We start from the raw sequence: 461,373 nt of genomic DNA, 5'->3' as shown, positions 1-461,373 counted from the left end.
CAGTGCTCCTTTCCTGATCCACATCATCCGTTCACGCCACCGGGACGCTATTTTGATCTTTATGATCCCGACGCAATCCCGCTACCTGAAACCTTTGATGTGGTTGGAAAAGACGAACATCCCTTTCTTGCTGCGCTCCGCTCCGAGGCACACACGGATAGTGCCGACAATGCAGGTCCCAGACCCTTTGTGGTAACTGATTCTGGCGCAACGCAGCAGATCATAGCCTTGACCTACGGCATGATCACCATGGTCGATGATGCCGTGGGGCGCGTCCTTGACGGTTTGCGAGCGCGTGGTCTTGATGAAAATACAATTGTCATCTTCACCAGCGACCACGGTGACTTCATGGGAGATCATGGTTTGATGCTGAAGCATGGGCTTCATTATGATGGTGTTTTGCGCGTTCCATTCATCTGGTCAGAGCCTGGCTCACAGAGCGCCAGCACCAATCAACAAGTAAGCGGTTCCATTGATATCGGTACCACGATTCTGGCGCGTGCAGGACTGGCCCCCCAAAACGGGTCTCAGGGGATGGATATCATATCCGGTACGACCTCCAGCGATCTGGCTTCCCGCCAGGGTATGTTTATCGAAGAAGATGAATTGGGCATCCATCTGGGCAGGGAAAAAGGCATGCGCACGCGCAGCTTCGTGACTGGCAGATGGAGGGTGAGCCTGTTCGATGGCATGGATCACGGTGAGCTTTTTGACCGGGAAAATGACCCGTATGAGATGCAAAACCTGTGGAAATCACCTCAACATGCACGGCAGCGCGCTGAGCTGGTGGAATTGATGCTCCGCGAAATGATCCGCCTTGGAGATACCGCGCCCAAGCCCACTCATGTCGCGTAAAGAGAGTAGAAACATGCGTCCAAGAATAACCGGCCTTTGGCACTACGACAAGGTCAGGGCGACTGGCGGTTATACGCTGATGAGTCCTCTTCATACTCAGGAAACCTATCTTGTTGATATGAAAGGAGAGGTGGTTCACTCTTGGTCCCATCCGCTCATTCCCGGCAATTATGCCTATCTTCTGGAAAATGGTAATCTGTTGTGGTCGGGTGAAACACCCGACGGTCCTTCACCAGGTGGCGGCAAGGGTGGCCTGTTGCGCGAATACAGTTGGGAAGGGGAGGTTCTGTGGGAATATGCCGATGACCGCCAGCACCACGATTTCAGACGACTTTCCAATGGAAACACGGTTTATCTTGGTTGGGAACCAATGCCTGACGAAGCAGCACTGCGGGTGCGAGGCGCCGAGCCCGGGACCGAAGATGAGCATGGCGTTATCTGGGGAGACTTTCTGCGGGAGGTGACACCCGCTGGCGAGATAGTGTGGGAGTGGCATGCACATTCGGGTATGCAGATTGAGGATTTCCCCCTGCATTCCATGAGTACCAGGAAAGAGTTCCTCCACGCCAATGCGGTGACAGAATTACCGACTGGTGATTTCATGGTGAGCTTTCGCAAAAACAGTTGCATAGCCATTATCGAAAAGGCAACTTCGCAACTGAGTTGGCATCATCAGGATGACAGTTGGGGGCAACAACACGACTGCTCTTTCCTGGACAGTGGCAATATTCTGCTGTTTGCAAATGGATTGCATGTTCCCGGCGGTGTACCTTTTTCCCGGGTTATCGAGTTTGATCCCAGGTCAGGGCAGGATGTCTGGACATACAGGGGCACGCCGCCATACAGTTTCTTCAGTCCCAACATCAGCGGAGCGCAGAGGCTTTGTAGCGGCAACACCTTGATTTGTGAAGGTTTGACCGGCCGCGTATTTGAAGTTACTCCGAATGGCGATATGGTCTGGGAATTCGTTGCCCCGTGGGAAGGGCCATCTATGGGCGGGCAGTCCAATTCGGTTTTCCGCGCTTATCGATATGCTGCGGATTCAGAACAAATCAGAGGGCGGCTTGGACCCGATCAAGTGTCCTGAGCTGCTAAGTAAGCGGTAGGGATGTTTCGGCAATGCAAAGTCTGGCTCGCGGTCTCAGTGTCCTGGATTTTATCGCTCGCAGTGAAGGCGTGACATTCACCGAGGTTGTGGAAGCCACCGGCTTGTCCAAAGCGGTTGTCCACAGAATCGTAGCTGAGCTATCGCGCAGTGGATTTGTATTTCGAAACCGGACGACCAGAAAATATTTTGGAGCGCCACTGATTGCGGCCTCACCAAGTGGCTCTTACGCGACACTTCTTCTGAGCGCTGCATCACAACCGATGGACTGGCTGGTCAAGAAAATCTCATGGCCGTCAGATTTGTTTGTTCATGAGAGACGGCAGATGGTGATGATTGAATCAAGCCGCCCTTCCTCTCCCTTTCATCTGCGATGGAGCCGGATCGGCAGAAATGCCCCCATACTGCTGTCTTCAGTTGGCCGGGCATTGCTGGCTGCCATGACACCAGAAGAACGCAACGATATCTATGATGAGTTGAAAGCCGAAGGCGAGTGGAAGAACCAGACCAGCTGGTTGAAGAGGCCACTTGACACCATAATTGCCGAGGCCGCGGCGCGCGGCTATGCCGAACGTGAAAGCAGTTTCGCCGGTCCGGTGCTTGAACGCAGCGGAGAGACCTCCTTCGCCGTTGCAATCAGAGCGGGTAGCGTCATTGTCGGGGCGATAAATATCTGGTGGCCATCTTCGGCGGATCCCGATCAGAATTTCATTTCCAGGTTCAAAGTCCCCCTGATGGAGTGTCGTGCCAAGATTGAAACTAATCTTGATGCGCGCGATTGATCTTTCCATTAAGGAGAACATCGTTTTATTGAGTTTACTCCGGCCGATTTGCAGCGCAGCAACTTGCGCGTTTTTGCGCGATCCGGTAATCGCATGTGATGAACACACATCCAGACTCCATTCTTATTGTCGATTTCGGTTCGCAGGTCACACAGCTGATTGCACGGCGGGTGCGCGAGGCCGGAGTGTATTGCGAAATCGCACCGTTTCAATCCGCTGGCGAAGCCTTTGAGCGGATGCAGCCGAAAGGCGTCATCCTGTCCGGCGGCCCGGCCTCCACATCGCAGATCGATTCACCGCGCGCGCCGGACATTGTGTTTGAGAGCGGCGTTCCGGTGCTGGGGATCTGTTATGGCCAGATGGCGATGTGCGTGCAGACCGGCGGCAAGGCGGAAGGCTCCGATCATCGCGAATTCGGCCGTGCCTTCGTTGAGATCAGGAAAGCCTCGCCGTTATTTGACGGCGTCTGGGAAACCGGCACCAGCCATCAGGTCTGGATGAGCCATGGTGACCGGGTGATCGAACTGCCGGAAGGTTTTGAAATTCTGGCGGTTTCCGAAGGTGCGCCATTCGCGGCCTACGCCAATGAAGCGCGTAAATATTACGGTGTGATGTTTCATCCCGAAGTGGTTCATACGCCCGATGGCGGCAAGCTGTTGTCGAATTTCGTGCACAGGATCGTCGGTCTTGAAAACAATTGGAGCATGGCCGGCTATCGTGACCGGGCAATCCAGGAAATCCGCGACCAGGTTGGTGATGGCAAGGTGATTTGCGCCTTGTCGGGCGGGGTCGATTCATCTGTGGCAGCGCTGCTGATTCATGAGGCGATCGGCGATCAGTTGAATTGCATCCTGGTTGACCACGGACTGATGCGCAAAAACGAGGCCGCAGAAGTGGTGTCGCTGTTTCGCGAGCATTACGATCTCAATTTGAAACTGGTCGACGCCGCTGACCGCTTTATCGACGCGCTGGACGGGGAAGCCGATCCGGAGACAAAGCGCAAGACCATCGGACGGCTGTTCATCGAAGTGTTTGAAGAAGAGGCGAAGGCGATTGGCGGGGCGGATTTCCTTGCCCAGGGTACGCTGTATCCCGATGTCATTGAAAGCGTCTCATTTACCGGCGGGCCATCGGTGACCATCAAGTCGCACCATAATGTCGGCGGTCTGCCGGAGCGCATGAATATGCAGCTTGTCGAGCCGCTGCGCGAATTGTTCAAGGATGAGGTGAGGGCGCTTGGCCGCGAGCTCGGCCTGCCGGACAGTTTTGTCGGACGCCACCCGTTTCCGGGCCCAGGCCTTGCCATTCGCTGCCCGGGCGGCGTCACCCGCGAAAAACTCAATATTTTACGCCAGGCCGATGCGATCTATCTGGATGAAATCCGCAAGGCTGGTCTCTATGACACGATCTGGCAGGCCTTCGCCGTGCTGCTGCCGGTGCAGACGGTCGGCGTGATGGGAGACGGGCGCACTTATGAAGCGGTCTGCGCCCTGCGCGCCGTGACATCGGTGGATGGCATGACTGCAGACTTTTACCCCTATGACATGAATTTTCTCGGCCGCGCCGCCACCCGCATCATCAACGAAGTGAAGGGCATCAACCGCGTGGTCTACGACATCACCTCAAAACCTCCGGGCACAATCGAGTGGGAGTGAGAGTGTTCGGATTATAGTATGTTGCCCTTGATCCCATGCTTGGAAGGCTCTGCGTTCCATTTCTTCATGGCATCTTGTAAATCAGCGGGGCGTGGCGCCCCCGCAGAATGCAATGCAGGCCACTTTGAGTAGCCGAGTGAAAAAAAACGGTGCGGGATGGCGAAGCGGGAACGAAGATGGGTGAGGGTCAAAGCCCTTACCAAGGAGGACAAAGCGGCCGTCACGGCCACTTGTGAACGCTTCATCGCCGAGACGCTCAAGCCCCGTTTTCTGCCGGAAATCCGCCCGACCCAATTCAATTTTCCTGTTGATATCCTGGGCAAGTGGCGAGGGAGCAAATACAGCTTCATCACGCGCTACCGCTCGGGCTATTCCGACAATCCCGGAGCAGAGTTCGATTCGGCCTTCACCCGGCTCGATCATGTGGAAGAGAGTCACAGTGAAATCCGATTCGACATGATGTGGCACAGGCATACCGGGCAATGGTGGTGCCTCCATTCCGCCGTCACGCTGGAAGAGGCTTTGCGGCTTATCGAGACCGAGCCGATGCTTCAGCCGATCTCATGAAAGCGAAGGACCAGCCGCGCTTCGATATTGGCACGCTGCGCGAAATGGCTGGCGAGAAAGTGTTTGCGCGCGGCCAAGCCTATCATGACGCCGGACAGGTAAATATTCTCGCCATTGAGCCGGGGCGCGTACTGGCGCAGGTTGCGGGCACGGAGGATTACCGCACTGTGCTTAGGGGGTGCGGCGCGAAAATCGAAGGCGAATGCTCCTGCCCGGCCTTCGAGGACTGGGGATTTTGCAAGCATATGGTCGCCACGGCGTTTGCAGCCAACGCGGCCGGCGATAACGGCGCGGCGGACGGTGCTGGCGCGCTCGGGCGCATCCGGGATCATCTCAAGGCCAGGGGCGTTGATGCGTTGGTCGAGATGATTGTGGAACTGGCCGAGTGGGATCCGGCCTTGTTGCGCAAGCTCGATATGGCTGCCGATGCAGCGTCGGAGGACGAGACTGTCCTGGAGCCCCGTTACCGCAAGGCGATCAACGAAGTCACCCGCACGAGAGGCTTTGTCGATTACGGCGCGGCGCCTCGCTGGGCGAGTGGCGTGCAAATGGCACTCGAAAGCGTTGCCGATCTCATACCCGCTGGCCGCGCGAGCCTGGCCTTCAATCTCGCTGAGCACGCCATTGCCCGGGTTGAGCAGGCCATAGAGGAAATTGACGATTCCGACGGCCATTGCGGTGCGCTGTTACATCAGGCGCGCGATATTCACCTTGACGCGTGCCGCGCGGTGCGGCCCGATCCGGTAAAGCTCGCGCGCGATCTGTTCACCCGCGAAATGGGGGACGATTACGATACGTTCTACAACGCCGCCGCGCTTTACGCCGACGTGCTGGGCGAAACAGGGCTCACCGAATATAGCCGGCTCGCCGCCGAAGCCTGGAAAGAGTTGCCCCCGCTTGCGGGCGGGAACCGCGCGCCGACTGAGTTCTCCGGCGACTACATCCGGCTGAAAAGTATCCTCGATTTCTTCGCCGAGCGCGACGGTGATGTTGAGGTGCGTATTGCCATCCGCGCCAAGGATCTGTCGTCGCCAAGGCAGTATCTGCAACTGGCTGAATTCTGCCTCGCGCAGGATCGGCAGGAAGAGGCGCTGCATCACGCTGAAGAGGGTCTATGGATTTTCGAAGACGAGCGGCCGGACAAACAACTCGTGTTCTTCACCGTTGATCTGTTGGACCAAGCTGGCCGAAGAGCAGAGGCAGAGGCGCATCTGTGGCGGGCCTTCGAGAAGGATCCGAGCCTGGAGTTGTATAAACGACTTCGGAGTGTTGGCGGCGAGGAAACGCGCGAGCGTGCCGTTGCGCACCTTGAGGCGCAGTTGGCCGAGGAAAAACCCGCGCCGTGGCGCGATGCGGCCGATCTTCTCATTCGGGTGCTGATGGAAGAGAAAATGTTCGATGCGGCCTGGGTAATTGCAAACGAAAACAGGGCCTCGTCAGGACTGAAGGAATCTCTTGCCAAGGCGAGTGAGACCAACCATTCGCGTGATGCGCTCAAGGTTTATGCCGACCGGGTCGAAGAACTCCTCCGGGCCGGCGGCAATCACAATTACGAGGAGGCCCACAGATTGATTACCCGCATGGGCGCTTTACGCGGCGTACCCGAACAGGCAGCCTATGTCGCGGGTGTCAAGATCCGCTTCCGGCGCAAGCGCAATTTCATGAAGCTGCTGGAGTGAGGCTGCCTGCTCCAGCCCTTTCACGCCAATTCCCGCACATGGCCCATAGCGCATTGGCGGCTTCGGGGTAGAGCAACTCCGGTGCAATCCGTGTCAACTCGGCGTCCAAGGAGTGTGGCGCTTGGTCCGGCAAGGTGTAGGCCAAGGCTGTTTTAATGCCCGCTCTCACCTTGCCAGGCCTCTGCCTGGTTGGGACCATCAAGGGCGAGCAGGTCGATGGCGCGGGCTGCGATCTGGTCGATGATTTGGGCAATGGTTGCGGGCTTGAGATAAAACGCCGGCACCGGCGGGGCAATGATGGCGCCCATTTCGGTGACAGCGCACATCAGCCGCAAATGTCCCAGATGTAACGGGCTTTCCCGCGCCAGCAGCACCAGCCGGCGTCTTTCTTTCAGATGCACATCCGCCGCTCGCACCAGAAGATTGTCCGACAAGCTGGTCGCGATGGCACCAAGGCTGCGCATTGAGCACGGGGCGATGATCATGCCCGCAGAGCGGAAAGAGCCACTGGCAATATTGGCGCCAATATCATCAATGGCATGGACGTGATCGGCCAGTTTATGCAGCCGGTCTGTGGCATCGGGGCCGATTTCATGGGCCAGTGTCCGCTGTGCTGCGCCGGAGATGACCAGATGCGTTTCGACACCTTCCAGCGCCCGCAAGCGCTCGGCGATGCGCATGGCAATCGCGGCACCCGATGCTCCGGACACGCCGAGGACCACACGCTGGGGCGCACTCATAAAGTGTCCTTCTTCCCGGCCGGTGCCGGTGCTGGTGCACCCAGGTTCAGATCGCCCCAGATGGCATCCACGCGTGCGACGATCTGCGGCGACATTTTCAATACCTCACCCCATTCACGGTCGGTTTCCGCGCCGATCTTGCGCGTGGCGTCTATACCCATCTTGCCGCCGAGGCCGGGGCGCGGAGATGCGAAATCAAGATAGTCGATGGGGGTGTCGGCAATGACCGTCAGGTCGCGCGAGGCATCAAAACGGGTGGCAATTGACCACATCACATCGGACCAATCGCGGACATTGATGTCTGCGTCGACGACAATAATCAGTTTGGTATAGAGGAATTGCGGCAGAACCGACCACATGCCCATCATGATGCGTTTGGCCTGACCGGGATAGCGTTTGTCGATGGCGACCACGAGGGCACGGTAGGAGCAGGCTTCCGGCGGCAGCCAGTAATCCTTTATTTCGGGAAACTGGCGTTTGATGATTGGCGCGAACAGGCGGGTCATGGTCTCGCCGAGGCGGGACGGCTCATCGGGCGGTCGTCCGGTGAAGGTGGATAAATAGAGCGGATTTTTGCGCATGGTCAGGGCGCTCAGGGTCAGCACCGGGAAGGGTTCGACAGCATTGTAATAGCCGGTATGGTCGCCATAGGGGCCCTCCGGCGCGCGCTCATCAGGGGCGATAAAGCCTTCCAGCACGATTTCAGCTTCGGCTGGAACGGCCATCGGTAGGGAAAGCGCCGGGGTCACCCTGGTTTTGCTGCGGCGCAAAATGCCGGCAAATCCCAGTTCATTCATGTCCTCGGGCACGGGCATGACAGCGGCCAGAATGGTGGCCGGATCAGCGCCGATGGCAACAGCGACCGGCATCGGTTCGTTGCGCGTCGCCCAGAGGCGATGATGGCGCGCACCGCCGCGGTTGCCGAGCCAGCGCACAATCAGCCTGTTGGGTCCCAGAACCTGCATACGGTAAACACCGACATTGACATCATCCGGATCGTCAGGAGCACGGGTGATCACCAGCGGCCAGGTGATGAGCGGTGCAGGTTCGCCCGGCCAGCACCACTGGATGGGCAGTTTTGCGAGATCAACCTGGTCGCCGGTGAATATCTGCGCCTGAACTGGCGCGCGCCGGGTCCGGCGTGTTCCCATGGACAGGGCAGCCTTCAGAGAGGGGATCGTTTCAAAGGCCTGCTGCATGTTGGCAGGCGGCGTCGGTTGCCGCAAAAACGCCAGCATTTCTCCAAGTTCATCCAGTTGTTCAACCGCAACACCAAGCCCGAGGGCAATGCGTTCCGCAGTGCCGAACACATTGGTCAGGACCGGCATTTTGCAGGGGCGTCCTTCGGCATCGACCGGGTTCTCGAACAACAGCGCCGGTCCGTTTGCAAGCAGGACCCGGCGATGGATTTCGGTCATTTCATGGACAATCGAGACCGGGCAGCTTACGCGCTGCAGCCATTGGCGTTGCTCAAGCGCCACAATAAATGATCGCAGATCGGGATATTTGCTCATACCGGTGACGTCGAGACTGATGGATTGCTGATGGATGGCCGATTCTCGCTGGATTAAGCGCTGCAACGATCCTGGCTGTCATTGCGCTAGATCAAAGTGTGGCATCACCGGAGGCGCTATTGTTTAGCTGCACACCGAATAATGACTGGGAAGAAATGACGGTGAAGAAATGACTGGCATGCTGCTGCCGAAATTCGCAACTGTGGGTCTGACGCCGATTCCGATCCGGGTCGTCCAGCTGGTAACACAGAAAGTCTTTGATGCTGTGTTGGCGCGGCATCCGACGCTTTTTGACCGCTTGGGACCCTATGCGGAAAAGCGCTACGGTTTTGATCCCGTCGATTTGCCGTTTGTCTTTGAAGTCCTGCCTGATGGTCCAACGATCCGGGTGCTGCGCAAAGGTGTGGTGAGCACGCCGGACGCGATGGTCACAGGACCGTTCATCATGTTGCTGGCGTTGCTGGAAGGTCGGCTTGACGGCGATGCAGTGTTCTTTTCGCGCGAACTGGAAGTCTCGGGAGATACCGAAGCGATTCTGGCGCTGCGCAATGCGCTTGACGATTGCGTTCTCGACCTGCCGACCGACATTGCTGCGATTGCCGGGCCATTTCGATTGCCAGTTCAGCGTTTCTTCGAGTTTATGCGTGAATGGTTACTTGCTGAGAAGGACAGGGTATGGAACTGATTTGTCCGGCCGGAACGCCAACAGCGTTCAGGGACGCTATCGCGGCCGGTGCCGATGCGGTGTACTGCGGTTTTCGCAATGAGACCAATGCCCGCAATTTCCCCGGGTTGAATTTTTCCCGCCAGGAATTGGCCGAAGCCATTGTGTTTGCCAGATCAAAAAATGTGAAAACGCTGGTGGCTATCAATACCTTTATGCATGCCGGCAATGAGGAGCTTTGGTATCGCGCCGTTGACGATGCGGTGGAATTGGGCGCAGCGGCCCTTATTCTGGCCGATCTGGGGCTTCTCGCCTATGCGGCTGAAAAGCATCCCGAGCAACGGTTGCATCTGTCGGTGCAGGCCTCGGCTTCCAATGCGGATACCATTAATTTCATGGTTGATACGTTTGGCATCAAGCGTGCCGTGCTTCCACGCGTATTGACCATTGCCGAAGTCGCCGAAATTACCCGCAAGGTGCGGTGCGAGACCGAAGTATTCGTTTTTGGCGGGCTCTGCGTGATGGCCGAAGGGCGCTGCTCACTGTCGTCTTATGCGACCGGTAAATCGCCCAATATGCAGGGTGTGTGTTCGCCCGCCAGCCACGTCCGCTACCGGCGCGAGGGCGGGGCGCTGGTTTCCGAACTGGGGGCCTTTACCATCAACCGCTTTGCCGAGGGTGAGAGTGCCGGCTATCCGACCTTGTGCAAGGGGCGGTTTCAGGCCGGGGAGCAGAGCGGCTATATTTTTGAAGATCCGGTCAGTCTTGATGCGCTGGTACATCTTGATGCGCTGGAGGCCGCAGGCGTCAGCGCCCTCAAGATCGAGGGACGCCAGCGCGGCCGGGCCTATATCGCCGAGGTGGTCAGAACCATCCAGGCGACGCTTGGTGCCAAACCGGAACACCGGGCTGGCCATATTGGCAGCTTGAGCGCCCTGAGCGAGGGCCAACGCACCACCTCCGGTGCCTATGAAAAACGCTGGCGTTAGGTGCGGGCATGCAACAGGATTCAGTATCACAGTTGACATTGGGGCCGCTGCTTTATCTTTGGCAGGCAGAGGCGTGGCGCGATTTCTATTTCCGCATCGCCGACGAAGCCCCGGTGGATAATGTCGTTCTGGGCGAGGTGGTATGCTCAAAACGCTCGCATTTCATGGCGCCTCACATGGACGCGGTCACAGACCGGCTGCAGCGGGGAGGCAAGCGGGTGCGGCATGCCTCTCTGGCCCTTGTGACACTATCGCGCGAAGAGCGGGCAACCCGTGAATTGCGACATCTCGATACAACCGTCGAGATCAGCGATCTGTCGGCGCTGCCGGCACTGGTCGGGCGCGAAACCACGGTGGGACCACTGGTCAATGTCTATAATGCTGCGACGGTACGTTTTCTCGCCAGCCAGGGTGTGAGTTCGATCTGTCTGCCTCCCGAATTGCCGTTCGATGCAATATGCGAAATTGTGCGCAGTGTACCGGATATGGAATTCGAGGTTTTCGCCTTCGGGCGGGTGCCGCTGGCGATTTCTGCCCGCTGTGCCCATGCGCGGGTCAAGGGCAATATCAAGGATAATTGCCAGTTCGTTTGTGCCGAGGATCCTGATGGCCTGCCGGTTACCACGCTCGATGGCCAGCCATTTCTGGCCCTCAATGGCGTTCAGACCATGTCGCACACCTGCCAGACGCTGATTGCAGAAATCCCCGAGCTGCTGGCGCATGGCCTGACCGGGTTTCGGCTGTCGCCGCAGCATTGCGATATGGTGGCAGTCGCCACTCTCTACCGGCAGCTACTGTCGGGCACATTGGAAGCTGACCAGGCAGAAGCGGCGTTGCGGCAGGTTTACCCGGATGTGCCATTCTCCAACGGGTTTTTACATGCAAATGTCGGGGCTGACCTTATCCGCGCACCTGTCGGACAGTGAGCATCATGGCATCACAAACGCCAACCGATTTTTCTGATTTTGAAGGCGAGGATATTGATCGCCTGACACAGCGTATTGAGCACATTCTTGACAGTGCGGCAGTGAATTGCGTTTGCCAGGAGAGGCTGCATGATGCCTTGCGCAGGTTTGCCGATCTTGAAATCAACCGGGTTCAGCGCCGGGCCTTGACGACAGCCCGTGACCAGCGGCTGAGGATCGCGTCCATCCTCAGCCTGATGGCAGAACTTGAGGATCTCAATGTCAATGAAGTTGATACCAGCGTCTTCATGGAGTTGGCTTATCTGTTCGATGATGTAGCCAGTTCAGCACATCTGGGAGCCACTGCCATGCGCAGACTGGCTCTCGGTTCCAGCCAGGCCTGATGCCTCTGCATCTCGTAAAGCCCCATCATCCACAACCGAATGATGCCAAAACAGTCTGTGGAAGCCCGCGTGTGAGGTGATGTGGCAATGCTGCGCCGTGACATAAAGCGGATGTTTGAGCCGGCATTTTCCTGGATACTTCACGGCGCGGCGCCAGTGAATTCAGTAATGCCATCGATATTGCGGAGCGGTTCAGTTGTTCGTCACCGGTTTTGACCGCATCCGCGAAACGGTTTCCCGTTCGGCCCGCTTGCTGCGCATTGGCGGCAGGCCCCGGTCCATCAGATCCATGTCCTCAAGCACCATATCGCCCATTCGTTTGAAAGCGATGTCCAGCGCACCGGCACGATGGGCCGAACGCAGAAAGCCGGGCAGTTTGCGGACTGGATGATCGGCGGCTAACGGCTCGTCGGGAAAGACATCGCTGGCGGCAACGATATGGCCGGAGCGGACCGCCTGCATCAGCGCATCAAAATCCACTACGCCGGCACGACTGAGCAGGACGAAGGCCGCGTTCCTGCGCATCCGGGCGAAAGCTTTGCGATCCAGGAATCCGGTATTGTCACTGGTAACCGCCGCTACCACGAAGACGGTATCGCTCTGGGAAAGCACCGTTTCAAGCGATGCGGGTTCGACATTGTGTTCACGTAGAATCGACGGCGGCAGCCAGGGATCGAACACGCGGATCGTGGCATCGAAGCCGCTCAGGAGGCGGTTCAGAGCCTTGCCGAGATCGCCGAATCCGACAATGCCGATTTCCGAACCCGTCAATAGCCGGGCAGTGCTGTTGCCGTCTCCGCCCCAGAGTTCGCGCCCTTCACGAAAATCGACATCCGCATCGACGATGCCGCGTGCCAGATTAAGCGCCATGGCCAGGCCCAACTCCGCCACCGGGCCAGCAAAGACCGCTCCGGTGGTCACCACATGGATGCCGCGTTCGAACAGCGTCTCATAAGGCATGTTGTTGATCAGGTTGGATTCGACGTTGAATATGCAGCGCAGCGATTTCATTGCAGCCAGGGTTTCGGGCGTGATCGGCGGCTGACCGATAATGTAGCGCACCGCAGCAAGGGTCTCATCAGATTGCTCGGCGAGCGCGCTTGGCTCGCACTCCAGCACATCATAACGGGCATGAAGCTCGCGGCGCGCCGCGTCGGTAAAAATCAGATCCAGACTGCGCGGATCGGGTGCGCTGAGCACCAGAGGCTTACCAATTGTAGACATTGAATTTTCTCCCTACCGCAATTTCCGAAAATGCGATTTCAGCTAAACTAACTGCGATAAATCGATTTACAACAGAAAAAAATCGATTTATCGTATTTTTGTCGACCCCATAATCAGACCAAAATCCGGGCGACGGGAGGATTTTCAATGACCAGTCGCGTCGCGCTTGCGCGCCGTCCATCTATTCATGATGTTGCGAGCCGTGCCGGCGTGTCGGCTGCGACGGTCTCCAAGGTGATGCATGGTGTTCGAACGGTAAAGCCGGAAAATGTGCGCCGGGTACAAACTGCGGTCGCGGCGCTGGGCTATCGCGCTGATCCGCTGGCGTCCGATTTGCGACGCGCCAAGCGCCGGATCATCGGCGTTATTGTTCCCGAACTGGAAAGTGAGTTTTTCGGCACCATGGTGACTGAACTTGAGCGGCTCGCGGAAGATCGCGGGTATTCGCTTGTCACCGCAACGTGCCGCGAATCCGTCGACCGCGAAGAAGACATTATCCGTCGCATGCATGACTGGCGGGTGGCTGGCGTGGTGCTGGCACCGGTGCGCGATGAACACGGACCCGCCGCAAGCTACATGAAGCAGCATTCCATGAGCGGCGTGATCATCGACCGCGTGCTCTCCGACGATATATTCGACACCGTATCTGCAGACAGTTCGACGGCCAGCATAGAAGTTGCGCGCCAATTGGTCGGCAAGGGGCATCGCCACATGCTGGTCATCGGTCTGGGCTCCCATGCCGCAACCTCCAAAGCGCGGATCGATGGTTTTCGGGCCGAGGCTCTGGACTTGGCACCTGATTGCAGGATCGACGTCCTGGTCGCAGAGAGCCAGATCGGGGCACTGCGCGAAGCGGTGCGGGCGTATTTTGACCGTGGCGAACATCCGACTGCGGTCTATTCGCTGTTTGCCAAGGGAACGCTGGTGGCACTGTCAGAATTCCGGCGACGCGGATGGCGCTGTCCCGAAGACGTGTCCCTGATCGGCTTTGATGATGCAGAATGGATGCAGGTGACCTGGCCATCGATTGCCGCTGTGGTGCAGCCGGTCGAGGCCATCGCCGGCAATGCCATGGACATGCTGTTTGAACGTATCGAAGGCCGCGAGGGGCAACCGACAGCCCGCCTGCAGCGATGCGATATCTTGTTGCGGGAATCCGTGGGCGTGTCGCGCCACGGACAACCGACAGGGGGAGAAGAGCAGGCAACACCCCCCGTTGCCGATTAATTTTGCCGCACTTGATCAACAGGAGCGGACCATTAGGAGGAGAATATCATGAAACTGAAGTCAATTGCACTTGTACTGACTGCCGCGGCGAGTCTCGCCGCCATGCCGATGGCCCATGCCCAGGAAGGCGAATATGGCATTTTGATGAAAACGCTTTCCAATCCATTCTGGGGCGCCATGGGAACCGGCGTCGAGGACGGTGCCACTGAAGCCGGCGTGAAGTTTTTCTCGCAGGCCGTGGAGAGCGACCAGGCCGCCGAACCTCAGCTCAATGTCTGCAACACCATGCTTGAGCGCAACCCTGTTGCCATGATCACAGCCGCAATCAATTCCACCAACCTGCTGCCTTGCCTGAAGAAAGCACAGGATTCCGGCATCCCGGTGGCCGATTTGGATGGTAATCTCGACCCGGAAATTCTGAAAAAGGAAGGCATCAATATCGCTTTCCAGATCGGATCGGATAATGTGGCCGCCGGTGGACAGGGAGCTGAATATCTGGTCTCAAAGCTTGGTGCTGACGCTACCGGATCAGTTCTGATTATCGAAGGTCTGTCGGGCAATATCACCGGCGAGAAGCGAGCCCGTGGTTTCCGTGAGACGCTGGAAAAGATGGCTCCGGGTCTTGAAATCGTGGCGTCGCTTCCAGGCGACTGGGACCGCGGCAAGGCTGCCAACATCACCAACGATATCCTGACCCGCAATCCTGACCTGGTGGGCATATTTGCCGCCAATGACGGTATGGCGCTGGGCGCTGTGGAATCGGTCTATGCCGCCGGCAAGGGTGATCAGGTAACGATCATCGGGGTGGACGGCAATTCCGACGCCGTCAAGTCGATCAAGGACGGTCGCCTCAATGCGTCGGTCGCCCAATTGCCTTATCTGGTCGGCAAGCAGGCCGTCGAGAACATGAAGAAGGTGATCGCAGGCGAGAGTGTCGAGACCGCCATATTCGTGCCGACACTGGTCCTCACCAAGGATGTCATCGACGCCGGCACCGAGCCGATGCTTGAATACGTCAAGTAACGGACCGGACGTTGCGCAGACACTCCTGTCAATCTTCATGCCGCCGCAGGGGCGGCGGCATGAGCCCCTTCCAGAACATTACAGGGATACTGGCATGACCACGACCGCATTGTCCGGCCTTTGGACGCGCGCACAGCGCGCCTCCGTCGACCGGCTTCACATCCGCCTGGAATCATTCGTCGTGCTGGTGGTGCTGGGCTTCATCATGGCCATCCTGTCGCCCTATTTTCTATCGGTCAGCAACTTTCTCAATATCTTGCTGGCGACGTCGACCATCGGCGTGCTGGCAATCGCTGCAACATTTGTCATCAGTTCCGGCGGGCTTGACCTGTCGCTCGGCTCTGTAATGGGCCTGTCCGGCGTGGTTGGTGCCTATGTCGCTGTCATTCTCGGCGCTCCATCGCTGCTCGGGGTTGCCGCCTGCATCGCTGCCGGAGCGCTGGCGGGATATGTCAACGGTCAGATTGTCACCCGCGCTTTCGTGCCGGCCTTTATCGTCACCCTGGGCATGCTCGGCATCGCCCGCGGCTTGGCGCTGGTGATTTCCGGAGGACGGGTTATCTACGGCCTGCCGGATGCCTTGCTCTATCTGGGTCAGGGCAGGCCCTATGGAATACCGGTTCCGGTGATCATTTTCATCATCACCGCAGTCTGCGCGCATTGTGTGCTGGCCTATACACGCTTCGGCCGGCACACTCTGGCGCTCGGAGATTCAGAGGGTGCGGCGCGCGCCGCCGGCATCCGCGTCGAGCGACAGCGCCGTATTCTCTACACTTTGTCGGGCGCACTGGCGGGGCTCGCCGGCATGATCTTCATGGCTCGCATCAATTCCGGTGACCCTACAGCCGGTCTCAATTACGAGCTCACGGCGATCACTGCGGCGATTATCGGCGGCACCAATCTGTTCGGCGGTCGCGGTTCGATCCTTGGCACAATGATCGGCGCACTGATCATGGGCGTATTGCAGAACGGGCTCAATCTGCTGGCGGTGCAATCCTACTACCAGCAGATGGCCATTGGCGGCGTCCTCATTCTGGCGGTGTTCATCGACCAATATCAGTTGCGCAAGGAGACCCGGACATGACCCTGCTGAAACTGACCGGAATTACCAAGAGCTTTGGCGCGGTTGACGTGCTGCACGGCGTTGATCTTACTGTCGCGGCCGGGGAGGTCGTTGGGCTGGTGGGAGACAATGGTGCTGGCAAATCAACGCTGATGAAGACCATCACCGGCATCTATCAGGCCGATTCGGGAACAATCGAACTTGATGGCGCAAGCATATTGCATCTCGATCCCGGCCAACGCCGCCGTATCGGAATTGAAATGATCTATCAGGATCTGTCTTTGGCCAAACAGCAGGACGTCGCCAGCAATATCTTTCTTGGCCGCGAGCCGGTCAAAAAATGGCTCGGCTTGCTTCCCGGGATCGTCGACCGGGCGCGGATGAACCGCGAGGCGGGGGAAATGATTGCCAGGCTCGGCGCGCATCTTCCCTCTATCAATCGCCCGGTCGGAACCTTTTCAGGCGGGCAGCAGCAGACGGTGGCCATTGCGCGGGCGCTGACTTTCAATCCGAAACTGGTGATCATGGACGAGCCGACTGCCGCATTGGCAGTACGCGAGGTTCAGAGCGTTCTCGACCTGATCCGCCGCCTGAAATCGGAAGGCATCGCGGTGATCCTGATTTCGCATCGCCTCAACGATGTGTTGTCGGTGACAGACAGGATTGTCGTGTTGCGGCACGGCACCGCCGCAGCTGAACTGACCACAGCCGACACTGACATGAACGAGGTGGTGGCGCATATAGTGGGAGCGCGCGATGCCGCTGCCGCAGAACATGAAATGAGTGGATGAACCAATGAATACGCTTGGACTGCATACTTTTGCAATTGCCCCGGTCTGGGACATCGCCCTGATCGAGGCGGAGATGGAGCGGATTCGCAGCCATGGAGTCGGTCTGTTCGAAATCCCGCTGCTGCGCCCGGAAGAGATTGATGTCGCAGGGACGTTGGCCTTCAGCCAGCGCCACGGCGTCGAAGTTATATGCTCGCTTGGTCTGCCCGGCTGGGCAGATGTGGTGGATCGGCCTGACGATGTGCTGGCCTTTCTGACACCGGCGTTCGAGGTCACGCGCTCTGTCGGCAGTGCATCCCTGTCAGGCGTCACCTACGGAACCATCGGACGCACCAGCGGATCTGCGCCCAGCGAACGGGAACTTGATGGGATGTGCCGGTTTCTCGAACGTGCTGCAAAGCAAGCCGCCGCCCACGGTCTGAAGCTCGGCATCGAGCCGTGCAACCGGTATGAAACCCATCTGATGAATCGCGGCAGCGACGCTGTGGCCATCATCGAGCGCGTTGGAGCCGACAATATTTTCATCCATCTCGATACCTATCACATGAATCTGGAAGAGGAGAGCTTCGATGCAGGCTTCAGAGCTGCGGCGCCTTATCTGGGTTACGTCCATGTCTCCGAGGCCAATCGGGGCGTCCCCGGCCGGGGTCAGATCAACTGGGACGCGGCTTTCGCGGCTATCGCCAGGATCGGGTATAACGGCCCGCTGACCCTTGAAAGCATGAATCATGTCGACAAGGATATTGCAGGCGGTCTGGCGATCTGGCGACCCGTGGCCGACAATCCCGATGATGTAATTGACGCAGGGCTGCCGTTTCTGCGCCAGGCGGCGGAAAGAGCCGGCTTGCAGCTGGGGTGACGCCCGGTATTCAATCCGATCATTGCGCAGCGTTATCTGCGGTGCCGGATGAACTGATCCGGAGCATCAATTGGTTCAATGAACCGTGCAACGCTCTATGCAGGTGGCTGGGCTCTTGTCAGGACATTCTGCTCGATGAAGCGGGCGGCGTGCTCGCCTTTCAGGCTGCGTGCCCAGAGCTGGCTGGTCATGGTCTTGTAAAGTTGTGTGGCATCGGGCGCGGCGCTGATAGTGGCAACGCCAAGCCGGACATTGGCGAAGGCGCCCAGCCGAAACGGGCTGACGGCAACCGACATGCGGTTGGCCTGCCGGAAGATCTGCAGGCTCGCGCCCGGCATGGAATCCACAACCACGCCCAGTTGAACGCCAATCGGATGGTCCCGCAAAATCCGAACCATGTTTTCAATTTCAATGCGGGCGATCTCGCGGCGCCGCCCCAGATCGACATCCGGCGGATTGTGCGCTCCCACGAAGCCGACCCGCAGAAACTGGTTCAGTTCTGCGGCCGAGATCAGGCTGATGATACTGGGTGCGCGTTTGCGGTAGTTGGTTTTTCGGGCGGTAAGAATATCGATAAGCGTGTCGACATCGCGCAGTGCCTGGTCGCGCCGCTCGACATTGTCCGGGATGCTCTCCTTCAGGACCTGAGGCAGATATTCATCGTAAAGATCGGTGGTCAGCAGATAGGAGACCGGCCCGAACAGCACACTTATCTGATCGACGTTTTCCTCAAGCTGGCGCATTCTTTCAAAAAAACTGACAGCAGAGGCGATATATTCCACACCGGCTCCGAGCAGGGTCGGCAAAGACACATCCAGCAGGTCTGCGATTTTCACCAGTGTATCGATTTTGGCCGGCTGACCGGATTCGTAGCGGTAAATGGCGGCACGCGAGACACCGGCCTTGTTTGCCAGTTGCTCCGGGGTGAGGCCGGCCCCTAAACGGAAAGCCTTCATCCGCTCGCCAATTTCTTCTATCGATATGCTTTGATCCACAGATGCGCCTTTGTAAAACAGCTGCCTTTGACATGGCGGCCATTTCAGATTTTGCACATCTCTCGCAAAAAAGGAAATTAAATTGGAAAATTTCTCATTTTTGAGATAATTCTTGACAAAGCGACAATTGAAAAATAGCTTTGATAGTCTAATAACCACGTAATTTAAGCACCACCACTCGGGGAGAACCGATGAAAACCCTTTCGAAAGTTACCAGACTATCTCTTACAGCTCTGGCGCTTGGCAGCATCATGACGCTGACATCGCCAATGGCGTTTGCTGCTGAATTTGTCGCCAAGATCGGCCATTTGGAATCGGATCAGCAATCCCGGCACATCCTTCTTGAGAAAGTCGCCGATCTTGTCAAAGAGCGCAGCGGCGGCGACGTCGAGTTCCAGATTTTCCCACAGGGGCAATTGGGCAATCAGCGTGAAATGACCGAAGGTGTCCAGCTTGGCACGATACAGGGAACCGTGGCGCCCGCAGCCTTTCTGGGTGGTTTTAACCCGGCTGTTTCCATCCTGGACATTCCGTTTCTTCTTCCCGCTGATGCTGATAAGGCCCAGGAACTGCGCGAAGGTCCGTTCGGACGGGCGCTTCTGGAAACGTTCAAGTCCAAGGGCGTGGTCGGCGTGGCATTGTGGCCGAACGGTCTGAAGAATTTTACCTCCAACAAGCCGCTCGATAATCTCAGCGACCTTGGCGGCCAGAAATTCCGCGTGATGGATTCCAAAATCCTGATCGAGCAGTTTGATGCGCTCGGCGCATCGGCAATCGCGCTGCCGTTCAGTGAATTGTACACCTCGCTGCAGACCGGTGTTGTCGATGGCCAGGAAAACCCGCTCGACACAATCCAGCGCATGAAGTTCTACGAAGTTCAGAAATACCTTGTTGTATCTGAACATGGGGCGATGGAAGACGTGGTTCTGTTCAATCCGGCCTGGTGGGACAGCCTGCCGGAGAATTACCGCGACATCATCACCACTGCCTTCGAGGAAGTCGTGCCGGAACTGCGCGCTCACAAGGCAGCAGCGATCGAACAGGCGCTTGAGACCATCAAGCAAAGCGACATCAATGTCCGTGTCGCCTCGGATGCAGAAAAGGCCGAATTGCGCGCCAAAATGTATGACAAGTCTCGTGCGGCTTACATCGAACGGGCCGGTGAAGACGGCGAGGCGCTGATCGCTGCATACGAAAAAGCCTTCTCCGAGCTCAACTGAGTTCGACGAAAGCTTGAAACGGGTAGCGCAACAGCCTGTCGCTACCCGTTTTTCAATTTAAGGCTGCCCGACGACATTTCCAACAATGAGCGTGTCACGATGGTCTATCTCAGACGTGTGGAGCGGGTGTTTCTGGTTTCCGTCTTCCTTGCAATGGTGCTGCTGTTTGCGCTCAATGTGGTGTCCCGCGAAATTGGTGGAACATTTGCCAGCCAGCTTGCCTGGATCGAAGAAGCGGTCCGGCTGATGAACATCTTCCTGGTGTTCGGTGCCATTGGCCTTGCTCTGGAAAGAGGACGGCATGTCGGGATTGATACGCTGCGCGAAATGCTTCCGGAGATTTATCGCAACGCGCTGCGCAAACTGATCGATGCTGTCGGCTGCGTGTTCGCGGCCTATATGGCCTATCTCAGCTGGCAATTGGTGAGCTTCGTTCTCAGCACCGGGCAACGCAGCCCGACGCTGGATGTGCCGATGGGCTGGGTCTATGCCGCGCCCGTCGTCGGCTTTGCGCTTTTGTCACTGCGCTATGCGCTGAGTTTCTTCGGTTCGGTCGACCGGTTTGTCACCTATGACGAGGTTGATGCGGAAAGCCCTGACGGAGAAACAATCTGATGCTGTTTCTCGTCATCCTGCTGGCTGTTGTTCTGCTGATTGCCGGATTTGAAATGCTTCTCGTGCTGGGCATTCCGGCGCTGGCAACGAAGATGATCTTCTATGGATCGATACCGGATCTGGCCTTCATTCAAAAGGCTGTTGGCGGTATCAATCATACGACCTTGCTGGCGATACCATTTTTCATCTTTGCCGCCCAGCTGATGGGCTCCGGCCAGATTGCCAGCCGTTTGACCGGTCTGGTGAAAGTTCTGGTGGGGCACGCCCGCGGCGGCATGGGATATACCGTAATCGGCGGCTCGATGGCATTCGGCTCGGTCTCCGGCTCTGCGCCTGCAACGGTCGCCGCAATGGGCCGCATGGTCTATCCGGAAATGCGGGCGGTGGGGTTTTCCGACCGCTTCAGCCTGGGTCTGCTGGTGGCAAGTGCGGAAACCGCCTTGCTGATCCCGCCCTCCATCACCTTCATCATTTATGGCTGGATGACCGGGTCTTCGATTGCGCGTCTGTTCGCTGGCGGCTTGGCCGTCGGGCTGGTGCTTGGCCTGGCCTTTGCAATTCTGGTCAAACTGGAAGCAAAACGCAGCGGCGTAAGGTCTTTTGAAAAAACCTCTTTTCGTGAAAAGCTGCAGGCCGTCCGAGCCGCTGGCTGGGCTCTGGGCATGCCGGCGATCATTCTCGGTGGTATTTATGGCGGCGTGTTCACGCCGACAGAAGCGGCAGCCGTAAGCGTTGTCTATGCCATTCTTGTCGAAGCCTTTGTCTACAAAAATCTCAGCTTTGCGAAACTGGTCGAGCTGACCGAGAAAAGCGCCATTTCAACAGCCACCATATTCATTCTGCTGGCGATGGGCGGCGTGCTGTCGTTCTTTGTCACGCTGGCTCAGGTGCCGAACCAGATCACTGATTTTCTGGCCATGGTCAATGCCGGACCCATCACCTTCCTGCTGGTCGTCAATATCTGTTTCCTGATCGCCGGCATGTTCATAGATCCCAATTCCGCATTGCTGATACTGGTGCCACCTTTGTTTCCTGTGGCCATGGCGCTCGGCATTGATCCGATTCACTTCGGAATGATCGTTACACTGAATATCGGGATGGGCATGATCACGCCGCCGTTCGGACTGGACATTTTTGTCGCCTCTTCGACTTTGAACAGACCGGTGATGAGTATCATCAAGGGGGTCTGGCCGTTCGTTGTGGCAAATATTGCCGTGCTTCTGATCATCACATATGTGCCGTCGATCTCGCTCTTCATTCCAAATCTCATATTCGGCCAGTAGGGAGACTTCGTTTGTCAGACTTGGCAGCCATCAAACAGGCAGAATTGCCGCCCACAGGCAGGCATCAGATCTTTGACGTTGCCTGCAGTGTCAAGAGCAACCACCCGGTCAATGGCGAATACCGCCTTTTGATCCTGGATGCGCCGCAGCATATTCTGAATTGCGAACCCGGCCAGTTCTTCCATCTGCTTTGCCCTGTGGCAGGCAGTCATCAGCCCTATCTGCGGCGGCCGATGAGCATCTATGGCTATTATCCTGAGCAGGGCGAGTTGCACTTTTTGTACAAGGTTACCGGCGAGGGTACTTCTGCCTTGGCGACGCTTGAGCCAGGGCATTCGCTGGATGTGCTGGGGCCGCTGGGCATTGGCTTTGACATCAAGCCGCATTGGAAGAACCTGCTGTTGGTGGCTCGCGGTGTCGGCCTGGCAACCCTGGCGCCTGTGGCTTTGGAAGCAAGGCGGCTGGAGCGCAATCTGACAGCGATCTGCAGCGCGCGTTCCGCTGACGTGCTGATGTCAATCGACTATTTTCGCGGATTGGGCGCCAATATCATCACGGTGACGGACGCCGATGGCAGTTCCTCGGTCGACAATCTGCGCTATCTGATCGAAGAGCAGATTGCCACAAGCGGTATCGACGCGATGTATACCTGCGGGTCAAACCGGCTTTTGAAACTGCTTCAGAGCATCGGCAAAGAGCACAATATTCCCGGCCAGATTGCGCTTGAACAGCAAATGGCCTGCGGCATCGGCATGTGCCAGTGCTGCGTGCGCCCGTTTCTGCGCGATGGTAAAATCGTCCAGGAACGCGTCTGCAGAGAGGGCCCTGTGTTCGATCTTCAGGAGGCTATCGGATGGTAGACCTGACGACAAAGATCGGTTCGCTGACGCTCAAAAACCCGATCATGCCGGCTTCAGGAACCTTTTCGGAGGAACTGGCGCAGCTGTTCGATCTCGATTTGCTGGGCGCTCATGTCACTAAAACCATCACACGGGAAAAACGCAGCGGCAACCCGACACCCAGAGTGTGTGAAGTGCGCGGCTCGATGCTGAATTCCATCGGCATTCCGAGCAAGGGGCTTGATGCATTCAAGGCCAATGTCATCCCGTTTTATGCCGATTATGATGCGCCGCTTATCATCAGCATTTCCGCCGGCAGCGCAGATGAATTTGCCAGTCTTTGCCGCGATGTCAGTGTGCCAGGCGTCGCCGCAATCGAGGTCAATATATCCTGTCCCAATATCGAGGAAGACGGCAAGGCGTTTGCCATGCGGCCCTCCACCACCGAGATGGTGATAAAGAAGCTGCGCGATGCGACCGATCTGCCCTTATGGGCCAAGCTGACGCCGAACACCGGGGAAACCACTGAAGTTGCCAAAGCTGCCGAGGCGGCGGGGGCTGACGCTTTGGTGGTGTCAAACACGCTGTTGGCGATGGCTATCGATATTGAAACCCGCAAGCCCAAGCTTGGTAATCTGATGGGTGGCCTGTCCGGCCCGGCGTTTAAACCGATTGCTCTGCGGATGGCGTATCAATGCGCCAAATCCGTTGATATTCCGGTGATTGGCTGTGGCGGTATCTCGACGACGGAAGATATCATTGAATATCTGATCGCCGGTGCCTCGGCCGTTCAGATCGGCACTGCCACCTTCATTGAACCTGGCATCATGGTGCGGATGATCGGGGAATTATCCGCCTATCTGGAAAGCCAGAACCTTTCCGGCCTGCAGGATCTTATCGGGTCCGTCCACGACGAACAGGCAGCCGAAAGTCTGGTGTTCATGGAGGCCGCTCCGTGAACACAAGCCGTTCAGCGACGACAGCCACAACAGCTTTTTCAAATTCACACCGCGACCGCTCCGACGCGGATCTGGCCGCTCTGCTGTTTGCCGAAATTGCTGCCTTTTCAGCCGATAGCGCCGGTGTCAGCCGACCGGCATTTTCAGACATGGAAACCAGAACGCTGAAATATCTCGAAGCTTTCGCGCTCGAACAGGGCTTGAAGGTTGCATATGATGCGGGACAGAACGCTGTATTCTCGCTGCCGCAAGATGCCGGGGCAAAAGATTATGTGCTGGTCGGCTCCCATGTTGACAGTGTCCCCAATGGCGGCAATTTTGACGGGCTGGCAGGCGTCATTGCTGGGCTGATCTGCCTGGTGCGGGCGAAAAGAAACGCAGTGCGGTTTTCACGACCGGTTAAAGTCATCGCCATGCGCGGTGAGGAGAGCGCCTGGTTCGGACCCTGCTATATTGCCTCCAAGGCGCTGCTTGGAATACTGGGCACGGACGAGCTGCAATCCAAGCACAAGGATGATGGCAAAGATCTTGACGCACACATGGATGCCCTTGGCATCGACATGAAACGCGTGCGGGAAAAAACGCCATTACTCGATCCAGCTTCAATTCACGCCTATATCGAACTTCACATCGAGCAGGGTCCGCTTCTGGTGGAAAAGGATCTGCCCGCAGCTGTCGTCTCCGGGATTCGCGGAAATATCCGTTACCGGAAAATCAGATGCATCGGCGAGGCCGGTCATTCCGGCGCTGTTCCGCGGGCTTACCGCAAAGATCCGGTGCTGGCGATGGCCGATTTGCTGACACGGCTCGATGAAAGCTGGCTGACCATCTTGCAGAAGGGCGAAGACCTTGTTCTGACCTGCGGCATGGTTGCCACTGATCCGGCTAAACATGCGCTGACCCGGATTCCGGATCTGGTGGATTTCAGCATCGACATCAGAAGCCAGAGTGCTGAGGCGCTTGATGAAATGCGCGAATTGCTGCGCCAGGAAATCGACACGGTGGCACGGGAGCGCAAGGTCCGGTTTGAACTGGATGCCGAGATTTATACACCGCCGGCGCTTTGCGATGCGGCAATGGTCGCAGATCTGTCGGCAGCAATGTCCCGGGTCGATCAGGAACCCTTTGTCATGCCTTCCGGCGGCGGGCATGATGCGGCGGTGTTTGCCAATGAGGGCATTGCTTCGGCGATGATTTTTGTGCGTAACCGCAACGGCTCGCACAATCCGCAAGAGGCGATGGAAATTTCCGACCTGATGGCCGGAACAGACATCATTTATGAATATTTGAAGGGGCCGTCCACATGAGTGTCACGCAATTTACCATCCGCCGGCCGGATGACTGGCATTTGCATTTGCGTGACGGCGCCATGTTGCGTTCGGTCATCGGGCACACCAGTGCCAATTTTGCCAGAGCCATCATCATGCCCAATCTGGTGCCTCCGGTGGTCACCGCAGACCAGGCGGCTTCGTATCTTGAGCAGATCCGCGCAGCGTTGCCCGAGGGTGATGATTTTGAGCCGTTGATGACGCTTTATCTGACCGAAACAACGGACCCGGAGGATGTCGCGCAAAGTGCTGCCAGCGGTCTGATCAAGGCGGTCAAACTTTATCCGGCGGGCGCAACGACCAACTCAGAGAGCGGCGTGCGTGATATCGAAAAAATCTATCCTGTTCTGGAACGTATGAGCGAAATCGATCTGCCCTTGCTGGTTCATGGTGAAGTGACCGATCCGGAAATTGATATATTCGACCGCGAGGCGGTATTCATTGACCGAGTGCTTGATCCGCTGCGGCAGCGCTTTCCAACGCTGCGCATTGTCATGGAACATGTCACCACCAAAGAAGGCGTCAACTATGTGATGACGTCGCCAAAGGGCATCGCGGCGACCCTGACAACGCATCATCTGATTATCAACCGCAACGCCTATCTGGTTGGCGGGATCAAGCCGCATTATTACTGCCTGCCCGTGGCCAAGCGCGAGACACACAGGCTGGCCGTCCGCGCCGCAGCGACTTCCGGCAATCCCCGTTTTTTCCTCGGCACGGATTCTGCGCCGCATTTCGATGGAGCCAAGGAAAGCGCGTGCGGCTGCGCCGGTATTTATACGTCCATCAACACCCTCAATTGCCTGGCTCATGTCTTTGAAGATGATGGTGCGCTGGATCAGTTCGAGGCCTTTGCATCGCTGAGCGGTCCGGCCTTTTACGGCCTTTTGCCGAATGAGCAGCGGTTGAAATTCATCAAACAGAGTGACCCTGTAGAGATGCCCGGAAAGATATCCGTTCAAAACGAGACGATAACGGTTTTCGACCCTGGCTTTGCATTGCTTTGGCGACACGAACTAACTAAGGCTGGGGAGATTTAGCCTGGTAAAATCTCTCAAAGGATAAAAAAATGCACTCCAGCTCATTCCCGGACCGCAAGCTTATTTCCGAAATGACAGCGAAAATGCTGTTGGAGATTGATGCTGTTCATTTCCGAACCGACAAGCCCTATATGTTCACCTCCGGTATCGCCAGCCCGGTCTATATCGATTGCAGGAAGATCATTTCCTACCCGCGTATCAGAAATACGCTGATGGATTTCGCTGCCTGTGTGGTGATGGAAGATATCGGCTTTGAGCAGATTGATTCGGTGATTGGCGGCGAGACCGCCGGTATCCCGTTCGGTGCATGGCTTGCTGAGAAGTTGAACCTGCCGATGCATTATGTGCGCAAGAAGCCCAAAGGGTTTGGCCGGGATGCGCAGATCGAGGGAAATTCCGTTGATGGCAAGCGGGTGCTGCTGGTGGAGGATCTGACCACCGATGGTGGCAGCAAGATCAAGTTCTGCGAAGCGATCCGAAAGGCCGGCGCTGAAATATCGGATACGGTGGTGGTGTTTTTCTATGACATCTTCCCGGAAGCCCGCGAAAACCTGTCCGGGATCGGCCTCAATCTACACTATCTCGCTACCTGGCGGGATGTGCTGGCTGTTTGCAAAAAGCAAGGCTATTTCGATCCCGAGACGCTCATTCAGGTGGAGAGCTTTCTCGATGACCCGCTGACGTGGTCGGGAAAAAATGGTGGTGCCACTGAAATTTCCGCCTGGAACAAAAAGGACTAGTACAATGAAAATGACCGAGCTTGTGACCACCATCGAAGCCAATGGCAAAGGTGTCCGCGCATTTGGCGAGTGCGGCCGTCAAGCTCGCGACCGCATTGCCGGGAATCCGGATCAGGCCGCGGCCTACTTTCTGCTCGCTGTGGCGACCGACCGGTTCGTCGACACCTATGATGATCAACCCTTGCTTGCGCCACGGGCAGATGATGAGTTTCTTACCTTTAAGAAATACGTTGAACAATTTGAAAAGGCGCGTGAAAATGGCTCTGATGCGGAGATGTTGAAGGCCCTGAATGAAGTTTCCAAACAGATCGCCGAAAACTGGCTTCGCCGAACCGAAGTTTGAGACCACTGTGGCGCGCAGCTGCCGGAAGGATGGCGAAGTGGTCTGCAGTATCTGACCGGCGCCACGCTCCCTGGGCCTCCGAAATCAGACAATTCCTCCGCCTGCGCCGGATACAGCTGGGCGCTGCGCACTGACTTTTGCCCGGTAGCCGGAGGCGCGGAAGACAGCAACCGGATCGATTGCGGTGGCCTTTTCGTACCGGGCCATCGCCAGAATGGGCTCCACATCCGTGCGAAAAGCCGTCTTCAGCGTTGTGGTGGCCATCAGAGCATCATTGTCGGCCTGAAAGCTGCCAAGCGCATCACGATCAACCAGAAGGGCCAGGGCATAGGCGCGCTGAACCTCCATGGCCGACATGATGAGGCTTTCAATCGGGTCGGTGACATTGTGCGACTGATCGAGCATGTGTGCCGGATCGAAGCCTTTGGCGTTGCGGTGCTCTGCATCAACCAATTCATTGAAAACCAGGAACAGCCGGAACGGATCAATTGAACCGGTATCCAGATCATCATCGCCATATTTTGAATCGTTGAAGTGGAAGCCGCCGAGCTTTCCGAACTGGATGAGACGGGCGACAATCATCTCAATATTCACATTGGGCGCATGATGGCCAAGGTCCACCAGACAGTAGGCCTGATCACCAAGTTCCTTCGCGATCATGTAATTGCTGCCCCAGTCCTGAACCACGGTGGAATAGAAGGCCGGCTCGAACATCTTGTGTTCGGTGAACAACCGCCAGTCGCCGGGCAGGGCGCTGTAGACCTGTTTCACCGCATCAATATAACGCTCGAACTGAGCGGTGAAATTGGTCTGACCGGGAAAATTGGAGCCGTCTCCGACCCAGATCGTCAGTGCCTTTGAGCCGATGGCCTTGCCGATCTCTATGCATTCCAGATTGTGCTCGACAGCCTGTTGCCGGGTGGCCGGATCGGTGTGTGACAGGGAGCCGAATTTGTAGGAATGGGCCTGGTCCGGTTGATCCTGAAATGTATTGGAATTCATCGCATCGAAGCGAAGGCCAAGTTCTTCCGCCTTGGCGTTGAGATCATCCGGATTCTGGCGGTCCCAGGGAATGTGCAGGGAAACAGCAGGTGTCGCGCCAGTCAATTGGTGAATGACGCCGCAATCATCAAGCTTGTCAAAGACGTCGCGCGGTTCGCCATCGCCGGGGAATCGGGCAAAACGGGTGCCGCCTGTGCCGACGCCCCAGGACGGAATCGCGACGCCGTAGCCTGCAACCTTTGCCTTGATGGCGTTGATGTCGATACCGCGTCGATCAAGATGTTCGCCAAGTGCGGCGTAATCGGCCTGCAGTGCTATGCTGTTTTTTTCGTTCGCCTGTGCGATCACATCCTGTGAAATCATCGACGGTTTCCTCCCGAATTTTTCTGAACGTTCCCTGGCCACGTCAGCGCGTGAAAGCCTGGATGTTGCCCGCATCCACATTTATGATGTTGCCGGTTGATTTCGCCGACAATTCTGATGCGAAAAAATACGTGGCCTCGGCAATATCTTCAGGCAGTACCGAGCGTTTCAGTAGCGAGCGCTGGCGGTAATGTTCTTCCAACTCGGATGTGTCCTTGCCATAGGCATCCGCACGTTCTTTCAGCCAGTCGCCCGACCAGATCGTGGAGCCGCGCAGCACCGCGTCCGGGTTGACGACATTGACACGGATGCCATGAGGTCCGCCCTCCAGCGCCAGACAGCGCGCAAGATGCAGTTCCGATGCCTTTGCCGTGCAATAGGCCGATGCACCCGGCGATGCAGCCAGTCCATTCTTTGATCCGATGAAAATAATCGAGCCGCCGATATCCTGCTTCTTGAGCATTTTGAAGGCTTCGCGAGCGACCAGAAAATAGCCGGTCGAGAGGATCGACATGTTGCGGTTCCACAACTCTAATGAAGTGTCTTCCACTGCAGCCGATGAGGCAATACCGGCATTGGAGACGATGATATCGACACCGCCATATTCGACTGCCATTTGCGTATAAGACGCAATCACGGCGTCTTCGTTTGTAACATTCATCGAAACGGTGCGCACCACATCAAAGGAATAGCGCGCGGCAAGGTTTTCCTGCGTCCTTGCCAGCGCAGCTTCATCAATGTCGGCAAGGACGACGCAGGCGCCTTCCGTCAGCAGGCGTTCAGCTGTCGCCGAACCGATGCCGCCAGCCCCGCCAGTGACAATGGCAATGCGTCCGGCCAGGCTTTTCGACTTCGGCATGCGTTGCAGCTTTGCTTCCTCGAGCAGCCAGTATTCAATGTCGAAAGCTTCCTGCTCGGGCAGACCGCAATAGCGCGAGACGGTCGAGGCACCGCGCATCACATTGATGGCATTGGTGTAAAATTCTCCGGAAATACGGGCAGTCGCCTTGTCCTTGGCGAAGGTGATCATTCCGACACCGGGAATGAGGTAGACGACCGCATTGGCATCGCGCATGGCCGGGCTGTCATCGTGTTTGCAGCGCTCATAATAGGCGGCATATTCGGCGCGGTAGTCGGCCACTGCTCCGGCAAGCGTCTCAAGTGCCTTGTCGACATCAGAATGGGACGGGTCGAAATCCACCAGAAGCGGGCGGATTTTGGTGCGCAGGAAATGATCCGGACAGGAGGTGCCAAGCGCGGCGAGCGCTACCATATCATTTGCACAGACAAATTGCAGCACAGAGTCAGCATCATCGAAATGACCGACCATCGGCACATCTTTTGAAACCATGCCACGGATCGCGGGCATCAGTGCAGCGGCGATCTCGCGCCGCCTGCCGGCAGGCAGCGCCTGGTATTTTTCGCCGCCGAAGACCGGCTTGCCGGATGTCTCGCGCTCGAACCAGCCGATTGCCCGATTGATGATGTCGATGGTCAGATCATAGCATTCGCGCGCCGTATCGGCCCAGGTAAACAGGCCGTGGCTTTCCAGTACAACGCCCTTGGAATCTGGATTGTCGAGGCAGAATTTTTCCAGCCAGAGACCCAGCTCGTAACCCGGGCGCTTCCATGGCAGCCAACCGATCTCGTCGCCGAATATCGTTCGCGTCAATTCCTCGCTGTTATCTGCTGCGGCAATCGCGATGATGGCATCGGGATGCATGTGATCAACATGTTTCTGCGGCACATAAGCATGAAGCGGCGTGTCGATGGATGCGGCTCTGGAGTTCAGATTGAAGGTACAGTGGGGTAGGTAGCCGACCATCTCGTCTTCAAATTCGACGCCGCGATAGATCGACTTCAGCGCGTTGAGCTTATCCATATACAAGGTTGCAAAGCCATCCATTTTGATGGTGCCGACATCACCGCCCGATCCCTTGACCCACAGCACTTCGACCATGGCGCCTGTCAGCGGATCCTTCTGCAGGACCTTTGCGGAGGTGTTGCCGCCGCCATAATTGGTGACGCGCTTGTCGGAGCCGAGCAGATTTGAGCGGTACAGCAACAGTTCCGGCTCGCTCATGCCTGCGGCACGTTGTTCATCCCAAAGGTTTTCCAGGCGCGAGCCTTTATCCTGTCTGAGCATGTCTTCCCTCCCACACGTCCGGTGACGTTTATTGTTTGATAAGTTTTGCCTCTGAAATGTTCCGTTGTCAATCAAGTTCAATCACAAACAATCAAATATTAGCATATTTGCGTAGTTTTGATTGTTTGTGATTGACAAGGCGCTCAGGTGGTGGAATTGTTCAGGGCAGGGAGGACGCCATGCACGAGAAGGAACGCCACAGGATTATCCTGTCCGCCATTCAGGGAAAGCCCGTCGCCACTGTTCAGGAAATGGTGGAACTGACGGATTCTTCCGAGGCAACGATCCGCCGCGACATTGCTACTCTGCACGTTCAGAAGAAGCTCCGGCGTGTTCGCGGTGGTGCTGAATCCATCAGCCCGCCCCAATTCGTCGGTCTTGCCGGTCGGCCGTTCAGCGTCAATGAAACGATCAATATGGCGCAGAAGCGGGCGATCGCCGTGAAGGCGGCCGAATTGTGCGACGATGGCGACCCGATCATCATCAATGGCGGCACCACGACATTCCAGATGGTGCATCCGCTGGCGATGAAGCGCTGCCAGGTTTTTACCAATTCCTTTCCCATCGCTGAACATCTGCTGAAGCATTCGAAAAACACCATAACGCTGTCCGGCGGAACGATCTATCGCGAGCAGAACATCATTCTCAGCCCGTTTGACAATGATGTCACCCGTAATTTCTACGCCAAACGCATGTTCATGGGCGCGCAGGGGCTCAGTCCGCTGGGTCTGATGGAGGCTGATCCACTATTGATCCAGGCCGAGCAGAAGCTGATTAATCAGGCCGACGAGTTGGTCGTTCTTGTCGATGCATCGAAACTGAAGAAGCGTTCGAGCCTCATCCTGTGTCCCTTGTCGCGGATTACCAAGGTGATCACTGATGACGGGATCGACGACAAATCCGCCGCGATGCTGGAGGCGGCGGGTATTGAACTGATCATTGCGGAACGCGGACGCGGTGCCGCCAGAGTTTCACCGGAGCCGCTCGCTGCCGGTTGAAAAAACTATCACACCAAGGGAGGACCCTATGAGCATACTTAAGAAACTACTGGTCACCGCCGCAGTTACGGCGGCCATCATGGCCACACCGGCCCAGGCGCAGGAGACAAAACGCATTGCGCTTGTCGTGAAAGCGCTTGGCATCGGCTTTTTCGAAGCTGCCGCCAAGGGTGCAGAGGAAGCCGCCGCAGAACTTGGCGATGTCGAGATCATCTATACCGGCCCGACAGATACCACTGCGGAAGGACAGATTGAAGTCATCAACTCGCTGATCGCCCAGCAGGTTGATGCGATTGCGGTTTCGGCCAATGACACGGACGCTTTGGTGCCGACGCTGAAAAAGGCGATGAGCCGTGGCATCACGGTGATTTCCTGGGATTCCGGGATCGCTGCTGAAGGCCGGCAGATGCATCTCAATCCGTCATCCAATCCGCTGATTGGCAACATGATCATCAAACTTGCCGCCGATCATCTGCCGGAAGGTGGCGATGTTGCGGTGCTTTCAGCGACAACCACCTCCACGAACCAGAACACATGGATCGCGGAGATGAACAAGGTGAAGGGCAACTATCCCGGCATCAATGTTGTCACCACCGTCTATGGCGATGACAAGGCTGACAAGTCCTACACCGAAGCCAAGGGACTGATGCAGTCCTATCCCAACCTGAAGGCGATCATCGCTCCGACATCTGTCGGCATCGTCGCCGCTGCGCAGGCTGTGAGTGACGCGGGCAAGACCGGCCAGATCAATGTAACCGGCCTTGGCCTTCCCTCTGAAATGGCGGGCCACGTCGCTTCCGGCGCTTCCAAATCCTTCGCAATCTGGAATCCGATCGATCTTGGTTATTCGGCGACGATGATTGCCTACAATCTGGCGACCGGCAAAGCGGAAGCAAAACCGGGCGCAGCCATTCCGATGGGCCGTATGGGTTCGGTCACGCTGGATGACAACAATGAAGGCGCGATGGCTGACCCCTTTGTCTATGATGCGTCAAACATCGATGCGTTCAAAGATATCTTCTGAGCTGAAGCCGTCTTGTGTGGCGCCGCTGTTGCCAGCGGCGCCATTTTCAACTGCTTTGTTTTGAAGGATGCTGTCATGCTCGTTAGCGAACAGCAGGGGAAAAACGCCACCGTGCAGGCTGCGGGACGGGCGATACTTTCCCTGCGCCAAATTTCCAAGGAATTTCCCGGGGTCAAGGCATTGAGCAATGTGTCGCTCGATCTCTATCCGGGGCAGGTCACGGCGCTGGTCGGCGAAAATGGTGCCGGAAAATCCACAATCGTTAAGGTGCTGACCGGCATTTACCAGCCTGATGGCGGGACGATTTCAGTCGATGGCAAGGAGACCGACTTTCCCAATGCCCTGGCAGCCTCCGCAGCCGGTGTTACCGCAATCCATCAAGAGACCGTGCTGTTTGACGATCTGACTGTCGCGGAAAATATTTTTATTGGCCATGCGCCGCGCGGCCGCTTTGGGCTCATCGACAGGGCTCAAATGAATGCTGCGGCTGCTTTGATTCTCAAGCGGATCGGCGCTGACATCAGCCCCTCGGCACGGCTGCGGGACCTTGGCATCGCCAATAAACATCTGGTTGCAATCTCGCGTGCGCTTTCGATTGATGCCCAGATAGTCATTATGGATGAACCGACAGCCGCGCTGTCGCATAAGGAAATCGGCGAGCTATATGCTCTCGTCGAACGGTTGAAAGCGGAAGGTAAGGCCATCCTGTTCATCAGCCACAAATTCGATGAAATTTTCCGTATTGCAGACCGCTATACGGTGTTTCGCGATGGCCAGATGGCAGGTGAGGGCCTGATTGAAGATGTCGAGGAGGACGAGCTGGTCAAAATGATGGTCGGCCGGACTGTTGATCAGATTTTCCCCAAGCGCGCTGTTGAACTTGGTGAAACGGTGCTGACCGTTGCCGGTTACAGCCACCCGACGGAATTTGAAAATATCGGATTTTCGCTGCGCAAGGGTGAGATTCTTGGTTTTTACGGACTGGTCGGGGCCGGGCGCAGCGAATTCATGCAGTCGCTTTTTGGCATTACCAAACCCTCAAAGGGTGCCATGCGGATTGATGGCGAAATCGCCATTGTGCGCTCGCCCGCCGAAGCCATCGAGAAAGGCATTGTCTATGTGCCGGAGGACCGCGGCAAACAGGGCGCGGTAATCGGACTGCCGATTTTCCAGAACATCACTCTGCCATCGCTCGGCAAAACATCACGTAACGGCTTTCTGCAACTGGCGGAAGAATTCCGCCTGGCACGTGAATATACCGAGCGTCTTGATCTTCGTGCCGCGTCGCTGGATCAGGATATCGGCAATCTGTCGGGCGGGAACCAGCAGAAGGTGGTGATCGCCAAATGGCTGGCAACGCAGCCACGGGTGATCATTCTTGACGAGCCGACCAAGGGCATTGATATCGGCTCGAAAGCTGCCGTTCATGAATTTATGGGTGAACTGACGGCTAATGGGCTGGCGATCATCATGGTATCGTCGGAACTGCCGGAAATTCTGGGCATGACCGACCGTGTGATCGTCATGCGCGAGGGCCGTATCGCTGCAGAGTTTGACCGGGAGAGCATGAGTGCGGAAGCACTTGTGCGGGTTGCTGCAGGCATAGGGGAGGCGGCCGCATGATCACTCAGATCATCAAATCACGCGAGTCGCTGCTGGTTCTGGCGATAGCAGGTGTGGTCGCTCTGGTTTCCACCCGTTTTCCGGGCTTTGCCGCCCCCGGCAATGCGGCAAACATTTTTAATGACACATCGATCCTGATCATGCTCGCCCTGGGACAAATGGTGGTTATCCTGACACGCTGCATTGATCTGTCGGTCGCCTCCAACCTGGCGCTGAGCGGAATGGTGGTGGCGTTGATCAACACCGTGGTGCCAGGCCTTCCGATCCCGATCCTGCTGCTGATTGCCATCAGCCTTGGCATGGTGATGGGCGCGTTTAACGGCATTCTGGTCTGGAAGCTCGATATTCCGCCAATTGTGGTGACGCTTGGCACGCTGACCATTTTCCGCGGCATCATATTCCTGATTTCCAACGGCGAGTGGATCAACGCCCATGAAATGAGCGCATCGTTCAAGGCGTTTCCGCGATTCGACATTCTTGGCCTGCCGGTGCTGTCCTGGATGGCCGTTGTGACGGTGATCTTCTTTGCCATCATCGTTACCCGAACACCGCTTGGACGCGCATTTTATGCGGTCGGCGGCAATCCGCACGCAGCGGTCTATACCGGCATTGATGTGGGTTTTACCCGCTTTATGGCCTTTGTGATTGCCGGCGGCGTTTCCGGCCTTTGCGGTTATCTGTGGGTGGCACGCTACGCTGTCGCCTATGTCGACATTGCCGCCGGATTCGAGCTTGAGGTGATCGCCGCCTGCGTGATCGGCGGTATTTCAATTGCCGGCGGTATCGGCTCCGTCGGTGGGGCTCTGCTTGGGGCGCTGTTCCTCGGCATCATCAAGAATGCGCTGCCGGTGATCAATATTTCACCGTTCTGGCAATTGGCGATTTCCGGATCAGCGATCATTATTGCTGTGGCGTTCAATGCGCGCTCGGAAAGCAAGAAGGGCCGCGTTATTTTGAAGAAGGCGGAGCAGACATCATGAGTGATACACTTGTGCGCAATATCCCTGACCGTCTGACCTCGCGGGCACAGCGTGTGTTGAAAAGCTGGGAAACCCTGCTGCTGGTGATCGCCATTGCGGTGTTCATCACAAACTCCTTCGCCTCGCCGTATTTCCTCAATGCCTGGAACCTGTCGGACGCAACCTTCAATTTCACAGAAAAGGCGATGATTGCCTTTGCCATGGCGATGCTGATCATCTCCGGCGAGATTGATCTGTCGGTGGCTTCCATCATTGCCCTTGCATCGACCGCCATGGGCTTTTTCATGCAACTTGGTTTCGGCACGCCGGTGCTGGTGCTCGCCGGGCTTGGTGTTGGTCTGGCCTGTGGCGCTTTTAACGGCGTGCTTGTGACACGGCTGGGCCTGCCATCGATTGTCGTGACAATCGGCACAATGAGCCTGTTTCGCGGCATTTCATATATCGTGCTGGGTGACAAAGCCTATACCGGCTATCCGCCCGACTTCGCGTTTTTCGGTCAGGGCTATGTCTGGTGGGTGTTTTCCTTTGAGCTTGTGCTGTTTGCCGTTCTGGCCGTCATCTACGGTATCGTCCTGCATAAAACGAATTTCGGCCGCGCGGTCTATGCCATCGGCAACAACCAGCTTGGCGCGCAATTTTCCGGCGTCCGCACGGCACGTGTGAAATTCATCCTGTTCCTGCTGACCGGTCTGATGTCGGGTGTGGCTGCGGTCTGCCTGACCTCGCGGCTTGGCTCGACGCGGCCCTCGATTGCCTTTGGCTGGGAATTAGAGATTGTGACCATGGTGGTGCTTGGCGGGGTTAATATTCTGGGCGGAGCCGGCACTATTCCCGGCGTTGTGCTGGCGGCCATTATCATGGGATTGGTGACATTCGGCTTTGGCCTGCTGAATGTGCCGGGCATTGTGATGTCGATTTTCATTGGCCTTTTGCTGATCGGTGCGATTGCGTTGCCGCGGATTTACGGCATGGTAAGACGGGGTCGGGTGTGATGCAGAAATATGCCTTCAAGATGAAGCTCCTGGAGGGCATGGAAGCCGAATACAAAAAGCGCCATGACGAGATCTGGCCCGAGCTTGTGACGCTGCTCAAGGAGGCTGGCGTTTCTGATTATTCCATTCATCTCGACCCTGAAACAGATATTCTGTTCGGAGTGCTCTGGCGCCGTGACGATCACCGCATGAGCGAGCTTGCCGAGCACCGGGTGATGCGCAAATGGTGGGCGCATATGGCGGATATCATGGAGACAAAGGCGGATAATGAGCCGGTCGCCGTGCCGCTTGAAACCGTCTTTCAGATGGACTGACAGATGAGTGCCGCGCGCCATATTGCCGTTGTTGATATCGGCAAGACCAATGCAAAACTGGCCATTGTAGATCCGCAGAACTGGCAGGAAACGGCGGTGCGGACCATGGCAAACCGGGTGTTGCCCGGTCCGCCTTACCCGCATTTCGATGTCGAAACTATCTGGGGCTTTCTGCTTGATGCGCTGTGTGAACTGAACCGGCTGTATCCGGTGGCAGGGATTTCCATCACCGCCCATGGCGCGTCCGGCGTGCTGCTTGACGGGAATGGCGATCTGGCCATGCCGGTGCTCGACTATGAATTTGACGGTCCCGACAAAATGGCTGATGCATATGATACAGTGCGGCCGGATTTTGCTGAAACCGGATCGCCGCGCCTGCCGATGGGGCTCAATCTGGGCGCGCAGTTTTTCTGGCAGATGCAGAGCTTTCCGCAGCAGGGCGCAAAGGTGCGCCACATGCTGACCTATCCGCAATATTGGGCGTTTCGACTGAGCGGAATGATGGCCAACGAAGTGACGTCGCTCGGCTGCCATACGGATTTGTGGAATCCGTGGGAGGGCAGTTTTTCAGCGATGGTCAGCGCTCAGGGCTGGACAAAGCTGATGGCACCGGTGCGCAAGGCGGATGACATTCTGGGTTCTGTGCGGCCGGAAATTGCGCAGGCCACGGGGCTGGCCACAGATGTAAAAGTAACCTGCGGCATTCACGATTCCAATGCATCCCTGTTTCCCCATCTTGTCCGCCGGCAGACGCCCTTAAGTGCCGTGTCGACGGGAACCTGGGTAATCTGCATGGCCGTCGGCGGCAAACCTGTTGATCCGGACCCGGCACGGGATACGCTGGTCAATGTCAATGCCTTCGGCGATCCTGTGCCGTCCGCCCGTTTCATGGGGGGCCGGGAATTCGATCTGCTGATGGAAGGGCGCAAGGCTGAAGCCACAGCGGCGGACATTGCGCAGGTGCTGGACAATTCCATCATGCTTCTGCCATCGGTCGAAAATCGCTCCGGCCCATTTCAGGGACGTGATGCAAGTTGGACTGTTGAGCCGCAAACTCTGAGCGACGGCGCTTTTTATGCCACGGTGTCATTTTATCTGGCACTGATGACCAACACTTGTCTCAATCTGTGCGGCGCTGACGGCCCGATCATCGTCGAGGGGCCGTTTTCGCAGAATGATGCCTATCTGACGATGCTTGCAGGCGCAGCCAGCCGACCGGTCATTCGGTCAAATTCAAGCGCGACCGGAACCAGCATTGGTGCGGCGATGCTGGCCGGGAAGAATCGGACGGGACCATCGGAAACTGGTTCAGATGTACAGCCCAACACACCGAATAGAGCCTTCAGCAACTATGCCAATTTGTGGCGTGACCGGGTTTCCAGCGGTTGAACTGAGATTGCTGCTGCCGGACTCCATCGCACGGTCATGCAAACGTTATGTCGTAATCAAGCGCGTCGTCTTCAACGGTCAGGGTTCCGTTTGCCGCAATTTTGAATTCTTAAAATAGTGCACAATCGAACACCCCAATGCGCCATTGCCCGACCCCATACTGCTATGGGGCAGATCGGACGTGTGCTTCACAAAACTGTGAAGCATCCATGAACGCACGTGATGCGTAGCTCCTCTATGAAGTCATGTACCTTGAGGAATTTTAAATGACATACAGACTTAGCAAATTTGCTTCAGTTATCCTGGTCCTGGCATTTTCTGCCGTCGTACAGCTCTCACCGGCCAGCGCGGAAACTGTCGACTTTGGCAGTGGCTGGAAATCGATTGATTTCCGGTCGATCCCGAAAACCGAATACAGTTTCGGTGGCGGAACTCTGGGCATAACGGCACCGAAAAGCTCGTCCGTCATTTACAAGGCCGTTCCACAGGGTGCGCGGGCGGCAACCAAAGCCAGCTGGAACTGGTCGGTTCAGACCACAGTACCTCCGACAAACCTGGCAAAGAAGGGTAGCGATGACCGCAACATCGCTTTGTATTTCGTCTTCACCGATGAAGCGACTGCCAGGCGTGCGGGCAAAAATCCGAATATCAAGAGCCTGCTGACAAAACGCAGCAGCCGCATGTTGATCTATGTCTATGGCGGCCAGCAAAGCCCCGGCAGTTTTGTGCCGAGTCCGTATTTTTCCGGGCGCGGAACAAGCATTGTCAAGCGTGGGGCCATTGCGGGCACATTTTCGGAGAATGTTGATCTTGCTGCCGACTACCGCCGCGCCTTCGGCGGGGCCCCCGGGGTCCTGGTGGGGCTGGCGGTCTCGTCGGATTCAGATGATTCCGGCATCGTTTCGCAATCGTCCCTAAGTGCGATCGGGCTCAACTGACCGGCTGCGGCGCAGATTCAGTCATGCGCCTGTTCAGCGTTTCTCACCACGGGCAGCACAGGTAATGCACTGGCTGGCTGCAGGATCAACCTGCAGCCGTTTTTCTGCAATCAGTTCACCGCATTCGTTACAATAGCCGAACTCACCATCCTCGATCCGGCTGAGTGCCGCGGCAATGCGGCGTAAATCCGCTTCCCTCTGGCGCTGTTGTGCCTGAGACATGGCCTGGACCTGCATGGCATTCATTCGCGAGAGCCGCCCGACGGATTGTTGGTCCAGTTCAACCGGCGCTCGGTCCGTCTCGGTCTGATCGGACGCCTGCTGCAATGACTGACGGCGCGCCACAAGGTCCGTCTTGAAAGTCGCAACCTGTTCGATTGTAAGGGCCATGGCGTTTGCGGTCCGGGTCGGGCAATTCAGGGTCGGCACTGCCAGATTAGACCGGAACTTGCCCAGCGGGCAATTGCTAGATTGCAGGCCTGGATGCGCCCCGAAATCGCCTGATCTGTGTTGTACACACCCTTATGGCCCCAAACCTGCAGTTGCAGGTCGGAAAGCGTTGAAAAGGGAAACTCGTGACGATATGAGGGAACACGTTTTTCACTTACAAATCCGGGACGCTGCAGCATGACGTTACTGATAATCGGCCTCGCACTGTTTTTGGGGGTCCATTCGGTCCGCATTTTTTTCGAACCGGTCCGCCTCTGGGCCATCAATACATTCGGTGCGGCAAGCTGGAGAGCGGTCTATACCTTGATCAGTGTCGCTGGTCTGGTGCTGATTGTGCTGGGGTTCACACCGGCTGCAGTGGGCGCTGAACCATTGTGGGTTCCTCCCTTGTCACTGCTGCATGTCTCGGCAACTCTGCTGCTGCTGGCCTTCATTCTGGTCGCAGCTGCCTATGTTCCTGCCGGACAGATCAGGGCCCGATTGAAACACCCGATGACAATCGGTGTGATGATCTGGGCAGCAGCGCATCTGCTGGTCAATGGCATGGAGCATGAAGTTGTTCTGTTCGGCTCGTTTCTGGTATGGTCGATTCTGGTCTATTTCGGCGCTCGCCGCCGCGACCGGCAGATGAAACTGGCCTATCTGGCGGGCCCGATACGCAATGATCTTGTCAGTATTGGCCTTGGTACAGCGGTGTGGTTGTTATTCGTTTTCTATGCCCATGAGTGGCTGTTTGGCGTCGCACCATTGGCGTGACGGATTAAATTCGTTTGACGATTGCTTAAGGCAGGCGCAGCGGATATTGTCCGCAAAATTGTGATGCCGGGCGCACAGGACTGCGCGACCGGCTGTTTCCCGTTTAATAAGTAAGGCCGTTAATGTCTGATCAATTTGCAAGAGAGGTCGATGAAGACCTCCGCAGTGAATTCCTGAAACAGATCTGGGATCGTTTTGGGATTTTCATCATTGCCACAGCGGTCATTATTGTCGCTGCCACTGCGGGTTACCGTGGCTGGAGCTATTTCAAGGAGGAGGCCGCCCAGACTGCGGGCGATGCCTATATGGAGGCGCTGCAACTGGCCGAAGACGGCGAGGATGCTGAAGCAATGAAGTCGTTGCAGGGAATTGCCGACAGCAAACACGCCGGATATGCAGCATTGGCGCGGTTCCGGATTGCGACTGAACTTGCAGATAAGGGTGATGTGGAAGGTGCGGTCGCCGAATTTGACCGGATTGCTGACACAACCAAAAGCAAAGAGCTGAAATCACTTGCTGAATTGAGGGCGGGCCTGCTGCTGGTCGACGATGGCACTTTGGAAGAAGTTCAAAGCCGCCTTGCTGTGCTGGCCAATCCAAACAGCGCATGGCGCCACAGCGCGCGGGAATATATTGCGCTCGCGGCTTATCGTGCCGGTGACCTTGAAACCGCCACAACTACATTGGATTTGATTCTGGAAGACCCGGAATCGCTGCAAAGTGTCCGGTCCAGGGCACAAATTCTGAAAACGCTGATTGAGGGCGGGAATGCCGGGTAAGTTTCCGGTCCCCGCCAGACAAAAGAGTTGATTTATGAGCAACACCATCGCGTATCCAAACCCACAAAGATCAGCGCAGGCGGCAGCGCCGCGCAGATGGCTCCAATTCGGGGTGCTTGGCAGCTTGCTCGTTTCGCTGGCCGGTTGCGCCGGCATCGATGCATTGGCAGATGGCGTTAAAAGCATCAATCCGTTTGCTGAGGAGGAGCAATTGCTTCCCGGTGCAAGGCGCGAAGCATTACCCTCATCTGATCCGATGGTTGTAACAGGCGGCAAGACCGCTTCGATTGCACCTGCTGCTTCATTTTCCAATTGGAACAATGCATCCGGCAACAATGCAAACAATCCTGGCCACGTTGCACTGTCAGGCGGCGGCAACGGACGGGCCTGGTCGGCACAGGTTGCAGATCGTCCGGGACGTCGTGGAATTCGCGGGTCATCAGGCCCGGTGGTGGGAGAGGGCCGGGTCTATGTCTACGATCCGGAAGGAAATGTAACCGCGTCCGCCTTATCCGGCGGATCGCGTCTGTGGCGGGTCTCGTTGAAGCCGAAAGGTGAAAAACAGGCAGCGCCCGGCGGTGGTATCGCCTCCGGCGGCGGGTTTGTCTACGCAGCAACCGGCTACAGTGAAGTTGTCGGGCTGATCGGCCAATCGGGCCAGGAAGTCTGGCGTTATGTACTGAAAGAACCCGCACGCGGGGCACCTTCCTTCGCCGACGGACGGGTGTTCGTCGTCACTGCCAGCAACGAAGTGGTAGCCCTGTCAGCGGCTGACGGAGCATTGCTGTGGTCCTTCAATGGTATTCCAGAAACGGCAGGCCTTCTGGCGGCCTCAAATCCTGCAGTTTCCGGCTCAACGGTTGTTGTGCCGTATTCTTCCGGCGAGATTGTTGCCTTTGACGTGAAAAGTGGTGATCCGAAATGGAGCGATGCGGTGGTTCGTGCCAGCCGCAACCTGGCGGTATCGGGCCTGACCGACGTGTCCGGGTCTCCTGTCATTGCAGATGGCACAGTGTACGCCACCGGGGTGGCGGGCCGGACAATCGCCGTCAAACTGGCAACTGGCGAGCGGGTCTGGGAGCGTAATATCGGCTCCAGTTTCACGCCTGTCGTGTCGGGAAATACGGTCTTCATTCAGGATTTGCAGGACCGCATTGTAGCGCTGGACCGCGCAAGCGGAGAAGCTTTGTGGATTGCTGAATTGCCTGTCGTGCGCAAAAAACGCTCCCGTACCGCCTGGGCCGGACCGGTTCTGGCCGGTGGAGCACTTTGGTCGGCTTCCAGTGATGGCCAACTGGCCTCGGTCGATGCGACAACGGGACGGTTGCTTGGGACACGCGATATCAACAAAAATGTCTATATGAGGCCCATTGCTGCCGGGGGCAAACTGCTTCTTCTGGCCGGCGATGGAACGATGATCGCCTATAATTAGAGCACGGGAGTGAATCGGGTTCTGGATTGCAGAATGTCGTGACCTCCGGTAAAGAGCCCCAACACGGTCAAATGACTCGATATTCGTAAAACGTGCTCTAATATCCCTGCGCTATCCGCCGGGCACGTCCTCAGGACACCATTAAATGTTTACTGTCGCTATTATCGGACGCCCCAATGTGGGCAAGTCCACCCTGTTTAATCGCCTTGTCGGAAAACGACTCGCGCTGGTGGATGACACGCCGGGCGTCACCCGTGACCGCCGCTCCGGGGATGGCAAGATCGGCGATATTTCTTTCAATGTGATCGATACCGCCGGACTGGAAGTCGCCAATGTCGATAGTCTGGAAGGCCGCATGCGGGCGCAGACCGAAGCGGCCATTCTGGAAGCGGATATCTGCCTGTTCCTGATCGATGCGCGGATCGGCGTGACGCCGACTGATGAACATTTCGCGGATCTTCTGCGCATCAGCGGCAAGCCCATCATTCCGGTCGCAAACAAGGCCGAGGGCAAGAAGGGCGAAGCCGGCTATTATGAAGCCTACAGTCTGGGGTTCGGCGAGCCGGTTCCGATTTCCGCAGAACATGGCGAGGGCATGGCCGATCTTTATCAGGCCATTCGAATCATTTCGGAAGGCGATGATGCGGACAGTGAGGGGATTGCTGTCGAGGAGGCCGCCGCGCCGGAGCTTGCCGAGATATTCGATCCGGATGCACCTGCTGAAGAAAAGCCGCGCGGTCCGCTTCAACTGGCGGTGGTCGGCCGTCCGAATGTCGGAAAATCCACCTTTATCAACTATTTGATCGGTGAAGACAGGCTGCTGACCGGCCCTGAGGCCGGCATCACACGGGATACGATTTCGGTTGACTGGATGTGGCAGGACAATCCGATCCGCCTGTTCGACACTGCCGGTATGCGCCGCAAGGCAAAGGTTCAGGAGAAACTTGAGAAACTCTCCGTATCAGACAGTTTGCGTGCCATCCAGTTCGCACAGATCGTCGTCGTCATGCTGGACGCGACGATGCCGTTTGAGAAGCAGGATCTGCAGATTGCAGCGCTGATTGCCCGCGAAGGGCGCGGCTGCGTCATCGCGCTCAACAAGTGGGATCTGATCGAAGATCCCGATGAGGCCCTGAAAGAATTGCGTCTTGAGGCGACCCGGCTGCTGCCGCAAATGCGCGGTGTTCCGGTGGTGCCGATTTCGGGTCTGGCCGGCAGTGGCATTGATCAATTGATGAAGGCGGTTTTCGAGGTTTACAAAACCTGGAATGCACGCATTTCCACGGCCCGTCTCAACCGCTGGCTTGATGGTATCCTGAACCACCATCCGCCGCCCGCTGTCAGCGGCAGGCGGATCAAATTGCGTTACATGACCCAGGCGAAGACCCGGCCCCCGACGTTTTTTGTGTCGTGTTCGCGACCCGACGCGCTGCCTTCGGCCTATGAGCGCTACCTGATCAATGCGTTGCGGGATGATTTCGGTCTGATGGGCGTTCCGCTCCGGCTGATGATGCGCAAGGGTGAAAATCCTTATGCCAGCCGTGCCAAACGGAAATCATAGCAGCCTGCGCTTAACCGGCATGATATCCGGGTAACAGGTCAAACATCGCATCCGTCGGGATATCAATCAGCTTGCCGCTTGCGGTAAAGCCGGGAAGCATGGTGGCAACTATCTTTGCTGCGATGGTGGCCGGGGTTGGCAATGTGTCCGGATCTTCACCGGGCATTGCCTTGGCGCGCATTGCGGTGCGCGTGGCGCCGGGATTGATCGCATTGACCGACATGGCGGTCTGCCGGGTTTCGCCGGCATAGGTTTTCGCAAGCGCTTCAACGGCGGCTTTCGATACCGAATAGACGCCCCAATAGGGTTTGCATTTCCAGGCCGCGCCTGACGATAGGAAAGCGACATGGGCAGCATCCGCCTGTCGCAGCAGCGGATCGAGGGAACGGATCAAACGCCAATTGGCCGTCACATTGACAGCCATGACATTTTCCCATTCGCTGGGTTTGATATGACCAAGCGGCGACAGGATGCCCAGAATGCCGCCATTGGCCACGAGACCGTCCAGCTTGCCCCAGCGCTCATAAATTGCGGCACCGAGACGGTCGATTGCCTCAAAATCCTTCAGATCGAAAGGAACCAGCGTCGCTGAACCGCCCTGTGCCTTGATGGCGTCATCAAGGTCTTCCAGGCCGCCAACAGTTCGTGCCACCGCGATGATGTGAGCGCCAAGTCCGGCAAGCTGGGATGCGGTGAAATAACCGATGCCGCGCGATGCGCCGGTGACAACGATGACCTGCCCCTTGAGAGGCTGTTCTTCTGAATTGGCAATGCTCACTAGCTGGCTCCTACCAGCGTTGCAATCTGGCTGCTTGCGCGCTCATTTTCCTTGTCGGTGAGAAAGGTAGGATAGTCACTTGTAAAACAGGCATCGCAGAATTGCGGTTGTTCCATATTGCGTTGTTCCTGACCAACGGCCCGGTAGAGCCCATCCAGAGTGAGAAAGGCCAGGGAATCAACCTTGATGTAGTTGGCCATTTCCTCAACCGTCATGCGCGAGGCCAGCAGTTTTGATTTTTCCGGCGTATCAACGCCATAATAACAGGGACTTCTGGTCGGCGGACTTGCAATACGCATATGAATTTCCGATGCGCCGGCATCCCTGACCATCTGCACGATCTTGCTGGACGTGGTGCCGCGGACAATGGAATCGTCAACCAGCACCACACGCCGCCCTTTCAGGACCGAACTGTTGGCATTGTGCTTCAGTTTTACGCCCATATGGCGGATTGAATCGGATGGCTGGATGAAGGTCCGGCCGACATAATGATTGCGGATGATGCCAAGGTCAAAGCGCAGGCCGCTTTGCTCGGCATAACCGATAGCGCCTGGAGTGCCTGAATCGGGAACCGGAACGACTATGTCCGCCTCTGCAGGAGATTCAATTGCCAGTTCCATACCAATGCGTTTGCGCACATCGTAAACGCTGGTGCCTTCAATGATCGAATCCGGCCGGGCAAAATAGACATGTTCAAATATACAGAAGCGGGATTTGGCGGCCTCGAATGGGCGCAGACTTTCAATCCCGCCGTCGGTGATCACGACCATTTCACCCGGATCGATTTCGCGGACAAAACGGGCACCGATAATGTCGAGCGCACAGGTTTCGGAGGCCAGTACATAGGCTCCGTCAAGATCACCCAGCACCAGTGGGCGGACACCGAGCGGATCGCGGCAGCCGATCATCTTCTTGCGTGACAGCGCGACCAGAGAATAAGCGCCTTCGATCTGATTGAGAGAATCCACAATCCGATCGACCAGCGGGCCTTTCTCGCTGGTGGCGATCAGGTGAATGATGACTTCGGTATCCGATGTGGATTGAAAGATCGAGCCGCGCAGCTGCAATTCACGTTTCAGCGTATGCGCATTGGTCAGATTGCCGTTATGGGCCACGGCAAAGCCACCACCGGCAAACTCGGCGAACAGCGGCTGTACGTTGCGAAGCCCGGCACCGCCTGTTGTGGCGTAGCGATTGTGCCCGATAGCCCGGTCACCGGACAGCCTTTTGATGACCGAAGGTTTGGTGAAATTATCGCCGACCAGTCCGATATGGCGTTCAGAGTAGAACTGGCGTCCGTCAAAGGACACAATGCCTGCGGCCTCCTGGCCGCGATGCTGCAGCGCATGAAGGCCGAGCGTTGCAATCGCACCGGCATCGGAATGGCCGAACACGCCGAAGACACCGCATTCCTCATGAAATTTATCGTCGTTCGATTCCATTTCAGTTTTCCGGAGTGGCGTTGATAATGCGTTCTACATTCCTTGTATCATCTTGTTGTGGCAATTGTTCGCTGTCATCCATGGTGGAACCACCTGTCGACGAGTTAGTGCCAGCTGGATCTATTGTTGGCGGAGCCACGTCGGGTTCGTCATTCGGCAGAATGCTGTTGTCCGGCTCGGATGATTTTTTGCCAAAGAAGTTGGTGATGGTTTCCTGAATATCCTGCGGCAGTGCCGCTGTGATACGCCGGCCGATTTCCAGCAGCACCGGAAGCGACTGGGCATTGCTCACCCATTCAGGCCGTTTTTCGCGCTGCACAAGGCCATTGAAGATCATCATTGCGACGACCACAATAAGCAGGCCGCGCAGGGCTCCATACATAAACCCAAGTGTGCGGTCGATCGGGCCGACGCCACTGTCCAGAATGAAATCTGAAATCCTGATGGTGATGAAGGAGATGAGGATCAATGTGACGAAAAACACCGCAGCCGCAGCAAGCGCCACCGACAGCAGATCATTGCTGACATAAGGTTCGATATAGGGCAGCAGAAGCGGGTGAAAAAACAGCGCTGCGGCAGCAGCGGCAATCCACGTCCCTATGGAGAAGACCTCACGGACAAAACCGCGCATCATCGCCAAAAAGGCCGAAATCAGCATCACGCCCAGAAGAATTCCGTCCAGAATTGTAATGGACATGGGGCAGGCTCCTGGCTTTCTTAATTGACGTTCCGCTTCTTAGCCTGATTATGCTGCATTGCCAAATGTTTCCACGCAGAGTTTTCCAGAGGCATGTTTCAAGCCTCCCTTTGCGGCGCGGAGGCGGCAATGCGTGCCACCATGCTGGTCAGATCGGCAATGGAGTTGACATCAATGCCCTTCTGGCCGGAAGTTGCGTCACGGGTTGCTTCCGGCACCGTTGCCAGCGTGAAACCCAATTTTTCCGCTTCCTTCAGCCGCGCCTGGGTATGGGTCACGGAGCGTATTGCACCGGACAGGCTGACCTCACCAAAATAAACGCTGTTCAGCGGCAATGGGGCACCGGTCAGCGATGAGACCAGTGCGGCGGCGACTGCCAGATCCGCCGCAGGCTCGGCAATCCGCAAGCCTCCGGCAATGTTCAGATAGACATCATTCGCCCCGATCTTGACCCCGCAATGGGTCTCCAGAACGGCTATAACCATAGCCAGGCGGCTATTGTCCCAGCCAACGACGGCGCGTCTTGGCGTGCCCAGCGAGGAGGGTGCCACCAGAGCCTGGATTTCCACCAGAACCGGCCTGGTTCCTTCCATGCCGGCAAACACCGCAGTGCCGGGATTGTTGGCTTTGCGCTCCCCCAGAAACAGCTCGGACGGGTTGGAAACTTCACGCAATCCGCCGCCGGTCATCTCGAAAACACCGATTTCGTCGGTCGGACCGAAGCGGTTCTTGACAGCCCGCATGATGCGGAACTGATGTCCACCTTCGCCCTCGAAATAGAACACCGCATCCACCATGTGCTCGACCACACGGGGGCCGGCAATCTGCCCGTCTTTGGTTACATGGCCAACCAGAATGATGGTTGTACCGGTTTTTTTGGCATAGCGAATCATCGCCTGCGCCGCCGTGCGGACCTGGGTCACAGTGCCGGGTGCCGAATCAACCTGGGAGGTCCACAGGGTCTGAATGGAATCCAGCACCAGCAGATGCGGCGGTGTGCCAGCTTCCAGCGTGGTCAGAATATCTTCAACGCTGGTTTCTGCCGCAAGGCTGACCGGCGCATCGCCCAAACCGAGACGCTGAGCGCGCATCCGCACCTGGGCAATCGCCTCTTCGCCGGAAATATAGACAACCCTGCGACCTGCCTGGGCCATGCGGGCGGCTGCCTGCAACAGGATCGTCGATTTGCCGATGCCCGGATCACCGCCCACCAGCAATGCCGATCCTGGCACAAATCCACCACCGGTCACCCGGTCCAACTCGGCAATGCCGCACAGGATGCGTGGGGCCTCGGGAGAGTCGCCTTGCATCGGCACCAGCTCCATGACCCGGCCCTTGCCGATCAGCCGTTTGGCGGCGCCGCCGATGCCTGATCCCGGATTTTCTTCAACAATGGTGTTCCAGGCATTGCAGGATTCGCATTTGCCGTTCCAGCGCGGCGATACAGCCCCGCAGTTCTGGCAGACATATTGCAGTTTTTGCTTGGCCAAGGTGGTTCCTGTCAAAGACCGTTGATGTAGGTTCGTTGGTAGCGGTTGCCAAGGCCGGTCAGTAGCTCATAGCTGATGGTCCCGGCGGCCCCGGCAACGTCGTCAAGCGGTACCGCAGGCCCGATCAATTCGATCCATTCATCATACCAGCGGCCATCCTGTAATTGCGCAACATCCGGGTGATCCGTCAGATCAACGCTGATGAGATCCATCGACACGCGGCCAATGATGGGGATGCGCGTTCCGCGCCAGGCAGCACAGCCGCCGCGGCGCTGGTCGCTGCTGCCGGCAGAGCGCAGATAACCATCTGCATATCCGGCGGCAATGGTGGCGACAAACCGTTCATTCGAACCTGAATGCGGCGAGGGGCGCACGGTTTCAGCGCCGCCATAGCCGATGGTCTCGCCGGGGGCTACCGCTTTCAGTTGCAGAATGCGCGCTGCAAGGCTGATCACAGGCCGCATCGGATTATCCGCCCCGAGGGCACTTGTGCAGGCGCCGCCATAGAGCGCAATTCCGGGCCGCACCAGATCGTAATGATAATCAGACCCAAGAAAAATGCCGGCCGAATTTGCCAGCGAGGTGCAATTGCAGGGGTGGTTTTCCACGGCGCTGCTAAAGCGCTGCTGCTGCAAGGCGTTGAGGGCGTGGCCGGGTGTGTCGGCGCAGGCCAGATGACTGATCAGCAGGCTCGGCTGATAGTCGTCGAGCAGACCGGATGCCTGGAGTTTGTCATAATCGGAAATCGGCATACCCAGCCGGTTCATGCCGGTTTCCAGTTGCACTGCATATGCAAGCCTGTCATTGCGGCCCGCCTTCACCCAGGCGTCAAATTCCATATTGATAACCGGGCGCAGCGCATAGTGCCGATAAATATCCAGCGCGTCAGCAAAATAGCCAGCCAATATGTATATAATTGCCTCCGGTGCGGCTTTGCGGACGCGGATGCCTTCGCCCGGCAGGGCAACGAAAAACGTTCTGCAACCGGCCTTCCACAAAGTTGGAACAACTTGCTCAATCCCGAGGCCGTAAGCATCGGCCTTGACCACCGCGGCGCATTCGGCAGCGCCAGCCATCGCGTCCAGTTGCCGCCAGTTATCGGCAATCGCGCCAAGGTCGATGGTCAGTCTTGCTCCGGCGGGAGCCTGATCCAGGGGTGGATTATTCATATTGTTCCGGCAGCCGGTCTTCCTGCGCCAGATTGCTGAAGCGGGTGAATTCGCCTTCGAACAGCAGTTTGACGGTTCCGGTGGGACCGTGGCGCTGCTTGCCGATGATGACTTCGGCGACGCCGGCGATATCTTCCATTTCCGCCTGCCACTTGAAGAATTCCTCGGTGCCTTCCTTGGGCATCTGGCGCTGCAGGTAATATTCCTCGCGATAGACGAACATCACCACATCGGCGTCCTGCTCAATCGATCCCGATTCACGCAGATCGGACAGTTGCGGCCGCTTGTCATCGCGGTTTTCAACCTGCCGCGATAATTGCGACAGGGCGAGGATAGGTACATTCAGTTCCTTGGCCAGGGCTTTCAATCCGGTGGTGATTTCGGTCAGTTCCTGGACGCGGTTGTCAGAGCGTTTGCCGGAGCCCTGCAGCAGTTGAAGATAATCGATAATCAGCATATCCAGACCGCGCTGACGCTTCAGCCGGCGCGCCCGGGCGGTGAGCTGCGATATGGAGATGCCGCCGGTGTGGTCGATATAGAACGGAATGCTCTGCATTTCCTGGCTGGCGATGACAATCTGGTTGAATTGCCGCTCATCGATAGTGCCGCGCCGGATTTCCGACGATGACACGCCGGACTGTTCGGCAATGATACGTGTTGCCAGTTGCTCGGACGACATTTCCAGCGAGAAGAAACCGACAATGCCGCCATTCACTGCTTTGGTGGTGCCGTCCGGCTGGGTTTCCCCCATATAGGCCTTGGCAATATTGAAGGCGATGTTGGTCGCCAGCGCGGTCTTGCCCATGGCCGGGCGGCCCGCCAGCACCACCAGATCGGAGGATTGCAGCCCGCCCATCTGCCGGTCCAGATCGCGCAGACCGGTGGCGATACCCGACAGATGGCCATCACGCTGATAGGCCGCGCTGGCCATGTCAATCGCGTCTTTCAGGGCATCGGTAAAGCTGTGAAAGCCACCATCGTAGCGGCCCTGTTCGGCCAGTTCATAAAGCCGTTTTTCGGCATCTTCAATCTGGTCGCGCGGCGCGTGATCGACGGCGGAGTCAAACGCTACATTGACCAGATCCTCACCAATTCCGATGAGCGAGCGACGGATCGCAAGATCATAGATCGAGCGGCCGTAATCGACGGCATTGATGATGGTTGTGGCCTGGGTCGCAAGCCGGACCAGATACTGGCTGACGGTTATCTCGCCGACCTGTTCATCGGCGGGCAAAAATGTTTTCAGGGTAATTGGGGTTGCCACCTTGCCGACGCGAATCAGTTGCGCCGCAGTTTCATAGATCTGGCGATGCAGCCCTTCGTAAAAATGCTCCGGTTCGAGAAAGTCGGAGACCCGGTAAAACGCTTCATTATTGACCAGAATGGCGCCCAGCAAGGCTTGTTCCGCCTCAAGATTGTGCGGTGCCAGCCGGTAGCTGTCATCGGACGGCTCCTGGTGTTCGCTTTTGGTGTCAATGCTGGTCAGTGCCGTCGTATTCATCACGCTCTCCGCTTCCAGCGGGTTTTAACCATTCCGTAACCAGAGCGGAAGGGAGCATGGCCTTTTCCCCGTTAAACACATCAGCAATGTGAAAAGGGCCGTTGGCGACGTCGAACTCGGCCGGATCAAGCCCGATACAGGGCCAGTCCATGCATTGTGGGCAGTCACCGGGTCAGAGGAATCAGTGCTCAACTGTCAGTCTGTCACCAGTTTGGCTGTCAAAGAAATGAAGATTCGCCGTGTCAAAACTGAGGTGAATCTGCTCATTGGTGCGCAACTGGATTGACGGCTCAAGCCGCGCCGTCAGGTCCTGACCACCAAACCGGCAGATGGCCATTGTGTCCGATCCCAGCGGCTCAAACACTTCCACAACCGGACTGAGTTTGCATGCGTCACGGGAAGACCAGCGCAAATGTTCCGGTCGGATGCCGACATCGACGCGCGATCCATCGGCAACATTGATCTCTCCCAGCTCAAGAGTATCCTCGCCAATGATCAATCGGGTTGCAACGCCTGACCGGTCAACGATCCCTTCAAAGATATTCATCTGCGGGGAGCCGATGAATTCGCCGACAAATCTGCAGTTGGGCTTGTTATAAAGTTCAAGCGGCGGTCCGGCCTGTACAATATGACCTTCGCGCATCACCACAACCCGGTCAGCCAGCGTCAACGCTTCGGTCTGATCATGGGTGACATATATTGTGGTGGTGCCAAGCATGGCGTGGAGGCGCTTGATCTGGGTTCGCATTTCAACCCTGAGCTTGGCATCAAGATTGGACAGGGGCTCATCGAACAGAAACACCGATGGTTCGCGGATGATGGCCCGGCCCATGGCGACACGCTGGCGCTGCCCGCCTGATAACTGGCCAGGCCGGCGCTCCAGAAGCGGTTCGATCTGCAACATCTGCGCCGTGCTTTTGACACGCGGCGCAATATCGGCCGTCTTCCAGCCCCGCATTTTCAGGCCGAACCCGATATTCTGGGCATTCGTCATATGCGGATAAAGCGCATAATCCTGAAATACCATGGCGACATCGCGATCACGCGGCTCCGCGTCGTTCACCACCCGGCCGCCGATGCGCAAGGTTCCGGCAGTGATATCTTCGAGCCCGGCAATCATTCGCAGCATGGTCGATTTTCCACAGCCGGAAGGTCCGACAAAGGCAACGAAATCACCATCCTCCACCTCAAGGCTGACCCCGTGCACGGCGCGGATTGTGCCGTAGTCCTTGACGATGTTTTCTATCTTGATGTCTGCCAATTTGTCCTCCTGGCCTGACTATCTGGACTGACGGTCGACGGCCAAATTAAATCTTGCAATATCGATAATGGCAATGTTATTAATAACGATAATACAGATATTATCAATAATGATAAGTGTTTTCTGCCAAAACGGCAACAAGCGGGAGGTATGGCCGACAATGGCTGTCGAGACTTTTTCAACGCCATCGATTACCAGCCTGTTGCCGCGGCAGTCGAGCCGCCGCAGCCATAATGTCTACGTGGCGCTGCAGAAAGAGATCGTGCTGGGCCAGTTGGCACCGGACGCCGTGTTGCTTGAGCTTGAGATTGCAGAGCGGTTCAACTGCAGCCAGGGCACCATCCGCGAGGCCCTGATGCAGCTCAATGAAGAAGGTCTCGTGAAGCGGCTGCCGCATCGCGGCACCCATGTCGCAGCCTGCCGGTCGGCCGATGCCCGCGTTCTGATCGCACTTCGGCGCGATATAGAATGCAATTATCTTGAGCGTGTTCTTGAGCGTGCAGATGCCGATTTGAATGCAGATTTACGGGGCGATCTGAACGCAATGCGCAACGCTGCGCGAGACGGCGATGAATATTTGCTGTCGGTTCATGACCGGGCGTTTCACACGCGCCTGTTTGCAGCTGCAGACCTGCCGGTGATCACGCCGATACTGCTGCGCTGCCTGATTCATAATCACCGTTATAAAATTCTCAATTCGCAACCCAGCCGTGCGCTGGACGAGACCGCAGAACGCCATGCTCCGATTTTGGCGGCGCTCGAAGCGCGCGACCTCGAAAATTTGCAGAAACTTCTAAGCCATCACATTTCGACCATTGTCGATTTCGGACCCGATCTTACAAATGGTGGTGCAGCATGAACCAGCCGAGTGCGTCAATGAAGGCCGTATTGGACCGGCTGATGGTCGAGGATGCCGGATTGCTGGATCCAACCATGTTGTCGTCTGATGCGGGGCGTGCCCTGGCGGCTCTGTCCAATTTGCGCTGGAACAGGGAACTGCCGGATGTAGCGGAAGCCCGGACCGTCATGATTGACGATATGCCGGCGCGCTACATTGTGCCGCATAATGATTGCGGCACTGACGCCATTTTGCATGTTCACGGCGGCGGCTGGGCGTTCTGTTCGGCCGCAACCCACGAAGGAGCGGCCCGCCGCCTTGCCATTGAAACGGCTGCGCCCGTGCTGACCTTCGAATATCGGCTTGCGCCTGAAAACCCCTATCCTTGTGGTCTGGAAGATGTGCTGGACGTCTGGCAGGCCAGAGACCGCACGCGCCGCTGGAGTATGGCTGGTGACAGCGCCGGAGCAAATCTTGCCCTGGCCGCCATGTTGCGGCTGCAGGAGGAGGGCGGCGAGTTGCCTGCATCCGGCCTGCTGTTTTACGGGGTGTATGGCGCTGACTTTGCCACGCCTTCTTACCAGGATTTTGCCGATGGTCCCGGCCTGACCCGTGCCAAGATGCAGCGCTTCTGGGATTGGTATGCGCCTGAAGAGGTTCGCCACTTGCCCAGTGTGGCGCCGCTTCAGGCCGACGATACACAATTGCGCGCCCTGCCGCCGCTATATCTGAATGCCGCCGGACTGGATCCGCTGCGCAGTGAAACCGAAGCATTGGCAGAGCGGCTGCGTGCTCTGGGACGAGACGATCCTTTCGATCTGTTTCAGGGGGTTGTGCATGGCTTCATGCAAATGGGTTCGCTTCTACCGGAGGCGCAGAACGCCTTCGCTTTGGCAGGAAAATATTTCAAACAGCAAACCGCTCAAACCGAGCATTCAAAATAGGGAGTAAGACAATGAATATACTAGCAAAACTTGGACTGGCAGTGAGTATGGTTGCGTTAGGTACCAGCCTTGCCGCAGCACAAAGCACGGTTCGTTTCTGGTACCATTTCGACAATGCCGACAATCCGATGAACGAGCTGGTTGAAAGCTTTGAAGCACAGAATCCGGGTATTAAAATCGAAGCGGAAAACATTCCGTGGAACAGCTATTACGACACGCTTTATACTTCAATCATCGGCGGCAATGCCCCTGATGCAGCGATGGTCAAAATGTTTGCTCAGCCGCGGTTGATCGAAATGGGCGCTCTGGAGCCCATTGGCGAGCGGATTGAAGCATGGGCTGAAAAATCCGACGTGCAGGAAAACCTGTTTGAGCTGGTCAAGGCAGACGACGGAACATCCTACTATCTGCCTGTGCAATATGTCGTGCTCTATCTTTATTATCGCCCAGACATGTTTGCCGAACTTGGCCTTGAAGTTCCGAAAACCTGCGACGAGTTCCGTGCCGCCGCCAAGGCGCTGACCCGTGACACCGATGGCGATGGACGCACCGATGTCTATGGCTTTGGCCTGCGCGGCAGCAAGGGCGGCCATGACCATTGGGCCAGTCTGACGCTGGGTCGTGATGGTGTCAGCCTGACCGACGGCATTCAATCGGACGCAGGCATTGCTGGCACCCAGTTCGTGGTTGATATGTTCCGTGAAGACGGGTCGTTTCCGCCATCTGCACCCAATGACGGGTTTCAGGAAATCATCGGCGGCTTCAAGGCCGGCAAGACAGCCATGACCATTCACCATATCGGATCGGCAAACGGCATGGTTGAGGCGCTTGGCGACAAGGTTTCCGCCACGACCGTTCCTGAATGCGGGGGCGGGCGCTGGACGGCTTTCGGCGATGAAAGCACTGCCATTCTGTCCTCTGCTGAAGACAAGGACGCTGCCTGGAAATGGATTTCCTTCCTGTCCACCGCCGGAAACAATGCCAAGTTCAATGAGGCAACCGGTCAGCTGCCAGTGACCAAAACAGACAGCGCCGGCTGGACTTTGCATCCGCAGCGGTTTGTTCAGGCAACAGTGGATTCCCTGCCATTTGCCAAGCTGCTGCCAAACCGCACCGAAACCTCGGACTTCGTGAATACGGTCTGGCCGGTGGCCATGCAGCGCGCGCTGACAGGCGAGATCACGGCTGCTGAAATGAATGCCGAAATTGCCAAACTGTACGGCAACTAGTCGCTCTCAATCAGGGGCAGCGTATTGCTGCCCCTGATTTTCATCTGATCATCACGGCACCTGCACTCCGCAAAGCAAGTTTTCCGATGGCAACGCACACCCAAAATGGCTCAGACTCTATTGACGATGCCGGTTCGCAAACCCGTCGCAGGCTGGGCAAGCGCATCCTGCCTTACGCGATGTTGTCGCCTGCTGTGCTGGTGACGTTGACCATCGTGTTTCTGCCGATGCTGCAAACCGCCTGGATGAGCCTGCACGAATATGTTCTGTTCCGCCCCAAAGAATTCAAGTTCCTTGGTTTCGATAATTTTGTCGCAGCGCTTCAGGATGAGGTGTTCTGGATATCGCTGAGACACACCGTGATCTGGATCGGCGTGACGATACCGGGGCAGATGCTCCTGGGACTGGCCACAGCGCTGCTTTTGAACCAGGAATTTCGCTGGCGCGCCCTGGCGCGCGCCCTGATCATCATTCCCTGGGCGCTGCCCTCAGTGGTCATTGCGCTGATGTGGGTGTGGATTTACGACAGCAATTACGGCGTCCTCAACGACTTCATGCTGCGCCTCGGCCTGGTCGAGCAGGCCGTTCCCTGGCTGGCCGATCCGGATCTGGCGCTGGGCGCGATCATTCTGACGCTGACATGGCAGGGCTTCCCGTTTTTTGCGGTGATGATCCTGGCCGGGCTGCAATCGATACCCAGAAGCTACTACGAGGCCGCCTCGCTGGATGGCGCCAGCAGCTTGAGACAATTCTGGCATATAACCTTACCCGGCATTTCCGGGGTGCTGGTGACCGCCGTCCTGCTGCGCACCATCTGGGTGGCAAATTCGTTTGACGTCATCTTTGTGATGACCGGCGGCGGGCCCGGATATGCCACCTATACCTTGCCGCTTTACGCCTTCATCAAAGCACGCACCAATCTTGATTTCGGCTATGGTTCGGCGCTGGCCGTGCTGTTCACCTTCCTGCTGATGGGGCTCGTCCTGCTGTATCTCAGGCGGACCGGAAAGGCGGTGCAATAATGGCGCTCGGTAAAATGCCGACATCACGCCGGCTGCTGATCGTGGAACTGCCGATGCTTCTGATCCTGGCCTTTGCGCTTGGACCCTATGCCTGGATGTTCATTACCTCGGTTACGGAGGAGTCCCGGCTGTTCACCGAAGGTCCGTCGATCATTGGGGCAACCATTGACAATTACACGCGGCTTTTCAGAACCGTGGGCTTTGGCGATAATCTGCTCGACAGTTTTATCGTCGCCAGCGGCACCGTGGTCGTCGGCTTGTCCCTGAGCGTTACCGCCGCCTATTCGTTCTCGCGGTTTTCCTTCAAGGGCAAACGCATCCTGATGCTGCAATTCCTGCTGATCAATATGTTCCCGCTGGTGCTGCTTATCCTTCCGCTGTTTGTGCTGATGCGGGTTCTGGGACTTCTCGACACCCATCTGGCTCTGATCATCGCCAACTCAACGATCGCCATCCCGTTTTCGGTGTGGATGATGATCAGCTATATGAACGGGATACCCAGATCGCTCGATGAAGCAGCGATGACGGATGGCTGTACGCGCATGGGTGCGCTGCGCCGTGTGGTGCTGCCGCTGTGTGTGCCCGGCATCATTGCCACGGCGATCTACATCTTCATCACCTCATGGAACGAATATCTTTATGCACTGACCCTTGGCGGACGCAATGTCCGCCCGATCACCGTCGCGGTTCAGACCCTGATTGGTGAATATGAAATTCAGTGGGGTCTTCTGACCGCAGGCGGCATTGTCGGTGCAATGCCGGCCACCGTCCTGTTTCTGCTGGTGCAGAAACGCCTGATATCGGGTCTCACTCAGGGCGCGGTCAAAGGCTGACCCCGCCATCCCAGAAAGGACGATACTCTTGGACAATCCGGTCGGTATTATCTCGATGCAGTTCATACGCCCGTTTACCGGTGCCGATCTGCATTATTTCGACTATGCGGCAAAGCTCGGTTTTGACTTCATGGAACTTCTGGTCCCGGAGCCGGAGGACAATATTGATCTGGATCTGGCCCGTAAAGCCGCCAGTGACTGCGGCATCAGCCTGGTTTTGGCCGCAAGAGTGAATGCGCAACGCTCTATCGCGTCAGATGATGCAGGCGCGCGGCAGGGTGGTCTGGACTATCTCACCCATTGTGTGGAGGTCGCTCACCAGCTTGGCGCCGGGATTGTCGGTGGCCCGCTTTACGGTGAGCCGATGGTATTTGCCGGCAGGCCGCCTGTGCCGCGCTCCGATGAAGCCGTTGCCGCCCGTGCTGCGCGGACGGTTGAAGGGCTGGCGCACGTCGCGCCGCGCGCCCGTAATGCAGGCGTGGTCTTCGGGCTCGAGCCGCTCAACCGGTTTGAAACGGATATTATCTCAACCACGCGCCAGGCAATTGAAGTCGTCGACAGGGTTGATGATGCGGGGCTTGGTGTCATGCTGGATACCTTTCACATGAATATGGAAGAGCGCTCCATACCCGATGCAATTCGCGCCGCAGGCAGTCGTCTGGTGCATTTTCAGGCCAATGAAAACCACCGTGGCCATCCGGGCACAGGCCATCTTGACTGGACAGCAATCATGCGCGCACTGGCGCAAATCAACTATCGCGGCCCGGTCTCGCTGGAACCGTTTCGGCGCGATGATGACCGTGTCGCCCTGCCGATTGCGCAGTGGCGCGCGCCCCATGAGGATGAAAGTGCCAAACTGAAAGCCGGGCTGGGCGTGATCCGCTCTGCGCTTGCCTTGGCGGAGGTCGACCAATGACCCTGAATATCGGCTGGATCGGCTGTGGACGCCATGCAAGACAAATGCTGCTGCCGCAGCTTGGTATCAACGACATCCGCATTGCCGCGCTGTGCGACAGGGATGAAGCCGCCATGGCCCGTGTGGGCCACGAATACGGGGTCACATCCCTGTATTCCGACTATCGTGATCTGGTCGCCCAGCCGGGGCTGGATCTGATCGGTATGGCTGTGGGGCCGGATCTGCATCAGCATGCGTCGATTGCAGCCCTGGAGAGGGGCTTGCCGGTTTTCATGGAAAAACCACCGGCCGCAACTGCAGCTGGCGCGCGCGCCGTTGCTGAAGCATCGCGGGCAGCAGGGCAGCCGGTGATAGTTGGTTTCATGAAACGCTATTCAACCGGAAACCGGATCGCCAAAAATATTCTGGATAAAGGCGATTTCGGCCAGATTCTGGGCGTCACCGGGACCTATATGACGGCACCGACCTATTTTCAGGGCGAACCGGATTACAGCGGTTTCTATCTGCACCATTGTGTTCACTACATGGACCTCATCCCCTGGCTTACAGGCGATGATTTCGGCGACATGAGTGTACGCAAGATAAGCCCTTCGCCCGGTAAAATCCTGTTTCACCTTGGCTTTACTGCGGACAATGGCGTGATCGGCAATGTAGTGATGGGTACCGTTCAGTCGCGTGGCACACCGATGGAAGAGCTGCGCATCATGGGCGACCATGTCCGGCTGGAGATCGATAACATTATCAAGGTGGCATTGTACCGCGATCCGGCTTTCAAGGCCGATGATCCGGCGGCCACACTTGATGCGGCCTCTGACACATTAAGCTGGACACCGAATTTCACGGCTGCGGCCAATGAGGACCATAAGGGATACAAGGCGCTGGTTGCGGATGCAGCCGCCACCGTGCGCGGCGAGGACCGCAATGTTCCCACCATCGAAGATGGCCTGCGCGCCATGGAGCGCCTTGAGCGGATGATCGCGCTGCTGGAAAAATAATTTACAGCCAGGAAAAGGTCTGACGCGGATCATAAAAGTTTCGGGAAGGCTGGAGCGTGTGTCCAGCCTTCCCGGATCAGCAGAACGGTTGATCCGTTCCGACAATTTGATCAGGCAGTCGTATCTTCGTCTTCTGGGTCGGCGTCTGCATCAGCATCCGCGTCGTCCTCATTGGCGGTTTCGCCAGCGCCTTCTTCGAACACTTCTTCCATGTCCGGTGCGTCTTCTTCGACAATTTCCTCTTCATCGAAAGTATCCCCGGCCACGGAGACATCCTCGCCCATGGCCTGGCGTTCCGCTTCGTCCTCGGAGCGCGCAACATTCACCGATACGGCGGCGTTGACGTCGGCAAACAGGGCAACTGTAATGTCGTGAAGGCCAATTTTCTTGATGGGCTCATTCAGTTGAATCTGTGAGCGCAACACATGAAAGCCAGCTCCTTCCAGACCTGCCGCAATATCGCGGGTGTTGACCGAACCGTAGAGCTGGCCCGTCTGACCGGCGCGGCGGATCATGATGACTGACTGGCCGTCAAGTTTTGTCGCGACCTGCTGGGCCTCGGACTGCATTTCCAGGTTGCGCGCTTCAATTTCAGTGCGGCGGTTTTCAAATTCTTTTTTGTTGGCGGCAGTGGCGCGCAATGCCTTGCCGTTTGGCAGCAGGAAATTGCGGGCATAACCATCTTTGACGCGGACAACGTCGCCAACTTGTCCAAGACGGGCAATGCGTTCCAGAAGAATGATATTCATGAGATTTTCCTTAGGTTTGAAAGTTATGAATTGGAGGTGTTGGACTGAAACCGGCCGCGCAGGTTGAGAAACCCGTCGATCCAGCCAAGAATCAGGATGAGCAGAAGTGGAAACGTGAACAGGATGATGCTGCCATAGACAGCAACCAGAATGATGCCGCGTGAGGCAAGGCGGCGGGTCAGCGCATGCAGCGCGGCAAATCCGGACAGGATCACCAGTGCAGAAGATGCCCCGGCCACCGAAGTCAGGAGCGGAGGCGTAGAACCGGTTAGCCAGATTGCCAGAAACGCTGCCATTGCGGTCAGGTGAACAGCACGCGGTATAACAAGTGTCGTGATGCTGGTTGCCGGTCTTGCAAATGTGCCGTAACGCCGCGCAATCCGTATCGCCAGAACCAGGTTCAGCCCGGTGACAGCCACAAGTCCGGCGGTGGCGACAAAGGGAAACAGGGCGACAAAGAACACGGCAATCTGGGTAATTGTCTGCGGGGGAACTTCAGTGGTGTCGACGGCACCTTCCAGCAGGACACTGGCCTGGGTTTCAATGGCCAGCACCGCGCTTTCCGGGGTGAAATCGGAATACAGGCCCAACAGCAGGAAGATCAGAATTGCAGCGCCGCCAACGAAACTGAGAAGTCTGCCGAGCGGATACCAGCCAGCCAGTTGATCGACCGGCAGATCGGTGTTTCTGAGCCCCGCCAGATAACTCGCCAACAAGGCCGGAGCGGCAAAATTCAGACTGTAGGAAACCGTCTGGGCCGGCAGGCCCGAGACCAGCAACAGTGCTGCAACAGCCGCCACGGCCGCTATCAGCCCGGCGCGCGGGCCAAATGTCAGAGCAGCGCTTTGAATGGGCAGCTGGGCAAAAATCTGCAGCACGATGGCCAGCAATGAGCCCGTCAGGACACTTGCAAATAAAAGGGCGGATAACAGCCCGGCACCAATACTGATCAGAATAATCTGCGTCATGTTCGCTGTCCCGCTCCGGGCGGTTAGAAGCACGTCAATCTGATCAACTGATCAGGCACGGCCTCAACTGAAGTCCGGGCGGCGGCTCATCCGCCGCCCGAATGTCACTTATTTAATAACGTATGGCAGCAGACCAAGGAAACGGGAGCGTTTGATGGCCTGAGCCAGTTCGCGCTGTTTCTTGGCGGACACTGCGGTAATACGTGAAGGCACGATTTTGCCGCGCTCCGAGACATAGCGCTGCAGCAGCTTTACGTCCTTGTAATCAATCTTCGGAGAGTTCGCGCCGGAGAAAGGGCAGGTTTTGCGACGACGGTGAAACGGGCGGCGTTGCGGAAGTTGTGCAATATCAACCATTGTAAATATCCTCGCTCTTACCGGTCACGACCACGACCGCCGCCGCCGGGGCGTCGGTCATCACGATCACGTTTTTGCATCATTGCAGTCGGACCTTCTTCGTGCTGCTTTACACGAATGGTCATGTAGCGCAGGACATCTTCATTGATGCGCATCTGACGCTCCATTTCAGCAACAGCTGCGTGTGGAGCATCAATGTTCATGAAGGTGAAATGCGCCTTGCGGTTACGCTGAATGCGGTAGGTCAGGGATTTCAGACCCCAGCTTTCCACAAACGGAACGGTTCCGCCGTTTTCGCTGACGATTTCTTTCAGGGAGTCGACCAGAGTTTCAACCTGCTGGCCGGACAGGTCCTGCCGCGCAAGCACGACATGCTCGTAAAGTGGCATATTGCCTTTCCTTATATTTGGTTCAGCGCAAAGCCCCATCGAAGCCCTTTGGCCTGCTGGCCGTTGGAAAGGCTGTTCGAAGACGCATCGAGAGCGGGGACACTGAAAGCCGGGTCGAAACCCTACCGTCGCTTCTCACCACATGTGACAAGACACAGCCTTCCGTTCAGCCCCCGGCTGAACCGGTTGCGATGGCGGCGTTATAGCCGTGAGCCAGCCAAATGCAAGATGAAACTGGCCAAAAGCCCCGCATTTGGGGAAATTATCGGAAAGTTTCTTGACAGACAGGCGTGGAATAGGGTGTCTCAGCCCTCACTTGCGATGATATTTCAGTCTGCAATACAGGATATTTCAACTCAATGACACGTGTGTTCACCTTTCCCGGTCAGGGTAGCCAGGCGGTTGGCATGGGTCAGGCGCTGGCCGAAAGTTCCGCTGCCGCAAAACAGGTTTTTGCCGAGGTTGATGAGGCTCTGGGGCAGAATCTCAGCCGCTTGATCTGGGATGGCCCGCTGGAAGAGCTGACACTGACCGCCAACGCACAGCCGGCGCTGATGGCGGTCAGCCTTGCGGCCATGGCGGCAATGGAAGAAGCCGGGATTACAGTGGCTGGGTCGGCGGCCTATGTCGCCGGTCATTCGCTGGGCGAATATTCGGCGCTGGCGGCTGCGGGAAGTCTGAGCGTCGCGGATGCGGCGCGGTTGTTGCGGATACGCGGCGACGCCATGCAAAGTGCGGTGCCGGTTGGCGAGGGTGCCATGGCGGCGATTCTGGGTCTTGAACTGGAGCAGGTCGAGGCTCTTGTGCAGCAGGCATCGGCCAGCGGCGCCTGTGACGTTGCCAATGATAATGCGCCGGGCCAGGTTGTGGTATCCGGGGCCAGGGCAGCCGTTGAAAAGGCCGCCGAACTGGCGAAAGCTGAGGGCGCGCGCCGCGCGCTGATGCTGCCGGTCAGTGCGCCTTTTCACTGTTCGCTGATGCGTCCGGCGGCGGAGCGCATGGCGCAAGCGCTGGCTGAGATCGATCTGAAAACTCCGAAAGTTCCCTTGATCGCCAATGTGCTGGCCGCACCGGTCAGTGAGCCGGATGAGATCCGCAAACATCTGATCGAGCAGGTAACGGGCCGGGTGCGGTGGCGGGAATCCATTCAGTGGCTGGCTGATAATGGCGTCGATGAAGCGTTTGAAATCGGTGCCGGCAAGGTTCTGGCAGGCTTGATCAAGCGCATCGCGCCGGGCATCAATGCCTCGTCAATCAACACACCCGATGATATTCAAAAAATGCTCTGATCTACCGAGCGAATCTGAACGCAGTCAGCCAGGGAGCGACATATGTTTGATCTGACAGGAAAAATTGCGCTGGTAACCGGTGCAAGCGGAAGTCTGGGTTCTGCTATTGCCAGAGCGCTCTGTGCAAGTGGTGCGACAGTGGCATTGCATGGCACCCGGATCGATGCGCTGGAAGCCCTGCAGGCGGAACTGGGCGAAGCGGCCCATGTGTTTCCCTGCAATCTGGCAGACCGCGAAGCCAGGTCGGGCCTGGTTCCTGCTGTTGTAGAGGCGCTGGGACAGATTGATATTCTCGTCAACAATGCCGGGATTACCCGCGATGGATTGGCGATGCGGATGAAGGATGAGGATTGGGACAGCGTGGTGGACATCAACCTCAACGCGCCTTTTGAACTGGCGCGGGCCTGTCTGCGGCCAATGATGAAAGCGCGTCAGGGCCGCATTATCGGAATCACCTCCGTTGCCGGTGTGGTCGGCAATGCCGGGCAGAGCAATTATGCTGCCACCAAGGCCGGCCTTATCGGAATGTCGAAGGCGTTGGCGCAGGAAGTGGCCAGTCGCGGCATAACGGTGAATTGCGTTGCGCCGGGGCTGATCGATTCCGCGATGAACGACAAGCTCACAGACAAGCAGCGGGAAACCATTTTGACAAATGTGCCGGTCGGGCGCCTCGGTACTGCCGATGAAATCGCCGCTGCCGTGGTCTTTCTGGCCAGTGAGGAAGCGGCCTATATCACCGGTGAAACGATCCAGATCAATGGCGGCATGGCAATGGTGTAGGACCTGAACCCCCTTAACATGCGATCAGACCATCGGGGCCGTTTCTGGTGTTTCAAATTGAACTGTGCTAGCAAGCGCCAGATTCCGAGGTTGACGCGGCATCATTGCGGTATTAGGTGCTGCCTGTTATCGACATAAGATGGCCGTAGCGACCGGCTTGCCATCGCCTCTGGCGGTCGCAGACGGTAGAATAATCCTGCTTGGGTTTTGAGGCATCAAACATTAAGCTGGGAAAACGTAGAATCACCGGCGCATTGAAGGCGCTCAAATGAAATCCTGTGACACTGGCGTGCGCGATCCGCGCGTGTCTAGTGCAACAGGATCTCTGGTGTATAGTGTTATTTGAGCAACCGCGAAATCGCGGTGGATGAATGAGGAAAGTTACTTATGAGCAATGTTGCCGATAAGGTGAAAGAAATCGTAATTGGCCACCTGGACGCTGATCCTGAGAAGGTGACACCAGAAGCCAGTTTTATCGAAGATCTGGGCGCAGACAGCCTTGACACCGTTGAACTGGTCATGAAGTTCGAAGAAGCGTTCGAAATTACCATTCCAGATGAAGCTGCCGAATCCATCGTAACTGTTGGCGATGCGGTCAAGTTCATTGAGTCTCAAGCAGACGCATAGGACCTGGTTTTCGCCTGCAGAAAGGCAGCAGCTCCTTGATGGATCGCAGTTTGCCAACAGGCAAACTGCGAATAAATTTTCAGCTCAGTGGTCGGGTGGATTATGAGACGTGTGGTTGTTACTGGCCTGGGCACGGTCAATCCGCTTGGCTGCGGAGTTGATGTTTCCTGGTCGAATCTGATTGCCGGAAAAAGCGGGGCGTCTCGTGTCGAGCGGTTTCAGGTCGATGATCTGGCTTGCCAGATAGCTTGCCACATTCCGCATGGTGACGGGTCTGACGGCACTTATAATGCCAATGACTGGATGGCTCCAAAAGAGCAGCGTAAAGTCGATAATTTCATTGTTTACGCCATGGCTGCCGCTCAGCAGGCGCTTGATGACGCCGACTGGCATCCAAGCAGTTATGAGGATCAGACGGTCTCAGGCGTGCTTATCGGGTCCGGTATTGGCGGTCTTGAAGGCATCGAAACTGCCTCTCATATCCTGCGTGACAACGGGCCGCGGCGGCTCAGCCCGTTTTTTATTCCCGGCCGGCTGATCAATCTGGCCTCCGGATATGTTTCGATCAAACATGGCCTGAAAGGCCCCAATCATTCGGTTGTGACAGCGTGCTCCACGGGTGCGCATGCGATCGGAGATGCGGGCAGGCTTATTGCTCTCGGTGACGCAGACGTGATGGTAGCCGGCGGCTCGGAATCGCCGGTCTGCCGCCTGTCGCTCGCCGGCTTTGCATCCTGCCGCGCCCTGTCGACCCATTTCAATGATGACCCGACGAGCGCCTCCCGCCCGTATGACAGGGACCGCGACGGATTTGTCATGGGAGAAGGGGCCGGCATAGTGGTTCTGGAAGAATATGAACACGCAAAGGCGCGCGGTGCCAGGATTTATGGTGAACTGATCGGCTATGGAATGTCCGGTGATGCCTACCACATCACTGCCCCAGCGGCTGATGGTGATGGCGCCTATCGCTGCATGAAGGCTGCTCTGAAACGGGCAGATCTGGTCCCATCGGACATCGACTACGTGAATGCTCACGGGACGTCCACTCCGCTGGGAGACGAAATTGAGTTGCGCGCCGTTGAACGGCTGGTTGATGGCAATGCCGCACAACTGACAATGTCCTCTACAAAATCAGCGACCGGACATCTGCTGGGTGCTGCCGGAGCCATTGAGGCGATCTTCTCGCTTTTGGCCATTCGCGATGATATTGTTCCTCCGACGCTGAATTTGGATAATCCGTCTGTCGAAACAAAAATTGACCTGGTGCCAAAAACTGCGAAGAAAAAACCCATTTCCGTTGCACTATCAAACTCGTTCGGGTTTGGGGGGACCAATGCATCACTTATTTTTCGGAATGTTGATTGAACAGGGCCGGCAGTTTGAGTTGTACTTCTATTGGGAGATTAATTGATGATTCGTTCCAGGCGCGGTTCCAGGGATTCAGGGCGCGACCGGCTGGACATTGAAAGCGACGATCGGCGCTATTCTCCGCGCAGCGCAAGACAGTCCCTGCAATCAGAAATCGCGGCGCCGCCACCAACCGGGCGCAAGCGCAGACGCCATCCCATTGTGTTTGTTCTGAATTTCCTGCTGATGGCGACAGTCATCCTGGCATTCGTTTTCGGGGGACTGTTGTTTTACGGCAAGTCAGTATACGAGGCTGACGGTCCGCTTCAGGTCGACAAATCTGTAATGATCGAGCGCGGCATGAATGTGCAGGGCATTGCAAATCTGCTGGATGAAAAGAATATCATCAACAACAAGATTTTGTTTCTGGCCAGTGTCCGTTTGACGGACAACCGCAGCAAACTGAAGGCCGGTGAGTATCTGTTCGAGCGGAACGCTTCCATGGAGGACGTTGTTGCCCGGCTGGTTGAAGGCAAATCCATTTTGCATGCCGTCACCGTTCCGGAAGGCCGCACGTCCAAGCAGATCGTCGATATTCTGGAATTGGACCCGGTCCTGACCGGTCAGATTGTCGGGGTTCCACCGGAAGGCACATTGCTGCCGGAGACCTATAAATTCACTCGCGGCGACAGCCGGTCACAATTGCTGGAGCGCATGCGTACGGCCCGTGATCGTGTGGTGGCGGATGTCTGGTCGCGGCGCTCGCCGGATCTGCCTATTTCGACCCCGGAAGAAATGGTTATCCTGGCCAGCATCGTTGAAAAGGAAACCGCATTGGCGGACGAGCGCCCAAGGGTTGCGTCCGTGTTCATCAACCGGTTGAAAGAGGGCATGAAGTTGCAGACCGACCCGACGGTCATTTATGGGCTGGTCGGGGGACAGGGCACTCTAGGCCGGCCAATTTCGCGCGCGGATTTGCGCGCTGAAAACCCTTACAACACCTATGTCATCGACGGACTTCCACCCGGGCCAATCGCCAATCCCGGTCGTGCGGCCCTGGAAGCGGTTATCAATCCGGCCCGCACCAAGGACTTGTTTTTCGTGGCTGACGGGTCTGGCGGGCATGCCTTTGCTCAGACATTTGCCGAACACCAGACCAATGTTCGAAAATGGCGACAGGTTGAACGTGACAAGTCTGACCAGGAAGACGTTGAAGACCCGAGCAAAATCAGCGACTAGTATGGAGGTCGCGCCAAAGCGGAGCAAATTTGATGGCGATAAGCAGCATGACTGGTTATGGCCGGTCAGAAGGAGCGTTTGAGGAACGCAACTGGTACTGGGAATTGCGCTCGGTAAACGGTAGGGGGCTGGATCTGAAATTCCGCTTGCCTCCTGGCTTTGACAAGGTCGAGCAGATCTGCAGAAAACGTGCGCAGACGGTTCTTGGCCGTGGCAATGTGCAGTGTAATCTGATGATTAGTGTGAGTGATGGCAAGCCGTCATTTCAGATAAATCAAACAGCACTGGATCAGGCGCTATCCTATCTGGAAATCGTTGCGCAACGCGTTGAAACCGCGCCGTCCCCGGCAACCAGTATTCTCGCCATGCCAGGGGTCCTGGAGCGGTTTTCCGAAGACCGGAGCACAGAAGACCAGGAGAGCCTGAATGCGGCGCTGAATACCAGTTTTGAAGTTGCACTGGCAGCTCTCACAAAGGCGCGTGAAGCTGAAGGCGAGCATTTGAAGGCAATCGTCGCTGGACTTTTGCAGCAGATTACAGATCTCGTCCAACTTGCAACCGACAATCCGGCACGTACGCCCCGGGCCATTCAGGACCGGATCAGAAAGCAGATTGCGCTGCTGTCCGGCGGACAGACCAGACTGGACGAGGAACGGCTTCATCAGGAGGCCATGCTGCTTGCGACCAAGGCTGATATTCAGGAAGAACTTGACCGGCTCCGGGCGCATATCGTGGCGGCGGATGATCTGCTGTTTGCCGGGCAGCCGGTTGGCCGAAAATTTGATTTTCTGACCCAGGAATTCAATCGTGAAGCCAACACGCTGTGTTCCAAATCCAATGATCCGGCCCTCACCAAAACCGGTCTTGCGCTGAAGGCTGTTGTTGATCAGCTGCGCGAGCAGATACAGAATATCGAATAGGACGAGACATGCGTAACAGCTCAATCAGTACGATGGATCGCCGCGGCGTTATGCTTGTCCTGTCCTCTCCATCAGGAGCCGGAAAATCCAGCATTGCCCGGCAGATACTCAGCAAGAATTCCGAGATTGAGCTTTCGGTGTCCGTGACAACAAGAGCACAGCGCCCCAGCGAAATTGAAGGAACCCATTACCATTTTATTGATCACAGGCGCTTTGCCGCCATGCGCGATCGCAATGAATTGCTGGAGTGGGCTGAGGTCCATGGCAATTTTTACGGGACCCCGCGGGACCCGGTCGAAGAGGCGCTGACGGCCGGGCGCGACGTATTGTTTGACATTGACTGGCAGGGCACCAGGCAATTGCACGAAAAAATGCCTGAAGATCTGGTGCGGATTTTTGTATTGCCACCATCGATCAGCGAGCTGAAATCTCGGCTGGAACGGCGGGCGGAAGACAGTGACGACGTGATTGCCAAACGGCTGACCAATGCTGCTCTGGAAATGGAGCAGTGGTCTGAATATGACTATGTCATCATCAATGAAAAGCTGGAACAGTCATTTGAGCGGGTGCAGTCCATTTTGCATGCGGAACGGATGCGCCGTGACCGGCTGATCGGCATGAAAATGTTCGTGGAAGGGCTGCTCAACGAGTTGTGAGCGCGTCATAGGCATTGGCCAGGGCGACAAATCCGCTGACTGGAATTTGTTCGGCGCGCTCGGTCTCCGCAATGCCGGTTTCTTCAAAAACCTGACTGCTGATTCCCAGGGGCTTGAGGCTCTGTCGCAGCATCTTGCGCCTTTGGCCGAACGCGGCAGCTGTGAGTTTTGACAGGCTCGTCAAGCGGCAGGCCAGCGGCTGGCGACGCGGTTCAAAGTGTACCACGCTGGAGGTGACTTTTGGCGGCGGAGTGAAAGCCTGAGGCGAGATGTCAAACAACAGCTCTGCCGTGCAACGCCATTGTGCCAAAACGGAGAGCCGTCCGTAGGATTTGCTGCCTGCGGCTGCAACAATGCGTTCGGCTACCTCCTTCTGGAACATCAGGGTAAGCGAGCTGTAGAAGGGTGGCCACGGCTCTGCCTCAAGCCAGCCTGTCAGCAGCGGTGTTGCAATATTATAGGGCAAATTGGCAATGATGCGGGTTTTCAGCTCCGGGTCCAAAAGTGGCTGATTCTGCAACGCATCTCCGGCAATGATGTGCAGTTTTCCAGGATATTGCGCCTCTACCTGCCTCAGCGCGGCCAGACAGCGTTCATCGCGTTCAATGACCGTCAGACTTGCCGGGTTCTCTTTCAGGATCGCCCGTGTCAAGCCGCCGGGACCTGGCCCGATTTCAAGAACATGAGCCCCTTCCAGCCGGCCCGCGGCGCGGGCAATACGGCTGGTCAGATTCAGATCGAGCAGAAAATTCTGGCCCAGCGATTTCTTTGGACTGAGGTCAAATTGCGCAAGAACATCGCGCAAGGGTGGAAGGGCGTCAAAGCTGTGGTTCATGCACGACCTGCAGAAATCATGTCGTTTGCCATGCGAATGGCACAAATCAGACTGTCGGGCCGCGCACTCCCTTTTCCGGCAAGGTCCAGGGCTGTGCCATGGTCCGGAGAGGTGCGCACAAAAGGCAGGCCCAGCGTGACGTTCACACCTTCATCAAAAGCCAGCGTTTTAGCCGGTATCAGCGCCTGGTCATGATACATGCAGATTGCCACATCATAATTGGAGCGGGCGCGCGGATGAAACATTGTATCGGCGGGCAAAGGTCCCGTGATATCGAATCCTTCGGCGCGCAATTCTTGCAGAGCCGGCGCGATAATGTCCCTGTCTTCCAGACCAATGCTGCCATTTTCGCCGGCATGAGGATTGAGACCGGCCACGGCCAAGCGCGGCTGGCTGATCCCGAAGCGGCTCTTCAACTCAGCATGACAGATGCGAATTGTGGTCTTGATCATTTCTGAGGTGAGCTGCATGGGAACCTCGCTCAGAGGAATATGAATGGTCACCGGCACAGTGCGCAGCAGTTCGGAGGCAATCAGCATTACGGGTGTATAGGGCTGTCCGGTATGTTGTGTTGCCAGAAAGCCGAGATATTCCGTGTGCCCCGGATAGGAGAATCCGGCTTCGTAGAGATTTTTCTTGTGGATCGGGCAGGTCACCAACCCGGCGCATATGCCGTTGATGGTGGCCGCCACAGCCTGATCAATGGAGGCGATCACGGCTGTGCCATTGCCGGGTATCAAAGTGCCGCAGCAGTCGGGCTCTGCTGCCGGAATATCCACCACCTGCAGCATTCCGGAGGGCCTGCTTTGTGCAATGGTGTCCGGTCCAAGCCGTGTGATGGACAGGGAAACGCCCAGCATTTTGGCGCGCAATGTCAGGGTTTGCGCGCAGCCAAACACGATGAGTTCAGGCAATTGCAGGCGTTCGCGATGCTGCCAGGCGGCGATGACCAGATCCGGGCCAATACCCGCCGGCTCGCCCATAGTCAGGGCAAGAGGAGTGGTCACTGCTCGTGCCTATCTGAACGGGTCAGCGGTATTCAATGACCGCATCCTGGCGCAGGTCGCGAATATAGCGGCGCGCAAGCAACTGGCCTTCCTGATCCATCATTTCCGAGCGGGTTTCGTCTACTGCCGCGATGTCGCTGGCGACTTCGCGGACATTGCAGAGCACCAGGATTTCAAATCCCTCGGCGATGCGCCCGGGCTCGGTTCCCTGGCTGATTTTAAGCGTCTCGAGCTTTGCCACCAGCTCCTCGGGTAATTGCGTTGAGTCGCGGCGCCCGATGTTCTTGACCACCACATCGCGCAACCCAGAAGCCTGGGAAAGCACCGAATCGCATCCTGCTATGGTCGGTCTGAATCGTTCTGCGCTCTTCTTGACGGCATTTGCGGTCGCATCGTTGGAGCCTTTGGGAACGATGAAAATGACTTGTTTGAGGGTGAATTCCTTAACAAATTTCTTCTGTTCGCCCTTTGCACGGACAGCGGCGATCACGTCGGCATCTTGCACATTTACAGTGCTGCGGAACCTGGCGCGGACCACACGAGACCAGGCAAGTTCAGCTCTCAGCCGGCTTTTCAGAGCGCCCGGGCTGACGCCTGATTTACTCAGCGCCTGACCCAGTTGTGACGCACTCATTTTTGTCCGTGTGGCGATGGTCGCGAAAGCGCTGTCAACTTCCTGGGGAGACGGGCTGATGCCGCGCCGCTTGGCTTCGCCCAGCTTCAGCTTCTCTTCAACCAGTTCATCAAGAGCCTTGGTTCGGGAACCGTCCCGGGTGGTGAGTTTCAGAAGCTTTGAGCGCTGATCCAGTTCGTAGCTGGTGATCGGATCGCCATTCACCAGTGCAACAATCTTGCTTTGAGCAAAGGCCGGCGCACTGATGGAGATGATAAGACAGGCAAACAGCAGAGCAGCCAGATTGCGAAGGGAAGAGGGGACAGACAACATGGAAATGCCCTTATGAATTGAATGTATCTCGGCGATTTTAGCCAAGTTTGTCAGCAAGGTTAAGCTTGTGACGCACAGATTGGGGGAAATTGAGGCAGGCCGCATCCCGGTATTGGGAAATCTTGTCTGTTCCCACAGGCCGATACCGCGCTATCAATAGGTTGCAGACTCGCTTTCGCCGCCGCCCAGATCCTGTGAGACTTCGCCGCCGCCGATGGTTTTCAGATTGACCCGCAGATAAATCCGCTGATCGGTTTCAAGATCTGTATAGCGATCATGGGTTTCAGTATAGGACAGCGACAGGCCGAAGCACTCATCATCATAAGCGATTCCGATACCATCGCTGACAGCACCATTATTTTCGATATCGTAACGGAAATCGCCGAATACGCGCCAGTTGTCATTGACCTGAAGTGAGGCAGAGCCACGTATTTCTTCGCGCTCGTTGGCAATGCCGAGATTGGGTTGTTCGGCAAAATAGGCGTAGCCGAGGGAGGCCGTGAGAAAGCCACGTTTTCCGCTTGCCGTGATTTCAGAACGGTTGACTGCGAAATTGCTCTCATCCAGCCGAACAAAAGCATCCAGCCGCAGATCATTCGCCGTATCAAGCGTGAAGCGGGCAATGTAGTCGGACCGGTCGGTTTCAAGGCCGCTGTCCAGACCTGTTGCAGCAACATCCGGATTGGCGAACGAATTGGTCCCGAACAGATGAAGCGATTGTCCCAGAACTGTGCGGATGGAAACGCCATTGTTCAGATCAGCCCGGTAAATCATGCCGATATTGATGCGCGAGCCGCCCTCGACACGGTCATAGCCGGAAAACTTGTTGACGCTGAACAGATTGGTGTCGTCGAAAACCAGGCTCTGTGCATCTTCATTGGGCAGGGAGCCCAACAGATTCTCGTTGCTTCTCAGAATGACCTGCGCGACCGGTTCAAAGCGCTGGGTGCCCCAGGTGTGCTGGGCGATCAGAGGCCAGCGCCATTCGATTCCGGCGAGTGCCAGTCCGCGAAAAGCCTCATTATCCTCAATGAAGGGTGCCAGTGGCTCATTCTGTTCCAGCCAGAACGCATCGCCGCGCAATGAGGCAAACGGTGTGAACAGCTGGCCCATCGGTCCGACCAGGGTTTTTTGCCAGGTGGCTTCCAGCGAGAGGCGCGTGTAAGTGCCTTTCGGGCCGACCACACGTCCGGTTGGATTGCCATTGCTGGTGCCGAAATCGGTGTTTTCCCGCGACAGGCTGGTGAAATTCAGATCAAACGACAATTCACCGTTCAGAACCGGGTCGCCAAAGACAAGATTGTAATCCAGCACCGGATGAACCAGCGCCTGTTCTTCCTGAAAATCGGTTCCGATGCTGTCTTCTTGATCTTCGCGCAGAGCGCGGAACTGATAACCACGCAATTCAAAAAAATTGCGCTCACTCTGGCCGGTCAGATAGAGCGTCGAGACAGCTTCCTGGCGCTCCGTATCTTCCAGATCATAATCGCGGGTGAAGGTCCGGTCGCTGATTGCGGTAACGTCCCAGCCCCATTTCCATTGCTGATTGATATTGAACTCGCCATCAGACTGGACATAGCCACGCAGCGTCTCATCGCCCTGAAGACCGGCAAATTGGTCAGGCGCGAACTGGGCAATGCCGGCAGCGCGAATTCTGTAGGAGCCGGTGATCAATTTGTGGCGCCATTCCGCATCCAGCAACACGCCCTGACCACTGTAAAAAGTGGGTGAAATCGTCAGATCGTAATTGGGCGCCAGATTGAAAAAATACGGAGTTGTCAGCCCGACCCCGATTGCGCTTCCGTAGCTCAGTCTGGGCATCAGAAAGCCGCTCTTGCGCTTTACTGAAGGGTCGGCATGAGAAAAATACGGCAGATATGCCACCGGAACACCAAAGAATTCCAGCCAAGCATTCTGATAGTAAATCATCTGCTCCTGCTGGTCATGGATGACTTTTGACGCCTTGATCTGCCACAGATAGGGCCGCGCCGGGCGCTTCTCGCAAGCTTCGCAGGCGGTATAGCTGCCCTGGTTGAAAACTGTCCGGTTGCCACCGGTCCGTTCAGCCGATTCGGCGCCGAAGGTGGCGTTTTCCGGTGTCCGCACCTGCAATGACTTCACAAAGCCGTCGCGGAAATCTTCGGTGATATCGACCTGATCCGCTGTCAGCACATTTCCGGTTGGCTCGGTAATGCGTACATTGCCCAATGCCATCATCCGGCCGCTGCGCTGTTCGTAGACAACGCGATCTGCGTTTAGCGTGTAGCCGTCATAGACAATTTCGACATTGCCCTGGGCGGTTACGGTTTCGGTGTCGTAATTATAGATCAGCGCGTTAGCTTCGACGAGCATCTGAGCGTCGGGATTTGTCCGAATTCTCTCGACCAGAGCATCGGAACTTCGAGTGGTGTGCGACGCAGCGTAGGCTGTGAGAAGATCAGGTGCCAGCCCAATGGCCAGGGGCAAGGTCAGGGCGGAGGCTGACAGAAACAGCGCAAGCTTCCACTGTTTCAGTGGGCGGGACATGCAGCCGAATATTCTTGACGGTCCAGACACTTTTGGCTGCGGTGCAGGCGCAAGTACGCTGCAGCGCGGGACAGCAGCGCAAAATACGCGAGAAAGTTCCTCGGACCGGGCGTTTGCACGCTGCCTCATCCGTCCTCCTGATACAATAAAACTGTCACGCCCGTTACAGATGCAATGAGCGCAGGAAGCCAAGCGGCAAGAGCGGGGTTGAGAAGCCCGTTGCTTCCAAAATCCCCAACCAATTCAGAAAGCACATAAAGCACGAAGCCAGCGCCAATTCCACCTAAAACCATATGACCGGTACCGCCAAGCCGTGTCAATTTTAATGAAACCGTAGCTGCAATGATAACCATCGCCGCGAAAAGCAGCGGCCGGGCCAGATGCGTCTGAAAATTCAGCCGCATGCGATTTGTATTTAAACCGGCGCGTCGAGCCGCTTCGATCGTGCTGGGAAACTGCCAAAAGCTAGTGTTTCCAGTGCTTTCCGCTTGTTGTTGAGCCTGTTCTTTTGTGAAAAATGTGCTGAGTTGATACTCAGCGCGGCGCTCGGGAGGCGAATCGGCAGTGGTGATGAGTGCGTCATTTAGACGCCAGTAACCATCTTGCCAGTTTGCCGAGACCGCATCGACCTGTTCCTTGAAAGTGCGGTCTTTTTCGAACACCAGAGCCGTGACCCCGATGAGGGTCAACCCGTGGTTGGCTGTGCGTTTTGCGGAGAGAATGGATTCGCCCAGGGAGCCTTCCTGACGGAACCAGATGCTTTTGGTTGCGGTTTTGCGAATTTCTTTGCCATCGCTCATTTCCTGGAGTTCCAGCTGTTCGGAGCGTTGTTGCAGCCAGACAGCCAGAGGATTGTAAGCCGTGCTTGCAAGTGCGCCGATCAACAAGGCCACAAACAGGGCAGGCTGCATGAATTGCCAGACCGACACGCCGGCTGAGCGCGTCACTGCAAGTTCGAGTTTGCGCGTAAGCGACAGAAACGCGACAATCGCGCCGATCAGCACAGCAAAAGGCAGAACCTGTTCTGCAATGGTGGGGGTCCGGTACAAGGCCATCTTGACGGCGAACATGAACGAAAAATCGTCATGGCTGGAAAATTCCCTGATCTGTTCGACCAGATCGACGAGAAATATAATCGCAAAGCAAATCAGAAAAACATTCAGAATCGATCGCAAAAAGACCCTGGTGAAATACAGATTGATGGTTCTCCGACTGACCATCAGCGATACACTTTGCGGTCATTGTCGGCAGACCAGCGTTTTGCCACCAGCTTTTCGCTGATGTTAACGAGCCGGTCGGCGACACGCTGGGCAAAATCCAACCGGACATTCTGCCACAGTAATATCAGGCTGATGATGGCTGCCAGAACCGGAATGAGATAGAGTATGACAACGCCAACAGCGCTGTTCTCGGCGAGACTTTCTGCCGCAAATCCCAGCCCTCTGGTGAACACCGCAACCGCCGTGGCCGATAGAATGGCGACACCTTGCCCCGATCTTGTGGTTTGCGGACTGGCCATAAACAGCATCGCGACCATGGCAAAGCTGAAAGCATAAAGCGGCGCAACAAAACGGCTGTGAAGTTCGGCACTGATTTTGATGGTTGAGCCATCTTCTTTCGGATCGGGACTGATTATGTTTTGCAGAAGCTCAATCGTGCTGCGCTCCTTGGAACGATAGCCGGCTTTTGAGGTGCGTTCGCGGAATTGTGACAGATCAAAAGCATAACTATCAAACTCGATTATGGATGATGAGTTTTCGGTTTTCTCGCGGCGTACAATGTTGCCGTTCTGCATAACCAGATAGGTGCTTGGTCCGGTTTCAACCAGTGCACCCCGATCGGCCAGATACTGAAAGGAAATGTCCGGGTTTCGCGTGTCGCTGATCAGGATTCCACCCAGAAACCCGTCCACACTGCGCTCTTCGATGTGCACCATCAAACCACGGTCCATTTCAGTAAAGGCTCCGGGAACCATGATGCTGCTGATCAAATCGGCCCGCACCTGAATAATATGACCACGCAATAGCTTGAGGCCGGCAGGCGCGATATAGATGCTCAAAAACCCGGTCAGCAGAGCCACCAGAAGGCTGAGCCACAACAGCGGTCTGGTTACCCGCTTGGGAGAGCCGCCGGCTGCCGCAATGATGACGATTTCGCTGTCCTGATGCAGCGTGTTCATGACATACAGGGTGGCGATCAGCAGTGCCACCGGTGCCAGAACCACGACGAGGCTGGGGATCGCCAGCGACGAGATTATGAGAAACAGTTGCAGCGTCTGTCCTTTGGCCGTGACCAGGTCAATTTGACGAAGCGCCTGGGTCATCCATACGATGACAGTCAAGGTCACTGTGGTCAGCGCAAATGCGGAGAGCCCTTTCCAGAAGACGTAGCGTTCAATTTTGGCTCCAAGACCGAATTTCATCGTCACTGTCTGCGATCTTCCAAGGGGTTGATATCAACGTCGTGTCACACCGGGTCATTATCGGTCAAGCGAACAACACCGGATCGGTCAAGCGAACAACACCGGCCGGATATTCGGAAAGATCATGCCGGGGGCTTGTCGGAATCGTTCATTTGTACCACTTTCCAACAAAACTGCCGATCCATATCATCGAGCAGCCTGATATTTACTTTTCCGGTCGCCTCGCCGGCCCTTCTCCATGCCAGTAACCCATCAAGGAAGCCAAATTCATGTCTCATCTGACTGACATCACTTTTCAAAAGAAAATGACCGGTTCGCCCAAAATTGTGGTGACGGTTTGTTCGGACAGTCTGACCTTGCCGGCGACACTGGTGGCGTATAGCGCGGAATTGAAGGAGTTTTTCAGGAAAGCTGCTGCGGCGGCAGGCTTTGAAGGCAAATCCGGCAGCAATCTTAATCTTGTTTTGCCTGCCGGGACGCCGTTTGACCGGCTGATCGTTGTAGGCCTTTCTCCCAAAAAGGAAGAAACCGCGCCAAACTGGCGCAATCTGGGTGGACAGATGTCCGGTCTGCTGTCGGGAGACAGCGCATCAATTGTGCTGGATGATGTTGGTGCTGAAGACATCTCATCCTGCGCTCAGGGTCTCTATCTGCGCAGCTACAAATTCGACAAATACAAGACCCGTAAGGACGATGAAAAGTCCAAGTCAAAAGCACAGAAGCTGACACTTGTCGCAGATGCAGCGGCGGACGCCAAAAAACTATGGCAGAGCGACCAGGCCGTGGCAGATGGCACTGTATTTGCCCGCGATCTGGTCAATGAACCGGCCAACATCCTGACAACGAGCGAATTTGCCGAACGTCTCAAAGAGTTGAAGGATCTTGGAGTCGAAGTTCAGGTTCTTGACGAAAAGGAACTGGCAAAAATCGGCATGCGTGCGTTGCTGGGTGTTGGTCAGGGTTCGGCCATGCCGTCGAAAGTTGTGGTGATGCGCTGGAATGGTGGCAAAGACAAGGATCAGCCACTGGCATTTATCGGCAAGGGCGTTGTGTTCGATACCGGTGGTATTTCCATCAAACCAGCTGGCGGTATGGAGGACATGAAAGGCGATATGGGCGGCGCGGCAGCAGTATCCGGGCTGATGAAGGCGCTGGCCGGGCGGAAAGCCAGGGCGAATGTGGTCGGCGTCGTCGGGCTGGTGGAAAACATGCCGGACGGGATGGCGCAGCGGCCGGGCGATATCGTGACTTCGCTGTCCGGACAAACCATTGAAATCATCAATACCGATGCGGAAGGCCGGCTCGTTCTGGCGGATCTGCTGTGGTATGTGGAGGACACGTTCAAACCGAAATTCATGATCAATCTTGCGACTTTGACCGGGGCGGTTATCGTTGCGCTCGGCAACCATCATGCCGGCCTGTTTTCCAATTCCGATGACTTGTCGGCTGCGCTTCACAAAGCTGGTAACGCCACGGAAGAGTTGGTGTGGCGGCTGCCTCTGGGCAAGCCATATGACAAGCTGATCGACAGCAAATTCGCTGATATGAAAAACACCGGAGGACGCTGGGCGGGGTCGATCACGGCGGCTCAGTTCCTGCAGCGCTTTGTCAGAAATGTCGATTGGGCACATCTGGATATCGCCGGTACGGCGATGGGCTCCCCGGACACCGAAGTCAGCCGCTCATGGGGTTCCGGATTCGGCGTGCGGTTGCTCAATCAACTGGTTCGCGACGGATATGAACGCTGATCGGCCATGACGGAAATCCTGTTTTATCATTTGCAGACACAACCGCTTGAGGAAATTCTGCCCGGTTTGCTGGAGCGTTCGCTGGCGCGAAACTGGCGGGTTGTCGTCGAAAGCGGATTGCCGGAGCGTCTGGAAGATATCGATAGCTTGCTGTGGACCTATCGGGAAGACAGCTTTCTGCCGCACGGACTGGACAGCGAAGCCTTTGCCGAGAACCAGCCCATTCTTCTGACTGGCGGCAAGGACAATCCTATCGGTGCACAGATTCGCTTTCTGATCCATGACGCTGGACTTCCGGACGATCTGAATTACGAGCGGCTGGTGCTGCTGTTTGACGGTCAGGATGAATTTTCCGTGCAACAGGCCAGGGATCACTGGAAAGTCCTGAAAAAGACCGACCATGACTTATCTTACTGGCAGCAGAACGAGTCCGGGCGCTGGGAGAAAAAGGGCTAGGAGGTTGCTGCGGCATATTCATCAGCAGTGGAATCCAGTCAGTGCGTCCGATTCATATCGCATCCGTTCGATGTCGCATTTGACGCGACGCCTGCAATGTGTCGTGTTATCGTCCGCAAGTGCGGGTGTATGGTCGCGGTTCGGGTCATGTTTCTGAGTGTTTTTGAATTGTTCAAGATTGGCATTGGTCCCTCGTCGTCACATACGATGGGTCCGATGGTGGCGGCGCGCCGCTTTCTCACCGAGATTCGCGACGGAGACTGGCCGCGACCTGCCGGTGCGAATGTGGCGCACATCAAAGTCAGCCTGCACGGGTCCTTGAGTTTTACCGGAAAGGGCCATGCCAGCGACCGCGCCATCATATTGGGGTTGGCAGGCTTTGAACCAAAGTCGCTGAATCCGGACAGTGCGGCGGCTGTTCTGGAACAGATTTCGACCGCAAAAACTGTTTCACCAGAAGGGCTTGGGACATTTTCCTTCGATCCTGAATCCGATCTGGAATTTGATTATGGGCCAGCCCTTCCACAACACGCCAACGGGATGATTTTCAGTGGCTATGACAGCAAAGGGCTGTTGCTGCTGAAACGGTCGTATTTTTCGGTCGGTGGCGGCTTCGTCATGACCGAAGCGGAGATGGAAGCCAGTGCCCGCGAAAAGCAGAACAGCAAGGCCGTCACAGACGAAACCATTGAGGCGGTGCCTTATCCCTTCAGGTCAGCTGCTGAAATGCTGTCGATGGGGGTGGCAAGCGGTCTGAGTATCGCGGATATGAAGCGCGAAAATGAGGTGGCGAATACCAGTTCAAAAGTGCTCGACACCGGTCTGATGGAGGTCTGGTCGGCGATGTCGGACTGTATGGACAGGGGATTGAGCGGCAGCGGACAACTGCCGGGCGGGCTGAAGGTCAAGCGCAGAGCCCGTGAAATCCACGATCAACTGGTGGCCGAAACCGGGAGCAATGCGTTTCATCCCCATAAGGTGATGGATTGGCTTGGCGTCTATGCGATGGCGGTCAATGAGGAGAACGCAGCTGGCGGCCGGGTGGTTACGGCCCCGACAAACGGCGCAGCGGGCGTCATTCCGGCGGTTATCCGCTATTATCTGGATCATTGCATCGGTGCGACGGAAGAAGGCGTCAAGACGTTCTTGCTGGTGGCCGCAGCGATTGGTGGCATCATCAAATATAATGCCTCCATTTCCGGCGCTGAGGTTGGCTGCCAGGGCGAAGTCGGTTCTGCGTCTGCCATGGCCGCTGCCGGATTGTGTGCCGTTCTTGGCGGCACCAACAAGCAAATTGAAAATGCTGCGGAAATTGCCCTGGAACATCATCTCGGCATGACTTGCGATCCGGTGGCAGGGCTTGTGCAGGTGCCGTGCATCGAGCGAAACGCCCTGGGCGCAGTCAAAGCTGTGACCGCCGCAAGCCTGGCTCTGCGCGGCAGCGGCGATCATCTTGTACCGCTCGATACCTGCGTGGAAACCATGCGCCAGACAGGCCGTGACATGATGGACGAATATAAGGAAACCTCAAAAGGCGGCCTTGCTGTCAATCTTGTCGCCTGTTGATGTGGTAAAATAATACCTGTATAGCAAATAGCTGCAAAATAACAGGTTTTTTGAACGAATTTCCAACAATTGGTCTTGACCGGGGCCGGGGCCTCGGCTACATCGCGGCCATTGCATGGCGGCTCCGGAATTGGGCCGCTTTCTGATTTTGTGGCCTGATGCCTTGCAGCCGGGTCACGTCTCCACCGGATTTGAGCTGAACCCATGAAAACATATTCTGCGAAAGCCAGCGAGATCGAAAAGAACTGGATTCTGATCGACGCTGAAGATCTTGTTGTAGGCCGTCTTGCCGCGATTGTGGCAACACGCCTGCGTGGCAAGCATAAAGTTACCTACACCCCACATATGGATTGCGGTGACCACGTCATCGTGGTGAACGCCGCCAAGGTCGCACTGACCGGCAAGAAATACGAAGACAAGGTGTATTACTGGCACACCGGGTTTCCCGGCGGCATCAAGCAGCGCACCGCGCGCGAGCTGATCGAAGGCCGTTTCCCCGAGCGCGTCGTGATGAAGGCCGTGCAACGCATGTTGCCGCGTGGCCCGCTGGGCCGCCAGCAATTGCGCAATCTGAAAGTCTATGGAGGGTCCGAGCATCCCCACAGCGCTCAGCAGCCGGTGACACTGGATGTCGCAGCTTTGAATCCCAAGAACAAGAAGGCCTCCTGATCATGGCTGAAGAATTGCAATCCCTGGAAGATCTCGGCAACGTCATGGAAGCAGGCAGCGAAACTGTTGAAGCTGCGCCCGTGTATGTTCAAAAACTGGATAAACATGGCCGTGCCTATGCAACAGGCAAACGTAAAGATGCCGTCGCGCGGGTCTGGCTGAGCCCAGGCTCGGGCCGGATTACCGTCAATGGCAAATCGTTTGAAGTCTATTTTGCCCGTGCCGTGCTGCAACTCGTTGTGCGTCAGCCGCTTGTCGCCGCAGACCGCGATACGCAGTATGACATCAATGCAACTGTGGCCGGTGGGGGCCTGTCCGGTCAGGCTGGTGCCGTGCGTCACGGTATCTCCAAGGCTCTGACCTATTTTGAACCGACCCTGCGCGGCAATCTGAAACAGGGTGGCTTCCTGACCCGTGACAGCCGGGTTGTGGAACGTAAGAAATACGGTAAGGCCAAGGCCCGTAAATCCTTCCAGTTCTCCAAACGTTAAAGTCTGGATCATCTGCAGCAAGGGCGGCCAATGGGCCGCCCTTTTTGATTCCACTACTCAATCGGTGCCAGATCAAACAGCAGCAGATCGGCGTTCTGACCGTTGTCCAATTGCACGGGGCCGCTATCCAGAGCTGCACCATCGCCCTGTTTCAGCTGCTCGCCGTTGAGAGAAACTGAGCCAGACGCTACCTGCAGCCAGAGTTTGCGGTCCGGCTTGGCATGATATTCGATCTGCTCATCGCCATCCAGATTGGCGGCGTAAACGCGGGCATCCTGCTGGACGCGTATCGAGCCCTCCGCGCCGTCCGGTGACAGAATCAGCGCCAGCTTTCCGCGCTTGTCCAGATCAGTGGCGGCCAGGGTTTCATAGCGCGGGGTCACATTGTTCTGATCCGGGATCAGCCAGATTTGCAGAAAGTGAACTGCATCTTCTGCAGAGGGATTGAATTCGCTGTGGGAAACGCCGCTTCCAGTGCTCATGAACTGCACGCCACCGGCGGTCACCACCGAGCCATTTCCCAGTGTGTCCTTGTGTTCAAGGGACCCTTCCAGAACGTAGGAAAATATCTCGAAATTCTTATGCGGGTGGGTCGGAAACCCGCCACCCGGTGCAACTGTGTCATCATTGATGACCCTCAGCGATGCGTAATGCACATGCTCCGGGTCGCTGTAACCGGCAAACGAGAAACTGTGCGCGCTTTTAAGCCAGCCATGATCTGCGCTGCCCCGATCAGCGGCGCGGCGAATGATGATGGGATTGGAAGTCAGTGTGGTTGCGGACATAATCATGCTCCTGTTGAATGTAACATGAGATATATCTGGGACTAAAACGGAACAAATAAACCGTTATCAATGTTGTAACACTGTCTTCAAAAAGTGAACAATCTCTCCGACACGCTGCGTCCGACAGTCATCGAGAAGATGAAACCATCTGTAAAAACAGGATGCCAGTGCGGAAGCGATAGCGGCTTCGACCGTCATTGCGTTTTGCCGCCATAGGGCGTATCTGCAGCAAAAGTCTATTTCAGAAGACTGGATTCAGAGCATGGCGGACAAGAAAATCAGAGTGGGTGTGTTGGGTGCCTCCGGTTATACCGGCGCGGATTTGCTGCGTCTGGCGGTTCGTCATCCCAATATCGACACCACTGTATTGACGGCAAATTCCCATGCAGGAAAGCCGATTGAGGACGTATTTCCGCATCTGCGCGGGTTGGGATTGCCGCCACTTGTGACCGTGGAAGAAGCCAATTGGTCAAATGTGGATGCTGTGTTCTGCGGATTGCCGCACGGCACAACACAGCAGATTACGGCGAGTGTGCTCAAGAGCCATCCGAAGGTCAAATTCATCGATATGTCGGCGGATTTCCGGTTGCGCGACGCTGACACCTATCGGCGCTGGTATGGCGTGAGGCACCAGGCGCCCGAATTGCAGAGCGAGGCGGTTTACGGACTGACTGAACATTACCGTCAGGACATCGCAAAAGCGCGGCTGGTGGCATGTCCGGGATGTTATCCGACCGCGGTGTTGTCCGCCATGCTGCCGCTGGCAAAACTGGCTCTGATTGACCCGTCGCAAATTATCATTGATGCAAAATCTGGTGTTTCCGGCGCGGGGCGCGGCCTGAAACAGAACACGCTGTTCTGCGAAGCCGGTGAGGGCATGTCACCTTATGCGGTCGGAACGCACCGTCATGCGCCGGAAATCGAACAGGAAGTCGGCCGCGCCTTTGGTAGCAAAGTGATCGTCAATTTCACGCCGCATCTGGTTCCCATGTCGCGCGGTGAATTGTGCACGCATTATGTGCGCTGTGCCGATGGCACGACGCCGGATGATCTGCGCGCAGCACTTGCGGCCTTTTATGCCAGCCAGAGCTTCGTTCATGTTCTGAAGGCAGGCGAAATGCCGGCAACCCAGCATGTGCGCGGCTCCAACAACGTCCTGATCGCGGTGTTTGCCGACCGGATTCCGGGACGCGCGATTGTCATCTCGGCGCTTGATAATCTGGTTAAAGGGTCAGCCGGTCAGGCGCTGCAGAATTTCAATTTGATGTTCGGCCTGCCGGAGACAGTCGGATTAGAGCAGGTTGCGCTGTTCCCCTGACACCCTGGCGGCGATTGACACAATTTGCGTCCCGAAGAGGGATCGTGTCTACGTAACCGATTGGCGCGAAAACTTCTCTGCCCAAAGCCAGACAAATACTTGACTTTCGCCGTCTGTCATGTGTTTTTCCGCGCAACAACCTCGTGAACACCGGCCCTTTGGCCCAACAGAATTTCAGGACATAAAATGCACCGTTATCGCACCCACACATGTGGCGCTCTTCGTTTGTCTGACGCTGATGAGACCGTACGTCTGTCGGGATGGGTTCACCGCGTGCGCGACCATGGCGGTCTGCTGTTTATTGATCTGCGCGATCACTACGGATTGACCCAGGTTGTGGCCGACCCGGATTCTCCGGCCTTCAAGATGGCGGAGAGCCTGCGTTCGGAATATTGTATCCGCATTGATGGTGTGGTGAAGGCGCGCGACAGCGATACGGTCAACGCGAATCTTGAAACCGGCGAGATCGAAGTGTTCTGCTCGGACATGGAAATCCTTGGCGCGGCAGATGATCTGCCGGTTCCGGTGTTTGGCGAACTCGACTACCCCGAAGACACGCGGTTGCGTAATCGGTTCCTGGATTTGCGCCGCGAAACCCTGCACAAGAATATCATGACACGGACCCGGGTAATTTCCGATATGCGGGCGCGGATGGCTGCGGAAGGCTTCAACGAATTCCAGACGCCGATTCTGACCGCATCTTCGCCGGAAGGCGCTCGGGATTTTCTGGTGCCTTCACGCATTCACGATGGCACATTTTACGCGTTGCCGCAGGCACCGCAGCAATTCAAACAATTGCTGATGATCTCCGGCTTCGACCGCTATTTCCAGATCGCACCATGTTTCCGCGATGAAGATCCCCGCGCCGACCGTCTGCCGGGTGAATTCTACCAGCTTGACCTGGAGATGAGTTTCGTTACCCAGGAAGACGTCTTGAGCACAATGGAGCCGGTCATTCGCGGCGTGTTCGAGACATTTGCCGAGGGAAAGCCTGTGACCCAGGAGTTTCCGCGCATTCCCTATGCGGAATCCCTGCGCAAATATGGCAGCGACAAACCGGATTTGCGCAATCCGATTGAAATGCAAGCGGTCACCGAACATTTCGCCGGGTCCGGATTCAAGATATTTGCCGGAATGATCGAGCGCGATCCAAAGGTTGAGGTCTGGGCAATCCCGGCCAAAACCGGCGGCAGCCGTGCGTTCTGCGACCGCATGAACAGCTGGGCCCAGGGCGAGGGCCAGCCGGGGCTTGGCTATATTTTCTTCCGCAAGGAAGAAGGCGAAGTGGTCGGCGCGGGCCCGCTGGCGAAGAATATCGGACCGGAACGCACGACTGCGCTGCGCAGCCAGCTTGGTCTGGAAGACGGCGATTCGGTTTTCTTCGTCGCTGGTGTACCATCGAAATTTGCCGCTTTTGCCGGGGCTGCGCGCAACCGCATCGGCAGTGAGCTTGGTCTTGTCGATGAAGAGCGCTTTGCACTGTGCTGGATTGTCGATTTCCCGATGTATGAATGGGATGAAGACAACAAGAAGGTCGAGTTTTCCCACAACCCGTTTTCGATGCCGATGGGTGGTCTGGAAGCTCTGGAGCAACAGGACCCGCTGACCATCAACGCCTATCAATACGACATGGTCTGCAACGGATTTGAAATCGCTTCTGGTGCAATTCGCAACCATGATGTTGATGTGATGAAAAAGGCCTTTTCTATTGCAGGCTATGATGAAGCGGTGCTGGAAGAGCAGTTCGGCGGGCTCTACCGGGCCTTCAAATACGGCGCGCCGCCTCACGGAGGCATGGCAGCAGGCGTTGACCGTATCGTGATGCTGATTGTCGGCGCCAAGAATTTGCGGGAGGTGACACTGTTCCCGATGAATCAGCAGGCCCAGGATCTGCTGATGGGCGCACCGGCTCCGGCGACTGCGACGCAGCTCCAGGAACTGCATCTGCGTGTCATTCCGTCAGCAAAAACCTGATTGGCAGACCATGAAACGGTCTAATTGCGTAGCGGCTCTTCTGCGCGGATAGATGCCTTGTTCTGGATACTTACGCCCAGCAGCGCCAGCAATTTTCGCGGGTCACTGCGCAGTTGACGTTCAATTTCGGAGATGGCAACACCAGCCTCAGGGGCAAGTGTGACCACCAGTCCCTGAGGGTCTGGCAAAAAGGCCTGCAGGGCGTCAACAAGTTCCTTCTGAAACCTTGGATTCTGCAGCACTGCGACCAGAAACGGCAAGGTGGCGCCGACCTGATTTCTCAGAACATCGCCCTTGGTATTGAGTTTTTTGGCCTGAGCATCAAAACCAGCTTCCACGACACCGTAATTTTCAAAGCTCAACTGTGAGTTCACAAGCTTGCCCTGACGGATAGATGACCCGGCCTGTGCCGGATCTGCAAAGGGCGAGGTGGCCACATCCGCAATCCGGGCACTGGCCTGGAACCGTCCCAGATCGCGAATATCAATATCCAGATCCTGCAGTTCCAGAGCTTGCGATGCCGCATCATAGCTCAGTGTCAGCGACTGGTTGAGCTCGACAATCCCGATGTTCATGGCATTCAATGTACCCGTCAGGCGCGCCAGCAGTGCGTTTCCTTCCGGGATGAGCGACGTGGGAACCCGGAGTTTCTGCAGTGACAGGACCACGCCCGCGGGAACACCGGATGTGTCGGTCTGCATTTTCAGATCCAGTGATTCAATGCCACCTTCGAGCGACATCTCGGGAACATTGGCAGCAAAACCGCTGAGGCTGGCCGCAGCGAGCTTCGGCACCAGAGCTGCCAGCGGAACCGGGTCGCCGGCCAGTTTGGCGAGCAGCACCTGCTTGTCCGGAAACACGACATCTTTAACTGAAGCCACTGTGAAATCCACACGGCCGACATCGGTCAAACCGGAGCGAAACCCTTGCAGCTCAAAATCGTCAAACCCTTTGAGAGATGCTGCCGACAGCTTCATGGAATCCCAGGCGAAGTCATCGATGCCAAGCGCCTCTACCCGGAAGCCCTGCAGTTCCAAATTGCCTAGGCTGAACGCCGCCGCCATGTTGAGCAGAAATGGTGGCACTCCAGAACTCGGAATGCCATCTATTCCATTCGGATTGCCAACAACCTTGATCAGGGTTTCTTTCACGGCCGCGTCCAGCGGGTCCATAGCGAAATCAGCAAGCCGGATGGCATCAATACTCACTGTCAGTCCGGCAAGTGAGACCGCATAATTGCGTGCACTGAATTGGCCGATCAGGGTGCGCGCTGTCTCAAAACCGGTTTGAGGGTCGAGTAAAGTCAGAACCGCGTCAATACTTAGATTGTCAATTTTTGCGCCTTGGAAGCTCTCGCTTATGAGTGGCTCCACAGGAGGGCTGAGAGATCTGTTGCTGGCAAAACGCCACTGCGCAATTGTCCGGTTCTTCAGCCCCTCAATCGTGTTGTCTCGGTAAATACTTTCCGATATCAGTTCCATTTCTTTTCTGGATGAGTAAGTGCGCACGGAAAGTGTGGGAATCGATATCTGCTCGGCCTGCAAACCGAAAAGCTCCGCGAGGAAGCGGCGTTGGCGCTCAAACTTATCCAGTTGATCGATATTCGAGCTGAGCCGAGTGATGCTGAGGCGCGGCAGTGCCGCCTTCTGCAAAACCATCCTGTCTATGGCGAATTCGGTTCGGCCCTGTCTGATCGTGACATCGTCAAGCGTGATATTGTCGGCTTCGACGACATAGCCGCCATCGCGCCGCCGTGGCCGTTCAAGAACTGCGGTTTTGATGTCCACCGTCAGTTCCAGGCCTGGCGCGCTCAGCGAGATGCCGTTTATCAGCAAAGCGCTGTCTGAGGGGCGCGTCGTGACGTCGCCGATGCGACCGGATGCGGCACCGAGCCCGGTGGTCTGCTCGAGCCACTGCCTCAGCGAATTGTCGATAGTGCGCGAGAAAATACCGCCGAGCGATTGCGACAGGAGATCATCAAGCGATTGCGCGCGCAGTGGTCCCGGGCTTGCCGCCAGAACGGTTGCACAAACAATCATGAGAAATTTCAAACGCACCATGAAATCAGATCCAGCAAGCATTCGCGGTCCTAATCATTGGCGCTGATCGACAGGCCAAGCAACTCGACTATGGTGCCCGGAGCGGATGTCAAGGCAGCGAAAACCTGAATGAAAGGTGTCGGCTTTTCCGGCTTCATGGTGATGTTGAAATTTTCCGGCTCATTCAGGAATGACGAAACGGCGTCTGCCACCTGATTCTGAAAGGCGTCATTTTCCAGCACAGCCAGGAAAAACGGCAAGGCACCTGACAATTGCGCAGCAAGTGCCTCCGGCTCGGTTCCCATTTTCTTCGCCTGTGCGGTCAACACCCGGCCGGTCAATGAGTCATCGACAATACGCAAGTCGAGGCTGCCGATACTCGCAGTGGCTATAATTGTCCTCGGGTCAAGCGGAGAGGCCATAAAGCTTTCCGGAATACCGCCGATCGATGCGGACAACGAAAGTGCCGCCACATTGTCTCCGGTGAGTTGAAAGCTTTCCACCGTCAAAGTGTCATCTTCAGGTGCGTATGACCCTTTGGCAGTCAGTGAGAACCCAATCTCTTCATATCCAAGCTGCTTTATATCGCGCTGGATACGTGACTCCGAGAGGTCCGATACCTGAATGGACACGTTACTGACAGTCACTTCGCCTGCAACCGGAATGTTATCGTCATTGATGTCCGCAACTGTATCGATCGTGGCAACGCTGACAAGGGGTGCTTCTGGCGTTCCGCCGATGCGAATGTTCTGCACCGATGATGTTTCATAGCGAAACCACTGACTGATCGCGCCTTCGACGATCTGGTCGGCTGGCTGGACCATCACATTTGACGCTTGCGCTGATGCGACGGTGCCTTTTACTGACCGGCCATTCAGCGCGATGCCCAGTGTGGTTACCGAATCCGCTGTAAAACCGCCATTTTCCATCATCACCGGTGCGAGAATTCTGGCAGTCTCAATCGTCACGCTGGGTTGTTTGGCTTTTTCGCGTGTGAACGTCAGATTTTCCAGCACCACTGTATTATCCGCTTCTTCAAAGCGCGCTGTTTCATAGGCGAATGTGTCGCCACTGACCTTCGACATGGTTCCGATCAGGGTTTGCCCAACAGTATCAGCCAGATCTGATGCTGCGGCTGCGGGGGCCATTGGCGCAGTCAACGCAACTGCCAACGTTACAACAGGCACGATCAGGGAGCGAAAAAAATTGGTCATGAAGCTACTTTCTAAATACCTCGGGAAGTTCCGTTAAGCTGGCCTTGTGACAGTCCTACCTGAACCGGATTCAGGTTCTAGAGTCCTTATAGGCAGCTTTATCCTGGTTGCAACTGAGTGCGAAGCTTTGGCGAAAAAAAGGCGGCAACTGAAAGTCACCGCCTTTTTTCTGGTCTCGGACGATTGAGCTACTGATTGGCGACGACTGCGACGCCGAGAAGATCAGGGACAACCTTCGGCGAACTCATTGCGGCGCCTGCAATCTGGGCAACCGGAACAGGATTTTCCGGCGCTATTGTCACGGTCAGGGATCTTGGATCGTCAAGAAAATCAGTCACAGCCCTGGTCACCATTTTGGTAAAAGCCTCATTGTTGATCTGCGCCAGGCCGAATCCAAGCACAAACGGCGCTTGCGCCTTCAATTGGGCCGGATCCTGTCCGGTCAGACCGGCAGCAAAATCCAGACCTTTGTCAAAAATCGATGCGTTGGCAAAGCTGAGCCGGGCTCCGCGCAATGTTGCTGTGGCCATAAGACCCTGCATTTGAGCCGAATCGCGCAGCAGGTCCTTCGGTATACCGCCCATTTGAGCCGAGAAATTGACGACCCCCATATTCTGAGCGTCAACGGTCAATGTGTTGAGGTCGAGCGTTTTCGCGATGGCGTCATAGGCAGCATCGACGGTTATATCAAGCTCAAGGCTGTCATAGCCCGAAGCCTTCATAAAGGCTCTTGCTTCGCCCTCCATTATCTGTGCCGGTACTGAGAGATCGTCGATCGACAGGCTTCCATTCCCGCTGATGCCATCGTCGCCGGTGTAGTTTATGGCACTTTTTACCAAGGCCACCGTGATCGGGTCAGAGCCTTTCGGGATGGCTCGGATATTTGCAAATTCCAGACTTGTATAGGTGACCTGATTCCAGGACTCCGGATCGTCAGTGTCAACGTCGACAGAAGGGATATCAAGATTTGCGATGCTCAATTCGGAAATTAGAATTTGCGCCTTGTCATTAACCAGTTCAAATCCTGATGCTGTAACCCGGTCTGCTCCAAATCCGCCTGTATTGGCCTCGTCATAGCCCTGAATGATTACAGTTGCAAAGGAGCCGGTATCCTTATCTTCGGTGAATGCGAGGTTGACGATTGTCACCGTGTCGTCCGCCGCATTGTATTGCGCGCTTTCGTAAGACGCATCGGACGCTGACGTTTCCATGATCTCGACCAGTCGATCAGCCACAGCGATAGCGTCAGGTGCAGCGAATGCGAGACCGGGAACGAATAGGCCTGCCGTTAGGGTTGCGCCAATGACGCGATGTTTGAAAGATATCATGAAGGTCCTCATTAATAAGGCGGTGGCGACATGGGACAGCCCCGCCTGTCTGAACAATAGGCCGCAGCCGCTGCGCATCAACCAGTGACAGGCAATAAAGGTTTGTGGTGGAGATCAAACTTTGTTGATCCTTTGCTTTTTCTTACTGAGTTTTCTGCGGAATCACAAGTTTCGCATCTCTGGCAAATTGGGCGGATCAAGGCTCAATCCGGCCGGTTACAGGGTTAAGAAAACAGCTAAAATATTAATGATTTTGGAATTATATTGATTATCTGTGCCATGGTATTAACAGGCACGGATTCGTAAAGGAAAATTGGAGTTGCTTCGAGGAAAACGACCATTCCTATTGATGGTATGTGCCGTGATATGCATCGCGGTGCCGTTCTTTCTTGTCTCAATCCTGCATCAGGCGGCTCGCGAGCGGGACATTTCCGTTGCAATGGTGCAATTGAAAACGGACCTAAGTAATCAGGTCGCACTGGTTCTTGAAGACGCCAAATCGGTGCTGGATACTTACTCAAATACGGCGCTTGCGCCTTGCAACACTGTGTCGCAAGAGCTGATGCGGCAGGTGAGCTACACGAGTGTTTACGTCAAGGACCTGATGGTCAGTGACGGCAGTAACAATATCATTTGTTCTGTGTCCGAGAAGCGGCAGACCATCCGCAGCCGAACAGCTCCGCAAAACCTGCCAGACAGCGCCTATCAGATTGAAGCCGTCCAGGTTGAATCCGGGCAACTCGAAGCGTTGCTGGTTTCCCGGAATATTGCCGAGAACCGGAAACTGAGCGCGCTGGTTCTGTCAAATGCGCTCCTGTCGGCCAGAAAATACAGTGCGTTGCTGGATGATGGATATGTGATGTTGTCCATGGAAGATGGCACGGATGTGGGCCGTTGGCCGAATTCCACTTTATCACTGCCTGCTTCGGACCGGCTTGAGCACTATCGCATCCTGGAAAGCGAACTCACCGGGCTGCCGTTTCGGATGACCGTTCTGGTGGCCAACACCGGTCTCGAGGCCTTGCCTGTAAATCATTCGGTTCCGGTTCTGATTTTCGGCGCATTGATGTTTGGAACGGCTGTTTTCATCGGATTGTGGTTTCTGACACAAGCGGACGGCTCAGCCATCGGTAATGTGGAAACTGCAATCAAGGATGGTCAGCTTGTTGCCAGCTATCAACCGATAATTGATTTGCGGACCGGACGATATATCGGCTGCGAAGCGCTTGTCCGATTGCGCAGGCCCGATGGCACATTGGCTCACCCGAACACGTTTATTGAAGAAGCGGAGGGTTCCGGTCTGGCTGTTGAAATGACAGTGCTGCTGATGCAGCGCGTCCGAGAAGACCTGGAAGCGTTTTACAGCCGTCATCCCTCCCTGAAAGTCAGTATAAATCTGTTCAGCGATCACCTCAATCGACCGGAAACCATTGCAGAAATCAAGAGCGTTTTTGCTGCCTCAAATTTCCGATTTGAGCAATTGACCTTCGAATTGACCGAACGCCTGCCGATGGAATCGTCTCACAAGGCCAAGGAGATCATCGCCGGGCTACAGGCTCTGGGCTGTCAGGTTGCGCTGGATGATGTGGGGACAGGACATAACGGGCTGAAATATCTGATGGAGCTTGGAGTCGATATCATCAAGATCGACAAATTATTCATAGACGGTGTGTCGGATTCGGGTTTCTCGAAAACCATCGTCGAGGCATTGATTAAACTGGCCGGGGATATGCAGATCCTGGTCGTCGCCGAAGGTATCGAAAGCGTGGAACAGGTTGCCAAGCTGAAAGAATTGGGGGTCGATATGGCCCAGGGTTATTTCTACTCCCGTCCGCTTGGCCCGCAGGCATATAAGGTCTTTATGGAAGAGGCGATTTCAAGAGAAAGCACAGCTGGACCCAAGCTTGATCCGGATGACCGGGCACCGAAATTTCTGAAACTGGTCAACGCAAACCAGCACAGCAATCCCTGACGGTATTCGTCCTGTTATGGCAACTGCAGACTTATAGTTAAGCATCCGTTTACACGCCGCCTGTTAGTTTGAATGCGGACAATGAAACGGGTTCTCAACTTGCGATTCTTGAAACGGATAAGACGACGGCTGATTATCAGTATTGCTGCCATCATTGTGTTCCTCGCAGTGGCAGGTTTTATCTCTAGTCAGACCCATAACGCCATGCGCAAGGATGCTCAGGACATCCTGGACGCAGAAATGACGTCGATCGGCCGAACGCTTATCGGGGCATTTGACCGCGAGGCGGCGGCGGTTATCAATACCATATCCCAGTCACGGCTGGGAGAAGTTGAAGGATGCTCGCCGCGTTTCCAAAGTATCAGCCGCTACGTCGTTGGATCACTGGATCACGTACAGGATATCGGATTCGTTGCTTCCGACGGGACGCTGGCGTGTTCCGTGTTGCGGCCGGGTCAACCGATTGAAGGTTTCCTGAAGCCGTGGAGCCTGGATACGCCAACATTGACGCTCGCGGTTCTTGAGGATGCACGACTGGAACGCCGCCCGCTTGTGCTGGTGATCAATAATGGTTTGAACCAGCGCTATGTCGTCCGGTTCGCTCCGTCAGTTCTGCCGGAAGATATCGGCTCGACGCTTATCAGGCCCTACCTTTCCTACGACGCGCTGTTGACCAGCGGTGACCGCTGGATCCACGTCGACAATCAGATCATGTACCGGCATAAGGTGGGGGCGATTGCAAGGTGGGCCATCGATGTCCGGAACCTGCCGGAACGCTTCAGCCAGACCATGTCTTCCAAAGCGCTTCCTCTGGTGGTCACCATATCCGTCGGATCGGAGGTCCTGCCGGTAATCTATGACCGGCTCGACAATGGTGCCATTCAGGTCGGCATTCTCGGTGGGCTCGTCATTTTGTTCCTGCTGCTGCTGATCGGCTGGCGATCAGGCCGCCCGGAATTTGAATATAGCGCGGTGTTTGATGAGGGCGAATTTCTGGCCTACTATCAACCGGTTGTGGATATGGGAAATGGCAACATTCTGGGATGTGAAGTTCTGCTTCGGTTCAGAACCAGAGAGGGCAAGCTGGTTCAACCTGCAGCGTTCATTGCCTATGCCGAGACCACCGGTGTCATTATGAAAGTCACCCATGATCTGATGAAGCGGGTGGCGGCTGAACTGAATGAATTGTCGAAGGATTTCGGCCAACTGAAAATCGGCATCAATCTGACCGGCAAGCATTTTGAGGATATGGCTGTTGTCGATGACATTCGGGCAATATTCGGAAAGAGCAACATCTCGTTTCAGCAATTGGTGTTTGAATTGACCGAACGGCACCCTGTACAGGATTTCCAGGTGGCGCGCATGGCGATTTCCGGCATGCAGGAACTCGGTGCAAGCGTTGCACTGGATGATGCCGGCACTGGCCATGGTGGTTTTTCCTACCTGCAGAAACTGGGACTCGATGTCATCAAGATTGACAAGATGTTTGTCGACAGCTTCAGCAACGATGTCACCACAATGACGATCATTGATATCATCGTGGAACTGGCCAAGAGCCTGGATATGGGTATCATTGCCGAGGGTGTCGAGAACCAGCATCAGGTGGATTCACTGCGCAAGCTCGGGATTTCGGCGGCCCAGGGCTATTTCTTCTCGCCGCCACTTCCGCCGGAGGAATATATCGATCTGGTCAGAAGATCCGTCGTGGCGAAGAATAAGTTTTCCGTGTTTGAAAACACCCGGATTTCTCCGCTGCACAATTACAGGCCAACGGAAATTCTTTATGAAGTCGAAGCCGAAGTCGTCCAGCCGATAGCCAGAGCTTCTTAGATGTTTTGTCCCGGCATTTGATGGTGCAATATTCTCTCCTGAATGGAAGGAAGCATTATGGGACAAGTTTTACACGGCAGCGCCACGACTACGCACGCTATCAGAGCAGCAATACAGCGATCGCAAGCTTCGGCCTCGGACTTGAGCGAGACCTATGGGGTCAACCCCAAGACGGTTTTGAAGTGGAAAAAGCGGACATGCGTTGAAGACCGTAAAACTGGTCCGAAGCAACCTCAGTCCACGGTTCTCAGTAAGATTGAGGAAGCCGCAATTGTTGCTTTTCGGCGACACACTCTCTTACCGCTGGATGATTGCCTTTATGCGCTTCAGCCGACCATTCCCTATCTGACACGCTCATCATTACACCGCTGTCTTCAACGTCATGGCATTAGCCGTTTGCCCGACGTGAACGGTGACAAACCCGCCAAGAAGAAGTTCAAGCGTTATCCCATTGGCTATTTCCACGTCGATATTGCCGAATTGCACACTATGGAGGGGAAACTACATCTGTATGTTGCCATTGATAGGACAAGCAAATTTGCATTTGTTCAACTCGTTGATAAAGCAAACAGGCGAACGGCATCAGCCTTCCTCGAAGCCCTCGTTGCAGCCGTTCCATACAAGATCAACATTGTTCTCACCGACAATGGCATCCAGTTCACTTTCCCACCGCGCTACAAAGATGGGCCAACGGCAACATACATGACGCACATGTTCGACATGCGTTGTCAGGAAAACGGAATTCAACACCGGCTCACAAAAATCAGACACCCTTGGACAAACGGCCAGGTTGAGCGGATGAACCGAACCATCAAAGACGCCACCGTCAAACGCTACCACTACGATGACCACAGCCAACTGCGCGACCATCTCAACGACTTCATCAATGCATACAATTACGCCCGAAGACTCAAAACCCTCGGTGGTCTCACACCATATGAATACATCTGCAAAATCTGGACAAACAAACCAGAAAGATTCAATCTAAATCCGATCCATCAAATGCCGGGACTAGACACCTAATCAAGGATTTTCTTCTGATAATAGTATCTTGGAGATAGGAATCAGTTAGTAATTGTTTAAACAGATCAACAGCACCAATGTGGGTGCTCAACGTTTAAGTGGGAACTGAATTTGACTATTCGCAACTTCACATCTGTTCAGGTGGACGAAATTCTTGCACAGCACTTGACACCATCGGACGTAATTAGCGATCCAGTGCGTTTGATTGGTCGAGAGAAATATTTAGAGCAGATCCGTCGCGCATTGACCTCACCAGGGCGACATGTCTTTATCTTCGGCGAGCGAGGGGTTGGAAAAACCTCGCTCGCCATGACTGCAGGCAAGGCGAATGTGTGCAGCATAGAAAATTTTACCTATGTACCCTGCGGTGAGCAAACCACTTTCTTTGAAGTGGTCCAAATTATTGGCAATAGCGCGGTTGCCTTGAAGCAGCGCATAGCCGCCAGTGGCGGCGGATGGAGCGCGGGCGCTGGGGTATCTATACCTGGCATTGCTGGTGCGAATGCCAATTTTAAGCAAACTGATAAATCTGCGGTGCCCCTGCCAACCAGTTGGGCGGAGGTCTATGATGTATTGCGTTTCGTGCGCAGCAAGCGCCAAGGCCAAATCATCATTGCTATCGATGAGTTTGACCGTGTTAAACATGAAGAGAAAACCGCTTTTGCTGAGTTGTTAAAAAATGTTGGGACGCAAGTCGAGGATATGCGATTTATTTTCTGCGGGATTGGCGCGAATGTGAATGAAATTCTCGGTGAGCACTTATCTACTGGCCGTATGTTTGAGCCAGTGGAGATCGACAAACTTCACCATGATATGTTGTGGAAAATAATTGAAGATGCAAGCGCTCCGCTGCACGTGCAAATTGACCAGGGAATTTTGCTACGGATCGGCATTATCAGTGATGGATTTCCGCATTTTGTCCATTTGATTGGTCAGTGCCTGATTTATGCGATGCTTGATGATCAGGCTGAAGTGAGCCAGTGCCAGCGTGTTCATTTTGAGATTGCTTTAAAAGAGGCACTACAAAAAACAGAACCGAGCTTGAAACGTATCTATTCATTGGCGACAGAAAAAGCAAAAAACCAAACGGAATATGAAGAAGCTCTATGGGCACTAGCTGATCGTACAGCAACCAAACGCAAGCTTGACGACATCGAGCAATCATATCGACGGATTGTGGGGGCCAGGTATCGATTGAATTGCAAGCATGAGCAAATGGACCGCTACAAGCTGAATCAGAGGCTGTTAACTCTAAGAAAAGACAACCACGCCAAAATTGTAGAGGGGCATGGGTCTGGCTTTTACAGCTTTCGAGAAGGTGTCGTGCGCGGGTATGTGCGTCTGATGGCAGAAAATAATGGAGTGCAGCTTGCTGCGGAAATAACGAACTAGGATGTGGCCTCAATGCTCCCAGCATCTGATTGCAAAGATTTGAACCATTCACAAAAAACTTCGAACCGATTGGCAGGCCAAAAAGCACGATGTTGCACCATTTGATTGTTAATTGATCTTACAGTAGTTCATGTAGCTAATCCTGACATCAGGCTCTACTGCGGTGGGAAACCTTACAGGAACGCGACAGATGGAGACTGGAAGATGGGTTGGGATGAGATATTTATAATAGTTGGGGCGATTGGCGGCATCGCCTCCGTATCCGGAGGCATTGCAGCATTTATTGGCAAGCTCGTTTCATCTAGAATTATTCAGTCACATCAGGTGCGACTGGACATCCTGCTAGAAACTCACAAAAATCTTCTAGTGAGAGACACTGACCAAAATAGGCTCTTACTAAAGCGTCAAGAGCTGATGTTTGAGCGAGAATATGCAGCAGCGGCAGATTTTTACCGACTGTTCAACTCCATTGTACCAGACCTGTGGGCACCTGATTTAGACTGGCTTGAAGCACAAGCGCGCATTGCCGGAAATCTCGGAAAGCATGCAATAGGACTAGAAAAATTCTTGCTGGAGCATGCAAGCGCGCTAAGCAAAGAGGGGCGTACTTTGGTTGTTTCAGCACAGGCGACCGCAAACAGAGGGTCTTTGGAATTTGCGCAAGAGGCCAACGAAGTAGAATTTCCTCATGATGTAGAGCCAAGTGAGCAGCTCCGAAAGGATGTCGATGAGTTTTACGAACTCATGAGGAATGCCGATGAACGTCTGATGCTTGATCTCAAGCAAGGTTCGTTTTCGACAACCGCGGATTCAAAGGGGAATTAACCAACAATCTTCTCCTGCTTGGTGCCGAACTTGGGATTCCCGAATTAGGCTCTTACCGATCCTTCGCTGATTGTTTGATCAAAGTGTGCGGTAGACCGATTGCTGCACGGACAGTTTGGACGGAGAGCGGTTGTTCGCTTCGGTTTGTACGGACGGCGGCTGCGCGGACAAACCTACCATACCCGGAATTTCAACGAACTAGCCATCCTGCCCGATGCACTATATTGCGCGGCGTTTCCAAGCCTGCAAACGGTTCAATATCAACCGCAAACGATCTAATTACTTTTCTTGGTTACCGAAGTGTGGGACCAAATCACGACCACATAACCCCGACCGCCTGGATCGGGGCTCCAACGCCTGCAAAGGAATAAACAATGGCTGATGGCGATACGTCGAATGATGGCAAATCTGCAAATGATGACTTTGAGCAGAATGCTCTGTTTTACCATGAATTTCCAAGGCCGGGAAAACTTGAGATCATGGCGACGAAACCGCTTGGAAACCAGCGCGATCTGGCGCTGGCCTATTCGCCCGGTGTGGCAGCTCCCTGTCTTGCCATTGAACGCGATCCATCGCTTGCCTTCAATTATACGGCGCGCGGTAATCTGGTCGGCGTGGTGTCAAACGGGACCGCAGTTCTGGGACTGGGTGCAATCGGTCCTCTTGCTTCCAAGCCGGTGATGGAAGGCAAGGCGGTGCTGTTCAAGAAATTTGCCGGCATCGATGTGTTTGATATCGAGGTGGATGCAACCGGCGTGGAGCGGTTCGTCGACGTGGTAAGCGCTCTTGAACCAACCTTTGGCGGTATCAATCTGGAAGATATAAAGGCGCCCGAATGCTTTCAGATCGAGCGCGCCCTGCGTGAAAAAATGAACATTCCGGTGTTTCATGATGACCAGCATGGCACTGCGATCATTGTTGGTGCTGCGGTCCTGAACGGCGTTGAGCTTGCCGGTAAGCAACTGGACGAGGTTAAAGTTGTCGCTTCTGGCGCCGGTGCTGCGGCGCTTGCATGCCTCAACTTGCTGGTCTCTCTTGGCGTGCGGCGCGAACACATCTGGGTGACGGACATTGAAGGCGTTGTCTATGAAGGCCGCGAGGCCCTGATGGATGAATGGAAGGGAACGTTCGCTCAGCAGACTGCCTTGCGCACACTGGACGATGTCATTGAAGGTGCAGATGTGTTTCTCGGCCTGTCAGCCGGCGGGGTTCTGAAATCCTCGATGGTGGCCAGAATGGCCGCGAAGCCCTTGATCATGGCTCTGGCCAACCCCAATCCGGAGATCATGCCTGAAGCTGCGTTGGCGGCATCTCCGGATGCAATGATCTGTACCGGCCGTTCCGACTATTCCAATCAGGTCAACAATGTCCTGTGTTTCCCCTATATTTTCCGGGGCGCACTTGATGTTGGCGCAACGACGATCAATGAGGAGATGAAACATGCCGCCGTGCGTGCCATTGCGGCGCTTGCGCGCGAGGAGCCGACTGAAGTTGTGGCACAGGCCTATGGCGGCGTATCGCACACATTCGGCCCGCAATATCTGATCCCGTCTCCGTTTGACCAACGGCTCATCATCCGGATTGCTCCGGCAGTAGCAAAAGCTGCCATGGAGTCAGGCGTTGCGACGCGGCCGATTGACGATATGCGCGCCTATGTGGACCGATTAAGCCAGTTTGTATTCAGATCCGGGCTGTTGATGAAGCCTATTTTTGCTGCTGCGCAGAATACGCCGACCCGAATTATCTATGCAGACGGCGAAGATGAACGGATTTTGCGGGCAGCTCAGGTGCTGGTGGAAGATGGCATCGCCATTCCCATTCTCATCGGCCGGCCAGCTGTCATGGACAGCCGGGCAGAGCGTTTCGGGCTGCGGTTCCGCCCGCAACGCGATTGCGAAATTATCAATCCCGAAGACGATCCGCGCTACCGCGATTATGTCGATCTGTTTTTCTCCAAGGTTGGCCGCAAAGGTGTGACCAGCGATGCTGCACGCACAATCGTTCGGACCAATACCACGGTGATCGCTGCACTGGCATTGGAACGCGGTGATGCCGATGCGATGATCTGTGGTCTGGAGGGGCGCTATGACAAGCATGTGCGGGACATACGCAACATTATCGGGCTGAAAGCCGGAGCGGATGATTATTCGAGCCTCAGTCTCCTCATCAACGCACGTGGTGGCTATTTCCTGACAGACACTTATGTGACGGAAAATCCGACCGCAGAAGAAATTGCGGAAATGACAATTCTGGCGGCCAGTCATATTCGGCGTTTTGGCATCGACCCAAAGGCGGCATTACTGTCGCACTCCAATTTCGGATCACGAGAAACGGCGACCGCCCGCAAAATGCGCGATGCGCTGGCGGTTTTGCGCGCAATGAACGTCACGTTTGAAGTGGATGGTGAAATGCATGGCGATGCCGCGCTGTCCGTAGCAATGCGGGCCAAGGCGATGCCTGACAGTCCCCTGCAGGGCGAAGCCAATCTTCTGGTGTTTCCAACACTTGATGCGGCAAATATCGCTCTGAATCTTCTGAAATCAATGACAGATGCGCTTCATGTCGGCCCGATTTTGCTTGGCTGCGCCAAGTCGGCCCATATTGTAACGCCTTCTGTAACCTCACGCGGAATTGTCAATATTTCAGCCCTTGCGGCCGTTGAAGCAAATTCCGATACGGCGTAAAGCCTCAGCCACTTTGAATTGTGGAGCGAATATGACTGATCTTGCAGATATGAACTGGAGCGACACATTGCTGATGCCGGAGCCATTTTCGGCTCTGGTGACCAGTGATGTGGATGAAGCGGTCAACCGTCTGATCGAAATCTACGACCGCAATTCCGGCTTTATCCAGATGCATTTCAAGGAATTGCTGGAAAATGGACTGCCCAGCGGCCGGGTCCGTGCTTGTTATCCTTATGCCAGGTTGACGACGACCGGCTATACGCGCCCGGATTCACGATCATCATTCGGGTTTGTCGCCGGTCCTGGAACTTATCAGACCACGTTGAGCCGGCCGGATCTCTTCCGTGAATATCTGAAAGAGCAATTCACCAAACTGATTGCAAATCATGGGGTTGGCATTGAAATCGGTGAAAGTGATTCACCCATTCCACTGCATTTTGCTTTTCCTGAAGGGATGCATGTCGAAGGCGGGTTGTCGCAGCGCCTTGATGTCCAGTTGCGCGAGGTTTTCGATGTGCCTGATCTCGCGGTTACCGACGATGCGATTGCGAATGGAGAATATGAGGTGGCGCCGGGTGAACCGATGCCGCTGGCTGCGTTTCCGGCGCAGCGGGTGGATTATTCGCTGCACCGGCTGGCCCATTATACCGCTACCAGTCCGACTCATTTTCAAAACTTTGTGCTGTTCACCAACTACCAATTCTACATTGACGAATTTTGTGCGCTGGCGCAGACCATGATGAAAAGCGGTGAGGGCGAGTATGAGTGCTTTGTCGAGCCCGGCAATGTGATGACGCTGAAAGGCGAGGATGCGCCTTGCAAAGGTGAGGCGCCCAGCCGGCTGCCGCAGATGCCGGCCTATCATCTGTGCCGCAAGGGCCATGACGGTATCACCATGGTGAATATCGGTGTCGGGCCGTCGAACGCAAAAACCATCACCGATCACATTGCCGTTCTCAGACCGGCCGCCTGGCTGATGCTGGGACATTGTGCAGGTCTGCGCAATTCGCAAAGGCTGGGCGATTATGTTTTGGCTCATGGTTATGTGCGGGAGGATCACGTGCTGGATGCGGACTTACCGACCTGGGTTCCGATTCCTCCGCTGGCAGAAGTTCAGGTTGCCCTGGAACAAGCGGTTGCGGAAGTGACCGGCTTGACCGGCTATGAATTGAAGAGCGTCATGCGCACCGGAACAGTTGCCACCATCGACAACCGCAATTGGGAGCTGAGAGATCACAGGGAACCGGTACAGCGCTTCTCGCAGTCACGCGCGATTGCTCTGGATATGGAAAGCGCGACGATTGCTGCCAACGGATTCCGGTTCCGGGTGCCCTATGGAACGCTTCTTTGCGTGTCCGACAAGCCGCTGCACGGTGAATTGAAGCTGCCGGGCATGGCCAGTGATTTTTACAAGCGGCAGGTCGCAAAACACCTTCAAATCGGTATCAGGGCCGTGGAAAAAATGCGTGAAATGCCAGCCGAGAGCCTGCACAGTCGCAAACTCAGAAGCTTTGCAGAGACGGCTTTTCAGTAAATTTGAGCGGGCACTCAAGATGGTTGAGGGAACAGGGTGACCCGGCCTGAAAACCGGGCGGATCACCCTGAAATGCGTTGATTACCGTCGACGCCACCAGCCGCTGCGCTTTGGCGCTGCCACTTCAGGCGGTTCGGGAGCCAGTTCAACTGCCGGTACGGCGGTACTTTCCACCACCAGTTCGACCGCGTCTTCGATCGGCAGATCCGCACCAGGCTGGGCCTCAGTCGGCGCGTCTGTTTCGGCGGCTTTTATCGGCTCGCTGCCGGCTGCTACCAGTTGCTCTTCTTCAACGACCGGTTCTTCAGCAACAAAATCCGCAGTCACGGTTTCGGCTGCCAAAGCCGGCGTGCTGTCAGCATCAGGCTGAGGTGCATCAGACTTTTTGGCTCTGGGCTTGCGGGCGCGGCGCGGTTTAGGCTTTTTCGCATCGGCGTTTTCGTCGTCAGCCTCCGGTGCAGGAACTTCGGTTGCGGCCAGATCTTCAGAGCTTTCCGCGTCTGGCTCTCCGCCATCCGCGCCAGATGTCTCACTGGTGTTGCCTGACTCTTCTGAAGCGGCTTCTGCGTTGTCTTCGCCGTCATTGCGTTTGCGCCGGTTGCGCCGTCCACCGCGTTTTCCGCGCCGACGTTTTCTGGGCTGGCCATCATTATCTTCACTGTCGTCGGTATCATCCTCTTCAGCATCGCTGGATTCAGATGTTTCGCTCGCAGCGTCTGCGGCAGCATCTGTTGCCGGGTCCTGTGCTGCCGTCTGATCCGTGTTGCCGCCGCGTTTGCGCCGCCGCCGCCGCCGCTTGCGCTTCGGTTCATCGTCCTGTTCCGGCACATCAGCTTCGGCTTCTACTTCGTCTTCTGCCTCAGCTTCGGCCAGGTCCTCATCCTCTTCAACCGGTTCAATACTGTCGACGCTGACCAGCGCTGCACGTGCCGCTGAGGCTGAGCGGCCTTCTGAACGTTCGCCTTTTTCCAGATTGAAACCCTGCATGGTGACGCTGCTGTCGGCATCAACGGTGATCTGAACTCCGTATCGAACTTCCAGTTCGGTGAGATGCGCCCGTTTCTGGTTCAGTATATACAAGGCGACCTCGGCTCTGACCCGGACCGATACATTGTTGCTGGAATGTTTGGCCAGATGGTCTTCCAGGCCGCGTAGCACCTGCAGTGAAATGGACGCAGGAGAGCGCACGTAACCAGTGCCCTCGCAATGCTCACACACGACCGTTGTGCTCTCCAGAACACCGGTTCTGATACGCTGCCGCGACATTTCCATCAGGCCAAAAGGCGATATGCGTCCAACCTGAATGCGCGCCCGGTCGGATTTCAGACAGTCTTTCAGCTTGCGTTCGACAGAATTGTTGTTGCGGCGCTCATCCATATCGATGAAATCGATCACAATCAGTCCGGCGAGATCGCGCAGACGCAATTGCCGCGCCACTTCTTCAGCAGCTTCCAGATTGGTCTGAACCGCTGTGTCTTCAATATTGTGTTCGCGGGTCGATTTACCCGAGTTGACATCAACCGAAACCAGAGCTTCAGTGGGATTGATAACCAGGTAGCCGCCAGATTTCAGCGTTACCTGGGGGGAGAACATGGCGTCCAGCTGCGGTTCAATGCCAAACGCCGTGAACAGGGATTTTTCTTCCCGGTATGGCTTCACATTCTTGGCATGGCTCGGCATCAGCATTTTCATGAAGTCTTTTGCTTCACGATAGCCGGCTTCCCCGGCGACCTGGATTTCATCAATGTCTTTGCTGTACAGATCACGAATCGAGCGTTTGACCAGACTGCCTTCTTCATAGACCAGACACGGCGCACTGGATTGCAGTGTCAACGTGCGTACATTTTCCCACAACCGCAGAAGATATTCAAAATCCCGTTTGATTTCGGGTTTGGTGCGATTGGCCCCCGCCGTGCGCAAAATCACGCCCATACCCGGTGCAACCTCCAGAGAATTGGCGACCGATTTAAGCCGCTTGCGATCAGCTGGATTGGTGATCTTGCGGGAAATTCCACCGCCGCGGGCCGTGTTCGGCATCAGCACCGAATAACGGCCTGCGAGCGACAGGTAGGTCGTCATAGCCGCGCCTTTGTTGCCGCGCTCTTCTTTGACGACCTGGACCAGAAGGACCTGACGCCGTTTGATGACTTCCTGAATCTTGTACTGGCGGCGGCGCGGGCGTCGCCGTTCCGGAACCTCTTCCATCGCATCTTCTGCACCGACGGATTCTACGCTCGGAGAATCATCGCCGTCATCGGATTTGCCGGTGTTGTCGTCATCCTCGTCGGCTGGATGATTGCGTCTGCCCCGGCTGCCGGAGCCAGTGGATTCTGCCTTTGTATGGGAATCAGTCTCGCTATCATCAGATGCGTCGCCAGCGGCGTTTTCGGCCGCGGTTTTTTCAATATCTGAGTCGCTGCTTTCCTTGGCTTCAATTTCGTCGGCAGCTTCTTCTTCAAGAAGCGCCTGCCGGTCAGCAATCGGAATTTGATAATAGTCGGGATGAATCTCGCTGAATGCCAGAAATCCATGACGATTTCCGCCGTAATCGACGAAGGCCGCCTGTAATGACGGCTCGACCCGGGTTACTTTTGCGAGATAGATGTTCCCTCTTAACTGAACTCTATTTGCAGCTTCAAAGTCGAACTCTTCGACCCTGTTGCCCTTGACGACTGCCACACGGGTTTCTTCCGGGTGGGAGGCATCGATAAGCATTTTATTTGCCATTGATTTTTTTCTCCACAGGCCAGTTGCCGGGCGCGGTGCAGGGCGCAAAGACGCGTTCCAACTGCGGGCACGGCATAGCCTGGTGTTTTGCTTGTAATGCGAAAAATACGTTCAGGAGAGGGCAGGGCGGCGATCAACGCGATGCGCGACTGGGTAATTACCCGGACGCTGATGGCCAGAATATCTAGAATTCTGGAGCATGGTGCTTCGCAAGCCGTATCTGCGGTTTTTAGTCTCACCCGAAACGGAACCTTCAATTTTTTTTAAAACCCGAACACAATCTGTCCGAGCAGGGGGCGGGCGCCACAGTTCAAAAATAACAGTGTCTGCATTCCGGAAAAATGCGCGGCCATACTGGCGTTGCGTTTTGGCTGATATCGACCTGAGGTCGATTGCCTTGCCGGTGCGCATCCACAATGAGATTATGCGTGCCCTGTTACCTTAATAGGTTTGACAGTGAATTTAAGCAAGCGCCTGTTTGATAATTCGCTGTCTTTTGATATGGCTGTGCTGCAGACTTTTTTGGGCGTTGAAATGATCAAGTTCGGTTTTGGCTGCAAACAGGGATTGTCAAACTGCTTTGCTGCAGGCAGGCACTTCCGAAAAGTTTTCGCAGCATTGCGATACAGACACTGATTGCGACCCGTCCGGTTGCATGAGAGGTGTCAAAATTCGGGATCCGGCGGACGCGGAATGGGGATAATCTTCAGCCGCAGTGTGATCGCCACACCATGATCTTGCGATCTGTTTTGCGTATCAATCTCGCCCTGTCGACGCGCCGGCGCAAGGCTGGTTTCCGGTGCCGATGCTGCTTTTGAGGATTGCCGGCCAGGAGTGACAAAGACAAATTTAACCGTATTCGGTGATAGTTCCAGTTCTCGTCCCGCTTTCATATGAGCTTGGCCCGTATTGCCGGAAACCATTACCGCAGGATAGACATACACGAATGACACCGAACCGCATCCTTTCTTCACGCAGATGGAATTTGCTGTCCCGGCTTTGCCCTGCCGTGCTGTTGCTGTCACTGGCGGTGCTTTGGCCGCTTGATCAAATTTCCGCCCAGGAAGGCGAAGAGCCGATCCGCACATTGGATGCACGTGCAGCGGGAAATTCGGATCGCACAAGATTCGTCATTGATCTGGAGAAATCCGTTGAGTTTGCGGCATTCACGCTGGCTGATCCTTATCGGGTGGTGATTGATGTTCCCGAACTTGATTTCTCGGAAATGAGCGAAAACAGCCGCGAGGGGCGGGGACTGGTCGGTACTTTCCGGTTCGGCCTGATTGCCAAAGGCAAGTCACGCATGGTGCTGGACCTGACACAGCCGGTGAATATCGATGAATCATTTGTTCTGGCCCCCCTTGAGGGGCAACCGGCACGCCTGGTGTTCGATCTCGTGCCGGCAAGCCGCGCGGAATTTCTGGATGGTGTGGGTAAACTCAAATCTGTCGGTAGTCTTTCAAACCGGACGCCGGCTGCATCCGTTCCAAAGCTGCCCGGGCGCGGCAAAACAGTGATTGTGCTCGATCCCGGTCATGGCGGCATTGATGATGGTGCCGTCGGATCAAGTGGCGTCAGGGAAAAGGATCTGGTCCTGCAATTTACCAAGGATGTCCGTGAAGCGCTCAAGGAAAATCCGAACTTCGAGGTGCTGATGACACGGGAAGACGACACCTTTATCTCTCTGGATGAACGGGTCGAATTTGCCCGCAAAAAGGGTGCGCAATTGATGGTGTCATTTCATGCCGATACGGTTACGCAGGCCTATGTCCGTGGTGCCACAGTCTATACGCTGGACGAAACCGCTTCTGATGAAGTTGCCAGGCTGCTCGCCGACAAGGAAAACCGGTCCGATACAATCGCCGGCGTTGAGCTGGCCGACAAACCCGATGAAGTGGCGGACATTCTTATTGATCTGGCGCGCCGCGAGACAAAGAATTTGTCGATTGCTTTTGCAAGACGGCTGCTGGGGGACGTCAAACCAGTCCTGAAACTCAACAAGAACCCGCGCAGATCGGCTGATTTTCGTGTTCTGACCGCCCCCGATGTGCCGTCGGTTCTTGTCGAATTGGGCTATTTGTCCAATACCGGTGATGCAAAACTGCTGGGTTCTGCGTCATGGCGCGAGAAAGTGGCGGGTCAAATCGCCGTTTCAATTGAATCGTTTTTCCTGCGGGTGTCCGGAAGAGCTGGATAGAAATATCTGCACGAGCCTGCACCTGCCTTCGCGCCCGCGTCATAATTGATCCGGGCGCGATTATGGCTGTCGCTCGCGCACTGGCAGAAGCAAGCAATAATCGCGGAATTGCGCTTTGTTGGTCCGAAATTTACGTCCGGGGGACACAGATTTGTAATAAATCTGCCACACACCGGGAAAAAGGCAGGCAATTCCCCGAAACTACCCAATTTCGCCCAAATTGGTTGAAAAGACCTATATGTCCTTTCGGATTAAGATTCGTTAGGGAATACACTGACATGGCCAGGTTTTACGTGTGGCCGTGACAGTGATCAGGTCCTGAAAGAGACAGGTTCGGGAGATCGTCTTGAACTGCTTGACGGACTGGAAACAAGGATTACGCGTGAGATGAATGGCGCAGGCAACCGCCGTGGCAAGAAGGCGAAGCGATCAATGTTTGTAAGGATTTTCGGCTTTCTGTTCGCTTTTGGAACAGTGGCAGCGCTCAGTGTCGGCGGCGTCGCTGCCTATTTTCTGACGCAGTATGCGGAAGAACTGCCGGATTATGAAGTGCTGAGCGCTTATGAGCCGCCGGTCATGACGCGCGTCCATGCCGCTGACGGTATTCTGATTGCCGAATATGCCAAAGAGCGGCGATTGTACCTGCCTGCCGCGACCATACCGGATCTTCTCAAGGCGGCCTTTCTGAGCGCCGAGGACAAAAACTTTTATCGCCACCAGGGTGTCGATTATGTCGGTATTGCGACCGCGATGGCGCGTAATCTTCAGGGCATAGGCAGTGGCCGGCGCTTTGCCGGTGCATCGACCATCACTCAGCAGGTTGCGAAGAACTTTCTGCTGTCCAGCGAGCGCACGATGACCCGAAAGGTCAAGGAAGCGATGCTCGCACTGCGCATCGAACAGGCTTATACCAAAGACAAGATTCTGGAATTGTATCTCAACGAGATTTACCTTGGGCTTGGCTCCTATGGCGTTGCCGCGGCCTCGCTGAATTATTTTGATAAATCCGTCCACGAACTCACTTTGGAGGAGGCCGCCTATCTTGCCGCGCTCCCCAAGGGTCCGAACAATTATCACCCTTTCCGCGAAACCGAAGCTGCGATTGAGCGGCGGAACTATGTTCTGGAGCGGATGCAGGTCAACGGATACATCACTGTTGAACAGTCGGACGCGGCCCGGGCGCTGCCACTGCGGGTAAGACTTCGCGAATATGGCGGTCAAACATTTGCGGCCGATTTTTTCGCTGAGGAAGTCCGCCGTAAATTGTTGGAGATTTATGGCGAGGAAAAGCTGTATGGCGGTGGCCTGTCAGTTCGCACCACGCTCGATCCTGAAACACAGGTCCAGGCTCGCGCGGCAATGCAGAATGGTCTGATCAAATTTGACGAGGCGCGTGGATGGCGTGGCCCGAAGGCCAAAGTTGAACTGACAGCGGCGAGTGACTGGGGCAAACTTGTCGGCGAAATCGAGCCGATGTCCGATGTTCCCGAATGGCCTCTGGCTGTTGTGCTTGACGTCAATGCCGAGCAGGCGACGCTTGGCATCCGTCCGGATTCCATTCGCTCGCGTGGCCTGTCAGATGAACGCAAAACCGGTGTTCTGCCATTGGAATATGTTAAATGGGCCAAATGGTCTGTTGGTGAACGCAAGGGCCGGGCGGTCAAAGGCGTTTCCGATGTGGTGTCAGTGGGCGACGTGATTTTTGTTGAACAGGTTGCCGATACCGATGCCACTTACCGATTGCGCCAGGTTCCGGAAATTAATGGCGCCATGGTTGTTATGGACCCGCATACCGGTCGGGTGAAGGCTCTGGTCGGGGGATTTTCGTTTGACGCCAGCGAATTCAACCGTGCGACACAGGCCAACCGTCAGCCCGGCTCTTCTTTCAAGCCCATTGTCTATGCGACAGCCCTGGACAATGGCTATACGCCTTCTTCAGTGGTTATGGACGCACCGATTGAAATTTCATCCGGCGGCAAGATCTGGAAACCTCAGAACTATGGCCGCAATTATCTGGGTCCTTCGACGTTGCGGACGGGCATAGAACGCTCGCGCAATGTGATGACGGTGCGCCTGGCGCAGGATATGGGAATGCCATTGATTGCAGAATATGCGCGGCGTTTTGGGGTCTACGATAATCTTCAGCCGGTTCTGTCGATGGCTTTGGGTGCCGGTGAAACAACAGCGATGCGCATGGCCAGTGCTTTCAGCGTATTTGCCAATGGCGGCCGGAAAATCGAGCCGACGCTAATCGACCGAATTCAGGACCGTTTCGGCAAGACGATTTTTCGGCACGATCAGCGGGTCTGCGAAGGCTGCGAAGCAACGTCGTGGGCCGGGCAGGAAGAGCCGGTTCTTATAGATGAGCGCATGCAGGTGCTGGATCCCATGACCGCCTATCAGGTCACCTCGATGCTGGAAGGTGTTGTGCAGCGTGGCACGGCTACGGTGGTCCGCGAAGTCGGCAAGCCGATTGCCGGTAAGACGGGGACCACGAATGATGAAAAAGACGCGTGGTTCGTCGGATTTTCGCCTGATCTGGTTGCGGCTGTCTATGTCGGTTACGACAATCCCCGGCCAATGGGCCGTGGTGCCACTGGCGGTCAATTGGCAGCTCCCATCTTCAAAGACTTTATGATGGAGGCTCTGGCGGATACGCCGGCTGTGCCATTCCGCCTTCCCCAGGGCCTGACGCTGATTCCGATTGACCGAAAAACCGGTCTGAGAGCCAGTGGCGAAAGTGAAGGGGTCATCATGGAGGCCTTCAAGCCCGGCACTGGGCCTCCCGACGATTATTCGGTGATCGGTTATTCTGATGGTTTCAACCAACCTTTGACGGTTGCACCTGAATCTGACCGGGCGGTGATTTCCGGCACCGGCGGTCTTTATTAGCTGCTTTGGCTGGCAGCATGCCGGCCCGTAGCAATTGAAGCCTTGAACAAAGCGCGTGGGTCATGCATAAGCCCACGCGCTTAAATTTTTTGTTCCTTCGCGAAATCCGGAGATCTGCCAATGCGGGCCGAGACGCAGCAAATTGTTGATGACATCGAGCAGGCACTCACCCTGCTAAGGAGGCATCTTTGACTGGGACAATGCACGCATTCGCCTTGCCGAACTGAATGCGCTTGTGGAAGATCCCAAGCTTTGGGACGACGCCACGCAGGCACAGAAAATCATGCGTGAGCGGCAAAATCTGGATGACCAGATCACCGGCATTGCCAGTCTGCAAACGGCTCTTGCCGATAATGTGGAGCTGATTGAGCTGGGTGAGGCCGATGGCGATGACGACATTGTCACGGATGCGGAAGCCGCAATTTCAGAGCTCAGTTCCAAGGTCAGGGAACAGCAGATCCGCGCCATGCTTTCCGGGGAAGTGGACGGCAATGACACCTATGTGGAAATTCATTCCGGAGCCGGTGGAACAGAGAGCCAGGACTGGGCCTCCATGCTGCTGCGGATGTATACACGATGGGGCGGGCGAGAGGGACGCAAGGTCGAGATTATCGAAGAGCAGGACGGCGAAGAGGCAGGCATCAAGTCTGCGACGATACTCGTCAAAGGCGCTGATTCCTATGGCTGGCTGAAAACCGAGTCGGGGGTGCATCGTCTGGTTCGGATTTCACCTTTTGACAGCAATGCCCGGCGCCATACCAGTTTTGCCAGCGTCTGGGTCTATCCTGTGATTGATGATTCCATTGAAATAGATATTCCGGATTCAGAAGTTCGCATCGATACATATCGCGCCTCAGGGGCTGGCGGCCAGCACGTCAATACCACCGATTCCGCGGTGAGGATTACTCATCTGCCATCCGGGGTCGTGGTGCAGTGTCAGAATGATCGCTCGCAGCATAAAAACAAGGCCACGGCTTGGAGCATGCTGCGCTCGCGTCTCTATGAAGAAGAGCTGAAAAAACGTGAGGAAGCCGCGATGGAAGAGGCCTCTTCAAAATCCACGGTCGGCTGGGGCCATCAAATTCGTTCCTACGTGCTTCAGCCCTATCAATTGGTCAAAGATCTGCGCACATCCATGGAGAGCACAGATCCGCAAAAAGTTCTGGACGGCGGCATTGATCCGTTTCTCGAGGCGTCTCTGGCACAACGCATCGAGGGCGGTGCTTCTGCGGATGTGGATGACATCGAATAAGCGGCGGACTTGCTACCCTCCGCCGACTGTTTCCGGCATTTCAACCGTCAGATAATTCAGGTTGCGATCACCAGTCAGGGGTCACAGGTGCGGGACCTGTTTTCCGGCGTCCATGAAAGTCTGCGGATTGCGCACCTTTCCCTGGTTCCGTACTTCATAATGAAGATGAGGGCCGGTGCTGCGTCCGGTGCTGCCGACTTCGGCAATTATGTCGCCACGTTTGACTGATTGTCCGGCTTTCACAAGGGTTTTGCTGAGATGACCAAAACGTGTCGTCAACCCGTTGGCATGGCGCAGTTCAACAATGATGCCATATCCACCTGAACGGCCCGCCTTCAATACCTGACCATCTGCCGTTGCCATCACCGGCGTGCCGGTCGGCGCACGGTAGTCAATGCCTGAATGAAACGAAGCACTCTTGCGGAACGGGTCAATTCTGCGTCCGAAATTACTCGATCTGTTGAGTGTTTTCAGTGGTTTGGAAATCGGCAAAGACACTGACAGTTCACGCAAACGGGAAATACCCTTCAGTTGAGTGTCAATCCGTTTGGACGCCGCATCAAGGGCTTCTTCATCGAAGTCTGCTGGCAGGAAGGGGCCACCCACATCCTTTGTTTCTGATGGCAATTTCAGTTCAACCGGCAAGCCGGACAAAGCTGCCCGATAGGCTTCATGCTCATCAGATATTGCTGTCGCCACGGCCTGTACCGAAACAACATTCAGCTCTTCCATCGCGTCCAGGTCAGATTGGAACTGTTCAATGGTGTTGAACGGGTCGACCAGACTGGAATGGCGCTCAAAGTCTTCAAAAGTCTCGGGCATGGCATCGAGACCATCATCCAGAAGTATTTCAGAGCCGCCGACTGCGCTCTCGTCTCCACCCAATGACAAACCGCTGTCTGCAAGCAGAGACGCGCTGCCCGGCTTGATAACCGGAGTGGGAGTTGAAACGCTGGCCACGCGGATACCCATTTTCCGGGCATTGTCGAGAACTGCTGCCACGCGCGCCTGTTTTGAAGCGTAGCGGTTCTGGCGCTCGGCCAGTCCAGCCAGTTCACTGGCCAGGCGCAGACGTTCATCTGCAGACTGGTCGCGAATGGATTCCATGACAGTCTGAAAGCGTTGGAATTTTGCTTCATAGGCCTGACGCAACTCGATTTCCTGTGTCGCATTGCGCGCCAGAAGATCGTCACGCTTGAACAGATATAAACCCGCGCCAACATTAAAAAATGCCAACAGGAGCAGAGCTGTCAGCACGCTGGTCAGGACCCAGGGGTGAACCGCGAGGACAATGGTTTTCTGACCGAAACTCAGGATTATGCGTTTTGCATGTCTCTGATCTGTCGGGCGGATTTTACGCTTGTCTACATTTTTCGACATTTTTACCACTCATACGCAATACAACTAAGTGTTATTACACATGATTAAGGTTAACGCCGGCTTTCCAAAAGTAAAATAACCCGTTAACGCCAGCCCTGAGCAATCCTGACAGTGACGTGCCGCCGGGTGCCTGCGACGGCTCTCACCGGCCCGTCAAGCAAGCGCAGCCGCGCTTAATCCCGGGATTGTTTGAATGCATGTGCTCCGCTCACAGCGCCCTGGCGGCAGCGAGAACCTCGTCAACATGGCCGGGAACTTTCACTTTTCGCCAAGCTCTGACGATGGTGCCGTCCTTGTCGATCAGGAATGTGGACCGTTCGACGCCCATATATTTCCGACCATACATGCTTTTTTCGACCCAAACGCCATAAGCGGACAGCGCGGTTTTCTCCTCATCTGATGCCAGCGTGATAGTCAGATTGTGTTTGGCAATGAATTTATCATGCCTTTTGACTGAATCCGGCGACATCCCGATGATGGTGACGTTGAGGCTGTCAAACTCAGCTTTTTGTTGAGAAAAGTCGGTGGCCTCTTTGGTGCAGCCGGAAGTGTCGTCCTTTGGATAGAAAAACAACACCAGAGCTTTGCCGCGTTGAGCCGATAGCGTAACATTACCATCGCCATTTGCCGGAAGCGAAAAATCCGGTGCGATGTCGCCTTGCTGGACTGTCATGAACTGCCTTTCTTTGGTCTTGATTAGATGCAAATTAAATTTGCTGGATATTGAATCTGACGCGGTCTAGGAAGAAATTCTGTCTGCCCTGCCGGTTTGAATCAGTGACTTCATATATGTCGGATTTTAGCTTCCAACCTGCGGATGGGCTCCTTAGAGACAAGGTCAAGAATGCGTCCTCGATTCGTCATCAGACTGTTGCAGATCTATTAGCTGTTCATGACCCTGGACCACGAAATAGACGGGAATCATTCTGACGCTGACTCATCTGCGCCTGGCGATCATGGTAGTGTGCCACAGAGGGATTTGCCACAGCAGGGGGAGAAATTTCCAGCGCAGCAGCAATCTCCCGGTCCGAACCAACCGGCGCGCAGGAAGTTCTGGCGCCGCAAGCTCTTTTTCATTCCCACTATTTTGCTCTCAGTCCTGTTGCTTGCAGTTGCTGCGGTTTATTTCCAGTTGTCCAGAGAAGCGTTTTCTGCGCAGCGGCTGACTGATCATGTGACACAAAGTGTTGAAGCTGCTCTGCCTGAAGATGTGGCATTCAATTTCAAGGATGTGTCTGTTTCGATCGATCCTCTGCGCGGTTTGGTGGCTCACATCACGCAGCCGCGCTTGAAGGATCGCGATTCCCGGGTTTCGCTGGCCGCCAACAACCTGTCCTTCGGGTTGCAACTGACCGGCCTGGCACGCGGCAAGATACGCATCCGCGACATAGAAATCGATCAGCTCTCGGTGTCTGTACACCTGACCAGCGAAGCGCAGCGCTCGCTACGACTGTTGAATCTGTCGGCTAATGCGTCCGGACGGCCGAAACTGTCGACGCCACTGGCGCGGGTGGGAAATGGCCTGGCGCAGTTTCACCAAGCGGCGCAACGGGTGATCGATGTAGCGGCGGAGCGCGGCCTGGAACGGATTACCATTCTCGATGGGTCCGTTGCCGTGACAGTTCAGGGCAGCGAGCAGCGCGACTATTGGAACATAAGTTCGACGCTGGCCATTCAGCCGACGAACAACAGACTTTCAGTGCGGGCATCGGGAATTGGCCGCGGTGGTGCCTGGCGTTTTGAAGGCAGCGCCAAGCCGGTGAAAGATGGCCGCGGCAATGAAATCAAACTGGCGCTGAATGACATAATTCTTCCGGAAATCATGCCTGCGTTTGGTCGCGAGAATTTTTCCATCCGCAGTGATGCGCCGGTGACACTTACGATGCGCTCCAAATATGTCGGCGACAACGATGTTCCAACAGCAGCGTTCAAAGCTGTGATTGGCAGTTCCTACGTAAATATTGGCAATAGGGATGTCGCTCTTCTCGACAGGGGAATTATCTCGCTGATCTGGTCCCCGGAACTGAATGCGGTGAGCGTTGAGGAAGCCAGCCTGAAATTTGGCGATACGATTCTGCCGTTTGCCGGATTTGTGAAACCGTCAGAAAACAACCCGTTGAGCGAGCTTGACATTCGTCTGGTCGCGCGGGAAGCCGTTCTTGCTCCCCGGGACGTGCTCAATATGCCGCCGCTGCCAGTGGAACTCATTGGCATCAACGGCCGGTTTGATGTCCCGAGCCAGTATCTTACCCTCGATACGATAGAATTTCGAACCAAGCTCACCCGGATTATCGGATCGGCAAATGTTGACTTTCAATCCCGGTTTCCCTCCGTGGCGGGTGCGTTTTCCTCCACTGCCATTCCCGCCCGCGAGTTCAAGCAGATTTGGCCGCCAACGCTGGCTGGCGGGGCGCGGCGATGGTTCATTCGCAATGTCAAAGAGGGGATCATTGATGGTGCGGAAATTTCCCTTGCGATTCCGGAAGGCCTGATGGGAAACCGCGATCCGGAAAAAGTGTTTCCTCAGGGCGCATTTGAAGGAAGCATCGACTTTTCCCGTGCCCGTATCAGAACATTCGGGAAGCTGCCCGACCTCAGCGCCCGCAGCGGACGCGTGGGCTTTGACGCCTTCGGCCTGACGATCTCTGTAGAACAGGGCAGCGCTGCCGCGCCGTCCGGTAAAACCGTGGATATTCCGTCAGCCATATTCAGACTGCCTGTGCTTGGTCCGCGCAACCCTGAAGCCCAGGTCACGGTATCGATGACGGGTGACGCGCGCGTTATGGCGGAAATTTCCAACCTTGATCCGCTGGGGTTCATGCGCAAGCGCGGGTTGCCTCCCAGCTCTATCAGTGGCAGCGCGGTAGCGGAAGTGACGTCAAATTTCATACTTGACCAGAAAATTGATCCTGAAGATGTACGCACCATTGCGACTGTCCGACTGACGGACTTTTCAAGCACTGCGCCTATCCAGGGCCGCATGATTTCCAACGGGGATGTCGTTGTTGAGAGTAATGCCGATGGCACTGTGGTGCGCGGCAATGCCGAGCTTGATGGAATTGCTGCGGATGTCGATCTGTTCCTGCCGAATGGCGACAGCAGCGGTATGCGGACAGATATCAGACTGGTTCTGAATGACAGTCAGAGGAAAAAACTGGGAATTGACCTGAGCGAAATTCTGACCGGACCTACTCCAGTGGCGGTGGGCGAAGTGGATGCAAAGGGCCGACGTGCAGTATCGGTGGATCTGACACGAGCGCGATTGTCACTGGCGGCGCTCGGATGGAGCAAGGGTTCCGGGGTTCCAGGCAAGCTTGATTTTCTGATGCAGGATACAAGTGGCGGCCAACATCTGGAGAATATCAGACTGACCGGGGACGGTTTCTCGGCGTCAGGAGATGCCACCATCAGTTCGGCACGAGGGCTTGAGCGGCTTGACCTGCGAGATGTATCTCTGCGCCGAGGCGACAAAGTCGCCGTCGATGTCAGCCGAACTGCAAAAAATTCTTATCGTATCGCTATTAATGGTGAGCAAATCGATGCCCGGGGCCTTATCATGGTCCTGAAAAAAGATGCCAACAGCGGCACCGGCGGCGACAAAACCAGCTACGTGATTGACGGTAATGTGCGCTCTCTGACCGGATTTGGTGGACAATTTATCAAGGATGCCAAATTCTCGCTGCGCACCGATGGCGGTGTCCCCTCGTCACTCCAATTCTCCGGTTCACAGGGTGGCAATGCGCCGGTGAATGCCACCATTGAAGGCGGCAACGGCTCCTCCTGGCTGAGCCTGAATACGCGAAATGGTGGCAGTCTGATCAGTTTTCTGGATATCTCCAGCAATGTGAAAGGTGGCACGCTCACGCTGTCGGCCTCCCTCGGCAGGGGCGATCTGGCTACTGTGGGGCAGTTGGTGCTCGCCAAATTCCGGGTTGGTGGCAGTCAGAGCCTGGAGCAACTGGCAAAGAGTATTCCGGGTCAAAACGGCAGAGCAGCGGCCGCGCCGACTGTGCGCAGCTTCGAAGAAGCAAGCATGAATTTCAACTTGCGCAATGGCCGCCTTGTTATGGACGACGCCCAAATCCGTGGTCCCGCTATGGGAGTCACCCTGAATGGCAGCATTGATCTGAAAGCGTCAGAGTTGCGCCTTAACGGCGTTTACGTGCCTGCATACGGGCTCAACAACGCGTTTTCGCGTATTCCAATCGTTGGAACCATTATGGGCGGGCGGCGCGATCAGGGCCTGTTGGGCGTCACCTTCAGGGTATCAGGAAATATGAGCAGCCCGCTGCTGACGGTCAATCCGATCTCCGCCATTGCGCCGGGTATTTTCAGACGCATTTTTGAATACCGCTAAATTGGTTTCAAAAGCACGTGTTTCTTTTTGCCCAGAGATAGTTTGATGACACCATCGCCGGTCAGATTCTGCGGGCCGATGGTGCCGCGCTCATCGACAAAGGCACTATCGTTGACCTTCACCGCACCGCCTTTGACATGGCGCCGCGCCTCGCTGTTCGACGCCGCCAGCCCTGCTGTGACGAGGGCCGACAGAATGCCCAGATCCGTCAGATCTTCGGAGGCCATTTCGACAGTTGGCAGATCTGCGGAAATCGCGCCTTCCTCGAATGTCTGGCGGGCGGTCTCCCGGGCTTTTTCCGCTGCTTCACGGCCGTGCAGCAGGGCGGTGATTTCTGTCGCCAGAATTTTCTTGGCCTCGTTCCGCTCGCCGCCTTCAAGTGCGGCCAGCTTTGCCACCTCATCCAGTGGCAGGATGGTGTAAAGCTTGAGGAAGCGTTCTACATCGTCATCTTCAGTGTTGCGCCAGTATTGCCAGAAATCATACGGGCTGAGCAATTGCGGATCGAGCCAGACCGCTCCATTGGCCGACTTACCCATTTTTGCTCCGGAAGATGTCGTCAGCAACGGTGTCGTCAGCGCATAAAGCTGCGGCGTATCCAGACGGTGGCCAAGATCAATGCCGTTGATGATGTTGCCCCACTGGTCCGACCCGCCCATTTGCAGGCGGCAGTCGAACCGCTTGCTCAATTCGACAAAATCATAGGCCTGCAGAATCATGTAGTTGAATTCCAGAAATGACAGCGATTGCTCGCGCTCCAGCCGCTGTTTGACACTGTCAAAGGCCAGCATCCGGTTGACTGAAAAATGCACACCGACATCGCGCAGGAATTCCAGATAGTTGAGCTTTAGAAGCCAGTCGGCGTTGTTCGCCATAATCGCGCCCGTCGGGCTGTCATCATATCTGATATAGGCTGAAAAGCTTTTCTTGATGGCTTCGACATTGCTGTTGATGATGTCCGGTGTCATCAGCTTGCGCGCTTCGTCCTTGAAGGACGGATCACCGACCATGCCGGTGCCGCCGCCCATCAGCGTGACAGGGCGATGTCCGGTCTGCTGCAGCCAGTGCAGCATCATGATCTGGATGAGACTGCCGGCATGAAGGGAGCTGGCGGTCGGATCGAAACCGATATAGGCCGTCACCACCTGCTTGCTGAACAGCGCATCCAGCCCTTCCAAATCTGAAATCTGGTGGACAAAGCCGCGTTCAATCATGACGCGCAGGAAGTCAGACTTGACTTGAGAGAGGCTGACGGACATGGGACAAGCTCTTGAATAGGTGTTTTTCGATTAGGCTGCGGCGCTGTCCTAACAGCGATTTTCGGAAAATGCATCCCAAAACAGGGTTTATGCATGAACAAGTCCTACACCATTGCCGGAACCATGAGCGGAACATCACTCGACGGCGTCGACATAGCCGTGCTGATCACAGATGGCGAGACGCAGCTTATTCCCGGCGCCACCAGTTTCACAGCCTACAGCGATGCGCAGCGCGGCGTGCTTCAGGCCGCTTTCGATGCGGGAGCCAGGATTCTTGAGCGGACAGAGCGTAGTGGCGTCATCGCAGAGGCGGAGCAGATCGTCACGGATGTTCACATCCGCGCTCTGAAACAACAGATCGAGGCCTCGGACATGACCATTGATCATGTCGGATTTCACGGTCAGACAATCTTTCACGATCCTGGCCGCAAACTGACTGTGCAGATCGGTGATGCGCAGCGCATCGCCGATGAACTGGGGGTCCCTGTGATTTATGATCTGCGCCAGAATGATGTGGCGCATGGCGGCGAAGGTGCGCCGCTGGCCCCGGTATTTCACGCAGCGCTGGTCGAAGCACTTGGCGCGGCAAAACCGGCAATATTTCTGAATATCGGCGGGGTTGCGAATGTCAGCTATATTGGTGCTGACGGTGAATTGCTGGCCTTTGATACCGGTCCCGGCAACGCCTTGCTGGATGATTTCATGCAAGCGGAATTCGGTGTGCGGATGGATGAAGATGGCAAGGTGGCCGGGCGCGGCGAAGTTGTTGAGGATGTGCTGGACGGTCTGATGGCGCATCGCTTTTTTGAGCGCAGGCCACCGAAATCTCTGGATCGCAGGGAATTTCATGAATTCGCTTTGTCCTGTGTCGCGGGCCACAGTGCCGAGGATTGCATGGCGACATTGACGGCATTTACCGTGGCGGCCATCAGCGCAGCGGGGCGCTGGTATCCGGACCAGGCGAAATCCATGATCGTGTCAGGGGGCGGTGTAAAGAACCCTATGATGATGCGTCTTCTGACGGCTTCGGCAATGCTCAAACCGCAGATTGCTTCCGATCTGGGCTGGGACGATGTGTTTATCGAAGCGAATGCCTTTGCCTATCTTGCGGCGCGGCATTTACGCAATCTTCCGATCTCGTTTCCCGGCACTACTTCTGTTGCCAAACCTTTGACCGGCGGGGAAATTGCCTATCCCCGCACCGTTTGAGCCAAGGAAAAGCCATGCTTTCTCTGGACAAGATGCGTGGCGCCCATTAGATAGCAGCACTTATATTTCCTTCAGCGCGGATGACCGACGCTGACATGCACGGCCGAAACGGATTGTCCGCAAGGATGTGCACGAAACCAATGTTCCGAAAGTTTTATCATGACAGAGTTCCAAGGCATCGTCCCGGCGCTTGCCCAGGCGCTGAGCAAGCGCGGCTATAGCGAATTGACGCCGGTTCAAAGTGCGGTTCTGGAGCCGCATGTGAACGGTGCCGATATGCTGGTTTCGGCGCAAACCGGGTCGGGCAAAACTGTCGCCTTTGGCCTTGCCCTTGCTCCGACATTGATGGAGGGTGCCGAGCGCTTTGAACGAGCTTCTGCTCCGCTGGCGCTGGCCGTGGCCCCGACCCGCGAACTGGCCTTGCAGGTGAAGCGCGAACTGGAATGGCTGTATGGCGAAACCGGAGCCATCATCGCGTCCTGCGTCGGTGGCATGGATATGCGCACCGAGCGCCGGACACTGGCGAAGGGTGCGCATATCGTTGTTGGCACACCAGGGCGGTTGCGCGACCACATCACCCGGAAATCGCTGGATACCACGCAGTTGAAAGCGGTGGTGCTGGATGAGGCTGATGAAATGCTGGATCTGGGGTTCCGGGAAGATCTGGAATTCATTCTTGAAACCACTCCGGCGGAACGCCAGACATTGATGTTTTCTGCAACCGTTCCGCGGATGATTGCCAATCTGGCGAAGAAATATCAGCGCGATGCGGTCCGCGTATCGACGTCCGAGGAAAAGAAGCAGCACGTCGATATTGAATATCGCGCACTGGTGGTGGCTCATAATGAGAAAGAAAATGCCATCATCAACATTCTGCGTTTCTATGAAGCGAAGAATGCGCTGGTGTTCTGCAATACACGGGCCACTGTCAATCACATGACAGCGCGGCTGAACAATCGCGGCTTCTCCGTCGTCGCACTGTCAGGTGAATTGAGCCAGAATGAACGCACCCACGCCTTGCAGGCAATGCGCGATGGCCGTGCCCGGGTGTGTGTGGCGACTGATGTTGCCGCGCGCGGCATCGATCTGCCAAATCTGGACCTGGTGATCCACGCTGATCTGCCGACCAACCCGGAAATCCTGTTGCACCGCAGCGGCCGGACCGGCCGGGCAGGGCGCAAGGGTGTCAGTGCGCTGATTGTGCCAAAGAATGGCCGCAAACGGGCCGAGCGCCTGCTCGGCAGTGGTCGGCTGACCGCTGCCTGGGCACAGCCGCCATCGGCCGATGAGGTTATGCGCCGTGACGATGAACGGCTTCTGGCTGATCCGGCATTGAGCGAACCGGTGCAGGAAGAGGAACAGGCCTTTGCGCGGGAACTGGTTGAGCTTCATGGAGCGGAACAGATTGCCGCGGCCTTTGTCCGGCTTTACCGCGCCGGCCGCTCGGCACCGGAGGAACTTCAGGAAGTCTCTACCGCTGAACCGGCGAAGAAACAGTTTGAGGAGTTTGGCGCAAGTGTCTGGCTGTCCCTGTCGGTCGGATACCGGCAGAATGCCGAACCGCGCTGGCTAATTCCAGTGTTGTGTGAAGGCGGCGGGATTACCAACAAGCAGATCGGTGCCATCAAGATCAAGGATGACGAGACGTTTGTGCAACTTGACGCTGCCCATGCGGACAGCTTCATGGCTGCTATCGGGCCTGACAAGATGCTGGACCGCAAAGACAGGAAGGTGACGGTCACACGGCTCGATGGTGTGCCGGCAATGATCGACGCGCCACGCAGCAGATCGAAACCCGGCAAGTCATTCGGTGATCGCAAAAAACCGTCCGGTGATCGCGATCGGCAACCGTCTTCCGGGTCAAAACACGAGCGCTCCAGCCGCCCGGAATACAGCAAAAAGCCGGATGCTTTCAAAAAGCGGGCGTTTCCCGATCGAGACAAGACAGCGCCGTCGGGTTCAGACGATCAGCCCCGTGCAACTGCGCCTTATTCCAAAAAACCAAAATTTGAGAAAGACCGCTCGCAGAACTCTGACCGTCCGCGGACTGACAGGCCTGCATACAAGGCTGACAGGAAGAATACGGAAGACAGGCCGAAGCGCCCATTTGCGAAAAAACCCGGATTTTCGCCGCTCGACACTGGCCCGATTGCTAAATCCGACTATGAACCGGCCGCGGACAAAACCGCAGCCGCCGCAGGCAAGCCTGTCTTCACGAAGCGGGGCAAGCCGGTTGAACGGGTTGAACGCTCAGCTGCTGCGGGCGACCAGGCTGAACGCATCGGCGGCAAGCCAAGATACGGCAAGAACAAGAAAGCCGGCAAGCCAGCGGGTGGTAAGGCGGCAGGCGGTAATGCCCGGCCCGGCAAACCCAGCGATGCGACGCGGGCCGGAATGGCACCGATCAAACGGCGCAAACCAAAGCCGGGCGCTTGAATTCTAAGAGCCGGACTCGAAATTCTACGTCAGGTAGCAGTATTTTGCGATGTGCCGACTAGCAATACGGGTATGGGCGATAAGCGCCCATGCTGTGGCACTTGCAATGTTTTTTCTGATCGTTTGCCAATTGTCTATATCGACCAAGCCATGCGAATATACGCTCCAGCACCCAACGCTGCGGCAGCATTTCGAACCTGGTTGCGGCATCGGGGCCGCATGGCGATCTGGAGCGTTCAGTCTCCATGCAGCTTCATAGCCTGGCATATCCTGGGTTCTGCATAGCCACCATCAAGCAAAGATGTGGCGCAGCCAGGGATGAGAATTGCCAATGAAGGTCGACTTTGGGGATCAAAGCCTACTGACACCGCGGTTTCCCCATATACAATTGGGTAGTCATCACTTCGCGCAGATTTGTTGTCCATGCTGGTCAGAATGGGGTGATTGCCATCACACGCGCATCGAAGCAAATATTCTTGTAAATCTGGCGTGAACCATAGAATATTTTAAGTAATAATCAATTAAATATGCGCATCATCGCCATATTCTTACTAAAAACGCGCAACTCGAAATTTATTTTGATCTGTTTAAAATATATTAAATATTAAATATGTTTAAAATTTGAAATCATATCAAACAGATCTTTTGAAGCTTGGCTTGATTGTTGCTCTGACCTGTGCAGGTAGTATGTAACGTCTGGAAGCGGCGGCAGCCCGCTTTGCTCGTCCAGTGTTTTACTTCCCATAAAAAAGGCACTTTTCGTCCTTGCGGTAATGCCAATTTCAGCAGCTACTGCGAGCCGTACGCCGCTCATCGAAGAAGACGTCACTTTTTCTATGTATGTTTGTCCGCTTAAATCCAGCGCCGACAACGCAATACGCCTGAACATGCTGGGTTCGTCGGAAAGGACGAGGGGTAGCGGATCATTGGGATTATATTTCCAGTTCTCTGCCGCAATCCAGTGAACAGACATGTTCAACAGTGCTATGCTTTCATAATTTCTGGAGCGCCGGGTACTGAGGCTCAAATCCAGTTCACCGTTTTCCAGCATTTGCATCAGCTTGGGGCTTCTATCAATGTGGACTACTACGCGAACAGTGGTCCAAAGTTCACTGAATTCTTTCAATATTTTCAGCAACAGTTCTTCCGCAATTTCCTGCGGTGCACCAATTCGGATAACACCACTATTTTGATTGCGCGCTGAAGCAGATACGGCTTGGTTACAAAGAGACACGATTTCGTGGCTATGGCGCAAAAGCGTGCGGCCTGCTTCGGTCAATTCCCGATGTCTGCCTTTTGCAGCAAATAGTTGGGTCCCTATGACCAGTTCAAGATTTCGCATTTGTTGAGTGATGGCGGACTGCGTTCGGCCAACACGCCTCGCGGCTGCGCTGAAGCTACCTTCTTCGTCTATTGCGATCAGGCTTTTTAGCTGGCTGATTTGTATCTCTGGGCTCATAACATTCCAACATTAGAAAATCTAATAAATAATGCAAAAATATTAATTATACAAATAGAATATTGCTTCATATTCTTTGCATAGTGCATCGAAAAATAAATTTGATGTCATATCCCCAAAGGCTTCGAGGAGGAAAGAATGAGAATTTTCAAGTCCCTGACACTAGCATTTTCGCTTTTAATGGCCGGTAGCGTTGTTGCTTCTGCCCAGGCTGATGACTACCCGACGAAAACAATTGATCTGGTGGTGCCATTTGATCCAGGTGGATCAGTCGACACGACTTCGCGCATCATTGCCGAAACGGCAAACACAATCCTGGAAGGTTCCAAGGTAAACGTTGTGAACCGCGCCGGCGGCGGCGGTGTGGTGGGCCAGACATCGGTTGCCAACGCAGAACCGGACGGTTATTCGGTTCTCGCCATGACAAGCTCGGTAGTGACCAATCCCCAAATGAAGGGCGCGAGCTACAGTGTTAAAGACTTCAAGCTGGTTGCTCTCTACAACCTTGATCCAGAAGTGATTGTTGTTCCCGCAACTTCGCCCATCAAGTCAGCAAAAGATTTCATGAAGGCTGCGAAAGAGAAAAAGCTGAACATCGTTATTGCTGGTGTTGGTACATCTCACCATATGTCTGGTCTGGCTATTGAGCGCGTTTCAGACGTGAGCTTCAACTACCTTCCAACCAAAGGATTTGGTGCCCAGGTTCAAGCTATTGCGGGTGGCCATGCAGATGCTGCGCTTTGGCCGTTGGGGGAAGCAACCGCTCAGGCTGCCAATGGAAGTGTCCGTATTTTGACCGTTGCCTCTGAAGAGCGAGTAGCAGATTTCCCGGATGTGCCAACGTTCCAGGAAGCCGGTATTGATATTCCGATTTGGGCAACATTCCGAGGCTGGGCTGTCCCGAAGGATACGCCGGACTCGGTCGTTGCTACCCTTTCTGAGCTGATGAAGAAGACATATGAAACACCTGCCTATGTTGAGAAAATGAAAAGCGCTGGCTACGTTGCGACATATCGCGATGCCGAAGGTTTTCAGTTCGTGGTTGATAATTACTCCAAGCTTACCTCGGTAATTATTGACGAAGCTGGGTTAGGTAAAAAGTAGCTACAATTTTCCACACTATAATCATCGGCCCGCTGGAAATTGCGGGCCGATACAGAATATATAAAAGGGAGGGGAATTTGTGAGTTCGTTGAAGCCACCTATTACCCAAGCGGTATACTCGAATAGCGATTTCTGGACTGGAGCCGTAATATTCGTAACCGGCTTTATTGCTGCTTGGATGGCAAGCGGTTTTGATGATCTGTCGCGCCCTTATCCACTATCCCTCGGAATTATTCTTGCAATTCTTGGATTGTTATTAAGCATCAAGGCGGTCATTGGCACGTCTGATAGAGTCTCCTTCATTCTTTCACTTCAATCGGCTGTGCCATCCGTCATAATTATCGTCTCTTGGATTACGGCAATTTCAACCGGTTTAGGCTACCTCATCCCAACCTTCCTGATGCAAGCCGCTTTCATGATTTTGTGTGGTATGCGTGATGCTAAGAAAATCACTCTATTTGCCGCTCTGGTCAGTACAGTAAGTTATACTGTTTTCATGGTGTTGCTTGGTGTCCGAATTCCGACGCCAGTGGCATCCTGGATCTTGTGAGATAACGGCAATGGAGTTTATTTCACTCGGGTTTCAGACCCTGTTCTCGCTACCTGTTGCAATGATGCTGGTATTGGGCGTCTTCGTAGGAATGATCGTAGGTTCAATTCCTGGAATTAACGACAATATTGCGTTCGCCGTCTTCATTCCCTTTTCGTTCTCCATGCCGCCAGAACAGGCTCTTGCGCTTATGGTTGGCGTTTATTGTGCCGCTGCGACAGGTGGAGCGATACCTGCTATAATGATTAAAGTACCTGGTACTGCATCATCATTACTCACTGCGGTTGATGGTAATGCCATGGCTCGAAGCGGAATGGCCGGCAAGGCGCTTTCCATTGCGCTGACGTCTTCTGTCGTTGGTGGCATTCTAAGTTCTTTCGTACTACTTCTATTTGCTCCTTCACTTGCAAAAGTTGCTCTTAAATTCGGTTATATTGAGAACTTTGCGCTCGCTATTCTGGGTCTTTCCAGCGTTGTTGGTCTTCTCAAGGGTGCGGTTATCAAAGGAGCAATAGCGGCTGTCATCGGTCTCCTGGTCTCGAATGTGGGGTTTAGCCCGCTCACAGGGTACCCGCGTTACACATTCGATAATGTAAACCTGATTGAAGGTATTCCATTTGTACCGCTACTTGTGGGTCTGTTCGGCATTGCTGCGATGCTGGAGCTTTTAACCGACATCATCAAAGATCGGAAAATGTCGGTCAAACTGACAAATATGCCCGTTATTGGTTCACTTTTATTACCGCGAAAACTGATACGCCGTCTGTTGCCCGTTTGGGGTATGAGTGCCGTGATTGGCAATCTTATCGGGATGTTACCGGGTGCCGGTATGCTGATGGCTATTTTTCTTGCCTATGACCAAGCAGCACGCCGCTTCCGTCGTCTGTTTGAAGGTAAGGAAGATGAAGCGGCTTGGGGCGAAGGTGCTCCGGAGGGCATCGCTGCACCGGAAGCCGCCAATAATGCTGTGACCGCAAGTTCCATGGTGCCGCTTCTGTCTCTTGGTATCCCGGGTAATTCCACATCGGCATTGTTTATTGGTGCACTTGCCATTCATGGCATGGTGCCGGGACCGCTTTTATTCACACAACACGGCAATATCGCGTGGATGATTATTGTAGCATTCCTGATTGCAAATCTGGTTATGTGGCCAGTTGCTTTCATCGTAATTCGCACTGTTTCTAAAACCATTTTTGCCATCCCTAAAGAAATTATGGTTGGCGTCATTGCCATGCTTTGTCTGATGGGAGCGTATTCCGATGGCACCAACATATTTAATATGTGGGTTGCTGTCACAGCTGGCGTTGTTGCCTATGCAATGCGAATTGCCGGCTTACCGCTTGGCCCTGCGATTCTGGGCCTGGTTCTCGGACCCCAGCTGGAGTCATCGCTTGCCAACTCACTAACCATTTCACAGGGAAACTGGTTGGTTTTTTTAGATCCAGTCAATCATCCAATCAGCGCTGCCATGATGTTTGTTTCAGCAGCACTTTGGATCTTACCAGTCATCATGAGCCGGCGTGCCGGCAACGAAAATTCATAAGGAGATTTTAGAATGGAAACCATACAGACACGAGAAGAGCTGGCGCAATCTCTACTGGATAAGACGCGTGGAATTTTGGCACAGAGGCCTGTCGATCGGGCGATGCTGAAAGAGATAGAGGGCGTCGTTACCGAGCTTTCTGATCAAACCCATTTGTGGGGAAACGATGACTTTCCAGAGCCTGCAGCTGATGAGCAACAGAACCGTTATCTGATTGCTCAAGATCGGGGAATCGGTCTTTCGCTCTATCTAAACGTCATGCGCCCGGGAAAGAAAATCCCTCCGCATAATCATACCACTTGGGCATGCATTGGCGCAGTGGAAGGCGCGGAAATTAATACTCTGTATGAGCGTATTGATGACCGGTCGGTTGAAGGCAAAGCAAAGTTGAAGGAATTGGAGATCGTCGAGTTAAAGCCTGGCAACGCACTGGCAATGATGGCCAACGATATTCATAGCGTCGAGATTTGTGGAGACGACATAATACGCCATTTGCATTTCTATGGGCAGCCGCTGGAAAGCCTGGAGAACCGGATCATGTATGACCTTGAAAATGGCAGCTGTAAAACAATGGGCATTGGCGTCAAAACTAAATAACGAGAGTTACAAATATGAAAAAGATCACTGCGCAGTCGGTAAAGCCGCTGCTGACTGATGGCGCCGAGATTGCATTCCTGGATATACGAGAACATGGTCAGTATGGTGAAGGTCACCCGTTTCTCAGCGTCCATTTGCCTTACAGTAAAATAGAGACATACGCCCCAAAACTTATACCCTGCAAACAAGTGCGCTGCGTTTTGCTGGACAATGGAGACGGGGTCTCCGAACGCGCGTTCAGTGTTCTTGAAAATCTTGGGTATATGAATGTTATTGTTCTGGACGGTGGTGCTCCAGCTTGGGAGAAAGCAAGCTATAATCTCTTCAAAGGGGTAAACGTTCCCTCCAAAGCTTTCGGAGAGTTGGTGGAGCGGGAGCTGCAAACAAAATCTGTTACCGCCGACGAATTGCACAAGATGCAGGTAACGGATGAGAACGTGATTGTTCTTGATGGGCGCTCAGGCGAGGAGTTCAATAAGTTGTCTTTGCCAAAGGCAATGTCCTGTCCCAATGCTGAGCTTGGGTACCGGCTTCCAACATTATGCTCTGACCCGAAAACCAAAGTCGTTGTAAATTGTGCAGGGCGCACTCGTTCCATTATTGGCGCACAAACACTTGTACTTTTAGAAACGCCAAACCCGGTTTACGCGTTACAAAACGGAACCCAGGGCTGGCGTCTTGCGGGTTATGAATTAGATCATGGTTCAGAAATTTCGAACTTGCCAGAGCCTAGCAAAGAAGATTGGGAATCCGGCCTGTCAAAAGCCTTGGAACTCCAAGAAAAGTACGGACTGCAAACTATCGAAAATGAGACCGCTCAAGCCTGGTTGCGTGATCCGGCTATGACAACTTACTTATTTGATGTGCGGACCCGTGAAGAATATGATGCCGGCCATGCTCCGCGTGCACGTTTTGCGCCGGGTGGCCAATTGGTGCAGGCAACGGATGAGCAATTGGCGGTTCGCAATGCTCGCATTATTTTAAGCTGCGATAATGGTTTGCGCTCTGCGACTACGGCTATCTGGCTCATAGGAATGGGGCACCAGGTTTGGCTGTTGGATATAGCCACGCCACTGGATGATATGTTGGATCTGACCTCAGAGCCTGTGCGCGCGAAACAGACAATCGGTCTTGATCAGCTCAGGGAATACGCCAACGCTGGCACCAAAATTCTCGATGCGTCACCCGGCCTTTCTTATCGGGAAGGCCACATCAAAGGCTCAAAGTGGGTAACACGTGCGCGCATCAATTTTGAAGATCTTGGCAGTCCGGAAGATTGGGTCATTACCGGCAGCTGCCGTATCCTGATTGGCGGGATTGTTGCCGATGTGGAAGCCGCAACCGGCAAGACATTTAAGGGCGTAGTCAAAGGCACACAGGAAACCTGGGCCAAAGCAGGTCTTGAAGTGGTTGCAACACCGGACGAACCAAGTGAAGAAGAATGCATTGATTATCTTTTCTTTGTCCATGACCGTCATGATGGAAACCTTGAAGCTGCCCGGCGATATCTTGAGTGGGAGCTTGGTCTTCTGGCCCAAATGGATCAGCAGGAAAAGAGCGTCCTGAACCCTCTGCTTCCAGCCGCCACTTCAAGGAGAATCAATGTTGCGACGTGAAACCAAACTGGTGCAATTTGGCCGCACCGAAGCACCTGGCCCCGCAAACCCTCCTGTCGTTCGTGCTTCTACCATTCTGCATGATACGGTAGCTTCATATGAGGCAACCAAAGCGCGTCGCGAAACTGATGATGCCGTCTTGTCCTATGGACGGCGCGGAACAACGACCGCCCACCAACTTGCAAGATCAATTTGTGAGCTTGAAGAGGGGGAGGCTTGCTTCCTGTTTCCCTCTGGAGTGGCAGCGATAGCGGGCGTTCTTTCAGCGCTTTTGAGACCGGGAGATCATCTTCTTGTGGTCGATACAATCTTTCCTGCCACCCGCATATATTGCGAGAAATATCTAAAGCGAAACGATATAAGCATCGACTACTTCCCTTGGGATGCCACAGATCTTTCAAACTGGGTCAAGCCAGAAACAAAATTGGTTTTTGTAGAATCGCCAGCCTCGCAGACTTACGAGGTGATGGACCTGCCGCGACTTTGTGAAAGTGCTCATGCGCTTGGATTGCATGTGGTCGCCGACAATACCTATGGGTCCGGATGGCTATATCAACCTCTTAAACTCGGTTGTGACGTGTCAATCATTGCGGGCACAAAATATTTAAGCGGCCATGCCGATGTCATGATGGGGTGCGCAACGGTCAAGGGCGAGATGATCATGCCGATACGATCACACGTTCATATGACCGGACAGATTTTGGCGCCGGATGAAGCATATTCCTGTCTGCGGGGTATGCGGACGCTTGGCTTGCGGCTGGAAAGACACGGCGAAAATAGTCAAACAATTGCCCACTGGCTATCAGAACGGCCAGAAGTTGTAGAAGTCTTGCATCCGTCTATGGAAGGCATGCGGGGGTATGAAATCTGGAAACGCGATGCATCAGGCAGCAATGGCTTGCTAAGTGTCGTTTTTCAATCGGAGTTTGATACGGAAGCATTCATGGATCAACTGAACCTCTTCTCTATTGGTAGTTCATGGGGCGGCTTTGAGAGCCTGGCTATGCCCATTCAACCGAAAGAAGGACGCGAATTGACGACGTCTGATAATGTTGGCCCGATGATCCGATTTCACATTGGTTTGGAGCACGTCGACGATCTGATTGAGGATATGGCCGATACTTTTTCAAATATGCATCATCTAAAAGCCTGATCGAAAATTAATACGCATTGATTTCAATTCTTTACGCCATCGCGGCGCTTGACGATCTCGATGGTCGGCCATCTATGTATTGAAAGCCGTTTTCAGTTTTTGCCCGGCATAACCGTCCTCGGGGAACAGATGGACAAGGCTGGGGAGGCTCTCTTTCGTGGAGGATTACCAGGCCATCCGATCCTGCATTGTCGTTGCAAACAACAGAGAATCATAACCTGCTGGAACCACTCAAAATAATTTTTGGTTGGCCTCTTAGATATCGACCTTGCCCAGCACTTCTAGGCGCTTGTCGACATAATTGCCGCACAATTCCAGCAAGGTGTCGGTTTGGCCGGAAAAGAAGTGGTTGGCTCCTGGCAATGTCTCATGATCAATGGTGATGCCCTTTTGGGCTTTCAGCTTGTCAACCAGCGCCTGAACATCCTTCATCGGCACAACTTTGTCGGCATCGCCATGGACCATCAGACCCGAGGCAGGGCAGGGCGCGAGAAACGAAAAATCATACAGGTTTGCCGGCGGGGCAATGGAGATGAAGCCTTCGACTTCGGGACGGCGCATCAGCAACTGCATGCCAATCCAGGCACCAAAGGAAAAACCGGCAATCCAGCAGCCGCGCGAATCCGGGTGAAAGGTCTGCACCCAATCCAGTGCTGCTGCCGCATCCGACAATTCACCGGTGCCATGATCAAACGTGCCCTGGCTGCGGCCAACGCCGCGAAAATTGAAGCGCAGCACGGTAAAGCCGCGCCTGACATACATATAATAAAGTTCGTAAATGATCTGGTTATTCATGGTGCCGCCAAAACGCGGATGCGGATGCAAAATCATCGCAATCGGGGCGGTTTTCGACTTTGAGGGCTGATAGCGGCCTTCCAGACGGCCTTCCGGTCCGTTGAATATGACTTCTGGCATGATTTCAGTCCTCTTGACGGCACTTTGACAGTGCACAGGGTTGTGCATTAAGCGTCCTTGCGGCAGGGCGCATGACGTATTTCTTGACAGCGTTTCGGGTGCGTCCTACTTGGTAGTTTAGAATGATTAAAAACTAGCTCGGGATGCGCACAGGCTCGGATGCGCTTGTTAACACCATTTTCTACCCGGCTGGCAACAATGTCCTGCAGCTTGTCGGACAAAGAAGGCGATTTTTTTCAGCCATGAGGGTTTATCTCGACCATAATGCCGGTTCTCCCCTGCGTCCGCAGGTGAAGCAGGCTGTCATGGAAGCGCTTGATCTGGCTGCAAATGCCTCCTCTGTCCATGAGGAAGGCCGCAAGGCAAAAGGACTGGTGGAACGTGCCCGGCAGAGCGTCGCTAACATGGTTGGCGCAGTCAACGGGGCTGTGACATTCACCAGTGGCGGATCGGAAGCCAATGCCACAATTCTTCAACCCTGCATCATTGTTAAGGGTAAAACCATTTCGATTGACCGGCTTCTTGTCTCGGCCACCGAGCACGATTCGGTTCTGAAGGGCGGGCGGTTTGCGGCCGGGCAGATTGACATCATTCCGGTTGATGCGGATGGTATTATCGATCTGGCTTTCCTGTCAGACCGGTTATCGAGCAGCCGATCCAATAGCAAAACGGCGCTTGTTGGGGTCATGCTCGCCAATAATGAAACAGGCGTTCTGCAGCCAGTTGAAGCCGTGGGGCAGCTGGTCGCGGAGCATGAAGCCTATTTTCTGTGCGACGCTGTACAGGGTCCGGGCAAGTTGGCTGTCGACATTGAGCGGGTCGGAGCGCATTTCCTGACGCTGTCGTCGCACAAGCTGGGCGGCCCGCAAGGTGCCGGTGCCATTGTCAGACGCTCGGAGGCCTATGCGTTCCAGCCGCTGATACGCGGCGGCGGGCAGGAGAGTTTTGGCCGTGCGGGAACGGAAAACATCGCGGCCATACACGGTTTCGGAGTGGCTGCTGAACTGATCGCGGAAGATGCGTCCGAGCGGGACCGGATTGCGGCCCTGCGCGATACAATGGAGCAGCAGCTGACCGGAGTGGTGGTGCTGGGCTCGAATGTGGACAGACTGCCCAATACAAGTTGTATCTCAGTGCCTGGCCTGACCGCGGAAACCATACTTATCTCTCTGGATTTGCTGGGATTTGCCGTGTCATCAGGTTCGGCATGTTCCTCTGGCAAAGTCGGCGTCAGCCATGTATTGACTGCGATGAATGTGGCGCAAAGCACGGCGCGCGGTGCTTTGCGGGTCAGCCTAGGCTGGAACACCACAGGTGAACAGGTAAAACTCTTCGTCGAAGCCTTTAATAATATGGCGGCAACCCTATCTTCCAGACAACGGGTAACGGCCGCCTGACACCTTGCAATACGCAACAACCTGCAGCCTTTGAAGCTGTGACGGATGGAGTAAGATATGCCAGCAGTTCAAGAGACAATTGAACAGGTCAAAGAAATCGATGTCGACAAATACAAATACGGATTTGTCACCGATATCGAAATGGACCTTGCGCCCAAGGGCCTGAGTGAGGACATTGTCCGTTTCATCTCTGAAAAGAAGAATGAGCCGGAGTGGATGCTGGAATGGCGGCTCGACGCCTATCGGCGCTGGAGAACCCTGGAAGAGCCGACCTGGGCGCGCGTCGAATATCCCAAAATCGACTTTGATGATCTGTATTATTATGCCGCTCCCAAATCCACCTCTGGACCCAAAAGTCTGGATGAAGTGGATCCGGAATTGCTGGAAACCTACAAGAAACTCGGTATCCCGCTCAGCGAGCAGGCGGTGTTGGCCGGTGTTGAAGGCGCGCGTGTTGCGGTCGACGCGGTGTTTGATTCCGTCTCGGTTGTCACCACCTTCAAGGAGGAACTGGCCAAATCAGGCGTGATTTTCTGCTCTATTTCGGAAGCCGTGCAGAAATATCCTGAACTGGTGAAGAAATATCTCGGCACCGTGGTGCCGATAACCGACAATTTCTATGCCACGCTGAATGCGGCGGTGTTCTCCGACGGCTCGTTTGTTTACATCCCCAAGGGCGTGCGGTGCCCGATGGAACTGTCGACCTATTTCCGCATCAATGAGGAAAAGACCGGCCAGTTCGAGCGGACACTGGTTATAGCCGATGAAGGCTCCTACGTGTCCTATCTGGAAGGCTGCACAGCGCCGATGCGCGATGAAAACCAGCTGCATGCCGCGGTGGTTGAACTGGTGGCGCTGGATGATGCCGAAATCAAATACTCCACCGTGCAAAACTGGTATCCCGGTGATGCCAATGGCAAGGGCGGCATCTATAATTTCGTCACCAAACGGGGCGATTGTCGCGGCAAAAACTCGAAAATCTCGTGGACACAGGTGGAGACAGGCTCTGCCATTACCTGGAAATACCCAAGCTGCATTCTGCGCGGCGAGAATTCGCGGGGCGAATTTTACTCGATCGCCATTTCCAACGGGCGGCAGCAGGTCGACAGCGGCACCAAGATGATCCATCTAGGCAAAAACTCCTCCAGCCGGATCATCTCAAAAGGCATTTCTGCGGGGCGCTCGCAAAACACCTATCGCGGACTGGTGTCGGCGCACCGCAAGGCCGCCGGAGCGCGCAATTTCACCCAGTGCGACAGCCTGCTGATCGGCAATGAGTGCGGCGCCCATACGGTGCCTTATATTGAATCGAAAAATTCAACTGCTGTGTTCGAGCATGAAGCGACAACGTCAAAGATTTCTGACGATCAGATGTTCTATTGTCAGCAGCGCGGCATGAATGACGAAGAAGCGGTTGCGTTGATCGTCAACGGTTTTGTCCGCGATGTGATTCAGCAATTGCCCATGGAATTCATGGCTGAAACACAAAAACTGATCGGAATCAGCCTCGAAGGCTCCGTCGGTTAATTCATATAAAACAATGATCTGGCCCGAAAAGCTGCCAGAATGATTCAGATGTTCAGGACTTAAACATGTTAGAAATTAAAAATCTTCACGCCACTGTCGATGGAAACGAAATTCTGCGCGGCATCGATCTGACCATCAAGGCTGGTGAAGTTCATGCCATTATGGGTCCGAACGGCTCGGGAAAATCAACACTGTCCTATGTTCTGGCCGGCAAGGATGATTACGAGATCACCGAAGGTGAAATCCTGTTCAACGGCAAGGATCTTCTGGAGATGAAACCGGATGAACGCGCCGCCGCCGGTGTGTTTCTCGCCTTCCAGTATCCGATTGAAATTCCGGGTGTCGCGACCATGACCTTCCTGCGCACGGCGATGAATGCCCAGCGCAAGGCGCGCGGCGAAGCGGAATTGAACACACCTGATTTCATGAAGATCGTGAAGCAGAAAGCAGCCGAATTGAAAGTGTCCCCGGACATGCTGAAACGGCCCTTGAATGTCGGCTTTTCCGGTGGTGAGAAAAAGCGCAATGAAATTATGCAGATGGCTCTACTGGAACCGACGCTTTGTGTGCTCGATGAAACCGATTCCGGACTGGACATTGATGCGTTGCGGGTTGTGTCCGATGGCGTCAATGCGTTGCGCAGCCCGGAACGTAGCATGCTGGTGATTACGCATTATCAGCGTTTGCTTGATCACATTATTCCCGATGTGGTTCATGTCATGTCGGCAGGCAGAATAGTCAAATCCGGCGGCAAGGAACTGGCGCTGGAACTGGAAGAAAAAGGCTATGCCGACTATGTGGACGCGGCATAGGGGCAGGGACAGATATTATGACTGCTCAACCGCAGAATTTACAAACCCAGGCCGAGACGGCGCTATTGCAGCTTCTGGCCAATCTGAAACTTGATGGTGCGCGCCTGGAGGCGGCCGACCGGCTGCGAAAAAAGGGGCTTCCGCACCGCCGCGTCGAGGAATGGAAATACACCGATCTTCGGGCGCTGCTGAAGGATGTGCCGCCCTTGCCCGGACGGGTCGCACAGGCGCATGCAACGACCGGCGGTCAGGACGCACTTGTTCCGGCTGATATAATTCTGAACGTCGTCAATGGCGTTCCTCAGGACTTTGAAACAGATACGGCATCGCGATCCGGCAAAGCCAACGCCAACAAGGCTGTTTCAATCAGTCGCGGAATCGCGTCTTCAGCGGGCTTTCACGAGAAAGCCAGTGTCACCGTTGACCTCAATCTGGCTCTGGCGTCCTCCGGCTTTGTCATCAAGGTCGGCAAGGCTGAGCAGGCACCGGTGATATTCATTGATCATAGCGTATCCGGTGGCGATGCAGTGACGGCAGCCTGCCGCCACTCGATTGTTGTGGAGGCAGGTGCAAAGGCGGTTCTGGTGGAACGCTTTTCCGGCCCAGACGGGCTCGGCTATATTGCCAGCGGCGGGCTTTCTGTGCGTGTTGAAGATGGTGCAAGCCTCACTCATGCGCGCGTTGTCAGTGAGGGATCACAGTCGTCGCATCTTGGTGCCATCGGCGCACGGATCGGAACTGACGCCACATATGAGCCATTTGTCATGACGATTGGTTCGCACCTGGTGCGGACAGATATTCATGTGACCTTTGAAGGCGAGCATTCCCATGCCGGGATTCGCGGCGCAACCCTCGTCAAGGGCAAGCAGCATACGGATATGACGCTTGAGGTCGATCATGCGTCGCCCAATTGCACCAGTGTCGAGCAGTTCAAATCGGTGATTGCCGATGATGCGCGGGCGGTGTTTCAGGGCAAGATCATGGTCAAGTCTATTGCCCAGAAAACCGATGCGAAGATGATGAGCCAGGGATTGCTGCTGTCTGAGAATGGCGAGTTTCTCAACAAGCCTGAGCTTGAGATTTTCGCCGATGATGTGGTCTGCGGCCACGGTGCAACCTGCGGCGATATCGATGAGGAGATGCTGTTTTATCTGCTGTCGAGGGGCATTCCCAGTGCCATTGCCGAAACCATGATGGTTCAGGCATTTGTTGCCGAGACAATTGAGAACACCGAGCAGCCCGAGATCATAGAAGCTCTGGAATCCATCCTGGCTGACTGGCTGGCGAGGCGCTGAGCCTGAAACGAGGCAAATTGGACATGGACACACTCTCAAAAGACGACAAGACGGGCTCACAAGACGACAAGACGGGCTATGACGTGATGGAAATCCGCAAGGATTTTCCAATTCTGGCCCGTGAAGTTTATGGCAAGCCGCTGGTTTATCTGGATAATGGGGCGTCCGCGCAAAAGCCGACAGCTGTACTGGAGGCGATTCAGAGCGCCTATTCCGAAACCTATTCAAATGTGCATCGCGGCCTGCATTTCCTCTCCAATGCCTCTACAGATTTATATGAATCTGCCAGGGAAACCGTGCGCGGTTTCCTGAATGCCGCTTCAGTGGACAACATTATTTTCACCCGCTCGACCACAGAAGCTATTAATCTGGTGGCCCGGTCGTTCGGCGGGATGACAATCGGCGAGGGTGACGAGATTGTGCTCTCCATCTTCGAGCATCACTCCAATATCGTGCCGTGGCATTTTCACAGAGAGCAGAATGGCGCAGTTCTGAAATGGGTGCCGTACCGGGAAGATGACAGTTTTGATCTGGAGGCGTTCGAGGCGGCGCTGAGTGAACGCACAAAAATTGTTGCCATCACACAGATGTCGAATGTGACGGGTACGATTGTTCCGATCAAGGAAATTTGCCGTATAGCGCATCAGCGGGGCATTCCCGTTCTGGTCGATGGCAGCCAGTCGGCGGTGCACATGGCTGTCGATGTCGAAGCGCTCGATTGTGATTTTTTCGTCATGACAGGGCACAAATTATACGGTCCTTCGGGCATAGGCATATTGTACGGCAAGCCGGAATATCTTGAGAAAATGCCGCCCTATATGGGTGGTGGCGAGATGATTCTCGACGTGATGGAAGACGCCATCACCTATGCGCCGCCGCCGCATCGCTTTGAAGCCGGCACGCCACCTATCGTGCAGGCTATTGGGCTTGGGGCTGCTTTGACCTATATGCAGACTATAGGGCTGGACAGGATTGCGGCTCATGAAGCGGATTTGCGGGATTATGCGGCCAGGCGGCTGGGCGAGATGAATTCGGTCAAAGTGTTCGGAAACGCTCCGGGAAAAGGTGCGATTTTCTCCTTTGAAGTCGAAGGCGCTCATGCCCACGATATTGCAACCGTATTGGACCGTGAAGGTGTTGCGGTTCGGGCAGGAACACATTGTGCGATGCCGCTTCTGGCGCGCTACGGTGTCACTGCCACATGCCGGGCCTCTTTCGGCCTTTACAATACGCGCGATGAAGTCGACAGACTTGTGAAGGCGATTACAAAAGCGCAGAGTTTCTTCAGTTAAGACAGTCTGGATGTACAGGTGCTATGATGAGTGACGATGAAATGGGAAAATTTCTGCCGGAGGATCATCCGCTTCATGTGCCGGAGGCAAAACCTGCTCCTGAGATGAAATTGATGGAAGACGGGACCGGTCAGCCACAGCCAGCCCCCCGCGAGGGAACCAATCTGACGCCGGAAGAGCAGCAGCGTCTGACTGAGGATATCATCGCGGCGCTGAAGACGGTCTATGACCCGGAAATTCCGACCGATATTTACGAACTCGGTCTGGTCTACAAGGTGGATCTGACAGATGACCGGGATCTTGATGTGGATATGACGCTGACTGCTCCGGGTTGTCCGGTTGCCGGTGAAATGCCAATCTGGGTCGAGAACGCTCTGAGTTCCGTACCCGGCATCGGGCAGGTCAAGGTGAATATGGTGTTTGACCCGCCCTGGACACCGGAACGCATGTCCGAGGAAGCCAAAGTGGCTCTTAACTGGTTTTAGGGAGCGATCCGATGGGTGCTTTTCAGGTTCTAACATTGACTGATGCCGCTGCCGACCGCGTGCGCGAAATTACATCCGGCTCAAACGGAGCTGCGGGTATTCGGGTCGGCATCAAAAAGGGCGGTTGTGCGGGCATGGAATATACCATTGATCTGGCCCGCGAACCCGATCCAAAAGATGACAGTGTTGAAGTGGACGGGGCAACGGTTTTTGTTGATCCGGGCGCCGCGCTGTTTTTGCTTGGCACGCAGATGGACTATGAGATTACCAAGCTGCGGTCCGGTTTCGTTTTTAACAACCCGAACCAGACCTCTGCCTGCGGCTGCGGCGAATCTGTGACGCTGCAGGCCGCCATCCCCAACGGCTGAGTTCCTCTGGGTGGGTTTCTTTGAGTCTTTGAAGGACAATTGTGCTGACGAATGGCGCGCCTATACGCGTCATGAATTCGTCCTGCAACTGGGTGCCGCGACGCTTCCCAAGCCTGCATTTCAAACCTATCTGGTGCAGGATTATCTGTTTCTGATTCAATTTGCACGGGCCCATGCGCTGGCGGTCTATAAATCCACCAACCTTCAGGATATGCGGGACGCTGCTGCGGGCGTCTCGGCTATTCTGGATGTGGAGATGGATTTGCATGTCCGGCTTTGCGCGGATTGGGGACTGTCTGCAGCCGATCTGGAGCATAGCGTGGAAGCCCCGCAAACCATTGCCTATACACGGTTCGTTCTGGAGGCCGGGCACGCCGGTGACATTCTCGATTTGATGGTTGCTCTTGCACCCTGCATGCTTGGCTATGCTGAGATCGGTCGCTGGCTGGTTGCGGAACATGGCAAGCCTGAGGCAAATCACCCCTATCAGACCTGGATCAACGAATATGCCGGGCAGGCTTATCAGGACGTCGCACAGGCGACCCTGCTAACCCTTGAAAAACACGCTTCTGAACTGCTGACACAAGGCCGGCAGAATCGTCTTTTCCATCTGTTTAGCCAAGCGACCAGGTTGGAAGCCGAGTTCTGGCAGATGGGGCTGACGTCAGTCTAAAACAGATTATGCCCCCGGGCTTTTCAGCCAGCGCATCTGCCGGTTCATTCTCTGTGTCGGAATGATATTGCCCTTCGAGCGTTCAGCTTTGTTTTGTCAAATTTCAGGGTTGGTATCAGATAAAAATCCGGTAAATAATGGGGTTGCCGGAATCCGCTCTTCAGATATGGTCTCCCCCGGAAGGCAATGCCGGCAAACTGGTAAACTTCGTCCCCCATGCAGAGAATCACTTGATGCCCAAAGCCTCCATTCGCGTTTATCTGATTTTTCTGGTGGGAGCGATTGTCGTTCCGATGCTGATCTTTACGGCTTTTCTGCTGGCGGAACTTGGGGCGAAGGAAGCCGCTGCACTGGAACGCAGAACCTTGCGTGAAGCGCGTAGCGTGGTTGGCAAGATTGAACCGATTCTTGCGGAAATGAGAACCACACTGCAGGCGGTATCGTCGGCTCCAGAACTGCGCGCTGGCGATTTTAGAACTTTCCACAGCAGAACTCGGGAAGCGCTGAGTCAATCCAATATTTTTGTCATTGTTCTGGATGGTGAAGGAAACCAGCTCCTCAATACCCGCACACCCTTCGATCAGCCATTGGGCAAGACCTCTAATATGACTGCATTTGCGGAAGTCCTGGAGAACGGTGATTTTACTGTTTCGGATGTCTTTCTTGGCAAAACCAGCGGCAAGGTGGTTTTCAACGTCATGCACCCATTGAGATTTGGATTGGATAATCCGGCCCGAATCATTGTTACAACCAAGAATGCGGACGAACTGGGTGAGGCAATTCAGACTGAAGGGTTGCCGGACGGCTGGCAAACAGCAGTGCTGGACAAGGCGGGAAATGTGGTATCGGCCACAGATCCGGAGTTGAAGGTCGGCGTGCCGCCGCCGTTTTATAGCAGGCAGATTGAGGGCGGTCTGAGACTTGGAGGAATTTACCGCGGCGATTTTGATGGCGTGCCGGGCATTGCAGCACGCGTTGCCTTTAACAACTGGCAATGGAGCGCGATTGTCTGGGGCCCGACTTCGACCGCCCAGGCGACGATTTTGTCGACTTGGAAAAAACTGATTTATGGAGGCCTTGGCCTGTTTGCGCTTTCCATGCTCGCGACCTATTTCGTTGCCCGTTCATTGAGCGCCAGCATTCGCAGACTTGCCCGGATGGCGGACCGCATGGGGGAAGGAGGAATCGTTTCTCCAATTTCGTCCAACATCAACGAATTCAATATTGTTGCCAAAACCCTCTCCACTGCCTCCTTCGACCGGGACCGAGCCGAAGAACAGCTTCGGATTGTAATGGATGAACTGGCGCACAGGTCCAAAAACCTGATGGCCATCATTCAGGCCACCATTCGGCAGTCAGCCAGGGGCGCAACCTCGGTCGATGAGTTCAAGGAAGTTATTGTAGGCAGGATAGGGGGGTTGGGCCGGTCCATTGATCTGTTGACGCAGACTCACTGGAAAAATATCAGCCTTGAAGGGTTGGTCAAACATCACCTGCAGAATTTCATGAATTCGGATGCGCAATTGACGGTTACCGGCAAACCGATTCTGCTGAAATCTGAGGCCGTTCAGAATCTTGGTCTGGCGCTTCATGAACTGGCCACCAATGCCGTCAAATATGGAAGCCTCTCAACACCCAGGGGCTCTGTCGAAATTGGTTGGGAAACGTTCAGCGGAAGTGATGACAGCGAGCAATTCAGACTGACCTGGGTGGAAAAGGGTGGACCGCCATCTGCCCCGCCGGAAAGGTCCAGTTTCGGAACACAGATCACGACAACCCATATGGAAGCCGCGTTTATCGGTAATGTTGATCTCGAATATGCTCGCGATGGCCTGCGATGGAGCTTGAAGGCACCGTTGAGGAACTTTGTCGAGGATGAGGCATCAAACTGACAGCGGGCCCCTGAACACCTGAAATGCGGCCCTCCCATAGAATTTCCGAAACGCAGGTGACATCAGGTCGCGACGAAGCTTGCGCTGTCCATGATCATTGTTCAGGACACCATCCGGTCTTCGTCGAAATCGGGTTTGTCGGACATTACGCAGTTTCGTCCTGCACGTTTGGCGGTATACAGGGCTGCATCCGCACGCTCAATCAGCGAGGCTGCGATATCGTCTTGCTCAAATCGCGCAACGCCTGCCGAAATGGTCACGTTGCCAAGCTTCTCACCGGTGGAACGTTTCAGCAGTTTTCGGTCCTTGATTGCTGCGCGAATACGGTCAGCTTGCATGACCGCCTCATCCAGAGACGTATCAGGCATGATCACTGCAAACTCTTCGCCGCCATAGCGGGCAGCAATATCAACGGCCGTAATGGAATTCTTGATGGTCATCCCGACAAGACGCAGAACCTGATCGCCGGTCTGATGGCCCCAGGTGTCATTGAATTGTTTGAAATGATCGATGTCGATCATTATCAGGCAGAAAGTGGTGCCGATACCGGAACTGGCCTGGACCTTCCGCGCTATGGTCTGTTCAAACAGGCGGCGATTGCCCAGTCCGGTCAATTCATCTGTCAAATTTTCAAAGCGGGCAGCTTCCAGATTGTCTTTCAGTTCAGCAACCTGAATCTGCGATTCCTTGAGCCTTTCTTCCATTTTCTTGTTGGAAGCGCGAACGATGGCGGTGGCTTTGACAAGATCGTGAACCACGGATTTCACGGTTTCGGAATTTTTGGCTGCGCCCAGCTCCGTTGAAAGCGTGGACAAAGTCGATGAATATTCGTCGCTGACCTCTATGCTTTCGTCAATACCGTCAAGTATCGCCTCGATCTGGTCGCTGAAATCGCTGCCGAACTGGTCGAGCTTGTCACCTAGCCGGAAGGGCGAGAGAAATGTATCATACAGATAAGTGGTTTCTTCCAGCGTGACTTTGCCACGGGAGCGTAGAATCTCGTTGACTGCATTGTTGAGTTTCTGGTCAAAGCCAGCGGAATAGGTGTACCAGAGTTCATAATGACGCGGAAATGCCGGCACTTCGCAGCGTTTTATTTGTTTTAGCGCTGCTTCTCCGTGCACCAGAGTGCGCCGAAAGTCCTCAAGCTCTGCCATAGTCTAACCGGTATCCATAACAAGAATTATGAATTGTTATAATGATACGCTTAAGACTGAGTTAACTTGGGCTTTGAGAAAATTTGAACAGAAAAACTGCTCAACTTAGTTCAGATTGACGGACCGAAGTAAAAATGCGGGAACGTGATCTGCTTCGGCAAAAGGCACATTGTCATTCGCGGTCTGCTTGCGCCGGTTTGCAGTTCTGGGGCTGCGCGGTTTCGGAGAATCTTCATCTCTGGTGGCCTTGCCAGGCTTTACAGTGGCAGTTGTAGTATCGGATACAGTATTATCATCTTTAGATTTAATAACCTTCTCCGGTTTTCTCGTTCTGCCTGTATTCCGTTTTTGCCTTCTGCTGCCGGACTCAGCCGAAACTTCGTCAGACACTGTGTTGGCCGTTTCCTCAGATTTGACTTTTTCTGGCGCTGGCTGCGATACGCTGCCTGGTACGACCAGCGGTATTCCGAGCAGTTTTTCCACCGCATCGAGATATTTCTGTTCTGACCGGGACACCAGTGTAAACGCCGTGCCGCTACGCCCGGCGCGACCGGTTCGGCCGATGCGGTGGACGTAATCCTCGGCATGGGTCGGCACATCAAAATTGAATACGTGGCTGACTTCCGGAATATCGAGCCCGCGCGCCGCAACATCACTGGCCACCAGCAGGGTAGTGCTCAGATCCTTGAATGATGCCAGCATCTTCATGCGGGCATGCTGGTCCATGTCGCCGTGCAATGCGCCGGCGTTGTAGCCGTGGCGTTCCAGCGAGCGGGCCACTGTCGCCACATCGCGTTTGCGATTGCAGAAAATGATTGCGTTCTGAAGATCCTTGGCATTGTCAATCAACTGACGCAATGCAGCGCGCTTTTCGCTGGGTTTGCTGCCGCAATGAACCACGTTCTGGGTGACAGTCAAAGCTGCTGAAGACCGTGCGGCCACTTCAATTCTTGCCGGATTATGTAGGAACTGGTCGGCCAGCTTCTGAATTTCTTTGGGCATGGTCGCCGAGAAAAACAGCGTCTGGCGCGTGAAGGGAATCAATTTGCAGATGCGTTCAATATCCGGGATGAAACCCATATCAAGCATGCGGTCCGCTTCATCGATCACAAGAATTTCGACACCAGTCAAAAGCAGTTTGCCGCGCTCGAAATGATCCAGCAGACGGCCTGGGGTAGCAATCAGCACATCAGCGCCGCGCACCAGCTTCTTTTCCTGTTCGTCGAAGGAGACACCTCCGATCAGCAGCGCCACATTTAATTTGTGGCCGGAGCCGTAAATCTTGAAGTTTTCCTCAACCTGGGCGGCCAATTCGCGAGTCGGCTCCAGGATCAGGGTGCGGGGCATGCGCGTGCGGGCACGGCCTTTTTCCAGCAGGGTCAGCATCGGCAGTGTGAAGCTGGCGGTTTTACCGGTTCCGGTCTGCGCTGTTCCCAGCACATCGCGTTTCTGCAGAACATGCGGAATTGCGCCCGCTTGAATGGGAGTCGGTTCGGTATAGCCAACACGTTCCACAGCTGCGAGAACTTTTGGGCTTAGTCCAAGGTCGTTAAATGTCATCTGAGGCTTTTCGGAGATGGGTTCTGAACCAATCTGTTGCGACGCGAAACTTGGCGTCATTCGGTTGTTTCCGGCAACATAGGGTAACAATGTGAAATGTCAACGAATCTCCGAAGTATCAGTTACTTGCTACGCCAAAAGTATACGTTTTTCTGTCTAAAAAAATAATCTGCAGCTATAGCGCGCATCAGGACCATTGTTCGCGTCAGCTTCCAGTTTAATGCGCCACTCGCATTTGCGCCGAAACTGGACTGACAAGCCTGTATTCTCCTCAACCAGCAGATCGATTTATTGATCTGGAGCGAATAGGGCACAGTTTGGTTGTTTGCAAAAGCATGATAACCAGTTGATTATAAAGTATTTTTGTTTCGTCTGGATGAGCCGACAGGCGTGCCTTTATGGCTATTTGTCATAAGCCATTTTCTCGCCAACCCAACAAACCACCCGGATGACGATATAGCCGCAAGCGTTTGCTGCACAGTTTCAACGGCAAATGCCTGGGTGTTCATGAACAGAAGAATGTCAGCATTGTAAGCCGCGCATTAACGCTGAATCAGTTTTGCTGCGTCATACAACGACTATGAACCTGTTTTCGGTCGCGACCGGATTGGTGGAGCGTTGCAGATTTGCTGCGGGAACCAAGATTTTTTTAAATATCCAATTCGCTGGCGAATTCCGCATTTTCCTGAATAAAGCTGAAACGGGCTTCGGGCTTGTTTCCCATCAATTGTTCGACAGAATCTCTGGTTTTGTCGATTTCCGCTTCTTCGATGCGTACCTTCAAAAGCGTACGTGTGCCGGGGTTCATTGTGGTTTGCTTCAACTGGGCAGGCATCATTTCGCCCAGACCCTTAAAGCGGCCAATGTCGATTTTGCCGCGGCCTTTGAAGTCGCTTTCCAGTAATTCATCCTTATGCGCATCATCCCGGGCATACATGGTTTTGCCGCCCTGGCTGAGGCGATACAGCGGCGGCACCGCCAGATAGAGGTGCCCGTCTTCGATCAGATCCGGCATTTCGCGGTAGAAGAAAGTAATCAGCAGGGATGCGATGTGGGCGCCATCCACATCGGCATCCGTCATAATGACTATCTTGTCATAGCGCAGATCGCTGGAGCGGTAATTGACGCGAAGACCGGTCCCCAAAGCCTGACACAGATCAGACAATTGTTGATTGGCCGCCAGCTTTTCACGGCCGGCATTGGCAACATTGAGGATTTTTCCGCGCAGTGGCAATACAGCCTGATTCTTGCGGTTGCGGGCCTGTTTGGCGGAGCCACCGGCGGAGTCTCCTTCAACGATAAACAGCTCAGATCCGGAGGCCGCGCTGCCCGAACAATCCGCCAGCTTGCCCGGCAGGCGCAATTTGCGGGTGGCGCTTTTGCGGTTGATTTCCTTTTCTTGGCGGCGGCGCAGGCGTTCCTCGGCACGGTCGACAACCCATTCCAGCAATTTGGAAGCTTGTGAGGGAGATCCGGTCAGCCAATGGTCAAACGCATCGCGTATCGCGCTTTCAACAATCTTTGTGGCTTCGCCGGATGCAAGCTTGTCTTTGGTCTGTCCAACAAATTCCGGTTCGCGAATAAACACCGACAGCATGGCAGCAGACGAGGTCATCACATCATCTGCGGTGATGATCGAGGCGCGTTTGTTGCCAGTCAATTCCGCATAGGCTTTCAAGCCGCGGAGCAGGGCGGTTCGTAGCCCGCTTTCATGGGTGCCACCATCGCCAGTGGGCACCGTGTTGCAGTAGGATTGAACAAATCCGTCTCCTGCGAACCAGATCAAAGCCCACTCGACAGATCCATGTCCGCCGCGGCGGCCTGCCTGGCCGGAAAAAATCTCGTCTGTGACACGGTGCTTTGTATCCATCTGGTCTTCCAGATAGTCCTTAAGTCCCCCTGGAAAATGATAAGTGCCTTCCAAAGGCGTGGTGTCCTTGTCGCCAAGCAACGCGGGATCGCAACGCCAGCGAATTTCGACGCCGCCAAACAGGTAGGCTTTTGCACGGGCCATTTTGAACAGGATGGCCGGTTTGAAGCGGGCGCTTTCACCAAAAATCTGAGCATCGGGATGAAAGGTAATTTTGGTGCCCCGGCGATTCTGTGTGTCGCCCAGCTCCTCAAGTCTGCTGGTGGCATGACCACGCGAAAAGGTCTGCCGGTACAGCTTGCGGTTCCGGGCGACCTCGACTTCCAGCACATCCGACAGGGCATTGACCACGGAGATGCCAACGCCGTGCAGGCCACCGGAGGTCTCATAGACCTTTGAATCGAATTTTCCGCCTGCATGCAACGTGGTCATGATGACTTCCAGTGCAGAACGGTCTTTGAATTTAGGGTGGGCATCGACTGGAATACCGCGGCCATTGTCGGTTACGCTGAGCGAGCCGTCCGCGTTGCAACTGACTTCGATCCAGTTGGCGTGCCCTGCGATCGCTTCATCCATCGAATTGTCGATGACTTCGGAAAACAGATGATGCAGCGCTTTTTCGTCCGTGCCGCCAATATACATGCCGGGGCGCTTGCGGACCGGTTCCAACCCCTCCAGGACTTCGATGTCAGCAGCGGTATAGGCTTCGGGATCGCTGAAATTTCCCGCAGTCCTCCGCTTCGCAGTGGATTTTTGCGGCGCATGCGGCTGCGATGCCTGGGAAGATCCGGCGGCGGGGCTGCCAAAAAGGTCCTCTGCGTTGCTCATTTCCTGTAGGGGTCCCATGATGATTCGGTCGATCGACTATAGACAAAGATAGAACAAAAAGTGGCAAAGGCGGCTACTGAGCCACGCATTTTTCAGGGATTGCGCTTTTTTGCCCGTCATTCTGTCTGCTTGGGTGCAGAATGCAGAGCCAAGGGCAACACCCGACACCCATTGCTTTGAGGCAAACCCGCAGCAAGCGGTAGGCGAGTGGAACCGGAAGCGGTGGATCTGCACGCATTCTGGATGATCCGGATCAGGTTCCTTGAAAAAAAATGCCTTGTCTGAACCTTGGCAATAAAAAGTTTACCTTAATGGGTCATGTTGAAAGCCGATCTGGTCAGGTATTGTGTCGAGGATCACATGGGCGACAAGTCCACACCAGCCGGCGAACCTAATGTGTATTTAGGTTCGCCGGCTGCTGTTAAATACTCAGCTGCTCTGGAAGCAGCATTGCGGGCATCTGAATTTCAGATTCGCCTGCCTATATCTGTGGGAACTTTGTTTTTACTTTTTTTCCTGGTTTTTTATCTTCTTTGAAACAACCAGAACACGGTGCAACCAAGTGCCCCTGTTGTGCGAGGCAGTGTTCCCGCGAATTGTATTGAAATCCGTGTAGCAGATCTGCGTCTCCGGTTGAGTGCGTCCGGTTCACTTTAAGTTTTTCAAAACTCAACTGCGCCGAAAGTTCACAAAGATACTGACAAAAAAGGCGCCCGCAGGGGGCGCCTTTCGTGTGATCGTATCTGCTGTAATCAGACAGAATAATACATGTCGAATTCAACTGGATGCGGTGTGTGTTCGTAGCGGATGTTTTCTTCCATCTTCAAATCGATATAGGCGTCGATCTGATCATCGTCCATGACACCGCCGGCTTTCAGGTAATCGCGGTCGGCATCAAGACATTCAAGCGCCTCGCGCAGGGATGCGGCCACTGTTGGAATTTCAGCCAGTTCCGCTGGAGGCAGATCATACAGATCCTTGTCCATGGCTTCGCCCGGATGCATTTTGTTCTTGATGCCGTCAAGACCGGCCATCAACAGGGCGGTGAAGGCCAGATACGGATTGGCGGTCGGATCGGGGAAGCGAATTTCAACGCGCTTGCCCTTCGGCGAGGCGCTGAACGGAATACGGCAGGATGCAGAGCGGTTGCGGGCCGAGTAGGCCAGCAGAACCGGAGCTTCGAAGCCGGGAACCAACCGCTTATAGGAGTTAGTTGACGGGTTGGTGAAGGCGTTAATGGACTTCGCATGTTTGAGAATGCCACCGATGTAAAACAGGCAATCTTCCGACAGATCAGCATACTGATTGCCAGCAAACAGCGGATTGCCGTCTTTCCAGATAGACTGGTGGCAGTGCATGCCGGTGCCGTTGTCGCCATAGACCGGTTTTGGCATGAAGGTGGCTGTCTTGCCCCAGGCATGGGCGACCTGATGCACGACATATTTGTAGATCTGCTGGTGGTCAGCCATTTTTGTCAGGGTCTGATAAACCAGGCCGAGTTCGTGCTGTGCTGATGCCACTTCATGGTGATGCTTTTCAACGACAACACCCATCTGCTTCATTTTCTGCAGCATGTCGCCGCGCCAGTCCTGTCCGGAATCTACCGGCGGTACCGGGAAATAACCGCCCTTGGTGCGGGGCCGGTGCCCCATATTACCGCCCTCATATTCGGAATAATTGTTGCTGGGCAGTTCCGAGCTGTCGAGCAGGAAGCCTGTATTGTAAGGCTCGGTCGAAAACCGCACATCATCGAACACAAAGAACTCAGCTTCCGGTCCAACATAGACGGTATCGCCGGCGCCCGAAGATTTGACGTAGGCTTCGGCCTTCTTGGCTGTCATGCGCGGATCGCGATTATAACCTTCACCGCTGATCGGATCGAGAATATCGCAGAAAATGGCGAGGGTCGGTGCCTGAAAGAACGGGTCTCTGGTTGAGGTTGATGCGTCTGGCATCAAGGTCATATCGGACTCGTTGATGGCTTTCCAACCGGCGATGGAAGAGCCGTCAAACATAACGCCATCGGCAAACATGTCTTCATCAACGACCGATGCGTCCATCGTCACATGGTGCATTTTTCCGCGCGGATCAGTAAATCGCAAATCGACATACAGGATGTCTTCATCTTTGATCTGCTTCAGGATGTCATTTTCGGTGGTCATAGATCGCTTCCCTTTGATCTTTCATTCAGTGTTTGCAAAAAGGGGCCTTTTTCAAAAAAAGCCCCGAAAAACTTATGGAATATTTCAGTCAGATTGCTTCGTCACCGACCTCGCCGGTGCGAATGCGGATTGCGTTCTGCACATCGCTGATGAATATTTTTCCATCGCCGATGCGACCGGTCTGCGCCGCGTCGCGAATGGCGTCGACCGCACGTTCCAGCATTTCGTCGGGCACAAACAATTCGATTTTCACCTTGGGCAGGAAATCCACGACATATTCAGCACCCCGGTAAAGCTCGGTGTGGCCTTTCTGGCGTCCAAATCCCTTGGCCTCAAGCACGGTGATGCCCTGAAGACCGACTTCCTGCAACGCTTCTTTGACCTCATCAAGTTTGAAGGGTTTGATGATGGCTTCAATTTTTTTCATGCGCTTCCTCGATTTTGAGCATAACCGAATTCCGGCTCTTTTATAGTCCGGCAGAGGACATTGCGTGCCGTTACCATATGGATAGCAAAAACCATGCCAGTTCAAGACAACCCGGGAAAATCAAGAATTGAGGGATAAAATGGCAGAGCTCCGGGCATTGGACTTTGGAGACGTCGTAGCAAAAGAGTTTGATCAGGGCTGCGCATAAATGCCGTGCATCATATTTGTGCATATTTATGCCTAAATAATGCGCAATGCGCCATTTACTGGTGAAAGATTGTGCAAGTGTGGCTCGCTGGGCGTATTTGAAGTTGAGGCGATCCTCTTGGTTTGCTGATAATAAGGATTTCGGCGGGTTTTTGTTGACCCTTTTGAACAGCTTGATATAGAGGCGCGATCACATTGGTATCGCCTTGAGATGCCGACTGGTTGCGTATCTGCAAATTGCGGGCGTGGTGGAATTGGTAGACACGCAAGATTTAGGTTCTTGTGGCGCAAGCTGTGGGGGTTCAAGTCCCTCCGCCCGCACCAGATCTATGTGCACATCAAGGTTGGACACAACGGAACATGCCGCTGGCCGAAAATCGGACAGCCGGCCAAATTAAATGTCAGGACGACAGAGATGCAGGTTAATGAAACTCTGAACGAAGGTTTGAAGCGGGAACTCGATATTGTCATTCCGGCCTCGCAGATGAAAGATCGCATGGAAGCCAAACTGGTGGAAATGAAGGGTCAGGTCCAACTGAAAGGGTTCCGCAAAGGCAAGGTGCCGGTGGCTCACCTGCGTCAGATGTATGGCAAGTCCATCATGAGCGATATTCTGCAGGAAGAGCTTAACCAATCTTCCCAGAAGGCGATATCGGACCGTTCCGAAAAACCCGCCATGCAGCCGAAGATCGAACTTCCTGAAGATCAGGGCGCCGCCGAAAAAATGCTCAACGGAGAGGCGGATCTTGCTTACAAGATTTCATATGAAATCGTGCCTGCGATCGAGGAACTTGATTACAGCAAACTGGCCATCGAACGGCCTGTGGTTGACGTCTCCGACGAAGACATTAACAAGCGCCTTGAGGAAATCGGCGAAAGCAACCGTCCTTACGAAACAAAAAATGGCGCTGCGGAAGATGGCGACCGGTTGACGATTGCCTATCTTGGAAAGTTGAACGGCGAGCCGTTCGAAGGCGGGCAGGACGATAATGCGATGCTGGTTCTGGGGTCAAACCAGTTCATTCCCGGATTTGAAGAGCAGCTGATCGGAGCCAAAGCCGGTGATGAAAAGACCATCAAGGTGACATTTCCAGATGATTACCAGGCTGAGTTGCTGAAGGGACAGGACGCTGAATTTGATGTCACTGTCCGTGATGTCGCAGCGCCCGGCGAAGTGGTTCTGGATGACGAATTTGCAAAACGCCTCGGCCTGGAATCGCTGGACAAGCTGCGCGAAGCTGTGCAGCAGCAAGTTGAAGGGCAGTTTGGCAGTGCCACAAGGCAGAAAGTGAAACGTCAGCTTCTCGACCAGTTGGATGAGATGCATACATTTGACCTGCCACCGACTCTCGTCGAGCAGGAATTTGAGAATATCTGGCGTCAGGTTACCCACGATATCGAACATCATGGCAAAACCTTCGAAGACGAAGGCACCACCGAAGAGGAAGCCAAAGCAGATTACCAGAAAATTGCCGAACGCCGTGTTCGCCTTGGTCTGGTGCTTGCCGAAATTGGTGACAGCAACAAGATCCAGGTCAATGACGAAGAATTACAACGTGCGCTGATCGAGCAGATCCGCCAGTTCCCTGGCCAGGAACAGCAGGCGTTCGATTATTACCGGAAAAACCCGGAAGCAATGGCCAGCCTGCGCGCGCCGATCTTTGAGGAAAAGGTTGTCGATTACCTGCTGGAACTGGCCACGGTGACCGACAAAACCGTGACCAAGGAAGAGCTGACCGCTGATGAAGACGATGATGACGCGCCTCATCATGACCACGATCATGATCACGATCACTAGGATCTGATCGTCGCAAAACACAGTGCGACAATATTGATATGTGCGAAGACCCCGCATGGTGACCATGCGGGGTCTTTCTTATGTGGAGGACTGTCAAGGTTGGTGCGGATGCTGCGCGTGCGATCCGGCCGCCAATTATCCGTTCGAGACCAACAACGACCTTGATGCCGTCACTTCGTGGCGAGTTCAGCAATCTGATTGGCAGAGCGTAGATTGCGAGCAGTTACGGCTACGCCAAGAGCCTTTTCTACCTTGGTTGCAACCTTGGAGCTGTTAAAACCTTCAGGCGTGTGGAGATAGAAAACTGAACCTAACAACGCAAAGTTCTCGCTCGGCTTTTTGACTTGTTCCAGCTTGATCAGCTCAGGATTAACGGCTGGTTCAGACAGGAAAAATAGGTGGACATTTTTGGGTTCATCTTCACCTGCAGGATAAGGATTATCTGCAATTGCCGTGAGCAAATCATCTTTTGTAATAACCAAAACCTGAGGTCGAAATTTCTGTTTTTGTTGGATGTGGTCTGCAATCGAACCTGACAATGTCAGAGCGTCACCATCCTCACAGTCAAAAACACAATTACCACTTTGTATGTAAGTTTGGACGTTTTTCAGCCCAAGTTCTTCGAGGATCGCACGTAAATCCTTCATCGGGAGGACGTTTCTACCCCCGACATTTATCCCTCGTAGCAATGCGATCCAAGTCTTCATGCGTAATGACTAACACAAACTTGTGGAATAAGTGAACGGCAGCATTGTCCTCCACATCGGACCATGATCTGGCCGCAACAACGTTCCCGACAGAAGTTGGAATTCTGCCGGATCGGGGCTAAACTAGGGCTGTCACCGAGCTGCGTAAGCCTTTTCCTGTTCGTGGTCCGCGACAAGATGCGGAATCACCAAGTCCCTCTTTGGGTACCCGCCGGGAGATGAAGGTGCTGCCCTTTTTAACAGTCGGTTATCCTGACCGGGCCACGGCCACGATGGCCTTTTTGCGGAACGCCCGACATGGCGAAATGGCGGTTGTAGAGGGCAATGGCTTCGGGATCGCGCCAAGTCCATTGCCACACTGCATCGACAAGAATGCCGTGCAGCGGTTTCTGACCCACCGGCCTGATCCGGGCGCGAGCGTGACTGCCGCCGCTCAGGCTGACCACAGGCGCGAGGCCGAGATGGCAGGTCACTTCCTCGGGTCGGTGGTACGGAACTCGTCAAGAGCCCCGACCACTTGCGTTTTCGGTTGACAGGCAATTGTCTTCCTCCCTGACGACGACACACATAGATGGGCAATCGCCTGATCAGGTGATGTGAAAAAAATCACCGGCGCGGACGTCGTTGATGACACGGTTTGATTTTTCAGCTAGCGTGGCCGGGCTATCCGGGAATTCCGGGCCGGCAACGGGAGAGAGTTGTTTGCTGTGACACATCAGAGCAAACGCCGCCGAAGGTGAAAATACCCATAATCTCTCAGGCAAAAGGACCGTTGTCGGAAAAGCGCTCTGGAAAGTCGAACCGGTTGGTTCGCGCCGAAGGTGTAAGTGTCGTGTCTTTCGGAGCCCGTGCGGCTTTGGGGGCCATTGCGCGAGTCTCTCAGGCTTGAGACAGAGGGGTCGGCCGCTGCTTGTTTTGCAGGGGACGATTTTCTGTGTTTGAAGTTCGGAGCAGATGTGAAACATACCCCCCTTTACGATCTCCACTTGGAATCCGGTGCCAAGATGGGCGCGTTTGCCGGCTATGAGATGCCGTTGTTTTATCCGCTCGGCCTGATGAAAGAACATCTGCACACGCGCAAGGCGGCGGGATTGTTCGATATCTCACATATGATGCATGTTGAAGTGACCGGGGCTCAGGCGTCGGCGCTGATCGAACGTCTATACCCCTATGTTGCAGGCGGGCAGGATCTGAAGGCCGCGCGCTACACGTTTTTGCTCAATGAAAATGCTGGCATCATTGATGATCTGATTATCACAAGGCTGGGCGCAGAGCGATTTCTCATTGTCGCCAATGCAGGCTGCGCGGAAAAGGATCTGGCCCACATTCAAAGCCAGGCTGCCAATTTCGATGCTGTGGTGCAGGTTATCCCGCGCGGCTTTCTGGCGCTACAAGGCCCAGATGCCGAAGCTGTGCTGCAGGATCGCGGTTTTGCGGTTTCGCAGATGAATTTCATGACCGGCATTGAGCCAAAAGATGGCTGGTTCCTGTCGCGCACCGGCTATACCGGCGAAGACGGATTTGAAATCGCCATGCCCGAGCCGGACTGCGCTGGCTTTGCCCGCGATTTACTGGCCGATGAGCGCGTCATGCCGGTTGGCCTTGGCGCGCGCGACAGTCTGCGGCTGGAAGCAGGGCTGTCCTTATACGGGCAGGATCTGTCCGATACAATCAGCCCTCATGAGGCGGGCCTGATCTGGGCTATTCCGAAAGAACTGCGCACGGGCGGAGCGTATATCGGTGCCGCCGCGCTGGCAGACAAAATCGAAAGCGGCCGCGCCCGGATGCGGGTCGGTCTGTCGGCAGAAGGCCGCATGCCGGTGCGGGCCGGGGCAAATTTGCAGGATGAAACGGGCAAGTCAATTGGCGTCGTAACGTCTGGCGGATATGGCCCCACCATTGAGCGCGGCGTGGCTTTGGGACTGATTTCCGTTGACGCGGTGGACGCAGCAATGTTTGCAGATGTCCGTGGCAAGATAATACCGATGCAGAAGGTCAAACTGCCTTTTGTTCCCCACCAGTATAAACCTAAAAACTGATCATCAAGGAAGACAGTATAATGAGCACAACCTATTACACCGAAGAGCATGAATGGCTGCGGGTCGAGGGCGATATGGCCACCGTCGGCATTACCGACCACGCCCAGGAGCAACTGGGCGATCTGGTGTTTGTCGATCTGCCGTCAACGGGCGTCTCTGTAGGCCAGGGCGATGATGTGGTTGTGGTCGAATCAGTCAAGGCCGCCTCAGATGTTTACGCGCCTGCATCCGGCGAGATTGTCGAGGTCAATGACGCTCTTTCCGCAGATGCCGCCCTGGTTAATTCCGATGCGGAAGGCAAAGGCTGGCTTTACAAAATGAAACTGTCCAAGCCCGAAGAGCTCGACAAACTCATGGACCAGGCCGCTTACAAAGCCCAGATTTCCTGACATTCCCTCCACCCGCCGTATTTTCCGGAGACTTCAATAATGACCGACAGCCCGTTTCTCGCTCGCCATATCGGACCAGGGGATCAGGATCAACGTGCCATGCTCAACTTTTTAGGCATGACATCGATCGAAGCTTTGATCAGCCAGACTGTGCCTTCCAAAATCCGGATGGAAGGCACGCTGGCAATTCCCGATGGTATCGGCGAGCAAGCAGCGCTGGCCGAGCTGTCAGCGAAGATGGATCACAACATTGTTGCCAGAGCGATGATCGGGCAGGGCTATCATGGCACCCATGTGCCGCCGGTGATCCAGCGCAACCTGCTGGAAAATCCGGGTTGGTATACGTCCTATACGCCGTATCAGCCGGAAATCTCTCAAGGCCGGCTGGAAATGCTGTTTCATTTTCAGACCCTGGTAGCAGAACTCACCGGTCTGCCGATTGCAAATGCGTCCCTGCTGGATGAGGCGACGGCGGTTGCGGAAGCGGCCGGCATGGCGTTTCGCCACCACCGCCAGAAGCGGCAGCGCATTATTGTTGCCGGTAAATTGCATCCCCAGACACTGGATGTGCTGAACACCCGCGCTGCAACCATCGGGTTCTCGATTGACGAAGACGATGGTGACATCGACTCAGATGTCGCGGCTGTCATTCTGCAGCTTCCCGATACCGAGGGTGCGCTGAATGATCCGGCGAAAACCGTCGAGGCTGCCAGGGCGGCCGGTGCGCTGGTTATCGTCTCCGCTGATCCGCTGTCACTGGTGCTGCTGCAGCCGCCGGGTCAGTGGGGTGCGGATATCTGTGTCGGCTCGATGCAGCGATTTGGCGTGCCGCTGGGCAATGGCGGGCCACATGCCGCCTATATGGCGGCTTCGTCCGATCTGACGCGGCTGGTGCCCGGTCGACTGATCGGTGAATCCATCGATGCCCATGGCCGACCGGCCTACCGTCTTGCGCTGCAGACACGGGAACAGCATATCAGGCGCGAAAAAGCGACTTCCAATATCTGTACGGCCCAGGCTCTGCTGGCCAATATGGCCGCGGCCTATGCCATATGGCACGGACCGAAAGGCCTGAAAGCCATTGCCAGGCGGGTTCACGCGCTGGCTGGCCGGATGACCGCAGCGCTGCAGCAGGGCGGTTATACAACTGTGGCCAGCCGCTACTTCGACACGGTGACAATCAGTTGCACGACGAAGGCCCAGGCGCTGTGCGATGCCGCCGAAGCCAGCGGCTATCTGCTGCGCAAAGTCAATTCCGACACTGTCTCCATTGCTTTCGATGAAACCTCTGGCGAAGCCGATCTGGCGGCGCTTTGCGGTATATTCGAGGTTACCGCGGCGGCTGCGGCAGAACCGGCCCTGACGAGGGAACGGGATCATGAAAAATTCCTTTCACAGGAAATCTTTCACTGCTGCCGGTCGGAGACCGAGATGATGCGGCTGTTGCGCAAGCTGATGGACAAGGATCTGGCGCTGGACCGGGCGATGATTCCGCTGGGGTCCTGCACGATGAAACTCAATGCAGCAGCGGAAATGATGCCAGTCACCTGGGCGAAAACCGGAACAATTCATCCGTTTTCGCCGGCTGCCCACCGCAAGGGCTATGCCACAATGATCAATGATCTTGACCGCTGGCTGTCGGAACTGACCGGGTTTGCCAAGGTCAGCCTGCAACCCAATGCGGGCAGCCAGGGCGAATATGCCGGTTTGCTGGCAATCCGCGGCTACCATCAGGCAAACGGCCAGGGGCACCGCAATATCTGCCTCATTCCATCATCGGCACATGGCACAAATCCGGCGTCAGCTCAGATGGCGGGTTATTCTGTGGTGGTGGTCCGCTGCAACAGTGAAGGCGATGTGGATCTGGCTGATCTGACGGCGAAGGCGGAGCAGCATTCGGAAAATCTGGCCGCCTTGATGATCACCTATCCCTCGACCCATGGCGTGTTTGAAGCCGAAATCCGGGAAATCTGCGCCAAGGTGCATGATCATGGCGGTCAGGTCTATCTTGATGGTGCCAATCTCAATGCTCTGGTCGGTTTGGCCCGGCCTGGGGATCTGGGGGCAGATGTCTGTCATATGAATCTGCACAAGACGTTCTGCATCCCTCATGGCGGCGGCGGACCGGGTGTTGGCCCGATCGGAGTTGCCAGGCAGCTGGTGCCGTTTCTGCCGGGGCATGTCGCACTTGGCTCGGATGGCGCCGTTTCCGCAGCGCCGGACGGATCGGCGTCCATTTTGCCGATCTCCTGGATGTATATCCGCATGCTGGGGGGCAACGGTTTGAAGACCGCCAGCGAAATAGCCATTCTCAACGCGAACTACGTTGCCGAGCGGCTGAAGGAGCATTATCCGATCCTGTTCACCGGCAAGAACAACCGAGTCGCCCATGAATGCATTATCGATGTGCGCCCCTTGAAGGACAGCGCCGATGTGAGTGTTGATGATATCGCCAAACGTCTGATCGATTACGGCTTTCACGCGCCGACCATGTCGTGGCCGGTGGCCGGAACCTTGATGGTCGAACCCACTGAATCAGAACCTCTTTCGGAAATAAACCGGTTTGTCGATGCCATGATTGCAATTCGTGAAGAGGCTGCCCGTGTGGAACGGGGCGAATGGCCGCGCGATGACAATCCGCTGCACAATGCGCCGCACACGGCAGAGGAACTGACGGCAGATGCCTGGAGCCATCCTTACAGCCGCAAAGAAGCGGCCTATCCCAAGGGGGTCGATACGGCTTCGAAATTTTGGGCTCCTGTGTCGCGCGTCGATAATGTGCATGGCGATCGCAATCTGGTGTGCTCCTGTCCGCCGCTTGAGGATTATGCGGTCGGGGCGTAAGCTCGAAAGCTGGTTTACCGGGAAAACGGTGTCTGGCGGGGTTCCGGGAGATCCGGCATAAAATCTGTGTGCAATGCTCATAATCCCGAGACCAATCGCAGTGCAATTCGGATGTCCGGCCAGAACAGATGCCAGACCAGATGGCTATAGCTTCGCACTTGGCGTCTTTTGTTGTGGAATCCGCCTTTGTACTGGTATCAAACGCCAGGATTTCGCCATCGGGATAAGAGTGCAATGTGGATAGTGTAATCGGCAATCTGAGCCCGGGACTTCTGGCCTATTGCCTTGCTGTCGTGTTCATCGCCGGTCTGATCCGCGGCTATTGCGGCTTCGGCTTTTCCGCGCTGGTGGTCGCCAGCCTGACCTTGGTATTGCCGCCGGTTGAAGTCATTCCATTTGTGCTGCTGTTGGAAATTGCGGCCAGCGCCGGCATGCTGCCGGCGGTGTGGCGGTCGGTCGATTGGCGCCTGATCGGCTGGCTGTTTGCCGGATATGCCATTGGTGCACCGCTTGGCCTTTACGCTCTTGTCAACGTGCCGGAAGCCATCGTCCGGGTCACGATTTCGCTGATTATTCTGGTGATCAGCGCGGCGCTCTTGCGCGGAATGGTGTTCCGGGCTGCCAATCATTCCGGGTCTATTGCCGCAACCGGCGTTGTCGCGGGCGCAGTGAATGGCGTCAGCGCGATTGGCGGGTTGCCTGTGGTCCTGCTGATGCTGGCCAATGCCTCCTCCGCCGCTGTGACGCGCGCCTCGATTGTAGCATTTCTGTTGCTGGGCGATATCTATGCCACCGGTTTTACCTATGGCTCCGGCCTGATTACACCGGATGTGCTGGTACGCTTTGTTGTCCTTCTGGTTCCGATGTTTCTCGGAGTTCTGCTGGGCAGCCGTCAATTCGTGCGGTCCAACCCGGACTCCTTCAAGGCCCTGGCGCTCTGGCTGCTGATCGGGCTGGCCTCGATCGGGCTGCTGCGGGTCCTTCTTTCATAAGATATCCAGCGGATTTGACTCAGGCGCTGCGCTTCAGCCTGACCAGCGCCAGGTCCAGCGCCGACAGAAATCTGGAGCGATCAGCTCGGGAAAAAGGCGGTGGCCCTCCGGTGATATCCCCAGTCGAGCGCAATCCTTCCATAAGTGCACGGGTAGCCACGGCGCTGCCAATAGAGTCGGCGGTAAATGGTTTTCCGTTGGGGCCGATTACGGTTGCGCCTGAATTCAGGCATCTCTCCGCGAGCAGAATATCGGCTGTCACCACCACGCTGTCTGTCCTGACCCGCTCAGCGATAAAATCATCGGCGGCATCCGGGCCAGCGCTGACAATGCTGCGGGAGATCAGGGGGTCATCCGGAATTCTTATAAAACTGTTGCTGACGACGCATACCGGTACCTTGTAGCGAAACGCAACTTTGTAGATTTCGTCCTTCACGGGACAGGCATCGGCATCAATAAAAATCTCGATTGTCATCTGGGATGTCCGGTTTCGAGGCAGGATGCCGGGGTGTATTCACGGAATTTGGCTACCGCATTTTTAGAGCACAACCGCTCGTTCCGCGTAACCCTGAATCGATGCGCGAGAGATGGAATTTGAGTCAATTCGCGGGCGTCACGACAGCACTTTATTAGGGATATCAGTTGTGCGGAATTTAAGGATTCACTGCGATGTTTCACCCGGGCACAAGGTGGAAGATGAATTACAAAAGAATCAAAATAATTGTGCTCATCCTGCTTGCAAGCTCAGGCTTTCTGGCGACCGGGAAATTGGCAATTGATTTTTCGTTGCGCACACTTTTGTCAAAACAGGCTGATGCTGCCGGACGCGACTGGGCGCACTATGTTGACAATCGATTGGGCGAAAAGCTCCCGGTTCTGACAGTAAGCGAAAGTGGCGCTTTGTTGTCAGACGGCCAGCTTGCCAATATTGAGGGGGCAGTCTCGGAGATATTTGCTCTCGGAAATGTTCTTCAAATTGATTTTATTGACGCAACCTGTTCCTGCATAGCTTCATTTGCAGGCGGGACACAATTTCCTGCGGTCAGGCGCAAGGTGCAGAACGACACAAATCAGGACCACCCGGCTGTGACAGGGGAATCACGGGTGGCCCCTCTGCTGCCGTCCGGTGCGGTCCAGCCCGCATTGGTGGAGAACGGCCAAACGCCTGATCGTTCTGCCGGCAAGCTACCAACCGGCCACTCGGCTGCGAGCTCTGTTCTGACTCTCATCAAATACAACGAAGATCCCGAAGCGGCGGTTTTCAACACCCCTGTCGGCTTTCCAGCGGTTGACCAGAAAATAGTTCAGTCGATCCGGCAAACCGAAACGCATCAGGTGGCGATCCCACGCAGCGGATTATCCGATCGCGTTGGCACGGTCGCGGAGATATATCACAGTATTGAACGAGGAGATCAACCTAAGCTGGTGTTGCGCCTGCTGGTGGATATGGACGCAATTGCAAAGCGTAATCGTGCCATTCTTTATCTGGCGAGCATCCTGATCGTGTTGCTGCTGTTTCTGTCATTTGGCTATCCGGCTATCCGGCATTTTCAGAATTTGCGTACGCAACGTTTGTCCGATGAGAAGGCCTATTTTCTGGCCAATCATGATGTCCTGACCGGCCTGGCCAACCGCAATGCGTTTCAGGAGGACGTTCCCAAGCGCCTGCTAGAGTGCAGCGCGACCGGCAGCGGAGGCGCATTGTTCCTGATTGATATTGATGATTTCAAAGAGATCAATGACTTTTACGGACACCATGTAGGCGATCATGTATTGCAGATGGTGGCGAACATCCTGACGGAGAAATGTTCTACAGACAGCCTCGTTGCAAGACTGGGCGGTGATGAACTCGCGATTGTGACTTACGACAGCAGGCTGGCAGGTCATGCGGATCCGGACGCCATGGTATTTCCCTCTGATTTTCAGGTCGATCTGGCCGGCAGCAGAGAGACCTTCGATGTTTCATTCAGTGTAGGGATCGCCCGTTTCCCTCGCGATGGAACCGAATTACCGGACTTGATGCGCAATGCGGATCTGGCTCTTTATGCCGCCAAGAACGCTGGCAAATCTGCGGTGCGGGAATATCATCCACAAATGAAAATCGGATTCCATCAGAGACAGGTGCTTTTCAATGAATTCCGCACCGCGTTGAAGACGTCTCAGATTTTCCCCTATTATCAGCCGGTAGTCTGCACACGGACGGGTCTGGTGCAGGGCGTCGAAGCACTTGTCAGGTGGAACCATCCCTTTAAAGGCACCATCTGCGCATCCGAGTTTGCGGATGTCCTGGAGGATCGGGAAATCTGCGAGATGGTCGGCTGTCAAATGCTTGAAAAAGTTACCGCTGACATGGCCCGGTGGAAGCAGGCGAATGTGCCGTTCAAGCGCGTTGGTTTCAACGTCAATGCAGCCAATCTGCTGCGCCAGGGTTTTATCAAGGACATCGTCAGCACACTGACCAGTCGTGGACTCACGCCAGAAGAGTTTGCTGTTGAGGTGACTGAGAAAGCCATATTTGGGACTAATTCCAAATCGCTGTTCAGCAAGCTTCATGAACTTCGTGACATGGGATGCGACGTCGTTCTCGATGATTTCGGCACCGGATACTCGTCAATTACCCATCTCAAGGAACTGCCCTACAGCTTCATCAAGGTGGCAAGGACATTCATCAGCAATATTGCGTATGATCGACAGGACCAGGCGATTGTGAGTTCGCTGATAGAGTTGGGCAAATCGCTGAATTACAAGGTCGTTGCAGAGGGCATTGAAACCTACGCGCAATACGAGAAAGTCAAGGAACTCGGTTTTCATCTGGCGCAGGGCTATTATTTCTCCGAACCGGTGCCGTCCAGGGAAGTGCCTAAGGTCATCGACCAGGTCAGTTCGCGTTCTTTCAGATATGCTGCGAATCTCGGGTTTCACGAGGATGTGGCGTGAACGGGACTGCAGAGCCGTTGCAGCCGTAAATCCGGTGTTTCGGTCCGGGACAGGCCCCCGCACGAAGCCGATGGTGGTTTAATCCACTTTAAATGGTGACATCATCCAGCCGTATTTCACCATAACCATACTATTGCCGTCAGTTGATCTACCGGCACAGTCTCAGGCCCCACCGGGTCGGATGTCATAAGTGCTGAAGACATTGGATCGCGATTTCTCCGCCAGCGAACTTTAAGACTCGTTCGAAGACGTGTGGCTGAATAAACCATGGTGTCGCTAAATGGATTTTTTGCAGTATGAAATCCGGACACTTTTTCTTTGACACCACCAAATTTTATCTTAAGTTGATTGCCGAGTAATTCTAATTATCTGATTTATCTATGCTTTTTACGGCATTTTTCATATTTCAGGAACACCAAAAATTGGTTGGCACACACGTAGACACAGGCTAGGGTTGCCTAAGAAGACACAAAGCCACCCTTAAAATCAAATAGCGGCGATGTGTCACAGGCAAAAAGCCGCTGGAATTAGAACTCAAAATCTGGAGTGAAGTGATGAAAAAGAATTTTCTCGGAATGGCAGCCGCGCTTGTCGCCACCGGACTGATGGCAGGAACAACGCTGGCGCAGGAACAACAATTTGTCTCCATCGGCACAGGTGGTGTGACCGGGGTCTATTATCCCACTGGCGGCGCGATTTGCCGGCTGGTCAATCGTGGCCGCAAGGAACACGGCATCCGCTGCGGCGTGGAAAGCACGGGCGGATCGGTCTTCAATATCAACGCTGTGCGGGGTGGAGAGCTGGAATTCGGCGTGGCCCAGTCTGACTGGCAGTTCCACGCCTATAACGGCACGTCACGCTTTGAGGAGCAGGGGCCGTTTGAAGGGCTGCGGGCGGTGTTTTCCGTGCATCCGGAGCCATTCACGGTGGTCGCCCGGGCCGATGCTGGGATAAAAACCTTTGAAGATCTCAAAGGCAAACGCGTCAATGTCGGTAATCCAGGCTCCGGACAGCGCGGCACGATGGAAGTGCTGATGGAGGCCATGGGCTGGACCATGAGTGACTTTTCGCTGGCATCGGAGTTGCAGGCTGCCGAACAGTCGCAGGCATTATGTGACAACAATATCGATGCCATGATCTATACGGTCGGTCATCCCTCCGGTTCCATTCAGGAGGCCACTACATCGTGCGATTCCGTGCTGGTGACGGTGCAAAATGATGCGACGGCGAAACTGATTGCGGATAATTCCTATTATCGCTCGGCCGTTATTCCAGGCGGCATGTATCGCGGCAATGACGAGGATGTTGCCACATTCGGTGTCGGTGCCACCTTTATCAGCTCTGCCGATGTTCCCGATGATGTGGTTTATGAAATCGTCAAGGCCGTGTTCGAGAATATGGATCAGTTCCGCGGCCTGCACCCTGCCTTTGCCAATCTTGATCCGAAGGAAATGGCGAATGCCGGGCTTTCCGCGCCGCTGCATCCGGGTGCCGAGCGTTATTACCGTGAAGCCGGTCTCATTGAATAAATCAAGAAAAAATGGGCGGCGCGCTGGCGCGCTGCCCACAATCGATTAAGATCTGGATCGCAAGTGGAGATCCAGTCTGAAAAATAGTCCGGGGGGAAATTTTGTGAGCGACCAGAGCACTGACGGCCGGAAACCGGACGACGAGATATTGCAGGTGCAGGCAGGTGGCCGGCAGTTCTCAGATGAGGAATTGCAGGATCTGGTCGCAAGCTCTGACGCTGGAGCCCGGGCTCCAACCAACCAGTCCGTCGCATTGCTGATTTCGGGCCTGGCGCTGCTGTGGTCCCTGTTTCAGCTCTGGATCGCCCAGCCGCAATTGTGGTTCGGCCAGTATCTGCCGGTTCTGAATGCCTCGCAAACGCGGCCGATCCATCTGACATTTGCCATTGTGCTCGCGTTTCTGGCGTATCCTGCGTTCAAGAAATCTCCCCGCGGTCATGTCCCGATCTATGACTGGGTGCTTGCGCTCATTGGCGGTGGCTGCGCTGCCTATGTATTTCTGTTTTCAGATACACTGGCTTTGACGGCCCGCTCCGGCCTGCCTACGCAGACTCAGATTATTATCGGCTCTATTGGTATCGTCGTGCTGCTGGAAGCCGCGCGCAGAGCGCTGGGGCCGGCATTGACGATCGTTTGTTCGCTGTTTCTGCTGTATGCCTATATGGGGCAGGGCTGGCTGATCCCCGATCTGATTTCTCATGAAGGCCTGTCGTTTAATGCCATCGTCAATGCCCAGTGGCTTGACACGGCGGGTGTGTTCGGCATTCCGCTCGGCGTATCAACCGCATTTGTCTTTCTGTTTGTACTGTTCGGTTCCATGCTGGATAAGGCAGGTGCCGGCAATTACTTTATCAAGCTGGCCTTTGCCGGACTTGGCCATTTGCGTGGTGGACCTGCCAAGGCGGCTGTTGTCGGTTCCGCGATGACCGGATTGATTTCCGGATCTTCCATCGCAAATGTGGTGACAACCGGCACATTCACAATCCCGCTGATGAAGCGCGTTGGTTTTACCTCTGAACAGGCAGGCGCAGTCGAGGTTGCCTCATCGGTGAACGGCCAGTTGATGCCGCCTGTAATGGGCGCGGCAGCGTTCCTGATGGTCGAGTTCATCGGCATTCCCTACATCACCGTCATCAAGCATGCCTTCATTCCAGCCGTGATTTCCTATATCGCGCTGGTCTATATCGTGCATCTGGAAGCTTTGAAAAAAGACATGCCGGCGCTTGGTGAAAGCAAAAGCTTTTTGGGAATGATCATCAAGTTTGTGGTTGGTTTTGCGGTGTTCGGCGCAGCCTTCACCGCCCTGATCTATGTGGTGCGGTATCTCCAGGCCAATATGGCTGGCGCATCCTCTGCAATCATGATGACGGCTTTGCTGGTGCTGTATGCATTGCTTGTCTGGGTGTCCTCAAGACGCCCGGATCTGGAAGTTGACAACCCCAACGATAAAGTGGTCGTCATTCCGACGGTTGCTGAAGTCTATCCGACGGGACTGCATTATATCCTGCCGATATTGGTGCTGGTCTGGTTTTTGATGGTCGAGCAGCAGTCGCCGGCAAAATCTGCATTCTATGCGACGTCGCTGATGCTGTTCATCATCGTCACACAAAAGCCGCTGAAAGCCCTGTTCCGCGGCAGATCTGACTTTGGTGCTCAAATTTCGGAGGGAATTGTCGATCTGAAAGACGGGCTGATTGCCGGTGCCCGAAACATGATCGGCATCGGTGTGGCGACGGCCGCAGCCGGCATCATTGTCGCAACAGTTACCAAAACGCCGATCGGGACTGAGCTCGCCGGTCTGGTGGAACAGCTGTCCGGTGGCATTCTCATCGTGATGCTGGTTCTGGTGGGCCTGTTCTCGCTGATCCTCGGCATGGGTCTTCCGACCACCGCCAACTATATTGTGGTGTCTTCACTGATGGCCAGTGTGGTGGTCAGCCTTGGGGCTCAGGAGGGCCTGATTGTTCCCCTGATTGCCGCGCATCTGTTCGTGTTCTATTTTGGCATTATGGCGGATGTGACGCCGCCGGTGGGACTTGCCAGTTTCGCTGCGGCGGCAGTGTCCGGGGGTGATCCGATCAAAACCGGTTTCACCGCCTTCTTCTACTCGATGCGGACAGTCGCCCTGCCATTTCTGTTCATCTACAACCCCGCGCTTATTCTCTACGGGGTTGATCTTGGAACAACGGCGGGCATTTTACAGGCGATCTGGATCTTCGTACTGGCGACCTTCGCAATGCTGCTGTTTGCCGCTGCAACGCAAGGCTACTTTCTTGCCAAATCGCGGTTTTATGAATCCGCTGCCCTGCTGGTGGTTGCTTTAACAATGTTCCTGCCGAATGTCTGGCTCGATACGTTTCAAAGCCCGTTTGACGAACTTCCGCCCAGCGAATTTGTCGAAGCGGTTGAAGCGGCGGGGCCAGGCGACAGGCTGCGCTTGCGCATAGCCGGACCGGATCTGGATACCGGCGAGACGGCTGAAACCACCTTGCTGATGAATGTGGATGCAGACGGGGATGCGCAGTCGCGCATCGATGCGCTCGGCCTCATTCTCATTGAGGATGGTGATGCGCTCAATCTTGATGAGCCTGCCTTCGGCTCATCGGCAGGGGAATCGCTGGCTGATTTTGATTTCTATGGTGATGATCCGGTGCAGATTGTAAGCGTGCAGCGGCCGGCCGACCGATGGCCGAAAGAAATTTTCTACATTCCGGCATTGTTGCTGTTTCTGGCTGTTGTGATGCTGCAACGGCGCCGCCAAACCAAGCCTGCGTTCTGAGGAGAGAGCACATGTTCAAATCCATTCTTCTCCCGATTGATCTGTCTTCCAAAGCCAGTTGGGTCAAAGCACTGCCCGCCGCGCTTAGCATGGTGCGCAATTACGGCGCAGATCTGCATGTGGTTTCGGTGCTGCCTGACTTCGGCATGACCATCGTCAGTGGATATTTCAAAGAGGGCTATGAAGATCAGGCGATGGCTGATTTCGGGCACAAACTGGCCGAGTGGGTGGAGGAGAATATTCCCGATGATGTGGATGTGCATCCTCATGTATTGCATGGCACGATCTATGCGGAAGTCCTGCGCGCTGCCAAAAAATTGTCCTGCGATCTCATTATACTGGCCTCGCACCGGCCCGAACTGAGTGATTATCTGCTTGGCCCCAATGCCGCCAGAGTGGTGCGCCATGCCAGTCAGACAGTGCTGGTCGTACGCGAATAGGTCATTCGGAAGAGCTCTTGAATCATGAAATCACGCTATGTGTTCCCGCGCCACTGTGAGGCGGACCTGCCGGTCGCGGTCGGCGGTGAGGGGGTCTATCTCATCACCAGGGATGGCAGGCGCATTCTCGATGCCTGCGGCGGGGCTGCGGTGTCGTGTCTTGGCCATTCCAACGAACGGGTGATCGCGGCGGTACAGTCTCAGGTCGGCCAACTGGCCTATGCCCATACCAGCTTCTTTGCCTCAGAGCCTGCCGAAGAACTTGCCGAATTTCTGGCAACACGCGCACCGGGCGATCTGAACCGGGTCTATTTCGTGTCCGGCGGCTCTGAAGCGATGGAATCCGCCCTTAAACTGGCGCGGCAATATTTCATTGAAGCTGGTCAGCCGGACAAGTCACAGATCATCGCGCGCTGGCAAAGCTATCACGGCAATACGCTGGGTGCGCTGGCAACCGGCGGCAATCGCTGGCGGCGGGCGCAGTTTGCGCCGATGCTGAGCGATGCCATGCATCATATCGATCCGTGCTACGCCTATCGCGGCCAGCAGCAGGACGAAACCGAATTTGACTATGGCCAGCGTGTCGCTAATCAGCTGGAAGACAAGATTCTGGAGCTTGGCCCGGAGAGCGTTGCCGCCTTTGTCGCAGAACCTGTGGTTGGGGCTACGATGGGTGCGGTTCCCTCTGTTGATGGCTATTTCAAGCGCATCCGGGCGATCTGCGACAAATATGATGTGCTGCTGATCCTCGACGAGGTGATGTGCGGCATGGGGCGGACCGGCTATCTGTTTGCCTGCGATCACGATGGCGTCCAGCCGGACATGATCGCCATCGCCAAGGGGCTTGGGGCAGGCTATCAGCCGATTGGCGCGCTGATGGTGTCGGACAGAATTTTTGATACGCTTGCCGCGGGCAGCGGGTTTTTCCAGCACGGCCACACCTATCTCGGCCACCCGACCGCCTGCGCTGCCGCACTGGCCGTGATGCACGAGATCGAACATGAAAACCTGCTGCCGGCGGTGAACCAGCGCGGCGAAGCGTTAAGAGCGGCCTTGAAACAGCGCTTTGGCGCGCATCCCCATGTCGGTGATATCAGAGGGCGCGGGCTGTTTATCGGCCTGGAACTGGTTCAGGACCGCGACACTAAGACCCCTTTCAGCCCGTCGCAGCGGGTTCACGCCGGCCTCAAAGCCGCGGCCATGAAGGCCGGTCTGATGTGCTATCCGATGGGCGGCACGATTGATGGCCAGAAGGGCGATCACATTTTGCTGGCCCCGCCCTTCATCATCGACGACAGCCATATCGCAGAGATTACCGATAAATTGGCCATCGCCCTTGAGGAAACCATCCGGAGCGTTTCATGATTACATTGAACCATTTGATGCTCCAGATCAGGTCTTCCGGCAAGGCAGTCAACGCCGCGCGATGCTGTGCATCGGGCAAGTTGGCTAACGCTGTCCGGTGGGCTGATATGGAGCACCGAAGGCCGGCTTTGCACGCCCGGCGGACATCGTTACACTCCACTTGTGGTCATGAAGACCACGGCGCGAAGTGTGCCTCGCCAGCAAACGTGCAAAACCGGTCAAATGATTCAATGTAATCATGAAACACTCTGGCCCTTGAAATGCGAGCCCAGCGGTGCTAATTGCCCGTCAGCTTTGCTGCAAAGCTCTGACATATGTCTACTGGGGAATAGGTTAACGGTAGACCCACGGACTCTGACTCCGTTAGTCCTGGTTCGAATCCAGGTTCCCCAGCCATTTTAATTTCGTTGTCGGAAATGCATGCTAACACCTTGAATGGTAAGGTGGTTTTAGCGGTTCGAAAACCTTCATTCCGGATATAGGGTATTCGTTCGGCAAATACGAGTTTAAGCACGGCTCTTTTGTCTTCGAACTTATCGGAAGCCCAGAGTTTCTGCGGGTTTTGGAGAAAATCAAAAGCGGTTCGAAAAACTCTCTTAAAGTCTCCCTGTTTTTCACCAAAATTATTGATCTTTTCAGTCAACAGAAGCTTTCTGGATTCCAGATTATCGATCTTGTCCTCATAGGTCCTGATCAATGTGATGTTGCTGGTGTCGACAATGCGCTCCAGAAACTGCGCTGTTTTCTTTTCGATCTCTGCGATTTCGCGTTTCATACCTGTTTGCAATTTTTTGGTTGCTGAGGCTCTGTCCTCCCACATATCTTTGAGCATCTCGAATGAAAGACGAAATAGCTCCTCAGATGGGCTGAGGGCCGTTAGCAGTTCTTCGAATTCAGTTTCTACCTTCTCCCTGCGAATGGACTTGCGATAGACCTCACAGCCCTTTTGGAAGCATTCATAGTAGGGGTATTTGGAGCTGCGGCCTTTGGCCCAATAAGCGCTCATAGGTTGGTTACAATGTCCGCAGGTCACAAAGCCCCTTAGAGGGAAGTCAGTGTTTATGTCTTTGCGTGCGGGTGCCTTGGCCTGGGCCTTCTTGCGTTCCTGTATTCTGAGGAAGGTTTCATAATCGACAAGAGGCTCATGCTTACCCTCAACCAGGGTCAAGCCCCAATCCTTGCGGGTGATATATCCGGCATAAAGGGGACTACTGAGTAATGTATCAATAGTGCTGAATGTCACCTTTCCGCGCTTGCTGTTGAGGACTTCAGGTTTGAATTCAAGAAACCGCTTGAGCTCTACACGGGATTCAAACCGTCCTGCCGCATACCCCTCCAGTGCCTCTGTGATGAGGGTAGCGACGGGTTCAGTCCGCACCAATATTCGGCCTCCGCCTATTTGTTTCTCGAAGTGATAGCCAAAGGGGGCTGGGAATACCCAATAGCCATTCATCATTCTGGCCCGCATACGGTTCTTGGTTTGCTCACTATTCTTCTCGCGGTGATGTTGGGCGACGCTGGCAAGCATGTTCTCAACAAGCAGGGAATCTGAATCCTCACCGAATTCAATGGAAGGGCTTTCCAGTTTTCCGCCAGCTTTGGAGATAATGGATCGAAGCTCAAGGTGGGCCTCGAGACCTCGCGCCAATCGACTGATATCATCAATAAGAACGGCACATGGTTCTTTGCCCTGTTTACGTAAAAAGGCGAGCATTTTGATCATAGCAGGACGTTTGGCGATTTTACCGCTCATATCATCCTGAAAGACCGCAACGACATCATACCCTTTGTATGAAGCATATTCGCGGCATCTCGTTTCCTGAGACGAAAGGCCATTGCCGTGAAGGGACTGTTTGGTGCTCGAAACGCGGCAATAAACGACAGCTTTCATTTTTGTATTCTTTGACATTGGAATCCTCTCGTTGCGCTGTCTCCCACTGACGCCGCCAAATGTTTTATCGAAATTTCTGAGTGCATTTATTCTACCACGGACGCAGACTCTTGCCCAACTTTATTGGCCTTGAGTTCAATGCAAATCTGTGTGCTTTCCTCACCAAGAGCGCGATCAAAGCCGTTTTGCAGGATCAACCAAACAGTGTGGATGAGTTCGTTTTTCTTCTCATCTGCAATATCGAGGTGATCTACATATTGGCGGTAGCGTTCTATGTCTGGCTGCATGGTGCAAGTACTCCTTCTCGCGCCGCGACAACGGAGCGTTTTATTTTATTTTGTTTGGGGTTGGGAAATCAAACGCAAATACGGAGCCAAAGCTCAACGTTTCACGCGCAATCGCTGCACAGCAAGCACTGCACTATTAGTAAGAGATATTGGAATGCTGTCTTTTGAAGTAGGGATATATAGCCCCACATTCAACCCAAGATAAACTCGTGGTGTTGATGAGGGTATAGTATCCTATTTCCGAATGGAAGTAAAGAACAAAAAGTGAACAAATAGTTTTACCTGCAAACTAAATTGAGTATGACTCATGATCTGAGACCCGATTCTTCATCCAATTTTGGTTAGAATTCGTCCCATATAAGTAGGCGAATAAATGAGATCATCACGGTTCAGCGACGAACAGATCATTAGCATGATTAAGGAGCAGGAGGCTGGCGTGCCGACTGAGGAGGTTTGTCGAAAGCACGGCATCAGGACAGTGTCGTTTTACAAGTACAAAGCGAAGTTTGGTGGTATGGAAGTTTCCGATGCTCGCAAACTCAAAGCACTTGAAGACGAGAACGCCAAGCTGAAGAAGCTGTTAGCTGAGCAAATGCTCGACAATGTTATTTTGAAGGATATCAACTCGCGAAAGTGGTAACGCCCGCTGCCAAGCGAGAGGCGGCGGATACCCTTCACCGTGCGACCGACAGTAACAACAAGACCTTAAAGAGCAATGCTAGTTCTTTTGATCTCATGTTGACCGGAGGAAAAAAAGTTCTCTTTCAGTAACTTGGCGCCAGTTTCCTGACTGTTGTGGGTTTCTGATATGACGGTGAAGTCTCCTGACAAAATACGCAGGGCTTGTGCCACGGGATCAGGTCTTGGATGAAACCAGCCATCTTCCGACCTTTCGCCTACAGCAGCTTTACCAAAGAGGTCTTTCTGCTCGAGTTCGGGATAGCGGTCTTCCACTGCTCGGTGTTGGATTTCGCCGCGTGGACCAAAGTGGATCGGGGTGTAGTGAAAATGTGCTCTTTTCAATGGGTTGTTGTCCAAGAAGTTTTGGATCTCATTACAAAGAACGAAAATGTTATTGGATTGCTCAAGCGTTCCGAGCGTTCTCGCATGGACGTGCCCAAAGTCGATGCAAGGATGAACACCTTCAAGCTGTTTTGACAACGACAAAATTTGGTCAACTGACCCAAGTTGCCCAACTTTACCTGCCGTCTCGATAAATAATCCGATTTCTGAAGAGCCAAGCTGGTCGACAAACCTACCTGCATTATCAACAAATCGAGCAGAGACCTCGTGCTCATCCCCACCGTAAAGCGGGCCTGGGTGCAAGATCACCTCTTTCGCACCCAAGAGGTCGGCCAGTTCATAGGTTTTATTCAAAGTGTCGATTGAACGAGAAACCTTTTCTTCCTCGTCACTTGTCAAAACAATATAGTAAGCAGCATGGACGGATATCCTTATTCCGAAATCATCCGATAGCGCCTTGTATTCTATACATTTTTCTGGCTTAGTCCTCGGGCCATAGGTCATTTGCAGCTCGACGGCATCCAATCCGATCTTCGAGACCCATTCAAAGATCTTTGATCGATCTTTGCCGCTCGAACCTTCCGTGAAAGTCAACGGATAGCCCGCAACGCCAAACCTTACCATTGAGCAATACTCTGCACGACTTTTGAGCTAACCGTTTGCGCCCAAGATTTTCCTGCAGCCATTGCCTGGATAATGCCACGAGACACCCCGGCTGCATCTCCAATGATATAAACGCCGTCGACGGACGAATTGAACCCAGGTGACAGCTGGACCTTGGGCCAATATAAGTCGATAGATGGCCCGAACACCTTGAGCGGTAGGTGCTGCTCAGTATCATCTTCGAATATCTGGCAAGAAGGATCGTTGATGAGTCTATGAAGCAAAGCTCGGATTGCTTTCTTGTAGAGTGGGCTTGGGCCGTCGGGGATCATATCAAGAATTGCAGTTTCTAGGTTGGCTTTGCTGCCCGAGAATGCATCAAAGGCTCCAAGGAGTAGCCGACCACCACTAGCTTCATTGACAGACTCGCACCATTCCGCAAGAGCTTGTGGCTCGAAAGTCTCCCCAGTGCGAGCCATAAGCGCGACGTTGGTTCGCCCAGTATCTTTTCTCACGAAAGCACCGTCTGCAAAAGAGCCCTTGCCAAATTTGACAGGCACGATCTGGCCACCTTTGCAGGTGCAGAAGGTTCGTGCTTGTCCCAATTCCCCAAAATCAAACTTGAATTTAGGGTCATCCTGATAAAGGAACTGCCTGCTGATAACGTCCGAAGGTGCCTCAATCCGAACACCGATATCAGGTGAGTTTTCCGAGTAGCTGATGTCTAGCTGATCCAACCATCGCCTCAAGGAGATGTGACCGCTTCTTCCTGTAGCGATTACAACATTCTCGGTGTCGATCACTTCGCCGGTTTCGGAGACCAATCTGAACCAAGCTGCGCCACGGCGCTCGATGCTATCTACTGACCACTCTTCGAGTATTGGGGTCGTAAATTGCACATCTGCTACCAGATCGTCGATGGTATCCTTGTAGTTGTCAGCATGTGCGATGTTGACATCGTAAACTTTGCGGTTGGGCACGTTTGGGTGCAGAACGACAATCCCGTGATCGTGTCTCGGTGCCTTGCTCCGGGCAATCGGCTTTGTCTGCATCAACTCTTGGACGCCACTGCTAGCTGGGAAGTGGCAGAACTTGTTTCCGAACGTTGCCGAAGAACCGCCTATGCCGTTAACCACATGGCATTTCTCACCAAAACAACTCGAGCAGGATTGGCTCTTGAGAGCCGGGCAAATTTTCCGGCCACAACCAAGGCCCGCGTCGACGATCACAGACATCGCACGGTCGTCGAGAGGCAACTCGACAACTGCGCTCAACGCGGCAGGACCCGCACCAATGAAGGCGTACTTATACATCGCTCTACTGCTCCTGTGCCGGGTTCTCGCCCGGGTTCTGGTCGTCTGTATAACCCGTCCTATGCAGTTCCTCAATCTGGCGGCGCATTTCGGAATTTTCAATCTCTAATGCCCGAACCGTTGCATTGACTTTATCGAGGCTGATCGACAGTGCTTCAAGCTTGTCATTTCCGCTTAGCGTATCGTGAAGCGCGCCCAAACCGGTCTCGATGGCTGAGATACGGCCTCCCATTGTTCGCTCTTCATCCGAAAGTGTCGCCGTTCTTGCTCGCTCCATTGCAATCGAAAACGCTATTGGCATAATAGTGGCGATAACGACCACAATTAGGCCCATAATCCCGAAATCAATAACTAGTTTTCGCCAACCTTTCGATTGTTCCTTCAACTCTTTGGCTACAGAAGTGGCAACTTCTGTTTCGGCCCAAGAAGTCAATTCCTCCTGAGTTTTTCTGATTTCATCATCAACTGCCAGTTTCAATTCTGCTTTAGCAGTGCCCAATAGTTCCCTAGCCTCCTTGAGTTTGGGGTCCGCAGCATCGAAGCTTTCCAAGAGGGTGCTAAGTGGGCTGCGGGTAAAACTCAAATTGTCTATGAAATCGCGTAGGCGAAGATACTCTTTTGGGTTCTTCGGTGGATCAGCGTCTCCGTTTGTGAAAAAGAACTCAATTGTAAAAATTCGCTCGCGCTCATCTTTTTCTTCGTTGAGTTTCAATTCAATCGGGTCTGCTGACACATTATGCAGAGTAGCGAATAGGCGACCCTTGTAATGTGGCTCCACCTGCGTCCCCATCTGAACGAATAAACCCTTCACAGCCAGTTTGATGCGCAGATTAAATTTTCCGACTACGTTTTTCGGTATTTCAACGATCTCATGGGTTGAAACAATCACGCTGCCCAGAGGAGGTATAATTACCGTACAGTTGCGTAGAGGTATCTGAATTGCCGTCTGCTCACCGTTGGTATTAAGATATTCGCTGCCAATGCGCAGGTCATAGCTGGAAGGCTTGAAGCATTCGTTATGTGCGTTTTCACAGATTATTCCAAGCGTCTGGATGTCTTTACGAAGCAGCACACCTGTGGGTTGAGCTGCGGCAGGTTTTCTCAATGTGGCCATCATTGCCCCTTGCAGATTTTTTGCTGAATTTTTCTTAGTACTAGGACTACTTGTTGCTCGGGCTTTGGTAAAGTAGGGAGATCGAAGAGGGGCGAAAAAATGGACCAGCATTTCATCACATTCACCGGAGCGCACGGAGTTGGAAAGACATCACTCATAGACGAAGTCACGTTGCGAGCGGTGAACCGGGAGGATATCAGCGTTATCCGGGAGCCCGCCAGAGAGATCGCCAAACGCGGTTTCTACGTCAACGACAAGATTTCGCTGGATGGCGTTTTCGAGTATCTTGGTTACTGCTTGGCTGAGGCTAGACAAGTCCAAACAAACCTTGTCTTGACCGATAGATCAATCCTTGACCTCTACGCGTACACCCGTGACCAGTTCCCTCATCGGTTTTCATATTCACTGGAAAAGCTAATCATTGAGCAGATTCATGCGGAGAAGCACAAGACCCGCCTATATGCATATTTGCCGATTGAGTTTCCAATGGAGGATGATGATCTGAGGCCTGCAGACCTTGGGTACCAATCGTACATCGATGGTGTCATTCGAGAGTTGCTAGTCTACTTTGACATGCCAACTATTGAAGTGCGCGGTTCCATCGAGGAACGTGCTGAGCAACTTATGGACGCAATCACTAGGTTATCGGAAACTACATAGTGCTTGGGCTAGCTGGAAGCGGCAACGTTAAGAAGCGAAATGACTTTCTCCCCCAGCTCACATGGTGAAGCCATCGCCGAATCGAGCTTTATGTCACAGCTGAACGCCAACTCGGACTGGTAGCTTTCGCTATCATCCTTAACGAGGAGGTCGTATCGATGGCCCGCGTCAATGTCTCGCGACCTTAGTCGATGGCGGTGAACGAGATGATCATAGCTCGCTTCCAAGTGAACATGTGTCAAATCTGAAATCGTTTTCTCTCTAAGCGCCCGTATCTGCTCAGGTTTACGAACTGCATCGATCACCATGGATCGATCGGGGTATTCATGCTCAAGCTTTGCCACCTCGTCAGCTATCCAGCAAAAATTCGTTTGTTGATCCAAATCGTTTCCGGCTCTTTGTAGGGCAGTCCTATCTGGGGAGACCGATGGCAGAAAGTTAGAAATTAACGAGCTTGTTGATACGTGAAGCGCATCCGCTAGCCGAACCAATTCAAGCGCAAGCCTCGTCTTTCCAACTCCTGTTGGTCCGGAAAGCACGATGATATGGGTTGCTTTTGCCTTCATTTCTTCTTTCGCATTTCAAGCCGACTTCCAGCAATTGTTTCGGATCTGAATTAGCAGCGACCCGAACTCTAACAGGTCTCATTATAGAGGTTATAGACATGTTTCGAGCGAACAGAAAGCGCGGCGACTACTCAGTTGATAAGTGTAAATTGCCCCCCCCCCAAACCAGCAGCAACTCAATCATCACCGATACCACGAGAGCCTCAAAAACCTGACACCCGCTGACGTCTACTTCGGACGCGGCGAAACCATTCTTCTCGAACGCGAAAGCACTAAACGAGACACATTCAAACAACGCCGTTTGCAATACCCCATTCTAGCAGCCTAATATCAACAAAACGATGAGCTAACCTCTCCGCTAAATCATGCGGCCTATTGTTCCAAAAACCTTGACGACGGACAGTTGAAGCCCAGCAGCTCCGATGTAGCAAGCAAAAGAGCCGATTCAAACGTACGCAAGATGTGTGCATGTGTAAGACACTGCACCTTCTTGGAAAGGGGGTCGCTGCGCACCCCCGTTTCATCCCCCGAGCCGAAGGTCGAGCAGAATCTCTAGTTTGAGGTATCTATTTGATATTCAGATTTTTTCGCTATTCGATTCTGGCGGTCAATTCCGGCCCACAGCCGAACTTGAATTAGCATTGATGTTCCGCACTGCAGGACCCGATGTTGTGCAGCGTAAAATTATTCAATAGAGCAGTTGCCCACTCAATTTGATACAGTAGGTATTCAAGGCCGAGTGGCCGTCTATCTTCTTGATCCCATGCGAATAGTTCGGATTGTAGTACGTAGGCTGGGTATAGTAGACACCTGTTTGGGTCGGGGCATTCGAATTCCTGGCGGCATATAATGCCATTGCAAGTGAAACAGGCTTGGGTCCGAAAGGCGCGAGAGTTAAGCCGTGCTGGCCATCCTCTCCAATGCCAGACAGGGTCTGGTAAACTTCTGGAACGTTAATCCCATCGACTCTTTTGATAGACAAACGGTCAGAGTCAGCATTTGGGAAAATTCCTCGAATGAAGCGCCAGTTGCGAACCACGCGATCAGCTTGTGCGGGGAATGGGAACAAAAAGGTCATTTGAGCCTCATCGAACTTTCCTGAGTCTACTAGATCAGGAAGACCAAGCGGTTCATAGCCAATTCCAACAACGACACTTCGGTCAGTTTCATCGCGTGGCGAAACGCGGAACCCTGGTAAAGCCTCCCATGGATCAGGGTTTGCCGCCAGTGGCTGATCTGAATAACGTTCTGCCTCGGCGTAAGTGAAAACAATATTTCTCGGCTGGGTGAATTCATGAAAAAGTAGTTTCGTAAGGAAGAAGTAGACTTTCTTTGGCAACGACGTGATATCAACTATGAGGTTTTGACCACCTATAGCAGTCAAAAAATCGCGCAATGCGCCCTCATAGTTTCGGAATGGTTCCATCAAACCCTGGCGAATAAAATTCTGATCGGCAAACCTAAATCCACCAATAAACTCGCGGTTTTCCAGCGTCCTCTGCTCGATAACATCGGTTGAAATTGACAGCGGATCGTAAATTTCGAAAACTAGTTGTGACCCCACAATATTAAGGTCTCGCATGCACCCAAATACCGTCGTGCACCGCGGCTCAGGCGATACGCAGGAGATGAGTGCCCATTCACTACCCCCCTGCGACTGCATTATTTGGTCAAACCGCCCCCACGGCCTAAACTGCCCAGCTCCTCCCAACATGTATTTATCTAGTCTCCAAACGTAAAATTAAGCTGAGATGAGCCGCCATTCGGTTTTTGCTTATGCCGGTTACCACGAGCCTCAGCACTTATTCCTATAGTTACAACCCCGGCTTTCTTCATCCACCCTGCGACTTCCTCAATTGTCGCATAGTAGGGCTCCTTTATGTGAGCAGCTGGTATCTGTAAGTGAGGTGACAAAATTGGTGAGAGATACCATTTCTCGCTCTGCCCCCTGGAGCGAGATTTTGGTGTATGTGGTCGACTTTCAAGTACGCCGAAGGCAACACAATCCGAAAGAAAACTCTCGACAACTGGTTCGTCTTCTACGGACTTTAGAGGTAGTGAGAATCCATTGTTTCCGGGGTATGACATATTCCGGTCGCCCAATAGATTTGATCGAAACATGTTTCCAATCTCGTTAGCAAACCGATTACGGTCGTCTCCACCTTTAGGCTCCGCCTTGATCTTGCGAAACCAATAGTCGCTCGCAGAGTTGATGCCCAAGGTTTGTATTATCGGGTCGATATTGCTGGGTAGATTGTTGGGCCCCTCTTCGAGGCTTCGTAAGAGTTCTGCCCAAACAAATTGGCAAATGCTTAGGAAGGTTAGGATGTTTCGCCCCGACAAACCGACGACATCGGCAGCTCCGTACCAAACTAATTTTTGTCCGCAAGAGGAGAAGACTTGAAGAAGTGCCTGCTGCTTCCGTTCTTTTTTCCACCATTGTCGAGTTGACCAAGGTTCTTCGCGAATAATTTCACTATTTATTTCTCGTTTTTTGGCATTCTGTCGAGCCCACGCTTCACCCATCTTCGCTGAAATTGGGTCTATCTGAGCAATTTCTTTAAGTGCGCTGCTAACCGATGCGTCAAAAGGCAAGTTCTTTGTTACGACATTGGATTGGCTCTTTGTAATAAATGCACTTACCTTCTGTTCAGGCGTGACCCGCGAGCCGAACAGTTGCCTGGTGGCATTCGCCGCAACACCAGTGTATCCAGCTTCGAGCAGCCTTCTCCGAAGAACATCACTGCAAAAGTCTGGGAATAAGGATTTCCGATTTTCTCGTCCTTGGAGAAGGTCATCAATGTTGACAACATTGACCTCTCTCATCTCTTCCACCGTGGCATTGCCACTCAATCCTCGTACGCCTTTATCGAGAGAGTACAGGCGCGCGCCTACGCGATATGAAACTCGATCGTCCCTGTTCCCCAGCATCTTCCAGATAACACTGCGAAAAATTGGTCTATCGTTCTCCGAGACGTCACGTTCTAGGTCCATCAGATCTTCGAACTGATCTATAGTGACGAGTAAGGGTACGTTGTCTGGTAAGATTCCGCAGTCTCTTAAGCAGTCGGATGCAACTGCAATTGGTTCACCAGCGGTCGTCTTTGTGCGCGCTACAACACTAGGAAAACCGGAATTATAGTTGAGAAAGCTCTCGTAGCTTCGAATTCTATTCTCGATGCGTTTTTTCAATGCATTAAACGAGTTTGCACCCTCCAGGGTCCCGAGCCAGCAGGGCGCCGAACTAAGTCGTGATGCAAAGTCATCAAGCAATTCACGCCTAGTCGTAAGACCAATCTTCTCGGCCAGAAAATGACCCTCGTCGGAAAACAGTAAACTCACTTTCTCGAGGAGATCTGAGACAATCCAATAGTTTAGGAAATCTGCAAAGTATAAGCCAACCACCCGCTCGTTTTCTACGGGAACGTCTTCTATTGATCTCTGTCCGAACATCAGGGCACCGCTTGATCGTAGTGTGATGCTCGCTGATATGAACTTTGAACAGTGAGCTGGCAGTGGCCATTGTCGATCACTTTTGAGAAATTCAATCAATACCTCCGGTTCCAGCAAGTTTAGCAAAGCTGACTTCCCAGAGCCTTGAAGTCCGCACAAAACAACATTGCCTGGCTCAAATAATCTCTGAACTAAGCTCTCTTTGAGAAGAACGGGACTAAATAGGTCGACAAAGGCGTCTGCCGCAATTGATTCAGTGCGGTAGAGGCTGTTGAAAGGATTGAGAGACCGTTGCTTCATAGCGGCAACCTAGACGTCCGGAGAAATAGGGGTTCCCACAAATTCTCATTCCTTCGGTGGAGAGCAGGAATGGTATTGTCAGGGCAGTTTGAGGCTGGGACCACAAAGCTGCCTGTATCACAGTATCCAAAGGGTCCAAACTCTTGCTGGGCACCCGATATCTCCGGGTGAATTTTTTCCAGCAACGTACGTATCATGTTGAAATTGATGTGTTCTCCTGTCACTTGCTTCGGTCGTATGAAAAACTGACGTTCAAGCGCCAATACTGGGCTAAATGTTAAGTTATCATATGTGCGGGAAAGCCATCCAGCATATCTGGCTCCCACTGGGCAGATGAACAAGGGGCAGAGCAATAGGTTGACATCTTGTCCTAGAGAACACGCGAGCTTCACAGCTTTTGCCATCTGTGACCCAGAACCGACGAAATCCTCGAGCAGAACAATATTCCTTCTTGGAACCTCACCTTGACAGTTCTCTCGAAGCACATCTCGCCTAAATTCATTTGAGTTCCAATTGTTGGTATTCCCTTCCCACTTGTACCTGACTTGTTCGCCCTGAATGCTGTTTAATAAGCAAAATTCGCGGATTCCAAAACTATCGGTGATCTCGGTAAATCTTGTTGCCTGCAGTTCTTGGTTGATTCTTTGATGCGCGTCCGCTTGGAAAGGGTCTATGCCCGACACGACCATTAACCACTGCAAGATATGTTTGCTGAATGCCGTCCGATATGCAGCCTCTTGCTCGCTTTTGCCTATGAAAAAAAGATGGGCAAGCAGTCTATAAAGATTCTGCCTATCAACATCAGATTCTACATTGCCGATCCAGCGTGCCAACCTAGACCCAAATGATCCGTGTCCACCATACGCTGTAACAGAATATTCATGGTAAAGTTTGCGCTCTAGGAATTCGATGTCCCTTTTTAGTTCTTCGATGCCTTTCTGGCCGTCAGAGTCTTCCATACACCATCGTTGCAGCAACTTTCTGAACTCTACTCTGTTCATAAGCTGTCCCAACCCGTGACAATATTTTCTGCTACCAGTTTTGCGAACCCGGGTGGAACTGCATTTCCTATCATTCTGTACTTAGCCGCTTCCGAACCTGAAAATGCGAAACCGTCCGAAAAGCCCTGGATTCGCGCTGCTTCGCGTACAGTAAAGCCACGATCTTCGGATGGATGTAAAAAATACCTGGGCTGGCCAAAGCGCGTGTCGACAGTAGGCGACACATCGTCCCATTTTAGCCGACGAAACTTCCCATTAAATGTGTTTGTCAAGTCGATATGGCTATCGACTCTCCGAAGGTAGTTTTTGTCAATCAGTGAATCTACCAGCGCTTGCGCGGAGCTCTTAAAGTATTTTCGAATTTCATCCATCGCAACTGGGTCGGCATCACCGAAATCCCGTTTACGCTTCTGCCTTCTGAGTTTCACAATAGTCTCTAGAAGGTTAACTTCATGGCGTGTCACCGCTCCAAAAACCTCTGGAATTTCCCATGTGTGAACGGCTGACAAGCCGCTCCGAACGTTCGACAGCTTTTGGCCTGGTGATATTTTGCGAGCTATTAGTTTTTCATCGGAAAATTCGCCTAGCAGCTTCGGTTCAAAGTCACTGATCTTGTTTACGTCCTCCAGAACACCCTCGAGTGACTTTCTCTCCTGACAGGGAATTTGAAGCTGGACGTTGGTTTCGGACAAGACGGCGAAGATAAGTACTCGAACCCTGCGCTGTGCTATTCCATAGTCGGTCAGATTGTAGGTTGACCAGCTCACAGAGTATCCATTCTCGCGCAAAACTGACACTGTTTTGTCAAAGTGCTTTAAGTTCTTCGGATTCAGCAGGCCTCGAACATTCTCAATCAGAACAACCTTCGGCCTTATCAGTGTGGCTATCCGAGCCACGTTCCAAACGTGGTCATTGCGGTTGTCATCCGGATCATTTCGGCCGGCCGTTGAGAATCCTTGGCAAGGTGGCCCAGCGGCAATTATGTCTACTCCCTCAAGAAGCGCTCGGTGTTGCTCACCGAATTCGCTGAGGTCCATACAGACTGTTTGCGTGCCTAGATTAGCCGCCAAGTTACTCAGCGCTGATTTGTCAAAATCAATGGCGCACAACCCACTTAGGCCAGCATCAAGAAAACCTTGATCTAGCCCCCCACAGCCGCTGTACAAGCTCGCAAATCTTATGCGTTTATCGCTTTTAATGGTCTCTTGCCTTCATTGGTTTCTATTCGAGCTAACATAGTGATTTTCTTAGACTTGATGAATTACCAGATTGGAAACGGAGGAGGGCTTGACCGAGCGGTCACCGTTCGCGCTCTTGGTTCATGTGAAAACGGGCTTTGAGATCAGCATAGTTCGGGTTGTATTCCATATTTCTTCGACAGCCAACATTGTTTCCCAAGGTTGGTTTAGATGACAACCGCACAGGGATAACATTCACTAGTCCCCGGACTATCTCGCATCCGCAACGTAGGCCCGTAATCCAAGGGTGCTCTCGATCCCACGGCTTTGGCCGCTCCTGCGGGAACACCGGGAACCTTGGCTCACCGATCGACGCGTCCCGCCACCTCAAATGTGGCTCCTGGCAGTCTTCATTTTATGGTGCCGTCATTGACGGCGTTTATAAGGACTGGTGGAGGCGGCATATGTGCCGCCGCTTATTGTGATGCCCGGCACACCGGACATGGAAACCATAGGCCAGCTTACACCGACACAAAACACCTGATCCAATAGCCAAAATCCTCCGGCCCGCTCCATTCCCCTCATTGCATTCGGCTCCCGTGTTGTCGGATCGGCTGGCAAGCAGCCGCCGCAAGCGGTGAGGCTTTGGGGCGTTTTGCTTTCGGCACAACCGTCCAAAGAGAAGTCGCCCCCGATAAATCGGGGGCGGCTTTTTTCGGTTTTGGACGCTCGCCGCGAGCAAGGTTTCATGTGCGGGGTAGAAAGAAGAAATTCTGAAAACCTCGCTTTTGAAAACCAACAATGCGAGGACAAAATGACCAAGCGAGATATTTACCAAGAGATTACCGACAAGATTATTGCCGTTCTGGATCAAGTGAATCTGGACGACTACCAAGCCCCCTTTGCCGGTTTGGCGGCGCAGGGATTACCGGCGAACCCCACAACAGACCACCAGTATCAAGGCATAAATATTCCGTCCCTTTGGGTAGACCAGCAGGTGAATGGGTTTGAGTCCAACCAATGGGCAACCTTCAAACAATGGAAAGACAAGGGCGCACAGGTTCGCAAAGGCGAAAAGGGAAGCCCGATTATCTTTTTCAAGACCCTTCAAAAGACCGCAGAAAACACCGCAGGCGAGCCGGAAGAATTCAACATACCGATGATGCGGTTCTATACCGTGTTTAACGCCAGTCAGGTCGATGGGTACGACCATCACGAAAGCGGCGCAGAGCCAAAAATTGATCTTGTCACACGCATTGACCATGCAGACCGATATTGCACCCAGACGGGCGCAGACATTCGTCATGGCGGGTTAAGTGCCTTCTATCGACGAAGCGGCGATTTTATCAATCTGCCCGACACTGCCGCCTTTGTGGATACGCCGCAGGCCACCGCCACAGAAAACTATTATGCCACCTTGTTTCATGAACTGACCCACTGGACAGGCGCGCCCAAACGCCTTGACCGTGACAAGGCAAAAACCCGCCAAGACCGCGAACGATATGCCTTTGAGGAATTGATTGCCGAACTTGGCGCGGCGTTTCTGTGTTCCAAACTCGCCATCGTACAGACCCCCCGCGAAGATCACGCGCTTTACATCAAGAGTTGGCTTGCGGCGCTCAAAAACAACAAGAAATTCATTTTCAAGGCATCGGCACAAGCCGCCCGTGCCGTGGCGTTTCTCGACGGGTTTCAGGAATAGGGATTGCAGCACAGAGGCCAATCGCTGGTTGGCCTCGATGGTGCAATTCCGCGCCTTTTAAAAACCTAACCACCCAAGGAGAAGACCCATGGAACTACAACATATTGAATTGAAAAAACTGAAAACCACAAAATTGAATGTCCGTAAAATCGGCGCAAAAGAAATTGATGACCTTGTGCCAAGCATTCAGTCTCTTGGCATTATTCAGCCGTTATTGGTGCGCAAGAATTGCGAGGGCTTCGAAGTCGTCGCGGGACAGCGCCGTTTCTATGCCTTGAGCAAAATTGCCGAAACGGGCGCTGTCGAACCTGTACCCTGTATCATCATGCAGGAGGGGGACGATGCGAAGGCCATTGAGGCGTCCTTGGCGGAAAACATTGCCCGTCTGCCGATGGATGAAATTGACCAGTACAAGGCTTTTTCAGCGCTGGCAAAACAAGGGACAAGCATTGAAGATATTGCCCTGCAATTCGGCATTACCGACAGGCAGGTCAAACAGCGCCTTGCCCTTGGCAATCTATATGCACCGATATTGAGCGCGTACCGCAAGGCTGAGATTAACGCAGGAACACTTCGCGCATTGACACTGGCAACCACCAAACAACAAAAACTGTGGTGGGATTTGTTCAAGAGCGAAGATCAACACGCCCCGCAAGGTCACAGCCTTAAAAGCTGGTTGTTTGGCGGCGCGAATATTCCACTGGAAAATGCGCTGTTTGATGTCGCAAATTACAAAGGCGCAAGCGTGTCTGATCTGTTTGAAGACGCCAGCTATTTTGATGATGCAACGAATTTCTGGACATTGCAAAATCAAGCCATTGCCGCCGCGAAGGAAACCTATCTTGCCAATGGTTGGCAGGAGGTTATCATTCTGGATATCGGTGAGTATTGGAGCGATTGGGAATATGCGAAAGCCACCAAGAAGGATGGCGGCAGAATCTATGTCCAGATTGCCACCAATGGCGAAGTGACATTCCATGAGGGGTATCTGACGAGACAGGAAACAAAGCGCCAGAAGAAAGTTGAAGCTGGCGAAGTTGTGGCAGACATACAAAAGGCCGAGATTACCAAAGCCATGCAGAATTATCTTGCGCTTCATCGTCATAGCGCAGTGAGAACAGATTTACTCTCACATCAAGGCATTGCCCTGCGTTTGGCAGTGGCGCAGATGATTGCGGGATCTTCGCTTTGGAGTGTTCAGGCCGACCCGCAAATGGCCAATACGGACGCAATTGCCCAAAGCCTTGCAACCAATAAGGCAGAAAGCGTGTTTCAGGCAGAGCGCGAACGGGTGCAGAACCTGTTAGGCCTGTCTGGTGAAGAGGGCGAAACCATCGTACCGCGCAAAACCGATTGGGGTAAAAGTCCTGATCTTTACGCCATAGTCGCCAAGCTGATGGAACTGGACGATGCCAGCGTCACTATGATTTTGACCTTTGTCGTTGCCGAAACCCTGCCGAGCGGTTCTGCGCTTGTTGAGGTGTTGGGCGAAAAACTGGGTGTCGATATGGCGAAGCACTGGCAACCGGATCAAACCTTCTTTGATCTGTTGCGCGACAAGGAAACGCTCAACACCATTGTCAAACAAGTCGCTGGAAAGAGCACGGCAGACGCGCATGTCGCCTCGACCGCCAAAGTCCAGAAACAGATTATTCAGGACGGATTAAGCGGCAAGCGCAAGAATGGCAAAAAGGACTGGCAACCGGGCTATATGAGTTTCCCCATGATCGCCTACACCAAAAAGGGCGGCATTGAAGCCATGGACAGCCGCAAAGCCCTCAAGAAGCTGTTTAAGTAGCAACCACCAGATAAAAACCGCCCGTTGGTAGAAACCAACGGGCGGTTCTAAAATGTTTGAGTGGTTTAAAATTTCCGCTCGGCGAGTGGGTCGCCAAGCGGTTTTGCGCATCAATCCTGCGCAAACATCAATTCACTCCTGATTGGATGGAATGATCGTCTTCGCAATGCATTGGCTCATAGGTTGATAGTCGCCAAGATGTGCTTGCCGGGACGCATCCATCCAAGCACGCTTTTCAATCAATGTCAGATCAATGGAGTGACCGGCCTCTGCGCACAACTGTTTGAGATAGTGCATCTGGGTGCGGCCATTGCCCTCACGAAACGGATGCACATAATTGATGTCACCAATAATCTCACCAGCAATATCGGCGAAGGCTGAGGATGACAGATTTTTGAGATAGGCATGGGATCTGATACGGCGATGCACATCAGCCATGCCGGTTTCGATATACTGGCGAAACTGGAATTGACTGCCGCCCTTTGAAATTTCCGTATCGCGGATATCTCCAGCCCAGTCATAGATATCCTGGAACAGATGCCGATGAATGGCCTGCAGATGTGCCAGATCAAAATCTCCATTGGGAAATTCTTCAAGACTGCGCCCGACCACCAAACGGCGTTCTGCGCGTTCCAGTTGACTGGCATCCCTCAGATCAAGCTTGTTTATGAGAACGGTGTAGTCAGGCGGATAGCAATATCTGGTATCGCTCATTCAGCAGCGGGGACTGGCTCATTCAAAACACGAGCATCGGCCTGTTCAAGGATATAGTTGCGCCGCCGCTCAGGTGACCAGCCTTCACGCTCAAACATGGCGAACAGGGCTTTGTCCGCCGCATCCAGCGGATTGTCTTCCATGGCCTGCAAATGCGAGGCTTCACGAAATTTTCGGTTGTTTTGGTCGGCTTTGATCATAGGATTATTATACCGAAATAGTCGCAAAAAAGCCAGATATTTCAATCACGGCGGCTTTTCTCCAGCCGCCGGATGGAGCGAATGATCGTAGAGGGATGAACGCCGTTGAAGGCGGCCATTTCGGCAATCGTCGCCTCTCTGGCCAATATCTTCTGCTTGGCTGCCAGTATCTGTGTATCGGTCATCTTGACCGGCGGGCCAAGGCGAACCCCGCGTTTACGCGCGGCCATAAGGCCTTGCTTGGTACGCTCAGAAAGCAGACGGCGCTCGAATTCGGCCAGTCCGCTGATAAAAGTGTAGATCAGCATCCCATGCGGAGTAGAGGTATCAATCTTAATGCTGGCAATCTGAATCTCTATGCCGCGTGCGCGAAGGCGATCAAGCTCATTCAAGGCGTCTTTAGCCGACCGGTAGGCGCGATCCAGATCCCAGATCACGAAGATATCGCCCGAACTCAGGGATTTGATGATTTTCTCATAAACAGGACGGGTTTTGGCCGTTGCCGAGAGCTTTTCGATGTGAAGTGCGTCACAAATTGGTGCCAGTGCATCAATTTGACGATCTGGCCGTTGTTCTTCAGTGCTGACGCGTAGATATCCTAATTTCATGTCTATTCAGTGCCTTAGCGGAGAAATGGCTGTCGCTCGCAGCATTCCATCGTATGTGCATAAACGACCCTTTCCGCATTCAGGCTTTTCCATCGGGTATGACAGATAGCCAAATCAGCCAAACCCTTGATATTCCGCTATTCTCCCATAATTATAGCAAAATGAAGACGTATAAGTAAAATACTGCATAATCGGTCGTTTGTGCAAGTTAATATTTTATTACTGTTAAGCAAATATAAAGAATATGTTGCAATAATGACGTTATGTATATTTGTGAATGGATCGCCGACAATCGCAATCGCTCAAACTGCGGGCGATGTCATGACTAAAATGAACGCGGATCAAAGATTAAGCTACGTATCAGGTGTGGTCGAGGGCTTGGCCTACTCCAGATGGTTGCAGGACAAGCCAATCGCTGAAGGAATGAACTGCGTCTACGACTGGTATTACAAGGGGGCGGGTAAGGACTGGAATACTGTTGTGTCCTGGTTTGAACGCCATCCGGATAAAGGCGTTGGGCCATTGTTGTATGTGCTCATCAAGAAGGAATGCGGGGAATAAAATTGGATCAGTTAGCCGATCATTTCAGAAACAAGGACAGAAGTCTGCCAGACCAAGGCAGTCAACGGCACTGGTTTATCAAGGCGCGCCAGGATCAGCAAAAGCGGTCGGATATTGAAGGTAGAATGGATGATGACATCCTCGGCCTTGCCGCAGAAGTCGTCATGGCAACGCAGATTCAAATCGATGAATTCAAGGTCAAGCTGGATACCTATGATGAAGCCACGGTCATTGCCTTGATGGAAAACCAAGCAGCCCTGGATTTAGTCAATGCGCGACTGCAAGCCCTGCTTGACCGCGCCTATGTCATGGAAGACGGACGACGCGTTTTCAAAACCGAGGATGGCGCTCAGGTGTTCGACGAACACGGACTAGAGATCAGCCCGGATCAACTCGACTTTGACCTAATTGAACCAAGCCGTCCGAGCTGGGAGTCTTATCAACCTGATTTTGAACTCCGTAACAACTTGGATGCTGAGCGCCAAGGCATTTTGGATTTCCAGGAAAAACTCGATGCTGCGCGGGATAAGATCGCGGACGGTGAGATATCTGCCAATGACCTTGACGATCTTGATGCTGAACTCGTAGACGCCATGCCGCCATCGGTACGAGCACACGTTCCCGGTTTTGACAGCGCATCCAATGCGCCGGAGATGAAAGCTGCTTTCAGAACGGAAGTAGTTCCAGCCAAGCCGGATGGAAATTCACCGGCACATGGAAGCCAACCCCATCCGGCATTCGACCCGATGGGATAAAAATTAGTCTGCAAGCCCTTCGCTGTTGACCACAACACCTTTGGAAGACAACTCGTCTTGTGCATGCTTGGCTCTGGCGATGGCTTCCCGCACTGACCGTACCGTCCAGATGGTAGACCATAGGACGGTTTTTTCATGCATGTACTGGCCTATCCTCAAAGCGGCGATGGAGTAACCCACTGCCAGGATTGTCAAGCCGGCCAGCACCAGAATGATTTGCTCGTGAAATAACAAAAGATCGCCAAACCGGTTTGCAAACAATGTCAGGCCGATACCGACCACCGCAGCTATCATCAGCGGCTCACGGCCAATCTGCACAGACTGCACTGGTGCCAGAGCTTCATCCTTGAAGCGAGTGCGCAAGCGACGCCCGGTGACGCATATGCCGCGCCCGTCGGAATAGTAAATCGTATCGTTCGAATTGGTCATGAATTTATCCTTTCAGGGAGCCAAACGCACCGCATGTGCCAGAAGCAGCTACGGACAGGAGATTGCGGTCCATGGATTTGAGAAACGCCGGGATATGAGTGCGAAGACTTGCGACACTCAATGCCATTTTGAGGTGATTTTCGGCGAATATATTCTCAACTGCACAAGCGCAAATGCCGTTAATTTGAATATGCGAAGACCGAAACCGTTTGGGTTTCAGTTGTTCCATTTCGGTTCTGGCAATTTGAATGATTTCTCGCACATACGGCAGCCTCTCAAGACCAGATTGCTCATACATTCTGATGAGCAATTCCAGTTCTCGTTGCCGGGGATTGTCCGGCAACGGTGTTGAGGCTTCCGCGTTCTTCAAATTGGCTTCACATTGGGGAACATAGGTCAATTCCGCCATGCGGCTTTCCACGAGCGGTTGCAGCCACAACATGCAGATGAGGCCGTAGAGAAGCATGCTGCCCAAAAGGGCGGGCGGGATGATTTTGGTTGGCAGGAAGTCGAACATGAAATGTCCCTTCTATGGTCCGATTATGTGTGAGGAAACATGGCAATCACCAACCCAATTGAATTGATCTGCGCGGATAAGAGTTGGAGATTTGACAAGGATGATGATTAGCGCGGTCGGACTGGAGCTGGACAACACACAGATGCCCTCATCAGCTTCAGTTCTTGAGCTGCCGATTATTGAAAACGGCAGTGACTCTTAACAATGCTCGTGGCGGTCTGCGCAGTCAGTCCGAACTGTGACAGGGCCGCTTCGGTAAATGGGGCTATTGTCTGGGTGCCCGATTGGGAAACAGTGGCAAGTTGCAATCGGGTTGTCGGCTCACCCGCTTTTGTGTTTTCAGAGATGTAACACCACTGAGAGTTGATTTGCTGTCGCAATGTTGAGGTATATTTGATCCCGGTTATGATCTGGCCGTCACCAAATTTGACTTCGGTGAATAGCACATAGTTTTGCACTTCATCAGCTTTGGCCGTTGGCCTGGATGAGGGAACAGAAATGGATATCTGCTTCAGAAGATCAGGCAACGACCAGCCAACGCCTTTCAGGATGGAGGCTGCGACCAGAAAAAGACCTAGAGAGAGGACGGCAATAAGCGCCGTCCCCCGTGCGAAGTGTTCCAGTATACGTTTCATGAGCGGGAACCTTCCTGGAGTTCAGGTTCGTAATCCTCGGGAAGGTCCCACCATTCTTCATTATCAGGCTGAAATGTCAGTCTCTGAGGGCTTTCAGGCTGGTCTGAGACGATTTGAACGGATTCTGGATGGTTGTTGCCTTCGACCGGGTTGAGACCCGACTGTATGCCCAGGACGGACCCGCTTAACCGCTGCATTTGCGCAAATGCGTCGAGCAATTCTCCCATAGTCCAGGGATGTCGTGGATCACCTCGTTCCTCGGCATCACGATACAGCAGCGTCCGCAGGATCAGAAGCAGCAGCGGCAAAAGGTCGATTGCCGCAGCCGTAGCAAGCGCTGGAATGATTGATCTCCAATAAATCAACACTGCAGACATCACATTTGGGCGTTCAGCGGTCAGGGGTGTCACTGGCGACACGGCGATGTTGCTGGCGGCAATGGCGATATTGTCTGCCTGCTTCTGCAATCCCGAAAGGATGTTTTGGACTGCCTCCTTTTGGTTGGCGGTCGTGATGGATACGGGCAGAACAACACCAGTCGTCAGACCGGACATGTTTTGGGCAATCAATGAAGTCACGTTCTGATTGCCCAGATTGGCCACAGTCTCGTTGATGCAATCGACACTGGCGGCAACCGCGTCTCCGCGTGTATCATCCGTACCACCGCCATTTATCGAAGTGCGGAGATCAGCCAGACAATTTTGACCCTTTGTTTTCAACGCCGCAATATTGGAGGAGGCGGATGTAACCGCCTTTGATACCGCATCTATCTTGGATTTGAGTTGGCGTAGTGTCTTGGAAACACTGCCAGGACCTTTCGTTCCGGTAATCGCCCCAGATTGTTCCTCGCTAAGCGTAATGTCTTCAGTGTGCCCCGACAGAGCACTGATTTGAGGCACCAAAACCAGATAACCGCTGCTTTCATCGATGGCCTGCGAGATTGTGGTTTGAGCGCGGATGCCAATATCTCTCAAGGCCAGTTTTTGAACTTCGCCACCGACCAGCGCAATCATGTTCCAATACGCACTAAGTGCCAAAATAAAACCACATCCGACAAGGATTACCAGCCAGCCTGAAAGCTGTTTCCCGCGCCGTTTCAGCTCTGGAACGACGGAAAACGCATAAGTCCAGAACAGATAGAGAGAAATCCACACGCCGATGGCAGTGAGGGCAAAGAGGGATTTTTTCCACCAGTCCGCGTTTAGTGCGATCTGATCAAATCCTGCAAAGTTCAGTACCGCGCTAATGAAGGCCAACAGGAACAGGCTTAAATTGGTTGTTTGGGTATTCATGGAAACTATCCTTTTATGAAGTTGACAATGTTGAAGGGGAAGAAGGTAATGAGCGGGCAGTTGTTCACGCCGTAGAGGGGATCGACATGTTCCCAGCCGGACATGAGATTGAGATACAGACAGTGGGAGTAAACCGATGCCTGATGGTCACCATTCCAGCGATAGCTCATGCGCAACGCAGGGCTGCCAAACCACATCAGCAACAACAGCGGGATCATGGGAACGGCGATGACCTTTGCCAGTGCTGCCCAAAACGAGTGTTTGGTATTGCGATCGAGCACAGGGGTGGTGTTGGCACGCACGGGCGTGCGTTTTGAGAACGCCATAATGGCCTCCATTGGTCATTTAGGTTGAGGAAAGCGTCCGATTACTGACGGGCAGAGGTGAGGTTTTGAACCTCAGGCCTTGAGCGTGACAGGCAGCTCGCTCAAAGGAGGCGAGCCTGGCACTGGCGTTGCGTGATGGCACCAAGGCTCAACCATGCGATAAGAGAAGAGTTTTGCAATCAGCGGCGTATTTTGTTTGTAGAAAATTACCGCTGTATAGTCGGGCAGGCTCATGAATTCGTCGGCCCGTAGATAGGCGATGCCTTTCTCAGATAATCCAAGAGAATATTTGCCATCGCTGCCAGCATCATCGGAAATTGGAATGTTACCGCTCTCTGCCATGATGCTCTTTTGCGGTGAGCGTTTGGAATAATCTTCCGCGTCCTTGGTCGACCGGATACCCCAAGCCAGAACCACTTCGGCCTGGGTTGTGAATGCGCTGGCTTCCTTGCCATATCGCGAATAGGATTCTGTATCCTGCACATATGTGATCAGTTGCAGACCGCGAGAGCGCCCCACAAAAAGAGCGGGCAGAATTGCTGGTAACTTGCCCTCTGATAAATTCGCAAATTCGTCGGCCACTACTGTGACCCTTGGCTCAAAACTGTCAGCCTCAATGCAGATATCAATCAGTGCATTGAGGCACAGGCCTGCAAAGCTGCCGTGGGTCAGGGACTTCTCTGGTGGGATGATAATAAAGATAGTGGTGGGTTTGTCTGGTCGTTTCAAGTCCACCGGATCGAAATCGGAATACTCCATTGAGCGGCCCAACATTCCAGCAGGATCGTATAGCTGCAGAGCATCCTGAGCCTGGGTCAAAAATGATTCAGCAGATTTGGGCGAACGCTGCATCTTACCGTGGAACCGACCCGCAGCGCGTCTGATTGTGCCACCAAATTCATAACAGGTCTGCATCTGGGAGAAGAATTCCATCAGATCTTCATTTGAGCCGCAGAGCACATTGTAAAGGTACGGCAAATTACAACACAGTTCTCCGGTCTCGGCCTCGAGAATTGCGAGATAGACCAGACACCAGGTCAATATATCGCAAGCCTGGGTTCGGAAAATCTTGTTGTCACCAGAACCATTTTCTGGTTCTGGTGACAAGATATTGGCGATGCTCCGGGCCTTGTCGATCAGTTCAGGGTCTCGGCGTTCGGCATATTTGACTAAATGGCCGACCGGGTTGAAATCATGAAACGGAAGGCCGTTTTTGTTCATCAAACGCCATGGATTGATGAAGATAATATTTTGACCAATTGATTTCCGGTAAGGGCCGCACAGCCACGCAAGCTCGGCACCCTTGGCAGTACAAATGATGTTTCGGTGACTGCCAAGCGCAAAGCAGATATTTGCGGCACTCGATTCCGTCTTGCCTGAATCCGTTGGAGCGCGCACAGACATATGACCACGCCCATGCCAGTAAATGATTTTGCCATCGACAGATGCCAGCGGAATTCCGTCGCCATCTTCGTTTGAAAAACGCAGACCAATGTCTTCGGCATTGCTCGCCGTTGGAAATTTCGTCTGTCCATATATCCCGGTTGGAACTTTCATGGACTTGATCAGGCGCAACCAGCGAAATGATCCGATCAAGCCCTTAATTGTCAGAAACACACACAAAAGCGTCGCGCTACCAAATAGCCAAAGATAAAGCGGTTCTGCATCTATTGAGTTGAAAAACCGGTAGATCAGATAGAGGATCAGACTTAAGAGAGCCTGACCCCATGGTGATTGAACAGTTTGCTGAGACATAGTCTCAGTGCTCCTGCTCCTGTTCGTGAGCGTGCTGAGTCTGATCTGCGCTGTGGCCCTGCTGGTCTTTTGCAAGCACATGTCGGATTGTGGCTTCTGTCTCTCTCTCGATATTCTGCTGATAGAATGCCTCGCGTTTACTCACCATTTTTTCAGCTTGCTCTTCGATGATTTTCAAATCGGTTGAAGGATCGGCCCTGACGGATTCGGGTCGAAGCGCCTGCTCACCGATATATTTCTTGAGCAAGTCATTCTCCGCGCGCAGTACGCGGAACTTGTGGGCGCGTTGCTGGTTCTTTTTCTCGGCCTCCAGGCGTTCATCGCGTGTTGCGATGTACTCATCAGCCTTGGCGCGCGCCTCAGGAGAGGCATTGTAATACTTCTCCGCCAGTTCGTTGTTCTGGTTGAAACGCGCACTCACAGGGTCTGTCCGCTCGAGTTTTGCACCGGGACGGTCAGTTTTGGTATCATCAGACATTTGATTCACCTTATTTGATAATGAAAGGATTTTGAGATGCGCTTTGGATTTGACGACGACCGACAGGGGGCACCTCGTGACCCTGAGGATTGTTTGAAAGGGGAGGTTTTGGCTTCGCTGAGCAGCTGGACCGCCGATTTCAAAACAGTTCGGTTGGAACTGGCCTGGACGGTTCTGCAAATGTTGCTGAAACATGTCGAGCGACAAGGAATGGATGTTTATGTGGAGTTTTGCGACAAGGCCGGTGCGGAACTAAGGGAACGCTCCGATGGCCTCAAAGCCATTTATGAGGAAGATCATCGTCGCCGAATGCATTGAGATGTGTTCAAAATCCGGCGTCGAGGCGGTTCGCACTGCTAACCCTCGTGATCAATGGTGCGGAAAAGCATTTCCGCATTCTCGCTAAGGGCATCGTCCCGCTGAGCCCGGAGTTCGAGCAGGTCCGACAGCTTGACCAGAACCATAATGGGATGGTCGCCGGAACGATCAGAATTTTTGTTTGGATCGACCTTTGGCTCGTTGTTTTCAGGTGAAACATTATCTGGACTGCGAAAAGGGCAATCTCGACAAATCCGCCATTCGCCTGTTTCCGAGACATATGGATTGTTACACGCGGGGCAGTGTGGTTCTTGATATATTGAAGCCATTTTTGGACTCCTTGAGTTGGAAATTCTGGAGCTTGTCCATCATCAGGGATTTTGGAACAGATAACCGCGCACACTTGTTCTGGAATAGATCCAGCAGTGCGCCAAACATGCAGTGCCATAAATTAATCTGGCTCTGCATGATGCCATTCCTAGTCATCAGGGATGATGGTTTTGAAGTGAAGTTCCGCCGCCGCTCTTAGCGCTTGATCGCGCTGATCCAGCAATGCTCGCAGGTCAGCCAAGCCTATATACACGCATGGTTCGCCATCACGGGCAGTAAGGCATTTGGATATGGGTGATTGGGGCTCTTCTATTATTTGTCCGGGGACGTTGGAATCCAGGTAACTATGAGGTTCTTTGAAAGAAGCAGTCATGAGAGCATCCTTTTTGGCTCGTTAACTGCTTGATTAAAAACACCATGTTTTAGTCGGGTTGCAAGGTCGGGAAACTGTTTAATAGTGTCGGAAAGACAAAAAAAGAGTCGGTAAATGGCGAGTTGAGGCTAAAATTTCCGGTGAGTGATTTGGCGACAAGATTTAGAGGGTTATTTTTGGAGCTTGTGATTGAGGTTCCATCCGGCGGCCATTTTTGTAATATTCCTGCTTGGTGATTTGGCCTGTTTGTCGATCACGCTCGATGAGTGCAGGGCCATCTTCTCGATGTCGCTTTCCAAATAGATACCAGGATTCTTTATAAACGATCCCCGTGTTTGAATCTGTGTCGATTATAGCCGGACCACCAATGCGATGAAACCCGCCCTTTTTCAGTGGGGTCCTCCATTCTTCTTCTGTGACGAGGTCATTGATTTTTACAAGTCGGCTTGGTCCGTCTTCCCGTGCAGGGTGCCATGAGGTTTCATGCATGACACCATCATCATAAATCACTGCTGGCCCGTTTTCTCGATACCGCTGGTTGTTTAGCCACCAGTGCTGCGAAATGATTTGTTTATTTGCATTTCTTGTGATGACGGCGGGACCATGTTCACAATGGTACTCTCCATTAAGTGTCCAAATCTCAACAGTTCCATCAGCGTTGTTTGGTCTATGTTCGTCCGGTCCAACAGTTACTTCATACGATATCTTCATTTGTTATAGTATAACATAACATATTTGCTAAATACAAATTTTTTATGGTGACTCCAGATTGCCTAAAGTTCCAGTTGCAATTTAATTCCAATATGTTGAACTATTAGATATTGAAACATTATGAAAATTGATATGCGAAATGGCCTATGATTTCTACTACGGTTTTGCTGAAGAAAATAAGGGTAATAAGGATTTTATCAGCAGTCTAAGAGACTTGATTAAACAAATTCGACATGAAAATGAAGAAGAAAAAACGGTCAGGGATCAAACTATTTATGAGCAAATCTCTCAGATAAATGCTTTGAGAAAGCGGAATGAATTAAAGTTTAGTAAAGCATTTCACTTTGAGATTGATCGTGAAAATGACAGAAATTTGCGGCTTATTAAGAAACCTCAACAAGGTTATACGAATACGATAACTTATAGTTTTATAGGTGAAATAAGAAAAAATCGGGCGAATATAGTCCAAACAGCGCTTGCATTGGAGTTTTTGGCTCGCTTTCACGCAGAAAAACTACGTCAGTTGTTTGAGAACAATTTCCAAAATTCTCCTCCCGATGAATTTTGGCACTTTCTTCCGCTCCCTGTCATTTCGAAAAAAAACACAGGTTTTAACAAAGGCAAGGATTCTCATCCACCATCCTCTGAACCACCTCTATACCTGCCAGAACAAGAAACCTTAAGCCAAGACAAATCCAACTGGCTTGATCCGACTGTTGTTGATGCGCTTCCGTTCGTTGGGCGGGATAAAGAAATGAGAACACTCAATGACTTTGTTCTCAAAGAGCAGGGTTTCGGTGTTTGGGCGTTGTCCGGTCCATCAGGTGCTGGAAAAACCCGCTTGCTTAACCACTGGCTACATGAATTCTCTGAGAAGAGCGCTTTCAAATCTGATGGAAAGCGTATTTGGAATTTTGGTTTCCTAAATCAAATTGTCAAAAGCAATTGGAACGGTGATTGGAGTACTTGGGAACCTGAGTTTTCGACACTGATTGTGATTGACTACATTCATCTGTTCACAGCTGATATTCGGTCCCTCTTTGCACGCTGGGGCGGATCTGCGAATACTCTACCCCCGAAAAAATCCGTCAGGCTGTTATTGGTTGATCACATCTTCCCGGACAATCTAAATGAGCTAAGACGCGATCCACGATTTGGCGGTATCATTGATAGTCACGTTGACCTCAATAAAAAGCGAAAGCTTTTTTTCAATGAACGACCGCTTTTTCTGCAAAAAGAGCAGCAATCTGAGACTGATCTTCAATCGATTATCTGTCGTGCCTCCGACATATTCCAAGCGGACGGTGAAGATAAATCGCTCGATAAAATTAATCTCAAGGCAGCAATAGAACATTTGGAAAATACTGAGGGTGCGTGGTGCCCGCTTTTCGCAGCACTCAAGGGGTACGCCATCGCCAAAGGAGAATTGTCAGATGCGTTTGGCAACAGACGCGATTTGATAGATTATTACCTGGATTCATCGAACCGCTTGCCGTGGAAAAGCCTTCCGGAAGGCATGAATCCGGACGAACACGGAGAGTGGATTGGATGTCTGATTGCTGCTGCTAGTGCGTTACGTGGCGTAAGCTATAAAAAACTCTATGCGCAATTGCCTGATGCCGTGCAACGGGATTTACACAAACACTCTGATGCCATCCTAGCCTATTCGTGTGCGCTAATATCTAAACCTGACACGCAAAATATAGGTGCCTTTGAGCCCGATATTATTGGCGAGTCTTTTTTTCTACTGGTGCTGAAGAAGGTTGTTGGCTGGTCGGTTTTGATGGATGCCTTCATCGCATTGCTCTGCGTGAAAGAAGGCGCAAAAAAAACTGAAAAGAATGCCGAAGAATTTCTGGAGTTTATACGTCGGATGCGGCGCAATCTCGCAAAAGACACGACGCTAGACGTATCTAGAGAGCAATACAGAACCGATCTGTTTGAGTTACTACAGCCGGCTCTTTATCCAAAAGAGTCTTCAATGCGAGGTGCTGTTGCTGTCTTAATGACCGATCTATTTGAGCAAAATACTGAAAACGACTTCCAGCATGTGGTGAGTGATCGGTTGGAAATTGAATATTTTCAACCGTGTGCGCGTAGCAGAATTTCTGGAGATTTGCGAGTAGCGTTGATTACCTACTGGGAACAGGTAGATGAGGAATTTCGGTTAAATCCTGACAATCAAAGTCATGCCCTGAGCTCGTATTTGGGGTTTGAAATGCAAGCTGTTTTGCAGAAAGGGTTAATCACAGTAGCTAATTTGGATGCTATATCCACCATCAAATTGCTGACGGAAAGCGGTAGGTCAGAATTCGATGTTAATTTTGCTGATAGTGAAGGCGTAACCGCACTGATATCCGCCAGTTTGAATGGTCATACGGCAACCGTCCAATTGCTGTTGGAAAAGGGAGCTGAGATCAATCAGGCCACAACCAACGTCGGCGCAACTGCGCTGATGGCGGCCAGTTTGAATGGTGATCCGGCAACCGTCCAATTGCTTCTGGAAAAGGGAGCTGAGATCAATCAGGCGACAACCGACACTGGCATGATCGCGCTGTTCGCCGCCAGTGAGAGTGGTCATACGGCAGCTGTCCAATTGCTTCTGGAAAATGGAGCTGAGATTAATCAGGTGACAACCGACACCGGCGAGAACTCGTTGATGGCGGCCAGTAAGCATGGCCATAGGGCAACCGTTCAGTTGCTGCTGGAAAATGGAGCTGACATCAATCAGGCGACAACCAACATCGGCGCAACCTCGCTGATGTTGGCCAGTTTGAATGGTGATCCGGCAACCGTCCAATTGCTTCTGGAAAATGGAGCTGAGATCAATCAGGCGACAACCGACACTGGCTGGACCGCACTGTTGGCCGCCTGTGCGAGTGGTCATACGGCAACCGTACAATTGCTTTTGGAAAATGGAGCGGACATCAATCAGGCGACAACCGACACTGGCTGGACCGCACTGTTGGCCGCCTGTGCGAGTGGTCATACGGCAACCGTACAATTGCTTTTGGAAAATGGAGCGGACATCAATCAGGCGACAACCAACATCGGCGCGACCGCCCTGATGTTGACCTGTGAGAATGGCCATATGGCAATAGTGCAACTGCTGTTGAATGAGGGAGCCGAGATCAATCTGGCGACAACCGACACTGGCTGGACCGCGCTGATGGCCGCCAGTTTGACTGGTGACACGGCAACCGTACGATTGCTGCTAGAAAACGGAGCTGATACCAATCAGGTCAGAACCGACACTGGCGTGACCGCGCTGATGATTGCCAGTTTCAATGACCACACAGAAATAGCGCGCCTCCTATTTGATCATGGTGCTCAAATAAATATGGTCGATACAGAAGGTAGCACTGCATTAGACTATGCAGAGGTGGAAGGAAGCAAGGAGCTCATTGCTTTACTTCTCAGGTCAGGCGCGAACCGTGGTTCACAGCTTTAGCTGGTAATTTTGTATTCCGCATTGCTTGACCTTAACACATTTCCGGTTGCAAATGACCGCGATTATTGGACAGTTCCGTGTGGAATTTTTCGTGTCGGCGCTCTTCCACTTGATAGTCCAGCGTCATTTCTTTTTCTCGTTTTCTTGCCAGTTTTCGCGTCAAGGCACGCATGTCTTTGAATGCGTCATGTCCCGCATAAAGTTTTGCGCTCTCCCTATGGCGTGAAAGAGCGACATAGGTGAGATTTCTATCCATGCTGGGTGCTGCGAGAACGAAAGCACTGTCGACCGTACAGCCCTGGCTTTTGTGGATGGTGGTGGCATAACCATGATCAAGGGCGGCATAGTCATGCAGATTTATACTAATTGATCTGGCATTTGAATTCTTTTCCTGATCATCAAGTCGAATTGTCAGTTTGTCACCATCCATGTGCAAAAGCGTGCCGAGCGTGCCATTTTTTACGCCCAGAGCATGCTCATTTTGCGTGAAGAGAATGCGATCACCACTGGCAAAGCTACGTGTGCCATTTTCGGTTTCAATGATTGTTTCATTCGCAAGTTTACCCCGATCTTTCCAACGCTGGCGAATTGACTCATTGATCGTTTTTACATCAGCCCGGCGATGCGTCAGCGCAATGCGTGTTGCAGAAGTCTCGCCAAAATCACAATCCGCCATATAGTCTTCCACTAATTCAGCAATGGCATTGTCGCTGTTTTGCGTGAATGTAATAGCGGCGTGGGTATCATAAGAATGCAACGCTTCCGCCACCGAACCACGGGCTAAATTCAGTGAAGCTTCACACTGCCAGTCAACGCGTTGTCTGCGTATATGTTCGAGTTCAGCAAAGCCGATGCGTTCAGAAATGGTGCGAAAAGGCGCACCGGCACCAATAGCTTGAAGCTGAGCCGGATCACCAACAAGTACAAGTTTCGCGCCTTTTGATTTGGCATGGGCGACAAATCGCGCCATTTGTCGTGACCCAATCATCCCTGCTTCATCTATAACAAGAACATCGTTTTCGCTAAGCTCATGACGCCCATTGCGCCAACTCATTTCATAAGAAGCAAGCGTGCGACTTTTGATGCCGGAGGCATTTTGGAGGCCATCAGCAGCCTTTCCCGCAAGCGCCGCCCCTAACACACGATATCCCTGAGCTTCCCATGCGTCCTTTGCCGCTGCAAGCATGGTGCTTTTACCAGAACCAGCCAGGCCAACAATTGCAGAAATTTGTTCTTTGCCTGTGATATGGCTGATTGCTTCACTCTGCTCATCACTGAGTGATCCCCTGACCGTTTTTTTAAGCTGTGTGTTTTGGTGTTTGATGGCTTCGGCAATCAGCCGCGGGTGAACCGCATGCTTGTCGCTGTCGGCCATAATTTTGACTGTGTGCACCATTCCGTGTTCCAGGTTGACCTGATCGTGGGTTGAATAACGGATATTTGTTTGTCTGTTTTCGCCATCTGTCAGGCCAACAAGATGAGCGGAGTTCATAATGGCGGATTTGGTCGCCTGCCGATCAACCATATCTGGAATGTATTTGCCCAAGTAACTCTCAATGTCTTTTTCGCTGAAGACACTTTTTTCCTTGGTGATGATATCCAGCAGCGTTTCAGGCTTTTCATGAATACGTTTTGCTATGTCGGCAATATCGGGATTGTGACACGCAGAGCCAATTTTTGCGGCTAAGTCAGCCCGACCAATTTCCTGATGCTTCGATAGGCGGTCGATATGCGTCTGTAGCTGTTGTCTTTCACCCTTGTGACCTTCAATAAGTTCTTGTTGTTCCAAACGATCACGCGCGGCGGTGCTTTCAAGAATGGCTTTGTTCTCAGCAATGAACTTTTGATGATTTCCAGTTAGACGATCCCACAGACCGCGAATACCCGTGTTCAGTTTCAGGCTACGGGCCTTGGCTTCTTCTATCCGCCGCGATTGTTGTATGGATTTAAGATCGAGCCGTTCTAATCGTTGGCGTTCAACAATCCGTTGGCGTTGTTGCTGCAAGCCATCCATCTGATCGGCATAATTGGTTTCGGCGGCTTCCGCTTTATCGCCCTGTGCGCCATCAAATGTGGCACTGATTTCTGTCAACCGCTCTTCAATGGAAGGCAGCGCACCTGGTGTACCAAGGCGGGTTTTTAGCTCCTGGGGTTTAACGCCCAACCATCGGGAGAGAGAATAGATAGTGCCTTTGTGGTCAATCGCTACAAAACTGCGCTTGTCACCGCGTGCTAACCAAAAGCCTTGTTCTTTCAAGGCGGCTTCAAAAGATACCTGATCATCCGACCGTGCCCAACAATCGCGCATTATTGATTTAAGGGCTTTTGGGTCGCGTTTGGCACGCTTGGACGTTTGCCATTCCTCCAGCCCGAAATTCAAAGGATCGTTGATGATACGATCGGTGAACCCATCCGGCATATCCCACCCATGAGATAGATAGATTTCTCTGCCCAAGGCATTTAGCCGCTCCTTATAGAACGATAGAGTGATGGCCCTCAGCTTTTTTGTATCAATGCGAGATACAACCAGATGGGCATGTCGTCTGCCGTTCTTCTCATGAAAAATGATTACGTGAGGCTGATCTGCCAGTCCCAACCGTTCCATTGCCTGATCTATCACCGCTTCAAAATCCTCAACCCTCACCATTTCGTTGGAGGGTGGCGACAGGGACAGGGAGAACAGAAATTTCTTGCAGTTCGTCGCTTTACTAATGGCATGAATTTCTTCAAATGCCCCATGCACATCATTGGCGATAAAACCTTGAAGGCGATGCACATCCACATGATCATTATCCATCACGTTCAAAAGATGGTCTGCTAACTGGCGGGCATTACCGCGTTCGGAACCTTTTAAAATCATGTGCCTTTGCCCTCCTTGTTTGAGGAAGGACGCAAACCAAGTGCTTTCATCAGCGATAAGCGCATGGAACTGATTTCAGAACAGGCGCTATCCACTTGATCAAGCACATCTGGAGACAAAGGCAACAAGCCAAGCTGCGCGGCTTCTGCTAAATCCTGCAAGGATTGCAAAGCAGAAGTTTCGCCCAGTTTCGCCAATATCTGTGCGAGTAATCTTTGACGCTCCAGAGGCGACAAGCGCAAAGAGTGGCTGTAATTCTCGGTTAAACCATCATGTTCAATCGAGCCAAACAATCGGCCACGGACAAAATCACTGAGCCGCAAATCGCCTGCCGCATCCAAAAGCGCCCGCCGTTCCTCTGGCGTCACGCGCACAGAGAGGGGCGAACACTTTTCAGCGTTCTTATTGTGTTTGTTGTTTGTCATGATGAGTGTGCCGGATCGCGAAAGTTCCATAGGGGCGCATCAGCGCCGCACCTACAGATCAATCGGGATCAAATATGGGTTTAAATGTGTAAGAAAACAGAGGCGGTTTCACGCCCCGCCATCCAGGATAACGCTATCGTCTATTCCCGGGAGTGGTTTTAGTTGTGGGTAGAATTGCCGCAAAAAATTCTAGTTTTCCGGCGGAGATATGTTCTTTAGAACATCATCCCACCGAGTCAATTCGTCAAATAATTGGTTCGAATTTAGTACTTCAGAGCCAGCCAACTTTTTCCATGATTTAGCAGCCAACTTCTTGCGCATTTTCTCCGCAAGTTCGGGAAAGCTTTGGGAACCGGAACGGCGTTTCTCAATTCGGTTAGACTTCCGAATTATCCGGGCCTGACGCAAGCATGTCCTCATCTTCAGGCTGTTCGGAATCTGTGAGGCGGCATCCAGAGCTAAACTTCTGTGTCAGATCAAATTCCATTCCTTCCGGCTTGCAGGACGGGGTCCAGAAACTCGGGAACCAGTTCTGCGCTCTGGCGTTGCCCTTTAGCGCTGTTGCGCGGACGATCAATACGCATAATGAGGGACCACCATGCCAGAAAACTTTGCCGAAGGACTGAACGATAATACACGCCAAAAGATGATTGGCCTTTTGAACGAGCGGCTGGCAGATACCATCGATCTCACCACAGCGGTCAAACAGGCCCACTGGAATCTCAAGGGTCCGGGCTTTATCGGCGTGCATGAATTGCTCGACGTCGTCGCGGATCATCTGCGCGAATGTGCCGATCTGATGGCGGAACGGGCTGTTATTCTGGGCGGCTTTGCCAAGGGCACCATACAGATCGTTGCCAGCGAAACCACTCTGGAGCCGTATCCCACTAACATCGTCAAAATCAAAGATCACGTCACTGAACTGACAGAACGCTTCCGGCAGCTCGGCAAATGCTTGCGTGATGCTATCGAGACCGCTGGCGAAGCCGGTGATGAAGACACAGCGGATCTGTTTACCGGGATCAGCCGCACCGTGGACAAGGATGCATGGTTCATCGGCGCCAACGCGCAGCCGAAATAGAAGGCGAGCAGACGCCGGGCACAGGCCATATTGGGTTCGGGCCAACTCACCTTCGCAACGCAAAGGAAAACATGACATGACAATGAGAGAAACCAGTAATGTGGTCGATCCGATTGATGTTCAGATCGGAGGCGATGGCGATTCCAGCGGCATGGGCCGCAGCCTCACGGCCGACGACATGAATGCATTGCTGTATTCCAGTGAGCCGCTGGAAACGCGGCGCGCACAATTGCTGGAACTGCGCGATGAGTTGCGCGCGCGCGTCAACGTTGATCTGGGAAACGACCATGTCGACTTGCTGCGCTCAGTGGAGGATGCGCTGGCGCAACTTGATGATGGCAGTGCGGATGAAACTGGATCGCGCGAAACGCTGGGCATGGATAGTGCGTCGCGTTCCGATGGCCAGGCTTTGGACGAACAGGAACCGGATTAGGACTTTTGCCGGTTCGCTATGTGCCGGAAGGTTGCGAGGAGACCGGACATCGCGCGGTAAATCTGGATCCTCGGAACAAGTCCGAGGAAGACGGGTTTGGTGCGAGGCCGACGGGATTGGGTTGAGGATGGCGGGAATTGGTCTGAGTAGGAGGGGATTGGGAAGAATTCACGTTTCCGGTCTTTCCTGGCACCCCTCCAGCGTCGTCCTCGGACTTGTTCCGAGGATCCAGCTATGGTGCACATCTTGCGAATGACAACCGCTTGACGTCAATCTCGGTTGAAAAAGCGCCTTACCGGAACAGATAGATTGGACTTGTCCAAGCGCGCGTGCCGTCTTCCTGTTCCAGCCGTATATAGATCGGGTTATCGCCATCGGGCTTGAGGTCAAGTTTGCGGGTGAATGAAAATGACAAATGCGGATTGATATCCGGTAGCCGGAAAACTTTCAGGAAACGAGGCAGGTCTCCGGAGGCATCGAACACACTGTCTTCGATGCCGATATCGGCGATGGCAATGTTGGTTTCCACAAGTGGAGTGCTGATGGACAGTGTCCCGGCACCAGCATCCGCGAGCGCCAAATCAGCTCCGCCGAAGTTTCCGGTGGTCAGCGCGCGCCAACTGATTTTGTGGTCGCTGATCTGATCCAGCGTCTTGTCCCGATTGAGGAAATTAACCGGCTGAATCTGCTTGATCGTATTTCCCGCAATTGTGGCGCAGCCGTCCCAGATGACTTCGCGGAACCGGCCACGATATTCGGCGCCTTCCCAGTGCAGGCGGATGCGCGAGCCCAGATCATCTTCTGTGTAGGGACGAACGGTCTCGACCAGCTCAAGACCATTGAAAATATCGATCCGGATAATCGGCGAACTTGTTGTCACAGAGACCGCAATTTCCGCATCACCTTGCGGCAGATGGACAATGTCGCCCATCATGGCGCTGTTGGTTGATATGCCCTTGGTATCAAACAGCTTTGGATCATCATGATAGAGCTTGCCGGGCGTTTCAAAAGTGGCGCTCACATCAATGATCATGCGGCCGGCATCGCCGCCCGTCGTGCCGTAGTGGCGGCGTTTGCGCATGCAGTCCAGAAGTGCTTCGCGGGACAGTTCGGCGGTGTTAAAGCAGGTCAATCCGCCAATGGCGCCAAATTTTCCGGCACCGGGATAGCTGGCACCCGGCCGCCCCTTGTGGCCATCGGAATTTGCAACCACGCCAACCCGGTAACCCAGTTTAAAGGCATCATGGAGGAGCCATTCAAAGGTTCCCCATGAGGAATGGACCTCTACCGAGCGCTCAAACCGACCGTCATGGGCTACGGCAATATCGGCGTAGCGCCCGCCGCAATGGGCATAGCAGACAACATCAAACTCTGCGTTCCCGGCAAATGCATCAAACAGGGCTGCAGCGGTGGTGCAATCGGTATCGCTGGCATCCCCGTTTTCAATCAGCGCATGCGATGACCGGCGTATCGTCCGTCCTTCGGTGGGAAAGTATACATTTCTGTCCCCGCCCAACGAGGTGTTACCGGACCATTCATAGCCAGGCAGGGCGACGAAATTGCCAGGCGCGTCGAATTTTGCAGTGATGCGGTTCAATTCGTTCCAGAACCCGTCACTGATCTGGAAGTCGTTACCCTGGTGGCCGCAGGCATCGACAAAGGCGCAGTCTCTGGCAAAGGCAAAATAGTCGTGCGCACTGCCTGTGCCGATTGTCTCTTCCGACTGGCCGTGCATATCTCCCCAGAAGTGGACGAGCGCACGATTTTCTACAATCAGGGGGTTCGTCACTGCGGCGATTTCCCCGTCTTGCGTTCGGAGTGTGACAGAGACTGCACCGGTGTTTGTCACCGACAATCCGGGAATGACAAGCGCACAGTCACCTTTTGCAAAAGTTGCTGTCTCCGGCAGACCCTCAATCTTGCCGCCGCCATCCACTGTGAAACTGCCTTCGCATTGGTCAGATGGATTGCCCCATTTGTCTTCTCCCTTGATTTTCAGGGCGAATGTCTCGTTGGGGCGGCAACAGGTCGGCAGAACCGCGACATAGCGTTCCGGCCTGCCAGGCACGATAGCAATCGTCGGCTGGACGGGCAGGGGTTGAAAATTGAATGTCGCAACCGGATCGACCAGGACCCTGAATTCAAATGTGTCTTCGCAGAACGTCTGAAGCCGCATGCCCGGGCTACCGAAATCCAGCACGCCGAACCGAATGACGATTTGGTCGCCTTCCTGAAGGAAGCCTTTGACGACTTTAATCCACAACGTTCTGTCCCAGGGCCGCACATTGCCCTTCGGGTCCCAGCGAAGTTGGAGCAGGGCGCCATTGGACGCAGTTACCGTGCAATAATTTTCCCGTTCCGGATGGTCAAACTGCGGGTTTCCCTGATCAGAGGCAAATCGAAAGCAGATGCGCAGACTGCCGGAATCGTCAATCCCGAAGGTGCCGGCCGTGTAGGTCAGGGCGAAAGACGCGTATGATCCCGCCTCAAAGGAACCGTCAGGCGAAATCTTTGCGGTGCCAAGACGGGAGGGCTCGATCGCCTGACGGATCACCCCGCTGTTGATGGTGTCCCAGTCATTTTTAGGATGAGTTTCGGCGTAATTTTGATCGGTCATGACAAACATTCCGTTTTTGCAGCTTCAGGCGATGATTCAATATTCAAAAAATGTGCTCTAGCCAAAAATTTGAACAAGCAGGAGCGAGATTGGCGGGATATAGGTAATCAGCAGCAAATCCAGTATGAGAACCAGAATATACGGCCAGATCGCCGCAACGATGCGCTCAATCGATACTTTGGTAATCGCCGAGGCGATGAAAAGATCGACGCCGAGAGGCGGAGTGACTGTGCCGATGCTGAGATTGACGGACACAATGATGCCGAACAGCACGGGATCAATACCAAAGCTCATGGCTGCCGGGAATAGAATTGCGGTAAAGATGACAATGGCCGCAGCCGCATTCATCATACAGCCAACGACCAACAGGAATACATTGACGAACAGCAGATAAACGATCTGACTGCCGGCAACATCCGCCAGATAGGCAGAAATATTCTGCGGGATTTGATTGATGGTAATGAGCCAGGCAAAAACACCCGCAGCATTCATGATGAACATGACAACGGCAGAGGAAAGCACGGCGCGCGAAAACGCCTTGCCGAGACTGGAAAAGGTCAGCTCCCGATAGGCAGCACCGACAATCAATCCATACAGGGTTGCGACAATGGCCGCCTCTGTCGGTGTGAAAACGCCGCCATATATGCCGGACAGAATGATGACCGGCATCAGCAATGGCCAGAATGCGCGCTTGAAGCTGCGCCAGATTTCGCTTGCGCCTTGAAAGTCGGTTCGCTCGATGGCTTCGCGGCCGCTGAGATAGCGGTTCAGCAACAACAGGGAAACACAAATCAGGATGCCGGGAAACAGGCCCGCCAGGAACAGATCGGCAATCGAGACGCCGGTGACGACACCGTACAGAATAAGCAGGATTGACGGTGGTATGATCATGCCGGTCACGCCCGCCGCGGCGATTGTCGCTGCGGTATATTGAGGCCGGTAGCCTTTCTCTTCCATCGGCTGGTTCATAACGCCGCCGATGGCGGCCACGGTTGCGGCATTGGACCCTGACAGGGCGGCAAAGAAACTGGACCCCAGAATGGCCACGGCCCCAAGACCGCCGGTCAGATGCCCCACCAGCGAATATGCGAAGTCGACCAGCCGCCGCGACATGCCGCCTGTGGACATGATCTCGCCTGCTAGTATGAAGAATGGAATGGCCAGAAGGGGAAATGAGTTATTCGTGGCAAACATGCGCTGGGTTACGATTTCCAGACTGATGCCGCTCATCAACAGGCCAATAACACTCGACAGGCCCAATGCGACCGCAATTGGTACACGCAACAGCATTAAAAGTACCAGGGAACCGAAAATGGCTGTTGTGGTCATGATGGGGTTTTCCGGAACGGGTCAAAGGACATGGTTATAGATCTTCGGCAAGGAGGTCTTTGTCAGGCGCGATCCATTGCAGGTAAAACAGTTCCAGGGCGTAAATCACGAGAAACGCCATTCCCACCGGAATGGCGGCATAGACCCAGGCCATCGAGATTTCGAGGGCCGGCGAAATCTGTGGCACGGTGCGCGCGGTCAACAGATATCCACTCCACAGGATCAGGCCAAAGAAGATCCCGCTGGCTAGTGTGGAACCCAGAATGGCGTAACGCCGAACGGTCACCGGCAGGTTCGCCACCAGGATTCCAATACTGGCATGCATTTTTCGCCGGAAAGCGACCGCCGAACCCAGAAAGATCATCCAGACGAAAAGGTAACGGATGACTTCGTCAGGAAATGCCAGAGAACTTTCGATGATAAAGCGGAACACGACTGTTGCGATGCCGAGCACAAACATGATTGCAAATGCGCCAACGCAGAGTGCCGTCAGGAGGTTTTCTGATAACTGAAGAGCTTTCTTCAAGCTGGTCATGATTGTCCTCCTGACGGTGTCGGTTTGGTGGTATTATTCGGCACTGACAGCTGCATCAATCAGCTCTTCACCGATTTTGCCGCGATATTCAGTCCACACCGGTTCCATTGCTTTTTGAAAGGCCTCTGTCTGCTCCGGTGTCAGGCGTGTGACCGTCATGCCACCTTCTGCCATTTCTTCCAGATATTTGGCTTCGACGGCATTCAATTCCTTGCGTTCCCATTCCTGTGTCTCGATTACAGTTTGCTGGAACATATCCTGCACGTCAGTCGGCAGCTCTTGCCACATTTTGTCGTCAGCCAGGAACATGATCCCGGCCCATTGGTGGCGCGACAAGGTGATGAAATCCTGTACTTTGTCGAAACCGAACGCCTTGACATTGCCAACTGGATTGTCCTGGCCGTCAACCGTTCCCTGTTGCAGGCCGGTAAAGACTTCTGACAAGGCCATGGGTGTCGGATTTGCGCCAAGAGCCTTGAACGTTGCGACATTCAGCGGATTGTTAACGACCCGAAACTTGATGCCTTTCATGTCTTCCGGCATTTCCACCTTGGTCTTTGCGGTGGTGATGGTGCGAAAGCCGCTTTCATACATGCCAAGCGTCCTTATGCCGGTTTTTTCCAGCATGTCGGCATAGAGTTTCTGGCCGACCGGACCATCAGAGACCGCATAGGCATGCGCGTTATCGCGGAACAGGAATGGCAGATAGAAGATGTCGAGGGGCGGGTAGAAGGTTGCCACATTGGTTGTTGGCACCAGAGCAAAATCGACGACGCCAATCTGGATACTTTCCACCAGATCGCGTGATGAGCCGATTGTGGAATTCGGAAACACTTCGACTTCGATTTTTCCGTCACTTTTTTCGGCCACCATATCGGCAAACATCTGAGCGCCTTTGGCCAGTGGATGGCTCTCATTGTAAGGATGTCCGAATTTGAGTTTCATTTCCGGCATGGACTGAGCAATTGCCCCGGTGACGGTCAATCCGCAGATGGCGATGGAGACGACAGCCTTGCGCGCATAGCGAAGCAGACCGCGTCTGAATTCCGGTTGGTTGGGTATGAACAATTGCATTGAATACTCTCCTGTGTTGATGGTTTTGTCTCCGCTTCCAGGGAAGCGGACCCGAATGTGATGAGCTTTCAGGCCCACTCTCTTTCTTGCATTATGAGGATCGCGCCAGTTCAGCTGACCTCTTTGAAATCCGGCCGCCCATTCTGGGAGACCGGTACGATTTCAATCATCCGGTCGCTCGGAGGAACGAAAATCCGCTGCCAGGTGATCGGTGCATCACGGTAGCTCATGCCGCCGATCGTCCAGACAATTCCGTATTGTCCTGCTGGCACATCCAATTGCCGCGCTACGCGTGGGGGCAGCGGCTGGCATGCCATCATCTGACGTGTGTTGAGGGTGGGTGCATTGAATCGTTCAGCGAGCATGTCTCGAAACGACACACCGTTGAGCGTCACTTCGCTCATCTGTGCCAGTTCAGAAAACCGGTCAGCAGGCAGATATATCTCGCTGAAAACTTCGAATTCCTGGTTGACCGACACAATCCGGTGAATGTGCACATACTGGTTTATCTGGGTGCCGAAAAACGCGCTCCAGGGACCGTTCTCGGACGTCAGTTCGACACTTACAATCTTGAAGAAAACCGGAAGAAGGTGTTTGCCGCCTTCAGCCATGAAGCGGAAGTGCATGAGTTGGCCTTCCTGGGCCTGTGCACCGGATACAAAGGTTCCGCGGCCGTGGCTGCGCTCGACAACGCCCATCTGAACAAGGCTGCGCAAGGCTCTTTGGATGGTCCCCAGACTGGCCTGCATTTCGCCGGCAAGCTGATCCTCTGACGGCAATTGATCACCGGGCATCCATCGACCATCTTCGATCGCGCGCAAAATGGTCTCGGAAATCTGTTTGTGTTTTGCTTTCGCCGGTTTGCTCAGATTGGTGTTGGCCGGTTGCGTGCTGTTCATGGCGCCAGGTCGTATCCTATAGAGGACTTATAGGATTTATGGTATGTTTGGGTCTAAACGGCGTCAAGTCCTATATAGGTATTATGGGAAATTGGTGAGCAATTGGGCTGTTTGCTACAAAAAGCAGCACTTTTTTCGGCGAAATTGATCATTAAACCAGCGATTGTCTTATCTTTTTGCGCCTGATGGTTTGGCGGGGACCGGGAAACTGCACGTTAAGTCTGGATCCCCGGAACAAGTCCACTGGTGTCCGGTTTAAAATCGGTGGACATGTTGCATGGTATTGATTCTACTTGTTTCCAACGGTTTAGCGAACGTTATGGACACGAAGTAGAGGTCAACACCATGCGGCATGAGAATAGCGTATTTCACGAGATATTGAAGCATGTTCCCTGGGGCGTGTTTAATCGGCTTGTGGACAAGCACCAATCCGATCATCGTATTCGCCGGTTGAGTACGAAAGATCAGTTTATTGCCATGCTCTACGCGCAGTTTTCAGGCGCTGTCAGTCTGCGCGAGCTTGTTGGCGGGCTGGCCAGCCACCAAAACCGTCTTTATCATCTGGGAAGCCGTCCAGTTCAGCGCTCCACATTGGCTGATGCCAATGCCACCCGGCCAAGCGAGGTTTTTACTGACCTGTTTGCCACTCTTGCAGCACGAGCAGGCCGCGGGATGCGGCGCAAGATCGCAGATGCCACCTATCTGATTGATGCAACCGGTATAAGCTTGTCCGGCATGGGCTCGCAATGGGCCCACTTTTCCCACAAGGCTTGCGGTGCCAAAGCACATATCATCTATGATGCCAATGCCGAGTATCCCGTCTATGCTCAGGTGAGCGCTGCCAATGTCAATGACATTACACCCGCCAAAGCCATGCCTGTTGAACCGGGTGCCACTTATGTTTTTGACTTGGGATATTATGACTTTAACTGGTGGGCCACGCTGGATCAGGCAGGGTGCCGGATTGTCACCCGGCTCAAGAAGAATACAACGCTGAAGGAAACGGTGGTTCTGGATGTGCCCGAAGGCGGCGACATCCTGTTGGACCGTATCGGCCTTCTGCCGCAAAGAACCAAAAACGGCAAGACCCGGTTCACCGACCCGGTACGCGAGGTACAACTCAAAACCCCAACCGGCAAGGTTCTCCGCATTTTAAGCAACGACCTTGATGCCTCGGCGCAGGAAATCGCCGATCTCTACAAGCAGCGATGGGCCATTGAACTGTTCTTCAAATGGGTCAAGCAAACTCTGAAAATCCGCCATTGTGTGGGGCGCAGTGAAAACGCACTGCGCATTCAAATCGCCGTGGCCCTCATTGCCTTCCTGCTGTTGCGGTTTGCACAGAAAACCCAGACGACCATCAAAACGCCCTTGGCTTTCGCCCGCATCATTCGAGCAAATCTCATGCACCGAAAACAAATTGATCGCCTGCTGATGCCTGATCCAATACCCATAAAAAACAGCCACCAGATGGTGCTGTTATGATGCTGAAAGTTAAACCGGACAGTAGTGGAACAAGTCCGGGGATGACGATGGAGGGGTTTTGGGAGAAGCCGGAATTGTGAGTGCATTCCACTTCTGTCATTCTCGGAGCACAACTATTGTCTTCAGGCCGACCCCGTTTTATACGGACCAGCCCCGCCATCCACGCACCCACCCCGTCATCCTCGGACTTGTTCCGGGGATCCAGCTCTGATGCACATTTTATGGAAGATCAGCCATTTTTGGCCGGCTTCGCTCCGGGTATCCAGATCCGCTGTTCAGGCATCAGTCACTTCAACTGTCAGCTGCGCCAGGATGGGAAAATAGGCCTGGCCGGGCTTTTGATCTGTCGTCAGTGTACTGCCCGGCACGGGTTTCGGCAGGCGGAGCTGGACCTGAGTGTCGGTGAATTTTGAGGCATCGATGGCCCAGACGTGATGGTCGGCGATGTCCATCAGCGCCGAGCACATGTCAGCTTCGCATTGTTCCTGCACCAGAAAGCCGCGTTGGGGATGCACAGAAGAGGCGGACAGCAGCGCCCATTTGGTATGATGCGCCGCAATTGTGCGATATGCGGCCTGATCGAAAGCGGCGCCATCATGACTGCGCAGCTCCGAGCCGGCCATATAGACACGGTTTCCCGGAACCATGGCCAGGGTACTGGCAATAAAGGTTGAATTGGTAACGATGGTCAGATCCTGGTGCTGGCGCAGCGCCTGCGCCACGAAGGCCGATGTTGAGCCGGTGTCGATGGCGATTGCATCGCCCGGCTGGATCATCTGCGCGACCCTGTTGGCAATGGCAATCTTGGCCTGTTTGTTGCGGTTCATACGCGCCAGAAAGGGCGGGTCGATGAGGCTCTGCATGCTGACAATTGCGCCATGCACCTTTTCCACTTCGCCGCGATCCACCATCGGCCTGACGATGCGGCGAATGGTCTGGTCGGAAACCTGCAGCAATTCGGCCAGTTCGCCAACGCTGACCGAACCGCGCAGTGCGACCGCATTTCGAATATCCTGTTCGTATTTTGACATGGTCATTCCGGATCACTCCCTCAACCTATGTTATATCAACATAAATCAACAAAAAAGTTGAAAAATGTTGATTTGGATGCATAATTTGGCGAATCCCGGCCAAAGGTGCCCTGACATGACTGAAACATCTCCCCGGCATTCTGCCAAACATCTCATCATCGGCGGCGGCATCATTGGCTGTTCAATCGCCTATCATCTGGCCAGATCCGGTGAGAAGGATGTTGTGCTGCTGGAAAAAGCCGCGCTGACCGAAGGCGCGACATGGCATGCGGCCGGGTTGGTGGGGCAATTGCGTTCCAGCCGCAACACGACACGCATGCTGCAGCGCTCGGTGGCGCTGTATGACCGGCTGGAAGCGGAAACCGGCCTTGCCTGTGACTGGAAGAAAGTCGGAAGCCTGCGCCTTGCGGCGTCTCAGGAGCGGCTGCTGGAAGCCCGGCGGCTGGCCACCATGGCCCGGAGTTTCGGTCTGGAGATGCAGATTATCTCGCCGCAGGAGGCAAAAATCCTGTTTCCCTATATCAACACCGACGGGCTGACCGGGGCTGCCTATATTCCTTCCGATGGTCATGTCGATCCGGCGAGCCTGTGCCAGTCGATTGCTGCTGGTGCGCGGATGCATGGCGCGCAGCTTCGCCAGGGAATCACGGTGCATGATTTTGAAGTCAGCAATGGCCGAATTACAAAGGTGATGACCTCTGGCGGCGATTATGAGGCCGAAACTGTCACCCTTGCCAGTGGCATGTGGAGCCGGGAGTTGGGGCACAAACTTGGCCTGTTGATCCCGGCCTGCGCGGTGGAACACCAATATATCGTGACAGAGCCGATACCGGGCTTTCCCGAGGGGCTGCCGACATTGCGCGATCCGGACCGGCTGGTTTACTACAAGCCGGATGCCGGCGGCCGGCTGGTGATTGGCGGTTATGAGGACGACACGGTGCCGTTTGGCGAACACGGCATTCCGGGTGATTTTGTCCGCCAGTTGCTGCCGGAAAATCTCGACCGCTTTGAACCGCTGGCAGCCCATGCGGCGCAGGTCACGCCGATTGTCAATGAGGTCGGTATCCGCCAGATCATCAACGGCCCGATACCCTATTCGGCAGATGGCGACTTTGTCATGGGTCCGGTGCCGGATTTCAAGAACCTGATGCTGGCGACCGGGTTCCTCTACGGCATTGCTGCTGGTGGCGGCGCTGGCGAAATGATTGCCGAATGGCTGGTCGAAGGCCGGCCGGGACTGGATTTATGGCCTCTGGATGTGCGCCGCTTCGGGCCGCATCAGGGCACGCGCCATTACATGTATCCCCGCGCTGTGGAGCATTATGCACATCATTACAAAATGCGCTATCCGGGCCAGGAAAGCAGCGTTGCCCGCGATCTTCGCAAAAGCCCGCTCTATGACCGGTTAAAGGCTAAAGGAGCGGTTTACGGCGCGAAGAACGGCTGGGAACGACCGCTCTGGTTTGCACCGCAAGGTGTGGAGCCGGTCGATCAGCTGGATTTCCTGAAACCGGGCTGGAAACGGTTTGTCGCCGAGGAGCACAAGGCCGTGCGTAGCGCCGTAGCGCTGGTTGACCAGAGCAGTTTTTCAAAATTTGAACTGGTCGGGCAGGGCGCGCTTGCGGCGCTGCAGCGCCTTGCCGTGTCGAATATGGACAAGCCGATCGGGTCGGTGATCTATACCCAGCTTTGCAATGAGCGCGGCGGTATTGAGGCAGATGTCACGATTACGCGTCTTGCACTGGATCATTTTTACATCATCACCGGAGCCGGGTTCGGGGTTCATGATGGCGACTGGATCAGGCGCAATCTGCCGCCCGACGGCTCGGTGGTGCTGGTGGAAGTCACATCCGGCTGGGCGGTGATCAATCTGTGCGGCCCAAAGGCCAGAGACGTTCTGCAAGCTGCCAGCGACGATGATGTATCGAATGAGGCGTTTCCGTTTGCAACCATGCAGCGCCTGACCATCGGCGCTGCGCTGCTGCGCGCTGTCCGCATCGGATATGTCGGGGAACTGGGCTGGGAACTGCATGTGCCGACGGAATTTGCCCAGCATGTCTATGATCTGTTGTGGGATGCCGGCCAGCCGTTTGGCATTCGGGATATTGGCTACCGGGCGATTGACACGCTGAGGCTGGAAAAAGCCTATCTCTACTGGAGCGCCGATATCACGCCGGATTACACGCCGGTTGAGGCGGGTCTGGCCGGGCGGGTGCATTTGAAGTCGAAGGGAGATTTTCTCGGCCGTAGCGTTCTGCAACGCCAGAAGCAGGAGGGCACGGATCGCAAATTATGCTGCTTTGTGTGCGATGCGGACCTGCCGCTGTTTGGCGGGGAAACCATTCTGGCCGATGGTGAGGTTGTGTCTCTGGCGACCAGTGCCGGTTATGGCACAAGCGTGGAGAAAACCATCATTCTGGGGTATTTGTCAGGAGCTCTGGCGGAGCGGGAGGATTTCGAGCTTGAGGCTATGGGAGAGTTGCATAAGATCAGGCGCGTTGCCGCGCCGCTTTACGACCCGGACAATGAACGTCTGAAAGCATGAAGCCTGAAAGCATGAAGGGAAAGCCATGAGCGAATATACCGAAATTGTTCAACAGGCGCTTCGCAATGTGCCGCGGTTTTCCCAGGTATCACTGAACGCCGATCAGATTGTCCGGCTTGGCGGTCTCACCAATCTGGTGCACCGGGTGGAGCTTGACGATGAAACACTCATTGTCCGCATTCCGGGAAAAGGCACCGAGGATTATATCGACCGGGCGGTGGAGTTGCACAATGCACGGGCCGCCGCATCTGCGGGCGTCTCGGCAGAGGTAATCTGGGCCGATGCGGCGGCCGGTCTGATGATCAGCCGGTGCATCGACAATATCGTCACCATGACGCCGGATTTGTTCCGCAGCCGGGCAGGTGCGCCGCAGCGCGCAGCGCTGGCATTCAGGATGCTGCATCAATCCGGCCAAATTTTCCGGTTCCGCTTCGAGCTGTTCTCGATGATTGATGACTATCTGAAGATACTGGCCGGAAAGGATGCTCAACTGCCGGATGGCTATTTTGAAATTGTTGAAGCGGCACACCCGGTGAAAGACGTTCTCTCGACCAATCCAGCGGAACTTGCACCGTGTCATTGCGATCCGCTTTGCGAAAATTTCCTCGATGATGGCACACGCATGTGGATCGTCGACTGGGAGTATTCCGGCATGAATGACCCGATGTGGGATCTGGGAGATCTGTCGGTCGAGGCCGAATTCAGCAAGGAGCAGGACCAGGCGATGATGCAGGCCTATTTCGATGGCCAGCCGACGGACGCGGACTTTGGCCGCATGATCGTCTACAAGGCGATGTGTGATCTGTTATGGACGCTGTGGGGCCTGATTCAGCATGCCGACAACAACCCGGCGGATGATTTCTGGACCTATTCTGTCAACCGGTTTGAACGCTGCAAGGCGTTGATGCAAAGCCCGGAGTTCGCCCAACAACTTGATGCGATCAGAACCGGTTAGCCGGCTTGCACCAGCTCCAGTAAAGTTTTGTGCAGTTCCGGTGTAGCGGCGCTGATGACCCGGCCATCGGAGCGCAGCGTCAGATTTTCGCCCTGCCAGTCGGTCATGATGCCGCCGGCACCCTTCACGACACAGACCAGCGGCAGATAATCATAGGGCTGAAGGTCAAAATCGATCACCGCGTCTATGTGGCCGGCTGCAAGCAGCATGTGGGGATAGCAATCATAGGCGAACCGCCGCAATTGGCCGGTTTTGCAGAGACGCTGAAACAGTGCCGGGTGCGCTGCGTGGATTTTCTCGCCTTCATTGATGTAAATGGCGGCGTCCGACAGATCGCGGGTTTGAGAGACTGCCAGCGGTTCGGTGCCATTGCGAAACGCGGTTCCGCTGGTGCCGGTATAGACTTCTTCCAGTTCCGGCATTCGCACGATGCCGAACACCGGTTCGCTATTGCGCAGCAAGGCCAGCAACATGCCGTAAAGCGGATTACCGCTGATGAAGGAGCGGGTGCCGTCAATCGGGTCGATGATCCATTCATAGGCGCTGTCGCCGCTCTGGCGGCCGAATTCCTCGCCAAAGATGCCATGATCAGGAAACTGCGCCAGCAATTCGCGTCTGAGAAATTCCTCGGTTTCCCGGTCGACAATGGTGACCGGGCTTTCATCGCTTTTTTGATCAATTGAGAGACTTGAACGGAAATAGCGTTTTGGAATGGCGCAGGCAGCAGCGCTGATGCGCAACGCCTCTGTCATCATATCATTCATAAGTCAGCCCGCCTTGTTATTCGTGTGGCGCTGGCCACGCTGGTCTTCTGTCAGAACCAGATCCACTTCATTGTCAGCCAGCATCCGGCAGATATCCGGCGGCGGCATCCGGTCGCTGACAAGCATATCGAAATCGGAGGGATGTGACAGAATGATGGGGCCGGATTTGTTGAATTTGGCGCTGTCTGCGGCAACGATGCGAATCCGGGCTCGGGACGAGATTTCTCTGGAAAATTCCGCCTCCGCAATATCATGCAGCATGAAACCGGCAGAGGCATTTATCGCGGCGACCGACAAAATGGCATATTGGACGTTGAACTGCTTGACATACTCAAGTGCTTCCTTGCCAAACGCGCCGCCATCATGAGCGCGCAATTCGCCGCCGGCCAGAAACACGCGGTTGTTGTTGCGGGAGGCGAGGGATTGCGCCACCAGCATTGAGTTGGTGACGACAAACAGATCGCGATGGCTCTGCAGCGCGGCAGCGATGTGGGCGGTGGTGGAGCCGATATCGAGAAACAATGTGTCGCCGGAGCAGATGATTTTCGCGACATGATCTGCAATCGCCTGTTTCTGAAACGCGTTTTCAGAAAACCTTGTGTTGAAGGGCTGTTCAACGTGGCCTCCGATGATGTGCACGCCGCCATGAACCTTGCGCACGGCACCGGCACTGGCCAGTGTCTTGACGTTGCGGCGAATGGTTTCTTCTGAAACGTTGAGAGTTTCGGCCAGCCATTGAATGCGGCATGAGCCGCCATGCTGCCTGAGAGTTTCGAGGATTTCCCGTTCCCTGTGATTGGTATGCTGAAACATCGGTTCCACTGCTCGGATTCTCGTCATTTTTCTCTCCGACAGGCCTGCCTGCGGCACAACCTGAAGCCAGTTTTATGGATCGATAAGCCTTATTCCCACATAAAAAACAACAAAAAACAGCAAAAACCAACAATTTGTGTGACATCAATATTGACGGGGCGGGGGAATTAGCCAAAGCTTTGAAGTGTGAATGAACCAGCAGTTCTTGTTTTGAACTTATCGGCTTGGAGACGTGAATGAAAAACTCATTGATATGCGGCCTTGTAGGGGCGCTCTCCCTTGCAGCGATGCCCGCCCTCGCGCAAGTGGAATCGACGGACCCGATCAAACTGACCCTGCATGATTGGACCGGTCAGCTTCTGACAACCAATATTATGGGCGAGGTGCTGAAAAAAGCAGGGTACAACATCGATTATGTCCAGGCGGATTACATCGCCCAGTTTGCCGGGTTGAAAACCGGTGATCTGCATGTCGCCATGGAAATCTGGGAAACCACCGGACGGGAGGCAATGGACGAGGCTACCGGAACCGGCAATGTTGAAAATATGGGTGAGACCGGAATGCAGGCCATCGAGGAATGGTGGTATCCGATTTACATGAAAGAGAAATGTCCGGGCTTGCCTGACTGGGAGGCGTTGAACGCCTGCGCTGAAGTGTTTGCGACCTCGGAAACCGCACCAAAGGGCCGTTATCTGGGCGGGCCAGTCACCTGGGGCGGGTTTGACGATGAACGTGTCGAAGCGCTTGAGATGGACTTTGAAGTTGTCCATGCGGGCACCGATGCAGCGCTGTTTGCCGAACTGGAATCGGCCTATCAGCGCGAAGCACCGATTGTATTGTGGGTCTATGCACCGCATTGGGCGCCGACCAAATACAACGGCGAATTCGTTGAGTTCCCGGCCTATAGTGCGGAATGTTACAGCGATCCGTCCTGGGGCGGCAATCCGGACATGGCCTATGATTGCGGCAAGCCACGCGGTCCGATCTGGAAAGTGGCCTGGAGTGGTGTCAAGGACAAGTGGCCCGGCGCTTACGACATCATCAAATCCTTCACGGTCGACAATACTGAAATGGGTGACATGGTCGCCAACGTCGATCTGGAAGGGGAAAAGCTTGAAGATGTCGTGGCAGCCTGGATGACAACCAATGAGGCCCGCTGGCAAGAGTGGATCAAGTAGGGCTCACGCCACTTGATGCCAAGCCGACCCTTTTGTGCCGCGCGTCGTTCGCCCGGCACAGAAAACTCTGTCGAAATTACTCTGGCAACCCTCCAAAGTCGACATCGCCGAGCTGCCGGGAGAATATATGGAAAAGTCGGTCAAACTGGCCTGCCGGCATGTCTGGAAGCTGTTTGGACACGGTGCCGGCGATTTTCTGGCCAGAACCAGCGGTAAACCGTCTCTGGACGATCTGCAAAAGGCACATCTGATCGGTGCTGTCCGGGACGCCAATATCGAGGTTCGGGAAGGCGAGATATTCGTCATTATGGGCCTGTCAGGCTCCGGCAAATCGACGCTCGTGCGATGCATTTCGCGCCTGATTGAACCGACTGCAGGCGAGTTGCTGTTTGAGGGCGTCGACCTGCGCAAAATGTCCGAACGGGAACTGATTGAGATACGCCGCCACAAGCTTGGCATGGTGTTCCAGCATTTTGCTCTGCTGCCGCATCTGACGGTTCTCGACAATGTGGCCTTTCCGCTGGATGTTCAGGGCATGGACCAGACCGGTCGCGAGGCCAAGGCGCGGCAGGTGATTGAACTGGTGGGTCTGGCGGGGCGGGAGTTGAATTATCCGCGCGAATTATCCGGCGGTCAGCAGCAACGTGTCGGGATCGCCCGCTCGCTCGCCGTCGAGCCGGAATTGTGGTTCCTCGATGAACCATTTTCGGCGCTTGATCCACTGATCCGGCGCGAGATGCAGGACGAGTTTCTGCGCCTGCAATCGATGCTTCACAAGACCATCGTCTTCATTACTCATGATTTCGATGAAGCCATCCGGCTGGCGGACCGGATAGCCATCATGAAGGATGGCGAGATTATCCAGATTGCCACTCCTGAAGAACTGGTGCTGCATCCGGCGACCGATTATGTCAGCGAATTTACCCGGCACATTCCAAGAGCCAAGGTGCTGACCGTCGGCTCCGTGATGTCGAAGGATATCGTCGACGGGCCGGACAGCGTGCTGGTCAGCGCGCGTATCGAAGAGATTGCCGATCAGGTGGAAGCCAGCGGCGCGCCGGTTCTGGTGGTTGATGGCGAAGGCCGCAAGGTCGGCTCGATCCGGCCCTCGACCATCATCGATGTTCTGGTGGGGCGCGAGGTTCCTTCATGACCAAACGCCTGCGCTGGAACATTTCCCGGTCATCCACTGTCTGGCTCGGCCTGCTGGCGGTGACGTGGTTATTATCGAGCTACAGCCGCGATCTGTCCAAGACGCTTGAGGAAAAGTGGATCACACGCTTCCCGGCAGGCTGGCGCCTGTCGCTGAAGGACGATATTTCGGCCGCAATGAAATGGCTGGTCGAAGATGCGGATTTCGGTCTTTTTACCTTCCGAGACGTCACGCGGGGTCTCGCCTGGTTAATTGAACAGCCATACAATCTGGCCTTATCAATATTGTCATCGGGGTTCGTTGAGGGACAGGGCTCGAACGCGGTTCAGATTTTGCCGCCGTTGAGCTGGCTTGCGGTTCTGGCCATCGTTATTGCCGCCGGGCATTTTGCCAAAGACTGGAAATTGTCACTGCTGATGGGTGTGGCGTTTTTCTATCTTGCCGTGTTCGGCCAATGGGACAGCGCCATGGTGACGCTGGCATCGATTATCATTGCTGTGCCGTTCGGTGTCAGCGGGGGGCTGCTTCTTGGCATTGCCGCCTATCGCTGGAACTTCGTCGATCAGGTGCTGACACCGGTGCTGGATCTGATGCAGACCATTCCGGTGTTCGCCTATCTGGTGCCGATCCTGTTCCTGTTCGGCTTCGGACCGGTCTCGGCCCTTGTTGCGACCATCATTTACGCCATGCCGCCTATGGTGCGGGTGACAACCCTGGCGCTGCGTGCAGTGCCCGATGAAGTGCGCGATTTCGGTGTGATGGCTGGCTGCACGCAGCGTCAATTGATGTGGAAAGTGCTGGTTCCCACCGCCAAGCCGGATCTGATGGTTGGCGTCAATCAGGTCATCATGCTGTCGTTGAATATGGTCATCATCGCTTCGATGATCGGAGCCGGTGGGCTTGGGTTCGATGTACTGGCGTCGTTGCGCCGCCTTGATATCGGAGCCGGGCTGGAGGCCGGTATTGCCATTGTCGTGCTGGCCGTGGCGCTGGACCGCCTCAGCCAGGCATTTGCCAGGCCGCGCGAATCCGGTGAAGAGCGCCAGCGCGCGGACAACATCCTCCATCGCTATCCAAGAAGCTTGTTTGTAATCGCCATCGCGGTTCTGACCCTGCTTGCGGGCTATGTGTTTGCGCCACTGCAGAATTATCCGGAAAGCCTGCAGATCACCACCGGGACATTCTGGGCGGAACTGGTGAAGACCATCAATGTCAATTATTTCGATGATCTGGAAGCGGTAAAATCCTTCATGCTTTCAAATCTCATGTTGCCGGTGAAGCGTTTTCTGACTGGCATTCCCTGGGCCTGGGGCTGGGTTCTGATTACTGCTGCGGGCTGGTATCTGGGTGGCTTGCGTCTGGCACTGCTATGCGCCGCCTTGAGCTTTTTCATCATTGCCAACGGGCTCTGGGACAAAGCCATGGTGACGGTCTATCTGTGCGGTGTTTCGGTGGTGATCGCCACTGTGATCGGTATTCCCATCGGTCTGTTTTCCGCTCTGAATGAGCGGGCGGACCGGATTGTCGGTGTTGTCATTGACACGTTGCAGACACTGCCGAGTTTTGTCTATCTCATTCCAGTGGTGATGCTGTTCCGGGTCGGTGATTTTTCGGCGATGATCGCGGTGGTACTGTATGCGCTCGCGCCTGCTGTGCGTTATGCGGCGCACGGCATCAAGACGGTTGATCCGCAACTCATCGAGGCGGGAATCGTATCCGGCTGCACGCGGCGGCAATTGCTGTGGCGCATCCGCGTTCCGCTGGCGTTGCCGGAAATCATGCTTGGCATCAATCAGACCATCATGCTGGCGCTGTCGATGCTGGTTATCACCGCGCTGGTCGGGACACGGGATCTGGGCCAGGAGGTTTATATCGCCCTGACCAAGGCCGATATCGGACGCGGCGTTGTCGCCGGTCTGGCCATTGCTTTCATCGCCATCATTGCCGACCGGCTGATTGCAGCCAGTGCGCAGTCGATGCGCCAGCGCTTCGGCATGGCTTAAGGCGGGGCGGGCGATCATGACAGAGCATTTGAAACAGCTTCAGGCATTGCGCTTCTGGTCCGGCCCGATTGAAGCCACGGCGCTTGGCGGCGGCATTACCAATGTGAATTATCTGGTGCGCGATGGCGGGCGCAAATATGTTGCCCGGCTGGGAAACGATATTCCAGTGCATCAGGTGATGCGGTTCAACGAACTGGCAGCCAGCCAGGCGGCGCATGCAGCCGGCATCTCTCCTGCCGTGCGTTATCATGAACCCGGTGTGCTGATCCTCGATTATATCGACAGCAAAACGCTGGCCGCCGAGGATGTGAGCGATCCGGCCATGCTGGAACGCATCCTGCCGCTGATCCGCTGCTGCCACCGCACAATCCCGCTGCATCTGCGCGGGCCGGTGCTGACATTCTGGGTGTTTCATGTGGTCCGGAACTATGCCGCGACCCTGTTAGAGGGCGGCTCGCGCCATTCCGGAAGAGTGTCATTACTGTTGTCATTGGCTGAAAAACTGGAACAGGCCTCGACGCCAATTGATCTGATATTCGGCCATAATGATTTGCTGGCGGCCAATTTTCTCGATGATGGCGAGCGGATGTGGCTGATCGATTGGGATTATGCCGGCTTCAATTCACCCTTGTTCGATCTGGGTGGCCTTGCCTCCAACAACGAGCTTAGCGAAGGCAGCGAGATCTGGCTGTTGGAGCACTATTTTGAACAGATAATTTCAGACGATCTGCTGCATCGCTACAGCGCCATGAAATGCGCCTCGCTGCTGCGCGAAACCATGTGGAGCATGGTCTCCGAACTGCACTCCGATCTGGATTTCGACTACGCCGCCTATACAGAGGAAAATCTGGCAGGGTTCCAGGCTTCCTACGATTTATTCTTACAGTCTTGAGGATGAGGCAGAATGAGTGATTTTCCGAATACAGCCAAAGCCGTCATTATTGGCGGTGGTATTGTCGGCTGTTCGACGGCCTATCATCTGGCCAAGCTGGGATGGCGCGATACGGTTCTGCTGGAGCGCAAAAAGTTGACATCGGGCACAACTTTTCACGCCGCAGGGCTGGTCGGACAACTTCGCACCAGCGCCAATATCACCCAGCTGCTGGGATATTCCGTTGAACTGTATGACCGGCTGGAACAGGAAACCGGACAGGCAACCGGCTGGAAAATGAATGGCGGGCTGCGCCTGGCCTGTAACGAGGAACGCTGGACAGAGGTCAAGCGTCAGGCGACGACAGCGCATTCCTTCGGCCTCGATATGCAATTGCTGACCCCGAAAGAAGCACAGGATTTGTGGCCGCTGATGACCATTGACGATGTGGTGGGTGCGGCATTTCTGCCCACCGACGGCCAGGCCAATCCTTCCGATATCACGCAGTCGCTGGCCAAGGGCGCCCGTATGGCAGGCGCGCGGATACTTGAAGACACCGGAGTGAAATCCATTGAAGTGGAGAATGGCAGGATCAAGGCTGTCATCACAGACAAGGGCCGCATTGAGTGCGAAGTTGTAATTTGCTGTGCCGGGCAGTGGAGCCGGACGCTGGCAGCCAGCGTCGGTGTCAACGTGCCGCTGGTGTCGGTGGAACATCAATATATGATCACCGAACCGATTGATGGTGTGACCTCGAGCCTGCCGACCTTGCGCGATCCCGACCGGCTGACCTATTACAAGGAAGAGGTTGGCGGGCTGGTAATGGGCGGCTATGAGCCGAACCCGATACCCTGGGCAAGCGACGGCATTCCCTCCGGCTTTCACTACACATTGCTGGGGTCCAATTTTGACCATTTCGAGCAATTGATGGAACTCTCGCTGGAGCGCGTTCCGGCGTTTGAACATGCCGGCATCAAGGATCTGGTCAACGGTCCGGAAAGTTTCACGCCTGACGGAAATTTCATCCTTGGCGAGGCACTGGAGCTGGCGAATTTTTATGTCGGGGCCGGCTTCAACGCCTATGGCATTGCGGCGGGCGGTGGTGCCGGCATGGCGCTGGCCGAATGGGTCCACAAGGGCGAACCGCCCTATGATTTGTGGCCGGTCGATATCCGGCGCTTCGGGCGGCCGCATTTCGATACGGACTGGGTCCGCACAAGGACGCTGGAAGCCTATGGCAAGCACTACACCATGGCCTGGCCGAATGAGGAACATTCCAGCGGGCGGCCATGCCGCAAATCGCCGCTCTACGAGGTTCTGAAATCCGCCGGCGCAAGTTTCGGCGAAAAGCTCGGTTGGGAGCGTCCGAACTGGTTTGCCGATCTTTCAGCCGGTGAAAAACCCGAAGACATCTACAGTTTCGGCCGGCAGAACTGGTTTGATGCGGTCGGGCGAGAACACAAGGCCGTGCGTGAACAGGCGGCCTTGTTTGATCAGACCTCATTTGCAAAATTCATTCTGAAGGGACCGGATGCCGAAGCGGCTTTGAGCTGGATTGCCGCCAATGATGTGGCAAAACCGGTCGGGTCGTTGATTTATACGCAGATGCTCAACGAAAAGGGCGGAATTGAATGCGATCTGACGGTGGCACGGATTGCCGAGGATGAATATTACATCGTCACCGGCACCGGTTTCGCGACCCATGATTTCGACTGGATCTCACGCAATATTCCCCAAGGCCTCAATGCGCAATTGGTGGATGTGACATCGGCCTATTCGGTGCTTTCGCTGATGGGGCCGAATTCCCGGCAGATCCTGCAGGAAGCGACGCGCGACGATGTGTCGAATGACACCTTCAGTTTCGGCACGGTCAGAACCATCGGTATTGGCGGCTGTCCGGTGCGCGCGCTTCGGGTGACCTATGTGGGTGAATTGGGCTGGGAGCTGCATCTGCCCACCGAATATGCCACCAGGGTTTATGATCTGTTGTCCGGTATTGGTGAAAAACACGGCCTTGCGCTCGCCGGATACAGGGCAATTGAAAGTCTGCGGCTGGAAAAGGGCTACCGCGCCTGGGGCTCGGATATCGGACCGGATCACACGCCGATGGAGGCCGGCCTTGGCTGGGCGGTCAAACTGAGAAAAAACATCGATTTCAAGGGACGCCAGGCGGTCCAGCAGCAGAAAAGCGAAGGCGTGCGGAAAATGCTGGCTTGTTTCACCGTCGATGACCCTGAGACCATTCTGGTCGGCCGGGAGACGATTTATCGCAACGGCGAACGCGTTGGCTGGCTCACCAGCGGCGGCTTTGGCTACACAATCGGCAAGTCAATCGGGTATGGCTATGTGCGCCATGCAGATGGCGTCAATCAGGCGTTTCTGGAGGCTGGCGAATATGAGCTGGAAGTGGCCACCGTGCGCATTCCGGCACAGCTCCACACCACAGCGCTGTATGATCCGAAGATGGAGCGGATCAAAGTATAAAAGGCGGCTGCCTGGGTTGGCAGGTGCAGTCGGTCGAGCCCGATGTCCGACGGAACCATCAAGGCTGGTGACGACAGGCAGGACATGCATAAATTGGCTTAAGTCAGTGACTATCCGATTGAAGGAACGTCTTGAGCTCGGCTGTTTCTGGATGAGAAAAGAACTGGTCTGAGGCTGCCTGTTCATGGATTCGACCATTGTGCATAAAAACCACGCTGTTGGCCACGCGGCGGGCAAACGACATTTCATGAGTTGCCAGGATCATGGTCATACCGTTGCGCGCCAGTTTCTCCAGAACGTTCAGCACTTCGGTGGTAAGTTCAGGGTCCAGCGCAGAGGTAACCTCGTCGAATAGCATTACTTTTGGCTTCATAACCAGTGAGCGTGCAATAGCGATACGTTGTTGTTGTCCGCCGGAAAGCTGGTCAGGATAGGCGGTCCATTTGTTGTCGAGTCCTACCAGAGCAATTGCCGCCCGGGCATCCTTCTCAGCCGCCTGTTTTGAGAGCCCGGCGACGCGGCGTGGAGCGAGCATGATGTTTTCCCCCGCAGTAAGATGAGGAAACAAATTATAACTCTGGAACACGATGCCGACGTCATGACGTAACGCACGCAATTTCTTCGGTTCATGAGACATCTGATGGCCCGCAATTTCTATGCTTCCCGAATCGATGGTTTCCAAACCATTTAAACAGCGCAGAAGTGTGCTCTTACCGCCGCCACTCCGGCCCATCAGTGCCACGACTTCGCCGGTTCCGACAGCAAGAGAAACGCCTTTCAAAACTTCCAGCTTGCCAAATCGCTTACATATGTTTTCGACTTTGACGACTTGCACCAAGTTGCTCCTGTTCGGTTCGTTCAGGGCGGTTGGAACGACGTTCCTTCCGCCCTGTTTGTTGTAAGGATTGATTTAGAACGTGGGCAGCTCGGGAAGTGGGGCTTTCATCCACTTTTGATAAATCTGATCCAACTCCCCGCTCTGATAGTGCACGAACAGGACTGTGTTAAGCCAATGTAGCAGTACGGGCTCGTCCTGCCTCAGGCCCACACCGAAAAAGCTTTTCAGGTAAGTGACCTTTTCCTGGTAGTTGCGTTCCGGGTAGCGTGTCTGGAGTTCGGCGAGGATGAAGTTGACGGTGCCGATTGCGTCAACTTGGCCGGCGACAAGAGCGTTGATAGTAGTGCTGTCGTCGTCGAAGCGAATTAACTCCATGCCCTCAATGTCGGCTCCTGAGAGCACCCGCTCATGAGCGGTGCCGCGAGGAACACCGACCCGTTTGCCGGCAAGGTCCTGGAGGCTCGAGATTTCGGTATCCGGCCCAGCGACAATGATCGATCTGTGGCCGCCATATGGATTGGAAAAGGCAATCGCCAGCGCGCGCTCGGGATAAATGCCGAAGCTCGACACTACGAAATCAGCTTTACCGGTCAATAACGTGGGTATGCGGCTTTGGCCCGTTACCGACACCACTTCGAGTTCCACACCCAGATCCTTGGCGAGGAGTTTGGCGATGTCGACATCGAGTCCATCGGGCTGCATTTCGGAATTTGTCGTGCCGAAAGGCGGTACAGCCAGGTCGATGGCAATCAGTACCTTGCCCCGGCTGATAATGTCATCGAGCGAGGAAGCGGAGGAACCGACAGTGCTGATTGCCAGGCTGGCCATGCCAATAATAGCGGAGGCCAAGAGAGCTTTGAACGTCATGATGTGTCCTTTCATCTTTGGGTTTGTTCCCCATCGCGGATGGGGAGTAAGTCGACCTCGGAGCAAGGCCGGTTGAAGAATCGAATTCATGCTAAATCTCCCGAGAGCTTTGGGCCGCTACGGCGTTCCAGCCACCGGCTCAACTGGGTGAGCGGGAAACAAACTATAAAGTAGAGCGCGGCGACGATGAGGAAGACCTTCAGTGGCTCGAAGGTGGCATTGCTCATGAGTTGGCCGGCGCGCGTAACCTCAACGAACCCGATGACCGACGCAAGAGATGTTTGCTTGATGACTTGCACGAGAAACCCGACCGTTGGAGGAAGGGCGATGCGAATTGCTTGCGGGGCAATAACGTCGCGTAACGTCTGCATGGGTGTCAGCGCTAATGACCAGGCGCTTTCCCATTGTGCCGGGACAATGGCGCGGAGGCTGCTTTCCCAGATGGTGCCGAGAAAGGCACTCGAATGGATTGTAAGGGCTACTGCGGCGGCAACAATTGGACTGATTTCAAAGCCGAGCAAGCTTGAACCATAGAAACAAAGAAAGAGCAGCATCAGCAGCGGTAGGCCCTGAACTACCTGTACGTAGAACGAAGTCACGACGCGGATGAGTGGATTGTCGCTCAGTCTAACCAGGGCCAGTAGGACACCGGCGATGCCTCCGCCAATGAATGCGATCGCTGTCAGCAGGAGGGTCCAGCGCAATGCAAAAACCAGGAAATAAACTTCATCAATGCCGAACATACGCATCGGCTAAGCTGTCCCTAACAGCTGTCGGCGTGATCGTGTGAAAACGAGAAGACCGGCTGCACCGAGTACAAAACGGAACACGTAGCTCAGGCCCACATAGATGACTGATATAATCAGGTAGACCTCCATTGTGCGGAACGTCTCGGAACTGGCGACCGCCGCTGCGCCGGCCAGGTCTTCGACGCCGATGGCCGAAACGAGGCTGGTCGAAAGCATCAGCAACACAGACTGGCTCACAACCGGTGCAAAAACGCGTTCCACCGCTGGGGGGATAATCACGTAACGCAGCATTTGGACGTAGCTGAGCCCCAGACTTTCGGCTGCTTCGAATTGGCTGCGATGAGTAGCCTGCAGTCCTGCACGCAGAATCTCGGTGATGTAGGCACTGTTGTTGAGAACAACGGCAATAAAGACCGAGATTACAGGTGAAAGCCGTATTCCCAGGCTCGGGAGGGCGAAGAAGATGACGAAAATCTGCACGAGCATCGGGGTGTTGCGCAGCAATTCGACGTAGATACGTATGATTAAGCGAAGTGCCGGACTGCGGGAAATCGACGCAATAGCAAAGGCGAGGCCTATGAAGAGACCACCGAAAATACCGACAAAGGAGAGTAGCAGGGTCAACAAGAGACCATCTAGCATTACAGGAATGTAGTTGGTCAAAACACCAAATTGAAACTGATAATCCATTGTCAGTTTTTCCTAGAGAGCGGCTTTGTCTGGCTCAGTATCAGGGACGCTGGTGTCAGAGCGATCAGATTTCAGCTGGCGTACACGCAGTGTGGGTCCCGCAAAGTCAACGGTGTCTGGTCGGCAGAGGCCCAGGGCAGCGGCCGTGTGCCACCACAGATTGTCGGCTTGGCGTATAATATAACATTCCGTGCTCAGGCCGAGGTGAACGCCCTCAAGAGAATGCCCCATTGCAATGTGGGCAATCTCTTCGGGTAACCCAACCGAAAGACATACATGAGTGCCGTAGGTGGAATGCCGAAAAGACGGATCACCATATCGGTCAGCGTTATTTTTCCAGCGTTTCTGATTTACAGGATCGAATTCCCAGGTCTTGCCAATATCGTGGCAAAGCGCACCGGCAATGATGATATCACGGTCAACCTGGACTCCAAAAAAATTGTCCTCAAACTCTTCCACGATCTTCAGCGCCATTCGGGTCACACCGCGCAAGTGGGCGTCCTGCTTTCCCTCATGCAGAGTGAAGACGTCAGGACTGCCTTCGCCCGGGATGTCAATCACCCGATCAAATGAAGAGCGTTCGAGGGCGAATACCCAAGCGTCAACAACTTTTTCCCGCAGGCTTTCAGATCGAATAGTGGCTATCTCGGGCAAATCTCCCAGAATGTGTTCACGGGAAATGGTCTTGGTCATGCTCGCTCGCTCGCTCAATCAATGGATTTCTAATGAGCGAACCGTAGACTTATCTATCATATAGTACCAAGTTGAATTCTTCCGTCTTATGATAGAGAAATTCTATACTAAAAAAGGCATGTCGGACATGGCACCGAGTTTTGCATCATTAGAATCTTTTTATTGGGTTGCGCACCTGCAGAGCTTCAGCGGCGCGGCCAATCTCCTGAATATTAGTCAGCCCACCGTCTCATACAGAATCCGGGAACTTGAATCCCAACTCGGTGTTCAGCTCTTCGTTCGTAAGGGACGCACGTTCAGCATCACCAGTGATGGGGCCGCCCTGCGTGGCTACGCTGAGCAGATGATCTCGGTTGCCCGTAATATCGAGTCTAACATTCAGGTGCGCGGATCAGGTCCGCGAAGACTCAGGATCGGTGTGATCGATAGCTTTGCTGCGATCTGCCTGCCATTTTTACTCAACCAGCTTGAAGCCAGATTTCCCAATATGCGCGTTGCTACCACCATCGACAACAGCTATTTGCTGGCCGCGAGACTGGCCGATGGCGAACTCGATGTCGCATTGCTTTCGACTCCCCCAGCCTATGCCAATATTGATCTGCAGCTATTGGGCCAACAAAAGGTTGAATGGATTGCAAACCCTGACCTGGGTTTAAGTTCAGGTCCGATCTCCATTTCGGATTTGATGAAACAGCGCATTTTCTGCACCCCGGCGCCTTCCAACCTGCATTCGCTTACGATGGCCATATTTAGCGGCGTTCATGAAGCTGGGCTTGGTCTCAATGACTGCAATAGTCTGGCGGCAATTCTTGACCTCGTGCGCGCCAAAGTAGGTATATGCCTGGTGCCCACCCGGTTGGCTCAGGTGGATCTCGCGCAAGGGAGACTGTCGATTATCGACACGGGAACGCTACTCCCTCTGCAGGACGTTTTCATCGGCACAAACAAGGGTGTGGTCAATCGGTCACTTCCGCAGGTTCTGCGCTTCATCAAAAAAGTGAGCAAAGACTTGGAATATTGCACAGTTGCCGGTGCCGACGGTGTTCCTCCAGTCCATCCAGAACCAAAAATACGCAGCGGATCAGAATAAAGTTGTGCCGTAAGAAATCTGTCACGCACAGCGCCAAACGCGATTCTTGCGGCGTTGACACGGATTTGTTTTGCCTGATATAAGAAATTTATTCTCAATATTGGGAAAATCATGGCCAAGAACTTCGTCCGAATTTTCAAATTGACGGAATCTCTATCGGATGCCCCGCAACATGGGCTCTCCAGATCGGAGATCGTTCAGCGCTCCGGTCTTCCCACATCCACGGTCTACCGCCTGCTAACCGAGATGGAGCAGGCCGGTTATGTTTACACGACAGCGGAAGGTCGGCTGTTGCCGAACTTTTCATTCGAGCGGCGGATCAGGCTTGGAAATGTGACGCCGGAACAATTGCGTCAGGCCTGTTCGTCGGTCTCCCGGCAATTGCAGAGTGCCTCCGAGATCATCCTGCATCGCGGGCATAATCTGCTGTGGCATATCACCGATGAACAATCGAGCCAGGCGATCAAGCTGCGCGCCCATCCGGGTTATGTGCGTGCCACGTATGAGCTGGATTCCATGTCCAGACTGGTGCTGGCGCATTGTGACATTGCTGAAATCGAGAAAACCTGGGACCTGTCGGCTTTTTACGATGTGGGCGTGCAGGGCAACCGGGTGGCATGGGAGAACGCCCGGCAAAAAATTCTCAACACCGACAAGGACGAGATGCAATTCGACATCCAGGGCAATGCCAAGGGCGTGCGCCGGTATTGTGTCGCCGTGACCGATCCAGATGGTGCATTTGTCTGCCTGTTGACTGCAGCAGAGGCCGCCACGCCACTGAAGGATGAGAAAGCGCATATCAAACGCATTCGGGAGACACTTCTGCGCGCGAAAGCGGCACTGGAGGAGCAGCAGAACAATACGGAAGAGGGCGCTTTTCTGCGGGCAAACGCCCGGACCTGAAACATCAAGATAGATCAATAAACAAGGGAGACGATCATGAAATATTTATCCAAGGCAGTTGCAAGTCTGGCAATATCCGCCGCAATGCTGCTACCCAGCCTTGCCGTTGCGCAGGAACTGGTATTGTCAATCGGTTCGCGCGGATATGGCGCGGCGGTCGAGCCGGCTATCGAAAGTTTCGAGGCTGCAAATCCGGGCGTCAAGGTGGAATGGCTGAAAATTTCGGACGTGCCGGGTGAATCACGCAAGCTCTATGTCACAAGCTTTCTGGCCAAGAGCCCGACGCCGGATGTATTCGCGGTCGATATCATCTGGCCGGGTGAATTTGCCAAGCGAGGCTGGATTGCTCCGCTGTCGGACTATTTCGATGCTGAGGATGCGGCCGCTTACAATGAGGCCTTTATTGAAGCTGCGACAGTCGATGGCGAAGTCTACGGCATCCCGCTGATTGTCGACGGCACGCTGTTTTTCTACCGCAAGGATCTGCTCGACAAATATGATCTTGCCGTACCGGAAACCTGGGAAGAGGTCATTGCGGCCGCCAAAACCGTGCTCGACGGAGAGAATGATCCGCAACTGACCGGATTTGTCTCGATGTGGGCGAAGATTGAAGGCCTGTTCATGAACTGGCTGTCGTTCTTCTATGGCAATGGTGGCAGCTTCTTTGATGACAGCGGCAATGTTGCGGTCGCTTCAAACGAAGCAATTGTTGCCACACAGACAATGGTCGATCTGATCTACAAGCATGAAATTGCCAATGAATCGATCCTCAACATGCGTCCCGATGATGCGCGTACTCTGTTCCAGCAGGGCCGTTCCGTGTTTCTGATGGTCCAGGATTTCGTCTATGCCCCGCTCAGCGCTGAGGACAGCCCGGTCGCCGGCAAGTTCGACTTCAAACGCAATCCGTATTTCGCTGGCCATGAGGGCGCGCCATCAACCGCGATGGGCGGCTTCCTGCTTGCGGTTAATGCCAATACGGAAAACAAGGATCTGGCAGTTGCTCTGGCGAAACATCTGGGGTCTTACGACCGGCAATTGTGGGCTGCAGTCAATGCCTCCAAAAGCCCTGGCCGGCAGGACGTTTATGATGATCCCGCCATGGCGGACAATGAAGTCCTGCGCAAATTCGGCGCAGCATATGCGGCCGGTGTCGTGCGGCCATCGGCGCCAACCGGCAGCCTTTATCCGAAAGTTTCCGATGTGATGCAGCTGGAAATCACCAATGCGCTGCATCGGACGAAAACGGTCGAAGAGGCGTTGAAAGACGCTGAAGCCGCGATCAACAAAATCCTCGACAAGTAAGCGAGCATCCCAGGCCCGGACCACGCTTCCGGGCCTGGCTTTTCTGGTCATACAAGCTTGGCAGAGACCGTCTGCGAAACGGTAGTGACCGAAGCCCTTTGATTCTGGAGACATGATTTTGACCGGTCTAGCGACTCTCGAGCAGCGTCGGCAGCTCGTCGGCTACAGCTTTATTGCTCCGACCCTGCTGATTATAGCGCTCATTCTTGTATATCCGGTGTTGCAATCGGTTGTGCTGAGTTTCGGCGACAACGGTTTTGGCGGCATGGAGCCATACGAGTTTGTCGGGTTGCAGCATTATGCTGCCTTGCTCGACAACGAGCGGTTCTGGAATTCACTGACGGTCACCTTTGTCTTTACCCTGGTCAGCATACCGCTGGAGCTGATGCTTGGCATCGGGCTGGCGGTTCTGTTGAATGAAAGTTTTCACGGCAAAGGGCTGGCGCGCCTGGCGGTTCTGTTCCCCTGGGCTCTGCCAACTGCGCTGAACGCGCTGATGTGGCGCTGGATGTATAATGCGGATTACGGGCTGTTCAATGATGTGGCGCTGAAAAGCGGTATTGTCGATCAGCCGATCAACTGGTTTGGCGACGCCACTGTGGCGATGGGGGCGATGGTCGCCGTCTCGGTCTGGAAGACCAGCTCTTTCATGGCGCTGATTATTCTGGCCGGCCTGCAATCAATCCCCAGAGAACTTTATGAAGCTGGACGCATGGACGGCATGAACCGGTGGCGCGAATTCAGCGAGATCACGCTGCCGCTGCTGAAAGGCTCGATCATGGTGGCGCTGATCATCCGCTCGATGGATGCGCTGCGCACATTTGAACTTCCCTTCAATTTGACCGATGGCGGGCCGGTGATAGCGACTGAAACGCTGTCGCTCTACGCCTACAAGACGATCTTTGAGTTCATCGAGTTCAATGCGGGGGCGGCAATTGTCATTGTACAGTTCCTGGTCATTTTCGCCCTGAGCCTTGTTTACGTCTTCGTCTTGCGAGCAAAGGACTGAGCCATGAAACATAATCCAAGATATGGCCTCTACCTGATCGTTGCGCTGTCGGTGTTTATTTCATTCTTTCCGATTGTCTGGCTGATCCTGACCTCATTCAAGAACACCGCCGGGATTTATTCCTGGCCACCGCAATATTGGCCGGCGCCTTTCACATTCGAGAATTACTGGAAAATTCTCACCGAGACGCCAGAATTGCTGCGCTATGTCCTGAACAGCTTTATTGTTGGTCTGGGCACCACATTGCTGACGCTGGCGGCAGGCGGTCTGGCGGGCTATGCACTGTCGCGGCTGAAGATGCGGTTTTCCACCGGTCTGATGGTTCTGATCCTCTCGGTCTCGATGTTTCCGCCGATTACGCTGTTGCCGTCGCTGTTTCAGGTGTTCGTCAAATACGGACTGCTCAACAGCTATTTCGGACTGATCATCGCCCATACCGGCCTGTTCCTGCCTTATGCGGTGTGGATGCTGGCCAGCTATTTCCTGACCCTGCCGCAAGAGATCGAAGAGGCGGCACAATTGGACGGCATGGGCTTCCTGCGGATTTTCACAACAATCGTCGTGCCGCTTTCCTGGCCCGGTTTTGTGGCGACCGGGCTGATCGTTTTCATCTTCTCCTGGAATGAGTTCCCGTTGTCGCTGGTCCTGATGACCCAGGATGCCATGCGCACGGCACCCGTCGGGATTTCGCTTTATCCTGGAGAATATGCATTTCCCTGGGAAACCATCTCAACGGCAACGGTCATCGCGATCATTCCGATCCTCGTAATCACAGCAATTTTCCAGAAGCAGATTCTTGGTGGTCTGACGGCTGGGGCAGGCAAATAGGACTCGCACATGGTGAATGTCACTCTCAATGGTCTGGGAAAATCATACGGCTCGGCCGTGGCGGTCGAAGAGTTCGATCTGGAAATTCTGGATGGCGAATTTCTCGTGCTGCTGGGACCATCCGGCTGCGGAAAATCCACCACACTGCGCATGATCGCCGGTCTGGAAAGCATCACCACTGGTGATCTGCTGATCGGCGGCAAGCGGATGAATGATGTCAATCCGAAAGACCGCGGTGTGGCAATGGTGTTTCAGAACTACGCGCTGTATCCGCACAAGACGGTGGCGGAAAATATGGGCATGGCGCTGAAGCTGCAAAAGCTTCCGAAAGCCGAAATTGACCAGCGCGTCGGTGACGTGGCCGACATGCTCGGTCTGACCGACTTTCTGCAACGCAAGCCGGGTTCGCTGTCAGGCGGTCAGCGACAACGCGTCGCCATTGGCCGGGCGATTGTCCGCACGCCGGAAGTGTTTTTGTTCGATGAACCGCTGTCCAACCTGGACGCCAAACTGCGTGTCAAAATGCGCATGGAGCTGCAGCAGCTTCATGACCGGCTTGGCGTGACATCAATTTATGTCACCCATGATCAGGTCGAAGCCATGACGCTTGCCGACCGGATTGTCATTCTCGACCATGGCATTGTCGCGCAGGTGGGCACGCCACGGGAAGTCTATGACCACCCGGCCACCGAATTTGTCGCAGGCTTCATCGGTAGCCCGGCGATGAATTTCTTCCTGGCCCGCAAAGAAGAGTCCGGCGGTTGGAAATCAACAGGATCCGATCTGACTTTGCCCGACCTGCCGGGTTTCGCAATCAATGGAGCTGAAACGCTGACCGTCGGCATTCGGCCTGAACACATCGAGATCATTTCGTCCACAGATCCTGCTGACAGCGCCTGGATATTTGATGCCGAGGTCAAGCTGGCGGAACTGCTGGGCGCGGATGCGCTGTTGAGCCTGTCGGTTGAGGGTGAAGAACTGCTTGCTCGGGTCAATGGTTCAGATCACCCCGCACAGGGCGCAAAGGTTCAGATACGCATCAATCCTCAATTGCTGCATGCGTTTGATCCGTCGACCAGACTTGCGCTGCCAAGTGGCTGAAGGGCCACTTCAATTCTCCCAGACAGATCAGCGTGGCAGTGCAGCGAAAACGAAACCAGAGAGAATGTGACATGACAAAACAGCCCAACATCCTTTTCATCATGGCCGACGATCATGCGTCGAAGGCCATCAGTTGTTATGGTTCGGGGATCAACCAGACGCCCAATCTGGATAGAATTGCCGATGAGGGTATGCGGCTCAACCATTGCTATGTCACAAATTCAATCTGCACGCCCAGTCGCGCAGCCATTCTGACCGGGACTTACAATCATGTGAACTGTGTCACCACGCTGGACACTCCGATCAACAATCGCCTGCCGAATGTTGCCAAGCATCTGCGTGCCGGCGGCTATCAGACCGCGATTGTCGGCAAGTGGCATCTTGGCGAGGGCAAGGACCACGAGCCGACGGGATTTGATTTCTGGTCTGTTCTGCCCGGGCAGGGCGAATATTTTGACCCGTATATGATTGAAATGGGCGAAGAGGTTGAAGTTCCGGGCTATGCCACGGATATCATCACCGACAAGAGTCTTAACTGGCTGGATGGCCGGGACCAGGACAAACCTTTCTTCCTGATGTGCCATCACAAAGCGCCGCATCGGGAGTGGGAACCGCATCCCAAAAACCGGGACTTGTATCAGGACGACGTCGAAGTTCCGGTGACGTTCGATGATGACTACAAGAACCGCGCCAAAGCCGCTGCCGAGGCCAAGATGCGGATCAAGGACGATATGAAATATATCGATCTTGGCCTGGTTCAGCCAGAAGGCGGATCGGAAGTTGGAGAGCGTATCTTTCCCAACAGCACCATGCGCAAAATCCCCAATCCGGAGGATGTTTCAAACCTGAGGCTGATCGACAAGGACACAGGCGAAGTGTTCACATTCGAAACCAGGCAACAATTGGCACATTTCAAGTATCAGCGGTATCTGAAGCGTTATCTTAGAACCATTGCCTCAATTGATGAGAGCGTCGGCCGCATACTGGATTATCTGGACGACAATGGTCTGGCGGACAATACCATCATTATCTACACCTCGGACCAGGGCTTCTTTCTGGGAGAACACGGATGGTTCGATAAACGCTTCATGTATGAAGAATCGTTCCAGATGCCGTTTCTGGTCCGGTTTCCCAAGGAGATTGCCGCTGGAACGGTGTGTGACAACATCATCAGCAATGTTGATTTCGCGCCGACTTTCCTCGATTTTGCCGGCCTGACAGTGCCTTCCTACATGCAGGGCACAAGCGTTCGGCCGCTGTTGAAAGGAGAAACACCAGCGGACTGGCAGGAAATTGCCTATCATCGTTACTGGATGCACCGGGACCCGAACCACAACGCCTATTCGCACTACGGTGTGCGGGATCAGCGCTACAAGCTGATCTATTGGTATAATGACGGTTTCGATCTGCCGGGCACAAATCATGGCGGTGAAGACCGTGAATGGGAGTTGTTCGATTGCAAACAAGATCCGATGGAATTGTTCAATGTCTATGACGACGAAACCTATCAGGATATCGTTGCGCAGATGACCAAAGCGCTTGAGACAAAAATGCTGGAGATCGGCGATGACCCGGAACACACCCATGCACCCCGTCTGCCTGAGGCATCTCAAAGCTGAGCGTTGAGCAAATTCTCCGCTCACGCAGTGAGATATGAAAGGAAATGTCATGAGATTTGGATTGATCGGGGCGAGTAATATTGTTTCTGTGGTCATGACCAGTTCAATTTGTCAGGTTATTTATGGCGGATATTGAGCATTTTGGAGCGGGCCGGACCAAAGACACGACTGCGGAAGCTGCAGTGCATTGGTCTGGATCATCTGCACCTGGTTTTCTGCAACGACCGTTTCACCGCTTGTGGCTGCTCGATCAGGCCCGGTCTTTGTTCGAGTTCTTTCTGCCGGCGTCGATAAATCCCGACGGAGGGTTCTTCGGGCTGGATCTGGACGGCACAGCGCTGCCGGCGGCGCGCTCGAATGGCGAGTTGCGCCTGTTGTTTACGACATCGCGCATGGTGCATTGCGCAGCAATCGGTCACCAGCTTGGCATGCCGGGTTGCGAGCGCATTGTCGATCACGGAATGGCGTTCCTGTGGGACCGCCACAGAGACAGCCAGAATGGCGGGTTTTTCAACGGCGTTGACGATGCAGGCGCGCCGGACCCGGCAAAACAGGCTTATGGCCATGCCTTCGTGCTTCTGGCGGCATCTTCAGCCAAGGTCGTCGGGCATCCGGATGCGGACAGACTTCTTGCAGATGTGAGCGATATTCTTGTCAACCGGTTCTGGGATGCGACCGCTGGTGCAACGCGTGAAGAATACACTGCAGATTGGCAGAGTTTCAGCAGCTATCGCGGTCAGAACTCCAACATGCACCTGACCGAGGCGCTGATGGCGGCGTTTGAAGCGACAGGGGACAGCACATATATCGAGATGGCTCAGTCGATTGCCGGGTTGATCATAGACAAGCATGCCCGCGCGCAAAATTGGCGTGTCCCTGAACATTTTGATACCGACTGGAACGTGGATTTTGATTTTACCGGCGATCCGCAGTTCCGGCCAAGCGGGACCACACCGGGCCATGCCATGGAGTGGAGCCGCCTTCTGGTGCAGCTTTGGGAGTTGGGAAACCGGCAGCACGACTGGATGCGCCCGGCAGCGGAAGCTCTGTTTCTGAGCGCATGGGAGCAGGGTTGGGACAAGGATACCGGCGGGTTTTATTATACAATGCAATGGGACAATGTGCCCGCCGAGACCGACCGATACTGGTGGCCCTGTTGCGAGGCGATTGCGGCTGCAAGCGTGTTGGCAAAGGTCAGTGACAATCCGCAGTTTGAAGCCTCCTACCGCCGGGTCTGGGGGTTCGTGGATCATCATTTCATCGACCGCAAGCACGGCGGATGGCATGCCGAACTGGATGGCATGCTTGCTCCGGTGCAACGGGTTTTTCGCGGCAAACCGGACATCTATCATGCCCTTCAGGCCTGTCTCATTCCGCTGTTGCCTGTCAATGGCAGCATTACTGCCCAGCTCGCGGGCGCAGAAGCCGGGAATTTGCTGAAAGGAGAACCGGATGCCCAAATCCTGCGCTAGACGGCTGCTTTGCCGTGCCAACCTGTTCGGATAATTCAATGCGCAACGCAATCTCCGTGTTCCACCAGTTGCAGTTTGAGCTGGAATGACGAAACATAACGGCGATCCGGATGTCCTCATTGTTGGCTCGGGCATGGGCGGTGCCAGCCTTGCCAGTGCGCTGTCAGGTAGCGGGCTGAGAGTCCAGATCCTCGAACGCGGCGATTATATCCCGCGAGACCACCGCAACTGGGATCCACGGGAGGTTTTTCACAACGGGATCTACCGCTCGGGGGAACGCTGGATCGACCGCAACGGCCGGCAGTTTGAACCCAATCAGCATTATTGTGTTGGTGGCAGTACAAAAATGTACGGCGCCTGTCTGATGCGGTTCCGGCCGCAAGACTTTCAGGCCGTCGAGCATTATGAGGGCATCTCGCCTTCCTGGCCGATCGATTATGACACACTAGAGCCGTGGTACTGCAAGGCTGAAGCGATGCTGGGCCTGCGCGGACTGGCTGGCGCTGACCCGAGCGAAGGCACGCGCTCCGCACCATACCCGTACCCTCCGATTACACATGACCCGCTGATCGAGGCGCTCAAAGTGCGATTGGAGCGGTCCGGCCTTCAGCCCTTTCCACTGCCCTCATCGGTGCAATCAGCTCCAGCGGGTGGCTGTATCCGGTGCAAGACATGCGACGGTTTTCCCTGCAGAATCGATGCCAAGGGAGACGCTGAAAACCGCGCTTTGCGGCCCGCGCTGGCCGATCCGGATATCTCACTTGAAACCAATGTCGAGGTGCTGCGCCTGTTGACCACGCCCGACGGGCGGACGATTGACGGTGTCGAAGTGCGCAAGGATGGAGCGAGCGAAATCCGCCGGGCGGGCATTGTCGTTCTCGCGGCTGGTGCCATCAACTCTGCACTTTTGATGCAGAAATCGGCCAATGGCGCACATCCGAACGGACTTGCCAACCGGTCCGGTCAACTGGGCCGCAACTATATGGCACATCACCTCACTGCGATGATGTTCGTCGGGCCGAGACGCAACCCGACGATTTACCAGAAATCGATGTCGATCAATGATTATTACTGGGGCGATGGCGAATTCAAATGGCCGATGGGCAATATTCAGATGCTGGGCAAACTGCAGGCCGGCATGCTGACGGCGGAAGTTCCGCTTGTGCCAAAGTTCGTCATGACGGAAATTGCCTCCAGATCGGTTGATATGCTGGCGATGAGCGAGGACCTTCCGGACCCGGATAATCGGGTGGTGCTGGACAAAGGCCGGGTCAATCTCATCTGGCAGCCCAACAACCTTGTTCCCAACAGGCGTCTTGCCAAATCACTTGCCCGGCATATGCGCCAGGCCGGTTACCCGGTCGCGCTGAAAAAACACGGTGGCATAGAAACCACTTCGCATCAGTGCGGGACTGTCAAAATGGGAGCAGATCCGGCCACATCGGTGCTTGATCCACTGTGCAGGACCTGGGAGATCGATAATCTTTACGTCGTCGATGGCGGGTTTTTTGTGTCGTCCGCAGCCGTCAACCCGGCGCTGACAATAGCGGCGCAGGCGCTGCGTGTCGGTGCTCATATACGCGCTGTATTGGGGTCAGAATAAGGTTGCGATGGAGGCGCCGCGCCTGCTCGGCAACTGCGGAATGATGCCTGTGTGCGCTCCAACCGCCAAGACTCGACCTTGCGTGTTAAGTCCCGTCATTTCCCAACCGGCCAAACCGGCCTTCTGCCCATCTTGAGAACCGCAGAACCGGATAGCAATACAGGAAATAGAAGAAGGCAATCAGCATGTAGATAAACATGATATCGCCGGGCATGCGCATGATTGCGACTTCCCCCTGACGGGTGAGTTCGGCGATGCCTATGACCGAGAGGACAGCCGTGCTCTTGATCACAATCACATAGACGCTGGCCATCGGTGGAATGGTCAATTTCAGAGCCTGGGGAATGATGACATTGCGGTAGGTCTGGGTTTTCGACATGCCGACCGAGCGGGCCGCTTCGCCTTGCCCGTTTGGCACTGCAAATATGGCTGAAGCCACAATTTCAGTGACATAACTGGATGTGTAGAGCGACAGTGACACGATAGCTGCGGTGTAGCTGTCAAATGACAGCCAGGCAACGCCAAGCGAGGGCAACACAAAATAGATGATATAGAGTTGCACCAGATAGGGCGATCCGCGCAGAACATGCAGATAGGCATTGATGAATGCTTCCAGAACGCCAATGTCAAGGGTCTTCCCAATGCCCATGAGAAAGCCGATTATCGATCCAAACAGGATTGAAATGATTGAAATCTGAAAGGTCATCCAAAGACCCTGCAGCAGGAAGGGCCAAAGGCTCTCGACGATGGAGAACTTGTCTGCGATCATTTCCACATCCGCTCTCCCTAATTGGCTTTCCAGGCGCTGCCGCCCAGTTTGGTCTGCAGGATGCCTGACAGCACCAGCATCATGGCGTAAATGCCGAGATAGCAAACCGCTGTCGTGACATAGCTTTCAGTTGCAATTACGGTTTCCGAGAACATCTGCAGGCCCGCGCTCATAAGTTCAAATACTGCAATGATTGACAACAAGGACGTATCCTTGATGAGAACAGCCGTCTGACCCAGTAGCGGAGGCATCACATTCGCCAGCGCTTGGGGCAATGTCACATTCTGCAGCGTCTGTCTTGGGGTCATGCCCACGGACAGGGCGCCTTCAATCTGGCCGCGGTTCACGGATTCAATGCCGGCGCGAATGATCTCGCCCATATAGGGAGCAGTATGAATGGTCAGGGCAATAATGCCGCTCTGTGTTTCGTCGAAAAAATTGCCGACAGGCAGAATGGTGGGAAGGCCATAATAGACGAGATAAATCTGAATGAGCAACGGTGTCGAGCGAACGAATTGAATGTAGCCGGCGACCGGCCGCCAGATCAGTGGATTTTTGGACAGGCGGGCAATCGCGACAAAAGTACCAATGATCAGCGAGAGAATGAGGCAAAGCGCTGATATCCAGAGCGTTTGCCCGATTCCGGCGATAAACACATCGGCATATTGGCCGACGATCCGGAAGTTAAAGTAGTTTTGAAGCCATTGCATAATTTATCCGTGGGCGCTGACGCGCAGCCCCAATGCGGTGAAAGCAAACCGGGGCGCCGATGTGGCGCCCCGGAGCAGTTCTTATTTGTGGTCAGCTTCCCAGGCCGTGGAGTTCCACCAGTATTCCAGTTTCTCATCCAGACGGCCATCGGCACGGATCAGACGCATGTAGTTGTTGAGCGCCAGCAGCAGGTGCATTGAATCCGGGCGTGTCGCAAATCCGAGCGGTTCCTGAGCAAGAACGCCATCGAGAACCTTGATCTCATCAATCGAGCTTTTGAAGCCGGCGATGGTTCCCTTGTCTGAAAGGCCTGCTTTTGCGCGGCCAGACACGACAGCCTGAACCACCTGCGCTGTCCCGCCAGCAAATTCCTTCAATTCCGCCTTAGGCAGCACCTTGCGGGCTGTCTCTGCCCAGGACGATGCCTGCGTGGCGCCAACCGACACGTCCGCAGAATTCAATTCCTGCCACGTGTTGTAACCGGAACCCTGCAATGCAAAGGCAATGGTTTCGGAGAAGAAGACAGGCTCCGTGAACACGATCTGCATGTGGCGCTTGGCTGTTGGTGTCATGTCAGCCGCAATGAAATCCGCTTTGCCGGACGACAGAGCAGGGATCAGACCTTTCCAGTCATAATCCTGAATGATCAGCTTCACTTCCATATCGTCAGCAAACATCTGAGCAATTTCAATGGCGAAACCTGTGCGCTCGCCATTCTTGTCAACGAAGCTTACGGGTGGTCCCTGGGTTTGCACGGCGATGGTAATCTCACCGGTGCGCACGATCTTTTCCATCGTGCTTTCGGCCCAGGAAGCGGTTCCTGACAGTGCGAGCAAGGCTGCACTGAGCGTGGTTGTGATGAGTGTTGTCAGTTTCATTTCTAACGTTCTCCACTTGGTTGATAGACAGTTTATTTTGCAGTTATAGAATTTGCCGCAGGAAATCCTGCGCACGGTCGGTTTGCGGGTTGTCGAAGAAACTGTCTGGCGTGTTCTCTTCAACAATTGCTCCGGCATCCATAAAGATCATACGATCCGCCGCCTCCCGAGCAAACCCCATTTCATGGGTGACCACGGCCATGGTCATGCCGTCAGCAGCAAGGCCGCGCATCAATTCCAGAACACCCCCGACCGTTTCAGGGTCAAGAGCCGAGGTGGCTTCATCAAACAGCATGACTTTCGGTTTCATGGCCAGGGAGCGCGCAATTGCGACACGTTGCTGCTGGCCGCCAGACAGCATGGTAGGATAAGAGTTGCCACTCTCTGGAATGCCCACTTTTTCAAGCAGGTCATTTGCAATTTCTTCTGCTTCCTTTCGGCTGCGTTTCGCCACAATAATCTGCGGCATGACAATGTTCTCCATTGCCGTTTTGTGCTGGAACAAATTGAAGTGCTGGAACACCATGCCAACCTCGGCACGCAAGGCGTTGATGTTGGTTTTCTTGTCTGTGACGTTTACACCATCAACTGTAATCGTGCCGCTATCGATCTGGTTCAGACGATTGATTGAACGCAGCAGCGTCGACTTGCCGGAGCCAGAGGGACCAATGACGACCACAACCTCGCCCCGGTCTATGTGGTTGGTTACATTGTCTAATGCGCGAACGGGTTCCGGGCGGGATTTGAGATAGTAGGTCTTGCAGACCTTGTCGATCACAATCATCGGATCGTTCATACGGCACGTCCCTCCCGACCGGTAAGGCGGCCACTGAAACAAAACTCGACGGACCCTGTCAAGATCGCGTTGCTGTCTTCTTCAAGGGTTACATTAACCGATCCGGCTAACATTTCTACCTTAACTTCTTTTTTATCCGTCAGACCCAAAAGCTGTGCAGCACGTGTCGCAACGCATGCCCCCGAACCACAGGCCTTTGTGAGAAGGCCCGGACGCTCAAACACAGACAGCCGAAGGTGAGTATTGCTCATTTTCTGTGCAACGCCAACATTTACCTTTTGCGGGAAGAGGTCATCATTTTGAATAGGGCCCGCAAGTTCCGGGACATTCAATGCATCAAGATCATCGACGAAGAAGACAATGTGCGGATTGCCAATGTTGAGAGCGACGCCGTTTTTCAAGGGTCCGCTGGTCAGCGGAACCCGAAGTGTATCCACCTCTTTTGCCAGGGGAATTAAGTCCCATCGCGTTGAAATCCTTCCCATTTCAACGCTTACCTGCTTGTCTCCCTTGCGCCAGCAGCGCAACGGTCCAACAATTGTTTCCAACACAATTTCGTCACGACCGGTCTCTTCCAGCATCAGCCATCCGAAACATCTCGTGGCGTTGCCGCATGCTTCCGCGTCCCGTCCATCAATGTTGATGATGCGCATAAAGGCGTAGGCGCCACTGGCAGCGCCTTTGGCCGTGGGCGGTTCAATGACCAGAAGCTGATCACCGCCAACGCCGGTGCTCACATCGCAAATCTGGATTGTCTCATTGATCGTCGGCTTGTAGGGAAGGTCTCGGCCGTCAACGATGACGAAGTGGTTGTGCAGTCCCTGCATCTTCACAAATTTCCGACCGGTCGCGGAAATGATGTGTGACCAGTCAGGATTGTTCATTGATCGGAAACTCGCTGGCAAATAGCCCTTCAAAGGCGGGCAGGGTGCCAGACTTTGAACTCTGCATCATCCATATGCAAGCGATTGTGACTGAACGGCGCACCCTGTCATCAGGCAGGATGACGACGCTCTGTCTTGCCGCGTGACGATTTTCAGTTCAACAGAGTTTCCGCTGGCACATAGTCGTAGCCAAGCGATTGTGCGACTGGCTCGCATGTGACCTTGCCTTCGCAGACATTCAGGCCGTTTCGCAGATGCGGGTCTTTGGCAAGCGCGGCCTTCCAGCCCAGATTGGCAATGCGCACGGCATGGGGCAGAGTGGTGTTGTTAAGAGCGTAGGTCGAGGTTTTTGCAACGCCGCCGGGCATGTTGGCGACGCAATAATGCACAATGCCATCTACCACATAAGTCGGGTCGGCATGTGTGGTCGCCTTTGAAGTCTCAAAGCAGCCGCCCTGATCGATGGCCACATCGACCAGAACCGCACCATTCTTCATGGTGCCAAGCATTTCGCGGGAGACGAGCTTGGGCGCCGCTGCGCCGGGAACCAGAACGGCACCGATGACCAGATCAGCTTCGGCAACACTGTTGGCCAGGTTGGCGCGGTTTGAATAAAGCGTTTTGGCGCGAGAGCCGAAATGCGCATCAAGCCGCTCCAGAGCTTCCGGGCTGCGATCCAGAACGGTGACATCGGCACCCAGACCCACCGCCATTTGAGCTGCATTATAGCCGACAACGCCGCCGCCGATGATGAGCACATTGGCCGGTGCAACGCCGGGGACGCCGCCAAGCAGAATGCCACAGCCGCCATGGGCCTTTTCAAGAGCCGTGGCTCCGGCCTGTATCGACATGCGTCCGGCAACCTGGCTCATGGGTTTCAACAGCGGCAATCCACCAGAGCGATCCGTCACCGTTTCATAGGCGATGCAGACGGCTCCTGACTTTATCAGATCGCTGGTCTGGTCGGGATCGGGTGCCAGATGCAGGTAGGTGTAAAGGATCTGGCCCTGGCGCAACTGGGCGCGCTCGGCAGCCTGCGGTTCCTTGACCTTCACCACCATATCGCATTCGGCAAAGATTTCCGCGGCTGAACCGACAATCCTGGCACCGGCATCGATATAGTCCTGGTCCGTAGCGCCGATGCCGCTTCCGGCTTCGGTTTCGACCAGAACCTGATGGCCGTTGTCGACCAGTTCGGTGACACTTTCCGGTGTCAGCCCGACGCGATATTCGTGATTCTTGATTTCCCTTGGTGTGCCGACGCGCATTGTTTTCTCCCCCGAGATGCAGATTGGCTGATGATGCGACCCTAGGTCAGCATCTATGTAAAGCCACTATCTCACAATTACGCCGGGAGTTTTTGCGAAAAACCTGGAAATTTCAGGTGTGTGTGATGTATTATTCGAAATAATTGAATTTTCATCGGATTAAAAATCATGGATCAAACCGACGGCAGGATTTTGAGGCGCCTTCAGCGGGATTCTTCGCTTCCAGTTGCGGAGTTGGCATCCGTCATTGGTTTGTCAACCTCGGCCTGTCACAGGCGCATCAAACTGCTTGAGGGCGATGGCGTCATTGAAGGCTATTGCGCCCGGATCAACCGGGCAAAACTCGGCCTTAAAATCATGGTATTTGTCGAGATCGCGTTGACGTCTCAAAGCCAGGAGGTGCTGGACGCTTTCGAGCAGGCGGTGGTGCGCTATGAGGATATTCTGGAATGCCATCTGACAACGGGTGACGCGGACTATCTGCTGCGCATTGCCGCGCGTGATGTGGCAGATTATGACAGCATTCACCGCACTTGTCTGGCGAAGCTGCCGGGGGTGTCCAGCATGCATACAAGCTTCATTCTGCGTTCCATCAAAGGCACAACGGAATTTCCGGTGCGTTTGTAAGTCGAACTAAAAAGCAACAACAAAACAACTGGTTACACACAAAATCTAACGGATTTATTGCTGTTTCGGTTGTTCCGAAACGGCAATGTGATGCGATGTGAGCAGCCTGTTGGATGATATCCGTGCGATAAGTTCCCACATCGTCAACAGGAAAGGGGCCCAAATCGACAGGAGATATCGAGATGAAAACGTCATTTGTTGTTGCCGGGTTGATTGCGGCCCTGTTCGAAACATCCGCAATGCAATCTGAAGCGAGAGAACCCGTCTTGACAGTCGGCAGCGCACCCGCCAACGAACTGTCAGGCTCGCTGCCGGCCATCACAGTCGGCGATTTCAGCCAGTCGGACCTCAATGAAATGCGGGTTCTGGTTCAGTCCTATTTGTGGGCTATCAGCAATCTGCAAGCGGATCTGGTGTTCCTGACAGCAGCCGATTCCGTGACGAACGTCTACAGCACACCTGAGGCGCTCTTGCGGAGAATGGCAAAAATCCACCGTCCTGTTGTTGGCGGCAGTCTGGTCCGGTTCGACGGCGTCAGCATTCGCGACAGCGTGCCAGTGCAGAGCGTCTATATCAAGGACGAGCTTGGCCGCCAGTGGTGGGCATCCTATCTGCTGGAAAAACAGGCCGATGGTATGTGGAAAATTTCCGGCTGTGTGATCATGCCGGCACCAGGTCAGATTGTCTGACAACAGCACCGCGCCTCAGATACTGGCTCAGTTCTAATCCTTCACCTGGGCACAGGTAACGGCGATCAGATGGCGCACATCCATGGCATTGCAGCCCCGTGACAGATCGTTCGCGGGGTGCAAGAGACCCTGCAAAACCGGGCCAATAGCCTCTGCTCCGCCGATGCGTTGAGCAATCTTGTATCCGATATTGGCGGCCTCCAGGCTGGGAAACACAAACACATTCGCATCGCCCTGCACGATGGCACCTGGTGCCTTTGAGGCAGCAACTTCCGGCACGAAGGCGGCGTCGAATTGCAGTTCACCGGAAATTTTCAGATCAGGTCTGAGCGACTGAACAAGAGCGGTCGCCGCAACCACCCGGTCAACCCTGTGATGTGTGGCGCTGCCGGAGGTCGAAAAACTCAACATCGCGATGCGAGGCTCCAGACCGGTAAGTTGCTGAAACGAAGTCGCCGAGGCAATGGCGATCGAGGCAAGCTGCGGCACATCCGGTTCAATGGTCAGGCCGGCATCGGAAAAAATGAAAATACCCTTTTTGCTGTGATGCGGCCGGTCCAGCACCATCAGGAAAAAGCTGGAGACTATGTCGGCATCAGCAGCTTTGCCAATGATCTGCAGAGCAGCTCTTACGGTGTCGGCAGTGGTGGCGAGCGCACCGGCAATGGTGCCGTCAGCATGTTTCTCACGCACCATCATGGCAGCAAAGCCCAGCGGGTCGAGTACGGCCCGCATGGCCTGTTCGGAGGTGATGCCCTTATGCGCCCGCAACTGGTGGAAACGCTCGGCAAAACCGGCCGTCAGCTCAGAGTTTTCCGGATCAATGATCTGGAGCGTGTCGCCGGCCTCGGCAGAAAATTCCGGGTTTTTTGTAATTCTGTCGCGGTTGCCGATCAGGGTAATACGGGCAATGCCATCTGCAATTGCCTGACGGGCCCCGGAAATGACGCGGCCATCTTCGCCTTCGGCCATCACAATGTGGCGCGGTGCTGTGCGGGGTACCCTGTTCAGGGCCTGCAATTGATGTTCCATCAGGCTTTCGATCCTTTTGGCAGGGCTGCGGCGGCAGGTGCGGCCAGGCCAGCGCATCGCGGTTACCGGATGCGCTGACCCTAGTCCGCTGCTGTTAAGCCGCGACCGATTATGCGCCCGGCTGGGGACGCATGTCGGCCGGGTCGATGCCTGCCACTTCAACCGGTTTTTTCATCGCATCGCGGCGGAACGGCTCGCCCAGTTCCTGGTTCAGTATCACCTCGATGAATGTCGTGACTTTGTCTTCCATCTGCTCCTTGACGGCGGTCGACAGAGCCTCTGTCAATTCGTCCATGGTCGTGACCTGAACACCCTTGAGGCCGCAGCCTTCGGCAATTTTCGCGTATTCGACACCCAGATTGAGTTCCGTGCCGACGAAGTTGTCTTCATACCAGAGCGTCGTATTGCGCTTTTCCGCGCCCCACTGATAATTGCGGAAAATCACCATGGTGATCGGCGGCCAGTCATTGCGGCCACAGGCGGTCATTTCATTCATGGAAATCCCGAAGGCACCGTCTCCGGCAAAGCCGACCACCGGCACGTCCGGGCAGCCGATCTTGGCACCCAGTATGGAGGGGAAGCCATATCCGCACGGGCCAAACAGACCAGGTGCCAGATACTTCCGGCCTTTTTCAAAGGTTGGATAGGCATTGCCGATGGCGCAATTGTTGCCGATGTCCGAGGAAATGATGGCATCTTTCGGCAGAGCGGACTGGATTGCCCGCCAGGCCATGCGTGGCGACATGCGGTCCGGCTGGCGGGTGCGGGCGCGCTCATTCCAGCTGGTGCCCGGATCATCATCTTCATGATCCATTGAACTGAGTTGCTGCAGCCAGGCGGATTTAACCTGATGGATCTCAGCTTCACGTTGCTTGCGGCCGTGATTTCCAGCATCTTCCGACACTTGTTCCAGCAATTGTTCTGCAACCAGCTTTGCATCGCCCTGAATTCCGACAGTAACCTTCTTGGTAAGGCCGATGCGGTCGGAATTCATGTCGACCTGAATGATCTTGGCATCCTTTGGCCAATAGTCGATACCATAGCCGGGCAGGGTGGAAAACGGATTGAGCCGGGTTCCAAGGGCCAATACAACGTCAGCTTTGGAGATCAGCTCCATTGCCGCTCGGGAGCCGTTGTAACCCAACGGTCCGACTGACAGAGGATGGCTGCCGGGGAAAGCGTCATTATGCTGATAACCGCAGCAGACCGGCGCACTAAGCCGTTCGGCGAGGGCTGCGGAGGCCGGAATAGCATCAGCCAGGATGACACCTGCACCGTTGAGAATGACGGGGAATTTGGCTTCAGACAGGATTTTCGCCGCCTGGCGGATGGCTTCACGACCGCCGGAAGGGCGCTCAAGGCGCACGATCTGCGGCAGTTCAATGTCGATCACCTGGGTCCAGTAGTCGCGTGGCACATTGATCTGCGCGGGGCCGGAGCCGCGCCAGGCCTTTTCGATGACCCGATTGAGAACTTCTGCAACGCGTGAGGGATCACGGACCTCTTCCTGATAGCACACCATGTCCTCGAACAGTTTCATCTGCTCGATTTCTTGAAATCCGCCCTGGCCAATGGTCTTGTTCGCCGCCTGTGGGGTGACCAGCAGCAACGGGGTGTGGTTCCAGTAGGCGGTTTTCACAGGCGTGACAAAATTGGTAATGCCGGGACCGTTCTGGGCGATCGCCATGCTCATTTTGCCGGTGGCCCGAGTGTAGCCATCAGCCGACATTCCGGCATTCGTTTCATGGGCACAATCCCAGAATTTAATCCCGGCTTTGGGAAACAAATCTGAAATCGGCATCATTGCCGAACCGATAATGCCGAATGCGTGTTCTATGCCATGCATCTGCAATACTTTTACAAATGCCTCTTCCGTTGTCATTTTCATGGCAGTGTCCTTTCACCAATCCCTGAGCCGCATGCAAACCATGTGGCATTCTCTTTTTTTCCCGAGGGCGCTACAGCGCTAGTGGCTGCGCCTGTCCTCGAGGATCAAATCACTTGCTTTTTCGCCGATCATGATGGCCGGCGCATTGGTATTGCCGGATACAATTTCCGGCATGATGGAGCAGTCCGCGACCCTTAATCCGTCAACGCCGCGTACGCGTAACTTTGCATCCACCACCGCCAGATCATCCGATCCCATCTTGCAGGTCCCTGCAGGGTGGTAGATTGTTGTTGCGGTGTTGCGCACCCACTCCAGTATGTCTTCATCCGAAACCACATCGTCCCCGGGCGAATGAGAACTGGCAATCTTGCTTTCAAGTGGCTTCTGCCTGGCAATCCGCTGCGCAATTTTCACCCCTTCAATGATCGTGCTTCGATCAGTTTCCGTCGCCAGATAATTGGGATGGATGGTTGGATAGGCAGATGGGTCCGTTGTGTTCAGACGTATTTCTCCTCGACTTTCCGGCCGCAACTGACAGACAGACATTGTAAACGCCGAAAACCGATGCACACCTTCGCCAGGGCTGTCGGCAGACCATGGCTGAATGTGAAACTGGATGTCAGGCGTTTGTAATTCCCCCCGGGTTTTCAGAAAACCGGTAGCAAGACTGGCAGCCATGGTCATAGGGCCAGCTCTGAACAAAATGTATTTCAGTCCGATGCGGGCCTGGTCAAACAGGCTGCGTACTTCATCATTGAGGGTCGGTTCGTTGCATTTATAGACCAGCCTTGCCTGAAGGTGGTCCTGCAGGTTTTTGCCGACACCGGGCAGATCAGCGACGATATCGATGCCATTTTCCTGCAATTGCTGCGCTTCGCCAATTCCCGAGAGCATCAGCAATTGCGGCGAGCCGATGGCGCCGGATGAGACGATCACCTCGCTGCCCGCGTTGACGGTGTGCTCCTTGCCGTGGCGATTTTTGTAGATCACCCCGGTCACACGTTTGCCTTCCATGGCGAGACGCTGAACGTGGGCGCGGGTGATGATTGTCAGATTTTTGCGGTGTTTGACCGGATTGAGATAGCCCACTGCAGTACTGCAACGCCGGCCGTTGCGTGTGGTCAGTTGAAAATAGCCGACGCCTTCCTGGGTGGCACCATTGTAATCATCATTGTAGACATAGCCTTCATTCTGCGCAGCTGCGACCCAGGCATCACAAATCGGCCGCTTCAGGCGCATATTCGATACATTCAAGGGGCCGCCGGTGCCGTGATAGTCATCCTCGCCACGTTCCTGATTTTCGGCGCGCTTGAACAGTGGCAGCACATCGTCCCATCCCCAGCCGGAATTTCCCATCTGCCGCCAGCGGTCGTAATCCTCGGCCTGTCCGCGCACATAAAGTAATCCGTTAAGCGAAGACGAGCCGCCAAGCACCTTGCCGCGTGGCCAGTCGAGCCGACGACCGTTGAGGCCGGGGTCGGGTTCCGTGGTATAACACCAGTCCACACTGGGATTATGCATGGTCTTGAAATAACCGACAGGTACATGAATCCACGGATTCCAGTCGCGCCCGCCGGCTTCCAGCAGAACAACTTTTATTGCAGGATCGGCGCTGAGCCGGTTGGCAATTACGCAGCCTGCAGAGCCAGCGCCAATGATGACATAGTCCGCCTCCAATTGGTCCATAACTGCTTTTCCTCCCCACGCCGCCATATTTCGGCGGGTCTTCCCGGTGGTTAAATCGAATTCTGACTTGCTAAATGCACAGTAATATGTATTTTTGAGACTGCAAGTCTTAATTATTGCAGTTTCTGGGAGGAACTCATGAAAGTCTCAAATGCCCTTGGTGGCATATCTCGTCGTGATTTATTCAAATTGTCGGGCCAGTATGGTTTGTCGTCGACGCTTCTGGCTGCCGGCGCAATGGGCGGCGGTGTGACGCTGGCCTCTCTCGCCCAGGCGGCCGAATCGACTTACACCAAACGTTTCACCAAAGAAGCCAAACACACGCTGAAATTCGGTGCCTCCGGATTTAACGCCCGCAACCTTCTGATTGAACGCGCCGGAGCGCTGGAATTTGCCCGTGATCTTGAATCGCGGACCGATGGCGAAATCCGCATCGAATTTATTGGCGATAATCAGATTTGCGGCCAATTGTCCTGCGTTGAGAAAACGCAATTGGGTATCGTTGATATTTATGCGGCTTCTACGCAGAATTCAGCGGGCGGTGCGCCCTATCTCAATGTGCTGGACTATGCCTACATGTTCCCTGGCCGGGCATCGCAGTATCATTTCCTTTACAGCCCCGAGAGCCAGAGAATTCTGCGCGATCCGCTGGAAAAACGCCACGGCCTGAAATTCCTGTTCAGCCATGCGGAGTTGCGCGGTATTCAACTCGGCCTCAAATTTGAAGACCAGCCAACGGTAACCAAGCTGGAAGAGCTGTTCGGCACAAAAAACCGTGTCACAGGCACTCAGCTTGGCCGTATCGCCATGCAGCTTTTGAACCTCAATCCGGTTCCGGTAGCCTGGGAAGAAACCCTGGATGGTCTGAAACAGGGCCTGATTGATGGTGCTGAAACCTGGGCATCAGCCGTTGCCTATGCCAATATGTCACCCGTGGTTTCCCAATCGGTGGATTTGAAATTCTTCTGCGGCACCGAGCACACTTCGATGTCGGCAAAAGTATTTGATTCTCTTGATGGTCATCTCCAGGACGCGGTCATGGAATCGTCGTATCTGGCACAGGTCCACGTCCAGGCCGCCAATGAAGCTGCCCTTGTCAAAACCGTTGGCTTCTCCGATCCGCAACTTCCCGATACGATTTTCGTGAAGAATAATGTGCGCCCCGCATTCCTTGCAGATGATCAGATCAAGATAGCCGAGGAAATGTGTTCACCGGAATTCAATCCCGAGCCATGGGCGGCATGGCGTGAGCGCCTCAATAACTGGGCCGGCGGCATCGATACTTACACAGATATCCACAAGGTAGCCCGCGAAGTTCCTGCCAACATGCTGCCTGAAAATGTTGAACCACGTCGCTGGTGGCGCAGCTAAAAGCTTCACAAATATCACCGGGTGGCCTGCGAAATTGGCAGGTCACCCGAATAATTCGCTGCCCCAAAACCAAAAAAAATAAATTGGGCGGCGGAATTTCTTTGGAGGGAATCAGGTATGGACTCCATCTTCGGAGATGTGGCAGCTGTTATTGCCGCAATCTTTTCAGGGGATTCCTGGGAGATGAAACAGGCCTTTGGGGGGCAGGGTCTCTGGTTGGTTGGCCTGGTCGGGACGCTGGGGGGCGCCTGGCTGTTTGCCGAACTCTACCGCCTGGTTCCCTTCATTGAAAAACATCTGGAACGCGCTTTGATGGTGTGGAGCTATCTTTTGATCGCAGGCATCATCTTTGTCGAAGTGTTCCGCCGCTTTTTGTTGAACGAGCAGGCGCCGTGGTCAACGACTTTGCCGCCCTATCTGTTTCTCATCATGACCTGGTTCGGCTGCGCCTATAATGTGCGCTTGCGGACCCATCTGTCGTTTTCAGAATTTCGCATCAACCTGCCGCGCATCGGTCAGATCATGTGTTTGTGGCTCGATGCCATTCTGTGGATCGGCATCGCCTGGATTGTGATCGTGACTTCGTTACGTGTTGTCGTCAACTCTGCGGCGAACTTTCAGATCATGCTTGGCACCGATGACGTCATGCAGTGGTGGTTCCTGCTCAGCGTTCCGATCAGTTTCGTCATACTGGCGGCGCGGGCCTATCAGAATCTGATGGAAGACATGGCAAATTACCGGTCAGGGGAAGAATTGATTTCGACCGCTGTCATCGGCGGCGACTGAGGAGAGCGGCATGACCGATGGAACCTGGATCACACTTATCTCGCTTGGTGTTACCCTGCTGTTCATGCTGGGCGTACCGGTCTTCCTGATCATTGCCTATTGGGTTCTTGGTGCCAGCCTGGTCATTGAACTGCCGCTGGATAATATCGGCACTGCGCTGTCGGATGTGTTCACAGACGGGTTTGCCTTGCTGGCGATGCCGCTGTTCATTCTGACCGGCGATCTGATCAACAAATCCGGCATTGCACGCCGATTATCGGATTTTGCCTATTCGTGTCTGGGCTGGTTGCGTGGTGGATTGGCGATGGCAGCGCTGGGTGCCTGTGGCCTGTTTGCAGCGATCTCGGGGTCAAATTCCGCGACTACCGCGACAATCGGTTCGATGCTGCATCCGGAAATGGTGAAGGGCGGCTATGATGAACGGTTTTCAGCTGCGACGGCTGCTGCAGGCGGAACCGTGGGCATTATCATTCCGCCATCGATCATCTTCATCATCTACGGTTTTCTGATGAATTTGCCGATTTCCGATCTGTTTATTGCCGGTATTATTCCCGGCACCTTGATGGTTGTCGGAATGCAACTGGCCTGTTGGATCATCTGCCGTTACAATGGCTGGGGTTTTATCATTCCGCTGCAATTGACCCGGATTTTGAAGACCGCATTTGGTGCATGGCTTGGCTTTTTTGCTATCGGCCTGGTGCTCTACGGGATTTATACGGGCAAATTCTCACCGACCGAGGCGGCAGGCGTAACTGTTGGTTTCTGCATCATTGTCGGCTTGATTTCGCTGCCGATCTACAAACTGATGGGTTCACGCGACGAGAGCCGGCCGCACAGCGAGAAAAGCTATGGCGAGATGCTGGTTGTGCAGGGGTTCAAACTGACGGAAATTCCCGGAATTACCCTGCGCTCTGCGCAGATCACCGGCATTCTGGCACCTCTGATCGGAATTTCCGTGGTGATGCAGCAAATCCTTTCCAGTCTGGGTGCCGCTGAAACCATCACCGCCTTTGTAACCAGTATGGGCGGCTACCATGCAGTGCTGTTTACATCGATGGCGATTGTGTTTGTGTTCGGCATGATCCTGGAAAGCCTGCCGGTGACAATCATTCTGGCACCGATCCTTGCGCCGATTGCGGCCTCCATCGGTGTTGACCCGATTCAGTTCGCGGTGATTTTCCTGGTCGGGGCTTCAATCGGTTTCATCACACCGCCTTATGGCCTTAATCTGTATGTCGCCAGTGGCGTCACAGGTGTTCCATATTTCAGATTGCTGCGCTATACGGTTCCCTATCTTGCGGCGCTGATAGCTGTCTGGTTTATCGTGGCGCTGGTGCCCGAGCTTTCGACCATGCTGTTACCAAGTCGTTGAAATAATTATCCAAACCGGATTGGCAAGAGATGACTGAGCAAAACGAACCTGGTGATACAATCCCGACCAATCTTCGGTTGTTGTTCGTTCTGGAAGAGCTTGCCAATTCCGGCGTGCCGATGACGCCGACCGAAATCAACCAGAAACTCAAGCTGCCCAAACCGACAATCCACCGGCTGTTTTCGACACTGGAAAGTGAAGGCTTTCTGCAAAGGGAGATTGACGGCCGCGCCTATACGGCGGGCCGGCGGCTGCGCAGGCTTTCCATGGGCGTCCTGTCATCGCTGCGGGTGCGCACTGCGCGTCTGTCGGTTCTGAACGCGCTGGCTGAACACATTGGCGAGACCTGCAATATCGCAGTGCCGGACAGGGACGCGATGCTCTATATTGACCGGGTCGAGACCAAATGGCCGCTACGTATTCAACTGCCGATCGGCACCCACGTTCCATTTTACTGCACAGCCAGCGGCAAAACCTATCTCAGCATGCTGAAAAGGGCCCACCTGGAACGCTATGTGAGCTCCGTCAAGCTGGAGCCGAGATCGTCGAAGACCATTACCGATCCGAAGGCTTTGCTTGACGAAATCAACAAAACGCGGGCGCGCGGATTTGGTCAGGACAATGAAGAGTTCATGGATGGCATGATTGCCATTGCGGTTCCCATTGTGGATGTCCACGGCCGCCTTGTTTCAACCCTGTCGTTTCACGCGCCGACACAAAGACTGACGCTGAAAGATGCTGAAGTCCATCTCGACCGGTTAAAAGCGGGCGCGAAAGATCTGGCGCAGTTGCTGGTCTGAAACATTTCAAAATCCGGATTATAAACCGACTCTACGCTTTGACGCGCTCTGATTTGGGATCATAGAGCGGCTTCATGGACGCACTGGCTGCAAAGCGCTCGCCCGCCACTTCAATTTCAAATGTGCTGTCCAGCATTTGCGCTGCTGTTTCGCCTGCGCATGGCACATAACCGAGACCGATCGCAGCGCCGAGATGGTGGCCGTAATTGCCGGATGTCAGCGTTGAGACAATTTCGCCATTCCGTACAATTGGCTCATTGTGATACAGCAGCGGCTCACTGTCCTTCAGTTGAAACTGAATCAGGCGACGCGACAGGCCGCGCTCCTTCTTCTGCAACACTGCGTCGCGGCCGATAAAATCCGGCTTGGCGGTTTTCACGGCGAATCCAAGACCAGCCTCAAGAACGTGGTCCTCATCGGTGATGTCATGGCCAAAATGCCTGTAGGCCTTTTCAATCCGGCAGGAATCCAGCGTGTGGAGGCCGCACAGTTTCAATCCGTGATCCTGACCCGCTTCTTCAACCGCCTCAAATACATGGGCGGCCATATCACTTGAAACATAAATCTCCCAGCCCAATTCGCCGACATAGGTGACGCGGTGGGCGCGGGCGAGGCCCATGCCGATTTCGATGTCCCGCATCTGGCCGAACGGGTGATGGTCATTAGAAAAATCATTCGGCGAGCAAGCTTCGAGCACAGCTCTGGAAGCCGGCCCCATCAGACACAGGACTGCTTCGCTGGATGTCATATCAGTGATCACCGCATGCCGGTCTCCAAGATGGCGGCGCATCCACGCCATGTCACGCTGCAAGGTTGCTGCCGGCACGATGGCCAGAAACGCGGTTTCTGAAAGCCGCGTGATCGTCAGATCACTCTCAATGCCGCCATTGCGGTTCAGCATCTGGGTATAGACAATTCTGCCCGGCTCAACGTCCATTTCGTTGCCGCAGATGTGGTTGAGGAAGGGCAGGGCGTCGCGGCCTTCAATCCGCAGCTTGCCGAAGGATGTCATGTCGAACAGACCGACATTGTTGCGGACAGCGAGATGCTCTTCGCGCTGATTTTCAAACCAGTTCTGGCGTTTCCAGGAATATTGATACTGCGGTGGCTGGTCTTTTCGGGCGAACCAGTTAGGCCGTTCCCAGCCGGCCAGTTCTCCAAATACTGCGCCGCGCTGTTGCAAATGGCCATGCAGCGGCGAGCGCCGGATGCCACGGGCGGATTCCACCTGACGATAGGGGAAATGATCGGCATAGAGCAGGCCAAGCGTTTCCTTGGAACGATGATACAGATAGGATCGGTTTGCCTGGAAAGGCTGGACCCGGCGGACATCCACATCCCACAGATCGAATGGCGGTTCGCCGTCATCCATCCATTGTGCCAGCGCCATGCCGGCTCCGCCGGATGATTGAATGCCAACAGAATTATAGCCGCAGGCAACCCAGAAATTCTTCACCTGCGGTGCTTCGCCCAGATAATACCGGTCATCGGGAGTAAAGCTTTCCGGGCCGTTGAAAAATGTGTGAATTCCGGTATCTGCCAGGATAGGCAGACGGTGAATGGCCTTTTCCAGGATGGGCTCGAAATGATCGAAATCTTCCGGCAATTGATCGAAGCAGAAATCTTCGGGAATGCCGGCCATGCCCCAGGGTTTTGCCACAGGTTCAAAAGCACCAAGCAGAATTTTGCCGGCATCCTCCTTGTAATAGGCGCACTCGTCGGGCACTCGCAGAACCGGCAATTGCGGCAGGTCCGGTACGGTCTCGGTGACAATATAAAAATGTTCGCAGGCATGGAGTGGCACCGGAACACCGGCCAGGATGCCGACTTCTCGGGCCCACATTCCGGCGCAATTGACAACATGATCGCAGGTAATGTGCTGTTCGATGCCGTCTTTGACTGCCGTGACGCCAGTGACACTGCCGCTGGCGGTGTGGATGTCGGTGACCTTCACCTGCTCAAAGATCTTTGCGCCATGCTGCCGCGCGCCTTTGGCGAGAGCGAGGGTGATGTTGGTCGGATCGCCCTGGCCGTCCTTTTCCAGAAAGACGCCGCTGACGACATCATCAGTGGTGAGGTAGGGATAGCGCTGTTTGACATCATCGGGGCCGATTTCCTCGATCTCGACACCGAAGGCCCGGGCCATGGATGCGCCGCGCAACAATTCCTCGCGGCGCTCATGGGTGAGGGCAACTGTAATCGACCCGCAGCGGCGCAGCCCCGTTGCAAGGCCGGTTTCCGCCTCCAGCGTGCCGTAAAGCTCCTGGCTGTATTTGGCCAGCCGCGTCATGTTCTGGGTTGCGCGCAACTGGGCAATCAGTCCGGCAGCGTGCCATGTGGTGCCGCTGGTAAGCTGCTTGCGTTCCAGAAGTACCACATCGGTCCAGCCAAGCTTGGCCAGATGATAGGCCACAGAACAGCCGGAAACACCGCCGCCGATTATGACCACACGGGCCTTGTTGGGAAGATCAGCCATGTGGGCCTCCAGAATGAGTTTTAGTAAATCGCGGGTGAAATAATCCAGATGACGATCGCCGGTACATCGCCGGAATTGCGCCAGCAGCAGGTTTTGTTCTGAAACTGAAAACTGTCGCCGGCATTGAGTGTGTGGTGGCGCCCGCCGATCCAGATTTCGAGTTGACCGGATACCACAAACCCGCCTTCCTGTGCTGGCCGGGCCGGTTTGTCTTCACTTTCCGCGCTGGGCGCAAACACGGATCGCAGCATTTCAAACTCACCGGAAATATCAGGTGAAAGCAGTTCCTCGACGAGGCCGCTTTCGCTTGAACCGAGCGCCACCCGGTTGCTGCATCTGACAATCACGCCGCGCTCCTGTTCGGGCGCTTCGCTGTTGCGAAAAAAGAAGCTGATTGGAATGTCGAAATTGCGGGCGATCTTGCGAAGATCCTGAATCGACGGATCGGTTTGATTGCGCTCGACCTGACTCAACCAGCCGACAGAGCGACCAAGGGCTTCGGCCAGCGCGGTGAGGGTCAGATCGCGGTGCTTGCGAAGGGCACGGATATCATCGCCGACCAGGCCGGTCGCGCCGCGATCCGTTGCGGTGAATTCAGCTCCGGGTTTGCTGCGCGGAGAATCTGTCGAGGTTGCCAGTCCGTGTTTCATTGTTTGATAATTCGCCCGGCACTAAAATGAAAATTTCATTGATATTTTCATTTTTTCGGTAATTACGCAAACTAATTATAAACAACAAGGCGAGCTGCAGTTGCATCTCGCCTTGTTTTGCGCCGCAATGGTTTGCGGTGAGATCAAAGATCCTTCAAAGTATTTCGTAATGCATCAATGATTTCATCGATATGACTTTTCTCAGCGATCAGAGATGGTGCGACAATGGCCGTATCGCCGGTCCATTTCACATGGCAGCCTTTCCAGAACAATTCTTTCTGCAGGTCATTGCCACGAATGCCCGGTTTGCCTTCCAGCGGAAAGACCTCAATGCCGGCCATCATGCCGTAGCCGCGCAAATCTTTCACAACCGGCAATTCCTTCAGCGACCAGATGCCATCGAGGAAATAATCGGACATTTCCGCAGCGCGTTCAAACAGGCCTTCATCCTCGTAAATCTGCAGTGTGGCAAGGCCGGCGGCGCAGGCCGCCGGATGCGCCGAATAGGTGTAGCCATGGAAGAATTCGATGGCGTTTTCCGGCGCCGCATTCATGATCGTTTCATAAATCTGATCTGTCGCCGACACAGCGCCCATCGGGATCGCACCGTTGGTCAGGGCCTTGGCCATAGTGATGATATCAGGCATCACCGCGAATGCATCGCTGGCAAATGGCGTTCCCAGGCGGCCGAAAGCGGTGATCACCTCGTCAAACACCAGCAGAATTCCATGCTGGTCACAAATTTGGCGGAGCCGGTCGAGATAGCCTTTCGGCGGTACCAATGTGCCGGTTGATCCGGCAATCGGCTCGACAAAGACCGCCGCGATGGTCGAACCGCCATAGGTCTCGCAATGCCGTTGCAGATCATTGGCAAGCTCGGCGCCGGTTTCAGGCTGGCCACGGGTGTAAAGCTGGTTTTCCTCCCAGGTATGGCGCAGCATCACGATATTCGGCATGACAACCGGAAATGTCTCGCGATTGCGCACCATTCCGGACAGGGAGACACCACCGATATTGACGCCGTGATAGGCCCGTTCCCGAGAGACGAAGCGGATGCGCTGGGATTCACCGCGCGCCCGGTGATAGGCCATTACCATTTTCAAAGCCGTGTCGATCGATTCAGAACCCGAATTGGTAAAAAACACATGGTTGAAGGGTTCCGGCATGATCTTCGCCAGCTTCGCCGCCAGGGCAAAGGATGTGGGCTGAGCAAGCTGAAACGGTGCGGTGTAGTCATTGTGCAGCATTTGCGCATACACGGCTTCGGCAATTTCCTTGCGGCCGTGGCCACAGGCGACATTGAACAGCCCGGACGAGCCGTCAATCAGTTTGTCGCCATTCTGGTTCCACAGATACATGCCCTCGCTTCTGGTAATCAGGCGCGGCGCGGATTTGAACTCGCGATTGGCGGAGAATGGCATCCAATGCTGTTCCAGCGAGTTTGTGACAAATTTCTCAAGCGGTTTCACAACCATATTCATGATTTCGTCCTCCTTTGCGGCCGTGCCTGGTCTCCCGGCAAAAATACCGGATTGCGCGCCATTTGTTTTTCGAAGTGATAGTGTCGCGGAAATTGGCCTCATTGTAGGTCCAGATAGGATTGAATATGGAGCCACATTCAGTTTCTGGCGGGGATCAAGTGTGCCACACTCCTTTTTGAAAGCGAGACTTCGGTGATGCGCGACAGTTTGTTTCATGTTGAACGTATGGAAGCGACAACGCTGCAGGCCCAGATCAGGGAAATGCTGGTGACCGCAATGCTCGCAGGACAACTGCCGGCCCTGTCGCCGATCCCGTCCACAAGAGCGATGGCCAAACGGCTGAAAGTGTCACGAAACACAGTTATGCTGGCTTATCAGGCGCTTGCCGCGGACGGCTATCTACTCGCCCGCGAACGGTCCGGGTTTTATGTATCAGACGAGTTGCATGCCGGAATGGCCGCGACCAATGTTTCGACCTTTCCCAAGAAGGTGGAAACGCAAAATCCGATCGACTGGGACGCCAAGCTGAGATTGCACCCGGCGCGGCAACCCAATATCTGCAAGCCGGCGAACTGGCATGATTATCCATATCCGTTCATATATGGCCAGTCCGATCCGGCGTTGTTTCCGATTACCGCATGGCGCGACTGCACGCGGCAGGCCATGAACAGGAAGTGGCTGGATGCCTGGACAGATGATCGATTTACCGAGGATGATCCGAGGTTGGTGGAACAAATCCGCCAGCGCATCCTGACACGCCGCGGCATCCTTGCCGATACGGATGAAATTCTGGTGACACTGGGTGCGCAGAACGCGCTGTATCTGCTTGCCAGTCTGCTGGTCAAACCCCATACGGCGGTGGCGATTGAAGATCCGGGCTATCCGGACATGCGCAATATATTTGCTTTGATGAGCGACGATGTGCGTCCGGTTCCGGTCGATGAGGAAGGCATCCTGATTGATCCGCTGAGTGGATCTGAACTGGTGTTTGTGACGCCGAGCCATCAGTTTCCCACCAATGTCACCATGTCGCTGGAGCGGCGCCGAGCCTTGTTGACCTGGGCTGATGAAAATGACGCGCTGATTATTGAAGATGATTATGAGTTTGAAACCAATTATCTCGGCGAGCCGACACCGGCATTGAAATCGCTCGATGCAATGGGCCGGGTTCTGTATATCGGCAGCCTGTCAAAATCCATCATGCCGGGATTGCGCATGGGCTATCTGGTAGGGCCGTCCGAGCTGATTGCCGAAGTCCGTGCCTTGCGGAGGCTGATGCTGCGCCACCCGCCCGGCAATAATCAGCGCATTGTTGCGCTGTTTCTGTCGCTGGGGCGTCACGATGCGCTGATCGGACGGCTGCATCGGACCTATGCCGAACGCTGGAAAACTCTCGGCAAGGCCCTGGAGGATCATTTTCCAGGCTGGTTCCAATCTCCTGGATTTGGCGGAACATCGTTCTGGGTCAAAGGGCCGGACGGTCTGGATGCAAATGAATTGGGTGTCAGCGCCCTGAAAGAAGGCGTGGTCATTGAACCGGGACAGATCTATTTTGCTGATCCAGATGGTCCGGGACACTACTTCCGGTTGGGATTTTCTTCCATACCAGATGAGCGGATAGAGCCGGGCATTGTCAGGCTGGCAAGGGTTGCAAGGCAATTGATGTGATACGGATGCGCATAGATAAGGGTCAACTTTCGTCTAATTTACACGATTTTTGATACCATTTATCTCAAAAAAGCATGATAATGCCGTGTTGGCTCTATTTGGACCGTCAACTGGCGCTATGTTGACAGAGCGATCCGGTGTGTTGTCAGTCCGCTCGGTCTTGAATCGAGCTGCGTTGTTCCAAGAGTCGGTTTCATACCGGTAGTAGAACACAAAGCATGAAGGCAAGCATTGCTGACAGTCATCGGGAGGACTGCAAACAGGATGGCGCTTGTCAAATCAGCATATTTGCAAACCGGAATATCCGGGCCAAACAAGGGAGATACTAATGACTTTAAGAAAATTCGCAGTGGCCTTGGCCGCTGGCGTATCCATGGCTGCCACGTTGGGGATGGGTGGCGCGCAGGCACTGGAAAAAGTAACCGTTGCCTATTTCCTGGAATGGCCGACCGCAAATCAGGTCGCGCAGGTTGAAAAAACCTATGATGAAGCGATGGGCGTTGAAGTTGAATGGCGCGCTTTCGGCAACGGCAACGAGATGACCCAGGCCATGATGTCGGGTGACGTCCACATAGCCTACAGTCAGGGGTTCGTACCTTTTGTCGTTGGCATCTCCAGTGGAGCGCCACTCAAAATGGTGGGGGTTGCGGTGACTTATGCGGAAAATGATCTTTGCATCATTCGCGATGATTCCGGCATTACCCAGGCGAATGCCAATGAACTGGAAGGCAAGAAAGTTGCCACACCAATCGGCAATGTCACGCATTACAAACTGCTCAAAACCCTTGAACATCTGAAGGTTGATGCCGACAAGGTCAATCTTGTCCAGATGAACCCGGCTGATGCTGCCGTTGCGCTGGTGCGCGGAGATGTGGTGATGAGTTGCGGTTTCGGTGGAGCGCTGGACCGCATGAAGACGGTAGGCAAGCCGCTGATGACCGGGGCGGAGCAGGAAGCCATCGGAATCAATACATTTGATATTGTGACGGTAACCGAAGACTTTGCAGAAGAGTATCCGGACCTTGTTCGTAAATTCCTGGAAGTCACTGAAGCTGCCAATGCCGCCTACAAAGACAAACCGGAAAGCGCATATGCAGTGGTTTCCAGGGCAGCCGGTATGGATATGGACGCAACCAAGGCGACCATGAAAAACTTCGGCTTTCCGAGTGTAGCCGATCAGGCCGGCCAAAACTGGCTTGGTGGCGGTGTTCAGGCCATGACGAAAGGTGTTGCCGACATGATGGTTTCCGGCGGCGGTATGGATGCAGCTCTGGATGACTATTCCAGCTTCATTGATGACAGCTTTATCAAGTAAAGGCGGACCGGGCGGCAGGGCAACCTGCCGCTCTCTCTCTATCAGGTGGCTGGGGGTAAGTGTGTGACTGGTATTATCATCGACGAAATTTCCATGGTATTTACGCTGCCCGGTGGCGGGGCTGTGCATGCGCTCAACAATGTGTCGCTGGATATCAAACAAGGTCAGATGGTCTCCGTGCTGGGGCCGTCCGGATGCGGAAAAACCACTCTTTTGAACATTGTGGCAGGTTTTCTTTCGCCAACAAGCGGTGAAGTCCGCCTCAATAATCATGTTGTGACCGGTCCGGGCGCGGAACGCGGAATGGTGTTTCAGCAGGGTGCCCTGTTCGAATGGATGACCGTCAACGAGAATATCGAGTTCGGTCCAAAGATGGCAGGCAAACCAAGGGCTGAGACAGCAACCAAATGCGAAGAGCTGCTCAATATTGTGGGCCTGGCAGGTTTTGGCGAAAAGCCTGTCTACCAGTTGTCAGGGGGCATGCAGCAACGTGTCGCTTTGGCGCGCTGTCTGGCAAATGATCCGGATGTCATTCTCATGGATGAACCGCTCGGCGCGCTGGATGCGCTGACCCGTGAAAAGATGCAGGGGCTGGTTCTGAAGCTGTGGAAGGAAACCGGCAAAACCATCATCCTGATCACCCATTCTGTCGAGGAAGCTCTGTTTCTGGGAGAACGGCTGATCGTGATGGCGCCAAGGCCGGGCCGTATCGTCAAGGAATACGATCTGCCATTTGCCGAGGAAGCGCTGATCTCGGAAGCGCGGGTGGTGAAAGCATCAGCCGAATTCGTCGCAACCCGGGAGGAGGTTCTTTCGATGATCTGGAACATGGAAGAGGAAATCATGGGTGGTGGCGATGGGACCTAGATCGTTTCATGGTTACATTGAAGCATTTGATGCTCCAGATCAGTTCATCGGCAAGGCAGGCAACCCGGGCTACCCAGACTATATTGGGCCCATTACAATTCGGGGCGGCGCATCGAGCAAGTTGGCTAACGCTGTCGGGTGGACTGATATGAAGCACCAAAGGCCGGGTTTGCACGCCCGCCGGACGTCGTTACACTCCACTTGTGGTTATGAAGACCACGGCGCGAAGTGTGCCTCGCCGACAAACGTGCAAACCTGGTCAAATGATTCAATGTAGCCATGAAGCGATCTAGAGGATCAGAGCAATGAGTGAACGGAAAACGCCTTCCAGCCTGGCTATTTGGCTCGGCCTTGCGGATAATTCATTCACCAGCCAGAAAACCGTCAAATTCGGTGATGCCAGTGCTGTCAATTCCGGGCGGTTCTATTCCATCCTGATTGTGGTGCTGTTGCTGGTAGCGTGGATCATAACGTCGGTATTCGGGCTGGTTAAGCCATTTTACTGGCCAACCATCGACGGCACGGCCGAGCGGATCGTGAAACTGGTCAGCGAAGGTTATCGCAATGTGCCCTTGTGGGAACATGTCGGAATCAGTGTCTTCCGGGTACTGGCCGGCGTTGTGTCCGGCGCGCTTGTCGGCATTCCGCTGGGCTTTGCGATGGGTCTGTCATCGGTTGCTCGCGGCTTGTTTGACCCGATTGTGGAATTCATGCGGCCGGTGCCTCCACTGGCCCTGATCCCGCTGATTATTCTGTGGTTCGGCATCGATGAAACGGCGAAAATTTCGCTGCTGTTTCTGGCTTCGCTGTTCATCATGACAATTGCGGCACGTTCCGGCGTTTCAAGTGTGCGGATTTCAAAGGTGCATGCGGCTTATTCGCTTGGCGCATCAAAATTGCAGATCCTGATTCATGTCATTCTTCCAAATGCGCTGCCGGAGATTTTTACCGGTCTGCGCACCTCAATGGGCGTGTGCTGGGGAACGGTGGTCGCGGCCGAACTGGTTGCCGCTGACAAAGGCGTCGGGTCAATGATCATGATCGCCAAGAATTTTCTGCAGACCGATACTGTGGTTATCGGCATCATCATCATTGGATTGATCGGCTACATCATCGAGATGTTCATGCGCTTCATGGAGCGCATGTTGATTCCCTGGAAAGGTAAAGGTTAGGCGCTCGCCCGGTCCCGAATAGCTGCCGGGCCGCCGAGTTGCCCGCTGACCGGAGTGCTGGGGCACCGGGCATCACTCGCCAACAGATCGCCAGTATCTGAAAGTAAACCTGCCGGAGACTCAAATGTCGGATCTGCCAGAAAATGCGCGTGTTGTCATAATCGGGGGAGGTGTTGTTGGCGCTTCATCGTTGTATCATCTGGCCAAGGCGGGCTGGACCGATTGCGTCCTGCTGGAAAAAAATGAACTGACCGCCGGTTCGACATGGCATGCGGCGGGAAACATCCCGACATTTTCCAATTCCTGGTCGATCATGAATATGCAGCGCTATTCAACTGATCTGTACCGGCGTCTGGGCGCGGAAGTTGACTACCCGATGGACTATCACGTCTCCGGGTCGATCCGGCTGGGGCACAGCCGAGAGCGGATGCAGGAGTTTGAACGGGTCGCCGCAATGGGGCGCTATCAGGGGATGAACATCGACATGATGAGTGTTGATGAGATCAGATCGCGCTATCCCTTCGTTGAGACCCATGATCTTCAGGGCGGTCTTTACGATCCCGGTGACGGCGATATCGACCCGGCGCAATTGACCCAGGCTCTGGCAAAAGGTGCCCGGGATATGGGCGCACGCATTTTCCGGTTCTGTCCGGTGACCGGTGCCCGGCGGAAGGGCGATCAATGGGTTGTTGAAACCGCACAGGGCGAGATACGCTGCGAATATGTCGTCAATGCAGCAGGCTATTATGCCCGCGAAGTTGGTAAAATGTTCGGTCGGGATGTGCCGATGATGGTGATGAGCCATCAATATCTGCTGTTTGATGATATTCCGGAAATTGAAGCCTGGTCACGCGAAGCGGGCACCAAACTGCCGCTGCTGCGCGATGTCGACAGTTCGTATTATCTGCGGCAGGAACAATATGGCTTGAATCTGGGTCCTTATGAACGCAATTGCCGGGCTCACTGGATTTCGCCGGATGATCCGATGCCGGAGGATTTTTCATTTCAGTTGTTCCCCGATGATCTGGACCGGCTGGAATGGTATCTTGAGGATGCTGCGGCGCGTGTGCCGTTGCTGCAGACCGCTGGACTGTCCAAAGTTATCAACGGTCCGATTCCCTATACGCCGGACGGAAACCCGCTGATCGGGCCGATGCCGGGCGTGCCGAATGCGTTTGAAGCCTGTGTTTTCACGTTCGGAATCTGTCAGGCCGGCGGGGCTGGCAAGGTTCTGGCCGAATGGATCATCGAGGGGCAAACCGAATGGGACATGTGGGCTGTCGACCCGCGCCGGTTTACCGATTTTGCCGATCATGACTATTGCATCGAAAAAGGCATGGAAGTTTACGGGCACGAATACGCCATGCATTTCCCGCATCATCAATGGCCCGCCGGGCGCAACCGCAAACTGTCTCCCGTACACCAGCAGATTGCGGACATGGGAGCACAGTTCGGCGCCTATAATGGCTGGGAGCGCGCTGACTGGTTCGCAATGGAGGGCGATGATACCTGCGAAGCTGCAAGCGAACGGTGGGATCGCCATGGCCCCTGGTTCACGCGGGTGCGCGAGGAGTGTCATGCGGTCCGCGATGCCGCCGGGATACTGGATTTGCCGGGATTCTCTAGATTTCGTCTCAGTGGCACAGGCGCCCGCGATTGGCTGAGCCGGCTGATGACCGGCAGTGTGCCGAAGCCGGGCCGGATCGGCCTGGCCTATTTTTCAGACGAGAGCGGGCGCATTGTCTCGGAAATGTCGGTCATGGCGCTGGATGAAGACCTGTTCTTCCTGATCACAGCGGCCGGAGCGCAGTGGCATGATCTGGAATGGCTGCAGCGGTATCTGCCGGAGAACGGAGATATCGAGATAGTGGATATGACCACGGAGTTTTCGTGCCACATCCTGTCCGGGCCAAAGTCGCGCGAGATACTCGCGCAGATTTGCGATGCCGATCTGCAATTGTCCTGGCTGTCGCATCAGACCACACGGATCGCAGAGCGTTACTGCCAGTTGGTGCGGGTGTCATTCGCCGGGGAACTGGGATGGGAAATCCACTCCAAATGCGCCGATACGGCGGTCATTTTTGAGGCGGTGATGGGTGCGGGCCAAGCCCACGGTCTGAAACCGTTCGGCATGTTTGCCCTTGATGCGCTGCGTCTTGAAAAAAACTACCGCAGCTGGAAGCGCGATCTGTCGACCGACTATACACTGCTGGAAGCCGGACTCGACCGGTTCATCAAATGGGACAAACCGGAGTTTATAGGCAAGTCGGCACTGGCAGAGCAACGCCTCCAGGGTGTTGCCAAACGCTTTGTCACACTTGTCGTCGATGCGGGCCGGTGTGACGCGCCCTATATGTCGACGCTCTGGCATGAGGGTGAAATCGTCGGCGAGACCACTTCCGGCGGCTGGGGCCACCGCGTCGATAAATCCATCGCTCTGGGCATGCTGCGCACAGATCTGGCGGTGCCCGGCAACCCGATTGAGGTGGAGATATTCGGTGAGCGGTTCAAAGCCATCGTCCAGCAGGACAAGCCGTTGTGGGACCCGGAAAATGCGAGATTGCGCAGTTGAGTAGAGCGGTTGCCAACCATGCGAACGACACAGCCTGATCAGCTCAGCCGGCAAGATCTGCGTTGACGTCTTTTATCCGGTAGACCAGCCGGTTCTGAGTGAACCTTCTATTTATGCTTGAAGTCGGGTTGGCGCTTTTCGGTGAAGGCCGCCATGCCTTCTTTCTGGTCTTCGGTGGCAAACAGCGCATAGAAAACACGTTGTTCGTAATGCAGACCTTCTGCAAGTGAGGTTTCAAAGGCGCGGTTGACCGCTTCCTTGGCCGTCACCACAGAGGGGCGCGAATAGCCGGCAATGGTTGTGGCGGCTTTCATGGTTTCGGCCATCAGCTCAGCTGCCGGAATGACCCGCGCCACCAGACCGCTGCGCTCCGCCTCTTCGGCGTCCATCATGCGCCCGGTCAGGATCATGTCCATTGCCTTGGCCTTGCCGATGGCGCGCGTCATGCGCTGCGTACCGCCCATGCCCGGAATGATGCCAAGCTTTATTTCCGGCTGACCGAATTTCGCGGTGTCAGCGGCGAAAATCATGTCGCACATCATTGCCAGTTCGCAACCGCCGCCAAGGGCAAAGCCGCTGACGGCGGCAATCGTCGGAATTTGATTGCCAGCCATCGCATTGTAGCGTCCGAAGAAGTCGCTCATCAGCATGTCGATATGGGACTTGCCGGACATCTGCTTGATGTCGGCCCCGGCGGCAAACGCCTTTTCCGAGCCGGTCACGACAATGCAGCCGACATCGGGATTGTGCGACAGATCCTCAAAATGGCTTTTCAACTGGCCCAGCAGCTCGGCATTGAGGGCGTTGAGGGCCTCCGGCCGGTTCAGGGTCAAAACCGCAACCCGTCCGTGCATCTGCAAAACAACCGTGTCGCTCATAGTCCATCGTCCTTCACATTTTCCAGAAACTCGATCATGCCGGAAAAATCCGTGCCACCCAGCCCGGCATCCACCATTTGCTGATAGAGGTTTTTGGCATGACTTCCAAGAGGGGTTACCGCACCGGCACCGCCTTCGCCGCAATGCACCGCTTTCTGTCCCATAGTGCCGAACTGCGCCATACCGGTGGAAAAAGCCTGTTTGGAACCGCCGATCATGAAAGTCAGAGTGCCTGCGGCCGCGCCGCCGAGCTAGGCCATGGTCGGCATGCTGAATTCCGCGCCCTGGCGGATGCCCGAAGGCCAGCGCGAGGTGATTGTCTTGGTCTTGGTATAGAACCGGATAGCGTCAGGCCCGTGCTGATTGAGATCGCCGAAGGATGAGCGCTTCCAGCCGCCGAATGTGTGATAGGCCAGCGGCACCGGTATCGGCACATTGACGCCGACCATACCGACCTGGACCCGGGAGGTGAAATCCCGCGCCGTATCGCCATCGCGAGTGTAAATCGCAACGCCATTGCCATATTCATGGCTTGACGGCAGATCCAGCGCTTCCTCATAAGTGTTGGCGCGCACCACTGACAGGACGGGGCCGAAAATCTCTTCCTTGTAAATGCGCATGTCCTTGGTGACATTGTCAAACAGGCAGCCGCCCATATAGAAGCCGTCCTCATAGCCCTGCATCTTGAAACCGCGACCGTCGACGGTCAGGGTTGCGCCTTCCTCAAGTCCGAGATCGACATAGGAGCGCACCCGGTCCAGCGCCTGGGCGGTGACAAGCGGGCCGTAATCGGCTGCAGGGTCGGTCGATGGGCCGATTTTCAGACTTTCCACCCGTGGCACGAGTTTTTCCATCAGCGCATCGGCAGTGGCTGCGCCCACCGGAACGGCCACCGAGATGGCCATGCAGCGCTCGCCGGCCGAGCCGTAGCCGGCCCCGATCAGCGCATCGACCGCGCGGTCGATATCGGCATCCGGCATGATGATCATATGGTTCTTGGCCCCGCCGAAGCACTGCACGCGTTTTTCATTGGCGCAGCCGCGGCTGTAGATGTAACGGGCGATATCGGTTGATCCGACAAATCCAATGGCCTCGATATCGCGGTGGTCGAGCAGCGCATCGACGGCTTCCTTGTCGCCATTGACGACATTGAAAATGCCCTTTGGCAAACCGGCTTCGAGAAACAGTTCGGCAATCCGCATCGGCACGCCGGGATCGCGTTCGGAGGGTTTCAGAATGAAGGCATTGCCGCAAGCAATCGCCGGGGCGGCTTTCCACAGCGGGATCATGGCAGGAAAATTGAAAGGCGTGATGCCGGCGACCACACCCAGCGGCTGGCGGATCGAGTGCAGATCGATGCCGGGACCGGCGCCTTCGGTGAATTCACCTTTCAGCAGATGCGGTATACCGGTGCAGAATTCCACCACTTCAAGACCGCGCTGAATGTCGCCGCGCGCATCGGGAATGGTCTTGCCGTGCTCGCGTGCCAGCAGTTCGGCCAGTTCATCATAATCGCGCTGAACCAGCTCGAGGAATTTCATCATCACCCGGGCGCGGCGCTGCGGATTGACCGCCGCCCAGGCCGGCTGCGCCGCCTTGGCATTGGCAATGGCGGCATCGACCTCGGCAGCACTGGCAAGGGCAACCCGGCCCTGAACCTCTCCGGTCATCGGCAGAAACACATCCGCCTCGCGTCCGCTGGTGCCTGCGATATTCTGTCCGTCGATAAAGTGGCCAATGCTGCGCATGTCAATCTCCGCTGCGGTTTGAATCTGCTCAAGCCCGACACTACACATGGCTTTGCACACTTGAACAGATGGAGAAAATCGCTATCCATTGTGCAGATATGCACAATGGCAGCGGATTGGCTGGGAAGTTATGAACTGGGATGATTATCGTTTCTTTCTCTCGCTGGCTCGGTCCGGGCGGTTGAGCGCGGCGGCAAAACTGCTCGGCGTTGATCATGCCACCGTGTCGCGCCGGGTGCGGGCGCTGGAGGAGGCGCTTGACACAAAACTGTTTGACAGATCACCCGGCGGCTATGCGCTGACTGCGGCCGGGCAGGATCTGATCGCCATGGCGGAGCAGATGGAAAGCGGCGTCATTCAGGCGGAAAATGCCGTTGGCGGCCAGCGCGAAAGCCTGTCCGGCAGTGTCCGCATCGGCGTGCCGGAGGGTGTTGCGGCCTATATTGTGGTGGAGGCGGCGCAGAAGCTTTGCGAGCGCTATGCGAAGCTGGAAGTGCAGCTGATCGCGCTGCCACGCCGGTTTTCGCTGTCGAAACGCGAGGCGGATTTCGTTGTCGCCGTGTCACGACCGGAAACCGGGCGGCTGAAAATCCAGAAAATTGCCGATTACAAGCTGCATCTTTACGCCACCCAAGCCTATCTCGACCAACATCCGCCGGTACGGGATATCGCGGCGCTGCAATCGCTGCGCGGCATCGGCTATGTGCCGGAACTGATTTTCGACAAGGCGCTGGATTACATCCCGCTGGTCGATCCGGCGTTCCGCCCGCGTCTGACCAGCACCAGCGTGCATGTGCAATTGCAGGCGGTGCTGAACGGGGCAGGCGTCGGCATCGTCCATGATTTCATGGCACGGCGCTATCCCGAGCTGCACCTCGTGCTGCCGCAGAAGGTTTCCTTCACCCGCAGCTTCTGGGGCGTGGTGCATGAGGATTATGCGCAGATAGAGCGTATCCGCGTTTGCTCGGCGGCAATTATTGAACATATGCGCGAGGTGTTGAGGGACGGGTGAGGGGGGTGATTTATACTTCTGCGCGGCACCTGGCACATTCGCAGACACTTTTCGGCCAGGAAGGGCGGGAAGTCGGCATTGCAAAGCTTCGCGAACAGGAATTACCTTTGCAGGATCGAACCCTTCTGGCTTAAGTGTGCCTAAGGTTCGCATATTTCGCCCCTTGTTCGGCCAGGATCACGTTTTTGAGTCCATCCAGCGTGATGCGATAATGTTCTGCCAAGCGGCAACATGCGCGCTCGGCGTCGTGGTCGAGGACGGCATCAAGGATTGCCTGGTGTTCGGCGGGAGCACCCTCGCGTCGCTGCTTGCTCGGATTGGTGTTCATGGAGAGATTTCGGTATCGCACCGCCTGATCCATCAGGGTCGAACAGAATCCGAGAAGCCACGCCGAACCGCAGCGGTCGAGGAGCAGCATGTGGAACGCTTTGTGCCGCATTTCCCACTCCTCGGATATCTCGCGCCCCGCTTCTTCGGGCAGACGTCGTTGTGTGCGCGCAAGCTGGTGACAACTCACGACGAGTTCGTCCTCCCAGGCATCGTCGCCATGGTTGATCGATTCCCTGAGTGCCAGCGATTCAATCCAGATGCGCGTCTTCACCAGTTCTTCGAGATCGGAAATGGAAATCGGCGCAACGTAGAAGCCCCGATGGCTCTTGCGCTCGACGAGGCCTTCCGATGAGAGCCGGTTCAGTGCCTCGCGCACCGGTACGGCGCCGATGCCATAGCGCTCCGAAATGGCCTCGATCTGAAGCTTGTCATCGGGAAACAGTTCTCCCAGCAGGATGTCGCGGCGAATCCTGTGATATGCCTGTTCGGACAGGTTCCTGATCTCCGACACAGTGGTCTCAGCACCACTCATATCAGCCAACCCCGCCTGGCAGATCGGACTTGTTCCAGAACACAAACCGGCGCTGCATCCAGACGACGGTGAAGTAGAGTACGAGGCCGAGAAGGCTGAGATAGAGGATCAGCGCGAAGACCCGCGGCGTATCGAGCTGGCTCGCCGACTGCCGGATCAGCGCGCCAAAACCCCTGCCGCCACCCAGAAACTCGCCCGTAATTGCCCCGGCCATGACACCGACCGCCGCGATCTTCAGGCCAGTGAAGATGTAGGGCAGTCCTGTCGGCAGTTTCAGCCGGAGAAGCGTCTGCATTCGATTCGCGCCCATCGACTTGAAAAGCATCCGCTCGTTTTCAGAGGCGGCGTAGAGACCGGCGGCCGTGGAGACGACAATGGGAAAAGTGGCGATGAAGGCTGCAAGCGCAACTTTCGAGCCGATATCGAATCCAAGCCAGGCGATGAAGAGCGGCGCGAACGCAACTTTCGGCATCGTGTCGATCGCCACGAGATAGGGCATGACCGCGCGCTCGCCGAATTTCGTTTCGCCCACCAGTACGCCGAGCGAAAACCCGATCGCGACCGCAATGAGGAACCCGTAGAAAACGGTGAGCGTCGTCGTCCACAGCGCGACAAGCATGTATTCGCCACTGATCAGGTTGTGACCGACGAAGATCAGGTCATTGAGCGTCTCGGCGGGTGTGGGGAGAATGATGGCCGACACCCATCCCAGGCGCGTGACCAGATCCCAGATCCCGACGACGGTGACAAACAGGAATGTCATCGCCACCCAGCGCGGAATGCGGTCGATGAAGGCCTCGTGCTCGACCCACACGGTGTCGTCGGCCCACACCGTGTCGTCGCGGGGCTTCTGCGCCATATCGGTCATACGAAGGCCTCTTTTCCCAACAGGTTGCGGATATGCGCTACGATCTCTCCGAAGCGCGGCGTGTTAATCATCTCCAGAGTGCGAGGCCGTGGCAAGTCGATCCGGACATCCTCGACGATATGCCCCGGCCGGGCCTTCATGACAAGTATCCTGTCGGACAGGAATACGGCCTCGGCGAGCGAGTGGGTGACGAGGAATGTCGTGGCGCCGCGTTCCGTGCAGATGCGCTGCAGCTCCATGTTCATGAAATCGCGGGTTAATTCGTCGAGCGCTGAAAAGGGCTCGTCGAGCAGCAGCATCGCCGGGTCGCTGATCAGCATCCGGCATATGGAGGCGCGCTGCGCCATGCCTCCCGAAAGTTCACCTGGATAGACATTGGCGAAATCGCCGAGGCCGACCAGTTCCAGAAGCTCCATGGCCCGCTCGCGCGCGGCACGTGCGGCGCCACGCCCATCTCTGATCTCGATCGGCATGACGATGTTCTCGATCGTGGTCTTCCACGGCAGCAGCGTTGCCTGCTGGAACATCATTCCGATATCCCGTCTCGGACCGACCACGGGACGGCCCTCAAGCACCACGCGTCCGGTGGTGGGCGGAAGCAGACCGGCCATGATTTTGAGCAGCGTCGATTTTCCACATCCTGAAGAGCCGATCACCGAGACGAATTCGCTCTTGTGGATCGTCAGATGCACGTCGGTGAGCGCGACGAGACTGTTGCGGGCATAGGTCTTGGACAACCGCTCGATCTCATAAACCGGCCGCGCCTCGGGCGCGACCAGCAGGGGTCTCAATGGCTGGGGCTCCGCCATATATCTCAGGCGTTCCAGCCCGCAACGAACTCGTTCGTGTAGGCCGCCGAAAGGTCAGGCAGGGCTTCCGAGAGCGCCCCGGAGGCAACGGCGGAATCGTGGATCGCCTGCCAATGCTCCGGTGGCTGGTAGCCGTATCCCTTGTCCATGAACGCGTCCGTCGGGGTCATCCGTACAACCACACCATCGAACAGCGAGGCCGCGTAGTCCTGCTCGCCTTCCTGTGGATTGCCAGCGGCGCAATGGGCCAGGGATGCGTCCTTGTTGGCAGGATCGGAGGCAAATTGTGTGCCCCGAACCAGTGCGCGGCCGAATTTCGGCGCGAGCTCCGGCATGGCTTGCATCTGGCTTTCGAGCATTGCAATTCCGTTGCCGAAGAACCCGAGATAGGCTTCGGGGGTGATCTCTCTGAGTTCGAGGCCACGGGCTGCCAGAATCGCGGCATCGGAGACCGCGCCGGCATAAGAATTGACCTCATCACGCAGGAAAGCGATTGCGGCCGTTCCGCCGTCACCGACAGGCAGATAAGTGAAATCGGTCCCGTCGGACATGCCGAGATCGGCCATGATCGCGCTGGTGAACGAGACTTCTGCCCCGTCGGCAGTGCCAACGCCAATCACAGTGCCCTTCAAATCGGCGGGTGTCTGGTATGCGCTGTCCGCCTTGACGAGCAAGCCGAAGACCGACTTTGGATAGAGATTGTAAAGGAACTTCACATCCACGCCGCGTGCACGCGCCCCAAGCGTGGGGCCGGGCCCTGGAGCGCCGATCTGGGCCTGTCCGGCCGCCATCGCCTGAAGCACCGCGGACGATCCGTCGATTGCTTCGAGGGTCGGCGCAAGCCCTTCATCTGCGAAATAGCCTTCGCCCACGGCCACCCAATAGGGCAACCACGTCAGCGCAGAAGGGTTTGGCACTGCAAAGGTGATCGCTGTCTGGGCACGTACGATGGACGGCGCGCCAATGGCTGCCATGGCAATGCTGCCCATTGTGAGTTTGCCGAAACCGCGGCGGGATATCTGGTTGCGTATCGTCATTTGAAAGTCCTCCCAATCGTTGTCGTGTCGTTGTCGTGTCGTTTCCGTATCATTTTCGTTTTGATTTCTTGGGGCCCCCCGGAGCGCGATGGCCCCAAAGATCCCATTCAACGATATACGATTTTGCAGAAAACACCAAAAAAATATATGATCTGGTTTCGACACAGGAATAATATCTTGATATACACGCCAAAACGAGGAAGCCTGAGCGGAGCGTGAATCGCAAAATAACGCATCAGCATGCCCGTCTATGAACCCGGCCCAGTCTATAAAGCCGGCCCCGTCTATGAACCCGTTCAAGGAAGAAACCTATGGTAGCCTTTGCCCTTTCGCCGCCGCAGCAGGCGTATCTCGACATCACAGCGTCCGACGACAAGTTTGCGGTCCGCCGCATCTACTGCATTGGCAAGAACTATCTCGCCCACGTCCGGGAAATGAACCAGGACGAGCGCGATCCGCCGGTGATTTTCATGAAACCGTCGGACGCCATCGTGCGAAACGGCGGCGAAATCCCCTATCCGGTCTTCACCAACAATTTTCACTATGAGTGCGAACTCGTCGTCGCCCTGAAATCCGGAGGCTACAACATTCCCCGGGCCGAGGCGTCGAAGCACATCTTTGGCTATGCTGTCGGCCTCGACATGACCCGCCGCGACCATCAGGCGAACGCGCTGGAAAAAGGTCTGCCCTGGGAGGTGACCAAGGGTTTTGATCACTCCGCGCCGGTCGGTCCGCTCACCCGCGTCGAGGAGACCGGTGTGATGACCAGTGGACACGTCCGGCTCGAGTTGAACGGCGAAACCCGGCAGGATGCCGACATCTCGCTGTTGATCTGGAAGATTGATGAAATCATCGCCAAACTCTCCGAACAGCACAAACTGGCGGCTGGCGACATCATTATGACGGGCACGCCGGCGGGCGTCGGTCCGGTCGTCACCGGTGACGTGCTCGACTGCTCGGTCGACGGGCTGGAGCCGATGCAGGTCCGCATCGCAGATCCAGCCGCGTGAACGTTGCCGCGCGCCTTGCAGCGCTCGGCACGGCGACCGTGGGGGAGGCCGCATCGCAGGCGCGGCTATTGCTGGCACCGCTTCGACCGATTGGGCATGGAATGCGCGTTGCCGGCCCGGCGCGGACAGTGCGCTGCCGTCCCGGGGACAATCTTGCCCTCCACCATGTCATCGCTGCGGCCTCGCCGGGTGACGTGATCGTGGCGGATTACGGCGGAAGCTGCGACAGCGGTCCGTTCGGCGAAATCATGGCGCTTGCCTGCCAGCTGCGTGGCATCGCGGGACTTGTGATCGACGGTGCCGTGCGCGACAGTGCCGAAATCGCGGCGATGGGTTTTCCCGTCTTCGCACGCGGCCTCGACATCCGGGGCACGACAAAACGCGACAGGGGCGAGATCGACATAGCGCTGGAGATCGGCGGGGTCAGGATCACCCCCGGCGATATGATCGTCGCCGATGCCGACGCGGTCATCGTGCTGCCGGCAGCCGCCGCCCGTGCCGCGCTTGCGGCAGCGGAGGCCCGCGCCGCCGGCGAGGCGCGCATGATGGAACGGCTCCGCGCGGGGGAAACAACACTTCAGATACTCGGATTAGACAAGTCGGATTGAACAGGCCGGATTGAACAGGGAAATCGCACCATGACACATATCGCAATCGTCGGAACCGGGCGGATGGGAACCGCCTTTGCCAGGCGCCTCATTGAAGTCGGTCACAGGGTTACCGTTTGGAACCGCACGCAGTCGCGCACGGCGGCGGCAGCCGAGGCCGGGGCAATTGTCGCACCCGATCTTGCAACCGTAACAGAAGCAGACGCGATCCTTGTCTCACTCACCGATGCCCCGGCGATCGAGGCGGTAACGGCGGAACTGATCCGCGCCGGCATCACAGGCAAACTCATCATCGATCTGTCGACCCTGCTTCCCGACGAGACGCGGGCGCAGGCCGAAAAATTCGCCGCCGCAGGCGCCGATTTCGTCGACTGCCCGGTCGGCGGCACGGTCGGCCCGGCGCTCAAGGGGCAATTGCTTGGCATGGCAGGTGGCACCGGGACGGGCTTCGCGCGGGCAAAGCCGGTGCTTGAGCAACTCTGCCGGCGCGTGGAGCACCTTGGCCCGGCCGGTACCGGCGCCCAGATGAAGCTCGCGGTGAATCTCCCCCTGGCGATTTACTGGAAGACGCTCGCCGAGGCACTGACAATGCTGGAGGGTTCGGGCATCCAGGCCGAAACCGCCATCTCGCTGATCGCGGACAGCTCCGCCGGACCGACGGTTCTGAAGAACCGCGCGCAGGTGGTTGTCGACACATTGAACGGAACCGACCAGCCGGGCACGTTCGATATCGCCGGGCTGGCAAAGGACCTTGAACTTGCGCTCCGGCAGGCGGCGCTCACCGGACGTCCCATGCCGCTCTCGGAAGAAACCAGAAAGAGCTACGCAAAGGCGCTGTCCAGCGGTCTGGGAGGGTTCGACGGCGCAAGCCTGACCCGGCATCTCGCCAGCGATTGAGCTGCAGGCGCCGGATGACATCGCGCCGCTCGATCCGGCCTTCCGCCTGTATCTGACCGCTACCCGCGTGGATGTGCAATCGCAGGCGGTGCTGAACGGGGCAGGCGTCGGCATAGTCCATGATTTCATGGCACGGCGCCATCCCGAACTGCACCAGGTATTGCCGCAACGGGTCTCCTTCACCCGCAGCTTCCGGGGCGTGGTGCATAAGGAGTATACGGAGGTGGAGCGCATCCGCGTTTGGTCGGCAGTGATTATTGAGCATATGGGGGGGGGGTGCTGAGGGACGGGTGAGGATGTCGGGTATGACTGGGGCAGCGCGAGCACCGGCCATTATCGCAGGCTATTGTCGGCCGTTTAGGACGGGAAGCGGCCATTCGCTGCTGACGCAAATTTGTTGTGCCCTCGAGTTGTAAGCAGACTTAAATGATCCTGCACAAACACAGAAGAAATCACGAGAAGATGATAAATTAAGCGCGCATGAGATAAGGATTGCCCGTCGAGTTTGCAGCAATCGCTGGCTTTTTAATAAGCTAAAATATAATTAGGCCAGTGGAGCTCCGGAATTTGTAGGAAGCGACATTTGTTACATTGTAGTGTGAAGTGAGATTCAGCTTTGAAAACTTTAATGACCACCAGTGGTGGAAAATGACAAACTCCGGCTCGCAATGGCTGCGGTGGGAACCGCATATCCATGCGCCAGGTACGGTTCTCAACAATCAATTCAAGGGAACTGATACTAAGGAGCAGTATCTTGCGAAGATTGAGTCATCGACGCCCCTAATTCGGGCGCTTGGCGTCACGGACTACTATTTGCTCGACACCTATGAAGAGGTTTGCGAGGCGAAATACCAAGGCGGTCGACTTTCTGGTGTCGACCTAATATTCCCAAACGTCGAGCTTCGCCTGGCATTTGGGACAATCAAAGGCAATTGGGTCAATTGCCACCTTCTCATCAATCCTGAGGCAATTGATCATGTTCAGGCCACACAGCGCTTTTTAGCACAGCTGACGTTTGATGCATTTGGTGATCGATTTACGTGTACGCCTGAGGACCTTACGCGACTTGGCACGAAGGTTGATAGCAAACTGTCCGACCGAGTTGCACTTGCCCGTGGGGCAACGCAATTCAAAGTAAACTTCGAGCAACTCGTAGAAGTTTACCGAGCCGTAGACTGGGCAAAACAAAACATCTTAATAGCTGTTGCAGGGAGTGGAAATGACGGTACTTCTGGCATGCGGGGTGAAGCCGAAGGTGCTCAACGCCAGGAAGTCGAAAAGTTCGCCCACATCATTTTCTCTAGCAGCCCAAGTCAGCGTGACTATTGGCTAGGAAGAAAGAGCTCGGAGAGCGACATTCGGGAACGCTATGGTGCTCTCAAGCCATGCCTTCACGGCAGCGATGCTCATGACACAGCGAAGGTAGGCGCTCCGGACGGAGATCGTCTTTCCTGGGTTAAGGGGGGAGCTCACTTCGACACTCTCAGACAAGCTGTGATTGATCCGGGCGGGCGTGCATATGTGGGTACAGCACCGCCGATACGCGCGACACCATCGCAGGTGCTCTCGCGTGCCACCATTCAGGGAGCCCAATGGGCGCGCTCACCTCAGATTGATCTTAACCCAGGTCTCGTCGCTATCATCGGTGCACGAGGTTCTGGAAAAACAGCACTTGCTGATGCAATAGCCGCAGGCTGCGACGCCGCCTCTCAAAGCTTAAGCACGGCATCATTTCTTGTTCGCGCAGGTAGTCTGCTGTCAGGCGTTAGCGTGAAGATTGATTGGGGTAGTGGCGACCCGTCGGAGCGCGAACTACTGGATTACGAATACGATCCCGAACTTGATGGGCGGTTTCCCAGAGCACTCTACCTTTCCCAGAAGTTCGTAGAAGAACTTTGCTCGGCCAAGGGAATGACGGATGAGCTGCTCGCCGAGATTGAGCGCGTGATTTTTGAAACTCACCCTGAAAAGGATGGAACGTTTCGGTTTGATCAATTGCTTGAACTTCGCGCGAACCGGCATCGGCTGGCGCGCGCGCGAGAAGCGGGAGTGATTGTATCGCTGTCCGATCAGATCGGATTGGAGCGGGAGAAACGCTTGCGAATTACAGGGCTTAAACAGCAACTTTCGCAGAAAGAGCAACTGGTTAAGGGCTTGGATTCTGATCGGAACAAGCTCATCGTCAAAGGAAGTGAACCTCGGGCGGAGAGACTTACTGTTATCGCTAACGCAGCCGAGAAGGTCCGCTCTTATATCCGGTTCTATGCAAATCAGGGTACCTCGCTGCTATCGTTGCAGGATGAGGTAAAAGCGTTCCGAGAGAACAAGGCCCCTGAGGCTTTGCGTGCCACGAAATCCAGTTTCGTTGCTGCACGCCTCGACGAAAGCGACTGGGATGCATTCCTCCTCAAATATCACGGTGACGTGGACGTGGCACTTACCGCAAAACTTACCTCGGCGCAGCAAAGCGCTAATTCTTGGAGAGGAATGAAACCTGCACCGCCGGCGGAGGTCAATCAGTCCTATCTTGCTGACGATGCAGATCCAGTGAAAACGCCTCTCGCGATATTGGAGGCAGAAGCCGACCGTCTTCAGACAGTCATCAACATCGATACGGAGACTGCCCAAAAATTTGCCCGGCTGGTCAAGCGCATAGCGGAGGAGAACACACAGATCGAGAACCTGCGGACTTCACTAGTTGACTTTGAAGCCGCTGCAGAGCGAATGCGGACACTTAGCCAAAGCCGGCAGCAAGCCTATTTGCGTGTGTTCACATCCATCATTGCAGAAGAGCAGGTTTTGCGCGAACTCTACCAGCCGTTAGTCGACCGGCTGCAGACAGCGAAAGGTTCGCTGCAGAAACTCTCGTTTTCGGCCACCCGTAAGGCGGATGTGCGAGAGTGGGCTTCCGACGGCGAAGAACTGTTTGATCTTAGGCGGGCTGGGGATTTCAAGGGCAAAGGCTCTATCGAGCAATGGGCAAATTCCCATATCCAAGCTGCCTGGGAAACAGGGGATGTTGCTTCGATCGACAAGGCACTTCAGCACTTCACAGAGGAATGGCAGGACGAATTGATGGCGGTTGCGAATGTCCCGGCTGACGACGCGACCGCCTATCGAAACTGGCTGATGCGTTTTGCCAAGTGGCTGTTCAGTACCGATCACATCCAGATCGAATACGGTATTGATTATGAGGGCACAGACATTACCAAATTGTCGCCTGGTACCCGAGGCATCGTCCTTTTGCTTCTCTACCTTGCACTTGACGAAGCTGATCAGCGGCCACTCATCATTGATCAGCCGGAAGAAAATCTTGATCCCAAGTCAATATTTGACGAACTCGTCAGTTTGTTCATAGCGGCGAAAGCAAAGCGGCAAGTAATCATGGTCACCCATAACGCCAATCTCGTCATCAACACTGACGCCGATCAGATCATTGTTGCCACGTCGGGACCGCACAGCCCTGGCGAATTGCCCCCAATAACATATCAATCCGGCGGCTTGGAGGACGCGGTCATGCGAAAGCACGTTTGCGATATTTTGGAGGGTGGAGAAGAAGCGTTCAAGGAACGCGCGCGTCGCCTCCGCGTCCGGCTCGAGCGATAAACTCACTCGGGTCGGACAATTCAATGTGAGCTTTCGCGTTAGTCACACCATGATGGAAATATTTCGATGAAACCTGAGTCCGGAACTAGGGGACAAAATGAATTCGCAAGCTGGTGTGAGCCGGAGGGGTTTCACGCTCAAAGGTCTGACCCCGACCGCCTTGGCTGGGATTTTATGCTTGAAGCCGACCCGAAGCGCGGTCCCGACCGGCCTCTTGACCAACAAAATGACCTTTTGAAGTTTCTTGTCCAAGTCAAAACCACAGAACATGCCACATCGACACCACGCATCAAACTTTCAGCTCTGAAGCACCTGGTTGACACGGATCTGCCAGCCGCAATCGCAATCCTATTCTATGCAAAAGGGGGGAGACGTTCTAAACGGTGCCTGATCGTACCTGTGGACGAAGCCCTCATCGCCGACACTTTGCGACTCGTCCGTGCGCAGGAGGCGAAGGGCAACAGAGAGATTCATAAGGTCAAAGTTCCCATACCCATGGAGCGCGCAACAGCAATCGGTCCTGACGGAGAAGGCTTGTCGAGTGCCCTGCACGATATCGTGAGCCGCTCCCCCAATGCGTACATCGCTCACAAGAAACGCGTCCGAGAAACCTGCGGGTTCGCCGACGAACTAACCATCGGGCGCTTCTTTGTTCCCGGCGAAAACGCCCACCATAAGCTGGGTGACCTTTTCCTTGGAGGAAAAAGGCAGCTTGAGATCAATCACCTGACTATCGAACAGCGTCGATTTGGGATTCCATTGAACAACGACCAGTTCTATCTACGCGATGCCATTCTCGAAATGGATGCTCAGGCGCTTCTCTCTGCTTCGATCGAGATTGAGGCGGAAACAGGCGAGTGGATCTCAATTCCCGTCGATGTCTTCATCCCGCCACCTTTCTTGGCAGATCGGGAAACGTCGAAAATTCGCTTCGCGAACCAGTACTTCGAGGTCGTCTTCGATTTTCAAAAAGAGTGGGCTGGTGTCACCTTCGACTATGATGGCAGCCGAAAGGTTGAACTCGAAGAGGCGGTTTCAATTTACGAAATCGGCGCAGTTCTGGCCCGACCCAAAAAATTGCTGACTGTTCAATTCATAGACGCCCGAATGACGCTTCCAATCGTCGAAGAGCAGGGGCCGTTCAAGCATTGGATTCCTGTTGCACCCATGCTGCGGAGGATTTGCTCGGCACTCAATAGATCCACCCGCCGCCCACAGGGTACCATTCGGTTGGAGACGTTCAATGAGTGGGTGGAAACTCACTTCGAGTTGCTGGCATTGGGATCGACACCTGACGGTAACTTAAACTTTTCACGTTGGCCGGAAGACGGGATAGTTGACGAGGTAGGGGAAATTTTGGCTCCAATATCCGTCGAACTGATGGGGATCCAGTATGCCGCTCTCATTGAATTACCTATTGCTTCAGTTGCTCGCGATGACAAAGAGATTAAGATCATTGCAGGGCAACCTAGTGTGGTTGATGACGTAGTCCGCGCACCAGGTGCCGACACGTCCGACTTCATTGATCTGTGTGTTGAGACTTTCAAACGGCGCAAAGGGATCGCTGGTCCTGTACTTATTTGCGGTGGTTTTGAGGCATAGATGAGTAGTTGCGCTGCGGCAAGTTTCCAGCGCTTATCAGTTGACGGATCTGACGAGTGACCCCCTCGCGTTCACACAGGCCAATGCTTTGACACGGCAACTCGAATTGGCGTTTGCACTGACGCCGGCGCCTTACGGATGTATTCCAACGCAGCGGCGAGTTGCACCTGCGGTTGCCGATTGAGAAAGCGTAGAGCTGCCTCGACAGAAAATTGTTCCCCCGCACGTTTGGTGAAATTACTGGCAAGGGCTGTCCAGATTGCAGCATCAAAGTCGCTTGCTACGAGCCAAGATCGGATTGTCTTGACTGTCTCAGGATGCCGCTCTAACGCGCGAATACTAGTATCATCTGTTTGCATTGTAACATATCCAACCCCATTCACGTGGTGCATTCCTTCGCGGTCTCGAAGATTTTCCTTTGCCTGGTCAAGCGCATTAAAAGCACTTTCGGCCGCATAGGTGCTGCACGGGCTACCATTCTCTTCATCAATGACTAAGGTGAGCCGACGCGGTTTGCCACTGATTCCAGAAATACGGCTAAATTCGATAGGGAGTGTAAGACCGCTTGGCGAAAACTCAGTAGCCTGTTTGAGATTTCTTGGGTCCCACTGCAGCGAGCCCCACGCAAGAAATGCGATTTTCATTTGCATTTTCTTTCAGATGGGTCTCGTCTCTTAACGGATATATTTAACTCAGCGATACGGCTAATTTCCACTGGAAATTCCTAACATAACAAAGCACCTGCAGACTTGATTGGTTTCCAATTCGCGCGGCTACGACGAATGTTTCTTTGGTGGGCCGCAGCATGGCATGTTGACTGGAGCTCGGAAGGCAGCTATGGGCGCGAAAGCGCTATTCATCCAATGTTCTGATTTGCGCAACCCCTCACCATCAAAAGAACCCCCATCACCGCCCCAGCACACCCTTCATGCCTGCCTCGGGAAAACACGTTGTCGCGCGCCGATTCGCCTCCTGCCAGCGGCCTATGGAGCGGCGGGTTTTGAAGCCGGGGAGGCCGTCGGCGCCGCCGACGTCGTGGCCCTGGGCTTCAAGTGCGCGCTGCATGGTGGCCACATCGGAGCGGTAGAGGCCGCCGACAGCGCCCCAGGGGGCGGAAAAGTCGCCGGTGCCATACTGGATGCGGTCGCCGACATGGCCGACAAACAGGGCGTAGAGATCGCTGTTATTATAGGCTTTGAGGACGAAGAAATTCGGTGTGGCGATGAAGGCCGGGCCGTTGCGGCCGGCCGGCATCAGCAGATAGCCCTCGGCCCGTCTTTCGTGGTCCGGGAAGGGTTTTCCGGAGACGCGGCGGATGCCGGCCGCTTCCCAGGTGGCGATGGTGCGGCCCTGATCGGGACCTTCCAGCGAACAGGAGACGGATGGCGGCACAGTGACCTCAAAGCCCCAGTCGCGGCCGCTGACCCAGCCATGGGCGGACAGATAGGAGGCGATCGAGGCGATGGTGTCGGCTTGCGAGCCCCAGATGTCGGCGCGGCCATCGCCATCGCCATCGGCAGCGTATTTGAGGAAATTGGAGGGCATGAATTGCGGCTGGCCGAGGGCACCGGCCCAGCTGCTTTTCATGGCGCGTTGCGGTGCATGGCCGGCTTCAGCGATTTTCAGCGCTGCAATCAACTCATCGGTGAAATAGGGCGCGCGGGTGCTCATGAAGGCCTTGGTGCCCAGCACCTGAAACGCGTCATAGGGGATGGATGCGCGGCCATAGCCGCTTTCGCGGCCCCAGATGGCAAGGATGATGCGCCCCGGCACGCCGGTGCGCCGCTCCACTGCCGCAAGAATTTTAGCATAGCGCGCCGCCATCTGCCGGCCGGTGGCGGCTGCCCCGCCAACCGCGCCGCGCGAGAAATATTTGCCGGGCGCGCTGAACTCGGCCTGGCGCTGGCGCTGCGGCACGCGGGCGACGGTGCCGGGCGGCACCAGGTCCGGCAGGTCCCAGTTCAGCGTCACTCCGGTAAAGGCGACCTCAAAGGTTTTGCGCGACACGCCTTCGGCCTGCGCCCGTGGCAGCACTGTTGCATCCAGCCAGTTGCGGAATTGCCGCTCAATTGCGGCGCGGTCCTGAGCGAAAGCGGGCGCGGACAGAGCTGTCAGCGCCAAAGCCAAAGCAAGGTTGCGGAGCAATCGGCAGGTGAATGAGCGGATTTGGGGCCAAAAAGCCAATTCAAGAGGGCGGTTTTTGCGGCAAACACTCATCAAATGATCTCCGTGGGGCCGGGTTGAAACAGCTCCGATTCTGCGGCGAGACTGGCAAGGGCGGATGCTGCCGTCAAGCGTGCAGTCCTGCGCTTGCAGTTGCCAATCAAAAACACCACCGACGCTGGCCAGGACCGGACTTGCGGATGAAATAATCGGGATAAGTGGCGGCGGCGTATGGACCTTGTCGCATTGCAGCCCTAGTTTGCCCCTGATCCGTGTCAACAAATCCACAGGCAACCCTACAGGTGATCACCATGCTCAGCCGCTTTTCAAATGCGCGCCGTTTTCTGGATTTATCAGAACAGGAAATGCTGGCGCTTGCCATCTCGGCGGAGGAGGATGATGCGCGAATCTACCAGAGCTACGCCACCAAGGTGCGCGATGAATTTCCTGCCAGTGCCGCGCTGCTGGACGGCATGGCGACCGAAGAGGGGTTGCACCGGCAGCGCCTGATCGATCTGCACAAGGTGCGGTTTGGCGATGAGATTCCGTTGATACGGCGCGAACATGTGGCCGGCTATTACGCCAGGCGGCCGGTGTGGCTGATCGAAAATCTCGGGATTGAACGAATTCGCGATGAAGTCGCCAATATGGAGGACGCGGCCCATGAGTTTTATCTGCGCGCTGCGGCGCGGGTGACAGATGCCGATACGCGGAAACTGCTCGGCGATCTGGCCCAGGCGGAAGCGGGCCATCTGGCCAAGGCGGGCGAGCTGCAGGACACCCATCTGCATGCGGATGCGCTGGAGCAGGAAAATCAGGAATCCCACCGCAAATTCATTCTGACCTGGGTGCAGCCCGGTCTGGCGGGGCTGATGGACGGCTCGGTGTCCACTCTGGCGCCGATTTTCGCCACCGCTTTTGCAACGCAGGATACCTGGACAACATTTCTCGTCGGTCTTGCCGCCTCCATCGGTGCCGGCATTTCCATGGGATTTACTGAAGCGGCTTCCGATGATGGCCAGATTTCAGGCCGTGGCTCACCGATCAAGCGCGGATTTGCCTCCGGCATCATGACGACGGTTGGCGGGCTGGGCCACGCGCTGCCCTATCTGATCCCGGATTTCTGGACGGCGACAAGCATTGCCTTCGTGATCGTGTTCATCGAATTGTGGGTGATTGCCTGGATTCAGAACAAATATATGGATACGCCGTTCTTCAGGGCGGCGATGCAAGTGGTGCTGGGAGGTGCGCTGGTGTTTGCCGCAGGCATCATCATCGGCAGTGCCTGATACTGATGCAAACACCGAATACGAGCAAATGGAGACAGAAATGAGTTTTACCGCATTGGTGGTCGATAAGGATGAAGCGGGCAGCGTCAGCCAGAACATCGAAACGCTGGATGACAGCCGCTTGCCGGACGGCGATGTGACCGTCGATGTGGCCTATTCCACCTTGAATTATAAGGATGGGCTCTGCATCACCGGCAAGGGCGGGCTGGTGCGCACTTTTCCGCATGTTCCGGGAATTGATTTTGCCGGTGTGGTCTCACAGTCTTCGGATGCGCGTTACAAGGCCGGCGATGAGGTCATCTTGACGGGATGGCGCGTCGGAGAAGCCCGCTGGGGCGGATATGCCACCAAAGCGCGGGTCAAGGCGGACTGGCTGGTGCCGATGCCGCAAGGCATGAACGCGCGGCACGCCATGGCCATCGGTACGGCGGGTCTGACCGCCATGATTGCGGTCATGGCACTGGAAGAACATGGCCTTCAGCCTGACAAGGGGGAGGTTCTGGTCACAGGCGCAGCTGGCGGCGTTGGCTCGGTTGCCGTATCGATCCTGTCACATCTGGGCTACAGCGTTGCCGCTGTCACCGGACGGCCGGAAACGGCTGATTATCTGACAGGGCTGGGTGCCACCACAATCATTGCGCGCGCGGAACTGACAGAGGAAAATAAGCGCCCGCTGGAGTCCGAGCGCTGGGCCGGAACCATCGATGCGGTCGGCGGCGAGATGCTGGGCCGGGTTCTCAAGCAAACCCGCTATGGCGGTTCGGTGGCGGCAATCGGTCTGGCCGGCGGAGCTGCCGTGCCGTCTTTTACGGTTATTCCGTTTCTGCTGCGCGGCATCAATCTGCTGGGAATTGATTCTGTTGCCTGTCCCTATGAGCGCCGCGTTGCGGCATGGCACCGTCTGGTGGGCGAATTGCCGATGGACCGGCTGGAGCCGATGGTCGAAGAACACCGGCTGGCTGATCTGCCAGCGCTGGGTCCCGCAATCCTGAAGGGACAGGTGAAAGGCCGCGCCGTGATTAATATCGCTGCAGAGCGGACTTAGCGCGCAATCCGGCCAAATGTTGCAAACCTCGTTCTCAAGCTTGCGGTCTGTGCATTCAGTGCTACACTAACTGTAACGTAAAAACGCCACTGGCAATCCGCCAGCGTAGGGCGTGAGGAAAGTATAGTGACGAGTAAGGATGGGGAACCCGGTTTGCTGGGCTCATCCTCGCAGGACACAGGTTTTGCGCGCAATGAACTGTCAGGCGGCACCGCATGTGTCGAACCGGTATCAGTTTTGCAGCAGCATGGCGGTTCTGTGAAACCAGATGGCAGCGATGGATCCGTTGAAATCGCGGTCCGCTCACCAGTTGCCAGGGTTGCATCGCGGCAGGCATTGTCAACTGCGATGTTGGATGAACCGGCACTGTCTGCCGGATATATCGATGCGGATGCGGAGCAGCGTGCTGATGCAGATGCAGAACGCCGTCAGGTCGAAGGGGCCGGGCGCGTACCGTCAATGCAGGCCGCGTCGACCGTTTCTGCGACGTCCGGCAAACCGGCCTATGCAAGGCAGGGCCGTAGTCAGGATGAATCCGGAAAGACAGCATCGGCCAAATCTGTCACCAAATACGCCGCTCTCGATCTTGGTACCAATAATTGCAGATTGCTGATTGCCGAACCCAGAGATCAGGGATTCCGCATCATCGATTCATTCTCCCGCATTGTCCGTCTGGGAGAGGGCATTTCCAGGAATAACCGTTTGGGTGATGAGGCTGCGGACCGGGCCATCTCTGCCTTGAGGATCTGTTGGAACAAGCTCAAATACCACAAGGTCGAACGGGTTCGACTGATTGCCACAGAGGCCTGCCGGTCGGCGGAAAACGGTGCTGAGTTTCTGCAGCGTGTCTCGCGGGAAATTGGCCTTGATCTGGAAATTATCGATCAGGAAACCGAAGCGCGACTGGCGGTGACAGGTTGTTCGTCACTGGTGGAACCGCGCTCCGACGGGGTTGTGCTGTTTGATATTGGCGGTGGTTCTTCTGAAATTGTATGGCTGGACCGGCGCGGGCGCAGAAAGCGCAACCGTTTGGGCGGAACGTTACGAGCCTGGGCCTCGCTGCCGGTCGGTGTCGTGACCCTGTCTGAACGCCATGATGGAAAAAATGTCACATGGGACAGTTTTGAGCTGATGGTCAAAGAGGTGCAGGACATGCTGGAGGCGTTTCCAAAGCGCCGCGAGTTGCAGCAGGCACTGTCCCGCGGACGGCATCATCTGCTCGGAACCTCGGGCACGGTGACGACATTGGCAGGGGTCCATCTGGGACTGCGGCGTTATGACCGCCGCCGGGTTGATGGCATGTGGATGAGCAATGACGATGCCGCATCGATGATCCAGCAATTGCTGGCGTTGAGCTATGAAGAGCGCGTGCAACATCCTTGCATCGGTTCGGACCGGGCCGATCTGGTGCTGCCGGGCTGCGCAATTTTCGAAGCTATCCGCCGGGAATTTTCCTGCGATCAGCTGCGCGTTGCGGACCGTGGTTTGCGCGAGGGCATTCTGGTAGAACTGATGAACAAGGACGGTCATGGCTTGGTGAGGCGCGGCTTGCGCAGTGCGCCGTGGCGCAGAAAACGTCCGAAGTCAAAAACCCGGCAGACGCCGGCTGGAGACAGCAAGCCGACCAGCGATATGGGCAACACATCCGATGAACGGTAAATCCAAAGGGCCAAGTAGCGGTCGTGGCAGCGGGCGCGGCAGTGGAGGCTATCGTGGCCTTTCGGTACGGGTGAAATCCGCGCGCGGACGCAAGATTTCCTCGACCAGATGGCTGCAGCGCCACCTTAATGATCCTTATGTGCAGCGCTCAAAAATCGATGGCATGCGCTCGCGGGCGGCCTATAAACTGCTTGAGATCGATGAAAAATACAATTTGCTGCGCAAGGGCCAGCGGATTGTTGATCTGGGCGCAGCGCCAGGCGGCTGGTCGCAGGTTGCCGCCGACAAGGTCGGCAGCCATATCGACGATATCCGAGTTGTCGGGATTGATTATCTTGCGATGGAACCGCTGCCTGGTGTCACATTGCTGGAGAAGGATTTTCTCGACGATGATGCTCCGGATCTGTTGCGCGAAGCGCTGGGCGGGCACAAGGCAGATATTGTCCTGTCCGATATGGCGGCTCCGACGACGGGGCACAAACAGACCGACCATATGCGGATTATTCAATTGTGTGAGGTGGCGGTCGAATTTGCCCGTGAAGTGCTCAATCCAGGTGGCACTTTTATCGCTAAAGTGTTCCAGGGCGGTACCGAGCACACGCTGCTGAACGAAATGAAACGCGATTTCAGGCTGGTCGGGCATTATAAACCGCCAGCCAGCCGCAAAGATTCGGCGGAAACCTATCTGATCGCCAGAGATTTTCGCGGCGTGGCCCCGAAACTCGAAGCAGAACCGCAATAAAGCCGCTTTTCGCATTTGCAACATAGAAGATGCGTGATATCTGGCATTGCCAACTCGCCCATTATTCATTCTTACCGTCAGGAGTTGGCATGGCCACGATTGTGGAAACCGCTAACATACGCGAAGCTCTCACATTTGATGATGTTCTGCTGCTGCCCGCTCACTCCACGGTGATGCCAGCAGAGGCGCGGATTGCAAGCCGGATCACACGCAGTATTTCCGTCAATCTGCCGATCCTGTCATCGGCTATGGATACGGTGACGGAAGCCAAAATGGCGATTGCAATGGCCCAGGCCGGCGGAATCGGCGTGATCCACCGCAATTTGACCATCACCGAACAGGCTGAAGCGGTGCGGCAGGTCAAGAAGTTCGAATCCGGCATGGTGGTCAATCCGGTTGTCATCGGTCCTGATGCAACGCTGGCCGATGCCATGCTGTTGATGGCGGATAATGGCATTTCCGGGATTCCGGTCGTGGAAAATGGCGGATCCGGCGGATTTGCCACCGGCAAGCTGGTTGGCATTCTGACCAACCGGGATGTGCGTTTTGCTTCCGATCCGACGCAGAAAGTCTCTGAACTGATGACCAGGGACGGGCTTGTAACAGTCCGGGAAAACGCCACCCAGCAAGACGCCAAACGACTGCTGCATCAGCACCGCATCGAAAAATTGCTGGTGGTGGATGATGACCGGATCTGCATCGGCCTGATCACGGTCAAGGATATCGAGAAATCGCAACTCAATCCGCACGCCACCAAGGATGATCACGGGCGTCTGCGTGTTGCTGCCGCCACCAGCACCGGTGCCGATGGCCTTGCCCGCGCCGAGGCTCTGGCTGCTGCCGGTGTCGATCTCATTGTGGTCGACACAGCGCATGGCCATTCAGAGCGGGTGCTGCAGACCGTGCGCGAAGTCAAGAAACTCTCTAACGGCGTTCAGATCATCGCCGGCAATGTCGCGACTGCCGAGGCGACGAGAGCGCTGATTGATGCCGGCGCAGACTCAATCAAGGTCGGCATCGGGCCGGGTTCGATCTGCACGACCCGCATCGTCGCTGGTGTCGGCGTGCCGCAATTGACCGCGATCATGGATTGCGTTGAAGAGGCCAGAAAGCATGATGTGCCGGTGATAGCCGATGGCGGCATCAAATATTCCGGCGATCTGGCAAAGGCGCTGGCCGCCGGCGCATCCTGCGCCATGATAGGATCACTACTGGCCGGGACTGATGAAAGCCCTGGTGAGGTCTATCTCTATCAGGGCCGCAGCTACAAGGCCTATCGTGGCATGGGCTCTGTGGGTGCCATGGCGCGCGGCTCGGCGGATCGTTATTTTCAGGCGGAAGTTCGTGACGAACTAAAGCTGGTGCCGGAGGGCATTGAAGGCCAGGTGCCGCATAAGGGGCCGACTTCGGCCGTTCTGCACCAATTGGCGGGCGGATTGCGTGCCGCCATGGGCTATGTTGGCGCTGCGGATCTGACAGCCTTCAACGAAAAGGCCCGGTTTGTCCGCATTACCAATGCCGGTCTGTCTGAAAGCCATGCCCATGACGTGACAATCACGCGGGAAAGCCCGAACTATGCTGGCGGCCTTTAGTAATGTCATAATCAAGCGAGACACCCTGTGCGCCGTAGCACAGGGTGTCCCATCGTCGTGTTGTGATCAATCACAAATATGCATCAATATGGCGATCTGCAACGCTTGCGCGGACCGTTATAGGGCTGGAACGTATCATCCGACGAGCGGTATGAGCGGTAACGATCATAACACCAGCTGACATGGGCACTGTTGTTGTTTTGCGATCCGCCTATGATAACACCAACAGCAAAGGCGGCTGCCGGGAACCAGTAACCATTGTATTGCCGATAGCCAGCACGGCGCTGCTGGTAACCGCGGTGGCCATTGTAATAGTAACGGCCATTGCGACGCTCAAAACGGTTCTGTCGGGGCTCCGCACGGCGTGTTTGTTGGCGAGTCGAATGAATCTGAATGATATCTGACTGACCCCACTGGCTGATCGGTGCACGAGGCGGTGCGGCTGCAACCGGCGCGAGTGCTCCGGCTATCAGCGACATTGCCAATGTGCCTGAACACAGGCTTTTATAGAGAATATTCATGTTAATTTCCTTTTGTTGTAACCCTGATGCGGGGATCAATGCTCCGTATCAAAGGTCGAAAGTGAGACGGCTTGAGCTTTTGTGTGTCCAGGCTGGTGCTTTATGAGCCTGGGGCTTCAGATTGAGCACTACAGAAAGCTCGTTGATATCCGCAAAGGTGATATCTTCGGAGAGCTTTACTGCGCGCCCTTGATCGCAGGCTGTCGTAAGTTTCCACATTTTCGATTCCATTTAGTTCAAGAATCTGAATGGTATGTGCAGTTGCCTTGAGGCATAACGGATGTAGGACGGATGAGTTCCGTCGTTGATCATGTTTTTCAAATACGGGTTGCTTAGCAACGCAGCGCGTTGCATTTACTGAAGCTTGGAAATTTGGGCACGTGTATCGCCAATTGGTTGTGCAGACGACAATCCGGTCACTTATTGTGCGGTCTCATGCGCCAATCATGGAACTCTTGCTGGCGCTGATAGCCGTGTGGGCCAATCGGGATGACCAGCCGATAGATGGACGATTGAAACAATGAGACTTGGCGGGCGCATACAGGCAGCGATTGAAGTGATGGAAGATGTCCAGAACCGGAGGCGTCCGATTGCCGAGGCGCTGAAGGATTGGGGCCTGGCGCATCGCTTTGCCGGATCGGGAGACCGTGCGGTGATCGGCAATCTGGCCTATGATGCGCTGCGCTGGCGTGCCTCGACGCGCTGGATCATGGATAGTGACAAGGCGTCCTCTCTGGTGTTCGGGACGGTGGTCTATCGCTGGAACCAGAGCTGGCAGGAGCTGGAGACGGCTTTTGATGGTGATAAATTCGCTCCGGTCCTGCCGGATGCGGACAAACGCCAGGCCGCAGATGCGCGCCGCCTTACGGATGCGCCGGAGTGGATACAGGCCGATCTGCCAAAGTGGCTGGTACCACATTTTCAGTCAAATTTTGCAGATGGGTGGATCATCGAAGCCAAAGCATTGTGTGGCCGGCCGCCACTGGATTTGCGGGTTAATACGCTGAAATCGGATCGCAGCACCGAGTTGGCGGTGCTGCAATCATTCGGCGCGGAACTGGCCGAGATCTCGTCCACCGGTTTGCGCATCCCGCCGTCCGATGCGGCCCGGCGGCATCCCAATATCCAGGTCGAAGAATCCTACCAGCTTGGCCGTGTTGAAATACAGGATGAAGCCAGCCAGATCGCATCCGAGCTGGTGTATGCGCAGCCGGGCGAGATCATTCTGGATTTTTGCGCCGGTGCTGGCGGCAAAACTCTGGCGCTGGCCGCTGCGATGAAAAACACCGGTAAGCTATACGCGTATGACAATGACAGAAATCGCCAATCCGGGATATTTGAACGTCTGCAGCGGGCAGGTGCTGATCAGACCATCGTGTTAAAGCCGGATGATGGCCGGCTGGCCGATCTGCTGGGAGGCTGCGACCGGGTTGTCGTCGATGCACCCTGCACCGGCTCGGGCACATGGCGGCGCAAGCCGGATGCCAAATGGCGGTTGACCGAAAAGCAGTTGCAGGCACGCCAGGAAGAACAGCAGATCGTGCTTGAGGAAGCAGCGCCCTTTGTCCGCCAGGAAGGGTTTTTGATCTATATGACCTGCAGTGTTCTGGCTGCGGAAAACGAAGACAGCGTCGCAGGTTTCCTGAATGGAAATCCCGCCTTTGAACTGGTTTCGGCCGGTGAGGTCTGGCAGGACATATACGGCTTTGACAAGCCGCAGCCCTGGTCGGCTGACATGATGTCGATCACGCTGACGCCGGCCTCAACCGCGACCGACGGGTTCTATTTCGCAGTGATGCAAAAAATTTCCTGATCCTGGACGGTGCCGCAGGGCTGCCGGACAATTCGGTTTCCTGGATTGAGCCGAAACCTCTCCACCCGTCGTCTCCGGGATCCAGAACAGGCGCAGTTATATGCGTTTCACACTCGTTGCAATCTGGTCGCTGGATCCTTGGGACAAGCCCAAGGATGACGGAAGAGGGCGGTGAGGGGTCCGATTGGTGATTGGGGTCTGGATTGAGCCGAAACCTCTCCACCCGTCGTCCCCGGGCTTGTCCCGGGGATCCAGAGCAGGCGCAGTCATTTGCGGTCCATCCTCGTTGCAATCCGGTCGCTGGATCCTTGGGACAAGCCCAAGGATGACGGAAGAGGGCGGTGAGGGGTCGATTGGTGCATTGGTCTGGATTGAGCCGAAACCTCTCCACCCGTCGTCCCCAGGCTTGTCCCGGGGATCCAGAGCAGGCGCATTCATTTGCGGTTCATCCTCGTTGCAATCCGGTCGCTGGATCCTTGGGACAAGCCCAAGGATGACGGTGGAGGATGGCTGAGCGGGGAATGGTGAATTGGGGTCTGGATTGAGCTGAAACTTCTCCACCCATCGTCCCCGGACAGTAGTGGACTTGTTCCGAGGATCCAGATCAGGCGCAGTCATTTGCGGATCATCAGCTTTGCAATCTGGTCGCTGGATGCTTGGGACAAGCCCAAGGATGATGGAAGAGGGCGGTGAGGGGTGGATTGGTGCATTGGGGTCTGGATTGAGCTGAAACCTCTCCACCCGTCGTCCCCGGGCTTGTCCCGGGGATCCAGATCTGTCTGTTCTGTCAAACCGGTCTGCCGATCACACCATCTGCACTACCGCTCGAATGTGGCGGCCAATTCGATATGGGGTGACCAGAGAAACTGATCGACCGGCTGCAGCGAACGTATTTTGAAACCGCCATCGATCAGGATCCGGGCATCGCGGGCAAAACTGACTGGATTGCACGAAATCGCTGCAACGCGCCCGACCGCAGATTTGACCAGTTGTTCGCATTGGGCGCTGGCCCCGGCACGGGGCGGATCAAACAGCACGCCGTCGATTTTTTTCATTTCAATATGTGACACTGGATGTTTGAAAAGATCACGCCGCAACGTATTGATCTGCTTTATTTTTTTTGTTCTGGCTGCGGTTTTTTTCAATGCGTTCAGAGCTTGCTGATCCGACTCGACTGCCAGAACATTGGCGAATTTCGCCAACGGTAATGTAAATGTGCCAATGCCGCAAAACAGATCGGCACAGGATTTGCAGTCTTTCAAAAAGGTCACCGCATGATTGACGAGAGCGGCTTCGGCCTCAGCAGTTGCCTGCAGGAATGCGCCGGGCGACACGGACAGCTCAAATCCGCCACTGTCAATCACATCATCCGCCTGATCCATACTGGCAAGTTCATCATTCAGGAAAACCTTCCAGAACGGAGCCGTGGCATCCCACAATTCCTGGCTTTGAAACCGGTTTTTGCCAGGCGGACGGCCGGTCATATCAATAGTGATGCCGTTGCGGCCGAGCGTGGCGATCATGCGTTCTTCCCGCTTGGCCCGCACCACCAGGGCGGCCAACCGGGCGAAAGGTCCCGATGCTTTCTTGCCGGGCTTGTGGACAAGCTGCTTTTCCAGCGCCGGATGCAGGATCGGACATTCTTCGGGGGAGACGATTTCGTCGGATTTTCTGGCGTGAAATCCAAAATGCACGCCGTCTCTGGCGGCCTTGAACGAAAAGGCCGCTCGCCGCCTTGTCCCGGGTGAAACGGGGATCAGCTCCGCTACCGGGAATGTGATTCCGTTTTTGCGCAGGGCATGTTCGACCTGTTCACGCTTCCAGGACAGATAGCTTTTCTGGCTCATATGCTGAAGCGCACAGCCGCCACACGTGCCGAAATGGCGGCAGGCCGGCTTAATCCTGTCGGAGTTGGGTTCGATGATCTCGATCATCTCGCCGCGTCCTTTGTCGACAAAGGCGCGGACCACCTCGCCGGGCAGGGTGTAGGGCACGAAGACCGGGCCTTCGGCAGTGCGCGCGACGCCGTCGCCTTCGCGTCCGAGGTGGTCGATTGTCAGGGTTTTGATCATGATCAGCCTTTTTGCGGTGTCCGGATTGCGATCAGGAATTCCTGGTTTCCATCTCCGCCGGAAATCGGTGAGTTGGTGAGACCGATAACACTGCATTTCGCGGTGGTCTGCAGCCAGTCGGCGATTTTGTCGGCGCTGGCAAGAGCAAGTTCCGGATCATTGACGATACCGCCTTTGCCCAATTGGCCTTTGCCGACTTCAAATTGCGGTTTTATCAGAAAAATTCCCGGTGAACCGGGATCAGCCAGTGACAGGATTGCTGGCAAGGCGAGGGTCAGTGAAATGAAGCTGACATCGCCTACCAGGAACGAGACAGGGAAGGGCAGGTGCCGCCGCGTCAGATCGCGCGCGTTCAGGCCTTCGCGACTGATAACCCGCGGGTCTTCAGCGATTGAAGGGTGAAGCTGGCCATGACCGACATCAAAAGCAAAAACCGCGCTGGCACCTTCCTCCAGCAGAACCTGGGTAAACCCCCCGGTGCTGGCACCGACGTCAACGCAGTTTCTGCCCGCCGGAGAGAGATCGAAATACTCAAGGCCCCGTTTCAGTTTCAGTGCGGCGCGGGAGACATATTGACTTGCCGGATCGCTCAATTCGATGCGGTCGGATTGTTGTATTGTCATTGAGGCTTTTGCGGCAATGGTCCCATTGACCGTGACAACCCCGCGCAACACCGCATCGCGCGCCCGCGCCCGGCTCGGCAGCAATCCGCGATTGACCAGTTCAAGATCCAGCCGAGCCTTGCTCAAGAACCGGCTGCCGCAAAATGTGTGAGCTTGTTAGCGGCGGCTTTTGACACTGCGGCGGATGCGATGTGGTTTATCAGCTCGTCATGCGCTTCAAGAGCGGGGAACAGACTATGGCTGCCAAATATTTTCTTCACGACAGGGGGATGCCTTCCCGCTTGGGGTAAACCGGATGGCCGCTACAATTGCAGCCTGTTGCTCAACCGGATTCCGACTTTGGCAACTCGGGGACAGATATACCTGCTTCCGGTTGAAATTCAACGCTGTGATCTGCGGTGAGTCCCTCGGAGGAGTATCCGAAATCGTGCAATTGGACAGCGTTGTTGGCTTCAAGAAGCGAATTGGCTTCGATGATTGACTTCGGGATCAGCAAATCGGTATTGAGATCCACTGCCTGATCATTGGTCATTGCCATGACTGGCGCAGTCGATGCGAGATCAAAGTCTTCGCGGCCCGGTATTGCCGGGGCTTTGCTGGCGTTGATGCGCCAGATCAGATAGATGACCATCCCCACCTGCACCACTGCCACGAACAGGAACAGCGCGCCCGGTTCGGTCGTGGCCATGAGAAAAGAGGCGATCAGCGGTCCGATGGTTGAACCAATGCCAAACGCCAGCAACATGCCGGATGAGGTTTCCACATAGGTATCCGGCTCGCTGTGATCGAAAGCATGTGCCACGGCAATGGCATAGGTTGAGTGTGTGAAAACCCCTACCATGAAGACCAGAGCGAGAAAGAGCCATCTGGAATCCCCCTGGACCAGACCGAGCAGCGTGCAGAACACGGCCGAGCCGATACCAAGCGCTACGATGACCAGACGGCGGTCGAACTTGTCGGATGTCCGCCCGATCGGCCATTGCGCCACTGCGCCACCGCCAATCATGATGGCAGCGAAAATAGCGGCAAAACTGGTGTCAAAGCCGCGACCGGTGGCGAAAACCGGAGCCAGCATCCATGTTGAGGCGGCCGAGACACCGATCAGCAAAGCAGAGACGAAGGCTGCCGGGGAGGTGTTGTAAAGCTGCCTGGGGCGGAACCGGACCAGTGTGATTGGTGCCGGTTGCGCGGACGTCGTCAGGGCAATCGGAATAACCGCCACCGACACCACAATTGAGGCGACGATGAACAGGGTGAAGCCTTCAACGGACCCCAGCGCCGCGGCAAACTGGCCCGCCATGATGCCGACCAGCGTGACCACGACATAGGTCGACATGATGAGGCCCCGTATTTCATTGGTAGCGCGCTCGTTCAACCAGCTTTCAATGACAATATAGAAGGTTGCGATACAGAATCCGGTGGCAAAGCGGAACACTGCCCAGGCGGTCTCATCGATCAACAGCGGGTGGAGCAGTGCAACAGCGGAAGCCAGCGAAACCATGGCAGCATAGGCGCGGATATGGCCGGCACGCAGAATCAGAAATGGTCCCACCAGACAACCGATGACAAAGCCGGCGAAATAGGCCGAAATACTGGCACCGATGGCGAGCGTGCCAAAACCTTCGATCTCAGCGCGCAGCGGCACAAGTGCGCTTTGCAATCCGTGACCGAAGACCAGCATGGCGACTGCCAGCAACACTGAACTGATGGATGCAATTGTTTTGAACATGGGTGCCGCCTGGGTGCCGCCTGGGTGCATGGAATGATGGCGACACTGATTAGCAGCGGTCCATGAAGCGTGCTTTAGGGTCTGAACTCAATTAGGAGATGGAATTGGTGAGTGAGCTCAGCGCCAATTCAATCTCCTAATTGAGTTCAGAGTCTAGATAGGTTTGATGTCGGATTCTATATCAGGCGCGACGTATAAGTTCGCTTTTCTGCAAGCCGAGCGCATTTGTGGCCGTATCGACGATGGCTCCCGCGTCGAGCCGGGCGGCGGCATACATGGCCTCCGGCTTATCATGATCGAGATAAATATCAGGCAGGGTCATCGGGCGGAATTTGACTGAACCATCGAGAAATCCGTTCAGAGTCAGAAACTGCGCCACATGACTGCCGAAGCCTCCAACCGAGCCTTCCTCGACGGTTATCAGAACTTCATGATTGCGGGCCAGTTCGGCGATCAGAGCTGTATCGAGTGGTTTGGCAAAACGGGCATCAGCAACGGTGGTTGGCAGACCCATGGCGTTGAGTTTTTCGGCCGCGCGGAGACTTTCTCCCAGACGCCCGCCGAAAGAGAGAATGGCAATTTTGCCACCTTCCTGCAAAATCCGGCCCTGTCCGATCTGGAGAATTCGGCCACGCTCCGGCAATTCAACACCCAGACCTTCACCCCGTGGATAGCGGAACGATATTGGCCCCTCATCATAGGCGGCGGCAGTTGCCACCATATGGCGCAATTCCGCTTCGTCGCCAGCTGCCATGACGACAAATCCGGGAAGACAGCTGAGATAGGCAATGTCAAATGAACCAGCATGTGTCGGCCCGTCGGCACCGACAAGGCCAGCCCGGTCAATGGGAAAGCGCACTGGGAGTTGCTGGATGGAGACATCATGGACAACTTGATCATAAGCGCGCTGGAGAAAAGTTGAATAGATGGCGACAAATGGCTTGTAACCATCCGATGCAAGGCCAGCAGCAAAGGTAACCGCGTGCTGTTCGGCAATGCCGACATCAAAGGTACGCTCGGGAAACGCCTCGCCGAACAGGTCAATGCCGGTTCCCGAAGGCATGGCGGCCGTAATGCCGACAATCTTGTCATCGCGCTGCGCCTCGTCGACCAGGCTGCTGCCGAAGACTTTTGTATAGGAGGGCGCATTGGGAATGGATTTCGCCTGCTCGCCAGTCACCACATTGAACTTTGAAACGCCGTGATATTTGTCGCTTGAAGCCTCCGCCGGTGCATAGCCCTTGCCCTTCTGGGTGACGACATGCAGAAGGATCGGGCCATTTTCCGCATCACGGATATTCTTCAGAACCGGCAGTAAATGGTCAAAATTATGCCCGTCAACCGGCCCGACATAGAAGAAGCCGAGTTCCTCGAACAAGGTGCCGCCGGTGAAGAAGCTGCGGGTGAACTCCTCGGTTTTGCGGGCGTTGCGCTGAATGAATTTCGGCAAATGGCTGGTCAGGGCCTTGGCGGCTTCACGCAGGCTGATGTAAGTGCGCCCGGAAACCAGCCGCGCAAGATAGGCACTCATCGCGCCAACAGGCGGCGCAATGGACATGTCATTGTCGTTGAGGATAACGATCTGGCGAGCATCGACAGCCCCGGCATTGTTCATCGCCTCATAGGCCATTCCGGCAGACATTGAGCCATCGCCGATCACTGAAATGATCTTGTGAGACTTGCCGTCCAGATCCCGTGCCGCGGCCATGCCGAGCCCGGCGGATATCGAGGTTGACGAGTGTGCCGCACCAAAGGGGTCATACACACTTTCGTCGCGTTTGGTGAAGCCGGACAGGCCGCCACCCTGCCGTACCGTACGAATGCGATCGCGCCGGCCGGTCAGAATTTTGTGCGGGTAACACTGGTGTCCGACATCCCAGATGATGCGGTCGTCAGGCGTGTTGAAGAGATAGTGCAGCGCAATAGTCAGTTCGACCACGCCCAGTCCGGCCCCCAGATGACCACCGGTTACTGACACCGCATCCAGCATTTCGGCACGCAATTCTTCAGCAAGCCTGGGAAGATCGGACTCCGCGATTTTCTTCAGATCATCAGGATTGTTCACCTGATCGAGAAGCGGTGTGTCAGGTCTTGTGCTCACTGAGGCACCTTTTCGGTTGGCGGTTCTGGTTGGCGAGCGGCGCCAGATAGGCGGGCATTGTGACCTATATATGTCCCCTGCAGCCTATCCCGGCAAGGGAATAAACTCTTCTGCATCGCCGGGAACCGTGTCAAACCGGGCCTGCCGCCAGTCCTCTTTGGCCTGTTCGATCCGCTCCTTGCTGGAAGAAACGAAATTCCACCAGATATGGCGCGGTCCGTCCATCGGCTCGCCACCGAGCAGCATCAGCCGGGATGCCGTGTTGGCTCGCACCGTTATCGGGTCGCCGGGTTTAAACACCAGCAGCCGGCCGCCTTCAAACCGGTCGCCGGCGATATCTATCTCTCCGGACACGATATAAATGCCGCGCTCTTCGTAATCCGCATCGAGCGGAATTACGCCGCCAGGCTGCAGGTCCACCGTGGCATAGAACATATCGGAATAGGTTTTGACGGGTGATTTGCGGCCATACATATTGCCGATGATAATTCTGGTGCTCGCCCCTCCATCCTGCAGAACCGGAAGCGCTTCGGCGGATTGATGTTCGAAGCCCGGATCAATCTCCTCAAATTGCTTCGGCATCGCCACCCAGGTCTGAATGCCGAACAGATTCTGGCCCAGTTTTCGCTTTTCATCGGATGTCCGCTCTGAATGCACGATGCCCTTTCCAGCCGTCATCCAGTTGACTTCGCCAGGAGCAATCGGCAATTCGCTTCCCAGACTGTCGCGATGGTAAATCTCGCCCTCAAACAGATAGGTCACTGTGGACAATCCGATATGCGGATGCGGGCGCACATCAACCCCCTGATTGGTGAGAAATTCAGCCGGACCCATCTGATCAAAAAAGATGAAAGGGCCAATCATCTGCTTCCTGGCTGAGGGCAGCGCGCGCCGCACTTCAAAACCGCCCAGATCACGCGCCCGGGGAACAATGATCGTTTCGATTGCGTCGCAAGCTCTTTTGTCTCCGGGGACCGGATCGGCTGCAGGGTGCCATGTCATGGAAATCCTCCTCGCGCATGTTCTATTTATGTCGATACATTTGACCACATTTGTGCGTCTGCTGGCCAGAAACCCTCAAAAATGGGTTCTATCTCCACAAACCGAGTGTGACACCGTCTGCCAGCCTTGCGGGATGAACTGGTCGGGATCATCAAATAGTACAATGCAAACATGCCACGATCTTAATTTGCATTAGACAAATCTAGACCCAGTGTGCGCCGCTTTCAAAGCCTTGACGGTGTGAAATCACTGTCAACCGGAATGATATGGATATTCAGTCGAGAGGTTCAGTGGTGACCGTCTTTCCGTCAGCACTGCTGCGAATTTTCTCGACTTTTTCTTCCGCCGATTTCAACAGCGTATCGCATCGTGCCTTGAGGGCTTCGCCGCGCTCATAAATCGAAATGGACTCCTCCAGCGGCACATCGCCTTTTTCCAGACGTGCCACAATTGTCTCGAGTTCCGCGAGCGCGGTTTCAAAACTCATTGTTTTCAGATCCGTCTTGTCGTCGCTCATTGGGCTCTCTCAGCTGCTGGCATTCATCAGTTCATTGATATGGCAGGCCGCCGACTCGGCCAGACCCATGAGATCATAACCACCTTCCAGCACAGAGACCACCCGGCCGGAAGCGTGGGCATCAGCCAGATCCAGCAATTTGCCCGTAACCCAGGTGAAATCCTCGCCATGAAGATTGATTTGTGCCAGCGGGTCGCGGTGATGGGCGTCAAATCCTGCTGATATCAGGATCAGGTCCGGCTGAAATTGTGTGATGGCCGGGAAAATCCGGCTTTCCATGGCTTCGCGGAATTGTGCGCTGCCATCGCCCGGGGACAGCGGCGCATTGACAATCGTGCCGTGTTCCCCGGTTTCGGACAGGGCTCCAGTGCCGGGATAAAGCGGCATCTGATGGGTTGAACAATACAGGGCAGTTGGATCATCCCAGAGCATATCCTGGGTGCCGTTGCCGTGATGGACATCGAAATCGACGATGGCAACCCGTTCCACGCCATGGGCTTTTTGCGCATGGCGTGCGGCAATCACCACATTGTTGAACAGGCAAAAGCCCATTGCAGTGTTTCTTTCCGCATGGTGGCCCGGCGGGCGGATGGCACAAAACGCATTTCCGGCCTTGCCGCTCATCACCTCGTCCACTGCTTTGTTTGCAGCGCCGAAGCCACGCAGCGCCGCCTCCCAGGAACCGGGGGATGCCACCGTATCATTGTCGATGCGGGTAATGCCGGCATCCGGAATGGCGTCCCGGATCATGTTCAGATAGTGCTCCGGATGGGCATACAGTACTGTCTCAACATCGCCCATTGGCGCGTCGATCTTGACCAGAGCGTCAAAATGCGGATCGGCCAGGACGTCTTTGAGCGCACGAATCCGGTCCGGCCGTTCCGGATGGCCGACAGGGGTCAGGTGATTGAGAAAGCTGTCATGCTGATACAGAAAGGTCGCCAAATTCTATGCCTTTGAATCAGGAATGTGTCAGTTCATTGTTACGCGGCGCAGCGGCACGCTGCAAGCGATCGTAAATCGCCACTCCAAGACCGTGACGGGGTGGTGGAACCACGTAAATCGTCTGCGGCCCGGCCCGGTCGAGCTGGCGCAGCATCGAAAACAGATTGGCCGCTGCTTCGACAAGATCGCCGGACGGGCTGAGATCAAGCCGGGCTGCGGCCTTATTGTCGCCGGGGAGGGCGGCGCCGGCAAAGGTCAGGACGGCATCATCGGTTCCAATACCGGGGGCGGATTGGAGTTGTCCGGCTGAAATCAGGCGGACTGCGGCGCGCGGCGCATAATGTGAACTCAGCATGCCGGGCGCAGCCGGAATCATCTGATCCTGTGCATTGGCGCGGTGGGTGAGGATTGCCTCTTCGGGCAGTGCTTTTTGCAATTGTTCACTTGTAATGGCGCCGGGACGCAGCAATGTCACCGGGGTTCCGGGAATACAGGCGACGATGGTGGATTCCAGGCCGACCGGGCAATTGCCACCGTCAACGACCAGCGGAACGGTTTCAACCGGGAACGCCGCGCGCACATCGTGCGCACTTGTCGGGCTGAGCATCCCGGAGGGGTTAGCACTGGGGGCAGCAAGGGGAACCTGCAGAGAAGTTATGAGGGAACGCACAAAGCTGTTGTCAGGGCAGCGTAGGGCAATCGTCCCCAGACCGGCTGTCACCAGTTCGCTGACCGGCGCGTTTTTGAGTTGTGGCAGAACCAGTGTCAGGCCACCGGGCCAGAAAGCGTCGATCAGGTTTTGTGCACGCTCGTCGATGGCAGCCAGTGTCCGTGCCATCTCAACGCTGTCGACGTGGCATATCAGGGGATTGAAATCGGGCCGGTTTTTGGCTGCATAAATGCGCGCTACAGCCCGGTCGCTGGTTGCATCTGCAGCCAGGCCGTAGACGGTTTCAGTGGGCAGGCCGACAAGGTTTCCGCTTTTGAGCAATTCAGCCGCTGAAACTGCGGCGGCACGGCTCTGCCGGGCAAGTCCGGGTTGTTGGAAATGGGCATTCTGCGACATGGTGTCAATCTACCGAAACTGAACAGAGCTGACCCATAGACCGATAGGGGCCGCGCCCTCAAGCATTTCATTTGCTGATGTGCCGATGCCAGTTGGCAGCGACTTTTGAAAGCTGCGCTGGAAATTGCGGGCCGGGCAGGGCGCAGGCGAGACTTTCGTCAAGATGGGAGCCGGAAGACTGTGGTTTGCTGCTGGCACCGGATACGGTTTTTCCTGACCCGGCGTGGCACTGAAGCCTTATCTCGGTTTCAGTGGTGGACGGCCTTCCGCTGCCCAGCTTGTCATCAGCGCCTTCAAGTCCGGTTCGTCCTGATCCGGGAACTGTATCAGCAAGGTGACCAGAAGGTCGCCGCGCCGTGATTTACCCGGCAGGCCCTTGCCGGGCACGCGCAGAGTGTTGCCGGAATTGCTTTTTGGCGGAACTGTGAGGTTTATCCGGCCGGACAGGGTCGGCACCTGTATCTTGCCGCCCAGATAGGCTTCGTGCAGATGAATCGCCGCATCATAACGCAGATTGGCACCATCCACCTTGAAGAGGGGATGGGGGATGAACTTCACGGTAATTCTGGCGTCGCCCGCAGGGCCGCCCAGTGGTCCGGGCTCGCCCTGACCTTTCAATCTTATAGTCTGGCCGTCTTTGACGCCTTTTGGCAGGGCAACAGCAACCGTTCTTCCGTCTCCCAGAGCTACTGATGCCTTCTTTCCCGCATCGATATCCTCCAGCGTGACAGCCACTCTGCCTTCGACATCCGCGCCTTTTTGCGCCGAGCGAGCGCCGCCAAAGCCCGACTGACCAAATCCGCCGCTGCGCTGCTGGCCAAATCCAGTACGGCCAAAACCGCCGCGACCGCCAAAAATCTCACTCAGAATTTCTTCCGCGCCAGCTCCGGTGTGGGTCTGCTCCGACGCACCACTGCGCCGTTGCCCGCTATTCTGGCCGAAACCGCCAAAGCCATTTCCGGCAAAACCCGGGTGCACGGGATTGCCGTCGCTGTCGATTTCACCGCGGTCGAATTGCGCACGTTTTTCACTGTCGCTCAGAATATCATAAGCGTTATTGATCTTCGAAAAGCTTTCTTTGGCTTTCGGATTATCAGGGTTCTGGTCCGGGTGGTTCTTCTTGGCGAGATTGCGGAATGCGGACTTGATATCGGCAGCACTCGCGCCCTTCGTCACCCCCAGAACTTTATAGGGATCTGACATTGGGTTTTTCCAGAAACATTTGTGTTAAACTTAGACGTCGATTAAACCGAGGAAAATGCTTCTGGCAACGGCGTGGGTCTTGTTGCCGGCCTGAAGTTTCTCCATAGCATTCTTTATATGGGTATCAATCGTCTCAGATGAAATAGATAAAATATCGGCCGTTTCAGCAGCCGTTTTGCCTCTGCTTGCCCAAGACAGAACTTCACGTTCGCGATCTGTCAGGCGCGTGGTCTCAAAGGCTTTCTCGCGGCGGCTGAAGGGAATGATATCACCGCTGCGGCTGGCGGGTTCGCGGGTTCGTATCAGTTCCTGCATCCAGTAGATCAGGATGACGTGGAGAATGTGCCGGATCTGCTCTACGCTCTGATAAAGATGCCGTGGTTTGTCCTGCCAGAAAAGCGTGCAGACACACGACCGCATGCGTCCGATATCATCGACAAAATGGAATGGAATAACCAGACCTTCCTGAAAGCCGTAATCCATTGCAGCTTCCATGATGCGATGTGCGCCAGGTTTTCGTTTTCCGGCCCGTTGCGGCAAGGGGACGCTGGCCCACAGGAATGGAGTATTTGTCCTGCGGGCGGTTTTCAGGCATTCGTCGAAGATAATGAAATCATTTGACGCATAATCGTTCTCCCAACCGGCACCGGTGGTGCCGATATAGAAGGGCTCGGACTTGCCTGGCGACCCGCCATCCAAAAAGCAGAATGCGCCAAAGCCAAAGTCAGCGACGATGGTGTTGAGAGCCGCAACCAACGCGCCTTCAGTCGCGCAGCTTTCGATTGCAGATATCGCCTGTTCCAGGTTCATTTCAAAACTCACCATTTATCGGGATGGTTATTCTCTAGCATACATCGTTAGCTCTCGCCATACACAGCTGGCAGGAGGCGACCTTGCTTTTATTAGGCAAATCGAATTCAGATTCGGACATAGACATCTTCATTGGAGATGCACAAGACGCTTCAAATCACATTCAGGACGTGCTGGCGTTCAGAAAGCGCATTCTGGTCGATTCACTCGGCTGGGACCTGAAGGTGAACCAGGGTTTGGAACGGGATGAATTTGACCGTCCCGATACCCTGCATTGTGCGGTGAAATACAGGGACAAGATTGTCGGCTCGTTCCGTGCGATCAGAGCTGATAGACCCTATCTTGCCGCAGAAAAATTCTCACATCTGGCAACCAATAAGCCCTACCCAACCGACGAAAAAAGTTGGGAAATCAGTCGTTTCGTCGTTACCACCGGGGAACGCCGGTTTCAGTACGCGCTGACCACCTACGCCGCCATGTTCCGGTTTTCATATGCCATGCAGGCGGCCCGTCTGGTGGCATTTTCGGACCTGTCGCATGAAAGGTTGCTGTCCCGCATTGGGATTGTCACCGAGCGCTATGGCCCCCCCCTGAAGATCGGTACAGATGCCGCCGGCAGGCCGGTCAATGTGGTTTCAGGCGAAATCCCGATTGATGCCCAGTCAGGTCCGCGGTTCCGGCAATTGTTGTCCCATGTAAATCCATTGGAGAAGTCAGATGCATTTTCCCTTTCGCGACGTTCCAGCATTTCGGCGTAACCCGCTGGCATTATTGACTGACCGGGCTCATGCCGCTGACCTGGAACAGGGATTTGTGCCGCTCTCTCTCGGGCTGCGCCCGATCTATTTGTGTAATTCACCGCAAGCCACCAGATCGATCTTGAAATGGCCAACCGGTGAGCTTGACAAAGGATCACTGGTGCAACGATTGCGGCCGATTATGGGCCAGAGCCTGCTGACCAATAATGGGGATGCACACAAGGCTTCCAAAACGGCGATCCACCGTCACCTGCAACGTAATGCAATCTCCGGCAATATCGAGAAGATGATTGCAGTGGTGAATGGCTATATCGCCGGACTGGCAACGCAAAAGTCGTTTCGACCGACAAATATCTCTGCGCCGCTGGCTCTGCAGATGGGGGCAACAGCGCTGTTTGGCCATGATGTTCTGGATGCAGCGGATCGTATGGCACTGATCGCGGCGGTCCAGACCGTGGAATCCGAACTTGCCGATGATATGTTCCGGGTGCTGCCGAACGGACCAAGGAAAGCTGCCGAGCGCAGCCAACGCATTGATGGTGCCCGGGAGATTGTGGCGGCCGTGATCAACCGGGCTCGCTCCAGCAACAATCGTTCTCCGTTGCTGCTGGCTCTGGAAGAGGCCGGTTTGAGTGACGAACAGGTCAATGCTGAACTGCTCGGGCTTCTGATCGCCGGTCATCATACGACCGGAGCTTCGATTTCCTGGATGTTCTACAAAATGGCGCTGGATCCGTCGCTGGCCGACATCCTGGCCTATGAAGCCGACAGTGTGATGGAAGATCTGGAAAACGGCGATTCCGGCGCTTTGCGGCGCGCCCCGTTGAGCGAATCCTTTGTCAAGGAAACCCTTCGAGTCTATCCCGCTGGCTGGTGGACGTCGCGCGAATTTTTGCAATCAACCGAGGTTGAAGGCCATAAATTCCGCCGAGGCGACATGGTCATGATCAGCCCATGGGTGATGCACAAGGATCCGCGCAACTGGGAACAGCCGGAGGAGTTCCGGCTTGACCGTGATTATTCGCATCCCTCTTATATGCCGTTCGGCGTCGGCGGCAGATCATGTATCGGCATGGCCATCGCAATGTTTGAATTACAGCTTGTAGCCTTGCAGTTCGCCTCCGCCTTCAGTCTGTCCGGAGAGTTCGGGACGGTCCACATGAAGCCACACCCTTCCGTCACTTTGCTGGCGCCTGATCTTGAGATCAGTCTGACGACTCGCAACGAACGCCAGTTCAGACAAACGGAGGCAGTCGCATAACATGAGAGAAGTCAGCCATGATCTGCGCGATTTCATCAACCGCTTCAGCGATGAGTACAAACAGCGCCAAGCACTGATGGCCATTCTCGACTATGCCATCAATGAAACACTGGAAGTGGAACCTGAGGCCGTCAGGCATCTGGAGAAAGCAAAATATCAGATCGCCTCAAAAATCACCGCAGAACTGGTGATGAAACATTAATGGGATTGGCAAATCCTGTTCATGAGGGGATTGCAGCGCCAGCACTTGCCATTTGGTGCGCGCCAATATCTTCGCGTCAGGGCGGATCAGGAATTAGCCTCGACGGCTGTGGTTGATGACTGCACATTGCGATTGGCGAATCATATAAGGTGATTGCCAGTCCATTGTGCAGGAGCGACCTTGTCCACCGAACCATTTTTCACTCTGAATCCCTATCATATCATGCTGGCAGTGATCGGCATTGTGGTGATTGCGGCACGCTGGTTGCCAAGGCTGGTGTCAACACGCGAGCCTGCATCAGCGCCATTGATGATCCTGTTCGGAGCTGCAGCAGCACTGCTCATCCCGGAGTTTTCCGAGGCGCCTGATCCTCGTGAGATGCCGCTGCCCTGGGAACTGACGAGCGAGTTAACGGTCATCGTTGCCCTGTTTGGAGCGGGCATGCGGATCGATAGTCTGCTGCCCTGGCGCAAATGGATTCCGACAATTCGGATGCTTGGTATCGCAATGCCGCTGACCATCCTGGCAGTGGCGCTGCTCGGCGTTGGTGTCGCCGGACTGACAGTGGCCGGTGCCATTTTGCTGGGTGCAGTGCTGGCACCAACCGATCCGGTGCTTGCTGCTGATGTCCAGGTCGGCCCTCCCCATGAAGGTGCGGAACATCCTGTCCGCTTTACACTGACGACCGAGGCCGGGCTGAATGACGGGCTGGCCTTTCCTTTCGTCTATCTGGGGTTGCTGGTTGCTGCGCAAGGGCTGAACCCGGGCGAATGGGGGCTGGAATGGCTGTTTCGCGACGTAATCTACCGGATAATTGTTGGTGCCGGCATGGGCTGGGTGGGCGGTTGGGCTCTGGGCAAGGTGCTGTTCGTTGTGCCGAAGGGATCAGTTCTGGCCGATACCGGATCGGGTGTTGTCGCACTTGCCGGTGTTTTCTTATGCTATGGCTCAACTGAACTTGTGGAGGGCTATGGCTTCATCGCGGTGGCGGTGCTGGGCCTGAAACTGCGCCGCATTGAGAACCACCATCATTTCCATCGTCAGCTTCACGATTTTTCGGAATCGATCGAGCATGCTCTGACTGCGCTCCTGCTGATTGCGCTTGGGACCGTCCTGCCATTGCTGTTGGCCCATCTGACATGGACGCTGACTTTCATGGCTCTGATGCTTCTGCTTGTCATCCGTCCTTTGTCGGGATGGATTTCCCTGTTGGGTACGAATCTAACGTTTCGCGACCGGGCGGTGGTCTCGGTCTATGGCGTGCGCGGAATCGGCTCGATTTACTATCTGTGCTATGCTGGAAGTTACATGGAATTCACCAATGAGCCGCAATTGTGGTCGCTGGTCGGGCTGGTCATTCTGTTGTCGACCATACTGCACGGATTTACCGTCGGCTGGGCGATGGAGGGGGTGAAAGAGGAAGAATAGACTTCAGGGAGTGAGATCAATCAGCTCAAATCGATTGATTTGCCAATTATCGCGTCCGGCTGTACAGGCCTCACCCTTAAAGCGATGAACACCATCAATGTTCTGCAACGTAGCAGCAAAATTTTTGCATCTGCTGTCTCCGTCGCTGGGCGCGGAAAAAGCCATCAGGCTACCGCTGGATCCAGTAGTTTCATTTTCCCAGGGAACCGGGGAACCTGCAATGGTGTCACGGGTCGCCTCATTCAGCGCTGTTCGCATACTCACCCAGTCGGAGAGGTCCACATTATCGGGTTTTGTTGATTTGCCGACCGATCCGGTCACAATATCATCGACCTTATTGTCAAGAAAGCTGGAGGATACGGCGCATCCGCCAGTCAAGCCAGCCAGTACGACAGTGATCAGAAAACTTTGCAATTGGCGTGTCACGCGTGCAGGCCTATATCTGATGTGAAGAAAATCCATCATGCAAAAAACGGGTCAACAAATTCCATGGCTATAGACGATCAGACTACACAATCAAGGTTAATGAGCCGTGACTTCACGATTGCCGATCCGACGGCAACTGCGCCGTTCGAGTTGTTTGAAAGCTGGATGGAGGATGCAAAAGCAAACGAAACAAACGATGCGAACGCCATGTCCGTGGCTACTGCCGACGCACATGGCGCGCCGAATGTCCGCATTCTGCTGTTGAAGGGCCTCGATGAAAAGGGCTTTGTTTTCTATACCAATTTTGAGAGCCCAAAAGGGCAGGAGTTGCAGATCAATCCGCAAGCAGCTCTGTGTTTTCATTGGAAAAGCCTGTTGCGCCAGGTTCGCATTTGCGGTCCGGTGGAACAGGTCTCCGATGCGGAGGCAGACGCCTATTACAACAGCAGACCGGAAGGCAGCCGGATCGGAGCCTGGGCCAGCCAGCAGTCGCGTCCTCTTGAATCCCGTGCCGTGCTTGAACGTGCAGTCGCCGAATATACCAGGAAATATGCGGATGCCGAGATCCCCAGACCATCTCACTGGTCTGGATTCAGGGTCACACCATTAAGCATCGAATTCTGGCAGAATGGATCCTTCCGGTTGCATGATCGGATCGTGTTTTCGCGTGAAAATCCGCAGAGCAAAACATGGCGCAAGACGCGGCTTTATCCGTGAGCGCTGCCGGTTTGCAGTTTTTGATGTTGCATTGAAAAGATGAGGTTTGGCGACGTGAAAACCTACGGGAAACTCTGGTCTGTCATCGTCATGATGACGGTCTGGATGGCGTCTGAAGCAGCCGCTTCGTGGTATGCCGCCAGTGTGGTTGCGTCGGCCACCAACGGGTCTTCGGCCGGATCGGATGAAATTCGCCAGGCAGGAGATCAGGTGTTCTCCCGCAACCGGCAAAAATGGGCGGTTTTGAGATCCTCAGGAGATGCCGGATTGAAACTTGTGTCCGCCCAACCGCCACGACGCAAGGCGGCCACGGACGGTATTCCTGATGGTTATATCGTGTCAGACCGGGCTGGAAACCGCGCCTGGTATGCGCAGCCAACAACGCGCTATGGCCATGGCGCGCTGGGTGACCGGATTGAAGCCGGCAGTCTGGTCGTGAAGATGGCAGGCCAGACATTGCAGCTGGATCTGCCGCCATCCCAGGTGTTTGAAGATATTGCGCCCCGGATTGCCGACGTGAATGGAGACGGGATTGCTGATTATGTGACGATCAGATCCAGCCTGACAGAGGGCGCGGCAATTGCCGTCTATACAGTGCGCAATGGAAAACTGGTTGAAAGCGCTGCGACCCCGCCGATCAGCTTGCCAAGCAGATGGTTGAACATCGCCGGTATTGCCGATTTTAACGGCGATGGCAGGCTCGATATCGCTCAGGTCATAAAACCGCATCTGACCGGAGAACTGGAAATCCTGACTCTGAAAAACGGCAGGTTTCAGAGAATTGCCCGGGTGTCCGGTTTGTCCAATCACATAAACGGCAGCGCGGAACTGAATATGTCAGCTGTCGCGGATGTTAACGGCGATGGAGTGATGGATCTGGTACTGCCAAGGTTCGGGCAGAGCGCACTCGCGGCGTACAGTTTCGTGGCGAGATCCAAAAAACTGTTTGAAGTTGTAATCCCGAACCGGATCAAGACAGCAATTGGTGTCGTGCGATCTGGCGGCCAACCGGTATTCGTGTTTGGCGATGGCACCGGAGCGCTTGTAACGGTGCAGTCGCGTTAGGCCATCAAATAAAGTTTCTCAAAACAGCCTGAGGATAAACGGGACAAGTAAAGCTGTCAGCGCGCCATTGAGGGCCATCGCAATGCCGGCAAAGGTTCCCGCCAGCGGGCTGATCTGAAATGCTCTGGCGGTGCCGATGCCATGGGATGCGATGCCGACGGCAAAGCCGCGGGCGGCAAAATCATCAATTTTCAAAGCGTTCATCAGCGGTGTCACCATGATGGCTCCGGTAATTCCTGTTGCGATCACCAGAACAGCGGTCAGGGTTGGGATGCCGCCCAATTGCTGAGAAATTCCCATGGCTATTGGCGTTGTGACCGATTTCGGCGCCAGAGATACGAGAATATCGCCAGGCAAGCCGAGAGCCCAGCCAATGCTCAAAGTGCTGACAATGGCAGTCAAAGAACCGGCCAGCAAAGCTGCCAGCACCGGCAGAAAACGCGAGGTTACTTTCGGCAGATTGCGGTAAAGCGGGACAGCCAGCGCCACGGTGGCCGGACCGAGCAGAAAGTGCACAAACTGGGCACCTTCGAAATAAGTCTCAAAGCTGGTATCGCTGAGTTTGAGAATAGCGATCAGCAGTGCGGCAGAAATCACCACCGGGTTGACCAGAGGGTGCCTGTTCAAGGTCTGGGACATCCAGTCCGCAGCCACATAGGCGAGCAGGGTTGCGGTCAGCCAGAGCAGCGGGGTCTGAGACAGATAGACCCAGACTTCAAACAGGCTGCCGTCAATTTCCGGTGCCATCTCAGGATAACTCCCTGCTGGCACTTAACAGCCGGAACACTGCGACACTTACCAGAAGCGTCAGCAGCGTGGAGCCAACAATGGTCAGTGTCAGCGCCAGAGTATGGTTGGCGAGCAATGGCAGATGCTGGACAATTCCGACTGCAGCAGGGACGAATAATAAAGACAGGTTTCCGAGAATCATCTGCGCCGTGCGGTCAACCGGCGCGTTTTCGGATCCGGCCTCTGGCGTTTCACGCTTGCTCCAGATGAAGAGGGCAACAAGCAAAATCATCATTCCGACGAGTGGGCCGGGGAGTTGAAGTGCGGTGACGCGAACAAAAAATTCACCAAACAATTGGCAAGCGAGGAACAAAGTAAGCGCTCTGAGCATTGTACCACCTAGGCAAGGGTTGTTTTATTGTTCATAGTCTATATCCCCTGCCATCTCAGGCAACGGCTGCGGACAGGTGTGTGCCGCACAAGATAAAGGATTTTCTCATGACTGCACTCAGAGCAAAAAATTCTGTTTCCCGTCACTTTGGCCTCCGTCAACTTGGCATGACGGTGATGTTCGGCACAACTTTGGCGCTGGCGGCCTGTGGTTCAACTCCGGGTGAGCGGGCGGTGACCGGTGCCGGTGCAGGTGCAGCCGCTGGGGCTGGCCTTGCAGCAGCGACAGGTGGATCTATCGGCGGCGGCGCTGTCATTGGTGCAGCTGCCGGAGCAGTTACCGGAGCAGTTACCAACGAATGCCAGTTCAACCTGTTCCAGCGTCGTCCGGCTTACTGCTTCCGTTAAGCCGACATTCTGCGGTGATGTGCGGCCCGCACGTATGCGACCTTGCCCGTCACCGCAACGTTGACATGAAGCTCGGCACTGCGGGCGCGTGCCCGCATGCCTTCAGGATTTGCATCCCTTCCAGAGCAGCATTGACGGTGAACATCGCTGTGGCAGGCTGAAAGAGGCCGTTCTCACTGCGGTGTTCTTTGGTGTGCCGGTGTCCTGTGTTGTAACAGACATGAGGATTTCTGCCTCTTTTGACTTTTGGCATCTTGCCGGGCCGCATCGGACGCGACACGGCCTGGGGTTGAAATTGTTCGGTGCTCATCTTCGGAAATTTCTGGTGGCACCAGTTGATCAGCAATCAAACTGCCTGGATATCCCTCGTTGTAGACGTGAAAGCCCGCGCTCAAGGCGAAATGATACCATGCAATTGGTGTAATCAGTGCGTCTCCAGGGCGTGTAGATAGTCGAGATAGGCTGCTACCTGATCAACCTGTTTTCGGTTCAGCTTGATAAACGCCATGTTTTCGTTGCGCCGCAGCTGATCCAGAATAGTCCGCGCATCGCGTCCCCGGATGTCAGGTGCGCTGTCACCGCTGCCGTCCGCCCCGTGGCAGGCCTGACAACCCACTCCGCCGGCGGTTTCGTCAAAGATGACCTTGCCTGCCGCCGCGTCTTCGTTCATTTCCACATCTTCCGCATGGCTCATATATTGCAGAAATTCGTAAATCGACTCGGTTTCCCTACGATTCAGCTTGAAATATTCCATGGCCGGCACTGCGCCGGTCAGGGCCGCATTCAGGCGCGCGCGGCTGATGCCCTGAATGAAGGGGGCGCCAGCGTCGGGATTGCCAACCGCCGTCTCACCGTGACAGACGGCACAACCGGTGTCGCCTGCAGATTCCGTGAAAAGCTGTCTGCCTTTTTCAATAAGTGTGTCCTCGTGGTCTGCAGCCAATACTGTGCCGCTGCTGGCCAGCAAAAGGGCGGCTGCCAACATTTTGGCGATGGATGGAAAAACTCTGTCCAAATTCGGCATTCCTCATGTCCTTTCTGTCTATCGTGCGCTCCCTTCCGGGATGTGTTCGCCCCAGAGGTGTGTGTTTAGGTGTAACCGCAACGCTTTGTCTGCGCTGCGGTTACCGGTTTTCTTCAATTCGGGAAGTGCTACCTTGGGCTATCCGGCGGCTTTGGCCTGACGGATCAGTTCACGGATGGATTCCGATTTTGGCCCACCCATATCCACCAGCAATTCACCGGTAAAGTCCGGCGCATAGCGGACGAAGCCGCCCGAGTGCGTATCGCCTCCGTTGGGGGTCTTGATCCAGTCCGAAGGCTCGAACGTATCGATGTCAAGCACGATGGTTTCCCAACCCTTCATGTTGGACACCCAAAGTTCATTCACTTTGGGGTCCGGGTGCAGGATCGCGTGATCAAGGCTGGAAGCCGAACCACCCATGAAGATCGGTTGCTGGCGCAGCCCGGTATAACTTGTGAAGGGTTTGGCATTGACCACACCAAGAACCGCGCCGCGATTGTGCGTGCCTTCGCCTTTGCCGACCGTGAAGATCAGGCTTTCATCCCAGTTCATCGCAATACCGTAAGGACCGGCGACCCCGGCACTGGTGTGCCCGACAACCTCGTCGGTGTCATTGTCGATCTTGTAGACGAGACTGTTTGAGCCATCGACGACATAGGTAAACCGGCCATCCACATCATGGGTGATGCCAATCGGGTGATTGCCGACCTCCATGATGTTGGTGACGGTGCCGTATTCCAGATCGACTTTTGCGATCCCGGCCCCTTTGAACGGCGCTTCGCGCAGTTCGGGCGATCCGATCGAGACATAGAGCGTCTTGCCGTCCGGGCTGGGCGTGGTGTACGGATGGCCCATGACCTGGACATCGTCATAGGTGATCGAACGCACAACCCGGTTGTCGTCATTGGGATCCAGAATATGGTGCGGCCCGCCATTGGCGCCAAAGCCCCATTGCAGGACGGTACGGTCGTTACCGTCCACATCACGCCAGGATTGTATGTGGTGCAGCCGCTGAGCGCGAAGCTGGCCCTGATAAAGACTTTCCTGCTTGAGCAGTTTGTCGATCTTCAGCGTCTGCATGTTCACTATGGCAACATAAGAAGTATATTGCGTTGGGCTGTCATCGATTTCCGACCAGCCGACATAGGCCCAGCGGCCGTCGGGCGATACATTGACCCCGTGCGGTCCGGCGCGCATGCCGCCAGTTTCCGGCGTTGTCACGGCGATGAATTCGGCCACGACTTGCTTGGAATAACCGTCGATCAGATGGAACCCGGCAAAGCCGCCCGCAATGGTCCGGTCAGGGTTGTCATTGTCGTAGCTTTCGGAGGTGATATAAACCAGCGGGTGCGCCGCCGCGTCCCAGGCATCGGGGCCGCTGGAATCAAACTGCGCCACCAGATAAAGACCGCCACGTTCGGATTCCGGCGTCGCCCAGTCCATCGCGGCCGCTCGTGCCATTGCCTCTTCGACTTCAGGGAAGAGTGTTACCTGTGCGCTGGCGAACGTGGCCATTGCAATCACGGCAGCGCCTGATAACAGCACTGCTCTGCGTGTAATTTGTTGTCCCATCGGGTGTCCTTTCGGGTCTTGCGGTCCCCTCGATTCAATCGGAACCAAAACGTATACCGCACTGCAACAATTGAAACGTAATCCGTTCGCTGCTTGCGGCATTGATCTGAGTCAAAGGATCTGGAAAAGGAAGAAAAGCGTGTGCTGGCTTGCACATGCGGCGGCTGCGGTGATGGCGTGCGGGGTAAGGACGGATATGATCGACGATTCTTGATTGAGTCGCAAATCCCAATCTGACGGGACTCTGGCAAGCATCGTGAGGCGCCAAGAGCGGCAAAATATTATCACTGCGACTAATCTGGGCACAGGTGCGGTGCTTTGCCTTCCATTCCTGTCCGCTTCTTCCTATAAGGTTCTATCTTGTAGCGTACATTGCAGAGCGTAATGACAGACGATAGCGTCCATATCAAAAATGGCCTGACACTGGTTCTGTCGGAAAACCGACGGCTGCAGATTTGCCATGATACCGCCAGCATTTTTGATGGTGAGCCAGTGTATTGCCAACTGGCTCGTGAGCCTGCAGGACCGCAATGACAGGCAATTTGCTCGCGCTCGAAGTGAACAATGATATATTGTAAAAAATTGAGCCCCGTCAGGGGCATGGATAAATGAGGCACTATGTCTAAAGACAGTAAAATAGATCAGGAACTCATTCGCGAGTTGGCGGTCATCCTGAACGAGACGGATTTGACCGAAATTGAAGTGGAACAAGGCGATCTTCATATCCGGGTTGCCAGACATATTTCCATGACAATGGCTCCGGCGGCGGCTAGTGCGCCCATGCAGGCAATGGCGGCAGCACCTGCCTCTTCGGCGACACCGGACGAGCAGGCTGCAAGCGCCGCGCCAAAAGGCCATTCTGTCAAATCGCCGATGGTCGGCACAGCCTATCTGTCACCGGAACCAGGTGCCGCCGCGTTTGTGAAGGTTGGAGACACTGTTTCCGTTGGTCAGACCATCGTCATCGTCGAAGCCATGAAGCATATGAATCAGATATCAGCGGACAGGGCAGGCAAGGTGACCGAAATATTCATCGAGAACGGTCAGCCTGTAGAGTATGGCGAACCTCTCCTGACCATCGAATAGGCATTACATGTTCAACAAAATTCTGATTGCCAATCGCGGCGAAATCGCCCTGCGTATTCTGCGTGCTGCCAAGGAACTTGGCATCCAGACAGTTGCGGTTCACTCGACTGCGGACCAGGATGCAATGCATGTTCGCCTTGCTGATGAAAGCGTCTGCATCGGCCCGCCACCGGCGGCCCAGAGTTATCTCAACATTCCCGAAATTCTGGCTGCCTGTGAGATCACCGGCGCTGAAGCGGTGCATCCGGGTTACGGATTTCTATCCGAAAACGCGCGGTTCGCCGAGATACTCGAAGCGCATAACATCACCTTCATCGGGCCGAAATCGGAACATATCCGGGTGATGGGCGATAAGATTGCCGCCAAGGATACAGTCAAGAAGCTTGGAATTCCGGTTGTGCCCGGCTCCGATGGCGGCGTTACAGACGATGACGAGGCGGCCAAAGTGGCTGAGGAAATCGGTTATCCGGTGCTGGTCAAAGCATCCGCCGGCGGCGGTGGCCGCGGCATGAAGCTGGCCAAGACTGCCGCTGATCTGTCAAATGCATTGCAGTCCGCCCGCTCGGAAGCGAAAGCCGCCTTCGGAGACGATGCTGTCTATCTTGAGAAATATCTGGAAAAACCGCGTCACATCGAAATTCAGATTCTGGGAGACGGGCAGGGCAATGCTATCCACCTTGGCGAGCGCGACTGTTCGCTGCAGCGCCGTCACCAGAAGGTCTGGGAGGAAGCTCCCTCGCCAGCGCTGAATAATGAACAGCGCAACCGGATCGGCGGGGTCGTGGCAAAGGCGATGGCTGATCTCGGATATTCCGGCGTCGGCACGATCGAATTCCTCTATGAAGACGGCGAGTTCTATTTTATCGAAATGAACACGCGCCTGCAGGTGGAGCATCCTGTTACGGAGGCGATCACCGGTATTGATCTGGTGCATGAGCAGATCCGCATTGCTGCAGGGGGCCGACTGACGCTGAAGCAGGAAGACGTGGAGTTTTCCGGCCATGCCATCGAATGCCGCATTAATGCGGAAGATCCGGCCACCTTTGCCCCATCGCCCGGCCGCATTACCTATTATCATCCGCCTGGCGGGCTGGGAACGCGAGTTGATTCAGCGGTTTACCAAGGCTATCTGGTGCCGCCGCATTATGACAGTCTGATCGGCAAACTCATTGTCCATGGCCGCAGCCGCGTGGAATGCATGATGCGGCTGCGCCGCGCTCTGGGGGAATATGTTGTCGATGGCATCAAGACCACGATTCCGCTGTTTGTGGAACTGGTTGATAATCCCGATATTGCCAATGGCATGTATGATATTCACTGGCTGGAAAAACATCTGGATTTGTAGGTTTGCAACCGCAGGAGGTTTCTGTCTGGCAGATCACTGGCCTGTCTGGCAGAGCACTGGAGAGTCAAGTCTGACCGGCAATTCTGATGACTGGGCCTGATGACTGAGCCTGATGACGGGGCCTGATGACTGAGTATGACGCAGAGCAAATGAAAATAACACCGCAAGTGCTGTTGAAAGCCTATGCTTGCGGACTGTTTCCAATGGCTGAATCCGCTGATGATCCGACGCTGTATTGGATCGAACCGGATCAGCGCGGCGTCATCCCGCTCGACACGTTTCATGTGCCGCGCAGCCTGGCCAAAACCCTTCGCCGGAATGAATTTGAAATCCGGATCGACAGTGATTTCGAGGGCGTCATTTCAGGCTGCGCCGAATTGACATCGGAACGCCGGGAAACCTGGATCAATCAGCCAATTCGCGATCTGTATGGCGAATTGTTTCAAATGGGGTTCTGCCATACCGTTGAATGCTGGCAGCAAGGCGCATTGATGGGCGGGCTCTACGGTATCCATATTGGCGGGGCATTTTTTGGAGAAAGCATGTTTTCGCGGGTGCCGGATGCTTCAAAAGTTGCGCTTGTGCATCTCAGAAACCGTTTGAAAGCCGGAAATTTCGCGCTGCTGGATACTCAGTTCGTGACTGACCATCTACGACGATTCGGGGCGCATGAAGTGCCGCGCGCGGAATATAATGAGCTTCTGCAAAATGCTCTGCAGGTCGACAGCGATTTCTTTCGCTATGATACGCCCTCGAATTAGCCAGCGTTTTCCGGCGCGGCGACGGTAGTGTCTTCCTTGCAGCCGGTCAGCCAGACGTCATAAACCGGATGTTCAACGCCTTTCAGGCCCGGACTTGAAGCGAACATCCAGCCGCCGAACAGGCGGCGGATCTCATTGTGCAGGGTGACTTCGTCAACTTCGACAAAGGCGGTGGTGTTGGGCAGCTCGGTCGGGGGGCGTGAATAGCATACACGCGGCGTGACCTGCAGGGCCCCGAACTGGACGGTTTCGTCGATATAGACATCAAACGCGATAATACGGCCGGTGATCTTGTCGAGGCCGGCGAACACGGCAACCGGATTGTTGAGTTTATCGGAAGCTGCCACTTGAGTGGTCTGAAGGCCGAGACCCAGCAAACTACCGACGCCGCACAGCAGGGCCAGTGTCAGTCGCCAAAATCGTATCTGATCATGCATCGCGGTTGTCATTATCATTTCCCTGGAAACCCTTTCGGGGACGCCAAGTGTCAATTGCGGATAAATGCGGCGAAAGTCTGGAGGCTTACGGTGTCCAGGGTTCGTAATCGCCGGATACATGGGGGCGGGTTTCAGGGGTCATGATCGAACCTGGCGGGCGGTAAGCCAAAGCAGTGCCCGTCATATTGGCCTGATGCGGCAACTGCCAGTCTTTTGCGATGTAGCTCTCGTCGACCGGCGCAATGTCCGTGCGATGATGCATCCATGCGTGCCATCCGGCTGGAATTTTGGATGCATCCGCCTCACCATTATACATCACCATGCGACGGGTATCCTTTTCGGCGCGGTAATAAACGTTGCCGTCCTCATCCTCGCCGACGCGCTCGCCTTTTCGCCACAGGTAAAAATTGGTGCCAATGGTATGGCCGTTCCACCATGTGAAAATGCGAAGCAGGAAGTTTTTCATGGGTCTCAGATCCTTTGCCCGGATGCAGCATCAACTGATGTGAAACTGCCGGCGGGCTTATTGATTTGCGCCGGACTATGCCAATTTGGCACTGGTGTGTCCAGCACTCAGACCGGCGCTGACAGACTTTCTTCATTCACGAAGCCGGGAGCCAAACCGGCTGTGGCGGCTCTCTGGGCGCGCTCCTTTTCGCGGCGCTCAACCTGGGGCGAGCGCCCGAACTGATCGCGGTAACATTTGGAGAAATGCGATGCCGAGACGAAACCGCTGGCTATTGCCACATCGACAATCGGCAGATTGGACTGCAACAACAGATGCCGTGCGCGGTCAAGCCGTAATTCAGAGTAATAGCGTGCCGGGGAGCGGGCCAGATTATGCCTGAACAGTCGTTCGATCTGCCGTCGCGACAGATTGGAGGTTGCAGCGATATCGGTCAGCGCCAGTGGCTCCGAGATGTTGGCTTCCATCATCTCGATGATACTCAGCAGACGCGCATTCTGCACGCCGAGCCTGGCCCGCAAAGGCAATCTCTGGCGGTCTGTGGCACTGCGCACACGATCCGTCAGGCATTGTTCGCAAATTCGGTTGATGATGGATTCTTCATGATCCTGGGCAATGATGTAGAGCATCATGTCGAGCGCCGCTGTGCCACCGGCACAGGTATATAATCTGCCATCCACTTCAAACAAATCGGCATGAACATGGGCTTTGGGAAATCGCTCCATGAACCCGGGCAGGTTTTCCCAGTGAATGGCGCATTGCCTGTCGTCAAGCAGGCCAGCCTCCGCCAGCACCCATGAGGCCGTACACAGGCCGCCAATCGCAATTCCGGTGCGGTAGAGGCGGCGGATCAGTGCCCTTGTATGCTTTGTTTCCAGCTGGTCGACATCAATGCCGGCACAAACCAGAACCATGTCCGGGCGGTCATCCATATTCGACAATTCGGCAATCGTGTCCAAAGACCCGTCAACCGCGATCTCCAGTCCGTTGCTGGCGCACACCGGATTGCCATTTGCGGAGACCACACTCCAGGAATAAAAATCGTCAGTAAGAAACCGGTTTGCAAGCCGCAATGGTTCGATCGCCGTTGCAAAGGCGATCATCGAAAAATTGGGTAGGGCCAGAAACACAAACCGTCTCAAAGACTCGTTGCCCCTCACTAATTCGCATAACACCATACGGTGCGTCGATAAAATCGGCACCGCAAAACTGGTACCATGAAAATTTGGCAGGTTTCGTACCAGAGGATGTCGCATTTAAAGCATTTTCGGGTTAAGGCGAAAGCTATGTTTAGTCAATCAAATTGCGGCGAACCGGTGATTTGCCGCAGTGGTTGCACCCGAACATGTCTTTTCAAATCAATCTGTCACAGTGGGATCCAGCATGAGCGCACCTAAATCCGACATCGAAATTGCACGGGCCGCATCAAAACAACCGATCCAGGAAATTGGCGCCAAACTTGGCATTCCCACAGAGCATCTGCTGCCATATGGCCACGACAAGGCCAAGGTTTCAGCTGAGTTCATTCGATCTGTGAAAGCCAATCAGATGGGCAAACTGATCCTGGTGACAGCCATCAATCCAACCCCTGCCGGTGAAGGCAAGACGACCACCACTGTCGGACTGGGGGACGGGCTGAACCGGATCGGCAAGAAAGCTGCCATCTGTATTCGCGAAGCCTCGCTCGGCCCCTGTTTCGGCATCAAGGGCGGTGCGGCAGGCGGCGGATATGCCCAGGTCGTCCCGATGGAGGATATGAACCTGCATTTTACTGGCGATTTCCATGCCATCACCTCGGCCCACAATCTGCTGTCGGCGATGATCGACAACCATATTTACTGGGGTAATGATCTGGGGATCGATCAACGCAGAATCGCCTGGCGCCGTGTCATGGACATGAATGACCGGGCGTTGCGCGAGATCGTGTGTTCACTTGGCGGCGTTGCCAACGGTTTTCCACGCGAGGCCGGGTTCGATATTACCGTTGCCTCGGAGGTAATGGCGATTTTGTGCCTGTCGAACGATCTGAAAGATCTGGAAAAACGCCTCGGCGACATCATCATCGGCTACCGGCGCGACAAAAGTGCTGTCTATGCGCGCGACCTCAAGGCTGATGGCGCAATGGCTGTGTTGCTGAAAGATGCGATGCAGCCAAATCTGGTGCAGACGCTGGAAAACAATCCGGCTTTTGTCCATGGCGGCCCGTTTGCAAATATCGCCCATGGCTGCAACTCGGTTGTGGCGACTACGACAGCACTGAGGATCGCCGATTATGTGGTCACTGAAGCCGGCTTTGGTGCGGATCTCGGGGCTGAGAAGTTTTTCAATATCAAATGCCGCAAAGCCGGGCTGAAACCTTCGGCTGCTGTCATCGTCGCCACAGTTCGCGCCCTGAAAATGAATGGCGGCGTCGGCAAGGATGATCTGGCAGCGGAAAACGTCAAGGCAGTCACCAAGGGCTGCGCCAATCTGGGGCGACATATTGAAAATGTGAAGCAATTTGGCGTGCCGGCCGTGATCGCGATCAATCATTTCGTGTCGGATAGCGATGCGGAAATTGCTGCGATTCAGACTTATGTCACGTCGCTGGGTGCCGAAGCGATTCTTTGCAAGCACTGGGCGCTTGGTTCCGAAGGCATTGAAGATCTCGCCCGGAAAGTTGTCGAACTGGCAGAGTCGGGAGCCTCGCAATTTGCCCCGCTCTATGCCGACGATATGCCTCTGTTCGACAAGATTGAAACCATCGCCAAGCGGATTTATCGTGCCGAGGAAGTGATCGCCGACAAATCTATCCGCGATCAGTTGCGCGACTGGGAGGCCAATGGATATGGCAATCTGCCGATCTGCATGGCGAAGACGCAGTATTCGTTCTCGACTGATCCGAATTTGCGCGGGGCGCCAACTGGTCATGTCGTGCCCATCCGCGAAGTCCGCCTGGCCGCAGGTGCCGGTTTTATAGTTGTTGTAACCGGTGCCATCATGACAATGCCCGGACTGCCGCGGATACCATCTTCGGAGAAGATATTCCTCAATGATCTGGGGCAGATCGAAGGTCTGTTCTGACAAATTTGGCGAAATTCGATGTCGCAGAGAGACAATTGCGCTAGCGTCTTGACGATAGATGCCGGACATTGAACCGAATAAAGTGTTCGCTGACCTTGCCATCAGGTGTCTGGCTCTGGGCTAACGGGAGATGCTTCGCGCGATGTCGTCTAATTACAATGTGTTCAACCTCATTCGCGAAGGATTGCGGGGCCATACGGGCTGGCAGGCGCAATGGCGCGAGCCGGAGTTGAAACAATCTTATGACGCGGTCATCATCGGTGGCGGCGGGCACGGGCTTGCGACGGCCTATTATCTGGCCAAAAACCACGGCATGACGAATATTGCGGTGCTGGAAAAGGGCTGGATCGGCGGCGGTAATTCCGGGCGGAACACCACAATCATACGCTCCAACTATCTCTATGATGCCAGTGCGGCGATCTATAATCATGCTCTGGCGCTGTGGACCACGCTTGGCCGGGAGTTGAATTACAACATCATGATGAGCCATCGCGGTGTGCTGAACCTGGCCCATGATGAGGGTGAGGCACGAACCCTGAAACGCCGTGTCGAGGCCAATCGTCTCAATGGTGTGGATTCAGAATGGCTTGATGCCAGGCAGGTGAAGGAGTTCTGCCCTCCGATCAGCATTGACGAGACTGCGCGCTATCCGGTGATCGGAGCTACATTGCAGCGCTCCGGTGGTGTCAACCGTCATGACGCTGTGGTTTGGGGGCTGGCGCGGGCAGCAGATGCGATGGGCGTCGATATTATCCAGCAATGCGAAGTGACGGGTATCACCACACAGGCGGGCGAGGTCGTCGGCCTTGAAACCACCAGAGGCAGCATTAAAACACCAAAGATCGGCTCTGTTGCAGCCGGTCATTCCACCATCATTGCAGATATGGTTGATGTCAGGCTGCCGATTGAAAGCCATCCGCTTCAGGCGCTTGTCTCCGAACCGCTCAAGCCGCTGATCCCGTGTGTGGTGATGTCGAATGCGGTTCATGTCTATGTCAGCCAGTCCGACAAGGGCGAGTTGGTGATCGGCGCGGGGATTGATCCGTATGTGTCCTACACTCAGCGCGGCAGCTTCGACATCATCGAGCATCAGATGGCGTCGTTGATGGAGCTGTTTCCGATGTTCTCGCGGTTGCGGATGATGCGGCAGTGGGGCGGCATTGTTGATGTGTGTCCGGATGCAAGCCCGATCCTATCGAAAACCGGCGTAAAAGGGTTCTATATCAATGCTGGTTGGGGCACCGGTGGCTGGAAGGCAACGCCAGGCTCGGGTCATGCGTTTGCGGACCTTGTTGCCAATGACACGCCGAATGAAATTACAGCGCCTTTCAGCCTGGAACGCTTTGTCACCGGGGATCTTGTGGCCGAACACGGTGCCGCGGCCGTGGCGCATTAGGGAGCCTGTCATGTTTATACTGCGATGCCCATGGTGCGGCGAACGCGACATGTCGGAATTCGCCTGCGGTGGCGAAGCCCATATTGTTCGTCCTGACGGGTCGGTTGAACTGACGGATGAAGAATGGGCGCAATTTGTATTCATGCGCAAAAATCCAAAAGGGCGTTATTCCGAACGCTGGGCGCATGCCGCCGGATGCCGCCGCTGGTTCAATGTTCTGCGCAATACCGCTACGGATCAGATTCTGGCAGTTTACCGAATGGGAGAAAGCCCGCCGGATATCCAGACTGTGGAACCGGCTACACCCAGCGGCGAAGCCCCCATTGGATCGGGCAATGATGCTGTCAAACTGATGCAGCCCGGCGAGGCGTTGGAATGACGGATCGTGGACAGGACAAGAGTTTGCGCACAGCAAAAGGCGGCCGCATCAACCGGGACAGGCCGGTCAGATTCAGCTTCGAAAATAAGGTGCTGACTGGTTTTGAGGGGGATACGCTGGCGTCGGCGTTGCTCGCCAATGGTCAGCATATGGTGGCACGAAGCTTCAAATATCACAGACCGCGCGGTATTGTCGCAGCCGGGTCGGAAGATCCTGCGGCGATTGTTCAGATCGGCAATGACCCGGTTGAAACCGATCCCAATACGCGGGTTACGGAGCAGGAAATTTATGATGGCCTGGCCGCAAAGGCGCAAAATTGCTGGCCTGGTCTCGCCTTTGATATCGGCATTGCCAATGATGCCTTTTCGGATTTTTTCCCGGCTGGATTTTATTACAAGACCTTTATGGGACCGCCGCTGTCGTGGATGCGGTTTGAGCCGTTCATTCGCAAGGCAGCAGGTCTTGGTGTCGCCCCGACAGGCGGCGATCCGGCGCAATATGACACCACCAACCGCCATGCCGATGTGCTGGTTGTGGGGGCGGGGTCTGCCGGGCTGGCAGCGGCGAAAGCGGCAGCGGATGCCGGTGCGCGGGTGATTGTGGCCGAAGAGACCAATGCAGCGGGGGGCGCTCTATTGTCAGAACCCGATGGCAGCGTGCTGCTGGGCGGCAAACCGGCCAGCGCGGCAATTGACAAGATGATCGCCGATCTGGAAGCCAATCCGGAAGTGACCTTTCTGACCCGGACCACGGCATTTGGCTATTATAGCGATAATTTTGTCGGTCTGTGGGAGCGTGTGACCGATCATCTGCCACCGTCGGAGCGGGATTCTCTGCAACCCCGGCAACGGATCTGGCGGGTCCGGGCCCGGCAGGTAATCCTGGCGACCGGCAGCCTGGAACGGCCGATGGTGTTTGATGGCAATGACCGGCCCGGTATCATGCTGGCCGGCGCGGTCCGCAGCTTTTTGCACCGATATGGCGTTTTATGCGGCCGCAAAGCGGTGATCTTCGCCAATAATGATTCCGCCTGGGCGACTGCATTCGATCTGCAAGCGGCCGGGGCGGAGATTGCCGCGATTGTCGATCTGAGGCGTAAATTGCCGGGAGATCTGCTGCAAATGGCGGCTGAACGGGCGATTCCGATCTATAGCGGCTCAGCCATTGTCGCGACCAAAGGCCGTAGCAGGGTTGCTGCCGCTGATATCCGGCTGATCGACGAGAGCGGTGCAATCGCATCAAATGCCAATTGGGTGGATTGTGACCTGATTGCCAATTCCTGCGGCTGGGCACCGAATGTGGCGATGTTTTCGCAGTCGCGCGGCAAGTTGCTCTATGATGATGATCTGCAGGCGTTCCGACCGGGCAAATCCTGGCAGAACGAGCGCTCGGTCGGCGCTGCAAATGGTGCCTATGACTTGCAGATCTGCCTTGATGAGGGGCGCAAAGCCGGTGCTGCCGCCGCTGCAGAAACCGGATTCAAAAAACGTATTCCACGGGTGCTGAACGCCTCTGACACCATGCTGCTGCAGAGGGATGTTCATATTCTGCCACAAATTCCATCGCCGAAACCTGCCGGAAAAGTACGCGCCTTTCTGGATCTGCAGGATGATGTGACGACGAAAGATATCAGGATTGCGATCCAGGAAGGGTTACATTCTGTCGAACATATCAAGCGCTATACAACCACTGGAATGGGCACCGATCAGGGCAAGATTGCCAATTTGAATGCCTTTGCCTTTATCGCAGGCCATCTCGGCAAGTCTGTTCCCGAGGTTGGCGTTACCACGTTCCGGCAACCCTACAAGCCGGTGACTATGGGCGCTCTGGCCGGTCAGCATGTCGGGCCGCATTTCATGCCGCGGCGGACCACTGCCATGCATCCCTGGCACCGGGCGCAAAGCGGCGTGATTTTCGAGCCGGTCGGTGACTGGCTGCGGCCGCGCGCCTTTCTGCAGGGCGGTGAGGATTTTCATCAGGCAGTTCAACGCGAAACCAATGCGGCGCGTACCGCTATCGGTGTGCTCGACGCCTCAACCCTTGGCAAGATCGATGTGCGCGGCCCGGATGCACGGGAATTTCTCAACCGCATCTACACCAATGCCTGGAGCAAGCTTGCGCCCGGCAAATGCCGCTACGGGCTGATGTTGAAGGAAGATGGCATGGTGATGGATGACGGAGTGACAGCCTGTCTCGACGATGATCATTTTCACATGACCACCACCACCGGGGGCGCTGCCAATGTGCTGGCACATCTGGAAGATTATCTGCAGACCGAATGGCCTGATCTGAAGGTCTATCTGACGACAACGACCGAACAGACAGCGGTTGCCTCAATCTGCGGTCCCGGATGTGACAGGCTGGTTGCGCAATTGCTGGATGATCTGGACCCTGATCCTGAAACATTCCGGTTTATGGACTGGCGCGATGGGCATATTCAGGGTGTCCCGGTGCGTGTGTTCCGGATTTCCTTCACCGGTGAGCTGTCTTACGAAATCAATATTGACGCCAGCTACGGACTGTGGCTGTGGAAGCGGATATTTGCTCTTGGCAAGAGCGAAGGCGGAGCTTTTGACATCACGCCTTACGGCACAGAGGCAATGCATGTTCTGCGTGCTGAAAAAGGTTTTATCATTGTCGGTCAGGAGACCGATGGCACGGCTACGCCGGTTGATCTGGGCATGGACTGGATCATCAAGAAATCCGGCAATTTTGTCGGTCGCCGCTCGCTCAGCCGCTCGGACACCGCGCGGCAGGATCGCAAGCAACTGGTTGGTGTGGTGACCGATCAGGCTGATTTCGTTCTGATGGAAGGCACTCAGATCATTGCGACACCGGAGGAGGGCGCGGTTCCGGTGCCGATGCTCGGGCATGTTACATCCAGCTATTTCAGCCCCAATCTGGGCCGGTCGATTGCAATGGCGATGATTGAAAGCGGGCGCAACCTTATGGGCCAGACCCTGTACGCCTCGCGCAAGGGCGAGCCGGCAATGGCTGTGCGGGTGGTGGGCACCGACTTTCTGAAGGAGCGTGACGATGGCACCATCTGAAGTGACGCGAGAGCCGCTGGAACGCATAAGCGTGCTGTCGCATCGGTTGCCGGTCTTCGGTGACGATGGATTGAGCATGCAGGAAGCGGCTCATCTTGGAAAGTTGATCCTGCGGGTGGATGCGACCATCGGAAAGGAGCTGTTCACCCAGCTCAGCAAGGGCGCCAGACTGCCGACAGAACCCTGTTCCACGGCATTTTATGGAAATGGCGCGATTTCGATCTTGTGGCTGGGACCGGATGAATGGATGCTGGTTACCGAAAAAGACGCCGAATCCAGGGTGAAAGCTCAACTGTCGAAGGCGCTGACCGGACAGCATTTTCAACTGTCAAATGTGACTGATTATTATAGCTGCATTGATATCAGCGGATGCCAGACCCGGGAGATCTTGATGAATCTGACAACACTGGATATGCACGCTCGCGGGTTTGCTGCCGGGCAGGTCAAGGGGTCGAATTTCGGCCATGCCAATGCCCATGTCTGGCAGCTTCATACCGATACCGGTGCGCCGGAGACCTTTCGGCTGATCATCCGTGCCTCTATGGCAGATTATCTGTGGTGTCTCATTACCCGCTCCGCGCGCCTGTTTGGCATGAGAGAGGAGAAGCCTGCAGGTGGTGAACGGCTTGTGGTTTAGGGAGTATTCTACCACATTGGTTTAATTATTCACCAATACCAGAAGGTTCGGTTTACCAGATCTGCAAGAACCGTTTTGCCTTAACTCCCTAGTGGCGAAACGGTGCTAACTCCTTTGGTGAAAGGGGTTTGTACATGCGCATTCGTACCATTTTGCTAATTGCATTTCTGACCGTGGCTATTCTCCCCACCGCTATCTTCGGACGGTGGTCATATAATCATGCAGTAAATCGGGAATTTGCAGAAGTGAAAGACCGGCATTTGCTGCTGGCGCAGAATCTGGGCTTTGCGCTGAAGCGCTACCACACGGATCTGGTCGGTACTTTTAATTCGATTTCCTCCGCATTGCTGGCAGATACAACGACCAGGGATCTCAAACCTTTGATGTCTGCTTTGAATATCATCAGTGTCTTCGTTGTTGATGAGCCATCCGGCAAACTGATTGCGCGAACCGACGGGACCGTTGAAGCATCTGTAACGCCCATGGCCCAGGACATCCAGACTATTGCCAGAACGATCGCGAAATCCGGAGACGTGGTTTTTTCGAATGTTCTAGAAATGGAGCGGCACGGGAATGTGTTGCTCGGTGTGCGCCGGTATGGCGACAGTCTGGCCATCGCTTTGGTCAATACAAAATACTTCATCGAACTTGGAAAACAGATTTCGTTCGGGAAAAATGGGCATGCAGCGATCGTCGACAAGGCCGGGAACGTTCTTGCGCATCCGCTGCCGGAATGGGTGGCTTCACGCAAAAATATTGCGGGAATTTCTTCGGTGGCCCGTATGATGAAGGGGGAGACGGGAATCGAACAATTCTACTCTCCCGCTCTGAAGGGTGACATGATTGCCGGTCTGACGACGGTTCCCGGTCCGGGCTGGGGAGTTATGATCCCCCAGCCCGTTGAGGAGATTTACCAAAAGGCCCATATAGACAGCGCCTCGATTTTTGTTGCGTTGCTGATTGGTTGGACGATATCGAGCGCCTTTGTTCTTTTGTTCATCAACTCACTGGTGAGGCCGCTGGAACAACTTCTGCAATCCATCCACAAAAATGCACAGAAAACCCGGTTAAACCCGACGTCAGTCCGCCCCGGCGTTATACCGTTGCGGGAAATTCTGCAGTTGAACCGGGGCTATAACGTCATGGTTGGCCGGGTTGCTTCCGCCAATAAGAAAATGTCGGTGATGGCATTCTCTGACAGCGTTACCGGCTTGTTCAACCGGAAACGATTTGAGGAACTCACCTGCGAATTATTTGCTGACTGCAGCCGAAAATCCTGGGGTGGGATTGTCGTATTCATTGATCTTGATGATTTTAAACAGATCAATGACATCCACGGACACAGATTTGGTGACAGTTTTCTGCGCGCCTGCGCAGCCAGGTTGGAATTGCTCGTTCAGAGCGCCGCTCGGAACCTTTCCCAAAAGAGCGTTGGTCAATCGGCTCCAATCGTCGCGCGGGTGGGTGGAGATGAATTCGCCATCGTCATACCGGGCCTCACGAACAAGCGCGACATTCACGAATTTCTCAGCCTGGTTCGGGATGAGTTGTCAGCGCCATCAGAAGTTTTTTCGGAAATCTCGCGTCACGGTGCCAGTATTGGTTGCGCTCGTTATCCGCAAGACGGAACAAATCTGGATAGTCTGCTTAAATGCGCAGATATTGCCATGTATCACGCGAAAAGATCGGGAAAAAACCGGTTTGAGACATATGCTCCCGAGATGGGGATGATGACCGCGGCAGAGCTTTGCGTCGCGGTCGACTACGCCATCGCACATGGCGAGCTTGTGCTGGAATACCAACCAAAAGTGCACGCAAGGACGAACCAGATTCAAGGCGTGGAGGCGCTTGTCAGATGGGATCACCCGGCGTTGGGCCGGCTGCTTCCCAATCAGTGGATTCCAACCATTGCCCATTCCCCCGTGATGGAACGGCTTGGTGAATGGACGATTGCCAGGGCGATTGATGATCATGGACATTGGACGAGAGCAGGACTGGAATTGTCGGTGGCAGTCAATATTGGCGCGAGACATTTTTCCAATCAGACATTTACCAGCTCTCTGGCACGTTTGGCAGCAGAGAAAAATTTCGATTGCCGTCATATGGAGATCGAAATTACCGAAGATACGCTATTTGCGTCGGATGGTCGCGCCGATGAGGTTTTGGAAGCCCTGCATCGGCAGGGCTTCCGGATTTCGATCGATGATTTTGGCACCGGTTATTCGAATATTGCCCGCCTGGGCCAGATGCAGGTCGATTTTCTAAAGATCGACCGCTCGCTAATTTCCCAGGCTCATCGAGACGATCGAGTTGCTGCGATGATGGATTGTGTGTTGTTGATGGCCAAAACGCTCAATTGCAAAACCGTCGCCGAAGGTGTTGAGAGCCAAAGCGAAGTTGATTTCCTGGCGCGGCACAAGATCGATATTCTACAGGGATATTACTTTTCACCAAGTCTCACAGTTCCAGCACTTGTCACATGGGCGCGTCAGCACGAACGGGCTGTTGCCGCCGGTAAATTCAATCATAAAACCAGTCATGCGGCGTGAAATCCATGATCTGCTGATTTCAGGCCGAGGTTCTGGCGTGAATTCATAACGGCTTGTCCCAGGGACCCAGTCGTTGGATCGCCGCAGAGCAGGACGTTTGCAGGCTGGACCGGTTTCTAATTCCCGACACACCAGACAATCTGATCCGCTCTACCGCCCCATCAGACTCACTGCGATCATCTCCTGCCGCTGGATTTCTTTCGCAATGCGTGTGAGCGATCCGTCGCGGCCGTTTATTCCCAGGCCGATATCCGCCATCGCTCTGGCATCATGAATGGGCAGCTCTGCGCACTTCTTTTTGCGCAGATGCAGGCCCGACAGCATCTTTGCGGGCCACCTCAGAAAGTTGGAGGTGGCTCCTGCCTGGCGGCTCTGCGGTTCACAGCACAATTCGTGGGTTACCTGTATTGTCATCTGACTGATCCTTTCGCTCTCACCGTCAAGATGGCAATTTCTGACTTGTAAGAAAAACGAAAAGATCTTAATCTATCTATCAGAAAACCTGTATTATGGATGAGCGATGTCAATTGATGATCTTTCCCGGAGCCGGCTGCCGCTGCTCGACCCGGATCAGTTGCGCAGCTTTGTGGCTATTGCTGAAACCGGCAATCTGACACGGGCGGCGGAAGCGGTGTTTCGCACCCCCTCAGCGATTTCCATGCAGGTCAAGAAACTTGAGGAAGCGCTTGAGACGAAAGTTCTGTTCCGCACCTCGCGTGAGGTATCGCTGACGCCCGACGGAGAGCAGTTTCTGGCCTATGCGCGCCGTCTGCTGGCATTGAACCGGGAAGCGGTTCTGCAGTTTCGCAAGCCCGAACTGGAAGGGGTTGTGCGGATCGGCGCTCCCGATGATTACGGTGTCCGGCTGTTGCCGAATGTGCTGCGCCGCTTTGCGGAATGTTATCCGGGGGTCAGGCTGGATGTCATCATTGATATGAGTGTTGAGTTGATGAAACGGTTCCGGCGCGAGGAACTGGATCTGACACTGACCACCTGTGGAAATATCATCGATCTGCCGCCGGGCAGCAACGTCGTTCTGGAAGAGCGCCTTATCTGGGCCGGGCTCAAGGGCGGATGTGCGCATCAGCGGCGGCCGCTGCCGGTATCCATGTGGGAGCAGGATTGTCCGTGGCGTGGCAATGCGGTTCAGGCACTTGAGCGCATAGGTATTCCCTACCGGTCTGCTTTTATCAGCGCCCACAGTGCCGGCCAGCGTGCCGCCTTGCTGGCAGACCTGGCAGTGGCACCATTTCCTGCCAGTCTGGTGGATGGTCCACTGGTGGAACTGACAGAAGCCGAAACCGGCCTTCCATCACTTGGCACCTATCAGGTTGCGCTCAGCAGACAGGATAATCTGGGAGAAGCCGGTCAGGTGGCTGCCGACGAGTTGATCCGTGAATTTCGCGAAATGCCGGGCAATCTGTTGCCGCAGTGATCTGCGGTACCTGAATTATGCTGTCGGGCGAGACCGCCGGCGCCGACGCGCCGGTCTGCCATCGGCGTCGCCGGATGTGGTTTGTTTTCTGACGGGCAGTTCCACCGCCTGAGCCAGATTGGGAAAGGCATCGACCTTGTTGGGAAAGGCCATTGCGTTGACAAAGTGCTCCTGAAATTTGGGCTCAAGCGCTGTCTCGATTTTTTCGATGCGGCGGACCAGATTTTCAATCTCCAGCCGGTGTCCGCGATTGAGCAAAGCCATACGCGCACCGGTGCCGGCAGCGTTGCCAACGCCGGAGACTTTGGTCAGATCACAATCCGGGATGAGCCCGATCAGAATGGCATATTTCGGGTCGATATAACTGCCGAAAGCCCCGGCGAGTTTTATCTTGCGGATCTGTGAAATAGCCAGTTTGTCCATCAACAGTCTAATACCGGCATAGAGCGCAGCTTTGGCCAGTTGAATGGAGCGGATATCAGTCTGGGTGATCTTCAGCTCAACTCGGTCGCGCCATAAAATGTAGCTGAAGGTGCGGCCATCCGAAATCACCCGGTCGGATTTTTCCGCCATCGCACCCTGAAGAACACCATCTTCATCAATCAGCCCGGCCAGAAACATTTCACCGACAACTTCAATGATGCCTGAGCCGCATACACCGGTAACGCCCACCGCTTCCACATGTCTGGCAAAAGCGGGATCATCAGACCATTCGTCGACGCCGACTACCTTGATGCGCGGTTCAAGTGTCACCGGATCAATCCGGACCCGTTCAATGGCTCCGGGAGCGGCGCGCTGGCCACAGGAAATTTCCGCGCCTTCAAAGGCAGGACCGGTTGGCGAAGATGCCGCCACGACCCGCTGTTTGTTGCCAAGCATGATTTCAGCATTGGTGCCGACATCGACCACCAAAGTGTAGTCCTCTTCCTTGTGTGGGGCCTCTGCCAGCGTGACAGCTGCCGCATCCGCCCCGACATGACCGGCAATACAGGGCAGCATATAGGTGCGCGCGCCGGGATGAAGGTCAAGATCCAGCTCCCGTGCCGGAAAATCAAGAGCGCCTGAAACCGCCAGCGCAAAGGGTGCACCGCCCAGCTCGGTTGGATCGATGCCGAGAAGCAGGTGGTGCATCACCGGATTGCCGACGAAAACGGAATCCAGAATATCATGCCGGCTGATGGCAGCATCGGTGCAGACTTTTTCAATCAGGGTGCGAACCGCGTCACGCACTGTTTTCGTCAGTTGTTCCTCACCGCCCGGATTCATCATTACATAGGAGACGCGCGACATCAGATCTTCACCAAAGCGGATCTGGGGATTTGACGTGCCGGAGGAGGCGATTGTGCGCCCGCTCATCATATCTGACAGATGGCAGGCGATGGTTGTGGAACCGATATCGAAGGCCAGACCATAGAATTGATCGTGGAAGCCGGGCCATAGTCCGATCAGCGTCGAGATGCCGTCTCTGGTATGTACGGCGGCAGTGGCTTCCCAATGGCCTTTTCGCAAAATGCTCTGGATTTTCGGATAGAGCCAGGTATCGATCTGAAGATGGTCCAGTTGCCATTCACTCTTCAGCGCAGCCAGCAACCGGTCGAGATCGCCCAGCGGCTGTTCCATATCCGGCTCTTCAACCTGGACAAAATGCAGTCTGATTGCCGGATCGCGCTCAATGCGGCGGTTTTCGGCGCGTTTGCGGACCACCTGACGCTGCGTCTGGACATCCTGTGGAATGTCGATAACGATATCGCCAGTGACTTTCGCAGAGCAAGACAAACGGCGGTCGTCGGCCAGTATACGTTTGGCGCGATACCGCGCCTCGGTATCGGTGAATGCCGCCAGATGGTCGGCTGAACTGGTGATGCCGTGTTTGGCAAACCGGCCTTCTGCGACCACAACCTGACAGCGCCCGCATATGCCGCGCCCGCCGCAGACCGATTCAATATAGACACCAAGCGAGCGGGCGGCATCGAGAACCGGCGTGCCGACCGGAAAATTTCCGCGCCGACCCGATGGCATGAAGAGCACCAGGGCTTCTTCTTCCACGTCAGGCTCTGTCGTTGCGTCGGCAGCCAATGTCTCGCTCAATTGAGCATCTCCGGTTTATGCAGTTGCCCTGGGCCGCCGCGCTTCGCGACCGCCGCGGCGGCGGCCGCCGGGAGCCGCCGGTGCTGCAGTCGGTGAGGTTGTGTTTCCCGGCACATGATCGCGATAGGTGGAAATCCAGGTCTGGCAATTGGCATCTGTGCCCATCAGCACATTTGCCGCATGGATTGCTTCCATTTCTACGGGGCGGCAGGGGTTCATGATCGCAGACGTCATGCCCGAGGCAATCGCCATCGGCAGAAACGCCGCATTGATACCATGACGGTGCGGCAGACCAAATGAGACGTTGGATGCGCCGCAGCTGGTGTTGACTTTCAATTCTTCGCGCAGGCGGCGCAAAAGCGCGAACACCTGCAGACCCGCCGTGCCCATGGCGCCGATCGGCATGACCAGCGGATCGACAACAATGTCATGCGGCTTGATACCGTAATCCATGGCATGTTCGACGATCTTTTTGGCCACCTCAAAGCGCACGTCCGGATCTTCCGAGATGCCGGTTTCGTCATTGGAAATGGCAATCACCGGCACATCGTATTTCTTGCACAGCGGCAGCACCAGCTCGAGCCGGTCGACTTCTCCGGTGACGGAGTTGACGAGAGGGCGGCCCTTGCACACTGCCAGCGCTGCCGCCAAAGCGGCGGGAACCGAGGAATCGATACAAAGCGGTATATCAACCAGCGACTGTACCAATTCGATAGTCGCGGCCAGCAGCGGTGGCTCGCTCAGGTTGGGATCAATGCTGGTGACACCGGCATTGACGTCAAGCATGGTGGCGCCGGCGGCGACCTGCGCCAGTGCGTCGGCCTTTACGGTATCGAAATTGCCGGCCAGCATTTCGGCTGCAAGCTTCTTGCGGCCGGTTGGATTAATCCGTTCGCCGATCACGCAGAATGGTTGGTCGAAGCCGATAAGGGCCGTGCGCGTTTGGGACGCGACAACAGTCTGGGTCATGGGACAATTCCAATGTTGTTAGCAATTATGTGTGTTAAACCACATTTGCATCAAGATATAAAGATTTCTTTATGTCCCAAAGGCCCCGTTCGTCAAGCCAATTCGCAGATTTTTTCAATCCGCCGAACGGAAATATATGTGCAGCTTGCAGCGGAGAAAACGGATTTTGCGTAATATGGTCTTCCACAGCCTGCAATATCGGGTCCGGGTCAAAGCCCATCGCCAGGGCGGCCAGAGCCGAGCCGCGCTTTTTCAGGAAACCCATTGAGGCCCCGACGCCGCAAATGGCAGCATATTTGATCAGGGTCGTCATTTTTGCCGGTCCGGCCATACCCATGTGAACCGGCAGGTGAATGCCCTTGGCCGGCAGACTGTCGGCCCAGGCGATGAAGCGCGGGGCATCAAATCCAAACTGGGTGACAATGCGCATTTCGGCATCGGTATTGCTGGCGTAGTCGGCCTTTTCCAGCAGACTTGCGCGCACCATATCGGCTGGGATCACGGTGCTGCCCTCCGGATGGCCCGCGACAGCGATGCGCCGGACTGCGTAGCGGTTCAAAATGTCGCTGCGCAGTATCTCGATGGAGGCGGAGTAGGGCCCCATCTGCCGTTCAGCCTCTCCGGCAATCAGCAGCACATTGTCAACGTCCGCTTCTGCGCTGAGGCGTGCAATCCGCAATTCCAGCGCCTCTGCGCTTTTGATCCGTCGTGCCGGAATATGCGGCACCGGCACATAGCCGCAAGCACGCAACTTTGCCGCCGACGCAATGATCGTTTCGAGCGGATCAATACCGACATCCGTCAGATAGACCCAGGTTCCCTTGGGAAACAATGACCCCATTTCATCGGTCGACAAGACCTGTTTGGGCGAAGCCTCAATTGTGATCTTGAGCCGCCGTCTAAGGGCCGTTAGTTCCATGGTCAACGCCTCCAGCATCAATCAAAGCCTTGAGCCGCGTCCTGGGGTAGGCCGCAATCAGCGCTTCCAACGCTTGATCCGCCTCTGTTTCCAAATCACCTGACACCTCTTCCGGCGACCCGCGCCGCCATTCTTCCAGATAGGCATCACTGTCTTTGGCCCCAAGCCGCATGGCGCATTGGTCCACCGATTGAATGAAATATTCCGGCAATTCCCGCTTGGCGGCCTTGCGTCCCGCCTTGACGATGATCTGCGTCGGAATGTCTTTCCAGTACACGATGGTCTTCTGTGCCATTGGCTGCTCCTGATGTGACAATGTGGTTGATGTGGGATTTGCGATGCGTCGCCAGCGACATGACATTGTGGGAATGCGACTGCGCAAGCGATTTGAAGGATTTTTACGGCTGTCGGGCTAACTGCGAACCGTCCTCTAGGCTTTCACTCTGCCTCCGGCAAGGTTTTTCATGGCGCTTGCCAGATCGCCGTAGCCGGATGCGCGGCGTTCAAAGCGCAATCCGAGACGGTCAGCGCAGGTTGCCGCCTTGGCGGTGAGGGCGGGATCCTCGGTTTGCGCCAGATAGATCAGTTTTTCATAATTGCCAAAATACATGTCACGCAATTCAGGATGACGATCAAGCCCCATCGGTTTCCAGACAAAGGCATCAAACTGCTTGACCAGAAAATCGGTCAGGTAAAACACGCGCATTTCCGCCTCTGCCCGTTCCGCAAATGCGTCATTGCCGTCAAAAAAGGAATAGCAATGCGGGCCGGCGATGCGCTCCACGCCTTCCTCAGCACATAAAGTGTCGAGATGACCGCCAGTGCCGCAATCAGCGTAGAGGATATAGATGGTTTGAAAACCATCGGCGCGACCTTTCCGGATCGCCTCACGCACCGCAGGAGTAATCTGCTCGGGATAAAGATGCAGCTTCGCTGGCAGACAACGCAAAACCATGTAGTCCCAGGAATTAGCCGCTTTCAGCGCCAATATCTCGCGGGCCAGAGCGCCGCAGCCGATCAGCAGGATCGAGCCGGTCCCGGCTTCTCCGAAACCCTGTTCCGTCAGAACCTTGTCATTTGGAAGATGCATGTGTCAGCTCCCGTGGCGGGGAGGCGCAACACTCCCGGCAGAATTACGCGGTGGCCCGCTGATTGTGTTTGCGCGCCATCCATTCCTTGGCGGTTTCGACGGCTACAGCGGCGTCGCGGCAATAGGCATCGGCCCCGATGGCGAGACCAAATTCCTCATTCAGCGGTGCGCCGCCGACAAGGATGATATGATCGTCACGGATACCCATTTCCTTCATGGTATCAATGACAACCTTCATATAGGGCATAGTTGTAGTGAGCAAAGCAGACATGCCAAGGATATCGGGTTTGTGCTCTTCGATGGCCGCCAGATAATCCTCGACCGGATTGTTGATGCCCAGATCAATCACATCGAAGCCCGCGCCTTCCATCATCATGCCGACGAGGTTTTTGCCGATGTCATGAATATCGCCCTTGACGGTGCCGATCACCATGGTGCCGACTTTGGGCGCGCCGGTTTCCGTCAGCAAAGGGCGCAATATACCCATGCCCTGTTTCATCGCATTGGCTGCCAGAAGAACCTCGGGAACAAACAGGATGCCATCGCGGAAGTCGATGCCGACAATCCGCATTCCTTCTACCAGAGCCTTGGTCAGAACTTCGTAAGGGGTCCAATCCCGCGCCAGCAGAATATTTACGGATTCCGCAATTTCTTCTTTGAGCCCGTCATACAGATCGTCATGCATTTGCAGAACGAGCTCTTCATCATTCAACTCGGACAGTATGATGTCATCTTCATCATCGGACATAAACTACCTCACCCTCTGACGTTGTCAGTACTCGATCATCGTCTGCGACACCAAGCATTGAATTGCAAGAGTATTCCGCAAATGCTTTATGTTTCCTGCTGCTGGAAACGACCTGCAGCATCATAAAAACGACGGTACAGTCTGTCGCGAAAGCATGTGCTGTATGACGCAATATGAACGCGGCATATCGGTTCTGTGCGGCATCTTTGCTACAGGTTTCTTTTGAAGGCGTGGATCATGAGTGACAGTCAACGGTATAATGCAGCAACTGGCGCCCCGGCAAGGCGCAGACGCGCCGGTGGGATGGATGGCCGCCGGGCCTTGCGCGCCAACCGGCGGGACCCTCAGATGCCGGCCATTTTGCGCGAGATTCCAACCGTGGAAATCATGGATGAAGAAGGCCTCGCGCTGATTGAAACCAATGCGGATCTTATTCTGCAGGAAATCGGCATTGAATTTCGCGAAGATCCGGAGGCGCTGCAGATGTGGCGTGACGCCGGCGCGGATGTGCAGGGCGAGCGGGTGCGTTTTCCCAAAGGCCTGTGCCGTAAACTGCTTGAGACCGCGCCGTGTGAATTCACCCAATTTGCGCGCAATCCGGAACGCTCTGTTCAGATTGGCGGCAAAACGACAGTGTTCGCCCCGGTTTACGGGCCGCCCTTTGTCCGGGATCTGGATGGCGGTCGGCGTTATGCAACGCTGGAGGATTTTCACAATTTTGTAAAACTCGCCTATCTGGCACCGGCCATGCACCATTCCGGCGGCACAGTGTGTGAGCCAGTCGATGTGCCAGTCAACAAACGCCATTTGGATATGGTGATGGCGCATGTCAAATATTCCGACAAACCGTTTATGGGGTCGGTGACTCACCCGGAGCGGGCCGAAGATTCCGTTGCCTTGGCCAAGCTGGTATTTGGTGACGAGTTTGTCGATAATAATTGCGTGCTGATCAACCTGATCAACGCCAATTCGCCGATGGTGTTCGATTCCACCATGCTGGGCGCGCTGAAAGTCTATGCGCGGGCCGGACAGGCAACGGTGATTTCGCCCTTCATCCTGGCCGGGGCGATGTCTCCGGTGACGGTCGCGGGCACATTGACGCAGATATTGGCGGAAGTGCTGGCAGGTGCGGCATTCACGCAGCTTTGCCGCCCCGGCGCGCCGGTGGTGTTCGGCACGTTTGCAAGTTCCATCTCCATGCAATCAGGCGCGCCGACCTTCGGCACGCCGGAGCCGTCGCTGGTGCTGTACGGGGCAGGGCAACTGGCCCGGCGGTTGGGTATTCCCTACCGCTCCGGCGGCTCACTGTGCGGCTCCAAAGTCTGTGACGCGCAAGCAGCCTATGAAAGTGCACAGACTCTGCTGCCGACGGTCATGGGCGGGGTGAATTTCGTGCTGCATGCTGCCGGATGGCTGGAAGGCGGGCTCGCCTCGTCCTACGAGAAATTCGTCATGGACTGCGACCAGTTGGCGATGATGCAGCGCTTTGCCCAGGGCGTTGATCTGTCTGAACAGGGGCAGGCCCTCGATGCCATCCGCGAGGTCGGACCAGGCCACCATTATCTTGGCTGCGAACATACCCAGGCCAATTTCGAAAATGCCTTCTACCGGTCTAAAATTGCTGACAATAATTCATTTGAGCAATGGCAGGCCGACGGGGAAAAGACTGCCGAAATGCGGGCCAATGGCCTGTGGAAGAAAATGCTGCAGGATTATGAAGCGCCGGCGCTGGATCAGGGCATCGAAGAAGCGCTGACCGATTTCATTGCCCGTAAAAAGGACGGCGTGGAAGACGCCTTTGCGCCGAAGGATCCTAAAAAAGATGCCATGGCCCGCTCGATGAAAGTGCGCAGTGCCGCGATGCGAGAATCATTCGGATTGAAAGACGGCAAGGAGAAATAGGGTCTGACGTCTAACGGCTGGGTTTGAGATCCATGTCCAGCCGGATGTAATCCCCTCGATAGGTCGCTTCGCCAAGATACAGCACTGTTTTATCCGGCCCGAGAAGCACCCGGCGCACATCCGCCACGGGCGAACCCAGTGGAATATCGAGACTGCGCGCGACTTCCATCTCGGCAGATGCAATCGACAGGGTCTGACGCGCCCCGGTGATATTCACGCCGGGCAGCGATGTTATCAGCGGTAGAACAACCTCTGTGCGAAATCTGTCGGGTGCCAGCGCGAACACCCGGTCATCGAGAAAAATCGAAACAACGCAATATGGTTCGCCATCGCGCGAGTGAACCCGGCGCATATGTGTATAATGAGGCGCCGCGACGCCGTCATTGTCGGTCAGGACCGGTTGCAATTCCGTTTCATCTACATTGGAAAGATCGGGCATATCGCCGCGATACATCTCAACCAGATCGTCCAGTGTGGTTTCAACCACCAGTTTGCGATTGCGTCCTGCCGCCTCGGTCACAAACGTTCCGCGTCCGCGCTGAGGTGACAAAAGCCCCTCGTCGGAGAGGATTCTGGTGGCCTGTCTGACGGTGACGCGAGCCGTCCCAAATTCGGCCATAAGGTCTTCAATTGATGGCAGAATATCGTTTGGCTTCCATTGGCCGCGACGGATTCTGCTGCGCATGACATCGGCAAGCTGAACATATCTGGGTATGTGGGTATTGCGGAACATTTCGCTTGCTTTCCCATTCCTTCTTGCACATACGTTCTAAAATAGGTACGTTTAGGACGTATAAACCTAACCTATTCGCGCAGCTATGCCAATGTGGCCGATTGCTGCAAGTCGAATTATCCAGAACCGAAAGGGATCTGGGCTTTCACTCGGGAGGAATACCAACATGACACATCAGGATCGGCAAAAAATGAAAAGTCCATTTGTGACCCGCCGAACGGCTTTGAAAGTGACAGCGGCAGGCCTGGCGACGATGGCGGCGCCGGGCATTTTGACGCAAGGTGCCCATGCGGCAGGCAAAAATATGGATCTGGATTCATTCCGTCAGGCTGGAATTGACTGGCGGCAAGCAGAAGGTGCCAACATCACCATTGGCGTGATACCCGCCGGTTACTTCCAGAATCTCGAAGCTGTTCTGGAAGATTTCGTCGAACTGACCGGCGTCAACGCACGGCTTGAAATGACGCCTCCAGGCCAGATCCGGCAAAAGGCGGTTCTTGATCTATCCAGCGGGACTGGCACCTGGGCCAGTCATGCGGCGGATCCGATGTATTATCCGCTATACGTTGCCAATGGCTGGGTCGACCCGCTTGATGGCTATCTGGGCGATGCAAAGCTGACCGATAATGACTGGTTCCGCTATGAGGATATTCTGGCGGGCTGGCGCGGCACAACGTCGGTCGATGGCCGCCCTTATGGCATTCCATATGATGGCGAGGCCACCATTCAGGTTTACCGCAAGGATGTCTTTGACGAACGCGGATTGATGCCAGCCGATACTTTGGAGCAATTCACTTCCAATGCGGCGGCGGCCCATGACCCGGCAAACCGGCTCTGGGGTGCGGCGCTGCGCGGCTTTAAAGGTGCGGGGCAGAACATGTATATCTACCCGTCGATTTTCCGCGCCTTTGGCGGTGAATGGTTCAACAGTTCCGGCGATATGACGGTCAACACTGAAGAGGCCATCGGGGCGCTGGAATGGTATGTGAACCTGTTGAACAATTATGCGCCCGAAGGTGTCGAGAACTGGAACTGGCCCGATATCGCTGATGCATTCGGTCAGGGCACAGTGGCTTCTTACATTGACGCCCATGGCTCGGCTGCGGTGATAGCCAACCCGGAAAAATCCAAGGTTGTCGGCAAAATCGGCTTTGCACGCTGGCCCAAGGGGCCATCCGGCAAGCGCGTCACGTCGATCTGGAACTGGAGTTTTCCGATCAATGCTGCGCTATCCGAAAAAGACAAGGCTGCAACATGGCTGTTCATTCAGTGGGCGGCTTCCAGGGAAACCCAGGCGGCAACCAGCTATGCCTTCCCGGGTGCCTACAAGCGCAGCGGCGCAAACCGCACATCGTTGTGGAACCTTGATGCCTATCGCTCAGTCTTGGGATCAGCCGGTGACAATTTCATCGAAGCTGTGACAACATCCTTTGCTGAAGATACCGATGTCGACTGGCGGCCGCGTCTGCCACAATGGCCTGCCGTTGGTGACACGATGGCGACGGCGATTCAGGCCAGCCTTGTCGGCCAGTCCAGTGTGAGCGATGCGTTGAACGAAGCGCAGGCCAAAATCGATGGCATTCTGAAAGGCTAAGTTCGGCAGGCGGATCAGGTTATGGCGCAGCGTAAACGCGGATATTTTTCCACCGAGCGGGGTTTTGCCCTGCTCATGGTCAGCCCCGGAATAGCGGTGCTGATCCTGACGACAACGTTTCCGCTGGCTTATCTGATCTGGAACTCGTTCCTGAACCTCAATCTGGCGATGCCGTGGAGCAACGGCTTTGCCGGATTGGATAATTATGCCCGGATGATGGGGGATACCCAGTTCTGGTTCTCACTCAAGCTGACGGCGATTTACACCGTGAGCTCAGTAGCGCTGCAACTGATTATCGGGCTGGGTCTGGCCCTTATGGTGATCCAGATTCCAAAAGGGCAGTGGGTGTTCCGGCTGGCTGCCATTCTGCCGATTGTGCTGGCACCGGTTGTGGTCGGGCTGTTCTGGCGCACATTGATGCTCGCGCCCAATTTCGGCATTGTCGATTTCATTGTTCGCGCGCTTGGATTTGAGAGCGTCAACTGGCTTGGCGCGCCGGTTCCTGCGCTGATCTCGGTGATCATCATTCACACCTGGCAATGGACACCCTTTGCCTTTCTGGTGCTGCTGGCGAGCCTTGCCTCCCTGCCGCCGGATCTTTACGAGGCTGCAAAAATCGACCGCGCCAACCCGGTACAGCGCTTTATTCATATTACCCTGCCGCTGATCCGTCCGGCCATCGTGATCGTGGTGATCATGCGTTCGATGATCGCGCTGTCGGCCTTTGCGGCAATCTTTGCGGCGACCGGTGGTGGCCCCGGCACTGCCACCGAGATTCTCAACCTCTATGCTTACAAAACTTCATTTGTGGAACTGAATTTCGGCTACGGTTCGGCGCTGGCCGTCTCGCTTCTGGTGATCACCATGGCGGTGTCGGGCGTGTTGTTCTATCTGCGCACGGCAAGGCGAGGCTAGCTCATGAACTCCAACCGAAAACGACAAAGACTGATGCGCAGCACAGTGCTTTTTGCGATCGCTTCAATTCTGCTGTTCATATGGGTTTTTCCGCTGTTCTGGGCGGTGCTGGTGTCGCTCAAGTCTGAAGCCGAGGTGATGGCCTATCCGCCACGGGTCATTTTCGAGCCGACCGTGCAGAATTACAAGGATGCGCTGTTTGGCGGGATATCGATTCTCCCCAGCCTGGTGACCAGCGTGATCGTTGCCACCGCCACGACGATCCTGACAATCGCCATGGCCGTACCTGCTGCCTATGCATTTGCCCGCTTGAAACTGCGCGGCAAGGCGGCTTTGGGGTTTTATACGCTGGCGACGCAAATGGTGCCGCCGGTGGGATTGGTGATTCCCTATTTTCTGATCCTCAACAAGGTCGGCTGGCTGGATACGTATCAGGGTATGGTCACCGTTTATCTGACGTTTTCGCTGCCTTTTGCGATCTGGCTGCTGGTTTCCTACATGGAAGATATTCCCTTCGAAATGGAAGAGGCTGCATTTCTGGACAAGGCCAGCCGTTTGCAAACCCTCTGGCACGTTATCCTGCCGCAGGTGCGTGGCGGCATCGCGGTGACGGTCATCTTCGTCTTCCTCAACGCCTGGAATGAGTTTTTGTTTGCAGTTCAACTGGGCGGCAACACTGTGCGTCCGGTGACCGTGGCGATGTATAATTTTGTGTCTGTCGAACAGACCCTGTGGGCCAAGCTCAGCGCTGCAGCCCTGATTGCGATGATCCCGATGATCCTGATTGGCGTGTTTGCGCAAAAGCAGATTGTAAAAGGCCTGACCGTGGGTGCGGTCAAAGGCGGAGGCAGACGATGAGTAACAAAAAGGGCCGCATCTCCCTGCGCGGCGTGCGCAAGGTCTTCGGCAGTTTCGAAGCGCTGAAATCCATAGATCTGGAAATCGAACCGGTCGAGTTCTTCGCACTGCTCGGGCCCTCAGGATCGGGCAAAAGCACGACTTTACGTGTCATTGCCGGCCTCGAAACGCCCGATGATGGCGCGATCTTTGTCGACGATGAGGACGTCACCTTCGGCCCACCCGGCGAGCGCGACGTGGCGATGGTGTTCCAGAACTATGCGCTTTATCCGCATATGACACTGGCTGAAAATATCGGCTTTCCGCTGAAGATGGACAAAGTGCCGAAGGCAGACATTCCCGGCCGTGTCCGTGAAGCGGCAGCGAAGGTCAAGATTGACCATCTGTTGCATCGCCGACCCGGCCAATTGAGCGGCGGACAGCAGCAGCGCTGCGCCCTGGCCCGTGCCATTGTGCGCCAGCCAAAACTTTTCCTGCTCGACGAGCCGCTGTCCAACCTGGACGCCCAGTTGCGCCTTGAAACCCGGGTTGAGCTGAAAAAGCTGCAACGCGAACTCGACGTGACTGCGGTCTATGTGACCCATGATCAGGAAGAAGCGATGACGCTGGCGGACCGGATGGCGGTTTTTCTGGACGGCGAGATTGCCCAGATCGGAACTCCGGACGAGGTATTCAACAAGCCCGCCAATATGGCTGTCGCTGCCTTTATCGGCAGTCCTCCGATGAATTTGATCGCCGCACAACTGGATGGTTCAGAAATTCGGATTGGCGATTACCGGCTGGCTTTGCCAGGCCAGAATACGCGGCCGCCGGGACCGGTTATCCTGGGAATTCGACCGAGCCACATCACGCTGTCGGATAGTGGTCTGAAGGCCAGTCTTTATCTGTCGGAAAACCTTGGCGAGGGCATGCTTTTAAACTGCCTCTACGGAGTTGACATGATCAAGGTCAGGCTGCCGGAAGTGCGCCGGATCAATGATGGCGCTGCGCTGAATTTGAAATTTGATCCCGGGCAAATCCACCTGTTTGATCCGGAAAGCCGGACGCGCATCGAGATCGGATAGAATGAACACCACAAGAGTTGAGGCCCGCATATGAAAACCGTTTTCCTGCTGTTTGATTCCGTCAACAGGCTGATGTTGGAGCCTTATGGTGGCGAGTTGCTCAAAACACCGAATTTCAAACGTCTGGCCGAGCGTTCGGTGACATTTGACAATCATTATATCGGCTCCATGCCGTGCATGCCCGCGCGGCGCGATATGCAAAGCGGGCGGCATACGTTCCTGCATCGCTCATGGGGGCCTTTGGAGCCATTTGACAATTCGTTTCCCGAGCTTTTGAAATCCTCCGGGTCCTATTCGCATCTTATTTCGGACCACTACCATTATTTTGAGGATGGCGGGGCGACCTACCACACCCGCTACAATTCGTTTGATTTTATCAGGGGTCAGGAATCCGATCCCTGGAAGGTGATGCTTGAGGCACCGATTGACCGGATCCGGGAACAATATCATCCCAGCCAGAACGATCCGGCTTCGAAACAGAACCCGTATCATTACATGATCAACCGGGAATTCATCAAAGAGGAGGCGGATTTTCCATCGGTGAAGTGTTTCGCCGCCGGATATGAATTTCTCGACAAGAACCGCAACGCCGATAACTGGTTTTTGCAGATTGAAACCTTTGATCCGCATGAGCCGTTTTTTGCGCCCGCGCGGCTCAAGGAAAAGTTTCAAACCGACTATGAGGGCCCGATCCTTGACTGGCCGCGCTATGAACGCGTGAGCGAGCCCCAGGACGAGATCGATGAACTTCGCGCCAATTACATGGCGCTGCTGACCCTGTGCGATGAATTGCTGGGCAAGTTTCTGGATTATTTCGACGAACATGACATGTGGAAGGACACCGCACTGATCCTGACCACCGATCACGGTTTTCTGCTGGGCGAACATGACTGGTGGGCCAAGAACCGGATGCCGATGTATGAGGAGATTTCCCACATCCCGCTGTTCGTCTATCACCCCGACCACAAGGACAAGGCGGGCCAGCGCCGCAAAAGCCTGACCCAGACAATCGATCTGATGCCAACGATCTGCGAAATTCACGGGGCCGAAATTCCGGCAGAAGTGGCCGGCCAGTCTCTCCTGCGTCTGCTGGAAAAAGACGAGTCGGATCGTGAGGCCGCGATTTTCGGCTACTGGGGCGGCGGCATCAATGTGGTCGACGGGCGCTATACCTATTTCTGTTACCCGAAAGACATGCAGAACCAGGAGCTTTATCAATATACTCTGATGCCGACCCACATGACGAAAATGTTCACGGTGGACGAGTTGAAGAGCGCCAGCCTGGTAGGGCCGTTCGATTTTACCAAGGGTGTGCCGCTGTTGCGTGTCGCGCACAGATCGAAAGCCGATACCAAAACCCATTCCTATCATTTTCCGGAGAAAATGCTGGATACGACGACGGTGCTTTATGATCTGGAGACGGATCCGGGCCAGACGACACCGATCGATGATCCGCAGGTCACTGAGCGGCTCAACGCAGCCCTGTTCCGCCTGATGGCGGAAAACGATGCGCCGGCGGAAACAGTGCAACGCATGAAAGACAGCCTGCTGGATTGATGCTTACCGGCTTTGGTGCGCGAAGTGCCTTAACGTCCGCGCCGTCGCGGCCGCCGCTCTGTCTTTCCGGCACCTGTTGAGACCGGGTTGATGATGGGGCCGATGGTTTCGACTATCATGGCTTCATCCGGCCGGTCGCCCTTGTGGTGAGCGTCGAGGGCCTGGCGCATCGCCGCCAGATGAAGCGGAGAGGTGCCGCAGCAGCCGCCGATAATGCGTGCGCCAGCGTCAACCGCAAGCCTGATATAATCGGCCATCAGATCCGGTGTGCCGGTATATTCGACCTGATCGCCTCTGACCTGGGGAATGCCGCAATTGGCCTTGGCGACGATGACCATGTCACCGGGTTGCTCTGACATGGACAGAACCGACATCAGCAGATCAGAGGCACCAACACCGCAATTGGCGCCGACCGCCACTGGCCTCGTCTCCATGCTATCCAGCAGATGCGGCATTTCAGAGGGCGGCAGGCCCATCATCGTCATGCCGGCTGTATCGAAACTGGCGGTAACCACATAGGGCAGGTCGCAAATATTGGCGGCATCTGCAGCAGCCTGCATTTCTTCTTTGGCAGACATGGTTTCAATCCAGGCAACATCGGCACCGCCGGCCTTCAGACCCAGCATCTGGTCAACAAAGGCTTTGACGGCATCATCATAGGTCATTTCGCCAAGCGGCTCGAACAATTCGCCGGTCGGTCCGACTGACCCGGCAACCACTACCGGCCGATCGGTCTCGTCGGCCACTGCGCGAGCAAGCCGGGCTCCGGCTTCATTATATTCAAACACCCGGTCCTGAGCCTTGTGCAGCTTCAGGCGCGGCGCATTTGAACCAAAAGTGTTGGTGAGGATAATGTCAGAGCCTGCATCGACAAATGCCTGATGCAGGGCTGTTACCTTCTCGGGCGCGTCGAGGTTCCAGAATTCCGGCGGATCGCCCGGTCCAAGGCCCAGATCAAAGAAATTGGTGCCGGTGGCACCATCCGCCAGAAGAACAGGCTTTTGGTCCAGCAGGCCGGCAAGTGTCGTGGCGGTCATGGCGAAAATCCAATGGATGTTTTCCCTGAAATCGCGCCATGCGCGGCAAATGTCAATCAAAGAATTAAAGACATAAAGATTTCCTTATGCGCGCATTCTTTCACCGTTCGGATCAAACAGGGGGTCCAGCTGGATGCGGGCGGCGCACATCTCGCCCAGAATTTCAATCTGGAAGGCACCGGGCGCAAGGTCTTCGGCGCAGGCGCGCGGGACATATCCCTGGGCCAGCGAGCAATCGTAATTATGCGCATAGCCGCCGGACGTGACCCAGCCAATCACCTTGCCGTCTTTCCAGATTGGCTCATCGCCCATGACATCGGCATCAAGGGCATCAACAACAAAGCAGACTCGTGCCAGTTTGGGCCCGTCGTCGCGCGCTCTGAGGGCAGCCGCCCGGCCGATGAAGTCGGGTTTGGACAGAGCAACAAAGCGGTCAAGACCGGCTTCAAAGGGACTGTAAATCGGTCGGAATTCCCGAAACCAGGTTCCAAAGTTCTTTTCAAGCCGCAGGCAGAGCAGGGCGCGCATACCGAAATGCCTGATCTGGTATTCACCACCAGCTTGCAGCAGTTCCAGATAGAGCCGACGCTGATATTCCGGAGCGACCCATATCTCATAGCCCAGATCACCAGTGTAGCTGACGCGGTTGATTTTTGCCGGTATTGCGGCGACATCGCTCTCGCGAAAATCCATGAATTTGAAGGACTTACCCGAGACATCCTCATCGCTCAGTTTGGCCAGCACCTTGCGCGCATTCGGCCCGGCAATCGAGAGGCCGACAAGCCCCAGATCGATGTTCGTTATGGTGACGGAGCCATCTTTCGGCAGATGCCGGTCAAACCAGCGCATGTGGTAGATTTGCGCCTGGCTTGAGCCGAACATGTAAAACCGCTCCTCCGCGGCCCGGACAATGGTGAAATCGCCGATAATCAGGCCCTGCTCATTCAGCATCGGGGTGAGGATGATGCGGCCAAGCCGTGGGATGTTGTTGGCCATCATGCGGGACAGCCAGGCTGCGGCACCCGGTCCGGTGATCTCATATTTGGCGAAGTTGGAAATCTCCGTGATTCCAACGGACTGGCGAACGGCTTTGCATTCCCGCTTGATCGACTCAAAATCATTTGAACGGCGGAACGAGACGATATCTTCGGCAAGCTCGCCATCTTCCGCGTACCACAACGGTGTTTCCAGGCCCCAGGACGCGCCCATCACCGCGCCCGCCTGCAATTGCAGGTCATGGATCGGCGTGGTCTGCATCGGGCGGCAGGCCGGCAGTTCTTCATTGGGAAATCTGATGCGGAAGCGGCGCTGATAATTCTCCCGCACTTTGGCGTTGGTGTAGCCCCGGCTCGCCCAATTGCCGAAACGCGCAACGTCCATGCCCCAGACGTCAAAGCCCGGATCGCCATCGACCATCCAGTTCGACAGGGCAAGGCCAACGCCGCCACCCTGGCTGAAACCGGCCATCACCGCGCAGGCGCACCAGAAATTGCTCAGACCCGGAACCGGCCCGACCAGAGGATTGCCATCCGGTGAAAAGGTGAATGGTCCATTGATAATCTGCTTGATGCCGGCAGTCTGAAAGGCTGGGAAATGGTCAAATCCAACTTCCAGCGAGGGCGCAATGCGGTCCAGGTCCGGCTCCAGCAGCTCATGACCGAAATCCCACGGCGTCTGTTTCGGCGACCACGGCCGGCAGTTTTGTTCATACGTCCCCATCAGCATGCCGCCACGCTCCTGTCGCAGGTAAAGTTCGCCTTTGAAATCAATTGCGTGGACAACTTCCTTGCCGGTTTCCTCATTAATGGCTTTGACCTCTGGCATGTCTTCGGTCAGCAGATACATATGCTCCATCGCCAGAACCGGCAGTTCCAGACCAACCATACGTCCGATTTCGCGTGCCCACAGACCACCGGCATTGACGACATGTTCGGCTCTGATGGTGGCTTTATCGGTGATCACATCCCAGCCGCCATCACTGCGCTGCTGCAGGTCCTCAACCTTGCAGAAGCGTTCAATATGCGCGCCCTGAAGGCGGGCCGCCTTGGCATAGGCATGGGTTGTTCCGGAGGGATCAAGATGGCCTTCCATTGGGTCCCACAGCGCGCCGACAAATTTGCTTTCATCAATCAGCGGCAACAGTCTCCGCGCCTCGCTGGCTGAAATGATTTCGGTTTCCATCCCCAGATAGCGGCCCTTGGCATGGGCCAGTTTGAGGAAATCCATACGTTCCGGCGTATCTGCCAGTTGCAGGCCGCCGGTTAGATGCAGGCCGCAGGACTGACCGGAGACGCGCTCCAGTTCCTCATAAAGTTCAATCGTATAGCTCTGGAGCTTTGCAACATTGGGATCACCGTTCAAAGTGTGAAAGCCGCCCGCCGCGTGCCAGGTGGAGCCGGAGGTCAGTTCATCGCGTTCCAGCAGGATCACGTCGCGCCAGCCGGCTTTTGTCAGATGGTACAGCACACTGCAGCCGACAACGCCGCCGCCGATCACGACAACCTGGGCAGTAGTTTTCATGTTGGATTCTCCCGCTGGGCTCTAAAAATCGGTAGGGGCTCCGCCTTGTTCGATGCGTTTTGCGACAAATGCGTCGAGTTCTTCTTCAATTGCCGGATCAAGTGGCGGCTTTTCATAGGCGGCGAGGGTTTCTTTCCAAATCCGGTTTGCCTTCTGTTCAGCTGTGGGACGTCCGGCTTCCTCCCAGGATTCAAAATTGCGCCAGTCAGAAATGATTGGCGCGTAAAACGCGTCCCTGTAGCGCGCCTGGGTGTGCGGCGTGCCGAAAAAATGCCCGCCCGGTCCGACATCGCGGATTGCTTCCATTGCCAGACTGCCTTCGTCAACCACCAGCGGATCGAGGAACTCCGCCACCATCTGCAGATTGTCGACATCGATGATGAATTTCTCAAAAGAGGTGCTCAGGCCGCCTTCAAGCCAGCCAGCTGCATGTTTGATGAGATTGCCGCCCCCCATAATGGCACCCCACAGGGAAAACACCGATTCATAGGCGGCCTGTGCATCGGGATAATTGGCAGCACAGACATTGGACGAGCGGTAAGGCAGCTTGTAGCGCCGCGCCAACTGGCCACCGACATGGGCCGCTTTCATGGCCTCCGGCGTGCCGAAAGCCGGGGCGCCCGATTTCATATCGACGTTGGACGTAAAGCCGCCATACATCACCGGTGCGCCCGGACGCACCAATTGCGTCAGCGCGATACCGGCCAGCGCCTCGGCATTTTGCTGCACCAGAGCCCCGGCAATGGTAACAGGGGCCATCGCTCCAGCCAGCGTGAATGGCGTCATCACTACCAACTGGTTGCGGCTCGACATTTCAATAATGCCCTGCATCATCGGTGTATCCAGCCGCAATGGCGATGAGGAGTTGATGATGGTCATGGACGAGCATTGCGCATCAAGTTGCTCATGGGTGAGGCCGCGTGCAATACGGACAATCTCAAGTCCGTCGCGGTTACGTTCCTTGCCGAGGGAATACATGTGGAACGCCTTGTCGGTCAGTTTCACACAATCAGACAGGCAGATCAGATGGCGGATGGAGGCGTGAATATCGACCGGCTCGACCGGATAACCGCCATTGACATGGATGATATTGAAACTTTGCCCGAGTTTCACAAGGTCCCTGTAATCCTCAAGATTGCCAGGACGGCGGCCGCGATCCAGATCTGTGCAGTTCGGCGCACTGGCAACCTGACTGAAGAACACATGATTGCCGCCGACATGAATATTATGCGCCGGGTTTCGGGCATGGAGTGTGACACTGGAAGGGCAGGTGGTGATGAGCTGTTCGATCAGTCCTTTGGGAAATCTGACCCGGTTGCCATCAGGCTCCACTTCCGCGCCTGCGGCGGCGTAATAGCGCTTTGCCTGCTCATGAATAACTTCGACCCCGATTTCCTGAAGCACATCAAATGACGCGTCATGAATGGCGTCCAGCTCATCAGCACTGATGACATCCACGGGGCCGTAATGCAGACGCGGCTGGCGAAATGGCTTTTGCGTCAGACCCGGTTTTTCCCGCATTGCGTGGCCGCCCCGCCGAGCTCTGTGAGCAATTGTTTTTCCGGTAACGATATTTGAAGAACCTGCATCATCTTCACCAGAGATCGACATGTCTTAACCCGTTCTTAGAACGTTTCCTCCCACAAACACTGACGCTATTTTGCGGATTTGGAAAGGCGGACATCCGGCTTCCATTGGCAATATTTCGACATATGACTTGATTTGGCTATGGCGGAGCTTTTTGGCACATCACGGGCATCGGGCTCAGGTCACAGATCTGTCTGATCGGGTTCGTGGAGGAGCAACAGTTTTATGTGTGGCATTGTTGGCATTCTGGGTACGCGGCCGGTAGCTCCTCTACTGGTGGATGCGCTCAAACGGCTTGAATACCGGGGTTATGATTCCGCGGGAATTGCGACAATTCACCATGGCACTCTGGACAGGCGCCGGGCCGAGGGCAAACTGGTCAATCTGGAACAGCATATTCGCAATGCGCCGCTGGATGGCCTTGCCGGCATCGGCCACACAAGATGGGCGACCCACGGCGCACCAACAGTGCGCAATGCCCATCCACACGGATCATCTGATGTGTCTGTTGTTCACAACGGCATTATCGAGAATTTCAACGCGTTGCGCCAGGAATTGCTCGCCGAGGGTGTCGAATTTGAATCTGACACGGATTCCGAAGTGATTGCCCATCTGATTTCGCGCGAACTCGGCAAGGGTATCGCGCCAAGAGATGCTGTTTTCAACACATTGAAAAATCTGCAGGGGGCCTTTGCTCTGGCCGTTCTGTTCAAGGCCGATGACAATCTTCTGATCGCAGCCCGTCGCGGCAGTCCTATTGCCATAGGCCATGGCGATGGGGAAATGTATATCGGCTCAGACGCGATTGCGCTGTCGCCATTTACCGACCGGATCACCTATCTGGACGATGGTGACTGGGCGGTTGTCACCCGGGCCGGGGTGGAGATCATGGGCAGTGACGGCAAGCCGGTGATCCGCACCATGCAGCGCTCCAGTTCAAGTGCTCTGATGGTGGATAAGGGCAATTACCGGCATTTCATGCTGAAAGAGATTTATGAACAGCCCGAGGTCATCAGTCATACGCTGAGCCACTACCTGGACTTTGCCGTAGGCAAGGCCATTCAAGAACCGGACCTGCCATTCGAGTTCGCCAATTTGAGCCGCATCACCATCACAGCCTGCGGAACGGCTTATATTGCCGGTTTGATCGGCAAATACTGGTTCGAACGGCTGGCCCGTTTGCCGGTGGACATCGATGTCGCCTCGGAATTTCGCTACCGCGAGGCGCCGCTCGACAAAAACGGCCTGTCGATGTTCATATCGCAATCCGGGGAAACCGCGGATACACTGGCCTCGCTGCGGTATTGCAAGCAGAACGGCCAGACCATTGCCAGTATCGTCAATGTCACTGAAAGCACGATTGCCCGGGAATCCGACGTGGTTTTTCCAACTCTGGCCGGTCCGGAAATTGGTGTCGCCTCGACCAAGGCATTTACCTGCCAGTTGTCAGTGCTGATAGCGCTTGCCGTTCGGGCAGGGGTCGAGAGGGGTCATATTGATGCGGATGCCGAACGGGACATTGTCGCGGCACTGTCCGCTGCACCCAGATTGACATCAATGGCGCTGGCTCAGGACGAGGAGATCGAAAGCCTTGCCCGCGAGTTGTCGAAAGCCCGTCATGCGCTCTATCTTGGCCGGGGAACCAATTTTCCGCTTGCCCAGGAAGGCGCTCTGAAACTTAAGGAAATCTCTTATATCCATGCAGAAGGCTATGCGGCCGGCGAGTTGAAACACGGTCCGATCGCGCTGGTTGACGAAGACATGCCGGTGATTGTCATCGCGCCCCATGACAATGTCTTTGAAAAGACCGTTTCCAACATGCAGGAAGTAGCGGCGCGAGGCGGTCAGATCATCTTGTTTACCGATGCTGCCGGCGCGGCAAAGGCGGAAGTTGAAACCCGGAAAACCATCGTGCTGCCGGACGTCCACCCCGCTATCGCACCGCTGGTCTATTCCATTCCGATCCAGCTTCTGGCTTATCACACCGCGGTTTTCATGGGAACTGACGTGGATCAGCCTCGAAATCTCGCTAAATCTGTCACAGTGGAGTGAGATTGACTGATTTATCACCTCCGAATGCGCTGCCTGCCATTGCGCTTTCACAATTCAGAATTATGTTGTTGGCAAGCTGCAAAACATGATTTGCGGCTTTGTTGATGGACAAAGATGGCCCCGAAAAAACCAAAATCCGGAAGAGACGCCCGCAGACGCCTGAGTCCGGGCTTGCGCCTGCGCAACTATTTTCTGACCGGCCTGGTGATTGCAGCCCCTGTCAGCATTACGATTTATCTGACCTGGACGTTCATTCAATGGATTGATGGCTGGGTAAAACCGCTGATCCCCTCAGTCTATAATCCTGATACCTATCTGCCGTTCACAGTGCCGGGCGGCGGACTGCTGTTTGCGTTCCTGGCGATCACACTGCTGGGGTTCTTTACAGCCGGACTGGTTGGCAAAACCATTATCCGCTACGGCGAAACGCTGCTTGGTCGTATGCCATTCGTGCGAAATCTGTATCAGGGTCTGAAACAGATTTTTGAAACGGTGCTGTCGGACAGTTCCAAGTCGTTTCAAAAAGCGGCTTTGCTGGAATATCCGCGGCGCGGCCTGTGGGCGATTGTATTCATATCGACAGACACGAAGGGCGAGGTCAAAGGCAAGCTGGGTGAACTGGTGGATGACGACATGGTGTCAATCTTCCTGCCAACCACACCGAACCCGACTTCCGGGTTTTTGCTGTTTGTGCCAAGCAAGGATCTGCTGATCCTGGATATGTCGGTAGAGCAGGCGGCCAAACTGGTGATATCCGCCGGTCTAGTCAATCCGGACAAATCCAAGACCGGTGTCGTCGCCGGTCCGGACAATGTCGTCGGCGTCAAGGGCGATGATGCCGTTGCCGCCAAGGAAACGCTGGAAAAGGCCGCTCGGGAAATCGAACCGGCGGAATAATGCCTCATCCGGCCTTCAGATAGCGGATCGCCTCATCCAGACCGAACAAATACAATAATATACGCAAGTCGCGGCCGCGTTGTGTCTGCATGTCCGGATCGCGCTGCAGAATAAGCCGTGCCTCTTTCCTGGCCATTTCCAACAAATCTGCATGAACCTGCAGATCGGCAATGCGAAACGTCGGCGCCCCGCTCTGGCGAACGCCAAGAACTTCGCCTTCTCCGCGCAGCCGCAAATCCTCTTCGGCAATGCGAAAACCGTCTTCGGTTTCACGCAGGATATTCAGCCGCGCCTTGGCGGTTTCGCCCAATGGTGCCTTATACAGCAAAATGCACGAGGATTTTCCGGTGCTGCGCCCGACACGTCCGCGCAATTGGTGAAGTTGCGACAAGCCGAAGCGTTCGGCATGTTCCACCACCATAATCGTGGCATCGGGTACATCCACGCCAACTTCAATGACAGTGGTTGCCACCAGAATTCTGGTTTCACCGGATTTGAAAGATGCCATGGCGGCATCTTTCTCGGCCGGTGTCATGCGACCGTGAACCAGACCAATGCCGTCACCGAACACAGATTTGAGGGCGGCGAAACGTTCTTCTGCCGAAGTCAGCTCAAGAATTTCAGCTTCTTCCACCAGCGGACATACCCAATAGGCTTTCTGTCCGTTCGCAAGGGCGCGCTGCAGACCGGTAATGACATCATCAATCCGCTCTTGCGATACTGATCTGGTGTCAATTGGCTGACGCCCAGCCGGCTTTTCCATGAGCTTCGATACATCCATATCGCCGAAATAGGTCAACACCAGCGTCCGGGGGATCGGTGTAGCGGTCATCACAAGCACATCGACCGCGATGCCCTTGGCAGACAGGGCGAGACGCTGATGGACACCAAAGCGGTGTTGTTCATCGACGACGATCAGTGCCAGATCGCGAAAGGCGACACTCTCCTGAAACAGGGCATGAGTGCCAACCAGAATATCAATTTCCCCGGCCTCCAATCCGGCGATAACCGCTTTGCGGTGTGACTGTTTGTCTTTGCCGGTGAGAATGGCGATACGCAATCCTGCGGCAGCGCAAAGTGGCTGCATTGTCTGGAAGTGCTGGCGGGCAAGGAGTTCTGTCGGGGCCATGAAACCTGCCTGAAAGCCAGCCTCAACCACGTCGGCCATTGCCATCAGACCAACCAGGGTTTTGCCCGACCCGACATCGCCCTGAAGCAGGCGCAGCATGCGTTCGGGCTTGCGCAGATCCGCTTGTATCTGAGCAATTGCTGTGGTTTGCGAATGGGTCAGAGAAAACGGCAGGGCCGCAATGATTTTCCGGCCTGTGTTGCCGGAAAACTCTCTTGAGACGCCTTTTTGCTTTTTCATTTTCTGCCGCGTAATAGCCAGGGCAAGCTGGGTTGCCAGCAATTCATCATAGGCAAGGCGGCTGTGATGCGGGCTGGTCGGCTCCAGATCAGAAAGAGCTTTGGGGTTATGCAGCTGAATCAACGCTTGTTGAAACTCCGGCCAGTTTCGCGGCTCGAGGACGGTCTTATCCAGCCACTCTGGCAATTTGGGTACCAGATCCACGGCAAAGCTGACGGCCCGCCCGAACACTTTACGCGACAGGCCACCGGTCATCGGGTAGACCGGCTCCACCAGGGGCATGACAGCGAAATCCTCGGCACTGACGATGTGATCGGGATGTACCATCTGGGGGATGTTGCGAAACCATTCGACGGTGCCACTGACATAGCGAATTTCGCCGACCGGCAATGTTTTTTCCAGATAGGCCGCATGGGCATGAAAAAACACCAGATCCATCTCGCCGGTCCGGTCATGACCGGTCACCCGGTATGGCAGCCTCTTGTTGCCGGGAGGCGGTGCCATGTGTTGATCGATATGCAGTTCGAAGGTTGCAATCTCACCATCCACCGCATTCGCCGCCCCCGGCTGGCGCTGCCTGTCAATCAGGCTGTAGGGACGGTGGAACAGCAGATCGATCACCCTGGCTTCGTCACCATCGGTGCCACGGGTGAGCCGGCCCAGCAGACCAGCCAGCTTGGGGCCGATTTTGGGCAAGACTTGAACCGATTGATAAAGAGGTGTCAGAATTTCCGGGCGCATAAGCCGTTGATGCCGTTTTTTCAGCGGGCTCGCAAGATCGGTGTTCATTTCAGGCGGATTATTGCATATCTGCAGGTTCAGGCTGACAAATTGCGGTGGCTTGGTTATAGATCGCATCCCGGAGACCAGAAAGGCTGATCATGAGCACATCTGAAAAACGACCGGATCACAGCAGCCTGAGCCCGCGCAAACGCCAGGCGATTTTCCGTGCCACACATCGCGGTACGCGCGAAATGGATATTCTTCTGGGCGGCTTTGTCGAACACATGATTCACGGATTCTCAGATGCAGATATGGATGATCTGGAATACCTGATGGAAGCGCCGGACTGGGATATCTATAAATGGGTGACGGGGACCCTGCCTGTTCCGGGGAATTATGACACATCCCTGTTTCAGCGCTGGGTCGCCTATCAGATGCGCAAATCCAAACAGCAGCACATTTTGTAACAGGCGAAGGCTGACAGATCTCCATGTCGATGCGACTGAAACTGAAGACGCTTTTCCAAAGCGGTGAGCGGGTTACTCTGAGTGGCGTCGCTGACGGCGCGGAAGGGTATGTTCTGGCGGAAATGCTCAGCCACAATCCGTCAATCGCGGAATGGTGTTATGTGGCGCGCGACAGCCGTCGGGCGGAGTTGCTGCGCCAGTCGCTGGATTTCTTTGCGCCCTCCGCCGAAGTTGTTTTTATCCCGGCCTGGGACTGTCTGCCCTATGACCGGGTTTCGCCAACGCCGCAGGTCAGCGCTCAACGCATGACCGCGCTGGCGCGGCTGCAGGCATCGCCGGGCAAAGGTATTCAGCGGATCATTCTGATGACCGCCAATGCAGCGCTGCAAAAATCGCTTCCGCCAAGTGTCATTCCCAAACGTGTGTGGCGTACCAAACCTGGGCAAATCGTTCCCATGGGCGATCTGGTGGCATGGTTGGAAGGTAACGGGTTTCTACGCGTGCCAACGGTCCGCGAAACCAGCGAATATGCCGTTCGGGGCGGCATTCTGGACCTGTTCCCGCCGGGAGATGCAGCGCCGATAAGGCTGGATTTCTTTGGCGATACGCTGGAATCGCTGCGCCATTTCGACCCCGAAACACAGCGCACCACCGAAGCCCTTCCCGAACTCAATCTTGTTCCTGCCAGCGAAGCTATCCTCGATGAGGACCGAATCCAGCGTTTCCGCCAGAATTACCGCGCTGCCAACGGTACGGTCACGAAGGACGATCCGCTGTATGAAGCCGTCAGTGAAGGAAGGCGCTATCCGGGGCTGGAACACTGGCTCGGTTATCTCGAGCCCGAGCTCGTCCCGGTCCTGAGTTTTCTGCCCGAAGCGCCGGTTGTGCTCGACCATTTGCTCGATGATGCTCTGGACGACCGTTCCAGCCAGATCGAAGATCATTACCAGACCCGTTTGGAGCACAAGGGGGAGGGCGCCATTTACCGCCCCTCCGAGCCTGATCTGCTGTATCTGAATTCCGCCAGTTGGAGCGAATTGCTGCAACAGCACCGGACTGTATCAGTCACGCCCTTCGATGTGCCGCAGGAAAGCCATGCCGGCAAGGTTGTTCTGATGGGCGGGCGTCAGAGCCGAACTTTCGCCGCAGAACGCGCCGCCAGCGACCAAAACGTGTTTGATGCGCTGATTGCCCATGTGACCAGCCTCGCAGAGGCCAAGAACCGGGTTTTGATCGCATCATGGAGCGAAGGCTCGCGGGACAGGTTGGCCCAGGTGTTGCAGGATCACGGTCTGACGCGGCAGCGTCTGATCAATTCGTGGACCGAAGCCAAGGGCCTGCAGAACGGCACTGTCGGCCTGTCCGTTCTGGAAGTCGAAAACGGATTTTCCTTTGATGGTTTTGCCTTCATCGGCGAACAGGATGTGCTGGGCGACAGGCTGGTGCGCAAAGGCAAGCGCAAACGCCGTGATGCCGATGTCCTGACCGAAGCGGCCAGCCTCAATGAGGGCGATTTTGTTGTGCATGTGGAACACGGCATTGCGCAATTTGCCGGACTGCAAACCATTACGGCGGCCGGTGCACCGCATGATTGCCTGGAACTCATCTATTCGGGCGGTGACAAACTGTTTCTGCCCGTTGAAAATATCGAACTGCTGACAAGATACGGTTCTGAGGGCAGCGAAACAGTTCTCGACAAACTGGGCGGTGTGGCCTGGCAGGCTCGCAAATCACGGTTGAAAAAACGCATTCGCGATATGGCGGAAGCTTTGATCAAGGTTGCTGCCGCCCGCGCTTTGAAAACCGCCACGCCGCTGACCCTGGATGATGGCGTTTATGACGAGTTTGCCGCACGGTTCCCCTATGACGAAACCGATGATCAATTGTCGGCAATTGATGCAATCGCAGATGATCTGGGCTCAGGCCGTCCGATGGATCGTCTGGTTTGCGGTGATGTCGGCTTTGGCAAGACCGAAGTTGCGCTGCGCGCGGCTTTTATCGCGGCGATGTCGGGTCGGCAGGTTGCGATTGTCGTGCCGACGACTTTGCTGGCGCGCCAGCATTTCAAGACCTTTGCCGATCGGTTTTCCGGATTGCCGGTGAAGGTGCGGCACGCTTCGCGCCTGGTTCCTGCCAAGGATTTGAACGAAACCAAGGCCGAGCTTGCAACCGGCGAGGTCGACATTGTTGTGGGAACCCATGCACTCCTCGGAAAATCGATCCAGTTCCGGGATCTGGGCTTGTTGATCATTGATGAAGAACAGCATTTCGGGGTGCGGCACAAGGAACGGCTGAAAGAGCTGAAGTCCGATATTCACGTGTTGACGCTGACAGCAACGCCGATCCCGCGCACCCTGCAACTGGCGCTGACCGGGGTTCGCGAATTGTCCCTGATCAGCACTCCGCCTGTCGACCGTCTGGCCGTCCGCACTTTTGTGTCACCGGTCGATCCTGTGACCATTCGCGAAGCCCTGTTGCGCGAGCATTTTCGCGGTGGGCAGAGTTTCTATGTATGTCCGCGGGTTTCAGATCTGGCAGACCGGAAAGCGTTTCTGGAGCAGCATGTCCCGGAAATCAAGGCAGTTGTCGCCCATGGGCAGATGCCTCCGCGCCAGCTTGATGACGTGATGAACGCATTTTATGACGGGCAGTACGATGTGCTTCTGTCGACGACAATTGTGGAATCCGGCCTCGACATTCCAACTGCCAACACGCTGATTATCCATCGCGCGCACATGTTTGGTCTTTCACAATTGTACCAGTTGCGGGGCCGCGTCGGCCGTTCCAAGACACGCGCCTATGCGCTTTTTACCGTACCGACCAACATGAAACTGACATCTACAGCAGACCGCCGGTTGCGCGTGCTTCAGTCACTCAGCAGTCTGGGTGCCGGTTTTGAATTGGCCAGTCATGACATGGATATCCGTGGTGCTGGCAATCTGCTTGGCGAGGAACAGTCCGGGCATATCCGCGAAGTCGGATTTGAGCTGTATCAGCAAATGCTGGAAGAAGCGGTTGCCGGTCTGAAATCCGGTGATCTGGACTCGGAAATCCCGGATCATTGGTCACCGCAGATCACGCTTGGTCTTGCGGTCATGATTCCAGAAAGCTATGTGCCGGATCTGCAATTGCGGCTGTCGCTCTACAAGCGCCTGTCAGCACTGGAAACAGCGCAGGAAATTGATGATTTCGGCGTTGAACTGATTGATCGTTTCGGACCGCTTCCCGAAGAGGTCGACCATCTGCTGAAACTGGTATTCGTCAAGCAGCTCTGCCGACGCTGCAACATAGAAAAGGTCGATGCCGGACCCAAAGGCATGGTCTTCACACTGCGCAATGGGACATTTCCCAATCCTGCCGGCCTTATTCAGTATATTGCAGATCAGGGGACGCTCTCCAAAATCCGACCGGATCAGAAAATCGTGTTGATCCGCGACTGGCCAAAACCACTGCAACGGCTGAAAGGTGCTGCCGTGGCCCTGTCACAATTGGCAGGAATTGCTGAAGATGGCGATCAGGAAGCGGCCTGAGCCGAGGCTTCCGTTGCCGTGCGGGTGATCGCTTCTGCCAGGGTTTCGGGCTCCTGTGCGCCCATGACCGCATATTTCTGGCCAAGAATGAAGCAGGGAACGCCGGAAATTCCGAGTTTCTGGGATTCGCCGATCTGCTGTTTTACAATGTCTTTTGCCAGATCCGTATGCAGCCTGTCGAGGATTTCATCATCATCCATGCCGACCTCACCCGACAAGGCTGCCAGCACATCATCATCGCCGATATTCTGACCCTCGAGAAAATAGGCCTGAAACAGGCGCTCGGCCATCTGGTTTTGCAAATCCTCTTGCTCGGCCCAATGGATGAGACGGTGTGCGTCAAGCGTATTTGAGGAATATTCGATCAGGTCAAACGCAAAGGGAATGTCCATCGCCGCGCCGGTTTCCTCGATTTGAGAATAGGCAATCTGGGCGCGCTCCTTGCCGCCGAATTTGCCTGCCAGATAATCCGCTCTGGGTTTGCCTTGCTTCGGCAGCGTGCCATCCAGCTGGAAAGGCAGCCAGTGCACATCCAGATGAATGCCATCAAGCAATTCGCTTGCAAGATCAAGCCGCTTTTTCCCGATATAGCACCAGGGACACATCACGTCCGATACGATATCGACCCTGACGTTGTGCATAGTAACATCCTTCTGTTTGAACCGGCTGGTTCTGAGGCCAACAGTCTGAAGTTCAACAGTCTGAAGTCCGGTTTATTGTGCGGCCCACCATGTGGCCGGCTGATACCCATAGATGGACGTTTTTTCCGGTACTGCAATACGTGTTCGCCGTGCAAGCCACTGGCCGGGTGTGTGAAACAGGGGAATGAAATAAGTTCCCGAAACAACCATGCGGTCAAAGGCCCGTACAGCGGTGACGAAATCCTCGCGGTCTCGTGCGGCCACCAGTGCGTCGATCATCGCATCAATCGCCGGATCGCTGGCACCAGACAGATTGAGGCTGCCCTCTGAGTTCGCGGCCACCTGTCCCCAGCGACCATATTGCTCGGATCCGGGCGACAGGGATGCCGTGTAGGTATGGATCAGCAGATCAAAGTCGAAGCGTTTCCAGCGTTCCCAATATTGCGCGGAATCAACCGTACGGATGGTCATTTCAATGCCGACGCGCTCGACATTGCGTTGCAGCGCCAGGGCCAGCCGTTCCTCCTGCTGAGCCTTGCTCATGAATTCAACAGACAGCTGTTCGCCGGTTTCGGCATTGACCATTTTACCGTCTTTCAGCACGTAGCCGGCGTCGCGGAACAATTGGACGGCCTTGCGCAGGTTTTTGCGGTCGCCGCCGCTGCCATCGCTGCTGGGTGGTGCATAGGTTCCGTCAAGAATGTCCGGAGAAACCTGGTCGATATAAGTCCCCAAAAGCACCTTTTCGGCTTCTTCGACCGGGCGCTGATAGGACGATAATTCGGAATTGTGAAACAGACTCGCGGTGCGTTCATAGGCCCCGGCAAACAGATTTGTGTTGACCCATTCAAAATCGAACAGATAGGTGAAGGCCTCGCGCACGCGCTTGTCGGCAAATTTATCCTGCCTTGTGTTGAAAATTATCGCCTGCATACCGGACGGGGTGGCGGTCTGGTAGGTATCCAGTACGATCTGGCCATTGCGCACCGCCGGAAAATCATAATCACCCGACCAACGTGCCGGATTGCCTTCCGGATTGGTGTCAAACAGGCCCTTGCGGAAAGCCTCAAAGCGGGAGCTTTCCTCGCGATAATAATCAATAATAATTTCATCGAAATTATCAAAGCCAATTCGGACCGGAAGATCCCTGGCCCAATAATCCGGGTTCTTCTTCAACACTACCCGGGTGCCCGGGTTCACGTCGGAAATCACATAGGGACCGGAACCGAGGATTGGCGTCAGATTTGATTGATCAAAGGTGTCAAAGTCGATGGCGTGTTTTGGGAGGATCGGAATGATTCCCAGCAGCAGCGGTAATTCGCGATTCTGTCCATCGCCCAGATTCATCCGGACACCGCGCTCACCAATGCGTTCCACGCTCTCAATCGCCTGCATCCAGCGGCTGTAAGGTGGCCGGCCTTTTTCGCGGAACAGATCAATCGTAAACAGAAGATCTTCCACCTTGATCGGCTCACCATCGGAAAATTTCGCATCCGGGTGGATGGTCACTTCAAGGAATGTGCGCTCCGGGTCGGTCTTGATCGTGTCTGCAATCAGACCATACATGGTGAAGGCTTCGTCGCGATTGCGGTACATCAGGCCTTCATAGACATTTGATCCCAGAACGCCGTCCATCAGACCGCGAGGTGCAACTCCGCGGACAATAAACTGATTCAGACTGTCGAATGAGCCGTTAAAGCCATAAGAGATGCGGCCACCTTGCGGCGCATCGGGATTGACGTAGGAAAAATTCTCAAAATCGGCAGGTAATTCGGGCTGGCCATGCATGGCCAGGCCATGCGGCGGGTTGGCAACCTCACCGGTGTATTCCGGTCCGACGGGAGCGTCCTGCGCTCGCTCAGCCGCAGATGCCGGGCCGCCGGCCATGGGATACAGCAGAATAAAAAACAGGCTCAACCTGGTGAACCAGCCATTGTTGCCTGTTAAAACCGGCCTTACAGTGGAAATCACACTATCCTCCTGAATTCCAAAAAACCAACACTCGAATCATCGATCAATCTGTCGAAGGAGTATGGCGCATCCATGAAGCAGCTTGCAATGCGGGCCGATAATTGTTGTCTGGAGCCTCGTTACCACCGCCAGCGTCTAGATATTGCCTTATTTGTTCCTCACGCAGGCTGAAAGCTGAACTTTGTCAAACATGACAAAATTTCAATTTGCGACCTGGCGGCAAATTTGCGAAACACAGCAATATCTTTGCTATGTATAGATAGAACATTCCTGCCATCATATGGCACCCAGTCGAACCAAGAGCAGTGAACATGTCCCTTTTAAATCAGAAAATCGCAACCGCAACGACGATTGCAGCAGCTGTTCTGGCTGTTGGCTTTGGCGGGGCTGCGCATGCCCAGGAAAACACTCCAGCTGAGACCGCCTGGGTGAAGGTGTGTAACAAGGATCCGAATTCCGAAAAGGATGTCTGTTTAACCACCCAGGAAATCCGTGCCGACACCGGTCAGTTTCTGGCGTCAGTCGCCGTGCGCGAGATTGGCGGCAACGAGAAACAGAGCCTGGTGATTGCTGTGCCGCCGGGGATGCTTATCCAGCCGGGGCTGAGGCTTCAGGTCGACAAGAACAAGCAGAAGGAAATCAAATACGGTATTTGTTTCCCAAACGCCTGTTATGCGGAACTGCCGATTGATCCAGCAGTGGTGGCTGAAATGAAGCGGGGCAACGAGTTGATCCTGACAACGCTTAATCAACAGGCCAAAGCGATCAATTTCAAACTTACTCTGGTCGGGTTTACGGCAAGCTATGACGGCAGCCCGATCGATCCGGCTCAGTTGAAGGTTCAGCAGGAGAAACTGCGCGAAGAATTGCAGCAGAAGGCTGAAGCTGCGCGCCAGCGCCTGATTGAACAGCAGCAAAAGCCCGCAGCGAATTGATCGGTGCTTTCGGCCGCAAGCAGGTGCCTGCGGCCGGACCCCTCATTGTGGTGTGTTAAAATCTCGGAATATCCTGGTAAAAAAACGAAAGTCTTCCTTTACAATGGCTCTTATGAACACACAGATATTCACTAGACTGCTACCGGTTGTCGGTCTGCTGCTTGCAGCAGCGAATTCCGGAGCGTCTTTTGCTCAGGAAACAAGTGCACCTGGCAATCAATGGACCAAACTCTGTACGGTTGAAAAAAAGTCCAAAACGAAGGTTTGTCTGGTCACCCAGGAAATCCGCTCTGCGACCGGTCAGTTTCTGGCGTCTGTTGCCGTTCGCGAAATCAACGGCCCGGAAAAACAGACTGTGGTTGTTTCGGTTCCACCGGGAATGCTGCTGCAGCCCGGCATGCGCCTGCAAGTCGATGACCACGAAGAGCAAGAAGTCAAATATGGTATCTGTTTTCCAAAATACTGCTATTCGGAACTGGCCATAAAACCGAACTTCATTGCGGAAATGAAGGGTGGTGAAAAGCTTGTTGTTACCGCATTCAGCCAGCAGGGAAAGGCGATCGGCTTTGAACTGACGCTGGCGGGATTCACATCAAGCTATGATGGTGATCCGATTGATCCGGCAGAAATCAAGGCGCAGCGTGAAAAAATTCAACAGGAACTGGCTGAAAAGGCCAAAGCGGCCAGAGATAACCTCATCAAGCAGCAGGAAGACGCGACTAAGAATTAGTTTGGTTGTCGAATTTTCTGACTGATTTTCGTCAGGCTTTCGCTGGTTCGAAACAGTAGATAATTGAAGGGTTTTCCGAATTCAGAACGCGGAAAACCCTTCAGTGTTTCAGAATATCAAAGGGTTGATAGCGCCCGTCCTTGATGTTTTCAAACACTTCTGCCACTTGGGGATGACGCACGGGGTCGCCACTGGTATCCGGCAAAAGGTTCTGTTCAGAGACATAAGCCACATATTCAGTCTCATCATTTTCAGCGAAAAGATGATAAAATGGCTGGTCCTTGCTGGGTCGGACATCTTCGGGAATGGAATCCCACCATTCATCCGTATTTGAAAATTCCGGATCGACGTCAAAAATTACGCCGCGAAAGGCATAGATACGATGTTTCACAACATCGCCAATGCTGAATTTCGCAGCGCGCCCGGTCAGTGCACTTTTTCGTGTCTCAGTCTGGGTCATCTCACCTGATCTTTCTTTGATCCCATTATATAACCCCCCAGTCGCGCATTGCAATTTTGCTGTAATGCGGCAACGCAGAATTTGTTTCCATCTCCGCAAAATCCAGCTCCGTCAACTTGGCATTTGACCAAGAGTTGCCTACAACAATCGTCAAATCAGAAAAATACGTTCAACCTGAAGGAGACATAGAATGACGGCCATTGTCGATATTGTAGCGCGTGAGATTCTGGACAGTCGCGGAAATCCTACCGTCGAGGTGGATGTGGTTCTGGAAGACGGGTCGATGGGGCGGGCAGCGGTTCCATCGGGCGCATCAACCGGGGCTCATGAAGCGGTTGAATTGCGGGACGGCGGCTCACGCTATCTCGGCAAGGGCGTTATGAAAGCGGTTGAGGCGGTCAACACCGAAATATTCGATGCGATTGGCGGCTTTGAGGTTGAAAATCAAATCCACATTGATCGCACCATGATTGAGCTTGATGGCACTGCCAACAAGGCGAGGCTCGGCGCCAACGCGATTCTAGGTGTCTCACTGGCCTGCGCCAAAGCGGCCTCTGATGCTGCCGGCCTGCCGCTTTACCGTTATGTCGGGGGCACCAATGCCAGGGACCTTCCGGTGCCGATGATGAACATCATCAATGGTGGTGAGCATGCGGATAACCCGATTGACGTGCAGGAATTCATGATCATGCCGGTGGGCGCAGACACTTTCCGCGAAGCGCTGCGCATGGGCTCGGAGATTTTCCATACACTCAAAAAAGGTCTGAGTGCGGCCGGTCACAATACCAATGTCGGTGATGAAGGTGGCTTTGCTCCCAATCTTGCTTCTACAGATGATGCCCTTGGCTTTATTATGAAGTCAGTCGAGAGCGCCGGATACAAGCCAGGGGAAGACGTGTTTCTGGCGCTTGATTGCGCCGCCACGGAATTTTACAAAAACGAAACCTACAATCTGAAAGGTGAAGGCAAAACCCTTGGTTCTGAAGAGATGGCAAGTTATCTGGCCGATCTTGTTTCGCGCTATCCGATCATCTCGATTGAAGACGGTATGTCCGAGGATGACTGGAGCGGCTGGAATGCGCTGACGCGTATGATCGGAGACAAGTGTCAATTGGTTGGCGACGATCTGTTTGTCACCAATACCAAACGCCTGGCTCGTGGCATCGTGGAAAAATCAGCAAACTCACTGCTCGTCAAGGTCAATCAGATCGGCACCCTGACTGAAACCCTGGAAGCGGTTGAAATGGCTCACAAGGCTGGCTTTACTGCCGTCATGTCACACCGATCGGGAGAAACTGAAGACAGCACGATTGCCGATCTTGCTGTGGCCCTCAACTGCGGTCAGATCAAAACCGGTTCGCTGGCCCGGTCCGACCGTCTGGCGAAATACAATCAGCTTCTGAGAATTGAGGAAGAACTTGGTACACAGGCACGGTTTGCCGGCCGGGGCATTTTGAAAAACTGAATCAGTAGCTGAAAAATTGAAATGCCCGGCACTTTTCAGGCCGCTCGTGCCGGGCAGGCCGGTTGATAGCGAATTTGCAGTCCGGTAAATGGATTCCGGAAAGTTTTTTTTAACCCTCAGCACCTAATGTCTTTTCTGAGGGCGGCTTCAAGTCCCGCGTACCGCTCGTTAGTTTAGGCGCGTTTTGCCAATGTCCACTCGATACAGAAGACAAAGCCTGTATGGTCGGCTTTTTCTACCTTTGCTGACTGCACTTGTGCTCAGCTATTTTGCCTTCCATGCCCTGACCGGCCGTTACGGTTACCGAGCTTTGCAAACTCAGCAATTGCGGATATCTGAACTGCAGGAGCGGCGCAGTAATCTGCTTGATGAACGCCGAGCCAAGCGTGAGCGGGCAAGCTTGCTGAAGCTGGCTGCGATTGATCCCGATCTGCTTGATGAGCGCGCCAGACAGCTTCTGGGTTATGTCCGTTCAGATGAGTTGTTGATCTATTTTGATCGCTAAAATGCTGCTCTGCACCAATTAATCAAAATTCAGTTAACATCAATTTCTTGCTAATTAACAATGACTTATGTGGTCATTTAGTGCCGAATTCTGCTTTGATTTTCGGCACATATTTCTATATGAATGAATATCACCAATAAACAAGATGGGGAGGTTCATACGTATGGCTGCCGCAAAGCAATCGACATCTCGCGCGAAGACATCCGCTGCAAAAGCGACCGGGTCCCGCGTTGCCGCGACACCAAATGCACGAAAAACCAGAAGCAAATCCACAAAACCGGCAATAGCCGAGTTTAACAAGGATCAGGAGGTCAAGGCCTTCAGGGACATGCTCCTTATTCGCAGGTTCGAGGAGAAAGCCGGACAGCTTTACGGAATGGGCCTGATTGGCGGATTCTGCCATCTCTATATCGGGCAGGAGGCGGTTGTTGTCGGTATGCAGATGGCGATTGAGGACGGCGACCAGGTTATTACAGGTTACCGGGATCATGGACATATGCTGGTTTGCGGCATGGATCCCAAGGGTGTGATGGCAGAGTTGACTGGCCGCAGCGGTGGATACTCCCGCGGCAAAGGCGGCTCGATGCACATGTTCTCGAAAGAAAAAGATTTCTATGGCGGTCATGGCATCGTCGGTGGGCAGGTGTCGCTGGGAACCGGACTGGCGTTCTCGAACCGGTATCGCAAGAATGACCGGGTGACATTGACCTATTTCGGGGATGGTGCGGCGAACCAGGGCCAGGTCTATGAAAGCCTGAATATGGCTGAGCTATGGAAACTGCCCTGCATCTATATCATCGAGAATAACCGCTATGCGATGGGCACTTCTGTGGCGCGATCTTCCTCGCAGCCCGATTTCTACAAACGCGGAGAAAGTTTTGGCGTGCCCGGCAAACAGGTCGACGGCATGGATGTGCGCTCGGTGAAAGCGCTCGGCGATGAAGCGGTGAACTGGTGCCGCGGTGGCAAGGGGCCGATGATCCTGGAAATGCTGACATATCGCTATCGCGGTCATTCGATGTCTGACCCGGCGAAATATCGTTCCAAAGAAGAAGTTCAGAAAATGCGTGATGAGCAGGATCCGATTGAACAGGTCCGCAAGCGTCTGCTTGAAAAAGACTGGGCCAAGGAGAGCGAATTGAAAGAATTCGACAAGGAAGTCCGTTCCATCGTTGCCGAGGCTGCGGAATATGCTCAAGCAAATCCGGAACCGGATGCATCTGAGCTTTGGACAGATATTTACCGCTAAGGGGAGCAAGACATATGCCTATTGATATTTTGATGCCCGCGCTTTCCCCGACCATGGAAGAAGGCACACTGGCTAAATGGTTGAAGAAGGAGGGCGATAAGGTTTCCTCCGGTGACGTGTTGGCCGAAATCGAGACTGACAAGGCGACAATGGAAGTGGAAGCCATTGACGAGGGCGTTCTGGGTAAAATCTTCGTCGAAGAGGGAACTGAAAACGTCAAGGTGAACGTCCGAATTGCGGTTATTCTGGAAGATGGCGAAAGCGCTGATTCAATTTCCAGTTCTGAAACCTCTGCGGGTTCCAGCAGCTCTGCTGCATCCAACTCATCTGAAGCTTCCGATGACGCTGACCCAGCCGCAGCTTCTGCATCGGCTCCGGTCGCAGCCCAGCCAGCGGCGGCGAAAACACCGTCTGATCCGGAAATTCCGGAGGGCACAGCAATGGTGTCAACCACCGTTCGAGAAGCATTGCGCGATGCGATGGCCGAAGAGATGCGCCGGGACGAGGACGTTTTCGTCATGGGCGAGGAAGTGGCTGAATATCAGGGTGCCTATAAGATCACCCAGGGTCTGCTGCAGGAATTTGGCGCCCGGCGCGTTGTGGATACGCCCATTACCGAACATGGCTTTGCCGGCCTGGGTGTCGGTGCGGCGATGGCCGGTCTGAAGCCGATCGTCGAATTCATGACCTTTAATTTCGCCATGCAGGCAATTGACCATATCATCAATTCTGCCGCCAAGACGCTTTACATGTCCGGCGGCCAGATGGGCGCGCCGATAGTCTTTCGCGGGCCCAATGGAGCGGCTTCAAGGGTGGGGGCGCAACACAGTCATGATTATGCCGCGTGGTATTCCAATGTGCCTGGCCTGAAAGTGGTGATGCCGTATTCGGCAGCGGATGCAAAGGGCTTGCTGAAAGCTGCCATTCGTGATCCCAATCCGGTCATATTTCTGGAAAACGAGATTCTGTACGGCCAGTCTTTTGATGTGCCGGATATGGAAGATCTGGTTCTGCCGATCGGCAAGGCCCGGATTGCGCGCACCGGCAGCGATGTTACGCTGGTGTCGTTCGGAATTGGCATGAGCTATGCCTTGAAGGCGGCGGAAGAACTGGCCGCAATGGGCGTTGAGGCGGAAGTCATAGATCTTCGCACCCTTCGTCCGATGGATATTGATAGTGTCATTAAATCCGTTCAGAAAACCGGGCGCTGCGTCGCTGTGGAAGAAGGTTTCCCTCAATCAGGTGTCGGGGCGGAGATTGTCGCTCAACTGATGGAGAAGGCGTTTGATTTCCTTGATGCGCCGGTGCTGCGGGTCTGCGGCAAGGATGTGCCGATGCCTTATGCAGCCAATCTTGAAAAACTCGCCCTGCCGAATGTGGGCGAAGTGATTGATGCGGCCAAGGCTGTTACCTACACCGACTGATTGGAGAAAAATGATGCCAATTGATATTTTGATGCCGGCTCTCTCTCCAACCATGGAAGAGGGCAATCTTGCAAAATGGCATGTCAAGGAAGGTGACAGCGTGTCGTCTGGTGATGTCATTGCTGAAATCGAGACAGACAAGGCCACGATGGAAGTGGAATCCATCGATGAGGGTGTGATCGGAAAGATTTTCGTCGCGGAAGGCACGGAGGGCGTAAAGGTGAATGCCCGGATCGCCGTCATTCTTGAGGACGGTGAAGACGCTTCTTCCATATCTGCGGATGCGCCGGAGGCAGCCGCACCGGCCAAGAAGCCGACTGACGAGAAGGCGGTGGAAGCCAAAGCCGAAGACAACAAGCCAGTTGCTGCAGCTGCTGTACCGAAATCGTCCGAAAAAACCTCGGACAGTAGCAGCGGACGTGTGTTCTCGTCGCCTTTGGCACGGCGGCTGGCCAAGGAAAACAACCTGGACATATCCGACATCAAGGGCTCGGGTCCGCGGAACCGGGTGGTCCAACGGGATGTTGAGGCAGCGATGGCCGGGGGCACTTCTGCGGCTCCGGCAAAATCCGCTGCTGCGGCGGGCCCGGTTATTGCCTCGTCAATGTCCGATGATGCAGTGTTGAAGCTGTATGCAGAAGACAGTTATGAGCTGATCCCGCATGACGGCATGCGCAAAACCATTGCCGCACGCCTGACGGAAGCCAAACAGACGATCCCGCATTTCTATCTGACAATTGACTGCGATCTGGATGAGTTACTGGCATTGCGCTCGCAGCTCAACGAGGCCGCACCGAAAGACGCAGATGGCAAGCCGGCATACAAGATTTCTGTCAATGATCTGGTCATCAAAGCCCATGCGCTGGCACTACGCGCAGTGCCCAGCGCAAATGTGTCGTGGAGTTCCGGCGGCATGTTGCAGCACAAGCATGCTGATATCGGCGTTGCTGTTACCATTCCGGGCGGTCTGATCACTCCGATCATACGCCACGCGGATGAGAAGCCGCTCTCGACCATTTCAAATGAAATGAAGGATCTGGCAAAACGCGCAAGAGAGCGGAAATTGCAGCCTCAGGAATATCAGGGCGGGACGTCGGCGGTTTCCAATCTTGGCATGTTCGGCGTCAAGGATTTTGCCGCCATTGTCAATCCGCCGCACGGATCGATACTGGCTGTCGGTGCAGGCACGCAGAGAGCGGTCATCAAGGACGGAGCGGTTGCAGCGGCAACCATCATGTCGGTGACGCTGTCTACCGATCACAGAGCGGTCGACGGTGCTTTGGGCGCGGAACTGATGCAGGCCTTCAAAGGGTTTATCGAGAAGCCGATGAGCATGCTGGTCTAGCTGCCTGAACCGGCCTGAACAGGCTTGCTCAGGTCTGCTGCATGGCTATGGCGGTTGAACAATACATAAAGGATGCTGGCGTTTGAAAACGGCGTGACATCCTGAGGCAATCCGAACAGGGTGCCTGTCATAAGGAGATGTTAAGGTGGCGAATTCCTACGATGTGATCATAATTGGTGGTGGTCCGGGCGGATATGTGGCTGCCATTCGTGCCAGCCAGCTTGGTCTGAAGACAGCAGTGGTGGAGCGCGAGCATCTGGGCGGTATCTGCCTGAACTGGGGCTGTATTCCGACCAAGGCACTTTTGCGGTCTGCGGAAGTTTATCACTATATGGAGCATGCCAAGGATTATGGCCTGAGCGCGGATAAATTCGGATTTGACATGGCGGCAATTGTAAAGCGCTCGCGGGGTGTTTCCGGCCAATTGAATGGCGGCGTCGGGTTTCTGCTGAAAAAGAACAAGGTCGACGTCATCTGGGGTGAAGCCGAGATCACCAAACCGGGAGAAGTGAAAGTCGGCAAACCGAAGAAGAAAGCGGTTGAACCGCAACATCCTGCACCTAAGGGTACATTGGGCGAGGGGGTTTATTCGGCAAAACATATCATAGTGTCTACCGGCGCCCGGCCGCGTGCCCTGCCGGGTATCGAACCGGATGGGGATTCGATCTGGACCTATTTTGAAGCCATGGTGCCGCCTTCCATGCCCAAATCGCTTGTGGTCATGGGGTCCGGCGCCATCGGCATTGAATTTGCCTCGTTTTTCCGGACAATGGGTGCTGAGGTTACGGTGGTTGAGTTGATGCCGCGGGTGATGCCGGTCGAAGATGCCGAGATTTCCGCACTGGCGCGCAAGCGGTTTGAAAAGCAGGGCATGAAAATCCTCACCGAAGCCAAAGTCACCAAGGTGACAAAAGGCAAAGGCTCGGTGACAGCCACTGTGGAAACAAAGGACGGCAAGACACAGGAAATTACCGCTGAAAAGCTTATTTCCGCAGTCGGTGTCCAAGGCAATATAGAGGGTCTCGGTCTGGAAAAGCTGGGCGTTAAAACGGAGCGCGGCTGCATTGTGATCGACGGTTTCGGCAACACCAACGTCGCCGGCATCTATGCCATTGGCGATGTCGCGGGGCCGCCGATGCTGGCGCATAAAGCCGAACATGAGGGCGTCATCTGTGTGGAAGCGATAGCCGGCAAGAAACCGCATCCGATGGACAAGAAGATGATACCGGGCTGCACCTATTGCAATCCGCAAGTCGCCTCGGTGGGATTGACGGAAGAGGCTGCCAAAGCTGCTGGTTACAAGGTCAAAGTGGGTCGCTTTTCATTCATCGGCAATGGCAAGGCAATTGCTCTGGGCGAGCCGGACGGCATGGTGAAGACTGTGTTTGACGAGAAAACCGGACAGTTGCTCGGGGCCCATATGGTGGGGGCGGAAGTCACGGAGCTGATTCAGGGCTATGTGGTGGCAATGAACCTTGAAACCACCGAAGAAGAGCTTATGCATGCAGTGTTCCCGCATCCGACCTTGTCGGAAATGATGCATGAAAGCGTGCTGGATGCTTACGGGCGTGCGATCCACAGTTGATCGGCGGGAAGACGAAGGTTCGCCGGTAGAGATGGCCTGAAAAATTTGAACGATGGCTGCCGACATGCCTGCATGGATAATGAAGTTCGATAGACCGGGATAGATATGGTTACACTCATAGATACATCGCAAGATGACACTTCAACCGCAAACCCTTCTGCTGCAGGTGCCGTGACGGGGCATGCGGAGAGCGGGCGCGTGGCCAGGCAGCGCCATCCGGAAAAAGCACACAAACCGGATACGGAAATCCTGAGAAAACCCGACTGGATTCGTGTCAAAGCTCCCGGCACAGGGCTTGGCGCAGACATCTACAAAGAGACACAGGCGATTGTGAACGCCAATAATCTTGTGACCGTCTGCCAGGAAGCCGGCTGCCCCAATATTGGCGAGTGCTGGTCGAAGAAACACGCCACCTTTATGATCATGGGTGACACCTGCACCCGGGCTTGCGCGTTTTGCAATGTGCGGACCGGGATTCCTTTGCCGCTGGATGCTGGTGAACCGGCCAATGTTGCAGAGGCGGTGGCAAAGCTGGGCCTGAATCATGTGGTGATCACGTCTGTTGATCGGGATGATCTGGCCGATGGCGGAGCGCAGCATTTTGCTGATGTCATTCATGCGATACGGCTGCAAAGCCCGCAAACTACGGTTGAAATCCTGACACCGGACTTCCTGCGCAAAGAAGGTGCCCTGGAAATTGTCGTCGCTGCAAAACCCGATGTCTTCAACCACAATCTGGAAACAGTGCCTTCGAACTATCTGACGGTGCGTCCCGGCGCACGCTATTTCCATTCCATCCGGCTGTTGCAGAGGGTCAAAGAACTTGATCCGACCATATTCACAAAATCCGGAATCATGGTGGGGCTTGGCGAAGAGCGCAACGAAGTGCTGCAGTTGATGGATGATCTGCGATCAGCCGATGTCGACTTTATTACCATTGGCCAGTATCTGCAGCCTACGCGCAAACACCATGCAATCCTGAAATTCGTTACTCCGGATGAATTCAACGCCTTTGAAACCGTAGCCTATTCGAAAGGCTTTCTGATGGTGTCATCGAGCCCGTTGACCCGGTCTTCGCATCACGCCGGCGAAGATTTCGCCCGGCTGCGGGCTGCACGGGCGGCCAAGCTCGACAGTGCTGCCTGATAGAGGCTGATATTGTGCCGCATTTTCACACGTCCCGGCTGGTCCATCATTCAGCAGAAAAAATGTATGCTCTTGTCGCAGATGTTGAGCGTTATCCGGAGTTTGTGCCGTTGTGCCAGAACCTGTCTGTGCGCGGCCGCGAACTGCAGGCGGATGGCACCGAAATTCTGGTCGCCGACATGTCCGTCGCCTATGGTCCGGTGCGTGAGACATTTGTGACCCGCGTCGTTTTGAACCGGCCCGCACTGACCATCGATGCAACTTATCTTGAGGGTCCGTTTTCTCATCTCGACAATCAGTGGAGTTTTATCGACCGCGACAACGCCGGTACAAAAGAGACCTCCACGGTAAATTTCAAGATTGATTACGAATTCAAGTCACGCACCCTGGGTCTGCTGATGGGATCAATGTTTGACCGGGCTTTCAGGAAGTTTGCCGAAGCGTTTGAAGACAGGGCGGATACCGTCTATCAAGCTTCTTCTGCCAGACAGGACTGAACCAGCGCCAAGGCATCAAGCGCAGTACGGGTTCTGATTTCGCTGCGGCCGATTGCGCCATAATTGCGGACTACATGCCGTGTTGCGCGGCCTTTGACAGCGCAGGCCAAATGGACCGTACCGACGGGTTTTTCTGTTGAACCGCCGCCGGGACCGGCAATACCGGTGACTGCTATTGCGACATCTGCCGCGGTTATCCTCAGACCGCCTTCAGCCATTGCCATGGCGACTGCCTGACTGACAGCTCCGTGCTGAATGATGAGAGGTTCGGGCACACCCGCCAGGCGTGTTTTGGCGGCGTTGGAATAGGTCACCAAACCGGCCTCGACAACCGCAGAGGAACCGGGAATTTCAGTCAGGCTGGCAGCGATCAGCCCACCGGTACAGGATTCCACTGTGCTAAGCATGACCTGCGCCGCCTCGCAAATTTTGAGGGTTTTGATGGCGCTCTTTTGCAGTCGGTCATCCGGCATGTCTGTCAGGTTTCCTGAAATACAAGCGTCGCGGTGGCAAAGGCGGAAATGCCCTCCTTGCGCCCGGTGAAGCCCAGTCTCTCGCTGGTAGTGGCCTTTACGCTGATGCGGTCCCGGCTGAGCCCGGTGATTTGTGCAATGCGCTCGCGCATTGGCTCGCGGTAAGGACCGATTCTGGGTGCTTCGCAGACCAGAGTGACGTCGAGATGGGTAATTGTCGCGCCGCGTTTTCCGGCCAGTGATATGGCGAAAGCCAGAAATCGGTCAGAAGCCGCAGCCTTCCACTCTGGATCAGAAGGCGGAAAATGGCTTCCGATATCCCCGTCCGCCAATGCACCAAGAACCGCATCGGTCAGGGCATGGAGGCCGACATCTGCGTCTGAATGGCCTTTTAGGGACCGGTCATGGGGCACACTCAGGCCGCAAAGCATGACATCTGAGCCTGCCTCGAATGCATGCACATCATAGCCGTGGCCAACTCGAATATCGGGCACCAGAACTGCCTCCCGTTTTGCGCGTAACAGATGTCTGGCCGTTGCGAAATCTTCTGGCTCAGTGATTTTCCAGTTATTTCGGTCGCCTTCGGCAATGACCACCGGTCCGGCATAGTTTTCATATATGACGGAGTCATCTGAACAGTCGCTGTGGCCCTCTGCCAATGCCTGCTTATGGGCGCTGAGGAGTTTGGCAAACCGAAATCCCTGCGGAGTTTGAGCCTGATATATGCCGTCACGGCGGATGGAGCCACTGACACAGGTGATATCCTCATCCCAGCTTGTTCCACTTTCGGCCTGCTTGAGGCTGTCGACCACCGGGACGGCGGCTATGCATCCGCCATGTGTCAGGGCCTTTGCAATGACCGCCTCGATGGTATCTGCCGAAACAAATGGCCGGGCGGCATCATGCACCAGCACAATATCCCAGTTGGTAGCCATGCGGTCCAGCATTTCCAAACCATTTAACACCGATAGCTGGCGGCTGGCACCGCCATTGACAGTGAGGACGTTGATCCCATTTTCAATCAACCGGCATGTCGGGATCAGGCCTGGATCGGTATCTTGCGGAATGACGCAGACGATCTGACTGATTTGCGGCACAGCCGCGAATGCGTCCACAGTGCGCTGAAACAGTGTCTTGCCGTCAATCGGAAAGAATTGTTTGGGCAATTCACCGGTTTCTTCAGAGGCACGGCTGCCTTTTCCCGCCCCGACAATCAATACTGCAACCTGAGGCGGTTGTTCATGTGCCATGTCTGCGTTATCCCGCTGCTTTACGAACCGGCCTTAAAGCCGCATTTGACCGTTCTGGTAATTTACAATTGCCTAAATTACATGCAGTGTTATAAACTGCTCAAAATATAGTCAAAATATTGAGCTTCATGATACAGCCCATTTCCATCGGACGCCATAAAATTGCGTGTCCCGTATTCCTTGCACCGATGTCAGGCGTGTCGGATTTGCCGTTTCGCCGGCTTGCCTGGCGGTATGGGGCAGGGCTGGTGGTTTCCGAGATGGTGGCTTGCGAAGCATTGGCGAATAACAGCCGGGAAATGGCAACGCGCGCCCAGGGTGAAGGCGTTGGCATTCATGTTGTGCAACTGGCCGGGCGGGAAGAAAAATGGATGGCGGAAGGCGCGCGCATTGCCGCTGCCTGCGGGGCAGACATTCTGGACATCAATATGGGCTGTCCCGCACGCAAGGTGACTAATGGATATTCCGGGTCAGCGCTGATGCAGGACCCGGATCATGCTTTGCGGCTGATTGAGGCAACGGTGGAGGCCACCGCACTGCCGGTGTGTCTGAAAATGCGCCTTGGCTGGGATGAAAACTCCATCAACGCCGGCGAAATTGCCCGCCGCGCGCAGAATGCAGGTATTCAGCTTGTCACCATTCACGGCCGCACCCGCAATCAGTTCTATAAGGGAAGGGCAGACTGGGCGGCGATACGGAGTGTGTCCGAGCAGGTCGATATTCCAGTGATCGCCAATGGCGATATTGTGAACATGAACCAGGTCGATGACGTGCTGGCGCTGTCTGGTGCGGATGGCATCATGATCGGCCGCGGCGCTTACGGGCGGCCCTGGTTCCCGGGCTATGTGCGCAGCCGCCTGGCATCCGATGCGACGCCACTGGCGGAGCCGACGCTGATGGAAAAACATGAGTTGGCCGCAGAACATTACGACGCCATTCTGTCTCATTACGGCATCGATATCGGCATTCGGGCGGCGCGCAAACATCTTGGCTGGTATCTGGATGATGCTGGAATATCGGGTTCGGCCGCGCGCCGCCGGATCATGACCGGGACCGATTGCAGAACCGTGTTGCAGGCGCTCGCTGACAGCTTTCGGGAAGCTGCAAATACGCCGGGTGAATTGGAAGCGGCAGCATGACCGGAATTGCCGGATCATTGCTCAATGCTGCCATCGCTCAGGATGCACCTTCGGCCCATGCCATTCTCAACGCCTTGCCGCACCCGGTGCTGTTTCTGGACGCCGATCTGCAAATTCAGATGATGAACCAGGAAGCGGAGACTTTTTTTCAAAGCAGTTCGGTGGTTCTGAAAGGACGTCCGCTTGCATCGCTTCTGCCATTTGGCAGCCCGGTGATTGAGGTCGCACAGCAGGCGATCGACCGCAATGTGCCGGTTTTTGAATATCGCGTCGCCATTGGATTTCACGGCCGTCCGGATGAACGGCGGATTGATGTCAATGCGGTCCCGCTGTCTGAAGACGTGCCCGGTCTGGTGCTGATGTTTCTGGAACGCACCATGACGGAAAAACTTGATCGCCAGCTGACCCATCGCGGCGCAGCGCGGACCGTCACCGGTCTTGCGGCCATGCTTGCTCATGAAATTAAAAATCCGCTTTTTGGCATCCGCGGAGCGGCACAGCTTCTGGAGACTGCCGCGGACGAAAATGACCGGGCCCTGACGCGCCTGATCTGTGATGAGGCGGATCGTATTGTGCGCCTTGTGGACCGCATGGAAGTGTTTTCCGATGAGCGCCCTGTTGAGCGTGCGCCTGTGAATATTCATGTTGTTCTGGAGCGCGTTAAGTCGGTTTTCAAATCCAGTTTCGGACGTGGCATCAAGGTGACGGAACGCTATGACCCGTCACTGCCATTCGTCTATGCGAACCACGATCAGCTGATCCAGATTTTCCTCAATCTGGTCAAAAACGCTGCGGACGCGCTGAAAGATCAAGAGGCTCCTGAAATTACCTTGCGGACTGCCTTTCGGCCCGGCATCCGGTTGGCCCTGCCGGGCACAAGCAACCGCATGAGCCTGCCGCTGGAATTCAGTGTCGAAGATAACGGGCCGGGCATTCCCGAGGATCTGCTGCCGCATCTGTTTGATCCGTTCATTACGACGAAAACCAATGGCACCGGCCTGGGACTGGCTCTGGTTGCGAAAATCGTCCGCGATCATGGCGGTGTGATTGACTGTGAAAGCCGCAAGGGAAGTACAGTTTTCAAAATTCTGCTTCCGGCTTTCAAGGACCAGAAATCCCCGTTGAGTGGAGGTTTTGCAAATGGCCGGTGAAACAATTCTTGTAGCCGATGATGATGCCGCAATCCGGACTATTCTTGATCAGGCTCTGACCCGGGCCGGTTATCAGGTCCGACTCACCGGGACAGCGGGAACATTGTGGCGCTGGGCCAGCCAGAATGAGGGCGATCTGATCATCACGGATGTGGTGATGCCCGATGACAATGCCTTTAACCTGCTGCCGCGCATCAAGAATATCCGTCCCGGTCTGCCGATTCTGGTGATGAGCGCACAGAATACGTTCATGACGGCTATCACTGCTTCTGAGCGCGGTGCATATGATTATCTGCCCAAACCGTTTGATCTGCGCGAGCTTGTTTCGATCGTTGAGCGTGCCTTGTCTGAGCGGAATACGGCGGATGTACCCGAAGTTGCAGAGCGAGGCGGAGATGATATCCCTCTGGTCGGACGCTCAGCGGCAATGCAGGAAATCTACCGGGTTCTTGCACGTCTGATGCAGAACGATCTGACCGTTCTGATCGAGGGTGCGTCAGGAACGGGCAAGGAACTCGTCGCGAGAGCGCTGCATGATTACGGTAAACGTAAGGGCGGGCCATTTGTTGCCATCAACATGGCAGCGATTCCGCGAGACCTGATTGAAGCCGAGCTGTTCGGTTATGAAAAAGGCGCCTTCACAGGTGCTCATAACAGGGGCAGCGGGCGGTTTGAGCAAGCAGAAGGCGGAACCCTGTTTCTGGATGAAATCGGTGATATGCCGATGGATGCACAGACCCGGCTGCTCAGAGTGCTGCAACAGGGCGAGTACATGACGGTCGGTGGCAGAAAACCAATCCGGACCGATGTGCGCATTGTGGCCGCCACGAACAAGGATCTGCACCATCTGATCGGGGAAGGGCGGTTTCGCGAAGATCTCTATTATCGCTTGAACGTCATTCCCATCCGGTTGCCATCCCTGCGGGACCGGCTGGAAGATATCGACGATCTGGTGCGGCATTTTTTCAATCTCGCGGCGAAAGAGGGGTTGGGTGCCAAGCAGATTGACGGCAAGGCCCTGGCCCGAATGCGCCAGCACAGCTGGCCCGGCAATGTCCGGGAACTGGAGAATGTTGTTCGGCGGTTGGCGGCGCTGTACCCGCAGGATGTGATAAGCCACAGCATCGTCGATCATGAACTTGGCAAGGCTCATATCAGCACCAGCGATGTATCGGTCAATGAACAGCCGCAGGACCTGTCGTTGATGGTGGAAACGCTCGTCAAGTCGGCGTTTGCAGAGGCGCCTTCCGGAATACCGCAGCAATTATATCAATCTGTCCTGCATCGCATGGAAAAACCGTTGATCAGCACAACGCTGGCCCATACCGGTGGCAATCAGATCAAAGCCGCTGATATTCTGGGATTGAACCGGAATACTTTGCGGAAAAAAATCAAAGAATTAGACATAAAGATTTTGAAATCGGTTTAAACACAGACTGGCAGACTAATTTGCCCTCTGTGGCACATTGTCCACAATTCAGCCACACTCACGGTCTTTGCCAGTAAGAGCAATTGTTGTATATTTGCATCACACCAAGTGAGCCTGATTTAGATTTATGACCCAACTGGACATCACCTCTGGCGGGACGACCAGTCTACCGGCCCATAGTGCACCGGACCGGCCAAGGCTGATCCGGGTTGTCGGGTTTTTGGCCGCTATTCTGGCGCTGATTTCCGCAGCCGTGTCGTTCATGGTGTTGATGGGGTTTACCTCGATTGAGCCGAATCAGGCGACAGTGCAGGTCGCGCTGGTCGTCAATGGTTTGCTCGTCAGCATTTTGTCCGGAGCTATTATCTGGGAGTTGTCCGGTATCTGGCAGGCGCGCCGGCACCGACGCGCGGCGGCGCGTCTTCATGTTCGTGTTGTCGCCTTGTTCAGTCTGGTCGCTGCGGCGCCTGCCATTCTTGTTGCCATCGTTGCCGGCGTCACTTTGGACAGGGGATTGGACCGATGGTTCGACACCCGCACCAAGGAAATTGTCAACACATCACGCTCTGTAGCCCAGGCTTATGTTCAGGAGCATACCCGGGTTCTGGCCAATGATGTCATCACCATCGCGGCGGAATTCAGCAGGGCGGGAAGCAATCTGACATTCGATCAGAACCGGATACCAACCTATCTGACTACCCAGGCCCGGCTGAGGCGGTTGACCGCCATTTTGCTGCTCAACGCAAAGGCTGAAGTTGTGGCGCGCAGTGCCGGCGGGCCGGAAACTGAAAAGCTGCCCATTCCCAGCGCCGCCGCACTGCAGGATCTGGCGGAAGATGAGGTAGCGCTGCAAAACCGGGGCCTGTCAAATGTCGCCGGGGCTGCGATGAAGTTGCCGTCGTTTCCGGAAGATACCTATCTCTATTTGGTGCGCGCGCTGAATCCGGAAGTGCTTGAATATGTGCTTCTGGTGAATGAAAGGGCGGCAGAATATCAGGAGCTTGAACGCACCCGTTTCAGTGTCCAGATTGCGTTTGGTCTGCTCTATATCGGGATAGCACTGATTGTTTTGCTGTCGGCAATCTGGCTTGGTATCAATTTTGCCAACCGGCTGGTCTCTCCAATCCGGCGATTGATGAATGCGGCAACCGAGATTTCGTCGGGAAATTTGGGTGTCCGGGTGCCATGGCACAAGAGGGAAGGCGATCTGGGCACTTTGTCGCAAACCTTCAACACCATGTCGGAACAACTGCAAAGCCAGCGCGATGATCTCATTCTCGCCAAGGATCAGGTTGATGAACGGCGCCGTTTCAACGAAGCGGTGCTTGCCGGTGTGACTGCAGGCGTGATCGGCATTGAATCGGATGGGACAATCAGTCTCGTCAACCGCTCGGCCTTGCGCATTCTGGACGTCGACAGAACAAAACTGATACTGGAAAACGTGGCGGATGCCATTCCGGAACTGGCGATCACAGTATCTGCTGCGCTGGCCAATCAGCGGCCCCTTCACCAGGACCAGATCAGCATCAAGCGAAAGGGTGACGAGCGCACGCTGAATGTCCGGATTACCATGGAACAATCCGACGATGAGAACCACCGTTTTGTCATTACACTGGATGAGATTACCGATTTGATTGCGGCGCAAAGACGCTCGGCATGGGCTGATGTCGCGCGGCGCATCGCCCATGAAATCAAAAACCCGCTGACACCGATCCAACTGTCTGCCGAACGGCTGCAGCGCCGATACGGCCGCAAGCTGGAATCTGATCGCGAGGTTTTCGATCAATGCACTGATACGATCATACGACAGGTTGGAGATATCGGCCGGATGGTGGATGAGTTTTCATCATTCGCGCGTATGCCGCAGCCGGTTATGGTGGAACGCAACCTGTCAGATGCCATAAAAGAGGCGGTTTTTCTGCAGGAAGTGGCGCATCCGGAAATCACCTTCAAGACAGACCTGCCGGAATCAGAACTGGTCGGACGTTTTGATCACCGGCTGATCTCCCAGGCACTGACAAATATCGTCAAGAATGCCACCGAGAGTATTTCTGCAGTTCCTGCAGAGGCCGACCGTCCCGGCAGGATCGATGTCAAAGCGTTCCAGATCGGCGATCTTTTTCAGATTACCGTGACCGACAATGGAATTGGACTGCCGAATGAGAACAGAAGTAAATTGCTTGAACCCTACATGACGACCCGGGAAAAGGGTACCGGACTTGGTCTGGCCATAGTCAGGAAGATTTTTGAAGAACATGGCGGCGGAATTGAATTGCTGGATGCGCCCACTGACAGGGACGGACATCAATTCGGCGCAATGGTCCGACTGACAATGCCGGTGACTGCAGTTGATGTTGACTCGCAAAACAAAGAAGAAAACTAGATGGCTTCAGACATACTTATTGTAGACGATGAAGCGGATATTCGCGATCTGGTCGCGGGTATTCTGGAGGACGAGGGATACGAAGTGCGAACCGCGCAGGACAGTGATACCGCACTTGCTGCGATCGACGACCGCCGCCCAAGTCTGGTGTTTCTGGATATCTGGCTGCAGGGCAGCCGTCTCGACGGTCTGGCGCTGCTTGATGTAATCAAGGAGCAGCATCCGGAACTCGCTGTCGTCATCATTTCAGGCCACGGAAATATTGAAACTGCTGTGTCCGCCATCAGACGCGGTGCCTATGATTATATCGAAAAACCGTTCAAGGCGGACCGCCTGGTGCTGGTCGCCGAGCGGTCTCTTGAAAATGTGAAGTTGAAGAAAGAAGTCGTTGAGCTGCGCCAAAAGAGTGTGGATGCCGCGGAGCTGATCGGCGAGTCTCCGGCCATGATGCAGTTGCGCGGAGCCATTGAAAAGATAGCACCAACAAATAGCCGGGTGATGATTTTCGGACCCTCCGGTTGTGGTAAAGAGCTGGTTGCGCGGACGCTGCACCAGAATTCTGCGCGGGAAAAGGGGCCCTTTGTCTGTCTCAATTCTGCAGCACTGACGCCGGAGATGACCGAGATTGCCTTGTTTGGCACCGAGGTGGAAAATGGCAGTGGCCGGTCTGTCGGGGCTCTTGAGGAAGCCCATGGCGGCACCCTTTATCTGGACGAGGTCGCCGAAATGCCGCGCGACACCCAGAATAAAATTTTGCGCGTTCTGGTGGATCAGAGTTTCCAGCGGGTGGGGGGAAATAAAAAGGTCAATGTCGATGTCCGGATTCTGTCCTCCACAGCGCATAATCTGGACGACGAGATTGCTGCAGGACATTTTCGTGAGGACCTTTATCACCGTCTAGCAGTGGTGCCACTGAAAGTGCCGTCTCTGTCTGAACGCCGGGAAGATATCCCGATGCTCGTGGAACACTTTATTGCACAGATTGCGAACTCCGTCGGCATGCCGGTCCGCGCTCTGGAAAGTGATGCGTTGGCGGTGCTTCAGGCCCATCCCTGGCCGGGCAATATTCGTCAGCTCAGAAACAATCTGGAGCGGCTGTTGATTCTGACCCGGGGCGATCAGGAAGCCGTGCTGTCGGCCGACCTGCTGCCCAAGGAAATCGGGGAATTGCTGCCATCCGCGTCTGAAGGCGGCCGGGAAGCGGAACATCTCATGTCAATGCCGTTGCGCGAGGCCAGAGAGATTTTCGAGCGGGAGTATCTGACCGCGCAGATCGCCCGCTTTGGCGGAAATATCTCCAAGACCTCCGAATTTGTCGGTATGGAACGGTCGGCCCTGCATCGCAAACTCAAGTCTCTCAATATTGGCTGAGGCATCTGAAAAGAATTGGATTTGCCTGGCTAACCCTGTATGTCTACCGCACATCGGCGGGCAAGAGCTAAGGCTAGTCTAATATGAAGGTTGTCATATGCGGTGCGGGCCAGGTTGGCTACGGCATTGCAGAACGATTGTCATCGGAACAAAATGATGTGTCCGTGATCGACAATTCGCCGAGGCTCATCCAGGCAGTACGTGACCATCTGGATGTGCGCGGCATTGTCGGCCATGGGGCGCATCCCGATACATTGGCCCAGGCCGGTGTCGATCAGGCCGATATGATCATCGCCGTGACCTTGTATGATGAGGTCAATATGGTGGCGTGTCAGGTGGCGCATTCGCTGTTCAATGTGCCGACCAAAGTTGCCCGTATCAGGGCGCAGAGCTACCTGCAATCGCATTATTCAGATCTGTTTTCGCGCGATCACATGCCGATTGACGTGATTATCTCTCCCGAAATCGAAGTTGGTGAAATGGTGCTGCGGCGGCTTGCCTTGCCGGGCGCATTTGACACTGTTGAATTTGCCAATGGCGAGGTTACTACCGTAGGCATTATCTGCGAAGAAGACTGCCCGGTAATCGATACGCCGTTGAAGCAACTCAGTGAATTGTTTCCTGACCTCAGCGCTGTCGTGGTTGGCATCTTCAGGAATGGAAACCTGTTCGTGCCCCGGTCCGATGATTCCATGCTGTTTGGCGATCAGGTCTATGTCATCACGCAGACCACACGGGTCAAGCGAACACTGGCGATTTTCGGGCATGAGGAGCAGGAGGCAGCTCGGATCGTTCTGGCGGGTGGCGGGAATATCGGCCTTTATGTGGCTCAGAATCTTGAAGCCCGGCATTCAAAGTCCAAGGTCAAAATCATTGAACGCTCCCGGGACCGTGCCATCGAAATTGCCGATGATCTGAAACGAACCGTGGTTTTGCATGGCGATGCGCTCGATCAGGAAATTCTGCGGGAAGCGGAAATTCAGGATGTCGATACGATGGTGACGCTGACCAATAATGACGAGGTCAACGTTCTGGCCAGTGTGATGGCCAAACGGATGGGATGCCGCAGAACGCTGAGCCTGCTTAACAATACCAGTTATCCGACCTTCACCCAGTCGCTGGGCATTGATGCCCATATCAATCCGCGTGCTGTGACACTGTCAAAAATATTGCAGCATGTCAGACGGGGCAGGGTACGCGGCGTCTATCCGCTGCAGGACGGCAAGGCAGAGGTGATCGAGGCGGAAGCCTTGGAGACGTCACCACTGGTGGGCAAGGCGTTGCGCGATCTTGAGTTGCCAGACGGTGTGCGCATTGGAGCGGTCATTCACGACGGTGTCTATATCCGCCCTGACGGTGATACAAAAATTCGGGCACATGACCGGGTTATCATATTTGCCCTTGCGGAATACGTCCGAAAAGTCGAGCAGATGTTCCGCGTCAGCCTCGACTTCTTCTAAGAACGCGGGGCGCAATGGCAGCGGGACTGATTGTATTGGCGGCCATTTTAGGCTCTGTTTCAGCGTCGTTGACCGCGCCGTTTCTGATCGCGCTTTACATGGAAGAATTTCCGGCTGCCCAGATGTTCGGTGCCATAGCAGCTGCCTATGCCTTCTTTGCGTCAGCCATCTTCATAACGCTGCGTGGCAAGGAAGGCGGCCTGAAACGGGTCGAAACGTTCGGGCTGCTGCTGCTGTCCTGGGTGTTGCTGCTGGCTAGCGGCGCGCTGCCGCTGGCGCTGAGCACCGACATGCTGACAAGCGATGTCATTTTCGAAACCATTGCGGCTATCACGACCTCCAATGCATCGACCTTCGACAGTGTGGAAGCGTTGCCCCGTTCGGTGCTGTTCTGGCGGGTGCAACTGCAATGGCTGGGTGGTCTGTTGACTTTGCTGTCCCTGGTCATTGTCCTTGCACCGGCGGGAGTCGGTGGCCTGCCAAAACGGCAGATCGCCCTGTTGGAAAAGGTCGGCTTCGGCGGCGGTGGCCGGATACTCAAAATTTGCCTGAGCATTGGTTCGACTTATATTGTGTTCACGCTGCTGTGTGCCGGAGGGCTGGCCCTGTCTGGTGTGGCGCTGTTTGACAGCCTCATACTTGCATCGGGAGCGATATCCACCGGCGGTTTCATGCCGATAGATGATGATATCGCATCTTATAATGCGCCGTTTGCCTATCCCGTGCTGGTGATCTTCATGATTATCGGGGCGACCAGTATACTCTGGCACAGAATGTTGTTTACCAGACGTGGTCAATTGCTGCGCCATCACCGGGAAAGCTATCTGATTATCTTCAGTATTATCGTGCTGGCGGTGCTTCTGACACTTGCGCTGTTGCAAAAACCCACACTTGCCTCGGAGCCGGACAGGGCATTTGCACCGTTGCTGAACGGCCTCTTTCTGGCCGCCGCCCTGATTACGACCACCGGATTTGAATGGGATTCCGGAAACCTGGTCGCCTTTCAGCCGATTGCGGTCGGCAGCATCGTCATAGTTGGTGGCGGCGCATTTTCCACGGCCGGCGGGCTGAAATTCTACCGTATTGGCGGCATGATGCTGCAGTCACTTCAGGAATTGAACCGGCTTGTCTTTCCCCACAGTGTGCAATCGGAGCGGTTTGGCGGAAATCAGATCGAAATCGGAACGCTCAAAGCGATCTGGAGCTATCTGATTGTTGCCGTTCTGCTGGTCTGGGGCTGTGCTGCGGTTCTGACGCTTGACGGCATTCCGTTTGAGGCGTCTGTGATTGCGTCGCTGGCGGCATTTTCGAGCATGGGCAGTGCCTATAATCCTGAATGGAATATTCTTGGCCTTTGGCCCGATTATATTGACATGCCTGTATTGTCCAAATCCGCTCTTGGTGCCACCATGCTGCTTGGCAGAATTGAAATTCTGGCTTTTTTTGGTGTGTTCAATCTGACCTATTGGAATTCCCGGTAAAGGATTTTTATGTCTCGCATAGCCTATGTGAACGGGCACTATTTGCCGCATCGCAATGCTGCCGTTCATATTGAAGATCGAGGGTATCAGTTCGCTGACGGCGTGTATGAGGTTTGCGAGGTGCTCGATGGTCATCTGGTGGACGAAAAACGCCATATGCAACGTCTTGCCAGATCGCTTTCCGAATTAAGAATTCGCCAGCCTATGCAGGACAGGGCACTGGGTGTCATTCTGCGGGAAGTTGTTGCACGCAACAGGGTCCGGGACGGCCTGGTCTATCTGCAGGTAACCCGGGGCGTGGCTCCCAGAAACCATTTTTTTCCACCCGATGAGACGCCGCCGGGATTGGTGGTGACCGCACGCAGTTCATCTGTCGCAAAAGCCTCTGCTTTGGCTGAACAGGGCGTCAAAATCATATCGCTGCCTGACAATCGGTGGAACCGTGTCGATATCAAGAGCGTTGCACTGTTACCGAACGTGCTTGCCAAACAGGCGGCGAAGGAACAGGGGGCATATGAAGCCTGGTTTGTGGATAGCAACGGGTATGTTACTGAGGGGTCATCGACCAATGCATGGATCGTGACCAGCGAAGGAATCATTGTTACCCGACCTGCTGAACATGGCATCTTGCGGGGCATTACCCGAACGGCTGTTCTGGAACTGGCCGACCGGGAGGGAATGCCTGTTGAAGAGCGGGCATTCACTATAGAAGAAGCACAACGGGCGCGAGAGGCATTCATGACTGCGGCAACCGCTCTCGTCATGCCTGTCACACGTGTTGATGATGTCACGGTTGCCAATGGGGCACCGGGACATATTGCCACGACATTGCGTTCGCTGTTTCACAGCCAAGTTGAAATAGCTGACAGATAATTGCGCCAGCAGACCACAGGGATTTATGATGGCCGAACGAACACAGAACCTCCAAGACGCGTTTTTGAACAATGTGCGCAAAAACAAGACAACTTTGACGATTTTTCTGGTAAATGGCGTGAAACTTCAGGGCATTGTGACCTGGTTTGATAATTTCTGCCTGTTGTTGCGGCGCGATGGGCATTCCCAGTTAGTCTATAAGCATGCCATTTCAACAATCATGCCGGCGCAACCGATTCAGTTATTCGATCCAGAGCATGAGGACGATTCCGATTGAGTTCGACCACACCCGACGGCACGGCTGACGAAGCCGGATTGTTTTCCACAGACCACGGCAGAACAAAAACTGCCGTTATCGTCCCGATAATGTCGGTACACTCCGGACAGGGCACCGCGCCAGGCCGCCGCGCCAATCCGCGGACGGGAGAGGCGCGCCTTGAAGAAGCTGTTGGTCTTGCCAATGCGATCAACGATCTTGAAGTCGTATTCGCCAAACATTTCAGCTTGCGCAGATACCGTCCCGCTACCCTGGTTGGACAGGGCATGATCGATGAGGTGAAACAGGCGGTTGCCGAGCAGGGCGTCGAACTGCTCATCGTCGATCATGCATTGACGCCGGTGCAGCAGCGCAATCTTGAAAAAGCCCTGCAAATCAAGGTGCTCGACCGGACAGGAATTATCCTCGAGATTTTTGGCGAGCGCGCCCAGACCAAAGAGGGCACTCTGCAGGTCGAGTTGGCACATCTGAACTATCAAAAAGGGCGGCTTGTGCGCAGCTGGACTCATCTGGAGCGCCAGCGCGGCGGCGGCGGATTTATGGGTGGCCCTGGCGAAACGCAGATTGAATCCGACCGGCGGATGTTGCAGCAGCGCATCAAATATCTTGAATCGGCGCTGGCGGATGTCAGAAAGACCCGCGATCTGCACCGCAAGAACCGCAAGCGTAAACCGCATCCGATTGTCGCGCTGGTGGGTTATACAAATGCGGGAAAATCAACGCTGTTCAACCACGTCACACATGCAGATGTGCGGGCAGAGGATCTGTTGTTTGCAACACTTGATCCCACCTTGCGCACAGTTGAATTGCCTCATGGTGATACTGTGATCCTGTCGGATACTGTCGGCTTCGTTTCTGATCTGCCGCACGATCTTGTTGCTGCATTCCGGGCCACGCTTGAAGAAGTGATTGATGCAGATCTGATCGTGCATGTCCGGGATATTGCCCATGAGGATTCGGACGCTCAAGCTGAGGATGTCAGAGACATTCTGCTGGAGTTGAAAATCAACCCGGATGATACCAGCCGGGTAATTGAAGTCTGGAACAAGATTGATCTGCTGCCGCAGGATGATCCGCGGCGCGAGATTGACCCGGCCGCTTTAGCCGATGGCCAGGGTTTTCCGGTGTCCGCTGCCACAGGGCAGGGCATTGCAGAACTGATTGCCCATATCGAACAGAAGATCGCGGAAAAGCGCTCTGTGTTTTCAATCCTCCTGCCCATGCAGCAGTTGCATCAGATTTACTGGCTGTATGACCACGCTGAAGTTTTGAAGCGGATCGAAAGTGAGATTGATGGATCTGTGCGGCTTGAGGTGCGGGTCGACCCCAAAAACGGCTCTGAATTCCGCAATCGGTTGGGGACCTTCATTCTTCCGGATAAACAGGAAATCGCCAGCAGCGCCGCCTGACCCGGCTGGCGGTATTCTTCAGGAAACCCGGACGCATCTTGACCTTACACTAGCCGACAACGCCCTTGGCTGCCTGCCAGATGGTTTCCATCTCATCCAGTGAAGCAGATTCAAGGTTTCGCTCGGACCCCTCCAGGGTGCGTTCAATATGGTGGAAGCGCCGGACAAATTTTGCATTTGTGCGGCGCAGGGCATGTTCCGGGTCAACGCCCAGATGCCGCGCCAGATTGACCACTGAAAACAGAAAATCGCCAAATTCTTCGGCAATTTCTGCGGATGCATCTGTATCGGGTCTGGCTATTTCCGCTTTCAGTTCATCCCATTCTTCTTCGATTTTTGCCATCACCGGCTGCAGATCCGGCCAGTCAAATCCGACCTTTGCAGCTTTCGATTGCAGCTTTTGCGCACGGGTCAAAGCGGGAAGGGTGGTTGGCACATTATCCAGGATGCTGCCAGGATCGGCGGTCTCGCCCTCTGCCTTGCGGTCTGCCGCCTTGAGCGCTGCCTCTTCCGCCTTAATCCGCTCCCAGACGTGTTTGACGGATTCCGGTTTTTTAGCTTGTTCTTCACCGAATACATGGGGATGACGCCGGACGAGTTTCCGGGTGATGGCATAGACCACATCTGCAAAGTCGAAATGACCGGCCTCGGCAGCCATCTGGGCGTGATACACCGGCTGCAGCAGCAGATCTCCGAGTTCCTCCTTGAGATCGGCCATATCGCCGCGTTCAACCGCATCAGCGACTTCGTAGGCTTCCTCAATCGTGTAGGGCACAATGGAAGCGAAATCCTGCTCGATATCCCATGGACACCCGGTTTCCGGATCTCTCAGTCGCGCCATGATTTCTATCAGACGGGAGATGCCTCTCGACGCTTCCATAATGTCGCTTCCTTTTTGAAGGCAGTATCAACCAGTTCGTCCCATACAAGCGATATGGCAGCGTTTCAATGCGGCGCGCGTCTGAAGCGGAGAGATCAGCCTCCAGGAGGACGGTCTTTTCCCGTAACCGGAGGTTATTTCCACAACATTGCATCTCAATTCTGTGGGTGCGCAGGAAACCTCAACACTCGACCATCAACGGCGTGCTAGCAAGAATTGCGGGCGACCGGACTGAGAGAAAAAAATCATTTTGCGATGAAATCTTCCGCCCGCTGTGGTAGCGAACACATCCCACGATTTGCCAGAGCAAGATCTGAATGACTGCAAATTCCAGAGTTGCAAAGCTCGCCTATCTTTCAATCATTATCGCGCTGGTGGTGATGAGCATCAAATTCCTCGCATGGTGGCTGACCGGTTCCGTGGCGCTGCTTTCGGATGCTCTGGAATCCATTGTCAATGTCATTGCGGCTGCAGTCGCGTCTGTGGCTATTCGCATCAGCCACAAACCAGCGGATACGAATCATCAGTATGGTCATCAGAAGGCGGAGTATTTTTCTGCTGTTTTGGAAGGGATTTTTGTTGTCCTGGCGGCTCTCGCCATTTTCTACAGTGCCTATATGGCCTTGGTGACCGAGCACAGAATTACGGAACCGGCTCTGGGTATGGCGATTAACGCCGTTGCGGCGATTATCAACGGATATTGGGCGTGGCTTTTGATCTCGACAGGCACAGCTGAAAAATCACCGGCGCTGCTTGCCGACGGCCTGCACGTCAAAACCGATGTGGTGACATCGATCGGCGTGTTGATCGGTCTTGGTCTGACGATTGTCACCGGCTGGATTGTGCTGGATGCACTGATGGCGATGATTGTCGGGGTAAATGTTCTGCGTGAAGGCTGGAAAGTCATATCATCGTCGATCAACGGATTGATGGATGCTTCCATCGATGCGGATGAAGCGGAAGTGATTGAAGAAATCATCATCGAGAATGCTCAGGGGGCAATCGAAGTCCACGACATCAAATCACGCGTGTCCGGCGCAGCGACCTATGTCGAGTTCCACCTTGTGGTCGACCGCTCGATGGATGTGAAAGCTGCTCACGATATCTGCGACCGGATTGAGGGCGCCATCCAATCTGCTGTCCCAGGGAGCCAGACGACGATTCATGTCGAGCCGGACCACAAGCAGAAGGGCACAGGCCTGGATGTGAGTTAGAGGGATTGTTTTCCGTCTTCAACAGCACACGTGGGAGGCTGCTCCGGGATTTCTGCGATGTGAGCTGGATCAGCCCAACGCAGCTGTAGAAATTTGAAATAATAATTACGCTGTCGCGGCAATGGTTGCCAATTCGGTTTGGAGCGTCGTTATAAACGCCTCGCGTGCCGGATCTCTCGTATCGCGAACCCAACAAGCTGCGAGTGCAAGTTTCTTTTGTATTTTGCTATCAGGCATGTCGAGGGGAATAAACCGCACACCCTTCACACCAAGCCGCGATGTCCAGCGCGGTACAATTGCAATGCCGATCCCCTTGCTGACAAGATTGACGATTGTCTGCTTTTCTTCAGCGATTTGTGCAACGCGTGCGGTCAGACCCGCTTCAATGAAAAGAAGCATGCTCAGATCGTGGCTGTGTGGCCTGGATTTACGATCCGGCACGATTAATGGCTCATCAGCCAGTTGATCGACTGTTACCGATTCAAGATCTGCGTGCCGGTGTCCCTCAGGGCAGGCGACCACTACGGTCTCGTGGAACAGCAGACGAAACTCAAGATTTCGATGACTTGTCTCCGGAGGACGGACGAATGCGATGTCAAGGTTACCGGAAAGGAGTTTCGGCAGCAGCCGTATGGTTTTTTGTTCAATCAGCTGGACACTGATGCCAGGATAACGCGCTTTGAACGCTGGCAGGAATTGCGGAATAAGCCCTGCAGCGGCGCTGTCGATAGCGCCCACCCGCAAAAGAGCTTCATTTTGGTTTTTGTGGCCACGAAGCGTCGTTTCCAGGACTTCGAGCCGTGAAACCAGATCGCGAGCTTCTTGAAGCAGGAGAATTCCAGCTTCGGTGAGCGCCACATGACGTGTTGTACGGGTCAAGAGTCGAATCCCGACCCCTTCCTCAAGAAGTTTGATCTGGCGACCAAGCGAGGCAGGCAGCATATCCAGTCGTTGGGCAGCTCGGCCAAAATGAAGGGTTTCCGCGACTGCAATGAAGCATCGCAACTGTCGAAACTCGATAAAGACCTCCTAATTATATCAGGAACTTATATAATATATGCGCATTGTTGTGACCTGGTCAAACTGGCAAATTGCTTGCTTGAAGAAAATCTCGTGTGACTGTTCAATTGAAAAAATCTCTGGGGGGACGCAATGCGAACGCACAAGATTGCTGCAATACCGGCTGATGGCATCGGCCCGGAGGTCATAGAATCCGGTGTTGCAGTGCTGCACGCACTTGCGGCGCGCATGGGAAATATACGGTTTGATTTGACCTATTTCGATTGGGGTTCCGACTACTACAAAAAGCATGGCATCATGATGCCGGAAGATGGCCTTGACCAGCTCAAGTCCTTTGACGCGATTTTTTTCGGAGCTGTCGGCGCGCCTGATATTCCGGATCACATCACTCTTTGGGGCCTGCGGCTTCCGATCTGCCAGGGATTTGATCAATATGCCAATGTCCGTCCGACAAAAATCATCCCGGGCATCACATCGCCTTTACGTAATGTGGACGTTGGCGATCTCGATTGGGTCATTGTTCGCGAGAACTCAGAAGGTGAATATTCGGGACATGGTGGCCGGGCGCATAGGGGCTTTCCGGAGGAGGTGGGCACCGAAGTGGCCATTTTTACACGCGTTGGCGTTACGCGGATAATGCGATATGCCTTCAGCCTGGCGCAGTCCCGGCGCCGAAAATTCCTAACGGTCGTGACCAAATCTAATGCCCAACGCCACGGCATGGTGATGTGGGACGAAATTGCTGCAGAAGTCGCGCTGGAATTTCCGGATGTGACCTGGGACAAGATGCTGGTCGATGCAATGACGGTTCGTATGGTCAAACACCCGCAGAGCCTGGATACGATTGTTGCCACTAATTTGCATGCTGATATTCTGTCCGATCTCGCTGGTGCACTGGCTGGAAGCCTTGGTGTCGCTCCGACGGCAAATATCGATCCTGAGCGTCGCTATCCCTCGATGTTCGAGCCAATACATGGTTCGGCCTTTGACATAAGTGGAAAGGGCGTTGCAAATCCGGTGGCGACGTTCTGGACGGCTGCGCAGATGCTGGATCATCTCGGCGAGGCTGATGCATCCCGAAGGCTGCTTGATGCTATCGACAAAGTTTGTGAAGCCGGGATCATGACAATTGATGTCGGTGGAAACGCTACGACGCGTGAGGTAACGGATGCCATGATAGAAGCGATACGAGGCTCGAATATCTAATTGCTGCAGCGACAGCTCGATTTCAGGCTAAAATGCCTTCCAGCATCTTGCGGTAGCTGAACGATTGAAATCTTCTTGCAGGCCACCGGCAAGGGCGGTTCGTCTGCTACCGTCGAAGCCCTTGTACGTATCTGCGCGCTGGGTATCGACACCTGCGTGAACCAGGGGTGCGCAGTGGGATTAGTCGGACCAATAAATGGTTGGTGGTAGCAAAGGCCGGTAATACGAACTTATCGCATAAGATATATTATGGAACAATTATATCTCACACGACCAGCCATCATAGGCCGGTCGAATGTTATCCGGGGTTTCCCGATCCACGGTCTCAAAATCGAGATCCACATGCATATGAGTCAGAATGGCTGTCCCGGGATTGATCAGCTGGACCGCCCCGACCGCTTCGCTCAGTGAAAAATGACTGGGATGCGGCTGGTAGCGCAGCGCGTCGACAATCCAGTATGACAGGCCGTGCAGCAGCGCGGCGCTTTCATCCGGCAGAGCGCTTATATCAGACGAATATGCCAGATCGCCAATTCGGAAACCAAGCGAGATAATGTCGCCATGTATCTGAGTAAACGGAAGAACCTCGATTGAACCGCCGGGTCCATCGACGCTGAATTTTTCACCGTGCCTTATTTCATGTGCGACCAGTATCGGCGGATAGGACGAACCCGCCGGCGTCCGGAAGCAATAGCCAAAACCTTCATAGAGCCGGTCAAGCGTCGGCCGGTCAGAGTAAATCTGAACGCGTTCGCGGCGGTTGATCACAAAAGCACGCAGATCATCAATGCCATGAATGTGGTCGGCATGGGCATGGGTGTAAAGCACCGCGTCAGCCCAGTCGATGCCGGCAGACAGGCATTGTTCGCGAAAATCCGGGCCGGTATCAATGATGATCCGGGTTACGTCCTCACCACTGCGTTTTTCGACCAGCAGGCTGCAGCGGCGACGGCGGTTCTTCGGATTATCCGGATCGCAGGCACCCCAGTGATTGCCGATCCTGGGAACGCCCGGAGATGAGCCGCATCCAAGAATGGTGAAACGCAGGCTCATAATTGTTTCGGCAGTTTCTGGAACAGCCGGAAGGTATTTTCGCCGGTCTGTCTGATCAGATCTGCCGTCTCCATCTGCAGGGTTCTGGCAAGAGAGTCTGCCGTATCAGCGACAAAAGACGGTTCATTGGTCCGGCCGCGATGCGGCACTGGTGCCAGATAAGGTGCATCGGTTTCGACCAGAATACGATCCCGTGGAACATGTTGTGCGATATCGCGGATATCTTCGGCGTTTTTGAAGGTTGCTATGCCTGAAAACGAGACATAGAGCCCAAGATCGACTCCTGTTCTTGCCAGCTCCGCACCCGACGAAAAACAATGTAATACTGCAGGAAATGCACCATTTTCTGTCTCTTTGACGAGAATATCAATCATGTCGGCGTCAGCAGCGCGGGCATGGATGATCAGCGGAAGTCCGGTGATCCGCGCAGCGGCGATATGGGTTATAAAACCGCGTTTCTGACTGTCAGGCGTGCTGTTGTCATAATGATAATCGAGACCCGCCTCGCCGATGGCGACGACTTTCGGATGTGCCGCCAGCGCAACCAGTTGGTCTGTCGTGACATGCTGCTCTTCGTCTGCATTATGCGGATGAGTGCCGACGGAACAGAACACATCATCATAACGCTCGGCGACGGCCAGCACCTGATCAAATTTTTCAACCCGTGTGCAGATTGTAATCATCCGCTCAACGCCTCTGGCTCGCGCTCGCGCGACCACATCGTCCAGTTGCTCGGCGAAGTCGGGAAAATCCAGATGGCAGTGGCTGTCAATCAGCATCAGTTCGCTGCCACCGGTTCAACAAATCGAGGGAAAATACCTTCCGGCTTGGCAATGGTGGTGCCGCTTGTCAGCGTGTCAGCAGCGCCCAGCGCAGCGAAACTGCGCTCTTCAGATGGCACCGCCAGGGCGTCCAGCAGACGCGTCGCAGCATCGGGCATGAAGGGTTGTGCCAGGATGGCAACCCTGCGCACAATTTCAGCGGTGACATAAAGTACGTCGCTCATGCGTTGCGGATCGGTTTTTTTCAGTGCCCAGGGTTCCTGTGCGGCAAAATAGCGATTGGCTTCGCTGACCACGTTCCATATGGCGTTCAACGCATTGTGCGGAGCCTGGACGTCCATCGCCTCCCGGCATTCCGGCAGCAGTGCTCTGGCCTGTTCCAGGATTACGTTGTCTGCTTCAGTCAGCGTGGAAGGCGTCATCAATGCGCCATCGAGATTCTTGAACACCATGGAAAGCGAGCGCTGCGCGAGATTGCCCAGATCATTCGCCAGATCCGCATTCATCCGCGCCACGATGGCGTCATGGCTGTAACTGCCATCACGCCCGAACGGCACTTCGCGCAGCAGAAAATAGCGCAGAGCATCAAGGCCATAGATGTCGACCAGAGAGAACGGATCGACCACATTGCCAACCGATTTCGACATTTTCTCACCGCGGTTGAACAGAAATCCGTGGGCAAAAACACGTTTTGGCAAGGCCAGACCGGCGGACATCAGGAAGGCGGGCCAGTATACTGCGTGAAAGCGGATGATATCCTTGCCGATGACATGGACATCAGCCGGCCAGAACCGCGCCCGTGCGTCATTTTCATCGGGAAATCCGGTTGCAGTCAGATAATTCGTCAGAGCGTCGACCCAGACATACATGACGTGTTCCGGATCATCCGGCACTGTCACGCCCCAGTCGAAAGTCGTGCGCGAAATTGACAGATCTCGCAGCCCTGATTTGACAAAACTGACCACTTCATTGCGGCGCTCATCGGGGCCAATGAATTCCGGATGCGCCTCAAAATGCGCCAGCAAACGGTCCTGATAGGCCGAGAGGCGGAAGAAATAGCTGTCTTCCTCAACCCATTCCACCGGCGTGCCCTGCCCGCCAAGCTTGATGCCGTCTTCGCCGGAGGTAACTTCATCTTCGCCGTAATAGGCTTCATCGCGTACCGAATACCAGCCTGAATAGGTGTGCTTGTAAATATCCCCGGCCGCAGCCATGCGTTTCCAGATTTCGACGCTGGCCGCATGATGTCGCGGTTCGGTAGTGCGCAGATAATCATCATTGGATGCGTTCAGAACAGCCGCCATGTCCTGAAAGCGCGCGGTGTTGCGGTTGGCGAGTTCCTGTGTGGTTATGCCAAGGTCGCGGGCGGTTTTCAGCATTTTCAGGCCATGCTCATCAACGCCAGTGAGAAAAAATGTGTCAAAACCGTCGAGCCGCTTGAACCGCGCCAGCGCGTCTGTTGCGATCAGCTCATAGGCATGGCCGATATGGGGCGCGCCGTTGGGATAGGAAATTGCGGTGGTAATATAGAAAGTCTTTTTATTCATATCCGGGACTGACCTGACTTAAACGGGCAAACGCGCCTCTGCGTTCTTGGCTCTGTTTAGTAGAGCAAACAGGTTCAGGATCAACTGTTTCCTGTCCAGATTAAAGGTCTCAGTCTGGCGCTGCTGCTGCACCAGTTGATCCCAGACATCGACCCAGGGGTTGGCGGCTCCCTGCCCGGCCATGGCGATTGCGCGCTCATGAACAAACAGCCGCGCCCGTTCCAGAAATTCGGCAAACAAAGCATCCCGGTTACGCAGTGTCAGCGCATCGGCCAGCGCATGCAGGCTTGTGTGGTCGCCGGGCGCCTCTTCAAGCCGTGTCTGCATGTCTTGACGCAGCGCGCCATGATCGGCTTGCATCAGGTCCATTGCGTAGCGCACGCGTCCATCCGCGAGCCTGGAAATTGCGTTAAAGCCGGCCGTATCAAAATCACCCAGTTCAGCACGCAGGATTTCCTGCATCTGTGGCTCAGTCGGTTTCGGCAGCAGCGCCCTGCGGCAGCGCGACCGGATTGTTGGCAGAAGACGTTGATAGCTGTCAGACAACAATAAAAACAGAGACTTGGATGGTGGTTCTTCGAGTGATTTCAAAAGTGCATTGGCCGCCGCCGGGGCCATATCCTCGGCCTTGTCGACGACAATGATGCGCCAGCCGCCACCGGCTGCTGTGGACCCAAGAAAATGGATCAGACGCCGCACATCGACGACCGGAATGCCGCTGGTCATGCGTTTCTTTTCTTCATCCCAGCGACGCGACAATAACAGCAGGTCAGGATGCGATCCGGCACTGATCTTTGCTGCCGCCTGACTGTCGGCCGCGACCGACAGTTCCTCGGCGTTTTGGGCAGCTTCCCGGGCGTTCTGCTGATGCGTGAGGAGAAATTTGGCGATCTGATAGGCCAGAGTTGCCTTGCCGCAACTGACAGGACCGCCGATCAGCCATGCGTGATGCAGTTTGCCCTGCCCCAGCGCATCCAGAAACTCGCGCTGCAATGCTTCAGCACCTACCAGACGCTGTGCGCGCCGTGGCTGCAGAATCAGATCAAGGTCTTCTACATTGGACATTGGCGTTCCAGACGGTAAAATCTGACCCTGGATCAAAACCCGTGCCAGACATCAGCGTACGATCCCGGCGCGGCAGCGGCGATCAGGATTCAACCGGGCCGGTTTCATCAATCGGTGTCTCCGTATCACCATCTGCAATAACTTCTGAATCGCCATCTTCAATGTCGTCTTCATCGTCGCCTTCAATTTCACTGATGCGTTCAACAGAAACGACGATTTCATCTTTGGCAGTGTTGAAGATGGTTACACCCTGGGTCGAACGACCGGCCAGCCGGATGCCGCCAATCGGACAACGGATCAACTGGCCGCCATTGGTGACGAGCATGATTTCATCGCCCTCGTCGACACGGAAGGAAGCTGCCAGCGCACCGTTGCGGCTTGACATATTCATGGCTGCGATGCCCTTGCCGCCGCGCCCGGAAACCCGGTACTCGAAGGAGGAACTGCGCTTGCCATAGCCGTTCTCGGAAATCGCCAGAATGACCTGCTCTGCCTCGGCCATGGCGGCGAATCTGGCCTCATCAATGCCATTTTCCGCAAGATCCGTGACCTCTGCTTCATCATCGCTGATATCTGCCAATGCCGCATCATCATCAAAGCCGCGCAGCATGCGGCTTTGCTTGATATAGGCGGCGCGTTCCGCCGGGGTTGCATCAAAATGTCGCAGGATTGACATCGCGATCACTTTGTCACCTGACGCCAGATTTATGCCGCGCACGCCGACTGAATTGCGTCCTGTGAAGACACGTACATCCTGCACCCGGAAGCGGATGCACTGACCTTTGAGGCTGGTCAGCAGCACGTCATCATCGGCAGAACAGGTTTCCACACCCACTATGGCGTCACCGTCATCGAGCTTCATGGCAATCTTGCCATTGCGGTTGACCTGAACAAAATCGGATAATTTGTTGCGCCGGATCGTGCCGCGCGTCGTCGCGAACATCACATCGAGCTGGGCCCAACTTTCTTCATCCTCGGGCAATGGCATGATTGTGGTGATCGTCTCATTCTGCTGCAGCGGCAGAATATTGATCAGCGCCTTGCCACGGGATTGCGGACTTCCGACCGGCAGACGCCAGGCTTTCAGCTTGTAAACGATGCCGCGAGAGGAAAAGAACAATAGCGGTGTGTGGGTATTGGCGACAAACAGCCGGGTTACGAAATCTTCGTTCTTGGTCGACATTCCCGAGCGGCCCTTGCCGCCGCGCCGTTGCGCACGATATGTCGCCAACGGCACACGCTTGATATAGCCGGTATGCGATACGGTAATGACCATGTCTTCACGCTGGATAAGATCTTCATCTTCCAGTTCCGCACCGCCTTCGAGAATTTCCGTGCGGCGCGGCGTGGCGAACAACTCCTGGGATTCGAGCAATTCGTCCTTGATGATCGTCATGATGTGCAGCCGCGAGCCGAGAATCTCAAGATATTTCTTGATCTCCTCACCAAGCTTGTTCAGTTCATCGGAAATCTCTTCCTGACCGATGCCGGTGAGACGCTGCAGACGCAATTCCAGAATTGCGCGCGCCTGCTCTTCTGACAGTTTGTAGGTGCCATCTTCCTGAACGCGGTGGCGCGGATCATCAATCAGCCGGATCAGTGGTTCAATATCGCGGGCGGGCCAGCTTTTTTTCAACAATTGCGCGCGTGCGGTGGCGGGGTCCGGCGCTGCGCGGATCAGAGCGATCACTTCGTCAATATTTGCCACTGCGATGGCCAGGCCGACAAGCACATGGGCGCGGTCGCGCGCCTTGTTCAAAAGAAATTTGGTTCTGCGGCTGACCACAACTTCGCGGAAGGCAACAAAGGCGCGCAGCATGTCGAGCAGTGTCATCTGCTCGGGCTTACCGCCATTCAGAGCCACCATGTTACAGCCGAACGAGCTTTGCAGCGGCGAGAACCGGTAAATCTGGTTGAGCACCACGTCGGCAACCGCATCGCGCTTCAATTCGACAACGACACGCATGCCGTCACGATCGGATTCGTCGCGAATATCGGAAATGCCTTCAACGCGTTTCTCGCGCACCAGATCGGCAATCTTTTCAATCATCGATGCCTTGTTGACCTGGAACGGAATTTCCGTGATCACAAGAGCTTCCCGGTCCTTGCGCACCATTTCGGTAGCAACCTTGCCGCGCATGATGACACTGCCGCGGCCTGTTTCAAAGGCCGACCGGATTCCAGCCCGCCCGAGGATCATGCCGCCGGTGGGAAAATCGGGCCCCGGCATATGCTCCATAATGCCGGACAGGGAAATAGCCGGATCATCAATCAGGGCGATACAGGCATTGATCACCTCGCCCAGATTGTGTGGCGGGATATTGGTCGCCATACCGACGGCAATGCCGCCTGCGCCATTGGCCAGAAGATTTGGAAAGCGCGACGGCATGACAACAGGCTCTCGTTCTCGCCCATCATAGTTTTCCTGAAAGTCGACCGTGTCTTTCTCAATATCGGCAAGCAGATACTGCGCTGCCTTTTCCATCCGGCATTCGGTATAGCGCATGGCAGCGGGAGGATCGCCATCGACCGAGCCGAAATTGCCCTGCCCGTCGACAAGCGGCAGCCGCATCGAAAATTCCTGCGCCATTCGAACCAGCGCATCATAGATCGCGCTGTCGCCATGGGGGTGATATTTACCCATCACCTCACCCACGACACCGGCAGATTTGCGGTAGGATTTATTGAATTCCAGCCCCATGCCATGCATGGCGTACAAGATCCGACGATGCACCGGTTTCAGACCGTCACGCACGTCAGGCAAGGCGCGGCTTACGATCACGCTCATGGCGTAATCGAGATAGGACCGCTTCATCTCTTCGACAATTCCAATGCGCTGAACATCGGACGGCAGATCGCCAGCCGGCTCATTTCCGTCAGGGGTATTTTCGTTATCGGACAAAATTGTACTCATGGGTTTGGGGCGTCGAATCGTCGCCCTCAATGAAGTCGCGGCATTATAGACTGCCGGACCTGTAAAGACCAATTTTTGACACCGAAAAGACGGCATTTTTTGTGAATAAAAACAATCACTTATCGATCATTTTAGTGAAATTGTGACAGAGCGCAATTTTTCGTCACTTTGTCGGGGGCAAAAATTGCGGCTTGACACGAAACCGCGCTGCCGCCACGGCTTGAAGCCATGGAATTAGACACCCTCATAAACGCTTCCGTGACCCTGCTGGTGACAATTGACCCGATTGGTCTTGCACCGCTGTTTTTGGCTCTCACTGCGGGTATGGACCGGGCGGCGCGCCGGCAGATTGCCTTTCGCGGAATTGTTATTGCAACAGGACTACTGGTGCTGTTTACGCTGGCTGGCATGACCATTCTCGACCTGTTCGGCATCACTATGCCGGCATTTCGCATCGCCGGTGGCCTGCTGTTGTTCTGGCTTGCCTTCGAGATGGTCTACGAAAAGCGCCAGGAACGGAAACAGGAAACCACAGTGCGAGCCGTCAGCCATGATGAGATGAAGCACATTGCTGTGTTTCCGCTGGCGATACCGCTGATCGCCGGCCCCGGGGCGATTTCAGCAACTGTGCTGTTGTCCACCGAAATGTCCGCGCCTCTGGAGCGCGCTGCTTTGATTGGCGTCATTCTCGGGCTTATGGTGCTGTGCATGATTGTCTTCATGCTGGCCGAGCGGGTGGATCGTTTTCTCGGCGATACCGGCCGCATGGTGCTGACGCGGCTTCTGGGGGTTATTCTGGCAGCATTGTCGGTGCAGTTTGTGGCAGACGGCATTCTTGCGTTCAGGGCCTGATATCCGGCCGCCAGAGTCAATTCTCGAGCCTGGATACAAAGAGTATTGCCAGCACCTATTGCGCTGGTAAATCGATGCGGAATTCGCTGCCGCCATATTCGTGGACGGAATCTCTGGCCCTGATCACAATGAAGTCCGTTCCCGGGGGAATGGCGACATCGCCCAGAGAGCGTGTGAAGGGTTGCTCCTCGACATGAGGATGGACAAGTACCCGTACGGCCAAAATCCGGCCTTGCGGCCCCAGCACCTCGAAAGCATTGGCGTAATGCTCCCAGCCTTCATCTGCATGGCGAATGGTGGCATCTATCCGCCACGCGCCAGTGCTGTCCGGCGTAGCAGCAGCGGTAACCACCTCGGCCTCACCGGCCAATGCCGGGGACACCGCGGCAAGCAGCACAAACCAGAGCGCTGCCGCCACGACGCTGTTCGTTTTTGTCCTAGAACGGAATTTCATCATCCATGTCGTCGGAAAAATTACTGCCGCCGCTGCTGCCGCCTTTCATGGGGTCTGACTGACCGAAATTATTGCCGCCCTGATTGGTGACAGCACCGCGATCCTGGCCGCCGCCGGCACTTTCCTGACCGCCCTGCCCGCGGGAATCCAGCATCTGCAATTCGCCGCGATATTTCTGCAAAACGATTTCAGTGGAGTAGCGTTTCTGGCCGGACTGATCTTCCCATTGCCGGGTTTGCAACTGGCCCTCCAGATAGACTTTGGCACCCTTTTTGAGATAATTTTCAGCAACTTTTGCGAGATTGTCGTTGAAAATCACGACCTGGTGCCATTCGGTTTTCTCGCGGCGTTCCCCGGAATTCTTGTCGCGCCAGGATTCGCTGGTGGCGATGCGAAGATTGACCACAGGGTCGCCCGAATTCAAACGGCGTATCTCCGGGTCTGCTCCCAGATTTCCCACCAATATTACTTTGTTGACACTGCCAGCCATGGCATACTCCTGACGTAAAGATCAGCCAGTGCTGACTGGCCGTGTTTGTAAAAATCCCGTTCGGGCCTGGCAAATTGCCAGATAACGGGCTTGGCAAATTGCCAGATAAGATGTGTGTCTGTCGCTTTGTCCTTATTGATGATTTAGCACAAAACCTCTGTCTCGGCTTGCCAGTGTGGCCACAAATGACATCCTACTGACAGTTTTCCACACCTGCTGCAGTTAGTTTGCTGTTGAAGCTCGGCAGATCAGGGCCAGGCAACCGATTTAAGTGTTTTGTTCTTTTTATGTTCCAATTCAAATCAACATGCATTAGCCTTTCGAGAATTGCAAGATGCCTGCGTGATTCCGTTTCCGGGGCCTTGAATAGCGTTCGGAAAACGCCAAATGGCGAACGACACCTGCTGCCCTTCCAATCCATTGGGTGCCCCACTTCTGTTCAGACGGTCAAATGAGTTCTATGCCCAGCAAATCCAGTTCCGGAAAACGCAGTCGATCCAGTGCGGCACACAATCTTGCTCCGATGATTTCTGTTCGCGGTGCCCGTGAGCACAATCTGAAGAATGTCGACATTGATCTGCCAAGAGACAAGCTGATCGTGATGACCGGCCTGTCAGGCTCTGGCAAATCGTCACTGGCATTTGACACGATCTATGCGGAGGGCCAGAGACGCTATGTTGAATCCCTGTCGGCCTATGCGCGGCAATTTCTGGAGATGATGCAAAAACCGGATGTTGACCAGATTGATGGTCTGTCTCCGGCAATTTCCATTGAACAGAAGACGACGTCGCGCAATCCGCGATCGACGGTGGGAACCGTCACCGAAATATACGATTATATGCGGCTGCTGTTTGCCCGTGTCGGAATTCCCTACTCTCCTGCGACGGGGCTGCCGATTGAAAGCCAGACCATCAGCCAGATGGTTGACCGCATCCTCCATTTGCCGGAAGGCACGCGGCTTTATCTGCTGGCTCCGATTGTACGCGGGCGCAAGGGCGAATATCGCAAGGAACTTGCAGAGCTGCAGAAAAAGGGGTTTTTGCGGATCAAGATTGATGGCGCCTATTACGAGATTTCCGAGGCACCCGTTCTCGACAAGAAGTACAAGCACGATATCGATGTTGTGGTGGATCGGATCGTCGTGCGTCCCGATATTTCTTCCCGGCTGGCGGATTCCCTGGAAACCGCATTGGGGTTGGCAGACGGGATAGCGGTTGCAGAATACGCCGACAAGGATGACGGTGCCGACGCGGCGGAGAGGTTGATATTCTCGGAGAAATTCGCCTGTCCCGTCTCCGGCTTTACCATTGCCGAGATCGAGCCGCGGCTGTTCTCCTTCAACAATCCGTTTGGCGCCTGTCCAACCTGTGACGGGCTTGGGTCGGAAAAACGGATCGCCGAGGATCTGGTGATCCCGGACCCGGAGATTTCCATCGCCAAGGGCGCTGTTGCGCCGTGGTCCCGCTCCACATCACCCTATTATCAGCAGACCCTGGCAGCCATCGGCAAAGTATACGGGTTCGGCCTGCGCGATAAATGGTCGAAATTGTCCGCCGAGGCGCAGACAGCGGTGCTGTTTGGAACCGGCAAACAGGAAATCACCTTCACCTATGATGACGGATTGCGGTCCTACAAGACCAAAAAGCCGTTTGAAGGTGTCATTCCCAACCTTGAGCGGCGCTGGCGCGAAACCGATTCGTCATGGGCACGTGAGGACATTGATAAATTCATGTCCTCGGCACCCTGCCAGACCTGCGATGGCTACCGGTTGAAGCCGGAGGCTCTGGCGGTGAAGATTTCAGGGCGGCATATTGCCCAGATCAGCGAATTATCAATCCGCAAGGCGATGCACTGGTTTGAAACGCTGCCGGCGGAATTAACCGATAAGCAGAACGAGATCGCCGGGCGTATCCTGAAGGAAATCCGGGAAAGGTTGGCGTTTCTCAATGATGTCGGGCTGGATTATCTGACCTTGTCGCGGAATTCGGGAACATTGTCCGGCGGTGAAAGCCAGCGGATCCGCCTTGCCTCGCAGATCGGTTCCGGTCTGACCGGCGTGCTGTATGTGCTCGATGAGCCATCGATCGGTCTGCATCAACGCGATAATGACCGGCTGTTGACCACGCTCAAGCATCTGCGCGACCTCGGCAACACAGTCATTGTTGTTGAACACGATGAAGAAGCCATTCTGACAGCGGATCACGTGGTTGATGTGGGCCCTCTTGCCGGAATTCACGGCGGTGAAATCATTGTCGCCGGCACCCCTGACAAAATCATGAAATGCAAGAAATCCCTGACCGGGCAATATCTGTCCGGCCAGTTGTCGATCCCGCTTCCCAAAACGCGGCGCAAGCCGGTGAAGAACCGCAAGATCACCGTCAAAGGCGCCACCGGCAACAATTTGAAAGACGTCACTGCATCAATACCGCTTGGCACATTCTGTTGTATCAGCGGGGTCTCGGGCGGTGGCAAGTCGACCCTGCTGCTGGACACCCTATACCGTGCTGTTGCCAAACATCTGAATGGTGCCAGGAGCCTGCCCGCTCCGTACAGCTCAATCACCGGACTGGAGCATCTCGACAAGGTGATCGATATCGATCAATCGCCTATCGGGCGCACGCCAAGGTCCAATCCGGCAACCTATACCGGGGCCTTCACACCAATTCGCGAATGGTTTTCAGGCCTGCCGGAAGCGAAAGTCAGAGGCTACGCTCCGGGCCGGTTCTCGTTCAATGTCAAGGGCGGGCGCTGTGAAGCATGCCAGGGCGATGGCGTGATGAAGATCGAAATGCATTTTCTGCCCGATGTCTATGTCACCTGTGATGTCTGCAAGGGCAAGCGCTACAACCGCGAAACTCTTGAGGTTCAGTTCAAGGGCAAATCGATTTCCGGCGTGCTGGATATGACGGTGGATGAAGGCGCAGAGTTCTTTTCGGCTGTGCCGGCAGTGCGCGACAAGATGTTGACCTTGCAACGTGTCGGGCTGGGCTACATCAAGGTCGGTCAACAGGCCACAACATTGTCCGGCGGCGAAGCGCAGCGCGTGAAACTTGCCAAGGAACTGTCTAAACGCTCGACAGGCCGGACCCTGTATATTCTCGATGAACCAACAACCGGGTTGCATTTTCACGATGTGGCGAAACTACTGGAAGTGCTTCATGAACTTGTCGATCAGGGCAATACGGTGGCAGTCATCGAACACAATCTTGAAGTCATCAAAACCGCCGACTGGGTGATTGATATCGGACCGGAAGGTGGCGATGGCGGCGGAGAAATCGTGGCGGAAGGAACGCCTGAAGATATTATTCGGGAAGAACGATCCTATACCGGCAGATTTTTGAAGGACCTGCTTGACCGTAGGCCTGATAAAACTGCTGTGATGCAGGCCGCTGAGTAGAGGCGAATCCGGAAATTGCGGGAAACCGGCTCCTCCGATCCTCGGAAGGCCCTCCGGTCTCAGGAATGACACCTTTGATTCACAGCTTCGTTGGCCGTTTTAACAGCTATGATGGGACAGGGCCAATCAGGTCGGAAATCGGGGCCAATTGGTGAAAACTCACGAGACCGGCACGTCTGCCCACACTTATTCTCAACGCAACTTTCCTACTCGGAGTCTGTTCAAGAATAGGCAATGCGTGTGAGGCGCCTTGCCATGAGCTTTGTCATGGCGGATTGGATAAAGACGGAGATGGTGGGTGCGAAGCGCTCAAAATTCTTTGACAGACAGCGGTTGATACCGAAGCAGGCCAAGGTCCGCCGCCACTCCTCCTGCGTTGTGCCGCTTGCATAGCGTAACCCGCTACGGTCATGATCGGCACGGGTGAAAGGATCCGCACCATTTCCATCCTCCATGTTCTACCCCAGACAAGGAGATTCAAATGCGCTACTTTCACTCAATTACTCGTACAGACACTTAGTTCAGAACTCGGAAATGACGTTGCAACCTTTGGTTTCTTGTGCTAATTTTTTTGCGGGGCGATGCCTAATCTAACAAGTTTCTGAAAAGGTCGAAACTGGGTGGATAGATTACTGTAGAATCGCAAATGGAAATTTGATTTCGATTGTTTCTTGGACTAATTTTGCTTTGAAGGGCTATGGGCGAAAACATTTTCTTGCCTCTCACGCCTGAAATCTTTTTTCAACAACCTGCTAACTGACCAATACGCCGCTCAATCCTTCGGTGATCTGCTCCTGTGTGGTCTCGCACCATCCGCGAGCAAATCGCCGAATGATTGAGCCAGTCCAAACCATTTTAAGAGTGTTGAACGCGCCCCCCGGGATTCGACGTTTTGGGGTCAGTGAATTGAGACTTTGGTAAGTGAATCGAGACTTGGAGTAATTGACTTGAGAATTCGCACAACCACTGCAGCCGTTTTAGCAATTTCCACTTTCGCCCTCGCGCCCCGGGCCGAGGCCCAGTCGCTGGAGACCTTTGGGGTCCTGGCCGGATCGGAGATCACCAATACTGGTCCCACCGTCATAAACGGAAATATCGGCCTAAGCCCGGGCTCCGCGATCACCGGGTTCCCACCCGGGAGCGTAGTTTTCCCTTATACCAGATATGTAACCAACGGTGTCGCTGTGCAGGCGAAAGCCGATCTGACCACTGCCTACAATGTTCTGGCAGGAAGGCCCGCGACCGCCAGCCTGACAGCTATTGTAGGAAGTGGCCAGTCTCTCAATCCAGGAGTTTACAGTTTTGACTCCTCTGCCCAAATAAATGGGGAACTCACCCTCGACGGAGGCGGCGACCCGGACGCAGTTTTCATTTTCAATATACCGTCCACACTGACCACGGGCTCGAATGCGAAGATCTTGTTGGTCGGCGGCGCCAATCCCAACAATGTGTTCTTCAGGGTCGGCAGCTCCGCGACACTTGGAACGGCTACCGAGTTTCAGGGAAGAATCCTTGCACTGACAAGCATCACGCTGAACACTGGTGCCAATATCAGTTGCGGCGCTGCCCTGGCGCGCAACGCTGCGGTGACGCTTGACACCAACCGAATAAGTGTCGCCGAAGCCCTCGAAGCGGAAATTGGGGGAATGTATGTCGACTGCGCGATGGTCGAAGTCGTAATCGGGGATGAACTGGATGAAATGGCGTCTGATAGTGCACAGGATGTCGCCGATGTCATTGACGACTACGTCGCCGGTGGTGGTGACCTGCCGCTGGGGTTCCAGGTCCTCGACTTCTTGACGCCGGCCGAATTGGCGGATGCGCTCGCGCAGATTGCCGGGGAAGCCTCAACCGGCGTCACGCCGACCGGCACGCAGGCGATGGATTCGTTCCTCGATACAGTGCTCAACCAGGGCTTCGGCGGTGATAGCGGCCCGGGCGGTCCGAGTGATCAGACTGCTCCCGGCCGCGACACCCTCATGGTGCTCGGCTATGCGACCCCGGAAAATTCGAAAGGCGCCGATGCCAACATGGCTATGGCCTCTGGCGGCGCACTGTTGGCGGCACCCGATCCGCGTCGCTGGGGAGTCTGGGCGGCCCTGTATGGTGGCGACAGCGATGTCGATGGCAATGCAGCATCAGGTACGCGCGACCGGTCGAGCGACAATTACGGTGTCGTCTTCGGCCTCAACTACCAAATCACAGAGGACACAACGGTTGGCCTGGCGTTGTCTGGCGGTGCCACCAGTTACAGCCTGGCGGACGGTTTCGGCAACGGCAGTAGCAACATGTTCCAAGGGGCCATTTACAGCCGCACCAATTTGGATGCGGCCTACATCGCTGCGGCGCTCGCTTATGCTTACCACGACGAATCGACCGAGCGGACGACGGCATTCGACGGCGCCCGCTATACGGCGGATTTCGACGCCTCCAACATTGCCGGGCACGTTGAGGCCGGATACCGTTTTGGAGGGCTCACGCCCTATGGTGCCGTGCGCGTGCAGGTCTTCCATACGCCGGACTACAGCGAGACCAGTGACACAGGCGCATTCGCGCTGGACTACGACGAGCAGACGACGACCACGACCCGCACGGAGCTCGGCACGCGGTTCGACCACGCCTTCGCGGTCGGCTACGGAGCGTCGCTCACGCTCAGCGGCCGCGTTGCCTGGGCGCATGATTATTCCTCCCAGCCGAGCACAACCGCCACATTCCAGGCGCTACCCGGATCTGACAGCTTCACCGTGGACGGCGCCGCAGCTGAACGTGATTCCGTGCTCCTCTCCGCCGGGGCCGAGTTCATGATGGCGAGCGGCTTCTCGCTTGCCGGGTCGGTCAACAGCCAGTTCGCCGAAAACTCGCAGACCTATTCCGGCAACGCACGGATACGTTTCCAGTGGTGAGCCATCGTACTGCCGGCGCGCGCAGACCGTTTTCAACTGCGCTCATCGCGGTCGGCGCAGGGCTTATTTTTGCCTTCCTGGCCACTGTTCCCTCAGCCGCCGCCGGCAAGGTGGTTGCATTCAAAAGCGATGTTGCGCGCGGCACGATCGTTGTGCGAACCAATGAACGCCGGCTCTACCTGGTAATCAGGGGCGGACGCGCCATTAGCTATCCGGTAGGGGTTGGGCGCGTCGGACGGCAGTGGACCGGCACTTCCGTCATTGAAGGCAAACATGTAAGCCCAAATTGGGCTCCTCCGCCTGCCATCAGACGCGATTCGCCCAACCTCCCGGCTATAATCCCGGGAGGGGCGCCTAACAATCCATTGGGTGTCGCCGCGCTGACACTCTCAGGCGGCGACTACGCCATTCATGGCACCAATAAGCCGAGTTCGATCGGCCGGTTCGTATCTTACGGCTGTATCCGGATGCTGAATGAAGACATCACCGAGCTGTTCAAACGGGTCCGCGTTGGAACGCAAGTGGTCGTAGAGCACTGAGCTGCGTATTAATTGCCGCATCATCCTTGTTGGATTTGCGGTCTTTGAATTCGCGTCTGGTCATGGAATACGATGCTCAACAGCGAACTGTGAACTTCCAAGCCTTTCGTCTTGGATCGCCCAGCGTGTCAGACGCAGGTCGAGACACCCGGGAAAGTGCCGTAAAGGGCTTTCTGTCGAAAATAATCGTAACAACTGTATTGGAAATTCGCGAAATCGGCAGGGCTGGCGATCTCAGGAAATCGAGACATGACAACTCTTTGATCTTTCGCACAAATTTGTCTGAGGCCTGCGTTTTCTGCAAGCCTGACATGCTGTTTTGTCACTCCTCAAATGCTGCAACGCACACTAAGTAACGGTCATCAGGGAAACACAACAATCCTGATCAATTGAAACCGTTAGACAAAACATTCGGAGACTTAAATGCCATTTTCTTCCATCACAGAATCCTACCGCAACTGGCGCCAGTATCGCAAAACTATGGACGAACTTTCCCGTCTGTCGCCACGTGAACTCGACGATCTGGGTATTGCACCTTACCAGATCCGCAGCGTAGCTCGCAGTGCACGCCGTGGCTAAGCCAGCGTCAATCCGATCCGCTAAAGAAAAGGCCCACACCGTTGCAGCGTGTGGGCCTTTCTAATAGTACCAGCGAGTGTCGTTACATATTCCCGGTTGAGAAAAACAATGTCTCGCCGTTGCTGTCATCAACTCCGTCATTATCGGTAACAGCAAATCCGACGCCAGATGCGTCAATCGCAAATCCCTCAATCTTGTCGACCACATAGCCGCCTGTTGCTTTCATGTCGGGCAGAAAATCGCGAACCATTTCCTTGTTGACGACTGGTAATTCCCCGCCCAGCGGGGCCGGTTCGAGTTCAGACAGGGCGACGCGATACAGCTTTTTGACCTTTGCATTTGCCCCGATCTGGTTGTCGCGCTCAACAAGATAAGCGAAATCACCGAAAACTGTGATTTCCGAGAGGCCTATCCAGCCGCTGCTCGCAGCTTCGGTGGGATACAGCACTGCGCCCCATTCCTTTGAGGCAATATCATATGACACCAGCTTGACGCGGTTTTCCGCGTCATCCGCCCAACTGCGCTGGATGGCAATCCAGAGGCGGTCGCCGACCCTGGCAATGCCCTCTGCGCCGAAGCGTTTTTCCACCGCCAGCAACTCTGCTGGAAAGGGAACCTGTTGCTCGATTTCGCCCGTTCCGGTTACTTGATAGAGGCCATGCGGGATCATCCGGTCGGTGCGGCCTTCCGAGGCGAGCCAGAAGCCGCCTTTGCCGTCATTTGTGATGCCTTCCAGATCCAGCAATTGTGCCGGAACGCCATTGCGGGTAACTGGCGTTGCAGCGATTATGGTTGCCGGTTGTGTCGTTGCATCAATCGTGAAGATTGTAGGCTGCATCGCATAAAAACTGTCATTGACCGCATAGAGTCTGCCCGGGATATCTAAATCCGCCGTCAGCCCCGACAAAGCTCCCCAGCCGATGGGACGGCCATCTTGCATGACTGAACGAATCATCGGATAGGCCGGTGTCTGATCTGCAAGCTGATACAGCGTCACGTGCGAGCGCACGCCGCCATCCTCAATCAGATCGGCTTCATTTGCCACTGCCAGCAGGTTGCGGCGCGGCAGTGCAATCGCCCCTTCCGGTGCCAGGCCCGTTGGTAGCAACTGAACAAATTCCGGGACAGACCCGGTGTCGCGATACACACCGATTACAGAACCGCGTTCCGAAAGGACGAAAATAAATGTTTCGCCATTATAGGAAGCGACTTCCAGTCCTTCCGGCTCTGCGCCCTTGTTGGCGGAACGCTTTTCCGGATAATGGCCGGCCATTGCGACACGGTATTCAAAATCAAGACCGGATTCATAGAGAACCTCGCCCGTTTTGCTGAAAATCGTGAAGCTCCGCGAACCGCCCTGATAGTCGCCTTCATTTGCAGTGACAAAGCGCTCGTCATCGAGCCACTGAACCGCATCTGGTTCGCGGCGCACTGCCAAGAGCGTGCCGTCAAAAGTCAGAGCGCCCTCTTCCTCAATGTCGATATTCCGAAGATCGACTGTGGCCGCCGAAAAATGCGATTTTACCTGCGCTGTCATGCTGTCAATGACAGCAATGTGGTTATTTTCCTGCATCGTGACGACAATTTCGTTGAGGGAATTGATATCGACAAATTCAGGCTCAGGGTCGCTGCCTGCAATATCCGCCAGTCCGGACAGATCGACAATGCGCCTGCTGTCGCAGTCAGGCAAACCGCTGGTCAGGGAGAACAACATGACATTGCCTGCAGGCAATTGTGGAATGATACCGTCATTCAGGTCTTCATCGCGTTCGTTTTCGATCGCGATTGCTAGGAATGATTTATCCGGGGAGATGGCAATGGAATCCGGTTGACCGGTCAGTTCGCAGGACAACTCAATGGTTCCGGTGGCAATATTGAGAACCGCTAATTTGCCACTCGGTGTGGTGTAACTGTCAGAGGTGTTGACACCGATCAAGGCATAATTTCCTGCCACCGAAACAGAGGTTGGCTCACCATCCACAGGCACAAAACCCGCTGCCTTTGGAGCAGATGCATCGGAAATATCGACCAGACCGATTCCACTGAGTGGACTGTCTGAATAAATCAGCATGTTTTCATCGGCTGTCGCCGAGATGATTTCTGCGGAGGATTCCGTTTTGGGATCCATATTGGGCGGTATGTTGGTGTTGACCGGAAAACTTGAAATCCGGTTGAATACTGCCTCGGCGAGCGCGGCTGTTGGTGACAGACCGGTGAGTAATGCGGCAAGCATTGCGAATTTGAACGTCTGATGCATGGGAGCCCCCATTTGTGTTGACAACATTTGAGGATTGACAGTATCGAATTACAGGAATGTGACAGGCTGGGCGAATGAACCCGTGTCAATTTGAAATGGTCTAAAGACGCAGGCCCTGCGGTCGCTCTTTGTACCAGGCTTTCAGAGGCATGATGACCGGTGGCTTGCCATTGTCGCGGACCCAGGAATCAACCGCAAAGGCTTCACTGTTTGTTGCTTGGATGATGACAGCTGTTGCGTGCGGATAGCGCCCGTCGAGGAAAAAGCCGCGCGCCTTGGGCCGCCCGATTCGATGATGCATCAGGTAGCCACTGTCGGCAGCAAGTTTCAAAAGGCTGGTGGTGTTGGTCGCCTCGTCAATACAATCCATCTGACCCGGCTTGTTAACTGTCGACAAATCAAATCCGCCAACATCATTGCCGGACCCGACCTGGCGCGCAATGCGCTTTTCAAACCATTGTACTGCGCGGCTCATGGCGGAGCGTTCCTGCTCTGGAGAAGATGCTCCTGATGCCAGAATTGTCTTCAGTTGCTGCATGTCGTGCGGTGTAAAATCAACCCGCTCTTTTCTGGCGCAACCGGTCCCGTGGCAGACATAGACCGATGTTCCTCTGGGTGCGCGTCCATCCTGGCTGGCATACCAGCTCAGAGGATCGCCTTCCCCGGCCTGGATGCATCCCGACAGTATGAGTGCAAATAGTAAAACCGGAATTTGTCGCATGGTTCCCCCTGTTCTGTGCGGACCGAATAGGCCAATTTTCCGGCAAAAGCCACATGCAATCCGGGCCGAATGTGGTAGTGCATCTCATGGCTGCAGTGAAATATAAAACCTTGTCCAGGCTGCTGGCATAGCGGAGATCGATATGACGAACAATGCCGTTCATGTAATTGGTGGAGGTCTGGCTGGCTCGGAGGCGGCCTGGCAACTGGCGCGCCGCGGCGTGCCTGTGGTGCTTCATGAAATGCGCCCGGTGCGCGGAACCGATGCACACAAGACTGACCATCTGGCAGAACTTGTGTGTTCCAATTCGTTCCGCTCCGATGATGCGCAAAATAATGCTGTCGGTCTCCTGCATGCCGAATTGCGGCTGGCGGATTCGCTGATAATGTCCTGTGGCGATGCCAATCAGGTGCCGGCAGGCGGCGCGCTGGCGGTCGACAGAGAAGGATTTTCTGCCGCCGTGACTGCTGCGCTGGAAAATGAACCGCTGATCACCATCAGCCGCGAAGAGATCAGCGCCATTCCACCGGATGATTGGGGTAGTGTCATCGTCGCGACCGGGCCATTGACTTCCCCTGCCCTGTCGAGCGCCATTGCTTCATTGACGGATGTGTCAGCGCTGGCTTTCTTTGATGCGATTGCACCGATTGCCTATTTCGACAGCATCGATATGTCCGTGTGCTGGTTCCAGTCGCGATATGACAAGGTCGGGCCCGGTGGCACTGGTGCTGACTATATCAATTGTCCGATGGACAAGGCGCAATATGAACGGTTCATTGATGCGCTGCTTGAAGGTGAAAAGACAGAATTCAAGCAATGGGAAAACACGCCCTATTTCGAAGGCTGTATGCCGATTGAAGTGATGGCCGAGCGCGGCCGCGAAACGCCGCGTCATGGCCCGATGAAGCCGAGGGGTCTGACCAATGCGCACAATCCGGAGGTGAAACCCTATGCGGTGGTGCAATTGCGGCAGGACAATGCTCTGGGTACGCTCTACAATATGGTCGGCTTCCAGACCAAATTGAAATATGGCGTTCAGAAAGAGATTTTCCGGCTGATTCCCGGCCTTCAAGAAGCGGAATTCGCCCGGCTCGGCGGCCTTCACCGCAATACATTCCTCAATTCACCGGTTCTTCTGGATGACAGCCTGCGATTGAAAGCGGATCTGCGTCTCAGATTCGCCGGTCAGATTACCGGCTGTGAAGGTTATGTGGAATCAGCTTCCATGGGGCTGCTGGCCGGGCGGTTTGCGGCCGCCGACTGGCATGGTCAGGAAAAGCTGCTGCCACCGGAAACAACCGCATTCGGAGCGCTGCTGTCGCATATCACAGGCGGCCATCTGGCCACAGAAGAAGCCCCGGGGAAGCGCTCATTCCAGCCGATGAACATCAATTTTGGTCTGTTTCCTCCGATCCCGGCGATAGCCGAAACCGACGGCCGCAAATTGCGCGGCAAGGAAAAAACCATCGCGAAACGGCAGGCGATCTGCGATCGGGCGCTGACAGACTTCAAGGTCTGGCTGCAGAAGTCAGATAGCAGAATTGCGGCGTAACGGCGTTTTCCGCAGAATCAGAAACACGGCCAGCGTTTTGATGCGCGCCATAAATGCCAGATCAGATGTGCTGTGCTGATGTCTGCAGCCGGACCATTGCGCCTTGATAGCCGTGTTGCCTTTGCCAGCTGGATCGTGACGGGAGCAAGCTGCAGAAATGCCGGTCTCAAGGTAGCCGGAACCGCAGCAGCGGCTTTGATGGCCCGCTGGCGATAGGATTCTGCAAAGGCACAGATTTGCTGGATGGCTTGGCTTTGGTCGGCAGATTGTGATTGCAGGAACGGGTTTGCTGACATTCCGGCCGCCTCGCAGATCTGCGGCGGCAGATAACGGGCAGCGCGCGTTTGCGCATCTGTCCGATCTGTCAGAAGCGGACGAATGACCCGGTGCCAGAGACTGAGCATGCAGGCCAGATAGCCGGACAGCTCGGCAGCCTGTGCAGAGCGGGCGCGATCCAGCACCAGACACGACAATTGCAAAATGGTACCGTCGGTCTGACCGGCATAGGCTTCAAACCCCTGCTGATCTTCAATTGCATCATCATAAAGATCGAAGATGCAGCCATCGAGATAATGGCCCAGAACATCCGGTGAAATGGTATGGCGTCTGGTCAGATCAAGCATGGTATTTGCCAGCGGACTTGCTGCGGCTTCAGCGTCTCGCTCACCCTGAAACACTTCACGCCACCATTGCAGACGGATTTCTCCGGCCATGGGTTCACGTGTGGTACGGGCAATCTTTGCGATTTCAAGATCAAATGCGTACAGCGTCAGAATGTCGGCCCGCTGCGGTCCGGGGATGAATTGTGCGGCGAAGAAACGGGCGGGATCAGCGGAGCGGATCAATGGTTGCAGATGATTCTCACCATCCTGATGGCTCATCGAATAGTCTCAACCGGCAACAGGGCTGCAGCAATTTGCCGTCCCTCTGCAAGGATTACGTTGAAGGTTCTGATTGCAGCTCCGGTGGACATGATTTCAAAGCGAACGCCGGCGTCACGCAAGGCCTGACGGGTCTGCTTGTCAGGAAAAACTCCGGTGTCACCCATGCCAAGGAACAGCAATTCTATAGCTTCCGCCTCGGCGACAACCCGGTCCAGCCGCTCAATCGTGACATCCTCAGGCTGTGCGGCGCTCCATCCGTAAATTCCGGATGGCAGAGCCAGAATGCCACCGCGATGTGACATTTCGGCGAATCGGAAACCGCCATTGCCGTAGGCGTCTATCGGAGCACGACCCGGGAAATAAGCCGGTTTGATAATAGTGCCGGGCGATCCGGCCGTCGGGTGCTGCTCGGGTGGCTGCGTTTTTTCAGGTTTGTCCGCCCGGTCCGTCATGCAGCGCCGGAGCTTTCCACTTCCTCGGTTCCTTTTGCCACATCAGTGTCGCGCAATTTGAGGAAAATTAGCAGCGGAGCGGCTATGAAGATCGAAGAATAGGTTCCGATCACCACGCCCCAGATCATCGCGAAGGTGAAGGATGCGATCACTTCACCGCCGAACACATAAAGGGCGGTCAAGGCAAGCAGGGTTGTGATCGATGTCAGAGCTGTTCTCGACAGGGTCTTGTTGATCGCCATGTCAAGTAGCTGGTTTATAGGCAAGCGCTTGTATTTGCGCAGTTTCTCGCGGACACGGTCATACACCACCACCGTATCATTCAGCGAATAGCCGACTATGGTCAGGACGGCAGCAATGCTCGCCAGACTGAATTCCATTTGCAGCAATGACAGCATCCCGATGGTCAGAATGACGTCGTGGACGGTTGCAACGATAGCTCCGACTGCAAATTGCCACTCAAAACGAAGCCAGATGTAGATCAGAACAGCACCCAGAGAAGCGATAACCGCCAAAATCCCGGTTTGTGTCAGCTCTCCGGAAACTGTTGGCCCCACAACTTCGACACGCCTGAAGTCAACATTTCCGCTCAACACGCCGCGAATTGTCTCGACGACTTCCTGCTGCGCCTCTTCTCCGCCATCCTGCTGCTGAATACGAATCAGCACATCGTCGGGCGATCCGAATTCCTGAACCTGAACATCGCCCAAATCCAGGGTCGACAGCAGGCTGCGAATTTCACCGATATTGGCAGGACCGTCGATGGTCTTGATTTCGATCAGCGTTCCGCCGCGAAAATCAATACCCAGATTGAGACCATTGACGACAAACAGAACAATGCTCACCACCACCAGCGCTGCAGATAGTGGAAACGACCATCTTCTATGCCGCATAAAGGCAATTTTGGTGTCGTCAGGAATAAGTTTCAAGGTCCGCATGGCGTGTCTCCCGCTCTAAATCGGCACTGTTGTGGGCCGTCTGCGGCGGACCCAAAACGCCACGATCAGGCGGTTCACGGTAAATGCAGAAAAGACTGTTGTGACGATGCCGATTGCCAGCGTGATGGCGAAGCCACGAATTGGACCTGAACCCAGAGAAAACAGGATAATTGCGGCAATCAGCGTGGTTATATTGGCATCAAGAATGGTTCCAAGTGCGCGTTTGTAACCGGCATCAATGGCTGCGATTGCGTTTCTGCCGGCGCGCGCCTCCTCGCGGATGCGCTCATAGATCAGGACATTGGCGTCGACCGCCATACCAATCGTCAGGATGATACCAGCGATACCCGGCAGGGTAAGCGTCGCCTGCAACATCGACAGAACACCAATAATCATGATGATGTTGATGGCCAGTGCGATATTGGCAAATCCGCCAAACAGACCATAGGAGAGCACCATGAATATCAGCACTGCAGAAGCAGCGATAATCCCGGCGATTTCTCCGGCCGCAATCGAATCCTGGCCCAGGCCCGGTCCGACGGTGCGTTCTTCAACGATGGTCAGATCGGCCGGCAGCGCTCCTGCACGCAACAGTATCGACAGATCATTTGCGGTCTGGACAGTAAAATTACCACTGATCTGGCCGCTGCCGCCCAGAATTGGCTCGCGGATGACCGGTGCGGAAATCACCACATCATCCAGAATAATTGCAAACGGTCTGCCGACATTTTCCGTGGATGCCCGGCCGAAGTCACGAGCACCGGAATTGTTGAAACGGAATGTTACCAAGGGTTCATTGGTGCGTTGGTCAAATCCAGGCTGGGCATCAACCAGATCTTCGCCGCTGACTATTTCGCGCCGTTCGATAACATAGGGAATGGGTGGGTCGTCAGATGAAAAAAGCACTTCTGCACCTGATGGCGGGCGTCCCTGCAGAGCCTGCTCTGCCGACATTTCCTGACTCACCAGGCGAAAACTCAATCGCGCAGTCTGTTTGAGAATATCTTTCAAACGCTGAGGATCGCCGAGACCCGGTACCTGGACCAGAATACGGTCTTCGCCCTGTCTTTGAATGTTCGGCTCGGTGGTTCCAAGTTCATCGACGCGGCGGCGGATCACTTCAATCGATTGATCAACCGCTGAACTGACGCGCTGGGCAATGCCTTCCGGCGTGAATGTCAGGCGGATCAGTCCGCCATCGTCAATCTCGAGCGCCACTTCCGTGATCGGAATGCCGCCCGACAGTATTCCTCCTGGAATTGGCTGAATGATATCCTGCAATGCCTCACGAGCGGCCGCGCTCTGGGTCGAATCGCGCAACCTCGCCTGAACGGTTTCGCCATCAGTGGTCAGTCCGGTATAGCCGATGCGCTGGTCACGCAATGCTGTACGCAGGCTGTTACGCAGATCCTCCAACCGGGTCTCAATGAGATCCGCACGTTCGACTTGCAGCAGCAGATGTGCACCACCCTGCAGATCCAGTCCCAGCACCAGTTGACCGCCAGGAATCCAGGCTGGCCATTGGTCGGCGACATCCTTCGGCATCAGGTTCGGAACGGCGGCTATGACGCCCACGAGCACGGTCAGGACAATGGCTATTGTCTTGATCGGAGAGAAATAAAGCATTCAGTTACCCGTCAGATATGGCGAAACCATTATGGATGTTGAGGATGTGAAATGTTGCGCCTGTATGGTCAGGCGTCGTCTTTTGCCGGCTCGCCCTTGGCGCGGACATTGGAAACCATGCTGCGAACGATGCGCACGCGCACGCCCTCTGCTAGCTCGACCTGCAACTCTCCATCATCGATCACTTTGGTGACCTTGCCAATCAGACCACCACTTGTGACAATCGTGTCACCGCGGCGGACTGCTGTGATCATTTCTTCATGCTTTTTTACCCGCTGACGCTGGGGCCGGATAATCAGAAAATACATCACGACGAAAATCAGCACGAAGGGAAGTAAGCTGGTTGCCAGACCAGCACCGCCACCGGCGGCCTGCGCGAATGCGGGCGTTACAAACATCAGTCAATCCTGTCTATTTACATTTGCGCAGCCGAACGTGAAGCTGCGGTTTTCTTGGTGTTATGTGTCCAGAAAGTCCCGCGGACTATACTCACGGCGGCTTGCTTTGCAAGTATCAACCGGCAGACAAATCATAACAGCTTTGCAAATGGGGCATCTGCCCATAAATTGCCAGCGAAAACAGTGACAAACCGCGCCTTATTCCCGAACATGGATGCTTTATGACACAGAATCCGCCCGATCTCCTGCAACCGACACTTATTCGCATCGCAGATGCGCTTGAGCGGATGGCACCGAAAATGGCTGAACAGGTGAATTTTGATGCTGCTGATGCATTTGTGTGGAGTGCTCGCTCAGGTACCCTGAAACCGGTGCACAAGGTCAATCGGGTGGATCTCGAGCTGTTGCAGGGGATTGAGCAGGTACGCGATATTCTGCTGCAGAATACAATGCAGTTTGCCACAGGTTTTCCGGCAAATAACGCTTTGCTCTGGGGCGCGCGCGGCATGGGCAAAAGCTCTGTGGTCAAGGCCATCCATGCTCATGTCAATGATCATGTGGATTGTGAGACGCATAAGCTGAAATTTGTGGAAATTCACCGTGAGGATATCGAATCTCTACCGGATCTGATGGCATTGATGGCCGAACAGCCGTTTCGTTTTCTGCTGTTTTGCGACGATCTGTCATTTGATAATGACGACACATCCTACAAGGCGCTGAAAGCTGCGCTGGATGGAGGCATCGAAGGCCGACCGGAAAATTTGCTGCTGTATGCGACGTCTAACCGGCGGCATCTGATGCCGCGCGACATGATCGAGAATGAAAGATCAACGGCCATCAATCCCAGTGAAGCGGTCGAGGAAAAGGTTTCCCTGTCCGACCGATTCGGCCTTTGGCTGGGATTTCATAAATGCAGCCAGGACGATTACCTCAAGATGGTGCGCGGATATCTCGAGCATTTTACCATTGAAGTCAGCGAAGCGGAATGGCGGCCTGCCGCTCTGGAATGGGCAACCACTCGAGGCTACCGGTCGGGTCGAACGGCCTGGCAATTTATCCAGGACTTGGCGGGAAAAAAGAAAGTGGCGCTGAAGCTATAAGCCCCAGCGCCACGCTCATTGGGCGGTTATTGGTGTCTGGTCAAACGCCGCCCAAATGGTCAAGGGGATTGACGGGCGTCGATCCCTTGCGAAGCTCAAAGCGCAATTGTGGGGAACTGACCGAGCCGGTTGCGCCGGCCTCTGCAATTTCCTGACCACGGCGCACCTGGTCGCCGCGGCGTACGGTCAGTGAACGGTTATGCGCATAGGCAGTGACCCAGCCATCGGAATGTCGGACCAGAACCAGATTGCCATAACTTTTCAACTCGTTACCAGAATAGATTACAACACCGTCTTCAGCCGCCTTGACCGGCGTTCCGTCCGGCACAGCTAGATTGATACCGTCATTCCTTTCGCCATTGGTCTTGTCGCCAAACGTCGAAATTATCCGGCCACGAACTGGCCAGCGAAACGCCAGAGCGCCGTCTCCGGCCTGGGTTGAGGGTTCCCGCAGTTCAGCCGCTGGCGGGGTGTAGGCCACCGGTGTGACCTGCTCGATCGGTGTGACCCTGACAGGTTTTGGTGCGTCAGGTTCACTGGTAGAGTGTCTAAGCCGCGCCTGTTTCGGTGCGGATTGAACCGGTGTTGCTGGTCGCGCCTGAATTGTTTCTCTCGGCTGGATCTGTGCTGATCGGACTGGTGGCGCCAGAACCTGTGCGCTCTGAGTGCCGCCCCTGCCGGGGATCACCAGCTTCTGGCCGATCTGGATATTGCTTGACTGGCCAAGATTATTGGCCGCCGAAAGGCTGCCGACATTCACGTTGTAACGCTGGGCAATGCTGAACAGCGTGTCGCCGGATGAAACCCGGTGGGTACCGTCGATGGTACCCGCGGTTCTGACTGGCGCTTCCGGCGTGGTGACAACAGATGCACGAGCTGGCTGAGGCGAATTTTCCGGAAATGGCTTCAACGTCGCATAGTCCGCGCTGGGAGATGGCGCTGTACTGCGTCCCTTCGCATAGGCGGGAATCGTCAGATAACGACCGGCGACCACATCGCGCGAACTGGAAAGCCTGTTCGCAGTCAGGATGGCCTGCTCCGGCACGCCATAGCGCCGCGATATCGAAGACAAAGTGTCACCTGGCGTGACTGTTATCGTGGTGCCGCCAGTTGTGGTCCAGCCAGATGCATCCTGTCCGGCTGAAGACTGCATGCCTTGATCTGGCGCTTGATAGGACCGGTCAAAATTATTATCCGGCATCGGGCGATATTGCGCCATGCCCGCACCATCCTGAGATGACTGATAGGTCTGGATTGGCGGCAGATTTTGTTGATCTACACCGGCCTGTCGCGCGCCTCCGAATTGCTGCGAATTGCCCATTGCTACTGCGGGCATCGGCTGCCGGACAGGCTGCCCCAAAAATGCTCTCTGTGAAGCAATCGCGGCAGTATATTCCTGATCGCTGATCCGGGAGAAATTATTACTGCAGGCAACCACAGTACCCGAAAGGAGCGAAATAAAGAGGGCCCTGGAAATTACGCGGGCGGCCCGGCTCCGCGAATACGCATTACTCATAAACATCGGCATACTCACGCCTGTACTCAAAAACACAGACGAAGTATTAACCCTGACACCCTTTATAAATGCTTAAATTTGTTTGGTTTTCAAAGTCTGGTGCTCAGTCGTCGCTGACACGGCCTGGAACGAGTGGCGGAAACTCGCCGTATCCGATGGTTTTTGAGGACAGTTCGCCGTCTTCCCTGGTGAACAGCGTGATTGCCTCTTCACCGTGGCCCTGATCCATCGGCGCAATCAGGCGGCCGCCGATGGCCAGTTGGTCCAACAAAAGGCTCGGCGCTGTTTCACAGGCAGCGGTTAGAATGATGGCATTGAATGGTGCCTGATGCAGCCATCCCTTGTGACCATCGCCGCTGAACAGCGTCGCGTTCAAAATGCCATCCTTCGCCAGATTTCTTTCAGCCAGCTGTGTCAGGGGCCGGACCCGTTCAACGCCGTAAACCCGGCGGCATAATCGTGCCAATAGTGCAGTCTGGTAGCCGCACCCCACTCCGATGTCGAGAACCTTATCCTGGCGCTGCAATTTGAGCGCGTTCAGCATGACCATGACAAGGCTCAGAACACCAGCGCTCTGACCATGTCCGATGGCATGATCGCGGTCCTGCCACATGTCTTCCTTTGTCAGTCCGGGAATATAGTTTCGCCGGTCAGTGTGCTCCAGCGCTTTCAGCAAGCGCACATCGGAAATGCCAAGTTCGCGCAGGCGCAGTATAAACGCGGGTAGATGATGGCTGTGCGGCTCTACAAATCCGGCCACATCCTTCTCCTAATCGGCCAGATATGAATAATAATCCAGCGCCTCATCCGCTGTCAGATCCATTTTCAGGGGCGTGACCGAAATGAAGTTTCTTTGCAGTGCATCAAGATCGGTCCCTGCAATCACATCCTGACTCTGGCGGCGATGGGTCAGCCAATAATAAGGATTTCTGCGTCCGTCATCGCGCTTGTCGAGAAACAGTCCATGGGTCAGTGCACCCTGCCGGGTCAGTTCTATCCCGGATACGGCATTTGCAGCACAATTGGGAAAGTTGATATTAATCAGGATGCCCTTCTTGATGCCTTTGTCGAGAATCCTCTGTATCAGCCCGCAGGCATGTGTGCTGGCCACGTCCCAGGGAATCGGATTGCCCGAAGTCCAGTCATAGGCCTGGCTGAGCGCTATGCTGGGAATGCGCAGCATGGTGCCTTCCATGGCTGCAGCAATGGTGCCTGAATAGGTCACATCATCGGAAATGTTCTGCCCGGAATTCACGCCGGAGAGAATCAGATCAGGAATTTCTGGCATGACTTCCCGTACGCCCATGATTACGCAATCTGTCGGTGTGCCGCGCAGGGCATAGACTTGCCGCTCGATTTTTCGCAGCCGCAGAGGATCGTTCATCGTGAGAGAGTGCGACAGGCCGCTTTGATCCGTTTCCGGCGCGACGACCCAGACATCCGAGCCGGTTTCAGCGGCAATCTGCCTCATGACCGCCAGGCCAGGAGCGTTGATGCCATCATCATTTGTGACCAGAATGCGCACTGAGTTTACTCCGCAAGGCTGCCAATATGGGTTAATCCGCCCATATAGGGCCTCAATATTTCGGGAATATCAATACCGCCATCGGCGCGCTGATAATTTTCCATAATTGCAATCAGGGCACGTCCGGTGGCAACCCCGGAGCCGTTCAGTGTGTGAACGAAGCCGAGAGACTTGCCATCCTCATCCCTGTAACGGGCCATCATGCGCCTGGCCTGAAAATCGCCGCAGATTGAGCAACTTGAAATTTCGCGATACATGTTCTGGCCGGGCAGCCAGACCTCGATATCGTAGGTTTTTTGCGCTCCAAATCCCATATCCCCGCTGCTTAAAGTCATGACGCGATAAGACAGACCCAGCAGTTTCAGGACTTCTTCAGCACAGCCAAGCATGCGTTCCAATTCATTCAATGAGTCTTCCGGCCGGGTAACGCTAACCATTTCCACTTTATAGAACTGGTGCTGGCGCAGCATGCCTCTGGTGTCGCGGCCTGCTGAACCGGCTTCGGATCTGAAACATGGTGTCAGAGCAGAAAAGCGCTGCGGCAATTGATCTGATTCAATGATGGATTCGCGGACCAGATTTGTCAGTGGCACTTCTGCTGTGGGAATCAGCCAGAACCCGTCATCTGTGTGAAACAGGTCGTCCTTGAATTTCGGCAGCTGACCGGTTCCGTAGACTGCCTCATCCTTGACCAACAGCGGCGGCAAGACCTCCAGATAATTGTGTGTCTGAGTATGCAGATCAAGCATGAATTGCCCCAATGCACGCTCAAGTCTGGCAAGGTGACCGCGCAGAACAACAAAACGCGATCCTGATATCTTCCCGGCGATGGCAAAATCCATCATGCCGAGCGCTTCGCCGAGTTCAAAATGTTCTTTCGGCGTAAAGTTGCTGAGTGGTTTCTCGCCCACTTCCCGCAACACAATATTGTCATCCTCACCAGGGCCGACCGGCACATCGGGGAGCGGAATGTTCGGGATTTCTGCCAATGTTTCCGTAAGCCTTGTGGTCAGCTGCCGCTCCAGGTCCTCACCGTTTCGGATAAACTCTTTCAACTCGGACACTGCGGCAATAGCGGTCGCGGCCACAGCTTCATCACCGCGGGCCTTGGCTTTTCCAATTTCCCTGGAAGCGGCGTTTCTGCTTTCCTGTGCTTCCTGCAGTCGGGTGACGTGCTGGCGGCGTTCATCATCAAGTGCGATCAGGTCAGCGGCACGATAATCGACGAAGCGCGCTTTCATAGCTGAATCAAAATCAGCCGAATTCTCTCTTATCCATCGAATGTCATGCATGGGATAACCCGATTAGTCAGTGGTCAGGTGGAAATATGAGCGTGGCAGTAGCGCTATTATCAAACGGTATCAACCGCTGCGTCCGCCTTTTCCTGTTCGGCACGGCGCCGTTCAATCAGCCGCACCGAGAGAATCGAAAGCTCATACAGGACGATGGTCGGCAGCGCCAAACCGATCTGGCTGATCGGATCCGGAGGCGTGAGAATAGCCGCCATGGCAAAGGCTGCAACAACTGCGTAGCGCCGTTTGGACTTCAGGCCTTCTGATCCAACCACACCGATTCTGCCGAGAAGTGTCAGAACCACCGGCAGCTGGAACACCAGGCCGAAGGCGAAAATCAATGTCATGATGAGACCGAGATATTCGCTGACCCGGGCCACAAGCTGAATTGACGCCCGACCCTCACCGCCCGCCTGCTCCATGCTGAGGAAAAAGCTCATAGCCAGCGGCATGATGAGATAATACACCAGCGCTGCCCCGATGATGAACAAAACCGGAGTTGCCACCAGATAAGGCAGAAAGGCCGACCGCTCGTTTTTGTAAAGACCGGGCGCGACGAACATATAAATCTGGGACGCGATAACCGGAAAAGCCAGAAACAGCGCGCCGAAAAAGGCCAGCTTCAACTGAGTGAAGAAATATTCCTGAGGAGCGGTATAGATAAACTCAATTGCGTTCAGATCACCCGCAGCCTTTTCATACGGCACGGTCAGAATATTGAAGATATCCTTGGCGAAAATGAAGCTTATGATGAACATCAGCGTCAGTCCGATGACAGATTTGAACAGGCGCTGTCGCAATTCGATCAGATGCTCAATCAGCGGTGCGCGGCTGCTGTCGACTTCGTCTTCGCTTTCGCTCACGCGTCAGTTTCCTTCTTGGACGCTTTTGCGCCTTTGGCAGCGGGTTTTAGAGCCTGCTTCTTCGCAGCGGTTGGCTTCGTAACGGGGGGCTTAGTGCCAGCTGACTTTTTACCGGTCGGCTTAGTGCCAGCCGGCTTTGTAACAGCCGGCTTGGTGCCGGATGTGGGGTTAGCTGCAGCCTTTCCGGTTGTGGTCTTGCTGGCGGAAGGTTTGCGGGTGGCGGGTTTTCGGGCGGCAGGCTTTTTGCCAGCCGACTTTTGCGCCGCCGGTTTCTGATCAGCGGTTTTCCCAGCGGCCGGTTTTGCCGCAGATTTTGCCTTGGAAGCTAGTTTAGCTGCAGCCGGCTCAGCGGATGAAATGGCCGAATCGGCTGCCGCAGCTGACTTGCTTGCTGGTGCCGCCGTCTCGCCGGTTTTCAGCAACCCCTTGTTGATGTCCCTTTGAACATCTGCCGCAGCCTGTTTGATCGGGTTGAGGCTGTCTTTGATCTGCCTCATCGGGTTGATCTTATTGACGCTGTCGATGCCGGATTTTATTCCGTCCAGATCGGCTTCTTTCAGCGCATCGTTAAATTGGCGCTGAAAATCCCCGGCCATGCGTCGCGCGCTGCCGATGGTCTTCCCGATTGTACGAAGCATCCCGGGCAATTCCTTTGGACCCACCACAAGGATCGCCACGACAGCAACAACAATAAATTCGGTCCATCCAAGATCGAACATTCTGATTTGCCGGTTTCTCTAATAGGACGTGGCGCGAAATCCGCGCGGACAACGCCGGAATTTATCGACTAGCTGCTTTGCTTGTCTTTGGATTTGACAGGAGCAACGGTTTCGCTGGCTGACTGATCAATGGTTTTCTGCTCGTCTTCCTCGTCTGAAAGGCCGGACTTGAAGCTTTTGATGCCTTTCGCGACATCTCCCATCAAATCAGAAATCTTGCCCCGACCGAACAGAAGCACGACCAAAACGACGACAATGGCAATTTGCCAAAAACTAATACCCATAATTTATTCCTCGATTTCACCGGGTCGCAAACACGCCATTGTTTGCCAAGGCCCGTGATATATCTCTGTCGTGTGAGTGTATTACACCGGCCATCAGCGAAAAGACACCCATAATTAGTCTGTTATGTGGGGCTACGGCTCTTCTTTTTCAAACACCAGAATGTCTCTCGGATCGAAGCTGACGAAAACTTCCGTACCCGGCTTCAAATTGTCGGCGTTGCGGATACGGGCCTGCAGAGGATCATCAAGACCTTCAACGGCTGTATCCACCAGATCCACTTCCCCCAGAAACCGCCGTCTCAGAACCCGACCAAGTTTGGCACCGACGGGAGCTGGCTGGTTTGTGATCGGTATGATGTTGACACCCTGAAAGCGGATACAGACGCTTGCCGTGCCGTTGGATTTGCCTTCGGCGGCAAAAGTTCCGACCGGAGTGATGACGGCCTCATCGACAATTTCGCCTTCCAACATGTTTACTTCGGAAAAGAATCTGGCGGAAGCCAGATCTACGGGTTGATAATACAATTCCCGGGCTGATCCATCCTGCACAATCTGCCCGTGTTTCATCAAAAGGATGCGGTCTGCAACCCGCATTGCCTCTTCAGGATCGTGGGTCACCATAAGGCAGGTTGCCCGCATTTCCCGAAGGATCGCAATCGTCTCATCGCGGACACTGTCGCGCAGTCGCTGATCCAGACCGGAAAACGGTTCATCCATCAGCAGAATGCCGGGTCGCGGCGCGATTGAACGCGCCAGTGCAACCCGTTGTTGCTCACCACCTGATAAATGGTGGGGATACAGGTCGGCATGCTGCGCAAGCCCGACCCTTTCAAGCGCAAGCATCGCTTCGCTGCGGGCAATCGAGGACGACAGTGCGGTCAGCCCAAACATGACATTTTTCAACACTGTAAGATGCGGGAACAGCGCGAAATCCTGAAACATCAGGCCGATACCGCGTTTTTCGGGCGGCACCAGACGGTCCGGCGCCCCATATTCCTGGCCATCGACAAGGAAGCGGCCGGATTGGGGTGCTTCAATTCCTGCGGCAATGCGCAAAAGTGTTGTTTTGCCAGATCCGGACTGGCCCAGCAGACAGACAATTTCTCCAGAGGCGATGGTCAGGTTGATGTCGTGAAGCGCGCGGGTCGGACCATAGTGGTGGGAAATGTTATCAAACCGCATTTCCCGAGCGATGGTTGCCCCGGCAGTTCCGCGACGCCCCCAGGACAGCGCTGTCTTCAGACCGGAAGGTCGTGTTGTCTGGTTCATCGGCATCTCATCGGGGCGCTATTCATCATCTTCCAGCACCACATCAGGTGCGAAGAGGTCATCTTCAAGAGGGTCTTCGTCATGGCTGAGATCAGGATCATCATTCGGCATCGGCATTGGCGTGCCCGGAGGCATCGCCGAATCCAGTAGCCCGGCCCCTTTCAATTCATCCAGTCCCGGCAGATCAGTAATCGATTCTAGGTTGAAATGCTCAAGAAACTCAGGTGTTGTTCCATAAGTGACCGGTCGTCCCGGGGTGCGGCGTCGACCGCGCAGTCGCACCCAGCCGGTTTCAAGCAGGACGTCCAGAGTGCCCCTGCTGGTTGACACGCCTCTGATCTGCTCGATTTCCGCACGGGTTGCCGGCTGATGATAGGCGACAATGGACAAGGTCTCCAGTGCCGCCCGCGACAAACGGCGCTGCTCGGCGGTTTCCGCTTGCAGCAGGAAAGCCAGATCATCAGCTGTTCGGAAGGCCCATCCGTCCGCAACCTTTTTCAGCGCCACGCCGCGCCCTTCATAAAACTCTGACAGTTTAGCCAGCAATGCATCCAGATTGGCACTGGCGGGCAGTCGCTCAGCCATGTCGGACCGTGCCAACGGCCGTTCCGAAGCAAACAGCATCGCCTCAAGCATCCTCAGATGCAGGGTTTGGGCAGCCGCTTCGCTCATGGTTCCCCGGTCCCGTCTTGTTTTGACACGCCGCGGATGAAGAGTGGCGTAAACGGCCCGCTCTGGCGCAATTCCAGAATGCCCTCGCGTACCATTTCAAGGCTGGCGGTAAACGAACTTGCAATAACAGTGGCGCGTTCGTCGGGCGAGGAAAAATACTGAACCAGAAAATTGTCAATTGGTGTCCAGTCCGTCACCTGCCCCAGAACTCTGACCAGCAGACCCCTGGCTTCCTGCAACGACCATACCGTTCGTTTGCGGACCTGAACGGACGTCACCGAATTGCGCTGACGCTGGCTGGCATAGGCCGTCAGCAGATCATAAAGATTGGCGACATAAGTACTGTGCCTGATGGTGACGACCGGTTCCGGATCGCCGCGCGCAAAAACGTCCTGGCCCAGGCGCGGGCGTGCCATCAATTGTGCCGCCGCATCGCGCATTGCCTCCAGGCGGCGCAGGCGGAATGCAAGAGCTGCAGCCAGTTCCTCCCCGGTAGGTTCATCCTCGCTATCCTTGATATCGGGAAGCAGCAGTCGCGACTTCAGATAGGCCAGCCAGGCAGCCATAACCAGATAATCCGCCGCCAGTTCGAGCCGCATGCGCCGGGCTTCCTGAATAAATAACAGATATTGATCGGCAAGCGCGAGAATCGATATTCCGGACAGATCGACCTTTTGCGAGCGCGCCAGGGCCAGAAGCAGATCCAGCGGCCCTTCGAATCCGTCGACATCTATGACCAGCAAGGGCTCCGTCTCAGAATGTTGCCCTACCCGTTCTCTCTGGCTTTCCCACAACAGCGCCTGGGTCAGTGGATCTTCAGCGGCGGGCTGTGTTTCATCGGCCATTTCAGGCCTCCCAACCAACAGTCGCGAGCAGGCTGGCCAGTTCGGCCCTCACGGCCGGCTCGTCGAGAGTAACCGGTGTCTTGCGGGATGCAAGCGCCGCATTGGCGCGCGTAAGCGCCATTCCGCCAAGCGCCGGAACATTGGCCGCAACATCCAGCATTTCAGCCATCAGCCCGTTACAGTGCAATACCATATCGCAGCCGGCGCGAATGGCGCTTGCGGCACGCTGTGGCATCGCCGATTGCAGTGCTCCCATGGAAATGTCGTCTGACATCAACAAACCCTGAAAGCCGATTTGCTGCCGAATTACAGTTTCAATGACTGCCGCTGACAGGGTTGCCGGATTATCCGGATCAATCGCTTCATAAACAACATGGGCGGTCATCCCCAGAGGGTAGTCTGCAAGCGGCCGGAAGGCGGCAAAATCATGGTTCGACAACGCCGACAGATCGGCGGCCACTCTCGGCAGTTCCAGATGGCTGTCGACCACTGCCCGGCCGTGACCGGGCAGATGCTTGATAACCGGGAGCACACCGGCGGAAATCAGCCCTTCAGCAGCTGCCGCACCAAGCCGGGAAACGCGTTCAGGAGTGTCGGCATAGGCCCTGTCACCAATGGCCTTTGTGGTGTCGGAGACCGGGACGTCCAGAACCGGAAGGCAATCTACATTTATGCCAAGGCGCAGCAGGTCAGTACCGATCAACAATCCGCCGAGCATTGCGGCACGGCAGCCCTTTTCAGCGTCCGCTTGTTCTAGCCGACCGAAAACTGCGCCTGGCGGATATGCTGGCCACTGCGGAGGCTTCAAGCGCTGAACCCTGCCTCCCTCCTGATCGATCAGCACCGGTGCATCGTGCCGCCCGACACAGTCGCGGAACGATGCAACAAGCCGCTCCACCTGTTCAGGAGTTTCAATATTGCGGCCGAACAGGATTAAACCCCAGGGATTTGAATCGCCAAGGAACTGTCTTTCAATGCGGGAAAGTGTCAGGCCTTCGCAGCCACTTATAAAAGCTGATACTGTCATAAGACGTGGTTAGTGCTACGCTACAGCTTCGTCAAGCCAACCACATCGTGCGCTTTGGGCAGCACAACCCGCAATCCTCAACAATGGATGGATCAGCGGCGCGCCACAATGCAATCGCCACCGGCATTTTTCAGGCTCTGGCAGAGATCATTAGCGGCAAGCCGGGTTTCCATCGGCCCGACACGGACCCTGTAGAAAACGCCGCGCGAACCCAGATCAGCGCGCACAATATCAGGCGACTGGTCACCCAGCACTGTCGGGAAACGGCGTTGCAGACCGGTGTATGCCGAGCGCGCTGCTTCTTCAGACCGTTGTGAGGACACCTGAACCACAAAATCGCCCGTAGCAGTGGATGTTGCCGGCTGGCTGGGTGGTTCTTGCAAAGCCACCGCAGTGTTTGATGTCGGCACACGTGTTGGAACCGTATTCTCAGATGGCTGCAGGGCCGGTGCACTTTCGTTGAAGGCCGGTCTTGATGTCCCATCGGGCACACGCGGCGACACTGGAAACGCGGCTCTGCCTTCATCAGCTGTTGCAACGCTGGTCTGAGAGCCAGTCGTTGTTTCAGCGCGATCGCCCGGGCGCGGCCTTGGAACAGGAACGCCTGCAGACTCTGACGTCTCCCCGGATGGGACCTGTTCGCCAGCTCCGGAAATCGGCTGCGTTGTAACGCTGCGTGGCTGAACAGCATTTGAATTGTCGGTCACAGGAGCGGGTTCGGCAACAATGCTCCCGTCCGGATTGACTTTGAAAGTTCGCACGCTTCTGGGCGCTATGCCTTCGCCGCTGGAATTATTGTCTTCAACACCAACCTGCCGCACCTGACGGTCCTGATCAATGTTTGGATTGATCCGCGCAATTGGCGTTTCAGCGCCAGGCTGCATCACACCGTCAGCTGCGTTGCTTTCATCGGTCAATGCAATTTCACCGTTACCACCGGTTTCAGCTGCTTGCCCGTCTGGTAACATTCTGACGGGACTCTTATCAGCCAGAACCAGTGGCGGGGGGCCGCTGTCATCGCTGGAAAAGATTGCCTGATAAGCGAGCAATGCGCCGCCTCCGAGCAAAACAAACGCCAGAACGCCTGCAGCAACCACCATGCCGCGGCTGGCAAACAGGCCTCTGCCTTCGTCATCATAATCTTCATACAGGATATCGGCATCCTCAGCAGGATCATCAGCGTCGGCATATGCACCGGCGGCCTGATCTTCCTCTTCGTCGTACTGTTCTGTATGGATATCGCGGGCCGGGACGCGCAAATCCTCGACTTCTCTGAGATACGAGAAATCAGGCTGCGGCGTGGGCTCGTTCTTCAACTCCGGCTCCTGGTGATTCTCGACCGGTTGAGCAGCCGTCTCCGGTTGCTGAGTTGCGACTGCCGGTTGGATTGTGGGTTGAGATGAATAGCTACCGGGCTCGGTTGCATCGGCTTCCACCTGAGAGTCCTGATCGTCGGCGTCGACATAACGCATCAGTTCCGCGGTCAGCGGGTTCGGCTGCACTGCGGCCGCTTCCTGGGCGCGTGAACGTGGCAATTCGGGACGGATGGGGGGTGTCACTGGAGGTTCCGGTACCGTCAGATCGGGGCTGGCCTGGCCGTGCAGACCTCCCATTTGTGAATGATTGTCCGAAACAGTTGGCCGGATGGCACGCGGAATCCGAGAGACATCGAAATCCCGTTCCGGCAACGGACGGGATGATCCGCCCGGGGCAAACGGATCGAATTGCTGATCATCCAATTGCGAAGGCGTCGTGGTAGAATCCCGGCGCGGCAGTGCTGGCCTGTCCAAGTCAACAAGCGGTGGTGGATTGTCCAGTAATTCGTCGCTTTGTGCCGACAGGTCACTGGCGGGAAGAACCTGCTCCTGGCGGGACGGGGTTCGGTAACCCTGATTAACCGGCTGGCGGGGCTCTGGTTTGCGCGGATCAATGCCGACGGATTTTAGACGTGCGCTCAGACCGGACGCTGTGGTGACCGGTCCCGGCTGGCGCGCGACTGGGCGAGCCGTTTGCGTTGGATCAGCACCACGGTCTTGTGAAGTCGGATTTTCCGGATTTTGCTCCGGAGAATTTTGTAAATGTTCTGGCTGCTGACTGGCCGAAAGGGACCGCATCTGCGAATCCTGGGTTCCCGAGTCCTGAGTCCCCGAATCCTGGGCGCCCGCATCCTGCCCGCCTTGTTGCATCTCATCGCTCTGGGGCTGTTGTAATGGTGCCGACGGCTCGCCGCCCGGCTCTCCGTCCCGACCCCCGCCCGGACGCTGGGCAGCCGCCTCAAAATTACGCTCATTCTGTTCCATCAAACGAGCCAGCTTGATCAGTGGATCATCTTCCTCGTCTACCGATGATGATCGCATCGACCAGTCATCATTTTCCCACGATTCATCGGGAACTGAACTACGGTTTTGCGGCGCAGCAGTTTTCTCTGTGGAATCCGTTCCAGAATCAGGATCATCTGCGGTATTGGCAGCTTGTCCCGGCTTGTTTTTGTCATACTCGTACTCGGACATAACAAGTCGTCTCTTTCGTTAACCAAGTTAATTGACGCGAGCACAGATCCAGCCTCGAATAACTATCATCTATGCTAACGCAATTCCTCCCGCGCATCTACTCCCAGCAGGTTCAAGCCGGAGCGCAGGACAATTTGCACTGCCAAAACAAGTGCTAAGCGTGCTCTAGTCAATTTTTCATTATCATCTTTAATAAATCGTAATTGGGGCAAATCTTTGCCTTTGTTCCAGTGCCCGTGAAAGGCGCTCGCCAGGTCATTCAGATAGAATGCAATGCGATGCGGCTCGTACGAAATCACGGCTGCCTCAATGATGCGCGGATATTCCGCGAGCTTGCGCATCAGAAGCAGTTCACTGGGGTCGTCGAGCAGGGAAAGATCTACCGCTTCCAAATCCATTGTAATTTTTTCATCAAAAATTTCAATGGCTTGGTTGAATGTGGAATGTGTTCTGGCGTGGGCGTACTGGACGTAGAATACTGGATTGTCCTTCGACTGTTCGAGCACTTTTGTGAAGTCAAAATCCAAAGTCGCGTCATTTTTTCGATACAGCATGATGAACCGGGTCACGTCGCGGCCCACCTCTTCAACCACATCGGCCAGGGAAACAAGATTTCCCGAGCGCTTCGACATTTTTACCGGCTGGCCGTCGCGAAACAGGTTTACCAACTGACAGAATCGGATGTCCAGCGACGCTTTTTCGTCAGAAATCGCCCGCACTGCTGCGGTCATGCGCTTCAGATAACCCTGGTGATCCGCACCCAGAACATCGACCATCCGGTTGAAGCCGCGCTTATATTTGTCGAAATGATAGGCAATGTCCGACGCAAAATAGGTGTAGCTGCCATCTGACTTGAGGAGCGCTCTGTCAACATCATCGCCATAAAGGGTCGATCTGAACAACGTCTGCTCGCGATCTTCCCAATCGTCGGGCAGTTTGCCTTTTGGCGGCGGCAACGTGCCCTGATAGATCAGGTCTCTTGCCTCAAGATCCGTGATCATTTCGGCAACCCGGTCATCGTCCTGGCTGGTCAGCGATTGTTCTGAAAAGAAGACGTCGTGCTCGACACCGAGTTTTTCAAGATCAGCGCGGATCAACTGCATCATCGCTGCAATGGCAGCGGCTCTGACAATCGGCAACCAGTCTGCTTCCGCCATATCGCACAGGCTTGTGCCGTAGTCGGTTTTCAATTGTTCAGCGAGGGGAATCAGATAATTGCCCGGATATAATCCCTCGGGAATGGCACCAATATCCTCACCCAATGCCTCGCGGTATCGCAAAAAGGCGGAGCGGGCCAGGACATCCACCTGTGCACCGGCATCGTTGATGTAATACTCTTTTGTCACATCAAAGCCGGCAAAGCTCAGCAGGGTTGCGAGCGCGTCGCCAAACACGGCTCCGCGGCAATGGCCGACATGCATTGGCCCAGTCGGGTTGGCGGAGACGTATTCCACATTGATTTTGACGCCCTGCCCCAGATCCGGCCGGCCGAATTCCGCTTTACTGCGCAAAATTCCGGCGACGACCGACTGCCACACATCCGGCTGCAGCGTGATGTTTATGAAACCGGGACCTGCAATGCTGACCGACTGGACTTTCAACGCGGCGGCATGATCTGACAGCAATCCTGAAATGATTTCAGCAATCTGCCGAGGATTTTTGCCCAGTCCCTTGGCCAGCACCATTGCGGCATTGGTCGCCAGATCGCCATGGGAGACATCCCTGGGCGGTTCAACCACGATCCGGTCCATGGGAAGCCCTGCCCGCGCCTCGGCATCGGTGCCGGACAGCAGGTCGGAACCCTCAATTAACGGGATTAGCTTTTCGGCGAAGTCTGCGTAAATGTTCATAGTGATCTGTTTTGAAGCGTTGCGATTGCCTGTCATTGCCGACATGGCCGCGATGAGCGAAATGTGCGCTGCACGTAAAGGTTTTTCCCGATCCGGTCAAACAGGATGGTCCAAACCGGACGAGCCGTGTTGTCGATGAAGTCTGCGATGTTCCTGACTGGCAAATGAATCTGTCATTCCGGCGATATAATCTGCGACCATACGGGCCTTCTTGTGCTCGCCCATGGGACCCGGGCCGGGAGCGAACTGGTGTCGCCATGGCCCCGGGATTTCCTCAATATTGCTCATGTAGGCAGCAAAAAGGTCTTGCACAATTTTTTCCGCCGCAACCATGCGCTGCATCAACGAGGGATGTCGGTAGAGGCTGCGAAACAAAAATTCTTTTAGTTCCTTCTCTTCGAAGCTGAACGGTGCAGAAAAACACAATAGTGGCTGGCTGGCCGCCCGCACGGCATCGGCAGAATCTGGCTGGTATGTCTGCAACCGGCGCTGTGTTTCAGCAATGACGTCTTCGACCATGAGTGTAATCAGCCGCCGTGACAATTCGTGCCCTGTGCGTTCAGCATCGAGGCCAGCGAATTCATCTTCAATGCCATCCAGCAGCCTGCGCAGCAGCGGCACTTGCCGCAATTGCGCCAGGGTCAGCAATCCGGAGCGCAGGCCATCATCAATATCGTGCGTGTCATAAGCAATATCATCTGAAATCGCGGCAGCCTGCGCCTCAAGACTGGCATATCCGTTCAGCTTCAATTCCAGGCTCGGCAATAAATGCTGAATTCTGCCGGCTAATGGCTCTGCAACCGGTCCATTGTGCTTGGCCAGTCCTTCCAGGGTCTCCCAACTGAGATTCAGTCCGTCAAAACGCGGATAGCGCCGCTCCATTTTGCTGACCACGCGCAGGCTTTGAAGATTGTGGTCAAATCCGCCAAAATCAGATGTCGCTGCATCCAAAGCGCGCTCGCCAGCATGGCCAAATGGTGTATGACCGAAATCATGTGCCAGGGCCAACGCTTCCGTAAGGTCCTCGTCGAGGCGAAAGGCGCGGGCGATGGACCGGGCGATCTGGGCAACTTCAATGGAATGGGTCAGGCGCGTGCGATAATGGTCGCCCTCGTCGGAAATGAAGACCTGGGTTTTGTGCTTCAGGCGGCGAAATGCGTTGGAATGGATAATCCTGTCGCGGTCGCGCTGATACACGGTGCGGGTCGGACTTTCCGGCTCGGGGAAAACCCGCCCGGCCGTTTTTGCAGGGTCAACGGCAAAGACAGCTCGATCGGTGAATCCAAAGCCGATACGAGAGACATCTAATTCATCGGTCGCCATGATACTGTTCTGCCAATCCCTCAAAACTACTACAAAAACCGAAGGTCAGGTTTGACTTGCAGCGATCGCACGCCTACCTCTTGGTTCTATAACAGATGTTCCGCAAAAAGGTGGATCAAGATGGTCAATGCAGTTCAACAGTCAGCACCGCCGACAAGCCCAGCCGAACCGGTAACGGTGACAGAGCGCGCAGCATCGCGCGTTGCCAAGATTTTGGCCGGTGAGACGGCGGGAAAAGCCCTGCGCATTAGCGTTGATGGCGGCGGTTGCTCGGGATTCTCCTACAAATATGATCTGGTTGAGTCCGCGCTTGAAGATGATCTGGTGTTGCGCCGGCACGGCGCGACAATTTTGATCGACCCCATCTCACTGCCGTTTCTGGAAGGCTCGGAGATTGATTTCGTCGATGATCTGATGGGCCAGTCTTTTCAGATCCGCAATCCGAACGCCACCGCATCATGTGGTTGTGGCACCTCGTTTTCGATTTGAACCGTATGAAGATTGCGACCTGGAACATAAATGGCATCAAGGCGCGCCTTGACACCGTGCAGGCCTGGCTGAAAGAGGCGCAACCCGATCTGGTGGCATTTCAGGAAATCAAATCGGTCGATGAAAATTTTCCGCGTGGCGTCTTCGAAGACCTTGGTTACGAGGTTCACACCCACGGCCAGAAAGGCTTCAACGGTGTCGCATTGCTGTCGAAAGTGCCGCTGGAAGATGTTCAACGCGGACTTCCGGGTGATGATGCAGACGACCATGCGCGCTTCATAACGGCTCTTGTTGCTGTTGATAATATAATGGTCCGGGTGGCGTCACTTTACCTGCCCAACGGAAATCCGGTGGATACCGGGAAGTTTCCCTACAAGCTGGCGTGGATGGATCGACTGCAGCGCTGGGCTGAAAGCAGGCTGGCATTGGAGGAGGATTTCATTCTGGCAGGGGATTACAATGTCATTGCTCAACCGATTGACTGTCATGATCCTGTCGTGTGGGAAGGCGACGCGCTGTTCCGTCCGGAAAGTCGATCAGCATTTTTCAGATTGCAAAATCTGGGGTTGACCGATGCGGTGCGACAAACTGACCGCGATCAGGTCTTTACCTTCTGGGATTATCAGGCCGGTGCCTGGCAGAAAAACAATGGCATCAGGATCGACCATTTGATGCTGTCGCCAGGGATCGCGGACCGGCTGCAGGAATGCCAGATCGATAAATTTGTCCGCGCCTGGGAAAAACCATCCGATCATGTCCCGGTCTGGATCACAATCTAGGACTGCTTCGGCATTGTCTTCGGCCACCAATTTTCCCCGACAAAGGTCAAAAGCTGCAGATCGCGCGCAGCAAAACGGCTTTTAACGTCAAAAGTGGGAAATACCTGACGAGCGCTGCCTATTTGCCAGGCTCTGTATCGCTCTGAGAGAGAGAAGTGTCGGCACCGGCGGCGATGGTCGTGCTGATGGGCAGCAGCGGTTCCAAAGGGGCCACCACGACTGCCGAAGATTCCGCGACAGAGTGGGATGGCATTGCTTCACTGCCTGCACTGACGGATGCCGTGGCACTGACTTCGAGAGGCGGATTTTTCTTCAGCCATTTCTCGGCGAGGCGCTCCGCGCTGCGCCGCTCCTTTTCCGAGGCCAGCGCAAAAGCTGATTCATGGATCAACCGAATGGCTTCTGCATTGGCAGGAGAAGAGCGATCGAGCGCTATTATGAGCCACTTCAAACCCCGGTTGCGCCGCTGAGAAAGCCCTTCGCCGTGAAACAACATGCGGCCAAGTTCAGCTTGACTCAGGACATGGCCTTTTTCCGCAGCCAGTTTCAACCACCGGGCGGCCTGACGTGCATTCTTCTCACCGCCCTCGCCTTCCAGATACATTTTTGCGAGCAGATATTGTGCATTCGGATCGCCAAAATATGAAGCGGCATAGGCATAGATCTGCCGGGCCTGATAAGGATCCTGGCGAACATGTGTGTCGTTGATCCCGGTCATGAAAAACCCACCCAACTCTACAAAAGCATTTGCGACAAAAGGCGCTTCCGGGCTGTTGGGGCTGTCTTCCGCATGGGCGTTGGCAATATCGCGAAAATATTCAAATGCCCGGAGCGGGCTGACTTCGACGCCATCTCCGGCCGCATACATGCGTCCCAGCTTCCACTGGGCCATTGCGCTGCCCTGACTTGCTGCAAATTGCAGCGCATCGACAGCGGTTTCCTTGTCTCCAGCGCGATAGGCCTGGAATCCAAGACGGAATGCTTCCATTGGTGATGCGGATTCCTCACCTGTGGATTTTGTGACGTCAAAGGCAATAACAGGGGCCGCCGGCACACAAGCCAGCAGCACGAACGCCACAATTCTGATGCGGATGATCCCGTCAAATATCCGCATAGGTACTCTTCTCAGCTTTCCCGCCCGGATGAGTTATCGCCCCATATCGCGCAGAACCAACGGTTTGCGCATATTTCCAGATGGCGCCGCTTGTTGAATCTGTTTCGCGCGGCTGCCATTTCGACTTGCGTTCTGCCAGTTCCTGATCGCTCAGTTGGACTGCCAGCACTCCTTCCACCGCATCAATTTCAATGATGTCGCCGTCCTGCAACAGACCAATCGGACCGCCCGTGGCCGCTTCGGGACCGACATGGCCGATGCAGAATCCGCGTGTGGCTCCGGAGAAGCGACCATCGGTGATCAAAGCCACCTTGTTGCCCATGCCCTGGCCGTATAACAAAGCTGTGGTGGAAAGCATTTCCCGCATGCCGGGCCCGCCTTTGGGACCTTCGTAACGAATGACCAGAACATCGCCTTCCTGATAGGCTTTCTTCTGGACCGCCTCGAAACAGGCTTCTTCTGAATCAAAGCAGCGTGCCGGACCGGTAAATTTCTGGTTGACCATGCCAGCCACTTTGACGATGGCGCCATCAGGCGCCAGATTGCCTTTAAGGCCGACGACACCGCCCGTGGCTGTGATCGGTTTGTTGGCGGGGTAAACCACGTCCTGAGCATCGTTCCAGGAAACTTTTTCCATGTTTTCGGCAATGCTGCGGCCGGTTACTGTCAGGCAGTCGCCGTGGAGAAATCCCTGATCCAGCAAGGTCTTCATCAGCAGCGGAATGCCACCGGCTTCAAACATGTCTTTCGCGACATATTTGCCACCCGGTTTCAGATCCGCAATATAAGGCGTCCGCTTGAAAATCTCAGCGACATCAAACAGATCAAACTCGATGCCGCATTCATGGGCGATGGCCGGCAGATGCAAGGCGGCATTGGTTGATCCGCCAGAGGCGGCAACCACTGTGGCGGCATTTTCCAGCGCTTTTCTGGTGACGATGTCGCGCGGACGGATGTTGTCCCGCACCAGTTCCATGATCTTTTCGCCGGCGGCAAAACAGAACCGGTCGCGCATTTCATAAGGTGCCGGTGCGCCGGCAGAATATGGCAGTGCCAGGCCAATTGCCTCAGACACAGTTGCCATTGTATTTGCGGTAAATTGCGCGCCACAGGCACCGGCCGACGGACAGGCCACCTGCTCCAGCTCAGTCAGATCGGCATCCGACATATTGCCAACAGAATGCTGGCCGACCGCTTCAAAGACATCCTGAACCGTCACCGGTTTTCCGCGATAGGTACCCGGCAGAATGGACCCGCCATAGATGAAGATCGATGGCACATTCAGCCGCACCATGGCCATCATCATGCCAGGAAGCGATTTATCGCAACCGGCAAGCCCGACAATCGCATCATAGCAATGGCCGCGCATGGTCAGTTCGACAGAATCGGCAATCACATCGCGCGAAACCAGCGACGCTTTCATGCCCTGGTGCCCCATGGCAATGCCGTCAGTGACGGTAATTGTGGTGAATTCGCGCGGCGTGCCATGGTTGGCGGCAACACCCTTTTTCACGACTTGCGCCTGGCGCATCAGGGAAATATTGCACGGCGCAGCTTCATTCCAACAGGTTGCGACGCCAACAAATGGCTGGTGAATCTCTTTATCAGACAAACCCATTGCATAATAATATGACCGGTGCGGTGCCCGTGCAGGGCCTTCAGTCACATGCCGGCTTGGCAGTTTGGATTTGTCAATTACGCGGGTGTTCATACTCTAAACCTAACTCAGTGATTTGCCCCAAATATGTGTAGCGAGGTGTCTGACCGATCACTTCTCGTATCTTGCGATCACGAATGCGTTACGGACCAGGACTCGCTCCCTTACTCCCCGTCCTAACTAACCTGGAAGGTGAGTGCAGAACGTTGTCTGATACAGCTTTTGTGGCAGTATCGGGGCGAAAGGTCTCAAATCAGTTGTAGCCCAGTCGGAGCTTCCTGGCTGTTGCCAAAACGCCACAGAATTGATCGAGTGACACAGCCCAGCAATCCATCCGGGCACAACAGGACCGAACAGTGCCGCCGGGCAAAGATGCGAATTTTAGGGATAATATCTATCCGGTCGCTTCCAGGCGCTTTATCGCGCTGGTCAGCATGTCGCGCTTTTCGTTGGCTTCCTGAAGTCTGGACCGTTCCTGAGACACAACGTCATCGGGTGCGCGTGAGACAAATTTTTGATTGCCAAGCTTGCCATTGATTTTGGCAATATCCTGTTCGACCTTGCCGATGTCTTTTTCCAGACGCTGCTTTTCTGCAGCAATGTCAATGACGCCCTTCAAAGGCATGCAGACAATGGCTTCACCAACAATGATCTGCGCGCTGCCGTCCGGGATGGTGCTTTCAAACTCTACGGAATTGAGCCTTGCCATGCGCATCAGGGCAGACAGATTTTCCTCGCTCCTGCGCCGGGTTTCAGCATTTGCCTCGACAATCACGATATCCACTTTTGCTGCAGCAGGGACATTCATCTCGGTGCGAACGGAGCGAATCGAGGAAATCGTCTCAATCAGCCAGTTGATGTCGTCGGCAGCACGCTGATCTTCCAGCGCGGGCGTGGGCCACTGCGTGGTGATCAGCATTGTGTCGCGGTCAGCTTCTCCGGTGACGGCCCACAATTCCTCGGTGATAAAGGGCATGAAGGGATGCAGCATTTTCAGAATTTCATCGCGGGTCCAGGCGACAACGGCTCGAGCTTCTGCCTTGTCGGCACTGTCGTCAGCCATCAAGGCCGGTTTTGACAATTCGATGAACCAGTCGGCGAATTTGTGCCAGACAAACTGGTAGACGACGTTGGCCGCATCGTTAAAGCGATAAGTTTTCAATGCCGCATCAATCGCCGTGATCGTTTGCCCGCATTCGGTAATGATCCAGCGATTCAGAGGGTTTCTGACGCTGTCTGGAGCAAACCCTTCCGGCACTGAACAATCGTTCATTTCGGCAAATCGTGCCACATTCCAGAGTTTGGTTGCAAAATTGCGATAACCCTCGACCCGGCTGGTAGCCAGACGGATATCCCGGCCGGCAGCCGCCATGGCGCAAAGCGTGAAACGCAACGCATCAGCACCATACTGATCAATCAGATCAAGCGGGTCGACCACATTGCCCTTTGATTTTGACATCTTGGCGCCATGCTCATCACGCACCAGGGCATGGATATAGACCGTGTGGAACGGCTCCTCATCCATGAAATGAAGTCCCATCATCATCATTCTGGCGACCCAGAAGAAAATGATGTCAAACCCGGTGATCAGCACATCGGTCTGATAGTAGGTTTTCAACTCCGGGGTCTGGTCCGGCCAGCCCAAGGTGGAAAACGGCCATAATGCTGACGAGAACCAGGTGTCGAGCACATCTTCATCGCGGCTCAATTCCTCGTCGCGGCCATAATGGCTTCGCGCCTGCTCGGCAGCCTCCGCCTCGGATTTGGCGACAAAAACCTTGCCGTCCGGGCCATACCACGCCGGGATCTGGTGGCCCCACCAAAGCTGACGCGAAATGCACCATGGCTGAATATTTTCCATCCAGTCAAAATAGGTCTTGTCCCAGTTTTTCGGCACAAATTCCATCCGGCCTTCGCGAACAGATGCAATCGCCGGGGCCGCCAGCGTCTTTGCATCGACATACCATTGGTCGGTCAGATACGGCTCAATCGGGACGCCGCCGCGATCTCCGTGCGGCACAACGTGGGTGTGCCCGTCGATTTTTTCCAGCAGGCCCAGCGCATCCATATCGGAGACGATCTTTTTGCGGGCTGCGAAGCGGTCCAGACCGTGATAGGCTTCAATTGCTGTATGCATCGTGGCGTTGGCGTGTTCTGGAACACCGATGGCAAAATCTTCATTGTCGCGCAACGCAATGGAGGCATCGACAGCGAGAATGTTTATCGCCGGCAGGTTATTGCGCTTGCCGACTTCAAAATCATTGAAGTCGTGCGCTGGCGTGATCTTGACGGCCCCCGAACCCGCTTCAGGATCGGCGTAGTCGTCAGCGACAATCGGAATATGGCGTCCGACCAGCGGCAACTGTACCAGGCGGCCGATCAGGTGGCTGTAGCGCTCGTCCTGCGGATGCACGGCAATTGCCGTGTCTCCCAGCATGGTTTCCGGACGGGTTGTCGCGACCGTGATGTGAGCCCCCTCTTCGCCCACGATCGGATATTTGAAATGCCACAAATGGCCGTCGATCTCGCGCTGTTCAACTTCCAGATCGGAGATCGCGGTCAGAAGCTTTGGATCCCAGTTGACGAGCCGCTTGTCCTTGTAAATCAGACCCTCTTCGTAAAGCCGGACGAACACTTCCAGCACTGCCTTTGAAAGCCCTTCATCCATGGTAAAGCGCTCCCGCGACCAGTCGCAGGATGCGCCAAGACGCTTGAGTTGTCCCAGAATGGTTCCGCCGGATTCCGCCTTCCAGTCCCAAATGCGCTTGACAAATTTCTCCCGGCCCATCTCGCGCCGCCCAGGCTGCTGATGTTCCATCAACTGGCGTTCGACAACCATCTGCGTGGCGATACCGGCATGGTCCATACCCGGTTGCCAAAGAACATTCTGACCGAGCATCCTGTTCCAGCGCACCAGAATATCCTGCAGTGTGTTGTTGAGTGCGTGCCCCATATGCAGAGATCCGGTGACATTGGGCGGCGGAATGACAATACAGAAACTGTCTTTTCCTTCCCTGGCACCCGCTCCGGCAGCGAATGCATTTGCCTTTTCCCAATTGGCATAGATGCGGGGCTCTACACCGCTGGGCAGATAGGTTTTCTCAAGCATGAACGTCTCAATTTCCAATATGCAATTTGCGTCGTGGGTTATGCCCTGCTTGGTTGAGTGTCAACCATTTGCCAGGGGAATGAGTGCACGGAAAATATTGTATCTGTTTACAGGACGGGCTGTCGAATTCCACCTGCCGCCGCATCTGAAAATCAAAACAGAGTTCGCAGATTTAAACCCCGTAAACCTTATTCAGAGTTTTTAGCGGACTTCCGCGACTATTTGCCCAGCGTTTCAATGTTTATTAATCGCAAGCAGTTGACCCTTCAGGCGAACAATTCGTGATCGAAGCAACAAAAAGGGTGCCACGTGTCCCATCATCTTCAAAGGCTTGTGCTGGCCGCACTTATAGTAACGTTTTCTGCAGTCACGGCGTTTGCCGAAGAATGGCGTGTCGGGCGGGTCAATCAGCCGGCCAGTTATTCCACTGACGGCACCAATTGGAAGCCGCTTACAGCTAATTTCGTAATCCCGCGGAAAGCCTGGATCAAAACGGGCATTCGGGGGCGCGTACAATTGCGCCGCGACAAGGAAACCATCCTTTATCGTGCCAATACCACAGCAAAAATTACGCATAGTAACAATTCGATCAGCAAGACCGAAATTCAACAGACTATGGGGCGAATTTTGCTCGACGTTGAAACCCGGAAATACAAGCACACCATTGTCAAGACGCCCTATCTTGCGGCCATCGTCAAAGGCACGAAGTTTGATGTCTATGTTGGCTCGGGTGTCGCTAAAGTAAAGGTACAAAGGGGCGTTGTCGAAGTTGTGGACACGGCTCGTGGAGAGCGCGTTGATGTCACCAACGGACAGAGCGTGGAGGTCGAACAGGGATCGAATTTCCCAATGCAGGTGACCGGTCGTGGGCGCAAGGCTCAGATTTTCGATGTCCTCACTGGAAAACCGGTCAATGAAAAAGGAAATAACGGAATTGGTTATGCCTTCGGCAATGATAAGGAGGCCAAATCCAACAACGGCAATCATTCCGGTAGTGGTAACGGCGGCGGAAACGGCAACGGTGGTGGCAACGGCAAGAGCAACAGTGGCGGCAATGGCAAGAGCAACGGTGGGGGCAACGGCAAAAAATAACCTGCGTGACCGATTGATGTTATGAAAACCATTTGCAGCCTCTGGCGGACCGGTCTTGCCGGTCCGGATTGGCTCAAGCTCGGTTTTATTCCCATCCTGTTGTTGCTGCTGGCGTTTGTCTCCCAACAGGTCAACATTTGGCACGAAGCGGAAAACTGGACCGAAGAAAGCCGCATGGCGCTGTCTAAACGTCCTGCCAGCGGCGATATTGTCTTCGTTGCCATTGACAAGCAAACGCTTGATGAAATCGGCGTCTGGCCATGGCCTCGCAGTGTGATGGCGGAGGCGATTGATCGACTGGTTGAAAGCAACGCGCTTGAGATTTTCATTGATGTTGATTTCAGCACACCGTCGAGCCCGGAGCAGGATGCAATTCTTGCAAAGTCTATCCGCCAGGCAAATGGCACAGTCAGTCTGGCTGCTTTCTCCCAGACATCTTCAGTAAAGTCCGGTACAGAAGATATTGCTGATAGCGTGCCACTGCCAATATTTCTGGACAGTGCCTGGCTGGCAACGGTGAATGTTTTTCCGGACCATGACGGGATTGTCCGCAGATTTCCGTTTGGTAATATGATTGCCGGAGAGCCAGAATCGTCAATGCCGGCGCTTCTGTCCGGGAAATCGGGGCTGTCTGGCTTGGATTTCGCCATAAATTTCGCTATCGATCCCGATACCGTTCCACTCTATTCATTCATCGACCTGCTCAGCAACAAACTGCCCGAGTCCGGTTTGGAGCAGAAAACTGTGGTGATCGGAGCGCATGCCGTAGAATTGCGCGACACATTTGCTGTGCCGGTCTACGGGTCGCTTCCAGGTGCAATGTTGCAGATTGTTGCAGCGGAAACCTTGAAGCAGAATTTTGAGATTGTTCGGATATTGGCGATCTGGCCTTTGCTGTTCTGTGCCCTCCTCCAGTTTTTGGTCCTGTTACTTTGGAAATCAACGCATCTGCTAACGCGAATAGGTGCGGTACTTGCCATCTCAATTTTGGCCGAAGGTATTGGCTTTATCCTGTTTTATACCAGCTCAATCTCACTGCCGACGGCAGCTCTGCATGCAATGAACCTTGCTCTGCTCCTCGTTCTTGCTGTTCGTGAATTTGGTTTGCGAAATTGGCTGATAGTTTTGGCCGATGCTCGGACGCGAAATGCCAATAACCTTTTGAGACAGGTCTTCGATGACAGTTCCGAGGCAATTCTGATTGTAGATGAAGCCGGGGCTGTCCTTGAAGCAAGCCCGAAAGCCCGAATTATATTCGGGCAATCTGCAGTGCAGCGCGAAAACCCTGAAAACTGCATTGTCATGCCAGAGCCTATTCTGGAATGCGTGCGCCAAAGTCTGGCGGACCTGAACCAGGGCGTCAGAGCCAGTGACACAGGCGGAGAACTGATTCTGACATCGGCAACAGACGATAAAATAATAGAGTTTACGGTGACGCCCTCCCGGCTGACCAATACTGAGACACGCACTCAATTCCTTGCAGATGGACGCTCCATCGCCTGTGTCACTGCGCGGGATATCACAACAAAACGCCGACAGGCGGAACGGCTGGACTTTCTTTCAAAGCGCGATGAGCTTACCGGCGCTTTCAGACGGCACGCATTTCTGGACATCTTGAATCAGAAACTGGCGCGGCTGACCCCGGCGCAATCCTGTCAGATAATGGCCATCAATCTCAATCGGTTCAAGACTGTCAACACAACCCTCGGGCGCGATGTGGGCGATCAGTTGTTGTGCGCGGTTGTGACCCGTCTGGCGGAGTCCGAGATTGGCGTCGAGTGTATTTCAAGATTGGGCGGTGATACATTTGCGGTGCTGTTGCAAGAGACCGATCCGCAGCTTCAGTTGCATGTCACAAGCCTGCAGGTCGCGAATTTGTTGGCACAAACCTATTTTCTCGAAAGCGGCTCCATCCAAATTGACGTCAGGATAAGTTACGCCCGTTCTGAAAGTCCGACACAAGCCGCAGATGCCTTGCTGAATTGCGCTGAGATGACACTGGATGAGGGCACCGATGTCGCCGGGCAGTCTGTCCGGCCTTATGATCCGGTTTCGTCAGCAAAACATGCTCGGGCCCGGCAGATCGAACGAGAACTCAGACCGGCATTGGAAAACCGGGATTTTCAGATCCTATATCAGCCGCAGGTCGACGTGAATGGACGACATCTGGTGGGCATGGAAGCCCTGACGCGCTGGTCTCATCCGGTTCTTGGCGCGGTGTCGCCCGACGAATTTATAGCAATTGCTGAAGCCAGTGGAATGATTGAACCATTAGGGGACTGGATTCTGCAGGCAGCGTGTTGCGAGGCAGCAAACTGGACGGAGGCGATTCCCGTTGCCGTCAACGTGTCCCCGGTGCAATTCCTGCGCGGAGACATTATCGCCAGTGTTACGTCCGCGTTGGAGACATCCGGACTGAAGCCAAACCATCTTCAACTGGAGATAACGGAATCGACCATTCTGACGTGCAGCGATGCCGTGCTGCAAACCATGCATGATCTGCGGTCTCTTGGCGTTACACTTGCCCTGGACGATTTCGGCACAGGCTACGCTTCGCTCGGTTATATGACCCAGTTTCCGTTTGATCAGGTGAAGGTCGACAAATCGTTCATCCGTAATCTGACGACCGACCCCACGAGCCAATCTATCGTGCAGTTTACCAAGACTCTATCTGATGTGGTTGGCGCAACAATGTTGTGCGAAGGCGTTGAAACCGAGGAGCAGCTCACGTTCCTGAAGTTGATTGGCTGTGATCAGGCTCAGGGGTTCTTGTTCGGCACTCCACTATCAGCAAAAATAATTCGAAGAATGATTGCGGAAATCGCCAATTCGGAACACATCGAAGAATATTCGCGCACTGCGTGAGATCAGCGCCTCTGCGGGCACAAATTCAGACCGGACCCGCAGCAGAGCGTAAAATTCAATTCTTTCCAGTCAGCCTGCGGATTTCCGCTGCAACCATTTTTTCGACAAGTGGCGGCAGGTTCTGATCAAGCCAAGATTGCAGCATAGGCCGCAGCATTTCCTTCACGAGATCTTCCATAGTCTTTGCCTGGCCGGAAACAACGAGCCCGGAAAGACTGGAAAATGCCTCTGAGACTGAACGTTCAGCCTGCTGGCTGACGAGGTTTTCGAACATGCCCCCGGCCTTTGGCTCGGGATCTACCGGCAGCGCTGTGTGCGGAGATGCTGTCTCACCACCCACGTCAAACATGACGTCCATTCCATCAACGATCGGTATTTCATCAGGTTCATCGTCGGGTTCGGCGTCATCGATTTCGGCCGTTGTGAGTTGTACGACGTCATCGTAGTTATCTTCAGAGGTGGCTTCAGCTACGGGCTCACTCGGATCATCGGTTGCGAAGGCGGGTTTTGGACCAGACCTTGGCTCAGGTTCAGGCACAGATGTCTCATCTGCTTCATTATCGGAATCAAACAAAGCTTCGAGATCATCCGTCGACATGGACCGGTTGCCGCTCACGGTATCCCCTTCCTGTTCAGTGGAATCGGAAACGACCGCTTCCACACCATCGGTTTCGCTCGATTTGAAACCGGGCACTGGCGCTGCATTGTCTTCCTCGTCGGTTATAATCCGGCGGATGGAAGCCAAAATTTCTTCCATCGAAGGTTCTTGCGCGGCGGCGGAGTTGGACATGTGCTTTTCCCAAGTATTAGGCCAACCAACAACTGACTGGCTTCGCCAAATGTCAAGGGTGCGCCGATTCGCTGGCCATCAGTATATCTGACACAGGGTCAGAATGAGAACCCCGCAACCTGAAGACTGCAGAGCCTGTGTGAATGTCGCCTGTCAACATCAGATTTCCTGGCTGATCCAGGAAACTGACGCGCTGTAGATATACGTTCAGCGGCCGTCCGGTGTGCGCAAGCCGAACCACTTATCGCGCACTTGTTCATAATGCTCTTCAGGCTGGTAAATCTGGCCGCTGAGGCCCAGCCTCTGTGCATTGAGTTTGCCCACAGCCGAAACCAGTGCAAAAGCGGCGACAACCTGATCGCGTCTGGCAGATACCAGATTTACGCGCGCGTCCTGAAGCTCCTGTTGTGCGTTCAGCACGTCAAGAGTTGTGCGTTGGCCAACCCGCTGCTCCTCGATCACGCCGCTCAACGCAATCTGGCTGGCGTTTCGCTGAGCCTCGGCGGCCACAATAACGGCGCGGCTGGCTGTCAGTTGACCCCAGGCTGAAATGACTGAAGCCCGGACCTGCTGTCGGGTCAAATCCAACTCCAGCAAACGCTGTCCTTCAATCTCCTTTGCTTGACGCACCCGAGAGGACACGCGGCCTCCCTGATAAATCGGGATATTGATACGGCCGGTAATCGAGGCGCTGTCGCGTTGTCTCGTGGCGCCATCAAAATTGTAGGTTCTTGTGACATCGCCTTCCAACGTGACGGTCGGCAGCAACTCGCCTTCGATCACTTTGGTGTTGAAGGACGAGGAATCGGCATTATAGGTCGCCGCCAGAATCGCTGGGTGATCGCTGAGCGCAACAGCCAGTGCAGCGTCAAGCGTGTTGGGTAGCAGTCTGTCAGCAGTAAAATTCTGCTTCAGATTACCCGGTTGATTGCCGATGATTTGCTGATAAATCGCCCGGCTGGAATTCAGTGTCGCCTGGGCCAAATTCAATTGAGATGCAGCAAGACTGATCCGCGCATCGGATTGTGCGACATCTGTTCGCGTCGTTTCGCCGACTTCAAACCGGTCCCTTGTAGCGCGGCCCTGTTCGCCCAAAAAGGTCATGTTCTGGGATCTGAGCTCAACCAATGCCTGGTCGCGCAGCACATTCATGAAAGCTTCTGCAGCTGAAAACAGGATATTCTGTTCGGTGTTCAGCAGGCTGGCTCGACTGGCCAGTACTGCCGCTTCCGCCTGTTTGGTGCCATTTGCCGTGCGAAAGCCGCGAAACAGGTTTTGCGTGACATTCAGACCGAGCGTGCCGCTTCCTATGTCGGTTGACGTGTCCGGACCGTTGCGGACGTCGGTGTCGGTCCAGGTTTGCTGGAGACTGCCGCTTGCGTTGACATTCGGGCGGTACCCGGAAAGAGCCTGCGGAACACCCTCATCCACCGCTCGAGTAGCTGCTCTGGCGACATTCAATTCCGGATTGTTGCTATAGGCGGATGACAGCGCCTGAAGCAGCGTTTCGGCATTGGAAATAGCCGGAACTGCCATGGTCATGACGGCTGCGAGCGCTGCTGTGGTTATCCCTGACAAAATGCCCTGATTTTTTCTTCCCACACCGAATCCTTTCAAGACCGCTAAACGTCGCGACGCGGACATCGTTTCCGCGCCTGTCTGTATACAGTCACTAACTGCTCCGGCCACAATGCAGGCCATTGAATGCGATTTCAGCGCCGTTCAGGCGCCCTGCAACCGTCAAATCGATCAGATGCACAATTCCGCATTGATCTGATCTAAAATACAAAACTTTCGACCCGCTCAAAGCCCGGCATTGGCGGTACGCTGGCATTGATGATCGGAACGCAAGTGGCACCCGCGCCGGTTTTCCTGAAAACCGACAGATTACCGGAATGGCCATGACCGACAAAGCTCAAAAGCCGTCCGTCTGACCGCAACTGATCAAACAGTACCGGCGGCACTTCATCAACTGCTCCGTTGATGATTATCACATCATAGGGGCCTTCTTTGGCATATCCGTTGTGCAATTCACTTTGCAGGACCACCGCATTGTCGATTTTCAGATCCATCAGATTGCCGGTTGCGATATCCACCAGATCGGCGGCGCTTTCGATGGCCACGACGGATTCGCAAAATCCTGCCAGAATCGCGGTCGAGTATCCGGTGCCACACCCGATATCGAGCACCAGATCACTGGGCTTGAGCTGTGCGGCCTGAACCAGACGGGCAAACGGATAGGCCTCCATCAGATAGCGCTGCTCTCCCGACCCATTGTTCCAGACCGGGACGTCACTATCGGTATACGCAAATGCCCGGCGATCTGCCGGCACGAATATTTCCCGTGCCAATTGCCCGAACCGGTCAAGAACGGCGGAAGATGTCACGTCATTTGTGCGAAGCTGGTGTTCCACCATATTCTTTCGCAAATCTGCAAAATCCGTCATCGCTCAGATTCTCTCATCTTGGGCCATTTGAATGTCCCCCAGGTTGCATAGTCCATACCGGTGCGGGGCAGAGCACGCAAGACTGGATTACAGCGCTGCGACGTTTGATTACATATTTTATGAAAGGGCAACTGCACGTGTCCCACCTTGCTGGCATTAACGCTAAGACAGGTTCTCTTGCGGAAACTGTCACCAGAACGCGTTTTGCTGTTGTCCGAATGAATCCGGTTTGCTAAAGCCACAGCATCCAAATGAAGGCCTCGTGGCGGAGTGGTTACGCAGCGGATTGCAAATCCGTGAACCCCGGTTCGATTCCGGGCGAGGCCTCCAGTTTGTGTAAGACTGCTTTTGCTCTGCACGACGGAATGGCCATCTGATATGAAACATGGTGGCGAACCTCCTTTGGACAAATCTCGTAATGCTGATGCATGGCTGGATCTTTCGACCGGCATCAACTCGCTGGCCTATCCCTTGCCAGAACTCAATTCTGCCGACTGGCAGAGCCTCCCATCTGCACGGAACAGAGAAGGGTTGCTGGAAACAGCAAGGGCCTATTACAATGTACCCGCAGACACAGCGATAGGCGCTGTGCCCGGAACCGAGGCGGCGATCAACCAGCTGCCGGATTTTCTGCCGGGTCCGGTCGCTATTGCCGAACCGACCTATTCCAGTCATCGCGCGGCCTGGAGCGCCCGCGGTCATGACGTGTATGGGCACAGCGCTGGTGCCACTGCAGTGGCCAGCCAACATCTGATTATCGTCAATCCCAACAATCCGACGGGCGAACTCAGACCCGCTGAAACATTGCTCAAATTGGCTGGAGAACTCTCGCCGGATTGCGTGTTGATCGTCGATGAGGCCTTTATGGATTGCACCCCGGCGTGCAGCATCGTGCCGCATCTTCGCCCTGACCTGCCGATCATTGTATTGAAATCATTCGGGAAATTTTTCGGCCTTGCTGGTTTGCGACTTGGATTTGTGATTGGCCGGCGCGATCTGGTGGAAGCTGTGTCAAACCGGTTTGGCGACTGGAGCATCAGCGGTCCTGCCCTGCGGATCGGCAAAGTTGCGCTGGAAGATCGGGCATGGCAGGCGGCAAGCCGCATCCACCTGAAACACAGTATGGACCGGCTGGAGACGTTTCTGAAAGGCCCGGACAGGATTCTCGGAAGGACTGATCTGTTTCTGCTGTACCGCCAAACTGACGCTGTCCGGCTGCATCGGCATCTGGCCGAACGACAGATCTGGACGCGGATGTTTTCCTCTCAACCGACATGGTTGCGCTTTGGCGCGCCAGCCAGCATGAGCGATTTCAGCCGTCTTGCCCAAAGTCTTGGAGAGTTTGAGGATTTCCAGCGCGATGCTTCTTGACTATACGCTGTTTCTGTCCGGAACGCTGGCAAGCCTGCTTGTCGTCCTGCTGCTGGACGCCATTCTAGGCGACCCGGATTGGCTGTGGCGCCGTATTCCGCATCCGGTAGCCTGGATCGGTGCGCTGATCAGCGGTCTCGACAAGCTGCTCAATTTCAGGCGCATCGGTGCGGGAAACTATCTGACAGGCAGTGTTCTGATCCTGATTCTGATCAGTGTTGCCGCTGCAGCCGGTTTGGGAATGCGCTGGGTGTCAGGGCAATCTCTTGCCGGATCAGCCGGCATGATTCTGGCAGCGTCTGTTCTGCTGGCGCAAAAAAGCCTTTATGGCCATGTTGCTGCTGTTGCCAATGCCCTTGGTGGTGCCGATCTTCAGCAGGCGCGTAAGGCGGTTTCCAGGATTGTCGGCCGCAATCCGGAGCAACTTGATCAAACCGGCATAGCCCGCGCCGCCATTGAATCGACGGCAGAAAACCTGTCGGATGGCGTAATTGCGCCCGCCTTCTGGTTCGCAATTGCCGGTTTTCCCGGACTTCTGGTCTACAAGGCTGTCAACACAGCGGATTCAATGATCGGGCACCGCAACGAAACCTATCGCGCCTTTGGCTGGGCGGCGGCACGGCTTGACGATCTGCTCAACCTCATACCCGCGCGCATAACCGCCATCCTGCTGGCTCTGTGCGCGCCGATAGTGGGCGGTTCAGTGATAAAGACGTTAATCGGCACTTTGCGCGAGGCCCGCTGGCATCGTTCCCCCAATGCGGGATGGCCCGAGGCTGCAACCGCCCATGCACTCGGCATTTCGCTGGCCGGACCAAGACAATATGACAGCGTGAAAATTGAGGCGCCCTTCTTCAATGGCGGTGGCCGCGATACTGCCGATGAAGTCGATATCCGCCGGGCATTGCGGCAGATGGTTGCGGTGCTGATCCTGCACTGGCTTGTCTATCTCGGGCTTTACGCTGCTCTTGCATAGGCGATATCCAGCAACGCGCCGATATCGAGATGGGTTTCCAGATGTTGCGCCAACTCATCCAGACACTGATCAATCGCCTGATCATAGCGATAATCCGAGGCCGCGAGGCCAAATCCCTGCAGATACCTGCGGCGGAAGGCGTCAGCGCTGAAAGTTCCATGCATATAGGTGCCGCAGACCAGGCCGTTCGGGCTATGTGCTCCATCCGTGCGCCCGGAAATATGCGCAAAGGGGCGCTCGCAATCCGAACCGGTGGTTTCACCAAGATGTATCTCGTAGCCCGTTACCGCCAAACCGCTAGCGCAATGCACGCCACGGGCCGGACTGGTTGTCTTGGTTCGGCTCAGGGTCGTTTCAATATCGAGATGGCCGAGCCCCTCAATCGACCGCGCAGGGCCTTCAACGCCATGAGGATCAGAAATGCGCCTGCCGAGCATCTGATAGCCACCGCACAGACCGATCACCGGCCTGCCCTGTCGCAGATGCGCGGCAATATCAATATCCCAGCCCTCGGCTTTGAGGAATTCCAGATCCGAAATGGTGGATTTCGAACCGGGCAGCAAAATCAGATCGGCATTTTGCGGCAGCGGCTCGCCGGATTCGACCAGATGCACCGACACATCCGGTTCAGACGCCAGCGGATCGAGATCATCAAAATTGGCAATTCGCGGTAATTTCGGCACTGCAATGGTGAAACTGCCCGATGAGTTGACCCCGGTTTGCAGGTCCAGCACATCTTCTGCCGGCAAGCGCCGCGCCTGCGAAAAATACGGCACAACGCCCAGAGGCCGCCATCCGGTTCGCTTCGCAATTTCCGACAGGCCGTCATCGAACAGGGACACGTCGCCGCGGAATTTGTTGATCAGAAAGCCCTTGATGCGCTGGCGTTCGCTGACAGGCAGCACAGTGTGGGTGCCGACCACACTGGCAATCACTCCGCCCCGGTCGATATCGCCGATCAGAACCACCGGAACATCGGCGGCTTCGGCAAAACCCATATTGGCGATGTCCCCTGCCCGCAGATTGATTTCCGCCGGGCTTCCCGCGCCTTCCACCAGAATGAGATCATAATCCGCTTCCAATGCCTGAAAACTTTCCAGCACATTCGGCATCAATGTCATTTTATGAGATCCATATTCATGCGCCCGCATGGTACCGGCCAAGCGCCCCTGAACGATGATCTGGGCACCGATTTCGCTTTCCGGTTTCAGCAGCACCGGGTTCATATGAATACTCGGCGCCAGGCGCGCCGCGCGGGCCTGCAGCATTTGCGCCCGGCCAATTTCGCCGCCATCAGCGACACCGGCATTGTTCGACATGTTCTGCGGCTTGAATGGTGCTACTTTTATGCCGCGCTGAACCAGGGCCCGCGCCAGACCCGCAACCAGAATCGACTTGCCGACATTGGAGCCGGTTCCCTGCAGCATCAGCGCCGGTTTGCGCGACATGTTTTAGAACTCGATCCCGACTTGCGCTTTAACGCCGGAACGGAATGGATGCTTGATCATGGTCATTTCCGTGACCAGATCTGCGATTTCGATGAGCGATTCCTTGGCGTTGCGGCCGGTAATGACAACATGCTTGTCATGGGGTTTCTGTTTCAGAAACGCGACCACTTCTTCCACGTCGATATAATCGTAACGCAGCACTATGTTCAACTCGTCGAGCAGCACCAGTTTGTGCTCATCATCCATGATCAGCTGTTTGGCTTTCTCCCAGGCTTCGTGGGCCGCCTTTATGTCGCGCTGACGGTCCTGGGTTTCCCAGGTAAAGCCTTCACCCATGGTGAAGTGCGAGACCAGTTCGGGAAACCGTTCCAGCACGGTGCGCTCTCCGGTTTCCCATTTGCCCTTGACGAATTGGACAATGCCGATCTTGTGGCCATGGCCGAGCGAGCGGAAAACAAGCCCGAAAGCAGCGGTGGATTTGCCCTTGCCTTTCCCGGTATGGACAATCACAAGGCCCTTTTCGATTGTTTTGGTGGCGATGATCTTGTCACGCGCCGCCTTCTTTTTCTTCATTTTTTCGGCATGGCGCGCATTGAGTTGTTCTTCCGTCATGTTATCCTTGATGCTCATGCGACTTTCTCCCCTTTGAGGTATTTCAACTCGGCAAAAATACTGTTGCGCCGTGGCTGCCACAATTCCCGGTCAATGGCCTGAAGAAAGCGGTCAGCCATTTCCTTCAGCGCAGCGGGATTGTGCAGTTCAATGAACTGGCGCACATCCTCATCATCAAAATAAGCGTCATAAAGCAGATCAAACTGGTGGCTCTGAACCGCCTTTGTGGTGGCGGCATAGGCAAACAGATAATCGAGCGTGGCGGCCATCTCGAATGCGCCCTTATAGCCGTGGCGCATCATTCCGGCGATCCATTTGGGATTGGCTGCGCGGCCGCGAACTACCCGGGCCAGCTCTTCCTGCAATGAGCGTATCACCGGTGTTTCGGGACGCGAATGATCGCCATGATAGACGGCGGGTTCCACGCCTGACAGTGTTGCTACAGCCGCCGTCAAACCACCCTGGAACTGATAATAATCATCACTGTCGAGAATGTCATGTTCCCTGTTGTCCTGGTTCTGCAGCACCAGCTGGGTCTGGCCCAGACGGGTTTCCAGCATATCGCGGGCGCCATCGCCTTCCGACCCTGCGCCATAGGCAAAACCGCCCCATATGAGGAAGCTTTCAGCGAAATCCGAGCGGTCTTCCCACAGATTTTCATCAATCAGGGCCTGCAGCCCGGCGCCGTAGGTCCCCGGCATTGAGCCGAAGATACGGAAACCGGCGCGCTTTGCGGCATCTTCCTCAGACAGGCCGGCCGACACCAGCTTGCGTGTTTCCGCCCGCACGCGGGTGGCAATCGGATTGGCATCTTCCGGTTCGTCCAGTTCAGCAACACCACGCACCGCACTGTCAAACAGATCGATCTGCAGCGGGAACGCATCGCGGAAGAAACCGGAGATGCGCAGCGTGACATCGACACGCGGCCGTTTCAGCTCCGACAAGGGGATGATCCTGAAGCCGGTCACCCGGCCCGAAAGCGCTTCCCAGACAGGTTCAACACCGATCAACGCCATGGCCTGTGCAATATCGTCTCCGCCGGTGCGCATATTGGAAGTGCCCCAGGCTGTCAGCGCAAGGGCTGCCGGCCATTCACCTTGCTCCTGGAAATAACGCTCGGTCACAAGCTCAGCCGATTGCCGGCCAAGCTGCCAGGCGGCTTTGGTCGGCACGGACCGCACATCCACGGAATAAAAGTTACGTCCTGTCGGCAGGCAATCCAGCCGCCCGCGCGTTGGCGCGCCCGACGGCCCCGGCGGCACGAACGAACCGTTGAGCGCGGTCATGCAGGCTTGGATTTCAGATATGCCGCTGTCATCAAGGGCTTTTGCCATAGCTCCATTTACGTAAGTCAGAACGGTTGCAGTCTTGTCCCACTGCTTTTGAACGGCCAGATCGCCATTCACCAACTGCGCCGCAAGGCTTTCAATCCGTTCCAAAGTATCGGCATTGGTGCGCCATGGCCGGTCTGAAGCCCCAGCCAACGCGTCCGGCGCAGGCCCGGTCCAGGGCGCTGATAACTCACAATCCAGCGGATCGAACCGGTCAAGGCCCAAATCTGCTGCCAGTGCCCGGTGCAAAGACATGTGCGACGAGCCGGGCACGCGGGCCAGTGCCACCAGCGTATCGGTTCTTTGCCTGCCGGTCGGTGACTGGCCCAAACTGTGCAGGCCGTCGCGTATCTGCATTTCCTTCAATTCGCAGATGTAGCCGTCAAGGCGTTGCAGAACCTCATGTTTTTCGACGCCGGGGGGTAAACCAAGTTCGGCTCCGAGCGCGTGGCGTTCAATCGCTTCCAAAATCTGTTCTTCCAGCAATCTGACGCGTTTGGGGTCGACACCGGTTGCCAGAAAATATTCATCGATCAGCGCTTCGATTTCCGATAACGGGCCGTAGGTTTCTGCACGGGTCATGGCCGGCATCAGGTGATCGACAATCACCGAACTGATGCGGCGTTTGGCCTGGGCTCCTTCTCCCGGATCATTGACGATGAACGGATAGACTACAGGCAGGCCCTGCATGATCGCGTCGGGCCAGCATTCCGAGGACAGGGCCAAGGCTTTGCCCGGCAGCCACTCGGTGTTGCCGTGCTTGCCCATATGGATCAGCGCATCGGCACCAAATTCGCCGCGCAGCCAGGCATAAAACGCCAGATAATTATGCGGCGGCACAAGGGCCGGATCATGATAGGTCTCTTTGGGATCAATATTGTAACCCCGTGCCGGCTGTATTCCGACGGCAATGTTGCCGAAAGTGTGGACGGCAAGTCGGAAGATGCCGTCTATGCAGGCGGGATCATCTTGAGGCGCGCCCCATCGTTCTTCAACTGCTTTTTGAAGAGATTTTGGCAATTCTTTATAGTGATGGAGATATTGCTCAAGTGTGAGTCCTTGCTTTGCCTGCCTTAGGCGAACTTCGTCAAATGCATTTGTCGGACCGCTCATCAACAGATCCATCAGGGATTTGCCGTCTTCCGGCGCATGGTCTGCCGTGTAGTTTTCGGCCTGAAGGGCTCTCATCAGCGCGATCGTGCTTGCCGGCGTATCAAGTCCGACGCCATTGGCCATGCGACCATCCTTATTGGGATAGTTCGACAGGATGAGAGCCAGCTTCTTGTCTGAAGCTGCAGCATCGCGCAATCGGGACCATGCCGCAGCCTGTGTGGCAAGCCGGTTGATGCGGTCATTGATCGGGACAAAACGTGTCGGCCGGCATTCAGTCCTTGTATCAAACGCATCCTCTTCCTTGAATGAAATGACCTGGGTCAGTACACGGCCATCGATCTCGGGCAGCACCACATGCATGGTCAGGTCTTTGGCGGTAAGGCCCCGGTCGCTTTCCCGCCAGCCCGCTTCGGAAGTGCCGGACATGACAAATTGCAGCACCATCCTGCCGGCCTGATCCAGAGGCGTTGCAACATGTTGACCGCCGGCTTTGGATACGGCGAAAGCCGTGCCATTGAGGGTGATCGACGGGCTTGCCTGGGCTAGAATGCTGCTCAGAACGGCAACCGATTCAGGGTCTTTCAGGCTGGAGACATAGATCGGCAGAGCGTTGAGGCCCGCCCTGTTCAGCGCTTCTATCAGCGCGTCAATCGGTGCCGTAGCATTGGCCTGAACGCTGGACCGGTAAAACACAATGGCTGCTGTGCCATTGTGGACAAAGCTGTTCTGAATGGCGTCAAGCGCTGGCTCTGCTTCACCGGGCCAGTACAGCCCGGCCTTGGGAAGCTGTTTGGGCGGTGCTGCCGGACTTTCGTATCCAATCTGCTGCGCCAGATACCGAAGCGCGTTTTTGAGGTTTTCAACGCCGCCCTCAACGCAATAGCGCCAGAAAGTGCGGGCTGTTGCAATGTCCAGCGTGGTCTCGGCTTCAAGGTCACTGTCCCAGCTGGCGTCTCCCGGAACAACAATGATCCTGACAGATCTGGCACGAGCCAGTTCAGCCAGCCTTTCCAATCCGTAGGACCAGTAATTACGCCCGCCCAGCACCCGCACGACGATCAGCTTTGCCTGTGCAAGCGTGTTGTCCGCATACAGATCCACCGAATAGGGATGCGACAGGGCCATCAGGCTGGCAATTCGCAGACTTGGAAAGCCCTTTTCCAACGATCCGGCGGCATAAGCAAATCCGGATATTTCCGTATCGGCGGCTGTCAGAATAACAATGTCCCCAGGCGACTGCGCAAGGTCGACGGCCTCTTCGCCATCTTCAATACGTCGCGCCTGAGCCTGGAGAATATGCACTGCTTAACTCGCCTGTTTTATGGCAGGTGCTGACGCCAGAATGGCCATGATGGCGCTGCGGTCCAGCCCTTTTTCTCCGATCACCACCAGTTTCGGACTGCCGCCGCTGGCGGGTGCAAACCAGGTTTCGACACGCGGTCCAACTGCCTGTACTGCCAGTGGGGCAGCTTTATTTGCGATCGACACGGCTCCCTTGATCCTCAGAACACCGTGACCGGCCATGGCGGCAAGCACCGCTGCTCTGGCATCCTCAACGCTGGCGTGCAAACTGTCAGCGACGATAAAGGTTTCAAAATCGTCGTGATCATGGTCGTGGTCATGATCATCATGGTGGCTCTTGCGCGTTGCCATATCGTCTTCTGCCTCAGCGGTCAGGCCGAGAATGGCGGACACGGAAACGACACCGTTTGACGCCTCCAGAAAACGCACATTGTCCCGGGTATCGTGGGCGACAATCTGTCGCGCCTTCGCAAGACCTTCTGCGCTGACCAGATCAGCCTTCGACAGCACCACCAGATCTGCGCATTTCAGCTGGTCCTCAAACAATTCCTCAATCGGGCTTTCATGGTCCAGCGCTTCATCGGCGGTGCGTTGCTGCTGCAGCGCATCCTCGTCATGGACCATTCGGCCCTCGGCGAGCGCGGCGGTATCCACCACTGTGACCACACCGTCGACAGTGACCCGGGATTTGACGCCAGGCCAGGAAAACGCCCGAACCAGCGGCTGCGGCAGCGCAAGACCGGAGGTTTCGATGATGATGTGATCGGGTTGCTCAGTGCGTGCCAGCAAAGTTTCCATGGTGGGCAGAAAATCCTCGGCCACCGTGCAGCAGATACAGCCATTGGTCAGCTCGACAATATCATCCGCGCTGCAGGCATCCGAGTTACAGCCTTTCAAAAGCTCGGCATCAAAGCCCATATCGCCGAATTCGTTGATGATCAGCGCAATTTTCCGGCCACCGGCATTTTGCAGCAGATGCCGGATCAGGGTGGTTTTGCCGGCCCCGAGAAATCCGGTGATGATGGTGACTGGTATTCTGTTTGGCGAAGGCATGATCTGGTCCTTTATGATTTCAGCGTGAGTGGCAGACCGGCAGCGACAAAATCAACCCGGTCGACACAACTGGCAATTCTACGGTTGATCTGCCCCTGGTGATCGCGGAATTGCCGCGCAAGCCGGTTTTCCGGCACGATGCCAAGTCCTACCTCATTCGATACAAACACGATGGTTGCGTGGAGACCGGACAGCAGTTCAATCAGCCGGTCGGTCTCGCCGGTGATATCGCGTTCGTTGTGCATCAGATTGGACAGCCACAGAGTGAGGCAGTCGACCAGCACAGCTTTGCTGTTGCGGTCCGCCTGCCTCAACGCGTCACACAATTCAAGCGGCTCTTCGGTGAGCTTCCATTGCGGCCCGCGGCGGCTGCGGTGTTGCTCGATGCGGCGCTGCATCTCGGTGTCAAGTGCGCTGGCGGTTGCGATATAGTGTGGCACGCCCCCGCAGGACAGCACCACTTCTTCGCCATAGGCACTCTTCCCGGACCGGGCACCGCCCAGGATCAGGACCGATTTGTGATCCGCTGAGAGCATCGGTTTCACGCAATCTGACGGGCAAAGAAAAAGCCGCTCAAAGACCCGATCATGGTCCAGAACACCGCCATTATCACCAGCGAGGATGCGGCGAAGTGCGCTGCGACCTCGGCCGGAACCGTGCTGGCATATTGCTGCGGCTGGGGTGCGCCATACAGATGCGGCAGCGCAAACAGCAGAGCTGCAGCCGCAATCACCCAAAAAGTCTGACGATAGACCAGCAGAGCGATGCCGAGTGCGGTCAGAATGGCGGTGGCGGCCCACCAGATCTGCCGTGATACCAGCTCGCCGGCAGCGCTTCCCGGCAGTTCCGGGGGCAGTCCGAGCGCCGGTGCCAGATGAAAGGCAGCAAAGGCGGCAATCCCCCAAAACAGCCCGGTTCGCACGCTGATGTTGCGGTTGAGCATGATTTGAACCGACAGCAATGCCAGACTGAAGCCGAAAGCCAGAACAATGTTGGCCACAGCGGTCATGACCGAGCGTGAGATGGAACCGGTCTGAGGTTCAGATGTATCAGAAACTGAACCTGCCGGACCCGAGGCTGGCAGTTCTGTTCCTGAATGAGTGGCGGATGCAGACCCGTCCTCATAGGTTTCGGCAATGAGAATCAGCGGTGTCGTTGTGACCTGCTGAACTGCAGATACGATGATGCCCGCCGCCAGAGCCGCGAAAACGGCACTCAGCAAAATTTTAAAAAACATGATGTGTCCTTGAGTGCCTTAGTGGCAGGGAAATCCGCTTGCGTGCCGCGCGTCATGGGCCGCATTATGAAGAATTTCGGGATAGGCAAATCCGGTCGTGAAAACCACCAGAATGCCAAGCATCAAGGCCATTGCAGCGGCGCGCTGTCTGGCAGAAAAGGTTCCGGTCCGCGCGCCATCTGAGACTGCAGTTGAAGCCCTGTTGGCTGAAATATTGTAAGACATATGTTGCTCCTGTCCGTCCGACCCGACGGCGGGTTTTTTCTGATTGTGTCGGCAGGTCTCCTGACTCGCGGTTCGCTGCCATCTGTTTCGCCTTCCCGGATTAATCCAGTGGCATATGAAACAGCGGCTCACCGCTCACAGTTGCGGGGGCAGTCCCGGTTTGCAGACCCCGGCTTGGGTCACCTGCATCCGTGTTCCCTTTTCATCCGGTGCTTCACATTCAAGAGGCACCAGAACCAACACATCGTCACATAAGCTGTTCGCAGCCGAATTTGCAAGCGAAGTTACGCCGGGTCTTTCCCTGAATGACCGTCTTTCTTCTGCCGGCGCCGCCCCCACCACACCGAAAGACGTCTGGTCTGGCGTCGCAGAAAAGGCACATCATAGGACAGTATGATCAAGCCGACTGGAATCATCCAGAAACCGACAATCGGCAGAAACCCGACCAATCCAAACAGTAGAAATACAACACCCAGCGACATGCGGGCCAATTGCGAACGCGGCAGATCGAATGATTTTCCGGCGAATTTGATCGAAGGCATTTGACACCATTTTGCGTGAATTCAACTGATGCGGCAGATAGGTCTGAATCGTGCGCGAATTAAGGGTGGTGGCGAAAAACCCGACAGAAAAAGTGTTCCAACCGGCAATCCGCTCTTGGCAACGCCTTAATCCTTTTGTATAGACGCTCACCACTGATCCCCGATAGCTCAGTTGGTAGAGCAGGTGACTGTTAATCACCTTGTCGCTGGTTCGAGTCCGGCTCGGGGAGCCATTTTGGAAGAAAACTGCGAACGCTGTGCGCCGTAGTTTCGCCTCCGTAGTTTCCCCCAGAGGCGATCAGCGTCTGGGGGAATCGTACTACCGTTTCCCCGATTTTCAATCAGTTTTCTGCATCAGACCGACCCGTCGCTTCGGCGTCTGATCATCGTTCCGTTCAGGCGTGTCAGACTGGTTTACCGGTGCATGTGCAGATACCTCCGGAGATGCAGGGAGGCTGCCGTGGGCGTCAGGCGATAGTGGCAAAAACTGGAGATCAGCAGCTGCAATGCCCTGCCCACATCCGATACGTAGCGCGTCATGAAGTCGCATGTTGCGAGTTCACAAGCGGGCTGTTGCTCCAGCTAAAAGCCATCAACTTCAAATTATCGTAGTGCAAAACGGCGTCCCCGGTGCGGGAAAGCAAACCGCTGATAAAGCAGTATTCCGAGACGACGGCCTTTGATTATAATGAGCGGAAGAACCCGGCGCGTCCTTATAAACCTTTGGTTTGGAGCCATCGGCAGGGAACCACGCGTCCGGGCAAAGGCCCGGTAAAACGGTATCGAACAATGTTCATGGGTCGGAATTGCTGCAAAGTGGTTCTGGAAGGTCTCGCAGATCTGGCACGCATCAAGACGCCCTGCGTAGCACCCGGCCCGGCCCGGCCGGTTTTACAGAAAATAAATCATATCACCCACCATAATTCCGCAACGGGAACAATCAGGTATAGCTCACGTTTGGCACCAGGGGATAAGGTTTGACTTCTATCGTTCGATTAAATTCAAGCCGCCGGTTTTCCGTCGAGGCTTGTCTCATCAAGCCTGTTGAAGCCCATATGTGCAAACTGGAATACGAGATTGATAAAGGCTTCTTGGCATGCCCCTGACGCCCGATAACACGAGAAAAGAGGCAAAGATGCCAGCAAACGATGCATTATTTGAGCTGATACCCGATGCCGTTGTGACTGTTGACCATGAAGGCGTCATTCGGCAGGTCAACAGCCGACTTACCACCATGTTCGCTTATGATGAATCCGATTTGCTGGGTCAGCCAATGGAAGTTCTCCTGCCGGACCGTATCCGGCGTCGGCATGTCGGTCACCGCAAGGCCTTTCAACTCATGCCAACCGTGCGCAGCATGGGAGCAGGAATTGAGCTCCACGGGCGCAGGAAGGATGGCAGCGAATTTCCGGTCGACATTATGCTCAGCCATTTAACGAGTCCCGAGCAACTTACTCTTGCGGTCATTCGCGACATTAGCACCAGCAAGAAATTGAGCGATGATTTAAAGAAGCTTGCCTACAATGATCCGCTGACTGACCTGCCAAATCGGGCGTCGCTTTACCTGGAACTCGAGAAACTTCTCAAATGTGGCGCGGCGCCCTCGCTCCAGCCGACTTCAATTGTTCTGTTCGATCTTGACGGATTCAAAGAGGTCAACGATACGCTGGGGCATTCGACAGGTGACCAATTGCTCAACATCGTCGGCAAGCGATGGGCCGCCGTCGTCGGTGATGGTGCATCCATCTACCGGCTGGGCGGAGACGAATTCGTCGCCGTTTTTCCAAACTGCGGCGATCCGTGCCGGGTGGCCGGCGAGGTTGATAGAATGCTGGTGGAAATCCAGCAATCGTTTGAGATAGGCGGAAAGGTAGTGCATGTCAGTGCAAGCGCCGGGATTGCCATTGCCCCTGCTGACGGGGCCAATGTCGAGGAGTTGATGGCTAACGTCGATCTGGCTCTTTACAGGGCCAAGGCCACCAGCTCTGGCAGCTACATCTTTTTTCACCACTTGTTGCGTGCTGAAGCAGAGGCACGGCGTGATCTGGACCTCAAATTGCGACGCGCCCACACAAATGGCGAATTCCAGCTATATTACCAACCGCAGATACGGCTTGCGGATTCCGTTGTTGTTGGAGCCGAGGCGCTTCTTAGATGGCGTCGTGACGACGGTATTGTTGTAGCCCCCGGTGCGTTTATCGACGCTCTCGCGGGCAGCGCAATCGCGATTGATGTGGGCACATGGATACTCCGAACCGCTTGTGAAGCGGCAGCCGCGTGGCGCAAACAGGGGTTGCTGCCGATCCGAATCGCCGTAAACCTATTCCCCAGCCAGTTTCACGACCCCGCATTCCTTGATACTGTCAAACAGATACTCGCCGATACAGAATTGCCTCCCACTGCCCTCGAACTTGAGATTACCGAGAATATCGCTCTCACTTCTGATGACGCAACGCTGGAGTTACTCCACAAGCTAAGGCAACTGGGTGTTCAGCTTGCGTTTGATGATTTTGGGACCGGATACGGTTCGCTGCGGCTCCTCACCCAGATGGCTTTGACTCACATCAAGATTGACCAGAGTTTCATCCGTGACCTTTCCAGAGATGCAAAAGTAGCGGCGATCACCCG

Annotated in this window: 386 protein-coding genes, 4 tRNA genes, 6 pseudogenes and 2 riboswitches (2 of these 398 only partly in view); of the genes and pseudogenes, 214 read left to right on the top strand and 182 right to left on the bottom strand. The window is 55.0% G+C overall.

Annotation, left to right across the window (positions count from 1 at the left end; genetic code table 11):
• From RAL88_RS03090 to RAL88_RS03065, 6 genes are all read left to right on the top strand, one after another.
• A protein-coding gene (locus tag RAL88_RS03090) for a sulfatase (RefSeq protein WP_306267228.1) crosses the window boundary here: on the top strand, window positions 1–855 show its 3' portion. Its footprint begins 750 nt before the window's first position; 855 of the gene's 1,605 nt are visible here — the last part of the coding sequence; its start codon lies off the left edge, out of view; its stop codon occupies window positions 853–855.
• Complete coding sequence (locus RAL88_RS03085; protein WP_306267226.1) at window positions 818–1,942, top strand: arylsulfotransferase family protein; 1,125 nt, start codon at window positions 818–820, stop codon at window positions 1,940–1,942. The genes RAL88_RS03090 and RAL88_RS03085 overlap by 38 nt, the downstream gene beginning before the upstream one ends.
• 32 nt (window positions 1,943–1,974) lie before the next feature.
• Complete coding sequence (locus RAL88_RS03080; protein ID WP_306267225.1) at window positions 1,975–2,742, top strand: IclR family transcriptional regulator; 768 nt, start codon at window positions 1,975–1,977, stop codon at window positions 2,740–2,742.
• Window positions 2,743–2,840: 98 nt separating this feature from the next.
• Window positions 2,841–4,397 carry a glutamine-hydrolyzing GMP synthase gene (gene guaA, locus RAL88_RS03075; protein WP_306267224.1) on the top strand — a complete coding sequence of 519 codons (1,557 nt, stop codon included), beginning with the start codon at window positions 2,841–2,843 and terminating at the stop codon, window positions 4,395–4,397.
• Between the two features lie 156 nt (window positions 4,398–4,553).
• Entirely contained in the window at window positions 4,554–4,964 is a 411-nt protein-coding gene (locus tag RAL88_RS03070) for a hypothetical protein (protein WP_306267223.1), read from the top strand.
• A complete protein-coding gene (locus RAL88_RS03065) occupies window positions 4,961–6,643 on the top strand; it encodes an SWIM zinc finger domain-containing protein (protein ID WP_306267221.1) in 1,683 nt (560 codons plus the stop codon). The genes RAL88_RS03070 and RAL88_RS03065 overlap by 4 nt, the downstream gene beginning before the upstream one ends.
• A gap of 152 nt (window positions 6,644–6,795) precedes the next feature.
• Here the strand turns inward: RAL88_RS03065 and RAL88_RS03060 are convergent, their stop codons facing one another.
• Together RAL88_RS03060 and RAL88_RS03055 are read right to left on the bottom strand one after the other, a co-directional pair.
• Entirely contained in the window at window positions 6,796–7,383 is a 588-nt protein-coding gene (locus tag RAL88_RS03060) for a UbiX family flavin prenyltransferase (RefSeq protein WP_306267220.1), read from the bottom strand.
• Window positions 7,380–8,897, bottom strand: coding sequence for a UbiD family decarboxylase (locus RAL88_RS03055; RefSeq protein WP_306269571.1), 1,518 nt, complete (start codon window positions 8,895–8,897; stop codon window positions 7,380–7,382). The genes RAL88_RS03060 and RAL88_RS03055 overlap by 4 nt, the downstream gene beginning before the upstream one ends.
• A 169-nt stretch (window positions 8,898–9,066) precedes the next feature.
• Between RAL88_RS03055 and RAL88_RS03050 the strand changes: the two genes are divergently transcribed.
• The 4 genes from RAL88_RS03050 to RAL88_RS03035 are packed head-to-tail and all read left to right on the top strand — an operon-like array spanning window position 9,067 to window position 11,859.
• Window positions 9,067–9,582 carry an SCP2 domain-containing protein gene (locus RAL88_RS03050; RefSeq protein ID WP_306267218.1) on the top strand — a complete coding sequence of 172 codons (516 nt, stop codon included), beginning with the start codon at window positions 9,067–9,069 and terminating at the stop codon, window positions 9,580–9,582.
• On the top strand, window positions 9,573–10,550 hold the full coding sequence (locus RAL88_RS03045; protein ID WP_306267216.1) for a peptidase U32 family protein: 978 nt from the start codon (window positions 9,573–9,575) through the stop codon (window positions 10,548–10,550). The genes RAL88_RS03050 and RAL88_RS03045 overlap by 10 nt, the downstream gene beginning before the upstream one ends.
• Before the next feature lie 8 nt (window positions 10,551–10,558).
• Window positions 10,559–11,476, top strand: a complete 918-nt coding sequence (locus RAL88_RS03040; protein ID WP_306267215.1) for a U32 family peptidase — start codon at window positions 10,559–10,561, stop codon at window positions 11,474–11,476.
• Window positions 11,477–11,481: 5 nt separating this feature from the next.
• On the top strand, window positions 11,482–11,859 hold the full coding sequence (locus RAL88_RS03035) for a hypothetical protein (protein WP_306267213.1): 378 nt from the start codon (window positions 11,482–11,484) through the stop codon (window positions 11,857–11,859).
• 192 nt (window positions 11,860–12,051) lie between these two features.
• Here the strand turns inward: RAL88_RS03035 and RAL88_RS03030 are convergent, their stop codons facing one another.
• Window positions 12,052–13,083 carry a hydroxyacid dehydrogenase gene (locus RAL88_RS03030; RefSeq protein WP_306267212.1) on the bottom strand — a complete coding sequence of 344 codons (1,032 nt, stop codon included), beginning with the start codon at window positions 13,081–13,083 and terminating at the stop codon, window positions 12,052–12,054.
• Window positions 13,084–13,230: 147 nt separating this feature from the next.
• Here RAL88_RS03030 and RAL88_RS03025 point away from each other — a divergent pair, with 147 nt between their 5' ends.
• The 5 genes from RAL88_RS03025 to RAL88_RS03005 all read left to right on the top strand — a co-directional run bounded on the left by RAL88_RS03025 (window position 13,231) and on the right by RAL88_RS03005 (window position 18,046).
• Complete coding sequence (locus tag RAL88_RS03025) at window positions 13,231–14,310, top strand: LacI family DNA-binding transcriptional regulator (RefSeq protein ID WP_306267211.1); 1,080 nt, start codon at window positions 13,231–13,233, stop codon at window positions 14,308–14,310.
• Between the two features lie 48 nt (window positions 14,311–14,358).
• Window positions 14,359–15,333 (top strand): substrate-binding domain-containing protein, encoded by a 975-nt coding sequence (locus RAL88_RS03020; RefSeq protein WP_306267209.1) that lies wholly within the window; start codon window positions 14,359–14,361, stop codon window positions 15,331–15,333.
• Between the two features lie 94 nt (window positions 15,334–15,427).
• A complete protein-coding gene (locus RAL88_RS03015) occupies window positions 15,428–16,417 on the top strand; it encodes an ABC transporter permease (RefSeq protein WP_306267207.1) in 990 nt (329 codons plus the stop codon).
• On the top strand, window positions 16,414–17,187 hold the full coding sequence (locus RAL88_RS03010; protein ID WP_306267205.1) for an ATP-binding cassette domain-containing protein: 774 nt from the start codon (window positions 16,414–16,416) through the stop codon (window positions 17,185–17,187). The genes RAL88_RS03015 and RAL88_RS03010 overlap by 4 nt, the downstream gene beginning before the upstream one ends.
• Window positions 17,188–17,191: 4 nt before the next feature.
• Window positions 17,192–18,046: a sugar phosphate isomerase/epimerase gene (locus RAL88_RS03005; RefSeq protein WP_306267204.1), complete on the top strand. Its 855-nt coding sequence runs from the start codon at window positions 17,192–17,194 to the stop codon at window positions 18,044–18,046.
• Between the two features lie 95 nt (window positions 18,047–18,141).
• Here RAL88_RS03005 and RAL88_RS03000 read toward each other — a convergent pair whose 3' ends face one another.
• Window positions 18,142–19,041 (bottom strand): helix-turn-helix domain-containing protein, encoded by a 900-nt coding sequence (locus RAL88_RS03000; protein ID WP_306267203.1) that lies wholly within the window; start codon window positions 19,039–19,041, stop codon window positions 18,142–18,144.
• 191 nt (window positions 19,042–19,232) lie between these two features.
• On the opposite strand from RAL88_RS03000, the gene RAL88_RS02995 reads away from it, so the two are divergent.
• From RAL88_RS02995 to RAL88_RS02955, 9 genes are all read left to right on the top strand, one after another.
• The gene (locus RAL88_RS02995) at window positions 19,233–20,261 is read left to right on the top strand and encodes a TRAP transporter substrate-binding protein (protein ID WP_306267202.1); all 1,029 of its coding nucleotides are present in this window, start codon (window positions 19,233–19,235) and stop codon (window positions 20,259–20,261) included.
• 99 nt (window positions 20,262–20,360) lie between these two features.
• Window positions 20,361–20,876, top strand: a complete 516-nt coding sequence (locus RAL88_RS02990) for a TRAP transporter small permease (RefSeq protein ID WP_306267200.1) — start codon at window positions 20,361–20,363, stop codon at window positions 20,874–20,876.
• On the top strand, window positions 20,876–22,159 hold the full coding sequence (locus tag RAL88_RS02985) for a TRAP transporter large permease (protein WP_306267198.1): 1,284 nt from the start codon (window positions 20,876–20,878) through the stop codon (window positions 22,157–22,159). The genes RAL88_RS02990 and RAL88_RS02985 overlap by 1 nt, the downstream gene beginning before the upstream one ends.
• Before the next feature lie 11 nt (window positions 22,160–22,170).
• Window positions 22,171–23,019 (top strand): dihydroorotate dehydrogenase electron transfer subunit, encoded by an 849-nt coding sequence (locus tag RAL88_RS02980; protein ID WP_306267196.1) that lies wholly within the window; start codon window positions 22,171–22,173, stop codon window positions 23,017–23,019.
• On the top strand, window positions 23,013–23,957 hold the full coding sequence (locus RAL88_RS02975; RefSeq protein ID WP_306267195.1) for a dihydroorotate dehydrogenase: 945 nt from the start codon (window positions 23,013–23,015) through the stop codon (window positions 23,955–23,957). Before RAL88_RS02980 ends, RAL88_RS02975 begins: the two co-directional genes overlap by 7 nt.
• Complete coding sequence (locus tag RAL88_RS02970; RefSeq protein ID WP_306267194.1) at window positions 23,954–25,264, top strand: Zn-dependent hydrolase; 1,311 nt, start codon at window positions 23,954–23,956, stop codon at window positions 25,262–25,264. Before RAL88_RS02975 ends, RAL88_RS02970 begins: the two co-directional genes overlap by 4 nt.
• Window positions 25,261–26,325, top strand: a complete 1,065-nt coding sequence (gene pyrC / locus RAL88_RS02965; RefSeq protein WP_306267192.1) for a dihydroorotase — start codon at window positions 25,261–25,263, stop codon at window positions 26,323–26,325. The genes RAL88_RS02970 and pyrC overlap by 4 nt, the downstream gene beginning before the upstream one ends.
• A gap of 29 nt (window positions 26,326–26,354) precedes the next feature.
• Window positions 26,355–27,065, top strand: a complete 711-nt coding sequence (locus RAL88_RS02960; RefSeq protein WP_306267191.1) for an orotate phosphoribosyltransferase — start codon at window positions 26,355–26,357, stop codon at window positions 27,063–27,065.
• Window positions 27,066–27,069: 4 nt separating this feature from the next.
• Window positions 27,070–27,408, top strand: coding sequence for a hypothetical protein (locus tag RAL88_RS02955; protein WP_306267189.1), 339 nt, complete (start codon window positions 27,070–27,072; stop codon window positions 27,406–27,408).
• A gap of 84 nt (window positions 27,409–27,492) precedes the next feature.
• On the opposite strand, the gene rhaI is transcribed toward RAL88_RS02955, so the two are convergent.
• A complete protein-coding gene (rhaI, locus tag RAL88_RS02950; protein ID WP_306267188.1) occupies window positions 27,493–28,773 on the bottom strand; it encodes an L-rhamnose catabolism isomerase in 1,281 nt (426 codons plus the stop codon).
• A gap of 43 nt (window positions 28,774–28,816) precedes the next feature.
• Complete coding sequence (locus RAL88_RS02945; protein ID WP_306267187.1) at window positions 28,817–30,919, bottom strand: bifunctional rhamnulose-1-phosphate aldolase/short-chain dehydrogenase; 2,103 nt, start codon at window positions 30,917–30,919, stop codon at window positions 28,817–28,819.
• A gap of 179 nt (window positions 30,920–31,098) precedes the next feature.
• Between RAL88_RS02945 and RAL88_RS02940 the strand changes: the two genes are divergently transcribed.
• The 8 genes from RAL88_RS02940 (at window position 31,099) to RAL88_RS02905 (ending at window position 39,177) form a co-directional block, all read left to right on the top strand.
• Window positions 31,099–31,917: a DeoR/GlpR family DNA-binding transcription regulator gene (locus tag RAL88_RS02940; protein ID WP_306267186.1), complete on the top strand. Its 819-nt coding sequence runs from the start codon at window positions 31,099–31,101 to the stop codon at window positions 31,915–31,917.
• 28 nt (window positions 31,918–31,945) lie between these two features.
• Complete coding sequence (gene rhaS, locus RAL88_RS02935; protein ID WP_306267184.1) at window positions 31,946–32,941, top strand: rhamnose ABC transporter substrate-binding protein; 996 nt, start codon at window positions 31,946–31,948, stop codon at window positions 32,939–32,941.
• Between the two features lie 75 nt (window positions 32,942–33,016).
• Entirely contained in the window at window positions 33,017–34,564 is a 1,548-nt protein-coding gene (locus tag RAL88_RS02930) for a sugar ABC transporter ATP-binding protein (protein WP_306267182.1), read from the top strand.
• A complete protein-coding gene (locus RAL88_RS02925) occupies window positions 34,561–35,544 on the top strand; it encodes an ABC transporter permease (protein WP_306267181.1) in 984 nt (327 codons plus the stop codon). The genes RAL88_RS02930 and RAL88_RS02925 overlap by 4 nt, the downstream gene beginning before the upstream one ends.
• A complete protein-coding gene (locus tag RAL88_RS02920; protein ID WP_306267179.1) occupies window positions 35,541–36,536 on the top strand; it encodes an ABC transporter permease in 996 nt (331 codons plus the stop codon). Before RAL88_RS02925 ends, RAL88_RS02920 begins: the two co-directional genes overlap by 4 nt.
• Entirely contained in the window at window positions 36,536–36,850 is a 315-nt protein-coding gene (gene rhaM / locus RAL88_RS02915; RefSeq protein ID WP_306269569.1) for an L-rhamnose mutarotase, read from the top strand. Before RAL88_RS02920 ends, rhaM begins: the two co-directional genes overlap by 1 nt.
• A 3-nt stretch (window positions 36,851–36,853) precedes the next feature.
• On the top strand, window positions 36,854–38,239 hold the full coding sequence (locus tag RAL88_RS02910; RefSeq protein ID WP_306267178.1) for an FGGY-family carbohydrate kinase: 1,386 nt from the start codon (window positions 36,854–36,856) through the stop codon (window positions 38,237–38,239).
• 266 nt (window positions 38,240–38,505) lie between these two features.
• A complete protein-coding gene (locus tag RAL88_RS02905) occupies window positions 38,506–39,177 on the top strand; it encodes a DUF3047 domain-containing protein (RefSeq protein ID WP_306267176.1) in 672 nt (223 codons plus the stop codon).
• A 33-nt stretch (window positions 39,178–39,210) separates the two neighbouring features.
• Here RAL88_RS02905 and RAL88_RS02900 read toward each other — a convergent pair whose 3' ends face one another.
• Window positions 39,211–39,567 (bottom strand): TraR/DksA family transcriptional regulator, encoded by a 357-nt coding sequence (locus tag RAL88_RS02900; RefSeq protein WP_306267174.1) that lies wholly within the window; start codon window positions 39,565–39,567, stop codon window positions 39,211–39,213.
• 237 nt (window positions 39,568–39,804) lie between these two features.
• On the opposite strand from RAL88_RS02900, the gene RAL88_RS02895 reads away from it, so the two are divergent.
• From RAL88_RS02895 to der, 4 genes are all read left to right on the top strand, one after another.
• Window positions 39,805–40,383, top strand: a complete 579-nt coding sequence (locus tag RAL88_RS02895; RefSeq protein ID WP_306267172.1) for an NnrU family protein — start codon at window positions 39,805–39,807, stop codon at window positions 40,381–40,383.
• A 122-nt stretch (window positions 40,384–40,505) separates the two neighbouring features.
• Window positions 40,506–41,162, top strand: a complete 657-nt coding sequence (locus RAL88_RS02890; RefSeq protein ID WP_306267170.1) for a tetratricopeptide repeat protein — start codon at window positions 40,506–40,508, stop codon at window positions 41,160–41,162.
• Between the two features lie 34 nt (window positions 41,163–41,196).
• Window positions 41,197–42,594: a PQQ-binding-like beta-propeller repeat protein gene (locus tag RAL88_RS02885; protein WP_306267169.1), complete on the top strand. Its 1,398-nt coding sequence runs from the start codon at window positions 41,197–41,199 to the stop codon at window positions 42,592–42,594.
• A gap of 145 nt (window positions 42,595–42,739) precedes the next feature.
• Window positions 42,740–44,155: a ribosome biogenesis GTPase Der gene (der, locus tag RAL88_RS02880; protein ID WP_306267168.1), complete on the top strand. Its 1,416-nt coding sequence runs from the start codon at window positions 42,740–42,742 to the stop codon at window positions 44,153–44,155.
• 10 nt (window positions 44,156–44,165) lie between these two features.
• Here der and RAL88_RS02875 read toward each other — a convergent pair whose 3' ends face one another.
• The 7 genes from RAL88_RS02875 to RAL88_RS02845 form a co-directional block, all read right to left on the bottom strand.
• Entirely contained in the window at window positions 44,166–44,927 is a 762-nt protein-coding gene (locus RAL88_RS02875; RefSeq protein WP_306269567.1) for an SDR family NAD(P)-dependent oxidoreductase, read from the bottom strand.
• Window positions 44,928–44,932: 5 nt separating this feature from the next.
• On the bottom strand, window positions 44,933–46,375 hold the full coding sequence (gene purF / locus RAL88_RS02870) for an amidophosphoribosyltransferase (protein ID WP_306267167.1): 1,443 nt from the start codon (window positions 46,373–46,375) through the stop codon (window positions 44,933–44,935).
• A 1-nt stretch (window position 46,376) separates the two neighbouring features.
• On the bottom strand, window positions 46,377–47,072 hold the full coding sequence (locus RAL88_RS02865) for a CvpA family protein (protein WP_306267166.1): 696 nt from the start codon (window positions 47,070–47,072) through the stop codon (window positions 46,377–46,379).
• Between the two features lie 98 nt (window positions 47,073–47,170).
• A complete protein-coding gene (radA, locus tag RAL88_RS02860; RefSeq protein WP_306267165.1) occupies window positions 47,171–48,562 on the bottom strand; it encodes a DNA repair protein RadA in 1,392 nt (463 codons plus the stop codon).
• Window positions 48,563–48,573: 11 nt separating this feature from the next.
• Complete coding sequence (gene alr / locus RAL88_RS02855; protein WP_306267163.1) at window positions 48,574–49,731, bottom strand: alanine racemase; 1,158 nt, start codon at window positions 49,729–49,731, stop codon at window positions 48,574–48,576.
• Entirely contained in the window at window positions 49,724–51,232 is a 1,509-nt protein-coding gene (locus RAL88_RS02850; RefSeq protein WP_306267161.1) for a replicative DNA helicase, read from the bottom strand. The genes alr and RAL88_RS02850 overlap by 8 nt, the downstream gene beginning before the upstream one ends.
• 181 nt (window positions 51,233–51,413) lie before the next feature.
• Window positions 51,414–52,493, bottom strand: coding sequence for an ABC transporter ATP-binding protein (locus RAL88_RS02845; protein ID WP_306267159.1), 1,080 nt, complete (start codon window positions 52,491–52,493; stop codon window positions 51,414–51,416).
• A 160-nt stretch (window positions 52,494–52,653) separates the two neighbouring features.
• Here RAL88_RS02845 and RAL88_RS02840 point away from each other — a divergent pair, with 160 nt between their 5' ends.
• The 7 genes from RAL88_RS02840 to RAL88_RS02810 all read left to right on the top strand — a co-directional run bounded on the left by RAL88_RS02840 (window position 52,654) and on the right by RAL88_RS02810 (window position 59,270).
• On the top strand, window positions 52,654–53,352 hold the full coding sequence (locus tag RAL88_RS02840; protein WP_306267157.1) for a GntR family transcriptional regulator: 699 nt from the start codon (window positions 52,654–52,656) through the stop codon (window positions 53,350–53,352).
• A gap of 17 nt (window positions 53,353–53,369) precedes the next feature.
• Window positions 53,370–54,275, top strand: a complete 906-nt coding sequence (locus RAL88_RS02835; RefSeq protein WP_306267155.1) for an alpha/beta hydrolase — start codon at window positions 53,370–53,372, stop codon at window positions 54,273–54,275.
• An 11-nt stretch (window positions 54,276–54,286) separates the two neighbouring features.
• Entirely contained in the window at window positions 54,287–55,504 is a 1,218-nt protein-coding gene (locus tag RAL88_RS02830; protein WP_306267154.1) for a sugar ABC transporter substrate-binding protein, read from the top strand.
• 86 nt (window positions 55,505–55,590) lie between these two features.
• The gene (locus RAL88_RS02825; RefSeq protein WP_306267153.1) at window positions 55,591–56,526 is read left to right on the top strand and encodes a carbohydrate ABC transporter permease; all 936 of its coding nucleotides are present in this window, start codon (window positions 55,591–55,593) and stop codon (window positions 56,524–56,526) included.
• A complete protein-coding gene (locus RAL88_RS02820) occupies window positions 56,526–57,359 on the top strand; it encodes a carbohydrate ABC transporter permease (RefSeq protein WP_306267152.1) in 834 nt (277 codons plus the stop codon). Before RAL88_RS02825 ends, RAL88_RS02820 begins: the two co-directional genes overlap by 1 nt.
• A gap of 28 nt (window positions 57,360–57,387) precedes the next feature.
• Window positions 57,388–58,275: a sugar phosphate isomerase/epimerase gene (locus RAL88_RS02815; RefSeq protein WP_306267150.1), complete on the top strand. Its 888-nt coding sequence runs from the start codon at window positions 57,388–57,390 to the stop codon at window positions 58,273–58,275.
• The gene (locus RAL88_RS02810) at window positions 58,272–59,270 is read left to right on the top strand and encodes a Gfo/Idh/MocA family protein (RefSeq protein WP_306267149.1); all 999 of its coding nucleotides are present in this window, start codon (window positions 58,272–58,274) and stop codon (window positions 59,268–59,270) included. Before RAL88_RS02815 ends, RAL88_RS02810 begins: the two co-directional genes overlap by 4 nt.
• A gap of 110 nt (window positions 59,271–59,380) precedes the next feature.
• On the opposite strand, the gene rplI is transcribed toward RAL88_RS02810, so the two are convergent.
• The 4 genes from rplI to rpsF all read right to left on the bottom strand — a co-directional run bounded on the left by rplI (window position 59,381) and on the right by rpsF (window position 61,733).
• Complete coding sequence (gene rplI / locus RAL88_RS02805; protein WP_306267148.1) at window positions 59,381–60,019, bottom strand: 50S ribosomal protein L9; 639 nt, start codon at window positions 60,017–60,019, stop codon at window positions 59,381–59,383.
• A 23-nt stretch (window positions 60,020–60,042) separates the two neighbouring features.
• Complete coding sequence (locus tag RAL88_RS02800; RefSeq protein ID WP_306267147.1) at window positions 60,043–60,987, bottom strand: DUF2232 domain-containing protein; 945 nt, start codon at window positions 60,985–60,987, stop codon at window positions 60,043–60,045.
• 108 nt (window positions 60,988–61,095) lie between these two features.
• Window positions 61,096–61,344, bottom strand: a complete 249-nt coding sequence (gene rpsR, locus RAL88_RS02795) for a 30S ribosomal protein S18 (protein WP_306257274.1) — start codon at window positions 61,342–61,344, stop codon at window positions 61,096–61,098.
• Between the two features lie 17 nt (window positions 61,345–61,361).
• Window positions 61,362–61,733, bottom strand: a complete 372-nt coding sequence (rpsF, locus tag RAL88_RS02790) for a 30S ribosomal protein S6 (RefSeq protein ID WP_306267145.1) — start codon at window positions 61,731–61,733, stop codon at window positions 61,362–61,364.
• A 359-nt stretch (window positions 61,734–62,092) separates the two neighbouring features.
• Between rpsF and fabD the strand changes: the two genes are divergently transcribed.
• From fabD to gmk, 7 genes are all read left to right on the top strand, one after another.
• Window positions 62,093–63,022, top strand: a complete 930-nt coding sequence (fabD, locus tag RAL88_RS02785) for an ACP S-malonyltransferase (protein ID WP_306267143.1) — start codon at window positions 62,093–62,095, stop codon at window positions 63,020–63,022.
• Window positions 63,023–63,064: 42 nt separating this feature from the next.
• The gene (fabG, locus tag RAL88_RS02780; RefSeq protein ID WP_306267140.1) at window positions 63,065–63,802 is read left to right on the top strand and encodes a 3-oxoacyl-[acyl-carrier-protein] reductase; all 738 of its coding nucleotides are present in this window, start codon (window positions 63,065–63,067) and stop codon (window positions 63,800–63,802) included.
• 387 nt (window positions 63,803–64,189) lie between these two features.
• Window positions 64,190–64,429, top strand: coding sequence for an acyl carrier protein (locus RAL88_RS02775; protein WP_306267138.1), 240 nt, complete (start codon window positions 64,190–64,192; stop codon window positions 64,427–64,429).
• 102 nt (window positions 64,430–64,531) lie between these two features.
• Window positions 64,532–65,794 carry a beta-ketoacyl-ACP synthase II gene (gene fabF / locus RAL88_RS02770; RefSeq protein WP_306267137.1) on the top strand — a complete coding sequence of 421 codons (1,263 nt, stop codon included), beginning with the start codon at window positions 64,532–64,534 and terminating at the stop codon, window positions 65,792–65,794.
• Window positions 65,795–65,839: 45 nt separating this feature from the next.
• Window positions 65,840–67,015, top strand: coding sequence for an endolytic transglycosylase MltG (gene mltG / locus RAL88_RS02765; protein WP_306267135.1), 1,176 nt, complete (start codon window positions 65,840–65,842; stop codon window positions 67,013–67,015).
• Window positions 67,016–67,047: 32 nt separating this feature from the next.
• Complete coding sequence (locus tag RAL88_RS02760; protein WP_306267133.1) at window positions 67,048–67,935, top strand: YicC/YloC family endoribonuclease; 888 nt, start codon at window positions 67,048–67,050, stop codon at window positions 67,933–67,935.
• Between the two features lie 8 nt (window positions 67,936–67,943).
• Window positions 67,944–68,591, top strand: coding sequence for a guanylate kinase (gene gmk / locus RAL88_RS02755; protein WP_306267131.1), 648 nt, complete (start codon window positions 67,944–67,946; stop codon window positions 68,589–68,591).
• On the opposite strand, the gene rsmA is transcribed toward gmk, so the two are convergent.
• The 6 genes from rsmA to lptF all read right to left on the bottom strand — a co-directional run bounded on the left by rsmA (window position 68,578) and on the right by lptF (window position 76,327).
• Window positions 68,578–69,426 carry a 16S rRNA (adenine(1518)-N(6)/adenine(1519)-N(6))-dimethyltransferase RsmA gene (rsmA, locus tag RAL88_RS02750; protein ID WP_306267130.1) on the bottom strand — a complete coding sequence of 283 codons (849 nt, stop codon included), beginning with the start codon at window positions 69,424–69,426 and terminating at the stop codon, window positions 68,578–68,580. The two genes, gmk and rsmA, sit on opposite strands and share 14 nt — an antisense overlap.
• Window positions 69,423–70,433 (bottom strand): 4-hydroxythreonine-4-phosphate dehydrogenase PdxA, encoded by a 1,011-nt coding sequence (gene pdxA / locus RAL88_RS02745; RefSeq protein ID WP_306267129.1) that lies wholly within the window; start codon window positions 70,431–70,433, stop codon window positions 69,423–69,425. Before pdxA ends, rsmA begins: the two co-directional genes overlap by 4 nt.
• Before the next feature lie 22 nt (window positions 70,434–70,455).
• On the bottom strand, window positions 70,456–71,379 hold the full coding sequence (locus RAL88_RS02740; protein ID WP_306267128.1) for a peptidylprolyl isomerase: 924 nt from the start codon (window positions 71,377–71,379) through the stop codon (window positions 70,456–70,458).
• A gap of 153 nt (window positions 71,380–71,532) precedes the next feature.
• Window positions 71,533–73,905 carry an LPS-assembly protein LptD gene (locus tag RAL88_RS02735; protein WP_306267126.1) on the bottom strand — a complete coding sequence of 791 codons (2,373 nt, stop codon included), beginning with the start codon at window positions 73,903–73,905 and terminating at the stop codon, window positions 71,533–71,535.
• Between the two features lie 125 nt (window positions 73,906–74,030).
• Entirely contained in the window at window positions 74,031–75,125 is a 1,095-nt protein-coding gene (lptG, locus tag RAL88_RS02730) for an LPS export ABC transporter permease LptG (protein WP_306267124.1), read from the bottom strand.
• Window positions 75,125–76,327 carry an LPS export ABC transporter permease LptF gene (gene lptF, locus RAL88_RS02725; protein WP_306267122.1) on the bottom strand — a complete coding sequence of 401 codons (1,203 nt, stop codon included), beginning with the start codon at window positions 76,325–76,327 and terminating at the stop codon, window positions 75,125–75,127. The genes lptG and lptF overlap by 1 nt, the downstream gene beginning before the upstream one ends.
• A gap of 269 nt (window positions 76,328–76,596) precedes the next feature.
• Here lptF and RAL88_RS02720 point away from each other — a divergent pair, with 269 nt between their 5' ends.
• From RAL88_RS02720 to rpsI, 5 genes are all read left to right on the top strand, one after another.
• Window positions 76,597–78,075 (top strand): leucyl aminopeptidase, encoded by a 1,479-nt coding sequence (locus RAL88_RS02720; RefSeq protein ID WP_306267120.1) that lies wholly within the window; start codon window positions 76,597–76,599, stop codon window positions 78,073–78,075.
• Between the two features lie 6 nt (window positions 78,076–78,081).
• Window positions 78,082–78,531, top strand: a complete 450-nt coding sequence (locus RAL88_RS02715) for a DNA polymerase III subunit chi (protein WP_306267119.1) — start codon at window positions 78,082–78,084, stop codon at window positions 78,529–78,531.
• A 147-nt stretch (window positions 78,532–78,678) separates the two neighbouring features.
• Window positions 78,679–80,097 (top strand): L-serine ammonia-lyase, encoded by a 1,419-nt coding sequence (locus tag RAL88_RS02710; protein WP_306267117.1) that lies wholly within the window; start codon window positions 78,679–78,681, stop codon window positions 80,095–80,097.
• A gap of 204 nt (window positions 80,098–80,301) precedes the next feature.
• Complete coding sequence (rplM, locus tag RAL88_RS02705; protein WP_306267115.1) at window positions 80,302–80,766, top strand: 50S ribosomal protein L13; 465 nt, start codon at window positions 80,302–80,304, stop codon at window positions 80,764–80,766.
• Between the two features lie 2 nt (window positions 80,767–80,768).
• Window positions 80,769–81,257, top strand: coding sequence for a 30S ribosomal protein S9 (gene rpsI, locus RAL88_RS02700; protein WP_306267114.1), 489 nt, complete (start codon window positions 80,769–80,771; stop codon window positions 81,255–81,257).
• Between the two features lie 53 nt (window positions 81,258–81,310).
• Here rpsI and RAL88_RS02695 read toward each other — a convergent pair whose 3' ends face one another.
• Entirely contained in the window at window positions 81,311–82,042 is a 732-nt protein-coding gene (locus RAL88_RS02695) for a pirin family protein (RefSeq protein ID WP_306267112.1), read from the bottom strand.
• A 262-nt stretch (window positions 82,043–82,304) separates the two neighbouring features.
• Between RAL88_RS02695 and argC the strand changes: the two genes are divergently transcribed.
• Both argC and aspS read left to right on the top strand, forming a co-directional pair.
• Window positions 82,305–83,360 (top strand): N-acetyl-gamma-glutamyl-phosphate reductase, encoded by a 1,056-nt coding sequence (argC, locus tag RAL88_RS02690; RefSeq protein ID WP_306267110.1) that lies wholly within the window; start codon window positions 82,305–82,307, stop codon window positions 83,358–83,360.
• A gap of 186 nt (window positions 83,361–83,546) precedes the next feature.
• The gene (aspS, locus tag RAL88_RS02685; RefSeq protein WP_306267109.1) at window positions 83,547–85,334 is read left to right on the top strand and encodes an aspartate--tRNA ligase; all 1,788 of its coding nucleotides are present in this window, start codon (window positions 83,547–83,549) and stop codon (window positions 85,332–85,334) included.
• Between the two features lie 20 nt (window positions 85,335–85,354).
• Here the strand turns inward: aspS and RAL88_RS02680 are convergent, their stop codons facing one another.
• From RAL88_RS02680 to RAL88_RS02670, 3 genes are all read right to left on the bottom strand, one after another.
• A complete protein-coding gene (locus RAL88_RS02680) occupies window positions 85,355–87,415 on the bottom strand; it encodes a hypothetical protein (RefSeq protein WP_306267107.1) in 2,061 nt (686 codons plus the stop codon).
• Between the two features lie 8 nt (window positions 87,416–87,423).
• Window positions 87,424–88,587 (bottom strand): hypothetical protein, encoded by a 1,164-nt coding sequence (locus RAL88_RS02675; protein WP_306267106.1) that lies wholly within the window; start codon window positions 88,585–88,587, stop codon window positions 87,424–87,426.
• A 188-nt stretch (window positions 88,588–88,775) separates the two neighbouring features.
• Entirely contained in the window at window positions 88,776–89,915 is a 1,140-nt protein-coding gene (locus RAL88_RS02670) for a hypothetical protein (protein WP_306267105.1), read from the bottom strand.
• Window positions 89,916–90,276: 361 nt separating this feature from the next.
• On the opposite strand from RAL88_RS02670, the gene RAL88_RS02665 reads away from it, so the two are divergent.
• From RAL88_RS02665 to RAL88_RS02635, 7 genes are all read left to right on the top strand, one after another.
• Window positions 90,277–91,887 carry an EAL domain-containing protein gene (locus RAL88_RS02665; protein ID WP_306267104.1) on the top strand — a complete coding sequence of 537 codons (1,611 nt, stop codon included), beginning with the start codon at window positions 90,277–90,279 and terminating at the stop codon, window positions 91,885–91,887.
• 204 nt (window positions 91,888–92,091) lie between these two features.
• Entirely contained in the window at window positions 92,092–93,717 is a 1,626-nt protein-coding gene (locus RAL88_RS02660; RefSeq protein WP_306267103.1) for an EAL domain-containing protein, read from the top strand.
• 57 nt (window positions 93,718–93,774) lie between these two features.
• Window positions 93,775–94,740 carry an IS481 family transposase gene (locus RAL88_RS02655; protein ID WP_306267101.1) on the top strand — a complete coding sequence of 322 codons (966 nt, stop codon included), beginning with the start codon at window positions 93,775–93,777 and terminating at the stop codon, window positions 94,738–94,740.
• A gap of 111 nt (window positions 94,741–94,851) precedes the next feature.
• A complete protein-coding gene (locus RAL88_RS02650; protein WP_306267100.1) occupies window positions 94,852–96,132 on the top strand; it encodes an ATP-binding protein in 1,281 nt (426 codons plus the stop codon).
• Window positions 96,133–96,336: 204 nt separating this feature from the next.
• Window positions 96,337–96,957, top strand: coding sequence for a hypothetical protein (locus RAL88_RS02645; RefSeq protein ID WP_306267098.1), 621 nt, complete (start codon window positions 96,337–96,339; stop codon window positions 96,955–96,957).
• Window positions 96,958–97,331: 374 nt separating this feature from the next.
• On the top strand, window positions 97,332–99,641 hold the full coding sequence (locus RAL88_RS02640; protein ID WP_306267096.1) for an NADP-dependent malic enzyme: 2,310 nt from the start codon (window positions 97,332–97,334) through the stop codon (window positions 99,639–99,641).
• A gap of 31 nt (window positions 99,642–99,672) precedes the next feature.
• Window positions 99,673–101,175, top strand: a complete 1,503-nt coding sequence (locus tag RAL88_RS02635; RefSeq protein WP_306267095.1) for an AMP nucleosidase — start codon at window positions 99,673–99,675, stop codon at window positions 101,173–101,175.
• 81 nt (window positions 101,176–101,256) lie between these two features.
• Here RAL88_RS02635 and RAL88_RS02630 read toward each other — a convergent pair whose 3' ends face one another.
• Together RAL88_RS02630 and RAL88_RS02625 are read right to left on the bottom strand one after the other, a co-directional pair.
• The gene (locus tag RAL88_RS02630) at window positions 101,257–103,902 is read right to left on the bottom strand and encodes a ribonuclease E/G (protein WP_306267094.1); all 2,646 of its coding nucleotides are present in this window, start codon (window positions 103,900–103,902) and stop codon (window positions 101,257–101,259) included.
• Window positions 103,903–104,567: 665 nt separating this feature from the next.
• The gene (locus tag RAL88_RS02625) at window positions 104,568–104,855 is read right to left on the bottom strand and encodes a hypothetical protein (RefSeq protein WP_306267093.1); all 288 of its coding nucleotides are present in this window, start codon (window positions 104,853–104,855) and stop codon (window positions 104,568–104,570) included.
• On the opposite strand from RAL88_RS02625, the gene RAL88_RS02620 reads away from it, so the two are divergent.
• The 3 genes from RAL88_RS02620 (at window position 104,849) to prfB (ending at window position 110,243) form a co-directional block, all read left to right on the top strand.
• Window positions 104,849–106,099, top strand: a complete 1,251-nt coding sequence (locus RAL88_RS02620) for an N-acetylmuramoyl-L-alanine amidase (protein WP_306267092.1) — start codon at window positions 104,849–104,851, stop codon at window positions 106,097–106,099. The genes RAL88_RS02625 and RAL88_RS02620 overlap by 7 nt on opposite strands.
• A gap of 432 nt (window positions 106,100–106,531) precedes the next feature.
• Window positions 106,532–108,991, top strand: coding sequence for a penicillin-binding protein 1A (locus RAL88_RS02615; RefSeq protein WP_306267091.1), 2,460 nt, complete (start codon window positions 106,532–106,534; stop codon window positions 108,989–108,991).
• Window positions 108,992–109,111: 120 nt separating this feature from the next.
• A protein-coding gene (gene prfB, locus RAL88_RS02610) for a peptide chain release factor 2 (protein WP_306267089.1) occupies window positions 109,112–110,243 on the top strand; the annotation gives its coding sequence in 2 pieces (ribosomal slippage) (window positions 109,112–109,180 and window positions 109,182–110,243; 1,131 coding nt in all).
• Window positions 110,244–110,324: 81 nt separating this feature from the next.
• Here the strand turns inward: prfB and RAL88_RS02605 are convergent.
• Together RAL88_RS02605 and RAL88_RS02600 are read right to left on the bottom strand one after the other, a co-directional pair.
• Window positions 110,325–111,623 carry a M23 family metallopeptidase gene (locus RAL88_RS02605; RefSeq protein WP_306267087.1) on the bottom strand — a complete coding sequence of 433 codons (1,299 nt, stop codon included), beginning with the start codon at window positions 111,621–111,623 and terminating at the stop codon, window positions 110,325–110,327.
• 208 nt (window positions 111,624–111,831) lie between these two features.
• Window positions 111,832–112,296: a peroxiredoxin gene (locus RAL88_RS02600; RefSeq protein ID WP_306267086.1), complete on the bottom strand. Its 465-nt coding sequence runs from the start codon at window positions 112,294–112,296 to the stop codon at window positions 111,832–111,834.
• A 501-nt stretch (window positions 112,297–112,797) separates the two neighbouring features.
• Here RAL88_RS02600 and RAL88_RS02595 point away from each other — a divergent pair.
• Window positions 112,798–115,980, top strand: coding sequence for an AsmA-like C-terminal domain-containing protein (locus RAL88_RS02595; RefSeq protein WP_306267085.1), 3,183 nt, complete (start codon window positions 112,798–112,800; stop codon window positions 115,978–115,980).
• Here the strand turns inward: RAL88_RS02595 and tyrS are convergent.
• Window positions 115,977–117,239: a tyrosine--tRNA ligase gene (tyrS, locus tag RAL88_RS02590; RefSeq protein ID WP_306267084.1), complete on the bottom strand. Its 1,263-nt coding sequence runs from the start codon at window positions 117,237–117,239 to the stop codon at window positions 115,977–115,979. The two genes, RAL88_RS02595 and tyrS, sit on opposite strands and share 4 nt — an antisense overlap.
• A gap of 93 nt (window positions 117,240–117,332) precedes the next feature.
• Here tyrS and RAL88_RS02585 point away from each other — a divergent pair, with 93 nt between their 5' ends.
• Together RAL88_RS02585 and RAL88_RS02580 are read left to right on the top strand one after the other, a co-directional pair.
• The gene (locus tag RAL88_RS02585) at window positions 117,333–118,448 is read left to right on the top strand and encodes an anhydro-N-acetylmuramic acid kinase (protein ID WP_306267083.1); all 1,116 of its coding nucleotides are present in this window, start codon (window positions 117,333–117,335) and stop codon (window positions 118,446–118,448) included.
• 159 nt (window positions 118,449–118,607) lie between these two features.
• A pseudogene (locus RAL88_RS02580) lies at window positions 118,608–120,572 on the top strand (DEAD/DEAH box helicase); the annotation flags it as partial.
• A 916-nt stretch (window positions 120,573–121,488) separates the two neighbouring features.
• Here the strand turns inward: RAL88_RS02580 and RAL88_RS02570 are convergent.
• On the bottom strand, window positions 121,489–122,343 hold the full coding sequence (locus tag RAL88_RS02570; protein ID WP_306267082.1) for a LysR substrate-binding domain-containing protein: 855 nt from the start codon (window positions 122,341–122,343) through the stop codon (window positions 121,489–121,491).
• Window positions 122,344–122,481: 138 nt separating this feature from the next.
• Here RAL88_RS02570 and RAL88_RS02565 point away from each other — a divergent pair, with 138 nt between their 5' ends.
• From RAL88_RS02565 to metC, 6 genes are all read left to right on the top strand, one after another.
• Window positions 122,482–123,447: a tripartite tricarboxylate transporter substrate binding protein gene (locus tag RAL88_RS02565; protein WP_306267081.1), complete on the top strand. Its 966-nt coding sequence runs from the start codon at window positions 122,482–122,484 to the stop codon at window positions 123,445–123,447.
• Between the two features lie 79 nt (window positions 123,448–123,526).
• Window positions 123,527–123,997, top strand: a complete 471-nt coding sequence (locus RAL88_RS02560) for a tripartite tricarboxylate transporter TctB family protein (protein ID WP_306267080.1) — start codon at window positions 123,527–123,529, stop codon at window positions 123,995–123,997.
• A gap of 10 nt (window positions 123,998–124,007) precedes the next feature.
• The gene (locus RAL88_RS02555) at window positions 124,008–125,540 is read left to right on the top strand and encodes a tripartite tricarboxylate transporter permease (protein WP_306267079.1); all 1,533 of its coding nucleotides are present in this window, start codon (window positions 124,008–124,010) and stop codon (window positions 125,538–125,540) included.
• A gap of 12 nt (window positions 125,541–125,552) precedes the next feature.
• The gene (locus RAL88_RS02550; protein ID WP_306267078.1) at window positions 125,553–126,137 is read left to right on the top strand and encodes a cysteine dioxygenase family protein; all 585 of its coding nucleotides are present in this window, start codon (window positions 125,553–125,555) and stop codon (window positions 126,135–126,137) included.
• Between the two features lie 14 nt (window positions 126,138–126,151).
• On the top strand, window positions 126,152–127,753 hold the full coding sequence (locus RAL88_RS02545) for a rhodanese-like domain-containing protein (protein WP_306267077.1): 1,602 nt from the start codon (window positions 126,152–126,154) through the stop codon (window positions 127,751–127,753).
• A complete protein-coding gene (gene metC / locus RAL88_RS02540) occupies window positions 127,740–128,906 on the top strand; it encodes a cystathionine beta-lyase (protein WP_306267075.1) in 1,167 nt (388 codons plus the stop codon). The genes RAL88_RS02545 and metC overlap by 14 nt, the downstream gene beginning before the upstream one ends.
• Before the next feature lie 255 nt (window positions 128,907–129,161).
• Here the strand turns inward: metC and RAL88_RS02535 are convergent, their stop codons facing one another.
• A complete protein-coding gene (locus tag RAL88_RS02535; RefSeq protein WP_306267074.1) occupies window positions 129,162–129,821 on the bottom strand; it encodes an alpha/beta hydrolase in 660 nt (219 codons plus the stop codon).
• 242 nt (window positions 129,822–130,063) lie between these two features.
• Between RAL88_RS02535 and RAL88_RS02530 the strand changes: the two genes are divergently transcribed.
• The 9 genes from RAL88_RS02530 (at window position 130,064) to RAL88_RS02490 (ending at window position 139,562) form a co-directional block, all read left to right on the top strand.
• Window positions 130,064–131,218 (top strand): cysteine desulfurase family protein, encoded by a 1,155-nt coding sequence (locus RAL88_RS02530; protein ID WP_306267073.1) that lies wholly within the window; start codon window positions 130,064–130,066, stop codon window positions 131,216–131,218.
• Between the two features lie 57 nt (window positions 131,219–131,275).
• The gene (gene sufB / locus RAL88_RS02525) at window positions 131,276–132,745 is read left to right on the top strand and encodes a Fe-S cluster assembly protein SufB (protein ID WP_306267071.1); all 1,470 of its coding nucleotides are present in this window, start codon (window positions 131,276–131,278) and stop codon (window positions 132,743–132,745) included.
• A 65-nt stretch (window positions 132,746–132,810) separates the two neighbouring features.
• Window positions 132,811–133,557, top strand: a complete 747-nt coding sequence (gene sufC, locus RAL88_RS02520; protein ID WP_306267069.1) for a Fe-S cluster assembly ATPase SufC — start codon at window positions 132,811–132,813, stop codon at window positions 133,555–133,557.
• A 17-nt stretch (window positions 133,558–133,574) separates the two neighbouring features.
• Complete coding sequence (gene sufD, locus RAL88_RS02515; RefSeq protein WP_306267067.1) at window positions 133,575–134,852, top strand: Fe-S cluster assembly protein SufD; 1,278 nt, start codon at window positions 133,575–133,577, stop codon at window positions 134,850–134,852.
• A 23-nt stretch (window positions 134,853–134,875) separates the two neighbouring features.
• Window positions 134,876–136,144, top strand: coding sequence for an aminotransferase class V-fold PLP-dependent enzyme (locus RAL88_RS02510; protein ID WP_306267066.1), 1,269 nt, complete (start codon window positions 134,876–134,878; stop codon window positions 136,142–136,144).
• Window positions 136,145–136,257: 113 nt separating this feature from the next.
• The gene (locus RAL88_RS02505; RefSeq protein ID WP_306269565.1) at window positions 136,258–136,629 is read left to right on the top strand and encodes an SUF system Fe-S cluster assembly protein; all 372 of its coding nucleotides are present in this window, start codon (window positions 136,258–136,260) and stop codon (window positions 136,627–136,629) included.
• Between the two features lie 11 nt (window positions 136,630–136,640).
• Window positions 136,641–136,997, top strand: coding sequence for a Fe-S cluster assembly scaffold SufA (gene sufA, locus RAL88_RS02500; protein ID WP_306267065.1), 357 nt, complete (start codon window positions 136,641–136,643; stop codon window positions 136,995–136,997).
• Window positions 136,998–137,007: 10 nt separating this feature from the next.
• The gene (locus RAL88_RS02495; RefSeq protein WP_306267063.1) at window positions 137,008–137,670 is read left to right on the top strand and encodes a TenA family protein; all 663 of its coding nucleotides are present in this window, start codon (window positions 137,008–137,010) and stop codon (window positions 137,668–137,670) included.
• A gap of 233 nt (window positions 137,671–137,903) precedes the next feature.
• On the top strand, window positions 137,904–139,562 hold the full coding sequence (locus RAL88_RS02490; RefSeq protein ID WP_306267061.1) for a sensor histidine kinase: 1,659 nt from the start codon (window positions 137,904–137,906) through the stop codon (window positions 139,560–139,562).
• A 101-nt stretch (window positions 139,563–139,663) separates the two neighbouring features.
• On the opposite strand, the gene RAL88_RS02485 is transcribed toward RAL88_RS02490, so the two are convergent.
• From RAL88_RS02485 to parE, 3 genes are all read right to left on the bottom strand, one after another.
• On the bottom strand, window positions 139,664–140,719 hold the full coding sequence (locus RAL88_RS02485) for a GGDEF domain-containing protein (protein ID WP_306267059.1): 1,056 nt from the start codon (window positions 140,717–140,719) through the stop codon (window positions 139,664–139,666).
• A 105-nt stretch (window positions 140,720–140,824) separates the two neighbouring features.
• Window positions 140,825–142,279 carry a DEAD/DEAH box helicase gene (locus RAL88_RS02480; RefSeq protein WP_306267057.1) on the bottom strand — a complete coding sequence of 485 codons (1,455 nt, stop codon included), beginning with the start codon at window positions 142,277–142,279 and terminating at the stop codon, window positions 140,825–140,827.
• 649 nt (window positions 142,280–142,928) lie between these two features.
• Window positions 142,929–144,977, bottom strand: a complete 2,049-nt coding sequence (gene parE / locus RAL88_RS02475; protein ID WP_306267055.1) for a DNA topoisomerase IV subunit B — start codon at window positions 144,975–144,977, stop codon at window positions 142,929–142,931.
• 360 nt (window positions 144,978–145,337) lie between these two features.
• Here parE and RAL88_RS02470 point away from each other — a divergent pair, with 360 nt between their 5' ends.
• Window positions 145,338–145,514 (top strand): hypothetical protein, encoded by a 177-nt coding sequence (locus RAL88_RS02470; RefSeq protein ID WP_306267053.1) that lies wholly within the window; start codon window positions 145,338–145,340, stop codon window positions 145,512–145,514.
• A 215-nt stretch (window positions 145,515–145,729) separates the two neighbouring features.
• Here RAL88_RS02470 and glnA read toward each other — a convergent pair whose 3' ends face one another.
• On the bottom strand, window positions 145,730–147,139 hold the full coding sequence (glnA, locus tag RAL88_RS02465; protein ID WP_306267051.1) for a type I glutamate--ammonia ligase: 1,410 nt from the start codon (window positions 147,137–147,139) through the stop codon (window positions 145,730–145,732).
• 88 nt (window positions 147,140–147,227) lie between these two features.
• A complete protein-coding gene (locus tag RAL88_RS02460) occupies window positions 147,228–147,566 on the bottom strand; it encodes a P-II family nitrogen regulator (RefSeq protein ID WP_306267049.1) in 339 nt (112 codons plus the stop codon).
• A gap of 446 nt (window positions 147,567–148,012) precedes the next feature.
• On the opposite strand from RAL88_RS02460, the gene RAL88_RS02455 reads away from it, so the two are divergent.
• Window positions 148,013–148,097, top strand: a tRNA-Leu gene (locus RAL88_RS02455).
• A 91-nt stretch (window positions 148,098–148,188) separates the two neighbouring features.
• Window positions 148,189–149,571: a trigger factor gene (gene tig / locus RAL88_RS02450; RefSeq protein WP_306267047.1), complete on the top strand. Its 1,383-nt coding sequence runs from the start codon at window positions 148,189–148,191 to the stop codon at window positions 149,569–149,571.
• 170 nt (window positions 149,572–149,741) lie between these two features.
• On the opposite strand, the gene RAL88_RS02445 is transcribed toward tig, so the two are convergent.
• The gene (locus RAL88_RS02445) at window positions 149,742–150,278 is read right to left on the bottom strand and encodes a DUF1697 domain-containing protein (protein WP_306267046.1); all 537 of its coding nucleotides are present in this window, start codon (window positions 150,276–150,278) and stop codon (window positions 149,742–149,744) included.
• Between the two features lie 236 nt (window positions 150,279–150,514).
• Window positions 150,515–150,754, bottom strand: a pseudogene (locus tag RAL88_RS02440) (transposase); the annotation flags it as partial.
• 202 nt (window positions 150,755–150,956) lie between these two features.
• A riboswitch (glycine riboswitch) is annotated at window positions 150,957–151,060 on the top strand.
• A gap of 156 nt (window positions 151,061–151,216) precedes the next feature.
• Here RAL88_RS02440 and gcvT point away from each other — a divergent pair.
• The 4 genes from gcvT to RAL88_RS02420 all read left to right on the top strand — a co-directional run bounded on the left by gcvT (window position 151,217) and on the right by RAL88_RS02420 (window position 156,542).
• A complete protein-coding gene (gcvT, locus tag RAL88_RS02435) occupies window positions 151,217–152,317 on the top strand; it encodes a glycine cleavage system aminomethyltransferase GcvT (protein ID WP_371932138.1) in 1,101 nt (366 codons plus the stop codon).
• 20 nt (window positions 152,318–152,337) lie between these two features.
• Window positions 152,338–152,706 (top strand): glycine cleavage system protein GcvH, encoded by a 369-nt coding sequence (gcvH, locus tag RAL88_RS02430; RefSeq protein WP_306267043.1) that lies wholly within the window; start codon window positions 152,338–152,340, stop codon window positions 152,704–152,706.
• 39 nt (window positions 152,707–152,745) lie between these two features.
• Complete coding sequence (gene gcvP, locus RAL88_RS02425; protein WP_306267041.1) at window positions 152,746–155,550, top strand: aminomethyl-transferring glycine dehydrogenase; 2,805 nt, start codon at window positions 152,746–152,748, stop codon at window positions 155,548–155,550.
• Between the two features lie 236 nt (window positions 155,551–155,786).
• Complete coding sequence (locus RAL88_RS02420; RefSeq protein WP_306267040.1) at window positions 155,787–156,542, top strand: sulfite exporter TauE/SafE family protein; 756 nt, start codon at window positions 155,787–155,789, stop codon at window positions 156,540–156,542.
• 19 nt (window positions 156,543–156,561) lie between these two features.
• Here the strand turns inward: RAL88_RS02420 and RAL88_RS02415 are convergent, their stop codons facing one another.
• A complete protein-coding gene (locus tag RAL88_RS02415) occupies window positions 156,562–157,017 on the bottom strand; it encodes a YaiI/YqxD family protein (protein WP_306267039.1) in 456 nt (151 codons plus the stop codon).
• Window positions 157,018–157,238: 221 nt separating this feature from the next.
• Between RAL88_RS02415 and RAL88_RS02410 the strand changes: the two genes are divergently transcribed.
• From RAL88_RS02410 to RAL88_RS02385, 6 genes are all read left to right on the top strand, one after another.
• Window positions 157,239–159,479 carry a bifunctional diguanylate cyclase/phosphodiesterase gene (locus tag RAL88_RS02410; protein ID WP_306267037.1) on the top strand — a complete coding sequence of 747 codons (2,241 nt, stop codon included), beginning with the start codon at window positions 157,239–157,241 and terminating at the stop codon, window positions 159,477–159,479.
• 554 nt (window positions 159,480–160,033) lie between these two features.
• On the top strand, window positions 160,034–161,008 hold the full coding sequence (locus RAL88_RS02405; RefSeq protein ID WP_306267035.1) for a TAXI family TRAP transporter solute-binding subunit: 975 nt from the start codon (window positions 160,034–160,036) through the stop codon (window positions 161,006–161,008).
• A 103-nt stretch (window positions 161,009–161,111) separates the two neighbouring features.
• Window positions 161,112–163,787 carry a TRAP transporter permease gene (locus tag RAL88_RS02400; RefSeq protein ID WP_306267034.1) on the top strand — a complete coding sequence of 892 codons (2,676 nt, stop codon included), beginning with the start codon at window positions 161,112–161,114 and terminating at the stop codon, window positions 163,785–163,787.
• A gap of 11 nt (window positions 163,788–163,798) precedes the next feature.
• Entirely contained in the window at window positions 163,799–164,227 is a 429-nt protein-coding gene (locus tag RAL88_RS02395) for a universal stress protein (RefSeq protein WP_306267032.1), read from the top strand.
• Window positions 164,228–164,251: 24 nt separating this feature from the next.
• The gene (locus tag RAL88_RS02390; protein ID WP_306267030.1) at window positions 164,252–165,592 is read left to right on the top strand and encodes an aspartate aminotransferase family protein; all 1,341 of its coding nucleotides are present in this window, start codon (window positions 164,252–164,254) and stop codon (window positions 165,590–165,592) included.
• A 322-nt stretch (window positions 165,593–165,914) separates the two neighbouring features.
• Window positions 165,915–165,988 (top strand) — tRNA-Gln (locus RAL88_RS02385).
• 496 nt (window positions 165,989–166,484) lie between these two features.
• Here the strand turns inward: RAL88_RS02385 and RAL88_RS02380 are convergent.
• Both RAL88_RS02380 and RAL88_RS02375 read right to left on the bottom strand, forming a co-directional pair.
• Window positions 166,485–167,483, bottom strand: a pseudogene (locus tag RAL88_RS02380) (recombinase family protein); the annotation flags it as partial.
• Window positions 167,484–167,569: 86 nt separating this feature from the next.
• Window positions 167,570–167,770 (bottom strand): hypothetical protein, encoded by a 201-nt coding sequence (locus RAL88_RS02375; protein WP_306267029.1) that lies wholly within the window; start codon window positions 167,768–167,770, stop codon window positions 167,570–167,572.
• A gap of 373 nt (window positions 167,771–168,143) precedes the next feature.
• Between RAL88_RS02375 and RAL88_RS02370 the strand changes: the two are divergent.
• Window positions 168,144–168,433: pseudogene (locus tag RAL88_RS02370) on the top strand (transposase); the annotation flags it as partial.
• A gap of 42 nt (window positions 168,434–168,475) precedes the next feature.
• Here the strand turns inward: RAL88_RS02370 and RAL88_RS02365 are convergent.
• From RAL88_RS02365 to RAL88_RS02355, 3 genes are read right to left on the bottom strand one after another with little or no spacing between them, the layout of a single operon-like run.
• Complete coding sequence (locus RAL88_RS02365) at window positions 168,476–169,417, bottom strand: TIM barrel protein (RefSeq protein ID WP_306267027.1); 942 nt, start codon at window positions 169,415–169,417, stop codon at window positions 168,476–168,478.
• Complete coding sequence (locus RAL88_RS02360; protein WP_306267025.1) at window positions 169,411–170,709, bottom strand: hypothetical protein; 1,299 nt, start codon at window positions 170,707–170,709, stop codon at window positions 169,411–169,413. Before RAL88_RS02360 ends, RAL88_RS02365 begins: the two co-directional genes overlap by 7 nt.
• Before the next feature lie 4 nt (window positions 170,710–170,713).
• Entirely contained in the window at window positions 170,714–171,823 is a 1,110-nt protein-coding gene (locus RAL88_RS02355; RefSeq protein WP_306267023.1) for a hypothetical protein, read from the bottom strand.
• Between the two features lie 99 nt (window positions 171,824–171,922).
• On the opposite strand from RAL88_RS02355, the gene RAL88_RS02350 reads away from it, so the two are divergent.
• Window positions 171,923–172,483: an ATP-binding protein gene (locus RAL88_RS02350; RefSeq protein ID WP_306267021.1), complete on the top strand. Its 561-nt coding sequence runs from the start codon at window positions 171,923–171,925 to the stop codon at window positions 172,481–172,483.
• Window positions 172,484–172,491: 8 nt separating this feature from the next.
• Here RAL88_RS02350 and RAL88_RS02345 read toward each other — a convergent pair whose 3' ends face one another.
• Entirely contained in the window at window positions 172,492–173,049 is a 558-nt protein-coding gene (locus tag RAL88_RS02345) for a hypothetical protein (protein ID WP_306267020.1), read from the bottom strand.
• Between the two features lie 169 nt (window positions 173,050–173,218).
• Between RAL88_RS02345 and RAL88_RS02340 the strand changes: the two are divergent.
• Window positions 173,219–173,377: pseudogene (locus RAL88_RS02340) on the top strand (IS3 family transposase); the annotation flags it as partial.
• A 360-nt stretch (window positions 173,378–173,737) separates the two neighbouring features.
• Here RAL88_RS02340 and RAL88_RS02335 read toward each other — a convergent pair.
• The 4 genes from RAL88_RS02335 to RAL88_RS02320 form a co-directional block, all read right to left on the bottom strand.
• Entirely contained in the window at window positions 173,738–174,631 is an 894-nt protein-coding gene (locus tag RAL88_RS02335; protein ID WP_306267019.1) for a hypothetical protein, read from the bottom strand.
• A 140-nt stretch (window positions 174,632–174,771) separates the two neighbouring features.
• On the bottom strand, window positions 174,772–176,802 hold the full coding sequence (locus tag RAL88_RS02330) for a hypothetical protein (RefSeq protein WP_306267017.1): 2,031 nt from the start codon (window positions 176,800–176,802) through the stop codon (window positions 174,772–174,774).
• Window positions 176,799–177,803, bottom strand: coding sequence for a hypothetical protein (locus tag RAL88_RS02325; protein WP_306267015.1), 1,005 nt, complete (start codon window positions 177,801–177,803; stop codon window positions 176,799–176,801). The genes RAL88_RS02330 and RAL88_RS02325 overlap by 4 nt, the downstream gene beginning before the upstream one ends.
• Window positions 177,800–178,984 carry a DNA cytosine methyltransferase gene (locus RAL88_RS02320; protein ID WP_306269564.1) on the bottom strand — a complete coding sequence of 395 codons (1,185 nt, stop codon included), beginning with the start codon at window positions 178,982–178,984 and terminating at the stop codon, window positions 177,800–177,802. The genes RAL88_RS02325 and RAL88_RS02320 overlap by 4 nt, the downstream gene beginning before the upstream one ends.
• A gap of 811 nt (window positions 178,985–179,795) precedes the next feature.
• Here RAL88_RS02320 and RAL88_RS02315 point away from each other — a divergent pair.
• Complete coding sequence (locus RAL88_RS02315) at window positions 179,796–180,683, top strand: ArdC family protein (RefSeq protein WP_306267013.1); 888 nt, start codon at window positions 179,796–179,798, stop codon at window positions 180,681–180,683.
• An 88-nt stretch (window positions 180,684–180,771) separates the two neighbouring features.
• A complete protein-coding gene (locus RAL88_RS02310) occupies window positions 180,772–182,481 on the top strand; it encodes a ParB/RepB/Spo0J family partition protein (RefSeq protein WP_306267011.1) in 1,710 nt (569 codons plus the stop codon).
• A 132-nt stretch (window positions 182,482–182,613) separates the two neighbouring features.
• Here the strand turns inward: RAL88_RS02310 and RAL88_RS02305 are convergent, their stop codons facing one another.
• The 3 genes from RAL88_RS02305 to RAL88_RS02295 are packed head-to-tail and all read right to left on the bottom strand — an operon-like array spanning window position 182,614 to window position 184,003.
• Window positions 182,614–183,195: a Fic family protein gene (locus RAL88_RS02305; RefSeq protein ID WP_306267009.1), complete on the bottom strand. Its 582-nt coding sequence runs from the start codon at window positions 183,193–183,195 to the stop codon at window positions 182,614–182,616.
• On the bottom strand, window positions 183,192–183,440 hold the full coding sequence (locus RAL88_RS02300; protein WP_306267007.1) for a hypothetical protein: 249 nt from the start codon (window positions 183,438–183,440) through the stop codon (window positions 183,192–183,194). The genes RAL88_RS02305 and RAL88_RS02300 overlap by 4 nt, the downstream gene beginning before the upstream one ends.
• Window positions 183,437–184,003, bottom strand: a complete 567-nt coding sequence (locus tag RAL88_RS02295; RefSeq protein WP_306267005.1) for a recombinase family protein — start codon at window positions 184,001–184,003, stop codon at window positions 183,437–183,439. Before RAL88_RS02295 ends, RAL88_RS02300 begins: the two co-directional genes overlap by 4 nt.
• 321 nt (window positions 184,004–184,324) lie before the next feature.
• Between RAL88_RS02295 and RAL88_RS02290 the strand changes: the two genes are divergently transcribed.
• Both RAL88_RS02290 and RAL88_RS02285 read left to right on the top strand, forming a co-directional pair.
• Entirely contained in the window at window positions 184,325–184,564 is a 240-nt protein-coding gene (locus RAL88_RS02290) for a hypothetical protein (RefSeq protein ID WP_306267003.1), read from the top strand.
• Window positions 184,565–184,566: 2 nt separating this feature from the next.
• Complete coding sequence (locus tag RAL88_RS02285) at window positions 184,567–185,319, top strand: hypothetical protein (RefSeq protein WP_306267001.1); 753 nt, start codon at window positions 184,567–184,569, stop codon at window positions 185,317–185,319.
• A gap of 3 nt (window positions 185,320–185,322) precedes the next feature.
• Here RAL88_RS02285 and RAL88_RS02280 read toward each other — a convergent pair whose 3' ends face one another.
• The 7 genes from RAL88_RS02280 to RAL88_RS02250 form a co-directional block, all read right to left on the bottom strand.
• Complete coding sequence (locus RAL88_RS02280) at window positions 185,323–185,748, bottom strand: hypothetical protein (RefSeq protein ID WP_306267000.1); 426 nt, start codon at window positions 185,746–185,748, stop codon at window positions 185,323–185,325.
• A gap of 4 nt (window positions 185,749–185,752) precedes the next feature.
• Complete coding sequence (locus RAL88_RS02275; protein WP_306266998.1) at window positions 185,753–186,265, bottom strand: hypothetical protein; 513 nt, start codon at window positions 186,263–186,265, stop codon at window positions 185,753–185,755.
• Window positions 186,266–186,441: 176 nt separating this feature from the next.
• Complete coding sequence (locus RAL88_RS02270; protein WP_306266997.1) at window positions 186,442–186,900, bottom strand: hypothetical protein; 459 nt, start codon at window positions 186,898–186,900, stop codon at window positions 186,442–186,444.
• Window positions 186,897–188,192 (bottom strand): hypothetical protein, encoded by a 1,296-nt coding sequence (locus tag RAL88_RS02265; protein WP_306266995.1) that lies wholly within the window; start codon window positions 188,190–188,192, stop codon window positions 186,897–186,899. The genes RAL88_RS02270 and RAL88_RS02265 overlap by 4 nt, the downstream gene beginning before the upstream one ends.
• Window positions 188,193–188,197: 5 nt before the next feature.
• Window positions 188,198–188,518: an amino acid transporter gene (locus RAL88_RS02260; protein WP_306266993.1), complete on the bottom strand. Its 321-nt coding sequence runs from the start codon at window positions 188,516–188,518 to the stop codon at window positions 188,198–188,200.
• A gap of 72 nt (window positions 188,519–188,590) precedes the next feature.
• Window positions 188,591–190,348 (bottom strand): type IV secretory system conjugative DNA transfer family protein, encoded by a 1,758-nt coding sequence (locus tag RAL88_RS02255; protein ID WP_306266991.1) that lies wholly within the window; start codon window positions 190,346–190,348, stop codon window positions 188,591–188,593.
• Complete coding sequence (locus tag RAL88_RS02250) at window positions 190,278–190,751, bottom strand: hypothetical protein (RefSeq protein ID WP_306266989.1); 474 nt, start codon at window positions 190,749–190,751, stop codon at window positions 190,278–190,280. Before RAL88_RS02250 ends, RAL88_RS02255 begins: the two co-directional genes overlap by 71 nt.
• Before the next feature lie 36 nt (window positions 190,752–190,787).
• Here RAL88_RS02250 and RAL88_RS02245 point away from each other — a divergent pair, with 36 nt between their 5' ends.
• Window positions 190,788–191,069, top strand: a complete 282-nt coding sequence (locus tag RAL88_RS02245) for a hypothetical protein (protein WP_306266987.1) — start codon at window positions 190,788–190,790, stop codon at window positions 191,067–191,069.
• A 38-nt stretch (window positions 191,070–191,107) separates the two neighbouring features.
• Here RAL88_RS02245 and RAL88_RS02240 read toward each other — a convergent pair whose 3' ends face one another.
• The 3 genes from RAL88_RS02240 to RAL88_RS02230 all read right to left on the bottom strand — a co-directional run bounded on the left by RAL88_RS02240 (window position 191,108) and on the right by RAL88_RS02230 (window position 192,483).
• Window positions 191,108–191,398 carry a hypothetical protein gene (locus RAL88_RS02240; protein WP_306266986.1) on the bottom strand — a complete coding sequence of 97 codons (291 nt, stop codon included), beginning with the start codon at window positions 191,396–191,398 and terminating at the stop codon, window positions 191,108–191,110.
• 149 nt (window positions 191,399–191,547) lie between these two features.
• Window positions 191,548–191,772, bottom strand: a complete 225-nt coding sequence (locus RAL88_RS02235) for a hypothetical protein (RefSeq protein ID WP_306266984.1) — start codon at window positions 191,770–191,772, stop codon at window positions 191,548–191,550.
• Between the two features lie 162 nt (window positions 191,773–191,934).
• The gene (locus RAL88_RS02230; RefSeq protein ID WP_306266982.1) at window positions 191,935–192,483 is read right to left on the bottom strand and encodes a hypothetical protein; all 549 of its coding nucleotides are present in this window, start codon (window positions 192,481–192,483) and stop codon (window positions 191,935–191,937) included.
• 139 nt (window positions 192,484–192,622) lie between these two features.
• Here RAL88_RS02230 and RAL88_RS02225 point away from each other — a divergent pair, with 139 nt between their 5' ends.
• Window positions 192,623–195,934, top strand: coding sequence for an ankyrin repeat domain-containing protein (locus RAL88_RS02225; protein WP_306266980.1), 3,312 nt, complete (start codon window positions 192,623–192,625; stop codon window positions 195,932–195,934).
• Between the two features lie 31 nt (window positions 195,935–195,965).
• Here RAL88_RS02225 and traA read toward each other — a convergent pair whose 3' ends face one another.
• A complete protein-coding gene (gene traA, locus RAL88_RS02220) occupies window positions 195,966–198,794 on the bottom strand; it encodes a Ti-type conjugative transfer relaxase TraA (RefSeq protein ID WP_306266979.1) in 2,829 nt (942 codons plus the stop codon).
• On the bottom strand, window positions 198,791–199,219 hold the full coding sequence (locus RAL88_RS02215) for a hypothetical protein (RefSeq protein ID WP_306266977.1): 429 nt from the start codon (window positions 199,217–199,219) through the stop codon (window positions 198,791–198,793). The genes traA and RAL88_RS02215 overlap by 4 nt, the downstream gene beginning before the upstream one ends.
• 598 nt (window positions 199,220–199,817) lie before the next feature.
• On the opposite strand from RAL88_RS02215, the gene dps reads away from it, so the two are divergent.
• Together dps and RAL88_RS02205 are read left to right on the top strand one after the other, a co-directional pair.
• Window positions 199,818–200,300 carry a DNA starvation/stationary phase protection protein Dps gene (gene dps / locus RAL88_RS02210; protein ID WP_306266976.1) on the top strand — a complete coding sequence of 161 codons (483 nt, stop codon included), beginning with the start codon at window positions 199,818–199,820 and terminating at the stop codon, window positions 200,298–200,300.
• A 76-nt stretch (window positions 200,301–200,376) separates the two neighbouring features.
• Window positions 200,377–200,733 carry a hypothetical protein gene (locus tag RAL88_RS02205; RefSeq protein ID WP_306266975.1) on the top strand — a complete coding sequence of 119 codons (357 nt, stop codon included), beginning with the start codon at window positions 200,377–200,379 and terminating at the stop codon, window positions 200,731–200,733.
• 292 nt (window positions 200,734–201,025) lie between these two features.
• Here RAL88_RS02205 and RAL88_RS02200 read toward each other — a convergent pair whose 3' ends face one another.
• From RAL88_RS02200 to RAL88_RS02180, 5 genes are all read right to left on the bottom strand, one after another.
• Entirely contained in the window at window positions 201,026–203,350 is a 2,325-nt protein-coding gene (locus tag RAL88_RS02200) for a DUF3604 domain-containing protein (protein ID WP_306266974.1), read from the bottom strand.
• Window positions 203,351–203,407: 57 nt separating this feature from the next.
• On the bottom strand, window positions 203,408–204,679 hold the full coding sequence (locus RAL88_RS02195) for a TRAP transporter large permease (RefSeq protein ID WP_306266972.1): 1,272 nt from the start codon (window positions 204,677–204,679) through the stop codon (window positions 203,408–203,410).
• Between the two features lie 34 nt (window positions 204,680–204,713).
• Window positions 204,714–205,214 (bottom strand): TRAP transporter small permease, encoded by a 501-nt coding sequence (locus RAL88_RS02190; RefSeq protein WP_306266970.1) that lies wholly within the window; start codon window positions 205,212–205,214, stop codon window positions 204,714–204,716.
• A 33-nt stretch (window positions 205,215–205,247) separates the two neighbouring features.
• Window positions 205,248–206,288, bottom strand: coding sequence for a TRAP transporter substrate-binding protein (locus RAL88_RS02185; RefSeq protein ID WP_306266968.1), 1,041 nt, complete (start codon window positions 206,286–206,288; stop codon window positions 205,248–205,250).
• A gap of 110 nt (window positions 206,289–206,398) precedes the next feature.
• The gene (locus tag RAL88_RS02180; protein ID WP_306266966.1) at window positions 206,399–207,187 is read right to left on the bottom strand and encodes a GntR family transcriptional regulator; all 789 of its coding nucleotides are present in this window, start codon (window positions 207,185–207,187) and stop codon (window positions 206,399–206,401) included.
• Between the two features lie 345 nt (window positions 207,188–207,532).
• Here RAL88_RS02180 and RAL88_RS02175 point away from each other — a divergent pair, with 345 nt between their 5' ends.
• Complete coding sequence (locus RAL88_RS02175) at window positions 207,533–208,672, top strand: IS4 family transposase (protein WP_306264318.1); 1,140 nt, start codon at window positions 207,533–207,535, stop codon at window positions 208,670–208,672.
• Window positions 208,673–208,947: 275 nt separating this feature from the next.
• On the opposite strand, the gene RAL88_RS02170 is transcribed toward RAL88_RS02175, so the two are convergent.
• Window positions 208,948–209,709, bottom strand: a complete 762-nt coding sequence (locus tag RAL88_RS02170; protein ID WP_306266965.1) for a DeoR/GlpR family DNA-binding transcription regulator — start codon at window positions 209,707–209,709, stop codon at window positions 208,948–208,950.
• A 109-nt stretch (window positions 209,710–209,818) separates the two neighbouring features.
• Here RAL88_RS02170 and RAL88_RS02165 point away from each other — a divergent pair, with 109 nt between their 5' ends.
• Both RAL88_RS02165 and RAL88_RS02160 read left to right on the top strand, forming a co-directional pair.
• Window positions 209,819–212,248 carry an FAD-dependent oxidoreductase gene (locus tag RAL88_RS02165; RefSeq protein WP_306266964.1) on the top strand — a complete coding sequence of 810 codons (2,430 nt, stop codon included), beginning with the start codon at window positions 209,819–209,821 and terminating at the stop codon, window positions 212,246–212,248.
• A 25-nt stretch (window positions 212,249–212,273) separates the two neighbouring features.
• On the top strand, window positions 212,274–213,203 hold the full coding sequence (locus tag RAL88_RS02160; protein ID WP_306266963.1) for a choline kinase family protein: 930 nt from the start codon (window positions 212,274–212,276) through the stop codon (window positions 213,201–213,203).
• On the opposite strand, the gene RAL88_RS02155 is transcribed toward RAL88_RS02160, so the two are convergent.
• Both RAL88_RS02155 and RAL88_RS02150 read right to left on the bottom strand, forming a co-directional pair.
• The gene (locus tag RAL88_RS02155) at window positions 213,200–213,967 is read right to left on the bottom strand and encodes an inositol monophosphatase family protein (RefSeq protein WP_306266961.1); all 768 of its coding nucleotides are present in this window, start codon (window positions 213,965–213,967) and stop codon (window positions 213,200–213,202) included. The genes RAL88_RS02160 and RAL88_RS02155 overlap by 4 nt on opposite strands.
• 3 nt (window positions 213,968–213,970) lie before the next feature.
• Window positions 213,971–214,807, bottom strand: coding sequence for a DeoR/GlpR family DNA-binding transcription regulator (locus RAL88_RS02150; protein WP_306266959.1), 837 nt, complete (start codon window positions 214,805–214,807; stop codon window positions 213,971–213,973).
• 209 nt (window positions 214,808–215,016) lie between these two features.
• Here RAL88_RS02150 and RAL88_RS02145 point away from each other — a divergent pair, with 209 nt between their 5' ends.
• The 5 genes from RAL88_RS02145 (at window position 215,017) to RAL88_RS02125 (ending at window position 222,469) form a co-directional block, all read left to right on the top strand.
• The gene (locus RAL88_RS02145) at window positions 215,017–215,958 is read left to right on the top strand and encodes an ABC transporter substrate-binding protein (protein WP_306266958.1); all 942 of its coding nucleotides are present in this window, start codon (window positions 215,017–215,019) and stop codon (window positions 215,956–215,958) included.
• 127 nt (window positions 215,959–216,085) lie between these two features.
• Window positions 216,086–217,111, top strand: a complete 1,026-nt coding sequence (locus RAL88_RS02140; RefSeq protein WP_306269562.1) for a glycine betaine/L-proline ABC transporter ATP-binding protein — start codon at window positions 216,086–216,088, stop codon at window positions 217,109–217,111.
• Complete coding sequence (locus RAL88_RS02135; RefSeq protein ID WP_306266957.1) at window positions 217,108–219,114, top strand: proline/glycine betaine ABC transporter permease; 2,007 nt, start codon at window positions 217,108–217,110, stop codon at window positions 219,112–219,114. Before RAL88_RS02140 ends, RAL88_RS02135 begins: the two co-directional genes overlap by 4 nt.
• A gap of 16 nt (window positions 219,115–219,130) precedes the next feature.
• Window positions 219,131–220,006 (top strand): choline/ethanolamine kinase family protein, encoded by an 876-nt coding sequence (locus tag RAL88_RS02130; protein WP_306266955.1) that lies wholly within the window; start codon window positions 219,131–219,133, stop codon window positions 220,004–220,006.
• Window positions 220,007–220,018: 12 nt separating this feature from the next.
• Complete coding sequence (locus RAL88_RS02125) at window positions 220,019–222,469, top strand: FAD-dependent oxidoreductase (protein ID WP_306266954.1); 2,451 nt, start codon at window positions 220,019–220,021, stop codon at window positions 222,467–222,469.
• A 103-nt stretch (window positions 222,470–222,572) separates the two neighbouring features.
• On the opposite strand, the gene RAL88_RS02120 is transcribed toward RAL88_RS02125, so the two are convergent.
• The 5 genes from RAL88_RS02120 to RAL88_RS02100 all read right to left on the bottom strand — a co-directional run bounded on the left by RAL88_RS02120 (window position 222,573) and on the right by RAL88_RS02100 (window position 226,306).
• The gene (locus RAL88_RS02120) at window positions 222,573–223,304 is read right to left on the bottom strand and encodes an amino acid ABC transporter ATP-binding protein (protein ID WP_306266953.1); all 732 of its coding nucleotides are present in this window, start codon (window positions 223,302–223,304) and stop codon (window positions 222,573–222,575) included.
• Window positions 223,305–223,379: 75 nt separating this feature from the next.
• The gene (locus RAL88_RS02115) at window positions 223,380–224,174 is read right to left on the bottom strand and encodes a transporter substrate-binding domain-containing protein (RefSeq protein ID WP_306266951.1); all 795 of its coding nucleotides are present in this window, start codon (window positions 224,172–224,174) and stop codon (window positions 223,380–223,382) included.
• An 86-nt stretch (window positions 224,175–224,260) separates the two neighbouring features.
• The gene (locus tag RAL88_RS02110) at window positions 224,261–224,923 is read right to left on the bottom strand and encodes an amino acid ABC transporter permease (RefSeq protein ID WP_306266949.1); all 663 of its coding nucleotides are present in this window, start codon (window positions 224,921–224,923) and stop codon (window positions 224,261–224,263) included.
• A 3-nt stretch (window positions 224,924–224,926) separates the two neighbouring features.
• Window positions 224,927–225,613: an amino acid ABC transporter permease gene (locus RAL88_RS02105; protein ID WP_306266947.1), complete on the bottom strand. Its 687-nt coding sequence runs from the start codon at window positions 225,611–225,613 to the stop codon at window positions 224,927–224,929.
• A gap of 12 nt (window positions 225,614–225,625) precedes the next feature.
• Window positions 225,626–226,306: an HD domain-containing protein gene (locus RAL88_RS02100; protein ID WP_306266945.1), complete on the bottom strand. Its 681-nt coding sequence runs from the start codon at window positions 226,304–226,306 to the stop codon at window positions 225,626–225,628.
• 88 nt (window positions 226,307–226,394) lie between these two features.
• On the opposite strand from RAL88_RS02100, the gene RAL88_RS02095 reads away from it, so the two are divergent.
• The 9 genes from RAL88_RS02095 to RAL88_RS02055 all read left to right on the top strand — a co-directional run bounded on the left by RAL88_RS02095 (window position 226,395) and on the right by RAL88_RS02055 (window position 237,236).
• Window positions 226,395–227,396 carry a LysR family transcriptional regulator gene (locus RAL88_RS02095; RefSeq protein ID WP_306266944.1) on the top strand — a complete coding sequence of 334 codons (1,002 nt, stop codon included), beginning with the start codon at window positions 226,395–226,397 and terminating at the stop codon, window positions 227,394–227,396.
• Between the two features lie 111 nt (window positions 227,397–227,507).
• Complete coding sequence (locus RAL88_RS02090) at window positions 227,508–228,299, top strand: helix-turn-helix domain-containing protein (protein ID WP_306266943.1); 792 nt, start codon at window positions 227,508–227,510, stop codon at window positions 228,297–228,299.
• 36 nt (window positions 228,300–228,335) lie between these two features.
• On the top strand, window positions 228,336–229,604 hold the full coding sequence (locus RAL88_RS02085) for an ABC transporter substrate-binding protein (protein WP_306266941.1): 1,269 nt from the start codon (window positions 228,336–228,338) through the stop codon (window positions 229,602–229,604).
• Between the two features lie 118 nt (window positions 229,605–229,722).
• Entirely contained in the window at window positions 229,723–230,613 is an 891-nt protein-coding gene (locus tag RAL88_RS02080) for a carbohydrate ABC transporter permease (RefSeq protein ID WP_306266940.1), read from the top strand.
• 3 nt (window positions 230,614–230,616) lie between these two features.
• Window positions 230,617–231,441 carry a carbohydrate ABC transporter permease gene (locus tag RAL88_RS02075; protein ID WP_306266938.1) on the top strand — a complete coding sequence of 275 codons (825 nt, stop codon included), beginning with the start codon at window positions 230,617–230,619 and terminating at the stop codon, window positions 231,439–231,441.
• 9 nt (window positions 231,442–231,450) lie between these two features.
• Window positions 231,451–232,542 (top strand): ABC transporter ATP-binding protein, encoded by a 1,092-nt coding sequence (locus RAL88_RS02070; RefSeq protein ID WP_306266937.1) that lies wholly within the window; start codon window positions 231,451–231,453, stop codon window positions 232,540–232,542.
• A 71-nt stretch (window positions 232,543–232,613) separates the two neighbouring features.
• Window positions 232,614–234,161, top strand: a complete 1,548-nt coding sequence (locus RAL88_RS02065; protein ID WP_306266936.1) for a sulfatase — start codon at window positions 232,614–232,616, stop codon at window positions 234,159–234,161.
• Window positions 234,162–234,283: 122 nt separating this feature from the next.
• The gene (locus tag RAL88_RS02060) at window positions 234,284–235,633 is read left to right on the top strand and encodes an AGE family epimerase/isomerase (RefSeq protein ID WP_306266934.1); all 1,350 of its coding nucleotides are present in this window, start codon (window positions 234,284–234,286) and stop codon (window positions 235,631–235,633) included.
• Window positions 235,634–235,718: 85 nt separating this feature from the next.
• Entirely contained in the window at window positions 235,719–237,236 is a 1,518-nt protein-coding gene (locus RAL88_RS02055) for a GMC oxidoreductase (RefSeq protein ID WP_306266933.1), read from the top strand.
• Between the two features lie 85 nt (window positions 237,237–237,321).
• Here the strand turns inward: RAL88_RS02055 and RAL88_RS02050 are convergent, their stop codons facing one another.
• From RAL88_RS02050 to ald, 6 genes are all read right to left on the bottom strand, one after another.
• Entirely contained in the window at window positions 237,322–238,005 is a 684-nt protein-coding gene (locus RAL88_RS02050) for an amino acid ABC transporter permease (RefSeq protein WP_306269560.1), read from the bottom strand.
• A gap of 17 nt (window positions 238,006–238,022) precedes the next feature.
• Window positions 238,023–238,715 carry an amino acid ABC transporter permease gene (locus RAL88_RS02045; protein WP_306266932.1) on the bottom strand — a complete coding sequence of 231 codons (693 nt, stop codon included), beginning with the start codon at window positions 238,713–238,715 and terminating at the stop codon, window positions 238,023–238,025.
• A gap of 81 nt (window positions 238,716–238,796) precedes the next feature.
• Window positions 238,797–239,594, bottom strand: a complete 798-nt coding sequence (locus RAL88_RS02040) for a transporter substrate-binding domain-containing protein (RefSeq protein ID WP_306266930.1) — start codon at window positions 239,592–239,594, stop codon at window positions 238,797–238,799.
• Between the two features lie 43 nt (window positions 239,595–239,637).
• Window positions 239,638–240,378 carry an amino acid ABC transporter ATP-binding protein gene (locus RAL88_RS02035; protein WP_371932160.1) on the bottom strand — a complete coding sequence of 247 codons (741 nt, stop codon included), beginning with the start codon at window positions 240,376–240,378 and terminating at the stop codon, window positions 239,638–239,640.
• An 8-nt stretch (window positions 240,379–240,386) separates the two neighbouring features.
• Window positions 240,387–241,217, bottom strand: a complete 831-nt coding sequence (gene dapF, locus RAL88_RS02030) for a diaminopimelate epimerase (RefSeq protein ID WP_306269558.1) — start codon at window positions 241,215–241,217, stop codon at window positions 240,387–240,389.
• 209 nt (window positions 241,218–241,426) lie between these two features.
• The gene (gene ald, locus RAL88_RS02025; protein ID WP_306266926.1) at window positions 241,427–242,542 is read right to left on the bottom strand and encodes an alanine dehydrogenase; all 1,116 of its coding nucleotides are present in this window, start codon (window positions 242,540–242,542) and stop codon (window positions 241,427–241,429) included.
• A gap of 168 nt (window positions 242,543–242,710) precedes the next feature.
• Here ald and RAL88_RS02020 point away from each other — a divergent pair, with 168 nt between their 5' ends.
• Window positions 242,711–243,169, top strand: coding sequence for an Lrp/AsnC family transcriptional regulator (locus tag RAL88_RS02020; RefSeq protein WP_306266925.1), 459 nt, complete (start codon window positions 242,711–242,713; stop codon window positions 243,167–243,169).
• Between the two features lie 182 nt (window positions 243,170–243,351).
• Window positions 243,352–243,858 carry a DUF4864 domain-containing protein gene (locus RAL88_RS02015; protein WP_306266923.1) on the top strand — a complete coding sequence of 169 codons (507 nt, stop codon included), beginning with the start codon at window positions 243,352–243,354 and terminating at the stop codon, window positions 243,856–243,858.
• A gap of 33 nt (window positions 243,859–243,891) precedes the next feature.
• Here RAL88_RS02015 and pta read toward each other — a convergent pair whose 3' ends face one another.
• From pta to RAL88_RS02000, 3 genes are all read right to left on the bottom strand, one after another.
• The gene (pta, locus tag RAL88_RS02010; protein ID WP_306269556.1) at window positions 243,892–244,878 is read right to left on the bottom strand and encodes a phosphate acetyltransferase; all 987 of its coding nucleotides are present in this window, start codon (window positions 244,876–244,878) and stop codon (window positions 243,892–243,894) included.
• 121 nt (window positions 244,879–244,999) lie between these two features.
• Complete coding sequence (xsc, locus tag RAL88_RS02005; RefSeq protein WP_306266921.1) at window positions 245,000–246,778, bottom strand: sulfoacetaldehyde acetyltransferase; 1,779 nt, start codon at window positions 246,776–246,778, stop codon at window positions 245,000–245,002.
• Window positions 246,779–246,856: 78 nt separating this feature from the next.
• Window positions 246,857–248,464 carry a GMC family oxidoreductase gene (locus RAL88_RS02000; protein ID WP_306266920.1) on the bottom strand — a complete coding sequence of 536 codons (1,608 nt, stop codon included), beginning with the start codon at window positions 248,462–248,464 and terminating at the stop codon, window positions 246,857–246,859.
• A gap of 138 nt (window positions 248,465–248,602) precedes the next feature.
• On the opposite strand from RAL88_RS02000, the gene RAL88_RS01995 reads away from it, so the two are divergent.
• From RAL88_RS01995 to RAL88_RS01980, 4 genes are all read left to right on the top strand, one after another.
• Complete coding sequence (locus RAL88_RS01995; protein WP_306266918.1) at window positions 248,603–249,835, top strand: TRAP transporter substrate-binding protein; 1,233 nt, start codon at window positions 248,603–248,605, stop codon at window positions 249,833–249,835.
• A gap of 117 nt (window positions 249,836–249,952) precedes the next feature.
• Complete coding sequence (locus tag RAL88_RS01990; RefSeq protein ID WP_306266916.1) at window positions 249,953–250,621, top strand: TRAP transporter small permease; 669 nt, start codon at window positions 249,953–249,955, stop codon at window positions 250,619–250,621.
• A 10-nt stretch (window positions 250,622–250,631) separates the two neighbouring features.
• Complete coding sequence (locus tag RAL88_RS01985; RefSeq protein ID WP_306266914.1) at window positions 250,632–251,993, top strand: TRAP transporter large permease; 1,362 nt, start codon at window positions 250,632–250,634, stop codon at window positions 251,991–251,993.
• Between the two features lie 29 nt (window positions 251,994–252,022).
• A complete protein-coding gene (locus RAL88_RS01980) occupies window positions 252,023–252,793 on the top strand; it encodes an IclR family transcriptional regulator (protein ID WP_306266913.1) in 771 nt (256 codons plus the stop codon).
• Window positions 252,794–252,824: 31 nt separating this feature from the next.
• Here RAL88_RS01980 and RAL88_RS01975 read toward each other — a convergent pair whose 3' ends face one another.
• The 3 genes from RAL88_RS01975 to RAL88_RS01965 form a co-directional block, all read right to left on the bottom strand.
• On the bottom strand, window positions 252,825–255,269 hold the full coding sequence (locus tag RAL88_RS01975; protein WP_306266911.1) for an FAD-dependent oxidoreductase: 2,445 nt from the start codon (window positions 255,267–255,269) through the stop codon (window positions 252,825–252,827).
• 20 nt (window positions 255,270–255,289) lie between these two features.
• Window positions 255,290–255,919 (bottom strand): helix-turn-helix domain-containing protein, encoded by a 630-nt coding sequence (locus RAL88_RS01970; RefSeq protein ID WP_306266910.1) that lies wholly within the window; start codon window positions 255,917–255,919, stop codon window positions 255,290–255,292.
• A gap of 143 nt (window positions 255,920–256,062) precedes the next feature.
• Window positions 256,063–257,400, bottom strand: coding sequence for an aspartate aminotransferase family protein (locus tag RAL88_RS01965; RefSeq protein WP_306266909.1), 1,338 nt, complete (start codon window positions 257,398–257,400; stop codon window positions 256,063–256,065).
• A gap of 195 nt (window positions 257,401–257,595) precedes the next feature.
• Between RAL88_RS01965 and RAL88_RS01960 the strand changes: the two genes are divergently transcribed.
• The 5 genes from RAL88_RS01960 (at window position 257,596) to RAL88_RS01940 (ending at window position 264,994) form a co-directional block, all read left to right on the top strand.
• Complete coding sequence (locus RAL88_RS01960; RefSeq protein ID WP_306266907.1) at window positions 257,596–259,068, top strand: PLP-dependent aminotransferase family protein; 1,473 nt, start codon at window positions 257,596–257,598, stop codon at window positions 259,066–259,068.
• A 328-nt stretch (window positions 259,069–259,396) separates the two neighbouring features.
• Entirely contained in the window at window positions 259,397–260,383 is a 987-nt protein-coding gene (locus tag RAL88_RS01955) for an ABC transporter substrate-binding protein (RefSeq protein ID WP_306266906.1), read from the top strand.
• 93 nt (window positions 260,384–260,476) lie between these two features.
• Window positions 260,477–261,250: a taurine ABC transporter ATP-binding protein gene (locus RAL88_RS01950; RefSeq protein WP_306269554.1), complete on the top strand. Its 774-nt coding sequence runs from the start codon at window positions 260,477–260,479 to the stop codon at window positions 261,248–261,250.
• 305 nt (window positions 261,251–261,555) lie between these two features.
• On the top strand, window positions 261,556–262,422 hold the full coding sequence (locus tag RAL88_RS01945) for an ABC transporter permease (RefSeq protein WP_306266905.1): 867 nt from the start codon (window positions 261,556–261,558) through the stop codon (window positions 262,420–262,422).
• A 124-nt stretch (window positions 262,423–262,546) separates the two neighbouring features.
• Window positions 262,547–264,994 (top strand): FAD-dependent oxidoreductase, encoded by a 2,448-nt coding sequence (locus RAL88_RS01940; protein ID WP_306266903.1) that lies wholly within the window; start codon window positions 262,547–262,549, stop codon window positions 264,992–264,994.
• A 107-nt stretch (window positions 264,995–265,101) separates the two neighbouring features.
• On the opposite strand, the gene RAL88_RS01935 is transcribed toward RAL88_RS01940, so the two are convergent.
• The 3 genes and pseudogenes from RAL88_RS01935 to RAL88_RS01925 all read right to left on the bottom strand — a co-directional run bounded on the left by RAL88_RS01935 (window position 265,102) and on the right by RAL88_RS01925 (window position 267,620).
• Window positions 265,102–265,872: an enoyl-CoA hydratase gene (locus RAL88_RS01935; protein WP_306266901.1), complete on the bottom strand. Its 771-nt coding sequence runs from the start codon at window positions 265,870–265,872 to the stop codon at window positions 265,102–265,104.
• 122 nt (window positions 265,873–265,994) lie between these two features.
• Window positions 265,995–266,120: pseudogene (locus tag RAL88_RS01930) on the bottom strand (NAD(P)-binding domain-containing protein); the annotation flags it as partial.
• Window positions 266,121–266,123: 3 nt separating this feature from the next.
• Window positions 266,124–267,620: a CoA-acylating methylmalonate-semialdehyde dehydrogenase gene (locus RAL88_RS01925; RefSeq protein ID WP_306266899.1), complete on the bottom strand. Its 1,497-nt coding sequence runs from the start codon at window positions 267,618–267,620 to the stop codon at window positions 266,124–266,126.
• Window positions 267,621–267,750: 130 nt separating this feature from the next.
• Between RAL88_RS01925 and RAL88_RS01920 the strand changes: the two genes are divergently transcribed.
• Window positions 267,751–268,632, top strand: a complete 882-nt coding sequence (locus RAL88_RS01920) for a LysR family transcriptional regulator (protein WP_306266897.1) — start codon at window positions 267,751–267,753, stop codon at window positions 268,630–268,632.
• A 130-nt stretch (window positions 268,633–268,762) separates the two neighbouring features.
• Here the strand turns inward: RAL88_RS01920 and RAL88_RS01915 are convergent, their stop codons facing one another.
• The 4 genes from RAL88_RS01915 to RAL88_RS01900 are packed head-to-tail and all read right to left on the bottom strand — an operon-like array spanning window position 268,763 to window position 272,208.
• The gene (locus tag RAL88_RS01915) at window positions 268,763–269,494 is read right to left on the bottom strand and encodes a GntR family transcriptional regulator (protein ID WP_306266895.1); all 732 of its coding nucleotides are present in this window, start codon (window positions 269,492–269,494) and stop codon (window positions 268,763–268,765) included.
• A gap of 1 nt (window position 269,495) precedes the next feature.
• On the bottom strand, window positions 269,496–270,362 hold the full coding sequence (locus tag RAL88_RS01910) for an ABC transporter permease (RefSeq protein ID WP_306266894.1): 867 nt from the start codon (window positions 270,360–270,362) through the stop codon (window positions 269,496–269,498).
• Window positions 270,359–271,153 (bottom strand): ABC transporter ATP-binding protein, encoded by a 795-nt coding sequence (locus RAL88_RS01905; RefSeq protein WP_306266893.1) that lies wholly within the window; start codon window positions 271,151–271,153, stop codon window positions 270,359–270,361. Before RAL88_RS01905 ends, RAL88_RS01910 begins: the two co-directional genes overlap by 4 nt.
• 23 nt (window positions 271,154–271,176) lie before the next feature.
• Window positions 271,177–272,208 (bottom strand): ABC transporter substrate-binding protein, encoded by a 1,032-nt coding sequence (locus RAL88_RS01900; RefSeq protein ID WP_306266892.1) that lies wholly within the window; start codon window positions 272,206–272,208, stop codon window positions 271,177–271,179.
• Between the two features lie 311 nt (window positions 272,209–272,519).
• Between RAL88_RS01900 and RAL88_RS01895 the strand changes: the two genes are divergently transcribed.
• The 5 genes from RAL88_RS01895 (at window position 272,520) to RAL88_RS01875 (ending at window position 279,931) form a co-directional block, all read left to right on the top strand.
• Entirely contained in the window at window positions 272,520–273,218 is a 699-nt protein-coding gene (locus tag RAL88_RS01895; protein WP_306266890.1) for a fumarylacetoacetate hydrolase family protein, read from the top strand.
• A gap of 38 nt (window positions 273,219–273,256) precedes the next feature.
• Window positions 273,257–273,826 carry an RraA family protein gene (locus tag RAL88_RS01890; RefSeq protein WP_306266888.1) on the top strand — a complete coding sequence of 190 codons (570 nt, stop codon included), beginning with the start codon at window positions 273,257–273,259 and terminating at the stop codon, window positions 273,824–273,826.
• Between the two features lie 30 nt (window positions 273,827–273,856).
• Window positions 273,857–274,723 (top strand): NAD(P)-dependent oxidoreductase, encoded by an 867-nt coding sequence (locus tag RAL88_RS01885; protein ID WP_306266887.1) that lies wholly within the window; start codon window positions 273,857–273,859, stop codon window positions 274,721–274,723.
• A 648-nt stretch (window positions 274,724–275,371) separates the two neighbouring features.
• A complete protein-coding gene (locus RAL88_RS01880) occupies window positions 275,372–278,329 on the top strand; it encodes a TrlF family AAA-like ATPase (protein WP_306266885.1) in 2,958 nt (985 codons plus the stop codon).
• Window positions 278,330–278,503: 174 nt separating this feature from the next.
• A complete protein-coding gene (locus tag RAL88_RS01875; protein WP_306266883.1) occupies window positions 278,504–279,931 on the top strand; it encodes a hypothetical protein in 1,428 nt (475 codons plus the stop codon).
• A gap of 71 nt (window positions 279,932–280,002) precedes the next feature.
• On the opposite strand, the gene RAL88_RS01870 is transcribed toward RAL88_RS01875, so the two are convergent.
• Together RAL88_RS01870 and RAL88_RS01865 are read right to left on the bottom strand one after the other, a co-directional pair.
• Window positions 280,003–280,575: a hypothetical protein gene (locus tag RAL88_RS01870; protein ID WP_306266882.1), complete on the bottom strand. Its 573-nt coding sequence runs from the start codon at window positions 280,573–280,575 to the stop codon at window positions 280,003–280,005.
• Window positions 280,576–280,837: 262 nt separating this feature from the next.
• Window positions 280,838–282,148, bottom strand: coding sequence for a lytic murein transglycosylase (locus tag RAL88_RS01865; protein WP_371932137.1), 1,311 nt, complete (start codon window positions 282,146–282,148; stop codon window positions 280,838–280,840).
• Window positions 282,149–282,405: 257 nt separating this feature from the next.
• On the opposite strand from RAL88_RS01865, the gene mbfA reads away from it, so the two are divergent.
• From mbfA to guaB, 5 genes are all read left to right on the top strand, one after another.
• Window positions 282,406–283,383, top strand: a complete 978-nt coding sequence (gene mbfA / locus RAL88_RS01860; RefSeq protein WP_306266879.1) for an iron exporter MbfA — start codon at window positions 282,406–282,408, stop codon at window positions 283,381–283,383.
• 40 nt (window positions 283,384–283,423) lie between these two features.
• Window positions 283,424–284,428: an MDR family oxidoreductase gene (locus RAL88_RS01855; protein ID WP_306266878.1), complete on the top strand. Its 1,005-nt coding sequence runs from the start codon at window positions 283,424–283,426 to the stop codon at window positions 284,426–284,428.
• A 126-nt stretch (window positions 284,429–284,554) separates the two neighbouring features.
• Complete coding sequence (locus tag RAL88_RS01850) at window positions 284,555–286,087, top strand: Ppx/GppA phosphatase family protein (RefSeq protein ID WP_306266877.1); 1,533 nt, start codon at window positions 284,555–284,557, stop codon at window positions 286,085–286,087.
• Entirely contained in the window at window positions 286,077–286,829 is a 753-nt protein-coding gene (locus RAL88_RS01845; protein ID WP_306266876.1) for an RlmE family RNA methyltransferase, read from the top strand. The genes RAL88_RS01850 and RAL88_RS01845 overlap by 11 nt, the downstream gene beginning before the upstream one ends.
• A gap of 89 nt (window positions 286,830–286,918) precedes the next feature.
• On the top strand, window positions 286,919–288,421 hold the full coding sequence (guaB, locus tag RAL88_RS01840; protein ID WP_306266875.1) for an IMP dehydrogenase: 1,503 nt from the start codon (window positions 286,919–286,921) through the stop codon (window positions 288,419–288,421).
• An 83-nt stretch (window positions 288,422–288,504) separates the two neighbouring features.
• On the opposite strand, the gene RAL88_RS01835 is transcribed toward guaB, so the two are convergent.
• Window positions 288,505–288,942, bottom strand: a complete 438-nt coding sequence (locus RAL88_RS01835) for a BA14K family protein (protein WP_306266874.1) — start codon at window positions 288,940–288,942, stop codon at window positions 288,505–288,507.
• Between the two features lie 520 nt (window positions 288,943–289,462).
• Here RAL88_RS01835 and RAL88_RS01830 point away from each other — a divergent pair.
• Window positions 289,463–290,755: an RsmB/NOP family class I SAM-dependent RNA methyltransferase gene (locus RAL88_RS01830; protein WP_306266873.1), complete on the top strand. Its 1,293-nt coding sequence runs from the start codon at window positions 289,463–289,465 to the stop codon at window positions 290,753–290,755.
• 818 nt (window positions 290,756–291,573) lie between these two features.
• On the opposite strand, the gene RAL88_RS01825 is transcribed toward RAL88_RS01830, so the two are convergent.
• From RAL88_RS01825 to RAL88_RS01780, 10 genes are all read right to left on the bottom strand, one after another.
• Window positions 291,574–292,827, bottom strand: a complete 1,254-nt coding sequence (locus RAL88_RS01825) for a class I SAM-dependent RNA methyltransferase (protein ID WP_306266872.1) — start codon at window positions 292,825–292,827, stop codon at window positions 291,574–291,576.
• A gap of 2 nt (window positions 292,828–292,829) precedes the next feature.
• On the bottom strand, window positions 292,830–293,576 hold the full coding sequence (locus tag RAL88_RS01820) for a TlyA family RNA methyltransferase (RefSeq protein WP_306266871.1): 747 nt from the start codon (window positions 293,574–293,576) through the stop codon (window positions 292,830–292,832).
• Window positions 293,577–293,772: 196 nt separating this feature from the next.
• Entirely contained in the window at window positions 293,773–295,179 is a 1,407-nt protein-coding gene (locus RAL88_RS01815) for an MFS transporter (protein WP_306266869.1), read from the bottom strand.
• Between the two features lie 181 nt (window positions 295,180–295,360).
• Window positions 295,361–297,280, bottom strand: coding sequence for a 1-deoxy-D-xylulose-5-phosphate synthase (gene dxs, locus RAL88_RS01810; RefSeq protein ID WP_306266868.1), 1,920 nt, complete (start codon window positions 297,278–297,280; stop codon window positions 295,361–295,363).
• A gap of 84 nt (window positions 297,281–297,364) precedes the next feature.
• On the bottom strand, window positions 297,365–298,282 hold the full coding sequence (locus RAL88_RS01805; RefSeq protein ID WP_306266867.1) for a pirin family protein: 918 nt from the start codon (window positions 298,280–298,282) through the stop codon (window positions 297,365–297,367).
• 274 nt (window positions 298,283–298,556) lie between these two features.
• A complete protein-coding gene (locus RAL88_RS01800) occupies window positions 298,557–298,799 on the bottom strand; it encodes an exodeoxyribonuclease VII small subunit (protein WP_306266865.1) in 243 nt (80 codons plus the stop codon).
• Window positions 298,800–298,808: 9 nt separating this feature from the next.
• Complete coding sequence (locus RAL88_RS01795; protein WP_306266863.1) at window positions 298,809–299,744, bottom strand: histone deacetylase family protein; 936 nt, start codon at window positions 299,742–299,744, stop codon at window positions 298,809–298,811.
• A gap of 16 nt (window positions 299,745–299,760) precedes the next feature.
• Entirely contained in the window at window positions 299,761–300,810 is a 1,050-nt protein-coding gene (locus RAL88_RS01790) for an L-threonylcarbamoyladenylate synthase (protein ID WP_306266861.1), read from the bottom strand.
• Window positions 300,811–301,047: 237 nt separating this feature from the next.
• A complete protein-coding gene (locus RAL88_RS01785) occupies window positions 301,048–302,013 on the bottom strand; it encodes a DnaJ C-terminal domain-containing protein (RefSeq protein WP_306266859.1) in 966 nt (321 codons plus the stop codon).
• Window positions 302,014–302,043: 30 nt separating this feature from the next.
• Window positions 302,044–302,823, bottom strand: a complete 780-nt coding sequence (locus RAL88_RS01780) for a LuxR C-terminal-related transcriptional regulator (protein ID WP_306266858.1) — start codon at window positions 302,821–302,823, stop codon at window positions 302,044–302,046.
• A gap of 83 nt (window positions 302,824–302,906) precedes the next feature.
• Between RAL88_RS01780 and RAL88_RS01775 the strand changes: the two genes are divergently transcribed.
• The 4 genes from RAL88_RS01775 (at window position 302,907) to RAL88_RS01760 (ending at window position 306,472) form a co-directional block, all read left to right on the top strand.
• Window positions 302,907–303,581, top strand: a complete 675-nt coding sequence (locus tag RAL88_RS01775; protein WP_306266857.1) for an acyl-homoserine-lactone synthase — start codon at window positions 302,907–302,909, stop codon at window positions 303,579–303,581.
• Window positions 303,541–304,842 carry a cytochrome P450 gene (locus RAL88_RS01770; protein ID WP_306266856.1) on the top strand — a complete coding sequence of 434 codons (1,302 nt, stop codon included), beginning with the start codon at window positions 303,541–303,543 and terminating at the stop codon, window positions 304,840–304,842. Before RAL88_RS01775 ends, RAL88_RS01770 begins: the two co-directional genes overlap by 41 nt.
• Window position 304,843: 1 nt before the next feature.
• Window positions 304,844–305,044 carry a hypothetical protein gene (locus RAL88_RS01765; RefSeq protein WP_306266854.1) on the top strand — a complete coding sequence of 67 codons (201 nt, stop codon included), beginning with the start codon at window positions 304,844–304,846 and terminating at the stop codon, window positions 305,042–305,044.
• A gap of 180 nt (window positions 305,045–305,224) precedes the next feature.
• Window positions 305,225–306,472 (top strand): sodium:proton antiporter, encoded by a 1,248-nt coding sequence (locus RAL88_RS01760; protein ID WP_306266852.1) that lies wholly within the window; start codon window positions 305,225–305,227, stop codon window positions 306,470–306,472.
• Between the two features lie 3 nt (window positions 306,473–306,475).
• Here the strand turns inward: RAL88_RS01760 and RAL88_RS01755 are convergent, their stop codons facing one another.
• A complete protein-coding gene (locus tag RAL88_RS01755; protein ID WP_306266850.1) occupies window positions 306,476–306,898 on the bottom strand; it encodes an RT0821/Lpp0805 family surface protein in 423 nt (140 codons plus the stop codon).
• Between the two features lie 63 nt (window positions 306,899–306,961).
• Between RAL88_RS01755 and pdxH the strand changes: the two genes are divergently transcribed.
• Both pdxH and RAL88_RS01745 read left to right on the top strand, forming a co-directional pair.
• Window positions 306,962–307,615, top strand: coding sequence for a pyridoxamine 5'-phosphate oxidase (gene pdxH, locus RAL88_RS01750; RefSeq protein ID WP_371932136.1), 654 nt, complete (start codon window positions 306,962–306,964; stop codon window positions 307,613–307,615).
• A gap of 54 nt (window positions 307,616–307,669) precedes the next feature.
• On the top strand, window positions 307,670–308,680 hold the full coding sequence (locus tag RAL88_RS01745; protein ID WP_306266846.1) for a VCBS repeat-containing protein: 1,011 nt from the start codon (window positions 307,670–307,672) through the stop codon (window positions 308,678–308,680).
• Window positions 308,681–308,698: 18 nt separating this feature from the next.
• On the opposite strand, the gene RAL88_RS01740 is transcribed toward RAL88_RS01745, so the two are convergent.
• Together RAL88_RS01740 and RAL88_RS01735 are read right to left on the bottom strand one after the other, a co-directional pair.
• The gene (locus RAL88_RS01740) at window positions 308,699–309,427 is read right to left on the bottom strand and encodes an LrgB family protein (protein ID WP_306266845.1); all 729 of its coding nucleotides are present in this window, start codon (window positions 309,425–309,427) and stop codon (window positions 308,699–308,701) included.
• Between the two features lies 1 nt (window position 309,428).
• Entirely contained in the window at window positions 309,429–309,800 is a 372-nt protein-coding gene (locus tag RAL88_RS01735; RefSeq protein WP_306266843.1) for a CidA/LrgA family protein, read from the bottom strand.
• Window positions 309,801–309,907: 107 nt separating this feature from the next.
• On the opposite strand from RAL88_RS01735, the gene RAL88_RS01730 reads away from it, so the two are divergent.
• Entirely contained in the window at window positions 309,908–310,207 is a 300-nt protein-coding gene (locus tag RAL88_RS01730; protein WP_306266842.1) for a hypothetical protein, read from the top strand.
• Window positions 310,208–310,631: 424 nt separating this feature from the next.
• Here RAL88_RS01730 and RAL88_RS01725 read toward each other — a convergent pair whose 3' ends face one another.
• Together RAL88_RS01725 and RAL88_RS01720 are read right to left on the bottom strand one after the other, a co-directional pair.
• Window positions 310,632–311,231, bottom strand: a complete 600-nt coding sequence (locus RAL88_RS01725) for a cytochrome c (protein ID WP_306266840.1) — start codon at window positions 311,229–311,231, stop codon at window positions 310,632–310,634.
• Between the two features lie 138 nt (window positions 311,232–311,369).
• Window positions 311,370–312,803, bottom strand: a complete 1,434-nt coding sequence (locus tag RAL88_RS01720; protein WP_306266839.1) for a YncE family protein — start codon at window positions 312,801–312,803, stop codon at window positions 311,370–311,372.
• 618 nt (window positions 312,804–313,421) lie between these two features.
• Here RAL88_RS01720 and accB point away from each other — a divergent pair.
• The 3 genes from accB to aat all read left to right on the top strand — a co-directional run bounded on the left by accB (window position 313,422) and on the right by aat (window position 315,995).
• Window positions 313,422–313,889 carry an acetyl-CoA carboxylase biotin carboxyl carrier protein gene (gene accB / locus RAL88_RS01715; protein WP_306266837.1) on the top strand — a complete coding sequence of 156 codons (468 nt, stop codon included), beginning with the start codon at window positions 313,422–313,424 and terminating at the stop codon, window positions 313,887–313,889.
• A 7-nt stretch (window positions 313,890–313,896) separates the two neighbouring features.
• Window positions 313,897–315,234 carry an acetyl-CoA carboxylase biotin carboxylase subunit gene (gene accC / locus RAL88_RS01710; protein ID WP_306266835.1) on the top strand — a complete coding sequence of 446 codons (1,338 nt, stop codon included), beginning with the start codon at window positions 313,897–313,899 and terminating at the stop codon, window positions 315,232–315,234.
• Between the two features lie 125 nt (window positions 315,235–315,359).
• Window positions 315,360–315,995: a leucyl/phenylalanyl-tRNA--protein transferase gene (aat, locus tag RAL88_RS01705; protein ID WP_306266834.1), complete on the top strand. Its 636-nt coding sequence runs from the start codon at window positions 315,360–315,362 to the stop codon at window positions 315,993–315,995.
• On the opposite strand, the gene RAL88_RS01700 is transcribed toward aat, so the two are convergent.
• From RAL88_RS01700 to RAL88_RS01690, 3 genes are all read right to left on the bottom strand, one after another.
• On the bottom strand, window positions 315,992–316,444 hold the full coding sequence (locus RAL88_RS01700; protein WP_306266831.1) for a DUF2155 domain-containing protein: 453 nt from the start codon (window positions 316,442–316,444) through the stop codon (window positions 315,992–315,994). The genes aat and RAL88_RS01700 overlap by 4 nt on opposite strands.
• A gap of 73 nt (window positions 316,445–316,517) precedes the next feature.
• Window positions 316,518–316,898: an NADH:ubiquinone oxidoreductase subunit NDUFA12 gene (locus RAL88_RS01695; RefSeq protein WP_306266829.1), complete on the bottom strand. Its 381-nt coding sequence runs from the start codon at window positions 316,896–316,898 to the stop codon at window positions 316,518–316,520.
• 107 nt (window positions 316,899–317,005) lie between these two features.
• Complete coding sequence (locus tag RAL88_RS01690; RefSeq protein ID WP_306269552.1) at window positions 317,006–318,076, bottom strand: GlxA family transcriptional regulator; 1,071 nt, start codon at window positions 318,074–318,076, stop codon at window positions 317,006–317,008.
• Between the two features lie 205 nt (window positions 318,077–318,281).
• On the opposite strand from RAL88_RS01690, the gene RAL88_RS01685 reads away from it, so the two are divergent.
• The 6 genes from RAL88_RS01685 to RAL88_RS01660 all read left to right on the top strand — a co-directional run bounded on the left by RAL88_RS01685 (window position 318,282) and on the right by RAL88_RS01660 (window position 327,972).
• Window positions 318,282–319,961: a formate--tetrahydrofolate ligase gene (locus RAL88_RS01685; protein WP_306266827.1), complete on the top strand. Its 1,680-nt coding sequence runs from the start codon at window positions 318,282–318,284 to the stop codon at window positions 319,959–319,961.
• A 142-nt stretch (window positions 319,962–320,103) separates the two neighbouring features.
• A complete protein-coding gene (locus RAL88_RS01680) occupies window positions 320,104–321,357 on the top strand; it encodes a sarcosine oxidase subunit beta family protein (RefSeq protein WP_306266826.1) in 1,254 nt (417 codons plus the stop codon).
• Window positions 321,358–321,367: 10 nt separating this feature from the next.
• On the top strand, window positions 321,368–321,736 hold the full coding sequence (locus RAL88_RS01675) for a sarcosine oxidase subunit delta (RefSeq protein WP_306266824.1): 369 nt from the start codon (window positions 321,368–321,370) through the stop codon (window positions 321,734–321,736).
• Window positions 321,733–324,786 (top strand): sarcosine oxidase subunit alpha family protein, encoded by a 3,054-nt coding sequence (locus RAL88_RS01670; RefSeq protein ID WP_306266822.1) that lies wholly within the window; start codon window positions 321,733–321,735, stop codon window positions 324,784–324,786. The genes RAL88_RS01675 and RAL88_RS01670 overlap by 4 nt, the downstream gene beginning before the upstream one ends.
• Window positions 324,773–325,423, top strand: a complete 651-nt coding sequence (locus tag RAL88_RS01665; protein ID WP_306266820.1) for a sarcosine oxidase subunit gamma — start codon at window positions 324,773–324,775, stop codon at window positions 325,421–325,423. Before RAL88_RS01670 ends, RAL88_RS01665 begins: the two co-directional genes overlap by 14 nt.
• 134 nt (window positions 325,424–325,557) lie before the next feature.
• Window positions 325,558–327,972: an EAL domain-containing protein gene (locus RAL88_RS01660; protein ID WP_306266818.1), complete on the top strand. Its 2,415-nt coding sequence runs from the start codon at window positions 325,558–325,560 to the stop codon at window positions 327,970–327,972.
• 150 nt (window positions 327,973–328,122) lie between these two features.
• Here RAL88_RS01660 and RAL88_RS01655 read toward each other — a convergent pair whose 3' ends face one another.
• Window positions 328,123–328,386, bottom strand: coding sequence for a hypothetical protein (locus tag RAL88_RS01655; RefSeq protein ID WP_306266816.1), 264 nt, complete (start codon window positions 328,384–328,386; stop codon window positions 328,123–328,125).
• A gap of 106 nt (window positions 328,387–328,492) precedes the next feature.
• Between RAL88_RS01655 and RAL88_RS01650 the strand changes: the two genes are divergently transcribed.
• A complete protein-coding gene (locus RAL88_RS01650; RefSeq protein WP_306266814.1) occupies window positions 328,493–329,407 on the top strand; it encodes a LysR family transcriptional regulator in 915 nt (304 codons plus the stop codon).
• 15 nt (window positions 329,408–329,422) lie between these two features.
• Here RAL88_RS01650 and RAL88_RS01645 read toward each other — a convergent pair whose 3' ends face one another.
• The 6 genes from RAL88_RS01645 to RAL88_RS01620 form a co-directional block, all read right to left on the bottom strand.
• Window positions 329,423–331,426 carry an ASKHA domain-containing protein gene (locus tag RAL88_RS01645; protein WP_306269550.1) on the bottom strand — a complete coding sequence of 668 codons (2,004 nt, stop codon included), beginning with the start codon at window positions 331,424–331,426 and terminating at the stop codon, window positions 329,423–329,425.
• 84 nt (window positions 331,427–331,510) lie between these two features.
• Window positions 331,511–332,464 (bottom strand): methyltetrahydrofolate cobalamin methyltransferase, encoded by a 954-nt coding sequence (locus RAL88_RS01640; RefSeq protein WP_306266813.1) that lies wholly within the window; start codon window positions 332,462–332,464, stop codon window positions 331,511–331,513.
• Between the two features lie 34 nt (window positions 332,465–332,498).
• A complete protein-coding gene (locus RAL88_RS01635; protein ID WP_306266811.1) occupies window positions 332,499–333,383 on the bottom strand; it encodes a methylenetetrahydrofolate reductase in 885 nt (294 codons plus the stop codon).
• Window positions 333,364–333,678: a virulence factor gene (locus RAL88_RS01630; RefSeq protein ID WP_306266809.1), complete on the bottom strand. Its 315-nt coding sequence runs from the start codon at window positions 333,676–333,678 to the stop codon at window positions 333,364–333,366. Before RAL88_RS01630 ends, RAL88_RS01635 begins: the two co-directional genes overlap by 20 nt.
• Before the next feature lie 135 nt (window positions 333,679–333,813).
• The gene (locus tag RAL88_RS01625; protein WP_306266807.1) at window positions 333,814–334,473 is read right to left on the bottom strand and encodes a DUF1638 domain-containing protein; all 660 of its coding nucleotides are present in this window, start codon (window positions 334,471–334,473) and stop codon (window positions 333,814–333,816) included.
• 43 nt (window positions 334,474–334,516) lie between these two features.
• Window positions 334,517–335,221, bottom strand: coding sequence for a B12-binding domain-containing protein (locus tag RAL88_RS01620; protein WP_306266805.1), 705 nt, complete (start codon window positions 335,219–335,221; stop codon window positions 334,517–334,519).
• Window positions 335,222–335,458: 237 nt separating this feature from the next.
• On the opposite strand from RAL88_RS01620, the gene RAL88_RS01615 reads away from it, so the two are divergent.
• Window positions 335,459–337,123: a trimethylamine methyltransferase family protein gene (locus RAL88_RS01615; RefSeq protein ID WP_306266804.1), complete on the top strand. Its 1,665-nt coding sequence runs from the start codon at window positions 335,459–335,461 to the stop codon at window positions 337,121–337,123.
• Between the two features lie 10 nt (window positions 337,124–337,133).
• On the opposite strand, the gene RAL88_RS01610 is transcribed toward RAL88_RS01615, so the two are convergent.
• Window positions 337,134–337,856, bottom strand: a complete 723-nt coding sequence (locus RAL88_RS01610) for a GntR family transcriptional regulator (RefSeq protein ID WP_306266803.1) — start codon at window positions 337,854–337,856, stop codon at window positions 337,134–337,136.
• A 190-nt stretch (window positions 337,857–338,046) separates the two neighbouring features.
• On the opposite strand from RAL88_RS01610, the gene RAL88_RS01605 reads away from it, so the two are divergent.
• From RAL88_RS01605 to RAL88_RS01585, 5 genes are read left to right on the top strand one after another with little or no spacing between them, the layout of a single operon-like run.
• Window positions 338,047–339,450 carry a sugar ABC transporter substrate-binding protein gene (locus RAL88_RS01605; RefSeq protein WP_306266801.1) on the top strand — a complete coding sequence of 468 codons (1,404 nt, stop codon included), beginning with the start codon at window positions 338,047–338,049 and terminating at the stop codon, window positions 339,448–339,450.
• Window positions 339,451–339,471: 21 nt separating this feature from the next.
• Window positions 339,472–340,365 (top strand): carbohydrate ABC transporter permease, encoded by an 894-nt coding sequence (locus RAL88_RS01600; RefSeq protein WP_306266799.1) that lies wholly within the window; start codon window positions 339,472–339,474, stop codon window positions 340,363–340,365.
• 3 nt (window positions 340,366–340,368) lie between these two features.
• Window positions 340,369–341,223, top strand: coding sequence for a carbohydrate ABC transporter permease (locus tag RAL88_RS01595; protein WP_306266797.1), 855 nt, complete (start codon window positions 340,369–340,371; stop codon window positions 341,221–341,223).
• The gene (locus tag RAL88_RS01590; protein ID WP_306266795.1) at window positions 341,220–342,287 is read left to right on the top strand and encodes an ABC transporter ATP-binding protein; all 1,068 of its coding nucleotides are present in this window, start codon (window positions 341,220–341,222) and stop codon (window positions 342,285–342,287) included. The genes RAL88_RS01595 and RAL88_RS01590 overlap by 4 nt, the downstream gene beginning before the upstream one ends.
• A 30-nt stretch (window positions 342,288–342,317) precedes the next feature.
• Window positions 342,318–343,844, top strand: a complete 1,527-nt coding sequence (locus RAL88_RS01585; RefSeq protein ID WP_306266793.1) for a sulfatase — start codon at window positions 342,318–342,320, stop codon at window positions 343,842–343,844.
• A 29-nt stretch (window positions 343,845–343,873) separates the two neighbouring features.
• Here RAL88_RS01585 and bmt read toward each other — a convergent pair whose 3' ends face one another.
• The 3 genes from bmt to RAL88_RS01570 all read right to left on the bottom strand — a co-directional run bounded on the left by bmt (window position 343,874) and on the right by RAL88_RS01570 (window position 349,012).
• On the bottom strand, window positions 343,874–344,881 hold the full coding sequence (gene bmt, locus RAL88_RS01580; RefSeq protein ID WP_306266791.1) for a betaine--homocysteine S-methyltransferase: 1,008 nt from the start codon (window positions 344,879–344,881) through the stop codon (window positions 343,874–343,876).
• Between the two features lie 84 nt (window positions 344,882–344,965).
• Window positions 344,966–347,401, bottom strand: a complete 2,436-nt coding sequence (locus RAL88_RS01575; protein ID WP_306266789.1) for an FAD-dependent oxidoreductase — start codon at window positions 347,399–347,401, stop codon at window positions 344,966–344,968.
• A 21-nt stretch (window positions 347,402–347,422) separates the two neighbouring features.
• Window positions 347,423–349,012, bottom strand: a complete 1,590-nt coding sequence (locus RAL88_RS01570) for a trimethylamine methyltransferase family protein (RefSeq protein WP_306266788.1) — start codon at window positions 349,010–349,012, stop codon at window positions 347,423–347,425.
• A 201-nt stretch (window positions 349,013–349,213) separates the two neighbouring features.
• Between RAL88_RS01570 and glmS the strand changes: the two genes are divergently transcribed.
• A complete protein-coding gene (gene glmS / locus RAL88_RS01565) occupies window positions 349,214–351,040 on the top strand; it encodes a glutamine--fructose-6-phosphate transaminase (isomerizing) (protein WP_306266786.1) in 1,827 nt (608 codons plus the stop codon).
• Between the two features lie 114 nt (window positions 351,041–351,154).
• A complete protein-coding gene (locus RAL88_RS01560) occupies window positions 351,155–351,937 on the top strand; it encodes a DUF502 domain-containing protein (RefSeq protein ID WP_306266784.1) in 783 nt (260 codons plus the stop codon).
• Between the two features lie 4 nt (window positions 351,938–351,941).
• Here the strand turns inward: RAL88_RS01560 and recG are convergent, their stop codons facing one another.
• The gene (recG, locus tag RAL88_RS01555) at window positions 351,942–354,047 is read right to left on the bottom strand and encodes an ATP-dependent DNA helicase RecG (RefSeq protein ID WP_306269549.1); all 2,106 of its coding nucleotides are present in this window, start codon (window positions 354,045–354,047) and stop codon (window positions 351,942–351,944) included.
• 140 nt (window positions 354,048–354,187) lie between these two features.
• Here recG and RAL88_RS01550 point away from each other — a divergent pair, with 140 nt between their 5' ends.
• Window positions 354,188–354,496 carry a succinate dehydrogenase assembly factor 2 gene (locus RAL88_RS01550; RefSeq protein ID WP_306266782.1) on the top strand — a complete coding sequence of 103 codons (309 nt, stop codon included), beginning with the start codon at window positions 354,188–354,190 and terminating at the stop codon, window positions 354,494–354,496.
• A 23-nt stretch (window positions 354,497–354,519) separates the two neighbouring features.
• On the top strand, window positions 354,520–358,026 hold the full coding sequence (gene mfd, locus RAL88_RS01545) for a transcription-repair coupling factor (protein WP_371932135.1): 3,507 nt from the start codon (window positions 354,520–354,522) through the stop codon (window positions 358,024–358,026).
• Here the strand turns inward: mfd and RAL88_RS01540 are convergent.
• Both RAL88_RS01540 and RAL88_RS01535 read right to left on the bottom strand, forming a co-directional pair.
• Window positions 358,011–358,667, bottom strand: coding sequence for a DsbA family oxidoreductase (locus RAL88_RS01540; RefSeq protein ID WP_306266779.1), 657 nt, complete (start codon window positions 358,665–358,667; stop codon window positions 358,011–358,013). The two genes, mfd and RAL88_RS01540, sit on opposite strands and share 16 nt — an antisense overlap.
• Before the next feature lie 72 nt (window positions 358,668–358,739).
• Window positions 358,740–360,638 (bottom strand): extracellular solute-binding protein, encoded by a 1,899-nt coding sequence (locus RAL88_RS01535; RefSeq protein WP_306266777.1) that lies wholly within the window; start codon window positions 360,636–360,638, stop codon window positions 358,740–358,742.
• Window positions 360,639–360,949: 311 nt separating this feature from the next.
• Between RAL88_RS01535 and RAL88_RS01530 the strand changes: the two genes are divergently transcribed.
• Together RAL88_RS01530 and RAL88_RS01525 are read left to right on the top strand one after the other, a co-directional pair.
• A complete protein-coding gene (locus tag RAL88_RS01530; RefSeq protein WP_306266775.1) occupies window positions 360,950–361,573 on the top strand; it encodes an invasion associated locus B family protein in 624 nt (207 codons plus the stop codon).
• Window positions 361,542–362,303, top strand: a complete 762-nt coding sequence (locus RAL88_RS01525; protein ID WP_306266773.1) for an invasion associated locus B family protein — start codon at window positions 361,542–361,544, stop codon at window positions 362,301–362,303. The genes RAL88_RS01530 and RAL88_RS01525 overlap by 32 nt, the downstream gene beginning before the upstream one ends.
• Window positions 362,304–362,403: 100 nt before the next feature.
• Here the strand turns inward: RAL88_RS01525 and hspQ are convergent, their stop codons facing one another.
• Window positions 362,404–362,763 carry a heat shock protein HspQ gene (gene hspQ / locus RAL88_RS01520; protein WP_306266772.1) on the bottom strand — a complete coding sequence of 120 codons (360 nt, stop codon included), beginning with the start codon at window positions 362,761–362,763 and terminating at the stop codon, window positions 362,404–362,406.
• A 190-nt stretch (window positions 362,764–362,953) separates the two neighbouring features.
• Here hspQ and eno point away from each other — a divergent pair, with 190 nt between their 5' ends.
• From eno to RAL88_RS01480, 8 genes are all read left to right on the top strand, one after another.
• Window positions 362,954–364,228 carry a phosphopyruvate hydratase gene (eno, locus tag RAL88_RS01515; protein ID WP_306266771.1) on the top strand — a complete coding sequence of 425 codons (1,275 nt, stop codon included), beginning with the start codon at window positions 362,954–362,956 and terminating at the stop codon, window positions 364,226–364,228.
• A gap of 190 nt (window positions 364,229–364,418) precedes the next feature.
• A complete protein-coding gene (locus RAL88_RS01510; protein ID WP_306266770.1) occupies window positions 364,419–364,733 on the top strand; it encodes a septum formation initiator family protein in 315 nt (104 codons plus the stop codon).
• Window positions 364,734–364,896: 163 nt separating this feature from the next.
• On the top strand, window positions 364,897–365,982 hold the full coding sequence (gene pdhA, locus RAL88_RS01505) for a pyruvate dehydrogenase (acetyl-transferring) E1 component subunit alpha (protein ID WP_306266768.1): 1,086 nt from the start codon (window positions 364,897–364,899) through the stop codon (window positions 365,980–365,982).
• A gap of 14 nt (window positions 365,983–365,996) precedes the next feature.
• Window positions 365,997–367,406: a pyruvate dehydrogenase complex E1 component subunit beta gene (locus RAL88_RS01500; RefSeq protein ID WP_306266766.1), complete on the top strand. Its 1,410-nt coding sequence runs from the start codon at window positions 365,997–365,999 to the stop codon at window positions 367,404–367,406.
• 13 nt (window positions 367,407–367,419) lie between these two features.
• Window positions 367,420–368,751, top strand: coding sequence for a pyruvate dehydrogenase complex dihydrolipoamide acetyltransferase (locus tag RAL88_RS01495; protein ID WP_306266765.1), 1,332 nt, complete (start codon window positions 367,420–367,422; stop codon window positions 368,749–368,751).
• A 145-nt stretch (window positions 368,752–368,896) separates the two neighbouring features.
• Window positions 368,897–370,336 (top strand): dihydrolipoyl dehydrogenase, encoded by a 1,440-nt coding sequence (gene lpdA, locus RAL88_RS01490; protein WP_306266763.1) that lies wholly within the window; start codon window positions 368,897–368,899, stop codon window positions 370,334–370,336.
• A 105-nt stretch (window positions 370,337–370,441) separates the two neighbouring features.
• Window positions 370,442–371,482 carry a lipoyl synthase gene (lipA, locus tag RAL88_RS01485; RefSeq protein WP_306266761.1) on the top strand — a complete coding sequence of 347 codons (1,041 nt, stop codon included), beginning with the start codon at window positions 370,442–370,444 and terminating at the stop codon, window positions 371,480–371,482.
• A 14-nt stretch (window positions 371,483–371,496) separates the two neighbouring features.
• Window positions 371,497–371,979 (top strand): type II toxin-antitoxin system RatA family toxin, encoded by a 483-nt coding sequence (locus tag RAL88_RS01480; protein ID WP_306266760.1) that lies wholly within the window; start codon window positions 371,497–371,499, stop codon window positions 371,977–371,979.
• On the opposite strand, the gene RAL88_RS01475 is transcribed toward RAL88_RS01480, so the two are convergent.
• Both RAL88_RS01475 and RAL88_RS01470 read right to left on the bottom strand, forming a co-directional pair.
• Window positions 371,952–372,452 (bottom strand): CinA family protein, encoded by a 501-nt coding sequence (locus tag RAL88_RS01475; protein ID WP_306266759.1) that lies wholly within the window; start codon window positions 372,450–372,452, stop codon window positions 371,952–371,954. The two genes, RAL88_RS01480 and RAL88_RS01475, sit on opposite strands and share 28 nt — an antisense overlap.
• Before the next feature lie 5 nt (window positions 372,453–372,457).
• Window positions 372,458–373,702, bottom strand: a complete 1,245-nt coding sequence (locus tag RAL88_RS01470) for a bifunctional 2-C-methyl-D-erythritol 4-phosphate cytidylyltransferase/2-C-methyl-D-erythritol 2,4-cyclodiphosphate synthase (RefSeq protein ID WP_306266758.1) — start codon at window positions 373,700–373,702, stop codon at window positions 372,458–372,460.
• Between the two features lie 128 nt (window positions 373,703–373,830).
• On the opposite strand from RAL88_RS01470, the gene dusB reads away from it, so the two are divergent.
• The 10 genes from dusB to hflX all read left to right on the top strand — a co-directional run bounded on the left by dusB (window position 373,831) and on the right by hflX (window position 386,675).
• Entirely contained in the window at window positions 373,831–374,841 is a 1,011-nt protein-coding gene (gene dusB, locus RAL88_RS01465; protein WP_306266757.1) for a tRNA dihydrouridine synthase DusB, read from the top strand.
• Window positions 374,838–375,992, top strand: a complete 1,155-nt coding sequence (locus RAL88_RS01460) for a nitrogen regulation protein NR(II) (protein ID WP_306266755.1) — start codon at window positions 374,838–374,840, stop codon at window positions 375,990–375,992. Before dusB ends, RAL88_RS01460 begins: the two co-directional genes overlap by 4 nt.
• Window positions 375,982–377,421, top strand: a complete 1,440-nt coding sequence (gene ntrC / locus RAL88_RS01455; protein WP_306266753.1) for a nitrogen regulation protein NR(I) — start codon at window positions 375,982–375,984, stop codon at window positions 377,419–377,421. The genes RAL88_RS01460 and ntrC overlap by 11 nt, the downstream gene beginning before the upstream one ends.
• Before the next feature lie 127 nt (window positions 377,422–377,548).
• The gene (locus RAL88_RS01450; RefSeq protein ID WP_306266751.1) at window positions 377,549–379,804 is read left to right on the top strand and encodes a PAS domain-containing sensor histidine kinase; all 2,256 of its coding nucleotides are present in this window, start codon (window positions 377,549–377,551) and stop codon (window positions 379,802–379,804) included.
• Entirely contained in the window at window positions 379,805–381,175 is a 1,371-nt protein-coding gene (locus RAL88_RS01445) for a sigma-54 dependent transcriptional regulator (RefSeq protein ID WP_306266749.1), read from the top strand.
• 83 nt (window positions 381,176–381,258) lie between these two features.
• Window positions 381,259–382,635 (top strand): Trk system potassium transporter TrkA, encoded by a 1,377-nt coding sequence (gene trkA / locus RAL88_RS01440; protein WP_306266747.1) that lies wholly within the window; start codon window positions 381,259–381,261, stop codon window positions 382,633–382,635.
• A gap of 35 nt (window positions 382,636–382,670) precedes the next feature.
• Window positions 382,671–384,116 carry a potassium transporter TrkG gene (locus tag RAL88_RS01435; protein ID WP_306266745.1) on the top strand — a complete coding sequence of 482 codons (1,446 nt, stop codon included), beginning with the start codon at window positions 382,671–382,673 and terminating at the stop codon, window positions 384,114–384,116.
• Between the two features lie 9 nt (window positions 384,117–384,125).
• Window positions 384,126–384,989, top strand: a complete 864-nt coding sequence (locus RAL88_RS01430; RefSeq protein WP_306266744.1) for a D-amino-acid transaminase — start codon at window positions 384,126–384,128, stop codon at window positions 384,987–384,989.
• Window positions 384,990–385,014: 25 nt separating this feature from the next.
• Window positions 385,015–385,266: an RNA chaperone Hfq gene (gene hfq, locus RAL88_RS01425; RefSeq protein WP_306266742.1), complete on the top strand. Its 252-nt coding sequence runs from the start codon at window positions 385,015–385,017 to the stop codon at window positions 385,264–385,266.
• An 89-nt stretch (window positions 385,267–385,355) separates the two neighbouring features.
• Complete coding sequence (hflX, locus tag RAL88_RS01420) at window positions 385,356–386,675, top strand: GTPase HflX (RefSeq protein WP_371932159.1); 1,320 nt, start codon at window positions 385,356–385,358, stop codon at window positions 386,673–386,675.
• 49 nt (window positions 386,676–386,724) lie between these two features.
• Here the strand turns inward: hflX and mazG are convergent, their stop codons facing one another.
• Window positions 386,725–387,555, bottom strand: a complete 831-nt coding sequence (gene mazG, locus RAL88_RS01415) for a nucleoside triphosphate pyrophosphohydrolase (protein WP_306266741.1) — start codon at window positions 387,553–387,555, stop codon at window positions 386,725–386,727.
• Between the two features lie 317 nt (window positions 387,556–387,872).
• Here mazG and RAL88_RS01410 point away from each other — a divergent pair, with 317 nt between their 5' ends.
• A complete protein-coding gene (locus RAL88_RS01410) occupies window positions 387,873–388,769 on the top strand; it encodes a cation diffusion facilitator family transporter (protein ID WP_306266739.1) in 897 nt (298 codons plus the stop codon).
• Between the two features lie 105 nt (window positions 388,770–388,874).
• On the opposite strand, the gene RAL88_RS01405 is transcribed toward RAL88_RS01410, so the two are convergent.
• Window positions 388,875–389,789, bottom strand: a complete 915-nt coding sequence (locus tag RAL88_RS01405; RefSeq protein ID WP_306269545.1) for a LysR family transcriptional regulator — start codon at window positions 389,787–389,789, stop codon at window positions 388,875–388,877.
• Window positions 389,790–389,921: 132 nt separating this feature from the next.
• Between RAL88_RS01405 and RAL88_RS01400 the strand changes: the two genes are divergently transcribed.
• Window positions 389,922–390,995, top strand: coding sequence for a tartrate dehydrogenase (locus RAL88_RS01400; RefSeq protein ID WP_306266738.1), 1,074 nt, complete (start codon window positions 389,922–389,924; stop codon window positions 390,993–390,995).
• A gap of 258 nt (window positions 390,996–391,253) precedes the next feature.
• Here the strand turns inward: RAL88_RS01400 and RAL88_RS01395 are convergent, their stop codons facing one another.
• The 5 genes from RAL88_RS01395 to gyrA all read right to left on the bottom strand — a co-directional run bounded on the left by RAL88_RS01395 (window position 391,254) and on the right by gyrA (window position 398,257).
• On the bottom strand, window positions 391,254–392,048 hold the full coding sequence (locus RAL88_RS01395) for an MBL fold metallo-hydrolase (RefSeq protein WP_306266736.1): 795 nt from the start codon (window positions 392,046–392,048) through the stop codon (window positions 391,254–391,256).
• A complete protein-coding gene (locus RAL88_RS01390; protein WP_306266734.1) occupies window positions 392,045–392,827 on the bottom strand; it encodes a TatD family hydrolase in 783 nt (260 codons plus the stop codon). The genes RAL88_RS01395 and RAL88_RS01390 overlap by 4 nt, the downstream gene beginning before the upstream one ends.
• Window positions 392,827–394,377 (bottom strand): methionine--tRNA ligase, encoded by a 1,551-nt coding sequence (gene metG, locus RAL88_RS01385; RefSeq protein WP_306266732.1) that lies wholly within the window; start codon window positions 394,375–394,377, stop codon window positions 392,827–392,829. The genes RAL88_RS01390 and metG overlap by 1 nt, the downstream gene beginning before the upstream one ends.
• Before the next feature lie 18 nt (window positions 394,378–394,395).
• Window positions 394,396–395,442 carry a DNA polymerase III subunit delta' gene (locus tag RAL88_RS01380; protein ID WP_306266731.1) on the bottom strand — a complete coding sequence of 349 codons (1,047 nt, stop codon included), beginning with the start codon at window positions 395,440–395,442 and terminating at the stop codon, window positions 394,396–394,398.
• Between the two features lie 82 nt (window positions 395,443–395,524).
• Window positions 395,525–398,257: a DNA gyrase subunit A gene (gene gyrA / locus RAL88_RS01375; RefSeq protein WP_371932158.1), complete on the bottom strand. Its 2,733-nt coding sequence runs from the start codon at window positions 398,255–398,257 to the stop codon at window positions 395,525–395,527.
• A gap of 327 nt (window positions 398,258–398,584) precedes the next feature.
• Here gyrA and RAL88_RS01370 point away from each other — a divergent pair, with 327 nt between their 5' ends.
• A complete protein-coding gene (locus tag RAL88_RS01370) occupies window positions 398,585–399,208 on the top strand; it encodes a MarC family protein (RefSeq protein ID WP_306266729.1) in 624 nt (207 codons plus the stop codon).
• Window positions 399,209–399,263: 55 nt separating this feature from the next.
• Here RAL88_RS01370 and RAL88_RS01365 read toward each other — a convergent pair whose 3' ends face one another.
• Together RAL88_RS01365 and ssb are read right to left on the bottom strand one after the other, a co-directional pair.
• On the bottom strand, window positions 399,264–399,662 hold the full coding sequence (locus tag RAL88_RS01365; protein WP_306266727.1) for a hypothetical protein: 399 nt from the start codon (window positions 399,660–399,662) through the stop codon (window positions 399,264–399,266).
• The gene (gene ssb / locus RAL88_RS01360; RefSeq protein ID WP_306266725.1) at window positions 399,646–400,152 is read right to left on the bottom strand and encodes a single-stranded DNA-binding protein; all 507 of its coding nucleotides are present in this window, start codon (window positions 400,150–400,152) and stop codon (window positions 399,646–399,648) included. Before ssb ends, RAL88_RS01365 begins: the two co-directional genes overlap by 17 nt.
• Before the next feature lie 523 nt (window positions 400,153–400,675).
• Between ssb and uvrA the strand changes: the two genes are divergently transcribed.
• The 4 genes from uvrA to RAL88_RS01340 all read left to right on the top strand — a co-directional run bounded on the left by uvrA (window position 400,676) and on the right by RAL88_RS01340 (window position 407,570).
• Window positions 400,676–403,549 carry an excinuclease ABC subunit UvrA gene (uvrA, locus tag RAL88_RS01355; protein ID WP_306269543.1) on the top strand — a complete coding sequence of 958 codons (2,874 nt, stop codon included), beginning with the start codon at window positions 400,676–400,678 and terminating at the stop codon, window positions 403,547–403,549.
• A gap of 947 nt (window positions 403,550–404,496) precedes the next feature.
• Entirely contained in the window at window positions 404,497–406,452 is a 1,956-nt protein-coding gene (locus tag RAL88_RS01350) for an ice-binding family protein (RefSeq protein WP_306266723.1), read from the top strand.
• Entirely contained in the window at window positions 406,449–406,991 is a 543-nt protein-coding gene (locus RAL88_RS01345; protein ID WP_306266722.1) for a L,D-transpeptidase, read from the top strand. The genes RAL88_RS01350 and RAL88_RS01345 overlap by 4 nt, the downstream gene beginning before the upstream one ends.
• A 423-nt stretch (window positions 406,992–407,414) precedes the next feature.
• On the top strand, window positions 407,415–407,570 hold the full coding sequence (locus RAL88_RS01340; RefSeq protein WP_306266721.1) for a DUF1127 domain-containing protein: 156 nt from the start codon (window positions 407,415–407,417) through the stop codon (window positions 407,568–407,570).
• 82 nt (window positions 407,571–407,652) lie between these two features.
• On the opposite strand, the gene RAL88_RS01335 is transcribed toward RAL88_RS01340, so the two are convergent.
• Together RAL88_RS01335 and RAL88_RS01330 are read right to left on the bottom strand one after the other, a co-directional pair.
• The gene (locus RAL88_RS01335) at window positions 407,653–409,827 is read right to left on the bottom strand and encodes an esterase-like activity of phytase family protein (protein ID WP_371932134.1); all 2,175 of its coding nucleotides are present in this window, start codon (window positions 409,825–409,827) and stop codon (window positions 407,653–407,655) included.
• Window positions 409,828–409,927: 100 nt separating this feature from the next.
• The gene (locus tag RAL88_RS01330; RefSeq protein WP_306266719.1) at window positions 409,928–410,548 is read right to left on the bottom strand and encodes a hypothetical protein; all 621 of its coding nucleotides are present in this window, start codon (window positions 410,546–410,548) and stop codon (window positions 409,928–409,930) included.
• 142 nt (window positions 410,549–410,690) lie between these two features.
• Here RAL88_RS01330 and trmFO point away from each other — a divergent pair, with 142 nt between their 5' ends.
• A complete protein-coding gene (gene trmFO / locus RAL88_RS01325) occupies window positions 410,691–412,100 on the top strand; it encodes a methylenetetrahydrofolate--tRNA-(uracil(54)-C(5))-methyltransferase (FADH(2)-oxidizing) TrmFO (protein ID WP_306266717.1) in 1,410 nt (469 codons plus the stop codon).
• A gap of 17 nt (window positions 412,101–412,117) precedes the next feature.
• On the opposite strand, the gene RAL88_RS01320 is transcribed toward trmFO, so the two are convergent.
• The 5 genes from RAL88_RS01320 to yajC form a co-directional block, all read right to left on the bottom strand.
• On the bottom strand, window positions 412,118–412,981 hold the full coding sequence (locus RAL88_RS01320; RefSeq protein ID WP_306266716.1) for a squalene/phytoene synthase family protein: 864 nt from the start codon (window positions 412,979–412,981) through the stop codon (window positions 412,118–412,120).
• Window positions 412,978–413,436: an Mth938-like domain-containing protein gene (locus RAL88_RS01315; protein WP_306266715.1), complete on the bottom strand. Its 459-nt coding sequence runs from the start codon at window positions 413,434–413,436 to the stop codon at window positions 412,978–412,980. Before RAL88_RS01315 ends, RAL88_RS01320 begins: the two co-directional genes overlap by 4 nt.
• The gene (gene secF, locus RAL88_RS01310) at window positions 413,433–414,374 is read right to left on the bottom strand and encodes a protein translocase subunit SecF (RefSeq protein ID WP_306266714.1); all 942 of its coding nucleotides are present in this window, start codon (window positions 414,372–414,374) and stop codon (window positions 413,433–413,435) included. The genes RAL88_RS01315 and secF overlap by 4 nt, the downstream gene beginning before the upstream one ends.
• A 15-nt stretch (window positions 414,375–414,389) precedes the next feature.
• Window positions 414,390–416,000 (bottom strand): protein translocase subunit SecD, encoded by a 1,611-nt coding sequence (secD, locus tag RAL88_RS01305; protein ID WP_306266713.1) that lies wholly within the window; start codon window positions 415,998–416,000, stop codon window positions 414,390–414,392.
• Between the two features lie 68 nt (window positions 416,001–416,068).
• Entirely contained in the window at window positions 416,069–416,398 is a 330-nt protein-coding gene (gene yajC, locus RAL88_RS01300) for a preprotein translocase subunit YajC (RefSeq protein WP_306266711.1), read from the bottom strand.
• A gap of 221 nt (window positions 416,399–416,619) precedes the next feature.
• Between yajC and RAL88_RS01295 the strand changes: the two genes are divergently transcribed.
• Window positions 416,620–417,498 carry an ATP-binding protein gene (locus RAL88_RS01295; RefSeq protein ID WP_306266710.1) on the top strand — a complete coding sequence of 293 codons (879 nt, stop codon included), beginning with the start codon at window positions 416,620–416,622 and terminating at the stop codon, window positions 417,496–417,498.
• Window positions 417,499–417,538: 40 nt separating this feature from the next.
• On the opposite strand, the gene RAL88_RS01290 is transcribed toward RAL88_RS01295, so the two are convergent.
• The 14 genes from RAL88_RS01290 to RAL88_RS01225 all read right to left on the bottom strand — a co-directional run bounded on the left by RAL88_RS01290 (window position 417,539) and on the right by RAL88_RS01225 (window position 433,193).
• Window positions 417,539–418,834: a LysM peptidoglycan-binding domain-containing M23 family metallopeptidase gene (locus tag RAL88_RS01290; RefSeq protein ID WP_306266708.1), complete on the bottom strand. Its 1,296-nt coding sequence runs from the start codon at window positions 418,832–418,834 to the stop codon at window positions 417,539–417,541.
• A 283-nt stretch (window positions 418,835–419,117) separates the two neighbouring features.
• Window positions 419,118–419,774, bottom strand: a complete 657-nt coding sequence (locus tag RAL88_RS01285; protein ID WP_306266707.1) for a protein-L-isoaspartate O-methyltransferase — start codon at window positions 419,772–419,774, stop codon at window positions 419,118–419,120.
• A 9-nt stretch (window positions 419,775–419,783) separates the two neighbouring features.
• Window positions 419,784–420,539, bottom strand: coding sequence for a 5'/3'-nucleotidase SurE (gene surE / locus RAL88_RS01280; RefSeq protein WP_306266706.1), 756 nt, complete (start codon window positions 420,537–420,539; stop codon window positions 419,784–419,786).
• A 5-nt stretch (window positions 420,540–420,544) separates the two neighbouring features.
• On the bottom strand, window positions 420,545–421,831 hold the full coding sequence (serS, locus tag RAL88_RS01275) for a serine--tRNA ligase (protein WP_306266704.1): 1,287 nt from the start codon (window positions 421,829–421,831) through the stop codon (window positions 420,545–420,547).
• Window positions 421,832–421,890: 59 nt separating this feature from the next.
• The gene (gene tatC, locus RAL88_RS01270) at window positions 421,891–422,694 is read right to left on the bottom strand and encodes a twin-arginine translocase subunit TatC (RefSeq protein WP_306266702.1); all 804 of its coding nucleotides are present in this window, start codon (window positions 422,692–422,694) and stop codon (window positions 421,891–421,893) included.
• Window positions 422,691–423,413 carry a Sec-independent protein translocase protein TatB gene (tatB, locus tag RAL88_RS01265; protein ID WP_306266700.1) on the bottom strand — a complete coding sequence of 241 codons (723 nt, stop codon included), beginning with the start codon at window positions 423,411–423,413 and terminating at the stop codon, window positions 422,691–422,693. The genes tatC and tatB overlap by 4 nt, the downstream gene beginning before the upstream one ends.
• A gap of 68 nt (window positions 423,414–423,481) precedes the next feature.
• A complete protein-coding gene (locus RAL88_RS01260; RefSeq protein WP_306266699.1) occupies window positions 423,482–423,697 on the bottom strand; it encodes a twin-arginine translocase TatA/TatE family subunit in 216 nt (71 codons plus the stop codon).
• Window positions 423,698–423,829: 132 nt separating this feature from the next.
• Window positions 423,830–424,966: an ABC transporter ATP-binding protein gene (locus RAL88_RS01255; protein ID WP_306266697.1), complete on the bottom strand. Its 1,137-nt coding sequence runs from the start codon at window positions 424,964–424,966 to the stop codon at window positions 423,830–423,832.
• Window positions 424,967–424,984: 18 nt separating this feature from the next.
• Entirely contained in the window at window positions 424,985–425,638 is a 654-nt protein-coding gene (scpB, locus tag RAL88_RS01250) for an SMC-Scp complex subunit ScpB (protein WP_306266696.1), read from the bottom strand.
• The gene (locus RAL88_RS01245; protein ID WP_306266694.1) at window positions 425,635–426,483 is read right to left on the bottom strand and encodes a ScpA family protein; all 849 of its coding nucleotides are present in this window, start codon (window positions 426,481–426,483) and stop codon (window positions 425,635–425,637) included. The genes scpB and RAL88_RS01245 overlap by 4 nt, the downstream gene beginning before the upstream one ends.
• A 1-nt stretch (window position 426,484) precedes the next feature.
• On the bottom strand, window positions 426,485–427,510 hold the full coding sequence (gene nagZ, locus RAL88_RS01240) for a beta-N-acetylhexosaminidase (RefSeq protein ID WP_306266693.1): 1,026 nt from the start codon (window positions 427,508–427,510) through the stop codon (window positions 426,485–426,487).
• A gap of 92 nt (window positions 427,511–427,602) precedes the next feature.
• Window positions 427,603–430,020 (bottom strand): SPOR domain-containing protein, encoded by a 2,418-nt coding sequence (locus RAL88_RS01235; RefSeq protein ID WP_306266691.1) that lies wholly within the window; start codon window positions 430,018–430,020, stop codon window positions 427,603–427,605.
• A gap of 74 nt (window positions 430,021–430,094) precedes the next feature.
• Complete coding sequence (gene argS, locus RAL88_RS01230; protein ID WP_306266690.1) at window positions 430,095–431,870, bottom strand: arginine--tRNA ligase; 1,776 nt, start codon at window positions 431,868–431,870, stop codon at window positions 430,095–430,097.
• Between the two features lie 96 nt (window positions 431,871–431,966).
• Entirely contained in the window at window positions 431,967–433,193 is a 1,227-nt protein-coding gene (locus RAL88_RS01225; protein ID WP_306266688.1) for a deoxyguanosinetriphosphate triphosphohydrolase, read from the bottom strand.
• Between the two features lie 120 nt (window positions 433,194–433,313).
• Here RAL88_RS01225 and erpA point away from each other — a divergent pair, with 120 nt between their 5' ends.
• Together erpA and xth are read left to right on the top strand one after the other, a co-directional pair.
• Window positions 433,314–433,682, top strand: coding sequence for an iron-sulfur cluster insertion protein ErpA (gene erpA / locus RAL88_RS01220; protein WP_306266686.1), 369 nt, complete (start codon window positions 433,314–433,316; stop codon window positions 433,680–433,682).
• A gap of 5 nt (window positions 433,683–433,687) precedes the next feature.
• Window positions 433,688–434,461 carry an exodeoxyribonuclease III gene (gene xth, locus RAL88_RS01215; protein ID WP_306266685.1) on the top strand — a complete coding sequence of 258 codons (774 nt, stop codon included), beginning with the start codon at window positions 433,688–433,690 and terminating at the stop codon, window positions 434,459–434,461.
• A 118-nt stretch (window positions 434,462–434,579) separates the two neighbouring features.
• Here xth and RAL88_RS01210 read toward each other — a convergent pair whose 3' ends face one another.
• The 3 genes from RAL88_RS01210 to RAL88_RS01200 all read right to left on the bottom strand — a co-directional run bounded on the left by RAL88_RS01210 (window position 434,580) and on the right by RAL88_RS01200 (window position 440,341).
• Entirely contained in the window at window positions 434,580–435,575 is a 996-nt protein-coding gene (locus RAL88_RS01210; protein ID WP_306266684.1) for a tetratricopeptide repeat protein, read from the bottom strand.
• Window positions 435,562–437,286 carry a dihydroxy-acid dehydratase gene (gene ilvD / locus RAL88_RS01205; protein ID WP_306266682.1) on the bottom strand — a complete coding sequence of 575 codons (1,725 nt, stop codon included), beginning with the start codon at window positions 437,284–437,286 and terminating at the stop codon, window positions 435,562–435,564. Before ilvD ends, RAL88_RS01210 begins: the two co-directional genes overlap by 14 nt.
• 340 nt (window positions 437,287–437,626) lie before the next feature.
• Complete coding sequence (locus RAL88_RS01200; protein WP_306266680.1) at window positions 437,627–440,341, bottom strand: valine--tRNA ligase; 2,715 nt, start codon at window positions 440,339–440,341, stop codon at window positions 437,627–437,629.
• Between the two features lie 309 nt (window positions 440,342–440,650).
• Here RAL88_RS01200 and RAL88_RS01195 point away from each other — a divergent pair, with 309 nt between their 5' ends.
• Window positions 440,651–441,433, top strand: coding sequence for a FecR family protein (locus RAL88_RS01195; protein ID WP_306266678.1), 783 nt, complete (start codon window positions 440,651–440,653; stop codon window positions 441,431–441,433).
• A 21-nt stretch (window positions 441,434–441,454) separates the two neighbouring features.
• On the top strand, window positions 441,455–444,298 hold the full coding sequence (locus tag RAL88_RS01190) for an EAL domain-containing protein (protein ID WP_306266677.1): 2,844 nt from the start codon (window positions 441,455–441,457) through the stop codon (window positions 444,296–444,298).
• 55 nt (window positions 444,299–444,353) lie between these two features.
• Here RAL88_RS01190 and RAL88_RS01185 read toward each other — a convergent pair whose 3' ends face one another.
• The 3 genes from RAL88_RS01185 to RAL88_RS01175 form a co-directional block, all read right to left on the bottom strand.
• The gene (locus tag RAL88_RS01185; RefSeq protein WP_306266676.1) at window positions 444,354–445,088 is read right to left on the bottom strand and encodes a PopZ family protein; all 735 of its coding nucleotides are present in this window, start codon (window positions 445,086–445,088) and stop codon (window positions 444,354–444,356) included.
• A gap of 207 nt (window positions 445,089–445,295) precedes the next feature.
• Window positions 445,296–446,690 carry a TolC family outer membrane protein gene (locus RAL88_RS01180; protein WP_306266675.1) on the bottom strand — a complete coding sequence of 465 codons (1,395 nt, stop codon included), beginning with the start codon at window positions 446,688–446,690 and terminating at the stop codon, window positions 445,296–445,298.
• Window positions 446,691–446,866: 176 nt separating this feature from the next.
• Window positions 446,867–447,535, bottom strand: a complete 669-nt coding sequence (locus RAL88_RS01175) for a protein-L-isoaspartate O-methyltransferase (protein WP_306266673.1) — start codon at window positions 447,533–447,535, stop codon at window positions 446,867–446,869.
• Between the two features lie 256 nt (window positions 447,536–447,791).
• Here RAL88_RS01175 and RAL88_RS01170 point away from each other — a divergent pair.
• The 3 genes from RAL88_RS01170 to cbiB all read left to right on the top strand — a co-directional run bounded on the left by RAL88_RS01170 (window position 447,792) and on the right by cbiB (window position 449,882).
• Window positions 447,792–447,865 (top strand) — tRNA-Cys (locus RAL88_RS01170).
• 72 nt (window positions 447,866–447,937) lie between these two features.
• Window positions 447,938–448,906 (top strand): threonine-phosphate decarboxylase, encoded by a 969-nt coding sequence (locus RAL88_RS01165; protein ID WP_306266672.1) that lies wholly within the window; start codon window positions 447,938–447,940, stop codon window positions 448,904–448,906.
• Window positions 448,896–449,882, top strand: a complete 987-nt coding sequence (gene cbiB / locus RAL88_RS01160) for an adenosylcobinamide-phosphate synthase CbiB (protein WP_306266671.1) — start codon at window positions 448,896–448,898, stop codon at window positions 449,880–449,882. Before RAL88_RS01165 ends, cbiB begins: the two co-directional genes overlap by 11 nt.
• Here the strand turns inward: cbiB and RAL88_RS01155 are convergent.
• The 8 genes from RAL88_RS01155 to RAL88_RS01120 all read right to left on the bottom strand — a co-directional run bounded on the left by RAL88_RS01155 (window position 449,864) and on the right by RAL88_RS01120 (window position 458,745).
• Entirely contained in the window at window positions 449,864–451,330 is a 1,467-nt protein-coding gene (locus RAL88_RS01155; protein ID WP_306266669.1) for a cobyric acid synthase, read from the bottom strand. The genes cbiB and RAL88_RS01155 overlap by 19 nt on opposite strands.
• A gap of 3 nt (window positions 451,331–451,333) precedes the next feature.
• The gene (gene cobO, locus RAL88_RS01150) at window positions 451,334–451,960 is read right to left on the bottom strand and encodes a cob(I)yrinic acid a,c-diamide adenosyltransferase (protein ID WP_306266668.1); all 627 of its coding nucleotides are present in this window, start codon (window positions 451,958–451,960) and stop codon (window positions 451,334–451,336) included.
• A complete protein-coding gene (cobN, locus tag RAL88_RS01145; RefSeq protein WP_306266666.1) occupies window positions 451,957–455,688 on the bottom strand; it encodes a cobaltochelatase subunit CobN in 3,732 nt (1,243 codons plus the stop codon). Before cobN ends, cobO begins: the two co-directional genes overlap by 4 nt.
• A gap of 3 nt (window positions 455,689–455,691) precedes the next feature.
• On the bottom strand, window positions 455,692–456,741 hold the full coding sequence (gene cobW, locus RAL88_RS01140; RefSeq protein WP_306266665.1) for a cobalamin biosynthesis protein CobW: 1,050 nt from the start codon (window positions 456,739–456,741) through the stop codon (window positions 455,692–455,694).
• Between the two features lie 11 nt (window positions 456,742–456,752).
• On the bottom strand, window positions 456,753–457,277 hold the full coding sequence (cobU, locus tag RAL88_RS01135; protein WP_306266663.1) for a bifunctional adenosylcobinamide kinase/adenosylcobinamide-phosphate guanylyltransferase: 525 nt from the start codon (window positions 457,275–457,277) through the stop codon (window positions 456,753–456,755).
• Window positions 457,278–457,282: 5 nt separating this feature from the next.
• Window positions 457,283–457,978 carry a CbtA family protein gene (locus RAL88_RS01130; RefSeq protein ID WP_306266661.1) on the bottom strand — a complete coding sequence of 232 codons (696 nt, stop codon included), beginning with the start codon at window positions 457,976–457,978 and terminating at the stop codon, window positions 457,283–457,285.
• Window positions 457,979–457,996: 18 nt separating this feature from the next.
• Window positions 457,997–458,203 (bottom strand): CbtB domain-containing protein, encoded by a 207-nt coding sequence (locus RAL88_RS01125; RefSeq protein WP_306266659.1) that lies wholly within the window; start codon window positions 458,201–458,203, stop codon window positions 457,997–457,999.
• Between the two features lie 32 nt (window positions 458,204–458,235).
• Window positions 458,236–458,459: riboswitch (cobalamin riboswitch) on the bottom strand.
• A 28-nt stretch (window positions 458,460–458,487) separates the two neighbouring features.
• Complete coding sequence (locus RAL88_RS01120; RefSeq protein WP_306266658.1) at window positions 458,488–458,745, bottom strand: hypothetical protein; 258 nt, start codon at window positions 458,743–458,745, stop codon at window positions 458,488–458,490.
• Between the two features lie 157 nt (window positions 458,746–458,902).
• Between RAL88_RS01120 and RAL88_RS01115 the strand changes: the two genes are divergently transcribed.
• A tRNA-Asn gene (locus RAL88_RS01115) sits at window positions 458,903–458,978 on the top strand.
• A 902-nt stretch (window positions 458,979–459,880) separates the two neighbouring features.
• A protein-coding gene (locus RAL88_RS01110; protein ID WP_306266657.1) for a bifunctional diguanylate cyclase/phosphodiesterase crosses the window boundary here: on the top strand, window positions 459,881–461,373 show its 5' portion. The gene runs 193 nt beyond the window's last position; only the first 1,493 of its 1,686 coding nucleotides appear in the window; its start codon is at window positions 459,881–459,883; its stop codon lies beyond the right edge, outside the window.

Origin of the sequence: Pararhizobium sp. IMCC3301, from assembly GCF_030758315.1 — a bacterium.
GTDB lineage: Bacteria > Pseudomonadota > Alphaproteobacteria > Rhizobiales.
Note: the sequence above shows the minus strand (reverse complement) of the source record. Positions and strands in the feature narration are given on the sequence as shown.

Bases quoted from the DNA above. Each gene is read 5' to 3' on its own strand.
- RAL88_RS02140 (WP_306269562.1), top strand. From the start codon at position 216,086: ATGGAAAAGTCGGTCAAACTGGCCTGCCGGCATGTCTGGAAGCTGTTT.
- RAL88_RS02090 (WP_306266943.1), top strand. From the start codon at position 227,508: ATGGCCAAGAACTTCGTCCGAATTTTCAAATTGACGGAATCTCTATCG.
- RAL88_RS01155 (WP_306266669.1), bottom strand. From the start codon at position 451,330: ATGTCGCGCAAACCGGCGCTGATGCTGCAGGGAACCGGCTCCAATGTC.
- RAL88_RS03080 (WP_306267225.1), top strand. From the start codon at position 1,975: ATGCAAAGTCTGGCTCGCGGTCTCAGTGTCCTGGATTTTATCGCTCGC.
- RAL88_RS02330 (WP_306267017.1), bottom strand. From the start codon at position 176,802: ATGAAGCAACGGTCTCTCAATCCTTTCAACAGCCTCTACCGCACTGAA.
- RAL88_RS01955 (WP_306266906.1), top strand. From the start codon at position 259,397: ATGACTTTAAGAAAATTCGCAGTGGCCTTGGCCGCTGGCGTATCCATG.
- RAL88_RS01530 (WP_306266775.1), top strand. From the start codon at position 360,950: ATGTCCCTTTTAAATCAGAAAATCGCAACCGCAACGACGATTGCAGCA.
- RAL88_RS02955 (WP_306267189.1), top strand. From the start codon at position 27,070: ATGAAAATGACCGAGCTTGTGACCACCATCGAAGCCAATGGCAAAGGT.
- RAL88_RS01670 (WP_306266822.1), top strand. From the start codon at position 321,733: ATGACGGATCGTGGACAGGACAAGAGTTTGCGCACAGCAAAAGGCGGC.
- RAL88_RS01630 (WP_306266809.1), bottom strand. From the start codon at position 333,678: ATGGCACAGAAGACCATCGTGTACTGGAAAGACATTCCGACGCAGATC.
- RAL88_RS01470 (WP_306266758.1), bottom strand. From the start codon at position 373,702: ATGGCACATGAACAACCGCCTCAGGTTGCAGTATTGATTGTCGGGGCG.
- sufA (WP_306267065.1), top strand. From the start codon at position 136,641: ATGGGTGCTTTTCAGGTTCTAACATTGACTGATGCCGCTGCCGACCGC.
- RAL88_RS02180 (WP_306266966.1), bottom strand. From the start codon at position 207,187: ATGAACAGCACGCAACCGGCCAACACCAATCTGAGCAAACCGGCGAAA.
- RAL88_RS02415 (WP_306267039.1), bottom strand. From the start codon at position 157,017: ATGACAATCGAGATTTTTATTGATGCCGATGCCTGTCCCGTGAAGGAC.
- RAL88_RS02850 (WP_306267161.1), bottom strand. From the start codon at position 51,232: ATGAATACGACGGCACTGACCAGCATTGACACCAAAAGCGAACACCAG.
- eno (WP_306266771.1), top strand. From the start codon at position 362,954: ATGACGGCCATTGTCGATATTGTAGCGCGTGAGATTCTGGACAGTCGC.
- ilvD (WP_306266682.1), bottom strand. From the start codon at position 437,286: ATGAACACCCGCGTAATTGACAAATCCAAACTGCCAAGCCGGCATGTG.
- RAL88_RS01805 (WP_306266867.1), bottom strand. From the start codon at position 298,282: ATGACATGGCACCCTGCAGCCGATCCGGTCCCCGGAGACAAAAGAGCT.
- RAL88_RS02305 (WP_306267009.1), bottom strand. From the start codon at position 183,195: ATGAGCGATACCAGATATTGCTATCCGCCTGACTACACCGTTCTCATA.
- RAL88_RS02275 (WP_306266998.1), bottom strand. From the start codon at position 186,265: ATGTTCGACTTCCTGCCAACCAAAATCATCCCGCCCGCCCTTTTGGGC.
- serS (WP_306266704.1), bottom strand. From the start codon at position 421,831: ATGCATGACATTCGATGGATAAGAGAGAATTCGGCTGATTTTGATTCA.
- mbfA (WP_306266879.1), top strand. From the start codon at position 282,406: ATGCTCAGCCGCTTTTCAAATGCGCGCCGTTTTCTGGATTTATCAGAA.
- RAL88_RS01985 (WP_306266914.1), top strand. From the start codon at position 250,632: ATGACCGATGGAACCTGGATCACACTTATCTCGCTTGGTGTTACCCTG.
- RAL88_RS02645 (WP_306267098.1), top strand. From the start codon at position 96,337: ATGGGTTGGGATGAGATATTTATAATAGTTGGGGCGATTGGCGGCATC.
- RAL88_RS03020 (WP_306267209.1), top strand. From the start codon at position 14,359: ATGAAACTGAAGTCAATTGCACTTGTACTGACTGCCGCGGCGAGTCTC.
- RAL88_RS02265 (WP_306266995.1), bottom strand. From the start codon at position 188,192: ATGAATACCCAAACAACCAATTTAAGCCTGTTCCTGTTGGCCTTCATT.
- RAL88_RS01950 (WP_306269554.1), top strand. From the start codon at position 260,477: ATGGTATTTACGCTGCCCGGTGGCGGGGCTGTGCATGCGCTCAACAAT.
- RAL88_RS01975 (WP_306266911.1), bottom strand. From the start codon at position 255,269: ATGGCTGATCTTCCCAACAAGGCCCGTGTGGTCATAATCGGCGGCGGT.
- rplM (WP_306267115.1), top strand. From the start codon at position 80,302: ATGAAAACATATTCTGCGAAAGCCAGCGAGATCGAAAAGAACTGGATT.
- RAL88_RS02600 (WP_306267086.1), bottom strand. From the start codon at position 112,296: ATGACAGTCCAGCAAGGCGACATCGCACCGGATTTTTCGCTTCCGGCA.
- RAL88_RS01540 (WP_306266779.1), bottom strand. From the start codon at position 358,667: ATGCACAACGTCAGGGTCGATATCGTATCGGACGTGATGTGTCCCTGG.
- RAL88_RS01380 (WP_306266731.1), bottom strand. From the start codon at position 395,442: ATGTCCAATGTAGAAGACCTTGATCTGATTCTGCAGCCACGGCGCGCA.
- RAL88_RS01575 (WP_306266789.1), bottom strand. From the start codon at position 347,401: ATGAAAACTACTGCCCAGGTTGTCGTGATCGGCGGCGGCGTTGTCGGC.
- RAL88_RS02945 (WP_306267187.1), bottom strand. From the start codon at position 30,919: ATGCTCAGACAGGATAAAGGCTCGCGCCTGGAAAACCTTTGGGATGAA.
- recG (WP_306269549.1), bottom strand. From the start codon at position 354,047: ATGCGCCCGGAAATTCTGACACCTCTTTATCAATCGGTTCAAGTCTTG.
- RAL88_RS02975 (WP_306267195.1), top strand. From the start codon at position 23,013: ATGGTAGACCTGACGACAAAGATCGGTTCGCTGACGCTCAAAAACCCG.
- RAL88_RS01495 (WP_306266765.1), top strand. From the start codon at position 367,420: ATGCCAATTGATATTTTGATGCCGGCTCTCTCTCCAACCATGGAAGAG.
- RAL88_RS01835 (WP_306266874.1), bottom strand. From the start codon at position 288,942: ATGAATATTCTCTATAAAAGCCTGTGTTCAGGCACATTGGCAATGTCG.
- RAL88_RS02905 (WP_306267176.1), top strand. From the start codon at position 38,506: ATGACATACAGACTTAGCAAATTTGCTTCAGTTATCCTGGTCCTGGCA.
- ald (WP_306266926.1), bottom strand. From the start codon at position 242,542: ATGCGCGTCGGCACACCAAGGGAAATCAAGAATCACGAATATCGCGTC.
- RAL88_RS02830 (WP_306267154.1), top strand. From the start codon at position 54,287: ATGAATATACTAGCAAAACTTGGACTGGCAGTGAGTATGGTTGCGTTA.
- RAL88_RS02020 (WP_306266925.1), top strand. From the start codon at position 242,711: ATGGATCAAACCGACGGCAGGATTTTGAGGCGCCTTCAGCGGGATTCT.
- RAL88_RS01980 (WP_306266913.1), top strand. From the start codon at position 252,023: ATGACTGAGCAAAACGAACCTGGTGATACAATCCCGACCAATCTTCGG.
- dapF (WP_306269558.1), bottom strand. From the start codon at position 241,217: ATGCAGGGACTGCACAACCACTTCGTCATCGTTGACGGCCGAGACCTT.
- RAL88_RS01735 (WP_306266843.1), bottom strand. From the start codon at position 309,800: ATGCTCAGAGCGCTTACTTTGTTCCTCGCTTGCCAATTGTTTGGTGAA.
- hspQ (WP_306266772.1), bottom strand. From the start codon at position 362,763: ATGACCCAGACTGAGACACGAAAAAGTGCACTGACCGGGCGCGCTGCG.
- RAL88_RS01790 (WP_306266861.1), bottom strand. From the start codon at position 300,810: ATGTCGCAGAATGCCCATTTCCAACAACCCGGACTTGCCCGGCAGAGC.
- RAL88_RS01960 (WP_306266907.1), top strand. From the start codon at position 257,596: ATGCGCGACAGTTTGTTTCATGTTGAACGTATGGAAGCGACAACGCTG.
- RAL88_RS01780 (WP_306266858.1), bottom strand. From the start codon at position 302,823: ATGAACCTGGAACAGGCGATATCTGCAATCGAAAGCTGCGCGACTGAA.
- RAL88_RS02985 (WP_306267198.1), top strand. From the start codon at position 20,876: ATGCTGTTTCTCGTCATCCTGCTGGCTGTTGTTCTGCTGATTGCCGGA.
- RAL88_RS01450 (WP_306266751.1), top strand. From the start codon at position 377,549: ATGACCCAACTGGACATCACCTCTGGCGGGACGACCAGTCTACCGGCC.
- RAL88_RS01830 (WP_306266873.1), top strand. From the start codon at position 289,463: ATGAGACTTGGCGGGCGCATACAGGCAGCGATTGAAGTGATGGAAGAT.
- RAL88_RS01880 (WP_306266885.1), top strand. From the start codon at position 275,372: ATGACAAACTCCGGCTCGCAATGGCTGCGGTGGGAACCGCATATCCAT.
- RAL88_RS01645 (WP_306269550.1), bottom strand. From the start codon at position 331,426: ATGCCATCGGGTCGGCGCGGAAATTTTCCGGTCGGCACGCCGGTTCTC.
- RAL88_RS01940 (WP_306266903.1), top strand. From the start codon at position 262,547: ATGTCGGATCTGCCAGAAAATGCGCGTGTTGTCATAATCGGGGGAGGT.
- parE (WP_306267055.1), bottom strand. From the start codon at position 144,977: ATGAGCAACGCAGAGGACCTTTTTGGCAGCCCCGCCGCCGGATCTTCC.
- RAL88_RS02660 (WP_306267103.1), top strand. From the start codon at position 92,092: ATGCGCAAGGATGCTCAGGACATCCTGGACGCAGAAATGACGTCGATC.
- RAL88_RS02900 (WP_306267174.1), bottom strand. From the start codon at position 39,567: ATGGCCCTTACAATCGAACAGGTTGCGACTTTCAAGACGGACCTTGTG.
- RAL88_RS01885 (WP_306266887.1), top strand. From the start codon at position 273,857: ATGACACATATCGCAATCGTCGGAACCGGGCGGATGGGAACCGCCTTT.
- RAL88_RS02925 (WP_306267181.1), top strand. From the start codon at position 34,561: ATGATCACTCAGATCATCAAATCACGCGAGTCGCTGCTGGTTCTGGCG.
- RAL88_RS01400 (WP_306266738.1), top strand. From the start codon at position 389,922: ATGCGAACGCACAAGATTGCTGCAATACCGGCTGATGGCATCGGCCCG.
- RAL88_RS02185 (WP_306266968.1), bottom strand. From the start codon at position 206,288: ATGCAATTGTTCATACCCAACCAACCGGAATTCAGACGCGGTCTGCTT.
- RAL88_RS02810 (WP_306267149.1), top strand. From the start codon at position 58,272: ATGACCCTGAATATCGGCTGGATCGGCTGTGGACGCCATGCAAGACAA.
- RAL88_RS02570 (WP_306267082.1), bottom strand. From the start codon at position 122,343: ATGAGCCCAGAGATACAAATCAGCCAGCTAAAAAGCCTGATCGCAATA.
- RAL88_RS01695 (WP_306266829.1), bottom strand. From the start codon at position 316,898: ATGAAAAACTTCCTGCTTCGCATTTTCACATGGTGGAACGGCCATACC.
- RAL88_RS02205 (WP_306266975.1), top strand. From the start codon at position 200,377: ATGACAATGAGAGAAACCAGTAATGTGGTCGATCCGATTGATGTTCAG.
- RAL88_RS02620 (WP_306267092.1), top strand. From the start codon at position 104,849: ATGACACCGAACCGCATCCTTTCTTCACGCAGATGGAATTTGCTGTCC.
- accC (WP_306266835.1), top strand. From the start codon at position 313,897: ATGTTCAACAAAATTCTGATTGCCAATCGCGGCGAAATCGCCCTGCGT.
- RAL88_RS01855 (WP_306266878.1), top strand. From the start codon at position 283,424: ATGAGTTTTACCGCATTGGTGGTCGATAAGGATGAAGCGGGCAGCGTC.
- RAL88_RS01210 (WP_306266684.1), bottom strand. From the start codon at position 435,575: ATGCGGATATTTGACGGGATCATCCGCATCAGAATTGTGGCGTTCGTG.
- RAL88_RS02195 (WP_306266972.1), bottom strand. From the start codon at position 204,679: ATGACCACAACAGCCATTTTCGGTTCCCTGGTACTTTTAATGCTGTTG.
- RAL88_RS01390 (WP_306266734.1), bottom strand. From the start codon at position 392,827: ATGCTGATTGACAGCCACTGCCATCTGGATTTTCCCGACTTCGCCGAG.
- RAL88_RS02055 (WP_306266933.1), top strand. From the start codon at position 235,719: ATGACGAAACATAACGGCGATCCGGATGTCCTCATTGTTGGCTCGGGC.
- RAL88_RS02290 (WP_306267003.1), top strand. From the start codon at position 184,325: ATGACTAAAATGAACGCGGATCAAAGATTAAGCTACGTATCAGGTGTG.
- RAL88_RS02350 (WP_306267021.1), top strand. From the start codon at position 171,923: ATGGACCAGCATTTCATCACATTCACCGGAGCGCACGGAGTTGGAAAG.
- RAL88_RS02000 (WP_306266920.1), bottom strand. From the start codon at position 248,464: ATGGACCAATTGGAGGCGGACTATGTCATCATTGGCGCTGGCTCTGCA.
- RAL88_RS02680 (WP_306267107.1), bottom strand. From the start codon at position 87,415: ATGCTTGCTGGATCTGATTTCATGGTGCGTTTGAAATTTCTCATGATT.
- RAL88_RS02825 (WP_306267153.1), top strand. From the start codon at position 55,591: ATGGCAACGCACACCCAAAATGGCTCAGACTCTATTGACGATGCCGGT.
- RAL88_RS02065 (WP_306266936.1), top strand. From the start codon at position 232,614: ATGACAAAACAGCCCAACATCCTTTTCATCATGGCCGACGATCATGCG.
- rsmA (WP_306267130.1), bottom strand. From the start codon at position 69,426: ATGAACCACAGCTTTGACGCCCTTCCACCCTTGCGCGATGTTCTTGCG.
- RAL88_RS01330 (WP_306266719.1), bottom strand. From the start codon at position 410,548: ATGCGACAAATTCCGGTTTTACTATTTGCACTCATACTGTCGGGATGC.
- cbiB (WP_306266671.1), top strand. From the start codon at position 448,896: ATGCTTCTTGACTATACGCTGTTTCTGTCCGGAACGCTGGCAAGCCTG.
- lptF (WP_306267122.1), bottom strand. From the start codon at position 76,327: ATGAAATTCGGTCTTGGAGCCAAAATTGAACGCTACGTCTTCTGGAAA.
- RAL88_RS03040 (WP_306267215.1), top strand. From the start codon at position 10,559: ATGCAACAGGATTCAGTATCACAGTTGACATTGGGGCCGCTGCTTTAT.
- RAL88_RS02760 (WP_306267133.1), top strand. From the start codon at position 67,048: ATGGCGATAAGCAGCATGACTGGTTATGGCCGGTCAGAAGGAGCGTTT.
- RAL88_RS02230 (WP_306266982.1), bottom strand. From the start codon at position 192,483: ATGAAGATATCGTATGAAGTAACTGTTGGACCGGACGAACATAGACCA.
- RAL88_RS01225 (WP_306266688.1), bottom strand. From the start codon at position 433,193: ATGGCGACCGATGAATTAGATGTCTCTCGTATCGGCTTTGGATTCACC.
- RAL88_RS02405 (WP_306267035.1), top strand. From the start codon at position 160,034: ATGAAAAAGAATTTTCTCGGAATGGCAGCCGCGCTTGTCGCCACCGGA.
- RAL88_RS02035 (WP_371932160.1), bottom strand. From the start codon at position 240,378: ATGATTGTGATCGACAAGGTCTGCAAGACCTACTATCTCAAATCCCGC.
- RAL88_RS01625 (WP_306266807.1), bottom strand. From the start codon at position 334,473: ATGCATCTTCCAAATGACAAGGTTCTGACGGAACAGGGTTTCGGAGAA.
- RAL88_RS02940 (WP_306267186.1), top strand. From the start codon at position 31,099: ATGCACGAGAAGGAACGCCACAGGATTATCCTGTCCGCCATTCAGGGA.
- RAL88_RS02800 (WP_306267147.1), bottom strand. From the start codon at position 60,987: ATGACGCAGATTATTCTGATCAGTATTGGTGCCGGGCTGTTATCCGCC.
- RAL88_RS01185 (WP_306266676.1), bottom strand. From the start codon at position 445,088: ATGTCCAACTCCGCCGCCGCGCAAGAACCTTCGATGGAAGAAATTTTG.
- sufC (WP_306267069.1), top strand. From the start codon at position 132,811: ATGTTAGAAATTAAAAATCTTCACGCCACTGTCGATGGAAACGAAATT.
- metG (WP_306266732.1), bottom strand. From the start codon at position 394,377: ATGAATAAAAAGACTTTCTATATTACCACCGCAATTTCCTATCCCAAC.
- pdxH (WP_371932136.1), top strand. From the start codon at position 306,962: ATGGCTATAGACGATCAGACTACACAATCAAGGTTAATGAGCCGTGAC.
- RAL88_RS02555 (WP_306267079.1), top strand. From the start codon at position 124,008: ATGGAGTTTATTTCACTCGGGTTTCAGACCCTGTTCTCGCTACCTGTT.
- RAL88_RS02355 (WP_306267023.1), bottom strand. From the start codon at position 171,823: ATGGCCACATTGAGAAAACCTGCCGCAGCTCAACCCACAGGTGTGCTG.
- RAL88_RS02115 (WP_306266951.1), bottom strand. From the start codon at position 224,174: ATGACGTTCAAAGCTCTCTTGGCCTCCGCTATTATTGGCATGGCCAGC.
- RAL88_RS01675 (WP_306266824.1), top strand. From the start codon at position 321,368: ATGTTTATACTGCGATGCCCATGGTGCGGCGAACGCGACATGTCGGAA.
- sufB (WP_306267071.1), top strand. From the start codon at position 131,276: ATGCCAGCAGTTCAAGAGACAATTGAACAGGTCAAAGAAATCGATGTC.
- RAL88_RS01660 (WP_306266818.1), top strand. From the start codon at position 325,558: ATGCGCATTCGTACCATTTTGCTAATTGCATTTCTGACCGTGGCTATT.
- RAL88_RS01845 (WP_306266876.1), top strand. From the start codon at position 286,077: ATGAACGGTAAATCCAAAGGGCCAAGTAGCGGTCGTGGCAGCGGGCGC.
- RAL88_RS01825 (WP_306266872.1), bottom strand. From the start codon at position 292,827: ATGATCAAAACCCTGACAATCGACCACCTCGGACGCGAAGGCGACGGC.
- RAL88_RS01130 (WP_306266661.1), bottom strand. From the start codon at position 457,978: ATGTTTTTTAAAATTTTGCTGAGTGCCGTTTTCGCGGCTCTGGCGGCG.
- mfd (WP_371932135.1), top strand. From the start codon at position 354,520: ATGTCGATGCGACTGAAACTGAAGACGCTTTTCCAAAGCGGTGAGCGG.
- RAL88_RS02930 (WP_306267182.1), top strand. From the start codon at position 33,017: ATGCTCGTTAGCGAACAGCAGGGGAAAAACGCCACCGTGCAGGCTGCG.
- RAL88_RS01685 (WP_306266827.1), top strand. From the start codon at position 318,282: ATGAGCGCACCTAAATCCGACATCGAAATTGCACGGGCCGCATCAAAA.
- RAL88_RS02695 (WP_306267112.1), bottom strand. From the start codon at position 82,042: ATGTCCGCAACCACACTGACTTCCAATCCCATCATCATTCGCCGCGCC.
- yajC (WP_306266711.1), bottom strand. From the start codon at position 416,398: ATGTTTGTAACGCCCGCATTCGCGCAGGCCGCCGGTGGCGGTGCTGGT.
- RAL88_RS02360 (WP_306267025.1), bottom strand. From the start codon at position 170,709: ATGTATAAGTACGCCTTCATTGGTGCGGGTCCTGCCGCGTTGAGCGCA.
- RAL88_RS01865 (WP_371932137.1), bottom strand. From the start codon at position 282,148: ATGAGTGTTTGCCGCAAAAACCGCCCTCTTGAATTGGCTTTTTGGCCC.
- RAL88_RS01720 (WP_306266839.1), bottom strand. From the start codon at position 312,803: ATGGGACAACAAATTACACGCAGAGCAGTGCTGTTATCAGGCGCTGCC.
- RAL88_RS02505 (WP_306269565.1), top strand. From the start codon at position 136,258: ATGGAAGACGGGACCGGTCAGCCACAGCCAGCCCCCCGCGAGGGAACC.
- RAL88_RS02085 (WP_306266941.1), top strand. From the start codon at position 228,336: ATGAAATATTTATCCAAGGCAGTTGCAAGTCTGGCAATATCCGCCGCA.
- tyrS (WP_306267084.1), bottom strand. From the start codon at position 117,239: ATGTCCGTCAGCCTCTCTCAAGTCAAGTCTGACTTCCTGCGCGTCATG.
- RAL88_RS03025 (WP_306267211.1), top strand. From the start codon at position 13,231: ATGACCAGTCGCGTCGCGCTTGCGCGCCGTCCATCTATTCATGATGTT.
- RAL88_RS01190 (WP_306266677.1), top strand. From the start codon at position 441,455: ATGAAAACCATTTGCAGCCTCTGGCGGACCGGTCTTGCCGGTCCGGAT.
- accB (WP_306266837.1), top strand. From the start codon at position 313,422: ATGTCTAAAGACAGTAAAATAGATCAGGAACTCATTCGCGAGTTGGCG.
- RAL88_RS01175 (WP_306266673.1), bottom strand. From the start codon at position 447,535: ATGACGGATTTTGCAGATTTGCGAAAGAATATGGTGGAACACCAGCTT.
- rhaM (WP_306269569.1), top strand. From the start codon at position 36,536: ATGCAGAAATATGCCTTCAAGATGAAGCTCCTGGAGGGCATGGAAGCC.
- RAL88_RS01800 (WP_306266865.1), bottom strand. From the start codon at position 298,799: ATGAGCGACGACAAGACGGATCTGAAAACAATGAGTTTTGAAACCGCG.
- RAL88_RS01915 (WP_306266895.1), bottom strand. From the start codon at position 269,494: ATGAGTGGTGCTGAGACCACTGTGTCGGAGATCAGGAACCTGTCCGAA.
- RAL88_RS02635 (WP_306267095.1), top strand. From the start codon at position 99,673: ATGACTGATCTTGCAGATATGAACTGGAGCGACACATTGCTGATGCCG.
- RAL88_RS01895 (WP_306266890.1), top strand. From the start codon at position 272,520: ATGGTAGCCTTTGCCCTTTCGCCGCCGCAGCAGGCGTATCTCGACATC.
- pdhA (WP_306266768.1), top strand. From the start codon at position 364,897: ATGGCTGCCGCAAAGCAATCGACATCTCGCGCGAAGACATCCGCTGCA.
- RAL88_RS01815 (WP_306266869.1), bottom strand. From the start codon at position 295,179: ATGTTCAAAACAATTGCATCCATCAGTTCAGTGTTGCTGGCAGTCGCC.
- RAL88_RS01560 (WP_306266784.1), top strand. From the start codon at position 351,155: ATGGCCCCGAAAAAACCAAAATCCGGAAGAGACGCCCGCAGACGCCTG.
- RAL88_RS01650 (WP_306266814.1), top strand. From the start codon at position 328,493: ATGTCAATTGATGATCTTTCCCGGAGCCGGCTGCCGCTGCTCGACCCG.
- RAL88_RS02840 (WP_306267157.1), top strand. From the start codon at position 52,654: ATGGCTGTCGAGACTTTTTCAACGCCATCGATTACCAGCCTGTTGCCG.
- RAL88_RS02110 (WP_306266949.1), bottom strand. From the start codon at position 224,923: ATGCGTATGTTCGGCATTGATGAAGTTTATTTCCTGGTTTTTGCATTG.
- dps (WP_306266976.1), top strand. From the start codon at position 199,818: ATGCCAGAAAACTTTGCCGAAGGACTGAACGATAATACACGCCAAAAG.
- RAL88_RS01990 (WP_306266916.1), top strand. From the start codon at position 249,953: ATGGACTCCATCTTCGGAGATGTGGCAGCTGTTATTGCCGCAATCTTT.
- trkA (WP_306266747.1), top strand. From the start codon at position 381,259: ATGAAGGTTGTCATATGCGGTGCGGGCCAGGTTGGCTACGGCATTGCA.
- RAL88_RS02605 (WP_306267087.1), bottom strand. From the start codon at position 111,623: ATGTCGAAAAATGTAGACAAGCGTAAAATCCGCCCGACAGATCAGAGA.
- RAL88_RS01600 (WP_306266799.1), top strand. From the start codon at position 339,472: ATGGCGCAGCGTAAACGCGGATATTTTTCCACCGAGCGGGGTTTTGCC.
- pyrC (WP_306267192.1), top strand. From the start codon at position 25,261: ATGAGTGTCACGCAATTTACCATCCGCCGGCCGGATGACTGGCATTTG.
- RAL88_RS02775 (WP_306267138.1), top strand. From the start codon at position 64,190: ATGAGCAATGTTGCCGATAAGGTGAAAGAAATCGTAATTGGCCACCTG.
- RAL88_RS02365 (WP_306267027.1), bottom strand. From the start codon at position 169,417: ATGGTAAGGTTTGGCGTTGCGGGCTATCCGTTGACTTTCACGGAAGGT.
- RAL88_RS02480 (WP_306267057.1), bottom strand. From the start codon at position 142,279: ATGACATTTAACGACCTTGGACTAAGCCCAAAAGTTCTCGCAGCTGTG.
- RAL88_RS01640 (WP_306266813.1), bottom strand. From the start codon at position 332,464: ATGACCCAGACTGTTGTCGCGTCCCAAACGCGCACGGCCCTTATCGGC.
- RAL88_RS02565 (WP_306267081.1), top strand. From the start codon at position 122,482: ATGAGAATTTTCAAGTCCCTGACACTAGCATTTTCGCTTTTAATGGCC.
- glmS (WP_306266786.1), top strand. From the start codon at position 349,214: ATGTGTGGCATTGTTGGCATTCTGGGTACGCGGCCGGTAGCTCCTCTA.
- RAL88_RS01200 (WP_306266680.1), bottom strand. From the start codon at position 440,341: ATGCTTGAGAAAACCTATCTGCCCAGCGGTGTAGAGCCCCGCATCTAT.
- RAL88_RS01585 (WP_306266793.1), top strand. From the start codon at position 342,318: ATGAAAACCGTTTTCCTGCTGTTTGATTCCGTCAACAGGCTGATGTTG.
- RAL88_RS02150 (WP_306266959.1), bottom strand. From the start codon at position 214,807: ATGACGAGAATCCGAGCAGTGGAACCGATGTTTCAGCATACCAATCAC.
- RAL88_RS01730 (WP_306266842.1), top strand. From the start codon at position 309,908: ATGACTGCACTCAGAGCAAAAAATTCTGTTTCCCGTCACTTTGGCCTC.
- RAL88_RS02240 (WP_306266986.1), bottom strand. From the start codon at position 191,398: ATGGCTTCAATATATCAAGAACCACACTGCCCCGCGTGTAACAATCCA.
- RAL88_RS01340 (WP_306266721.1), top strand. From the start codon at position 407,415: ATGCCATTTTCTTCCATCACAGAATCCTACCGCAACTGGCGCCAGTAT.
- argC (WP_306267110.1), top strand. From the start codon at position 82,305: ATGGCGGACAAGAAAATCAGAGTGGGTGTGTTGGGTGCCTCCGGTTAT.
- RAL88_RS03035 (WP_306267213.1), top strand. From the start codon at position 11,482: ATGGCATCACAAACGCCAACCGATTTTTCTGATTTTGAAGGCGAGGAT.
- RAL88_RS01700 (WP_306266831.1), bottom strand. From the start codon at position 316,444: ATGACAACCGCGATGCATGATCAGATACGATTTTGGCGACTGACACTG.
- mazG (WP_306266741.1), bottom strand. From the start codon at position 387,555: ATGGAAGCGTCGAGAGGCATCTCCCGTCTGATAGAAATCATGGCGCGA.
- RAL88_RS01125 (WP_306266659.1), bottom strand. From the start codon at position 458,203: ATGTCTTACAATATTTCAGCCAACAGGGCTTCAACTGCAGTCTCAGAT.
- bmt (WP_306266791.1), bottom strand. From the start codon at position 344,881: ATGACCGCCACGACACTTGCCGGCCTGCTGGACCAAAAGCCTGTTCTT.
- RAL88_RS02335 (WP_306267019.1), bottom strand. From the start codon at position 174,631: ATGCGAGACCTTAATATTGTGGGGTCACAACTAGTTTTCGAAATTTAC.
- RAL88_RS02295 (WP_306267005.1), bottom strand. From the start codon at position 184,003: ATGAAATTAGGATATCTACGCGTCAGCACTGAAGAACAACGGCCAGAT.
- guaA (WP_306267224.1), top strand. From the start codon at position 2,841: ATGAACACACATCCAGACTCCATTCTTATTGTCGATTTCGGTTCGCAG.
- RAL88_RS03030 (WP_306267212.1), bottom strand. From the start codon at position 13,083: ATGTCTACAATTGGTAAGCCTCTGGTGCTCAGCGCACCCGATCCGCGC.
- RAL88_RS01615 (WP_306266804.1), top strand. From the start codon at position 335,459: ATGAGTGACAGTCAACGGTATAATGCAGCAACTGGCGCCCCGGCAAGG.
- RAL88_RS02735 (WP_306267126.1), bottom strand. From the start codon at position 73,905: ATGTCCCGCCCACTGAAACAGTGGAAGCTTGCGCTGTTTCTGTCAGCC.
- RAL88_RS02165 (WP_306266964.1), top strand. From the start codon at position 209,819: ATGACTGAAACATCTCCCCGGCATTCTGCCAAACATCTCATCATCGGC.
- RAL88_RS01920 (WP_306266897.1), top strand. From the start codon at position 267,751: ATGAACTGGGATGATTATCGTTTCTTTCTCTCGCTGGCTCGGTCCGGG.
- nagZ (WP_306266693.1), bottom strand. From the start codon at position 427,510: ATGACAGTATCAGCTTTTATAAGTGGCTGCGAAGGCCTGACACTTTCC.
- RAL88_RS01430 (WP_306266744.1), top strand. From the start codon at position 384,126: ATGTCTCGCATAGCCTATGTGAACGGGCACTATTTGCCGCATCGCAAT.
- RAL88_RS02530 (WP_306267073.1), top strand. From the start codon at position 130,064: ATGAGGGTTTATCTCGACCATAATGCCGGTTCTCCCCTGCGTCCGCAG.
- gcvH (WP_306267043.1), top strand. From the start codon at position 152,338: ATGAGCACAACCTATTACACCGAAGAGCATGAATGGCTGCGGGTCGAG.
- RAL88_RS02535 (WP_306267074.1), bottom strand. From the start codon at position 129,821: ATGCCAGAAGTCATATTCAACGGACCGGAAGGCCGTCTGGAAGGCCGC.
- RAL88_RS01315 (WP_306266715.1), bottom strand. From the start codon at position 413,436: ATGACGGACCGGGCGGACAAACCTGAAAAAACGCAGCCACCCGAGCAG.
- dusB (WP_306266757.1), top strand. From the start codon at position 373,831: ATGATACAGCCCATTTCCATCGGACGCCATAAAATTGCGTGTCCCGTA.
- glnA (WP_306267051.1), bottom strand. From the start codon at position 147,139: ATGACCACCGAAAATGACATCCTGAAGCAGATCAAAGATGAAGACATC.
- RAL88_RS01260 (WP_306266699.1), bottom strand. From the start codon at position 423,697: ATGGGTATTAGTTTTTGGCAAATTGCCATTGTCGTCGTTTTGGTCGTG.
- RAL88_RS02995 (WP_306267202.1), top strand. From the start codon at position 19,233: ATGAAAACCCTTTCGAAAGTTACCAGACTATCTCTTACAGCTCTGGCG.
- RAL88_RS02910 (WP_306267178.1), top strand. From the start codon at position 36,854: ATGAGTGCCGCGCGCCATATTGCCGTTGTTGATATCGGCAAGACCAAT.
- RAL88_RS01570 (WP_306266788.1), bottom strand. From the start codon at position 349,012: ATGTCGATCTCTGGTGAAGATGATGCAGGTTCTTCAAATATCGTTACC.
- RAL88_RS01335 (WP_371932134.1), bottom strand. From the start codon at position 409,827: ATGCATCAGACGTTCAAATTCGCAATGCTTGCCGCATTACTCACCGGT.
- RAL88_RS01740 (WP_306266845.1), bottom strand. From the start codon at position 309,427: ATGGCACCGGAAATTGACGGCAGCCTGTTTGAAGTCTGGGTCTATCTG.
- tig (WP_306267047.1), top strand. From the start codon at position 148,189: ATGCAGGTTAATGAAACTCTGAACGAAGGTTTGAAGCGGGAACTCGAT.
- RAL88_RS01945 (WP_306266905.1), top strand. From the start codon at position 261,556: ATGAGTGAACGGAAAACGCCTTCCAGCCTGGCTATTTGGCTCGGCCTT.
- gmk (WP_306267131.1), top strand. From the start codon at position 67,944: ATGCGTAACAGCTCAATCAGTACGATGGATCGCCGCGGCGTTATGCTT.
- RAL88_RS02835 (WP_306267155.1), top strand. From the start codon at position 53,370: ATGAAGGCCGTATTGGACCGGCTGATGGTCGAGGATGCCGGATTGCTG.
- RAL88_RS02715 (WP_306267119.1), top strand. From the start codon at position 78,082: ATGACGGAAATCCTGTTTTATCATTTGCAGACACAACCGCTTGAGGAA.
- RAL88_RS02885 (WP_306267169.1), top strand. From the start codon at position 41,197: ATGAGCAACACCATCGCGTATCCAAACCCACAAAGATCAGCGCAGGCG.
- RAL88_RS01785 (WP_306266859.1), bottom strand. From the start codon at position 302,013: ATGTCAGATCCCTATAAAGTTCTGGGGGTGACGAAGGGCGCGAGTGCT.
- RAL88_RS03015 (WP_306267207.1), top strand. From the start codon at position 15,428: ATGACCACGACCGCATTGTCCGGCCTTTGGACGCGCGCACAGCGCGCC.
- RAL88_RS03010 (WP_306267205.1), top strand. From the start codon at position 16,414: ATGACCCTGCTGAAACTGACCGGAATTACCAAGAGCTTTGGCGCGGTT.
- RAL88_RS02865 (WP_306267166.1), bottom strand. From the start codon at position 47,072: ATGTCCATTACAATTCTGGACGGAATTCTTCTGGGCGTGATGCTGATT.
- guaB (WP_306266875.1), top strand. From the start codon at position 286,919: ATGGCCACGATTGTGGAAACCGCTAACATACGCGAAGCTCTCACATTT.
- ssb (WP_306266725.1), bottom strand. From the start codon at position 400,152: ATGGCTGGCAGTGTCAACAAAGTAATATTGGTGGGAAATCTGGGAGCA.
- mltG (WP_306267135.1), top strand. From the start codon at position 65,840: ATGATTCGTTCCAGGCGCGGTTCCAGGGATTCAGGGCGCGACCGGCTG.
- RAL88_RS01610 (WP_306266803.1), bottom strand. From the start codon at position 337,856: ATGTTCCGCAATACCCACATACCCAGATATGTTCAGCTTGCCGATGTC.
- RAL88_RS01370 (WP_306266729.1), top strand. From the start codon at position 398,585: ATGGAATTAGACACCCTCATAAACGCTTCCGTGACCCTGCTGGTGACA.
- RAL88_RS02260 (WP_306266993.1), bottom strand. From the start codon at position 188,518: ATGGCGTTCTCAAAACGCACGCCCGTGCGTGCCAACACCACCCCTGTG.
- RAL88_RS02200 (WP_306266974.1), bottom strand. From the start codon at position 203,350: ATGACCGATCAAAATTACGCCGAAACTCATCCTAAAAATGACTGGGAC.
- RAL88_RS02655 (WP_306267101.1), top strand. From the start codon at position 93,775: ATGGGACAAGTTTTACACGGCAGCGCCACGACTACGCACGCTATCAGA.
- RAL88_RS02245 (WP_306266987.1), top strand. From the start codon at position 190,788: ATGCGCTTTGGATTTGACGACGACCGACAGGGGGCACCTCGTGACCCT.
- secF (WP_306266714.1), bottom strand. From the start codon at position 414,374: ATGCGGACCTTGAAACTTATTCCTGACGACACCAAAATTGCCTTTATG.
- RAL88_RS01620 (WP_306266805.1), bottom strand. From the start codon at position 335,221: ATGTCCGATGATGAAGATGACATCATACTGTCCGAGTTGAATGATGAA.
- RAL88_RS02345 (WP_306267020.1), bottom strand. From the start codon at position 173,049: ATGAAGGCAAAAGCAACCCATATCATCGTGCTTTCCGGACCAACAGGA.
- RAL88_RS01475 (WP_306266759.1), bottom strand. From the start codon at position 372,452: ATGCCGGATGACCGACTGCAAAAGAGCGCCATCAAAACCCTCAAAATT.
- trmFO (WP_306266717.1), top strand. From the start codon at position 410,691: ATGACGAACAATGCCGTTCATGTAATTGGTGGAGGTCTGGCTGGCTCG.
- RAL88_RS02445 (WP_306267046.1), bottom strand. From the start codon at position 150,278: ATGAAGACTTGGATCGCATTGCTACGAGGGATAAATGTCGGGGGTAGA.
- fabF (WP_306267137.1), top strand. From the start codon at position 64,532: ATGAGACGTGTGGTTGTTACTGGCCTGGGCACGGTCAATCCGCTTGGC.
- RAL88_RS02545 (WP_306267077.1), top strand. From the start codon at position 126,152: ATGAAAAAGATCACTGCGCAGTCGGTAAAGCCGCTGCTGACTGATGGC.
- RAL88_RS02675 (WP_306267106.1), bottom strand. From the start codon at position 88,587: ATGACCAATTTTTTTCGCTCCCTGATCGTGCCTGTTGTAACGTTGGCA.
- RAL88_RS01655 (WP_306266816.1), bottom strand. From the start codon at position 328,386: ATGACAATACAGGTAACCCACGAATTGTGCTGTGAACCGCAGAGCCGC.
- RAL88_RS02075 (WP_306266938.1), top strand. From the start codon at position 230,617: ATGAAACATAATCCAAGATATGGCCTCTACCTGATCGTTGCGCTGTCG.
- RAL88_RS02315 (WP_306267013.1), top strand. From the start codon at position 179,796: ATGACCAAGCGAGATATTTACCAAGAGATTACCGACAAGATTATTGCC.
- RAL88_RS02050 (WP_306269560.1), bottom strand. From the start codon at position 238,005: ATGATCGCAGACAAGTTCTCCATCGTCGAGAGCCTTTGGCCCTTCCTG.
- RAL88_RS01510 (WP_306266770.1), top strand. From the start codon at position 364,419: ATGTCCACTCGATACAGAAGACAAAGCCTGTATGGTCGGCTTTTTCTA.
- der (WP_306267168.1), top strand. From the start codon at position 42,740: ATGTTTACTGTCGCTATTATCGGACGCCCCAATGTGGGCAAGTCCACC.
- RAL88_RS01690 (WP_306269552.1), bottom strand. From the start codon at position 318,076: ATGGTGTTATGCGAATTAGTGAGGGGCAACGAGTCTTTGAGACGGTTT.
- RAL88_RS01595 (WP_306266797.1), top strand. From the start codon at position 340,369: ATGAACTCCAACCGAAAACGACAAAGACTGATGCGCAGCACAGTGCTT.
- RAL88_RS02325 (WP_306267015.1), bottom strand. From the start codon at position 177,803: ATGAACAGAGTAGAGTTCAGAAAGTTGCTGCAACGATGGTGTATGGAA.
- xsc (WP_306266921.1), bottom strand. From the start codon at position 246,778: ATGAAAATGACAACGGAAGAGGCATTTGTAAAAGTATTGCAGATGCAT.
- RAL88_RS02175 (WP_306264318.1), top strand. From the start codon at position 207,533: ATGCGGCATGAGAATAGCGTATTTCACGAGATATTGAAGCATGTTCCC.
- fabG (WP_306267140.1), top strand. From the start codon at position 63,065: ATGTTTGATCTGACAGGAAAAATTGCGCTGGTAACCGGTGCAAGCGGA.
- RAL88_RS02720 (WP_306267120.1), top strand. From the start codon at position 76,597: ATGTCTCATCTGACTGACATCACTTTTCAAAAGAAAATGACCGGTTCG.
- ntrC (WP_306266753.1), top strand. From the start codon at position 375,982: ATGGCCGGTGAAACAATTCTTGTAGCCGATGATGATGCCGCAATCCGG.
- RAL88_RS02550 (WP_306267078.1), top strand. From the start codon at position 125,553: ATGGAAACCATACAGACACGAGAAGAGCTGGCGCAATCTCTACTGGAT.
- RAL88_RS01235 (WP_306266691.1), bottom strand. From the start codon at position 430,020: ATGTCCGAGTACGAGTATGACAAAAACAAGCCGGGACAAGCTGCCAAT.
- RAL88_RS02390 (WP_306267030.1), top strand. From the start codon at position 164,252: ATGAAATCACGCTATGTGTTCCCGCGCCACTGTGAGGCGGACCTGCCG.
- RAL88_RS02015 (WP_306266923.1), top strand. From the start codon at position 243,352: ATGAAAACGTCATTTGTTGTTGCCGGGTTGATTGCGGCCCTGTTCGAA.
- RAL88_RS02040 (WP_306266930.1), bottom strand. From the start codon at position 239,594: ATGAAACTGACAACACTCATCACAACCACGCTCAGTGCAGCCTTGCTC.
- traA (WP_306266979.1), bottom strand. From the start codon at position 198,794: ATGATTTTAAAAGGTTCCGAACGCGGTAATGCCCGCCAGTTAGCAGAC.
- RAL88_RS03005 (WP_306267204.1), top strand. From the start codon at position 17,192: ATGAATACGCTTGGACTGCATACTTTTGCAATTGCCCCGGTCTGGGAC.
- RAL88_RS02130 (WP_306266955.1), top strand. From the start codon at position 219,131: ATGACAGAGCATTTGAAACAGCTTCAGGCATTGCGCTTCTGGTCCGGC.
- RAL88_RS01120 (WP_306266658.1), bottom strand. From the start codon at position 458,745: ATGCCTTCGATCAAATTCGCCGGAAAATCATTCGATCTGCCGCGTTCG.
- rplI (WP_306267148.1), bottom strand. From the start codon at position 60,019: ATGAATATCATTCTTCTGGAACGCATTGCCCGTCTTGGACAAGTTGGC.
- RAL88_RS01410 (WP_306266739.1), top strand. From the start codon at position 387,873: ATGACTGCAAATTCCAGAGTTGCAAAGCTCGCCTATCTTTCAATCATT.
- RAL88_RS02895 (WP_306267172.1), top strand. From the start codon at position 39,805: ATGACGTTACTGATAATCGGCCTCGCACTGTTTTTGGGGGTCCATTCG.
- purF (WP_306267167.1), bottom strand. From the start codon at position 46,375: ATGGAATCGAACGACGATAAATTTCATGAGGAATGCGGTGTCTTCGGC.
- rhaS (WP_306267184.1), top strand. From the start codon at position 31,946: ATGAGCATACTTAAGAAACTACTGGTCACCGCCGCAGTTACGGCGGCC.
- RAL88_RS01665 (WP_306266820.1), top strand. From the start codon at position 324,773: ATGGCACCATCTGAAGTGACGCGAGAGCCGCTGGAACGCATAAGCGTG.
- RAL88_RS01365 (WP_306266727.1), bottom strand. From the start codon at position 399,662: ATGAAATTCCGTTCTAGGACAAAAACGAACAGCGTCGTGGCGGCAGCG.
- RAL88_RS01290 (WP_306266708.1), bottom strand. From the start codon at position 418,834: ATGCCCGCAGTAGCAATGGGCAATTCGCAGCAATTCGGAGGCGCGCGA.
- RAL88_RS02485 (WP_306267059.1), bottom strand. From the start codon at position 140,719: ATGGCAGAGCTTGAGGACTTTCGGCGCACTCTGGTGCACGGAGAAGCA.
- metC (WP_306267075.1), top strand. From the start codon at position 127,740: ATGTTGCGACGTGAAACCAAACTGGTGCAATTTGGCCGCACCGAAGCA.
- RAL88_RS01590 (WP_306266795.1), top strand. From the start codon at position 341,220: ATGAGTAACAAAAAGGGCCGCATCTCCCTGCGCGGCGTGCGCAAGGTC.
- RAL88_RS02170 (WP_306266965.1), bottom strand. From the start codon at position 209,709: ATGACCATGTCAAAATACGAACAGGATATTCGAAATGCGGTCGCACTG.
- RAL88_RS02280 (WP_306267000.1), bottom strand. From the start codon at position 185,748: ATGACCAATTCGAACGATACGATTTACTATTCCGACGGGCGCGGCATA.
- RAL88_RS01500 (WP_306266766.1), top strand. From the start codon at position 365,997: ATGCCTATTGATATTTTGATGCCCGCGCTTTCCCCGACCATGGAAGAA.
- RAL88_RS01605 (WP_306266801.1), top strand. From the start codon at position 338,047: ATGAAAAGTCCATTTGTGACCCGCCGAACGGCTTTGAAAGTGACAGCG.
- alr (WP_306267163.1), bottom strand. From the start codon at position 49,731: ATGAATAATCCACCCCTGGATCAGGCTCCCGCCGGAGCAAGACTGACC.
- fabD (WP_306267143.1), top strand. From the start codon at position 62,093: ATGACACGTGTGTTCACCTTTCCCGGTCAGGGTAGCCAGGCGGTTGGC.
- RAL88_RS02045 (WP_306266932.1), bottom strand. From the start codon at position 238,715: ATGCAATGGCTTCAAAACTACTTTAACTTCCGGATCGTCGGCCAATAT.
- RAL88_RS02510 (WP_306267066.1), top strand. From the start codon at position 134,876: ATGGACACACTCTCAAAAGACGACAAGACGGGCTCACAAGACGACAAG.
- RAL88_RS03060 (WP_306267220.1), bottom strand. From the start codon at position 7,383: ATGAGTGCGCCCCAGCGTGTGGTCCTCGGCGTGTCCGGAGCATCGGGT.
- aat (WP_306266834.1), top strand. From the start codon at position 315,360: ATGACTGAGTATGACGCAGAGCAAATGAAAATAACACCGCAAGTGCTG.
- RAL88_RS01395 (WP_306266736.1), bottom strand. From the start codon at position 392,048: ATGAGCCTGCGTTTCACCATTCTTGGATGCGGCTCATCTCCGGGCGTT.
- RAL88_RS01725 (WP_306266840.1), bottom strand. From the start codon at position 311,231: ATGCCGAATTTGGACAGAGTTTTTCCATCCATCGCCAAAATGTTGGCA.
- RAL88_RS02125 (WP_306266954.1), top strand. From the start codon at position 220,019: ATGAGTGATTTTCCGAATACAGCCAAAGCCGTCATTATTGGCGGTGGT.
- cobO (WP_306266668.1), bottom strand. From the start codon at position 451,960: ATGAGCATCAAGGATAACATGACGGAAGAACAACTCAATGCGCGCCAT.
- RAL88_RS02215 (WP_306266977.1), bottom strand. From the start codon at position 199,219: ATGACAAACAACAAACACAATAAGAACGCTGAAAAGTGTTCGCCCCTC.
- cobU (WP_306266663.1), bottom strand. From the start codon at position 457,277: ATGCTCTCAGCGGATCACAAATCGGTCCTGATCCTGGGCGGTGCCCGG.
- lipA (WP_306266761.1), top strand. From the start codon at position 370,442: ATGGTTACACTCATAGATACATCGCAAGATGACACTTCAACCGCAAAC.
- rpsF (WP_306267145.1), bottom strand. From the start codon at position 61,733: ATGCCACTTTACGAGCATGTCGTGCTTGCGCGGCAGGACCTGTCCGGC.
- RAL88_RS02095 (WP_306266944.1), top strand. From the start codon at position 226,395: ATGATAGAGAAATTCTATACTAAAAAAGGCATGTCGGACATGGCACCG.
- hfq (WP_306266742.1), top strand. From the start codon at position 385,015: ATGATGGCCGAACGAACACAGAACCTCCAAGACGCGTTTTTGAACAAT.
- RAL88_RS02070 (WP_306266937.1), top strand. From the start codon at position 231,451: ATGGTGAATGTCACTCTCAATGGTCTGGGAAAATCATACGGCTCGGCC.
- RAL88_RS02100 (WP_306266945.1), bottom strand. From the start codon at position 226,306: ATGACCAAGACCATTTCCCGTGAACACATTCTGGGAGATTTGCCCGAG.
- gyrA (WP_371932158.1), bottom strand. From the start codon at position 398,257: ATGAAGCGGTCCTATCTCGATTACGCCATGAGCGTGATCGTAAGCCGC.
- RAL88_RS02460 (WP_306267049.1), bottom strand. From the start codon at position 147,566: ATGAAAAAAATTGAAGCCATCATCAAACCCTTCAAACTTGATGAGGTC.
- RAL88_RS02105 (WP_306266947.1), bottom strand. From the start codon at position 225,613: ATGGATTATCAGTTTCAATTTGGTGTTTTGACCAACTACATTCCTGTA.
- RAL88_RS01995 (WP_306266918.1), top strand. From the start codon at position 248,603: ATGAAAGTCTCAAATGCCCTTGGTGGCATATCTCGTCGTGATTTATTC.
- RAL88_RS01255 (WP_306266697.1), bottom strand. From the start codon at position 424,966: ATGAACCAGACAACACGACCTTCCGGTCTGAAGACAGCGCTGTCCTGG.
- rpsR (WP_306257274.1), bottom strand. From the start codon at position 61,344: ATGGTTGATATTGCACAACTTCCGCAACGCCGCCCGTTTCACCGTCGT.
- RAL88_RS02490 (WP_306267061.1), top strand. From the start codon at position 137,904: ATGCCCAAAGCCTCCATTCGCGTTTATCTGATTTTTCTGGTGGGAGCG.
- RAL88_RS02410 (WP_306267037.1), top strand. From the start codon at position 157,239: ATGAATTACAAAAGAATCAAAATAATTGTGCTCATCCTGCTTGCAAGC.
- RAL88_RS01320 (WP_306266716.1), bottom strand. From the start codon at position 412,981: ATGAGCCATCAGGATGGTGAGAATCATCTGCAACCATTGATCCGCTCC.
- uvrA (WP_306269543.1), top strand. From the start codon at position 400,676: ATGATTTCTGTTCGCGGTGCCCGTGAGCACAATCTGAAGAATGTCGAC.
- RAL88_RS03055 (WP_306269571.1), bottom strand. From the start codon at position 8,897: ATGAGCAAATATCCCGATCTGCGATCATTTATTGTGGCGCTTGAGCAA.
- RAL88_RS01935 (WP_306266901.1), bottom strand. From the start codon at position 265,872: ATGAGCGACACGGTTGTTTTGCAGATGCACGGACGGGTTGCGGTTTTG.
- RAL88_RS01445 (WP_306266749.1), top strand. From the start codon at position 379,805: ATGGCTTCAGACATACTTATTGTAGACGATGAAGCGGATATTCGCGAT.
- RAL88_RS01765 (WP_306266854.1), top strand. From the start codon at position 304,844: ATGAGAGAAGTCAGCCATGATCTGCGCGATTTCATCAACCGCTTCAGC.
- RAL88_RS02395 (WP_306267032.1), top strand. From the start codon at position 163,799: ATGTTCAAATCCATTCTTCTCCCGATTGATCTGTCTTCCAAAGCCAGT.
- lptG (WP_306267124.1), bottom strand. From the start codon at position 75,125: ATGGTCAGTCGGAGAACCATCAATCTGTATTTCACCAGGGTCTTTTTG.
- RAL88_RS01680 (WP_306266826.1), top strand. From the start codon at position 320,104: ATGTCGTCTAATTACAATGTGTTCAACCTCATTCGCGAAGGATTGCGG.
- RAL88_RS02890 (WP_306267170.1), top strand. From the start codon at position 40,506: ATGTCTGATCAATTTGCAAGAGAGGTCGATGAAGACCTCCGCAGTGAA.
- RAL88_RS01550 (WP_306266782.1), top strand. From the start codon at position 354,188: ATGAGCACATCTGAAAAACGACCGGATCACAGCAGCCTGAGCCCGCGC.
- RAL88_RS02270 (WP_306266997.1), bottom strand. From the start codon at position 186,900: ATGAAACGTATACTGGAACACTTCGCACGGGGGACGGCGCTTATTGCC.
- RAL88_RS01965 (WP_306266909.1), bottom strand. From the start codon at position 257,400: ATGAATATGGTTGTGAAACCGCTTGAGAAATTTGTCACAAACTCGCTG.
- RAL88_RS02310 (WP_306267011.1), top strand. From the start codon at position 180,772: ATGGAACTACAACATATTGAATTGAAAAAACTGAAAACCACAAAATTG.
- RAL88_RS02990 (WP_306267200.1), top strand. From the start codon at position 20,361: ATGGTCTATCTCAGACGTGTGGAGCGGGTGTTTCTGGTTTCCGTCTTC.
- argS (WP_306266690.1), bottom strand. From the start codon at position 431,870: ATGAACATTTACGCAGACTTCGCCGAAAAGCTAATCCCGTTAATTGAG.
- RAL88_RS02135 (WP_306266957.1), top strand. From the start codon at position 217,108: ATGACCAAACGCCTGCGCTGGAACATTTCCCGGTCATCCACTGTCTGG.
- erpA (WP_306266686.1), top strand. From the start codon at position 433,314: ATGGTCAATGCAGTTCAACAGTCAGCACCGCCGACAAGCCCAGCCGAA.
- RAL88_RS01875 (WP_306266883.1), top strand. From the start codon at position 278,504: ATGCTTGAAGCCGACCCGAAGCGCGGTCCCGACCGGCCTCTTGACCAA.
- secD (WP_306266713.1), bottom strand. From the start codon at position 416,000: ATGCTTTATTTCTCTCCGATCAAGACAATAGCCATTGTCCTGACCGTG.
- xth (WP_306266685.1), top strand. From the start codon at position 433,688: ATGAAGATTGCGACCTGGAACATAAATGGCATCAAGGCGCGCCTTGAC.
- RAL88_RS01460 (WP_306266755.1), top strand. From the start codon at position 374,838: ATGACCGGAATTGCCGGATCATTGCTCAATGCTGCCATCGCTCAGGAT.
- RAL88_RS02710 (WP_306267117.1), top strand. From the start codon at position 78,679: ATGTTTCTGAGTGTTTTTGAATTGTTCAAGATTGGCATTGGTCCCTCG.
- sufD (WP_306267067.1), top strand. From the start codon at position 133,575: ATGACTGCTCAACCGCAGAATTTACAAACCCAGGCCGAGACGGCGCTA.
- cobW (WP_306266665.1), bottom strand. From the start codon at position 456,741: ATGCCTTCGCCAAACAGAATACCAGTCACCATCATCACCGGATTTCTC.
- RAL88_RS02470 (WP_306267053.1), top strand. From the start codon at position 145,338: ATGGGCGACAAGTCCACACCAGCCGGCGAACCTAATGTGTATTTAGGT.
- RAL88_RS01770 (WP_306266856.1), top strand. From the start codon at position 303,541: ATGCATTTTCCCTTTCGCGACGTTCCAGCATTTCGGCGTAACCCGCTG.
- RAL88_RS02060 (WP_306266934.1), top strand. From the start codon at position 234,284: ATGGCGGATATTGAGCATTTTGGAGCGGGCCGGACCAAAGACACGACT.
- RAL88_RS03045 (WP_306267216.1), top strand. From the start codon at position 9,573: ATGGAACTGATTTGTCCGGCCGGAACGCCAACAGCGTTCAGGGACGCT.
- RAL88_RS02960 (WP_306267191.1), top strand. From the start codon at position 26,355: ATGCACTCCAGCTCATTCCCGGACCGCAAGCTTATTTCCGAAATGACA.
- RAL88_RS02145 (WP_306266958.1), top strand. From the start codon at position 215,017: ATGAAAAACTCATTGATATGCGGCCTTGTAGGGGCGCTCTCCCTTGCA.
- rhaI (WP_306267188.1), bottom strand. From the start codon at position 28,773: ATGATTTCACAGGATGTGATCGCACAGGCGAACGAAAAAAACAGCATA.
- RAL88_RS02190 (WP_306266970.1), bottom strand. From the start codon at position 205,214: ATGACCAGCTTGAAGAAAGCTCTTCAGTTATCAGAAAACCTCCTGACG.
- RAL88_RS01910 (WP_306266894.1), bottom strand. From the start codon at position 270,362: ATGACCGATATGGCGCAGAAGCCCCGCGACGACACGGTGTGGGCCGAC.
- RAL88_RS02615 (WP_306267091.1), top strand. From the start codon at position 106,532: ATGTTTGTAAGGATTTTCGGCTTTCTGTTCGCTTTTGGAACAGTGGCA.
- RAL88_RS01635 (WP_306266811.1), bottom strand. From the start codon at position 333,383: ATGGAACTAACGGCCCTTAGACGGCGGCTCAAGATCACAATTGAGGCT.
- tatB (WP_306266700.1), bottom strand. From the start codon at position 423,413: ATGTTCGATCTTGGATGGACCGAATTTATTGTTGTTGCTGTCGTGGCG.
- RAL88_RS02160 (WP_306266963.1), top strand. From the start codon at position 212,274: ATGAGCGAATATACCGAAATTGTTCAACAGGCGCTTCGCAATGTGCCG.
- RAL88_RS02630 (WP_306267094.1), bottom strand. From the start codon at position 103,902: ATGGCAAATAAAATGCTTATCGATGCCTCCCACCCGGAAGAAACCCGT.
- RAL88_RS01925 (WP_306266899.1), bottom strand. From the start codon at position 267,620: ATGCGCAGCATTGGCCACTTTATCGACGGACAGAATATCGCAGGCACC.
- RAL88_RS02250 (WP_306266989.1), bottom strand. From the start codon at position 190,751: ATGTCTGATGATACCAAAACTGACCGTCCCGGTGCAAAACTCGAGCGG.
- RAL88_RS02155 (WP_306266961.1), bottom strand. From the start codon at position 213,967: ATGAATGATATGATGACAGAGGCGTTGCGCATCAGCGCTGCTGCCTGC.
- aspS (WP_306267109.1), top strand. From the start codon at position 83,547: ATGCACCGTTATCGCACCCACACATGTGGCGCTCTTCGTTTGTCTGAC.
- RAL88_RS03050 (WP_306267218.1), top strand. From the start codon at position 9,067: ATGACTGGCATGCTGCTGCCGAAATTCGCAACTGTGGGTCTGACGCCG.
- RAL88_RS02235 (WP_306266984.1), bottom strand. From the start codon at position 191,772: ATGACTGCTTCTTTCAAAGAACCTCATAGTTACCTGGATTCCAACGTC.
- RAL88_RS01970 (WP_306266910.1), bottom strand. From the start codon at position 255,919: ATGAAACACGGACTGGCAACCTCGACAGATTCTCCGCGCAGCAAACCC.
- RAL88_RS02820 (WP_306267152.1), top strand. From the start codon at position 56,526: ATGGCGCTCGGTAAAATGCCGACATCACGCCGGCTGCTGATCGTGGAA.
- hflX (WP_371932159.1), top strand. From the start codon at position 385,356: ATGTCGGTACACTCCGGACAGGGCACCGCGCCAGGCCGCCGCGCCAAT.
- RAL88_RS02670 (WP_306267105.1), bottom strand. From the start codon at position 89,915: ATGATATCTTTCAAACATCGCGTCATTGGCGCAACCCTAACGGCAGGC.
- RAL88_RS01245 (WP_306266694.1), bottom strand. From the start codon at position 426,483: ATGGCCGATGAAACACAGCCCGCCGCTGAAGATCCACTGACCCAGGCG.
- RAL88_RS02225 (WP_306266980.1), top strand. From the start codon at position 192,623: ATGGCCTATGATTTCTACTACGGTTTTGCTGAAGAAAATAAGGGTAAT.
- RAL88_RS01870 (WP_306266882.1), bottom strand. From the start codon at position 280,575: ATGAAAATCGCATTTCTTGCGTGGGGCTCGCTGCAGTGGGACCCAAGA.
- RAL88_RS02585 (WP_306267083.1), top strand. From the start codon at position 117,333: ATGAACAAGTCCTACACCATTGCCGGAACCATGAGCGGAACATCACTC.
- RAL88_RS02375 (WP_306267029.1), bottom strand. From the start codon at position 167,770: ATGCAGCCAGACATAGAACGCTACCGCCAATATGTAGATCACCTCGAT.
- RAL88_RS02740 (WP_306267128.1), bottom strand. From the start codon at position 71,379: ATGTTGTCTGTCCCCTCTTCCCTTCGCAATCTGGCTGCTCTGCTGTTT.
- scpB (WP_306266696.1), bottom strand. From the start codon at position 425,638: ATGAGCGAAGCGGCTGCCCAAACCCTGCATCTGAGGATGCTTGAGGCG.
- rpsI (WP_306267114.1), top strand. From the start codon at position 80,769: ATGGCTGAAGAATTGCAATCCCTGGAAGATCTCGGCAACGTCATGGAA.
- RAL88_RS02920 (WP_306267179.1), top strand. From the start codon at position 35,541: ATGAGTGATACACTTGTGCGCAATATCCCTGACCGTCTGACCTCGCGG.
- RAL88_RS02640 (WP_306267096.1), top strand. From the start codon at position 97,332: ATGGCTGATGGCGATACGTCGAATGATGGCAAATCTGCAAATGATGAC.
- RAL88_RS01295 (WP_306266710.1), top strand. From the start codon at position 416,620: ATGACACAGAATCCGCCCGATCTCCTGCAACCGACACTTATTCGCATC.
- gcvP (WP_306267041.1), top strand. From the start codon at position 152,746: ATGACCGACAGCCCGTTTCTCGCTCGCCATATCGGACCAGGGGATCAG.
- RAL88_RS01900 (WP_306266892.1), bottom strand. From the start codon at position 272,208: ATGACGATACGCAACCAGATATCCCGCCGCGGTTTCGGCAAACTCACA.
- RAL88_RS03070 (WP_306267223.1), top strand. From the start codon at position 4,554: ATGGCGAAGCGGGAACGAAGATGGGTGAGGGTCAAAGCCCTTACCAAG.
- RAL88_RS03065 (WP_306267221.1), top strand. From the start codon at position 4,961: ATGAAAGCGAAGGACCAGCCGCGCTTCGATATTGGCACGCTGCGCGAA.